General features: G+C 37.1%; 415 protein-coding genes, 11 tRNA genes, 3 rRNA genes, 2 pseudogenes and 1 riboswitch (2 of these 432 only partly in view). Of the genes and pseudogenes, 197 read left to right on the forward strand and 234 right to left on the reverse strand.

Features of this window, described 5'->3' with window-relative positions; all coding sequences use genetic code 11:
- From V0410_RS14085 to V0410_RS14100, 4 genes are all read right to left on the reverse strand, one after another.
- Positions 1–7, reverse strand: the start of a protein-coding gene (locus tag V0410_RS14085) for a (Fe-S)-binding protein (RefSeq protein WP_076595410.1). It extends 779 nt beyond the left edge of the window; only the first 7 of its 786 coding nucleotides appear in the window; it begins with the start codon at positions 5–7; its stop codon lies beyond the left edge, outside the window.
- Between the two features lie 79 nt (positions 8–86).
- The gene (locus V0410_RS14090) at positions 87–1,424 is read right to left on the reverse strand and encodes a (Fe-S)-binding protein (protein ID WP_110009918.1); all 1,338 of its coding nucleotides are present in this window, start codon (positions 1,422–1,424) and stop codon (positions 87–89) included.
- A gap of 8 nt (positions 1,425–1,432) precedes the next feature.
- Entirely contained in the window at positions 1,433–2,383 is a 951-nt protein-coding gene (locus V0410_RS14095; protein WP_062676024.1) for an MlaD family protein, read from the reverse strand.
- A 128-nt stretch (positions 2,384–2,511) separates the two neighbouring features.
- Positions 2,512–4,665, reverse strand: coding sequence for a SurA N-terminal domain-containing protein (locus V0410_RS14100; protein ID WP_330744321.1), 2,154 nt, complete (start codon positions 4,663–4,665; stop codon positions 2,512–2,514).
- A 260-nt stretch (positions 4,666–4,925) separates the two neighbouring features.
- On the opposite strand from V0410_RS14100, the gene lon reads away from it, so the two are divergent.
- From lon to V0410_RS14115, 3 genes are all read left to right on the forward strand, one after another.
- Positions 4,926–7,331 (forward strand): endopeptidase La, encoded by a 2,406-nt coding sequence (gene lon, locus V0410_RS14105; protein ID WP_330744323.1) that lies wholly within the window; start codon positions 4,926–4,928, stop codon positions 7,329–7,331.
- Between the two features lie 207 nt (positions 7,332–7,538).
- A complete protein-coding gene (locus V0410_RS14110; RefSeq protein WP_330744325.1) occupies positions 7,539–8,651 on the forward strand; it encodes an AI-2E family transporter in 1,113 nt (370 codons plus the stop codon).
- Positions 8,652–8,948: 297 nt separating this feature from the next.
- Complete coding sequence (locus V0410_RS14115) at positions 8,949–9,326, forward strand: DoxX family protein (RefSeq protein ID WP_330744327.1); 378 nt, start codon at positions 8,949–8,951, stop codon at positions 9,324–9,326.
- A gap of 100 nt (positions 9,327–9,426) precedes the next feature.
- On the opposite strand, the gene V0410_RS14120 is transcribed toward V0410_RS14115, so the two are convergent.
- Entirely contained in the window at positions 9,427–10,785 is a 1,359-nt protein-coding gene (locus V0410_RS14120; RefSeq protein WP_330744329.1) for an acyl-CoA dehydrogenase family protein, read from the reverse strand.
- A 208-nt stretch (positions 10,786–10,993) separates the two neighbouring features.
- Here V0410_RS14120 and V0410_RS14125 point away from each other — a divergent pair, with 208 nt between their 5' ends.
- The 11 genes from V0410_RS14125 to V0410_RS14175 all read left to right on the forward strand — a co-directional run bounded on the left by V0410_RS14125 (position 10,994) and on the right by V0410_RS14175 (position 21,158).
- Complete coding sequence (locus V0410_RS14125) at positions 10,994–11,905, forward strand: DUF4349 domain-containing protein (protein WP_330744331.1); 912 nt, start codon at positions 10,994–10,996, stop codon at positions 11,903–11,905.
- A gap of 154 nt (positions 11,906–12,059) precedes the next feature.
- Positions 12,060–12,935: a TraB/GumN family protein gene (locus tag V0410_RS14130; protein ID WP_330744333.1), complete on the forward strand. Its 876-nt coding sequence runs from the start codon at positions 12,060–12,062 to the stop codon at positions 12,933–12,935.
- 24 nt (positions 12,936–12,959) lie between these two features.
- A complete protein-coding gene (locus V0410_RS14135; protein WP_202840023.1) occupies positions 12,960–13,469 on the forward strand; it encodes an RNA polymerase sigma factor in 510 nt (169 codons plus the stop codon).
- Positions 13,459–14,064, forward strand: coding sequence for a hypothetical protein (locus tag V0410_RS14140; protein WP_202840025.1), 606 nt, complete (start codon positions 13,459–13,461; stop codon positions 14,062–14,064). The genes V0410_RS14135 and V0410_RS14140 overlap by 11 nt, the downstream gene beginning before the upstream one ends.
- Positions 14,065–14,270: 206 nt before the next feature.
- On the forward strand, positions 14,271–15,911 hold the full coding sequence (gene pgi / locus V0410_RS14145) for a glucose-6-phosphate isomerase (protein ID WP_202840027.1): 1,641 nt from the start codon (positions 14,271–14,273) through the stop codon (positions 15,909–15,911).
- A 47-nt stretch (positions 15,912–15,958) separates the two neighbouring features.
- Positions 15,959–16,843 (forward strand): bifunctional 5,10-methylenetetrahydrofolate dehydrogenase/5,10-methenyltetrahydrofolate cyclohydrolase, encoded by an 885-nt coding sequence (locus V0410_RS14150; protein ID WP_034692667.1) that lies wholly within the window; start codon positions 15,959–15,961, stop codon positions 16,841–16,843.
- Positions 16,844–16,849: 6 nt separating this feature from the next.
- Positions 16,850–17,479, forward strand: a complete 630-nt coding sequence (locus tag V0410_RS14155; RefSeq protein ID WP_110009928.1) for a 7-carboxy-7-deazaguanine synthase QueE — start codon at positions 16,850–16,852, stop codon at positions 17,477–17,479.
- Positions 17,480–17,522: 43 nt separating this feature from the next.
- Positions 17,523–18,893 (forward strand): exopolysaccharide biosynthesis polyprenyl glycosylphosphotransferase, encoded by a 1,371-nt coding sequence (locus tag V0410_RS14160; protein WP_442879149.1) that lies wholly within the window; start codon positions 17,523–17,525, stop codon positions 18,891–18,893.
- Between the two features lie 102 nt (positions 18,894–18,995).
- Complete coding sequence (locus tag V0410_RS14165) at positions 18,996–19,748, forward strand: MlaE family ABC transporter permease (protein WP_110009930.1); 753 nt, start codon at positions 18,996–18,998, stop codon at positions 19,746–19,748.
- The gene (locus tag V0410_RS14170; RefSeq protein ID WP_002983922.1) at positions 19,748–20,563 is read left to right on the forward strand and encodes an ABC transporter ATP-binding protein; all 816 of its coding nucleotides are present in this window, start codon (positions 19,748–19,750) and stop codon (positions 20,561–20,563) included. The genes V0410_RS14165 and V0410_RS14170 overlap by 1 nt, the downstream gene beginning before the upstream one ends.
- Positions 20,547–21,158: an outer membrane beta-barrel protein gene (locus V0410_RS14175; protein WP_330744345.1), complete on the forward strand. Its 612-nt coding sequence runs from the start codon at positions 20,547–20,549 to the stop codon at positions 21,156–21,158. Before V0410_RS14170 ends, V0410_RS14175 begins: the two co-directional genes overlap by 17 nt.
- 36 nt (positions 21,159–21,194) lie before the next feature.
- Here the strand turns inward: V0410_RS14175 and V0410_RS14180 are convergent, their stop codons facing one another.
- Positions 21,195–21,506: a hypothetical protein gene (locus V0410_RS14180; RefSeq protein ID WP_110009932.1), complete on the reverse strand. Its 312-nt coding sequence runs from the start codon at positions 21,504–21,506 to the stop codon at positions 21,195–21,197.
- An 86-nt stretch (positions 21,507–21,592) separates the two neighbouring features.
- On the reverse strand, positions 21,593–22,399 hold the full coding sequence (locus tag V0410_RS14185) for a M48 family metallopeptidase (protein ID WP_227942670.1): 807 nt from the start codon (positions 22,397–22,399) through the stop codon (positions 21,593–21,595).
- Positions 22,400–22,504: 105 nt separating this feature from the next.
- Between V0410_RS14185 and V0410_RS14190 the strand changes: the two genes are divergently transcribed.
- Positions 22,505–23,053, forward strand: coding sequence for a DUF4251 domain-containing protein (locus V0410_RS14190; RefSeq protein ID WP_110009934.1), 549 nt, complete (start codon positions 22,505–22,507; stop codon positions 23,051–23,053).
- Here the strand turns inward: V0410_RS14190 and meaB are convergent.
- Positions 23,050–24,042: a methylmalonyl Co-A mutase-associated GTPase MeaB gene (gene meaB, locus V0410_RS14195; protein ID WP_330744349.1), complete on the reverse strand. Its 993-nt coding sequence runs from the start codon at positions 24,040–24,042 to the stop codon at positions 23,050–23,052. The genes V0410_RS14190 and meaB overlap by 4 nt on opposite strands.
- Before the next feature lie 198 nt (positions 24,043–24,240).
- Between meaB and V0410_RS14200 the strand changes: the two genes are divergently transcribed.
- Both V0410_RS14200 and V0410_RS14205 read left to right on the forward strand, forming a co-directional pair.
- Entirely contained in the window at positions 24,241–24,534 is a 294-nt protein-coding gene (locus V0410_RS14200) for a c-type cytochrome (protein WP_330744351.1), read from the forward strand.
- 24 nt (positions 24,535–24,558) lie between these two features.
- The gene (locus tag V0410_RS14205) at positions 24,559–24,846 is read left to right on the forward strand and encodes a c-type cytochrome (RefSeq protein WP_227942672.1); all 288 of its coding nucleotides are present in this window, start codon (positions 24,559–24,561) and stop codon (positions 24,844–24,846) included.
- A gap of 180 nt (positions 24,847–25,026) precedes the next feature.
- Here V0410_RS14205 and V0410_RS14210 read toward each other — a convergent pair whose 3' ends face one another.
- The 14 genes from V0410_RS14210 to V0410_RS14275 form a co-directional block, all read right to left on the reverse strand.
- Entirely contained in the window at positions 25,027–25,533 is a 507-nt protein-coding gene (locus V0410_RS14210) for a tetratricopeptide repeat protein (RefSeq protein ID WP_330744353.1), read from the reverse strand.
- The gene (gene prfH, locus V0410_RS14215; protein WP_330744355.1) at positions 25,520–26,218 is read right to left on the reverse strand and encodes a peptide chain release factor H; all 699 of its coding nucleotides are present in this window, start codon (positions 26,216–26,218) and stop codon (positions 25,520–25,522) included. The genes V0410_RS14210 and prfH overlap by 14 nt, the downstream gene beginning before the upstream one ends.
- A gap of 68 nt (positions 26,219–26,286) precedes the next feature.
- Positions 26,287–27,678: an RtcB family protein gene (locus tag V0410_RS14220; RefSeq protein ID WP_330744356.1), complete on the reverse strand. Its 1,392-nt coding sequence runs from the start codon at positions 27,676–27,678 to the stop codon at positions 26,287–26,289.
- A gap of 27 nt (positions 27,679–27,705) precedes the next feature.
- Positions 27,706–28,443: a hypothetical protein gene (locus V0410_RS14225; protein WP_330744359.1), complete on the reverse strand. Its 738-nt coding sequence runs from the start codon at positions 28,441–28,443 to the stop codon at positions 27,706–27,708.
- Between the two features lie 445 nt (positions 28,444–28,888).
- On the reverse strand, positions 28,889–29,389 hold the full coding sequence (locus V0410_RS14230; RefSeq protein WP_110009940.1) for a hypothetical protein: 501 nt from the start codon (positions 29,387–29,389) through the stop codon (positions 28,889–28,891).
- 57 nt (positions 29,390–29,446) lie between these two features.
- Positions 29,447–31,564, reverse strand: coding sequence for a methylmalonyl-CoA mutase (gene scpA / locus V0410_RS14235; RefSeq protein ID WP_330744364.1), 2,118 nt, complete (start codon positions 31,562–31,564; stop codon positions 29,447–29,449).
- A gap of 138 nt (positions 31,565–31,702) precedes the next feature.
- Complete coding sequence (locus tag V0410_RS14240) at positions 31,703–34,738, reverse strand: reprolysin-like metallopeptidase (protein ID WP_330744366.1); 3,036 nt, start codon at positions 34,736–34,738, stop codon at positions 31,703–31,705.
- A gap of 137 nt (positions 34,739–34,875) precedes the next feature.
- A complete protein-coding gene (locus V0410_RS14245) occupies positions 34,876–36,978 on the reverse strand; it encodes a prolyl oligopeptidase family serine peptidase (protein WP_202840059.1) in 2,103 nt (700 codons plus the stop codon).
- Positions 36,979–37,064: 86 nt separating this feature from the next.
- Positions 37,065–37,742, reverse strand: coding sequence for a hypothetical protein (locus V0410_RS14250; RefSeq protein ID WP_110009944.1), 678 nt, complete (start codon positions 37,740–37,742; stop codon positions 37,065–37,067).
- 72 nt (positions 37,743–37,814) lie between these two features.
- Entirely contained in the window at positions 37,815–38,900 is a 1,086-nt protein-coding gene (gene prfA, locus V0410_RS14255) for a peptide chain release factor 1 (RefSeq protein WP_062676053.1), read from the reverse strand.
- Positions 38,901–39,047: 147 nt separating this feature from the next.
- Positions 39,048–40,346: an APC family permease gene (locus V0410_RS14260; protein ID WP_330744370.1), complete on the reverse strand. Its 1,299-nt coding sequence runs from the start codon at positions 40,344–40,346 to the stop codon at positions 39,048–39,050.
- A 7-nt stretch (positions 40,347–40,353) separates the two neighbouring features.
- The gene (locus V0410_RS14265) at positions 40,354–42,807 is read right to left on the reverse strand and encodes a TonB-dependent receptor plug domain-containing protein (protein WP_330744372.1); all 2,454 of its coding nucleotides are present in this window, start codon (positions 42,805–42,807) and stop codon (positions 40,354–40,356) included.
- Between the two features lie 93 nt (positions 42,808–42,900).
- Positions 42,901–43,005: riboswitch (SAM riboswitch) on the reverse strand.
- Between the two features lie 259 nt (positions 43,006–43,264).
- Entirely contained in the window at positions 43,265–46,102 is a 2,838-nt protein-coding gene (locus V0410_RS14270; RefSeq protein ID WP_330744374.1) for an alpha-amylase family glycosyl hydrolase, read from the reverse strand.
- A 194-nt stretch (positions 46,103–46,296) separates the two neighbouring features.
- Complete coding sequence (locus tag V0410_RS14275) at positions 46,297–48,375, reverse strand: T9SS type A sorting domain-containing protein (RefSeq protein WP_330744376.1); 2,079 nt, start codon at positions 48,373–48,375, stop codon at positions 46,297–46,299.
- A gap of 154 nt (positions 48,376–48,529) precedes the next feature.
- Between V0410_RS14275 and V0410_RS14280 the strand changes: the two genes are divergently transcribed.
- A complete protein-coding gene (locus V0410_RS14280) occupies positions 48,530–49,402 on the forward strand; it encodes a helix-turn-helix transcriptional regulator (RefSeq protein ID WP_330744378.1) in 873 nt (290 codons plus the stop codon).
- Positions 49,403–49,494: 92 nt separating this feature from the next.
- Here the strand turns inward: V0410_RS14280 and V0410_RS14285 are convergent, their stop codons facing one another.
- Both V0410_RS14285 and V0410_RS14290 read right to left on the reverse strand, forming a co-directional pair.
- Positions 49,495–49,779, reverse strand: a complete 285-nt coding sequence (locus V0410_RS14285) for a hypothetical protein (protein ID WP_171006268.1) — start codon at positions 49,777–49,779, stop codon at positions 49,495–49,497.
- A gap of 93 nt (positions 49,780–49,872) precedes the next feature.
- Complete coding sequence (locus tag V0410_RS14290; RefSeq protein WP_330744380.1) at positions 49,873–51,480, reverse strand: fumarate hydratase; 1,608 nt, start codon at positions 51,478–51,480, stop codon at positions 49,873–49,875.
- A 225-nt stretch (positions 51,481–51,705) separates the two neighbouring features.
- Between V0410_RS14290 and fumC the strand changes: the two genes are divergently transcribed.
- Complete coding sequence (fumC, locus tag V0410_RS14295) at positions 51,706–53,100, forward strand: class II fumarate hydratase (protein WP_330744382.1); 1,395 nt, start codon at positions 51,706–51,708, stop codon at positions 53,098–53,100.
- 75 nt (positions 53,101–53,175) lie between these two features.
- Here the strand turns inward: fumC and V0410_RS14300 are convergent, their stop codons facing one another.
- The 26 genes and pseudogenes from V0410_RS14300 to V0410_RS14425 all read right to left on the reverse strand — a co-directional run bounded on the left by V0410_RS14300 (position 53,176) and on the right by V0410_RS14425 (position 83,149).
- Entirely contained in the window at positions 53,176–54,216 is a 1,041-nt protein-coding gene (locus V0410_RS14300) for a porin family protein (RefSeq protein WP_330744384.1), read from the reverse strand.
- A gap of 30 nt (positions 54,217–54,246) precedes the next feature.
- The gene (locus V0410_RS14305; RefSeq protein ID WP_330744386.1) at positions 54,247–54,858 is read right to left on the reverse strand and encodes a hypothetical protein; all 612 of its coding nucleotides are present in this window, start codon (positions 54,856–54,858) and stop codon (positions 54,247–54,249) included.
- Entirely contained in the window at positions 54,845–55,405 is a 561-nt protein-coding gene (locus V0410_RS14310; protein ID WP_330744387.1) for an RNA polymerase sigma factor, read from the reverse strand. Before V0410_RS14310 ends, V0410_RS14305 begins: the two co-directional genes overlap by 14 nt.
- A gap of 347 nt (positions 55,406–55,752) precedes the next feature.
- Entirely contained in the window at positions 55,753–56,691 is a 939-nt protein-coding gene (locus V0410_RS14315; RefSeq protein ID WP_330744389.1) for a Dyp-type peroxidase, read from the reverse strand.
- Between the two features lie 18 nt (positions 56,692–56,709).
- Positions 56,710–57,426 (reverse strand): ABC transporter ATP-binding protein, encoded by a 717-nt coding sequence (locus tag V0410_RS14320; protein WP_330744390.1) that lies wholly within the window; start codon positions 57,424–57,426, stop codon positions 56,710–56,712.
- 3 nt (positions 57,427–57,429) lie between these two features.
- A complete protein-coding gene (locus tag V0410_RS14325; RefSeq protein ID WP_330744393.1) occupies positions 57,430–58,896 on the reverse strand; it encodes a DUF5687 family protein in 1,467 nt (488 codons plus the stop codon).
- Between the two features lie 373 nt (positions 58,897–59,269).
- The gene (locus V0410_RS14330; RefSeq protein WP_002984683.1) at positions 59,270–59,623 is read right to left on the reverse strand and encodes a hypothetical protein; all 354 of its coding nucleotides are present in this window, start codon (positions 59,621–59,623) and stop codon (positions 59,270–59,272) included.
- 17 nt (positions 59,624–59,640) lie between these two features.
- Positions 59,641–60,825 carry an RHS repeat-associated core domain-containing protein gene (locus tag V0410_RS14335; protein WP_330744402.1) on the reverse strand — a complete coding sequence of 395 codons (1,185 nt, stop codon included), beginning with the start codon at positions 60,823–60,825 and terminating at the stop codon, positions 59,641–59,643.
- Positions 60,826–61,032: 207 nt separating this feature from the next.
- Positions 61,033–61,695, reverse strand: a complete 663-nt coding sequence (locus V0410_RS14340) for a hypothetical protein (RefSeq protein ID WP_330744404.1) — start codon at positions 61,693–61,695, stop codon at positions 61,033–61,035.
- Complete coding sequence (locus V0410_RS14345; protein WP_330744406.1) at positions 61,673–61,852, reverse strand: hypothetical protein; 180 nt, start codon at positions 61,850–61,852, stop codon at positions 61,673–61,675. The genes V0410_RS14340 and V0410_RS14345 overlap by 23 nt, the downstream gene beginning before the upstream one ends.
- Before the next feature lie 148 nt (positions 61,853–62,000).
- On the reverse strand, positions 62,001–62,585 hold the full coding sequence (locus tag V0410_RS14350; protein ID WP_330744408.1) for a hypothetical protein: 585 nt from the start codon (positions 62,583–62,585) through the stop codon (positions 62,001–62,003).
- Positions 62,586–62,588: 3 nt separating this feature from the next.
- Positions 62,589–63,656, reverse strand: coding sequence for an RHS repeat domain-containing protein (locus tag V0410_RS14355; RefSeq protein WP_330747703.1), 1,068 nt, complete (start codon positions 63,654–63,656; stop codon positions 62,589–62,591).
- Between the two features lie 126 nt (positions 63,657–63,782).
- Positions 63,783–64,223, reverse strand: coding sequence for a hypothetical protein (locus V0410_RS14360; protein ID WP_330744409.1), 441 nt, complete (start codon positions 64,221–64,223; stop codon positions 63,783–63,785).
- An 875-nt stretch (positions 64,224–65,098) separates the two neighbouring features.
- A pseudogene (locus V0410_RS23020) lies at positions 65,099–65,281 on the reverse strand (RHS repeat-associated core domain-containing protein); the annotation flags it as partial.
- Between the two features lie 114 nt (positions 65,282–65,395).
- Complete coding sequence (locus V0410_RS14370) at positions 65,396–66,109, reverse strand: hypothetical protein (RefSeq protein ID WP_330744413.1); 714 nt, start codon at positions 66,107–66,109, stop codon at positions 65,396–65,398.
- Between the two features lie 7 nt (positions 66,110–66,116).
- On the reverse strand, positions 66,117–67,196 hold the full coding sequence (locus V0410_RS14375; protein ID WP_330747705.1) for an RHS repeat domain-containing protein: 1,080 nt from the start codon (positions 67,194–67,196) through the stop codon (positions 66,117–66,119).
- Between the two features lie 438 nt (positions 67,197–67,634).
- Complete coding sequence (locus V0410_RS14380; RefSeq protein WP_330744415.1) at positions 67,635–68,045, reverse strand: hypothetical protein; 411 nt, start codon at positions 68,043–68,045, stop codon at positions 67,635–67,637.
- Positions 68,045–71,671 carry a DUF6443 domain-containing protein gene (locus V0410_RS14385; protein WP_330744417.1) on the reverse strand — a complete coding sequence of 1,209 codons (3,627 nt, stop codon included), beginning with the start codon at positions 71,669–71,671 and terminating at the stop codon, positions 68,045–68,047. The genes V0410_RS14380 and V0410_RS14385 overlap by 1 nt, the downstream gene beginning before the upstream one ends.
- Positions 71,672–71,676: 5 nt before the next feature.
- Positions 71,677–74,484, reverse strand: coding sequence for a hypothetical protein (locus V0410_RS14390; RefSeq protein ID WP_330744419.1), 2,808 nt, complete (start codon positions 74,482–74,484; stop codon positions 71,677–71,679).
- A gap of 5 nt (positions 74,485–74,489) precedes the next feature.
- Positions 74,490–76,142 carry a T9SS type A sorting domain-containing protein gene (locus V0410_RS14395; RefSeq protein WP_330744421.1) on the reverse strand — a complete coding sequence of 551 codons (1,653 nt, stop codon included), beginning with the start codon at positions 76,140–76,142 and terminating at the stop codon, positions 74,490–74,492.
- Between the two features lie 810 nt (positions 76,143–76,952).
- Positions 76,953–78,602 (reverse strand): DNA repair protein RecN, encoded by a 1,650-nt coding sequence (locus V0410_RS14400; RefSeq protein WP_330744423.1) that lies wholly within the window; start codon positions 78,600–78,602, stop codon positions 76,953–76,955.
- 181 nt (positions 78,603–78,783) lie between these two features.
- Positions 78,784–79,689: a type IX secretion system protein PorD gene (gene porD, locus V0410_RS14405; protein ID WP_330744425.1), complete on the reverse strand. Its 906-nt coding sequence runs from the start codon at positions 79,687–79,689 to the stop codon at positions 78,784–78,786.
- A 36-nt stretch (positions 79,690–79,725) separates the two neighbouring features.
- Entirely contained in the window at positions 79,726–80,931 is a 1,206-nt protein-coding gene (gene coaBC, locus V0410_RS14410) for a bifunctional phosphopantothenoylcysteine decarboxylase/phosphopantothenate--cysteine ligase CoaBC (protein ID WP_330744427.1), read from the reverse strand.
- Positions 80,932–81,054: 123 nt separating this feature from the next.
- On the reverse strand, positions 81,055–81,378 hold the full coding sequence (locus V0410_RS14415) for a DNA-directed RNA polymerase subunit omega (protein ID WP_029298198.1): 324 nt from the start codon (positions 81,376–81,378) through the stop codon (positions 81,055–81,057).
- Positions 81,379–81,420: 42 nt separating this feature from the next.
- Positions 81,421–82,416, reverse strand: coding sequence for an outer membrane protein assembly factor BamD (locus V0410_RS14420; protein WP_330744437.1), 996 nt, complete (start codon positions 82,414–82,416; stop codon positions 81,421–81,423).
- A gap of 103 nt (positions 82,417–82,519) precedes the next feature.
- Positions 82,520–83,149, reverse strand: coding sequence for a TetR/AcrR family transcriptional regulator (locus V0410_RS14425; RefSeq protein WP_034692722.1), 630 nt, complete (start codon positions 83,147–83,149; stop codon positions 82,520–82,522).
- Between the two features lie 96 nt (positions 83,150–83,245).
- Between V0410_RS14425 and V0410_RS14430 the strand changes: the two genes are divergently transcribed.
- The 4 genes from V0410_RS14430 (at position 83,246) to V0410_RS14445 (ending at position 85,817) form a co-directional block, all read left to right on the forward strand.
- A complete protein-coding gene (locus V0410_RS14430; RefSeq protein WP_330744440.1) occupies positions 83,246–83,872 on the forward strand; it encodes a TatD family hydrolase in 627 nt (208 codons plus the stop codon).
- Positions 83,865–84,596, forward strand: coding sequence for a tRNA threonylcarbamoyladenosine dehydratase (locus V0410_RS14435; RefSeq protein WP_330744442.1), 732 nt, complete (start codon positions 83,865–83,867; stop codon positions 84,594–84,596). Before V0410_RS14430 ends, V0410_RS14435 begins: the two co-directional genes overlap by 8 nt.
- Positions 84,596–84,967, forward strand: coding sequence for a ribonuclease P protein component (gene rnpA, locus V0410_RS14440; RefSeq protein ID WP_202840091.1), 372 nt, complete (start codon positions 84,596–84,598; stop codon positions 84,965–84,967). The genes V0410_RS14435 and rnpA overlap by 1 nt, the downstream gene beginning before the upstream one ends.
- Before the next feature lie 241 nt (positions 84,968–85,208).
- A complete protein-coding gene (locus tag V0410_RS14445) occupies positions 85,209–85,817 on the forward strand; it encodes a DUF4126 domain-containing protein (protein ID WP_330744446.1) in 609 nt (202 codons plus the stop codon).
- A 39-nt stretch (positions 85,818–85,856) separates the two neighbouring features.
- On the opposite strand, the gene V0410_RS14450 is transcribed toward V0410_RS14445, so the two are convergent.
- The 12 genes from V0410_RS14450 to V0410_RS14505 form a co-directional block, all read right to left on the reverse strand.
- Positions 85,857–88,010, reverse strand: a complete 2,154-nt coding sequence (locus V0410_RS14450) for a hypothetical protein (RefSeq protein ID WP_330744448.1) — start codon at positions 88,008–88,010, stop codon at positions 85,857–85,859.
- Between the two features lies 1 nt (position 88,011).
- Positions 88,012–88,563 (reverse strand): LptE family protein, encoded by a 552-nt coding sequence (locus tag V0410_RS14455; protein WP_227944009.1) that lies wholly within the window; start codon positions 88,561–88,563, stop codon positions 88,012–88,014.
- Positions 88,553–89,257 carry a hypothetical protein gene (locus V0410_RS14460; RefSeq protein WP_202840097.1) on the reverse strand — a complete coding sequence of 235 codons (705 nt, stop codon included), beginning with the start codon at positions 89,255–89,257 and terminating at the stop codon, positions 88,553–88,555. Before V0410_RS14460 ends, V0410_RS14455 begins: the two co-directional genes overlap by 11 nt.
- A gap of 13 nt (positions 89,258–89,270) precedes the next feature.
- Positions 89,271–90,560, reverse strand: coding sequence for a sigma-54 interaction domain-containing protein (locus tag V0410_RS14465; RefSeq protein WP_110011538.1), 1,290 nt, complete (start codon positions 90,558–90,560; stop codon positions 89,271–89,273).
- A gap of 36 nt (positions 90,561–90,596) precedes the next feature.
- Positions 90,597–91,457, reverse strand: coding sequence for a tetratricopeptide repeat protein (locus V0410_RS14470; protein WP_330744453.1), 861 nt, complete (start codon positions 91,455–91,457; stop codon positions 90,597–90,599).
- Between the two features lie 162 nt (positions 91,458–91,619).
- Complete coding sequence (gene miaB, locus V0410_RS14475; protein ID WP_330744454.1) at positions 91,620–93,056, reverse strand: tRNA (N6-isopentenyl adenosine(37)-C2)-methylthiotransferase MiaB; 1,437 nt, start codon at positions 93,054–93,056, stop codon at positions 91,620–91,622.
- 83 nt (positions 93,057–93,139) lie between these two features.
- Positions 93,140–93,865 carry an energy transducer TonB gene (locus V0410_RS14480; protein WP_330744456.1) on the reverse strand — a complete coding sequence of 242 codons (726 nt, stop codon included), beginning with the start codon at positions 93,863–93,865 and terminating at the stop codon, positions 93,140–93,142.
- 17 nt (positions 93,866–93,882) lie between these two features.
- Positions 93,883–94,365, reverse strand: coding sequence for a hypothetical protein (locus tag V0410_RS14485; RefSeq protein ID WP_330744458.1), 483 nt, complete (start codon positions 94,363–94,365; stop codon positions 93,883–93,885).
- Positions 94,366–94,492: 127 nt separating this feature from the next.
- Positions 94,493–96,226 carry a thiamine pyrophosphate-dependent enzyme gene (locus V0410_RS14490; RefSeq protein ID WP_330744459.1) on the reverse strand — a complete coding sequence of 578 codons (1,734 nt, stop codon included), beginning with the start codon at positions 96,224–96,226 and terminating at the stop codon, positions 94,493–94,495.
- A 244-nt stretch (positions 96,227–96,470) separates the two neighbouring features.
- Complete coding sequence (lysA, locus tag V0410_RS14495) at positions 96,471–97,673, reverse strand: diaminopimelate decarboxylase (protein WP_170872057.1); 1,203 nt, start codon at positions 97,671–97,673, stop codon at positions 96,471–96,473.
- Between the two features lie 260 nt (positions 97,674–97,933).
- The gene (locus V0410_RS14500) at positions 97,934–99,157 is read right to left on the reverse strand and encodes a 3'-5' exonuclease (RefSeq protein ID WP_330744462.1); all 1,224 of its coding nucleotides are present in this window, start codon (positions 99,155–99,157) and stop codon (positions 97,934–97,936) included.
- A 149-nt stretch (positions 99,158–99,306) separates the two neighbouring features.
- A complete protein-coding gene (locus V0410_RS14505) occupies positions 99,307–100,833 on the reverse strand; it encodes a helicase HerA-like domain-containing protein (RefSeq protein ID WP_330744464.1) in 1,527 nt (508 codons plus the stop codon).
- 141 nt (positions 100,834–100,974) lie between these two features.
- Here V0410_RS14505 and V0410_RS14510 point away from each other — a divergent pair, with 141 nt between their 5' ends.
- The 4 genes from V0410_RS14510 (at position 100,975) to V0410_RS14525 (ending at position 104,356) form a co-directional block, all read left to right on the forward strand.
- Positions 100,975–102,036, forward strand: a complete 1,062-nt coding sequence (locus tag V0410_RS14510; RefSeq protein ID WP_330744466.1) for a hypothetical protein — start codon at positions 100,975–100,977, stop codon at positions 102,034–102,036.
- 215 nt (positions 102,037–102,251) lie between these two features.
- On the forward strand, positions 102,252–103,661 hold the full coding sequence (locus V0410_RS14515; RefSeq protein ID WP_330744468.1) for an MBL fold metallo-hydrolase: 1,410 nt from the start codon (positions 102,252–102,254) through the stop codon (positions 103,659–103,661).
- A gap of 4 nt (positions 103,662–103,665) precedes the next feature.
- On the forward strand, positions 103,666–104,043 hold the full coding sequence (locus V0410_RS14520; protein WP_330744470.1) for a rhodanese-like domain-containing protein: 378 nt from the start codon (positions 103,666–103,668) through the stop codon (positions 104,041–104,043).
- Between the two features lie 13 nt (positions 104,044–104,056).
- Positions 104,057–104,356, forward strand: coding sequence for a thioredoxin family protein (locus V0410_RS14525; protein WP_047424552.1), 300 nt, complete (start codon positions 104,057–104,059; stop codon positions 104,354–104,356).
- A gap of 58 nt (positions 104,357–104,414) precedes the next feature.
- On the opposite strand, the gene V0410_RS14530 is transcribed toward V0410_RS14525, so the two are convergent.
- Positions 104,415–105,167, reverse strand: a complete 753-nt coding sequence (locus tag V0410_RS14530) for a nitrilase family protein (protein WP_330744477.1) — start codon at positions 105,165–105,167, stop codon at positions 104,415–104,417.
- A gap of 220 nt (positions 105,168–105,387) precedes the next feature.
- Here V0410_RS14530 and V0410_RS14535 point away from each other — a divergent pair, with 220 nt between their 5' ends.
- The 6 genes from V0410_RS14535 to V0410_RS14560 all read left to right on the forward strand — a co-directional run bounded on the left by V0410_RS14535 (position 105,388) and on the right by V0410_RS14560 (position 114,395).
- Positions 105,388–105,828: a DUF6646 family protein gene (locus tag V0410_RS14535; RefSeq protein WP_202840121.1), complete on the forward strand. Its 441-nt coding sequence runs from the start codon at positions 105,388–105,390 to the stop codon at positions 105,826–105,828.
- Positions 105,829–105,934: 106 nt separating this feature from the next.
- Positions 105,935–107,425, forward strand: coding sequence for an RIP metalloprotease RseP (gene rseP, locus V0410_RS14540; protein ID WP_330744480.1), 1,491 nt, complete (start codon positions 105,935–105,937; stop codon positions 107,423–107,425).
- A gap of 80 nt (positions 107,426–107,505) precedes the next feature.
- Positions 107,506–107,579: transfer RNA gene (locus tag V0410_RS14545), tRNA-Asn, on the forward strand.
- 502 nt (positions 107,580–108,081) lie between these two features.
- Entirely contained in the window at positions 108,082–111,252 is a 3,171-nt protein-coding gene (locus tag V0410_RS14550) for a S41 family peptidase (protein ID WP_330744482.1), read from the forward strand.
- Positions 111,253–111,515: 263 nt separating this feature from the next.
- A tRNA-Asn gene (locus V0410_RS14555) sits at positions 111,516–111,589 on the forward strand.
- 274 nt (positions 111,590–111,863) lie between these two features.
- On the forward strand, positions 111,864–114,395 hold the full coding sequence (locus tag V0410_RS14560) for a DUF5686 family protein (protein ID WP_330744483.1): 2,532 nt from the start codon (positions 111,864–111,866) through the stop codon (positions 114,393–114,395).
- Between the two features lie 80 nt (positions 114,396–114,475).
- Here the strand turns inward: V0410_RS14560 and V0410_RS14565 are convergent, their stop codons facing one another.
- The 3 genes from V0410_RS14565 to rplU form a co-directional block, all read right to left on the reverse strand.
- Positions 114,476–114,649: a bacteriocin-like protein gene (locus V0410_RS14565; RefSeq protein WP_330744485.1), complete on the reverse strand. Its 174-nt coding sequence runs from the start codon at positions 114,647–114,649 to the stop codon at positions 114,476–114,478.
- 176 nt (positions 114,650–114,825) lie between these two features.
- Complete coding sequence (gene rpmA / locus V0410_RS14570) at positions 114,826–115,083, reverse strand: 50S ribosomal protein L27 (protein WP_002984034.1); 258 nt, start codon at positions 115,081–115,083, stop codon at positions 114,826–114,828.
- Positions 115,084–115,095: 12 nt separating this feature from the next.
- On the reverse strand, positions 115,096–115,674 hold the full coding sequence (rplU, locus tag V0410_RS14575; RefSeq protein WP_110011737.1) for a 50S ribosomal protein L21: 579 nt from the start codon (positions 115,672–115,674) through the stop codon (positions 115,096–115,098).
- Positions 115,675–115,858: 184 nt separating this feature from the next.
- Here rplU and V0410_RS14580 point away from each other — a divergent pair, with 184 nt between their 5' ends.
- The 8 genes from V0410_RS14580 (at position 115,859) to V0410_RS14615 (ending at position 125,901) form a co-directional block, all read left to right on the forward strand.
- Entirely contained in the window at positions 115,859–116,746 is an 888-nt protein-coding gene (locus tag V0410_RS14580; protein ID WP_137905702.1) for a metalloprotease, read from the forward strand.
- Positions 116,747–116,892: 146 nt separating this feature from the next.
- Positions 116,893–117,981, forward strand: a complete 1,089-nt coding sequence (locus V0410_RS14585; RefSeq protein WP_330744495.1) for an acyltransferase family protein — start codon at positions 116,893–116,895, stop codon at positions 117,979–117,981.
- Between the two features lie 74 nt (positions 117,982–118,055).
- Positions 118,056–118,634 carry a tRNA-(ms[2]io[6]A)-hydroxylase gene (locus V0410_RS14590; protein WP_330744497.1) on the forward strand — a complete coding sequence of 193 codons (579 nt, stop codon included), beginning with the start codon at positions 118,056–118,058 and terminating at the stop codon, positions 118,632–118,634.
- A gap of 23 nt (positions 118,635–118,657) precedes the next feature.
- Positions 118,658–119,275 carry a DUF502 domain-containing protein gene (locus V0410_RS14595; RefSeq protein ID WP_047377240.1) on the forward strand — a complete coding sequence of 206 codons (618 nt, stop codon included), beginning with the start codon at positions 118,658–118,660 and terminating at the stop codon, positions 119,273–119,275.
- A 94-nt stretch (positions 119,276–119,369) separates the two neighbouring features.
- Positions 119,370–120,746 (forward strand): tryptophanase, encoded by a 1,377-nt coding sequence (locus V0410_RS14600; protein WP_110011742.1) that lies wholly within the window; start codon positions 119,370–119,372, stop codon positions 120,744–120,746.
- 327 nt (positions 120,747–121,073) lie between these two features.
- A complete protein-coding gene (locus V0410_RS14605) occupies positions 121,074–122,150 on the forward strand; it encodes an FAD-dependent monooxygenase (RefSeq protein ID WP_330744501.1) in 1,077 nt (358 codons plus the stop codon).
- A 2-nt stretch (positions 122,151–122,152) separates the two neighbouring features.
- Positions 122,153–123,310: a pyridoxal phosphate-dependent aminotransferase gene (locus tag V0410_RS14610; protein WP_330744503.1), complete on the forward strand. Its 1,158-nt coding sequence runs from the start codon at positions 122,153–122,155 to the stop codon at positions 123,308–123,310.
- 161 nt (positions 123,311–123,471) lie between these two features.
- Entirely contained in the window at positions 123,472–125,901 is a 2,430-nt protein-coding gene (locus V0410_RS14615) for a TonB-dependent receptor plug domain-containing protein (protein ID WP_330744505.1), read from the forward strand.
- A gap of 168 nt (positions 125,902–126,069) precedes the next feature.
- Here the strand turns inward: V0410_RS14615 and V0410_RS14620 are convergent, their stop codons facing one another.
- Complete coding sequence (locus tag V0410_RS14620; RefSeq protein WP_330744507.1) at positions 126,070–127,287, reverse strand: PQQ-dependent sugar dehydrogenase; 1,218 nt, start codon at positions 127,285–127,287, stop codon at positions 126,070–126,072.
- A 106-nt stretch (positions 127,288–127,393) separates the two neighbouring features.
- Between V0410_RS14620 and uvrB the strand changes: the two genes are divergently transcribed.
- Entirely contained in the window at positions 127,394–129,385 is a 1,992-nt protein-coding gene (uvrB, locus tag V0410_RS14625; RefSeq protein WP_330744510.1) for an excinuclease ABC subunit UvrB, read from the forward strand.
- Between the two features lie 79 nt (positions 129,386–129,464).
- On the opposite strand, the gene V0410_RS14630 is transcribed toward uvrB, so the two are convergent.
- From V0410_RS14630 to V0410_RS14645, 4 genes are all read right to left on the reverse strand, one after another.
- Positions 129,465–129,656 carry a DUF3820 family protein gene (locus tag V0410_RS14630; RefSeq protein ID WP_330747708.1) on the reverse strand — a complete coding sequence of 64 codons (192 nt, stop codon included), beginning with the start codon at positions 129,654–129,656 and terminating at the stop codon, positions 129,465–129,467.
- Between the two features lie 52 nt (positions 129,657–129,708).
- Complete coding sequence (locus tag V0410_RS14635) at positions 129,709–130,788, reverse strand: AI-2E family transporter (RefSeq protein ID WP_110011749.1); 1,080 nt, start codon at positions 130,786–130,788, stop codon at positions 129,709–129,711.
- Positions 130,789–130,800: 12 nt separating this feature from the next.
- Entirely contained in the window at positions 130,801–131,526 is a 726-nt protein-coding gene (locus V0410_RS14640; RefSeq protein WP_227944421.1) for a beta-carotene 15,15'-monooxygenase, read from the reverse strand.
- A 72-nt stretch (positions 131,527–131,598) separates the two neighbouring features.
- Positions 131,599–132,150 (reverse strand): hypothetical protein, encoded by a 552-nt coding sequence (locus V0410_RS14645; protein WP_330744514.1) that lies wholly within the window; start codon positions 132,148–132,150, stop codon positions 131,599–131,601.
- A 220-nt stretch (positions 132,151–132,370) separates the two neighbouring features.
- On the opposite strand from V0410_RS14645, the gene V0410_RS14650 reads away from it, so the two are divergent.
- Entirely contained in the window at positions 132,371–133,348 is a 978-nt protein-coding gene (locus tag V0410_RS14650; protein ID WP_330744516.1) for an aminodeoxychorismate synthase component I, read from the forward strand.
- On the forward strand, positions 133,332–133,958 hold the full coding sequence (locus V0410_RS14655) for an aminotransferase class IV (RefSeq protein WP_330744518.1): 627 nt from the start codon (positions 133,332–133,334) through the stop codon (positions 133,956–133,958). The genes V0410_RS14650 and V0410_RS14655 overlap by 17 nt, the downstream gene beginning before the upstream one ends.
- Positions 133,959–133,960: 2 nt before the next feature.
- On the opposite strand, the gene menD is transcribed toward V0410_RS14655, so the two are convergent.
- The gene (gene menD, locus V0410_RS14660) at positions 133,961–135,631 is read right to left on the reverse strand and encodes a 2-succinyl-5-enolpyruvyl-6-hydroxy-3-cyclohexene-1-carboxylic-acid synthase (RefSeq protein WP_330744521.1); all 1,671 of its coding nucleotides are present in this window, start codon (positions 135,629–135,631) and stop codon (positions 133,961–133,963) included.
- An 84-nt stretch (positions 135,632–135,715) separates the two neighbouring features.
- On the opposite strand from menD, the gene V0410_RS14665 reads away from it, so the two are divergent.
- Positions 135,716–136,666, forward strand: a complete 951-nt coding sequence (locus V0410_RS14665; protein ID WP_202840961.1) for an isopenicillin N synthase family dioxygenase — start codon at positions 135,716–135,718, stop codon at positions 136,664–136,666.
- A 62-nt stretch (positions 136,667–136,728) separates the two neighbouring features.
- Here V0410_RS14665 and V0410_RS14670 read toward each other — a convergent pair whose 3' ends face one another.
- Positions 136,729–136,851 (reverse strand): hypothetical protein, encoded by a 123-nt coding sequence (locus V0410_RS14670; protein ID WP_330744524.1) that lies wholly within the window; start codon positions 136,849–136,851, stop codon positions 136,729–136,731.
- A gap of 226 nt (positions 136,852–137,077) precedes the next feature.
- On the opposite strand from V0410_RS14670, the gene V0410_RS14675 reads away from it, so the two are divergent.
- Positions 137,078–137,239 (forward strand): bacteriocin-like protein, encoded by a 162-nt coding sequence (locus V0410_RS14675; RefSeq protein WP_330744526.1) that lies wholly within the window; start codon positions 137,078–137,080, stop codon positions 137,237–137,239.
- A gap of 627 nt (positions 137,240–137,866) precedes the next feature.
- Positions 137,867–138,862 (forward strand): IS110 family transposase, encoded by a 996-nt coding sequence (locus V0410_RS14680; RefSeq protein ID WP_330744527.1) that lies wholly within the window; start codon positions 137,867–137,869, stop codon positions 138,860–138,862.
- 549 nt (positions 138,863–139,411) lie between these two features.
- On the opposite strand, the gene rrf is transcribed toward V0410_RS14680, so the two are convergent.
- The 7 genes from rrf to V0410_RS14715 form a co-directional block, all read right to left on the reverse strand.
- Positions 139,412–139,519 (reverse strand): 5S ribosomal RNA (gene rrf / locus V0410_RS14685).
- A gap of 136 nt (positions 139,520–139,655) precedes the next feature.
- Positions 139,656–142,410 (reverse strand): 23S ribosomal RNA (locus V0410_RS14690).
- Positions 142,411–142,563: 153 nt separating this feature from the next.
- Positions 142,564–142,637: transfer RNA gene (locus tag V0410_RS14695), tRNA-Ala, on the reverse strand.
- Positions 142,638–142,718: 81 nt separating this feature from the next.
- A tRNA-Ile gene (locus V0410_RS14700) sits at positions 142,719–142,792 on the reverse strand.
- A gap of 219 nt (positions 142,793–143,011) precedes the next feature.
- Positions 143,012–144,528, reverse strand: a 16S ribosomal RNA gene (locus V0410_RS14705).
- The 16S, 23S and 5S rRNA genes sit together here with 2 tRNA genes alongside, the layout of an rRNA operon.
- 1,467 nt (positions 144,529–145,995) lie before the next feature.
- The gene (locus tag V0410_RS14710) at positions 145,996–147,042 is read right to left on the reverse strand and encodes a PA0069 family radical SAM protein (RefSeq protein ID WP_330744528.1); all 1,047 of its coding nucleotides are present in this window, start codon (positions 147,040–147,042) and stop codon (positions 145,996–145,998) included.
- A gap of 122 nt (positions 147,043–147,164) precedes the next feature.
- Entirely contained in the window at positions 147,165–147,359 is a 195-nt protein-coding gene (locus V0410_RS14715; RefSeq protein WP_047426218.1) for a hypothetical protein, read from the reverse strand.
- Between the two features lie 174 nt (positions 147,360–147,533).
- On the opposite strand from V0410_RS14715, the gene V0410_RS14720 reads away from it, so the two are divergent.
- Entirely contained in the window at positions 147,534–147,884 is a 351-nt protein-coding gene (locus V0410_RS14720) for a hypothetical protein (RefSeq protein ID WP_110011835.1), read from the forward strand.
- A 111-nt stretch (positions 147,885–147,995) separates the two neighbouring features.
- Here V0410_RS14720 and V0410_RS14725 read toward each other — a convergent pair whose 3' ends face one another.
- Together V0410_RS14725 and V0410_RS14730 are read right to left on the reverse strand one after the other, a co-directional pair.
- The gene (locus V0410_RS14725; protein ID WP_330744536.1) at positions 147,996–150,647 is read right to left on the reverse strand and encodes a DUF748 domain-containing protein; all 2,652 of its coding nucleotides are present in this window, start codon (positions 150,645–150,647) and stop codon (positions 147,996–147,998) included.
- Positions 150,648–150,671: 24 nt separating this feature from the next.
- A complete protein-coding gene (locus V0410_RS14730) occupies positions 150,672–151,478 on the reverse strand; it encodes a DUF2797 domain-containing protein (protein WP_330744537.1) in 807 nt (268 codons plus the stop codon).
- A gap of 88 nt (positions 151,479–151,566) precedes the next feature.
- Between V0410_RS14730 and V0410_RS14735 the strand changes: the two genes are divergently transcribed.
- The 9 genes from V0410_RS14735 (at position 151,567) to msrA (ending at position 165,378) form a co-directional block, all read left to right on the forward strand.
- The gene (locus tag V0410_RS14735; protein WP_330744539.1) at positions 151,567–152,595 is read left to right on the forward strand and encodes a GDP-mannose 4,6-dehydratase; all 1,029 of its coding nucleotides are present in this window, start codon (positions 151,567–151,569) and stop codon (positions 152,593–152,595) included.
- A gap of 136 nt (positions 152,596–152,731) precedes the next feature.
- Positions 152,732–152,953: a DUF2795 domain-containing protein gene (locus tag V0410_RS14740; RefSeq protein WP_002662059.1), complete on the forward strand. Its 222-nt coding sequence runs from the start codon at positions 152,732–152,734 to the stop codon at positions 152,951–152,953.
- A 122-nt stretch (positions 152,954–153,075) separates the two neighbouring features.
- Positions 153,076–156,150, forward strand: a complete 3,075-nt coding sequence (gene secA / locus V0410_RS14745) for a preprotein translocase subunit SecA (RefSeq protein ID WP_330744672.1) — start codon at positions 153,076–153,078, stop codon at positions 156,148–156,150.
- Between the two features lie 151 nt (positions 156,151–156,301).
- Entirely contained in the window at positions 156,302–158,482 is a 2,181-nt protein-coding gene (locus tag V0410_RS14750) for a TonB-dependent siderophore receptor (RefSeq protein WP_330744673.1), read from the forward strand.
- Positions 158,483–158,521: 39 nt separating this feature from the next.
- A complete protein-coding gene (locus tag V0410_RS14755) occupies positions 158,522–159,724 on the forward strand; it encodes a PepSY-associated TM helix domain-containing protein (protein ID WP_330744674.1) in 1,203 nt (400 codons plus the stop codon).
- Positions 159,724–161,838: a TonB-dependent receptor gene (locus V0410_RS14760; RefSeq protein WP_330744675.1), complete on the forward strand. Its 2,115-nt coding sequence runs from the start codon at positions 159,724–159,726 to the stop codon at positions 161,836–161,838. Before V0410_RS14755 ends, V0410_RS14760 begins: the two co-directional genes overlap by 1 nt.
- A gap of 50 nt (positions 161,839–161,888) precedes the next feature.
- On the forward strand, positions 161,889–163,100 hold the full coding sequence (locus V0410_RS14765) for a PepSY-associated TM helix domain-containing protein (RefSeq protein ID WP_330744676.1): 1,212 nt from the start codon (positions 161,889–161,891) through the stop codon (positions 163,098–163,100).
- A 79-nt stretch (positions 163,101–163,179) separates the two neighbouring features.
- Positions 163,180–164,148 (forward strand): ROK family protein, encoded by a 969-nt coding sequence (locus V0410_RS14770; protein ID WP_110011275.1) that lies wholly within the window; start codon positions 163,180–163,182, stop codon positions 164,146–164,148.
- Positions 164,149–164,823: 675 nt separating this feature from the next.
- On the forward strand, positions 164,824–165,378 hold the full coding sequence (gene msrA, locus V0410_RS14775) for a peptide-methionine (S)-S-oxide reductase MsrA (protein ID WP_202842326.1): 555 nt from the start codon (positions 164,824–164,826) through the stop codon (positions 165,376–165,378).
- A 229-nt stretch (positions 165,379–165,607) separates the two neighbouring features.
- Here msrA and V0410_RS14780 read toward each other — a convergent pair whose 3' ends face one another.
- On the reverse strand, positions 165,608–166,420 hold the full coding sequence (locus tag V0410_RS14780; protein WP_330744677.1) for a hypothetical protein: 813 nt from the start codon (positions 166,418–166,420) through the stop codon (positions 165,608–165,610).
- A gap of 379 nt (positions 166,421–166,799) precedes the next feature.
- Between V0410_RS14780 and V0410_RS14785 the strand changes: the two genes are divergently transcribed.
- The 13 genes from V0410_RS14785 (at position 166,800) to V0410_RS14845 (ending at position 176,844) form a co-directional block, all read left to right on the forward strand.
- The gene (locus V0410_RS14785; RefSeq protein ID WP_330744678.1) at positions 166,800–166,991 is read left to right on the forward strand and encodes a hypothetical protein; all 192 of its coding nucleotides are present in this window, start codon (positions 166,800–166,802) and stop codon (positions 166,989–166,991) included.
- Between the two features lie 44 nt (positions 166,992–167,035).
- Positions 167,036–168,676 carry a tetratricopeptide repeat-containing sensor histidine kinase gene (locus tag V0410_RS14790; RefSeq protein ID WP_330744679.1) on the forward strand — a complete coding sequence of 547 codons (1,641 nt, stop codon included), beginning with the start codon at positions 167,036–167,038 and terminating at the stop codon, positions 168,674–168,676.
- Positions 168,677–168,686: 10 nt separating this feature from the next.
- On the forward strand, positions 168,687–169,349 hold the full coding sequence (locus V0410_RS14795; protein ID WP_330744680.1) for a DUF5932 domain-containing protein: 663 nt from the start codon (positions 168,687–168,689) through the stop codon (positions 169,347–169,349).
- A gap of 115 nt (positions 169,350–169,464) precedes the next feature.
- Complete coding sequence (locus V0410_RS14800; RefSeq protein ID WP_330744681.1) at positions 169,465–170,130, forward strand: response regulator; 666 nt, start codon at positions 169,465–169,467, stop codon at positions 170,128–170,130.
- Positions 170,131–170,268: 138 nt separating this feature from the next.
- Positions 170,269–170,490, forward strand: a complete 222-nt coding sequence (locus tag V0410_RS14805; protein ID WP_330744682.1) for a hypothetical protein — start codon at positions 170,269–170,271, stop codon at positions 170,488–170,490.
- 14 nt (positions 170,491–170,504) lie between these two features.
- Complete coding sequence (locus tag V0410_RS14810) at positions 170,505–170,843, forward strand: YegP family protein (protein WP_330744683.1); 339 nt, start codon at positions 170,505–170,507, stop codon at positions 170,841–170,843.
- Between the two features lie 5 nt (positions 170,844–170,848).
- Positions 170,849–171,919, forward strand: coding sequence for a type I restriction endonuclease (locus V0410_RS14815; protein WP_330744684.1), 1,071 nt, complete (start codon positions 170,849–170,851; stop codon positions 171,917–171,919).
- Between the two features lie 11 nt (positions 171,920–171,930).
- The gene (locus V0410_RS14820; protein WP_330744685.1) at positions 171,931–173,202 is read left to right on the forward strand and encodes a hypothetical protein; all 1,272 of its coding nucleotides are present in this window, start codon (positions 171,931–171,933) and stop codon (positions 173,200–173,202) included.
- 33 nt (positions 173,203–173,235) lie between these two features.
- The gene (locus V0410_RS14825; protein WP_216443647.1) at positions 173,236–173,763 is read left to right on the forward strand and encodes an SH3 domain-containing protein; all 528 of its coding nucleotides are present in this window, start codon (positions 173,236–173,238) and stop codon (positions 173,761–173,763) included.
- 8 nt (positions 173,764–173,771) lie between these two features.
- Positions 173,772–174,164, forward strand: coding sequence for a DUF6804 family protein (locus V0410_RS14830; RefSeq protein ID WP_330744686.1), 393 nt, complete (start codon positions 173,772–173,774; stop codon positions 174,162–174,164).
- Between the two features lie 16 nt (positions 174,165–174,180).
- The gene (locus tag V0410_RS14835) at positions 174,181–174,588 is read left to right on the forward strand and encodes a hypothetical protein (RefSeq protein ID WP_311228463.1); all 408 of its coding nucleotides are present in this window, start codon (positions 174,181–174,183) and stop codon (positions 174,586–174,588) included.
- A 6-nt stretch (positions 174,589–174,594) separates the two neighbouring features.
- Positions 174,595–175,935, forward strand: a complete 1,341-nt coding sequence (locus tag V0410_RS14840) for a beta-carotene 15,15'-monooxygenase (protein ID WP_330744687.1) — start codon at positions 174,595–174,597, stop codon at positions 175,933–175,935.
- Between the two features lie 9 nt (positions 175,936–175,944).
- Positions 175,945–176,844: a hypothetical protein gene (locus V0410_RS14845; protein ID WP_330744688.1), complete on the forward strand. Its 900-nt coding sequence runs from the start codon at positions 175,945–175,947 to the stop codon at positions 176,842–176,844.
- Positions 176,845–176,897: 53 nt separating this feature from the next.
- Here V0410_RS14845 and V0410_RS14850 read toward each other — a convergent pair whose 3' ends face one another.
- The 3 genes from V0410_RS14850 to V0410_RS14860 all read right to left on the reverse strand — a co-directional run bounded on the left by V0410_RS14850 (position 176,898) and on the right by V0410_RS14860 (position 178,786).
- Positions 176,898–177,347, reverse strand: coding sequence for a GNAT family N-acetyltransferase (locus tag V0410_RS14850; protein ID WP_330744689.1), 450 nt, complete (start codon positions 177,345–177,347; stop codon positions 176,898–176,900).
- Positions 177,340–177,963, reverse strand: a complete 624-nt coding sequence (gene yihA / locus V0410_RS14855) for a ribosome biogenesis GTP-binding protein YihA/YsxC (RefSeq protein WP_202842310.1) — start codon at positions 177,961–177,963, stop codon at positions 177,340–177,342. Before yihA ends, V0410_RS14850 begins: the two co-directional genes overlap by 8 nt.
- Before the next feature lie 61 nt (positions 177,964–178,024).
- Complete coding sequence (locus tag V0410_RS14860; protein ID WP_047426276.1) at positions 178,025–178,786, reverse strand: alpha/beta fold hydrolase; 762 nt, start codon at positions 178,784–178,786, stop codon at positions 178,025–178,027.
- A gap of 272 nt (positions 178,787–179,058) precedes the next feature.
- On the opposite strand from V0410_RS14860, the gene mraZ reads away from it, so the two are divergent.
- The 17 genes from mraZ (at position 179,059) to V0410_RS14945 (ending at position 199,129) form a co-directional block, all read left to right on the forward strand.
- A complete protein-coding gene (gene mraZ / locus V0410_RS14865; protein WP_110011282.1) occupies positions 179,059–179,517 on the forward strand; it encodes a division/cell wall cluster transcriptional repressor MraZ in 459 nt (152 codons plus the stop codon).
- A 50-nt stretch (positions 179,518–179,567) separates the two neighbouring features.
- Positions 179,568–180,461: a 16S rRNA (cytosine(1402)-N(4))-methyltransferase RsmH gene (gene rsmH, locus V0410_RS14870; protein ID WP_202842308.1), complete on the forward strand. Its 894-nt coding sequence runs from the start codon at positions 179,568–179,570 to the stop codon at positions 180,459–180,461.
- Positions 180,462–180,552: 91 nt separating this feature from the next.
- A complete protein-coding gene (locus V0410_RS14875; RefSeq protein ID WP_002981890.1) occupies positions 180,553–180,918 on the forward strand; it encodes an FtsL-like putative cell division protein in 366 nt (121 codons plus the stop codon).
- Positions 180,902–182,893: a penicillin-binding transpeptidase domain-containing protein gene (locus V0410_RS14880; RefSeq protein ID WP_330744690.1), complete on the forward strand. Its 1,992-nt coding sequence runs from the start codon at positions 180,902–180,904 to the stop codon at positions 182,891–182,893. Before V0410_RS14875 ends, V0410_RS14880 begins: the two co-directional genes overlap by 17 nt.
- 57 nt (positions 182,894–182,950) lie before the next feature.
- Complete coding sequence (locus V0410_RS14885; RefSeq protein ID WP_330744691.1) at positions 182,951–184,411, forward strand: UDP-N-acetylmuramoyl-L-alanyl-D-glutamate--2,6-diaminopimelate ligase; 1,461 nt, start codon at positions 182,951–182,953, stop codon at positions 184,409–184,411.
- 84 nt (positions 184,412–184,495) lie between these two features.
- On the forward strand, positions 184,496–185,737 hold the full coding sequence (mraY, locus tag V0410_RS14890) for a phospho-N-acetylmuramoyl-pentapeptide-transferase (RefSeq protein WP_114819545.1): 1,242 nt from the start codon (positions 184,496–184,498) through the stop codon (positions 185,735–185,737).
- Positions 185,738–185,799: 62 nt separating this feature from the next.
- Positions 185,800–187,137, forward strand: a complete 1,338-nt coding sequence (gene murD, locus V0410_RS14895; protein ID WP_330744692.1) for a UDP-N-acetylmuramoyl-L-alanine--D-glutamate ligase — start codon at positions 185,800–185,802, stop codon at positions 187,135–187,137.
- A gap of 22 nt (positions 187,138–187,159) precedes the next feature.
- Entirely contained in the window at positions 187,160–188,398 is a 1,239-nt protein-coding gene (locus V0410_RS14900; protein WP_202842300.1) for an FtsW/RodA/SpoVE family cell cycle protein, read from the forward strand.
- 1 nt (position 188,399) lies between these two features.
- Complete coding sequence (gene murG, locus V0410_RS14905; protein ID WP_330744693.1) at positions 188,400–189,494, forward strand: undecaprenyldiphospho-muramoylpentapeptide beta-N-acetylglucosaminyltransferase; 1,095 nt, start codon at positions 188,400–188,402, stop codon at positions 189,492–189,494.
- 98 nt (positions 189,495–189,592) lie between these two features.
- Complete coding sequence (murC, locus tag V0410_RS14910) at positions 189,593–190,951, forward strand: UDP-N-acetylmuramate--L-alanine ligase (protein WP_330744694.1); 1,359 nt, start codon at positions 189,593–189,595, stop codon at positions 190,949–190,951.
- A gap of 218 nt (positions 190,952–191,169) precedes the next feature.
- Complete coding sequence (locus V0410_RS14915) at positions 191,170–191,547, forward strand: GxxExxY protein (protein ID WP_330744695.1); 378 nt, start codon at positions 191,170–191,172, stop codon at positions 191,545–191,547.
- A 90-nt stretch (positions 191,548–191,637) separates the two neighbouring features.
- On the forward strand, positions 191,638–192,600 hold the full coding sequence (locus tag V0410_RS14920; protein WP_330744696.1) for a cell division protein FtsQ/DivIB: 963 nt from the start codon (positions 191,638–191,640) through the stop codon (positions 192,598–192,600).
- Positions 192,601–192,678: 78 nt separating this feature from the next.
- Positions 192,679–194,064: a cell division protein FtsA gene (ftsA, locus tag V0410_RS14925; RefSeq protein ID WP_110011294.1), complete on the forward strand. Its 1,386-nt coding sequence runs from the start codon at positions 192,679–192,681 to the stop codon at positions 194,062–194,064.
- A gap of 125 nt (positions 194,065–194,189) precedes the next feature.
- On the forward strand, positions 194,190–196,103 hold the full coding sequence (gene ftsZ / locus V0410_RS14930) for a cell division protein FtsZ (RefSeq protein ID WP_330744697.1): 1,914 nt from the start codon (positions 194,190–194,192) through the stop codon (positions 196,101–196,103).
- Positions 196,104–196,195: 92 nt separating this feature from the next.
- Positions 196,196–196,642 carry a GatB/YqeY domain-containing protein gene (locus V0410_RS14935; protein ID WP_062672649.1) on the forward strand — a complete coding sequence of 149 codons (447 nt, stop codon included), beginning with the start codon at positions 196,196–196,198 and terminating at the stop codon, positions 196,640–196,642.
- Positions 196,643–197,098: 456 nt separating this feature from the next.
- Entirely contained in the window at positions 197,099–197,509 is a 411-nt protein-coding gene (locus V0410_RS14940) for a BrxA/BrxB family bacilliredoxin (protein ID WP_047099553.1), read from the forward strand.
- A 105-nt stretch (positions 197,510–197,614) separates the two neighbouring features.
- The gene (locus V0410_RS14945) at positions 197,615–199,129 is read left to right on the forward strand and encodes a GH3 auxin-responsive promoter family protein (protein ID WP_330744698.1); all 1,515 of its coding nucleotides are present in this window, start codon (positions 197,615–197,617) and stop codon (positions 199,127–199,129) included.
- 244 nt (positions 199,130–199,373) lie between these two features.
- Here V0410_RS14945 and V0410_RS14950 read toward each other — a convergent pair whose 3' ends face one another.
- The 10 genes from V0410_RS14950 to V0410_RS14995 form a co-directional block, all read right to left on the reverse strand.
- Entirely contained in the window at positions 199,374–199,784 is a 411-nt protein-coding gene (locus V0410_RS14950; protein ID WP_330744699.1) for a hypothetical protein, read from the reverse strand.
- Between the two features lie 28 nt (positions 199,785–199,812).
- Positions 199,813–200,175 carry a hypothetical protein gene (locus V0410_RS14955; protein ID WP_202842284.1) on the reverse strand — a complete coding sequence of 121 codons (363 nt, stop codon included), beginning with the start codon at positions 200,173–200,175 and terminating at the stop codon, positions 199,813–199,815.
- A gap of 4 nt (positions 200,176–200,179) precedes the next feature.
- Positions 200,180–201,151 (reverse strand): endonuclease/exonuclease/phosphatase family protein, encoded by a 972-nt coding sequence (locus V0410_RS14960; RefSeq protein WP_110011299.1) that lies wholly within the window; start codon positions 201,149–201,151, stop codon positions 200,180–200,182.
- 72 nt (positions 201,152–201,223) lie between these two features.
- Positions 201,224–202,075, reverse strand: a complete 852-nt coding sequence (locus tag V0410_RS14965; protein WP_442879203.1) for an endonuclease/exonuclease/phosphatase family protein — start codon at positions 202,073–202,075, stop codon at positions 201,224–201,226.
- Positions 202,076–202,222: 147 nt separating this feature from the next.
- Positions 202,223–202,951 carry a rhomboid family intramembrane serine protease gene (locus V0410_RS14970; protein ID WP_330744701.1) on the reverse strand — a complete coding sequence of 243 codons (729 nt, stop codon included), beginning with the start codon at positions 202,949–202,951 and terminating at the stop codon, positions 202,223–202,225.
- Positions 202,952–202,956: 5 nt separating this feature from the next.
- On the reverse strand, positions 202,957–204,753 hold the full coding sequence (gene mutL / locus V0410_RS14975) for a DNA mismatch repair endonuclease MutL (RefSeq protein WP_330744702.1): 1,797 nt from the start codon (positions 204,751–204,753) through the stop codon (positions 202,957–202,959).
- A gap of 315 nt (positions 204,754–205,068) precedes the next feature.
- Positions 205,069–205,896, reverse strand: coding sequence for a YoaK family protein (locus V0410_RS14980; RefSeq protein WP_137904592.1), 828 nt, complete (start codon positions 205,894–205,896; stop codon positions 205,069–205,071).
- Between the two features lie 28 nt (positions 205,897–205,924).
- Entirely contained in the window at positions 205,925–206,419 is a 495-nt protein-coding gene (locus tag V0410_RS14985) for a hypothetical protein (RefSeq protein WP_330744703.1), read from the reverse strand.
- Between the two features lie 214 nt (positions 206,420–206,633).
- Entirely contained in the window at positions 206,634–208,046 is a 1,413-nt protein-coding gene (locus V0410_RS14990) for a sensor histidine kinase (protein WP_330744704.1), read from the reverse strand.
- A 3-nt stretch (positions 208,047–208,049) separates the two neighbouring features.
- Positions 208,050–208,757 carry a response regulator transcription factor gene (locus tag V0410_RS14995; protein WP_062673733.1) on the reverse strand — a complete coding sequence of 236 codons (708 nt, stop codon included), beginning with the start codon at positions 208,755–208,757 and terminating at the stop codon, positions 208,050–208,052.
- Between the two features lie 192 nt (positions 208,758–208,949).
- On the opposite strand from V0410_RS14995, the gene V0410_RS15000 reads away from it, so the two are divergent.
- From V0410_RS15000 to V0410_RS15025, 6 genes are all read left to right on the forward strand, one after another.
- Positions 208,950–209,519 (forward strand): helix-turn-helix domain-containing protein, encoded by a 570-nt coding sequence (locus V0410_RS15000; protein ID WP_079243618.1) that lies wholly within the window; start codon positions 208,950–208,952, stop codon positions 209,517–209,519.
- Between the two features lie 539 nt (positions 209,520–210,058).
- Positions 210,059–212,884 (forward strand): TonB-dependent receptor, encoded by a 2,826-nt coding sequence (locus tag V0410_RS15005; RefSeq protein ID WP_330744705.1) that lies wholly within the window; start codon positions 210,059–210,061, stop codon positions 212,882–212,884.
- Positions 212,885–212,893: 9 nt separating this feature from the next.
- On the forward strand, positions 212,894–214,192 hold the full coding sequence (locus V0410_RS15010) for a DUF5690 family protein (RefSeq protein WP_330744706.1): 1,299 nt from the start codon (positions 212,894–212,896) through the stop codon (positions 214,190–214,192).
- An 11-nt stretch (positions 214,193–214,203) separates the two neighbouring features.
- The gene (locus V0410_RS15015) at positions 214,204–215,358 is read left to right on the forward strand and encodes a TIGR03364 family FAD-dependent oxidoreductase (protein ID WP_330744707.1); all 1,155 of its coding nucleotides are present in this window, start codon (positions 214,204–214,206) and stop codon (positions 215,356–215,358) included.
- Between the two features lie 7 nt (positions 215,359–215,365).
- Complete coding sequence (locus tag V0410_RS15020) at positions 215,366–216,034, forward strand: HAD-IA family hydrolase (protein WP_330744708.1); 669 nt, start codon at positions 215,366–215,368, stop codon at positions 216,032–216,034.
- Between the two features lie 404 nt (positions 216,035–216,438).
- Positions 216,439–218,292: an alkaline phosphatase family protein gene (locus tag V0410_RS15025; RefSeq protein WP_330744709.1), complete on the forward strand. Its 1,854-nt coding sequence runs from the start codon at positions 216,439–216,441 to the stop codon at positions 218,290–218,292.
- 77 nt (positions 218,293–218,369) lie between these two features.
- Here V0410_RS15025 and V0410_RS15030 read toward each other — a convergent pair whose 3' ends face one another.
- The 3 genes from V0410_RS15030 to V0410_RS15040 are packed head-to-tail and all read right to left on the reverse strand — an operon-like array spanning position 218,370 to position 220,696.
- Positions 218,370–218,855: a GNAT family N-acetyltransferase gene (locus tag V0410_RS15030; protein WP_330744710.1), complete on the reverse strand. Its 486-nt coding sequence runs from the start codon at positions 218,853–218,855 to the stop codon at positions 218,370–218,372.
- 11 nt (positions 218,856–218,866) lie between these two features.
- Positions 218,867–220,285 carry an aminotransferase-like domain-containing protein gene (locus V0410_RS15035; RefSeq protein WP_330744711.1) on the reverse strand — a complete coding sequence of 473 codons (1,419 nt, stop codon included), beginning with the start codon at positions 220,283–220,285 and terminating at the stop codon, positions 218,867–218,869.
- A 42-nt stretch (positions 220,286–220,327) separates the two neighbouring features.
- On the reverse strand, positions 220,328–220,696 hold the full coding sequence (locus V0410_RS15040; RefSeq protein ID WP_330744712.1) for a hypothetical protein: 369 nt from the start codon (positions 220,694–220,696) through the stop codon (positions 220,328–220,330).
- 205 nt (positions 220,697–220,901) lie between these two features.
- Here V0410_RS15040 and V0410_RS15045 point away from each other — a divergent pair, with 205 nt between their 5' ends.
- Positions 220,902–221,540, forward strand: a complete 639-nt coding sequence (locus V0410_RS15045; RefSeq protein ID WP_330744713.1) for a helix-turn-helix domain-containing protein — start codon at positions 220,902–220,904, stop codon at positions 221,538–221,540.
- Between the two features lie 49 nt (positions 221,541–221,589).
- On the opposite strand, the gene V0410_RS15050 is transcribed toward V0410_RS15045, so the two are convergent.
- The 5 genes from V0410_RS15050 to V0410_RS15070 all read right to left on the reverse strand — a co-directional run bounded on the left by V0410_RS15050 (position 221,590) and on the right by V0410_RS15070 (position 222,204).
- Positions 221,590–221,673 (reverse strand) — tRNA-Leu (locus V0410_RS15050).
- 78 nt (positions 221,674–221,751) lie between these two features.
- Positions 221,752–221,833, reverse strand: a tRNA-Leu gene (locus V0410_RS15055).
- Between the two features lie 119 nt (positions 221,834–221,952).
- Positions 221,953–222,036 (reverse strand) — tRNA-Leu (locus tag V0410_RS15060).
- Positions 222,037–222,042: 6 nt separating this feature from the next.
- A tRNA-Gly gene (locus V0410_RS15065) sits at positions 222,043–222,118 on the reverse strand.
- Positions 222,119–222,122: 4 nt separating this feature from the next.
- Positions 222,123–222,204, reverse strand: a tRNA-Leu gene (locus tag V0410_RS15070).
- Positions 222,205–222,382: 178 nt separating this feature from the next.
- Between V0410_RS15070 and V0410_RS15075 the strand changes: the two genes are divergently transcribed.
- From V0410_RS15075 to V0410_RS15090, 4 genes are read left to right on the forward strand one after another with little or no spacing between them, the layout of a single operon-like run.
- Positions 222,383–222,760 carry a DUF3127 domain-containing protein gene (locus V0410_RS15075; RefSeq protein ID WP_041461994.1) on the forward strand — a complete coding sequence of 126 codons (378 nt, stop codon included), beginning with the start codon at positions 222,383–222,385 and terminating at the stop codon, positions 222,758–222,760.
- 60 nt (positions 222,761–222,820) lie between these two features.
- Entirely contained in the window at positions 222,821–223,474 is a 654-nt protein-coding gene (gene aat, locus V0410_RS15080) for a leucyl/phenylalanyl-tRNA--protein transferase (protein ID WP_330744714.1), read from the forward strand.
- On the forward strand, positions 223,461–224,339 hold the full coding sequence (locus V0410_RS15085; protein ID WP_330744715.1) for a DMT family transporter: 879 nt from the start codon (positions 223,461–223,463) through the stop codon (positions 224,337–224,339). Before aat ends, V0410_RS15085 begins: the two co-directional genes overlap by 14 nt.
- 47 nt (positions 224,340–224,386) lie before the next feature.
- A complete protein-coding gene (locus V0410_RS15090) occupies positions 224,387–225,271 on the forward strand; it encodes a hypothetical protein (protein ID WP_330744716.1) in 885 nt (294 codons plus the stop codon).
- Positions 225,272–225,294: 23 nt separating this feature from the next.
- Here V0410_RS15090 and V0410_RS15095 read toward each other — a convergent pair.
- From V0410_RS15095 to V0410_RS15135, 9 genes are all read right to left on the reverse strand, one after another.
- A protein-coding gene (locus V0410_RS15095) for an IS3 family transposase (protein WP_330744717.1) occupies positions 225,295–226,547 on the reverse strand; the annotation gives its coding sequence in 2 pieces (ribosomal slippage) (positions 225,295–226,220 and positions 226,220–226,547; 1,254 coding nt in all).
- A gap of 103 nt (positions 226,548–226,650) precedes the next feature.
- The gene (locus V0410_RS15100; RefSeq protein WP_227943862.1) at positions 226,651–228,033 is read right to left on the reverse strand and encodes a tetratricopeptide repeat protein; all 1,383 of its coding nucleotides are present in this window, start codon (positions 228,031–228,033) and stop codon (positions 226,651–226,653) included.
- Between the two features lie 207 nt (positions 228,034–228,240).
- A complete protein-coding gene (locus V0410_RS15105) occupies positions 228,241–229,209 on the reverse strand; it encodes a quinone oxidoreductase family protein (RefSeq protein ID WP_330744718.1) in 969 nt (322 codons plus the stop codon).
- A gap of 523 nt (positions 229,210–229,732) precedes the next feature.
- Entirely contained in the window at positions 229,733–230,311 is a 579-nt protein-coding gene (locus tag V0410_RS15110) for a Crp/Fnr family transcriptional regulator (RefSeq protein ID WP_330744719.1), read from the reverse strand.
- A gap of 47 nt (positions 230,312–230,358) precedes the next feature.
- Positions 230,359–231,741 carry a phosphoglucosamine mutase gene (glmM, locus tag V0410_RS15115; protein ID WP_330744720.1) on the reverse strand — a complete coding sequence of 461 codons (1,383 nt, stop codon included), beginning with the start codon at positions 231,739–231,741 and terminating at the stop codon, positions 230,359–230,361.
- A 69-nt stretch (positions 231,742–231,810) separates the two neighbouring features.
- On the reverse strand, positions 231,811–232,827 hold the full coding sequence (locus V0410_RS15120; protein WP_330744721.1) for a DUF4421 family protein: 1,017 nt from the start codon (positions 232,825–232,827) through the stop codon (positions 231,811–231,813).
- Between the two features lie 217 nt (positions 232,828–233,044).
- Complete coding sequence (gene feoB / locus V0410_RS15125; RefSeq protein WP_330744722.1) at positions 233,045–235,078, reverse strand: ferrous iron transport protein B; 2,034 nt, start codon at positions 235,076–235,078, stop codon at positions 233,045–233,047.
- Positions 235,078–235,284 carry a FeoA family protein gene (locus tag V0410_RS15130; protein ID WP_062673746.1) on the reverse strand — a complete coding sequence of 69 codons (207 nt, stop codon included), beginning with the start codon at positions 235,282–235,284 and terminating at the stop codon, positions 235,078–235,080. The genes feoB and V0410_RS15130 overlap by 1 nt, the downstream gene beginning before the upstream one ends.
- A 182-nt stretch (positions 235,285–235,466) precedes the next feature.
- Positions 235,467–235,796: a hypothetical protein gene (locus V0410_RS15135; protein ID WP_330744723.1), complete on the reverse strand. Its 330-nt coding sequence runs from the start codon at positions 235,794–235,796 to the stop codon at positions 235,467–235,469.
- Positions 235,797–235,813: 17 nt separating this feature from the next.
- On the opposite strand from V0410_RS15135, the gene V0410_RS15140 reads away from it, so the two are divergent.
- Positions 235,814–237,151, forward strand: coding sequence for an IS1182 family transposase (locus tag V0410_RS15140; RefSeq protein ID WP_330744724.1), 1,338 nt, complete (start codon positions 235,814–235,816; stop codon positions 237,149–237,151).
- 381 nt (positions 237,152–237,532) lie between these two features.
- Here the strand turns inward: V0410_RS15140 and V0410_RS15145 are convergent, their stop codons facing one another.
- Positions 237,533–238,438 (reverse strand): GLPGLI family protein, encoded by a 906-nt coding sequence (locus tag V0410_RS15145; RefSeq protein WP_330744725.1) that lies wholly within the window; start codon positions 238,436–238,438, stop codon positions 237,533–237,535.
- A 181-nt stretch (positions 238,439–238,619) separates the two neighbouring features.
- Between V0410_RS15145 and V0410_RS15150 the strand changes: the two genes are divergently transcribed.
- Both V0410_RS15150 and V0410_RS15155 read left to right on the forward strand, forming a co-directional pair.
- Positions 238,620–239,117, forward strand: a complete 498-nt coding sequence (locus tag V0410_RS15150) for a DinB family protein (protein WP_110008922.1) — start codon at positions 238,620–238,622, stop codon at positions 239,115–239,117.
- Between the two features lie 122 nt (positions 239,118–239,239).
- Entirely contained in the window at positions 239,240–240,577 is a 1,338-nt protein-coding gene (locus V0410_RS15155) for an IS1182 family transposase (RefSeq protein WP_330743286.1), read from the forward strand.
- 136 nt (positions 240,578–240,713) lie between these two features.
- Here V0410_RS15155 and V0410_RS15160 read toward each other — a convergent pair whose 3' ends face one another.
- Positions 240,714–243,491 (reverse strand): carboxypeptidase-like regulatory domain-containing protein, encoded by a 2,778-nt coding sequence (locus V0410_RS15160; protein ID WP_330744726.1) that lies wholly within the window; start codon positions 243,489–243,491, stop codon positions 240,714–240,716.
- Positions 243,492–243,936: 445 nt separating this feature from the next.
- On the opposite strand from V0410_RS15160, the gene V0410_RS15165 reads away from it, so the two are divergent.
- Positions 243,937–244,818: a cupin-like domain-containing protein gene (locus tag V0410_RS15165; RefSeq protein WP_110008924.1), complete on the forward strand. Its 882-nt coding sequence runs from the start codon at positions 243,937–243,939 to the stop codon at positions 244,816–244,818.
- Positions 244,819–244,878: 60 nt separating this feature from the next.
- On the opposite strand, the gene V0410_RS15170 is transcribed toward V0410_RS15165, so the two are convergent.
- The 16 genes and pseudogenes from V0410_RS15170 to V0410_RS15245 form a co-directional block, all read right to left on the reverse strand.
- Positions 244,879–246,603, reverse strand: a complete 1,725-nt coding sequence (locus V0410_RS15170) for a hypothetical protein (protein WP_330744727.1) — start codon at positions 246,601–246,603, stop codon at positions 244,879–244,881.
- Between the two features lie 169 nt (positions 246,604–246,772).
- A complete protein-coding gene (locus tag V0410_RS15175; protein WP_330744728.1) occupies positions 246,773–247,501 on the reverse strand; it encodes a metallophosphoesterase family protein in 729 nt (242 codons plus the stop codon).
- Between the two features lies 1 nt (position 247,502).
- Complete coding sequence (locus V0410_RS15180) at positions 247,503–248,045, reverse strand: RNA 2'-phosphotransferase (protein WP_330744729.1); 543 nt, start codon at positions 248,043–248,045, stop codon at positions 247,503–247,505.
- Between the two features lie 10 nt (positions 248,046–248,055).
- Positions 248,056–248,997, reverse strand: a pseudogene (locus V0410_RS15185) (ADP-ribosylglycohydrolase family protein).
- The gene (locus V0410_RS15190) at positions 248,997–249,683 is read right to left on the reverse strand and encodes an SIR2 family NAD-dependent protein deacylase (RefSeq protein WP_330744730.1); all 687 of its coding nucleotides are present in this window, start codon (positions 249,681–249,683) and stop codon (positions 248,997–248,999) included. Before V0410_RS15190 ends, V0410_RS15185 begins: the two are co-directional and overlap by 1 nt.
- 4 nt (positions 249,684–249,687) lie before the next feature.
- Positions 249,688–250,194 (reverse strand): O-acetyl-ADP-ribose deacetylase, encoded by a 507-nt coding sequence (locus V0410_RS15195; protein WP_330744731.1) that lies wholly within the window; start codon positions 250,192–250,194, stop codon positions 249,688–249,690.
- The gene (locus V0410_RS15200) at positions 250,191–251,006 is read right to left on the reverse strand and encodes a TIGR02452 family protein (protein ID WP_330744732.1); all 816 of its coding nucleotides are present in this window, start codon (positions 251,004–251,006) and stop codon (positions 250,191–250,193) included. Before V0410_RS15200 ends, V0410_RS15195 begins: the two co-directional genes overlap by 4 nt.
- A 37-nt stretch (positions 251,007–251,043) precedes the next feature.
- Positions 251,044–251,424 carry an ADP-ribosylation/crystallin J1 gene (locus V0410_RS15205; RefSeq protein WP_330744733.1) on the reverse strand — a complete coding sequence of 127 codons (381 nt, stop codon included), beginning with the start codon at positions 251,422–251,424 and terminating at the stop codon, positions 251,044–251,046.
- A gap of 16 nt (positions 251,425–251,440) precedes the next feature.
- Positions 251,441–252,034, reverse strand: a complete 594-nt coding sequence (locus V0410_RS15210) for a DUF4291 domain-containing protein (protein ID WP_330744734.1) — start codon at positions 252,032–252,034, stop codon at positions 251,441–251,443.
- Positions 252,035–252,048: 14 nt separating this feature from the next.
- Positions 252,049–252,522 carry a macro domain-containing protein gene (locus tag V0410_RS15215; protein ID WP_330744735.1) on the reverse strand — a complete coding sequence of 158 codons (474 nt, stop codon included), beginning with the start codon at positions 252,520–252,522 and terminating at the stop codon, positions 252,049–252,051.
- Positions 252,523–252,590: 68 nt separating this feature from the next.
- Complete coding sequence (locus V0410_RS15220; protein ID WP_330744736.1) at positions 252,591–253,661, reverse strand: adenylosuccinate synthetase; 1,071 nt, start codon at positions 253,659–253,661, stop codon at positions 252,591–252,593.
- Positions 253,662–253,724: 63 nt separating this feature from the next.
- Positions 253,725–254,579, reverse strand: coding sequence for a hypothetical protein (locus tag V0410_RS15225; protein ID WP_330744737.1), 855 nt, complete (start codon positions 254,577–254,579; stop codon positions 253,725–253,727).
- A 2-nt stretch (positions 254,580–254,581) separates the two neighbouring features.
- Complete coding sequence (locus V0410_RS15230) at positions 254,582–254,917, reverse strand: hypothetical protein (RefSeq protein ID WP_330744738.1); 336 nt, start codon at positions 254,915–254,917, stop codon at positions 254,582–254,584.
- Positions 254,918–254,993: 76 nt separating this feature from the next.
- Entirely contained in the window at positions 254,994–255,542 is a 549-nt protein-coding gene (locus tag V0410_RS15235; protein ID WP_330744739.1) for a 2OG-Fe(II) oxygenase, read from the reverse strand.
- A 28-nt stretch (positions 255,543–255,570) separates the two neighbouring features.
- On the reverse strand, positions 255,571–256,113 hold the full coding sequence (locus V0410_RS15240) for an NADAR family protein (protein ID WP_330744740.1): 543 nt from the start codon (positions 256,111–256,113) through the stop codon (positions 255,571–255,573).
- 466 nt (positions 256,114–256,579) lie between these two features.
- Entirely contained in the window at positions 256,580–257,275 is a 696-nt protein-coding gene (locus tag V0410_RS15245; protein WP_330744741.1) for an NUDIX hydrolase, read from the reverse strand.
- A 122-nt stretch (positions 257,276–257,397) separates the two neighbouring features.
- Between V0410_RS15245 and V0410_RS15250 the strand changes: the two genes are divergently transcribed.
- The gene (locus V0410_RS15250) at positions 257,398–258,039 is read left to right on the forward strand and encodes a DUF1579 domain-containing protein (RefSeq protein WP_330744742.1); all 642 of its coding nucleotides are present in this window, start codon (positions 257,398–257,400) and stop codon (positions 258,037–258,039) included.
- Between the two features lie 55 nt (positions 258,040–258,094).
- Here the strand turns inward: V0410_RS15250 and lepA are convergent, their stop codons facing one another.
- The 5 genes from lepA to V0410_RS15275 all read right to left on the reverse strand — a co-directional run bounded on the left by lepA (position 258,095) and on the right by V0410_RS15275 (position 262,767).
- Positions 258,095–259,891 (reverse strand): translation elongation factor 4, encoded by a 1,797-nt coding sequence (lepA, locus tag V0410_RS15255; RefSeq protein WP_062672783.1) that lies wholly within the window; start codon positions 259,889–259,891, stop codon positions 258,095–258,097.
- A gap of 124 nt (positions 259,892–260,015) precedes the next feature.
- Complete coding sequence (locus V0410_RS15260; protein ID WP_330744743.1) at positions 260,016–261,035, reverse strand: hypothetical protein; 1,020 nt, start codon at positions 261,033–261,035, stop codon at positions 260,016–260,018.
- 102 nt (positions 261,036–261,137) lie between these two features.
- Entirely contained in the window at positions 261,138–261,650 is a 513-nt protein-coding gene (locus V0410_RS15265; protein WP_330744744.1) for a hypothetical protein, read from the reverse strand.
- Between the two features lie 6 nt (positions 261,651–261,656).
- Positions 261,657–262,199: a hypothetical protein gene (locus V0410_RS15270; RefSeq protein ID WP_330744745.1), complete on the reverse strand. Its 543-nt coding sequence runs from the start codon at positions 262,197–262,199 to the stop codon at positions 261,657–261,659.
- Between the two features lie 16 nt (positions 262,200–262,215).
- Positions 262,216–262,767, reverse strand: a complete 552-nt coding sequence (locus V0410_RS15275) for an RNA polymerase sigma factor (RefSeq protein WP_110008945.1) — start codon at positions 262,765–262,767, stop codon at positions 262,216–262,218.
- Between the two features lie 181 nt (positions 262,768–262,948).
- Between V0410_RS15275 and V0410_RS15280 the strand changes: the two genes are divergently transcribed.
- The 4 genes from V0410_RS15280 (at position 262,949) to porW (ending at position 267,479) form a co-directional block, all read left to right on the forward strand.
- Positions 262,949–263,698 (forward strand): Rossmann-like and DUF2520 domain-containing protein, encoded by a 750-nt coding sequence (locus tag V0410_RS15280; RefSeq protein ID WP_330744746.1) that lies wholly within the window; start codon positions 262,949–262,951, stop codon positions 263,696–263,698.
- Complete coding sequence (locus V0410_RS15285; protein WP_330744747.1) at positions 263,688–264,206, forward strand: KdsC family phosphatase; 519 nt, start codon at positions 263,688–263,690, stop codon at positions 264,204–264,206. The genes V0410_RS15280 and V0410_RS15285 overlap by 11 nt, the downstream gene beginning before the upstream one ends.
- 8 nt (positions 264,207–264,214) lie before the next feature.
- Positions 264,215–264,778 carry a Maf family protein gene (locus V0410_RS15290; RefSeq protein WP_330744748.1) on the forward strand — a complete coding sequence of 188 codons (564 nt, stop codon included), beginning with the start codon at positions 264,215–264,217 and terminating at the stop codon, positions 264,776–264,778.
- A gap of 148 nt (positions 264,779–264,926) precedes the next feature.
- Positions 264,927–267,479, forward strand: a complete 2,553-nt coding sequence (gene porW / locus V0410_RS15295; RefSeq protein ID WP_330744749.1) for a type IX secretion system periplasmic lipoprotein PorW/SprE — start codon at positions 264,927–264,929, stop codon at positions 267,477–267,479.
- Between the two features lie 16 nt (positions 267,480–267,495).
- On the opposite strand, the gene tsaB is transcribed toward porW, so the two are convergent.
- The 7 genes from tsaB to rpiB form a co-directional block, all read right to left on the reverse strand.
- Positions 267,496–268,176: a tRNA (adenosine(37)-N6)-threonylcarbamoyltransferase complex dimerization subunit type 1 TsaB gene (tsaB, locus tag V0410_RS15300; RefSeq protein WP_330744750.1), complete on the reverse strand. Its 681-nt coding sequence runs from the start codon at positions 268,174–268,176 to the stop codon at positions 267,496–267,498.
- Positions 268,177–268,257: 81 nt separating this feature from the next.
- Positions 268,258–269,007 carry an SDR family NAD(P)-dependent oxidoreductase gene (locus tag V0410_RS15305; protein WP_330744751.1) on the reverse strand — a complete coding sequence of 250 codons (750 nt, stop codon included), beginning with the start codon at positions 269,005–269,007 and terminating at the stop codon, positions 268,258–268,260.
- Between the two features lie 82 nt (positions 269,008–269,089).
- Complete coding sequence (locus V0410_RS15310; protein WP_202842168.1) at positions 269,090–269,461, reverse strand: YraN family protein; 372 nt, start codon at positions 269,459–269,461, stop codon at positions 269,090–269,092.
- Between the two features lie 41 nt (positions 269,462–269,502).
- Positions 269,503–270,432: a S66 peptidase family protein gene (locus tag V0410_RS15315; RefSeq protein WP_330744752.1), complete on the reverse strand. Its 930-nt coding sequence runs from the start codon at positions 270,430–270,432 to the stop codon at positions 269,503–269,505.
- Positions 270,429–271,115 carry a LysE family translocator gene (locus V0410_RS15320; RefSeq protein WP_330744753.1) on the reverse strand — a complete coding sequence of 229 codons (687 nt, stop codon included), beginning with the start codon at positions 271,113–271,115 and terminating at the stop codon, positions 270,429–270,431. The genes V0410_RS15315 and V0410_RS15320 overlap by 4 nt, the downstream gene beginning before the upstream one ends.
- A 369-nt stretch (positions 271,116–271,484) precedes the next feature.
- Positions 271,485–273,638 (reverse strand): ribonuclease R, encoded by a 2,154-nt coding sequence (gene rnr, locus V0410_RS15325; protein ID WP_330744754.1) that lies wholly within the window; start codon positions 273,636–273,638, stop codon positions 271,485–271,487.
- A gap of 339 nt (positions 273,639–273,977) precedes the next feature.
- Positions 273,978–274,412: a ribose 5-phosphate isomerase B gene (rpiB, locus tag V0410_RS15330; protein WP_330744755.1), complete on the reverse strand. Its 435-nt coding sequence runs from the start codon at positions 274,410–274,412 to the stop codon at positions 273,978–273,980.
- A 642-nt stretch (positions 274,413–275,054) separates the two neighbouring features.
- Here rpiB and V0410_RS15335 point away from each other — a divergent pair.
- Positions 275,055–276,245, forward strand: coding sequence for a phosphoglycerate kinase (locus V0410_RS15335; RefSeq protein WP_202842158.1), 1,191 nt, complete (start codon positions 275,055–275,057; stop codon positions 276,243–276,245).
- A 1,495-nt stretch (positions 276,246–277,740) separates the two neighbouring features.
- On the opposite strand, the gene V0410_RS15340 is transcribed toward V0410_RS15335, so the two are convergent.
- The 6 genes from V0410_RS15340 to V0410_RS15365 form a co-directional block, all read right to left on the reverse strand.
- Positions 277,741–278,562, reverse strand: a complete 822-nt coding sequence (locus V0410_RS15340) for a class I SAM-dependent methyltransferase (RefSeq protein ID WP_330744756.1) — start codon at positions 278,560–278,562, stop codon at positions 277,741–277,743.
- A gap of 114 nt (positions 278,563–278,676) precedes the next feature.
- Entirely contained in the window at positions 278,677–280,539 is a 1,863-nt protein-coding gene (gene mnmG / locus V0410_RS15345; RefSeq protein ID WP_120232317.1) for a tRNA uridine-5-carboxymethylaminomethyl(34) synthesis enzyme MnmG, read from the reverse strand.
- Between the two features lie 147 nt (positions 280,540–280,686).
- Entirely contained in the window at positions 280,687–281,106 is a 420-nt protein-coding gene (gene ybeY / locus V0410_RS15350; protein ID WP_330744757.1) for an rRNA maturation RNase YbeY, read from the reverse strand.
- A gap of 5 nt (positions 281,107–281,111) precedes the next feature.
- Positions 281,112–283,271 (reverse strand): patatin-like phospholipase family protein, encoded by a 2,160-nt coding sequence (locus V0410_RS15355; RefSeq protein ID WP_330744758.1) that lies wholly within the window; start codon positions 283,269–283,271, stop codon positions 281,112–281,114.
- A 2-nt stretch (positions 283,272–283,273) separates the two neighbouring features.
- Positions 283,274–285,721: a bifunctional UDP-N-acetylmuramoyl-tripeptide:D-alanyl-D-alanine ligase/alanine racemase gene (locus tag V0410_RS15360; protein ID WP_330744759.1), complete on the reverse strand. Its 2,448-nt coding sequence runs from the start codon at positions 285,719–285,721 to the stop codon at positions 283,274–283,276.
- Between the two features lie 203 nt (positions 285,722–285,924).
- Entirely contained in the window at positions 285,925–286,512 is a 588-nt protein-coding gene (locus V0410_RS15365; protein ID WP_062672824.1) for a thymidine kinase, read from the reverse strand.
- Between the two features lie 61 nt (positions 286,513–286,573).
- Between V0410_RS15365 and V0410_RS15370 the strand changes: the two genes are divergently transcribed.
- The 5 genes from V0410_RS15370 to V0410_RS15390 all read left to right on the forward strand — a co-directional run bounded on the left by V0410_RS15370 (position 286,574) and on the right by V0410_RS15390 (position 292,485).
- Entirely contained in the window at positions 286,574–288,052 is a 1,479-nt protein-coding gene (locus V0410_RS15370; RefSeq protein ID WP_330744760.1) for a hypothetical protein, read from the forward strand.
- A gap of 2 nt (positions 288,053–288,054) precedes the next feature.
- A complete protein-coding gene (gene rsmI / locus V0410_RS15375; protein WP_047377914.1) occupies positions 288,055–288,729 on the forward strand; it encodes a 16S rRNA (cytidine(1402)-2'-O)-methyltransferase in 675 nt (224 codons plus the stop codon).
- A gap of 6 nt (positions 288,730–288,735) precedes the next feature.
- Complete coding sequence (locus V0410_RS15380; RefSeq protein WP_330744761.1) at positions 288,736–290,247, forward strand: WG repeat-containing protein; 1,512 nt, start codon at positions 288,736–288,738, stop codon at positions 290,245–290,247.
- Between the two features lie 171 nt (positions 290,248–290,418).
- The gene (gene fabG, locus V0410_RS15385) at positions 290,419–291,162 is read left to right on the forward strand and encodes a 3-oxoacyl-[acyl-carrier-protein] reductase (protein WP_137904546.1); all 744 of its coding nucleotides are present in this window, start codon (positions 290,419–290,421) and stop codon (positions 291,160–291,162) included.
- Between the two features lie 3 nt (positions 291,163–291,165).
- Positions 291,166–292,485, forward strand: coding sequence for a DUF6056 family protein (locus V0410_RS15390; protein ID WP_330744762.1), 1,320 nt, complete (start codon positions 291,166–291,168; stop codon positions 292,483–292,485).
- A 39-nt stretch (positions 292,486–292,524) separates the two neighbouring features.
- On the opposite strand, the gene V0410_RS15395 is transcribed toward V0410_RS15390, so the two are convergent.
- Positions 292,525–293,565, reverse strand: coding sequence for a GMP reductase (locus V0410_RS15395; protein WP_330744763.1), 1,041 nt, complete (start codon positions 293,563–293,565; stop codon positions 292,525–292,527).
- Positions 293,566–293,626: 61 nt separating this feature from the next.
- On the opposite strand from V0410_RS15395, the gene V0410_RS15400 reads away from it, so the two are divergent.
- The 3 genes from V0410_RS15400 to V0410_RS15410 are packed head-to-tail and all read left to right on the forward strand — an operon-like array spanning position 293,627 to position 296,029.
- A complete protein-coding gene (locus tag V0410_RS15400) occupies positions 293,627–294,382 on the forward strand; it encodes a prolipoprotein diacylglyceryl transferase (RefSeq protein ID WP_330744764.1) in 756 nt (251 codons plus the stop codon).
- On the forward strand, positions 294,379–294,615 hold the full coding sequence (locus tag V0410_RS15405) for a hypothetical protein (RefSeq protein WP_311228504.1): 237 nt from the start codon (positions 294,379–294,381) through the stop codon (positions 294,613–294,615). Before V0410_RS15400 ends, V0410_RS15405 begins: the two co-directional genes overlap by 4 nt.
- 10 nt (positions 294,616–294,625) lie before the next feature.
- Positions 294,626–296,029: a radical SAM protein gene (locus tag V0410_RS15410; RefSeq protein WP_330744765.1), complete on the forward strand. Its 1,404-nt coding sequence runs from the start codon at positions 294,626–294,628 to the stop codon at positions 296,027–296,029.
- A 52-nt stretch (positions 296,030–296,081) separates the two neighbouring features.
- On the opposite strand, the gene surE is transcribed toward V0410_RS15410, so the two are convergent.
- Positions 296,082–296,870 carry a 5'/3'-nucleotidase SurE gene (gene surE / locus V0410_RS15415; RefSeq protein WP_110008969.1) on the reverse strand — a complete coding sequence of 263 codons (789 nt, stop codon included), beginning with the start codon at positions 296,868–296,870 and terminating at the stop codon, positions 296,082–296,084.
- Positions 296,871–297,237: 367 nt separating this feature from the next.
- Positions 297,238–297,408 (reverse strand): lmo0937 family membrane protein, encoded by a 171-nt coding sequence (locus tag V0410_RS15420; RefSeq protein ID WP_110008970.1) that lies wholly within the window; start codon positions 297,406–297,408, stop codon positions 297,238–297,240.
- Between the two features lie 343 nt (positions 297,409–297,751).
- Between V0410_RS15420 and V0410_RS15425 the strand changes: the two genes are divergently transcribed.
- Positions 297,752–299,881 carry a carboxy terminal-processing peptidase gene (locus V0410_RS15425; protein WP_330744766.1) on the forward strand — a complete coding sequence of 710 codons (2,130 nt, stop codon included), beginning with the start codon at positions 297,752–297,754 and terminating at the stop codon, positions 299,879–299,881.
- Between the two features lie 56 nt (positions 299,882–299,937).
- Here the strand turns inward: V0410_RS15425 and V0410_RS15430 are convergent, their stop codons facing one another.
- Complete coding sequence (locus V0410_RS15430; protein WP_062672846.1) at positions 299,938–300,441, reverse strand: superoxide dismutase family protein; 504 nt, start codon at positions 300,439–300,441, stop codon at positions 299,938–299,940.
- A gap of 243 nt (positions 300,442–300,684) precedes the next feature.
- Between V0410_RS15430 and V0410_RS15435 the strand changes: the two genes are divergently transcribed.
- The 10 genes from V0410_RS15435 (at position 300,685) to V0410_RS15480 (ending at position 309,271) form a co-directional block, all read left to right on the forward strand.
- Positions 300,685–301,332: a 4'-phosphopantetheinyl transferase family protein gene (locus V0410_RS15435; protein WP_330744767.1), complete on the forward strand. Its 648-nt coding sequence runs from the start codon at positions 300,685–300,687 to the stop codon at positions 301,330–301,332.
- Between the two features lie 91 nt (positions 301,333–301,423).
- A complete protein-coding gene (locus V0410_RS15440) occupies positions 301,424–302,326 on the forward strand; it encodes an AraC family transcriptional regulator (RefSeq protein ID WP_330744768.1) in 903 nt (300 codons plus the stop codon).
- Between the two features lie 93 nt (positions 302,327–302,419).
- Positions 302,420–304,666, forward strand: coding sequence for a TonB-dependent receptor (locus V0410_RS15445; protein ID WP_330744769.1), 2,247 nt, complete (start codon positions 302,420–302,422; stop codon positions 304,664–304,666).
- 48 nt (positions 304,667–304,714) lie between these two features.
- On the forward strand, positions 304,715–305,374 hold the full coding sequence (locus V0410_RS15450; RefSeq protein WP_330744770.1) for a hypothetical protein: 660 nt from the start codon (positions 304,715–304,717) through the stop codon (positions 305,372–305,374).
- A gap of 140 nt (positions 305,375–305,514) precedes the next feature.
- Complete coding sequence (locus tag V0410_RS15455) at positions 305,515–306,828, forward strand: 2TM domain-containing protein (RefSeq protein ID WP_330744771.1); 1,314 nt, start codon at positions 305,515–305,517, stop codon at positions 306,826–306,828.
- Between the two features lie 4 nt (positions 306,829–306,832).
- Positions 306,833–307,138, forward strand: coding sequence for a 2TM domain-containing protein (locus V0410_RS15460; RefSeq protein ID WP_202842124.1), 306 nt, complete (start codon positions 306,833–306,835; stop codon positions 307,136–307,138).
- Between the two features lie 36 nt (positions 307,139–307,174).
- Positions 307,175–307,744 carry a methyltransferase family protein gene (locus V0410_RS15465; protein WP_330744772.1) on the forward strand — a complete coding sequence of 190 codons (570 nt, stop codon included), beginning with the start codon at positions 307,175–307,177 and terminating at the stop codon, positions 307,742–307,744.
- A 123-nt stretch (positions 307,745–307,867) separates the two neighbouring features.
- On the forward strand, positions 307,868–308,164 hold the full coding sequence (locus V0410_RS15470; protein ID WP_330744773.1) for a 2TM domain-containing protein: 297 nt from the start codon (positions 307,868–307,870) through the stop codon (positions 308,162–308,164).
- A gap of 26 nt (positions 308,165–308,190) precedes the next feature.
- Entirely contained in the window at positions 308,191–308,466 is a 276-nt protein-coding gene (locus tag V0410_RS15475) for a 2TM domain-containing protein (RefSeq protein WP_330744774.1), read from the forward strand.
- A gap of 61 nt (positions 308,467–308,527) precedes the next feature.
- The gene (locus tag V0410_RS15480) at positions 308,528–309,271 is read left to right on the forward strand and encodes a LytR/AlgR family response regulator transcription factor (RefSeq protein WP_330744775.1); all 744 of its coding nucleotides are present in this window, start codon (positions 308,528–308,530) and stop codon (positions 309,269–309,271) included.
- A 90-nt stretch (positions 309,272–309,361) separates the two neighbouring features.
- Here V0410_RS15480 and V0410_RS15485 read toward each other — a convergent pair whose 3' ends face one another.
- Together V0410_RS15485 and V0410_RS15490 are read right to left on the reverse strand one after the other, a co-directional pair.
- Complete coding sequence (locus tag V0410_RS15485; RefSeq protein WP_330744776.1) at positions 309,362–310,588, reverse strand: DUF6051 family protein; 1,227 nt, start codon at positions 310,586–310,588, stop codon at positions 309,362–309,364.
- Between the two features lie 209 nt (positions 310,589–310,797).
- Positions 310,798–311,694: a hypothetical protein gene (locus V0410_RS15490; protein ID WP_330744777.1), complete on the reverse strand. Its 897-nt coding sequence runs from the start codon at positions 311,692–311,694 to the stop codon at positions 310,798–310,800.
- Between the two features lie 111 nt (positions 311,695–311,805).
- Here V0410_RS15490 and V0410_RS15495 point away from each other — a divergent pair, with 111 nt between their 5' ends.
- Together V0410_RS15495 and V0410_RS15500 are read left to right on the forward strand one after the other, a co-directional pair.
- On the forward strand, positions 311,806–312,534 hold the full coding sequence (locus V0410_RS15495; protein WP_330744778.1) for a glycine-rich domain-containing protein: 729 nt from the start codon (positions 311,806–311,808) through the stop codon (positions 312,532–312,534).
- A 14-nt stretch (positions 312,535–312,548) separates the two neighbouring features.
- A complete protein-coding gene (locus V0410_RS15500) occupies positions 312,549–312,899 on the forward strand; it encodes a hypothetical protein (RefSeq protein ID WP_330744779.1) in 351 nt (116 codons plus the stop codon).
- Positions 312,900–312,962: 63 nt separating this feature from the next.
- Here the strand turns inward: V0410_RS15500 and V0410_RS15505 are convergent, their stop codons facing one another.
- Together V0410_RS15505 and mnmA are read right to left on the reverse strand one after the other, a co-directional pair.
- The gene (locus V0410_RS15505) at positions 312,963–313,172 is read right to left on the reverse strand and encodes a hypothetical protein (RefSeq protein WP_330744780.1); all 210 of its coding nucleotides are present in this window, start codon (positions 313,170–313,172) and stop codon (positions 312,963–312,965) included.
- Positions 313,173–313,340: 168 nt separating this feature from the next.
- The gene (mnmA, locus tag V0410_RS15510) at positions 313,341–314,528 is read right to left on the reverse strand and encodes a tRNA 2-thiouridine(34) synthase MnmA (protein ID WP_120232343.1); all 1,188 of its coding nucleotides are present in this window, start codon (positions 314,526–314,528) and stop codon (positions 313,341–313,343) included.
- Between the two features lie 191 nt (positions 314,529–314,719).
- Between mnmA and V0410_RS15515 the strand changes: the two genes are divergently transcribed.
- Positions 314,720–315,247, forward strand: coding sequence for a hypothetical protein (locus V0410_RS15515; RefSeq protein ID WP_330744781.1), 528 nt, complete (start codon positions 314,720–314,722; stop codon positions 315,245–315,247).
- Positions 315,248–315,476: 229 nt separating this feature from the next.
- Here the strand turns inward: V0410_RS15515 and V0410_RS15520 are convergent, their stop codons facing one another.
- Positions 315,477–318,011: an ATP-dependent Clp protease ATP-binding subunit gene (locus V0410_RS15520; RefSeq protein WP_330744782.1), complete on the reverse strand. Its 2,535-nt coding sequence runs from the start codon at positions 318,009–318,011 to the stop codon at positions 315,477–315,479.
- A 150-nt stretch (positions 318,012–318,161) separates the two neighbouring features.
- Between V0410_RS15520 and V0410_RS15525 the strand changes: the two genes are divergently transcribed.
- The 4 genes from V0410_RS15525 to V0410_RS15540 are packed head-to-tail and all read left to right on the forward strand — an operon-like array spanning position 318,162 to position 320,921.
- Positions 318,162–318,386: a uroporphyrinogen decarboxylase gene (locus V0410_RS15525; RefSeq protein ID WP_110008987.1), complete on the forward strand. Its 225-nt coding sequence runs from the start codon at positions 318,162–318,164 to the stop codon at positions 318,384–318,386.
- A complete protein-coding gene (locus tag V0410_RS15530) occupies positions 318,386–319,483 on the forward strand; it encodes a glycosyltransferase (protein WP_330744783.1) in 1,098 nt (365 codons plus the stop codon). Before V0410_RS15525 ends, V0410_RS15530 begins: the two co-directional genes overlap by 1 nt.
- A 44-nt stretch (positions 319,484–319,527) precedes the next feature.
- Positions 319,528–319,947, forward strand: a complete 420-nt coding sequence (locus V0410_RS15535; RefSeq protein WP_137904536.1) for a SufE family protein — start codon at positions 319,528–319,530, stop codon at positions 319,945–319,947.
- A 2-nt stretch (positions 319,948–319,949) separates the two neighbouring features.
- Positions 319,950–320,921, forward strand: coding sequence for a glycosyltransferase family 9 protein (locus V0410_RS15540; protein WP_330744784.1), 972 nt, complete (start codon positions 319,950–319,952; stop codon positions 320,919–320,921).
- Here the strand turns inward: V0410_RS15540 and V0410_RS15545 are convergent.
- From V0410_RS15545 to V0410_RS15560, 4 genes are all read right to left on the reverse strand, one after another.
- Entirely contained in the window at positions 320,911–322,032 is a 1,122-nt protein-coding gene (locus V0410_RS15545; RefSeq protein ID WP_330744785.1) for a hypothetical protein, read from the reverse strand. The two genes, V0410_RS15540 and V0410_RS15545, sit on opposite strands and share 11 nt — an antisense overlap.
- Before the next feature lie 114 nt (positions 322,033–322,146).
- A tRNA-Val gene (locus V0410_RS15550) sits at positions 322,147–322,221 on the reverse strand.
- 33 nt (positions 322,222–322,254) lie between these two features.
- Positions 322,255–322,329 (reverse strand) — tRNA-Val (locus V0410_RS15555).
- Positions 322,330–322,371: 42 nt separating this feature from the next.
- Entirely contained in the window at positions 322,372–323,616 is a 1,245-nt protein-coding gene (locus tag V0410_RS15560) for a bifunctional folylpolyglutamate synthase/dihydrofolate synthase (protein WP_330744786.1), read from the reverse strand.
- A gap of 182 nt (positions 323,617–323,798) precedes the next feature.
- On the opposite strand from V0410_RS15560, the gene V0410_RS15565 reads away from it, so the two are divergent.
- From V0410_RS15565 to V0410_RS15585, 5 genes are read left to right on the forward strand one after another with little or no spacing between them, the layout of a single operon-like run.
- Positions 323,799–325,121 (forward strand): TolC family protein, encoded by a 1,323-nt coding sequence (locus tag V0410_RS15565; RefSeq protein WP_330744787.1) that lies wholly within the window; start codon positions 323,799–323,801, stop codon positions 325,119–325,121.
- 1 nt (position 325,122) lies between these two features.
- A complete protein-coding gene (locus tag V0410_RS15570; protein ID WP_330744788.1) occupies positions 325,123–325,713 on the forward strand; it encodes a SprT-like domain-containing protein in 591 nt (196 codons plus the stop codon).
- Positions 325,714–325,715: 2 nt separating this feature from the next.
- Positions 325,716–326,798 carry a mannose-1-phosphate guanylyltransferase gene (locus V0410_RS15575; protein WP_330744789.1) on the forward strand — a complete coding sequence of 361 codons (1,083 nt, stop codon included), beginning with the start codon at positions 325,716–325,718 and terminating at the stop codon, positions 326,796–326,798.
- 31 nt (positions 326,799–326,829) lie between these two features.
- Positions 326,830–327,492, forward strand: a complete 663-nt coding sequence (locus V0410_RS15580; protein ID WP_330744790.1) for a hypothetical protein — start codon at positions 326,830–326,832, stop codon at positions 327,490–327,492.
- A complete protein-coding gene (locus tag V0410_RS15585) occupies positions 327,461–327,994 on the forward strand; it encodes a GNAT family N-acetyltransferase (RefSeq protein ID WP_330744791.1) in 534 nt (177 codons plus the stop codon). Before V0410_RS15580 ends, V0410_RS15585 begins: the two co-directional genes overlap by 32 nt.
- Positions 327,995–328,085: 91 nt before the next feature.
- Here the strand turns inward: V0410_RS15585 and bcp are convergent, their stop codons facing one another.
- Positions 328,086–328,535, reverse strand: coding sequence for a thioredoxin-dependent thiol peroxidase (gene bcp, locus V0410_RS15590; protein ID WP_137904532.1), 450 nt, complete (start codon positions 328,533–328,535; stop codon positions 328,086–328,088).
- A gap of 33 nt (positions 328,536–328,568) precedes the next feature.
- On the opposite strand from bcp, the gene V0410_RS15595 reads away from it, so the two are divergent.
- Positions 328,569–329,189 (forward strand): endonuclease III domain-containing protein, encoded by a 621-nt coding sequence (locus tag V0410_RS15595; protein WP_330744792.1) that lies wholly within the window; start codon positions 328,569–328,571, stop codon positions 329,187–329,189.
- A 71-nt stretch (positions 329,190–329,260) separates the two neighbouring features.
- Here V0410_RS15595 and V0410_RS15600 read toward each other — a convergent pair whose 3' ends face one another.
- The 3 genes from V0410_RS15600 to V0410_RS15610 are packed head-to-tail and all read right to left on the reverse strand — an operon-like array spanning position 329,261 to position 332,075.
- Positions 329,261–329,707, reverse strand: coding sequence for a DinB family protein (locus tag V0410_RS15600; RefSeq protein ID WP_330744793.1), 447 nt, complete (start codon positions 329,705–329,707; stop codon positions 329,261–329,263).
- A gap of 8 nt (positions 329,708–329,715) precedes the next feature.
- Complete coding sequence (locus V0410_RS15605) at positions 329,716–330,273, reverse strand: hypothetical protein (RefSeq protein WP_330744794.1); 558 nt, start codon at positions 330,271–330,273, stop codon at positions 329,716–329,718.
- Between the two features lie 5 nt (positions 330,274–330,278).
- Positions 330,279–332,075 (reverse strand): DUF885 domain-containing protein, encoded by a 1,797-nt coding sequence (locus tag V0410_RS15610; RefSeq protein WP_330744795.1) that lies wholly within the window; start codon positions 332,073–332,075, stop codon positions 330,279–330,281.
- A gap of 168 nt (positions 332,076–332,243) precedes the next feature.
- On the opposite strand from V0410_RS15610, the gene V0410_RS15615 reads away from it, so the two are divergent.
- The 4 genes from V0410_RS15615 to V0410_RS15630 all read left to right on the forward strand — a co-directional run bounded on the left by V0410_RS15615 (position 332,244) and on the right by V0410_RS15630 (position 334,917).
- Positions 332,244–332,705 (forward strand): hypothetical protein, encoded by a 462-nt coding sequence (locus V0410_RS15615; protein WP_330744796.1) that lies wholly within the window; start codon positions 332,244–332,246, stop codon positions 332,703–332,705.
- 170 nt (positions 332,706–332,875) lie between these two features.
- Entirely contained in the window at positions 332,876–333,580 is a 705-nt protein-coding gene (locus V0410_RS15620; protein ID WP_047426580.1) for a MotA/TolQ/ExbB proton channel family protein, read from the forward strand.
- Positions 333,581–333,592: 12 nt separating this feature from the next.
- Positions 333,593–333,991 carry an ExbD/TolR family protein gene (locus V0410_RS15625; protein ID WP_062672905.1) on the forward strand — a complete coding sequence of 133 codons (399 nt, stop codon included), beginning with the start codon at positions 333,593–333,595 and terminating at the stop codon, positions 333,989–333,991.
- A 35-nt stretch (positions 333,992–334,026) separates the two neighbouring features.
- Positions 334,027–334,917 carry a ferric siderophore ABC transporter substrate-binding protein gene (locus V0410_RS15630; RefSeq protein ID WP_330744797.1) on the forward strand — a complete coding sequence of 297 codons (891 nt, stop codon included), beginning with the start codon at positions 334,027–334,029 and terminating at the stop codon, positions 334,915–334,917.
- Between the two features lie 15 nt (positions 334,918–334,932).
- Here V0410_RS15630 and V0410_RS15635 read toward each other — a convergent pair whose 3' ends face one another.
- From V0410_RS15635 to V0410_RS15680, 10 genes are all read right to left on the reverse strand, one after another.
- The gene (locus V0410_RS15635) at positions 334,933–335,325 is read right to left on the reverse strand and encodes a hypothetical protein (protein ID WP_137904524.1); all 393 of its coding nucleotides are present in this window, start codon (positions 335,323–335,325) and stop codon (positions 334,933–334,935) included.
- Between the two features lie 3 nt (positions 335,326–335,328).
- Positions 335,329–335,925: a hypothetical protein gene (locus V0410_RS15640; protein ID WP_330744798.1), complete on the reverse strand. Its 597-nt coding sequence runs from the start codon at positions 335,923–335,925 to the stop codon at positions 335,329–335,331.
- Positions 335,925–337,328 carry a nucleoside recognition domain-containing protein gene (locus tag V0410_RS15645; protein ID WP_330744799.1) on the reverse strand — a complete coding sequence of 468 codons (1,404 nt, stop codon included), beginning with the start codon at positions 337,326–337,328 and terminating at the stop codon, positions 335,925–335,927. The genes V0410_RS15640 and V0410_RS15645 overlap by 1 nt, the downstream gene beginning before the upstream one ends.
- A gap of 294 nt (positions 337,329–337,622) precedes the next feature.
- Entirely contained in the window at positions 337,623–338,132 is a 510-nt protein-coding gene (locus V0410_RS15650; RefSeq protein ID WP_110009013.1) for a DUF6973 domain-containing protein, read from the reverse strand.
- Between the two features lie 54 nt (positions 338,133–338,186).
- A complete protein-coding gene (accD, locus tag V0410_RS15655) occupies positions 338,187–339,041 on the reverse strand; it encodes an acetyl-CoA carboxylase, carboxyltransferase subunit beta (RefSeq protein ID WP_105700341.1) in 855 nt (284 codons plus the stop codon).
- Positions 339,042–339,131: 90 nt separating this feature from the next.
- The gene (gene fbaA / locus V0410_RS15660) at positions 339,132–340,202 is read right to left on the reverse strand and encodes a class II fructose-bisphosphate aldolase (protein WP_137904522.1); all 1,071 of its coding nucleotides are present in this window, start codon (positions 340,200–340,202) and stop codon (positions 339,132–339,134) included.
- A 70-nt stretch (positions 340,203–340,272) separates the two neighbouring features.
- A complete protein-coding gene (locus V0410_RS15665; protein ID WP_110009016.1) occupies positions 340,273–341,139 on the reverse strand; it encodes an NAD kinase in 867 nt (288 codons plus the stop codon).
- A 1-nt stretch (position 341,140) separates the two neighbouring features.
- Complete coding sequence (locus V0410_RS15670; protein ID WP_110009017.1) at positions 341,141–341,794, reverse strand: CBS domain-containing protein; 654 nt, start codon at positions 341,792–341,794, stop codon at positions 341,141–341,143.
- A gap of 187 nt (positions 341,795–341,981) precedes the next feature.
- The gene (locus tag V0410_RS15675) at positions 341,982–342,512 is read right to left on the reverse strand and encodes an RNA methyltransferase (protein ID WP_110009018.1); all 531 of its coding nucleotides are present in this window, start codon (positions 342,510–342,512) and stop codon (positions 341,982–341,984) included.
- Between the two features lie 5 nt (positions 342,513–342,517).
- Complete coding sequence (locus V0410_RS15680; RefSeq protein WP_330744800.1) at positions 342,518–343,129, reverse strand: toxin-antitoxin system YwqK family antitoxin; 612 nt, start codon at positions 343,127–343,129, stop codon at positions 342,518–342,520.
- Between the two features lie 64 nt (positions 343,130–343,193).
- On the opposite strand from V0410_RS15680, the gene V0410_RS15685 reads away from it, so the two are divergent.
- Positions 343,194–343,793 (forward strand): hypothetical protein, encoded by a 600-nt coding sequence (locus V0410_RS15685; protein ID WP_227941281.1) that lies wholly within the window; start codon positions 343,194–343,196, stop codon positions 343,791–343,793.
- A gap of 12 nt (positions 343,794–343,805) precedes the next feature.
- Here V0410_RS15685 and V0410_RS15690 read toward each other — a convergent pair whose 3' ends face one another.
- Positions 343,806–344,684 carry a bestrophin family protein gene (locus tag V0410_RS15690; RefSeq protein WP_110009020.1) on the reverse strand — a complete coding sequence of 293 codons (879 nt, stop codon included), beginning with the start codon at positions 344,682–344,684 and terminating at the stop codon, positions 343,806–343,808.
- A gap of 263 nt (positions 344,685–344,947) precedes the next feature.
- Here V0410_RS15690 and V0410_RS15695 point away from each other — a divergent pair, with 263 nt between their 5' ends.
- Positions 344,948–345,817 carry a cupin-like domain-containing protein gene (locus V0410_RS15695; protein ID WP_330744801.1) on the forward strand — a complete coding sequence of 290 codons (870 nt, stop codon included), beginning with the start codon at positions 344,948–344,950 and terminating at the stop codon, positions 345,815–345,817.
- Positions 345,818–346,011: 194 nt separating this feature from the next.
- Here V0410_RS15695 and V0410_RS15700 read toward each other — a convergent pair whose 3' ends face one another.
- Positions 346,012–346,542, reverse strand: a complete 531-nt coding sequence (locus tag V0410_RS15700; protein WP_330744802.1) for a GNAT family N-acetyltransferase — start codon at positions 346,540–346,542, stop codon at positions 346,012–346,014.
- 126 nt (positions 346,543–346,668) lie between these two features.
- Here V0410_RS15700 and mutS point away from each other — a divergent pair, with 126 nt between their 5' ends.
- Complete coding sequence (gene mutS / locus V0410_RS15705; RefSeq protein WP_330744803.1) at positions 346,669–349,260, forward strand: DNA mismatch repair protein MutS; 2,592 nt, start codon at positions 346,669–346,671, stop codon at positions 349,258–349,260.
- Positions 349,261–349,480: 220 nt separating this feature from the next.
- On the opposite strand, the gene V0410_RS15710 is transcribed toward mutS, so the two are convergent.
- From V0410_RS15710 to V0410_RS15725, 4 genes are all read right to left on the reverse strand, one after another.
- Positions 349,481–349,648 (reverse strand): bacteriocin, encoded by a 168-nt coding sequence (locus V0410_RS15710; RefSeq protein WP_202842062.1) that lies wholly within the window; start codon positions 349,646–349,648, stop codon positions 349,481–349,483.
- 155 nt (positions 349,649–349,803) lie between these two features.
- On the reverse strand, positions 349,804–349,962 hold the full coding sequence (locus V0410_RS15715; RefSeq protein ID WP_162800871.1) for a hypothetical protein: 159 nt from the start codon (positions 349,960–349,962) through the stop codon (positions 349,804–349,806).
- Positions 349,963–350,003: 41 nt separating this feature from the next.
- Entirely contained in the window at positions 350,004–350,165 is a 162-nt protein-coding gene (locus tag V0410_RS15720; protein ID WP_171006249.1) for a hypothetical protein, read from the reverse strand.
- Positions 350,166–350,286: 121 nt separating this feature from the next.
- Positions 350,287–351,132, reverse strand: a complete 846-nt coding sequence (locus tag V0410_RS15725; protein WP_330744804.1) for a hypothetical protein — start codon at positions 351,130–351,132, stop codon at positions 350,287–350,289.
- Between the two features lie 135 nt (positions 351,133–351,267).
- Between V0410_RS15725 and V0410_RS15730 the strand changes: the two genes are divergently transcribed.
- The 3 genes from V0410_RS15730 to V0410_RS15740 all read left to right on the forward strand — a co-directional run bounded on the left by V0410_RS15730 (position 351,268) and on the right by V0410_RS15740 (position 352,890).
- Positions 351,268–351,753 carry a TlpA family protein disulfide reductase gene (locus tag V0410_RS15730; RefSeq protein WP_330744805.1) on the forward strand — a complete coding sequence of 162 codons (486 nt, stop codon included), beginning with the start codon at positions 351,268–351,270 and terminating at the stop codon, positions 351,751–351,753.
- 13 nt (positions 351,754–351,766) lie between these two features.
- A complete protein-coding gene (locus V0410_RS15735) occupies positions 351,767–352,423 on the forward strand; it encodes a thioredoxin family protein (protein ID WP_330744806.1) in 657 nt (218 codons plus the stop codon).
- Between the two features lie 71 nt (positions 352,424–352,494).
- Positions 352,495–352,890, forward strand: coding sequence for a ribosomal maturation YjgA family protein (locus tag V0410_RS15740; RefSeq protein ID WP_330744807.1), 396 nt, complete (start codon positions 352,495–352,497; stop codon positions 352,888–352,890).
- A gap of 17 nt (positions 352,891–352,907) precedes the next feature.
- Here the strand turns inward: V0410_RS15740 and V0410_RS15745 are convergent, their stop codons facing one another.
- From V0410_RS15745 to V0410_RS15760, 4 genes are all read right to left on the reverse strand, one after another.
- Positions 352,908–353,828: a YARHG domain-containing protein gene (locus V0410_RS15745; protein ID WP_330744808.1), complete on the reverse strand. Its 921-nt coding sequence runs from the start codon at positions 353,826–353,828 to the stop codon at positions 352,908–352,910.
- Positions 353,825–354,385 carry a DUF2306 domain-containing protein gene (locus tag V0410_RS15750; RefSeq protein WP_330744809.1) on the reverse strand — a complete coding sequence of 187 codons (561 nt, stop codon included), beginning with the start codon at positions 354,383–354,385 and terminating at the stop codon, positions 353,825–353,827. Before V0410_RS15750 ends, V0410_RS15745 begins: the two co-directional genes overlap by 4 nt.
- A gap of 83 nt (positions 354,386–354,468) precedes the next feature.
- Positions 354,469–354,882, reverse strand: a complete 414-nt coding sequence (locus tag V0410_RS15755) for a hypothetical protein (protein WP_330744810.1) — start codon at positions 354,880–354,882, stop codon at positions 354,469–354,471.
- 31 nt (positions 354,883–354,913) lie between these two features.
- The gene (locus tag V0410_RS15760) at positions 354,914–356,116 is read right to left on the reverse strand and encodes an NAD(P)/FAD-dependent oxidoreductase (protein WP_330744811.1); all 1,203 of its coding nucleotides are present in this window, start codon (positions 356,114–356,116) and stop codon (positions 354,914–354,916) included.
- Positions 356,117–356,230: 114 nt separating this feature from the next.
- Here V0410_RS15760 and V0410_RS15765 point away from each other — a divergent pair, with 114 nt between their 5' ends.
- From V0410_RS15765 to V0410_RS15785, 5 genes are all read left to right on the forward strand, one after another.
- A complete protein-coding gene (locus tag V0410_RS15765; protein ID WP_202842041.1) occupies positions 356,231–356,725 on the forward strand; it encodes an acyl-CoA thioesterase in 495 nt (164 codons plus the stop codon).
- 95 nt (positions 356,726–356,820) lie between these two features.
- Entirely contained in the window at positions 356,821–357,873 is a 1,053-nt protein-coding gene (thiL, locus tag V0410_RS15770; protein WP_330744812.1) for a thiamine-phosphate kinase, read from the forward strand.
- Positions 357,874–358,172: 299 nt separating this feature from the next.
- On the forward strand, positions 358,173–358,994 hold the full coding sequence (locus V0410_RS15775; protein ID WP_330744813.1) for a helix-turn-helix domain-containing protein: 822 nt from the start codon (positions 358,173–358,175) through the stop codon (positions 358,992–358,994).
- 168 nt (positions 358,995–359,162) lie between these two features.
- Entirely contained in the window at positions 359,163–360,383 is a 1,221-nt protein-coding gene (locus tag V0410_RS15780; RefSeq protein WP_330744814.1) for a multidrug effflux MFS transporter, read from the forward strand.
- A gap of 98 nt (positions 360,384–360,481) precedes the next feature.
- Positions 360,482–361,390 (forward strand): DUF6268 family outer membrane beta-barrel protein, encoded by a 909-nt coding sequence (locus V0410_RS15785; RefSeq protein ID WP_330744815.1) that lies wholly within the window; start codon positions 360,482–360,484, stop codon positions 361,388–361,390.
- 54 nt (positions 361,391–361,444) lie between these two features.
- Here the strand turns inward: V0410_RS15785 and V0410_RS15790 are convergent, their stop codons facing one another.
- The 8 genes from V0410_RS15790 to pepT all read right to left on the reverse strand — a co-directional run bounded on the left by V0410_RS15790 (position 361,445) and on the right by pepT (position 369,723).
- A complete protein-coding gene (locus V0410_RS15790; protein WP_330744816.1) occupies positions 361,445–362,179 on the reverse strand; it encodes a LytR/AlgR family response regulator transcription factor in 735 nt (244 codons plus the stop codon).
- The gene (locus V0410_RS15795; protein ID WP_330744817.1) at positions 362,169–363,230 is read right to left on the reverse strand and encodes a sensor histidine kinase; all 1,062 of its coding nucleotides are present in this window, start codon (positions 363,228–363,230) and stop codon (positions 362,169–362,171) included. Before V0410_RS15795 ends, V0410_RS15790 begins: the two co-directional genes overlap by 11 nt.
- 78 nt (positions 363,231–363,308) lie before the next feature.
- On the reverse strand, positions 363,309–363,848 hold the full coding sequence (locus tag V0410_RS15800) for a porin family protein (RefSeq protein WP_330744818.1): 540 nt from the start codon (positions 363,846–363,848) through the stop codon (positions 363,309–363,311).
- A 299-nt stretch (positions 363,849–364,147) separates the two neighbouring features.
- Positions 364,148–365,737 carry a DUF3472 domain-containing protein gene (locus V0410_RS15805; RefSeq protein WP_330744819.1) on the reverse strand — a complete coding sequence of 530 codons (1,590 nt, stop codon included), beginning with the start codon at positions 365,735–365,737 and terminating at the stop codon, positions 364,148–364,150.
- Positions 365,738–366,034: 297 nt separating this feature from the next.
- Positions 366,035–366,286, reverse strand: a complete 252-nt coding sequence (locus V0410_RS15810; RefSeq protein ID WP_041461961.1) for a hypothetical protein — start codon at positions 366,284–366,286, stop codon at positions 366,035–366,037.
- A 152-nt stretch (positions 366,287–366,438) separates the two neighbouring features.
- Positions 366,439–367,746, reverse strand: coding sequence for a hypothetical protein (locus tag V0410_RS15815; protein WP_330744820.1), 1,308 nt, complete (start codon positions 367,744–367,746; stop codon positions 366,439–366,441).
- Between the two features lie 156 nt (positions 367,747–367,902).
- Positions 367,903–368,469, reverse strand: coding sequence for a hypothetical protein (locus tag V0410_RS15820; protein WP_330744821.1), 567 nt, complete (start codon positions 368,467–368,469; stop codon positions 367,903–367,905).
- 6 nt (positions 368,470–368,475) lie between these two features.
- Positions 368,476–369,723, reverse strand: coding sequence for a peptidase T (gene pepT, locus V0410_RS15825; protein WP_202842024.1), 1,248 nt, complete (start codon positions 369,721–369,723; stop codon positions 368,476–368,478).
- A gap of 187 nt (positions 369,724–369,910) precedes the next feature.
- On the opposite strand from pepT, the gene V0410_RS15830 reads away from it, so the two are divergent.
- Positions 369,911–370,759 carry a hydroxymethylglutaryl-CoA lyase gene (locus tag V0410_RS15830; RefSeq protein WP_110009044.1) on the forward strand — a complete coding sequence of 283 codons (849 nt, stop codon included), beginning with the start codon at positions 369,911–369,913 and terminating at the stop codon, positions 370,757–370,759.
- A gap of 108 nt (positions 370,760–370,867) precedes the next feature.
- Positions 370,868–371,704: a sulfurtransferase gene (locus V0410_RS15835; protein ID WP_330744822.1), complete on the forward strand. Its 837-nt coding sequence runs from the start codon at positions 370,868–370,870 to the stop codon at positions 371,702–371,704.
- A gap of 51 nt (positions 371,705–371,755) precedes the next feature.
- On the opposite strand, the gene V0410_RS15840 is transcribed toward V0410_RS15835, so the two are convergent.
- Together V0410_RS15840 and V0410_RS15845 are read right to left on the reverse strand one after the other, a co-directional pair.
- On the reverse strand, positions 371,756–372,082 hold the full coding sequence (locus tag V0410_RS15840; RefSeq protein WP_047422116.1) for an SUF system Fe-S cluster assembly protein: 327 nt from the start codon (positions 372,080–372,082) through the stop codon (positions 371,756–371,758).
- A 3-nt stretch (positions 372,083–372,085) separates the two neighbouring features.
- A complete protein-coding gene (locus tag V0410_RS15845) occupies positions 372,086–372,787 on the reverse strand; it encodes a 3'-5' exonuclease (RefSeq protein WP_227941254.1) in 702 nt (233 codons plus the stop codon).
- 82 nt (positions 372,788–372,869) lie between these two features.
- On the opposite strand from V0410_RS15845, the gene V0410_RS15850 reads away from it, so the two are divergent.
- A complete protein-coding gene (locus tag V0410_RS15850) occupies positions 372,870–373,640 on the forward strand; it encodes a DUF4382 domain-containing protein (RefSeq protein ID WP_227941253.1) in 771 nt (256 codons plus the stop codon).
- A 71-nt stretch (positions 373,641–373,711) separates the two neighbouring features.
- Here the strand turns inward: V0410_RS15850 and V0410_RS15855 are convergent, their stop codons facing one another.
- Both V0410_RS15855 and V0410_RS15860 read right to left on the reverse strand, forming a co-directional pair.
- Positions 373,712–374,059 carry a tRNA-binding protein gene (locus tag V0410_RS15855; RefSeq protein WP_076595106.1) on the reverse strand — a complete coding sequence of 116 codons (348 nt, stop codon included), beginning with the start codon at positions 374,057–374,059 and terminating at the stop codon, positions 373,712–373,714.
- On the reverse strand, positions 374,056–374,565 hold the full coding sequence (locus tag V0410_RS15860; protein ID WP_330744823.1) for a hypothetical protein: 510 nt from the start codon (positions 374,563–374,565) through the stop codon (positions 374,056–374,058). Before V0410_RS15860 ends, V0410_RS15855 begins: the two co-directional genes overlap by 4 nt.
- A gap of 291 nt (positions 374,566–374,856) precedes the next feature.
- Here V0410_RS15860 and V0410_RS15865 point away from each other — a divergent pair, with 291 nt between their 5' ends.
- From V0410_RS15865 to V0410_RS15905, 9 genes are all read left to right on the forward strand, one after another.
- On the forward strand, positions 374,857–377,547 hold the full coding sequence (locus V0410_RS15865; protein ID WP_330744824.1) for a hypothetical protein: 2,691 nt from the start codon (positions 374,857–374,859) through the stop codon (positions 377,545–377,547).
- Between the two features lie 13 nt (positions 377,548–377,560).
- The gene (locus V0410_RS15870; protein WP_330744825.1) at positions 377,561–378,121 is read left to right on the forward strand and encodes a hypothetical protein; all 561 of its coding nucleotides are present in this window, start codon (positions 377,561–377,563) and stop codon (positions 378,119–378,121) included.
- 119 nt (positions 378,122–378,240) lie between these two features.
- Positions 378,241–378,801 (forward strand): hypothetical protein, encoded by a 561-nt coding sequence (locus V0410_RS15875; RefSeq protein ID WP_330744826.1) that lies wholly within the window; start codon positions 378,241–378,243, stop codon positions 378,799–378,801.
- Positions 378,802–378,919: 118 nt separating this feature from the next.
- On the forward strand, positions 378,920–379,480 hold the full coding sequence (locus V0410_RS15880) for a hypothetical protein (RefSeq protein WP_330744827.1): 561 nt from the start codon (positions 378,920–378,922) through the stop codon (positions 379,478–379,480).
- A 409-nt stretch (positions 379,481–379,889) separates the two neighbouring features.
- Positions 379,890–383,819, forward strand: coding sequence for a hypothetical protein (locus V0410_RS15885; RefSeq protein WP_330744828.1), 3,930 nt, complete (start codon positions 379,890–379,892; stop codon positions 383,817–383,819).
- Between the two features lie 30 nt (positions 383,820–383,849).
- Positions 383,850–385,412, forward strand: coding sequence for a hypothetical protein (locus V0410_RS15890; protein WP_330744829.1), 1,563 nt, complete (start codon positions 383,850–383,852; stop codon positions 385,410–385,412).
- 11 nt (positions 385,413–385,423) lie between these two features.
- Entirely contained in the window at positions 385,424–385,903 is a 480-nt protein-coding gene (locus V0410_RS15895; protein ID WP_330744830.1) for a hypothetical protein, read from the forward strand.
- Positions 385,904–385,960: 57 nt separating this feature from the next.
- Positions 385,961–388,351, forward strand: a complete 2,391-nt coding sequence (locus V0410_RS15900; RefSeq protein ID WP_330744831.1) for a hypothetical protein — start codon at positions 385,961–385,963, stop codon at positions 388,349–388,351.
- Positions 388,351–388,881 carry a hypothetical protein gene (locus tag V0410_RS15905; protein ID WP_330744832.1) on the forward strand — a complete coding sequence of 177 codons (531 nt, stop codon included), beginning with the start codon at positions 388,351–388,353 and terminating at the stop codon, positions 388,879–388,881. Before V0410_RS15900 ends, V0410_RS15905 begins: the two co-directional genes overlap by 1 nt.
- An 89-nt stretch (positions 388,882–388,970) precedes the next feature.
- On the opposite strand, the gene V0410_RS15910 is transcribed toward V0410_RS15905, so the two are convergent.
- From V0410_RS15910 to V0410_RS15940, 7 genes are all read right to left on the reverse strand, one after another.
- Positions 388,971–389,981, reverse strand: coding sequence for a trypsin-like serine peptidase (locus V0410_RS15910; protein ID WP_330744833.1), 1,011 nt, complete (start codon positions 389,979–389,981; stop codon positions 388,971–388,973).
- Positions 389,982–390,052: 71 nt separating this feature from the next.
- Positions 390,053–390,898 (reverse strand): caspase family protein, encoded by an 846-nt coding sequence (locus V0410_RS15915; protein WP_120232383.1) that lies wholly within the window; start codon positions 390,896–390,898, stop codon positions 390,053–390,055.
- Positions 390,899–391,161: 263 nt separating this feature from the next.
- A complete protein-coding gene (locus tag V0410_RS15920) occupies positions 391,162–391,806 on the reverse strand; it encodes a response regulator transcription factor (RefSeq protein WP_062672986.1) in 645 nt (214 codons plus the stop codon).
- On the reverse strand, positions 391,803–392,573 hold the full coding sequence (locus tag V0410_RS15925; RefSeq protein ID WP_330744834.1) for a sensor histidine kinase: 771 nt from the start codon (positions 392,571–392,573) through the stop codon (positions 391,803–391,805). Before V0410_RS15925 ends, V0410_RS15920 begins: the two co-directional genes overlap by 4 nt.
- A 13-nt stretch (positions 392,574–392,586) precedes the next feature.
- A complete protein-coding gene (locus tag V0410_RS15930; RefSeq protein WP_330744835.1) occupies positions 392,587–393,231 on the reverse strand; it encodes a hypothetical protein in 645 nt (214 codons plus the stop codon).
- Positions 393,232–393,242: 11 nt separating this feature from the next.
- Entirely contained in the window at positions 393,243–393,788 is a 546-nt protein-coding gene (locus V0410_RS15935) for a hypothetical protein (protein ID WP_330744836.1), read from the reverse strand.
- Between the two features lie 219 nt (positions 393,789–394,007).
- Positions 394,008–394,355 carry a winged helix-turn-helix transcriptional regulator gene (locus tag V0410_RS15940; RefSeq protein WP_288444303.1) on the reverse strand — a complete coding sequence of 116 codons (348 nt, stop codon included), beginning with the start codon at positions 394,353–394,355 and terminating at the stop codon, positions 394,008–394,010.
- Positions 394,356–394,475: 120 nt separating this feature from the next.
- Here V0410_RS15940 and V0410_RS15945 point away from each other — a divergent pair, with 120 nt between their 5' ends.
- On the forward strand, positions 394,476–395,423 hold the full coding sequence (locus V0410_RS15945; protein ID WP_330744837.1) for an NADP-dependent oxidoreductase: 948 nt from the start codon (positions 394,476–394,478) through the stop codon (positions 395,421–395,423).
- A gap of 114 nt (positions 395,424–395,537) precedes the next feature.
- On the opposite strand, the gene V0410_RS15950 is transcribed toward V0410_RS15945, so the two are convergent.
- Positions 395,538–396,362 (reverse strand): universal stress protein, encoded by an 825-nt coding sequence (locus tag V0410_RS15950; RefSeq protein ID WP_330744838.1) that lies wholly within the window; start codon positions 396,360–396,362, stop codon positions 395,538–395,540.
- A gap of 229 nt (positions 396,363–396,591) precedes the next feature.
- Here V0410_RS15950 and V0410_RS15955 point away from each other — a divergent pair, with 229 nt between their 5' ends.
- The 12 genes from V0410_RS15955 to V0410_RS16010 all read left to right on the forward strand — a co-directional run bounded on the left by V0410_RS15955 (position 396,592) and on the right by V0410_RS16010 (position 414,343).
- Entirely contained in the window at positions 396,592–397,710 is a 1,119-nt protein-coding gene (locus V0410_RS15955; RefSeq protein WP_330744839.1) for a sensor histidine kinase, read from the forward strand.
- Positions 397,707–398,471: a LytR/AlgR family response regulator transcription factor gene (locus tag V0410_RS15960; RefSeq protein ID WP_330744840.1), complete on the forward strand. Its 765-nt coding sequence runs from the start codon at positions 397,707–397,709 to the stop codon at positions 398,469–398,471. Before V0410_RS15955 ends, V0410_RS15960 begins: the two co-directional genes overlap by 4 nt.
- A 273-nt stretch (positions 398,472–398,744) precedes the next feature.
- The gene (locus tag V0410_RS15965) at positions 398,745–399,866 is read left to right on the forward strand and encodes an efflux RND transporter periplasmic adaptor subunit (RefSeq protein WP_330744841.1); all 1,122 of its coding nucleotides are present in this window, start codon (positions 398,745–398,747) and stop codon (positions 399,864–399,866) included.
- A gap of 29 nt (positions 399,867–399,895) precedes the next feature.
- Complete coding sequence (locus tag V0410_RS15970) at positions 399,896–403,054, forward strand: efflux RND transporter permease subunit (RefSeq protein ID WP_330744842.1); 3,159 nt, start codon at positions 399,896–399,898, stop codon at positions 403,052–403,054.
- Positions 403,041–404,456: a TolC family protein gene (locus V0410_RS15975; protein ID WP_330744843.1), complete on the forward strand. Its 1,416-nt coding sequence runs from the start codon at positions 403,041–403,043 to the stop codon at positions 404,454–404,456. The genes V0410_RS15970 and V0410_RS15975 overlap by 14 nt, the downstream gene beginning before the upstream one ends.
- Positions 404,457–404,709: 253 nt before the next feature.
- Positions 404,710–405,288 carry a DUF4840 domain-containing protein gene (locus tag V0410_RS15980; protein ID WP_330744844.1) on the forward strand — a complete coding sequence of 193 codons (579 nt, stop codon included), beginning with the start codon at positions 404,710–404,712 and terminating at the stop codon, positions 405,286–405,288.
- A 102-nt stretch (positions 405,289–405,390) separates the two neighbouring features.
- On the forward strand, positions 405,391–405,957 hold the full coding sequence (locus tag V0410_RS15985) for an RNA polymerase sigma factor (protein ID WP_330744845.1): 567 nt from the start codon (positions 405,391–405,393) through the stop codon (positions 405,955–405,957).
- Positions 405,950–407,329 (forward strand): porin family protein, encoded by a 1,380-nt coding sequence (locus V0410_RS15990; RefSeq protein WP_330744846.1) that lies wholly within the window; start codon positions 405,950–405,952, stop codon positions 407,327–407,329. The genes V0410_RS15985 and V0410_RS15990 overlap by 8 nt, the downstream gene beginning before the upstream one ends.
- Before the next feature lie 39 nt (positions 407,330–407,368).
- Positions 407,369–408,331: a T9SS type A sorting domain-containing protein gene (locus V0410_RS15995; protein ID WP_330744847.1), complete on the forward strand. Its 963-nt coding sequence runs from the start codon at positions 407,369–407,371 to the stop codon at positions 408,329–408,331.
- Between the two features lie 453 nt (positions 408,332–408,784).
- Complete coding sequence (locus V0410_RS16000; protein ID WP_330744848.1) at positions 408,785–410,320, forward strand: YifB family Mg chelatase-like AAA ATPase; 1,536 nt, start codon at positions 408,785–408,787, stop codon at positions 410,318–410,320.
- Positions 410,321–410,785: 465 nt separating this feature from the next.
- Positions 410,786–413,893, forward strand: coding sequence for a non-ribosomal peptide synthetase family protein (locus tag V0410_RS16005; RefSeq protein WP_330744849.1), 3,108 nt, complete (start codon positions 410,786–410,788; stop codon positions 413,891–413,893).
- Positions 413,894–414,052: 159 nt separating this feature from the next.
- Positions 414,053–414,343, forward strand: coding sequence for a hypothetical protein (locus V0410_RS16010; protein WP_330744850.1), 291 nt, complete (start codon positions 414,053–414,055; stop codon positions 414,341–414,343).
- A gap of 81 nt (positions 414,344–414,424) precedes the next feature.
- Here V0410_RS16010 and V0410_RS16015 read toward each other — a convergent pair whose 3' ends face one another.
- The 3 genes from V0410_RS16015 to V0410_RS16025 all read right to left on the reverse strand — a co-directional run bounded on the left by V0410_RS16015 (position 414,425) and on the right by V0410_RS16025 (position 418,543).
- Positions 414,425–415,651, reverse strand: a complete 1,227-nt coding sequence (locus tag V0410_RS16015) for a spondin domain-containing protein (RefSeq protein WP_330744851.1) — start codon at positions 415,649–415,651, stop codon at positions 414,425–414,427.
- Between the two features lie 131 nt (positions 415,652–415,782).
- On the reverse strand, positions 415,783–416,259 hold the full coding sequence (locus V0410_RS16020; RefSeq protein WP_330744852.1) for a YdeI/OmpD-associated family protein: 477 nt from the start codon (positions 416,257–416,259) through the stop codon (positions 415,783–415,785).
- A gap of 79 nt (positions 416,260–416,338) precedes the next feature.
- Positions 416,339–418,543, reverse strand: a complete 2,205-nt coding sequence (locus tag V0410_RS16025; RefSeq protein ID WP_137904488.1) for a S46 family peptidase — start codon at positions 418,541–418,543, stop codon at positions 416,339–416,341.
- An 86-nt stretch (positions 418,544–418,629) separates the two neighbouring features.
- Here V0410_RS16025 and V0410_RS16030 point away from each other — a divergent pair, with 86 nt between their 5' ends.
- Positions 418,630–419,064 carry an META domain-containing protein gene (locus V0410_RS16030; protein ID WP_330744853.1) on the forward strand — a complete coding sequence of 145 codons (435 nt, stop codon included), beginning with the start codon at positions 418,630–418,632 and terminating at the stop codon, positions 419,062–419,064.
- 104 nt (positions 419,065–419,168) lie between these two features.
- On the opposite strand, the gene V0410_RS16035 is transcribed toward V0410_RS16030, so the two are convergent.
- The 4 genes from V0410_RS16035 to V0410_RS16050 all read right to left on the reverse strand — a co-directional run bounded on the left by V0410_RS16035 (position 419,169) and on the right by V0410_RS16050 (position 423,452).
- Positions 419,169–419,588, reverse strand: coding sequence for a hypothetical protein (locus tag V0410_RS16035; RefSeq protein WP_330744854.1), 420 nt, complete (start codon positions 419,586–419,588; stop codon positions 419,169–419,171).
- A 6-nt stretch (positions 419,589–419,594) separates the two neighbouring features.
- Entirely contained in the window at positions 419,595–422,117 is a 2,523-nt protein-coding gene (locus V0410_RS16040) for a beta strand repeat-containing protein (protein ID WP_330744855.1), read from the reverse strand.
- A 6-nt stretch (positions 422,118–422,123) separates the two neighbouring features.
- Entirely contained in the window at positions 422,124–422,597 is a 474-nt protein-coding gene (locus V0410_RS16045; RefSeq protein WP_110009081.1) for a T9SS type A sorting domain-containing protein, read from the reverse strand.
- Positions 422,598–422,744: 147 nt separating this feature from the next.
- Entirely contained in the window at positions 422,745–423,452 is a 708-nt protein-coding gene (locus V0410_RS16050; protein WP_330744856.1) for a LytR/AlgR family response regulator transcription factor, read from the reverse strand.
- Positions 423,453–423,645: 193 nt separating this feature from the next.
- Between V0410_RS16050 and hflX the strand changes: the two genes are divergently transcribed.
- The 9 genes from hflX (at position 423,646) to V0410_RS16095 (ending at position 433,102) form a co-directional block, all read left to right on the forward strand.
- Positions 423,646–424,869 carry a GTPase HflX gene (gene hflX, locus V0410_RS16055; RefSeq protein ID WP_062673053.1) on the forward strand — a complete coding sequence of 408 codons (1,224 nt, stop codon included), beginning with the start codon at positions 423,646–423,648 and terminating at the stop codon, positions 424,867–424,869.
- Positions 424,869–425,504 carry a DUF4919 domain-containing protein gene (locus V0410_RS16060; RefSeq protein ID WP_330744857.1) on the forward strand — a complete coding sequence of 212 codons (636 nt, stop codon included), beginning with the start codon at positions 424,869–424,871 and terminating at the stop codon, positions 425,502–425,504. The genes hflX and V0410_RS16060 overlap by 1 nt, the downstream gene beginning before the upstream one ends.
- A gap of 20 nt (positions 425,505–425,524) precedes the next feature.
- Complete coding sequence (locus V0410_RS16065) at positions 425,525–426,811, forward strand: cation:proton antiporter (RefSeq protein WP_330744858.1); 1,287 nt, start codon at positions 425,525–425,527, stop codon at positions 426,809–426,811.
- Between the two features lie 6 nt (positions 426,812–426,817).
- A complete protein-coding gene (locus V0410_RS16070; RefSeq protein ID WP_330744859.1) occupies positions 426,818–427,534 on the forward strand; it encodes a DNA alkylation repair protein in 717 nt (238 codons plus the stop codon).
- 132 nt (positions 427,535–427,666) lie between these two features.
- Positions 427,667–428,335 carry a hypothetical protein gene (locus V0410_RS16075; RefSeq protein ID WP_330744860.1) on the forward strand — a complete coding sequence of 223 codons (669 nt, stop codon included), beginning with the start codon at positions 427,667–427,669 and terminating at the stop codon, positions 428,333–428,335.
- A 17-nt stretch (positions 428,336–428,352) separates the two neighbouring features.
- Positions 428,353–430,371: a hypothetical protein gene (locus V0410_RS16080; RefSeq protein ID WP_330744861.1), complete on the forward strand. Its 2,019-nt coding sequence runs from the start codon at positions 428,353–428,355 to the stop codon at positions 430,369–430,371.
- Entirely contained in the window at positions 430,372–431,610 is a 1,239-nt protein-coding gene (locus V0410_RS16085) for a hypothetical protein (protein ID WP_330744862.1), read from the forward strand.
- A 16-nt stretch (positions 431,611–431,626) separates the two neighbouring features.
- Positions 431,627–431,965, forward strand: coding sequence for a DUF6122 family protein (locus tag V0410_RS16090; RefSeq protein WP_330744863.1), 339 nt, complete (start codon positions 431,627–431,629; stop codon positions 431,963–431,965).
- Between the two features lie 66 nt (positions 431,966–432,031).
- Positions 432,032–433,102 carry a calcium:proton antiporter gene (locus V0410_RS16095; protein WP_330744864.1) on the forward strand — a complete coding sequence of 357 codons (1,071 nt, stop codon included), beginning with the start codon at positions 432,032–432,034 and terminating at the stop codon, positions 433,100–433,102.
- Positions 433,103–433,216: 114 nt separating this feature from the next.
- Here the strand turns inward: V0410_RS16095 and V0410_RS16100 are convergent, their stop codons facing one another.
- Entirely contained in the window at positions 433,217–433,597 is a 381-nt protein-coding gene (locus V0410_RS16100) for a group III truncated hemoglobin (protein WP_330744865.1), read from the reverse strand.
- A 200-nt stretch (positions 433,598–433,797) separates the two neighbouring features.
- Here V0410_RS16100 and V0410_RS16105 point away from each other — a divergent pair, with 200 nt between their 5' ends.
- From V0410_RS16105 to V0410_RS16120, 4 genes are all read left to right on the forward strand, one after another.
- Entirely contained in the window at positions 433,798–434,790 is a 993-nt protein-coding gene (locus V0410_RS16105) for a hypothetical protein (RefSeq protein WP_330744866.1), read from the forward strand.
- Between the two features lie 270 nt (positions 434,791–435,060).
- The gene (locus V0410_RS16110; protein ID WP_330744867.1) at positions 435,061–436,032 is read left to right on the forward strand and encodes an ion channel; all 972 of its coding nucleotides are present in this window, start codon (positions 435,061–435,063) and stop codon (positions 436,030–436,032) included.
- Complete coding sequence (locus V0410_RS16115) at positions 436,032–436,520, forward strand: YkgJ family cysteine cluster protein (protein ID WP_330744868.1); 489 nt, start codon at positions 436,032–436,034, stop codon at positions 436,518–436,520. Before V0410_RS16110 ends, V0410_RS16115 begins: the two co-directional genes overlap by 1 nt.
- Positions 436,521–436,754: 234 nt before the next feature.
- Positions 436,755–437,057, forward strand: coding sequence for a hypothetical protein (locus V0410_RS16120; RefSeq protein ID WP_110009093.1), 303 nt, complete (start codon positions 436,755–436,757; stop codon positions 437,055–437,057).
- A 41-nt stretch (positions 437,058–437,098) separates the two neighbouring features.
- On the opposite strand, the gene V0410_RS16125 is transcribed toward V0410_RS16120, so the two are convergent.
- The 4 genes from V0410_RS16125 to V0410_RS16140 form a co-directional block, all read right to left on the reverse strand.
- The gene (locus V0410_RS16125; RefSeq protein WP_330744869.1) at positions 437,099–437,467 is read right to left on the reverse strand and encodes an iron chaperone; all 369 of its coding nucleotides are present in this window, start codon (positions 437,465–437,467) and stop codon (positions 437,099–437,101) included.
- 132 nt (positions 437,468–437,599) lie between these two features.
- Positions 437,600–438,958: an NADP-specific glutamate dehydrogenase gene (gene gdhA / locus V0410_RS16130; protein WP_062673086.1), complete on the reverse strand. Its 1,359-nt coding sequence runs from the start codon at positions 438,956–438,958 to the stop codon at positions 437,600–437,602.
- Between the two features lie 190 nt (positions 438,959–439,148).
- The gene (gene dprA, locus V0410_RS16135) at positions 439,149–440,258 is read right to left on the reverse strand and encodes a DNA-processing protein DprA (RefSeq protein ID WP_330744870.1); all 1,110 of its coding nucleotides are present in this window, start codon (positions 440,256–440,258) and stop codon (positions 439,149–439,151) included.
- A gap of 33 nt (positions 440,259–440,291) precedes the next feature.
- Entirely contained in the window at positions 440,292–441,059 is a 768-nt protein-coding gene (locus V0410_RS16140; protein ID WP_227941208.1) for a rhomboid family intramembrane serine protease, read from the reverse strand.
- Between the two features lie 249 nt (positions 441,060–441,308).
- On the opposite strand from V0410_RS16140, the gene V0410_RS16145 reads away from it, so the two are divergent.
- Positions 441,309–442,235 (forward strand): DUF3078 domain-containing protein, encoded by a 927-nt coding sequence (locus V0410_RS16145; protein WP_330744871.1) that lies wholly within the window; start codon positions 441,309–441,311, stop codon positions 442,233–442,235.
- Between the two features lie 227 nt (positions 442,236–442,462).
- Entirely contained in the window at positions 442,463–443,386 is a 924-nt protein-coding gene (locus V0410_RS16150) for a DUF3078 domain-containing protein (protein ID WP_202841914.1), read from the forward strand.
- 72 nt (positions 443,387–443,458) lie between these two features.
- Here V0410_RS16150 and sufD read toward each other — a convergent pair whose 3' ends face one another.
- The 4 genes from sufD to V0410_RS16170 form a co-directional block, all read right to left on the reverse strand.
- Positions 443,459–444,766, reverse strand: a complete 1,308-nt coding sequence (gene sufD, locus V0410_RS16155) for a Fe-S cluster assembly protein SufD (RefSeq protein ID WP_137904484.1) — start codon at positions 444,764–444,766, stop codon at positions 443,459–443,461.
- Between the two features lie 157 nt (positions 444,767–444,923).
- Positions 444,924–445,667: a Fe-S cluster assembly ATPase SufC gene (gene sufC, locus V0410_RS16160; RefSeq protein WP_110009100.1), complete on the reverse strand. Its 744-nt coding sequence runs from the start codon at positions 445,665–445,667 to the stop codon at positions 444,924–444,926.
- A gap of 235 nt (positions 445,668–445,902) precedes the next feature.
- Complete coding sequence (gene sufB / locus V0410_RS16165) at positions 445,903–447,351, reverse strand: Fe-S cluster assembly protein SufB (protein ID WP_062673097.1); 1,449 nt, start codon at positions 447,349–447,351, stop codon at positions 445,903–445,905.
- An 81-nt stretch (positions 447,352–447,432) separates the two neighbouring features.
- Complete coding sequence (locus V0410_RS16170; protein WP_062673099.1) at positions 447,433–447,762, reverse strand: HesB/IscA family protein; 330 nt, start codon at positions 447,760–447,762, stop codon at positions 447,433–447,435.
- A gap of 296 nt (positions 447,763–448,058) precedes the next feature.
- Between V0410_RS16170 and V0410_RS16175 the strand changes: the two genes are divergently transcribed.
- The gene (locus tag V0410_RS16175) at positions 448,059–448,919 is read left to right on the forward strand and encodes a GLPGLI family protein (protein ID WP_330744872.1); all 861 of its coding nucleotides are present in this window, start codon (positions 448,059–448,061) and stop codon (positions 448,917–448,919) included.
- A gap of 58 nt (positions 448,920–448,977) precedes the next feature.
- Here the strand turns inward: V0410_RS16175 and ypfJ are convergent, their stop codons facing one another.
- The 12 genes from ypfJ to V0410_RS16235 form a co-directional block, all read right to left on the reverse strand.
- A complete protein-coding gene (ypfJ, locus tag V0410_RS16180) occupies positions 448,978–449,841 on the reverse strand; it encodes a KPN_02809 family neutral zinc metallopeptidase (RefSeq protein ID WP_330744873.1) in 864 nt (287 codons plus the stop codon).
- Positions 449,842–449,906: 65 nt separating this feature from the next.
- The gene (locus V0410_RS16185; RefSeq protein ID WP_330747712.1) at positions 449,907–451,985 is read right to left on the reverse strand and encodes an LTA synthase family protein; all 2,079 of its coding nucleotides are present in this window, start codon (positions 451,983–451,985) and stop codon (positions 449,907–449,909) included.
- 169 nt (positions 451,986–452,154) lie between these two features.
- Positions 452,155–452,673: a 6,7-dimethyl-8-ribityllumazine synthase gene (ribH, locus tag V0410_RS16190; RefSeq protein ID WP_313002423.1), complete on the reverse strand. Its 519-nt coding sequence runs from the start codon at positions 452,671–452,673 to the stop codon at positions 452,155–452,157.
- A gap of 3 nt (positions 452,674–452,676) precedes the next feature.
- Positions 452,677–453,384: a hypothetical protein gene (locus tag V0410_RS16195; protein ID WP_062673110.1), complete on the reverse strand. Its 708-nt coding sequence runs from the start codon at positions 453,382–453,384 to the stop codon at positions 452,677–452,679.
- 239 nt (positions 453,385–453,623) lie between these two features.
- Positions 453,624–454,160 carry an adenine phosphoribosyltransferase gene (locus tag V0410_RS16200; RefSeq protein WP_330744874.1) on the reverse strand — a complete coding sequence of 179 codons (537 nt, stop codon included), beginning with the start codon at positions 454,158–454,160 and terminating at the stop codon, positions 453,624–453,626.
- Positions 454,161–454,163: 3 nt separating this feature from the next.
- Positions 454,164–455,363 carry a hypothetical protein gene (locus V0410_RS16205; RefSeq protein ID WP_330744875.1) on the reverse strand — a complete coding sequence of 400 codons (1,200 nt, stop codon included), beginning with the start codon at positions 455,361–455,363 and terminating at the stop codon, positions 454,164–454,166.
- A gap of 116 nt (positions 455,364–455,479) precedes the next feature.
- Positions 455,480–456,496: a hypothetical protein gene (locus V0410_RS16210; protein WP_330744876.1), complete on the reverse strand. Its 1,017-nt coding sequence runs from the start codon at positions 456,494–456,496 to the stop codon at positions 455,480–455,482.
- A gap of 85 nt (positions 456,497–456,581) precedes the next feature.
- Positions 456,582–457,913: a hypothetical protein gene (locus V0410_RS16215; protein ID WP_034691800.1), complete on the reverse strand. Its 1,332-nt coding sequence runs from the start codon at positions 457,911–457,913 to the stop codon at positions 456,582–456,584.
- Positions 457,914–457,921: 8 nt separating this feature from the next.
- Positions 457,922–458,611 (reverse strand): c-type cytochrome, encoded by a 690-nt coding sequence (locus V0410_RS16220; RefSeq protein ID WP_110009109.1) that lies wholly within the window; start codon positions 458,609–458,611, stop codon positions 457,922–457,924.
- Position 458,612: 1 nt separating this feature from the next.
- The gene (locus V0410_RS16225; protein ID WP_027371993.1) at positions 458,613–459,134 is read right to left on the reverse strand and encodes a DUF3341 domain-containing protein; all 522 of its coding nucleotides are present in this window, start codon (positions 459,132–459,134) and stop codon (positions 458,613–458,615) included.
- Positions 459,121–460,518 (reverse strand): NrfD/PsrC family molybdoenzyme membrane anchor subunit, encoded by a 1,398-nt coding sequence (gene nrfD, locus V0410_RS16230; RefSeq protein WP_034691792.1) that lies wholly within the window; start codon positions 460,516–460,518, stop codon positions 459,121–459,123. The genes V0410_RS16225 and nrfD overlap by 14 nt, the downstream gene beginning before the upstream one ends.
- A 25-nt stretch (positions 460,519–460,543) precedes the next feature.
- Positions 460,544–461,373, reverse strand: the 3' portion of a protein-coding gene (locus V0410_RS16235; protein ID WP_330744877.1) for a TAT-variant-translocated molybdopterin oxidoreductase. It continues 2,233 nt past the right edge of the window; only the last 830 of its 3,063 coding nucleotides appear in the window; its start codon lies beyond the right edge, outside the window — the gene reads right to left on this strand; it ends in the stop codon at positions 460,544–460,546.

Below are 461,373 nucleotides of genomic sequence, written 5' to 3' on the forward strand. Positions count from 1 at the left end.
AATCCATTCTAAATCAAATTTATCAATATACCAATGTAACAGTTTACCAATGATTGTTACATCGTTACATTATTTACATTGTTACATTAATTTTCGTTTGCCCAGTTCAGACGGTCTGCCTGATTGTACTGCCACGGAGCAGCGTTATTTTCCACGTTCGTCATCATCAGGTTCAGTTCCTGTGGAGCAGCAGACTGTTCCATCACCAGGAATCTTCTCATTTCAAAAATAATGGAAAGCGGGTCAAGCAATACCGGACAGGCTTCTGTACATGCATTACAAGTAGTACAGGCCCAAAGTTCTTCTTTTGTAATATAATCGTTCAACAACTTTTTACCGTCATCTACGAATTTTCCGTTTTTATCGATGTTTCGTCCTACTTCTTCCAATCGGTCTCTGGTCTTCATCAGGATCAATCTCGGAGACAGTTTTTTACCGGTAATATTGGCAGGGCAAACAGAAGTACAACGTCCACATTCTGTACAGGAATAAGCATTCAGCAATTGTACCTGGTTCAGATCAAAAATATCTTCTGCCCCAAATTTGGAAGGGACGTCGGCTTCAGCTCCTTCAGCTGGTGCTGCGTAAGGATCTGCATTAGGATCCATCATTAGTTTGATCTCCTTTGTTACAGATTCAAGATTGTTGAATTTCCCTTTTTTCTCAAGATTGGCATACCATGTACTTGGAAACGCAAGAATGATATGTAAATGCTTTGAATAATAAAGATAATTCATGAAGAAAAGAATCCCTACAAAGTGGAACCACCAGGCTGCTTTCTCTGTGAACATCAAAAATCCGTTATCAAAATTGAAGACTTCCAAAAACGGAACTAATGTCATTTCACTGATCGGGAAACTTCCATGTACTGGTAAAACTCCTCTTGACTGCAAAATAAAATCTGAGGCATTCATTTTAAAGAAAGCCATCATCAGGGCAAATTCGATGATAAGAATCCAGTTGGCATCTTCTTTTGGCCATCCGAAAAGCTCCTTCATTGTTAATCTTTTAACCCCGTAAAAGTTTCTTCTGATGAAAAATATAACTACACCTATTACAACCAGAAGTGCAAGCACTTCTAATGTAGCTGTAAAGAAGCTGTAGAATCCGTGTCCCAGGACCGAAGCCAGAAAACGGTGAGTACCAAACAGTCCATCAACAATTATTTCAATGAGTTCTATATTAATGATAATAAAACCAACATAGACAAAAATGTGTAAAATTCCTGCGATAGGACGTTTTACCATCTTACTCTGTCCCATAGCCACATTAGCCATGATACTCCAGCGTTCAGATTTTCTGTCACTTCTATTGATTTCACGACCCAGCCTGATATTTCTGTAGATCTTCTGCAGGCTTTTGGCAAACAACCCGAACCCGGCTACTAATAAAATCAGGAAAATAATGTTATCGATGTACTGCATAAGGCGTATTAGTCTTTGTTATTTTTACCGAAAACCGAGAAATTGATATATCTCTTCGGATTCGCTTTCATATCTTCGATTAATGTATTCAGATTGGAAGAAGCTGAATTCAGGTTGTTGTACAGTTGATCGTCCTTCATCAGTTTACCTAAACTTCCTTCTCCTTTATCAATCCCTCCAATCACCTGATTCAATTTTCCTACTGTAGCATCTAAACTTGCAATAGTAGCATTCAACTGTTTAGTGTCGATACTTTCTGCAAGATGTCCGTATTTATCTAGTGTTACTTTTCCGCTCTGCATAGTAAGACTTGCATCATCCAGCACTTTTTGCAGTTTTGGATCATTGTGCCCTACAAGCGTATTTACACTTCCTGCTGTGGATTGTAATGCTCCTACTGTTTTGTTAAGGTTGGCTAATAAAGCTTTTATTTCAGCTCTGTTCTGAGCATCAAAAACCTGATTGGCATTCGCCATTAAAGAGTCTACTCTATGTAAAACCACCTGTAGCTGATCTTTTACCGGACCTACCTGTGAAGAAAGACTTCCCAGCGTTCCCAGCTTGAAAGCACCTTTTAAAGTGTCACCGTCTTTTGCAGTCGGCCCACCATACATAAGGTTTACTCTCATTTCTTTACCAGACATTAATCCCGGCTCAAAGATCTCCAATGATGAGTTTTTTGAAAATTCGAATTTATTGTCGACGGTAACTTTTACGACAAAATTAATTTTTCCATCTTTTGAGGTGATAGGAATAATCTTATCTACCTGTCCTACTTTCAGACCATTAATAGACACTGCCGCAGACTGCGCCAGACCTTCTACATTGTCATATTTTGCGTAAAATATATTGTCGGTAGTAAAAAGGCTTTTCCCTTTCATAAACTGAAACAACACCACAAAGCCTACGATAGCTAGAAGTGCAATCACACCAGCTTTTAATTCTTTACTGAACTTCACTTGCTAATTTTTTTCTAATAAGCAAATATAATACATTTTAAATAAATCTTTTCCCTTATTATTCTGCCATAAATACAAAAAAAGCGACAAAAAAATTTGTCGCTTTTTATATCATTGAAATGAATTTCTTATTGTTGCTGATTTCCCAGCTTGTTCCAGATCTCGATTCTGTAATCTTCGATATCTGCATTGTCCTGAAGGCTCTTCATCCAGGCCTGTCCGAACATTCCAGCATTTCTCTGCGTAAGAGATTCTGTAAACTGCTTAAGATCTCCAGGCTGTTTGTTTACAGTTTCTGATTTTTTGATCAGAACATAAACTCCTGTTCCACCTTCAACCGGGTTAGAAAGTTTACCTTTTGCAACACCGAATGCTGCACCGGCAACTTTAGGTTCCATAGCACCAGCTACTGAAGGATTCAATAGGTTCACCTGAGCAGATTGTTTCGGAGTGGCAAACAATTTAGCAATCTGATCTAAGCTGGAAGCTTTTGCTGCTGCAATTTTATCAGAGATTTGTTTGGCTGCCAATTTATTTTTAACGATAACTTCAATCTGATCTCTTACAGATTCCGGATCTGCAAGACCAGCTTCCTGTTTTCCGTTCAGATACACTACAATTTTATCACCTGTTCCGTCTACTGTAAATAATTCAGTATCTCCTTTTTCTCTTTTCTTATCAAAAGCCCAGGTAAGGATATCAGCATCTTTTTCAGTACCTAAGCCCTGAAGCTGACCTTCAAATCTTTTTGCTGCCTTCGGATTAGAGAACTGGTAGTTTCCTTTTTTAGCAATGTTCACAAAATCGTTGAAAGATTTCCCCTGAACCTGCTGTATGAATTTTCTTGAGTTTTTGTCTGTTTCAGCCTCAGTAGCATCTGAAGGTTTGATTGCTTTCACAAGGTTAGCAACTTTATACCCCATTGATCCTGATTTTTTATCTTCAATATTGATGATATGGTAACCGAATTGTGTTTCTACTACCCCTGTAGCTCCTTTAGGATTGTTTGCAAGATAAGCAAGGAATTCAGGAACGAAAGGTGTTTCCGGTGTTGTCCATCCAAGGCTACCTCCCTGAGCTGCAGAATTCGGATCACTTGAAAGTTTAAGGAATTCTGTAAATTTAGCAGGAGTAGCTTTTACAATAGCTCCGATAGAGTCTGCCAATTTCTTAGCCTGCTCTTTTGTTCTTGTTACCCCTTCACCTGCAGGGCTTCCTTTGAATGCAATAAGGATATGTCTTGATAAAGTAGAATCTGAAGGTCTTTTACCTACCAATTTAGATACTACATATACATCTTGTTCTTTATAAGGACCAAAAGTCTGACCTACAGCTGCTGTTGTGATCTGATCTTTGATTGTTGGAGGCAATTGTGCAGGATTCAGATACTGAGGATTGAATGGTGCATCAGAATTTGCTGCTACAAACATAGAATCGTTTTTAGTATTCTGAAAGTTTTCAGTTCCTCCACTAGCATCCGTACCTCCTGAATATAATTTTGTAATTTCTTTCAGAGCTGCTGCATCATCTGCCGCACTAGGTTTAGATGGGAAAAATACAATACCGAGATTTCTGCTTGGCTCAGCTTTGAACATTACAGGGTGCTTTTTGATGTAATCAGCAAGATCCTGTGTTGTCACATTGATCTTTGTTTTTTGAAGATAAGCCGCATAATCTACTTTTACAAAGTCGATATCTGCAAGCTGATCTCTCTGCTTGATCAATTCTTCAGCTTCTTTCTTACCTGTAGTAATCCCTGCTGAAATATTGGTAAACACCTGTCTCGCCATTAGTCTGTACTCGATTGTCTTTCTTGTTTTCAACCATTGAGTATATCCCTGAGGATTGGTGTTTTGTAATGTTTCAATTTCTTTTTTAAGCTCTTGAGTTTTAAAGTTACCTTTCTCATCAAAGAACTGCTGATTCTGAGCAAACATCTGATCATACTGGATTTGATTCCAGAAATAATCATCAGTCATTTCAAAGCCCAGTTTCTCAAACTGTTGTTTGATAAGTTTAGATTGTACAAGTAACTGCCAAGCCTGCTCTTCAAGACCGTTTTTCGGACGACCTTGCTGTTCAGCCTGCTGCTGCAGCACGAAAAGCTGATCATTGAACTCTTCGCGGGTGATTTTCTCACCGTTTACTTTTCCTAAAACATCAGGATTCTTACCAAAAACCTTGTCGATACTATCGGGGTTCACCAGGAACGCCAAAAGCGCTAAGGCTATTACTCCCATTAAAAGCCAAGGCTTACTCCTAATCTGTCCTAAAATTGCCATTTTATAAATTATAGTTTTTTATCAGTTTGCGAAAATACACATTTTTAAGAAATTACAGAAACAGAACTGCTTTATTTTGATTTTTAATGCAAAGATTATCTGAAAAAGGAAATTTTGACCGTATTTTTAAGTAAAAAACAAATGGCATAAGTATTGTGCATTTTTAGAATATTATAATATACCACACGTTTTCAGAGTATATTATAAAAAATCCCTTTAACGATAAAAAACGAAAATGACAATTTGTCATTCGATTAACTATGACAGAATTTGAAGATATAAGTTTAGAAGAAATGATCAGTGACGGATTTGATATCGTAACTGAAGAAATCAATCTTTCCGACTTCGCAGAGACTGATAAAAATTCCGAACAGAAAATATTCCCTATACTTCCTGTAAGAAATATGGTAATGTTCCCCAATGTGGTAATTCCTATTACAGCAGGGAGAAAGACCTCTATACAGCTTCTTGAGGAGGCACAGAAAAACGGAGATTTTATTGGAATTGTAAGCCAGAAAAATTCGGATCTGGAACAACCATCCGAAAAAGATATATATACTACCGGAACACTGGCAAAGATTATTAAAATCATTAAGCTTCCCGAAGGCAATATTACAGCTATTACCAAAGGATTCCACAGATTTAAGATTAAAAAAATCGTTGATAATCAACCTTATTTTAAAGCTGAAATATCAAAATTAAAAGATACCCAGCCTAAAGACCGGGAAGAATATGAAGCATTGCTGGAAAATATCAAGGATCTTGCCTTAAAGATTATTGAACTGGATCCTAATATTCCTAATGCCGCCAACTTTGCGATTAAAAATATTAACAATAATGATGATCTTCTGAATTTCATCTGCACCAATGCTAATTTCTCTTCGATTGCAAAACAAAAGCTGCTTGAAGAGAAAAGTCTTATGACAAGAGCCAACCAGTGCTACGAGCTGATGCATGAGGATTTCAGGAAACTGGAACTGAGAAACCAGATTCATCAGAAAACTTCAAAAGATTTAGATAAGCAACAGAGAGAATATTTTCTGAATCAACAGATCAGAACCATCCAGGAGGAACTGGGCGGCGGACCTGAAAGTGATGTTGAAGATCTTATTGCCAAGGCTAAAACAAAAAAATGGAGCCAGGAAGTAGAAGACCACTTCCAAAAGGAAATCAGCAGACTTCAACGTCAGAATCCCAACTCTCCGGACTATAATGTTCAGAGAAACTATCTGGATTTCTTTACAGATCTTCCATGGGAAACCTATACAAAAGATATTTTTGATATTGCAAAAGCTGAAAAAGTACTTGACAAAGCGCACTTCGGACTGGAAGATATCAAGAAAAGAATCCTGGAGCACATGGCCGTTTTAAAATTAAAAAACAACATGAAATCTCCTATCCTGCTATTGGTAGGGCCTCCGGGTGTGGGTAAAACTTCTTTAGGAAAATCTATTGCTGATGCTTTAGGGAGAAAATATGTAAGATTGTCATTGGGAGGACTTCATGACGAGAGTGAAATCCGTGGACATAGAAAAACGTATATCGGTGCTATGGCGGGAAGAATTTTACAGTCTATCAAAAAATCAGGCACTTCAAATCCTGTAATTGTTCTTGATGAGATTGATAAAATCGGACAGGGTCTTCATGGAGACCCAAGCTCTGCACTCCTAGAAGTTCTTGATCCGGAGCAAAATAAATCTTTCTATGACAATTTCCTGGAGATGGGTTATGACCTTTCAAAAGTGATGTTCATTGCAACTGCCAACTCACTTTCAGCGATACAGACTCCTCTTTTAGACAGAACGGAGATCATTCAGATTGCCGGCTATACTTTGGAAGAAAAGATTGAGATTGCCAAAAGACATTTGATCAGGAAACAACAGGAGGAAAATGGTCTGGATGCAAAATCATTCAAACTTGGAAATGCAGAACTTAAACATATTATAGAAGCTCACACTTCAGAAAGCGGAGTGAGAACCCTGGAAAAAAGAATTGCAGCCATTGGAAGATGGGTAGCACTACAGACTGCTTTGTTAAAGGAATATGATCCAAAAATCTCAGTAGAAAAAGTAGATGAAATTCTTGGGGTTCCAAGACCGAAAAGTTTATCTGAGATCACTGGAGTTCCCGGTGTTGTAACAGGTCTTGCCTGGACAAGTGTAGGAGGCGACATCCTTTATATTGAAAGTATTCTAAGCAATGGCAAAGGAGCGTTAACGATGACCGGAAACCTGGGAACGGTAATGAAAGAATCTGCTACTATTGCCCTTGAATATATTAAAGCGAAGCATGATGAGCTGGGCATTCCTCAGGAAGATATTGAAAAGAAAAACATCCACGTACACGTTCCTGAAGGCGCAACGCCAAAAGACGGACCGTCTGCCGGTATTGCGATGCTAACTTCAATGGTTTCCTCATTTAAAAACAAGAAAGTAAAACCTCACCTTGCCATGACAGGAGAAATTACTTTAAGAGGGAAAGTATTACCTGTAGGAGGAATCAAAGAAAAGCTTCTTGCCGCAACAAGGGCTGGGGTAAAAGATGTTATTCTTTGTGAGGCCAACAGAAAAGATGTGGAGGAAATCAAAAAAGATTACCTGAAAAATCTGAGAGTACACTACGTCAACAGAATGGAAGAAGTCATCGACATCGCCATTGAAGAATAAAACAACTTATAACATATTAACTTCTCAATAAAGAAACACGTTCTGATATTCAGGGCGTGTTTCTGTTTTAGGTAAAAAAATCACAATCAACCTGACTGGGTGGAATAAAATTTGATACAATCCAAGAGAATCCAGAAGGTTTGAATAAAAAATTTTTCAATTTGGAAGGGTTTTCTTATTTTTATTCCACACCGCATATTTTAGATTATGAATTTTCTTAGACTTCCTTTCCTTGTCAAGCTTACCCTCGTGGTGGTTTCCATCATTGGACTTGGCTATCTTCTGGCATTGGGACAGAGCATTTTAGCTCCGTTTTTCCTGGCATTCCTCATGGCCATGCTGTTTTTACCGGCTGCCGGTTTTATGGAAAAAAAGTTGAGATTTCCGAGATCTATGTCTACCATGACTTCAGTATTTATTATGCTGATGATTTTAGGCGGTATTATTTATTTCTTTACCAATCAGCTGTCTGACTTCAGTAAGGACCTTCCACACCTTAAGGAACAGTTTACCACTGTTTTTAACAGCCTTCAGCATTGGGTTTCCAAAACATTTAATGTGAAAGTGGATGAACAGGTGGATTATATTAACCAGGGATTAACTAAACTACTGTCTTCTTCGGGAGTCATTTTAGGATTTACATTCGGAATTTTTTCAACAGGCTTCGGCTTCATTATATTTTTCACCCTGTTTTTTATCTTTATTTTAAATTACAGAAGACTTTTAAATAATTTTATCGTTACTGTTTTCAACGAAAGACATAAAGCGAGTGTACAGGAAGCTGTGAACGAGATCCGGATTATGACTAAGAAATACATCTTCGGACTCTTTCTTCAGGTGATTATCGTTTCAGTTTTAACGTCCACTCTTCTTACCATTCTGGGAGTGAAATATGCTATTCTTTTAGGAGTTTTGACCGGGCTATTAAACGTCATTCCCTATCTGGGAATCTTTATTTCTCTGTTAATTTCCTGCTTTATAGCATTCGCCACTTCAACTCCATCCACATGTATTTATGTTGCTTTGGGCTATATTGCCATTCACGCTGTAGATGGAAATATTGTCCTGCCGTTTGTAGTAGGCTCTAAAGTGAAGATCAACGCTTTATTTTCTTTTATTGGAATCCTTTTAGGAGAACATCTTTGGGGAATTGCGGGAATGTTCCTGTGTATTCCGGCAATTGCGATTATCAAAATCATCTGTGAAAGAGTGGATGATCTTAAACCCTGGGGAAGGCTGCTCGGAGAAGAACCTAAGCCCCATAAGAAGAAAAAAAGCTACAAAATTTCCAAGAATATTACTTTGAAGGAAATGGACTAAATAGGAATAATGAGTAATGGGCAATAAGTATTATATTAATTGACATACTCCTTGCTTTAAATAAAAAGACTGCCTTTTTAGAGACAGTCTTTTTTTATTGTATTATGGAAGAGGACACAACGGACTCGTTCCATTTGGGCAGGTTTCTGTACAGAGAATATAGGACGGATTATCCGGACAGTATCCATAAGTCGGGCCTTAGTATTTTCTTTTATTAAATATGGATTTCACATTTTATGTTAAATTAAATACAAAATATCCTATTTTTATTTTACATTTGATATAAAATCATCAATCATGAAAGTAATAAAATTCATCTTATGTCTGCTTTTCGGGCTTATGTTTATTAATGCCGGATTAAACAAGTTTTTCAATTATATGCCCATGGAGAAACCCACTCCTGAGCAAATGAAACTTTTCTCTGCTTTCGGAGAAATCAGCTGGCTGATGCCTTTAGTCGGGATTGTAGAAGTCATTGGCGGATTGCTATTTATTTTCCCAAAAACAAGAGCGCTGGGAGCTATTGTTATTTTACCTGTCATGGTAGGAATTGTTACCCATGTTTTCACATTGGACAAATCTCCAATGGGAATGGGCATTGCAGGAGTTATGCTTCTGATCAACCTATGGATGATTATTGACAACAAGGAAAAATATAAACACTTAGTTTCATAAGATTGCAGGTAATAGCTTGCAGGCTGCAGTACCAGTAAACTTCCGTTGAAGCCTATTCTTTCATTTCACCGTCTGTAACCTATTATCTGCTACCCGCTACCTATACAAAAGCACTAAAACCTGTAATCGATCGTCCTACGATGAGCGAGTTGATTTCTTTTGTTCCTTCGTAAGAATAGATTGCTTCTGCATCGGCAACAAATCTGGCCACATCATACTCGAGCAGAATTCCGTTCCCTCCCATTACTTCTCTTGCTCTGGAAACAATATCTCTTGTTCGGAGGGTACAGAAAACTTTGGCTAAAGAAGCATGTTCGTCTTTCAAAATTCCTTCATCCTGCATTTCAGACAGTCTGAAAACCATCGTCTGCATGGCGGTAAGATTAGACAACATTTCCACCAGATGTCCCTGAATCATTTGGAATGAGGCTATAGGTCTTCCAAACTGTTCTCTTTTTCGGGTATAATCCAAAGCACTTTCGTAAGCTCCGCGTGCACAGCCTGTAGCCATCCATGCTACTCCTGCCCTTGTCATTCTCAGTACTTTGCCGGTATCTTTAAAGGAATTGGCATTCTGCAAACGGTTTTCTTCAGTTACGAGACAGTCTTTTAAAGTTATCAATCCGTTCTGGACAATTCTCAACGCCATTTTTCCTTTGATCTTTTCTACGGAATATCCCGGATTATCTTTTTCAACAATAAAACCTTTCACTTCTCCGCTATCCAGATCTCTTGCCCAGATAATGATGATATCTGCAAAAGTAGCATTCCCGATCCATTTTTTCTGCCCATTCAGAATCCAGCCTTCCGGTGTTTTTTTACAGGTTACCGTAAGTCCGCCTGCTGCTCCGGATCCAACTTCAGGCTCAGTAAGCCCGAAAGCCCCTATTTTTTCAAATTTCTGCATCTGAGGAAGCCATTTTTGCTTCTGCTCTTCAGATCCGCAAATATAGATAGAGCCCATTGCCAGCCCCGATTGTACGCCGAAAAATGTGGCGATAGAAGCATCCACCCTTGCCATTTCCATGGCAATAACCCCTTCCATCAGAAAAGGCATTCCCGGACAGCCATAGCCTTCATAAGTAACACCGCAGATATCCAGTTTTTGGAATTTGGGAATCAGTTCAAAGGGAAATTCATCTCTTAGCCAGTAGTGATTGACCAGAGGTTTAACTTCTTTTTCCATGAATGCTCTTACTTTCAGCTGAATTTCACGCTGTTCGGGAGTAAGAGTATGGTAGATATCATAAAAATCTCCGTCAATGGGAGGAAGTTCTTTCTTTTTCTTTTCGGGATCGAGCATTTTCATAAGTCCTGAAAGCTGTTTATCATCCAGTTTTGAGAAATTATGCATCAGTTTTGGCAAATCCACTTTTTGAGAAATGGCGCTCAGCTGATCAAAATCTATAGATGTGAATAATCCTATTGCGTTTCTGATTTTGGAAAAAGTATTTGACATAGTGATAGATTGTAGTTTTGGTTTGTAAAAGATAAGCAAAAACTGCTCCGAAAGCAATGATTAAGACTCCAGGCTATTTTACAAAACACTAAATTTCAACTCATTATAAGTAAAAATTTTATTTACAAGCTTTTTACTTTTGATTTTCAAGTGTTACAAAAGATCCTGACTGAACTTTGACTCAAGCAAAACAACAAAAATCAACGTTATGAAAACTACTTACATTACATTATCTCTATCTGCTGCTCTTTTATTAGGAATTTATTCATGTAAAAAAGGAGAAGTTTCCTCTAAAGATCTTGAAGCCTATGCTACTACCGATTCAGCAGCTGCTGTGGTTTCGGACAGTATTTCATATGTTGCAGATATGAAAGTAAAAGACAAGCAGTTTATCAAGACTGCAGATGTGAATATGGAAGTAAAAGATGTGTATAATGCAACAATTGCTATTGAAAAATCTGTACAGGAGCTTGGTGGTTTTGTTACCAATAGTAATCTTCAAAGTAACGTTGTTTCTGAAAACACCTACAACACCTCCAATGAAGAGGCGATGCTGGTAAAAAAATACCAGACAGAGAACAGAATGCAGGTACGTATTCCTACGGAAAAACTGGGAGAGCTTTTAACGGCAATCAATACCAATAAATTATTTCTTAATTCAAGATCTATCAATGCAGAAGATGTAACAGCCAACATCAAGTATTCTGAACTGGAAGGGAAAAGAAATCAAAAAACTTCAGAAAACATCAGTAAGCTCAAAACCAATAAAGATAAAGTAACGCTGGATGACGAGAATATGTCTGAAGGAAATCTTCAAAAGCTTTCGAGCATGAACATGACGGATGATCTGAAATACAGCACGATTGACATTTACATCAAAGAGCCTCAGTTGCGTATTGCAGAAATTGCTGTTACCAACACCACAAGCATTGATAATAAGTACAAATACAATTTCATCTATGACGCAAAAGATGGATTTGTATATGGATTCTATCTGATCCAGAGGATTATTGTGGGGCTTATCAATGTATGGCCTCTTGTATTAATTGCTGCTGCAATCCTCTATTTTTTAAGAAAAAGAAAAATTTCAAAACCTGAGTATTCAAAAAATCAGGAATAAAAAACTATCCTAACCAATTGGTTATCATCATAATTTTAGATTTTACAGCCTCCTGTTTTCAGGAGGTTTTTATTTTTTTGAAAAAAACTGTAACGATTGTAATGCCTGCTTTACCTACTGTTTAAAAGAACAGAAAATCAAAAAAATTAATACAATGAAAAATTTAATAAAACTTGGATTTGCAGCATTATTGTCATTGAATTTCATAACATCCAATGCACAAGATAAAAGCAGCAACAAAGAAAACAGCCTGCTTTGGGAGGTTTCCGGAAACGGCCTTTCTAAGCCGTCTTATATTACCGGGACTTTTCATATCTTATGCAGTAAAGATTTTGAGATCAAACCTAAAGTGCTGAAAGCTCTTGAGAGTTCTGAAAACCTTGTTATGGAAATCAATTATACAGATCCAGCTGAAATGATGTCATTACAGAAAATGTTTAAAACAGATAAAAAAATATCGGATCAGCTTTCACCTGAAGAAGCTAAAGAGCTGAATACTGTTCTTGCCAATTATGGAACTGATCTGAAAAGTATTGATTCTTCAAGCCCGCAGGCGCTTTATGCATTGCTTTCCACCAAAGCCATTCCATGTCCTCAGACTGAAGTAAAACTTTACGAGATGGAACTTCTTCAGAAAGCAATGAAAGATAAAAAAAGCATCAAAGGGCTGGAAAAAGTGGAGGATCAGATGAAATCCATCAATGAAGCGTATAATCTGAAAAGCATTATTGCTCAACTGAAAATGGACAAGGAATATCAAATATTGTTCAGACAGATGATTGAAGCTTTTAAAAATGAAAATGTACAATCTTTATACAGTCTTTTTAAGGATGAAAGATTCATGAATGCTCAGCAGGAAAAGGCCATGCTGACCAACAGAAATCAGAACTGGGTAAAAGTAATGCCGGACATGATGAAAAAAGAAAGTTCTTTCTTTGCTGTCGGAGGATCTCATCTTATGGGTGAAAACGGAATTATTCCCCTTCTACAGGCAAAAGGCTACACGGTAAAACCTGTATCAAGCTTATAATTATAACCAAACCATGAAAGCATTGTGAGCAATCCAACTGAAACTGCTTTTTTAAAGCTTGTCAACCAGCACAAAGGTATCTTATACAAAGCCTCACGGATCTATGCAGATTCTGTAGAGGACCGGGAAGACCTTCAGCAGGAAATTCTTATCCAGCTTTGGAAGTCCTATCAGAACTTCAAAGGGAACAGTGAGTTTTCTACCTGGATGTACCGGGTTGCCATCAATACTGCAATTACCTATTTAAAAAAAGAAAAACAGAGATCCAATAACCATACGGATGCTCCACATCATTTTGAAGTTCAGCAGGAAGATTATAATCCCACCAAAGACAGGCAGCTGGAAATTTTCTACAGTGCCGTTCAGGAACTGAATCCTCTGGAAAAGGCCGTCATATTTTATTTTATGGAAGGGATGTCCCATAAAGAAATCGGAAACAATTTAGGTCTCAGTGAAGGTAATGCCCGTGTAAAACTCAACAGAACAAAAGAAAAAATACAGCAAATCATAAAAAAATCAGGTTATGAATTTTGATCAATTAAAAGAACAGTGGAATAAAGAAGACAGCGATGTCCATATTCCTGATACCATAAAGCAATTAAAGGAAAGCAAACACCCTATAGAAAAAATCCAGAAAAACATGAAAAGAGAATTCCCTATGCAGATTCTTGCGATCATTCTCATAGCTCTTTTTCCCCTTCAGTTTCAGTTTCCTTCTTCACAGTATATTATTTATTATGTGTCTTATACCGTGATGGTTGTCATATCATCCTACTACCTGTTAGGATTTTATAAATTCTACAAACAGACGGAACTTTATACAGGAAACACCAAAAACAGTCTTTGGAAAATATATCATGAACTTCGGCTGAATATGGAACGATATCAGTCTTTCGGATTTTTATTACTTCCTCATTTTCTGGTAACAGCGGGATTGGTGATTTACAATGCGATGGAAAAACAAGGAAAATCTCTAGCAGAACTTACAACTTCTCATCAGCAGGGATTAATTATCGCAGTGCTCATCGGAACTTTAGCTATCATAACAAGTATCGTTGTGTGGACAAAATATATCTACGGAAGAAGTGCCAAAGAACTTGAAAATATTCTGAACGAAATGGATGAATAACATTGAAAACTCTTATCACAAAACACATTTTACAAAACCTCAGGCCTGTTCTGAGGTTTTGTTTTTTAAAAAATCGTTATTTATCTTCTTCAAATTTATCTGAGGTTTTATTTTTCCGTAAATTTGCAGATCAGAAATAAATCATTATGGATGATTAACCATTTTCATCCGATACATGATCTTCTGAATGATAAAAATTCTGTAATATGCTATCAAAAATAAATCCAACACAAACCAACAGCTGGAAAGCACTTGACGAACACTTCGGTGGAAATGACTTTGATCTTAGAACTCTCTTCCAATATAACCCGAACCGTTTTAACGAGTTTTCCCTGCAAAAGGACAACTATCTTTTTGATTATTCTAAAAACCTGATTGATTCAAGAACCAAGGATCTTTTATTACAATTGGCAGAAGAAAGCCAGTTAAAAGATGCTATTTCCAGAATGTTCTCCGGAGATAAAATCAATGAAACTGAAGGAAGAGCTGTTCTTCACACCGCATTAAGAGATTTTTCAGACCGTGAAATTCTGGTGGATGGAGAAAATATCAAACCACAGATCAAAAGAGTTCTTGAGCATATGAAATCTTTTTCTGAGAAAATTATTTCAGGAGAACATAAAGGTTTTAGTGGAAAAGAGATCACAGATGTAGTCAACATTGGGATTGGAGGATCGGATTTGGGTCCTGTAATGGTTTGTTCGGCTTTAAAGCATTTTAAAACAAGATTAAACGCTCACTTTGTTTCCAACGTGGACGGAAATCATATCGCAGAAGTAGTAAAAGATTTAAATCCTGAAACTACTTTATTCATTATTGCTTCCAAGACTTTTACAACTCAGGAAACAATGACGAATGCCAATTCAGCTAAAGACTGGTTCCTGAAAGCGGGAAAACAGGAAGATGTCGCGAAGCATTTTGTGGCTTTATCTACTAATATTGAGGAAGTTAAAAAGTTCGGAATCGCAGAAGAAAATATTTTTGAGTTCTGGGACTGGGTAGGTGGAAGATATTCTCTTTGGAGTGCTATCGGATTAAGTATTGTACTTTCTGTAGGATATGAAAACTTCGAGCAGCTTTTAAGAGGTGCTTTTGATACGGACCAGCACTTCCAGACTGCCGAATTCTCTGAAAATGTTCCTGTTTTAATGGGACTTCTGGGAATCTGGTACCGTAATTTCTATGCAGCAACTACTTATGCCATCTTACCTTATTCTCAATATCTGGACAGATTTGCAGCGTATCTTCAGCAGGGAGATATGGAAAGTAACGGAAAGTGTGTAGACAGAAATGGTGAATTCGTAGAATATGAAACGGGGCCTATTATTTGGGGAGAACCTGGAACCAATGGACAACATGCATTCTACCAGTTAATCCATCAGGGAACAGAATTGATTCCGGCAGATTTTATTGCCTATGCAAAAAGCCCGAACCATGTTTCTGATCACCAGGACAAGCTATTAGCTAACTTTTTCGCTCAGACTGAGGCTCTTGCCTTCGGAAAACTGGAAGAAGAAGTGGAAGAAGAGCTTAGAAATTCGGGTAAATCTGATGAAGAAATAGACAGACTGATCAATTTCAAAGTCTTCCATGGAAACACTCCAACTAACTCTATATTATTCAAGGAATTAACTCCTTTTTCATTAGGCCAGTTGATCGCCCTTTACGAACACAAAATTTTCGTTCAGGGAGTAATCTGGAATATTTTCAGTTTTGACCAGTTTGGAGTGGAATTAGGAAAAGTATTAGCCAATAAAATCCTTCCTGAGCTTGAAAACAATGAAGCAATAAGCTCTCATGACAGCTCAACCAATGGATTGATCAATTACTATAAAGAAAATAAATAGTAAGTAAAAAGAAAGTAAAAGTAAATCTATAAAGTAAAAAAGTAAAAATGGCAGAAATTCTTGACGGACTTAAAGTATCCAAGGAAATTAAAGCAGAGATCAAGGTTGAAGTAGAAAAGATTCTCGCAAGCAAAAGAAGAGCTCCGCATTTGGTGGCTATTCTTGTAGGAAATAATGGAGCTAGCAAGGCCTATGTAAACTCTAAAGTAAAAGACTGTGAGGAAGTAGGATTTCAATCCAGCTTAATTAAATTTCCAAGCACTGTTTCTGAATCTGAACTATTGGAAAAAATTGACGAGCTTAATAAGTCTAAAGCAGTAGACGGATTTATTGTTCAGCTGCCTTTACCGGATCAGATTGATCAGGAAAAAATCATCAATGCTATTGACCCAAGAAAAGACGTGGATGGTTTCCACCCGGAAAACTTTGGAAAAATGGCTCTTGAAATGGATACTTTCTTACCAGCGACTCCTTTCGGGATTTTAACATTATTGGAAAGATATAATATTGAAACAAAAGGAAAAGACTGTGTCATTATCGGAAGAAGTAAAATTGTAGGAAGACCAATGAGTATTTTGATGGGAAGAAAAGATTTCCCTGGAAACTCTACTGTTACCCTTACACACTCATATACGAAAGACATCGAAGAATACACAAGAAAAGCAGACATCGTTATTACCGCTTTGGGAGATCCACATTTCTTAAAAGGAGATATGATTAAAGAAGGAGCTGTAATCGTGGACGTGGGTATTACAAGAGTAGATAATGACTCTCCAAAAGGGTATTACCTTGCAGGTGATGTGGATTTTGACAGCTGTGCTGCCAAAGCAAGCTGGATCACTCCGGTACCTGGAGGAGTAGGCCCAATGACAAGAGCGATGTTGATGAAAAACACCATCATTGCTTACAAAACTTCGGTCTATAACGACTAATTTAAAATGAATAAAGAAGAAGATATTTTATTAAAAGAAGGTAAAATGCTCCCTGTGATGGAGCATTTTTACACTTTACAGGGAGAAGGAGCACACACCGGAAAAGCCGCATACTTTATCAGGCTGGGAGGTTGTGATGTAGGATGTCACTGGTGTGATGTAAAAGAAAGCTGGGATCCGGAACTCCACCCTTTGATGAATGCAGAAGAAATTGCGGAAACAGCTGCCAGACATTGTAAAACAATAGTACTGACCGGCGGTGAACCTTTAATGTGGAATTTAGATATCCTGACCTCCAAACTAAAAGAACTAGGATGCACAGTACATATTGAAACTTCCGGAGCTTATCCTATGAGCGGACAGCTGGACTGGATTACTCTCTCCCCTAAGAAAACAGGACTTCCTAAAGAAGAGATCTATCAAAAGGCCAATGAGCTTAAAGTGATTATTTTCAACCAGCATGATTTTACTTTTGCTCAGGAACAAGCTGCAAAAGTTTCCGAAAACTGTAAACTTTATCTTCAGAGTGAATGGAGCAAAAGAAACGACATGTATCCTAAGATCACAGATTTCATTCTGGAAAACCCTGAGTGGCAGGCTTCTGTTCAGACTCACAAATATCTGAATATCCCGTAAAAAAGTGTAAATTAGCCGTGCTTATCCGCTATAATACCGATAGATGCAGAGAATTCGATACTCTAGATACCTGAAATCAATCATCATGTTGCTTGACCTCATGGTTATTGCATCTGTCTTCATATTCTTTTTTATAAGCAGAAACGAAAATTTAAAATACAATAAAGAAACCTGGTACCAGAATAGTTTTTCTCTCATTCTGTTGTTTTTGTTCTGGGTGCTCCTTAGCGGTAGGACAAAAATATACAATATCCCGAGAAACCTTACTTATACCCTGTTTCTTGAACGGCTTTTAATCCATTTCCTGTTTTTTATACTGGGAGTGCTGCTTATAGGAAAGGTAAGTAAAAATGTGTTTTTCAATTCGGATATCTACTGGCTTTCCCTTTACCTTTTTATTGCCATCTTTCTTGCAAAATCATTAGTATATTTTGCGATCAAATATTTACGGTCTCTTGGTGCCAATTACAGGAATGTCATGTTTTTAGGAGACAGCCATTCCACAGAAATTTTGAAGAATATCTTTACAGACCGTAAAGATTATGGATACAGAATATTTGAATACGAACATACCGGAGTGAAGATCAGTGAGCTGGTAGACTTCTGGAAAAAGAACGGAATCCACACCTTGTTTTTATCTATGGAAAACTCCTATGACGAAGCGATGGAAAATGAAATTTTCAGACTGGCCGAAGATCATAAGATTCACATTTCACTGATTCCAAGTATCACCCAAAGTGATTTTTTCCTTTATGATCTTGGATATATACAGACCCAGCCGGTACTTAATCAGGCCAGGTACCCGTTAGATTATTATTCTAATTTCCTGATGAAAAGGACATTTGATATTTTCTTTTCTGTTATTATATTGGTCTTCATCTGCTCATGGGTATTTCCAATCATTGCGATTTTAATCAAAACAACTTCCAAAGGACCTGTTTTTTTCTTTCAGAAAAGATATGGCTTTCATGAAGAGGTTTTCAATTGTATTAAATTCAGAACAATGGTTGTGAATGATGAATCTACTACCAAAACCACCTCAGTAAATGATTCCAGAATTACCAAAATAGGTAAATTTTTAAGAAAAACAAGTCTTGATGAACTTCCTCAATTCATCAATGTACTGAGAGGAGAAATGTCTGTGGTAGGCCCGCGTCCTCACATGCTGGCTGTCGACAATTATTACAAACCTAAAATCGGGAGATACAGCCTGAGAAGTATGGTAAGTCCTGGTATTACCGGATTAGCACAGGTGAACGGACTGCGGGGTGACTTCGGAGATGTGGAAGTAGAGATGAAAAAAAGAGTTCTAGCCGATGCATTCTATGTAAGAAACTGGAGTTTTGCCCTGGATCTGGTCGTTATTTTAAAAACCGTTCTATTGGTTGTGGGAGGAGATAAAAATGCAAAATAAAGAACGGGATAAGATTATATTGAAATAATTTTAACACAAAACCAGGCTTTGGTCTTATTCTTGACTGTAGCCCAATTAAATAAAAAAGTCTAATTTAGCAGTATGTTAAAAAAGTTTTTCACAGCAATAGGGGAATATATAATCCTCTTGGGAAAATCCCTGCAGAAACCTCAGAAAATGAGGGTTTTCTGGAAGCTGTTCATGAGAGAAATTAATGATTTGGGAGTAAATTCTTTCGGGCTTGTAGTCTTCACTTCAATTTTCGTGGGGGCTGTAGTTGCTATTCAGATGTTCAACAACTTTGATGCTTCTTCATTTCCTATTCCTACTTCATTTGTAGGATACGCTACAAAGGCTGTATTGGTTCTGGAATTTTCGCCAACCATTATCAGTCTGATTCTTGCGGGTAAAGTAGGGTCTTATATTGCATCCAGTATTGGAACAATGAGGGTTTCCGAACAGATTGATGCTCTGGATATCATGGGAGTAAACTCTCCGAATTTTCTGATTTTCCCTAAAATTGTTGCCTGTGTTCTCTTTAACCCTCTTCTTATTGCCATCAGTATTGTATTTGGTATCGGCGGAGGATATATTGCCGGAATTCTGACCGGAAACTGGACCGAGAACGATTATATAGTGGGAATCCAAATGTATATGCCCAATCTGTTTATCTATTATGCATTTATCAAAACAACTGTTTTTGCCTTCATCATTGCCACAGTACCTTCTTATTTCGGATATAATGTGAAAGGAGGATCATTGGAAGTAGGTAGAGCCAGTACGCAGGCGGTAGTATGGACAATGGTATTCATTATCATTTCCGAATTAATTTTAACCCAATTAATATTAAGCTGATGATTGAGGTAAAAGATCTTAAGAAAAGTTTTGGAGATGTTGAAGTATTGAAGGGAATTTCAACTTCATTTGATAAAGGAAAGGTAAACCTGATTATTGGACAGAGTGGTTCCGGGAAAACCGTTTTTCTAAAAAGTTTATTGAATGTTTATATGCCTTCATCAGGAGAAATTCTGTTTGATGGAAAAGATATTAATACGATGACCAGAGATGAAAAACAACATCTCCGTTCAGAAATCGGAACCGTCTTCCAGGGAAGCGCATTATTTGACTCTTTAACAGTTGAAGAAAACATTATGTTTCCTCTTGACATGTTTACCAATCTTACCTACAGAGAAAAAAAGAAAAGGGTTTTTGAAGTAATAGGAAGAGTACACCTTGATAAAGCTGAAAAGAAATACCCGTCTGAAATTTCAGGGGGAATGCAGAAAAGGGTTGCTATTGCAAGAGCAATTGTAAACAATCCCAAATATCTGTTCTGTGATGAGCCCAATTCCGGACTTGATCCCTATACTTCAAAAGTAATAGATGATCTTCTTTACGAGATCACAAAAGAATACAACACCACAACCATCGTCAATACCCACGACATGAACTCTGTAATGACGATTGGCGAGAAAATTGTATACCTAAGACTGGGAATCAAAGAATGGGAAGGCAACAAAGACATTCTGATTACTGCAGGCAATAAAAATCTGATTGACTTCGTTTATTCTTCAGAACTGTTTAAAGAGCTGAGAGAATATTTACTTGAGAATAATAAAACGATTGAAACGACAAATACAAAAATAGACGATAATGAAAAAGGTACTTAGTATAGCGTTATTAGGGTTTTCAATGTGGGCATCTGCACAGATTTCACTGGCAGGTAAAGCCAACTTAATTTTTCCGACAGGCTCTCCTTCATGGTCCAATATCAAAGGAACAGTGAATGATGCGATTGAAGGAACAGGTAAAAATAATGTAGGTTTCAATGTTGGGCTTTCATTAAAGGTAGGTCTTCCTACTTCATTGTTTGTGATGCCGGAAATCTATTACACTCACTTCAAAAATGAGTTTACTACAGAGAACACTACTTTTGATGTAAAAAGCAACCGTATTGATGTTCCGGTTCTTTTAGGATATAACCTTTTAGGGAATATGCTTGGCGTTTTTGCAGGACCTGTAGGAAGTTTTAACTTAAATAAAGACAATACTTACAACGATTTCAAAGAAAATGCTAAAAATGATTTTACTGTAGGATACCAGTTTGGTGCACAGCTTGAAATCAAAAAACTTATTGTAAATGCCAGATATGAAGGTGCTTTCAGTAAAGACGAAAGAAATTTTATCAACAGAGTTTCCGGTACGGAAATCAGATATGATAACAGGCCTAATCTGTTTATGGTAGGTTTAGGATATAAATTCTAATTTAATATCGAAAATAACAACTCTAAACCCTCAAATTTAAATTTGAGGGTTTTTATTTTGTGCTTCAAGTTCAGCCTGGCGTTTTGCAATTTCTGCTGCCTGTTTTTCAAGCTCTTCTTTATCTTTCTGCAGCTGTTTGAATTCCTTTCTCTTCTGTTCGGCCTTGATAGCGCTTCCTTTACTTACATATCCTACCATTCCTCCAATGATAAGTCCTATACCTATTCCTGCCATTATTCCCATAATGTGGGAAATTTTTATTTGTTCTACGGCAAAATCGGTTGTCAGATAGAAAAGTAATGCAGAAACTGCTAAAAGGATAAGTCCGGTAATTGATAAACTCTTCATAATATTGTGTTTAGGTGGTTAAATAAAAAAGCCTTACCAAATTTACTAAAAATTTAATAAGGCTTTACTCAAGATTAAAATTCTCATTATAATTTTCCTCCCGCAGCCTTATAATATTCTAAAGCTTTCGGAAGATCTTTATTGATATCTGAAATTCTTGTTTCCGGGCTTGGGTGGGTAGATAAGAATTCCGGCTGTCTTGCTCCCGAAGAAGCTGCTTCCATTCTGTTCCAGAAAGGAATGGCTGCTCTCGGATCATATCCGGCCATAGACATCAGATAAAGTCCCATTTCATCTGCCTCAGATTCCTGCCCTCTTCCGTATTTCAGTAAAGCCACTTGCGACCCGATAGGATATACCTTCTGGAAAACACTGGCCCATTGTGCATTGGAGATGGTTCCTCCCAGGATAGCACCTCCGTACTGGGCTACCATTGCCTGAGAAATTCTTTCGTTTCCGTGGCCTGCCAATGCATGGGAAACTTCATGTCCCATTACAACGGCAAGTCCGTTATCGTCTTTTGTTACCGGCAATATTCCGGTATAAACTGCTACTTTACCGCCGGGCATACACCATGCGTTCAGCTCGTTGCTCTGCAATAGATTAAACTCCCAGCTATAGTTGGCAAGATCCGCTGATCTTCCAATACTCTGATAATATCTTTCTGCTGCATTTTTAATTCTGTTTCCTACATTTACCACTCTCTTTGCATCTGCCGTACCGGTAATCACTTTACCTTTAGACAATGTCGTTCTATATTCCTGTGAAGACATTGTTAAAATTTCCGAATTGTTGGCCAGTTGTAAAGAAGATCTTCCTGTAATCGGATTTGTAGTACAGGCAACAGCCGACAGAGCAATAGCTCCCATTCCAAATAGATGTGTAACTTTCATAGTTTGAGTGTTAATAATTCAACCTTAACAATTTTTATTCCAAAATATTTAATAAAGAAAATATTTGCATACATTTTGCTGTTTAAAATTAATAATTATCTCATTATGAAAAAGTATATTTCCTTACTGATGATTTTTGGATTCCTGTTCCTATTTCAGAGCTGTGCATCACAAGGTTCATTAGATTCGAAAACAGTGGATACTTTAGTAAATTCCCAGGAGTTTACCTTCTATGCACAACGAGCCAATCCTACCAATTATGATGTTATCAATGTCATGAACTCTATGCCCAATGCTACTGCAACGAGAATGCTTAATCTGAATGGAGATTACACCATTGATGTAAGTAAAAATACACTCGATGTGGTACTTCCTTACTTTGGAAGGCTTTTCAATCCAACTTACGGAAGCACAAGTGATAACAGCTACAGATTTACCTCAAAAGATTTTACGGTAACTAAAACTCAGAATAAAAAGGGAACCTGGACTTTAAAATTCAAGCCTAAAGATGCAAGAAATGTAGATGAAGTGAATATAGAAATTTTTAAAAACGGAAAAGCTTTCGTATCGATGAGAAGCAGCGACAGGCAGCCCATTACTTATGACGGATATATTTCAAAAACTGAAGTAAAACAGGAAAAAGAGAAGCTTTAATCCCTTTTTTGATCAGATAAAAATTTTTCAACAAATAATTTTGCTTCAGTACTTGGATTGGAAACCATGGCTGAAGCATTTTTTTTGTGCATATGATAAGCTTCCTCTACCGGATTGCTTTTTTTCATCAGGGATAAAATATATTCCTGGACCCAATATTCGAATCGCTTTTCAGCCTGCTGAACTCGGATTTCTTCAAAACGGCCGCTTTTCTTTTTCAGATCAATAAATTCAAATATTTTATCGTAGACCTCCTGCAGCCCTTCGTTATGAAGAGCAGAACCTAATAGCACAGGGATCTTCCAGCCTTTTTCTTTAGGAGGAATAAAGTCTAAAGCTCTTTTCAGTTCAAGTCTTGTATTTTTCGCTTTCTGAAGGTTATCCTGATCCACTTTATTGATAAAAATAACATCCACCATTTCCATGATTCCTCTTTTTATGCCCTGAAGTTCATCTCCGCCTCCAATGATTTTAAGAAATAAGAAAACATCGGTAATATCAGCAACCAGTACTTCTGACTGTCCTACTCCAACGGTTTCTATTAAAATATAATCGTATCCTGCAGCCTCGCAGATCATCATGGTTTCAAAAGTGGTATTGGCTACTCCTCCGAGAAACCCGGAACTTGGGGAAGGGCGTATAAAGGCATTTTCTTCTTTGGCCAGTTCTTCCATTCTGGTTTTATCCCCTAAAATACTTCCTTTGTTGATTGCCGAGCTGGGATCAATAGCCAAAACGGCAACCTTTTTTCCCTGGGTAATAACAAGGCGTCCGAAGTTTTCTATAAAAGTAGATTTGCCGGCTCCGGGAACTCCCGTTACTCCTACTCTCACAGAGTTTCCGGTAAAAGGCATAATTTTCTTTAAAAGTTCTTCTGCCTGTACTCTGTGTTCCGCTTTTTTGCTTTCAACCAATGTAATAGCTTTTGCAATCAGGCGTTTGTTTCCTGATTGTATTCCCTCTATTAACTCTTCTGTAGAAAATTTCATTGATTCAAAATTAATAATTAAAATGGGAATGGTCAATAGCCGCTCCATAATGATGAGTTAAAAGACATCAATTATCTTTATTTGTAATTCCCTATCTCGTACGAATTCAATTTTTATTTCTTCTAAATTAAAACTAGAACACCCTGTATCAAAGGCTTAAGGAATTTATTACATTTGTTATATCTCAAAAAAAGAAACATGAAAAAACTCATCGTTGCGGCTTCGTTTACCGGTATTCTACTGGTTTCCTGTACGCCGAAAGCTGCTACCTCTACTGTTGCTGCAGGAACTTCAACGTCTACTGCAGAACAGATTGCCCAAGGGAAAACTATTTTTGAAAACTCCTGTGGAAGATGTCACAAATTGCCGGATCCTGCTTCACATACACCTGTACAATGGGTAGGAATCATGAATTCTATGGCTCCAAAAGCAAAACTGACGGATGAGCAGCACCAATGGGTTTATGATTATATTGTTTCTGTAAAGAAGTAATTCATCAAACAAAAATATTAGGATATGAAAAAATTCATTTTAACAGGTATCGCGGCATCAGCATTTCTGGTATCCTGCGGACCAAAGAGTGTGGCTGTAACCGGACCAAAGTACACCTCATCTGAGCAGCTGGCGCAGGGAAAGACCATTTTTGAAAATTCCTGTGCAAAATGCCATAAATTGCCGGAACCAACCAAGCATGACGACAAAGGATGGATCAACACTTTAAGCAGAATGGCTCCAAAGGCTAAGCTTACTGATGACCAGCATCAAATGGTGTATGATTATCTGATTTCTGTCAATAAAAAATAAGACTGCCTCAAAATTGTCATTCTGAACACAGACTGAAGGTCTGGAACGTAGTTCAATAATGGAGTGAAGAATCTCACGCTTATGGTTATCAATGAGATTCTTCCTTCGTCAGAATGACAGAAGTCAAATGATTTGACTTCTGAGGCAGTCATACTGCTTTTATTATAAGTCAAAAAAAGATTACTCTGCTTTCTTTATGTCACCTGCTCTGGTTACTTTTCCTTCAATCATTTTTTCTCTGTCTTCAAGTACTTCAAGTGCTGCCCGGCTGTAAGCAAATTTTTTAGCTTCTTTCAGGACACCTAAAGCCTTCTCATACTCAAAGTTTCTTTCATGAAGAAAAGACTGGCAGTTCAGAATTTCCGATTTGTCAATACCTTTTAAATTCAGAGCAAAGTCAATCAGTTTTTCTGCTTCTTGATAATCTTCATTATTCAAAAGACATTCAATATAATATTGGGGAGTATTGATATTCCCGATATTACTTTGCATGGCTTCATTAAAGTACTTCTTTGCTGTTTCATAATCCTTTAATTCTTCAGAATATACTCTTCCCATCAGACAAAGGCTGTCTGCATCTTCAGGTTCATAAGATAACGCGTAGTTCAGTGCATCCATGCATTCAGAAAGATTGAATGGAAAGTAGTCTAACGCTTCAAAATAATATTTGCTTTTAGTTAAGGTCATTGTTGTAGTTTTTAAGTTCATTTTTCAAGGCATTCCTTTGTTTTTTGAATGTCCTGTCTTCATAATTTTTTTTAAAATCTGTTCCTGAAAATGTACGAACCGGATTTCCACGTTCCACCTGTATCTGCATAGACCAGGTTTCTTTCAGCTTTCTTTCCAACTGTTGAATATAAACCGCCATTACCTTTTCTTTTAATCTGATAACCGATAACTTTTTATTTTCAAGTTGTGAGCGGGAATCCTGCACAAAAACAGTTTCTTTAGTGGGAATATGAGTGGCGCGCACAGCAGTATTCACTTTATTTACATTTTGCCCTCCGCTTCCCTGACTCCTCGCAGTCTGAAATCTGATATCTTTTTCATTGAAATCAATCATTTTGACATTTTCCAATTCAAAAATTCCGATAAACCAGTTGCTTCTTTTATGCAGTTTCCTGAAGGTACTTTTTCCAATCCAGCAAATGCTTCCCAGCCAGCTTTTCAGAAACGGGTTTACTTCTTTTCCTTTTAAAAGTACAGTCACTGATTTTAAGGTCAGATTTTCATCACCGTTTTCACGATGAATGATTTCGTATTCTATTGTATTGTGTTTTGCCTCTTCAAGAAAGCTCTTCAGGACCTTGGCTACCACCCACTGGCATTCCAAAGGACCTCTTCCTGAAGTGATCTGTATTAATTTTTCCATTTTTTTGTTACATTTTACTAAACCTTACAGGTTTTTGAAACCTGTAAGGTTATAAAATATTAGGCTGATTACTTATCCATTCTCACAATTCGTGGTTGAAATGTTCCCAGGATGTCTACCAGCTCACTCTGTGCATTCATCACTTCATTGATGTCCTTGTAGGCCATTGGTGCTTCCTCTGCATTTCCGCCGATCAGTGTGACATTTTTCATCTTCAGTTCTTTTTTGATGTCATGCTGGGTGAAAAGGCTTCTGCATTCCCCTCTTGAATGCGCTCTTCCGGCTCCATGAGATGCAGAGTTCAGGGATTCCGGGTTTCCTTTTCCACGAACGATAAATCCTTTCGCCGTCATGGATCCGGGAATCATTCCCAATTCATTCTCATTGGCAGGAGTGGCCCCTTTCCGGTGAACAATCACTTCTTTTCCGTTATGGATTTCTTTCCACGCGAAGTTGTGATGGTTTTCAATTCTGGCTTTTACTCTTCCACCGACCGCTTTCACCAGCCTTCTGTGAATATCATCGTGGCAGGCTGAAGCATAATCTCCGGCAAGGTTCATTGCCGTCCAGTATTCCAGTCCCAGGTGGGTACTGAGGTCCAGCCAGGCGAAGTTTTGAGCTTCTTTTGGTAATGGACACTGTTCTGTTGCCACTCTTGAGTAATACTGGGCTATCTCAGCTCCAAGACCTCTTGAGCCGCTGTGAGAAAGTATTCCCAGATATTTTCCTTTAGGCAGGCCAATCTGTTCGTCTTCTTCGATGATTTCCACTTCCCCGAATTCTACAAAATGATTTCCGCCGCCTGAGGACCCCATCTGTTTGATGGCTTTTCCCTTTAATCTTCTTAAGATCGGGATCATATCGAATGTATCTCTGTCGAAAATCTCGTGATCTATGTGAGATTTATGGGTCTCATACATTCCGAATTTTGTATGTTCAGCAAGCGCTTTTTCATACTTATCTCTTGCTCCTTCAAGATATGAAACGGGCGTATCCAGAATACTGAGGCTCATTCTGCAGCCAATATCCATTCCTACTCCATAAGGGATTACTGCATTTTCCACCGCCAGGACTCCACCGATAGGAAGGCCGTAACCGCTGTGGGCATCAGGCATTAATGCTCCCTGAGTTGAAATTGGCAGCTTCAAGGCAGTGTATAGCTGATTTTTTGCCTCCTCTGAAATGTTAGTACCAAAAATCTGAAATGAAGCCCGCTGTGAATTCAGCATCCGCTTTTCAGTTTTTTTGGATGAAAGCAAGGTTTCTGCAATCTGTCCGAAGGTGAGATCTTTTTCAAATTCTTCCGGATTCAGCAGGATTTCCTTTAAAAGAGATTTTACGTGGTGAATATTCTTCGTTGCAAAATTTCTTTTCATGACTTCCAATGCTACGTTGACGCTTTGATTATTTGGATAGCCCAGTTTTAATATATCTTTTCCTTTTAGTTTTAAATTTCCCATTGTTTTTGTTTTAAATAACAGTTGGACTTATTCGTCCTGTAAGCTTTCTGCAATCTCTGTTGCAGACATTGTGCAGGTAGCATATTTCCTGCTTTTAATAAGTGGAATATCTTCTCTTTTGCTTTTCCATGAAGATGACTTACCATACATTGTTTTGTTGATAATTCCTACAATTTTATGCTGCCCTAAATAATCGTCCAGTTCTGCACACTCTTTTTCCAATTCAAAGTTTACAGGTTTATAATGGGTGATCATATTAGGTCTTGTACGCAGGGCAAACCTCCATGGTTCAATAAATTCGTAGTAAGGCACATAAGACTTCCGGGCCGGGCAATATTCTTCCTGTTTCAAAAAATACTGTCTTTCTCTTGCTGTAAGTCCCAGCTTTGGGTCATTCCAGGAATATGAAGAAATATGCTGGAGTTTCTGTACTCTCTCTACGTATATTCTCCGCCCGAATTTTCTTTTCTTTTTTAAAAACCGGCGGCTTTCCGAATACATGTAGGTATTAATTTTCTTCAGTATTCCTTCAAAGAATTCTCCGTCTTTGGATCTCATCACATCTTCTCTTACCACAAAGAATCGTACAAATCCTCTTTGATAAGGCTTATCCAAAGGAATCCATGGGGTATTTCGTCTGATTTCCCAAAGTTCTTCACTACGTCGATATTTTTTTCTTATCTGCTTTTCTACATCTTTTCTAATTGTTCTTTTTCTGCTTCTCACACTTCTCAGGCGGGAAAGCAAAAGGTTATCATTTTCCATTGTGAACAGAAGCCTTGTGTGAAATCTTAATTTTTATCTCACACAGCTTTTAATCAACTAAAACACTAGTTGAATGGATTAATAATAGACGAAATAGTTCTGAGGAATATTTCTCATCTTATTTTGCCTTTAATGACACTAAAAAAGATTTCGAGGAAACTTGAAGTTTGAAATATTGCGCAATAAAAAACCCGAAATCTTTACGACTTCGGGTTTTGATATTTCATTGTACTGTTATTCTAAGAATGTACCAAACCGCGAAGCCTTACCACCATAAGTGGCAATCCAACTGTAGAATTCTGTTTAGTTCTGAACATTGCTTCGTCGTTTTTTATTGGTTAAACTTGATTTTCAGGTGCAAATATATACATTTTTCTGAGAATCAAAATATTTTTTAATAAAAAGACTGGTTATTTTTTTAACCAGTCTTTTATTTATTGTGAAATTAATCTTTTGAACCCAGACTATCCATTTCGTCATCCATTCCTTTTACCTGATTGGAATGATAGACTCTTTCTGATCCGAGAAAGTAAAGATTATGTCTTGCTTTGGCAATAATACCATTATATTCATCCTCTGTCATACCCTCCGGAATGCTGTCTCTTTTTTCTGAAGGCTTTCGGTAGACTTCAAGAGCTCCATATTCATTTAATACTTCTTTGGCAGATTTTGCCTGTTCAAGATTATCGGTATAAACAATAACATTGCTTCTGCCTATGCTGTGCTTGCGGTAAGCGTCCAACATTTCTGCATCGTGAGCAAAAACATAGTCGAAAAAATCCTGTGTCTGTTTATCTTCCTGATACTGATCAGCAGACATACCACTTTCTACTCTGGACTTTGAAATAATGATGTTTGCTTCGTCAAAGCCTTTTTCTTTTAATCCTTTTTTAATTTCCTCTGTATCTACAGTCACCGGAAATACTGAAACTACTGTATAAGCCATAATGAAATTTTTTCATTAAACTATACAAAAGCCATGCAAGTTATTCTCTACAAAGAATTAATTTAGAAATTTTTCCAGAATTTCGACGGCACATTTCGGAAGATTGGTTCCAGGTCCGAAAATAAAATCGGCACCGTTGGCATACAGGAATTCATAGTCCTGCTGGGGAATTACTCCTCCTACAACGATAGTGATATCATCTGCTCCCAGCTTGGATAATTCTTCCACCACCTGCGGAACCAGTGTTTTGTGTCCTGCTGCCAGTGAAGAAACACCCAAGATGTGAATATCATTTTCTACAGCCTGTTTAGCGACTTCTTCCGGGGTCTGGAATAAGGGAGCCACATCCACATCAAATCCCATATCGGCAAATGCTGTTGCCACTACTTTTGCGCCTCTGTCGTGGCCATCCTGTCCCATTTTTGCAACCATTAGCCTTGGGCGTCGTCCTTCTTCTTCTTCAAATTTCTGAGTCAGGGCAAGGGCTTTTTCAAAATATTCATTTTTACCGGCATTCATTGCGTATACACCAGAGATTGTTTTAATATTTGCTTTATATCTTCCGAAAGATTCTTCCATGGCATCACTCATTTCGCCAAGGGTAACTCTTCTTCTTGCGGCTTCAATACATAGTGCCAGAAGGTTTCCTTTTCCTGTTTTTGCGCTTTCACGGATGTCATTAAGAATTTGTTCTACCGCTTCTGTATTTCGTTCTGCTTTGATGGTATTCAGTCTTTCGATCTGCTTTCTGCGAACTTCTGTATTATCAATGTCTAAGATTTCTATCTGATCCTGTTTTAATGAGGATTTGAATGAATTCACTCCGATAATGAATTCTTCCCCGCTATCAATCTTAGCCTGTTTTTTAGCGGCAGCTTCTTCAATTCTCATTTTTGGAATTCCGGCTTCAATAGCTTTGGTCATTCCTCCTTCCTGTTCTACCTCATCAATGTACCTCATCGCTTCTTCAATCATTTGCTGAGTAAGGCTTTCCACCAGGTTACTACCTCCCATTGGATCTACCACATCGCATATTCCGCTTTCCTGCTGAAGAATGATCTGTGTATTTCTTGCAATTTTTGCTGAATAGTCGGTGGGAAGTGCAATGGCTTCATCCAGTGCATTGGTGTGGAGAGATTGTGTTCCTCCTAAAGCCGAAGACAACGCTTCAATAGCTGTTCTTGTAATATTATTGAAGGGTTCCTGCTCTGTCAGAGACCAGCCGGAAGTCTGAGAGTGGGTTCTTAATGCCAGAGATTTCGGGTTCTGAGGATTAAACTGTTTTAAAAGGGTTGCCCAGATATACCTTGCGGCACGCATTTTAGCAATTTCCATGAAATGATTCATTCCGATTGCCCAGAAGAAAGATAGTCTCGGGGCAAAATCGTCTACGTTCATTCCTGCTTTGATACCTGTTCTTACGTATTCAAGACCGTCTGCCAGCGTGTACGCCATTTCAAGTACGGGTGTTGCACCAGCTTCCTGCATATGGTATCCGGAAATGGAAATGGAATTGAATTTCGGAATGTTTTGCGAGGTATATTCAAAAATATCTGCGATGATCTTCATGGAAGGTGCCGGCGGATAGATATACGTATTTCTCACCATGAATTCTTTCAAAATATCATTCTGAATGGTTCCTGAAAGCAGCTCCTGTTTTACGCCCTGCTCTTCTGCCGCTACGATGTAGAAAGACAAAATTGGAAGTACCGCTCCGTTCATGGTCATGGATACTGAAATCTGATCCAATGGAATCTCATTGAAAAGAATCTTCATATCTTCCACAGAGTCGATGGCAACACCTGCTTTTCCTACGTCTCCCACCACCCTTGAATGGTCAGAATCATATCCTCTGTGCGTAGCCAGGTCAAATGCTACGGAAAGCCCTTTCTGACCGGCTGCAAGGTTTCTTCTGTAAAAAGCATTGGATTCTTCGGCTGTGGAAAACCCGGCATACTGACGGATCGTCCATGGCTTTTGAACGTACATCGTGGAATACGGCCCTCTCAGATAGGGAGCAATTCCTGGAGAAGTCTGCGTTAATGATTCATCTTTTACATCTTTTTTTTCATAGGATGATTTGAGTTCAAGACCGTCTTTTTCAAAATTGTAAATCTCTCTTTCCTGAGGTAATACACTAAAATCCGGGTTTTTCACAGAAATTGTCTTTCGCATTCCAATTATTTTTGTCCCCGTAAAGTTAATTTTTTTGAACGAAACATGAAACTTCTGTTAACATTCTGTTTTTCTTGATTTTAATAAAAGAAAATGGCCGGACAAATGCCCGGCCATTCTTATTTATAAATAGTCTGCTTATTTTTTGATAAGCTTCGTATTGTAAGTATTTTTGTCATCTTTTATCGTGATCACATACATCCCTTTGATTAATGAAGCAACATTAATTCTTTGTCCATCAATCTGACCTTCCTGAGCTAATCTTCCGTCAGCAGTATAGATTTTATAATCTGCTTTTCCTTTCAGATTTTTCACTTCTACAAAAGTATCTGCAGGGTTCGGATAGATTGAAATCTCAGTTGATTTTACATCTTTTGTTTCATTTACAGCAAGGGTTTCTGCAATTTTTACAGTAAAGTCTCTGAAGCCTCCAGTAGAAATAACTCCTCCTCCCTGTACCGGAACTGATGAAACACCACATGGTCCTGTGGCTGCATTAAAGAATGTACTTGCAACTCTCATTCTCAATGTTTTATCGCCTGCATATGCAGTTGCGGGTACAGTAAATGTAATTGTTCCATCATGGAAGCTAAGCTGGTTTGCTGCATTGTATACAGGGACAGCTGAATGAGATCCTACTTTTTCAGTAGATTCAAAAATTCCATTTCTATTATAATCGATCCAGATTTCAAGGAAGTCACTGTATGTACCCAAATCATGCCCTAAATTTCTAAATGAAGCTGTATACTGGGTTCCTTTTGTTAAATTAATTATTTTCGTTGGATCATCACTGAAATCAAGATAAGTTTTTGCTGCAGTGGCTAAATTACCGGAGAAATAAGCAAGATTAGATAAGTTAAGCTGAATAAGACCGCTGTAATATGGTGCATTCAGGTTATTTCCCCCTGTACTCATCAGACAATAATCTGCTCCTGTAGTTAAACCTTTTGTTTTAAATGCATAGTTTGCTGAGAATGTTCCCGGAACACTATTCACAACAGCTGCAACCTGAGCTTCATAATTAGTTTCATCTTCTAAACTACTTAATAAAACAGAGTTTACAGAGCTTGTTGTATTCTGCCAGTTTGTTTCTCCTACTTTTCTATAGTTAATAGAATAAGTAGCTCCCGGCACATTATTCCAAGATAATCTTGCTGTAGTTTTTAAGATTTCGGATGCTAAAGCTGATACTCCTGTAGGAGCTGCTGTAGTAGATGTAGGGGCTGTACCTACAGTTACCTGTGGAGATACTGCGTAGAATACGTTTCCTATAGCTGAAATTTTTAATTTGATTGCTCCTGTAAGATTTGCAGGCATCTGTACTGTATAAGATCCTGTATTTGGAGTGGAGGCCACTAATTCTGTCCATGCAGATCCATTAACAAGGTCTGTAGTATACTCAATCTTTACATTACTTGCGTTATATGGTGCAGCATTGGTATTGGCAACATCCCACGTAATTGTATTTGATGCATTATTGTATAGGGTTGTCGAAGAAGTAATTCCATTAAATTTAAATGGTCCGTCATTTCCTACAGTAAGGGTTGTTTCTGAAGATACAAGCATTGGTCTCAAAGCATTTTCATCTCTAGCAGTTACCGCATAGTGAAGTATTCTCGGTATGTAAGAAACGGTTTCCCAGGTAGCTTTATTAGTAAGTTTTCCAGCCATTACAAGTGGTAAACTCGGGAAATATCTTCTTCCGCTTGCTGTTCCGAAGAAAGATCTTGCAATCGAGCCTTGTGCATTGTATCCCCAACCACTGTCTCCGGAAATAGAAGCAAGATTATTGACACTGTCATATTGCTCCCAGGTATATTTTATTGCATCACCTTCAGCATCGGTAGCAGATGCATCCAGGTAATAAGGAGTGCCCTTTGGAATAGTATATGCTGTAAGGGCAGCAATAGTAGGGGCTGTATTATTTGTAATATTTTCAGATGTTCCACAAGTAGTCTTTGCGTCTAAGCTATTAAGAATCTGATTAATTGAAGAATAATGGAAATAAGCATCCGAATTAGCCTGTACATTGTCCTGAGTAATTCCGGCATATCCCATAATTGTTGTTCCTCCACCCGGCTCAACATTTACACCAGAGCCTTCCGTAGCATGTGAAAAGGTATGGTTTCCTCCAAGCTGGTGTCCCATTTCATGCGCAACATAATCAATATCAAAAAGATCTCCTGTTGGATTGGTATTCTGTGTAAACGCAGATCCTTTTGCTAATGAAGTAGCTGTAGCAGGATCAACACATGTAGATCCGATAGATCCGGCATTTCCGTTACCACCGGCAGCATTGAATACATGCCCCATATCATAATTCGCATTCCCTACTTGAGCTGTTAAGGTTTGCTGAAGCTGTAAGTTTAAGTTCCCAGTATAAGGATCTGTTGCAGGGTCTGTATATATAATGTTAGGAAGATCCTGAATAATCAGTTTAATTGCAAAATCTTTTTGAAAAACGCCATTTACACGGGTTATAGTAGCGTTCATCTGAGTAACGGTATTGGTTACTCCTCCAGTCGGATCAAATTTCTTTGTATATTCTCCCGTAGTAGAGAGAGCCAATCTGTAAGTTCTGAATTTCGTACTTGCAGGTCTGTTTGTAATTCCTACATTAGAAAGGTTTTTTTTTCCGAAAGCTTCTAATGATTTAATATCTTTGAAGTTTTTCTCTTCGGTAGTACATTCAAAACCATGATCTGCCTCTGTTCTTTTTGTTTTATAGAAAACACCATACACCTGCTTATCAGCAGTAATAGGCTCTATAAACTGAAATTTCCCGTCTTTGATAATCATCGACTGCATTTCAGTAGGTGCAGTACTGAATCTTACATATTTGCCAGGATCATCAACCCCTACTCCTACATAAGATCCCAGCTGATATCTGTCTGCCATGGATTTTTCCATCACAGGATCACTATAAACAGCAAATTTTTCAATTTTTCCTTCTGCTGTAGGCAGAGATACAATTACAGCCTGAGCTCCTTTACCTGTTTCTACAGCATCTTTCAGAATATTTCTAAGAGACTGTAAATCAAATCTGTAAGCATACTGAACTTCTACTTCTTTTCTGATCTCTGATGTTCTTTGTGAGGCAGGTTCCCACCTCTGCGCATTAAGGCTGGATAGCCCAGCAGCCAATGCACAAACCAGTAAAATTCTTTTTTTCATAATTACCTAATTAGTTTAGAATTAATAAACTTTAAATATCCGCCCTAAAAATAAGAATTATAAACATAACAGCATAAAAAAAACAGCCAATTTTAAATAAAATCGACTGTTTGTTTAAATATTTTACTTTTTTAGAGTTATTTCTTTATTCCCATCTCAAACAATGCAAATGATATAAGATCTGCATTTTCACTGATCACCTGATCTGTAGATCTTCCGGCGCCGTGTCCTGCATTCTTTTCAATTCTTAAGAGAATAGGGTTTTTACATGCCTGTTTTTCCTGAAGCTCTGCACCAAATTTGAAAGAGTGTGCCGGAACAACCCTGTCATCGTGATCACTGGTGATAATCATTGTGGAAGGATAACAAGTTCCTGCTTTTACATTGTGTACAGGTGAGTAAGATTTAAGGTATTCAAACATTTCTTTACTGTCTTCTGCAGTACCGTAATCATAAGACCATCCTGCTCCGGCTGTAAATTTATTATACCTCAGCATATCCAGAACTCCAACTCCAGGGAAGGCTACTCTGGCTAGATCAGGTCTCATTGTCATTGTCGCTCCTACTAATAATCCTCCGTTTGATCTTCCTGACAGCGCCATGTATTCTTTTGAAGTATACCCTTTACTTTGAAGATATTCTCCGGCAGCGATAAAGTCTTCAAAAACATTTTTCTTCTGCTGCTTAGTCCCGGCATCGTGCCACTTTTTACCATACTCACCTCCTCCACGGATATTTGGAACAGCGTAAATACCACCATTTTCCATCCAGATGGCATTGACTACAGAGAATGATGGCTGCAGGCTGATGTTGAAACCTCCATAAGAATACAGAATAGTAGGGTTTTTACCGTTAAGTTTAGTTCCCTTCTTGTAATTGATCATCATAGGAACTTTTGTACCGTCTTTTGAAGTATAGAATACCTGTTCCGAAACATAGTCATCCGGATTAAACTTCACTTTAGGTTTTTGATAGATTTCAGATTTTCCTGAGTCTACATTGAATTTATAGGTAGTTCCCGGTGTAATATAATTGCTGAAAGAGAAGTAAACATCTTTCTCTTTTTCTTTTCCTCCGAACCCTGAGATATTTCCTTTGCCGGGAAGAGCAATTTCTCTGATCAGTTTTCCGGTTTTATCGAATTGTTTTACCTGATCTATAGCATCAATCATATAGGTTGCGAAGAAATATCCACCACCTGAAGAAATTCCTAAAACATTTTCTGTCTGTGGAATGACATCTTTCCATGTTGCCGGAGCCGGGTTGCTGATGGTTGTTTTTACAAGACGCATATTCGGTGCATCTTTATCTGTGAAAATGAAAAGATCATCACCCTGTGTGTCGACAATGCTGGCATTGATATCAAATCCGTTCATAATCTGCACAAAATCTCCGCCTTTTTGAAGGTCTTTTATGTACAATTCATTACCATTGGTAGCATTCGCTGCAGAAATGATAAGATATCTCTGGTCTTCAGAAACTCCTGCACTTAAATATCTTCTTGGCGTTTTCTCTCCTCCGAAAATCAGTTTATCTTCAGACTGCTTTGTTCCCAGCTTGTGGAAGTATACTTTATGCTTATCAGTCATCCCTGAAAGAACTGTTCCTTCTTTCGGTTTGTCGTAGCTTGAATAATAGAAGCCTTCATCTCCCTGCCATGAAATTCCACTGAATTTCACATCCAGTAAAGTTTCATCAATCTGTTTTTTGGTTACTGCATCGATGATGATGATCTTGTTCCAATCGCTTCCTCCTTCAGAAATAGAGTAGGCAGCAAGGTTTCCTTTTTTATTGAACGACAGGTTGGAAAGAGAAGTTGTTCCTTTTTCTGAAAATTTATTAGGATCTAAAAATACTTCTGTAGCATTGGTCTTGTTGTTTGTTCTATACAAAACAGACTGGGCCTGCAGACCGTCATTTTTATAATAATAGGTATAATCTCCTTCTTTGAAAGGCGCTGAAATTTTTTCATAGTTCCAGATTTCCTTCAACTGATTTTTAATTTTATCCCTGAACGGAATTTTAGAAAGGTAATTCTGGCTGTAAGCGACTTCTTCATCCACCCATTTTTTGGTAGGTTCAGAATCATTTTCCAGATCTCTGAAGGGATCAGAAACGGCTGTTCCAAAATAGGTATCTGTCTGGTTTCCTTTTAACGCTTTAGGATAATTCATTTTCTGAGAATAAAAAGATGCTGAAAACAAAACTCCAGCTGTTAACAATATAGGCTTAAAATTCATACTGATCGGTTTGTCTCAAAAATACGTAAAGTATGTGAAATAAAAAAAGCCCCATTGTATTGGGACTTTCTATACTTTATAATCGGTTATTCATTGGCTCCGAAGCTTTCAAAATAAAAATCGGTAAGGTTGGAAACAATCTCATCCGGGCTTCCGTTCCAGTAATATATTTTGTCTCCTACTTTCATTTCGTAAAGATTAAAACTCTGATCAGCTGTTACCGTTTTATCAGCATTTTTGAAATCCTGCGCTGCCTGAACCAGATATTTTTTCAGTTCTTCTGCTTTTATTTTACTCAGATCGCCTTTTGGTCCGGAAGTTAATTTCGAGGGAACCAGAAAGCTTACGGAATAACTTATTTCTGCAATTTTTTCGTCTTTAACATATTCATTCGGGACCACTTTTACATTTTTAACAGTCAGTTTTCCTTTTTTAAAATTCCCAAACATTGCGATAAAATACTCTTCCGCCTCTTTTTTGCATGCTGAAGCCGTGGCTTTAGGGAAAGCAGCCAGAAAGCTCTCTACGCTGCCATTTATCATTTCTTTTGAAGTTTCCTTAAAATCTACCTGATACGCATTCTGACCTTCTACAGTAGGTCTTAGATAATCGTTCAGTTTGTTCAAAGCTGTTTCATCATTATTCACAAAAGTTCCGAAAAAGAGTTCAAAGGCTTCTTTGGGTTTCTTCACTTCTGTCTGAGCCATCAGCTGCTGTCCCATCACGGAAAGCAACAGCAGGAAAATAATTTTGTAGTTTTTCATAGTTTAAATTGTATTTAGTATGTAAAAAAGCCCCTGAAAAATCAGAGGCTGTATTTTAATTATTTCGATTTTTTAGTAATTTTCTTCTTCTCCTTTCATCTTTTCTGCATTTTCTGCCATGATTACGGCATCAATCATTTCAGAAATATCGCCATTCATGTAAGCATCAAGGTTGTACATAGACTTGTTGATTCTGTGATCTGTAACTCTACCTTGCGGATAATTGTACGTTTTAATTTTTGCAGAACGGTCACCGGTAGAAACCATAGATTTACGTTGTGCAGCGATATCTCCCTGTACTTTCTGTAATTCAATATCGTATAGTTTTGTTCTTAGCATTTCCATCGCCAGCTCACGGTTAGCAAGCTGAGAACGAGCCTGCTGACAAACCACAACAAGTCCTGAAGGCTTGTGGGTAAGCTGAACTTTCGTTTCAACCTTGTTTACGTTCTGACCTCCGGCACCACCTGAACGGGAAGTCTGCATTTCAATATCTGCAGGATTCAGTTCAAAATCTACTTCTTCAGCTTCCGGAAGAACTGCCACTGTAATGGCAGAAGTGTGTACTCTTCCCTGAGATTCTGTTTCAGGTACACGCTGTACACGGTGAACTCCGGATTCAAACTTCATGATTCCGTAAACACCTTCTCCTTCCACTTTCATGATCAATTCCTTGTATCCTTTCGCTGCTTCATTAGAATCTGTCACTTCATGTCTCCATCCTTTTGTTTTGAAATACATGGTATACATTCTGTAGATATCTTCCACGAAAATAGCGGCTTCATCACCTCCGGTTCCGGCACGTAGTTCCACGATAACGTTTTTGTCATCTGCAGGATCTTTAGGAATCAGCAATACTTTCAGCTCTTCTTCCAATCCGGGAAGTTTAGCCTGGGCTTCCAATTTTTCTTCTTTAGCCAGATCTACCAGGTCTCTGTCTGAACCATCTGCGATAATTTCTTCAGATTCTGCGATACTGTCCAAAGCGCCCTTGTACTGATCATAAACTCTTACAATTTTTCCCAAATCACTATATTCTTTGTTCAAAGAAGAATATCTTTTTTGGTCTGAAATGACATCAGGCTGTATAATAAGGTCTGCAACCTCATTATATCTTTGTTTTATAGCTTCTAATTTTGGAATTAATGATTTAGACATTGTAGAAATTTTGTGGGTGCAAAGATAAGGATTATTAATTCAAAATTAAAATTCCTCATCATCATAAATTTTTGAGCATTAGGGATAAAGAGTCAAAAAGGTAAAAAAGCCGAATTGTAAAAATGTTTATGATATTGAAATCAGGCTCTAAGATCTTTTAGAAAGTCTTCTGTCTATTATGTATAAAACAATTCCTACTGCAATAATTCCTAATCCTATGAGGCTTTCTTTAGGGTTATGAATGAATGTAAAATAGAGAATATAGATACTGAACAGCAGAAAAACAGCCGGAAAAATATGGAAAGCATTCGACTTAAAGATCTTCCTGTCTTTTTTCTTCAGAAAGAATACCGTCGAGATCGCAAGACTTGCAAAAAGCTGTAGTATAAAAGCTGTATAGACAAAAATTTCTTTAAAGCTACCCGTTAAAATAATAATAGCAGCAATCACAGCATGGGCAAAAATAGCTCTTACCGGAATTCCTTTTGCATTTCCAGCTGATAATGGTTTCCAGATGTGGGTATGTTTTGCAAAAGCCTGTGTCAGTCTTGAGCCAACCCACAAGTATCCGCTTATGGTTGCAATCAGCTGCAGGGCTATAAAAATATTAACAATTTTTCCAAAAGCCGGTCCAAGCATATTGACTGCTGCTTCTCCCATCACATCTTCTTTTCCTGCCAGCTGATTTACAGGAGCATGTTTCAGCATAATATAATTCACCAGAATATAGCTTACCGTCACAAAAACAGTTCCTATAATCAAGGATTTCGGAAGATTTTTCTGCACATCCTTTATTTCTCCGGCAATATAGGAAGCTGAATTCCAGCCTGTGTAGGAATAGGTAACAAATACCAGAGAGGTAGCAAAGGCAGGAAGCATGATCTCATTCTGCCAGCTGTCACTGAAATTAAGGCTGTTACCGATCTGGGGTGAATTTGAAATTCCTACTCCAAGAATAACCAGTACAATAATAAAAGCGATCTTAATGAAGGTAAAAAAGTTGTGAAACCTGCTGGATGTTTTCAGGCTGAATGATAAGGCAATTGCTACCAGGAATATCGCGGCTATGGCAAATCCGTTTCCAAAAGAATACTCAAATACAGAAAGATATTTCGACATAGCCAATGCTGCCAGCGCTACGGGAGAGGAAAATCCTATGATGAGCGAAATCCAGCTTATGAGATATCCGAAAATCGGATGATAGGTTTCTTTAAGATAAATAAAATCGCCTCCGTTCCCTTTAAAATGGGAGCCCAATTCTGCGTAGCAAAATGCCCCGAACAAAGCGAGAACCCCTCCGATGCTCCATAGCAGGAAAATACTGTAGGTATTGGTAATATCGGAAAGCTGAAATCCCAGGGTGGTAAAAATCCCTGTTCCGATCATATTGGAAACGACAATGGCTGCGGCTGTTTTCCAGCCAATCTGATGTGAGGCAGTACTCATTTAATGATTAAAAATTAAAATTAAGCCTTCCGAAGAAATAATTCCCCAGCGTTCCCATCTGTACAGGCGCATATTTGAATACTCCATAATATGAATTTTTATAAATCTGGCGGTCCGGAAAGACATCAAATATATTGTTGGCTCCTACTGTAAAATTGATACTTTTGCTGATATCATACCCTACGCTGATGTCTGTCACTACTTTTGGTGAGAATTCCTGCACGTCTCCAAACGGATAACCATCTCTTATTACCTTACCAAAATAGGTATTTCTTACGAGAAAACTGAATTTTCCGATTCCATAATTTAATCCTAATGAAGCTTTTGTTTTTGGAGACAGTGTTTCAATGATATTGATCTGATCGGGACCAAAAAACTGATCCTGAGGCGTTCCTAAGTTTTCAGGAAAATGAAAATCTGTGATTTTTGTTTCCGTATAGTTTCCGGCAAGATTCATATTTAATTTTCCGTTCCCAAGAATCCAGTCATAGGAAACCACTACATCCACACCTTTCGTTTCTGTATCAATAGCATTAGCGAAGAATCTTCCGCTTTCTACCTCATTTCCATGCCCAACTACAGCAGGATTTGATAGTCTTGGATCTGTAATATTACCTGTAATAACTATTCTGTCTTTTACTTTAATAAAATAGCCATCTATTGTAATGAACAGTCCTTTTAATGGTTTTAACGTCAATCCGGCACTTGCATTGACAGAAGTTTCCTGTTTAAGTTTATCAAATCCAAGAATTCTGGCAGCTTCGCTATCGTTGCTGAATATTCCTTTGGTAACAATCTTTGAACCGGAAGTAGAAATATCCGCATAGGAATTATTAAAATATTGCTGTTGCAATGATGGTGCTCTGAATCCTGTCCCAACAGCGGCTCTTACTGCATAGTTTTTTACAAACTCATATCGTACAGCGAGTTTTCCATTCAAGGTATTTCCGAAATCTGAATAATTTTCAAACCTGGCAGCAGCATCAATATTCAGTTTTTTATCCAAATCATAGGAAACATCTGCATATATTGCGGTGGAATGCCTGTCTTTCTTCAAGGCATTGTTGGGAGAAAATCCGATAAAGGATTGAGATCCGCCTGCTCCAAGTACTGTAGATCCTTCAGTGGCCACATTTCCATTGATATCATATTGGGTATAAGAAGCTTCATCACCAGCTTTGATCTGGTATTGTTCAAACCTGAACTCACCACCGAACGCAATATTGAAACGGTTTATATTTTTGGAAACATCAAGATTAATGGTATTCTGCAGAAAACTATGGGCACCTGCATAAAAACTTGTGGGTGATTTTGCACCCAGAGAAGCATTATTGGTGTTGCTTACCTTATAATTGAAGGTATTGCTCCCGAACGTATTACTCAGGTCAAATAGCCAGTTGTTAACATTATATTTTGCACCTACAGCATAGGAAACATCATATACCTGAGACCCAAGAACCGCCTGAAAACCGTTCGGATAAATGGATGAAACCACATTAGACTTTTCGCTTGGCAGTCTTCTGAAACCAAACCCTTCTCCTTCTTTAATACTGAAACCTCCGAAAGAATAGAGTTTAAAATGATCATTAAAAGGGTATTCTGAATTGAAAAACAACTGTCCCTGTCTGATCTGGGCATCTCCGATCTGAAAATTAAAATCATCACGGGTCAACCCTCTTTTTTCAATTTCGGCATCATCCGCAGCTCTGGCTGCTTTTACAGCTTCAGCGTCACCTGCAAATTCATACGCAAAATTATCTCCGAAAATATCCAGATCGTGATTTTGAGTTCTTGTGGTTTTTCCTCTGTGGCTTAATTGCAGGGATAGATTGATATAACCGTCTTTTTTTCCTAATGAAGCACCATAGTTGACTCCTGCCTGGTAAGTATCTCCATCATTTCTTCCGCTTAATCCGTAAGTAAGACTTGCTGAAGCTCCGGCATTTTTCTTAAGAATAATGTTGATCACTCCGGCAATAGCATCAGATCCATATTGTGCAGCAGCTCCGTCTCGTAACACTTCTATTCTGTCAATAGCAATTACGGGAATGGTACTCAAATCTGTTCCTACAGAACCATTTCCTACGGTATTCTGATAATTGACCAATGAAGTAGTATGTCTTCTTTTTCCGTTAAGCAGTACGAGAACCTGATCGGGGCCCATTCCTCTTAATGTTACGGGATCAATATGCTCTGTGCCATCAGAAGCAGACTGCCTCACCGCATTAAACGACGGAATCACGTAATTCAGCAGATCCTGAGCGGTCATTTGCGGAGCGCTTCTCTGGATTTTATCGATATTGATAACATCTACAGGAACCGGCGTCTCCAGTTTTGTTCTTTTAACATTACGGTTTCCGACGATGATGATATCTTCGATCTGTTTTCCTTTTTCCTCACTTTCCTGAGCAGCTACCAGAATTGCTCCAAGCAATAGTACAGCTGTGCTTAATTTTTTCATTTTTGTTCTTGCCAATTAATACTACCAATCTGACGGATCTTTCCGCAGATACACAAGACTTCAAGAAATGGAATTCATATAGAGTATTGACTTCAATTATCTCTCCCAAAGGGTTGGAATTAGCACCTTTACACGCTGGAATTGTGCAGGTTGCTAAGGTTTCACCGGGCCAAATCCCTCCACCTTTCTTGATAAATCTACTGCAAAAGTAGACTATTTTTCTGAACTTACAAAAAAAGGCAAATCTGCTGATCCGCAAATTTGCCTTTTATTTTGTATGGAACTTGTTTAAACTTTTTATTTTTGAACCATTAAGATTTAATAAGGGTTTAAGAGGAGTAAAAGAAGCTTAAAAATCAGAATGATTAACCTTAACTATACTTTATTTCTTAACCTTCTTAATGGTTTTTAAGATATTCAATATTTTTTATAAGTCTAGGCAACTTCATCTTTTGTTTTATTTAATAATCATCTTTTGAATGGCTATTCCTGTCTCTGATTTCAACTGTACCAGATAAGTTCCTGCCGGATAACTGATTTTCGCTTCATAGATGCCATTTTCTTTATCCAGTTTGAAAGAATCCATTCTTTTGCCAGTCATATCAAAAATTGAAATTTCCCCATTTTTTGCTTTATTGAAAACCAGTTTGGCGATTCCATTTCGGACAGGATTATCTGCAATCTGAAGGGATAGTTTATTGGCTGCATTGGTATCTACAGTAGACAACGCACCTGCATAATTTCCAAAGATTCTGAATTCTCCGGGCTGTAAAGTGATCGGAGCCGTTGTGGAAACTATATTCGAAATACTGTTGTCCATCAGATTCTGCCATTGACCTGTGTAAGGGAAATAAGGCACTACATTCTGTGTAGAAGTCGTGTAATTGGCCAATACGACAACATTCTTTATTCCTGTGGTAATAGAGGCATCATACACATAAATTCTTGTGATCAGGCCATTGGGATCGTTCGTAAGATTGTTGGATTCTATAGTATAGGTTTTAGATTTAAAAACCGGATAGGTATTTCTGATATTGATGATTTTAGCCCATGTATCGTAGACTGCTTTTCTATTCACATCAGTATCATATCCCAGCGTAAATGCAACAGGTTTCTCATCGGTTCTGCATCCGCTGTCTATCGTACCGTTTGCACATCTGTTGATGCTGAATTCATATCCTAATTCTCCAAACTGCCAGATCATTTTCGGACCAGGAATAGTAAAGAACGTTGCCCCGAAAGTTTTCATTCTTTCAAGAGCGGTATTCAGGTTTTTTACATCATAGTTTCCGTTCACTGCACCATATGCAAGGTTTTTAAACATAAGCCTTTCTTCATCGTGGCTTTCTCCGTACCCTACGCCACTCATATTGGTAAATCCGTGAAGACTGTGGTTCATTCGGTCGTAATTGCTGTTTTCCTTATATCCCATCGTATTCTGATTGTAAGGATCTGTCTGTTTATTCCAAAGCATAACACCTTTTCCTTCTGCTATTCTGTAATTCGCCCATTGCTGTTCTTCTGCATCAGTTCCAAGGTGTTCGAAGATCATGTAAGAATTCGGATCAATAGCCCATTGTCTGTCTGCATAATGTTTCATGATGTCTACTCTGTCCTGCTGATAGGCATTGGTACAGGCTTCATCATTTTCGGAACAGCTTTGCGTAAATCCTTTGGTTAAATCCCAGCGGAAACCGTCTATGTGATATTCAGTCAGCCATTGCTCAAGACATCTTTCAACGTAATATTGCGTTGAAAGGCTGGTATGGTTAAAATCGTTAAATACATTGTATGAATGTTTCGGAACCTGATTAAAGTAAGGGTTGTTGGCTGCAACATTTCCATAGCCATCACCATCCGGATCAATATTCCAGAGTCTTACCAGAGGTGAACGTCCTGTAGCATGATTAAATGCGACATCCAGAATGACTGCAATTCCATTCTGGTGGCATACATCTACAAATTCTTTGAATTTTTCGGGAGTACCGTAGGCTTTGTCCAATGCATAATGGAAAGAAGTATTATATCCCCAGGAAAGATTTCCGTCAAATTCCATGATCGGAAGCAGTTCTATAGCATTGATTTTCAGATTCTTTAAATAGGAAATTTTATTGATCAGTGACTGCCAGTTCTTTTCCTGTGTGAAATCTCTCAATAATAATTCATACACTATAAGATCCTGTTTCGCAGGTCTTTGAAAATTGGTAACCTGCCAGTTATAAGCGGTCTGGCCTGTTTTAAATGTTGACACTTCAAAACCCTGTCCGGCAGGAAATGCTGGTAAATTCGGATAAGTAGTTGCGGAAATCCACGGATCATCATAAGAGGAAAGAATTTGTGGCGAATAGGGATCTGCTACTTTTCTCAAATCATTGGTTCTGTATTGGAAGGTATAAAGCTGCTGAGGAGTTATTCCATTGAGCTCAATCCAGTACAGATCAGGATTTGTGGTGTCTTTTTTCATTAAATAGGTATCATTCACCGCCCAGTTATTGAAACTTCCTATGACGTGTACAAAATTTTTTCCCGGAGCATATAAAGCCAATCCCACCTTGGTTGGATCTGTCGGATGATAATTGATTCCCTGTCTGATCCAGTTGGGTATTGCCTGAGAAACAACATTTCTTGGAACCTGTACAATGAATGCTGCCGTTTTGGAATTGGTTCCCTGTGTCGCCACAAGTTCCATATTTGCATCCTGGGTAACTGTATAATTGTAAGAATAAGACTGTGAAGGCGTTGTTGTTGAATTGACAACAGTTCCGTTGGCTTTTAGCTGAAATGTAGCATTGGTACTTGCCGTCGCCGTAATGGTAATGGAATTTCCCGCAGGAACTGAAGTGAGGCTGTTCGCCAATGGATTTGTAAGCGTTAAGTTTAAAGTCCCTACGTTTACAAAAATATCGGGTGAAGTCTGGTGCGATCCCGTCTTATCTTTTAATAAAAACCCAAACCTTCCGATTCCTGTTCTTCCATAAAAAGAAGTTGGTGTAAAAGTGAGTGAATAACTGTCTGTTGCTGCATTATAATTCAGCTTATTCAGATCATTGGAATTGTTCCAGCTGCCATTGGTAGGGCAATCCTGGCTATTCTGATAATTGGTGTCAAACGACCATGTCCAGATATAAATGGCGTTGTTGGAAACGCCCCACGCAGACTCATCAATCTGATCCCCGGGAACAGTAAGTGTGATCACATCTGTTTCGTTGAACGGATCAGGAGAAATTGTATAATTGATCTGTCCGAATACAGCCATGGTAATCAACAGAAAAACAACAGAATAAAACTTTTTCATTTATTATTTTTTATCGAATATAGTATAAATTTTTCTTCATGACCACTATTCCTCTTCAGTATTCATCAAATATTTCTATTTTTTCGGAGAAATAATAATAAAAAAAAGGCTCATGAAAATTTCATGAGCCTTCCAATAAAAGTAATTGTAATGAACTAATTTCTTTTGGCGAAATCTTTGATATTGAGATCCGCTTACTCCTTTATAATCTTTTTAGAAACTGATTGTCCGTTCTTTAACTTTAACTCTACGATGTATAATCCTGAAGGAAGTTCAGTCAAATTGATCTGTTGATCCGAAAACTGTATATTCATTCTTTGCCCTACAGCATTGGTAACGTTTACTCTTTCAATTCCTGAATCAGCTTTAACCATAAGCATTCCTTTGGTTGGGTTAGGATACATTCCAATAACAGATTGATTCAGTTTGATTTCTGAAGTCCCTAAAGAAGAGGTAGGCTTGATGCATCTTACTGATGATCCCTGCCCTCTCATAGCTCCGGCAGATGGATTGGCAATCGTTGAACCGATATACAGATATTTTCCTCCCAGACTTGATGTATCAGAGCTCCAGAAATATCCTCTTTGCCCTACAAAAGTAAAGTTCCCGTCACTGGAGCTTCTGTAGCCTCCTGCCGGTAATTTAAGATGACTGTTATAAGCCGTTGTTGGGTTAGAAATACTTTCAGCTCCAATTAAAGTAGTCCACTCCGCCTGAGAAGGCATCTTCCAATCTGCTCCTATTGCTTTACAAGGATCTATACCTGCAGAAGCATTCACATCCGCAGCAGATACTCCTGCCCACGTATCCGAACCTGCAAAACCTGCCCACCATCCTGGAGATCCTGCAACATAACTTCCCGCAGTGGTATTTGTTCCTTCCGGAGTGTTGGGAGATGGTGCCGGTACGATCTGAGAATTTCTAAGCTGGTGACCATCATCCCATCTTCCCCATTGGAAAAGGTCCCCATAAGAATTTGCATCCGCTACTGATGAAGCCACCTGTGTACTTCCCAGGTTCTGCTGAAGCCATATTTTTCCGTCTGCTCCTCTTACCGTAGTATAAGCAACCTGTTGTCCGCGATACATAAAACTTACACAACCAATATCACCAACATTGGTTCCAGGATCTGTATTGCTGCATGTTTGTGGATTAAGGTTCAGAGAAATTCTTTTCACCTTTGTTGTATTGTCGGAATAAGCCAAAACAAGATAATTTTGTGCCTTATCTATTGCTAAATCATTATATTTTGCCTCTCCAGCTGAAACAAAATCACCTCCAAAAGGAACCCAGTTTTGCGAATCGTCTAATTGATAAACGGTATTTCTCAGGAAATTATCATTTTCAAAACGGCTGGCTACCACATATGGCTTTCCTGATTCTGTTACGGCTAAGGCAATATGCTGTACTCTTCCCTCAGAAAAATTGGCATTTCCAACCTGCACCCAGGAGTTTCCGTCAAACTTTCTGACATTCAACTTCCTTCCTCCTCCGGAGTTGGAAACATAAGCAACATAAATTCTGTTTGCTCCATCTAAAGCAATATCAGCATTATACTGCTCTCCTGATGAAGAAGCATCTGCAGCTGTTCCTCCTACCAGAGTCCAGTTTTGTGCTGAACTTGCATCTGTACTGTTCTGATATACTTTTATCCCTCCGGAAACATTACAGGTATAGATCATATTATTGGTTCCGATAACCATTTCAGCGAAGTCAGCCCCGCCCGAAAAACCTGCATTTCCTATCTGCTCCCATGTTCCTCCGGAATATCTTTTAACCGTTCCTGAACCATAAGAACCATACGTGAAAATGATATTATCAGAGGAAACGGCAGAAGCCTGATAATTAACGGAACTGTCTGTAACATTCGGAAGCTGGGACCATAAAGATCCTGTAAATAAGCGTACTTCCATCCCGGAGCCCGGATAACCAAGCTGATTGGTATAATAAATACTGTTTCCGTTCGGACTTATAGACAATGAGTTGTAAGTGGCAGTTCCTGTAGTAACTCCGGGCGTTCCTCCTAAGTAAGACCACGAGTTTCCGTTAAATTTCTGAACAGAGCCTTTAGCTACTGAAACATCATAATAGGACAGATAATAGTTTCCCGAGTTATCAATAACAAGATTATTAAAACTGCTTCCTCCTGCAGATACATCCTGAATGCCTCCTACATTTTCCCATTGCTGGGCATATATATAGCTTCCAGCCACGGTTAGCAATGCTAATCCCGTTCTGATTTTCCGTATTGCAAAATGTAAATCTTTAAACATATGAAATATTATTTTTAATTATTCTAAATTTAATTTAATTTTGCGCAAAAGTACCTCACATTATCAACCCCGAGTTATCATTTTCGAACTTTTGGTTATCCTGCGGAGGACTTTTATCTTAAGAAGTTGTACCATGGCTGTAAAAATGTGTTGTATGAGGCGTCAATTAAAAAGTGGACATTTGTTCATATCCGAGGACATCAAAATCATCATGCAGGAAGACCTGTGTCCTGATCAATCCTTCAAGTCTCATATGCTGGAGGGGAAATCAAGTTTTAATTTGATTTTCATGTTGAGTGATGGCATTAATTTAGAAGGTCATGATTGCGGAACCCAGTTTTTATTCAAAAAAAATCAATACATCCTCCATTATTCTCCTAAAGAAAGTGTTGCTGAACTGTGGACAGAAAACCAGGAAATTCTGAGGTATCTCCAGATTCAGATTAATTATCAATATATTTTTAACCTCATCAATCCCGAGCATAATCGTGAAAATGCTGAAATTCTGGAAAATATGATTCATAATAATTTCATTTTCCTTCATAAAGAAACGCCGCCGGACATGACGGTTGAGATGCATATGATTGTAAAAGAGATTCTGGATTATAATAAGAAAGGAATCATGCAGAAGTTATTTATAGAAGCAAAGATTATCAAACTTCTTATCCTGATCTTTGAGCAATTTAATGAAAAAAACATTTTCGAAGACACTCCAAAAACGCCTGAAATGATCAGGAAATTCATTGATGAAAATTACCATAGAAATATAAAAGCAGAGGAAATTGGAAAATATTTTGGACTGAACCAGAATACTGTCAGAAAGGAATTCAAAACGCAGTATCATACAACGATTGCTCACTATATTTCGGAGCTCAGGATGCTGAAAGCAAAGAAAATGATTACCAATAAAGAAATTATGATCAAAGAAATTGCTATTGAGTGCGGTTATGAGTATCTCCAGAACTTTACCAGGGCTTTTAAAAAGAAATTTGGGGTATCTCCTGAAAGTCTGAGAAATAATAAATAGAAAAACCGCTTAATTGCTTAAGCGGTCTATATATGTTGTTTTGCTTTGATATTACTTTTTCAGAATTCAGGTGAAAAAGCAATGACAATCAATTAATGATGATGTCCGTGATCGTGAAGGAAAGGTCCGTTTCCTTTCGGCTCGTTATAGATAACTTCTACACCTTCCTGCTCAGTAATAAGCTTTCTTCTGATATCTTCAGGGTCGAAAGGCTTTACTTTTCCGAAATACTCTTTCAAACCTTCAGTTAGCCACATTGGGATTACTAATCCGAAGAACATAAAAATACACCAGAATCCCACTAAGAACATAGTAATGAAGAATATAGTCCAAAGGAACTGGTAGAACGGCCAAAATGCTGATAATATCGTTATCATTCTCTTAAAGATTTTAGGCAAAAATAGAACTTTTTTCCTTTTTACACAAAAGATCAGCGTTCTATTTTGTTATTTATTTTAATTTTAAACTAATTAGTGAGCAAGATTTGCGAAGAAATCATTGCCTTTATCATCGGAAATGATGAATGCGGGGAAGTCTTTTACTTCAATTTTTCTTACGGCTTCCATTCCTAATTCCGGGAAGTCTACCACATCTACAGACACAATATTGTCTTTCGCAAGAATAGCAGCCGGCCCTCCGATAGATCCAAGATAGAAACCTCCGTATTTATGACATGCATTGGTAACATCCTTACTTCTGTTTCCTTTTGCCAGCATGATCATACTTCCACCATGACTTTGGAACTCGTCTACATAAACGTCCATTCTTCCGGCAGTAGTAGGTCCGAAACTTCCTGAAGCCATTCCTTCCGGAGTTTTTGCAGGTCCTGCGTAATAGATCGGGTGATTTTTGAAATATTCCGGCATTGGCTTCCCGCTGTCGATAATTTCTTTGATTTTTGCGTGAGCAATATCTCTTGCAACGATTAATGTTCCGTTCAGTTTTAATCTTGTTTTGATCGGATATTTGGAAAGTTCAGCAAGAATTTCCGGCATTGGCTTGTTCAGGTTAATCTCAACAGCTTCTTCCAGATGTGGAGGCGTATCAGGTAAGAATCTTTTCGGATCCTGTTCCAGTTGCTCCAGGAAGATCCCTTCTTTGGTAATTTTTCCTTTGATATTTCTGTCTGCAGAACAGGAAACTCCCATTCCAACAGGACAAGATGCCGCGTGTCTCGGAAGTCTGATCACTCTTACATCGTGAGTAAGGTATTTTCCTCCAAACTGAGCTCCAATGGCACTTTCCTGGCAGATTTTCTGAACTTTAGCTTCCCATTCAAGGTCTCTGAATGCCTGTCCGGCCTCATTTCCTTCTGTCGGAAGATGATCATAATATTTTGCTGATGCTTTTTTAACGGCTGCAAGATTGGCTTCAGCTGAAGTTCCTCCGATTACCAATGCTAAGTGGTATGGAGGGCATGCAGCGGTACCAAGGTCTGAAATTTTTTCTTTGATGAATTCTTCAAGAGATTTTTCGTTCAATAAAGATTTTGTCTTTTGATATAAGAATGTTTTATTGGCAGAACCTCCTCCTTTCGTTAAGAATAAAAATTCGTAATAATCTCCTTTTTTAGCATAGATATCAATCTGTGCAGGAAGGTTGGATCCGGAATTCTTCTCATCAAACATCGTTAAAGGAACGACCTGAGAATATCTTAAGTTTCTTTTCTGATAGGTATTGTAAATTCCTTTGCTCAGGTATTCGCCATCATCTACTCCTGTATATACATTTTCTCCCTTCTTTCCCATTACAATCGCTGTACCTGTATCCTGACATGAAGGAAGAGCTCCTTCTGCAGCTACTGCAGCATTCTGTAAAAGGTTGTAAGCAACGAATCTGTCATTATCTGTAGCTTCAGGATCATCAATAATTCTTCTAAGGCTTTCCAGGTGTGAAGAGCGAAGCATGAAAGAAACATCTGCCATGGCTTCTTCTGCCAATAACTCCAGTCCCTTCGGATCTACTGTTAAAATTTCTCTGTCACCCAGCTTTTCAACCTTTACATAATCTGATGTAAGTTTTTTGTACACCGTATCATCTTTCTGAATAGGATACGGATCCTGATATCTAAAATCCATTCAATTTTTGTTTGTACAAAAATACGCCTCCTTTAAAAAAATATGAGTAAAATCAGTCATTTATATTGATATTTATAATGATTATAAATTGTAGGTTTCTGAGTTTATAAGTACCTTTATAGAAGCTAAATAAACAAAGCCAAAATATTATTTATTTCATTAAACATGATACTACCAACAATTTTTTTGGCGTAAAAAATAAAAGATCATACAAATTTCAACACTATGAATTACAGAATAGAAAAAGACACCATGGGAGAAGTGCAGGTACCTGCAGATAAACTTTGGGGTGCACAGACGGAACGTTCCAGAAATAATTTCAAAATAGGACCTGAGGGTTCAATGCCGCATGAAATCATTGAAGCTTTTTCTTATCTGAAGAAGGCTGCCGCTTATGCCAATACTGATCTGGGAGTACTTCCTGTGGAAAAAAGAGATATGATCGCGAAAGTATGTGATGAAATTCTGGAGGGAAAATTGAATGACCAGTTTCCTCTGGTGATCTGGCAGACAGGTTCCGGAACACAGTCGAACATGAATGTGAATGAAGTGATTTCCAACAGAGCTCATGTTAATAACGGCGGCACATTGGGAGAAAAATCTGAAATACACCCGAATGATGATGTGAATAAATCCCAGTCTTCGAATGATACCTATCCCACTGCCATGCACATTGCTGCGTATACCAAAGTGGTGGAAGTAACCATTCCCGCTGTTGAGAAACTAAAAAATACGTTGTCTGAGAAATCAAAAGCCTTCAAAGATGTTGTCAAGATCGGGAGAACCCATCTCATGGATGCCACCCCGCTTACTCTTGGACAGGAATTTTCAGGTTATGCAGCCCAGCTGGAATTCGGATTGAGAGCTTTAAAAAATACCCTACCTCATCTTTCTGAACTCGCATTAGGCGGAACAGCCGTAGGAACAGGTTTGAATACGCCTAAAGGCTACGATGTAAAAGTGGCAGAATATATTGCTCAATTTACAAAACACCCTTTTGTTACTGCTGAAAATAAATTTGAAGCCCTCGCTGCACATGATGCGATTGTAGAATCTCACGGGGCTTTAAAGCAGCTGGCTGTTTCTTTATACAAAATTGCTCAGGACGTGAGACTGATGGCATCAGGGCCACGTTCGGGAATTGGAGAAATCCATATTCCTGAGAATGAGCCGGGATCTTCTATTATGCCTGGGAAAGTAAATCCTACTCAGAATGAAGCGATGACCATGGTTTGCGCACAGGTTTTAGGAAACGATACGACCATATCATTTGCCGGAACTCAGGGGAATTATGAACTGAATGTTTTCAAACCGGTAATGGCGTACAATTTCCTGCAATCTGCACAATTGATTGCCGATGCATGTATTTCTTTCAATGATCACTGTGCAATAGGTATTGAGCCGAATCATGAGAGAATTAAAGAGCTTGTAGACAAATCTTTAATGCTGGTGACCGCTTTAAATACTCACATCGGGTATGAAAATGCTGCCAAGATTGCCAAGACAGCCCATAAAAACGGAACCACACTAAAAGAAGAAGCCATCAACCTTGGCTTGTTAACTGCTGAACAGTTTGACGAATGGGTAAAACCCGAAGATATGGTTGGAAGCTTAAAATAATGATTTTATAACTGATACTATGTAAAAACTCCGGGAGCCTTTCCCGGAGTTTTTCATTTGCTATCAAAGTACTATTTAATCTAATCCGATGGTTAAGCCTAATATCAGTGCTTTATCATTTTTGAAATAACCGTCTTTAAAGAAGTTGCTGAAATCTTTTTTAACAAATAAGCTGAAACTGTTATAAGAAACAGTAAGCTGTGCTCCGTAGACGAAAGGATTCACCTGATAATTTCCGCGGTCTCTGGTTTCACCATCAATTCCTTTTACAATATTGTTGGTAGACATTTTTACGCCACCATATACATTGGCTCCAATTTTAAATCCTGTGTAATAACTTCTGTACTGAACATCCATTCCACCATTTTTAAGTTTGGAAAAATTATACTGCATCCCAAGAGGAACAATAATATATCCTGTTCTCAGTTTACTTTTATCCAGATTTTCATTAGCTTGAACCAAAGAAACTCCCTGATCTGCACTTTTGGTAAAGAACATATTATTATCTGTTCTCACCGTTCTCCAGGAAAACCCCAGTCCTGAAGTAACAGCCCACGGGCTTGTCCTGCTAAGCTGATAATTCAGTTTCAGACCAAATTCCAGGTTATTGGCGTATCCTATATTTTTATCCAGTTCATTATCCGGAGAACTGTTTGTTAAAGTCATAATTCCGTAAGAAAAATATCCGGTAAAGCTTCTGGTAGGACGGAATTTTTTCAGCAATTTTTCTTTAAGCTCTTCTTTGGAAGTCACATCAGTATTCAGGAGAGAATATCTTACCTGCTTCTGAATCACATCATCCAGGTCGAATCCCAGTTCTTCAATCCTCTTATCCATTTTCTCGGAATAGCGGTCTGCAATCTTAGCTTTTTCTCTGTCAAAATCTGCCTTATCCAGGTTTTTTGCCTGCAGAACCAACAGTTCTTCTTCCATCAGCTTTTTCTCTTCCTGGATAATGGTATTGATTTTTGCTGCATATTCTTCTACTTTCTCTTTTACAATCGGGCTTACCTCTGTATCTTTTTTAGAAGACAGGTTAATATTGAAGGTCTTCTGTGCATAGAATGACGCAGAAAAAGAGCACAACAATCCCATTACGATTAATTTCTTGATCATATTATTAATTTTTAAATTTTTACGGATACGTTATCTGGCATTCAGATCGATAGTAGTCGCCACGTTACTTCCATCTTTTGTTTTTTCGATGACATCTTTATGTTCTACTGAAAAAAGAAGTGTGGATGGGTCTACATATTTCTTCTTTTTAACCGGAGTTTTTAAAGAATCGGCTTTTGCCATGAGCTGAGGATGAGTAAGCTGAGGAATTTCCTGTTTTTTCAAAGGAAGGTTCTCTTTAGGAATCAGTGGAGTCTGTGCAATTGCCACCGCAGAAATCCCTTCTGTTTTATCGGAGGGTGATGTCTGATTCTCTTCTTTCTTTTCATTGTTCTGAGCTGTCAGAGAAATATTATCGTGAATAGAATCAGTTACAATTTTATCAGAAGAAGCTTTTTCTGCAGTCTTCACCATGACAGGTTCAATCTCTGAAGGCTGATTGATAAAAAACAGAACAGTACCTAAACCGAAGGTCAACATTAAACATGCTGCCACTAAAAACCAGTTCATTTTTGATTTGGAACCGCGATTATTGTTATTATGAAACTCAATTTCAGACCAGAGATCACGGGAAGGAGCAATCTCTCTTTCCTCCATCTGTTTTTTGATCTGGTATTCAATAGTATCTTTAGACGTTTTCATTTTTCACTTTTTTTTGTTGTTGAAAGTAAATATTTCTTAACTTTTCTTTTGCTCTGAACAACTGTGTTTTGCTCACTGCCACTGAAATCTGTAATGTATCTGCAATTTCCTGATGAGAATATCCTTCCAGTACATACAGGTTAAAAACCATTCTGTAAGCATCAGGCAGCTGATCTAACAGATCCTGTGCATTAAAATCATAATCAATCTCCGGCTCGTGGATGTCTTCATGAAAAGATGGATTGATCTCGTCCAGATAGAAAACTGTTTTATGACTTTTGATAAAGTTCAGGCATTCATTCACAACAATTTTTCTTGCCCAGCTATCCAGATTCGATTCTCCTCTGAAGCTTTCTATGTGTTTAAAGATTTTACAGAAAGCTTTTATAAGACAATCTTCCGCCTGATACAAATCGCTCACATAGCTTTTGCTGACACTCAGGAATTTCCTGACATTCTGCTCATAGAAAATCTTCTGTGCAGCCGGATCCTGTTTCTTCAGGAGGCTTAACAAATCATTCTTTTTATTTCCGAACAAGAGTTTCATGTTTATGCTGTTTCTATACTAAAGACAATCAAAACAAAAAAAGGTTACAATTTTTGAAAAAAAATTTTATTTACAATCTGTTTTAAACTTTTCAGACTCTTTTAAATTCAATAATAAAAAACGCAAAGAATTCATTTACCAGATGTATAATTTTAAGGCAGATAAGGTTTAGCAGATGAAATCTGCCCTGAAGCGTACGCTTAATCATCCGTCTTTGACGGAATTTTCTTTGCCCCCAAAATACCCAGAATTAAGATGTATCTTCTTTGCGTTTTAACTATTCTGTATTATTGATTGCAGCAGTTTCTCCATTAAAAAAACTGCCTTGAAAGAGGCAGCCTTTCATTTTATCCTGAAAATTCATCAAGCAAATTTCTGGTAGGAACAAAGAAAAGCGTTCCTGTAACTGCTGTGCTGAAATCTAAAATTCTGTCATAATTTCCGGGAGGATCACCTATAAACATATTGGTCAACATCTTTTTTGTTGTTGTAAATGTACTTGAATAGGCAATAAAATAAGTTCCGAACTCATTGGTAGAAGGATTTCCGAAAGGCATATTATCTCTGACTATTTTCAATTCTTCACCGTTTTCGCCCTCGATATTGGCTAAAGCAATATGTGAATTTGAAGGTTTTACAGCATCAGACATTTCAATATCATTCTCTTTTGATCTTCCGATTACTTTTTCCTGCTCTTCCGTGGATAAGCCTTTCCAGGCATCCATATTGTGAAGGTATTTCTGAACAAAAAGATAGCTTCCTCCTTTATACTGAAGGTCTTCATCTCCTACTTTTCCAAAATAATCCCGGTCATCACCATGCGGATTTTCCGTTCCGTCAACAAAACCAAGAATAGAACGTGCATCCCAGTATTTGAATCCATGAACCTCCAGAATACTTTCGGCCACTGAGCTTAATAACCGGGAGATCTCGACAGCCATATCAAAAATCAGGCTTTTATTATCTGCCCTCAGATGAAAATGAAGGTCCCCGGGAGTAGAAACAGCCGTATGTTTTATCCCTTTTATTTCTTCAAAATTAGCTAATTCCTTTGGCAGAGGTGTTGGAAGTTCCAGTTTTTTCCATGCTTCCGCACCAATTCCCATGACACAGCTTGCCCTGCAGTCCGGAAAGCGGTTAAACACCGAATTGTTAAGATTTAAAACCAAAGCACATAGTTCCTGAAAAACTTCTTTCAGCTCAGGGCTGTCATTAAGTTTCCAGACCATGAAAATTGTATTGCTGTTGGGATAATCTGTTACATTCTGTGATTCTATTGTATTCATACCTCTATTTTTGTGGTATTAAATATCCGAAACTGAAACCTGATCTGCAAAATATTGTTCCAGATCTTTCAAGGTTTCCGGATTGGTCTGAATATCTTTTACCAACACCCCTTTGTTCACCACCACAATTCTGTTGCAAACTTCTGTAGTATGGGAAAGATCATGGCTGGAAATAAGGAAAGTAACACCATCCTGTTTTGATAATTCCTTGATCAGGTTTTTAAGCTTGATCTGGGTAGACGGATCGAGGTTGGCAAAAGGTTCATCAAGAATAATAATCTCAGGATTCCCAATAATAGCTCCTACAATTCCTACTTTTTTCTGATTTCCTTTTGAAAGATCACGGACATATTTCCCGGATTTCAGGATTTCTCCATTGAAAAAATCGTGGAAAGGCTTAAGGAATTCGTCTACTGAAGCTTTGTTCTGGCCTCTCAGCTCTCCGATAAAGTAAAAATATTCTTCAGGCGTAAGATAGCCGATGAGAAAAGTATCATCTACAAAGGCTGAAACTTTATTTTTCCAGGCTTCAGATTCGTTAACCTTAATTCCGTCAATGCTTACAAATCCTGTCGTAGCCTGAATCAGATCCAGCATAAGGCTGAAAAGCGTTGTTTTTCCTGCCCCGTTGTTTCCCACGAGACCAAATGTTTCTCCGTTGGGAATTTCAAGATGTTCAATATTGAGAACGGTTGCTGTTCCGTATGTTTTGGATAAATTTTGTATGTTGATCATGGTTTAACTTATATTTTTAAATGCATCCAGTGTGCTGTATTTTTCTTTTTTGTAAAGTTTTACAATAATATCAAAGATCTTCTCTCTCAGGAAAAATCCGATAATTCCGATAATTGCAATACTGATTACTCCTCCGGTAATTCCCCACAAATATTTTGTTAAAGCAAATACACCCATCGGAAGTAACATTTTAGGAATCAGCAGAAACATGGCAATCATATTGAAGCTCCCTTTCTGTCCCAATCGTTTCTCTTTTGAATTCAGGTCAATCTGAGTTTTATTGAAAGCTCCGGACCACAAGGTAAATTGAGAATTTACACCGATATTATATAAACCTGCGGCAAAAAATGTAACGTAAACTTCCCAGCCAAAATAGGCATAACAAACCGCTATAATCACAGAAACTCCTGTTACAATATTCATCAGCCACCATTTTGCTTTCAGATATTCTTTGTAAGGAACGTTCAAGGTCATCATCAACGGATAGTATGAACTGTCAAAAGCGGGAACTCTCTGTCCAAAAAGAAACTGGAAACCTCCTGTTACAAAAAGTCCCATAAACATCATCATAGCTGGTGTTTTATACATTGAAGAAGTAAACATCAGCAATCCGTAGAACAGAAACATAAAGCTGCCCAGCAAAATTCCTTTGGGTACTTTATTGCGTCTCAACATTTTAATATCATTATTGATAAATGTCCCGATAACGCCGTATTTATTCAGGAAGGCAATATTTTCTGTTTTCCCGACCGTCTTCTTCGCTTCAAGCCCCTGATCCAGATAGAACTCCTGACGCAGGTAACGGAAACATATCCACCACAGCATTACGAACAAAACAACAGGGATCAGTACAACGTATGGCTTTTCATAGAAACTAAAGAAAACCGACTCAGAATATGATAAAACCGGAACAATATTGTAATATCCCAACGCTCCTATGCCCAGAAAGCATATTCCGATAATCACCGCCAGGGTCTCTTTACCGTTGAAAAAAATGTTGATAAAATTATTCAGGTACAATAGTGAAATCACACCAATCAGCCACACCATGATTCCCAAAATACTATATCCATTGAATACGGCAATCAGTGAAAAGGTAATAAAGAATAGAGAGCTCAGCCAGCTGAATGCTGAAAGAAAAGTTTTGGCCAGCATATAATTGACCAGCGTATTCTTCCGGATATTCATCGTTAGGAATGGCTTCATGTTCTGTGTGGGGATTTCCTGCCAGAGATATTTGAGAACAAGATCAATAATCCATGCAACGATCATGAATTTTGAAACCACCTGTAAAGGATTCTGATGCATTTCCTCCTGAATGTAGAAAAAGGCAATAAATGCTCCGCCCACAAGACATCCGATAAAGTAGAGAATTCCTATGAAACGGAGAATTTTCATGGTCAGATTGATCCCTAAAGATGTACCACGAAAAAAGCTTTTTATTTCAAGCCTAAGGAACTTTAGAAACATATATTAGTTTTTTACATTAGTCAATATAATGTAAAAAATGTTACAGTTTAATTTGTTTTGTTTTTGTTTATGGCGTACACAAGCCCAACAGGATTAGTTTTCCTTCTGAAAAAATCTTCACCAACACATTCGGAACATGAATAGCTTTTTACATTCATAAAGAGCTGTTTATCTTATAAAAATAGAAAGAGCAACCGTTATAGTTACTCTTTCTCTGAATATTTTAATTGAGATCTCCTTTTGGAATGCCCATGGATATTGCGTGCCTACCTATCTGAAACATTACCTAACTTTTTAGGGTATGTCCAAAAACAGTGGTTTTACTATATTTATTGGATACAAGCTTGATGCAAGAACCAGCTTGGAACTATTATTATTTCATTAAATTAAATTCGTTATCGTCAATTTCTCTATCTAAATATCCAATAACTTTATCAAAATTTTCACTCAAATAATATATTCCATAGTATGTTTTTCCCAATAAGCTCACTAATCTTAATTTATTTCCAGTATAATTTTCCAGGTTTAAGATCAGAGTACCCATTTCATCAGACAACTTATTATTTCCTGTTCGAGTAGCAGTATATTGTCTAATTTTATATACTCCAATCAGATTTTCTCTTTCGAAATTATTACTATTACTAATCTTAACTTTATAGTTTTCAAAAGTTTCTAAAAATTTCCTTTTCTCTTTAATTAAATTAAAAATTTTTTCTTCAGTTAACATATTTTGAGATTTTATTTTTATCTGGGTAAAACATACTCAACTTTCGCTCCATATACTACGCCTGGAACCAACCATTCCGCTTCTTGTGGATTATAGGGATTAGGGAGTACTGTTCCAACTTTAAATTGTTTAGAAATGATAATTCCTGGAATTCCATTTTCATACATTGCTACGCCTGTAGCAAAATCTCTAGCAGATTCTTTACTTGTACTCCAACTTGTCCAGATACTTAAATTATCCCCTCCGGCATGTGCTTCCATGTCACTGTGAGGTCCCCAAGTTGCAGCAACTTGTCTGTAACCATTCGGTATAGCAATACCTTGTGATGCTTCAAAATACATAGAGCCTTTAGCTTTCGACGAAACTCCTCGATATAACATAATCATTTTTTCTGGCTCTGATTCATCAGCTGTTGTTGTAACAGGTACAGTTAAAGGTAAATCCCTTGTCCAGTTATATTCTGGATCTTTCATCATGACAGGTGTTAACACAGCTCCTAAAGTTGCTGCTCCTACGGCTACTGACGTTACCTCTATAGCTGAGAAAAATTCAGCAATTCGTATTGGTTCTCCAACTTCAACTGCCCTGGAAACCTCAGCTCCTCTTGTAAGCGTTAAAATATCAGCCCCTTTATTTCTGCCAAACAAACGATCCCACCAATTGCTTACTCTTCCCCAGAAACCAGGCTTAGGTCCTTGTACAGTTCCTTTGTTATTTCCTCCACCGGTACGACTTCCTTGTTTAAATTCAGGAGTAGAAATAAAACTTCCATTCATCCCCGCAAACCAAAAGGAACCCTCAGGAACATTACTGATAATTCCTCCGTCATAAGGAACACTTCTCATTCCATCAGGAAAGGAACCCTCAGGAACATTACTGATAATTCCTCCGTCATAAGGAACACTTCTCATTCCATCAGGATCAACAAACATAACAGGATTATCAGCTCCATAATGATATGGGCTAAATCTTCTGAATGCTTCAGCTAATGGATCTGTGGTTCCCCATCTTCCCAAATCCGGCATATACATCCTGGCACCATAATCATACATTCCGTTTTCCTGAAGTTCTTTGCCATTATATTTATAGCTGTAGAAACTTCCGAAACCTGAGGTACTGAACGAGCCTGAGATATGGTTCAGCCCAAAAGGATAATAGTTATTGGTATCGATAATCAGGAACGCCTGCGCTGTTTTTGGCAAAACTTACCCTGGTATTTCCAAGATGGTCTTTTTACCAACACATCTGAAACACCTGATATGACCTTCAATATTTTAGACAGCCTATTTTCTCCTATGCCTTATCCACAATATCATGGTAGATTGAGGTTTCTATTCATTTTTTAAAATTAGAGTATTGATTTTCAATACTCTAATTTACTACCAACATATTTGGAACATTACTAAAATTTATTTAATGATCTTTTCAGGAAAAAAATCTTTCAGATCAATATCATAAATTACAGGATTACATTCTTTTTCAGAGCTATTCTCTTTAGGTACCTTAGAAATATTACTCAAAATGTCATCTATATTTTCGTAAACAGCATTTCCTTTTAGATCAATGTGTATAATATTACAACGATTTCTATTATCCTGTATTGAAATGCTAGATTTATATGTATTCATATCATATGGTGGATGAATATAACTGTACATCATTAGGTATTCATAATCAAAATTCTGATCGACTATAATCATTGAGGGTACAAACATGTAATTACCTGCCAAACCTGAGTATAAAGTAATATTGTAAATAGCTTTCTTTTTATAGTCAATACTTTGTTTGAATAGAGTAAGTATTCCTTTATTATACTTTTTAGAAAAGAAAATTAGATTTACCAAATCAACATTTCTATGTTTTTTATCAAAATCAAATTTTTTCCTATTTAAAAGATAAAATACACTATAATTATCATTATCCAATATCTTTATAATATTTCTTTTTTCTGCTTTTAAATCAATGGAAAATTGCTTACCTTCTATATCTGCCATTTTCATTTGAGGAAATGCATTTATGTTTATAATTAAAGCTAATAAAATTGTTATTTTATTTAATTGTTTTAACTCCATATTTTGTCATTATAATATTAAAATTTCTCTGCATAGCTGCACCATCTCTATACCAAACCCATCCTAAATTCCAGTTAATTTTAATTTGAGCTTCAAATTGTCCAAATATTGAAAATACAAAGATGATTTGAAATATTTTTAGTACGTTATGAATCATTATTATTTTATTTACGGTTATTATATTCTATTTCACGTGCTTCAATAGTAAACCCCTGCTATTGCAAGGGCAACCTTATTAAAATATAATTAATACAGTGACGAATTGGGATTTTATCTATTTACAAAGCCTAAGCTAATTGAAAAAATCACCATTTAATATACTTAGTATTTTTTAAATTCCACTTAATTCTAATAGGATTACTTTTTATCGCATAATTAATTTTCTCTTTATTATGAGCTGGCGGATTAGAACTACAAATAGTAAGATAGACAGTGATAATATAATCTTGATTGCTTATAATATTAAAACTATCATATTTACCATTTTCTACATTAAATTGAAAAGGATTAAATTTGATCGGAATTACTAGTTTTTCTTTTGGCTTAATTTTAATTATTCCGTCCTTACTTTCTAAATATGTAAGCTGATTTCTTTTATTAGCAAGATCAATCTGTGTGTCATCTAATTCTATTAATCCAGTTTCATAATTTACAGACTTATTTTTACGTTTCAGTTCAATTAAAGGTCTAAAGTTATCTGCAATATATTCCTTGCCAAATGGTTTAAAACTTACAGTATCTATAGGAATTGAACACGTAATATTTGAATTATTATAAATTTCCATCACAATTATTTTACTCTTATCATCAGTATCTAACGATTTAATATTTAATAATAATTGAGATTTAACATTGATTATTGTCAAAAATAATACAAGAAGATATTTCATATTTTATGGTATTTTATAAATAGAATCTAACAATTTATATTTTTCTAAAAATAAATTATAAGCTTGTGTTCCTAAATCACTATTCCTACTATTAAGTTTATCAGCATATCCAAACTTAATAATATTAAGAATATTCAATTCATTTCCACTTTTTGTTTTATATCCTAAACTATCCATCCAACGATAAGATCTATATTCATTATATAATAATATAGCACTCGTACCTACAGTTCCATTTCCGAAATAATCTCGTAATGAACGATTCACAAAATATGAATCATATAGATGGAGCATTTCGTGACCCAACGTAAATGATAAATGTAAAATATTATCAATTTTCGTCATATTAAGAGCAATTATATTGGTAGAACTTAAAAGCTGTCCTGGAGCATCTGTTCCACCTTTTTGAAATTCTATGGGAGTCTCTTTAGTAAAATATTTATAAATATCTGCTAAAGAAGGAACCTTATCAACTAATTGCATCCAATCTTTGAAATTTGCTTTTTTATTAATAGGATCACTCCAACCTGCTTTCTTTAATTGCTCAACCATAGAGAACAAGGCCCCAATATTTCCGCCACCACCAAAATATGATTGAGCAAAGGTAATTGCCTCCAAACTTGTAAACGACAATCCTCCGGAGGATGGTGAACCAAAGTCGGCTGATGCGCTACCTCCTCCGGTTCGTTTACCGATCCAGTTATTCTCTATATATCCTGAGGTGAAATTTCCACTTCCGCCTGCAAACCACCATGAGCCATCCGGTACATTAATTTCTAATCCTCCCTCATACGGCTTATTTCTCATCCCATCAGGATCAACAAACATAACAGGATTATCAGCTCCATAATGATATGGGCTAAATCTTCTGAATGCTTCAGCTAATGGATCTGTGGTTCCCCATCTTCCCAAATCCGGCATATACATCCTGGCACCATAATCATACATTCCGTTTTCCTGAAGTTCTTTGCCATTATATTTATAGCTGTAGAAACTTCCGAAACCTGAGGTACTGAATGAGCCCGAGATATGGTTCAGTCCAAACGGGTAATAATTGTTGGTATCGATAATTTCAGGAGCGCCTGTGCTGTTTTTGGCAAAGGTTACCCTGGCATTTCCAAGGTGGTCTTTTTACCAACACATCTGAAACACCTGATATGAACGCTAACACTAGCTTGCAGTTTGTTGCTTATGTATTTAATTATTTTTTACAAACTCGTATTTTAGCATTTCATCAGGATCACCTTCCCATATAAAAATATTCCAAGGTGGATTATTTCCATTGATACCTTGCCCTGAGATATAAAATAAAATTTCCCCTTTTGTTCCCTCGGGTAGATTATATTTTATAGTAATTCCATTGTCTATATTATCAATAATACCACTTTCTACATTTTCTGTAAACTGCCAAGTTCCTTCAGTATTTAATTTTCTATTTTTATTTTTTGGAAAACTACTGATTTTATAATGATCGACCCCTTTCAAAATACAAGTTCCATTTTTATTTAGTTTGATATATGCATTATCAGATGACTTCCAAGTACCTATAAAATCTGATTGTTTTGGCTTAGTTTCACCACAACTATATAGCATAATTGTTAATAGTGTAATTAATAAATATTTTAATTTTGTTTTCATTTTAGATATAATACTTCTGTCCAGTGAAATGATTGAGTAGTTTTAGACCCCCAACCTGTTTTAAATTTTTCATTAATAAGTTTCCCCGCTGTCTGTTGCCAAATTGGTAGATAGCCAAGCACAGGAGGGCGGGAAGCAGATTGCATTGTAGAAGAATTTTCAACATGAAATGAAACAACTACACTCTTATTATATGCTGCTGCCGTGTATTCTAAGTTATAAGATCCTAAATATGTTACTGCTAAATTCCCTGTTAACCCGCCTGTTAATAACGTTGAATAATCTTTAAGATAAAGCCCGACTCCTTTTATACCACCTAGCTTATAAGAATTTGATCCCTCTAAACTACTTTGACTTAAAGCCATTTTAGATAGGATAATATCCCTAGTGGCTTGTACATAACTATGTTGTCTTAACATTTCTGTCATTAAGTCTCCATTAGTAAAATCTCGATGTCTTGGACCTGTTCCTGAAAGCCACTCTACACCTAATTGCCAAGGAGTTATTTCTTTATTAGAAGGAAAATTCTCACCAAGCTTCAATACATGTCCTACCATTTCTTGTGCTGTATTGGCATCTCCTAAAGCTCCTCCTGTCCACCAGCTCATATAGCCATTATTGGTTTTCAGTGAGAAATCTCCTCCATTTTTGATAGATGCCATCAAATCTCTATAAGCCTGAGTCTCACCAAAAGTTTCTCCACCACCACCTGTCCATGGTTTGGCGTCATATGCTCCTTCCAAGAAATAGTCTTGCTGTCCTGTAAATGCCATGATGTTTGCACGGCTTCCTTTTCCACCACTGGCATAATAGGATAGCATTCCGTTTCCAAAGCCCATAGAGCCGGGGTCTTTTTCCGCCGGCGACATGGCACGCCTTCCATCCGGGTCTATAAAGCTTATCGGGTTATTAAAAGCGTAATTATATGGGGTAAACCTTCTGGAGGTTTCTGCCAATGGATCTATAACACCCCATCTTCCGATGTCCGACATATACATCCTTGCCCCGTAATCATTCCAGCCGGTTTCCTTTTGCAATTCTTTCCCGTTATACTGGTAATTTACTAGTATTTTTAAAATTAGAGTATTGAAAATCAATACTCTAATTTATTAACATTACCGGAAAATAGTCGAAACGCTTGTACCAGCCGAAGATAGTTGTATTTGGAGAATTTATTCTATGGGTAATATCTTAATCTTATTACTTTTAATAGAACCCGTAAATAGTTTATATCTATTAAGCTTTTGTCTTTGCGATTTAGTAAGATATTTTATGTAAGCTTCTTTATCTATTGAAATAGAAAGATACCCTATATTTTCTTTTTCATTATCTAGAACATAAAAGCCTTGCAAAGGCCCAACATCTCTATTTGTAATATTTTTTAGATTAAAAGGAACATGAAATACAATCTTTTCTTGTGGTTTAAGAAGCAATAAATTATTCATTATATAATAATTTATTTTGACATCTGATTTAGGAACATTGTTTTTCTTTCCCCATTTTTCTATTTTGACATTAAATTCTTTTTTTATAGAGTCATTCTTTATTTTTATTTTTTTTAAATCTGATAAATCTAGTCCAGAATGTAAATAAGTTTCTACATTTTTTTGTTCAAAATTATCATAAATATTGATAGTCAATCCAAAAAAAGGATATTGATCAATCCATTCATCCTTAATAATATTATAATTATCACTATAATATGGTTGCAATGATGTAGTATCAATTGGAATTATAATATTTTCATTACTTTCATTATATAGAGTAATATTAGCAATTTTTTTTTGAGAATCTAAATTCCAGTTAATTTTAATTTGAGCTTCAAATTGTCCAAATATTGAAAATACAAAGATGATTTGAAATATTTTTAGTACGTTATGAATCATTATTATTTTATTTACGGTTATTATATTCTATTTCACGTGCTTTGATTAGTTGATACATATAAGTGTTAACCTTATCAATTGTAGCTTGGTTATATTTATTTGCACCATTAGGTCCATAATAAAATGACGCAGCACCAAATCCGTCTCCTCCTTTTAAGTTCCCGTTCCCCATTTGCATTTCCCATCCTAGACCTGTAGCCTCTTTATAAAAATAAAAAGAGTTCAAGAAAGGAAGGCTACTTTGATTTCTTAATTCTGTTATTTCACTAAACTTATCTTTAAAAAAAACATTATCAAATACATGATTCATTTCGTGACCCAACGTAAATGATAAATGTAAAATATTATCAATTTTCGTCATATTAAGAGCAATTATATTGGTAGAACTTAAAAGCTGTCCTGGAGCATCTGTTCCACCTTTTTGAAATTCTATGGGAGTCTCTTTAGTAAAATATTTATAAATATCTGCTAAAGAAGGAACCTTATCAACTAATTGCATCCAATCTTTGAAATTTGCTTTTTTATTAATAGGATCACTCCAACCTGCTTTCTTTAATTGCTCAACCATAGAGAACAAGGCCCCAATATTTCCGCCACCACCAAAATATGATTGAGCAAAGGTAATTGCCTCCAAACTTGTAAACGATAATCCTCCGGAGGATGGTGAATCAAAGTCGGCTGATGCGCTACCTCCTCCGGTTCGTTTACCGATCCAGTTATTCTCTATATATCCTGAGGTGAAATTTCCACTTCCGCCTGCAAACCACCATGAGCCATCCGGTACATTAATTTCTAATCCTCCCTCATACGGCTTATTTCTCATCCCATCAGGATCAACAAACATAACAGGATTATCAGCTCCATAATGATATGGGCTAAATCTTCTGAATGCTTCAGCTAATGGATCTGTGGTTCCCCATCTTCCCAAATCCGGCATATACATCCTGGCACCATAATCATACATTCCGTTTTCCTGAAGTTCTTTGCCATTATATTTATAGCTGTAGAAACTTCCGAAACCTGAGGTGCTGAACGAGCCCGAGATATGGTTCAGCCCAAAAGGGTAATAATTGTTGGTATCGATAATTTCAGGAGCGCCTGTGCTGTTTTTGGCAAAGGTTACCCTGGCATTTCCAAGGTGGTCTTTTTACCAACATCTGAAACACCTTGTATGATCTTCAATATTTTAAATAGCCTATTTTCTCCTTTCTTCTGCTCTGGCTATCCCCAATATTATCTCAACCTTACATTTTTACTAGTATTTTTAAAATTAGAGTATTGATTTTCAATACTCTAATTTATTACCAACATGTTTGGAACATTACCAAATTTCACAATTCTAAAATTAAGACCAAATCCGTTCTGTACACTATATGCACCTTCTAGTCTTTCGCAACAAAAATTTTTATTATTCATATTATTTAAAAATCTATGGATCAATATGTTTGGAACTTGTCAGAATACAGGATAATTTACTGAATTGAATCGATAAATATCACCCAAAGGAAGTTTAGTAGCATTGTCTTTATCTTTTTTTATAAACAAAATTTGAAGGCTCTTTAACTTCAAACTTATATATAGTCAAGTTTTTATTCTTAAAATTTTGTAATATTTTCTCAAAATTGGATTTTAAAAATATTATTGAATCATTAGAAAGACCTAAACTATTAATTATAATCTTGTCTTTTTTGCCGTCTAATAAAATTTTTAACACAATTATATGTAATTTACCTAAAAGATCATCAATTCTTATATTTATACTTGTTAGTTGAAAAAAAAGTTGAATTAATGTTTTCTTTTCGCTATTATCAATGCTTTCAAAAAAAGGATTGATTTTAATAGAATATTCATCACTGAAATTAATATAGATATATTCTTTTGTATCAATTAAATCTTTTAATTCTTCTGATCCTATTATTGATATTTTATTTTCCATTATTTTGTTGGTAGTTTATAGATTTTTATTCCGTAGTCACTTGGGTTTAGGCGTGGAAAATTACCTTTGTTTATAAGTTGTTCTACATATTCAAAATTTCCTGTCTTAATTCCATATTTAATTGCTGCATTCATTCTATGATTTCCGTCTACTATTATATGCATTCCTTCATATTTGTAACCTGCACCACCGGTAGGCTCATAAGTTCCATTTGACATTTGTTCAAAATATTTAGCAACAATATCTTGATTAATACCTTTTTGAGCACTTTTAATACCGTTTGCTTCTGCTTCAGCAGATATTTCAGCAGCTAATGAAACTTCCTCCGTTATATTTGCAACACCGGCTGCTCTCGCTAATCTTCCATATCCTCCAAACATATTATAACCACCGCCTCCGAAGTCCTGCATTATTTCTATGTGGGAACTATTCATTAATCTAAAAGATCTATCCAGACTTGATTCTCCTTCATTATAAAAAGGGTTATCACGTCGTGCGCGGTATTCAGCCATATGATTGTAATTGGCTCCTTGTATTAGACCAAATAACCGGCTCCCGCTGGCACTATAATCTTCTGGTATCCTTTCTGGTACACCTACTACTAAACTACCTTTATTCCTGCCAAATAATCCTCTAAAGAAATTACCTATACTTTTCCAAAAACCAGGCTTAGGTCCTTGTACAGTTCCTTTGTTATTTCCTCCACCGGTACGACTTCCTTGTTTAAATTCAGGAGTAGAAATAAAACTTCCATTCATCCCGGCAAACCAAAAGGAACCCTCAGGAACATTACTGATAATTCCTCCGTCATAAGGAACACTTCTCATCCCATCAGGATCAACAAACATAACAGGATTATCAGCTCCATAATGATATGGGCTAAATTTTCTGAATGCTTCAGCTAATGGATCTGTGGTTCCCCATCTTCCCAAATCCGGCATATACATCCTGGCACCATAATCATACATTCCGTTTTCCTGAAGTTCTTTGCCATTATATTTATAGCTGTAGAAACTTCCGAAACCTGAGGTACTGAACGAGCCCGAGATATGGTTCAGTCCAAAAGGGTAATAATTGTTGGTATCGATAATTTCAGGAACGCCTGTGCTGCTTTTGGCAAAACTTACCCTGGTATTTCCAAGATGGTCCTTATACTGGTAAATATAGCGGTTTTCCGTGAAACTGTAATAACCTTCCGCAGTCGCTGCAAAATCAAGCTTCCACTCCGGAGTAATTCCGGGATTGAAGATACCTTTATAAGCCTGTTGTTCATAGGCACTTTCTGTTCTGCACTCAAGGCAGATTCCGCCTCCTTCGGTGTAGCTGTACTGGAAGCCGTCCAGATAGTCTGTGATACGGGTGGTGACTGATCCTCTTGGCGGTGCGCTGGAATAGGTTTTACGCAGCTTGGTTCCGTCTGCACGGTAAAGATAGCTTATCGTACTGTTCAGCAGCTGCTCAAATCCGTTGGTCTGCTGCATGCTGTACCCGTTGGAAAGGTTCAGGAAATTATAAGTGATAGACTGTATTCCTTTGTCCGGCATATCTACCATGTTCCCGTTCAGGTCATAAGTAATAGTGTTATTTCCTCCTTCATAGCCGGTGTCATTCAGTGCATTCTCTGTTACTTTGGTCAAACGGTTTCCGGTATAGTCGTATACCAGATCATCTACCTGCGTAGCCGTTGTTCCGGATACAGGAAAAGCATTTCTTTTTAAGGTTTTAATATTTCCGTTCAGGTCATAGGTCAGGTACTCGTTATAATAATTGTTAAACGGGGTGGTGGAAGCAGGTTCAGAATACACCGCATCTTTCAGTCTGTTCAGCCCGTCATAGGTATAGGTATATCTTTTCTGAACGTTTTCCGAAGCATTCTGCCAGTCTATTTCGGCAATACTACCGTTGTATTTTCCTGAACCGACATTGCTATATTCCGGATTGTTATATTTAATTCCGTATCCGAATAATTTTCCATTCAGATTAACAGGGTCATTAATCTTAATAAGGGAACCTCTGATGTTATAAGCATAATCTATACTTTGTAGAGAGTTGGCTAACTCTGTTCCGCCTACCTTTTTTCTCTTCAGCTGAGATAATTCATTGTATTCATTCTGGGACAGAATTTCAATTGGATTATTATCAACCTGATGCCTGTGTACCAGCAGCCTGTTTTGATTGTCGTACTCATATGATTGATTGATAACTCTTTCTGCATCAGTTGCTAATCTTTTGTGATAGACTTTACTCTGAATTCTAATGCCTGCAAAATCCAATTTTGTTTCTGTTTTCGTATATCCTCCCAAATGATTGATCGTATGGCTTCCTATAATTCTTGATTTAGCATCATACCAGGTCCAGTTATAGGTCCAGTTATCATCATCAATATTCTTCACATAAGATGCCGTAGGAAGATTTTTGGTATTTTGGGAAGCGCTCATATTATCCCCAATGACATCCTGTTCGAAAATAGCAGTGGGTTTTGCAGGACTGCCCGGAGGGTAAGTATCATAGTAATTGACGCTGAGAATTACCGGTGTTTCACCATTGAAATAGTTTTCCGTATAATAAACTGTAGTGCCACTTCTGGAAAAACCCGTTGTATTCCTTTGTTCTGTGATTATCAGGTTTTTCAGATTATTTTGTCTTGCAGCCCTGTCTCCTCCGGTTAAAAACCCGGTGTAAATTGGTCTTCCAAGCTCATCATACTTGGTCATTAGCCATTGATTGTTTTGCTCCATCTTGGTATCACGGGAAAGAATAAGCCTGTCGGCTTTATCATACACCATGTATTCCCAATCTTTGCCGGGAAGTTTCTTTTCTACGAGTCTACCCAAACTGTCATAACGATACTGGTAGCAAAGGTTATCCAATGCACTCTGATCTACTGTGGTTTTTGCGGCCAATGGCGTAATGACAAAAACCTGCATCCCCAAATCATTGTAAACATAGTAAGTATCAACATTCTGTGTACCATCGTTTTTTCGTAAAAGAACAGTTTGCCCGGCTGTGTTCTTAAATTCAATGGTCGTATTATTATCATTATCTACCGATGTGGTTTTCATCAGTTGATTAGCTCCGTAGGTTCCACTTTCAACCAGTTCCGAATAAGTAGCTTCATTACTCCAGGCATTAGTAGCCATATATTTTTTCACCTCACCGGCACTATTTGCACTATACGCTATCTGTACAGGATGCTGTGCCCAGTCATTTCCTAAAGGAGTAATCTTGTCAACCCTGCTTAAGGGAGAATTTTCAAACTTTTTTTCGGAATAGATTTTCTCCTGCCCGAATACAGCAGGGGCATTGGCCAGCGGATTTGAATAAAAAGCCCCATTCTGTGTGCTGTTTTGCGGAATCGGAAGATATTCTTTTGCGAGCCTTCCAAATTCATCATATTCTATATAATTAACGATATCTTTTCCGGATGGGGTAGCTTTAATAGCTATGGTTTGTTTTGTTCTTCCCAATCCGTCAAAATATTGTATGGCTTCAGATTTTTTTATACAGTCAGCGTCCAGACAGGTTTTGGTATATACATAGTTTTCAGCTGTCGTAGCATTCAGGGTCTGTGCATAAGAGTACCCCGTTATCCATAGAAGGCTGAATATGTTTAAAATTCTTTTCATTGGTATTAGTGTTTGTAGTTATACTGGTATTCCTGAAGCGTTTTCCCTTCAGGATCCATTGTTTTTATTAATCTGTTGACAGTATCATATACATATGTGATTTTTGCTCCATTGCCAGAAATTGACTGTGTGATTCCAATTAAAGGATCATAAGTATAAACGGAAATTGGTTTAGACTGTAATGCCGGATCTTTGCGTAGATTCTCCAATGCCTGCAACAGTGAGGCTTCATTTGCCGGATTATCGGCATCGTTATTAGAGGCTGTTATAGCAGTAAGTACTGATGGCAGAGCAGATATTTGATTGTAAGTAACTCCTGTAATTTGTGCAATAGGCTGGGTCTGGTAATATCCCCAGATTGTAGTGGTAGGAATACCATTTTTTCCTGTTATTTCCACCAGATTGCCTTTATTGTCATATTTATTAAATGTCATTATCGTAACAGGAGCCAGGTTTTTCAAGTCATAGGTAACCACAGAGGAAGGATTGAGGTGATCAGCAGAATCATATTTCGTTTCTCCTTTGCTGGTGATGCTTCCGTTTATTTTGGTTTCTAAGAGAAGGGGAACAGAAAGCATATTGGCATTGATCAAACGGGTATTTGATAGATCAGAAGGGTATTTTATACTTTTTTCAGTAATTTTTCCTTCGGGAGAAATATTCTTTGTATAAGCCGGTTGAAAATTGGAAGCGTTAAAAACTGTTTCAGAATGATCTTCCAAACTGCTTCCGTTGGCATAAAATGTTTTAGATGTTGTTGTAGTTGATTTTAGCCATGCACTTTTAGATTTGTAAACCCCACAGATCATATATTCCTGTACCCCATTAATTTCATCAATCACGTAGTCTGTACTTTCACTGAAAAGCATCTGATTCTGCTGATTATACATCTCTTTTTTCGTCAAAAGGCCTGTGGAAGTAATATTATAGTAGGGTTTATAGAAGTTGACAGTACTTGTATAGTCATCCGGAGTCTTAAAATAATACCGGCTGTAGCCCAGATTCCCCGAGGTTCCCTCATATATTTCTCTAACATTTCTATATAATATTGTTTCATTGAGATTTCCTGCTTCTTCATTGCATACTTCACCGAAAAACAAATTACCACCCGACCCGCTGTTATCAAATAAATCATATTGATAAGACATCGCTTTTTTAACCGTATTATCTGCATCATAATATTTTATTTTGGCAATGCGGGCTCCTGTTTTTGACTGAGCAGTATTCTTGTATGGAGCAGATAAGTTTGTGATTATATAATTCTGAATACTTCCATTACCGTTTCCACTGATCTGGAAGGTATAGGTTCCCGGAATCAAATCAAAATATTTCACATTTTCTGAACAGCCATTGGTAACTCCTACAACCTCGCTTCCTGATGATCTTAATAATTTATAGGTTGGCGGAATAATGATATTGCCATGGATATTGATGATTTCGTAAACCTCATCAATCAAAAGCTTTACAAAAAATCTTTTTGTTGCTGAAACCTGGAATGTGTAGCTTCTGCTGTTATTTGTATTATAACTGACTGTATTGGCAATACTTAAATACTGTAAAGCCGGATCGGAAATCTGGTTTGTATTAAGTTGGAGATTACTTTTATTCTCATACACTTCACTGGCTTCAAAGTTATAAACGACATATCCGCCTTCTGGTAAAGTCATTTTCTTGAGTAATCCTAATGTGTAGGTTTTGGGATTAGTTTTTGAATTGTCAGGACACAGAAAGTTTCCATATTCATTAGGGTTTGGAGATGCCCCATAGTTCGTTTCTGAGCCCACGTCATCATATGTGAATTGTCTCCTTTCAATTGGGGCTTCATTTCTGTCTAGTTTTAAAACTGATTGCAGAGTTCTTTTTCCCTGATTGACATTGGTTGGATAAGCAGAACTGGAAAAACTCTCATAATCTAATATATATTTCGTAATAAGATGAGAGGATATATCCCATAGACTAAGACTTCTGATAACGTAAGGATCGTCATCAGTAATTCCTTTATATATATTTTCAAAGGCGATTTTTCCATAAGATGTAGTAATACTTTCCATTTTACAGTTCTGATACAGAAGTATATTGCTGGTATCGCTTACATTTTTGCTGTTTTTCTGATAGCTGAAAGTGGCTATTGTAATATTATTTTCATCAATAATCTTTGTTAAGTAGAATGCAGATTTATAATTAAAGCCCTTAGAGCTTGTATCATACCTTGCTATACTGTAATCCTCAAATACATATTTAAATCCTTTGCTGTCAGTTATTTTAAAAGAGTTTAGAATAAGCGTTGCTGTATTGGAATCTCTTGTATATTCTATTTTAACATTTGTTCCTGATATATTGCTTAAGGTAAAAGTATTGTTAATGGTATCTCTGACAAATTTGAACTTTCCTGAATTACCAGGTAAATCATAGTAATAAATATCATCAAATAAATTCTTTTTATAACTTGATTTTGAAGCGTCATAATTAAACTCATCTATTGAACCATTAATTATTCTTGAAATAACTGCACCACCTTTAAACAAAGACCAGCCAAGACCCACTTCACTGGCTGGTTTATCTTGCCCTGTATTGTAAGGATGATAACTTAGTGAGGTAGTAATTTCAAAGTCCTTATTTCCTGTTGGCAATGACAATAAAGGGATTCCAATGCTGGGAACTCCAGTAGACAAAGAGACAGGGGTATTTACATACGATGAGAAGGATGAAGCTGAAGGCACAGGTTGGGCGGTATCCCCGTAGTTCCTTTCTATCTGAGATTTTCCCAAATTAAAAATCAGGAAAATAAAAATTAAAATAATTTTCTTAAACATGGTTTTTATTTCTTAATTAACTTAGCATTCGCCGTTTTATTGTTATCCGTTTTTACAGTCACCAGATAAGCTCCCTGAACCAATGCCTGGGTATTAATCTTTGTCACTTTGTTCTTAGTTTTAATACTCTGAAGCTGTCTTCCGCTCATATCATACAAACGAATATCTGCTTCTTTGAAACCCTGTCCTGAGCCTGTCGAAGGATCAAAACCTATTTCCACATAAGCATAATCTGACACAGGATTCGGATAGATCTTGATATCGTATTTTTCAATCAGCTGATCAATCTGCTTGTCTCCCAGTTTTACAATCTTCCAGTTTTCTTTACCCAGTTCTTCAGCGCTGGTTCCAGCCAGAATAATTGATCCGTCTCTGTTCAGTTTTAAATCGGAAAGTCTTTCTTCCTTCTTTCTGGATTCACCTTTGACATGTTTTCCCCACTGCTCGTTTCCATTTGGATCAAGATAGAGCATCCAGAAGGTTTCATCATCAGTTTCTATTCTTCCTTCTGCCTGCGTATAGCCACCCAATAAAATTCCTTTGGATGATTTGTCATCTGCAGAGTGGAGAACACTCATTCCCATTAAAATGTCTCTGTTTTTGAAATTGTAAGATTTCTGCCACTGTTCATCGCCTCTTTCGTTTAAAGCAATCAGCCAAAGGTCTGTTCCTTCCTCTAATCCGACGGTTTTGTTTCCTGATCTTTCCGATCTGGATTCCCCACCAACTATAAATCCATTGGAAGTTAAGGCCAGCGTTCTGATATGATCATCTCCTTTACCTCCAAAGTTCTTTTCCCATTCTATTTTTCCGTTTTTGTCCAGCTTAACAATCCAGTAATCGCCTTCACCGAAATTTTCAGTTTGTTTCGAGGTACGGGATACGGGGTTCGGGCTTTGAACTTCTGATACAGAACCCGCATCTTGCACCCCGGAACCTTTGTCAGATCCCGAAACACGGACCTCGGAACTTCTGGAATAGATTCCCAGTAATGCTCCACCGTCTCTCGTTGGAATCATCTTCTCTACTTCGTCTAACCCTTTTCCTCCTAAAATTAATTGGGAGAGTTCTTTTCCGTCTTTATCCAGTTTTGTGATTAAAACATCTTTGGAACCATAGCCTTTGGATGAGTTTTGAACATTACCGGCCACAAAGAATCCTAAATCAGTAGTTTGGATAACAGCTCTTGCTTCTTCATCATAAGAACTTCCCAAGGTCTTCTGCCATAATTCATCCCCAAATTCATTGATTCTGATCAGCCAGATATCTGAGCCTCCTTTGGAATCTTCTTTTTTATCCAGTCCTTTTCCTGAATAAGAAGTTCCTGTCAAAAGAAATCCGCCATCCTGAGTGGTAACAGTGGCTGACAGATAATCGTGGTTTTGCCCTGAGAAATATTTTTCCCAAACTTCCTGCCCCTGCTGGTTTAGTTTTACCAAATGAAAATCGTAACCGTTGTTTTGCTTACTGCCTGAAGCCTGTTGCTTATTGCTTTGAATAGAACTTCCTGTGATCAAATACTGCTGATCAATGGTTGTGGTAACCTGACTTAGAAAATCCTGAGTAGAGGATTGGATGTCTTTCTGCCATACCACTTCCTGCGCAGATGCGCCCAATGCTGTGCATAGAATGAATGCACTGAGAGAGATTTTTTTCATTCCTGTGTTTATTTAAGTTGACATTGTTATTATGATAGATCATGGTTAGATCCTGTTCTTTTTAATCCTTATCCGTTTCTGAGAATCAGCTCCCTTTATAGGATAAAGAATATTTCAAATATAATATTCTTTGATGCAAAAAATAGTGTATTTCATATGCATAAAAATTCATCTGAATTTGTACATACGAAATTGATTTTTAAATATTTAGAAATAATTGAAGAATATACACCGAATGGATATAATCGAATAAAAATTTCATAGTTATTGTTTTTTAGCTATAATGGACCTGTTTATAAAAACCTAGCAAATTTAACATTTTTTAACATTATTATGTGAATATTGCTTTAACTTAATACAAAAATATTCTCTCAAAGCGACAGAACATGTCGTATTACAAATACATTTTCACCACCGCAAAAAAATATAGTATTGAAACATGACTGTGTGTGATAAAAAGTATCAATACATTGAAAATTTTAATATTTTCGGTATGAATTAACAGGTCGCTCCTCCGGAACTTTATGGGTTACAGGGCTTCATTTTTTCTATTAACAGCAGATCCCGATGGAAGCTAACGGTCTACAGGACTTATCTGTTTTAAAATTATAGTTCCGAAGTAGCGACCTGCCAATTATGCGTTACATTGAAATGCTGAAAAAGGAAATCCGGCAAAAAGATGCAGCAATAGAAGCTCTGAAAAAAGAATTGAAGAGTTAGGGAAATAGTAAATCCTTCGACAGGCTCAGGATGACATCGATAATACTAACGGTTTACAGAGGTGAGAAATCGGGTTTATAATTAGCTGAATTAGCCTATTAATTCTTTAGCCTGTGCCAGCGCAGCTTCCGTAATTTTACTTCCGGAAAGAAGCTGGGCAATCTCGTTCAGTTTTTCTTCACTGCTCAAAGGAATAATAGTAGATTGTGTTCTGCCGGAAATATCCTGTTTTACAACTTTGTAATTATCATTTCCTTTAGCTGCGACCTGTGCAAGGTGGGAAATAACAATCAATTGCATGTCTTCGGACATTTCGCGCATCAGATTTCCGATCTCTTCAGCTACTTTTCCTGAAACCCCGGTGTCTATTTCGTCAAGAATCAAGGTTGGAAGTTCATCGCTTTCTGCAATAATCTTCTTTACGGCAAGCATTACTCTTGATCTTTCTCCTCCGGAAATGGCCGTTTGGATCGGCTTTAAAGGGAAACCTGAATTGGCCTGAAACAACAGCTGGATATTTTCTTTTCCAAACGGGTTGAATTCATCTGCATCGTGTAATTCTATATCCACTTTTGCCTTTTCGAGACCTAGCTTTTTAAGAAGTCCTTCTGCTTTTTTAATAAAAACAGGAACATTCTTATGTCTGTTCTTTGAAAGTTTTGCAGCAAGGCTCTGAAGTGTTTTTTCTTTTTGAGAGATATTTTCTTCTGTTTCTTCAATCTGTAATTCCAGATCTGAAGCTCCTTTCTGATCTCCAGCCAGCTGATTTCTGATCTCAATCAGTTCATTAAGATCTGAAACATTATGTTTAAGGAATAAGGCGTTGATTTTATTATTAAGATCGGTAAGGTAGACCAGGTTTTCAGGATTAATTTCCACTCTTTCCGCTTCATGTTCCAGTTCGGAAATGATGTCTTTAAGCTCTACAAAAGTGGTTTCCAGCCTTTCATCCAGCTCTGCGAAACTCGTAGAAACTTCGGAAATTTTTGACAGTTTGTTGGTCGCTTCGTTAAAGAATGACAGAATTCCTATTTCCTCCTGATGAAATCTGGATAGAATCTGCCCTACATTCTCGGAGATCATTCCCGCATTTTCCTGAATGGAAAGCTGGTTCTGAACATCTTCAAAATCAACATCATCAAGCTTCAGCTCTTCAAGTTCGTTCAGTAAAAATTCTTTATAATCACTTTCTTTATTAGATTCTGAAAGTTGGGTCTTTAATTTTTTCAACAACAATTTCAGCGTTTGAAACTCAGAAAATTCCTGTTGATACTCTTCAATGATTTTTTTATTTTCAGAAAGTCCGTCTATAATTTTAAACTGATATTCTGAAGTAAAAAGATTGGATGTTTCGAATTGGGAATGGATATCGATCAGTTGTGAGGAAAGCTCTCTAAGAATATCCAGCGTTACCGGCACATCGTTGATAAATGCCCGCGATTTCCCCGAAGGAAGTATTTCTCTCCGGATAATAGTCTGAAGTTCGTAGTCCAGGTCGTTCTCAATAAAGAATTTTTTAAACTGGTTATTGAGGGAAAACTCGGTTTCCACCACACTTTTTTCTTCAGCTTTGGCGATCGATTTTACATCTGCTCTTTCACCTAAAATAAGCCTGAGAGCACCTAAGATGATCGATTTACCCGCCCCCGTTTCTCCGGTAATGACCTGTAAACCATTCTTCAATGATACTTCAAGGGTATCAATCAGGGCAAAGTTTTTAATGTAAATTCTCGAAAGCATTGATAATCCGGGTTATAATCCAATTTGAGTTTGAACTGTAAAAATAAGTTTTTTTTCCATTCTTCTCCGATTAAATTAAAGCATAATTAACAGGCAGTAATGGTTGTTAGTGAAGGAACAAAATGTTTTTTTGTTGACTCTTGAATAATCAACCGCCCATCCTCAATGTATCCACCACTTTTTAGACCTTCCATTTATTCCACTTATTATCTATATTCTTCGGTGAGAGGATGATCATTGTTTGCTTAAGATCATTAAGAATCAGCCCTCCATTATTTCCTGAATTGAAAATATTGAAAATTTCATCGCTTTTGGTGTCCATGAAAAGATTAAAGAAGAAAGCCTGCTGGAAGTTATTCTCATACATTTTTAATTGCATCAGTGCATCGAAAATGACTTTTTTCCCGGCAGTCTGATCCTGGTTGAAAAGATTATCCAATCCTGCTCTGTGATAGGTATAAATAGTGGAACGTAACTGATTCCAGTTAGGGTTCATAATTTCGTTGATTAAAATAGAACGGCTTCTCGGCTCGTTGATAGTATTCCAGCCTTCATAGTTCCTGTTTTGGGAATTCTGGGCAATCTGCTGCGCTTTCGCATACCATTGTGATCCTCCCATAGACTGGAAGCTATCTGCATCCAGACCCAAAACAACATAAATATAGAAACTGATCACATCCGTAAGATTCTTACCGGAGAACTGTCTTTCATTAAAAATAAGACTCTCATTCTCAATATATTCAAAACCAAATCTCTGATCCTGAAGATTAATTAAAGGAGATTCGTAGGTTGTATTGTACACAGGTCTTACTGCCTGAATCACAATCGTTCCTTTGAATTTATTCACATCTCTTTCCGTAATAACAATAGAAAAAGCACATTTTATTTTTTCAAAATTCTGAAGTCTTTTACCGGTCCAGCTGGTGTTATTGATAAAATCCCTGAGACTTTTCTCCAACGCTTTATAGGCCTGCTGGTTACTTCCTCCCAGCTGATTGGCGTTTACCTGCACCGTCGCCAGAAGCTCCTGAGAAAAACTTTGGGTGTATAGAAATAACAGAAAAAATAAACTTATAATTTTTTTCATTGTCTATTAAAAATTGAGAACGGAAATTTATTAAAATTATTTTAAAAGTTGAGTCTCAACAAAATTGAGAATATCTTTCGCTACATCATCCTTGGATTTCAGATTGTATTCCTTCTTCTCTGTTCTGGTAAATATTTTGATTTTATTGGTATCATTTTTAAAACCGGCTCCTTCATCACGCAGAGAGTTCAGAACAATCATATCCAGGTTTTTCTTTTCAAGTTTTCCTTTGGCATTTTCTTCTTCATTTTGAGTTTCCAGCGCAAATCCTACCAAAAACTGATGGGTTTTCTTTTCACCCATTGTTTTAAGAATATCGGGATTCTTAACCAGCTCTATCGTCAGGTTTTCATCGTTTTTCTTGATTTTCTCCTTAGCCACTTCTTTGGGAGCATAATCCGCTACTGCCGCACTAGCAATTCCGATGTCTATTGTGTCGTAAAATTCAAATACTTTGGCCAGCATTTCTTTTGCTGAAGTCACCTTATGAAGTTCAACATGAGGATCGTTGAGGGTTTGCACGCTTGGCCCTGAAATCAGGATTACTTTTGCTCCTCTTTTTGAAGCTTCTTCAGCCAGAGAAAATCCCATTTTACCGGATGAATGGTTTCCGATGAATCTTACAGGATCTATTGCTTCATAGGTAGGTCCTGCAGTGATTAAAACTGTTTTTCCTTCAAGGCTTCGGGATTGGATATCCGAATTAAAATAATGCTCAACAGCATTAAAAATTGTTGCCGGCTCTGCCATTCTCCCCTGCCCGATCAGTCCACTGGCAAGCTCTCCGTTTTCCGCAGGAATAATAATATGTCCGAAGCTTTCCGCCTGCTCCAGATTTTTTTGGGTAGAAGGGTGTGCATACATATCAAGGTCCATCGCAGGAGCAATGAATACCGGACATTTTGCAGACATATAGGTTGCAATAACGAGATTATCACACATCCCGTGAACCATTTTAGACAATGTATTGGCCGTACATGGGGCAACAATCATAACATCTGCCCAAAGAGCCATTTCCACATGGCTGTTCCATGTTCCGTTATCACTGTAAAAATCCGAATACACCGGTTTTTTGGATAATGTAGACAGACTTAGTTTCGTCACAAAGTTTTCTGCATCAGGAGTCATAATAACCTGTACTTCGGCACCTTTTTTCACAAAATCCCTGATCAGAAAATGGATTTTATATGCCGCAATTCCTCCGGAGACAGCGATAAGTATTTTTTTACCGGAAACACTCATTAAGTTCTAATTTTTTGAAACACTAAAGTACTTATTTTTTCCCACACAATGAGGTTTTAAAACAACAAAGGTCATAAAAGAAGTGAATTCCTTTATGACCTTGATTTATTAAAATACAGAAGATTACTTTCTTTCTTCTGTTTTTCTGAAATAAACATCTCCGTTTAACCATTCTTCAATAGCAATTGAAGTTGGCTTTGGAAGCTTTTCGTAATGTTTAGAGATCTCAATTTGTTCTCTGTTTTCGAAAACCTCTTCTAATGTAGAATTGTGAACGGCAAATTCATCCAATTTGTTGTGAAGTTCCGTACGGATCTCCGCATTAATCTGCTCTGCTCTCTTTCCCATGATAACAATAGCTTCATAGATTGAACCTACTTTATCTTCAATCTTATCTTTATCGTAAGTAATTGTATTTACTTCTGCTTTTGTATCTTTTACACTCATTTTGAGAAAATTATTTTTATTTTAAGATGGCAAATTTACGAATTATCTTTGAATTTTGAAAGTCGCTGCCGGCGGAGGTGTTTTAAGTGCTGCACTGTCCCTCTGTAACTGCATTGCTTTCTTTTCATTACTGATCTGATCTTTGATCTGCTGGTCAGCTTTATCCTTATCAGCCAGTTTTTCAGCTTCTTTTTTCTGTCTTGCTGTTAAAGCCGCCATTCTGGCTTCAGTTTGTTTTTTAACAACTGCGAAGTTTTGTTTTTCTTTTTCCAGTTTTTCTCTGAGATCTGATGCCGTTTTAGAATATTCTGTATTTGGAAGCTCTTTCTCTACAAGTTTTGTATACGTAAGCGCGCTTTCAATTCGTTCATCTTTAAGGTTATAAACAGACTTCATCGCCAGTTCATAACGTGCTTTCATGATATAATCATAAATTTTTGAACGAAGCTTTGTACTTGGAAAATCTTCCAGAACATTATCAAATGCTACGTTTGCTGCTTTATACTCACCCATTTTGTAGTATTGTCTTGCATTTTCATAAGCTTTAAATTCCAGCTTATAAGACAATTCATCAATTAACTGGCTGATATTCTTAGATCTTTCAGAGTTGGGATAATTGTTCAGGAATTCCTGAAGCTCATTAATAGCCAATTCTGTACTCGACTGATCCAGGTTATAGTCCATAGAACCTTCATAGTAGCATAAAGCAGACATATATGCTGCTTCTTCTGCTCTCGGGTCTTTTGGAAAACTTACTGCAAAATTCTTAAACTGGTGTCCTGCCAGCTTATAACTTTTGTCGTAATAGTTGGCATAAGCTGTATTGAAACCTACGTTAGGAAAATCATCTGTTCCCGCCACAAGATTGGCAAGTCTGTCGTAAAGAGCCAATGCATTTTTCCATTTTTTCTTGGCAAAATTTTCATTAGCTGCCTTTAAGATAAATTCTTTATCAGCACTTCTCATTGCTCTCTCCTGCTGACTTACACAAGATGTAATCACCGCTACAGCAAAAAGACCTAAAATATATTTTTTCATATATAAAATTCAACAGTTTTCGGATTATACAGCCGATTTACTAATTTGCAAAAATATAACTTTTTTGCCAATAGATTTTTTTTTATGAATATTTAACGTAATTTTAGTCTGCAGCGTATCCTAAAATTGCAAAAACACTTAATAAAAGATTCATTCTCACCTTTTTCTCAGCTTCTTTGGCATAGGTTTCCTCATTTTTGCTCGGAACATAGAGCTCATAGAAATTTTTATTCCTGATGACAAATAAAGTGGATCCGATAATCATGGTAAGAATATCTTCAGGTTTGGGTGTAAAAGTAAAAACACCTGATGCAACACCTTTCTTAATGACTTCATCCAGTTTTTTCACGAATAGCTGATAGAAATCCAGCAGTTCATCTTTAAGATTCTCCGTATGACGAAGCTCCTGGGTTACAAAACCATGGAAATAATTATACTTGAAAAGCTGAGAAACAATGTACTTGATCATTTCCCGCAGCTGCATCTCAGGTTTACCTTCTTTGATTGTATCCGCAAATTCTGAAAAATTCTCTCTTGTTTTCAATACTCTGTACTGATAGAGATAAGACATCATTTTCTCTTTAGAACCGAAGTAATAAGAGATCATGGCGACGTTGATATTCGCTTTAGAACAAATATCTCTTACAGAAGTTCCCTCATATCCTTTCTTCGCGATAAGCTCTTCTGCAATATCCAGTATGTGAATCTGTTTTTCTGTAAATTTTTTTTTCATGAAGTGTACTTTGAGTAAAGTTAAGAAATTTTTAACACATTTATAAACGATCGTTTAATAATTTTAGATTAAATCTGAAATTGCTTACTTTTGAATATGGAATTTTTTGATTTTCATCATCATAAGAAATATATCAGAAACGGAATTTACAATCTGAACATAGAACAAATTCCTCCTTATTCTCCTTATTCTATCGGAATTCATCCCCAGGATATTGATGTTACCCATCTCGAACAACAGTTTTCATGGATGGAAAACACGATGTTTCAAAACTGTTTTGCTATTGGTGAGTGTGGTTTGGATTCTTTGGTTTCTATTGATCAGAAAATCCAGGAAGAAGTTTTTTTAAGACAGATAAAGATAGCCAATGAAGTCAAAAAACCTATGATCATTCATTGTGTCAGAAAATTTTATGAGGTCATTTCTTTGGGGAAGAAGGCCGAACAGCCCATGATCATTCATGGTTTTAATAAAAAACGTCAAATTGCAGAAGATCTTCTTGCCAATAATTTTTACCTGAGTTTTGGAAAAGCTGTTTTGTATAATTTATCTTTGCAGGATATTTTGAAAAACACTCCACTCAACAAAATCTTTTTAGAAACTGACAATGAAGACTTTAACATCGGAGAATTGTACCTTAAAGTTTCGGAAATAAAAGGAATGTCTCTGGAGCAACTTAATGAACAAATTTTAGAAAATTTACATACAATAAAAAATGGATAAATACTGGCTGGAAAGGACTGAACTTTTGATAAAGGAAGATGGATTGGATAAGCTCATCAAGGCCAATGTGCTTGTGGTAGGCTTAGGAGGAGTAGGTTCTTTTGCCGCAGAATTTCTTGCCAGGGCCGGCGTAGGAAATATGACCATCGTGGATGGAGACACCGTAGATATTACGAATATCAACAGACAGCTTCCTGCCTTACATTCTACTGTTGGCAAACATAAAGTAGAGGTTGTAGCTGAAAGGCTCCTTGATATCAATCCACAACTTAATTTAATCAGGATCAATGAGTTTCTGAATCCTGAGAGAATGGATGAAATCCTTGATTCCGGAAAGTTTGATTATGTACTTGACTGTATTGACAGTGTAACGCCGAAAATCTGTTTAATAAAAGCTGCCAGAAGAAGAAAGATCAAGATTGTAAGTTCTATGGGAGCCGGAGGAAAAATAGATCCAAGCATGGTGATGGTAAGGGATATCAGTAAAACCCACAACTGTTTCCTTGCAAAGCAGGTAAGAAAAAGGCTTAAGAAAGAAAAAATCAATAAAGGAATCAGATGTGTATTCTCCAATGAAATTCAAAAGGAGGAAAGCTTAAAAATGACTGACGGAAGCAATTTCAAAAAATCATTCTATGGCACCATCAGCTTTATTCCTGCAATTTTCGGATTGTATGCAGCCGCTGAAGTGATTAATCATTTAGTGAAAAAGATGAAAGATTAATGCAGAACTTCAAATATCCAAGAGCGGAAAAGCTCAAAAAAAACACGGAAATCAGTTTGCTTTTTGAGAAAGGCAAATGGAGAACGAGTGGAAATCTAAGGATCATTGTTCTGAAAGATAAACCTAACCTTCCGGTAGAAGCTGCAAGATTCGGAGTTTCTGTTTCAAAAAGATACTTTAAAAGAGCTGTGCACAGGAATCGCATCAAGAGGCTGCTGAGAGAATGTTACCGCCTGAATAAAGATCTTTTCAGGCAGGCCTTTGGAGAAAAATCTATGGCAATGCTGTTTTGGGTTTCTTCTGAGATGCCACCGAAATTCCAGGATGTGGAGGCACAGTTTATCAAGCTTTGTGAAGCTCAGAAAAAGTAATCATCTATTCCCATGAAATAATATAGAACTGTGAGGCATTTTCTTACAGTTCTTTTTATTTCCCACAGATCGCATAGATTTTCACAGATAAAATCTTCTTTTTACTTTCTGGCAAATCACAAATAGTAAAGCTCAAAACCTCGTTCCCCGCATCCCGTATCTGGAACTCTAAAATCAACAACGCTCCAAATATCATATAGTTTTTGTATTTTTAGGGAAAACAATAAATCTGAAAATTAATATGTTAGACAATGTTCCCTATTTTTCTTATATAATCAGTGCTTTTATCGGTATTGGACTTGCGGCAGCTACAGGCTTCCGGGTATTTCTCCCTATGTTTGTTGTAAGCCTTGCCTCTTATTTTAACTGGATTCCGATGAATGAGCATTTTGAATGGCTTGCGGGTCTCCCTACGCTTATTACAACAGGAATAGCTACTGTTATTGAGATCCTCGCTTACTACATCCCTTTTGTTGATCATTTACTGGATACTGTTTCCATACCTATGGCAACTGTTGCTGGCTCCATATTATTTGCCAGTCAGTTTGCTGAACTTGGTACTTTTCCACAATGGGCACTGGCATTGATTGCCGGAGGAGGTACGGCTGCTACGATCAGTTCCGGATTTGCAGGAATAAGGGCTGCTTCCACTGCTACTACCGGAGGTTTGGGAAATTCCATGGTAGGCACAACGGAGACGGCAGGTGCCGGTATAATGTCTGTTCTTGCGATGGCAGCACCGGTTATCGCCGCAATATTTGCCATCATTACATTAATTGTTGTTATCGTATTTGGGCGAAAGGCCTGGAAAAAAATAAGAAGCAGTAAAAGTAGTTCTCAGAAATTATAAAATAAAAAAGGTACTGTTTTTATCAGCACCTTTTTATTTTTAGTTTTTACTTCTGAAGTCCTTGATATCCTGAATTTTGGATTCAAAATATTCTTTTTTCTCAGGACTCTTTTTGATTAATATTTCAAACGCCTTTATTGCCTTTGTATAGAGTTTCTGTTCAAAATAAAGATTAGCTAATGTCTCCGTCATCAAATGCGAGATATCATCATTCTTTTCTTTTACAACATAGGTACTTTCTTCCTTTAGCTGACTGATTCTGGGATTGTTCTCGATAAAGGTTTCTATAGCCTTTTCTTTGATTTCGGCTTTGTCCTTTACGATTTCTTCTGTTCTGTCAATCTTAAGCCAGCTCTGCCATGTATTGATAAAACCCGGAACATTACTGTCTATTGATGATTGAGTAGTATTTTTCATAGTAACCTCCTGTACTTTTTCTACAGGTTCCTGTTTCTTTTCTTCAACCTTAAGGGTAGAAATATCGGTTCCAAAGAAAGAAACATTCATTACAGGAACATCTTCTTTTACTGTTTCTGTTTCCGTTTTTTCTTCCTGAGCTGATTCAACCGGAGCAGAATGATCTTTTTCAACTTCAGAATTTTCTGCTATTGGTAAAGCTTCTTCCTGAGCAGTTTCTTCAATAATTTCATTTGTCTCACCTGATTTGGACTCCCCGGTAGTCACTTCCGGCTCTGCAACAGTTGCAGCTTCTGTTTCCTGAGTTTTAAGTTCAGGGGTTGATGCTTTTTCTGCTTTACTGATCAATGAATCGGGTAAATGAGATTCCACACTCATTGGCTTCCATGCAGTCTGCACTTCAGATATTTCCTGTATTTCTTCTTCTTCTTCTTCTTCTTCTTCTGCAATTTCTGATGTAATAGCCTCGACTACAGACGGTTGGTTTTCAACAATTTCTTCCTTTACAGGCTCTTTTTTTATTTCTTCAGGTTTTTCTTCACTGGTTGACCAGAAATGGAAACTTTGGGTATCAGCGAAGCTAATCTCATGATCTTCAGAAGCTTCCGGCTCTGCTTTTTCTTCCTGAACAACAGGCTTAGCCTCCTTCATTTTCTTTTCAACTTCCTCAATAAGGCGTCTCATCTCCTCCTCATGCTTATTTACACTGGATTGAGATACTTCAGCTGTTTCAGAAATCTCCTCGTTGTTGGCCTGGATTTTAACTTCCGGCATAAAAGATTCTGTTCCATGGAAGCTTACTTCCGCATCAGACAATTCCGCTGAAGGTGCCTTTTCATTACCATTTTCTTCTTTTTCAAGAGAAATCTGATCTTCATCAATGATGGCTTCCGGTGTAAAGTTTTCTCCGGCGTTCTCTTCTGCTACAACCTGTATTTCTTCTTGCTGAACAGGTTCTTCCTCAGAAACAGTTTCCGTTTCATGTGCTGTTGATTCAGCTTTTACAAGTTCTTCTGCTACAGCCTCTTCAATATGTACTTCCGGTGCTAATGGGGCTACTTCATGGAAGCTGACATTCTCTTCTTCCCCGATCTTTTCTTCCTCTTTTTCTGAAGAAATCTGCTCTTCGTTAATGATGGTTTCCGGTGTAAAGTTCTCTCCACCATTTTCATCACCCTGAGTCTGTATGGATGCTGCTTCCTCCTGAACCGGTTCTTCAACTATAGTATCTGTCTTTTGTGTTACCAGAGTACCTGATTCAAGGGTAGATTCAATATCAATGGTCTCAGAATTTACTTCATCCAGGAAGTTTTCTTCTCCTTCAAATAAAATTCTGTTTCGTTCACCTTTTACATAAATAGGCTTAGCTTCCTGTGAGGTTGGTAATACACAAGTATTTTCCTTTTCTTCTGATGGTTTTTCCAAAGAAATATCCTCTTCTCTTTTAATAGGGAAAGATTTTGCCTTTGGAGCTAATTGAGCTGGCTTTTCGATTGTTGCAGAAGGTTTTTTCTCTTCAACAATTTCCGGTTTGGGCTCTTGTTTGATCTTCCCGTTAATCAACTGATACAGAATTTTCTTATCAGTAGTATACGCAGCTGTTGTAGAAAGCTCTTTCTGATAGTTTTCTTTTTCGTACAGATGCACGCCATACAGGTGAAGGGCCCTGATATTCTGAATATAAGGAAAAGTGTGAATCTCTTCTTTCAAAAGACCAAGGTCTTCAGACTGAATATTTTTCGGATTTTTTATTAATTCTAAAACTCTCGGATTCATCTTACCAGTTCGCTACAATGTCGTTAAATATCTTGTTAATAATTCTATCTGTTACCAGTTTTACCTGCTGGTCTTCGATCTGACTTAAGGATACATCACTGTTGAAAGCGGCTTCATCAGAATACGTTCTGTCAAAACTTGCATCCGGATGGATTTTATTTTCATAATGTACCTTTACCGTAATCGTAAGTTTATTCTGTGCCTGTTGAATCACTCCACCAGAAGGGTTGGTCTGGGTATTGGAACTGATGGTGGTAGGCGTAATGGAATAGTCTGTAATTTCTCCTTCAATCAGGATATCCGGATTTTCTTTCGTTCCCTTCAAAGTTGTTCTTTGAAGAAATCTGTTTTGTATTGCTGTAGAAAACTGTTGTGATAATGCAGGATTTACCAGCGGTGCATTATTGGGAAATTCATTGATCTGAACTGTTTTCTCATCTGTAAGAGACGATCCCGTAAAGCTGTAGCATGAATTTAAAACTCCCAGCAACGCAAAGAGCATTCCCGTGAGTAATGATTGTTTCAGGCTTATATTTTTAATTTTAAAATCCATCTTTAAATCCGATTTCCGTAATTTCATCATACTCAATTTGTTGAATAGCATCTTCATAAGCAAAATAATTTGCTGTATATAAGAATGGTAAGGTAAGAAAAATTCCTATCCCGCAGGCAATAATCCCAATCTGAGCCAAAATACTTACTACCACTGAGAAAAGGAAGATTGACAATAGATTTCCTTTGGTCATTATTTTTGAAATAACCCAGGCTTCTTTTACTTCCCTGATGCCTTTAAGACTGATTAATGGTATGATATAAAAACCCTTTAATACAAAGTAATATATCGCTCCAATCAATAAAAACATATAGGGAAACACAAAAAATGCTACCATTGGATTGGGTTCATTACCCTCAGATAATGCACCTGATATACCCAGCACAGCAAATAAAGGAATGTAAAGCAGTAAAACACCTCCGAAAACAATTAACTGCAGCATAAAATAAGGCATAAAATCTTTAAAATCAAAGATATCTCCGGGACTTGCCGGCTGGTTTCTGTTCAGCCTTTGAAGGTATTTGTATAAATTACCCATCGCTAATATTCCGCAGAACGGAATGATCGACATGATAAAGCACATTAAAAATGCTACAAAAATATTTCCGAAATCTTTCTTTAAAAGTTCGAAACCTTTATTAATATATTCTCCGAGTTTAAAATTGATCGGCTTAGGTGTTAAATTGACTTTCATTATTTATGTTGTGCTAATCTTCCAGGTTATATTGTTTTATTTTTCTGTATAAAGTTCTTTGTGAGATTCCCAGCTCATCTGCAGCTCTGTTTCTACGTCCCTTATGCTTCTCCAAAGCCTTGATAATCAAATCTTTTTCATTATTCTGAAGAGAAAGTGATTCCGGTCTGTTTTCTTCAATTTCGATATCTTCAATATCTTCATAGCTGTCATCAGGGTTTGAAATAATCGTAGGAGTCTGAACGGCCGGCGTATCATTATTATTTTCAAAATATAACATCGATCCGGAATTCACTTGTGACTGACTATCAGAAGTATAAATTCTGTTGATCAGGTTTTTCTCATGATTGCTCAGATCTGCTGTACCTCTGTTCTTGATCAGTTCCGAAGTTAAGGATTTTAAATCATTAATATCATTCCTCATATCGAACAGGATTTTATACATAATTTCCCTTTCGCTTCCGAAATCGTTTTGCTTGGGAGTACTTTGAGTATTTACGACCATTGGGAGATGCGTTTCCATCGGAATATACTCAGCAAGTTTTTCTGCAGTGATATTTCTGTTTCTTTCCACAACGGTCATCTGCTCTACTAAGTTTCTTAGCTGGCGGACGTTCCCCGGGAAAGAATAACTTTCTATATAATGAACAGCACTCTGCTCCAGCTCCAGCTCCGGCATTCTGTATTTTTCAGCAAAATCTATTGCAAATTTTCTGAATAACAAATGGATATCTCCTTTTCTTTCTCTCAAAGGCGGCATATCAATCTGAACGGTATTCAAACGGTAATACAAATCCTCACGGAACCTTCCGTCATGGATGGCTTTCATCATATTAACGTTGGTAGCTGCCACAATTCTCACATTGGTTTTCTGTACCTGTGAAGAACCTACTTTCATAAATTCACCACTTTCCAGCACTCTTAAAAGACGTACCTGAGTCTGAAGGGGAAGTTCTCCTACCTCATCCAAAAAGATGGTTCCGCCGTCTGCCACTTCAAAATATCCTTTTCTTGTAGCTGTAGCTCCTGTAAAAGCTCCTTTTTCGTGCCCGAATAGCTCAGAGTCTATGGTTCCTTCCGGAATGGCTCCACAGTTTACCACGATATAAGGCTGATGTTTTCTTCTGGATTCTGAATGAATGATTTTCGGAATAAATTCTTTTCCCACCCCACTTTCTCCAATCACAAGTACAGAGATATCTGTGGGTGCAACCTGGATAGATTTTTCCAGGGCACGATTGAGTGCAGGAAAGTTTCCGATAATTCCGAAACGGTTTTTTATGTTTTGTAGCTCGTTGCTCATAAGTAAATTTTTGATTATTGATTGAATGTTAATCTTCTACAGCACTTCAACCTGTTGTGTGTAGACCTTGTTAAATTGATGAGTGCAGACAGCTTTCATGGCCTTTCCTTCATCATACGTTTGCAGGGCTAACATGTTTAAATCCAAATAATCTTTGTTTCTGATCTTAGAAACTTTACTTTTAAAGTATGTATTCTCAGCAAAGTCGTACCCTTTGCTTTGTTTTTCAAAATTTTCCAGGGCTTTGTCATATCTTCCCAGCTCAAGATAGGTAACACCCAGCTGATAATGATCAAACAGTCCCTTCGCATAACCTCTGGCAGCCAGAAACCTTTCTATAATCCCAGATGCTTTTTCTTTCTGTCCTGAAGCAGCGTAGGACACCGCTCTTACTACGTCCAGATTATAGTCTCCGTTCTGAGATCTTCCTAAGTCTCCGGGCTTATATTTTTTTAAACCTTCTAAATCCTGAATTGCACTTCTATAGCCTCTCAGAAACTGAAACTTTGTCCAGCCTCTGTAACCAGGGTGCATCCCGGGATCTAAGGCAACGGCTTTATCAATTAAAATCTTCCAGGTTACAAAATCTCCGTTTTTAAGATATGGAACGGCTTTTTCCATATAAGCATGGGAGAAATCCGGACACAGTTCAATGGCTTTATCAAAACCTTCCTGAGATTCTGCGAAACTTTGTAAATCTGAAGCCCAGTTGTATAACTCACACGCTTTTTTGCAGTTCTCACCCTCTACTGCATTACAGTTGACCTGTGCAATAGTATTGGTGTAAACGATAAGTAACAAAAAGCTAAGGTAATACCTCTGAAACTTTTCCATTTTCAATTTATAGGTTAAATCCTGATAATCATCTACTTTTAAACCTTTTATCTCTTCCGGCATCCAGCCTTCGAGTGATTTTGTAAACTGCGTAACAATTTACTAAAAATCTTACGGTAATATACCCGTTGATTTTTTCAGAATATATATTTTTCTTTTAAGTTTTTCAGGGATAGCATCTTTTCGCTTGTCTGGCCAAATTCTTTTATACCCTGAAACTTAATTTTATTCTGCTGTTCTCCCTAAAAGTGTGCCTTGCGTATTGTCATACACAAAAACGTTCACAATGTCACCTATTTTCTGTCCTTCCAGTTTATCGAAGACACATACGGCATTCTGAGAGTTTCTTCCTTTCCACTGGTTTTTATTTTTCTTGGAAATTCCTTCAATCAGAATCTGGTGCTCTCTTCCAACATACGATTTCATTCTTTGTTTTGAAAGCTCTCCCTGAAGGGCAATAACCTCAGCAAGACGTCTCTGCTTCACATCAGCCGGAATATTGTCTTCCATTTTCTTGTGAGCAGGAGTTCCCGGTCTTTCTGAGTACGCAAACATATAACCGTAGTCATATTCCACTTCTCTCATCAGACTTAACGTATCCTGGTGGTCTTCTTCTGTTTCATTACAGAATCCTACGATCATATCCTGTGAAAATGCTACTTCCGGAACAATTTCTTTCGCTTTTCTGATCAGATCAAGATATTCTTCACGGGTATGCTGTCTGTTCATCGCTTCCAGCATATTATTGCTTCCGCTTTGTACAGGAAGATGTACATATTTACAGATATTGTCATGTTTTGCCATCATTCTGAATACGTCCAGACTCATATCCTGAGGATTGGAAGTAGAGAATCTGATTCTCAATTCAGGAACAGCTTTAGCCACTAAATCAAGAAGTTGCGCAAAATTTACAGCCGTTGCTTTCTGTATTTCAGATGCCTTGGCAAAATCTTTTTTAGGACCACCACCATACCAAAGGTAAGAGTCTACGTTTTGTCCTAAAAGGGTAATTTCTTTATATCCGTTATTGGCAAGATCTTTACATTCTTCAATAATAGAGTGCGGGTCACGGCTTCTTTCTCGTCCTCTGGTAAATGGAACCACACAGAATGTACACATGTTATCACAACCTCTTGTAATGGTCACAAAAGCGGTAACACCGTTTCCTCCTAAACGGACAGGATTGATATCGGCATACGTCTCTTCTTTGGAAAGAATAACGTTGATGGCATCTCTCCCGTCATCGGTTTCTTTCAAAAGGTTCGGTAAGTCTCTGTAGGCATCCGGACCTACAACAAGATCCACCAACTGTTCTTCTTCCAAGAACTTGGTTTTCAGTCTTTCCGCCATACATCCCAGAACACCAACCGTCATATTCGGTCTTTCCTTTTTAAGATTTTTAAACTGAGAAAGACGCATTCTTACGGTCTGTTCCGCTTTTTCGCGGATGGAGCATGTATTTAAAAGAATCAGGTCGGCTTCTTCAACTTTCATCGTTGTATTATAGCCCTGTTCATTAAGAATGGATGCAACAATCTCAGAGTCAGAGAAATTCATCTGACAGCCATAGCTTTCTAAAAACAGTTTTTTAGAGTTCTCCGGTCTTTCTGCAATAGCAAAAGCTTCGCCCTGTTTTGTTTCGTCTATATATTTTTCCTGCACGATAATCGATTTAAGGTTCGTAATTTTAAATTACGAACGAATAAGTTTGCAAAGATACAAAATATTGTGACAGAATGTCAGGATTATCTTTCAGTAAATGTTATTGAAAACTGTACCGGAAATGAAATCCTCTCCACAATCGGAATATCTTTATAAAAAGCTGGTATCCAGGTCTTTTTCATTCTTGCAAGAGTCCGCATAAAATCAGTATTAAAATTTTGATTGTAAACTTCAGGATAAACTCTTGGATTAATAATATGACCGTCTTTGCTGATATAAAATTCCAGATTTACCTTTCCGTTAAGCTGATAATCTGAAAAAATCGTCATAAAATTATCATGAAATAAAGTATGAAAAGCTTTCGATCCTTCAGGGTATTTGGTATGCGCTACAAATTTATTGGCATCATAACCCGGCTGGTAATTACTCATTACATCTTTTGGATATAAAATAAACTCAGTAATAGCCCCAATTTTCCAGCCTTTGGCTTCAGCCGGCTTCCATTTTTTAAGGTTTTTAAGAAGCTCCCTGGACATATTGTATGCACATTTGTTTCTTGCAATATTAGCCGTATCAGAATCTTTGATGAATTTAACTTCAGCTTTTTCTGTTACAATAATTCTTGGCTGATAAATCTCTTTTTCATCACACTCCTTAAATTTATTATTAATAAGATATTCGTGAACATCTTTGTAAAAATTAACCATTCCTCCTTCATAAAAGCTTTGTTTCTCCGGATATTCATCAAGTATCTGCGCTTTATACAGAGATACAAAAGCCAGAAAAAACATAATAAAAGTCTTTTTCATTATTGTGTTTATATTATTTAATCAATATCCACGGACATTGAAGAGAAGTTCATTTTAACTTTAATCTGTGAGGCTACTGGCTTCCCGTTACAAGACGCCGGAATCCAGTTTTTCTTTATCCTTCTTACAACGTACTGCATATCATCAAAGAAAACTTCGCTGTTGGCCACCTTAGGCATTCCTTTCACATCCGTTACTTTTCCTTTGTCATCAAGCACTAAGGTAAAGGTAAAATCTCCCGTCAAAGCATAGAAATCAGAATTCAGGTACGCATACATATATCGGTTCAGGATATCTTTGTAGGCTGCAACACCTCCTTCAAAAGCAGCGGGTTTAAAAGCATTACATTTTACAGCAACCTGCATAAAGGGTTCTCTAATATCTATTTTTAAAAGATTTTTGTTGCTTTCTCTGATGAAGGAATCATCCCTTTCTTCCTGATCCTGTGCCCATGAAAAATTCATCACACATAATGCCAAAAATAAAAATATAGCTCTCATGATTGTTTTCTAATAATAAACAAAGGTAAATATTTAGCTTATGTATAAAAAAGAAAAACTTCACGCCAAGCATGAAGTTTTACATATGGGTTCTGATTTCAGATAACTTTCTTTTTTTCTTTTCTTCTTAAAGCAGGCCTTTGATATGTTTATAATTGGTCTTCACCGTTTCAAAAACCTCATCCATTTTCCCTCCAAGCATGAGCTGAGCCATAGATTTGCTCATTCCCATGATCTGGTCAAATTCAATCTTGGGAGGAAGAGCCAGCGCATTGGGATTGGTGAAAATATTCAGAAGATAAGGTCCTTCATAATTCAGGCATTCTTTGATAGCACTTTCCACATCTTCGGGAAGATGAACGTTTTTTCCCGGATAGCCCATTGCATGTGCTACCATGGCAAAATCCGGATTGATCATATCTGTTTCATTATCTGGCATTCCGCCAACTTCCATCTCCAGCTTTACCATTCCCAGGGTTCTGTTATTGAAAACAATTAATTTGATTGGTAATTTATACTGAAAAATAGTAGCCATATCTCCTAAAAGCATAGATAATCCTCCATCTCCACAAAGGGCAATCACTTGTTTTTCGGGATGTGCCAATGCAGCACCTATCGCCATTGGCATCGCATTAGCCATTGATCCATGATTAAATGATCCCAGCATTTTCCTTTCGCCTGTTCCTGTAATAAAGCGGGCTCCCCAAACGCAGCACATTCCGGTATCTACGGTAAAAATAGCATCATGTTTAGCAAGTTTATCTAAAGTGTAAGCCACATATTCCGGCTGAATAGCATTCTCTTTTCCAGAATCTTTAACATACTCCAACTGGTTTTCTTTTACTTCATCGTAAAACGCCAGCTGTTCATTCAGAAAATGAACATCCGTTTTTTCTTCGAGTAAGGGAAGCAGTGCTTTAATGGTTTCTTTGACGTCTCCGGAAAGCCCCAGCTCCAGTTTTGCTCTTCTTCCTAATCTTTCAGGACTTTCATCAATCTGGACGATTTTATTTTTTACAGGCATGAATTTCTGATAAGGGAAATCCGTTCCCAGGAGAATAACAAGATCAGCTTCGTGCATGGCATGATAGGCCGAAGGAAATCCTAACAGACCTGTAAGCCCTACCTCATTGGGATTATTGGGCTGAATAGCCATTTTCCCGCGGAATGAATATCCTACAGGTGCTTTTAACAAATTGGACAAAGCAATCACTTCATCGCGTGCTTCAGCAGCACCAATTCCGCAATAGATTGTTACTTTGTTACTATTATTTATCAGTGTTGACAGGCTTTTCAACTCGTCATCCGAAGGTCTTATGACAGGATTGGTTTTAAAGATTTGGGTGGAAGTAGAGCCTTCTTCGGCATCCAGCTCAGAAACATCTCCCGGTAGACCTATCACCGCAACTCCTTTTTTGGATATAGCATGCTGAATGGCGGTCTGCAAGGTTCTCTGTACCTGTTCAGGTCTTGTAATCATTTGATTATAATAGCTGCAGTCATCAAACAGCTTTATCGTATTGGTTTCCTGAAAGTAATCCATGCCCATTTCATCACTGGGAATGGTGGAAGCAATCACCAGCATAGGAACATGAGAGCGATGAGCTTCATACACTCCATTGATCAAATGAACGTGTCCTGGCCCGCAGCTTCCGGCACAAACTGCCAAACCATCAAGCTCAGCCTCCGCAGCGGCGGCATAAGCCCCTACTTCTTCGTGTCTTACATGAATCCATTGGATGCTGCTTTTTTTAACGGCAATATTCAGATGATTGAGACTGTCGCCGGTTACTGCATAAATTCTTTTCACATTGGCATTTTCGAGCATTTCAACAATCTGCTCTGCTATGTTTTTTGCCATAATTAGTCTGTTTTGGTGGTTATTTTTTGGTGAAAATAGTATTTGAGAAGAAGAAAATCTTCCTATCTCTATCAAATTTAACTAATAAAATTGAGACTCCATCCCTAACTCGATGTTAAAAAATTGTAATGTAAATTTTGATTCTATTGAAACCTCACGGGTTTTGAAAACCCGTGAGGTTTCATTTCATGTAAAACAAAACAGCCACCAAAAAGGTGGCTGTTCATATCGTATGTTTCGGATTTTACATCACTATTTCAATCTGATTTCTCAAAAGGTCTTCAAACTCGTCTCTTTTACGGATCAAATGAGCTTTTCCGTCCAAGAATAATACTTCAGCAGGCTTTAATCTTGAATTGAAGTTAGAACTCATTTCAAAACCGTAAGCTCCTGCATTATGGAAAGCAAGAATATCTCCTTCTCTTACCTCGTTCAGTTTTCTGTCCCATGCGAACGTATCTGTTTCGCAGATATTTCCTACTACCGTATAAATTCTTTCGGCACCTTTTGGATTGGACAGGTTTTCAATCATATGGTAAGAATCATAGAACATTGGCCGGATCAGGTGATTAAATCCGGAATTCACTCCAACAAAAACAGTAGCTGTTGTCTGCTTGATTACATTAGCTTTCACTAATAAATACCCGCTTTTTCCTACTAAGAATTTTCCAGGTTCAAACCATAATTCGAATTTTTTTCCTGTAGATTTTGAAAATTCAGAAATTACTTTTTCCACTTTTTTTCCTAATGTTTTCACATCAGTTTCTTCTTCACTGTCCTGGTAAGGGATTTTGAACCCGCTTCCCATATCCAGATATTTCAGGTTCGGGAAATGCTCAGAAAGTTCCAGCATAATCTCCAAAGCCTGAAGAAATACATCAGGATCTTTAATTTCGCTTCCCGTATGCATGTGAAGACCTTCAACATTCAGGTTGGTACTCTTCATCACTCTTTCGATGTGACGAACCTGGTGAATAGAAATCCCGAATTTACTGTCGATGTGCCCAGTTGAAATCTTATAGTTACCCCCTGCAAAAATATGCGGATTGATTCTTACTAAAATCGGATAGGTATTTCCGTATTTATTCCCGAATTGCTCAAGAATAGAAATGTTATCAATGTTAATATGAACTCCAAAAGTCATTGCTTCCTCTATTTCCGCCAGGTCAACACAGTTGGGTGTAAATAATATTTTTTCTTTCGAAAATCCTGCCTTTAATCCCAGCTTAACTTCGTTGATAGATACACAATCCAAAGATGCACCCAGATTCTTGACATACTTAAGAATATTGATATTGGTCAAGGCCTTCGCTGCGTAGAAGAACTTAGTATGTTTTAAAAATGAAGAGGTAAGTTTTTCGTATTGAATTTTGATGGATTCAGCATCATAAACATACACCGGTGTGCCAAACTCATTGGCAATCTTTAATAATTCTTTTGAATTCATAATTTCATTTTAACATAAAAAAAGGCAGATTCTTCGAAAAAGAGCCTGCCACATTGATTATTTTTTATGCAAGACAACTCTTTTAAATATTCCAAACCTTAGAGAACTTTACAGTTCCCTTTTTTCCAGTTTTATTTTGTTTAAAATTTTGCATTGCTTCTATTTATTTTTTGCAAAAATACTATTTATTTTTTGATTTCAGGAAAATTGATTTGAATTGTATTTTCCTCAGAATAAACTTATAACATGTAAATACTCTGTCACTTCGGCAGTGGTAATGTCTCAAAATCCGCACGAAGAAGTGCCAGCTGCAACTCGTTATTCAGATCCGTGGAAGACAACGGAAGGTCAATTTTCAGCTTAGCCAGCTTACTCAGCGTCTGAATCTGCGTAAACAATTCATAGAAGCCAAATGAAACTACTTTTCCGTTTTCTATAATTAAAAACAGTTTTTCTCCTAATTTCCTTCCCGGCCCGAGCCAAAGTTCATTTCTTTTTCTGAATTCAATTTTTTGTTTCAAGACAGCAAAATCCTTAAATTCTTCCTGAGATCCTATGAACTGAACCGCTTTTGCGCCCTGTGTAAATGATCTGAATTTTAAGACCGGCTTCTCAGTTTTATTAAGCTTATTTTTCTCAACTACATATTTATTATTCCTGAAATATAATCCGAAAGGTAACACTTCTTTCTTTTTAATATTCTTGGAATTAAGGATCAGTTTGGCAATAATATCTGTTCCTGTAAGCTCAAAATTAATCTGTTCAACATCTTTCTGAATCTGTTCCCATTTTTTTGATTTGGAATTGAAAACCTTTTTGGAAAATTTGTTGATATCCTGAACATAATCAGAAAACATAATACGTCCTGCTTCATCCTGAAAATACACAAAACCTTTGTCATTAGGAAGATCCTGAGTCAGTTCTTTGATTTTGTTGATATACGTTTTGGCATTAGACTCATCATGCTGCTTCTGAATAATCTCATTTTCAATATCTTTTGAGATCAGAAGTTTGAAAAGTTCTAATGTAGCTCTTGCATCGCCTTCCGCCCTGTGATGGTTGGTCAATGGAATACCCAATGATTTCACCAGTTTTCCCAACGAATAACTTACTTCATCAGGAATCAGTTTTTTTGCTAACGGAATTGTATCTAAAGTATTGATTTTAAAATCATAACCAAGCCTTTTGAATGACTGGCGAAGCATCCTGTAATCAAAATCAATATTATGCCCTACCAAAGTTGTATTCTGAGTAATTTCTATCACTCTTTTGGCAATTTCATGAAATTTCGGAGCAGTCTTGACCATTTTTGGGGTAATACTGGTCAACTTCTGTACAAAAGGAGTAATATCACCTTCGGGGTTTACAAGGGATATAAACTGATCTGTAATTTTCTGACCGTCATATCTGTAGATGGCGATATCTATAATGCATTCATTTCTATAACCTGCACCATTACTTTCTATATCTATAATTGAATACATGAATGTGTGTTAACTGCTGTTTTTCTAGTTTACTATTTAGACCCGCTTTTATTCCCCAATAAAATAAGGCTCTGTTTTTACTGTTATGTAAAGATAACCTGCTAAAATAACAAAAAATATATCAAAATACAGCAGGTTAGCTTTCAAAATTATCTTCTTCTGCCTCCCAGCCCGAACATTCCGAGAATGGCTTTTGCTCCTTCCCTCATTAAAGTAGAGGTAAAGGTACGGCCAGCCTTACTCTGTAAAACCTGTTCGAACATTCCGGGTTCTTCTTTTACGGGTTTTGCCTTCTGTGTAGGTGCGGGGTTTTGTGCTGCCTGTTCCATTCTGGTGGTCAGCATTTCATAAGCAGACTCTCTGTCTAATGCCTGCTCATATTTTGCTACCATTGCTGATCTGGAAGTAAGATCGGAGATTTCTGCTTCATTCAGAACATCCATTCTCGATTCGGGAGAAATCAGGTAAGTATGCACTAATGGTGTCGGTATTCCTTTTTCATCCAGAGCTGTCACAAATGCTTCTCCAATTCCCAGATTCTGGATCAGGCTGGAAGCTTCGTAATATTCTGTGGTAGGATAATTTTCTACCGCTTTGGTAATTTCTTTTTTATCTTTTGCGGTAAATCCTCTTAAAGCGTGCTGTATTTTTAACCCTAATTGGGAAAGAATATTTTCTGGAACATCCCCGGGAATCTGGGTAATAAAATAAATTCCTACTCCTTTGGAACGGATCAGTTTCACCATTGTTTCGATCTGTGAAAGAAGCGCTTTGGAAGCTTCATCAAAAATCAGATGGGCTTCATCAATGAATAGTACCAGCTTTGGTTTCCCACTGTCTCCTTCTTCCGGAAACGTCATATAAATTTCAGCAAAAAGCGAAAGCATAAATGTTGAGAAAAGCTGTGGCTTATTCTGAATATCTGCGACTCTTAAAATATTAACCACTCCTTTTCCATCTCTTGTTTCCAGTAAATCATGAACGTCAAAGCTTAATTCACCGAAAAATCCTGCTGCGCCCTGCTGCTCCAAAGCTACAATAGATCTTAAAATAGCTCCCAAAGATGCTGATGCAATGGATCCGTAATTGGCAGCAAGCTCCGCTTTTCCCTGTGCATTATCCGTTACATACTGCAGCACTTTCTTCAGATCATTAAGGTCAATTAAGGGAAGTCCTTTATCATCACAATATTTGAAGACAATAGACATGATACTTTGCTGGGTATCATTCAATTCAAGGATTTTGCTTAATAAAACAGGCCCGAATTCTGTAACCGTAGCCCTCAGTTTCACTCCTTTTCCTCCTGAAATGCTCATCAATTCTACCGGAAAGCCTTGGGGATTATATGGAAGCTGTGTCTTCGCATATCTTTCCTCAATGATGGGATTCATTTGTCCTGCTTCTGCAATCCCGGAAAAGTCCCCTTTAATATCCAGAACGAGAGACGGAATTCCTGCGTGAGAAAGCTGTTCTGCGAATACCTGTAATGTTTTTGTCTTACCGGTTCCGGTAGCTCCGGCAATAAGACCGTGGCGGTTAATCGTTTTCAGAGGAATGGTTACGTTTACTTCCGTAACAACTTCTCCATCCAACATCCCTTTTCCTAATATTATATGTTCTCCTTTAGGAGTATATCTAGCGTTAAGTTCTTCAATAAATTGTGTTTTGTCTGCCATTTGATTGCTTTTTTAAACTTATAAATATAAAATTTTTTAGAAAAATTTGAGTAAATAAAATAATATTAATAATTAAATTATATTCTAAGTTCCCTAAATTTATTTTCTAATTTAGCCTTGAGAACAACATATATACCACACATGATTTCATTAAAAAAAATTCTACTCGTTATTTTTGCTTTTTCCTCCACCTTGTTTCTTGCTCAGAAAAGAAATGAACCTGTTAATTTACAGATTAAAGGCGATTACACCCACTTACCGACATCAGCCGTTTTCCCAGTTTTATGGTCTGGCTTTCAAAGAGAAGAAATAGTATCTTATGATCTACAGAATAAGCACATTGTGGTAAGCTATGTACAACAACACCGTAAAAAAAGTAAAACGGTCCTGACCTTCTATATTTATCCTAAAAAATTAGTTGACAACCAGCTTTTGAGAGACGAATTTTCCATATATGAAACGGTTCTGAATCAGAATTCCAATAAAAGTGTAGACTTAAAACCTATGTTTGGAAATATATCCAATGATAAGGTAAAAGTAAACTATATCTATTCAATTTTTGATCATTCAATGGGTGAACGTGATTTTTTCAAAGGTGTAAAATATACTGATAAGAAGTCACTCCTTTCTATTTATGAATGTGGAGGATGGGGCTTTAAAATCAGAGGATCAAGCGATGAAATGACCCATGATCAACTGTCTGAACTCAAAAACAAAGCTGAGACATATTTTGGTGTATTGGATATCGCTGCTAAAAAAACTCTTCCTATTAGCCATACTCCGGATATCATCTTATCTCCTGTTATCAAAAGAGATTCCATGATGACTAATGCTGTGCTTGCTTCGGTGTATGCAAAAATAAAATGGCTGGGAGAAAATGCAGAAAAAAAAGAACTTCTGACAGGCTTCAATGATATGAATATCGAGTCTGAAGTATATGCTATAGACAAAATGATAGAATTCTATAAAACTCATGAAACAAAATGGCCGATGCACGAAGACACTAAAAAATATTTTGGTGAAATAATTAGATTAGCAGACAACGGAAAAATTAAAGATTACCTCTATGATAAGTACAAAAGACTGATCCGTTATGATGAAGGAGAAGCTAATAAAGAGGAATATCTCCAATTCAAAACAGAGAAGAACATTACAGAAAGCACCAATGAAATTCTGTACAAAATATATTATCAGATAGAGTAAAATGAATGCTTTAAAGACATTGTTCCAGAAGCAGGACATGATATAAAACAGCATTTGCCAATTGACATTATGTAAGGCATTCTTTTTGCTAAAAAAACAGCAGATACCAAACGTACGTTTAAGAAAGTATTGAAAGAAACTATCAATGGAATTTAACATTTCGTTTAGAATTGATCTAATACTTCGTATCTTTAACTCATTAAAAAAAAGACCCAATGAAAATTGAACAAATATATACGGGCTGTCTGGCTCAGGGTGCCTATTATATTGTATCAGAGAATGAAGCTGTCATTATTGATCCTTTAAGAGAAGTAAAACCTTATCTGGATCGCCTGGAAAAAGATAATGTCACTTTAAAATATATTTTTGAAACTCATTTCCATGCTGATTTCGTATCCGGACATTTGGATTTAAGCAAGAAGACAGGTGCTCCGATTGTATACGGACCTACTGCTGTTCCTGAATTTGATGCCATTATTGCTGAAGATAATCAGATTTTTGAGATCGGAAAAGTTAAGATAAAGGTACTGCACACACCGGGACACACCATGGAAAGTAGTACTTACCTTTTAATAGACGAAAATGGTGTTGAAACTGCAATTTTCACAGGTGACACATTGTTTCTGGGAGATGTAGGAAGACCGGATCTTGCTCAAAAGGCGACTAATCTTACCCAGGAGGATCTTGCGGGAATTCTATATGATAGCCTTCAGAGCAAAATTATGCCGTTGGATGACAGCATCACAGTTTATCCGGCTCACGGAGCCGGATCTGCGTGCGGAAAGAATATGCAGAAGGAAACGGTAGACATTTTAGGAAATCAAAAGAAGACCAACTATGCACTTAATCAACCGAATAAAGAGTCTTTCGTCAGAGAAGTTCTGGATGGTTTAACAGCTCCACCGAAATACTTCGGGATGAATGTCGCTTTAAACAAAGGTGGCTATGAAAGCCTTGATGTTGTAATGAACAAGGGGCTGCAGCCTGTTGAAGCGGAGGACTTTGAAGCTTTGGCGGAAGAAACTGGAGCATTAATTTTAGATACAAGAGGAGCTGCGGACTTCCATAAAGGATTTGTTCCGAACTCTATCAACATAGGACTGAAAGGAGATTTCGCCCCATGGGTAGGAACGCTTATTGTAGATGTAAAACACCCTTTATTATTAATTACTGATGAAGGTACTGAAGAGGAAGTGATTACCAGACTGAGCAGAGTAGGCTTTGATAATGTGATAGGATACCTGAAAGGCAGTTTTGAAGCATGGAAAAATGCAGGTAAGGAAACGGATGAGATCAAAAGAATTACTCCGGCTGAATTTGCAGAACAGTTTACAGCAGATGCTACCGTAATTGATGTAAGAAAACTCACCGAGTATTCTGCAGAACACATTGACAATGCTTATAATAAGCCACTAGACACTATCAGTGACTGGGCACGCACTATTGATGATTCTGAACATTTTTTCCTTCACTGTGCCGGCGGATACAGAAGTATGATTGCAGCAAGCATACTTAACTCACACGGAATCAGGAATTTTACCGAAATAGAAGGTGGTTTTAACGGGATCAAAAAAACAGAAAAACTGCCAACTACAGATTTCGTATGCCAATCTAAGACCCTGTAAGATCATGAAAATTCAGTTTTCCGGATTAATTTTAGTGTTGACTTTTATACTAAGTAGCTGTAAGACATCGCCTACAACAGCAATTCCTACTGCCAGCATTAAAGAAGTAGTCAACAGTTCTGAGGTAACACTGGTAGATGTCAGGATTCCGGAGCAGTATGCTGCAGGAACAGCAAAAAATGCAATCAATATTCCTTTGGCAGAGATTCAAAACAACATAGAAACTTTAAAAGGAAAAAAAGTTGTTGTATTTTGCAATAAAGGAATTCAGGCAGATCAGGCGATGGAAATTCTGAAGAAAAATGGTGTGGAGGCTTATGATGGTACAACCTGGAAACATGTAAAAGCGATTCAGGACGAAACAAACAAAAAAGCAAACTAATAAAACCAAAACTATGTCACAAAAATTTCAGGAAATTATAGATTCCGAAAGACCTGTTCTGATAGATTTTTTCGCAACATGGTGCCAGCCTTGTAAAGTACAGTCTTCGGTATTAAATACGGTAAAGGAAAACATTGGCGAAGGGGCCAGAATTATAAAGGTAGATGTAGATCAATATCCCGCATTGGCCGCTCAATACGGAGTGCGCGGGGTTCCTACACTGGCCATTTTCAAAAAAGGAGAAATGCTATGGAAGGAAAGTGGTGTTCATGATGTGAACACGTTAACGAACCTTCTGCAACAATATGTTTAGATAAAGACAAAAAATAATAAAGGCTGAAGTTCACGTGAATTTCAGCCTTTATTATTTTTTATAGTTGAATGGAGAAACTATCCCGGTCATTCAAAAACTGAAAATGCTTTCTAAAATCGTTCAATTCTTCCATATATAATTCTGCAGATACGAGATTTCCCTGTTTCTGAGAAATTTCTTTTCCATCACCAAAGAAGCAGTGAGAACTTTCCTGATACAACAGATCATTTCCATCAGTTCCAATTCTGTTGAGACCAAATACAAAAGATAAATTTTCAATAGCTCTGGCTTTCAACAGATGCTCCCAGGCTCCTACTCTCTTCTCGGGCCAATTGGCAACATATAAAATGGCATCATAATCATCATTATTTCGGGCAAAAACAGGAAAACGAAGATCATAACATACCTGAAGCAGGAAACGTATTCCTTTGTATTCAACGATTACTCTTTCTTTTCCCGGTGTGTAGACCTTATCTTCTCCGGAAAAAGAGAACAGGTGTCTTTTATCATAAAAGGAGATTTCGCCATCCGGCTTCACAAAATACATTCTGTTGTAGAAATTACCGTTTTGTTCTACCGGAGCACTCCCGCAGAATGCTGCATTTTTCTCTTTTGAGATCTTTTTCAAAAATTCCAGTGATTCATTATTCCTGTCTGATACTTCGGAAGCATCCATACAGAAACCTGTTGAAAACATTTCAGGAAGAAGAAACAGATCTGCCTCCACATTCAGCAGTTCACTTTCTATCCGTGCAAAATTCTCAGTTTTATTTTTCCAGATGATATCTAAATTAAGCCCTGCAACTTTCATCTTTTATTCTTTTAAATTATTTCAAATATGAAGTATAAAAATACAGCTTTTATCTTTACAAAAGGAGAATTAAATGGTTGAAAAAGTAGTTTTTCACACAAAAATCGGGCACTATTTCTTAATAATGTATTAAAGTCAACCGTTTTTATCATATTGCCGTTCTTTCGGTTTCATTTTTGATAGAAATATTTTTTATTATTATCCTTAAAATTAAAAATTTATGAAGAAATTGTTTTTTATGGTGGCGATCTTCTTTTTTGGTGCTATGGCTAATGCTCAGGCCTGGACAGGAAAGGGAGATCAGAAAATACAACTGGGGCTGAGCGCCTGGGGATATGGAACCGGAATTACGGGAACTTACGACTATGGACTCAACAAACTTATTTCAGTGGGTGCCGGGATCAATGGGTATTTTGACAATTACAAAGACAACGATAAGGATAATCGTGTTTTTGTTTTCGGAAGACTGAACTTTCATTTGCAGGAAGCCCTGAATCTTCCTTCAAAATGGGATATTTACCCAGGCGTAGACCTTGGAGTGCTTGGAAGAGACTTTGGAGTAGGCGCTCACATCGGAGCCCGTTATTTCTTCACAGAGAAAATTGGGGTTTTTGCAGAAGTAGGTAACAATGGCAGTCTTGGCGTTTCTTTCAATTTATAATCAAATCGTCTTTAAATATGACAAAGCTTCTCGTTTCGGGGAGCTTTTTTATTTGGCATAGTTTTGATAATTGTTACCTTTGCAATTTAAAATCTAAAATTTATTAATGGAAATAGCAATCAAACTTTTTCAGTTCATTCTGAGCATCTCTATACTTGTGCTTCTTCATGAGCTTGGGCATTTTTTACCGGCAATATGGTTCAAGACCAGAGCAGAGAAGTTTTTCCTGTTTTTTGATCCTTACTTCTCCATATTCTCCATGAAGAAAATCAACGGAAAATGGCAGTATAAATTTTTATCCAAGAATCTGCCGGATTCTGAAGTAATAGAGGTTAACGGAAAGAAGGAAGAAGTTCCTATCGATATATCAAAACTTCCGGACAACGACTGGAGAAAACACCCTGAACAAACAAAATACGGAATCGGATGGCTTCCTTTTGGAGGATACGTGAAGATTGCAGGAATGGTGGACGAAAGTATGGATACTGCCCAGATGAAAAAACCGGCAGAACCTTGGGAGTTCAGATCAAAACCAGCGTGGCAGAGACTTATCATTATGCTGGGGGGAGTTACCGTTAACTTTTTTCTTGCGTGGTTAATCTACAGCTGTTTATCATTCTTCAACGGAGAAACTTATACAGATATTACAAAATTTAAAAATGGTATTGAAGCCACTTCTGCAGGAAAGAAAATGGGTTTCCAGAATGGTGACAAAATCATTAGTGTAGACGGAAAACCGGCAGAAAGACTTGAAAATACTTCCATCAATATTCTTTTGGGAGATCATGTTACCGTAAACAGAAACGGACAGGAAGTTACTTTCCCTGTCAATGCAGACGGTGTTGCAGATGTTCTTAAGCAGAAAGAAGCAAAACTATACATCTCTCCAAGGGTATCTATGGTTATTGATTCGTTGGCTACTCCTTCTTCCCAGGCATCCGGACTGGCAAAAGGTGATAAAATTGTAGGAATCAACGGTAAGAAAGCGGCATTCTTTGATGAAGTAAGCACTCTTTTAAGTGAAAATAAAGGAAAAACAGTTTCTGTGGATGTTGAAAGAAACGGAGCTGTACAGACATTACCAGCTGTTTCTGTGGACAAAAACGGAAAACTGGGGATCGCCATCGATACCAAAAGCATAGCAAAAGATATTGTAACGAATAAAAAATATTCTTTCGGAGAAGCTATTCCAAGAGGATTTACAAGAACAATCGAAGCATTGACCACTCAGGTAAAGCAGTTCAAAATCATGTTCAATTCTAAAGTTCAGGGGTATAAGAACGTCGGAGGGCCTATTGCTATTGTAAAAAATATGCCTGTAGATAAAGATGCGGATGGAAGCGTTAAAATCAACTGGGTGGCTTTCTGGAGCTTTACAGCGATGTTCTCTGTATGGCTGGCATTCCTGAACCTTATTCCTATTCCTGGACTTGATGGTGGGCACGTTTTATTTACTTTATATGAAATTATTGTAGGAAAACCGGTTCCGCAGAAAGTTTTGGAAAACGCCCAGATGATCGGAGTTATCTTCCTGTTAGGATTGATGTTACTGATCTTTGGAAGCGACATCTTCAAAGTATTTATGGGTAAATTATAATTTTTTTAAAATTTTTCTTAAAAATATTTGTAGGGTATAAATATTCGTCCTATATTTGCACCACTTAAAACAAAGGACATTCCTCCTTAGCTCAGTTGGTTAGAGCATCTGACTGTTAATCAGAGGGTCGCTGGTTCGAGCCCAGCAGGAGGAGCAAAAGACTTACAGAAATGTAGGTCTTTTTTGTGCCTTAAACTGAACCAATTCTTAACTACACCTAATCCTGCTTTTCTTCAACTTATATTTAACACAAAGGCTTAGTATCTGACAGTTCACTTTTAAGAAAGCAAAGACAGGAATCAACAAAGTTGATTCTTTCGAAGCGTACGCATAACCGCTTAGCTTCATCAGCGACATTAGCTTTCTTAACAATAAGATAAATGAATATAATCTTTGCGTTTTTACCATAATTAAGATTAATACCTAAAAAAGATCGATATTTTCAAATTACCTTCCGTTTTCATGAAATATTGATCTATTTCATTGAATTTTATCAGCCTTCAAAGCATTTTACCTGTAACTATTTCGCCAATACTCCGACTATTCTTTTTTAGAGTAATTTATATTGAGAAAATTCTCAGAATACAACTACTTCTCTACAACAACAAAGAATAATAAAATCAATATACCGTATTGTATAAATACCTAATTGTACCATGAAGAAAACTATTATTTCGTTATTAACAGCATTTTCTATTGCAGGACTTTCGGCACAGGAAAAGTCTTATTTTTTATCAGGTCCCTCATTAAGTCCGGATGGAAAAACAGCTTACTTTGTATATGACAGCGATATCTGGAAAGCAGATTCCAATGGAGGAAACGCTTCAAGAATTACCGCTCTGGACGGAGAGGAAATTAATCCCCGCCTTTCCCCGGATGGAAAATGGCTTGCATTCAGTTCTAATCAATATGGAAATTATGATGTGTATGTAATGCCCGCAGGAGGAGGAATTATCAAGCAGTTAACCTTCCATACCGGAAGGGATGAAATGGAAAGCTGGGCGTGGGACAGCAAAACGATTTATTTTACTTCCAACAGAAATAATAATTTCGGCAGCTTTAAAACTACAATTGAGGGAAAAACCCCACAAAAGCTTTTCAACAATTATTTTAACAACACCAATGGTCTTGTAGAAACTCCTTCAGGAGAATATCTTTTCACAAGTTCTTCGGAAAGCGCCCAGCAGGTACAGCGTAAGCGTTATAAAGGAGAAAATAATCCTGATATTCTGGGGTACAACCCCAAAAACAATTCTTTCAAACAGTACACCAACTATGAAGGGAAAGATTTCAACCCAAGTGTAGATAAAAATGGTATTATCTATTTTATTTCTGATGAGAATAATGGAGAATACAATCTTTATAAAATCGAAAATGCTAAAAAAACTGCTTTAACGCAATTTGATACTTCAATTAAAAAGCCTTTTGTCTCAGCAGACGGATCTAAAGCTATTTTTGAGAAGGATTACCAGCTTTATACTTATGATGTAGCCTCAAAAAACACAACTCCTCTCAACATCAGCCTGAATACCAACAAAACATTGGAAAAAGCTCAGAATTTCAATGTGGAAAATAATATTTCCTATTATGACGTATCTCCGGACGGTAAAAAAATGGCATTCATAAGCCGTGGTATCATATTTGTTTCTGATATTGAAGGAAAATTTGCCCAGCAGGTATCTGATGGAAAAGAACGCGCCATGGAAGTGAAATGGCTGAAAGATAACCGTACCCTTCTTTACAACCAGACTTACAACGGATATCAAAATTGGTTTACGATTCCGGCAGACGGAAAAGGACAGCCAAAGCAATTAACAGAAGATTCAAGGAATAACCGAAGCATTACGCTGAATAGCGACCTTTCAAAAGCAGTGTATTTAAGCGGAAGAGATGAAGTACGGTTATTTGATTTAAAAAGTTTTACATCTACAACTATTGTAAAAGATGAGATCTGGGCATTCCAAAACTCAAGGCCTTCTTTCTCCCCTAATAACGAATATGTATTATTCTCAGCAAAAAGAAACTTTGAGCTCGACATTTTCATCTATAACATCAAAAAAGGACAGACTTTAAACCTTACCAATACAGGCGTTTCTGAAGGAGATCCCGTGTGGTCTCCGAACGGAAAATATATTTATTTCGCCAGCGACAGGACCAATCCGTCTTATCCATTAGGCATGCAGAAATCTAACATTTACCGTATGGCTTTAGATTGGTTTGACGAACCTTTTAAGTCTGAAAAATTCGACAATCTCTTCATTGAAGAAAAGAAGGAAGAAAAATCTTCAGATAAAGAAAAAGACAAGAAGGATAAGAAAGACCAAGACAAGGATAAAAAGGAAGAAAAAGAGCCGGTAATCAAAGAACTGAAGGTTAATCCTGATGACACTCTGGACAGAATTGAACTGGTTACCGACCGATATGGATACCAGGATGATCCAGCTGTTTTCGCTGATGATAAAAAAGAAATTCTTCTTTTCAATTCTAATCAGGATAACGGAAAAAGACAGTTGTTCAAAAAGGTATTCACAGATTTTGAGCCTGCCAAATCTGAAAAAGTTTTCGATAAAGCAGCTTATTATATCACCAAAAATGATAAAAACCTGTTTGCCCTGATAGAAGGTAATATTTACAAAACAACTGTAGCAGCATTAAAGCCTGAAAAAATCAATATCCAGTACAGTTTCGATAAAGATCTGGCCTCAGAATTTACGCAGATGTACGCTGAAGCATGGACAGGTGTGGAAGAAAATTTCTACGATGAAAAATTCCATGGTATCGACTGGAAAGCCAAAAGGGAGCAATATGCCAAGTATCTTCCGTATGTACATAACAGGAATGATCTCAGAATATTATTGAATGATCTTTTAGGAGAGCTTAATTCTTCACACACCGGATTTTCTTCTACAGGAAAGGAAGAAACCATGTTCCTGAACTATTTTACGAACGAAACAGGAATTATCTTTAAAAAAGACCAGCCCTACACGGTAGAGAGCATTCTGAGAAAATCTCCGGCCTACCGTTCAGGAGTTGATATCAAACCTGGAGATCAGCTTACTTCTGTAAACGGCAAAAAGATTGATCTGAATGAAAATATCGAAACGTATTTCACAAGCCCTAAAAAACAGGATGAGCTGGTTCTTACCTTTAATCGTGATGGTAAAACGATAACTACCAAAGTACATCCGATTTCTAATGGAGAATTAAAAGGATTGCTTTACGAGGATTGGATCTACAATAATCATCAGCGTGTAGATAAGCTTAGCAACAACCGTATTGCCTACTCCTGCATGAAAAATATGTCTACTGATGAGCTGGATCGTTTTCTTCTGGACATGGTAGAACAGGAAAACAGAAAAGATGCTGTTATTCTTGACTTACGTTACAATACCGGTGGAAATGTGCATGATAAAGTATTGAATTTCCTTTCTCAAAGACCTTATTTACAATGGAAATACCGTGAAGGAAAAATAACAACCCAACCCAACTTTGCTCCTTCCGGAAAACCTATCGTCCTTTTGATTAATGAAGCTTCATTGAGTGATGCCGAAATGACTGCAGCCGGGTTCAAAGCACTGAAACTGGGGAAAATCATCGGTCAGGATACTTACAGATGGATTATTTTCACTTCAGCCAAAGGATTGGTAGACGGATCTTCTTACAGACTTCCTGCATGGGGAACCTACACCTTGGACGGACAGAATCTTGAAAAAACAGGGGTAAAACCAGACATTTATGTTAAAAACACTTTTATGGATCGTCTTCAGAATAACGATCCTCAGTTGGAAAGGGCTGTTCAGGAAATTCTTAAAGATTTAAAGAAGTAAAAATTTCAGAGCTATAAAAAATAAAAAGACTTACATTTCTGTAGGTCTTTTTTTATTTCTTTAAAAAAACAGGTCTAAAAACTCCATTGCTTACAGCTTAGAATTTATACCATTCCGAATAACGTCTGTTCATCACAAAAAATATTTAAAATTTAATTTATTGAAAAATAAACCAATAGCTTTTTTCATTCAATATTCAAGAATAAAAACTTGCTTGGTACAGATATTCCTATTATATTTGCACCACTTAAAACAAAGGAAATTCCTCCTTAGCTCAGTTGGTTAGAGCATCTGACTGTTAATCAGAGGGTCGCTGGTTCGAGCCCAGCAGGAGGAGCAAAAGACTTACAGAAATGTAGGTCTTTTTTCATTTGATAGGCTTCACAAAAAGCACCGAAATGATCTTTAAAAATTTTCACTTTCACTTTCTTTTAATCCTCTGATTATTATATTTTAAGCATAAAAAATTCGCGGTTAATTTTTAATCAATACATATATTATTTTCGCTACTTTTGTCGTTTTATAGGATAGAATAAAAATATTTTATTTTTTTACCTGTTTTTTAATTAAACTGCATGCTTTTTGTTTATGCTAAATGCCTGAAGAAACAAATGATGTTAAACAATAACTCCCAAAAACACTATCTTTTATTTTTTTTCCTGATTCTCGCCGGTTCCGTATGTGCTCAAAACAAGGCCAGCGGCAAGGTGGTTGACGAAAAGAACAATAAAGAACTGAATAACGTTGATATTTTTATCAACAATGATAAAACACCTGCCTTGACGACAACTTCGGGCAGTTTCATTGTTCAGTCAGACAGCATCATTCATCAGTTAAGATTTTCCAGAAAAAATTATACCACAGAAACCCTTGATATCACCCCTGAAAATGCTGATAATATTTTCGTGCAGCTATCACAGGCTAAAGTAAGCGATATTCAGGAGATTGTTCTTCAAAGCGGAAAAACAAAATATAAAAACAAGAAAGAAAATCCGGCTTATGCAATTATGCAGAAAGTGTGGGCACAAAAAAGAAATAACGGACTGGAAAAATTCGATACTTATTCATATAAAGAATACGAAAAAACACAGTTTGACCTGAATAATCTTGACAGTGCCTTCATGAAGAAAAAGATTTTCAATAAACTGGATTTCATTTTCAGTTATGCAGATTCTACTGCGAGTGGAAGACTTGGTCTGCCTATCTTCCTGAATGAAGCCGTTTATGAAAATTATGGTAAAAACAGGCCGGACAAAGACAGTAAAAGAACACTGGTTGCCCAAAAGACCTCAGGCTTCCAGGACAATCAGGTCATAACGGTTTCTGCTAAAAACTTATACCGTGATATCAATATCTACGACAATACCCTGAATTATTTCGATATCGGATTCCAGAGTCCTGTTGGAAGTGACGGCTTCAATACTTACGATTATAGTCTTATGGACACCATTACGATTCGTGGGGAAAAAGCCTTCCAGATAAGATACCAGCCAAAGAGAAAAGATGTCCTTGCATTTCAGGGAAACCTTTATATTGATACCGATACTTATGCCGTTTTAGGAGCAACATTAAAGTCAACACAGAAGATTAACGTCAACTTTGTCAACAGTGTGTATACTCAGGTAGAATATGACAATCCTGATGATGCTACGTTTCTTCCCAAAAAACTGGTGACAGAATTTGAAATGAGCCCTTTCTCAAAGAAGAAAGGCGCCAAAAGTATCATCGCCAAAAGATCGGTAGATTACTCCGATTATCAGTTCAACAAACCTCTTGACCCTAAGGTATTCAAACGTACCGAAGAAGAATACGAAGATAAATTTACCAATAAAGATGATGCTTACTGGACAAAAGTCAGACCTGACACCTTATCCAAAGCAGAACAGGGCGTTTATAACATGCTTGATCAGCTTCAGCAGACTCCGAAATTCAACCGGATGGTAAAACTGTTTGAAACGCTTGGTTCACGTTATTATAATGCCTTCAAAGGGATTGATATTGGTCCTATTTTCTCAATTTACGGAAGAAATGAAGTAGAAGGAGACAGAATAAGATTAGGAGCAAGAACCTATTTCGGATTGAATGATACCTGGAGAGCCCAGTTTTATACAGCTTATGGTTTCAAAGATCAGCAGTTTAAATATGGCGTAGAAGCAAGATATATGTTCAATAAGCTTAACCGCTTTATGATTGGAGCCGGAACCAGCAGGGATATTGTTCAGCTTGGGGGACAGCTTACATCAGGTGATGGAGTTACGCCGCAATCCTCATCTACCAGTACCTTTTTTGCAAGAGGAGAAAATATTTCCTTAAGTTCTGTAAATAAAACAAGTGTTTTTGCAGCTATCGAGCCATGGAAAAACTTTCAGATAAGAATAGATGGAGTGATGCAGAGTATTAAATCTGCTATTCCTGAGAAATTCAATCTGATGTATTATAAAGACGGACAGTTGAGACAGACAGTTAATGACTCACACGTTACCATCAGTTTAATTGCCAAACCTGGTGCAAAATTCTCACAAACCGGAATTGACCGTTATCAGGCGAGAAACCTGGCACCAACCATCGTTTTAAGATACACGCGAGGTATTGAAGGATTATTCAATGCTGACTTCAATTATGACAAGCTTCAATTCATGCTATACAAGCCGTTTTTGATTGGAAGTATGGGAAAACTAGTGGTTAATTTTGAAGCTGGAAAGAATTTCAATACAGTTCCATTGGCACTGCAAAATATTATTCCAGCCAACCTTTCCTATGGTTTAGTACCAAACACATTCTCTCAGCTTAATTATTATGAGTTTGTGACGGATGCCTACACTACACTTCAGCTTGAGCATCATTTTAACGGTAAAATACTTTCTTATATTCCATTGATTAAAAAGCTGAAATTGAGAGAAGTTGCATTTATCAGAGGAGCATATGGTACATTAAGTGACGCCTCCAAAGCGATCAATGTAGAAGGTTTTAAATATTCTGCACCAAGCGAACATATCTATTATGAATATGGATTCGGAATTGAAAATATAGGAATCGGAAACCTGAGAATCTTCAGAGTAGATTTCAACTGGAGAGGAAATTATCTGGACAGACCGGATATTTCTAAATTCGGGGTTAAAGCAGGATTCCAGGTAGGATTTTAAACAAAATATTGCATAAAACAGATTCAGCGGCTTCAAAGAAGCCGCCGAACTTTATTGTAAAGCTTTATAGTCAGAAATGATTAAAAACATTCGCAAGGTTCTTCTACATCAAGCAGGCAACGCATTTTCTGCTCCTTTGTCAAGCCACACCATGTACTACATGAAGTAATTGGTTTTGGTGGACACCATACTGTACCCACACCTCCGTTAATTTCTTTCAGATTCTTTCTGGTTAATTTTCTTACATTTTTCATGATTGTTTAGTTTTATTTACTGCCTACTCGATTTGCTTTTCGGCTTCCGCAACTGTTTTAAAGCATGTCAGTTATCAAATATAAACATATTTCACAAATAAATGAATTTTATAAAAACCAGTACATAAAAAAACCTCAGTAAAAAATGAGGTTTTAATTTTTATAAAACGCTTAAATTATGCGTTTGGTTCTACAGATACGAAAGATCTGTTGTTTGCTTTCTTTCTGAAAACTACTTTACCATCTACTAATGCAAACAAAGTGTGATCTTTACCGATTCCCACGTTATCACCTGGGTGGTGCTGAGTACCTCTTTGTCTAACAATAATATTTCCGGCAATAGCTTCTTGTCCTCCGAAAATCTTCACACCTAATCTTTTAGAGTGAGACTCTCTACCGTTCTTGGAACTACCGACTCCTTTCTTGTGTGCCATTTTATTACTGGATTATTTATTAAGTGCTTTAAATTGATCGATGTTCTTAATGATAGCAGCATCTACTTCTTCATGAGTAAGAACATTCTTTTCTAATTCAACTTTAACTGCTTTACCTAAAGTAATTAAAGTTTCTCTGTTCTCTTTAGACTGAGACAAGTTGTTTTTCTTTAAGTGATAGTTCAACTCGTGATCTTCACCAAAGTTAACAGTTGCGTTGTCAGAAAGAACTTCACCTTTCACAGTTTCTTTTTTAGCAGCAGCTTTTTTAGCACCACCTTCAAAACCTGTAATACCAGTGATTACGATTTGAGTTAAAGATTGTCTGTGACCGTTTTTCACTTTGTAACCTTTTCTTCTTTTCTTTTTGAAAACGATTACTTTATCAGCTTTAACGTGGTCAAGGATCTCTGCTTCTACAGTGATTCCGTTTACAGCTGGGGCGCCTACAGTGATTGCACCGTTTACAGTAAGAAGAACTTTATCGAAAGAAACTTTTCCTCCTTTATCTCCTTTTAAACGGTTTACAAACAACTTCTGGTCTTGCTCAACTTTGTATTGAAGCCCTGCTATTTCTACAATTGCAAACATTGTTTATAAATTTTTAGTTATTTCGAGGTGCAAATATACATATAAATTTCTAAATAGCTTACAATCAAAGCAATGTTTTTTTTAATAAAATCTTATTCACTTTATTTTGATTAATTTTTCTCATTAATGTATTCACAATTAAGAGATAATTTCATAAATTCGTTTTACCAAATTGATATTATATATGAAAAGAAACTTTAATCTCTGCTTACTAGCAGGTGCCATTGCTGTAACTTCATTGACAGCATGTAGTGATGACCAAATGGACAACAATGTTCAACCTCAACAAGAAGCACTGAGTGCAAAAGTTGATCAGCCGGGAACTACTGAAAAAGGATGCTCCTATGTAGACAACAACTGGAGCACCAATTCAGTCTTACTGACCGGGCTTCAAAACTCCACAGACACCAATTTTATGAACGGCCAGATGACCAGAATTGCAAGCATGTGGGGAAGAAGCACCCCTACCCTGCGTTTTGTAAATGATCCGTCCAATTTCAATTCAACCTATAATGCTATTTCCTACTCAACAGGAAAGATCTATTATGGGTACGCTATTTATTATGATGCAAAATCAAAAGGCGGCGATATTGTAAACGCAATGATTCTTGCTCATGAATACGGACATCAGCTGCAGTATATCTTCAATCTTCCTTCTGTATCGGAATCAACGTACAGACCGAACGAGCTTGAAGCAGATGGCTTTGCAGGATATTACCTGAGGAGACCTAACGGGTACAACAAAACCAGTTTCCCGGAAATTGCGGCAGCCTATGAATTTGCCCAAAGTATCGGTGATTATCAGACCACCAATGTAAACCACCATGGAACACCGGCGCAAAGAAGATCGGCAGTTCGTTTAGGATTCCTTCTGGGCCAGTACGATCTTAATGCTTCCAATTTCGATTACAACTTCTTCTATTATTATCAGGGAGTTTTAAATGGTACTTATAAGATGGCCAAAAACACAGTAAATCCTGAAATTGATGCCTACATGAGTCAATATATAGATGAGCTGAGAAAAATTCAGACAGGAGAAATTTCTGCGGAAGAATTTAAACATCTTCAATAAACAAGAACATTCATTTTTAGCATATTTAAGAAAGGAGGCGGGCAGTATGTTCCGCCCCTTTTTTGTTTAAAAAATCTTTTATGTCTTAAACAATCAATTTGTTTGTATTTTTGAAAAAATTACAAAGAACTTCCAACCCACCTATAATGAACAGAGATCTCTATATTGATTTCGCCAAAGGACTGGCAACACTTTCCATCATATTTATCCATACCGCTTTCTGGTCCGGACAATTTTATATTCCCGCTGAAGTAAGAGTTTTCTCGCTTGTTTTTGACGTAGCTCTTTTTTATGCTCTGAGCGGGATCACTTCGGGAGCAAATATTGAAAAAACATTATACCGTCTTCTGAAACTCCAGATCACCTATATGATTTTTGTGACTTTCCTGTTCTTTTTAGATTACTTCTTTAAAGTGTTTGGCCTGAGTTTCTTTTCCATGGAATGGCTTCAAAGTTTTTATTCAACATTTGGGTCAAAATACTCCGCAACCAGTGTTTCAATATATCCGCAATGGGAAAATCTCGGAAACTGGTATCTTCATCAGTACACCAATGCCGACACGTTTCCGGTGGTAATGGGAAGTTTCTGGTATTTAAAAGTCTATTATGTACTTACCGTTTTCGGAGTACTCATCCTAAGATTTTTCCCAAAACATATCAATTGGTTTATCGGGCTTTGTATTGCTCTAACCTTGGTATTCAATATCTTCCCGGAATATTACCCAACAGGACAAGTGGGATATGTTGCTTTCTACCTTGCTGTTTTTTTAACAGGACACAAAATGCGTGGAAAAAAGATCCCCACCAAAGCAATTCCAATATTATATGCGCTTACAGGAATAGCTCTTATATGGATGTTCTGGTACTATGGAGGAGATATCTTCTACAAAATCAATAAAAATAAATTCCCGCCGAAAATCCCTTACATCATCTGGGCATTATTCTCTCTGGTTACTTTATTTGTTCTTTACAACCGACTGAAGATCACAAAAGAAAACTTTATTACCTATATCGGGAAGAATGCTATTTTCTTCTATTTTGCACAGGGAATAAGCTCTTCGCTCGTTTATTTCCTGGTAGTTCCACTAAAAGAAAATATGCCATGGTGGCTTTTAATGCTTATTATTTATGGGATTAATATCATTTTAGCATTCATTATCTCTGCAGGATTGAAAAAAGTAGATGCTTCAGGCTGGAATATTCTCGAATTCTTAAGAAGAAAGACCGCATCTTAAGACTTTAATGATCAAATTGAAATAAAGTCGCATTTCTTACCTCAATTTGCTTAAATTTACAAAAATTTTACAACATGTTTAAGTTGAAACTACCTACCGATCCAAGGTGGGCAAATATTGCAGAAGGAAACATTGGAGAAATTTTAACAGATCATGCCTGGTGCGAGCAAAAAGCAGCCACCAATGCCATAGGCCTGATTACGATGCTTCCGGAACATTCTGAAATTGTAACTGAACTTCTTGCCATTGCACAGGAAGAACTGGATCATTTCAATCAGGTGCATGAAATCATCAAAAAAAGAGGCTTTACTTTTGGAAGAGCAAGAAAAGATGATTACGTGAATGAGCTGGCAAAATTTATCATTCAGGGAAGCAGAGAAGACCTCATCGTAGACAAAATGCTGTTTGCCGCTATGATTGAAGCCAGAAGCTGTGAGAGATTCAAAGTTCTTACCGAAAATATCAAAGACGAAGAGCTTAAAGTTTTCTACAAAGAACTGATGATTTCCGAAGCCAATCATTACACTACTTTTATCGGGTTTGCAAGACAGCTGGGAAATCCTGAAAAAGTAAACAAGCGCTGGGAAGAATGGCTGGAATATGAAGCCAGCATTATTAAATCCTACGGAAATAAAGAAACAATTCACGGTTAAAATAAAATAGTAAAGAATACACCTTGAAGAAGCCAAGCTTTGAAAATATTGCCAATCTGTTCCTGAAGAATTTCTTCCAGGGGTTGGTTATTATTGGGCCTATCGGACTAACTATTTTTGTGATCTGGTATATTGTAAGTGCGATTGACAACCTTGTTCCTTCCCTTGCCAAGCAGATTCCGGGGCTTGTATTTGTATCTATCATCCTGTTTACGGCTATTCTGGGGTATTTAGGAAATAAATTCGTAGTCGGAAGATTCTTTTTCGACACGATGGACAGCTTACTGGAGAAAACTCCGGGAGTAAAACACATTTATACTCCTACGAAAGACGTCATGTCTTCATTCGTAGGCGACAAGAAAAAATTCAACGATCCTGTATGGGTAAAAACCAATGAAAATCCGGAAATCTGGAGAATTGGCTTTTTAACCCAAAAAGAAATGTCGGACGTTGACAAGCATAATTACGTTGCGGTATATCTTCCCCACTCGTATGCTATATCGGGCTGGGTAATTGTTACTGAAGAAAAAAACATCAAACCTGTAGTGGGAATGACAGCAGCTTCTGCCATGAAGTTTGCTGTGAGCGGCGGTGTAGCCGGATTCCATTCTGATGAAAATATATTTAAGGCTCCGGAATAATCCCTTTTTCCGACTTATCTATACATTGATGAATTTTGAAAAATTATTTTCAAGCACATTTTCTTTACAAACAATTTAAAACATAATTTAACTCATGAATTTACCGTACGCGGAACCTTTCCGCATTAAAATGGTGGAAGAAATCTATCAATCCACCAGAGAAGAAAGAGAGCAATGGCTTAAAGAAGCTAATTATAACCTTTTCAACTTAAGATCTTCACATGTTTATATTGACCTGCTTACCGATTCAGGAACGGGAGCTATGTCTGATAAACAATGGGCTGCTTTAATGACCGGAGATGAAAGCTATGCCGGATCACGTTCTTTTGAACAATTACAAAAAACTGTTGAAAGAATAACAGGATTCAAATATTTATTACCTACCCACCAGGGAAGAGCTGCAGAAAACGTTCTCTTCTCAGTATTGGTAAAAGAAGGCGATGTGGTTCCGGGAAACTCACATTTTGACACAACAAAAGGACATATCGAATTCAGAAAGGCACATGCTATCGATTGTACGATAGACGAAGCTTTTGATATTAATGATCTCCATCCTTTCAAAGGAAATATCAACCTTGAAAAACTGGAAGAAGTTTATAAAAGCCATCCTAAAGAAAACATTCCTTTCTGTTTAATTACCATTACGTGTAACTCTTCTGGAGGACAGCCTGTTTCTCTGGAAAATATGAAAGCCGTGAAAGCCCTTTCAGACCAGTACGGAATCCCGGTATTCTTTGATTCAGCGAGATTTGCGGAGAATGCTTACTTCATCAAAAAAAGAGAAGCAGGACAGGAAAACAGAAGCATTAAGGATATCTGCAAGGAAATTTTTTCCTACGGAGACGGAATGACAATGAGTTCTAAAAAAGACGGTTTAGTAAACATCGGAGGATTCATTGCTTTGAATAACGAAGAAGTTTTCAGAAAAGCGTCCAACTTCACCATCATTTACGAAGGTTTTATTACTTACGGAGGAATGGCGGGAAGAGATATGGCTGCATTGGCCGTAGGTCTGGATGAGGCTACAGAGTTTGCTTATCTTGAAAGCAGAATCTCTCAGGTTGAATATCTGGGTAATAAATTAATTGAATATGGAATTCCTGTTCAGAAACCTATCGGAGGGCATGCTGTATTCATCGATTCTTTAAACTTTCTTCCGAATGTATCCCGTGAAGAATATCCGGCTCAGACCTTAGGACTGGAAATTTATAAGGAAGCAGGGATCAGAACTGTAGAAATCGGAACATTGCTGGCAGACAGAGATCCAGCGACCAGAGAAAACCGCTATCCGAAATTAGAGCTGGTACGACTGGCTATTCCAAGGAGAACCTACACCAACAACCACATGGATTATATTGCGGCTGCTATCAGAAACGTATATGAAAGACGTGATGAAATAGCAAAAGGATACAAGATTACATGGGAACCGGAAATCTTAAGACATTTTACTGTTCAACTTGAAAAAGCTTAATCATAAAACCGGAATTTCTTCCGGTTTTTTTATGCACCAGAAGTGAAAGTTTTTAAGCAAAAAACAATCTCAGTCTTCACATTACCAATTAAATAAATTAAAGCTATTTAAATATTGAAAAAAAATCTTTTTATAAATAAATATAAATCAATCATATATTTTTATTATCCGGCGTATCTTATTCTTTTTGTCTTATTTTTCAGGAAATAAAAATTAAATAATGCCATTTTTGAAATAGTGAATGTTTTTAATTTAATTTTGTATTGATCTAAAGGATATTTAAAATATACTTAAAAAACCAACCTGAAAAATACTTTATTCCGAAAAATGAAGAAAATTGCTGTCGTGGGCGCTGGTATTTCCGGCTTAAGCATGGCGAATTACTTAGAAAAATACAATATTGATTATCATATTTACGAAAGGAGAAAAAAGAAAGATCTGGCAGGTCACGGTTTTCTCATTCCGAAAGAAGGAATGGATTATCTTTATCAGATCATTGATCCTGATGTTCTTCTCCAACATGGAAACTTCCTGAAAAAATATATCCAATATTCCCACACCGGAAAAATTCTTGCAGAAAAAGAACTGAACAATGTTTTTGCCATTTCAAGACATTCGTTAATCAGCTTACTGACACAAAACCTCACTCCCGGCAAAATAACTTATGAAGAAACTATTATTCCTGATTCTCAGCAGAACGGAAAACTGAAACTTTCTGACGGAACTGATATTGACGCTGATATTGCAGTGATCTCTGATGGCTCCAGAAGCCGGATCAGAAGAAGTCTTTTTCGAGATGAAACCATGAGAATAGTAAGAGAAAGTGAAGTAGTCAATATCATTCAGAATAAAGAAATTGCAGATGTTATTGATAATGACTTTATGAAGTTTCACCATGAGGAAGGCGGGCTGACTTTCGGTATTCTTAAGCTTTCTGATGATACCATTCTTTGGTATTCACAGTTTGACAATCAAAAATATATGATTAATGAATGTTCCGCAGAAAACTTAAAGAAATATATGCTTGGCGTTTTCGAAAACTGGCATCCTTTAGTCCCGGAAATTATACAGAAATCACATTATAAAAATGTACATTTATGGAATGTATATGAACTGGAAGAGTTAAACCCTTTTTACAAAGATAATTTCGTATTCATCGGAGATGCAGCGCACCCACTTATTCCATTTACCAGCCAGGGAGTTACTTCAGCTCTGAAAGATGCTTTTGTATTAACGAAACACTTAGTTGAAGAAGAAAATGCACAGAAAGTCTTCCATAAATATGAGGCAAGCAGAAAGCCCGAAATAGAGATTCACATTCATAACGGAAGGACATTGCTTAATCAGTTTTTACTTCCAATTCATCAGCAGACAGAAAATATTTTACCCATATCTTATAAATAAATATGTTTACCAATAACGATATCAACTTTGAAGCCCTGAAAAGAAAAGCCTACAACGGAAGATGGGCCACCCTGGAAGACGGCATCATTCCTCTTACGGCAGCCGACCCTGACTTCAGAACCGCTCCTGAAATAGAACAGGGAATTATTGAATACCTGAAAGACGGCTACCTAAGCTATGGGCCGTTTTCCGGACTTCCTGAGTTTAAGAAAAGCGTTGCAGAGCATTTTAACATAGAAAAACACGGAAATTTTTCACCAGAAAATGTATTGGCAGTCAATAGCGCTGCCCAGGGAATGTTTCTTATCGCATCCTACGTTCTTAATCCCGGAGATGAAGCCATTATCCTGGATCCCGTTGATTTTCTTTTCAAAAAATCAGTAGAAACTGCAGGTGGTAAAGTAATGCTTTGCCCTGTGGATACAACAACAGGAGAAATTGATTTTGAAAAACTGGTTTCTTTAATTAATCCCAGGACTAAACTTATCAGCCTATGCAATCCTCACAATCCGCTTGGAAAAGTTTATTCTAAAGAGGTTTTAATACAAGTCGCAGAAATTGCATCTGCTCATGATCTTTGGGTGATGAGTGATGAAATCTGGAGTGATATTATTTATGATGATAAAGACTTTCATACCTATTCTTCTGTTTCGGAGAAGGCCAGAAAAAAAAGCTTTACGGTATATGGATTTTCAAAATCATTCGGAATAGCAGGATTAAGAATAGGCGCTGTGCTGTGTAATGACCAGGATATTCTTGAAGACTTCACAGAGAAATCCAATTTCAATTCCACAATAGAAGGTGTTTCTACTTTATCGCAAATCGCGGGAAGTGTAGCATTGGAGAAAGCAAAGCCCTGGTACAAAGAGTTTCTGACTCATTTACAGAACAACAGAGATCTTGCGGTCAGACTATTAAGCCGTTCAGAAATTGTAACCCCTAATCTGCCTGAAGCTACGTTTGTATTGTTTCCAAAGATTGAAAACGGAATGACAAGTGATGAGTTCGCCCAGCATGTTCTGCAGCAGGGAAAAGTAGCCATTGTTCCGGGATCAGAAAGATGGTTCGGCAAAGGAGCCGAAGGACATATAAGAATTTGCTTTTCCACATCCACGGAAATTTTGGAAGAAGGAATTAACAGAATCATTACCAGCTTTTAACGTTAAAATTTTTAATTAAATTTGGGTAATTAATTATTATTTTTCCGAATTTATCACAAATCAACACTAAATTAAGATATTCATACTAAATATTTAAATTTAATATGGATATAAAAATAAATATTGATAATTTTGATTAAATCATCACTCAAATTATCAATATGAAGATAAAATACATCAGCATCATTTTACTTGGAGTGTCTACCTTCTCTTATGCCCAGCAGATAAAAGACACGTTGAAAGAATCCAAGATCGACGAAGTAGCCATTACAGGAAGCCGTAACAAAAAGAGAACGGTGGTTAATACTCCTGTTCCTATTGACATCATCGACATTAAGCAGGTAAGCCAGTCTACAGGGCAGATAGAAGTCAATCAGCTTTTGCAATTTTCTGCGCCCTCTTTCAACTCCAACAAGCAATCAGGATCCGATGGTGCTGATGCTGTAGATCCGGCGACTTTAAGAGGTCTTGGTCCCGATCAGACCTTGCTTTTATTGAATGGAAAAAGATATCACCAGTCTTCACTGATCAACCTTTTTGGAACCAAAGGAAGAGGAAATACCGGATATGATATGAATACTATCCCGATTGGTGCTATAAAAAGAGTGGAAGTTCTTCGTGACGGAGCTTCCGCCCAATACGGTTCTGATGCTATTGCAGGAGTCATCAACGTTATTTTGAATGACAGAGACAAAGGTTTTGAAGGAAATGCTTTTTATGGAATGAACCTTTTTAAAAGCCCCGGAAACAATGATGTTGTTTCTGATCACAAAGTAGACGGAACGACCTTTGATTTCAGTGGAAATTTGGGAACTAAAATAGGTTCAAAAGGAGGTTTCGGAAATTTTACGGTTGAATTTGTTAATAAAGATTACGCCATACGAAATGCTAATCCTGATCTGTATACAGCGCCAAGACAGCGTTTCGGAGATGCCAAGGCTCAAAATATTTACTTTTTCGGAAATATTGAACTTCCTTTATCTGATGGGCTGAAATTCTATTCCCGCCAGGGTTTTTCACATAGAAATACTAAGGCTTATGCATGGACCAGAACGCCTGATGCAGATGGCAATATCCCCGAAGTGTACCCTGCAGGGTTCAACCCGATTGAAAACACCAGCATTACAGATTTCACTTTTGACAACGGCTTAAAATTCAAGGTGGCGGACTGGGATGTAGATTTTTATAATGCTTTTGGGAACAATAGATTCACCTATCAGATAGACAATACCATTAATGCTACTTTAGGAGTCAAATCACCAACAAGTTTTAATGCAGGAGGACACTCCTTGCTGCAGAATACAACAGGGTTTAATGCCGTGAAACAATTTAAGGTACTGGAAGGACTGAATATTGCTTTCGGATCAGAATTCAGATATGAAAAATTTGATATCATTAAAGGAGAAGAAGCCTCCTATACCATGTATGATAAAAACGGAAATCCTGTTACACCAGACACCCCTGAAAGTTTACTGGTTACCAACCCTTTAAATGACAATAGCGTAAGACCAGGCGGTTCACAGGGATTCCCGGGGTATTCTACGGATATCGGCAAAAGCAGAAATAACTTTGCTGCGTATGTAGATACTGAACTGGATGTGACTAAAAACTGGATGATAAGCGTTGCCGGTAGGTTTGAAAATTATAATGATTTTGGAAGTACGCTGAATGGTAAGTTTGCTACACGATATGCATTTACTCCTCAGTTTGCTTTCCGCGGTTCCGTTTCCACAGGGTTCAGAGCGCCTTCTCTGGCTCAAAAATATTACAGCCAGCAGTTTACTAACTTTCAGGAAAAAAAATTAGTTACCATTCAGCTCGCATCTAATGATAGTAACATTGCAAGCAGTCTTGGAATTCCTCAGTTGAAACAGGAAACCTCTGTGAACGGAAGTGCAGGATTCACTTTCAACACAGGAAAATTTACAGCGACAGTGGACGGATATTATATTCAGGTAAAAAACAGAATCGTTCTTACCGGGTATTTCGCACAGGCAGACTTGCCAGAAAAAGTTCAAGAAGAAAATCCATATATTGACCAAGTACAATTCTTTTCTAATGCAATTGATACCCGCACGAAAGGAGTTGACCTCATCTTAAGCTATAGTGAAAATATAGGCTCCGGAAAACTGACTGCTACTTTAGCCGGAAACTATAATGATATGGAAATCACAAAAGTAAATACTTCGGAACAATTAGCAGGGAAAGAAGACATTTACCTGAGCGAAAGAGAAAAGGCTTTTATCCTTGCCTCTGCACCTAAAACAAAAATGAACTTAAACCTGAATTATAAGATCAGCAAATTTAATGCGAATCTGCAGCTGGTAAGATTTGATAAGGTTACTTTGATTGGTTATGACGGTACAGAACAGGTTTATAATCCAAAAGTAACAACAGACCTTTCTTTTGGTTATGAATTTAGTAAGAATCTCAATGTAACCCTGGGCAGTAAAAATCTGTTCAACAGATATCCTACCCTGCAAACCACCCAGGTAAGTAATGGAAACACAGAAGGTGGAGGTATTTTTGATCCTGTTCAGATGGGATTCTCCGGAAGACAGGTTTTTGCCAGACTTAATTTTAAGTTTTAAGAGAATAAAAAGAAACTGTATCAAAATGTCATTCTGAACACAGACTGAAGGTCTGCGAACATAGTTCAACAATGTAGTGAAGAATCTTATGTTATTGGTTTATAAATGAGATTCTTCCTTCGTCAGAATGACAAAGGTGAAATTATTAACCTTTGATACAGTTCTTTCCTATTTTTTTGAAATTTTATAAAGCTTACCGCTATCTGTTACGGCATACAGATTTCCATCCATTCCATTTAATACATCCCGGAAACGCTCTTTCTGATCTGCAAGAAGACGTTCTTCTCCTACTACTTTATTGTCTTTCATGACAATTCTGTCAATATGCTCACCGCTTAAACATCCGATAAACAGATTGCCTTTCCATTCGTCTATATTTCCTGTGTAAAAAGTTATTCCACTTGGTGAGATCACAGGATCCCAATAATAAACCGGCTGTTCTGTTCCTTCTCTCTGTGTAATTCCCTGTCCTACTTTTTCTCCGGAATATTCAATTCCATAGGTTACATCTCCCCAGCCGTAATTTTTTCCGGGTTGGATCAGATTGATTTCATCACCGCCTCTTGGCCCCATTTCAACATCCCATAGATTGCCATTGGGATCGATGGCCATTCCCTGCGGGTTCCGGACTCCGTAAGCGTAGATTTCCGGTTTATATCCTGGCTTACCGATAAAAGGATTTCCCGGAGCCGGTTGGCCATCCTTTGTAATTTTTAAAATTTTCCCAAGATAATTATCTGTTTTCTGCGCGTATACACGGGTAACTTTATCTGATCTTTCTCCTGTGCTGACAAATAAGTTTCCATCCTTATCAAAAGCAAGACGGCTTCCATAATGCTTATCTCCATCATAAGAAGGTTCTGCACGGAAAATGACTTTTACCTCTGAAATACTTTTAAGATCTGCCGAAAGCTTGCCTTTGGCAACAGATGTTAGGTTTCCTTTTCCAAATGGTTCCGAGAAGCTGAAGAAAATAATACTATTGGTTTTAAAATCAGGATCAAGAGCAACATCCAGCATTCCTCCCTGCCCTTTTGAATCTACTTTTGGAAAGCCTTCTATTTTGGAGACCTGCTTCCCATCTGGTGAAACAATATTCATGTACCCTTTCTTATCGGTGACGAGGAATTTCCCATCAGGTAAATTGATAATGCCCCAGGGTCTTCCAAGGTCTTTATTCAATATTTCTATGGCATAGGGCGTTGTTGTTTTTACAGCCTTAATTCTTGTCTGTCCTTTAAATGCGGGCTTGTAGTCAGAATTGGGATTTTCCGTTTCTACACTTCCGTCATTTCCTGTCTTCTGAGCATTCGCATGATTCTCTTTGCACGAAGATAAAAAAAGAAAAAGGCTTACTACAGGAATATAAAATTGATTGATTTTCATAGCATTATGATTAGGTGATTGTAGGCTATGAATGGAAAAATAATGCCACAAAAGATGATATAGCCTAATAATTTCTTTCGTATTTTTGTTGTATACATTCTTTTCTATGGATTTTAAGCTTCACTCAGAATATAAACCTACCGGAGACCAGCCCCAAGCTATTGAAAAACTTACTGAAGGAATAGAGATTGGTGAGAAATATCAAACGCTTTTAGGGGTAACAGGTTCCGGAAAAACCTTTACTGTTGCGAATGTTATACAAAAAGTACAACGTCCAACTTTGGTACTGGCACACAACAAAACTCTTGCTGCACAGCTCTTCATGGAGTTTAAAGAGTTTTTTCCCGAAAACGCAGTGGAATACTTTGTCAGCTACTACGACTACTACCAGCCCGAGGCCTATATTGCCACCACAGGAACTTATATTGAAAAAGACCTGAGCATCAATGAAGAGGTAGAAAAACTACGTCTTTCTGCAACTGCCAGCCTTCTTTCGGGAAGAAGAGATGTTTTGATTGTAGCTTCTGTTTCATGTATCTATGGTATCGGGAATCCTACGGAATTTCATAAATCGTTGATTTCTATCGCCATTGGTGAGAAAGTTACCAGAACTGCTCTTCTCCATTCATTAGTTAACGCACTATACGCGAGAACGCTAAATGAATTCCAGAGAGGAACATTTCGTGTAAAAGGAGATGTCATTGATGTTTTCCCTGCCTACACGGATAATGCAATCAGAATTCAGTTTTTTGGAGATGAAATTGAAAAGATTCAAAGTTTTGATCCGGTAACAGGAAATGTGGAGGATAATTTTGATCAGATACAGATTTATCCTGCCAATCTTTTTGTAACATCGAAGGAGACCTTAAATGGCGCCATTAAAGAGATTCAGGATGACATGGTAAAACAGGTTGATTTCTTTAGTTCTGTCGGGAAGCCTTTAGAAGCAAAACGCCTTCAGGAAAGAACAGAACTGGATCTTGAAATGATCAAAGAACTTGGCTATTGCTCAGGAATTGAGAACTATTCAAGGTATCTTGACGGCCGTCTTCCGGGAACGAGACCTTTCTGCCTTATTGATTATTTCCCTAAAGATTTTTTAATGGTTATCGATGAAAGCCATGTTACCGTTCCACAGGTTCATGCCATGTACGGAGGAGACCGAAGCAGAAAAGAAGCATTGGTGGAATACGGTTTCAGACTTCCGGCAGCAATGGATAACAGACCTTTAAAGTTTGAAGAATTTGAAGCTATTCAGAATCAGGTTATTTATGTTTCTGCAACACCTGCAGATTATGAACTGGAAAAAACGGGAGGCGCTTATATAGAACAGATTATCCGTCCTACAGGGCTTTTAGATCCGATTATTGAAGTAAGACCTTCACTGAACCAGATTGATGATCTGATGGAAGAAATCCAGAAAAGAGCCGATGCGGATGAAAGGGTACTGGTGACTACTTTAACCAAGAAAATGGCAGAAGAACTGACCAAGTACTTCACCAAATTCGGAATCAGAACGAGATATATTCACTCAGATGTAGAGACCCTGGAGCGTATTCAGATTATGCAGGATCTTCGTTTAGGGCTTTTTGATGTATTGATTGGGGTTAACTTATTAAGAGAAGGTCTGGATTTACCTGAAGTTTCTCTGGTTGCCATTCTGGATGCTGATAAAGAAGGAATGCTGAGAAGCAGAAGATCAATGATCCAGACCGTAGGGCGTGCCGCAAGAAACGTGAACGGAAAGGCAATCATGTATGCAGACAAAATCACAAAATCCATGCAGGCTACTCTGGATGAAACCGAATACCGACGAGCCAAGCAAATGCAGTACAATGAAGAGCACGGTCTGAAGCCAAAAGCATTAAATAAAAAGATATCCGAAAATCTTGTAGGAAGAAGCAAAGACTTCCCTGATGAAAAATATACTCAAAAGGAAATTCTTCAGAAAGTTGCTGAAACAAAAGCAACCTACGCCACTGAGGATATTGAGAAAATGATTGCCCAGAAACAAAAAGAAATGGAAGCGGCAGCAAAAAATCTCGACTTTATTAAAGCGGCTAAGCTGAGGGATGAAATTTCAGCATTGAAAGTGTAAAAAATGATTATAAAATAGTTTCGGCGGCATCTTCGATGCCGCCGAAATTATATACTAAAATGGGTATTTTTAATTTTTATCATCCATTCCTTACTGCTGCCCTGATAGGAGTCAAAAGATCCATCAGCCCGTTTAACTTGATCTCGTAAACCGTTGAAAGCTGCATTCCCAATTTTCCTTTTGGCATTCCGTTTTTATTAAACCACTCCAGATAGCTGATAGGAAGGTCCACCAGAACCGTTCCTTCATATTTACCGAAAGGCATTTTCATTACACAGATTTCTTTTAATATTTCGGGATTAAGTCCTTCCACTTTTATATAATTAAATTAATTGTTCTTTAATATCATCCTGAGCGGGCAGTTCAAGATCCGGAGGAGTATCTTCATCCGAAAATTCGTTCCTGTATACCTGCACCAGAAGAAGTGTCAATGAGATCAGAATAGGTCCGAAAATCAGTCCCATAAACCCAAACAGATTCATTCCCATAATGATTCCGAATACGGTATTCAATGGGTGAATATTTTCCAGTTTCTTTAAAAGGGTAAAACGTAGAAGATTATCAGTAAGTCCTACCACCACAAGGCAGTAGATTGCTAAACCAATTCCTTGTCCGGTATTACCTTCCGCAATCATAAAAATGCACACGGGAACGTAGATAATAGCCGTTCCTACTACAGGAATTACAGAAGCGGCAGCCGTTAATGCAAAAAGCAATGCTGCTCCCGGTGCTCCAAAAATCAGATAACCGATGAGAGCAACAATCCCCTGCCCTACTGCTACAACCGGAATTCCGATAGCATTTGCCATGATTAATTTTCTCATTTTATCGCCAATCAGAGAGATATTTGCTCTCTTCAGCGGAGCGGAAGAAGTCAGAATCTTTTCAAAGAGCCTCGGTTTTTCCAACATAAAATAGAGAATAAAATACATGGACATCACAACTGTAAGCGTATTGAATGTCCCACTGACTGCAGAAGTAGAAAATTTTCCTACATTATCTTTCAGTTTTGCCATATTTTCTTTGCTTAGAATATCAAACCCTGTTTTTGAGAAAATATAAGCATGTATTTTATCCAGGAAAACATTGAACTTGGCCATATAAGCCTGTGCATTTCCCAGTTTATCAATAATCAGATCGGCAATAAAATAGATCGGAAGAATAAGAACAATAAGACTTGCAAACATCAATGCAAAAGCAGCCAGTGACGGTTTCCATTTCTTTTCTTCCTGCAGATAAAAATTATACTTTCTACAGACTACATAAATGGTAATCGCTCCCAGAACCGAGGGAATAAACAATGCCAGATTAAAGCAGATCAATCCTGTCAATACCAGAATGATGGCCAGTAACGACATCTGCTTTATCGCAACACTGCTTATTTGTTTGTCCTTATTCATCATGTATTTTATATTTTATTTACTGTACATAATCTGTCTTGGTTTTCCTAAGAAAGCGCAATAGGTAGAGTACATTACAATCATAATAAAAGGAGCTGTCAGGATAATCCCTATTCCACAAAGAATAATTCCCGCAACAGAAATCAGACCTCCTAAAAATCCGGTTAATAAGAAAGTTCCATAATTTTCTTTAGCAATATTGAACGACTTCGATAAAGCCTCTGTAGCTGAAGCATTTTCAAATAACAGAATCGGATATCCTATTAAAAGGAAAGGATATACAAAAATGATAGGCAGAACACATAATGCCAGAGCAATGGAAGAAATTATCCAAGCAAGAAGACTATAAATCAAAATGTTTACAAAATTCTGGCGGTATCCGATAAAAAGATCAGAAAATTCAATCGGACTTTTGGTATTGTATTTATTGACCATATAGATCAATCCTACATACAAGGGAGATAATAAAAGTCCAAAAAGGCTGGACGCTCCCATATATAAAGGAAGTCCCGGAGCACTCCAGTAATTAAAATCTCCACCTGATTTCATTTCTTCCACCATAGAAGCAGAGTCAAACCCGGTAAGCATTTGAATAACAGAACCTCCGATAAGGTAGATGATCATAGCTACAATTCCGTAACCGAAAACGCCTTTGTACATTTCAAAAGCATGAGAAATAATTGATCCCGTTTCTCTGTTGGGTACAGAGCCCTGCTGATCAAATTCGTTAAATTCAGACATAGTTTAAATATTTAATGATTTTACCAAATTTACTTTTTTTTAGTAAAAAATCCCATTAAACACGAATGAATTTTAACTTTTCTCTGAAAAAACGGTTTTATACAATGAGTAAATCATGGCATTCCAAAAAGGAAAAGTAAATAATCCTCCAATAAAAAATAGGGCAAAGCCCAAATACTTAAATAGAAAGGCAATGATTACACATACCGTTATTTCCAGAAAATACATTCTGAGCGCTTTAAAATTCAGGGAAATGGATTCAAAGATTCTTTTATTGGTAAAAAACATCAACGGAGCAACAAATACAGTTGCTATCACCCAAACGATTCCAAGAATAATAGTCTGGGCAGCATTGATATAAATGAAAAACCAGAAAATATAATATCCTATGTACTTAAAAAAGTTAAGTCCATTATATCCCACCAGTAAATCTCCCAGCTCCAGCTTTTCTTTAAGATCAATTTTTCTGTAGATCTGATAAAACCCGATATTGAGAGGATAGAGAAAAATCATAGTCCCCACAATCATCAGAGAAAAATTCTGAAATTCCGGAGTAGAAACCATTTTAGTATATTGTGCGGCATAGGCCTGCATGCCATCCTTCAGATACTTGCTAGTTTCCATGTACTGGCTCAAAATATTATATTTGAGATCTGCGGCGAAAAATACCGTGAGGAAAATTCCAAAGTAAAAAATGGAAAACATCAACTGAAAAACGAGTGTTTTATTCCAATAAAAAAATGCCTGCTTCAATATAAAATCTATTCCCGGTTTCTGAGGATATTTGTTCTGCATCGTAAAAAAAATTTATGCAAAAGTAAACATCAATAAGTACTTTTGCAGAATGTTTTCAGTGAATCATCAAAAATTTATGGAAATGGACGAGCTTTCTCTTCAGAAGGTTCCCTATTTTTTCATCATCGACTTTCTCTCGGAGAATGTTGAAATCTATCAGGAAAATGAAATTGAAAAACAGGGCTTAATTGTTGATTTTCAAGAATTTTCAACCTCAAAAGAAACCCATGCACTGAATAAAAAAGTGGTTTGGAAATCCTTTCCTGAAACATTGGAGAGCTTTCAGGCCGGCTTTGATAAAGTTCAGAAAAATATTCGTTTAGGAAACTCTTACTTAGTAAATTACACTAGAAAAACACGTATTGAGACTAATTTAACCCTGGAAGAAATTTTTTATCATTCAAATGCGAAATACAAAGTTTTTTATAAAGATTTTTTTGTATTTTTTTCTCCGGAAACTTTTGTAAAGATCATTGAAGGAAAAATTTTTACCTATCCCATGAAAGGAACCATTGATGCATCTATTGAAAATGCAGCAGAAATTCTTAAGAATGATAAAAAGGAGAAGGCAGAACATTACACGGTTGTAGATCTCCTCAGGAACGATCTAAGCATGGTAGCTGACGATGTAAAGGTGGATCAGTTCCAACAGATTGATTTTATCAAAACCCGGCAGAAGGATCTGTATGCAATGAGTTCCGAAATTTCAGGGATGATAAAACCTGAATATGAGGGAAAAATAGGAAGTATTATGAAGAAACTGCTTCCTGCAGGCTCTATTTTAGGAGCTCCCAAACCTAAAACACTGGAAATTATTCTGGATGCGGAAGGGTATGACAGAGGATATTACACGGGAATCTGTGGCTGGTTTGACGGCCAAAATGTAGACAGCTGTGTAATGATACGCTTTATTGAAAAAGAAGGAGATCAATTGTATTTCAAAAGCGGAGGCGGTATAACGCACATGAGTAAATTAGAAGACGAATATCAGGAAATGAAAAATAAAATCTATGTCCCAATTCATTGAAAGCATTAAAGTAGAAGATCAGGAGGTTTTTCTATTGGATCTACATCAGAACCGTGTCAACCAGACGTTTTCCCATTTCGGGAAAGAAGACTCTATTGATCTGGCCAAGATCTATAAAAATCTGCAGCATGATGAAGATGGTCTTTTCAAGCTGAGAATTGCTTATGACCTTGATAAAAAGATCAGAACACAGATGATTCCTTATGCGATTCCTGAAATACAGGACTTTCAGCTGGTAGAAAACAACAGCTTTGATTATTCATTCAAATTTGAAGACCGCAAAGAGCTCGATAAAATGAAGATGAAAGCAAAAGCAGAAGAAATTATCATCGTCAAAAATAATCATATCACTGACACCTCCTTTTCCAACCTTTTATTTCTAAAGGGAAAAGACTGGTTCACTCCTTCTACTTACCTGTTGAACGGTGTGCAGAGACAACATCTTTTAAAGCATAAAAAGATCAAAGAAACGGAGATCACTTTACAGAATATAAAGCAATTCACCCATTTCCAGATCATTAATGCGTTGAATGATTTTGATGATATGTTTATCTATCCTATCGATAGAATTATCAATCTGCCGGGGAATGAAGAATATCTTGATCTTTAAATTTATTTCATAAACTCAAAATACGATTTCAGTACATCTGCACTATTCTTCCCGTGAGTATTTACTTCCAGGATTTTTGGCTGCGCATCAGGTTTGAAGAAATTCTCAAGAACCCTATCCAGCGTAAGTTCATCCTCTACTCTGATATAGGAGAATCCAAAATGCTTCGCCAGAGATTCTGCATTTTTACGGTGTTTTGTCGCAATAAATTCGTCCAGAGTATTCGGATTGGCATTTCCAGGTCCGGGAATGATTTTAAAGATATTTCCTTCACCGTTATTGAAAATCATAATTCTTACAAATGGCGGAATATACTGATTCCAAAGGCCATTGATGTCATAGAAGAAACTCAGGTCACCTGTAATCAATAAGGTTGGATTTTCATTTTTAATGGCAAATCCCATTGCCGTAGAAGTAGATCCGTCAATACCGCTTGTTCCTCTGTTACAGTACATTTTTCTCTTCCCAAAATCAAACAGCTGTGCATATCTGATCCCCGAGGAGTTACTGAAATGAATATTATAATTCTCGGGAATTGTTTGTGACGCTTTATTAAAGAAATAAAAATCTGAGAAATCAATTGTATTTAAAAACTGTTCATGTTTAGCATCTTTTTTATCCCTTAAGACGTCCCAAAGGTTATAATAAGGCCTTGGTTCCAGATTGATAAATTTCAACAGTTTTGAGAAGAAAACCTCAGGTTTCACCTCTATCTTTTCTGTGAGTGAGAAATAAGTATCAGGCTGCCACACTTCATCCAGATGCCAGTGTTGTTTTGGACGGGCACTTCTGAGGAATTGTTTCACTTTTTTGGAAACCACATTCTGCCCAACTGTAATCAACAGGTCAGGAGCATATGTTTTATAATCTTCTTCTGTAAAGTTGAAAATATAACGGTCTATATGTTTGAAAAATTTCTCATGGTGCAAATTTGAATTGGCTTCACTCAGTACTACAACAGAATGGTTTTTCACCAACTGGGTCAGCTGGCTTTCCAGTTCCGGACTGTAATCTCTTGTTCCCACCAACAGCATAATTCTTTGTGAGGTATGCCATTCTGCAATCAGATTGGACGGAATTTCATACTCTTTATGCTTAATTGTCTTTTCTACCGTAGGAAAAGTAGGAAGCTCTGAAACCAGCTCATACAAAGGTTCTTCCAAAGGAATATTAATGTGTACCGGACCTTGCTTCTCAAAGCAAAGTTCAATAGCTTTTTTAATGATATCGAAATTAATATCTTCTGCGTTCTCCTTACTGTCTTCCAAAAGCTGGAAGTCACCATAGGAATGCTGATGAAAAACATCCTTCTGTCTGATCGTTTGCCCATCGAATATATCAACAAAATCTGTCGGCCTGTCTGCAGTAAGTACCAAAAGGGGCACATTCTGATAAAATGCTTCCGTAACCGCAGGATAATAATTAACTACCGCAGATCCGCTGGTACACGTAACAGCTACAGGTTTTTTCTCACTTTTCGCCATTCCCATTGCCACAAAAGCAGCACTTCTTTCGTCTACAATGCTGTAACAATTGAAACTATCTACCTCTGAAAAATGGATGGCCAAAGGAGCATTTCTCGACCCCGGAGAAATTACGATATCTGCAATTCCGTACTGCTGAAGAAGATGTGCAAGTATTTGGATACTTCTCTTAGAAGAATATTTTTTCATACAGCAAATTTAACTTATAAATAATGATTTTAAAATCATTTAAATTAAAAAAAATGTAATTTTGCTGTTCGTAAATTTCTAAAAATGGATAAAATACCTAGTGTAGACCTGCGTGATTTCCTTTCGGGCAACCCGGAACGCAAACAGAAATTTGTAAATGAAATCGGAAAAGCTTATGAAGAAATTGGTTTTGTAGCCTTAAAAGGCCATTTTCTTGATGACAACCTAGTGGATGATTTGTATGGAGAGGTGAAAAACTTTTTTGAACAACCAGTGGAAACGAAACAAAAGTATGAGATTCCAGGAATTGGTGGCCAGAGAGGTTATGTAGGATTCGGTAAAGAAACTGCAAAAGGTTTCAAAAAAGGGGACTTAAAAGAATTTTGGCACTTTGGACAATATCTGTCTGATGATTCAAAATACAGAACTGAGTATCCGGACAACGTAATCGTTGAAGAACTTCCAAGATTCAACGAAGTTGGTAAAGAAGCATTCCAGATGCTTGAGAAAACAGGACAGTATGTGTTAAGAGCTTTGGCATTACACCTTGGTTTAGATGAATTTTATTTTGATGACAAGATCGCAGAAGGAAATTCTATTTTAAGACCGATTCACTATCCGCCAATCACTGAAGAACCGGATGATGCGGTAAGAGCAGCTGCTCACGGAGATATCAACCTTATCACTCTTTTAATGGGAGCACAAGGAAAAGGTCTTCAGGTTCAAAATCACAACGGAGAATGGATTGATGCCATTGCCGAACCAGATGAACTGATGATCAATGTTGGTGACATGCTTTCAAGACATACCAACAACAAATTGAAATCTACCATCCACAGAGTGGTAAACCCACCAAGAGAAATGTGGAGTACTTCAAGATATTCAATTCCTTTCTTTATGCATCCTATCAGTGCCATGTCTTTAAATGCACTTGAAAATTGTGTAGATGAAAACAATCCAAAGTTATACGAAGATACTACTGCCGGAGAATTCCTGCATGAAAGATTGATCGAACTGGGATTGATTAAAAAATAAAAAGAAACGGCTGTCTCTATTTGAGGCAGCCGTTTTTATTTACATATTCATTTTACTTCTTTTTATCCTGTTATACAATAGCCGCCTTCTCCCGGTCCACCGCCTTCTAAGCAATAGGCTGGGAAATTAATCCCCGCAACAATACATTTTCTGTCTTCTCTTGAAAGTTTTTTAAAATTTTTCATAGTTATTGGTTTTTGGTATTCCTACTCTATAAGCTTTTCGGATAACGCTAGCTTACAATTACTATTTATTATATTAATAATTAGTCAATTAAAAACTAAAAAGTCTTAAACCGTAAAAGAATATAGAAAGCTATATTAAATTTAATTTTTAAATATACCACATATTGCATAATTAAAAATATTTTAATTATTTTTACTTTAACAACAAATTTTTAATTAAAACTATATGAAAAACCTAAAAAAACTACAAAAGAACCAATTAAAGAACATTTCAGGTGGAGCTAATCTTCCGGAAACTGATTTCTGTATGTATTACTGCAACGGAACCATTGTTTGTGCAACCTGCAGCAATGACTTCAAATGCCCGGATACGAACAGTGATATGTAAGATAAAAATTCAAAATGTCATCAATAAGAACCGTTTCTGCAGAGAAGCGGTTTTTTATTTCTTTTGTATTAAAATAAAGCAGATTTCAGCTACTCAAAAAAAATTACCCGAATGATCCATTCTTTGTTTTTGATAATTGATTTATCAGCCTAAAAATAGGGTCTGATATCATTCTTTAAATAGTACAGCATACACATCAACTTCCTTTTTCAATTATGTATCACTATCCCATTTGCACACATAAACATTCCCTTCCAATTGATCTATTGATTCCGATGACGTCTTTCTTTTTCATTTGCTCTGCTTCTTTCCACTGTGTCATTCCGCAGGAATCCAACCTCCTTTATTAGGGTCTTTATGATTCCTTTAATTCAGACGATTTAATACTGATGATACTTTGTTGAGACTCCTACCTTTAGATTAGTTCTATGAAATAAATGATTACATTTAGAAAAGAGCAAGCATTTAGTTACACTATAGATTCCTTAGAATATGATTCATACTCCGATAAAGAACTAAATGCTTTTTCATCAAAAGACTTAAATAGAAATTCGGGATTTAAAGCCCATTATCAAGGTGTTAAGAATCAGATGAATTGCTCTTACATTTATAACTTAAACCAAAAGTATGGAAAAAATTGTAATAGGTATTGACATTAGTGCCAAGACACTGGATATCTGTATTAAAAAGTGTGGTTCTTATTCTTTTAATGTTATTGCCAATGAAGCTAAGGCAATCAAAGTATTCTTCAAAATTTTTCAAGAGCCGAAATCTGAGATTATAGTTTCCATGGAAAATACAGGAAGATATAATTGGGAATTATATCAGGTTCTGGAGTATTTTAATTTTAAAGTTTTTGTACTTAACCCCTTACACTTAAAGAAAAGTATAGGCTTAATAAGGGGTAAAAATGATAAAATTGATGCTAAAAGGATCTGTGAGTTCACAGAGAAACATGAAAAAGAGCTTATAGAATGGAAACCATGCTCTGATAACATAAAGAAAATTAAAGTGCTGTTTTCTGAGCGAAATTCTAAGATAAAGCTAAGAGCTTCTTTATTAAAGCAAAGACATCTTTATTCACAACTTGAAAGTATAGGATATGATTCTAAATTTTTAAAAATGAATAAAAAGGAGATTGAAATTTTAGAAAAGCATATAGATTTTTTAGAAAATGAAATAGAACAACTCATTGATAATGACTCAGATTTATACTCCAAGAAGCAATGTATACAAAGTATTCCAGGAGTAGGAAAAGTATTAAGCTGGATGATTATTGCTAAAACAGAAGGGTTTACAAAGATTAATAACCCCAAAAAATTAGCTTGTTATGCAGGTGTGGTCCCCTTTGGCTATCAATCTGGAACATCAATAAAATTTAAACCTAAGCTTTCTTATTATGCGGATAAATCATTGAAAACAGTACTTCATATGGCTGCAATGAGAGCTGTGAGACTAGAAAATGATTTAAAAATATATTATCACAGAAAAATAAGTGATGGTAAAAACAAAATGGCAGTTTTAAACGCTGTGAGAAACAAAATTATTCATAGAATTTTTGCAATAATCAGAACAGGGAAACTTTATGAAAAAAACTATAATAATTCTTTGTTTTTGTCATAGAAATCGGAGTGACAATGGGTGGAATAAACGATAGTAGTGAAATCAAACAAGATATCAGCCATAAGAATGAATAATTTTATGCTGAACCGGATAATGATCTTTCAACAGTGTCTTAAACATTCCTTCCAATTGATCTAGTGCTTCCAATGGCGTCTCTCTTTTTCATTTACACCGCTTCTTTCCACTGTGTCATTCCGCAGGAATCCAGCCTCATTTATTAGAGCCTTTATGATTCCTTTAATTCAGACAATTTAATACTGTAAATTATTTGATGAGACTTTGTTGAGACTCCTGCGGAGTGACCATTGGAGGGTGTACTGTCCGGTTACCATTGATAATTGATCAATGATGAATGATAAGTGATGGATGATCAATCATGAATGATGAATAATCGATGTATTACTCATTACCCATTACTCATTACTCATTACCCATTACTCATTACTCATTACTCATTACTCATTACTCATTACTCATACATTGAGCTGGGTATAAAACAAAAAAAATCCTTTATCGTTATGATAAAGGATTTTTTAAAAATAAAATAAAAACTGGCGGCGGCCTACTCTCCCGCGTTAGCAGTACCATCGGCGCTGGTGGGCTTAACTTCTGTGTTCGGAATGGGAACAGGTGAGCCCCACCGCTAAAACCACCCTAAAGAAGGTATATAGCTTTAAGCATCAGGCTTGAAGCCTTAAGCTTATTGCGTTTTAAGCGATAAAAACTTTCACAAAGACAAAACCTTCGCTGCGCATAAAGAACTTGTCATTTATTATATGATATAGCAACCAAAGGCTATAAATCTACGGGTAATTAGTACTACTTGGCTATGACATTACTGTCTTTACACCTATAGCCTATCAACGTCGTCATCTACAACGACCCTTAAAAGATGTCTCATCTTGAGGCGAGTTTCGCACTTATATGCTTTCAGTGCTTATCTCTTCCAAACGTAGCTACTCAGCGGTGCACCTGGCGGTACAACTGATACACCAGAGGTTTGTTCAATTCGGTCCTCTCGTACTAGAATCAAGCCCTCTCAAACATCTAACGCCCGCAATAGATAGAGACCGAACTGTCTCACGACGTTCTGAACCCAGCTCGCGTGCCACTTTAATGGGCGAACAGCCCAACCCTTGGGACCTTCTCCAGCCCCAGGATGTGACGAGCCGACATCGAGGTGCCGAACCTCCCCGTCGATGTGAGCTCTTGGGGGAGACTAGCCTGTTATCCCCGGAGTACCTTTTATCCTATGAGCGATGGCCCTTCCATACGGAACCACCGGATCACTATGTCCTGCTTTCGCACCTGATCGACTTGTTGGTCTCACAGTCAAGCACCCTTATGCCATTACACTCTACGCACGGTTACCAAGCGTGCTGAGGGTACCTTTGAAAGCCTCCGTTACTCTTTTGGAGGCGACCACCCCAGTCAAACTACCCACCACGCAATGTCCTTCTGAAAGAAGTTAGGCTCCAAGTAAGTAAAGGGTGGTATTTCAACGTCGGCTCCACAAACACTAGCGTGCCTGCTTCAAAGCCTCCCACCTATCCTACACATTACTTACTCAAAGTCAATACGAAGTTATAGTAAAGGTTCACAGGGTCTTTTCGTCCCATTGCGGGTAATCGGCATCTTCACCGATACTACAATTTCACCGAGCTCGTGGCTGAGACAGTGCCCAGATCGTTACACCATTCGTGCAGGTCGGAACTTACCCGACAAGGAATTTCGCTACCTTAGGACCGTTATAGTTACGGCCGCCGTTTACTGGGGCTTCAGTTAATGCCTTCGCTTACGCTAAGCACCTTCCTTAACCTTCCAGCACCGGGCAGGTGTCAGACCCTATACAGCATCTTTCGATTTAGCAGAGTCCTGTGTTTTTGATAAACAGTCGCCTGGGCCTCTTCACTGCGGCCACCATTGCTGATGGCGTCTCTTCTTCCGAAGTTACGAGACTATTTTGCCTAGTTCCTTAGCCACGACTCACTCGAGCACCTTAGGATTCTCTCCTCGACCACCTGTGTCGGTTTTGGTACGGGTTGCTTCACTTCGGCTTTTCTTGGATCAGATTACACTACAGCAGCTTCGCCCGAAGGCTAGGCCTTGACTATTCCGTCAGTCTCCAGCAGCTACATCCAACCGTCCCCTTTTATTGTGAGCAAGTATGGGAATATTAACCCATTGTCCATCCACTACCCCTTTCGGGTTCGCGTTAGGTCCCGACTAACCCTCAGCTGATTAGCATGGCTGAGGAAGCCTTGGTCTTTCGGTGAGCAGGTTTCTCGCCTGCTTTATCGTTACTTATGCCTACATTTTCTTTTCTATCCGCTCCACAATACCTCACAGTACTGCTTCGGCGCAAATAGAATGCTCTCCTACCAGATATATCTAAAATATAAATCCATAGCTTCGGTAATATGTTTATGCCCGATTATTATCCATGCCGGACCGCTCGACTAGTGAGCTGTTACGCACTCTTTAAATGAATGGCTGCTTCCAAGCCAACATCCTAGCTGTCAATGCAGTCCAACCGCGTTGCTTCAACTTAACATATATTTGGGGACCTTAGCTGTTGGTCTGGGTTCTTTCCCTCTCGGACATGGACCTTAGCACCCATGCCCTCACTGCCGCAGAACATTTATTAGCATTCGGAGTTTGTCAGGAATTGGTAGGCGATGAAACCCCCGCATCCAATCAGTAGCTCTACCTCTAATAAACTTATATACGACGCTGCACCTAAATGCATTTCGGAGAGTACGAGCTATCTCCCAGTTTGATTGGCCTTTCACCCCTACCCACAGGTCATCCGAAGACTTTTCAACGTCAACCGGTTCGGTCCTCCACTCTGTGTTACCAGAGCTTCAACCTGCCCATGGGTAGATCACAAGGTTTCGCGTCTAATCCTACTAACTATACGCCCTATTCAGACTCGCTTTCGCTCCGGCTCCGGTACTTAATACCTTAACCTCGCTAGTAAAATTAACTCGTAGGCTCATTATGCAAAAGGCACGCCGTCACAGCATTACGCTGCTCCGACCGCTTGTAGGCGTACGGTTTCAGGTTCTATTTCACCCTTCTATTCGAAGTGCTTTTCACCTTTCCTTCACAGTACTTGTTCACTATCGGTCTTTCAGGAGTATTTAGCCTTGGAGGATGGTCCCCCCATATTCAGACAGGATTTCACGTGTCCCGCCCTACTCATTTATCATCTTATTATGCCTTTCGAGTACAGGATTATCACCTTCTACGATTGTTCTTTCCAGAACATTCCTCTAAACATAAAAAGACTTTTGGGCTAATCCGCTTTCGCTCGCCACTACTTACGGAATCTCTTCGATTTCTTTTCCTCCGGGTACTTAGATGTTTCAGTTCTCCGGGTTTGCTCCTCTTACGAGGTGACATATCTTCAATATGCCGGGTTGCCCCATTCGGATATCTGCGGATCAATTCGTGTGTGCCAATCCCCGCAGCTTTTCGCAGCTTACCACGTCCTTCGTCGCCTCTGAAAGCCTAGGCATCCGCCATACGCCCTTAACGATTTCTTTCCTATTGGTTACTCAAGCGCTTTATACGCTCGGTTTTCTCTTTGTGATGTCTTTACCGTTAATGTCAATGATCTTAATTTCTTCTTTTCCAACTGATGAACAAATGTTGTTTTTGGCTCCATTCGTAACTTTTAAATCAGTCTTCCAAAACTGTGGAGAATAAGGGAGTCGAACCCTTGACCTCCTGCGTGCAAGGCAGGCGCTCTAGCCAGCTGAGCTAATTCCCCTCTAGGTGCTGCAGGCTTTACGCTATAAGCTTTAGGCGTATTGCCTACTGCTTCCAGCTTAATGCTTACCGCTTTAATTAGTAGTCTCGGGCAGGCTCGAACTGCCGACCTCTACATTATCAGTGTAGCGCTCTAACCAGCTGAGCTACGAGACTGTCTTTTAGACGTAAAAGATGATAGACTGATTGATAATAGACTAATTTCTTCGTCTTTCTCTCTCTGCTTTTATCTTCTTTGCCTCTCTCAATCCCTTTACTAATTTCTAGTGGGTTTTGTATTTTTATATATCAACCAAACAAAAAAACTAAAGCTATACTTTAAGTAAGTATAATGTACTTGCGTACTGATTTTGTTTAACGTCAAAAGACGCTCTAAAATGAGATGTTCCAGCCGCACCTTCCGGTACGGCTACCTTGTTACGACTTAGCCCTAGTTACCTGTTTTACCCTAGGCAGCTCCTGTTACGGTCACCGACTTCAGGTACCCCAGACTTCCATGGCTTGACGGGCGGTGTGTACAAGGCCCGGGAACGTATTCACCGCGCCATGGCTGATGCGCGATTACTAGCGATTCCAGCTTCATAGAGTCGAGTTGCAGACTCCAATCCGAACTGAGACCGGCTTTCGAGATTTGCATCACTTCGCAGTGTAGCTGCCCTCTGTACCGGCCATTGTATTACGTGTGTGGCCCAAGGCGTAAGGGCCGTGATGATTTGACGTCATCCCCACCTTCCTCTCTACTTGCGTAGGCAGTCTCACTAGAGTCCCCAACTTAATGATGGCAACTAGTGACAGGGGTTGCGCTCGTTGCAGGACTTAACCTAACACCTCACGGCACGAGCTGACGACAACCATGCAGCACCTTGAAAAATGTCCGAAGAAAAGTCTATTTCTAAACCTGTCATTTCCCATTTAAGCCTTGGTAAGGTTCCTCGCGTATCATCGAATTAAACCACATAATCCACCGCTTGTGCGGGCCCCCGTCAATTCCTTTGAGTTTCAAACTTGCGTTCGTACTCCCCAGGTGGCTAACTTATCACTTTCGCTTAGTCTCTGAAGCTTGCGCTCCAAAAACGAGTTAGCATCGTTTACGGCGTGGACTACCAGGGTATCTAATCCTGTTCGCTCCCCACGCTTTCGTCCATCAGCGTCAGTTGTTGCTTAGTAACCTGCCTTCGCAATTGGTGTTCTAAGTAATATCTATGCATTTCACCGCTACACTACTTATTCCAGCTACTTCAACAACACTCAAGACCTGCAGTATCAATGGCAGTTTCACAGTTAAGCTGTGAGATTTCACCACTGACTTACAGATCCGCCTACGGACCCTTTAAACCCAATAAATCCGGATAACGCTTGCACCCTCCGTATTACCGCGGCTGCTGGCACGGAGTTAGCCGGTGCTTATTCGTATAGTACCTTCAGCTACCCTCACGAGGGTAGGTTTATCCCTATACAAAAGAAGTTTACAACCCATAGGGCCGTCGTCCTTCACGCGGGATGGCTGGATCAGGCTCTCACCCATTGTCCAATATTCCTCACTGCTGCCTCCCGTAGGAGTCTGGTCCGTGTCTCAGTACCAGTGTGGGGGATCACCCTCTCAGGCCCCCTAAAGATCGTAGACTTGGTGAGCCGTTACCTCACCAACTATCTAATCTTGCGCGTGCCCATCTCTATCCACCGGAGTTTTCAATACCGAATGATGCCATCCAGTATATTATGGGGTATTAATCTTCCTTTCGAAAGGCTATCCCCCAGATAAAGGCAGGTTGCACACGTGTTCCGCACCCGTACGCCGCTCTCAAGATCCCGAAAGATCTCTACCGCTCGGCTTGCATGTGTTAGGCCTCCCGCTAGCGTTCATCCTGAGCCAGGATCAAACTCTCCATTGTATGTTTGTCTGACTCACTCAAAGTTTTTAACGCTTTAGTTTTTCCTTACTTGGTTGTTATATTGTATGTCAATGATCTTTATATCTTCCGCTTTTTCCGAAGCAATCTCTCTGTCAGTGTCGCTCCGTATTTGCGAGTGCAAAAGTAAAACTTTATTTTTTAATGACCAAATGTTTTTGAAGAAAATTTTAAAGTTTTTTAAGTAACCTTAACCCTTCTCAAAACCTCAATCTCTATACTCCTGCGCTCCCTCTAATTGGGACTGCAAAGATACAAACTCTTTTTTAACTGGCAACTTTTTTTACAAAAAGTTTTGAAGTTTTTTTCGCTTGTTTCTTTTTTGAAGTAATATCGTTTATGCCTATCTAAAGGCGCTTCTGCGCTACTGTTCTACTCTCGTTTTCAGTGGGGCAAAGATAGCAACTTCCTACAACGCAAAACAAGTTTATTTAACATAAATTTTACATTACGGTGATATTTGTTCCTAAAGAACTGGGTAGCAGGGGGAAAAATTTTAAACATTTGTTTGGAGAATCGGGGTGAGAGTGTGGGAGCGTGGGAGAGTTTGAGTGTTTGAGGGGAGAGGGGTATGATTCGGGGTGCCGGATGCGGGGTTTGGGGTGAGGAAGATCAAAAAAAATAAGGTATATATAATATAAGAGAGAGACTAGCCTATATAAGAGATTAAGCTTCATTCGATTAAGCTCGGGATTATAGCCCGCTCCTATTGATGGAAGATTATATATAATGAAGGGAGATTGTTGTTTTTTATGTATGGGGATGATCATTGCCCACGGATCTCGCAGATTTACACAGATAAGAGGGGCCTGCTTTATGTATACATTTATATTATATATAGAATGGGAAGGATGGAAATGCTAAAGAGTATATTTATATATAATAAAGAGTAATAAGATTTAACTCCTATACCCGTAATTAAAATGCTTCGACTATGCTCAGCATGACATGGCTAATACTAACTGTTAAAAAAAATCTTAGACATTATACTGTCATTTTACTTCTTTTAAGGCTCTTGTAAAGAAGTTGGGATTCCTGCGGAATGATACAAGGGGAATAGAGATTTGTACTCAATAATATGTTTCCATAGAAATCTACAATATGAAAATTCAACACCTATGTTCCTTTTCTACCTAAAAACCCGAAACTCAATCACCTCAGCCACTGTATCCTCCTACCCCGAAAATCATCATTCATCATTCATCATTTACAGCTCCTCCCCTAGCCCTGATAGTAATGGTTACCCCACAGCTTGCGTCGGAGGGTGGATGGGTTTTAGGTGTGGGGGCCCTTCGGCTTTGCTCAGGCTGACTGCGTGGGAGTGCGAGGGCGCGAGGAGTATGAATGGATAGCAGGAAATAGCTCCTGAGAAAATTGGAGAGTTGGAGTGCTAGAGTCTGAGTAGGTTTGAAGAAATAGCAACAAGTTTATACTATATATAAAATAAGCTTAATCAAACAATCTAAGCTGCTGGTCGCGGGTTCCCGTGAAGTTGGCAGTGGAAAGCTTTGGAAATTCTTTGCCTTCAAAAAACTTCTTTCTGCCGATCTTAAAGGTGGTATGAATCATTTCTGCAATATTTCCCTCTCCTTTTTGTCTTTCAAAATATCTTTTATCTCCAAGTTTTCCACCCCGCATGGATCTGATGAGATTTAAAACTTTTTGTGCCCTGTCAGGAAAATGGGCTTCAATCCAGTTAACAAAAACAGGTTCTACGGTATCATTTAAGCGTACCAAAGTATATCCGAAACCTAAAGCACCGGCATCCGAAATGGCTTTCAATATATTTAAAGGTTCATCACTATTGAGTCCCGGGATAATGGGCGCTACCATAACATGTACGGGAATATTGTTTTGGGAAAGGACTTCGACTGCTTTTAATTTATTTTTTGCAGAACTCGTTCTCGGCTCCATCTTGCGTCTCAATTCTTCGTTGATGGTTGGAATGCTTAGAGAAACTGACACCAGATTTTGTTCTGCCATAGGTTTTAAAATATCAAGATCTCTTAATACCAGGGCATTTTTTGTCAGAATATTGACAGGATGTCTATAATCAAGACATACCTGCAGTAATTTTCTGGTAATTTCAAATTGTCTTTCCGCCGGCTGATAGCAGTCGGTGTTTCCGGACAATAGAATCGGGGCAGCTTTGTATCCTCTTTTCTGAAAAAATTTCTCCAGTAACTCAGGGGCATTCTTCTTTACCATGATTTTTCTTTCAAAATCTACCCCGGCACTATAGCCCCAGTATTCGTGGGTTGGTCTTGCAAAGCAGTAAGAACAGCCATGTTCGCATCCTTGATAAGGGTTCATCGAATATTCCATTGGAAGGTCTTCACTTTTGACCTGATTGACAATGGTTTTAGGAAATACCTCCGTAAAAGAAGTCTTTACGGTTTCGAAATCTTCATCTTCTGGTTCATAGGTATACCTGTCGAAACGATTGACAACGTTTCGCTGAGCTCCCTGACCTTTTATGAAATTTTCGTTTTGCATTCCGGTGTAAAATTAGAATGGAATTTTTATAAAATAATGAGTTTTAACATTAAAGTTTTCCACAAAAAAATCCAACACTTTCAAAAGCGTTGGATTTAAACATAATTAAATATATTTTTTTACTACTTCAGCGCGAATAATTCTACTCCATGAGTTTCATCATCATTATTTTTTTCATCAAAGTGTCTGTGATAATCCGAATAGGAATCACTATATTTTTTATCTTTTTTAGTCAAAATTTTTTTAATGCTTATTAAACTCAATACTGCCAAAAGACCAACTCCTCCTGCCAGTAAAACTCCAACTTCTTTTTTCATATTTTCTCTGATTTATTATTGATACCATTGCAAAAAGCATACCTCTTTTATTTTTTTTAATTATAAATTTTGTTAACATTCAACTTTATTTTTAGGAAAATTACAATCTGCTATTTTTCTTATATTTAGGATAGCAATGGTTTAATTATTGTACTTAAAAATAAAAATATTATTATGGAAAATCCAGAAAACATTGACAGAATGACGACCTTAAGCCAAGTGATGAAAACGCTTTCTGAAAGGGGAATACATAGGGAGTTCAGAATGAACGAAAAATGTGAAATGAAGTTTGAAAATTCTGAGAAAGTGTATCAACCCTCTGAACTGGTCATTTTAAAAACTTATCGCTTCGAGGGAGACAGCAATCCTGATGATAACGCCGTACTTTATGTAGTGAAGGACAATGCAGGAAATCGTGGGATGATTATAGACTCTTATGGTGCAGACAGCAATTATCCAGGTGAAGAATTTGATAAGTTTTTAAGAGATATCCCTATTCAGGAAAGTGATGAATTCAATTTTTAACAACTCAATCACATATTAATTTCTTTAAACCATTAAGGTTGTTTTCAATTAAATATACTGTACAGTGGTTATGACTGGCAGCCAACGGATTTGTCTTAATGGTTTAAAGAATTATTCTTCAGTTTTTTCCTTTTTTCTGAACACATTATTCAGGAAGCCTTTCTTTTCTTTTTTCTCTCCTTCCGCACCGGGAGTTTCTTTTTTATTTTTTATTTCCTGTTTTATTTCTTTTACCGACTGTTTCATATCCTTTACAGAAGAAACTGCTTCTTTGACTTTCTTTTCTGTTTTTTGAACATTTTTACCAATCAGGGTTTTCTTCAATCCCTGCTCTATTCCTCTCCAGAAGAGATTAAAGAAAGACTTTGTGGGGTCACGTTCCACATTTTCTACAGTAACGGCTTCCGGAAAGCGCCCTGAATCCGATCTCAGAAAAACATTGGCAACAGCAGTCAGAAAACCTTTTTTCTCATGATTATTCTTATTTAATACGGCAATTTTTAAGTCTTTATGTTTAAGATTAAAGGTTCCTTGCAATCCAACCGGGTTTCCTTTGAAATTAAAAAGCATTTCCTGAATAGTTCCTGCAGTAGCTGTCACATGAAGATAAGGCCTGATAAAAGGATTGATTCCATTTGCCGGAAGACCGGTTGTTTTTCCGGAAATAGCAAATCTATCATTATTATCTGCAACGTCAAAGTTCCAGTTGACAGAAAGTGGTGACAGATTCATGAAAGAACAATTGATGTTAATATCCACTTTTGTTGGCTTTCCTTTAATTTTAGCTGAATTCAGGTTTTTAACGTTCATATTAAAGTTGCTGAAGGTCAGTTTTCCCGGTCCCATACTTTCGGGAGTATCTTCTTCGTAGACCAGGACAGAGTTTTTCAGATCCAGATTATGAATGGTCATCGGAATCTTAATGGAACGCAGCATTTTAGAATATAATGCTTTTATTTTTGGATCGTCCTTAGGGATTTTACTTCTGAAAATATTGGCATTTGCAGACTCAATGCCTACCTGTGAAGCGTTTATCATTTTATTATGAGAAAACAGATCCCATTCTCCTTCTGCGGTAATTTGTCCGGCTTTTATATCATAGAGATCTCTCTCAACAGGTATCATTTTGATAAACTGCGCTCTTGAAACGAGAGGTTTCATGGCAAAATTGTTAATCTGCACCCTATTTTTATTCAACTTAAGAAGCCCAATGCTCATGTTGTAAAACTGAGTTTTATAAGCGAGGTTTCTGGTGGTGATATAATAATCTTTCACTTTGAAGGACATTCCCGGCTGATTGGGTTTAGGTGATAATTCAATATTATTTACCGTTGCATTAAGATCGTGGAAAGTCAAAGGCTGTTTTCCTTTATCATAAGTAATGTTTGAGTTTTTTAAAGATGTTTTTCTTATAATAAGTGATTTAATAATACCAGGTTCAGGAGATTTATTGGCTGGTTTTTCACCTGCTTTAAAGGTTCCGTTTACATTTTCTACAAGAAGATCTTTAAGATCAACATTAAGTTTTTTATCAACGAATTCCAGTTTATTGATATTAAAAGCAATATGATCTGTTTTTAACACTACTGCTGCTTTTCTCTCTGCAGGATGCCCTGGTGCCAGTACGATGTCCCAGATTTCACCGTTTGCAGGCTTCAGCGCAAGACTTCGTATTGTAATATTCTGAGCATTGGAATATTCAATATTCCTTCCGGCAATGGTAAAATCTTTGTAACCTATCGGAATGATTTGTTCAGAAGTTTCTTTATTAAACATCAGCTGATTGATATTTACACTAAGATTCCCTACTGACAGAAGATTATTTCCATCCGGCTTTGTGATCTTTACTATGGCATTATTCAGCTTTATATTTTTTAAATCAACTTCAAAATTTGATTTTTTTTCAGCTTTCTTAGTCTTTACTCCTGTATTATAGACTGTCAGAACAGGGTTCCGGAATTCTGCATTCGTAAGTGAAACTTTATTTTTGTTTAAAATGACATCTGTAAAATCCATTTTGGGAACTGCAAATTCAAATAATTGAGCCTTTTTAGGATAAAACTTTTTAAACTGAGCAAAAGAGAGCAGCGGAGTCAGTCTGAAATTCTCAACAGCCATCTGCCCGTTACTTGTATTGATACGGCTGATCGTAACCGCATATGTTTCATCTGGACGAAGAAAGAATTTTTGTCCTTTAATGCTGTATTTGTCAAAAACAACGGGTAGTTTATTTTCTACAGATTCTTCCGTCATCTGTAAATTTTCTACATACAGATCCAATTGCTGTACCGATAGAAATTTCTGTTTGGTATGTCTGAAAACAGCAATTTTACCCTTGCTAATCCTGATATTTTCAAATAAAACCGGATTTCTTTTCTTTCCGGTTTTGCGATCAATAGGCTTTGCCAGAATGACATTTAAAACAGGTTTTGCCAGCAACAGATCTGACGAGCTGATTCTTTTATTAAAAACAGCATCATAAATTCCGAAACGGCTTATTTTCAAGGTATCAATAGTTCCCTGCAAACCAATAACGTCTGTATTTTGCGGATTTTTACTGTTGATGGTAATCCCGACTGCGAAGATATTTCCGGTTCCCAGATCGACATCAAGGGTTTTATAGGAAACTTTATAAGCAGTATTCTTTTTTATATACTCCGGAAGCTGGGTTTTGAGCCATATATTTAATCCGAAATTCGCGGCGAGAAGAATTACTGCCAGAATTCCGAAAGTTATCAAAAGCCTTTTAACCCATTTTTTCATATTTTGTGATTTGTTCTTTCTTAATTATATCAATCTGTCTTTTATTTCGAGCTCGATCACATACCCCTCATGTCCTCTTACATTGATAAAGTTCCCACCTTCAAATCCAAGATATTGTCCTTTAATTCCGGTAAGCCTTCCTGTAAACTCAGGTTTTTTATCCAAAGTAAATGAGGAAACTTTTTCCGGTTTTTCAAAAGGATAATCAAACATCCACAGCTCTTCTCCGTCGCTGTAAAATTTCTGGAAATCATCAGGAAAATATTCTTTTATCTTTTGTCGGAAATCGGCAAGGTCTACTTCCCCTTCAAAATCATCCTGCAGCATTTTTCTCCAATTGGTTTTATCTGCCAGATGTTCTTTTAAAGCTACTTCTATCATTCCTGCTTCATAACGGTTTTCCGTTCTTGCGATAGGCAATGCAAAAGTTGCACCCTGATCAATCCATCTTGTAGGAATCTGTGTATTTCTGGTTACCCCTACTTTTACATCTCCTGTATAAGCCAGATAAACAGTGTGTGGTTGCAGCTGAATTTGCTTTTCTACCTCAAGATCACGCTCTGCAATATCTAAATGTGCTGTAGAAAGTTCCGGGCGGATAATGGTATCGCTTGCATAAGGGCTTTCAAAAAAACAGTTTTTGCAGAAGCCCATTCTGTAAACTGGTTTATTTTCACCACAATTTACACATTGGAATCCTGTATGTTTTATGCTTAACTCCTTTCCAAACAGCTCATTCATGTGGATCAGATCTCCGGAAAGATTGAGGTAGTATTGGATTGGTTTAGCATCATAGCTTGTCATCTTTAAAATTTGCCCTTGAAACTGCATATTATATTTATATTACTTTTTTAAGTAAATTTAATGATTATATTTTTCAAAAGTAAAATTTATATTTTTGTAATCATAAAAAATACAAATGGTTTATCTTGTAACAGGCGGTAGTGGGTTCATCGGTTCCCATTTAGTTGAACGATTATTAAGAAATGGACATTCTGTCATAAACATTGACAATTTTGATAATTTCTATGACTATCAGGTAAAAATTAAAAATACTTTGGAGTCAATCGGTAAAAATTCGGATTTTGAGTTCTCGGATAAAGAGACGGATATTCCGCGTTTGGTTTCCCTCACCCATTCTGACCAATATTCCCTCTATTGGCAGGATATCAGGGACCTAAAAGACCTTGAAAACATCTTTAAGAATCATCATATTGACATGGTGATCCATCTTGCTGCACTTGCCGGTGTTCGCCCTTCTATTGAACGTCCACTGGAGTATGAAGAAGTGAATGTACGGGGTACTATGAATCTTTGGGAACTGTGTAAGGATTTCCATATTAAAAAATTCATCTGTGCGTCTTCATCAAGTGTTTACGGAAACAATGAAAAAATTCCCTTTACGGAAACAGATAATGTAGACAATCCTATCTCTCCTTATGCTGCTACCAAGAAGAGCGGAGAAATTATAGGACATGTTTACCATAATCTATACCATATAGATATGATCCAGCTCAGGTTTTTTACAGTATATGGACCAAGACAGAGACCTGACCTAGCCATACACAAGTTTACAAAGCTTATTTCGGAAAATCAGGAAATCCCTTTCTATGGTGACGGAAATACGGCCAGAGACTATACTTATGTAGATGATATCATTGACGGAATTACCAAATCTATTCTTTATCTGGAAAACAATTCGGGAATTTATGAAATTGTGAATCTGGGTGAAAACCAGGTAATCACTTTGTCTGAAATGGTGGCTACTATTGAAAAGGCATTGGGAAAATCTGCCATCAAAAAAATTCTGCCAATGCAGCCGGGAGATGTCACAAAAACAAATGCCGATATTACAAAAGCAAAGGATTTAATAGGGTATAATCCGGCCACAGACTTCCAAAATGGCATAAAAAAATTTGTGGAATGGTTTTTGAGAAAACGACAATAAGTAAATTGCTGACACAGCTGCCAGCCAGTTTGTGACAACCATTTATAAGAAAAAATTATAAAAAGAATTGAAAATCAAGTATAAAAAAGTTTATTATACAACCTATTTTTATACTTTTGCAAAAAATTAGAAAATTATGTACTGGACATTAGAATTAGCTTCATATCTAAGTGACGCACCTTGGCCAATGACAAAAGCAGAGCTTATTGACTACGCAATCAGAACTGGTGCACCAATGGAAGTAGTAGAAAACCTTCAGGCTATTGAGGACGAAGGAGAAATTTATGAATCTATCGAAGAAGTATGGAGCGACTATCCTACTGACGAGGATTTCCTTTGGAACGAGGACGAATATTAATAAAGCGATAAGCTTTAGGCTGCGTGCTTAGAGCTTTTTTGCCCTTTTTATATATAATTTACACGATAAGTGTTATTTAAAACGCTTAAAGCATTTTGCATTAAGCATAAAGCAAAAAATTTATGAGTTTTTTAAACAAAGTTCTTAAAGGGTTTTTGGGAGACAAAAAAGCGCAGGACCTAAAAGAAGTAAAAAAAGTTGTAACAAAAATCAGAGCTGTAGAACCTAATATCCAACAATTGTCGGATGATGGGTTGAGACAAAAGACGGCTGAGTTTAAAGAGAATATAAAATCTGCAACCAGCAAGATCACCGCTCAAATAGAACAGATAAAAGAGCAGATAAAAAATTCAACCAACGTTGATGAGAAAGAAGCTCTTTTCTCAAAAATTGAGTCTTTAAAGAAAGAATCTTACGAAATTGAAGAAAAAGTTCTGGTTCAGATTCTTCCCGAAGCTTTTGCATTGATCAAAGAAACGGCAAGAAGGTGGGCTCAGAATGGAGAAATCCGTGTAACGGCTAGTGACTGGGACAGAGAACTGGCTGCTGCAGGGAAAGATTTCGTTAGTATTGAAGGAGACACAGCTGTTTGGAAAAACTCATGGGACGCTGCCGGAACTCCTGTAGTTTGGGATATGGTCCACTATGATGTTCAGTTTATCGGAGGGATTATTCTTCACAGTGGTAAAATTGCCGAAATGGCAACCGGTGAAGGTAAAACTTTGGTAGGAACATTACCTATTTATTTAAATTCACTTCCTGAAAGAGGGGTACACGTTGTAACCGTGAACGATTATCTTGCAAAAAGAGACTCGGCATGGATGGGTCCTCTTTATCAGTTCCACGGCATGTCTATCGATTGTATCGATAACCACCAGCCGAACTCTGATGGAAGAAGAAAAGCATACAACTCGGATATTACCTATGGAACGAATAACGAATTCGGTTTCGATTATCTGAGAGACAACATGGTGACATCACCTTCAGAACTGGTACAAAGAGAACTGAACTTTGCTATCGTGGATGAGGTGGACTCTGTATTGGTAGATGATGCCAGAACACCATTGATCATTTCAGGTCCGGTTCCTCAGGGAGACAGACAGGAGTTTGATGTTCTTAAGCCTTCTATCGACAGAATTGTTGAAGTACAAAAGAAAACCGTTTCTGCTATTTTCAATGAAGCAAAGAAATTAATCGCTGCAGGTAATACAAAAGAGGGAGGATTCAAATTACTTCAGGCATACAGAGGTCTTCCAAAAAACAGACAATTAATCAAATTTTTATTAGAAAGCGGAAACAGAGCATTGCTTCAGAAAGTTGAAGCGCAATACATGCAGGACAACAACCGTGATATGCCGATTGTAGATAAAGATCTTTACTTCGTAATCGAGGAGAAAAACAATCAGGTAGACCTTACAGACAAAGGTGTTGAATACATGTCTCAAGGAAACTCTGATCCTAACTTCTTCGTACTTCCGGATATCGGAACTGAGATTGCTGAAGTAGAAGCTAAAAATCTTTCCAAAGAAGAAGAGTTCGAAGCTAAAGAAAGACTTTTCGCTGAATTTGCTGAAAAATCTGAGCGTGTTCACACCATGAGCCAGCTATTGAAAGCCTACACATTATTTGAAAAAGATGATGAGTATGTGGTGATTGATGGTGAAGTAAAAATCGTTGATGAGCAGACAGGCCGTATCATGGAGGGACGTCGTTATTCAGACGGTCTTCACCAGGCAATTGAAGCGAAAGAGAATGTAAAAATTGAGGCAGCTACTCAAACTTTTGCAACCATCACGCTTCAGAACTATTTCCGTATGTACAACAAGCTTGCGGGGATGACAGGTACTGCTGAAACCGAAGCTGGAGAGCTTTGGGAAATCTATAAATTAGACGTTGTGGTAATTCCTACCAACCGTCCTATTTTAAGACATGACAAACAAGACCTGGTTTTCAAAACGAATAGAGAAAAATATAATGCTGTCATCGAAGAAATTGAAAAATTAACAGCACAGAAAAGACCTGTACTTGTAGGTACTACTTCTGTTGAAATTTCTCAATTACTATCAAAAGCACTTCAATTAAGAAAGATCCCACACCAGGTATTGAACGCGAAGCTTCACAAAAAAGAAGCGGAAATTGTAGCTGGAGCAGGGCAGCCGGGAGTTGTAACCATTGCAACCAACATGGCAGGTCGTGGTACGGATATCAAGCTTTCTAAGGAAGTAAAAGATGCAGGAGGTTTAGCGATTATCGGTACGGAAAGACACGATTCAAGACGTGTTGACAGACAGTTGAGAGGTAGAGCGGGACGTCAGGGAGATCCGGGAAGTTCTCAGTTCTATGTGTCTCTTGAGGATAACTTAATGCGTTTGTTCGGTTCTGAAAGAATTGCTAAAATGATGGACAGAATGGGTCACAAAGAGGGAGAAGTAATTCAGCACTCTATGATCAGTAAGTCTATTGAAAGAGCTCAGAAGAAAGTAGAAGAAAATAACTTCGGAACAAGAAAAAGACTTCTTGAGTATGATGACGTAATGAATAAACAGCGTGACGTAATCTACAAGAGAAGAAAGAACGCTCTTTTCGGAGACCACTTGAAGTATGACATCACCAATATGATTTTTGATGTAGCTAATTCTATCGTTGCGAAAGGAAAAGCTTCAGGAAATTATAAAGATTTTGAATATGAAATCATTAAAACATTTACGATGGAATCTCCGGTTTCACAAAATGATTTTAATAATAAAAATGTTCAGGATCTAACGAATATCTTATTCAAAGCCGCTCAGGAAGACTATAGAATGAAGCTGAACCTGTTGAAAGAAAAATCATTCCCTATCATTGAGAATGTGTACCAAAATCAGGGTTCAATGTTCAAAATGATCCAGGTTCCTTTCACAGACGGACACAAAACAATGACTATTGTAGCTGATCTTAAAGAAGCATATGATACTCAGTGTGAAAGTTTAGTGAATGATTTTGAAAAGAATATCACTTTATCGATTATCGATGAAAACTGGAAGCTTCACCTTCGTGAAATGGACGACTTAAGAAGATCATCACAGGGAGCTGTTTACGAGCAGAAAGATCCACTGGTAATCTATAAACAGGAATCTTTCCATTTATTCAGTGAAATGATCGATAAATTAAACAAAGAAATTATTTCTTTCTTATACAAAGGAGAAATTCCGGCTTAAGAAAAACATAATAATATTACCGAAAAACCGCTCTGGCATTGGCCATAGCGGTTTTTTGTTATTCAGTATATAATAATTTTATGATAAATATCAATTCAATTATTTATTTAGAACAGTTAAAAATAATATATTTGCAGAAAATTTGACTTTCATGAAAAATGTACTGATCTGTGCTTCAATGTTAGGCTCTATGCTAACTTTTGCTCAGAAAAAGGATTCTGCCAACACTAACAATATTGATGAAGTAATTATTAATACCTATGTCAAAAAAGATAGTGACTATTCTAACAAAATGCCTTTAAAAGCAATTGAAGATCCGCAGGTTTTTTCCTCGATTAACAGATCAGTCCTAGAAAACCAGACAATTTTTACAGTGGATGATGCTTACAGAAATGTTACGGGAATCCAAAAAATGTGGACAGCAACAAGCAGAGCCGGAGATGGAGGTTCTTTTGTTGTTTTAAGAGGTTTTCCCTCCAACAATTCAATGAGAAACGGCTTAGTATCACCGGTTACAACTACCATTGACGCCATTAATATTGAAAGATTGGAGGTTTTAAAAGGTCCTTCTGGAACATTATATGGAAGCAACGTTGCTTCTTATGGTGGTTTAATTAACAGAATTACTAAAAAACCATATGAAAAATTCGAAGGACAGGTAAGTCTTTTTGGAGGGAGTTACAATACTTACAGAGCACAAGCCGACATCAATGCTCCACTGACAAAAGATAATAAACTGCTTTTCAGAATCAATACAGCTTATACAAACGAAGGAACATTTCAGAAAACGGATGCTAAAAATACTTATTTTGCCTTTGCTCCATCTTTAACTTATAATGTAAATGATAAACTTCAGTTCAATGTTGAATATGAAATGTTCAACACCAGAGCGGTTGGTGAACCCTTCTTCTTTTACCTAACACCAGGTAATCTTGGAGGAATTGATAATATGAAAGACCTTGAAAAGAAAGGACTTAATTACAAAGAATCTTATATTGGAAATGATCTTTATACCACAGCAAGAGTAAATAATATCTTCGGTCAGGTAAATTATAAGATCAACGAGCATATTAAATCATCTACCAACATCAACTCTTCGAGCAGTTACTCAGATGGTTTCGGACCTTATTTCGCTGCAAGAGTAGATGCCAGCAATAATCTTCTTGTGGACAGAAATGACCAGGCGACCAGAGATAGTAGAAAATCATATTTCCAGATACAGCAGAATTTTAACTTTGACTTCACTTTCGGGAATGGAATGAGAAACAGAACCGTAGCTGGGTTTGATTATCTGAAAACAAAAGACAGATCAAGATATATTTATTTAGCGAGCGGAAATTTTGATAGTGTACCGGCTAATGGTGGTGATTATTCTGGTTTTAACGGAACTACATTAGGTGACTTATATAATGACCCCAACAAAGTTGGGCATTTTGATAGTGATGGAGATCTTAATACTTACAGTGGATATATTTCCAACGTTTTTACTCCACTTTCAGGATTAAACATTGTATTGGGGCTTAGATATGAAAACAATAATGCAGAGGAAGGTAAATATTTTATGTCCACCGTAGACCCTTATAATCAATCTGCATGGTCTCCTAAGGCTGGTGTAGTTTACCAGATTATTAAAGACAAATTTTCGATTTTTGGAAATTATCAGAACAGTTTTAAAAGCAACGGATATTTTACCACCGATCTTGCAGGAAGTATAGCCCTTTCGGATCCGGAAAGAGCGAATCAGTTTGAAGGAGGTTTCAAAGCTAATCTGATCAATGGAAAAATTAATGCTTCCGTAAGTTATTATGATATCCGAGTTAAAAATATGCTGGTAGCTACCGGACAATATACCGGGGCAGGTAAATCAGTACAAACTCAGGCAGGTGAAATTCAAAGTAAGGGTGTTGAATTGGAAGTAAATGCATATTTAATTAAGGGATTCTCTTTAATAGGTGGTGTTTCCTATAATGATACTACGGATATGGCTACAGGCTTAAGACCTGCTACAGCAGGTTCTCCATGGCTGGCTAATTTTAACGCAAGTTACCAGTTTCTGGATGGAAATTTAAAAGGGCTTGGTTTCGGAGTAGGAGGAAATTTTGCTAATGCCAACAAGATATTTAATCAATTAGATCCTGCAACCAGCAGAGTATCTACTTTCACTCTTCCTAAGTATTTTGTAATGAATGCCAATGCATTTTACGATGCCAGAAAATTCAGAGTTGGAGTAAAAGTTGACAACTTTACCAGTCAGCATTACTGGATTGGATATACAACAGCAAATCCACAGAAGTTAATCAATGTGCTGGGATCTGTTACTTACAAATTTTAAAAATCAAAGGTTAGCCCCTCATGGGGTTAACTTTTTGCTATGAGAAAAAAGCATCACCATAAAAAGAAAGTGTCTCCTGCAAAAAAATGGTCTGCCAAGCTGCATTTGTGGCTGGGTTTATCCGTTGGAATCATTGTATTTATAGTCTCTCTTTCAGGGACTTTATATGTTTTTAAGGATGAAATACAGAATAGCTTACGCAAGGAGGCCATTTACCTGAAAAAAGACGATATAGGAAAAAGGCCATTGTCTATTCATCTGCTTCGTGAAAAAGTTACGCTGGAACTTAATGAAAAATATCCCGTAAGTGCTGTAGAAATTCCTTTAGATAAAACAAAATCCTATCAGTTTGAATACTATGACAAAAGCAAAAAGGGATGGAATTATTTTCAGCAGGTACACATCAACAAACTAGTCTATGTGAATCAGTACACCGGGCAAATTCTGGCAGTTTATGATGAAAAGTATGATGTGTTCAATATTCTCAAATATATCCACTGGGGACTTCTGCTTAATTCAGAATGGGGACCGTATACTGTAGGAATCCCAACTGTTATTTTCGTCATTATGCTGATTACAGGAATCATTTTATGGTGGCCTAAAAACAAAAATGCAAGAAAAGGACGTTTTTGGTTCAATTGGGAAAATGTAAAAAACTGGAAGCGTAAAAATTATGATCTTCATAATGTACTTGGATTTTATGCATCATTGATTGCGCTGCTTCTGAGTGTTACCGGACTTTATTTTGCCTATCCCTATGTAAAAAACACTTTTACTTTTGCATTGTCCGGTTCATGGGAACCGCCAAAGGAGAAAGAAAGAAAATCCCCGGACTCTCTGATGGCAAAGAATGAAGCTGTTTTTGATCTGGCTGCGGCACAGACTGAAAAATTATATACAAAATCATCCAGCTTCAGAATGACTTTGAACGGAAAGAATAAAAAAGGAAAAGAACTGAAAAATCTCCCGGTAACGGTTTACGGAATGGATGGAAGATACAGTGAAAGAAACATCCTGACATTCGACAAATACTCCGGAAAACTACTCGCCAATAAACCTCATCACAATCTCAATACTGCCGAGAAATATTCCAACGCCAATTATGACATCCATACCGGTTCCTACTTCGGAATCATTGGAAAAGTGATCTGGTTTATAGCCGGCCTCACATGTACATCGCTCCCTGTAACCGGATTTCTGGTCTGGTGGGGAAAAAGAAAGAAAAAAGGAAAGAAAATATAATGAAAAAAGTGCTTTTATCAGCTGCCTGTTTAGGAACTGCTACGGTTTTTGCTCAGGTAAAAGATAGTTTACAAACTAAAAATGTAGACGAGGTTGTCATGACTGCTTCCAGAAAAAAGGAAAGCATAAAGGAAGTGCCAAGTTCCATAACGGTGGTAGGAGAGAAACAGATTCAGTCTCAGCTGACCGTTAACTCAGATATCACAAGCATCCTGCAGTATACCGTTCCCAGTTTAGGAACCAATTCAGGGCAGACATCCAATACAGGACAGACATTAAGAGGACGCCAGGTTCTGGTTTTGATTGATGGAATTCCACAGTCTACCCCACTTCGTAACGGAGCAAGAGATTTAAGAACCATTGACCCTTCAGCCATTGAAAGAATTGAAGTAATCAAAGGGGCTTCTTCCATTTATGGTAACGGAGCAGACGGAGGGATCATCAATTATATTACAAAAAGAAGCAAAACAGATAAAAAAATCTCCGGAATTTCACAGGTGGGGCTTACAGGGCAGCCTTATGGAGGCACTTTAGGAGTAAGAGCCAGTCAGCTTTTATCAGGAAAGATCAACAAGTTTGATTATACCCTTTCATTAGCTTACGAAAGAACAGGATATACAAAAGACGGTGATGGTGTTTTGATAAGCCCTACCTACAGTATTGCGAAGATGGACAATTACAACGGACTGTTGAAGATAGGTTATGACATCAATGAAAATCAGAGAATTGAAGCTTCTTATATTGGTTATTCTTCAAGATCAGATCTGAATGTAGGATTAAAAACAGGAAAATACGGCATCAAGCCAACGATTGGTGAAGGAATTGGGAAAGGTTTGGAAACAACTCCCCAGGGAACTCCGAAAAACCACAACATAAGAGTAACCTACGACAATAAGAACCTGTTTGCAGGAACGTCTTTGAATATCAACCTTTATTATCAGGATTTTAAAACCGTTTACGGCTACAGCGACACCTTTTTCAACGGCGGGCAGTCGAATGTAATCTCAAAAAAAGCAGGAGCAAGATTCAATTTCGATACCCAGCTTTGGAATTCAGCGAACTCTCAGGCGGAAATCATCTACGGAGCCGATATTCTGAATGATGAAACCGTTCAAAAGCTGGAAGACGGACGTTTCTGGACTCCCAATATGAATATGACCAATATTGCGCCTTTTGTACTGGCAAAAATTGATCTGTTTAAAAAAATTACCATCAAAGGAGGACTTCGCTACGAGAACATCAAAGTAAATGTTGACGACTTCAATACCCTTTCTACCCTTAAAAGTGACGGAACTTTCACGAAAAGTATTCCTGTTGCAGGTGGAAAACTGAGCTACAATGCACTGGTAGGAAATATTGGTATCCGCTATAATATTGAGCCTTATATCAACCTCTTTGGTAGCTTCTCTCAGGCCTACTCTATCAATGAGTTAGGAAGAATTTTAAGAACCTCAACTTCTGAAACGATCAAAAATCTGGAAACGAAACCGATCATCGTTAATAATTACGAATTGGGAGCAACAGGACAGCTTTCCAGTTGGTTGAATTATGAATTAACTTCTTATGTAAGCACATCGAAACTGGGAGCATCATTCGTACAAAGTCCGGACAGAGCATTAATGATTCAGCGATCTCCTGAAATCGTGTACGGAGTGGAAGGATTTTTACACTTTAGCCCTACAAAATGGATTCAGTTTGGCGGAAGCTACAGCTGGATGGAAGGAATTACTTCTGTAAAAGACGACGGCGATTATTCAACAAAAATCAACAACAGTAGAATTTCTGCCCCTAAAGTATTGGCATATGTTCAGGCCAGACCTATCCCTGCTCTATCAGTTGGGCTTGATATGCTTCACTCTTTCCAGCAAAACAGATTTGAACCTAATGCCAAGACAGGATTGTATGCTTATGGTGAAGGATATGTACCTGAGTATACTGTTTTCAATTTCAAATCCAGTTATGAGGTTAACAACAACTGGAGAGTATCATTAGGTATTGAAAACATTTTCAACAAACTGTACCAGCCTGCCATTTCATGGTGGACAGCAAGAGACAGTGATTTTACCAATGCTCTTGGACTGAGAGGAACATTCATGGTTGAATACAGATTTTAATTAAACTAAATAAAAAGTAAAGCATATATTTGCTTTACTTTTATTGTTATATGAAGAAAAAACATCATCATAAAAAGAAGCCGGGGTTCATTAAGAAATGGTCTGCCAAACTGCATCTGTGGTTCGGATTGGGAATAGGGTTCCTGATCTTTATTATCTCTATTACCGGAGCATTGTACGTTTTTAAGGATGAAGTGGAAAATATCACCCGAAAAGATGTCATCTACCATCACGAGCAAAATATAGAGCAGAAACAGGTCCTTCCCATCAGAGTAATGGAAAAGGCTGTTGCGGAACAGGTAAAAGAGAAATATCCTATCCACTGGGTAAATGTTCCTATTGATAAAAAAATGTCCTATATGTTCTTCTGGTATGAACATAATACGAATGCCTGGAACTATTTTGATGAATTTCCCATTTATAAACAGGCTTATGTAAACCCATACACCGGAAAAGTACTGAGAGTCTATGATGAGAAAAACGGATTCTTCAATATTGTAAAAATGATCCACTGGAGCTACCTCTTGAAACAGGACTGGGGAACTTATGTAGTGGGAATTCCTGTTATTATTTTTATTATCATGCTGATCTCCGGGATCATTCTATGGTGGCCCAAGAACAAAGCAGCCAGAAAACAGCGTTTTGCCTTCAAATGGAAAAATATTAAAAGCTGGAAGCGAAAAAACTACGACCTTCATAATGTACTGGGATTTTACGCATCGATCTTTGCTCTGATCTTTTCCATCACTGGACTTTTCTATGCATTCTTTGTGGTGCAGGCGATGATCTATGTGATATTTTCCGGTGGAGAAACAAAATATCCCGACTTCTCACATATTAAAACAAAGGCACCTATCGAATTGAGAACAGAAGGAACACTGGATAAAATCATCAATACAGTACAGACAAAATATCCTGAATCTTATGGTTTCGCTATCGATTTAGGACATCCGCATATGGATGACCACGAGCACCCCAACTTTGAAGTATACGTAAAGCATCTTTCTTATTCGTACCATAAAAGCAGCAGCTTAATCTTTGATGAAAACTCAGGGGAATTGCTGCACACTCATGACCCGAAAGACAAAAACTTCGGAGAAAAGGTTGTGAACGCCAATTATGATATTCACGTAGGTGCTATTCTGGGACTTCCTACCAAGATCATTGCATTTATTGTAAGTATCATTTGTGCCTCGCTTCCGGTTACCGGATTTATGATTTGGTGGGGCAGAAAAAAGAAAAAAACAGTAAAAACGGTTTAACATATTAAATAAAACCCTATTAATAATCCATTAATACAATCTTTTTTATAATTTTAGCGCCTAGAATTTAATAATAGAAATGTCATTAATAGATTTATCAAAACAAGTTGCCCTTGGAGTTGACATCGGCGGAACCAATACTAAATTCGGAATCGTAAACCACCGTGGTGAAGTTCTGGATAAAGGAAACCTGAGAACCGATGCTTATGACAAAGTTGAGGATTTCATTGATGCTTTATATGAACATGTTTATCCAATGATGGAAAAGTATGGAACTGAAGCACACTTTGATGGAATTGGAGTAGGCGCACCTAATGCAAACTACTACAAAGGAACGATAGAACTGGCTCCTAACCTTCCCTGGAAAGGCGTTATTCCTTTCGCTGAACTGATGACGGCAAAATTCAGTCTGCCTTGTACAGTAACCAATGATGCCAATGCGGCAGCTCTTGGAGAAATGCTTTTCGGAGCAGCAAGAGGAATGAAGGATTTCATCATGATTACACTGGGAACAGGGGTAGGCAGCGGAATCATTGCCAATGGAAGTTTAATCTATGGACATGACGGGTTTGCCGGAGAATTGGGTCATACGATTGTAAAACCTGGTGGTAGAAAGCACTGGAGCACGGGATCAGAAGGAAGTCTGGAAGCCTATGCTTCTGCTACGGGAATTACCATTACAGCCAAAAAAATGAGGGCAGAATTCCCGGAATCCATGTTGAACCAATATCCTGAAGATGCGATCAATTCTAAAACAGTATACGAATGTGCTATCAAGGAAGATCCTATTGCGATTGAGGTTTTCAGATATACGGGTCAGAAACTGGGTGAAGCCCTGGCTAATTTTGTTATGTTCTCTTCACCGGAAGCTATTCTTCTGTTTGGAGGAGTAATCAAAGCGGGAGATTTTATCTTAAAGCCTGCTAAACTGCATATGGAAAGAAATCTTCTTCCTATTTTCAGAAATAAGGTAAAACTGGTATTCAGTGAGCTTGACGAAGCAGATGCCGCCATTCTTGGAGCAAGTGCTTTGGTTTGGGAAAAATAACTGAACGCTATTGTAAATAATTCAAAGCATCCTTTTAGGGTGCTTTTTTTGTTTTTCCCACAGATCGCACAGATTTCACAGGTAATTATCCTGTATTTTCTTGTGCCTATTTGCTAATACATTGGTGTTATTTGTGTTTAAAATTAAATTAGCGCAATTAATATGCTTCGACAAAGCTCAGCATGACATCGCTAATACCAGCTGCTTTAAAATGTTCCGGATATCTGCCATTCACATCTTGTAGTGAAAGTATTTCCCACAGATTGCTCGGATTCTTACAGATGATTATCCTATATTTTCTTGTGGTAATTTGTGAATACATTTGTGTTATTTGTCTTTAAAATTAAATTAGCGCAATTAATATGCTTGGACAAAGCTCAGCATGACATCGCTAATACCAGCTGCTTTAAAATGTTCCGGATATCTGCCATTCACATCTTGTAGTGAAAGTATTTCCCACAGATCGCTCGGATTTTTACAGATGGTTATCCTGTATTTTCTTGTGACTATTTGTGAAGACATTGGTGTTATTTGTGTTTTAAAACCATTTGTCACATCTATCATTGTAATTTACGTTTCAGACATAAAATCGTGTTTAAATGAAAAAGTTTTTCCTATTTTTGATCAGCTTTTCCGGATAAAGGAAGAGATCATAAAACAATATAATTACCTACAATGGACAATAATAATTTAGAACAGATTACTTTCGGAGGCGGATGTTTCTGGTGCGTGGAGAGCTGTTTCAATATGCTGAAAGGGGTACAATCTGCTATTTCAGGATATTCAGGTGGACATAAAGACAATCCGACTTATCAGGAAGTCTGTACAGGAGAAACCGGACATGCGGAAGTGGTACAGATTACTTATGATCCGTCAGTTATTTCTTATGAACAGCTGATGGATGTGTTTTTCTTCCTTCATGATCCTACTCAATTGAACAGACAGGGAAATGATATCGGAACCCAGTACCGTTCTGTTATTTACTATAAAGATGATGCAGAAAAAGCAAAAGCTGAAGAAGCCATCAAGGTATCTCAGGAATCGGGAAGATGGGCAGGTACCTATGTAACGGAATTAACGAAATTCGACAAATTCTGGCCGGCAGAACAATATCATCAGGGGTATTATAATGAAAATCCGACACAGCCGTATTGCAGCGCTGTAGTGGGACCAAAAATCCAGAAGTTCAAAAAGCATTTCGGGGAATTGGGAATGCTGAATGCAGAGTAAAGTCTTACATTTTTAAGTTTTGGCTAAAGCCGGATCTGATGATATGAATTTAGTTAAGCGGACAAAAGTCCGCTCCTACTGATACTTAATATTATTCCAGAAAATGGAATCCTGACAATTATAAGCTAATAAAAATATAGAAGCGAAGAGGTCCCTCTTCGCTTTTTTGTTTACCATAAAATGGGTAAGGATTTGTTTTAGTTGAGTTTAAAATTATTGTGAAGGAAATTTATTTTTCAATCAGGTAAGGCTCTGAATTTTTCCCGGCGTATTTTGTGATCATATGACTCGTTGCATTTTTCAAACTTTTGCCATTATCTGGATTTATTCCATCCATTGTAAAAAACTCTACCACATTATCATATTTTGTGTACCAAGAACTCCCTAATCCATTTTCTACCGTTAAAGTATCTGGTCTGGTAATTTTCTTAAAATACTTCAACTTGACAGTATCAACGGGTATTAATTTGTGTTTTGGGTTTTTATCATCGCAGGATGTTAGCTTATATTCATCCCCATCCCAGTACATACATTTATTCTCTTTACCAAATTTTATACCTCCATTTCCACCATAAGAAAAACTTGCAAATAAAATTAAGACCATAGCTCCTATCCCCATGCCGTTTTTTGCCATCTGTGGAATGTTGAAGACAGGTTGGTTCTTTATCACTATCATGATATTTGACATTTTGTCAGAAAATGAATTGCCTTTATTCACTGTGACATTCACTTCAGTATCTTCAGTATTATTTACACAATGTACTTTTCTTTCTTCTCGGTAATGTTTGAAATCATCAAAACCTAAATACCTGCTGAATAAGTCTAATGTAACCGGCTTTATAGTTGCATCCTTATCCAAGTCTACAATAGATTGATAGTACCCCAGCATTGTTCTATAATTAAGATTGATCTTAAAATCCCTAAGAAGGATAACTTGTAAATACTTTAATATACCACTTATAGACGTTCCTGAACCATCTTTTTCAGCCTTAGCATATACTTCTTGAAGTAATTTTTTTTTCTCTTGTAAATTTTTTGCCATGATCTTAGTAATTATTTGGAAAAATAAAAAGATTTCATAAGAAAAATATGCGGAAAACCGTAAATATCAACATTTTAAAGTTTCCAAAATCTTACCAAAAAGCTACTACCCCCTGCTTTCCATTTTGATGCAATTTTGTAATCGAGATCAGGGACAATTACAAACATTAAAATAAAATCTAAAAACTCTGATTTCAAAAATCACCAGATAAAACGGAGGAAAACTCCGGATTGGGAAGCAGATGTTTCTCCTCCGTTTTTGAAGGTTCACTTCCCTAAAAAATTAAGAAGCGCTTCGAAATTTTAATTGTGTACAGCCTGAGATAAATACTTCTCAGGAGGAAGAAAAACAGTCAAAAAACTTCTAAAATTTTAAGGAAATGATAGAGATCATATTGATGCTATTCGGCTTAGCATTCTCAAACAATAATACTAATGCAACAACTACAGACGATAATAACCCAACTACTGAAACGGTTCAGCCTCAAAGTGGAGCTACAGATCCTGTAGGAGGAACAGGGGAGAGCGATACAGGAGGAGAAACAGGAACAACCCTTCCTCCTAAAAAATAGAAATTTTAACCACTCTTTAGAGTGGTTTTTTTTATTTTAGTAAAATGATACGAAATTTATTATTTTTCCTTTTTTCATTCTGTCTCGTTGCTTCATGCAAGGATACACTGGAAACGAATAATGACATATTAAAAGCTGATAAATTATACGAAGAAGGTGTTAGGCTTCTTGAAAAAGATGATGTTAAGGCCTATTTAAAGCTCCAAGAAGCTATAAGTTATTATAGCAAAAAAAATGATTTTTCTAATATTTCTAAAAGTTTAATTGTACAAGCAAATGCTCAAAAAAACAGAGGTGATTTTTTAGGTGCGGAATCAACATTGGTAGAAGCACTAAAAATGATGAAGGAAAATGATGAAAGCCTTTATGCATTATATGATACTATGGCTAATTTAAAGTTAAATCAAAATCAATATCCTCAGGCAATTGAATGGTATGATAAAGCGCTCTCTGTTAAAATTGAATCTGAACAAAAGCGGCTAAGTATATTAAACAATAAATCTGTAGCAGTATATAAATCAGGGAAATATAAACAAGCATTGAACATTTTACAAAAGCTTAACTTATCAAGCCTTTCAGATTTAAATTTAAAAAATAGAATTAAAGATAATATTGAATATATAAAATGGCTAGACAACAATAATACAGATGCTCAAACTAACATAGAAAATATTCTAAAACTTAAGTTAGAAAATAATGACCTTTGGGGAGCTAATTCAAGCTATGCTCATTTAGCAGAAATTAATAAGAAATCAAATCCAGAGAAATCACTTTATTATGCTAAAAAAATGCTTGATATCGCTCAAATAAACAAAAGCCCTGAAGATAGACTTGAAGCTCTTGAAAAAATAATTTATGTAGATAAGCCAGCAGATATAAATAATCACTTCCGAATATATAAAAATCTATCCGACAGCATACAGGCCAGTCGTAATGATTACACTAATAAATTTGCTTTTATAAAGTATGAAAATACAAAAGTAAAAGCTGAAAAGGCTGAAAAAGAAATTCAACTATTATGGCAATATATTCTTTTGGGATTACTTATTGCCCTACTAATTATTATCATTATTTTATATAAAAAAAGACAAAAAAAGCTTGAACAAGAAAAAGAAATCGAGGTAAAAAACACCCAGCTTAAGATGTCTAAAAAAGTGCACGATGTGGTTGCCAATGGTATTTACCAGGTGATGACAAAAATTGAAAACCAGGAAGATTTTGACCGGGATAAAGCGCTTGATGAACTGGAATTTGTGTATGAAAAATCAAGAGATATTTCCTACGATAAAATTGGAGAAGAAAAAGAGTTCAGCAAAGTTATCTCAGAGCTTATTGCTTCTTTTAATAATGATTCCGTAAAAACCTTTACCGCAGGAAACAGTCCTGCGATCTGGGAGTCCGTTTCTCCCACAGTAAAAGAGGAGGTTTACCAAATGATCCGTGAGCTGATGGTGAATATGAAAAAACACAGCCGGGCCAGTCATGTTGCGGTTAAATTTGAAAAAACAAACAATGTCGTTGAAATTCAGTACAAAGACAATGGAATAGGAATTCCGGGGGATCTTGTTTATAAAAACGGCTTACGTAATGCGGCATCCCGTATTGAAACAATCAACGGAACCCTTACTTTTGAAACAAAAATTGAAAAGGGGCTGAAGGTCAATCTTTCATTCCCTGTTTCCTAATTATGCAGCCATGTTCAAAAAAGTTTTAATCGTTGAGGATCAGGAAATAATGAACCTAGGAATCCTGAATACAATAAAAGAGTTAAACATCCTGGATTTTGATTATGTAACCTATTGTGATGAGGCATTAGGCAGAATCAAAACAGCTTTTGAAAGAAAAAATCCGTATGATCTGCTTATTGCTGATCTATCATTTGACAAAGACCATATTCCTCAGAAACTTCATTCCGGACAGGAGCTTATTCTTGAGGCAAAAAAAGTTCAGCCAGCTTTAAAAGTGATTGTTTTTTCTGTTGAAAAAAAAGCAAAAACAATTGACGATCTTTATAAAATATATCAGATTGATGGATTTGTAAGTAAGGCGAGGCGTGACGGACAAGATCTGAAAAGCACAATACACAAAATCTTTAACGGAGAAACCGTAATTCCCCAGGATGTTCTGAATAAAATGCGCCATATTTCTTCCGAGTTTGATGTGTATGATATCAAATTGCTTGAGCTGTTAGCCAAAGGCTACAAACAGAATGAAATAAGCACTTCTCTGAAACAGTACGGAATGATTCCATATGGCATCCGGTCTATTGAAAGGAGACTGAACGAACTCAGGGACAGTCTTGGCGCAAAAAATAACATTGAAATGATCGTCATCTGCAAAGATATCGGTCTCATCTGATCAGGTCTGCTGAAATATCATTTTTTTGTCCCTTTTACGTGAAACCGTAATGACTAAGAATTAAATGAATATACTTTTGGGGTCTTAACCCATTTTTTAATTAAACCGTATAACCATGTTCAAAAAAATTTTAATTGCCGAAGATCATGAAAGCATCAATATTTCTGTTCAGAAAACTCTTGAGGAGCTGAATATTCCTACAGTAGATTATGTATATTACTGTGATGATGCTATAGGAAAAATTCAGAAAGCATTACGGGAAGAATATCCTTATGACCTGTTGATTACAGATCTGTATTATGAAGATGATCATCATGAGCAAAACCTTAAAGACGGAAAAGAACTCATCAGAAAAGCAAAAGAGATACAGCCTGATTTGAAAGTCATTGTATTTTCGGCAGAACATAAAACGGGTGTAATAGAAAATCTTTTTTCAGATTATAAAATCAACGGATATATCCGTAAAGCCAGAAACGATTCAAAAGAACTGAAAAAGGCCATTGCATCTGTATATATCGGCGAAAACTATTTATCTTTTGATCTGAAGCAGGATATGAGAAAGTTCAACAGCTATGAGTTTTCTACATTTGATATCACCCTTGTCTCTCTCCTTTCTAAGGGAATCTTGCAAAAAAACATTCCTGCCCACCTCGAAGAAAGAAATATTAAACCCTCCAGCCTGAGCAGCGTTGAGAAGAGATTAAACAGTTTGAAGGAAGACCTTGAAATAAACAGCAATGAGCAGCTGGTAGCCTTCTGTAAGGACATTGGGATTATATAATACACAATTCATTTTACATATAGCCTTTCAAAAAATTTGAAAGGTTTTTTTATTTTTTGCCCGTTTTACGGTTTTCCGTAATAGATTGAAATCTAATGCTCATATTTTTGGACTGTTAAACAATAAACAATTTTTATTATGAAAAAGGAATATTACCTTAATAAGAAGCAGCAGTCTAATGGAGACTATGAAGTACATGCAAGTTCATGTCGATTTTTACCATCTTCTGAAAATAGAATTTATTTAGGTAGTTTTTATACTTGTCAGGAAGCGGTAAATGAAGCGAAAAAATTATTTCCAGCTCAAAGAACCAACATCAACGGATGCTATTACTGCTCAAATGCATGTCATACAAGTTAAATAAAAAATTAATCATGGGAAAATTCGTAATCACACAAAGAGTCAACAAAGAGTATCAGTTTAATCTGAAAGCCGGAAACGGCGAAATCATTCTAACCAGTGAAGGGTATGTTCAGAAAGCATCCTGCCATAAAGGTATTGAATCTGTAAAAGTCAATTCTCAGGATCTTTCAAGGTACGACAGAAGACTTGCAAAAAATGGAAAAGACTATTTCGTTCTAAAAGCAAGAAACGGTGAAATTATCGGGAACAGCCAGATGTATAGTACAAAATCCGGAATGGAGAATGGGATAGCTTCTGTAAAATTAAATGCCCCGACAGCTGAAATCATTGACGAAACTTTAAAAAACTAAACACTATGGATCTTAAAATTAAACTGGAGCAATTGCAGCAGAAAGTAATGGGGCTTAAAGACCAGATCGGAACTGAAGAAGCCACAAAAAATGCCTTCGTAATGCCTTTTATACAAATTCTGGGATATGATATTTTTAATCCCACAGAAGTGGTTCCCGAGCACGTTTGTGATATCGGAACAAAAAAAGGAGAAAAGGTAGATTATGTGATCAAAAATAATGATGAACCTATCTTCATTATCGAATGTAAACACTGGAAGGAAAGTGCAGATGCCCATAATTCACAGCTTCACAGGTATTATCATGTTTCGAAAACAAGATTCGGAGTTTTGACCAATGGTATCGTGTATAACTTTTATACAGATCTGGAAAAACCTAATATTATGGATGAAAAACCGTTTTTCACCATTAATATTGAAGATCTGAAAGACAGTTCCATCAAAATTCTTGAAAATTTCACCAAGAAAGATTATAACCTGGAAAGCATTCTTGATTCTGCAGAAGCATTAAAGTATATCAAAGCCATCAGAAAAGAATTCGAAAAAGAAATTGAAAATCCATCTGATGAATTGGTAAAACTTTTAGTAAACCGTTTCTTTGAAAAGCCTTTAACGGCTAATAGAATGATTTCTTTTAAAGAGTATGCTAAAAAAGCATTAACTACTTCTATTAATGAATCGATCAGTTTCCGGTTAAAGTCCGCATTGAGCATCAATGAACAAATAGAAAAAAAGGAAGACGATGTGAAAACATCACAGCCTATTGATCAAAATAACGATTCTAGAATTATCACCACAGAAGAAGAGTTGGAAGGGTTTCAGATTGTAAAAGCCATTCTGAGAGAGAAAATTCCTTCTTCCAGAATTGCCTATCGGGATACTTTATCCTATTTCGGGATTTTATTGGATGACAATAACAGAAAACCACTTTGCAGATTACACTTCAATACAACAAATAAATATCTGGAAACTTTCCACAACGGAAAAGAAGCAGGAGAAAAGATTTTATTGAATACCCTTGATGAAATCTATAATTACAGAAATCAGCTTCATCTGACGCTGGAAAACTATTCATAAAACTAATAGCCATGAAAACTTTTATAATTATTCTGAAAGCTTTACGGTGGATTTTGGGTGTTTCATTTCTTCTTATTTCGTTAGGTCTTTTAATAGAACAGAGTTTTGAGGCATCAATTGTAATGCTGATATTGGGTATATTTTTAATCCCGCCAACAGGTAATTTTATTACTAATAAAATAAGAATGATCAATCTTGATGGAACTCATAAAATCTTACAAACCATAGACTATTCTGATCTTCATACTATTTTACCCGTCTATCAACAAAATGTATTAAACCACAAAAAAGTATTAACTGAAAAACAAAAATTAAGGTTTGGGAGAAAAATTTATTATAATACCCTTTGTAATGCTATTTCAGATTTTAATCTCACCCAAAGCAAAATTCTTAAACTGAACGAGATTAAAGTGTATTTCAACTTATCTGATCAGCAAGTACTGTTAGAAAAAAATAGGATCTCAGAAAAAACGGTAAAAAATCTGGTTCAGAAATGTTATGAAGATCGTGTACTGACTGATTTAGAAGAACAGCAAATTACAAACATGGCTAACTTTCTTCAATTTCCGTTAAATAAAGCAGGAGAGATCAAAAATAAAATCGCTTTTTCATTATTCAATAGAATACTTGAAGAAAAGATATCTGATAACCGCCTTTCTCCAATAAAAGAAACAGAGCTGAAACAGGCGACAAGAAATCTGAAAATTGACCATCAGAGCATTAAAGTATATCTTTCTGACCGAAAAATTAAAAGTTTACAGCATGCCAAGTTATTATGGAATCTTGACCATGGTATTTTTCCAGTTATTTACAATCCTTCCATAACGTTAGCAAGAGATGAACAATGCTATTTAAACGTTAATGCAACTCTTATTGAAAACAAGCTTGTTCATGCAGGATATTCACGCACAAGTACCGGTGTTTCCTTCAGAGTTATGAAAGGAGTAAATGCCAGAATTGGCGGCGGAAGATACCGTCCCGTAAAAGAAAATATAAGGGAGACTCATCCTGGAACTCTATATCTTACCAACTCAAGAATTATTTTCAATGCCGGAGGGAAAAGCTTCCAAATTCCTTTCTATAAATTGATTTCCCACAACGCAAGAGGAGGAAATCTTGAATTGGTAATCCAAAATAAAAGCTATTCACTGCGTGTAAATTATAAAGAAACTGAAATATTCACACTTGCATTATCAAGTTCTCTCCGACAGTACAAAAATGCCAATGATTATCTAAAAATACAGGCGATGAGAGAAATCTCTATGAATGAAAATTTCATCTGAAGATAAAATCAATTAACTATTAATATTCTAGACATGAAAAAACTAATCTCGTTCATCATACTTACCTTCAGTATATTTATTTTAAATTCCTGTTTTAAAGCCAATGACAATGTAGGACATGGTGGAAGATGTACAGGTTCTTCCTATTGTACAGCCTGTTCAAATTGCTCAAGATGCGGGCACTGCAGTGGTGGTGGAACGTGCGGCGTTTGTGGAGGAGGTTCTTCCGGAAGAAGCTCTTCATCGGGTAATTCCAGTAAAAAAAGTAAGTCTGGAAAATACAAACCTTCTGATTCTTATAAATCCACCAAAGCAAAATCAAGTAAGCCCCCAAAGGTATATATTGACAAAGTTAATGTCAATATTAATTCCAATAATAGAAATATTGCAGAAATTAAAACCATAAATATTTTTGAAAAGCCCACATCTAAATCCAGAATAATAGCGATAGTCCCTAAAGATACTAAACTGATAAAGTTGTCAACAGAAGGATCTTGGTACAAAGTAAAGGTTAAATCAAGAGGAAAAGAAGGTTATGTTTTTAATAACGATCTAAAATAATCAAAAAAATGAAACCATTTCTCACCTTCTGTGCGTTATGCTGTTTCGCTGGTATTTTCAAACTTCCTATAGAATATTATACTTTCCTTAGAATTATTATTTCCATTGGAGCTTTATGGGTTTTATACAATACGCTGAGCTCTAAACAACATTATTTCAGTATACTATTTCTAATCATTCTCATTCTTTTCAATCCCGTTTTCCCGATTTATCTGTATCGGAAAAACATTTGGATCCCGATTGATATTATAACGGGAATTTTATTTCTGCTGATCAATTTCATAGAAAGAAAAGAACAAAAAAAAGAAGAAAAAGAAATTATCGAAGAAACCTCAGAGCACTTACCTCCCATACACCAAAGAACTGTTTCCAGAGACAGAATTATTAATCCTAAAAAATAAGACAAGAATAACCATCATGGAAAACAATCAAATAACAGAAAGCCTCAAAGCTCACTTTCTAAGACTCTATCAAATGGCAATCTGTGATGACGATTTCAGTGCATTAGAGCTGAAAATGCTTTATAAATGTGCAGAAGAAAGAGGAATTTCATCAAAAAATTTAGACGACATACTCTTAAATCCTATCAATTTAAAATCATTGATACCCAAAACGATCGAAGAAAAAGTTGATTATCTGTATGACCTCACCGTCATGATCTGGGCCGACGGAGTCGTTTCTCCGAATGAATATTCTGCCATGCAAAAATATGTTCTGATGTTTGGATTTCTTGAAGAAAATACAACAGCTATTGTAGATTACCTCATTGAAGCCATAAAAATTGGCAAGAATAAAAGCGAAATTTTATATGAATTAAAAAACTAACACATCATGGATACCACCAGCATAAAAAATTTATTCAAACTCAAATCCGTTCCGATAGAACCAACACCGGAACCGTTTCCTCAAAACAATAACAACCCGGACAATGAATCTATGGAAGAAACCCGGAAAAGAACCTATCATGAAGCAGGATACAGAGACAGTTCGCGAACCAATGGAAACCACTCTACCCTATCCATTTGTCTGGATGCCGTTTATTCAAAATTTCAGAATGAAGAAAAAGAAATGGTTGAAAAGCAGAAAAATCTGAAAGAATCCTATGTAAACGAACAGAAAAACCGGGAAACTGAAATCAAAGCTTTATTCGTTTCACAGGAGACCAAAGAGGAACAATTAAAAAACAAGAGCACAGAAATTGAGAATCATCAGCATACCATTGAAACATTAAAAGCTGAGATCCTCGATCTTCCCAGAAACCCGGAAAAATATAATGTAAAAGCTACAAGAGGTGCATCTGCAAAATTCTGGATCGGCCTGATTCTTTTGATTCCCATTACTCTATATTTAACAACATTTTATATATCAACATCATATTCAGCTTTCTTTAAAAGTTTCGATGCTAAAAGTACTATAATTCAAAGTGTTTTAGATGCCCAAGCTTTCAGTAAGGCATGGAACGAAGGAGTTATTGAAGGTGCTTTTGTTACTCTTATTCCGTTTGTATTTCTTGGATTAGGTTATTTAATTCATATGTTCTGGGAGAATAAAACGAGAGCCAACTATATCAAGCTTGGATTATTATTTATTGTAACATTTATTTTTGATTGCATTTTAGCCTACGAAATTGAATCAAAATTATATGAATTAAACAGAACCTTTAATTCTCCATCTTTTGATCTTAAGATTGCTTTTACCAAAATTCAGTTTTGGGGAATTATTTTTGCCGGATTTATTGTTTACATTATTTGGGGGCTGGTTTTTGATTTTGTAATGAAAGAACATCGTGAAAAGGATAAGATTAAAAACGAACAGGAAATCAGACAGAAAAAAGTCGAATTCTTTCAGGAAAAGATTAATGTTTTGAAAAAAGAAATTGAAGAAATCCTTGCCAGTATCGGAACGATAAAAGAAACCGTTATCAAGACACGAGGAAGAATCGAAGAGCTTCAGAATATTATCGACGGAGTCATCATTCCAACCAAAGATTACAAACTGTATGCTTCGGAATATGTTCAGGGCTGGATCACTTTTATCGGTGAAAAAATAGCCGTTTCAAGAACGGAAAAACAAACAATGATTGACGACTGTATTGTCACCTACAATACCAATTTAGAAACCGTAGGTGCTAATTCCGACAATCAGAATTTAGTGTACTTATCATCTTTATAACTGAAAATTATGAAAAAGATATTCTATTTATTATTCATTATTTCTTTGGCTTCTTGCTGTAAAGGTAAAGATGACGGAACAGAGATAGAAAAGAAAGATACTATTGTTGTTGATTCAAACAATATCAATCTCAGCATCCTGATTGATCTTTCAGACAGAATTGATCCTGCAACCAACCCTAATCCTACAATGCAATATTTTCAACGGGATACAGAGTATATTAAAACCATTGAAAAAGGATTTTTAAATCATGTTAAATCAAAAAAGATCATCACTTATGACGATCAGATGCAAGTTTTCTTTAATCCTGAGCCTTCAGACCCAAAAATAAATGATTTCACAAAAGAGTTGAAAATTTCTTTTAATAAAGATATTCCAAAGAGCTATTTTGATTCTGTTGATAAAAAATACTCAGAATTACCTATAAACATTTATCAGTCAGCTATAAAAGACGGCAAATATGTCGGTTCGGATATCTGGGAATTCTTTAAAAACAAAGTTAATGATTATTGTATCAAACAAGATAAAAGAAACATTCTGTTCATTCTGACAGATGGTTATATGTATCATCAAAATACCAAGTTTGAAGAAAAAAAAGAAAATTCATATAAAACTTCCTATTTAACAACCAAACTTATAAAAGCCAACAACCTAACAACATCTGGTTTTAAAGATGCTATTGAAAAAAACGGCTATGGATTTGTAAAAGCAAATGAAAACCTGAGTAATCTCGAAGTCATTGTTTTGGGAATCAATCCCGAAAAAGGAAATCCTTTCGAAGAAGCTGTTATTAAAGAATATTGGGAAAATTGGTTTAAAGAAATGAAAATTAAAAACTGTCAGATCAAATCTGCTGATCTTCCTTCCAATTTGGAGCCTATTATTTTAAAAGCAATTGCAGGAAAATAAAAACACACTCAATATATTTAATTAAAAAGCGAAGAATACATTTCTTCGCTTTTCTATTTTCTTATCATTTCCGTATGCGGAATATCATCTTCCAGATATTTTTTCCCCGTATCTACAAATCCGAATCCGCTGTAAAATTTTAAAAGATAATCCTGTGCGGATATTTTGATTTCAGAAGTGTGAAAACGGTTTTCTATAGTTTCTACGGCATATTGTATCAACTGCTTACCCAGACTTTTACCTCTCGCCAGCTCTGTGGTCAGAACCCTTCCGATAGAAGTTTCATCATATTTTATCCCTTTATCAAAAATCCGGCAGTAGGCCAATATCTGTCCCTCTTCTTCAGCCCAGATATGAACGGCTTTCTGGTCATAATTATCCAGATCAGGATAAGGACAATTTTGCTCGATAACGAAAACATCAATACGAGCTTTCAGTACTGCATATAATTCCGGAACAGTAAACTCCTCAAATGTTTTGATTTTCCAGATCATATTACTCATCAAAACTTATATTATTATTAGTTAAAAACTCATTGGTCTTTTGGATAAAGTCAAGAATTTTATCTCCTCCTTCTTTCTTTTCTGCTGAGGTGATATACAATTCGGGAAGATCTTCCCACGTTTTATGAAGTTCAGCTTTATAGTCTTCAACATTTTTGATAACAGCATTCGGTTTCAGCTTATCTGCCTTTGTGAAGACAATGGAAAATGGTATTCCGCTTTCACCACACCACTGGATAAATTCCAGATCAATTTTCTGCGGAGTATGCCTTACATCTACCAATACAAAAAGGTTGACCAGATTTCTCCTGTTCAGAATATAATTGGTGATCAGCTTTTCAAAATCCTTTCGCTGAACTTTTGAAACTTTTGCATAACCATATCCGGGTAAATCGGTAAGATACCAGTTTTCGTTCACTAAAAAATGATTGATCAGCTGGGTTTTCCCGGGAGTCTGCGATGTCTTGGCCAGATCTTTATGATTCATCATGGCATTGATCAGTGATGACTTTCCTACGTTCGACCTTCCGATAAAAGCATATTCGGGAATATTGGGTTCAGGGCATTCCTGCCATTTTCCACTGCTCTTTACAAACTCTGCTGTTTTGATAATCATTTTTGAATGTATTTTAGAAAAATAAACCATTAAGAAAAGCTCTTAATGGTCATTATATGTTTTAAACTTTATCTTTTATCCAGTTGTACAGGATTTCATTGAACTCATCCGGTTTTTCCATCATGGCAGCATGGCCGCATTTGTCAATCCAGAATAAATCGGAATTCGGAATAAACTTGTGCATATCTTCTGCCACTTCAGGTGGAGTAACATTATCCTGTTTACCCCAGATCAGACAGGTAGGTGTCACAATCTTCGGAAGATCATTCAGCATGTTGTGTTTGATGGCACTTCTTGCCAGCATTACTGTCTTTATTCCCTTCATTCTGTCATTAACGACTGCAAAAACTTCATCTACAAGATCTTCTGTGGCCACCTTTGGATCATAGAAAACTTCTTCCGTTTTCTTTCTGATATAAGAACGGTCATTTTTTCTTGGAAAGCTGTCTCCGAAAGTTCTTTCATAAAGACCGGAGCTTCCAGTAAGAACAAGATTCTTAACCAGATCAGGTCTTGCCAAAGTCAAAATAAGTCCTACATGCCCACCCATTGAGTTTCCTACAATAGTTACGGGACCGGAAATATGACTTTCTATAAACTTGATAATATATTTTGCAATCGTGGTAAGATTCGTATTGAGTACTGGCAGATCATAGATCGGCAGCTGAGGAACATATACTTTAAAGCCTCTATCCGAAAAAAAATCTACCATTTTATCGAAATTACTCAAACCACCCATTAACCCGTGCAACAGCACTAATGGATGTCCTTCTCCCGCTTCTACATAGGAATATTTCTTTTCTTTTTTTGTACTAAATATCATAAAACGCCTTAATAAAGCCCTGCAAAAATACAAATTAAACCTCAAAAAAATTTTGATAATCCTAATTTAAGATAAAAATAATATAATATTCTCCTTTTTAACTTTTTTTTTCAGAACCTCTTTATTATGGCTTAAATAACACTTTCAACAAGTCTCTTCATATCAGTATTTTACATTATTGAAATTCAATCTTTAATAAAACTTATTAACATTGAGTCAAAAAGTGGGAAAAAGTGGGAAATTTTGGAAATTATTATATAAATTTGTCCCAAATGAAAAATTTCATTGGGACATATGAGTGTAAAATTGACGACAAAGGCCGCTTAAAAGTTCCTTCATCTTTAATCAAACAGATGGAAAACTTCGACGATAAGGCGTTTGTAGTCAAAAGATCTGTGTTCCAACCTTGTCTGGAAGTTTATCCTATGAATGCATGGGACAAACTGATGGGTAAAATTAATAAACTGAACAGATTCATAAAAAAGAATGCTGATTTCATACGAATGTTTACGGCAGGAGTAAAAACAGTAGAGTTGGATAATGCAGGACGATTACAGATCTCGAAAGACCTGACGGTTTTCGCAAATCTTCAGAAAGATATTGTGATCACCAGTGCAGGAGAACTCTTTGAGATTTGGGATAAAGAAGCCTATGAAAAGGTAATTGCCACCAACGAAGCTGATTTTGCAAGCCTTGCCGAAGATGTGATGGGCTCTTTCGATGAAGAATAATAGCAGTAGGTTATTAATTGATTAGTAGTAAATAAAAAACACAATTAAGCATGTATCATAACCCCGTTTTGTTGAAGCAGAGTGTTGATGATTTGGTGACGAATCCTGACGGAATATATGTGGACTGCACCTTTGGAGGCGGAGGCCACTCAAGAGAAATCCTGAGCAGACTTTCCGATAAAGGGAGATTGTTCAGCTTTGATCAGGATCTGGATGCACTTAAAAATACAATTGATGACCCAAGGTTTACATTAGTGAATCAGAATTTCAGATTTTTGGAAAACTCTTTGCTGATGTATGGCATCTCACAGGTGGATGGTGTTTTGGCAGACTTAGGCGTGTCTTCGCATCAGTTTGATGAAGCAGACAGGGGTTTCTCCACAAGAAGTAATGCTCCTTTGGATATGAGAATGAATGTGATGCAGAATCTTGATGCTAAAAGAGTGATTAATGAATATGAGGAAGAAGAACTTGCAGACATTTTTTACCACTACGGAGAATTGAGAGAAGCAAGAAAGCTGGCGAGAGAGATTGTTCACCACAGAAAAACAAAAAGTATAGAAACCACGGAAGATCTGAAAAAATTGTTCAGCTACATACCGCCTCACAAAGTGAATAAGTTCTATGCCCAGCTTTTCCAGGCAGTAAGAATTGAAGTCAACCAGGAGCTTGAAGTATTGAAAGAAATGTTGGTTCAGGCTTTTAATGTGTTGAAACCGGAAGGAAGATTAGTGGTTATTTCTTACCACTCTCTGGAAGACCGTCTGGTAAAGAGATTTTTGAAAAACGGAATGTTCGAAGGAGAACCGGAAAGAGATATCTACGGAAATTATAAAAAGGCATTTGAACTGATCAAGAGTAAAGCGATCATTCCTGATGAAAAGGAGATTGAAGAAAACTCAAGAGCAAGAAGTGCCAAGATGAGAACGGGAATTAAAGTATAAATGTGAATGAGTGAATCGTGAATCTTTTGGCAAAATAAAATTGACTATTGACACGAAGTAAATTCACTGCGAAGCAAATTGACATAATAAATTGGCAAAAAGAACAACAAATCGCCCTCAGAAAAGACTCACTTTTATAGACATTATAAAAGGAAACTTTCTGAATCGTGATGAGATCAAAATACATTACAAGTATTTTCTCCTCTTGTTTGTTCTGATGATGGCCATGATTTATACCAACCATCTCGTCAATAAAAAAATAAAAATTGTAAACGCCTTAAAGGAAGAAACGGAAGAATACAAATCACGAAACGCTTACGCCCAAAGTAAGCTGATCAAAGTAAAAATGGAATCAGAGCTGGGGAAAGAGGTTGCACGGGATTCATTGATGACCCTGGAAAACCACCCTCACAAATTGCTAATAAAACTGGATAGTACAGATGCAAAAGCAAAATGAATACGACAATAAACGTAAGAAAACGTTACGATGGGGCTACCTCTTTGCAGTGGTAGCTTTGTGCGTGTTTGTCATGTTCTTGGCGAGGATTGTCATCCTTCAGAATACCAATGTCCAGGAAATAAAAGATGATTACATTAATAAAAACTATCGTGAAGCTACTTTAAAAGCGGCCCGCGGAAACCTTTTTGCCTCTGACGGCTCTATCCTTGCCACCACGGTAATGAGATATGACATCTATCTTGACTTCAAGACAATGAAAGATACGGTGTACTCCAACAACATCGGAGCGCTTACTGATTCTCTGAGCAAAATGTTCGGAAAACCAAGAAGTGAATTCAGACAGAAGTTTGACGAGCAGAAGAAAAAGAAAAACCAGTATTACACTTTGGTGAAAGGACTTGATTTTGATCAATATGACAGAATCCGAAAGTTCCCGATCTTCAAAAAAGGTAAAAATAAAGGAGGATTTATCGTTGACAGAAACTATAAAAGAGAGTTAGCAACATCAGAAATCGGAGCCGGAACCATCGGTATGGACAACGGAGAACTTAAATCCGGGCTGGAAGGTGCTTTCTCAAAATATTTAACCGGGACAGACGGCAAAAGACTCGAACAAAGAATCAATTCTTCCCAGTGGAAACCTATCGACTTCTGGAAGGTTCAGGAACCGGTAGACGGCGAGGATGTTTATACGACTTTAGACCTTAGAATTCAGGACATTGCACACTCTGCCCTTGAGAAACAGCTGATTAATTTCGAAGCCAAACACGGCACCGTAATTGTCATGGAAGTGGAAACCGGAAAAGTACGTGCTCTTGTTAATTTAAGAAGAACAGAATCAGGAGATTATGAAGACTCTTACAATTATGCCCTGAAAGATAATATCGAACCGGGATCTACTTTTAAAACCATTTCTCTTTTGGCAGCAATGGATGACGGATTTATTGATGAAAATACAACAGTAAATGTAGGAAACGGAGTTTGGGTCTATGCAAAACAGAGAATCTCTGACGGACACGGAGGAGGAACATATGATATCAGTGATGTGTTGGCGAAGTCCAGTAACGTAGGAACAGCCAAACTGATCACAAAGTATTATGCTGAAAAGCCACAGATTTTCCTTGATCACCTGAAACGTTGGAAATTATTCGATAAAATGGATATCGAGCTTCCGGGAATCACAAAACCGAAGATCGTGACACCACAAAATAAAAGATGGAATGCCGCAACACTGGCTTCTATTTCTTACGGATATTCTTCCAACATCAACCTGCTGCAGCTGACAACCTTCTACAACGGTGTTGCCAATGGAGGAAAAATGCTTAAGCCCTTATTCATTGATAAAATCATGAAAGACGGAAAAGTGATGTACAGTGCAAAACCTGAAGTAATGGTAAACAAAATGGCTTCTGAAAAAGCTATTAAAATGATGACCAGTGCATTAACCAAAGCAGTAGAAAAAGGAACTGGACGAAGCATCTTTACTCCCAACCTGAAAATGGCAGGAAAAACAGGTACCGCAAGATTTGAATACTGGCTGCCTGGCCCAATGAAGTACCGTGCATCATTTGCAGGATTCTATCCGGCTGATGCCCCAAAATATACTTGCTATGTCATGATCAGTGAACCCAATACCGCAAAAGGATTTTATGGAGGTTCCGTTTCAGCGCCGGTGTTTAAGGAAATTGCAGGAAAAACATTCCTGAAAACGCCTCAGAATATTGAAAAAGAAATGCTTGTAGACAAAAAGGTAAACCTTAGCAAAATGGTAGAGCCTAATGTCAAAGTAGCAGTCAATGATAAACAAATGCCTAATGTGGTAGGATTAATCGGGAAAAATGTAATCCCGCAGTTGGAAAACTTAGGCTACCGTGTCGATTATAAAGGAGTAGGAAGAATCAAAGAACAATTCCCTCTGGAAGGCACCACGATAAGTAAAAACCAGAGAATTTATTTATCTCTGCAAAATTAAAACAAGGTTTCGGAAGAACCATTTAAACCAAAATAAGGCAAGACCTTATTGATAAAGATGATTATAACAGAATTAGTAAACAGAATCCCAGTACTGGAAATCCACGGCGATAGCAACCGTGAGGTAACCGAATTGGTGATCGACAGCAGAAAGGTTACAGAAAACTCTCTTTATATTGCCATGAGAGGAACAGTAGTGGATGGACATTCATTCATTGCCTCTGCTATTGAAAAAGGAGCTGCCGCAATTGTTTGCGAAGAATTCCCTGAAACATTGGTGGAAAATGTAACCTATGTTCAGGTAAAAGATTCTTCTAAAGCCCTTGGTCATCTTGCTTCAAACTTTTATGGAAATCCTTCTCAGAAATTAAAACTGATAGGAGTTACAGGAACTAACGGAAAAACATCCGTTTCGACCCTTCTTTTTGATGTTTTTAAAAACCTTGGATATCCGGCCGCTTTACTTTCTACTGTTGAAATCAGAATTGGTGAAGAGGTTATTCCGTCTACCCACACCACTCCTGATGTGATTACCATCAACAGGATTTTAGCGGAAGCTGTAGAAAAAGGATGTGAATTTGCTTTCATGGAAGTAAGCTCACACGGAATCGCCCAAAACAGAATTGAAGGATTACACTTCAAAATAGCAGGTTTCACCAACCTTACTCATGATCATTTAGATTATCATAAAACGTTCGAAGAATATTTAAAAACAAAGAAAAGATTCTTCGACCAGTTAGAAGATACAGCCATTGCCATCACCAATGTGGATGACAAAAACGGGAATGTCATGCTTCAGAACACCAAGGCTAAAAAGAAGTCTTACGCTTTGAAAACCATGGCAGACTATCACGGAAAATTATTGGAAGTGGATTTCAACGGAATGCTGTTGAACTTCAACGGAAAAGAATTCTGGACGACATTAACCGGGAAATTCAATGTATATAATTTACTGCTTGTCTTCGGAATTGCTGCTGAACTCGGATTTGAGCAGGACGAAATTCTTCAGGCTATCAGCAAATTAAAAAGAGTTTCCGGAAGATTTGAAACCTTCAAATCCGATGGTGGAATTTTCTTTATCGTAGATTATGCACACACTCCGGATGCTTTGGAAAACATTCTGGACAGCATCAACGATATCAGAACCAAAAACGAAAGATTAATCACCGTATTCGGCTGCGGAGGAGACAGAGATCACTCCAAAAGACCTGAAATGGGAAATATTGCCACTAAAAAGTCAACCTTGGCAATCATCACTTCAGACAATCCGAGAACAGAAGATCCTGCACAGATCATCAAAGAAATTGAAGCAGGCGTTGAACCACAGAACTTCAGCAAATACACTTCAATTCCGGACAGAAAAGAAGCCATAAAAATGGCCATCAAGTTTGCAGAACCTAAAGATATCGTTTTAGTTGCCGGAAAAGGCCACGAAAACTATCAGGAGATCAATGGTGTAAAACATCATTTTGACGACAAAGAAGTAATTAATGAGCTCTGGAAATTAATGAGCAAATAAATTACAAGTGATAACTGAAAGAATAATTGTTCAATCATTCATCATTCATCAATTATCAATGATCATTTATTAACAATTGAAACTATGCTATACTATCTATACGAATATCTAACCAACCATGGAATCCACGTTCCGGGATTAGGAATGTTGAAATACATTTCCTTCCGTGCCGGAATGGCTGTACTATTCTCATTGATTATTGCTCTTGTCTACGGAAAAAGAGTAATCAATTACCTGAGAACAAAACAAATGGGAGAATTGGTGCGTGATCTGGGATTGGATGGGCAGAAACAAAAAGAAGGAACTCCTACCATGGGAGGGCTTATCATTATTCTGGCAACCATCATTCCGGTATTGCTGTTTACAAGAATTACCAATGTGTACATTGTGCTGTTGTTGGTTTCTATGTTCTGGATGGGTGCTATTGGTTTCCTTGATGATTACTTAAAGAAAATTAAAAAAAATAAAGACGGTTTAAGTGGTAAATTCAAAATTGTAGGTCAGGTTGGTTTAGGACTAATTGTCGGAATTACAATGTATTTCCACCCGGACATTACGGTTAAAAGAAAATATGCAGATGCTAAAGTGGTAAACAGGAACAATGTAGAGCAAAACTTTATGCCTACAGAAAAAATTACCGTTTCCACTGTTCCTTTTGCCAAAAATAATGAATTCGATTATAGTGGAATTTTATTCTGGATGAATGATAAAGATGCCCATGAGTGGGCATGGATTGTCTTTATCCCCATTGTAATCTTCATTGTAACAGCCGTTTCCAATGGAGCCAACATCACCGACGGAATTGATGGTCTTGCAGCAGGAACCAGTGCTATTATACTGCTCACGCTGGCCCTTTTTGCTTATCTATCCGGGAACATCATCTTTGCAGATTATCTGAATATCATGTTCCTTCCGAATATGGGAGAAACCACCATTTTTGCAGTGGCAATGGTAGGTGCCGTAATTGGATTCTTCTGGTACAATACCTATCCTGCACAGGTTTTCATGGGAGATACTGGAAGTTTGATGCTGGGAGGAGTAATTGCCGTTTTGGCCATCATTTTAAGAAAAGAATTGCTGATTCCTGTATTATGCGGAATCTTCTTAATTGAAAACCTGTCTGTAATGCTTCAGGTAGTTGTTTTCAAATACAGAAAAAGAAAATATGGGCTGGAATATGCCCAAAACAACAGACTCTTCAAAATGTCACCATTACACCATCACTATCAAAAGGAAGGATTCCACGAAAGTAAAATCGTGAACCGAATGATCATCATCGGGGTAATATTGGCTATTGTATGTCTGATCACACTAAAAATGAGATAAAAATTAAAAGCTGTAAGCAATAAGCATAAAGCTTAAAGCCTATAGCATAAAGCTTTTATAATATGAAAATAGTTGTTTTAGGAGGTGGAGAAAGCGGATGCGGAGCTGCTTATTTGGCCAAAAAGAAAGGTCTGGAAGTATTTCTTTCAGATAAAGGAGCCATTAAGGATAACTATAAGCAGTTTCTTACCGAAAATGAAATTGAATTTGAAGAAGGAAACCACGATGAAGAAAGGATTTTAAATGCTGACTGGATCGTAAAAAGCCCGGGAATTCCGAAAAAGGCAGACATCATCAATAAAATTCATGAAAAAGGAATCAGACTTTCCTCTGAAATTGAATTTGCTTCTGAATTTACAGATGCCAAAATCATCGCCATTACCGGAAGCAACGGAAAAACAACCACAACTTCCCTGATCTACTATATCCTGAAAAATGACGGATTGAATGTAGGTTTAGGAGGAAACATCGGATACAGCTTTGCCAAGCAGGTGGCAGATGAAAACCACGAATATTATGTACTGGAGGTAAGCTCTTTCCAGCTGGATGATATTCAGAATTTCAGACCTTATATTTCTTTATTGTTGAATCTGTCTCAGGATCACCTGGATCAGTACAACTACAATTATGAAGAATATGCATTGGCCAAATTCCGAATCACAGAAAATCAGGAGAATGATAACTTCTTCATCTACAACAAGGATGATGAAATGAGTAAAAATCTTCTTGAAAAGCTTGAAATAAAGGCGAAAATGATTCCTTTCTCAACCAAAGAGAAATTAACGGAAGGAGGTTTTGTGAATGATGATGAAATTGTGGTAAAAATAAAAGACGAATTCGCAATGAAAGTTGAAGAATTGTCTCTATTGGGAAATCATAATGTAGCCAACAGCCTCGCAGCGTCTATTGCCGGTAAGATTTTAAAAATCAACAATGAAAGCATCAGACATTCATTGATGACATTCCAGGCCGTAGAACACAGATTGGAATTTGTAACTGAAATTGATAGTGTAAAATACATCAACGACAGTAAAGCAACCAATGTAAATGCAACTTACTATGCTTTAGAAAGTATGAAAACGCCAACCGTATGGATTGTTGGTGGATTAGATAAAGGAAATGACTATACCGAAATTGAAGATTTAGTCAAAAGAAAAGTAAAGGCAATTGTTTGTCTTGGAATCGATAACAAGAAGATCATCGATTTCTTTAAAGATAAAAAAGAGCTTATTTATGATACTTCAAGCATGGAAGAAGCCGTGAGAATTTCAAAATCACTGGCTAAAAAAGGCGATACCGTCTTATTATCTCCATGCTGCGCAAGCTTTGACTTGTTTAAAAGCTATGAAGACAGAGGACGCCAGTTTAAAGAACAGGTATTAAATGCCAATGGCCATTAGCCATTAGCCAATAGCATTGAATATGGACGAACAGAACACAGAAAACAGATTTGAATTTCTAAAGGGCGATAAAGTACTTTGGATGGTCATCCTTGTGATCTCCATTTTCTCTATTTTCCCGGTATACTCTGCAAGTTCAAATCTCGAATACATTGTCAATAACGGGACCACAACAGGCCACGTTATCAAACATATGTTCTTTGTAGTTCTGGGACTAGCCATTATGAGACTGGTAGGAACTATAAAATATGAATACATCGGAAAACTCAGCAGTATCCTGCTCGGCCTGATGATTATTCTGTTGATTGTCACCATGTTTACCGGACAAACCATTGATGGAGCCAGTGCTTCCAGATGGCTGAAAATTCCGGGAACACCGATCTCTTTCCAGCCTTCATCATTTGCTTTTTTAATGCTGATCATCTATTTGTGCAGGTATCTGACCAAAAAGATCACCAGGGAAAGGCTTCCGATAGAGAATATCATGTATATTTTTGGGCCTATCCTGCTTGTTTTTGTATTGGTAGCCAAAGATAACGGTTCAACAGCATTGATGATTTTAATGGTTTCCGTGGTGGTTCTTATCATAGGACAGCTTCACTGGAAATACATTGCAGGATTTATCTCCGCATCATTTGTAGCCATTGTGTTCTTTTTATTGATTGCTTTAAATACCAATATGATAGGTGGAAACCGTGTTCACACATGGATGAGCCGTATCGAAACCTTTACATCAAGCAAAGCCAAAACAGCAGATGTAGATGATGAAAGCGTAAAAGCAAAAAATTATCAGGTAATGCAGGCCAAAGCAGCCATTGTACACGGCGGAATTACCGGAATGGGACCAGGAAAAAGTGCATTGAAACAAATGCTTCCGCAATCTGCCTCCGACTTTATTTTTGCGGTTATCGTAGAAGAATACGGGGTGATAGGAGCCGCCTTCCTGATCAGTTTATACCTGATCATGATGATAAGGATTGTGATGATCGCCAGTAAAATGCCGGCATTCTTTGGATCGTTGCTCGTGCTCAGTCTAGGGGTAATGATCTTTATCCAGCTTTCGGTCAACATAGCCGTTGCTGTGAATCTGATTCCGGTAACAGGACAGCCGCTTCCTTTGATAAGTTACGGAGGAACCTCAATGCTGGTGACCTATTTACAGTTAGGTATTATTTTAAATATAAGCTCAAGGATTCAGATTTATGATGAAGAAGGAATGGGCAAAAAACAAAGTATAGCAGAAATAAACGATATCGCTTAAAATGGACAAAAAATTAAGAATATTATTATCCGGCGGAGGAACAGGAGGACATATCTTCCCTGCCATTGCCATTGCAGATGAGATCAGAAAAAGATTTCCTGATGCAGAATTTTTGTTCATTGGTGCCAACGGGAAAATGGAAATGGAAAAAGTTCCTCAGGCAGGCTATAAAATTGAAGGAATTGATATCGCAGGAATCGACAGAGGGAATCTTCTTTCCAATCTGGGACTTCCTTTCAAGATTTTGAAAAGTTTATCAAAATCTAAAAAGATTATCAAAAACTTCGCTCCTGATTTTGCAGTAGGAACCGGAGGGTTTGCCAGCGGACCTGCTCTTTATGAAGCAAGCAAAATGGGAATTCCGATTTTCATCCAGGAACAGAATGCTCACGCTGGGGTAACCAATAAAATTTTAAGCAAGAAAGCCAAAGCCGTTTTCACAGCCTACCCAAAAGTAGAAGGCTTTCCTACAGAGAAAATAAAGTTTCTGGGAAATCCGATTCGTGAGAACATCGTTTCAGGAATGCAGGATACTGCTCAGGCAAAAGAAAAAATGGGACTGGATAAAGACAAACTTACAATCCTTTCTGTAGGAGGTTCTTTAGGATCCAGAACATTGAATAATGCCTGGAAAGAAAATATTGAGAATCTGAAAGAAAAAGGGTATCAATTAATTTGGCAAACAGGAAAGTTGGATTACAAAGAATTGTCTTCCAACCTCCAGCTTCCATCTTCTGTTCATTTGAAAGAATTCATCAAAGACATGGAACTGGCCTACTCTGCTGCTGATATCATTGTTTCCAGAGCCGGAGCTATTGCCATTTCAGAGTTGGCTGTAGCACAAAAGCCGGTCCTTTTGGTTCCTTTCCCATTTGCAGCGGAAGACCATCAAACCAAAAATGCCATGAACCTGGTTGAAAAAAACGCAGCCAGAATGGTGAAAGACTCTGAAATGCAGGGTAAATTCTGGAATACATTGTCAGAGATCTGCGAAAATGAAAATGTAAGAAAAGAAATGTCCGACAATCTGAAATATTTTGCCAAGCCAAATGCTGCAAAAGAGATTGTAGACGAGATTTTTAACATAATAAAATAATTAGGAAAGGCTTCGACAAGTCGATTAAAGCCTTATAATACAAAATATAGTAATACAACTCTGAGATTATTCAAGAGTGGTTAAAGATTAAAATATAAATGAACATTTTACAAACATATCAGACTTTTTACTTCGTCGGAATCGGAGGTATCGGAATGAGTGCATTGGCACGCTATTTCAATGCGTCCGGAAAAAAAGTATTGGGTTACGACAAAACCAATACAAAACTTACTCAGAATCTGATGAATGAAGGCATTGATATTGTTTTTGAAGACCTTATTGATGAAAGGATCACATCCCTTCAGAAAGAAGACACGTTGGTAATTTATACTCCGGCGATCAAAACGCTTGAAATATTGGATTATTTCAATCAAAATCAGTTTGAAGTTTTAAAACGTGCTAAAGTTTTAGGATTAATTACTGAAAATACAGACTGTATTGCCATTGCAGGAACTCATGGGAAGACCACCACATCTACCCTTGTGGCTCACTTGTGTAAAGAAGCAAACCTTCCTTTCTCATGTTTTCTGGGAGGAATTTCTGAAAATTTTAAATCCAACTTCCTGTACAACGGTTCCACCTATTCCGTAGTAGAAGCAGATGAATATGACAGAAGCTTCCTGAACCTGTCTCCGGACTGGGCAGTGGTGACCTCTACAGATGCGGACCATCTTGATATTTACGGAGATAAGAGCCATATTGAAGAAGGTTTCAGACAGTTTGCTGCTTTAGTTCCTCAAGACAAACAACTTTTTGTAAGAAAAGGTCTGGAGATTGGCAGAGGACATCAGACTTATGCAGTCAATGAGCCCGCAGATTATTATTCAGACAACCTGCGTATGGAACATGATAAAATTTATTTTGACTTCCATACTCCAACTGAGACAATAAATGATTTTGTCTGGGAAATTCCGGGAATCCATAATGTGGAAAATGCCACTGCAGCACTGGCTATTCTACATAATTTAGGCGCAGATTTTGATACGCTGAAAAAGGCCATTGCCAATTTTAAGGGAATTAAAAGAAGATATACCAAACATATTTATCAAAACGGTAAAATTTATATTGACGATTATGCTCACCATCCTACAGAAATCAACGCTGTAATGAGCTCAATCAGAACGTTTTATCCAGATAAAAAACTTCTGGTAACCTTCCAGCCTCACCTTTTCAGCAGAACAAGAGATTTCGCAGATGGATTTGCGGAAAGCTTAAGTAAGGCAGATGAACTCATTCTTCTTGATATTTATCCTGCAAGAGAGCTGCAGGAAAATTTTGAGGGAATTACTTCAAACTGGCTGCTGGAGAAAGTAACATTAGATAAAAAAGAGGTATCGGCTTTATCCGATGCTTTTGAAAAAATAAAAGAGAAAGATTTTGATATTCTCCTTACTGTAGGTGCGGGAAATATAGATACCCTGTATGACCCTATCTGTGAGTGGATTGAAAAAATTTGAGTATAAACGCAATGCTCGCGAAGAAAAATATAAAATCGTTCGCAAAGGCGTTTCACTCAGCAAATGAGAAAAATAACTGATTTATGTTAAAAAAATAATTTACTTATTAAAAATAAATTATTCAAATGATAGCCGTAGCTGAGTGAAACGCCCTCGCGAACGGAAAAATAAAAAGATTGCTTTGCGATCATAGCGTTAAAACAAAAAACACAAAATGTATGATAGAAAATGAAATTTCAGAGATTGTTTTCGATGCTGGAATGAAAATACATCGTACCCTTGGAATTGGACTTTATGAGAATGTATATGAAGAATGCTTAGTTTATGAACTGAAAAATAGAGGATTGAATGTAGAACGTCAAAAAAACATTGACATAAACTATGAGGAATTAAAAATTTTTAAGGCGTTCAGAGTAGATTTATTAATTGAAAACAAAGTAATAATTGAAATAAAAGCAGTTCAGGAAATTAATGATTATCATTTTTTTCAGCTTTTAAATTATTTAAGAATAACAAATATAAAACTAGGAATGATTTTGAACTTTCATTCAGTGTTATTCAAAAATGGAGTAAAACGAGTTGTAAATAAATTATAAAATTTAAACACTTGCTAAGTAAAACGCCCTTGCGAACGAAATAATAAAAACAAAGTAAACTCTTTGCAAGCGTTGCGTTAAAATAAAAATATGAAAAATAAATACAGAATATTAAAAATTGTTGTCACTGTAATTATCCTGGGATTGTTACTGAGCTTCTCATTGAGGAGATTCAGCCGTGAGCAGATTACGGACAATAAGATTTCTGTAAAAATGAGCGAGAAAACACCGGTGTATTTTGTGGATGAAAAAGACATCAGGGAGATTGTAAAAAAAGAAAACCCATCAGGGAAAGTAGGCGATCTTAATATTCCTGCTTTAGAAAAAAAGATCAATTCCTTACCGGCAGTAGACAGCGCCAATGTTTATCTGAACCTGAACGGAAAACTGAACCTGGATATCAAACAGAGAGTTCCGGTCTTCAGATTAAACAAAGACGGAAAAGACTTTTATGTGGACGAAAAAGGAATTGAATTCCCAATTTCAAGAACCTATTCGCACCCATGTATGCTGGTAACCGGAAACGTACAGCCGGATGAATATGAAAAGCTGGCAGAACTGGTAGAAAAGATAGATAAAGATGATTTCAGTAAAAAATACTTTATCGGCATCTCTAAAAGTAAAGACAGTTACAGTCTTTTGACCAGCGAAGGAAATTACAGAGTTGAGATCGGAGACCTTGATAATATTGATTTTAAAGTAAGAGGATTTAAAACATTTGTGGAAAAATACCTTGTGTATCAGGACCCTCAGAAATACAGCATGGTTTCTGTAAAATATCAGAATCAGATTGTCACTACTTTAAACCCTTATTTTAAAGAAAATGACAGTATTTTAAAGGCAGGGAAAATGGAACTGGCAAAAGTTCCTTCCCCAACAGCCGCTAAAAAGACGGAAGCAACCCCCAAAATAGCTGCGGTAAAAAAAAGCAGCTCGGTAAAACCGAAAGAGATTACCAAACCGAAAGGACAAGCAAAAGAAACCAAAAAAGCGGAGAAAAAGCCACCCGTCAAGGCGCAGTCCAAGCCTAAGGCAAAAGTAAAAATAGAATAAGTCCTTCAGGGCATTTAATACACAAATAGGAAACTATCCTTATAGATAAAAAAGTAGAAAAAATCAAATCGATATAAAATGGAAAATCAAGAGTATTCAGTAGGTCTGGACATCGGGACAACGAAGATAGTCGCGATTGTCGGAAGAAGGAATGCACACGGGAAGATAGAAGTTCTCGGTGTAGGAAAAGCTAAGAGTCTTGGTGTTCATAAAGGTATTGTGAATAATATTTCACAAACCATTAATTCAATCAAGGCTGCAGTCTCCGAAGCACAATCCAGTGCCGGAGTTCCTATCCGCAAAGTTACGGTAGGTATTGCAGGAAAACACATCCGTTCTCTGCAGCACTCCGATTATATTATGCGTGAACATCCTGACAAATTTATTACAGACGACGACATCGAAGCATTAAAAGATCAGGTAAAAAAACTGGTTATGCTTCCCGGAGAAGAAATTATCCACGTACTTCCTCAAGAATATAAAGTGGATTCCGAGGGGGAAATTCAGGAACCTGTCGGAATGCACGGAAAACGTTTAGAAGCCAACTTCCACGTTGTAGTTGGGCAAATGGGCAGCATCAGAAATATTGCAAGATGTGTTCGTGAAGCCGGATTAGAAATGGAAGCCCTTACTTTAGAGCCATTGGCATCTTCAGAAGCTGTCCTTACAAAAGAAGAAAAAGAAGCCGGTGTAGCCATTGTTGACATTGGTGGTGGTACAACAGATATTGCGATCTTTAAAGATAATATCATCCGTCATACCTGTGTGATTCCATACGGAGGCGGAATTATTACCGAAGATATCAAAGAAGGCTGTTCCATCATAGAGAAACATGCAGAACAACTGAAAGTAAAGTTTGGTTCGGCTGTTCCCGAATTGGAAAAAGACAGTACTTTTGTAACCATTCCCGGGCTTCACGGAAGACCGGACAAAGAGATTTCTTTAAAAACTCTGGCTCAGATCATCAATGCGAGAGTAGAAGAAGTTTTGGAAATGGTGAATACAGAGCTGAAAGCTTACGGTGCTTTCGAACAAAAGAAAAAACTGATTGCCGGAATTGTTCTTACGGGTGGTGGTTCAAACCTGAAACACCTTCGTCAGCTGGCCAATTATACGACAGGTTTTGACAGCAGAATCGGTTTTGCGAATGAATATATCGCCAATGATAAAAATCAATACCTGAAAGGCCCTGAATTTGCTACCTCTATCGGATTACTGATGGAGAGTTTGAAGATCAGAGACAAAAAGCAGAATATTGATGAAGTTGTAGAAGTTGTTACAGAGCAGCCAAAACCGGAAGTTACTGCAGCCCAGACTGAAACGGCTCAACCTGTTCAGCAGGCAGCCCCGGTTCAGGAGCAGCAGTCTTTCGAAAATGAAAAGCAAGAGAACAGAAAAGCGAAATTGACCTTCGGGCAGTCGCTGATGGAAAAAGTAAAAAAATTCTTTGAAGAAGTAGAGTAAATAAATATAAATGATAAAAGATTAATGATCAATGATACCTGAAATAGATTAATATTTATTAAATTAAAGACGAATATCATTCATCAATTATCATATATCACTTATCAATTATTAAAAGTATAGTTATGGAAAATATAGGTACACAAGGATTTTCATTTGATTTACCAAAAGGAAATTCATCCATTATAAAAGTAATCGGTGTAGGGGGCGGTGGAAATAATGCTCTGAAGCACATGTACGAGAAAGGAATCCACGGAGTAGATTTCGTGATTTGTAATACGGATGCTCAGACTTTAGATAATAACCCGGTAGCCAATAAAGTTCAGTTGGGAACTTCTATCACAGAAGGTCTTGGAGCTGGTGCCGATCCTGAAGTTGGTGAGAAATCAGCCATCGAAAGTATTGAAGATATCAAGGCTGCTATGGGCCAAAATACCAAAATGGTATTCATCACTGCCGGAATGGGTGGTGGTACAGGTACCGGAGCCGCTCCTGTCATTGCTAAAGTAGCGAAAGACATGGGAATTCTTACTGTAGGTATTGTTACCGTTCCTTTCAGCTTTGAAGGGAAAAGAAGACTGGAACAGGCAGAAAACGGTCTTGATAAATTAAGAAACAATGTTGACTCACTTATTGTCATCAACAATGATAAACTAAGACAGCAATTCGGAAACCTTGGATTCAAGCAGGGATTCTCAAAAGCCGATGAAGTGTTAACCAATGCTGCCAAAGGTATGGCAGAGGTTATTACCGGTTATTTTGATGTAAACATCGACTTTAGAGATGCTAAATCTGTACTTCAGAATTCAGGTACTGCATTGATGTCTACAGGAACAGCTTCAGGTGAAAATAAAGCTGAAGAAGCGGTAAGAAAAGCCCTTGATTCCCCATTATTGAATGATAATAAGATTACAGGTGCTAAAAACGTATTGTTATTGATCAGAAGTGGTGCTGAAGAAGTGACCATGGATGAGATCGGTATTATCATGGACCACATTCAGAAAGAAGCTGGAAACACAGCGGATATCATTTTCGGGGTAGGTGCAGATGAAGAATTAGGAGATGCGGTAAGCGTTCTTGTGATCGCTACTGGATTCTCTAATGACAATAAAAAGTTTGCAGGACCTACAGAGAAAATCAGAATCAGTCTTAACGATAGTTTTGAGGCTCCTAAAAATTCTCCTTTCAAAACAAGAGAAGAAAGAGAATCAGCTCCCGAAGCAACGCATGATTTTGGTGGGAAAAACCTTTTCAGACTTGATGACGAAGAGCATGACACTCCTTTCAATGTGACGTCTACTGAAAAAAAAATGATTATTGAAGAAGAGCAGCCAAGAACTGAAATAAAATTATTTGATAAAGAGGAAGGTACGGTAAATGCTCCGGAACAGAACTGGAGAAATGAGGAGGAAGCAGAAGAAGAATACAGCTTATTCTCTATTGATGAGGAGAATGAAGATCCTAATGATCTTGAGATCCAGTCTTTCTCATTTGATTTTGAAAATAAAAAAGAAGAACCACAATCCGGGACTCCTTTTAACAACTCGTTTTCAAATGAAAAGCCTGTTGAATTCAGTTTCTTTGTAAATGAGCCTACCAGAAATGAACCAAATACGGATTTCGGACAGCCAAAGGCAGAGTTTAATACCCCTACAAATGCCGCTGTAGCTGAACCAGCTCAAAAGATTGAAACTTTCTACCAGAAACAGGAAGAGCCAAAAGTTGAAACAAGGCCAGCTTTTGAAAACAAAACAGAAATTGAAACTCCAAAAACTGAAGAATCAGAATTCACTTTCGTGAATAAAACGATTGATCAGGACAGAGTTATTGAAAGAAGAAATAAATTAAAAGAATTCAACTCCCGCTACCAGAATTTTGACAGCACAAGTGAATTCGAATCTATTCCGGCTTTTAAAAGAAAAAACATCTCTATTGACGGAAACAATGCTTCAGACCAGAACATCAATACTTATCTGTCTGATAACAACGGATCCATGCAGATCAGAGAAAACAGATTTTTAAATAAAGATGTAGACTAAAATAATATAACAATGTAGAAATGTACCAATGTAACAATTAACAGACATTTATTGGTAAACTGTTACATTGATACATTGTTAAATTTGAAACCATGAGTTTAGAAAATACCATAAACGAAGCTATAAAAACAGCAATGAGAGCTAAAGACAAAGTGGCTTTGGATTCTCTTCGTGCTGTGAAATCTCAGATATTACTGCTTAAAACAGAGGCTATCGGTGCCGAAGTAACAGCAGAACAGGAAATTGCTATTCTTCAGAGAATGGTAAAACAACGTAAGGATTCTTATGATCAATTTACTGCACAGGGAAGAAATGATCTTGCAGAAGTAGAAGATGCTCAGATGAAAGTGATCGAGCAGTTTCTGCCAAAACAGCTTTCTGCTGAAGAATTGGAAACAGAAATTAAAAATATTATTTCTGAAACCGGAGCTGAATCTGTTAAAGATTTAGGGAAGGTAATGGGAGTTGCATCAAAAGCATTAGCCGGAAAATCAGACGGAAAAAGCATTTCCGAGATGGCTAAAAAGCTCCTTTCTTAATGTGATCCGGTTTCGGGATTTTGAGTTGATCTTAATCCCGCAAATACGAATCTCATTCCATAACTAGGGATATACAACCTTTGCATATCGATTTGATTAAGAAGCCCGGAACTGTTCAGTTCCGGGCTTCACTTTCTTTGGATATTAAAGTTTGTTAATCAGTTTTTAATTCTAAACTGAAAAAGAATTAAGCTACTACCATATTTCAGAGAGTAATTAAGTGGTTGATTGCTTGAGGGAAAGCTTTAAATGTTTTTTTCACGGTCGTTTGTTTTTCAGAATCATTTCAAATTTAATAATAATATTTTAATATTCCTATAGTTAATTCACGTTTTTTAGAATATTATTACAATATTAATACTTGATTAATTTTATATGACTAATCAATTGATAGTTTTTATATATTGAACAAACGCAAAGAAATGCTTAACTTTGTAGGGATAAAAAACAAAATATATGTATCCAACAGATTTAGTAATGCCTATGAAGGCAGAGCTTACAGATAAAGGTTTTCAGGATTTAACAACTCCGGCTCAGGTAGAAGAAGCTTTGAAGCAGTCCGGAACCACATTATTGGTTATCAACTCTGTATGTGGTTGTGCGGCAGGTGCTGCAAGACCAGGAGTAGTATACTCTTTGACAGGAGATAAAAAACCAGATCATTTAACGACTGTATTTGCAGGATTTGATACTGAAGCGGTAGTAGAAGCAAGAAAACACCTTGCTCCATTCCCTCCAAGTTCTCCATGTGTAGCACTTTTCAAAGATGGTGAATTGGTTCACATGCTGGAAAGACATCACATTGAAGGGAACCCTGCAGGAGCTATCGCAGCTAACCTTCAGGCAGCATACGACGAATATTGCTAATAAGCAATCAACTAAATAACAAACCGTTACAAATTTTGTAACGGTTTTTTTATTTAATACCGTAAAAAATTTTCTGAAAATTCAAATATCATTATATTTGTTGAAATGGCAACCAAAGCACTTTTCAATACCGTAGTTAACTGGTTTATCCGTCAAAGGATTGATCAGATACAGAATTTTATAGACCATCCGATTGAAACTCAGAAAGGTATACTGTTTTCTCAGTTGTTTCATGCGGAGGATACGGAATATGGTAAATTATACGGATTCAATTCTATCTCAAGTTATCAGGATTTTAAAAACAAAGTTCCTATTGTTACCTATGAAGAAATGGAGCCTTTTATTGAAAAAGCAAGACAGGGACATAAAGACGTAAGCTGGCCGGGACTTATTAAACATTTTGCCAAATCATCGGGTACCACCAATGCTAAAAGCAAATTCATCCCGATCTCTGCCGAAAGCCTTGAATACTGCCACATGAAAGCCGGAAAAGACATGGTTTCGATTTACGCCAACAACCATCCCGAAAACCAGCTTTTTAACTATAAAAACTTACGCTTAGGCGGAAGCTCCGAGCTTTATGCGGATTTTAATACAAAATTTGGAGATTTATCTGCCATCCTTATTGATAACCTTCCCTTTTGGGTAGAAATTACCACTACTCCGAGTAAGAAAGTTTCTTTGATGGGAGAATGGGAAAGCAAGCTTAAAGCAATTACTTCCGAAGTAAAAAATGAAGACGTGGGAAGCATCCTTGGAGTACCAAGTTGGATGATGGTTCTGCTGCAAAGAGTATTAAAGGAAACCAATGTAGGAAGTATTTCGGAGCTGTGGCCTAATTTAGAGGTGTTTTTTCACGGTGGAATCAGTTTTAAGCCCTACAGGGAACAATACAGACAGATCATCGGAAAAAACATCAATTACTACGAAATTTACAATGCTTCAGAAGGCTTCTTCGGTATTCAGGACAGATCAGACAGTGATGAGATGCTGCTGATGCTGGATTATGGAATATTTTATGAGTTTATCCCTATGGATCAGTTTCATTTTTCAAATCCGAAAGTCGTAAGTCTGGAAGACGTGGAAGTTGGGAAAAACTACGCAATGGTGATCACCACCAATGGGGGCCTTTGGAGATACCTGATTGGTGATACCGTTGTCTTTACTTCAATCAATCCGTTCAGAATAAAAATAACTGGAAGGACAAAGCACTATATCAATGCTTTTGGGGAAGAACTGATGATTACCAATGTAGAATCTGCTCTTGCAAAAGCCTGCGAAGCAACGGGAGCACAAATAACAGATTTCACAGGAGCACCGGTTTTCATGAAAGGAAATGAAGGCGGCGCCCATGAGTGGATTTTTGAATTCAGCCAGCATCCGGATGATCTGGAACACTTTATTGATGCTTTTGACAAGCATTTAAAGACCATTAATTCCGACTATGAAGCGAAAAGATACAATAATATGACTTTGAAAAGGCCGATTGTACATATCGCCAAAGAAAATCTGTTCTATCACTGGCTGGAAGCTAAGGGAAAGCTAGGCGGACAGAATAAGGTACCAAGACTAAGCAATGACAGAGAATACATTGATCCGTTGCTGGAAATGAATAAATAAAGTTTATTTTGAAGCGCAAAGAATTAGCAATTCGAATGTTTTATTTAAGGAGGCTAAGAATACGTCAGCTTCGCCGCTTATGAAGCGTAATGGCTATGCGTACGCTTCCTTAGAACCAATCTATTGATTCAAGCTTTGCTCCCTCGAATTATTACGGTATCAAAATAGAAACTCTGCGTTAAGAAACTCTATTCACAAATCATAAATAAAAAGCCGTAATTCTGTTGAACTACGGCTTTTCATTTTATTTACTTAGATCTTCCTGCACTTTTTTGGCAGCTTCTTCAACTTTCGAAGCTCCTTTTTTCGCCGCTTCTTTGGCGTCCTGCCCTACTTTATTGGCTTCAGTTTTGATATCCTGTCCTGCTTTGTTAAGATCTTGTTTTGTCTTATCTGCAGTGGCATCAATCTTATCTTTTGCCTTCTGAGCAGCGGCATCAATCTTATTGCCGGCTTCATCTACTTTAGCCTTAACGTCTTCTTTTGCATTGTTGATTTTTGCAGTATCCACAACGTTCGGTGTTTCTGTAGTAGTAGTGGTTGTAGTAGTAACTGATCCGTCAGGATTTTCTACCTGTTCTGTTTTTGTTGTTGATTTTGTACATGCTACCGTGAATACTGAGATCATCAGTGCAGCTAAAATTTGTTTTTTCATATTGTTTATTTTTTAATGGAATCTGGAGTTATTCTGATTTGGTTTCCTGCGCAGCTGTCTTTTCAGCTGTCTTAAGCTTCTTTTCAGCCTCTGCTTTTTTCTTTTCTTCTTCCTGTTTTGCTTTATTTTCTTTTTCGAGCTCGGCTTTAATTTTATTTTCTTCGTCCTGAAGCTTTTTTGCCTGTTTAACCGAATCAATATACTGGGGAGAAGACATTCGTATTTTGCGTGCAATATCCACTGAAACAGCTCCTGTAGAAAAGGAATCGACAGCAGTAGTATCATAACTTATTTTAACTTCCTGCTCAGCCCCGAATCCCGGTGATTCTTTCTTCGAACAAGCAGTAAAAAGAATGATAAAAATAAAAATCGCAGCCAGTAAATTTTTCATGGAACTAATTTAATAGAAATTCCGCAATTACAGGATAATGATCCGATAATTTCACAGATTGATCTACCTTATAGCTTAGTGGAATGATTGATTTTGAAGTGAAAATATAATCAATTCTCAAAGGCACTTTATAATCATGGAAACTGCTGGCGCTGCCCTTTCCGGCTACCAGGAATGCGTCCTGAAGGTCTTTTCCAAGGTTATAATACTCATATGAATTGGGAACAGAATTAAAATCTCCGGCCAGAATAACAGGATAAGGAGATAAATCAATCATTTTTCTGATTCTTTTAACCTGGTCTTCATGTGCCTGAAAGGTGGGAGTCATGTGAGAAAGTAACGTTGAAACATTTCCCAAACCTAACTTATCAAGTTTTGTAAACATCGATTTATGAAGTCTGAAGGGTTCAAGATACACATTAATAATTCTGATTACTTTTCCATTAATGTCTATATCTGCGTAGAATGAATTTCCGCGGGCTTTTTCGTCAATAAGCTCTGCTTGTCTTACAATTTTATGCTTGGTTTTAAGAATAACCGACGGGTATTTTATAAGATCACGCTGTATAGCACGGTTTGTATCTTTTTCCTGTACAAGAATAATGTCTGCATCCTGTGCTTTGATATAATCTTTCACTTTATCCCATCCATATTCTCCGTATTTCACATTAAAAGTTAATACTTTAATATCCCGTATTGTTTTTAAATTTTCTGTTTTTGGGGAAAAGTTGATCCATCGTCTGATCGGATTATAGAAAATAAATGTACCTAAGACAAAAGCAATCGCAATTTTTTCTTTTTTGAAAATCCAGATCAGCGTTAAAATTACATGTGCCAGTATCAGATAAGGAAAACCGAGAGACAGAAGATTCAGGTTGCCTAAAATGTTGGGTGGAATCCATGCATTCCCCAATGTGCATAACAGCAATACGGCAACAACGATATGTATAAATAGTAATATCTGGTTCGACTTCATGAAAAAACGGTCTTGGTACGATTTTCTTCAACAAAAATCCTACCAAGCAAACAATTTTAACTCTTTTTATGATTATTTATTCTCCGTAGAAAATGTTACTGTGACAGGATAATGATCTGAAATACTTACAGAACGGTCAATTTCGTAAGATATTGCCTTTAATGACTTTGAAGAAAAAATATAGTCGATTCTGATGGGGAACTTATAGTCGTGAAAACTGGTTGCACTTCCTTTTCCTGCAGTCAGAAATGCATCTTCCAGACCCTCTGATAAATGATAATATTCGTAAGAATTGGGTACAGAATTGAAATCACCGGTAAGGATAACAGGGTAAGGCGAATTGTCAATTACTTCACGAATGAGTGCCACCTGATCCTGGTGTTTTTTAAAGGTGGGAATCAGCCTTTTAACAACATCTTTTATTTTTTGTTCGTCGGTATCAGTATTTCCATTAAGTCTCATCATATCTTTCTGAAAGCGAAAAGGATTGAGATAAACATCAATGAACCTGTAAGTTCTGCCTTTAATTTCTATATCAGCCAGCACACCGGGAATTCTTACTTCTTCATCTTGAGGATCAATAATCTGCTGGTTAATGATTTTGTGCTTGGTTAAAATCGTTAAACCTCCTCCTGGATTTGCTTTCTGATAGCCATCAAACTGATATTTAATACCTGCATCCTCCTGTAAAAGAATAACATCCGCATCCTGAGATTTCAGGTACGGTCCGACCTCTTTGTTTCCTATTCTGCCAGCCCTTGTATTAAAAGAAATCACTTTTATTTCAGCATTTCCTTTCTGATCAGAATAGTTAACCCATCTTTTTACAGGATTCATAAATGCCAAACCAGCCAACATAAATACAAAAGCCCTTTTTTTCCAGCTTAATACCCAGAATATGGTCAGGATTATATATAGAATCATGAGAACCGGGAATCCTAATGACAACAGATTAAACCATGGAAAAATCTTGGGCGGTACGTAAGCGTTCAGTAAAGTCCCCAGCAGCAGGAACAAAATCCCCAGGTGGATAATCAATACTATGAGTCGGAAAACCTTCACAATGTTACTTTAGTTGAATCTGTATAAATGCTTTTTCCAAATTCTTGCCAAAAGCCATCCAACCAAAGCTCCTCCTACGTGAGCAAGATGGGCAATGCCTCCTCCATTTCCTGACACCCCAAGATATATTGAAATTACAACAATAATTGGTAAAAGATATTTTACTTTTATAGGAACAGGAATAAACATAATTCCGATTTTAGCATCAGGATATAGTGTGGCAAAAGCAGCTACTACTCCGAAAATAGCCCCAGAGGCTCCTACCATTGGAGTAGCAACAATCGCTTTTAAACTTTCCAGTAATTCTTTCTGTTTAAGAACAGCACCCGTATTTCCTGCAAATTCAACACTTGCTCCTGACAAATAAGCATTTACGTTAAATCCAAGCTGTTCTAATTCACGTGAAAGTTGTTGAACTTCAACAAAATTCCAGGCATTAAAAAGGAAAAATGCTCCTAAACCACTTGCAAAGTATAAAATCAAATACTTTTTGTCTCCTAATGTCTGCTCCAGAATTGGACCAAAACTAAAGAGTGTCATCATATTAAATAAAATATGCATGATACTTCCATGCATGAACATATGAGTAATAACCTGCCATGAATGGAAAAATGGAGAGAACGGATAAAAGCCCGCAAGGTAGCCAATCATCTGGTTTCCCATGAAGTAAGTAACAATAAATACTATAACATTGATGATAATTATGTTCCTTGTGATGGGCGGTATATTGTTAAACATATTTTTTAAAATTTGTTTTTAAATTCATTAAACGGAACTTCATAAAAGCATCTTTTGCCATCCGGTAAAAATTCCGGGAAGCCTAATGCTGTAAAGTCTTTGATAAGCTGTTCCGCATCTTTTTTATAAATAAAGTCAAATCTGGATTTCGACTGCATTTTATTCCATTGGTTATGGTAATACTGCATGAATTCGTCTTCCGTCTTGTAATCCAGGATCTCAAAAAGATTCTCCAGGAACTTCATGGCCTGGGTTTCTTTCAGTCCTTCCGGAAGTGAATCTATTCGAAGTACACTTTCATGAGCAATTTTCATGTCAAACCCTAATTCCGGCAGATATTTTTTGATCGAATTGTATTTTGCCTTTTCGATTTCATTCATATGATACTCCAGGGAGAAAAGAAGAGCATGGCTGTTTGTGCTTGATTTTCTGGTGGATTTGTTTCCTTCAGAAACCAACAGTCTGTGCATTCTTCCCAGATCCAGCATTAAAGTGACATCTCCTTTGTTAAAAAGCCAGTATCCATTGGGAAGCCTCATCAGATCTTCATCAAAATCCTCATCTTCAAACAGATTAATCTTTGAAGGCTCTGCTGTAATATTCTGATGGTACATTTCCGTAAGGTTCTGAATTTCCTCAGGATGTACTACATTTTTCTCTTCCAGAAACGGATTATAATCTTTGTCTACAATGATTTCCGGCATTTTAAAAACACCTCCGCCGGAACCTCCTCCATTTCCTTTGCTCGGAATAGGTTTATTCATCATTTCATCCAGTTCGGGATCTCTGTCGAAATCCAGGCTTGGAGAAACATTATAAATTCCTAAAGATCTTTTTATAGTTGAACGAAGCAAAGCAAAAATAAGATGCTCGTCCTCAAATTTCACTTCTGTTTTCTGTGGATGGATGTTGACATCTATTTTCTCAGGATCAAGTTCCAGAAAAAGGAAAAAGGATGGCACATATCCAGGCTGAAGCAAGCCTTCAAAAGCTTCCTGTACTGCTTTATTAAAGTATGGACTTCTGAAATACCTTCCGTTAACAAAAAGGAACTGCTCCCCTCTTGCTTTCTTGGCCCCTTCAGGTTTAGCAACAAAACCATGAAGTTTACACCAGATAATGTCTTCTTTAATAGGAATCAGAAGCGGCTGAAGCTTTCTTCCGAAAACATCCACAATACGCTGCATCTGGCTTCCTTTTCTCAGTCTGAAAACAGCTTCATCATCATGAAAAAGGGAAAACTCCAGATTCTCATGAGCCAGCGCAACACGCTGAAATTCATCAATTACGTGTCTGAATTCAATATTATTATTTTTCAAAAATTTCCTTCTTGCAGGAACATTGTAGAAAAGGTTTTTTACTAAAAAGTTTGATCCGTCTGCTGTCTGAACCGGATCCTGAAACTGGAAAACCCCTCCTTCAATATAAATATTAGTCCCGATGGAAGTATCTTTCTGTTTTGTTCTGAGCTCCACCTGGGAAACTGCCGCTATAGAAGCCAGCGCTTCACCACGAAATCCTTTAGTGGCTATCTTAAAGATATCTTCAGTTCCTTTGATTTTGGAGGTAGCATGCCTTTCAAACGCCATACGGGCATCTGTTTCAGACATTCCTTTTCCGTCATCCACCACCTGGATAAGGTTTTTCCCGGCATCTCTGATGATCAGTTCAATTTTCGTTGCATCTGCATCAATAGCATTTTCCAAAAGTTCTTTCACGATGGATGCAGGCCTCTGCACCACCTCTCCTGCTGCAATTTGGTTGGCTACATGATCCGGTAAAAGCTGAATAATATCTGACATAAAAACGTAAATCAACTTACAAAAATAGTCAATGAAAACGGGAATTAAAATACTAAAATCGTGATTTAATATTTAATTATCAACATTTTTGCCTATTTATCCCCAACCGGTTTTTTTAATGTTTGTAATGAAGGGCGTTAGCAAGTTTATTGCTCCAATTCGGAAATCTTTATTTCAACAACCGTGAAAAACAGGACAAAAACAAGTCATTTGTACATAATTAAATTAATTTTTAAGAAAAATGCCCCTATTCTATGATAAAATAAGGGCACTTACAGCTAGTTTATACAAAAAATTAATAGTGTGTTTTATATTTTAATCCTCAAAGACAAGCTTTCTTTTCTTTTCTCTTTTAGGAATTCCATGGATTTTATCATACAGATAAGCAAAAAGATTCGGTTTTTTATAAATCCTGCTGTATCTGTATTTCGTGTTGAAATGACGAATATGAATTTTATAAGCATCATATCCGATGACAATCAGAAGACAAATGCTGATTACATAGAATACTCTGAATTCCAGATAATAATATGTTAACCCCGAGAATACAGCGCCCATTACATAAGCAAGCATAATACTCATGAGAAGTTTTGCCCTGCCAATCAGCTCCCCGTTTTTTCTGTATTTTTTCTGGGTAAACATGGATACCAGAATTCCCAGGTCGGTAGTGGTTCCGGTAAGGTGGGTTGTTTTCACAGAGAAGTTGGAAATACTTGCGGTAAGACCGTTCTGAAGTCCGGTAGCAAAAAGCATCAATGCCACTAAATATTCTGTTTCTTCCAATGTTTTCTGGTAATAAAACTGTCCGTATATTCCTACAAACAGAAGACATATGATTTCCAGCACAATGGGCATGGCATGGGCGAAATATTTACTTTTCTTATTAAAATTGATAACAATAAAGTTGGACAGGAAGCTTCCGAAGAAGAACAAAAAGATCCATCCACCTACAACTCCTACCTGCGTCCAGTTTCCTTTACTGATTTCTGCCGCTAAAATAGCGTAATGTCCTGTTACGTTTGACGTAAAAGAGAGGAATATCAACAGGGAAGCAATGTTTATAGTACCTGCTGTGAAGGCAGTCAGCGTTCCCAACCTGATGTTGTCTCCCAATGTTCTGCTGTTACTATAATTTCTTAACATTTTTTATTTTTTTAAATTGTGTTTAATTTCAGACCTCTACAAAAATCTCTGCCAGCCTTCCTCTTTCCGGAAGTTTTTCTCTTACTTCGACCGTAATTTCATGAGATTTGAGTTCTTTGCATTTCCTGATATAAGGAGTCAGATCGAATTTTCCGTTTCCTCTGCTTTTGATGGATGAAGAATAATAAGCTTCCTCAATATTTTCCGCCTTTACATATTGGTTGAATGTTCTCTGAAAACTTCCAGTAAAAATGTCGCAGATGATTTTATTGACCAGATGGGAATATTTATTGCTGATAATTCCCAAAGCATCACAGAATTCTGCAGGTCTTATTTTATTGAATACCGATGTTTTGGTACTGAACAAAAGATCCCTGATAGAATCTCCGGAATCATAGCCGGAAGTAAGAAGGATATTGTACTGATTCTGATCTTCTGCTGCTTCTTTCTCTTTAAGTACTTTTTTCAATATATTCAATGACTCAAGAGAGTAATCTGTTGCAATTAAAATTGTTTTAGTCATGTTCTTATTATTTTGTATTGTGTTTATCTTTTTTGATGATACAAAACTAGAACGACCATATTAGAAGATCTTTGGAATGGAATTAAAATGTGATTAATGAGATTAAAATGAGATTAGAAAATTGTTAACGGGAGTTAATATGACGAAAAGCTCTTTTGCATTTTGCCATTTCGCTTTTTCGTCAATTTGCTATTTTGCTTATTGTTATTCTGGTTTACACTTTGGCTTGTTCACCCTTCTGCGTGCTGTAGAAATTAGGAAAACGCATCTGTACCGTTGTTCCCTGGTTTTCGTGAGAGCTTACAATCAGTTCACCGTGGTGCATTCTGACAATATTTCTGGCCAATGGAAGTCCGATTCCGTAGCCTTCATAATTATTGGTATTGGAAGCTCTGAAAAACGGATCGTAGATTTTGTTCATTTCCACTTCAGGAATTCCGATCCCGTTGTCTTTTATAATGATGTAGACATCTGTATTGGTGGCTCCCAGAGAGACTTTAACCTGCTGGAAATTAGAATATTTACAGCCATTACTAATGATATTGGCCACAGCAAGATGCAGTAACTGCTCATTCCCCTGAACTTTTAATTTCTTGGGATTATCGGGAAGCATACTGATATCCAGATAGATATTATTCCGGGAATCAATCCGCCTTAAAGTTTCAATAACGTCCCAAAGAAGCTGATCAATTCTCACCTTATCCATTTTCTGGATTTTCCCGTCAAATCCGGTTTGGGCAATCATTAGGAGGGCTTTAATCTTTTTATCCAGCTTTTCAGCTTCATCCAGAATGATGCCGAGCGTTTCCTTGTATTCGTCAGCCGTTCTGCTGATGGAAAGCGCAACATCGGCTTCCCCCATAATGGATGTAAGAGGTGTCCTCAATTCGTGGGAAACATTGCCGATCAGGTGGTTCTGGGTTTCAAAAGACGTTTCAATGCGGTTGAGCATATCATTAAAGGTATCTACCAGCTCATTAAGTTCTTTATTATCAGGATGTGATTCCAATCTTAAGTGAAGGTTTTCAGAACTGATTTCTTTTACTTTTCCTGTAATTTTTAAGATCGGCCTGAATAAGGTTTTGGACAGATAAAAAGAAAAAATCATACTGAAAAACAGAGACAGTACGATACAGGTAAGCAGTGTTCTCTTTAAAAAGCCCAGATAATAAACCACATAATGGTTTTTGGCAGAAGCAATGGCAATATAATCTTTATCATCATATCTGAAGCTTTGTCCTATATAATAGAATTCTTCATCATTATAATTGGATTCTCCTTCTTTAATAATATTTTTAAAGAAATAATCGGGGATATGAACTTCCTGAGATATTTTTTTGAAATTGGAATCGGCAGGAACCGCAAAAACATAGTCTCTTTCCATCGGAAGTTCCTCATCATTCAGGTTGCTGAGAATATAGTTTTCAGGAAGGTCGAGATGATCTTTACTTTTTTCGATCTGAACAATGGTTGCCGTCCTTATCTTCAGCAGTTCATAAAACCTCTGGTGTGAAAAATTAACAATAGAAAAGTACACCAAACCACTGAACAGCAAAATGATGGCGGTAAAAACCAACATTAAAAGTACCATCGTTTTGGTTTGATTTGTAATGACTCTGTTAAACATTCATTATGTCTTTTTCAACACATAACCCATTCCTATCACGGTATGAATCAGTTTATTATCATCCTGGCTGTCCAGTTTTTTCCTTAAATAATTGACATAAACATCTACCACGTTGGTTCCCAGTTCGTAGTTTACTCCCCAGACCGCATCGAGAATTTCTGCTCTTGAAATTACTTTTTCCGGATTATTCAGAAAGTACAGCAGCAGTTTATATTCTGTGGAGGTAAGAGAAATCTCTTCTCCGGCTCGGGTTACTTTTTTGGTGTAGTCATTCACCATCAGATCCGAAAACTGGAATACATGTTCATTATCCGGCTCCGGTTCAGCAATTTCCTGCGGACCGTTGTTATTGCTTCTTCTTAGCAGGGATTTTACACGTGCAACCAACTCAATGAATTTAAAAGGCTTCACCAAATAATCGTCTCCTCCGCTTTCCAACCCGAGAACAATATTTTCAGAAGTTCCCAAAGCAGTCAGAAATAAAATAGGAACGCTCTGATTGGTTTTTCTTATCTCTTTGCACACATCCAGACCGTTCATTTCCGGAAGCATAATGTCTAAAATTACCAGATCAAAATCGTTAGCCTGCACCAGCTGAACTCCTGTACGGCCGTCAAAAGCTACAGAAATTTCATATCCGTTTTCCTGAAGTCCCTTTTTTATAAAAGATACTACACTGGTTTCGTCTTCGATAAGAATAATTTTTTTCATAGATGAAATAAGGAGTTTTACAAAAATAGGGAAATTTTCCGGGGGAGAAAAAGCTAGGAATATCAGAGAGTCAAGTCGCAAATAATAATTTTCAATGAATTGATTCCCTCCTGTACCTAAACTCTATAGAATAATATTACCTTTGCTTTAATAGAATGATGAAAAAATAATTCAGGTTAAATTACACACAGTATGAATGACTTTTTAATAGGTATCGGCAAGAGATTAAAGGATATTAGGAAAAAGAATAATTTAACCATTAATGAGCTGGCCTTCAAAGCGAATGTGAGCAACGGCCTTGTTTCCAGGATTGAAAACGGAAGAACCATTCCTTCGCTGCCTGTGTTATTAGATCTGATTCAGTCGCTGGAGATTGATGCCAGCTATTTCTTTGAAGGGGTGGAGAAAAAGTCTAACGCCAAATTCATTTATGTCCCGAAAGAGAGCCAGCAAGTCATTGAAAAAGAAGTGGAAGCTGAGGGATTTAAGTATATGCATATCTTCAGCAAGAGTCTTCATTCTTTAGGATTTGAAGCTGTACTACTAACTCTCGAACCCAATTCTAAAAGGGAAAAGGTCATTACGGATGCCTGGGAATTCAAATATATCCTGAAGGGAGAAGTGAAATACGTAATTGATAATGAAGAAATTATCCTAAAAGAAGGGGATTCGCTTTATTTCAACGGGAAATTTCCTCACGTTCCGGTAAGCATCAGTGATGAAAGCTGTGTGATGCTTGTTCTTTATTTTTATACGGCTTAACTGCATTTTTCTAACGCAAAGCTTTTATTACTAAACCTCATATTTCTAGGGAGCAAAGAATGGAATCAATTTCATTGATTCTTTCTAAGCGTATGCATAATACTGACGCTTCATCAACGACAACGTCGAAATCTTTGCATCCTTAAAATATATCCTTTGATTTATTAAACTTTGCGTTTACATCATATTCCAATTTTTATATCCTTCTTCAATTTTGAATTTCCAAAACATATAAAAGTTTACAAATATGCAACTTTTATTTTTTCATTTTCTTCCAAGATGAACGAAATATGAACTAAAACAGATCAATTTTCAACCGATTTCAGTTCCTTTTATTGTTAGGAAATATTTACTAAAAACGTTGAAACAGTCACTTTAAAGCTTGTTTTTCTTGAATTTTCAAAGGCTAATTTCTATTGGTTTAAAGTAAAAAACACGTAACAAATCTGGATTATTTGTTAAACAATACTTAATACAAAATATTTATATATATTAAAATTATTAGCTTGATTTGCATGAAAAATTTAATATATGTAAAAATGAAAACAAAATTAGAGAAATTACTTACCCTTGTTTTTGTCTGTCTCATAGTCTTTGTTTCAGCGCAAAAACAGTTAATTATAGGAACTGTGCTTGACGACAGCCAGCCTCTCCCCGGGGCCACAGTCAAAATAAAAGGCTTATCTAAAAAAATAACCACTGATATTGAAGGAAAATTTACCATCAACGATATTAAAGAAGGCCAATACATCTTACAAATCAGCTACATCGGTTATGAATCTACAGATGTCAATGTAGACCTGAAACCGGAACAAACGGTTGATTTAGGAATTATCAAACTATCCCAACCTGGAAAAAATATTGATGAAATTGTCGTTACAGGAACGTTAAAAAATACGGAAGCGAGAGCTTTAAACCTTCAAAAAAATGCCATTAACATTACCAATGTAATTGCCTCAGACGGAATCGGAAAGCTACCGGACAGAAATGCAGCAGAAACCGTGCAGCGTGTGCAGGGAGTATCTATTGAAAGAGACCAGGGAGAAGGAAGATTTGTTTCCCTGAGAGGACTTCCGCCATTCTGGGCGTCCACAACCATCAATGGAAACCGGCTTCCCACCGCAGAGGAAGAAACGACTTCCAGAGCAACAGCATTTGATTTCTTTCCTACAGAACTGATCTCCTATGTACATGTAAACAAGTCTTTTACCCCAGATATGGAAGCTGACGGAATTGGCGGCGGTGTTAATTTTATTACCAAAACCCCACCGATGAAAACAGAATTCAAAGCCACTGTGGGAAGCGGTTATAACGCAAAGTCTGATAAAGGCGTCTACAACCTTGGATTTTTATATGGAGGAAGAACAAAGGATAAAAAATTTGGGTATTTAATCAATTTTGCCCATTTCATAAGAAACTGGTCTACCGATAATTTTGAAGCACGAAGAAGTGGTGACGAAGGGGTTTTCAGGCTGGAACTTCGCGATTATAACGGAGTTCGAAAGACAACCGGAATCAATACCGCTTTTGAATATATATTATCTCCAAAAACGACTTTCTATTTAAAAGGAATGTATGGTACCTTATCGGATGACGAGACCCATTACAAACACAGGATCCGGTTTGATAAGTTCAGCAGTGCTAATAATACAGCAAGAGTGGAGCTTCAGAATATCCACAATTTACTGATAACGGAGCTTACTTCTGTTTCTTTGGGAGCGGTTCATCAATTCAATAGAGGAAAAATCGACTGGGATTTATCTTACTACAACAACCAATTCAAGTATGGGAATATCCCTGACAAACAGAACAACTCATATTATGTCATCAAGTACACTCAATCTGGTGTAGGCATCAATCCTGATTATATTTCCAATCATGGAAATGGCCCCAGAGCTTATTGGAAAGCTGATGGTGGAAAATTAGATTATAAAAATCCGGATGCATTGTTTGGCTTCTACAGTGATCCGAACTTTAAAATGGACGCTTCACAGATGAAATTTACAGATCTCGAATTCTATAAGGTTTTTGTAGAGGAAAAGGATAAAATCGTAGCAGCATTCAACCATGAAATCAATGCTTCTGATAAACTGACTTTAAAATATGGTTTTAAATACAGAGATAAAGAACGTAATGCAAGATTCTCTGATATTTTCTACAACTGGAGCAGCGGAACAGCGCCTCTTCTGTCTGATTTCTCACAATACATCACAACACAGCCCAACGGACCAAAATATTTAAGTGAAATGAATGCACACATCGGTAATACTTTTGGGCCAGTACTTTCTACCACAGGAATGAACCAGTTCTGGTATGACCATCAGGGTAATCTGAAGATCAATACTGCAGATTCTGAAGCCCTGGAATACAATAAGGCACTAGGAAGAAACTTTGATGTGTTTGAAAAACATGCAGACGCCTATGGAATGGCAACGTACAAACTGAATGATAAAATCGTCATTTTAGGAGGAATAAGATTATCAAATACCAGTACGAAAGTAAAAGGATACAGCGTGAATGATGATGTACTGACTCCGGTAGAAAATACTAAAAACTATCTGGCTGTTCTTCCGATGATTCATTTAAAATATACTTTAAATGATAAAGCTAATCTTCGTTTTGCAGCGACAAGAACTTTTTCAAGACCAAATTTTGGCGATCTGACTCCGGGAGGAACTTATATTGAAGCAGATAACGAGTTCAAAGGCGGAAATCCCAACCTTAACCCTACCTATTCTTTGAATTTTGACCTGATGGGTGAATATTATTTTTCCAACGTAGGGATTCTCAGCGGCGGCGTTTTTTATAAATCCATTACGGATCCTATTTTCCAGGACTCTTTTATCGGAAACTATAACGGAAACAACGGAGTACAGTTTACCGCTCCCAATAACGGAAAAGCGGCATGGCTGGGAGGTATTGAGCTTGGAATTAATAAGAGATTTGATTTCCTACCGGGATTGTTACAGTACTTCGGGGTACAATTAAATGCTACCTTCATGACTTCCGAAATGGAAAAGCCAAGCGGAAGAACGGTAGCCCTTCCCTATCAGGCAAAGGAGTTGTATAATGCGCAGCTTTTCTTTGAGAAAAAAGGATTCAATGCAAGGCTGGCTTACAATTATAAAGGAAAATATGCTGTAGAATATGCCGAGGAAGATATCAACGATTCTTACTATGGCAAGTATAGTAATCTGGACTTCGGAGGTTCTTATCAATTTACCAAATACCTGACTTTATATGCGGATGTGAACAATATCCTGAACAAACCACTGATCTATCACTTCGGAAAAAGCGAAGACCGTCCGGAACAGGTGGAATATTATGGAGTCCGATTCAATCTTGGAGTAAAACTGAATTTCTAAACCAGAACCATGGCCAGAACCATCAATCAAAAAACACTGGTAACACTGAAGGCTGCTTTTGCTGCTTTCGGTGTTTACTTCTGCATGTACGGTTTCAGGAAACCTTTTACCGTAGCTTCCTTCGAAGGACTTTCTTATTTTGGGGTAGATTATAAGATTCTGATTATTATTGCACAGGCCGTAGGCTACTTTGTTTCCAAATTCATCGGGATCAAATTTATTTCCGAGCTGAAACCCCAGAAAAGACTTACATATCTTTTAATTTTTATTACTGTTGCAGAGCTTGCATTGTTAGGATTTGCAGCCGTTCCTGCTCCTTATAATATCCTATTTATGTTCGTCAACGGGATTCCGCTGGGAATGATCTGGGGAATTGTTTTCTCTTATATTGAAGGACGAAAAACCACAGAAATCATCGGACTATTTTTATGTTCAAGCTTTGTAGTTTCTTCTGGTTTTACAAAATCAGTAGGAAAATTTTTAATGGATACGTTCTCCATTTCCGAATTCTGGATGCCTTTTTCAGCCGGCCTTGTTTTTATCATTCCATTGGTTCTTTTCGGGCTGCTTCTTGAAAGAATTCCCAAACCTTCGGAAGAGGATATTTTGCTTAAAAACAAGAGACAGCCGTTGAATGGTAAAGAAAGAAGAGCCCTGATCCAACAATTTTTTGTTCCGATCGTGTGTATCATCTTTTTATATATCAGTTTAACCGTTTTAAGGGATTTCAGAGATAATTTCAACCGTGAAATCTGGGACGGACTGAACTTTACTTTCGACAGTTCTATTTTCACTTTAACGGAAATTCCTATTGCGGTAATGGTTCTGGTGATTTTAAGCTTTATGGTAAAAGTAAAGAACAATAAAAAAGCATTTGCCTACTATCATTATATTCTTTTTGCGGGAATTCTTACGGTAGGACTTTCTACGTATTTGTTTCAGCAGGGTTCTCTGTCGCCTTTTTTATGGATGACAATTTCCGGCTTCGGAATGTACATCTGCTATATTCCCTTTAACGGAATTTATTTTGACCGGATGATCGCCGCTTTTGAAATCAAAGGAAATGTAGGTTTTCTGATCTATATTGTAGATTCTTTCGGTTATCTGGGAAGTGTCCTGATTCTTTTGTATAAAAACTTTGGCTCTGCCCAGACTTCGTGGTTACATTTTTATATTAACTTAAATTACATCATCACCATAACGGTTTTTGTTCTTTCGGCGATTGCTTTTCTGGCTTTCAGAAAAAAGTCAAAACCCAAATCTAAATCTAATCAATTCATCAATTTCGATACGTCGAAAATTTTATAAACTATAGTACAATGACAACAAAATTTGATTTACTCGTTGTAGGAGGCGGAATTTTAGGAACATTCCATGCTTATCATGCGCTGAAGAAAAATCTTAAGGTAGCTTTACTGGAAAGGAATTCTGTTCCTCAGGGTGCCACGGTAAGAAATTTCGGACAGGTAGTACCCTCCGGAATGGATCTTAAATGGCAGAACTTCGGGAGGGAAAGTCTGGCCATCTACAATGAACTTCATGATCAGGCAGACCTTACCATCAGGCAAAACGGTTCCATCTATATTGCTTCAAATGACGAAGAACTTCAGCTGATTGAAGAGCTTTATGAAATCAACAGAAATAATGATTATAAATCTGTTTTATTATCTAAAAACGACTGCATCAAGAAATTTGACGGTCTCCGTTCAGACTACTGCAAAGGAGGTTTATTTTTCCCGCAGGAACTTTCTGTAGATTCTGCAGATATGATTGTAAAGCTTCACAAGCTGCTTCAGGAAAAAATGGGCTTACAGATTTTCTACAACACAACTGTAGTGGAAACCCATGAAGATGATCAGAAATGTACAGCTGTAACTGCAGAAGGAACAGAATTTAGTGCTTCTAAAATCATCATCTGCGGTGGACACGAGTTCAAAACTTTATATCCTAAAGTATTCAATGACAGCGATCTGGAAGTGAGTAAACTGCAGATGCTTCAAACAAAGCCCCAAGGAATTTATTCGCTTCAGGGAAATATCCTTACAGGGCTTTCTGTGAGAAGATATGAGTCTTTCAGCGAATGTCCTTCTTTTCAGAAAATCAAGGCTTTAGAAGATCCTAATTCGTTTGAAAAGAAGTATGGAATTCATATTTTATTCAAACAGACACTTGACGGTTCTGTCATCATAGGAGACTCTCACGAATATGCTGATGCTAAAAATGCCGATGATCTCGGATACGATCTTAATATGGAGATTGATGAATTCATGATTCATGAGGCTAAGAAAATTATTGATCTTCCTACGTATGAAATTCAGAGGAGATGGTTCGGAATCTATTCCCAGTGCAAAACAAAAGATATTTTTGAGCACAGCCCATCCGCTAACATTCATATTGTAACGGGTATCGGAGGAAAGGGAATGACGGGAAGCGGTGGCTTTTCCAAATTTAATATTGAAAAAATTTACGCATAAAATTCAAATGAAAAATATAGAATTACTCGTTCTGGATATGGCCGGAACAACAATTGATGAGGATAATGTAGTTTACAAAACACTTACCAGTGCCGTGAATGATTATGGCTACGCAGTAAGCCTGGAAAAAGTATTATCCAGCTGTGCCGGAATGGAAAAACTGGAAGCCATCACAAGTCTTTTAAAAGAAATCAATGGGAACGAAGAAGATGCTCCTGCTATTTTTGAGAATTTTTCTGACCGACTGAAAGAATCTTATCGAAATCTGGATGTAAAACCCATCAACGGAACGGAAGATTTTTTATTGAATATGAAAGCTCAAAAAAAGAAAATCGTTTTAAATACAGGCTATACTTCAGAAATCGCTCATCAGCTTTTAGATAAACTCAACTGGAAAGAAAACATTCATTTTGATGCTTTAATTACCGCTGATGATGTTTCAGAAAGCCGTCCAAGTCCTGAAATGATTCATCTTGCGATGAAGAAATTCAATATTACTGAAGCTCATAAAGTTTTAAAGGCAGGGGATTCTGTTATTGATATTGAAGAGGGTAAAAATGCAGGCTGTGGATTAACAGTAGCTGTACTTTCCGGAGCTCAAAGTAAATCAGAACTTGAAAAGGCAGCTCCCGATTATATTCTGAATATCATTTCTGAGGCTGAAGGTATTCTTTAAACACTTTTCAGATTATTTTTAAATACTTCTTGACACAAACGTTTTCATGGTTCTTCTATTGGAAATGTTTGTGTTTTTACCACCCCGTCAAAAATTCTTTGAATTTTCGCCACCCCTCCGGAGGAGGGGAATGTAGTACGGATCATTAGGTATTTGTTATAACCTACATTTCCGGCAATCTTTTTTGATCTTCTATTCGCAAAGCATGTAAATTAAAATAAGCCGAGTCATTTTTCTTTTGTGACTTTTTTGGTTAAAATCTAAACTTTTTGAGTGAACTTTTTAATTATCAATTAATTAACTTTCAGTTCACGAATGTTTACAAATAGTAAACTAATTTTACAATAGTTAAAAAATAAATTACTATTTGTAAACTTTCACAATTCTAAAAACCCTTTTTCCCCATGAAAACAAAACTATTCTCAATGGCTGTTGTAATGAGCTGTTTCCTTGGAGCTCAGACTAAAAAAGTCCTTTTTATTGGTATTGACGGATGCCGTGCGGATGTCATGATGTCTACACCTACTCCCAACATTCAAAACCTTATCAGCCAATCGATTTATTCTACCGACGGGCTTTGTGCTGCTACAACCTGGAGCGGAAACGGATGGAGCACCATGCTAACCGGAGTATGGCACACCAAACATAATGTTCAGGACAATAATTTCACAAGCCCGAACTATGTCAATTACCCGGATTTTTTAACAAGAGCAGAGACTTATAATCCAGCTCTAAGAACTATTTCTCTCGCTCATTGGTCTCCCATCAACGACAAAATCATTCAAACCGCAGATGTAAAAACCAATCTGGCAACGGATCTTGCCGTAAAAAATGCTGCTGTTACGGCTTCACAGAATGACAATCCTGATATTCTCTTTATAGATTTTGATGATGTAGACCATGCAGGCCATTCTTATGGATTCTCATCAACAGTTTCACAGTATGTAAATTCCATTAAAACAACAGATTCTTATATCGGAGAAATTGTTGCAGCGATGAAAAACAGGCCATCATACAACAATGAAGATTGGTTGGTGGTATTGACAACAGATCATGGAGCTGTAGACTCTTCACACGGAGGCGGAAACCTTTCTGAAAGAAACATTTTTACAGTATATTCCAACCCGGGATTTACTCCACAACAGATCAGCAAAACCATTCTGGAATCCAATAAAACCTTTAATCAGTTGAATTTCCCGGCAGGAACTTATGCAAAACCAGCCAATCAGACTCCTTTTAATTTTGGAGCTAATCAGGATTTTACCATTGAATTTTGGGTAAAACCTAATGCTTCTTATTCAAGTGATCCGGTAATGATCAGTAATAAAAACTGGGCTAATGGGAAAAATAAAGGATTTGTTTTTTCAGGCTATTCAGGGCAGACTTTCAAAATGAATATTGGCGATGGCACTAGCAGGATTGACCTTGTTGGCGGAAAAGTGGAAACCAACAAATGGAAACATATTGCTGCAAGTTTTGACAGAGATGGTCTTGTAACGTTGTATGAAGATGGCGTTCCGGTAACTTTTGCTAAAATGAATACCATCGGAAATATTGATTCCGGGCTTCCTCTTACATTAAACCAGGATGGAACCAATGTTTATGGAATCAATCTGGCGGCTTCTTATAAAGACATAAGAATCTGGAAATCTGCTCTTCCCAATGATGTTATTGTGAATTGGGCCAATCAGGATATTACCTCTTCGCACCCTTATTATTCTCAATTACTGGCCAACTGGAAGTGTAATGGGACTTCAGGAAATACATTGACTGATTCAAGTCCGAACGCTAATCATATGACTGTTACAGGTTCTCCAACCTATAATGCCAATACTGTTAATAATTTTAAAGTGTATGATTATACCTCTACAACAAGAGAAACAGATCATTTTCCAACTGTATTGAACTGGCTTTGTATTCCCGTGCAGTCTTCATGGGGAATTGACGGAGTAAACAGAATTCCGGCATGTTCCAAAGAAGTATTGACAGCAAAAGAGACAAAGGTAACCGCTGATGATCTTAAAATATATCCGAATCCCGTTTCTACCTTCATTGGAATCCAGTATCAATCTGAAGATAAGGAAATTAAAGCAGAAATCATTGACAATAAAGGATCGGTTGTTTCAACTTCGCATTTGCAGTCATCAAGAGGATATTATGATGAAAAAATTAATATTGAAAACCTTCCTTCAGGAGTGTATTTCATAAAAATCAATGGCAGCAGAAAGTCACTGACCAGGACTTTTATCAAGAAATAAAAGAGTAAAGCAATTAGATTTAAATTTTGATATTAGAACAAGGATATTCCTATCCGAGTTCTAATATTTTTTTTTGCCTACTTATTAAAAATCAGCTCCATCTGCACATCGGCACGGTCATACTCAGCATTGCTGATGGGAGTATGGATAAAGCCCAGCTTTTCATAAAGTGTGATGGCCGGAACCAGTATAGAATTGGTAACCAAAAATACTTTTTCAGCTTTTAATTCCTTTGCTTTTTCCACTAAAGTTTTTCCCAAAAGGTAGCCTAGTTTTTTCCCTTGCGCTTTGGGACTTACTGCCATTTTTGACAATTCAAAAGTGAGAGGACTGTCTTCTGTTTTTACTAATGCACAGGTTCCTACTGCTTCTCCATCCAGCAAAGCAAAAACAATGTGCCCTCCTTTATGTAAGATATGCTCTTCAGGATTATCCAGCAGTTTATAATCGCCGGCTTCCATGACAAAGTATGTTTTGATCCATTCTTCATTCAAAGCTTTGAAAGCTTCTTTATACTGAGGTTCGTAGGCTACGATTTTTACTTCATTACTTTTATCATTCATCGCTATAAGGTTTATTTAATTCTGTTTTTTATCATTTTTCCAAGCTTTTCCAGATCATTTTCCACCCTGTCTGTCCATTCCAGTGCATAGTTCAAACGCATGCAGTTCTGATACTGATTGTGCTGTGAAAACATTCTTCCGGGAGCAAAATTGATTTTCTGCTCAAAAGCCGCATCGTAGAGATCTTCCGTACAAATTCTTTTATCCAGCTCCAGCCAAAGCATAAAGCCTCCTTTGGGTTCTGAAATTTTGGTATTATCCGGAAAATATTCAGTCACCGCCTTTTGAATCTGAAGGTAATTTGCATACAGCTTTTTCCTGAACATTCTGAGGTGGTGATCATAACGCCCGTGTGCGAGAAAATCTGTAATTACATCTGAAAACAAAGAAGGTCCGCTCACCGTCTGAACCAGTTTCTGACGGATAATTTTTTCTTTAAATTTTCCGGGAGCTACCCATCCAACCCTGAAACCTGGTGCCAATGTTTTGGAAACCGAGCCTACCCACATCACAATTCCTGCTTCATCATAAAATTTACACGGCTTGGGTCTTCCCGCCCCGAAATAAATGTTACCATAGACATCATCCTCCACCAAAGGAACATTATATTCAGTAAGCATCCTTACCAGTTCTTTCTTGTTATCATCAGGCATCTGAAATCCCAACGGATTATTATAATTCACCACAAAACAGCACGCAGAAAGCTTTGGCATCACCTTTTTTAACTCATCCAGATCTACCCCTGTAATGGGATGTGTAGGAATTTCCACAGCCTTAAGTCCTAATAACTGGATAGCCTGGAGAATTCCGAAGTATACAGGACTTTCCACCGCCACGGAATCTCCCGGCTGAGTAACAGCCATTAAGCAATTATAAACGGCGTTCATAGCTCCGGAAGTAATCACAAGATCATCTTCTGTGATTTTCCCTTCCATTACCATCGACCATTTGGCAATTTCCCGTCGAAGCACCTCACTTCCCTGTACAGGTTCATAGTTGGTTCCGCTGTCGCTCTTTCTTTTGATCACATCAATCATACATTTCTTCATCTTGGCCACCGGAAGAAAGCTTTTCCCCGGAATGCCCAATCCAAACTGGGTGATATCTGTTCCCCCGATGACGCCAAATACTTTATCAATAAGATCCTGTGGTGTATTCTTTTTCTCTGAATCTTTCATTGGTGCCACGGAAGGCAGTGCCAGTTTTCGCTGGGAAGTCTGGCTTACATAGTAGCCATATTTCGGACGCGATTCTACGAGAGAACGGCTTTCCAATTCCATATAAGCCTGCTTTACGGTATTCAGGCTTACATTATAGAGTTTTTGGGCACTTCGCAATGAAGGAAGCCTGTCTCCAAACTGCAGGGTTTCACTTTTAATCTGCTCTGTGACAGAATTGGCTATTTTAAGGTACAGAACATCTTTATGCATAGAATCCGGGGTTTTAAGTAAATGTACAATTTTATCCTGTCTTTATTCGGGATTCAGCCAGCTGATCATACTGCTGATACTGCTTTTTAACTGTTCCGGATCCTTAAAATTGGGGGTGTGAGTATTTTTAAAATATCTTTCAGCACGGGAAAAAAAATTTCTCTTTTCGGTATCTGACATCTTATTTTTATCATAGATCCTGAAAGATATTTCATCCTTTTCATTCACAATAAGACTGGCAAAAGCAACAATCTGCTTCCCATTTTTAGCCAAAAGAAAAGGAAGTCCGAAACTCTGATCTGCTATTTTCAGATTCTGTGTTTCCAGAAAGATATTTTTCAGCATCCACATATCTGATATATAAGCCTCAGCATATTGAAACTGTTTCTGTTGTTGAGTGATTGTTTCCATATTTTCTTCTTTAGCTAAACAAAATTATGGAGTATTTAATTTTGGATACAGATACAGAACTATAGAATATTATGGGTACAGATTTTTATATAATGGGCTTTATCAACTTTTGTTAAAAACTGGGGCTATCCGGAATAGTATTCATGCAAATATATTTAGCACAACTTACTTGCATTTTCTATATTTGCAAAAAATATTGGACAGGATGAGCTTATTTGGAACTAATATTAAAAAAATAAGACAGGTGAAAGGATTGAGTCAAAAAGCTTTTGCAGATCTGTTTGATCTCAACAGAGGCGTAATAAGCTCATATGAGGAAGGACGTGCTGAGCCAAAAATTGAAACCATACTGAAAGTTGCAAATCACTTTAACCTTAGTCTTGACAAATTACTGACCGAGCCTGTGCAGGCAAACCAGCTGACAAGTACTCCTGGTGCCAGTCAGCCCGTACTTTTCCCTGAATCAACAGGGGAGATTAATTTGGAAATGCAGAAAACACAATCCGTAAATAATGGCAACTCAGCAATATTGCAAAAAATATTAGCATCAGTTGATCTGGTCTATGAATTTTCTCCTGAAAAAACACTGCTTCCCCAGTACCAATCCGGTGATATTTTATTTCTGAATAAAACAAATCTGGCAACAGATCCCATTAGCAATCTACTGGTTCATATCAGTGGAAATCTTCAATATGCAATTGAAAATCAACGTACAAATAAAAATCATCAGGAATATTATAAGATTGTAGGATACATTTCGACAGGAAACAAGAATATCTTCACTGGTATTTTTGAAAGACTGGAAAGACTGGAAAAGAAAACGGAAAACAGTCAGATACTCTAAAGGTTACAAAAATAAAAAAGCCCTCCGTAATACATTACAGAGGGCTTTGTACCCCAGACGGGACTTGAACCCGTACGTCCTTGCGGACACAGGATTTTAAGTCCTGCGTGTCTACCAGTTCCACCACCAGGGCATGGTGTGGGCAAAAAAAAAGATTCGAACCAGAGGTTCCAACCTTCTTAACGACTCTAAAAAGAGCCTTTTCGAATTGTGCGGATGAAGGGACTCGAACCCCCACGCCTCACGGCACCAGATCCTAAGTCTGGCGTGGCTACCAATTACACCACATCCGCTGATTCGCTGATCTGAATACTCAGATTCAACCTGATTTCTTACAAATATAAGACTTTTATTTAAAGAACACTCTCTATTAAAACAAAAAACCCTCCGTAAGATATTACAGAGGGTCTTGTACCCCAGACGGGACTTGAACCCGTACGTCCTTGCGGACACAGGATTTTAAGTCCTGCGTGTCTACCAGTTCCACCACCAGGGCATGGTGTGGAGCGAAAAACGGGATTCGAACCCGCGACCCCAACCTTGGCAAGGTTGTGCTCTACCAGCTGAGCTATTTTCGCATAGTGCGGATGAAGGGACTCGAACCCCCACGCCTCACGGCACCAGATCCTAAGTCTGGCGTGGCTACCAATTACACCACATCCGCTGGTTTTTTATATTGTAAGTTTTAAAGAGCTTGCTTCGTTTTTGTGAGTGCAAATATAGGACAATTTCCTTTACTACCAAACTTTTCAGGAAAAAAAAATAAAATTTCCACATTTTTTTTTCACAGCTTCTTTTATTACATTTCATTTTCTTACTTTTACATCGTTAATATTTACGATATGGAATTACAAGGAACGGTAAAGAAACTTTTTGATGCTCAAACATTTGCGAGCGGGTTTCAAAAAAGAGAAATGGTTATTTTGACCCAGGAACAGTATCCACAGCCGATAAACATAGAATTTTTATCTGATAAAATCAGTTTATTAGATAACCTTAAAGAAGGAGAAAACGTAAAGGTAGGAATCAACATCAGAGGTAGAGAATGGGTTTCTCCTCAGGGTGAAACTAAATACTTCAACTCTATTACAGGGTGGAGAGTAGAGAAAGTTTTTGATAATGCTTCAGAACCTACTCAGGCAATGCCTCAGCAGTCTGCATCCCCGGTTTCTAATGAGAATCCTTTTGCCGGAGACGATGATGATGATTTACCTTTCTAATTAAAGAATAAAAGATCAATTATAAATCCTGCTTTTTGAAGTGGGATTTTTTTGCTAAAAATGGTCCGATTAGACGAAAACGAGATTTCATTTCCCGACCCGGAGCTGTATGATGGCCATGAGGGAGTGGTTGCTTTTGGTGGCGACCTGTCCGTAGAGCGTATCTGGTTTGCCTATCAGCTCGGTATTTTTCCCTGGTACAATCCCGGAGAGGAAATCCTTTGGTGGTGTCCCGATCCAAGGTTTGTGCTTATTCCTGAAGAATTAAAAGTTTCAAAATCTATGAGAAAGATACTCAACAGGAATGTTTTTACTTTCTCCGAGAATAAGAACTTCAGGGAGGTAATCAGAAATTGCCAGCAGGCTACAAGAAAGGGGCAGTCGGGAACGTGGCTTTCTGATGAACTGATGGAGTCTTTTATCCAGCTACATCAATACGGTTTGGCCAAAAGCATTGAGGTGTGGCAGAATGAAGAACTTGTCGGAGGTTTTTACGGGTTGCAGATTGGAAATGTATTCTGCGGAGAAAGCATGTTTGCCAAGGTAAGTAATGCTTCAAAAGCGGGCTTTATCAACTTTGTGGAAAGCAATAAAAACAGCCTTGAGTTAATTGATTGTCAATCCCATACAGAACACCTGGAAAGCTTAGGGGCAAAAATGATTCCCAAAAAAGAATTTCTAAAAATCTTACACGAAAATAATGAACGCAGATAAAGAAAAGTGGGTTCTTCTGATTGTCCTGAGTATTATCTGGGGATCATCATTTATTTTGATCAAAAAATCACTGGAACACTTCAATCCGTTTCAGGTAGGGTCTTTAAGAGTTCTTATTGCCGGAATTATTTTACTTCCGGTCGCGATTTCCAATTATAAACTTTTTCCCAGAAAACATCTGAAGTGGCTAGTTCTGGCTGCTTTTACAGGAAATTTCATTCCTATGTTTTTATTTCCGATTGCAGAAACTGAAGTAAGCAGCAGCATTGCCGGAATTATCAACTCAATGATGCCTATTTTTGTGATTATTGTCGGCGCCTTGGTCTGGAAGTTCGAAACCACGAAAAAACAGATTATAGGAACGCTGATAAGCTTCACAGGAGTCTGTATTCTGGCATTTGGAGGAGGTGACAGCGCAGAATTGAAAATGATCCCGATTCTCTTGCTGTTATTGGCAACTTTATGCTATGCGCTGAGTACAACCACTGTAAAATCAAAGCTTATGGAGGTCTCTTCTACGGTTTTATCTGCTTTTGTATTCTCTTTTGTTTTATTGCTGCCTTCCATTCTTGCGCTTACAGGGACAGGATTCTTTTCGGAATTCACTTTTTCGAAAGATAATCTGATGGGGCTTATGTTTGTCAGCCTGTTATCAGTTTTCGGAACAGGTCTGGCGATGATGATGAATTATCGTTTACTTAAAGTTTCCAGCCCTCTTTTTGCTTCAACAGTAACTTTGGTAATGCCCATTGTGGCTATTATCTGGGGAATTATAGATGGTGAAAAGCTGACTTATTTGCAATTTATAGGAGCAGGTATTATCATTGGCGGCCTCATCTTTTTAAGAACCAATCCGAAAAAATAAAATCATATTATAAATTAAATTATATTTGGATGATTTAACTTATAACTATGAAAAAACTTCTACTTTTTGGATCTGTAGCCTTATCTGCAATATCATGCTACAGTTCTGATGATACCCCTTTTGATAACAGTGATCCTTCTAATCAAACCGTGATTCTTCCTACAAAGATGACAATGGATGGGATTGTCATGAAAATCAATTACAACGGAACTAAAATCATCAGCATGATTAACAATATTAATCACGGGCAAAGAATTGAGTTCACATATACCGATGATTATATTACGGGTATTAAACATTACGAAAATAATGTTCTTGAAAGTGCTGTTGAATACGGATATACTAACGGACGTATGGCTACAGCGGTTACGAAGGAATATTCTACAACCGGAACCATAGAGAACACCGTTACGTTTTCTTATACCTACACCAGCACTACAGAAATCAGCGTAAAAAGACAAACGAATTCAGGAGCGGCAGGTTCTTCTATTATCAACAGTGTATTTACCTATAATAATGGAAATATGGTAAGCAATGCAGGCTCAGGAACCGGAATTGTCAATGGAAATACCATTAACTATACAGAAAAAGAAACTTATACCTATACTGATAAAAATTATCCTTTCAAAAATGTAAAAGGTTTTGACAAAATTATCTTTAATGGAAATGAGAGCAGCGATGGCATAAGCATGTTATTCTCAAATAATAAGAACAGCTTAAGTACTTATAAAGGAGAATTTACCCAAACTACAGCCGGAGGAGGAACAGCCACCGGAACTACTTCTCATAAGTATACTACAACGTTTAACACTGCAGGATATCCGTCTGAAGAAAGCAGGCAGACGCTTGATATGAACGGAAATGCAAACAGCAGCGCTCCGGATAAGTTTTTCTACGAATACAATTATCTGACTAGTCCTGAAAAAGGTTGACTAGTTTAATATTTCAAATATACTTAAATCAGAGTAGGAATTTTCCTATTCTGATTTTGTTTTTTGTATGTTTTTAATTTCACGTTATTTTTCATATGCACTTGGCTGGGGATGTTATAATTTAGGGAAAAATGAGGTCTTAAATTATTATAATAATAAATTGATTGGTCAAGCTGCTGTGAGAGATTCTTAAAGTTTTCAAAAGTATCAATCAATCCAAACTCATATTTCAGAATGCCGTTTACCCTCTCTGCTACAGCATTCTCATAAGGATCCGAGTTCTCGGTCATACTGATAAGAATATCATTTTTCCTTAACGTTTCAGTATATTCTTTACTACAATACTGCAATCCTCTGTCTGAATGATGAATTAAAGAATGTTTATACACCCTGTTCTTTAGGGCTTGTTTTAATGCTTTCAATGTGGAGGCAGTCTGTAAATTATCACTTAGTTCATATCCTACAATTTTCTTTGAATAGGCATCGGTAATCAAATGAAGATAATAATTTTTCTCTTTAGTCTTCAGATAGGTAATATCTGCAACCCAAACTTTTTCTGAACATTTCAACTCCTTTTCTTTAATAATATTCGGGTATTTCTTCATCCAATGTCTGGAATTGGTTGTTTTAAAATAACTGTGTCTTCTGGGAATTAAAAGATAATTCGATCTTAAAAGTTGAAACAGCCGATCTCTTCCTATATGAAGATCCTCTTTTGAAAAATCATTTTTAAGTAATACATAAAGTTTTCGAGTCCCTATTTTAGGCATCTTTTTACGAATTGATAATACCAGTTCTATAATCCTTTTTTGATTATTGATAGAATCAGGCTGTTTCTTCCTTTTATAATAAGCTTGTTTACTGTATCCAAACAATCGGCAGATATCTTCCAGTGAAAGATTTGTATACGGCCTTATTTCCTGGATTGATTGGAACCAGACTTTTTTACAATTTCAATCTTCAACTCACGCTCTGCGATTTCTATAAATTTCTTAAACACTTTGAGCTCTTCTTCCTTTTTGGATAAAGCAGCTTCAAGCTCTTTAATCTTTTGTTTCTGTGGATCTTTCATAGGTCTGCCTTTACTTAATTGTTTTTCATAAGTAAAGTTACCATATTTTATTAACCAACTAGAAATGCATGAATTACCCCGAATATTGTATCGAGTTTGCAATTGGGATTTTGTATATAATCCCCGTTCATATTCAGAGACAACTTGTCGTTTGAATGCCTCACTGTATTCTTGGACAGGGGACGATGTTTTTTTTAGATTCATAAGGGTGACTAATTTTATGGTTTTTTAGTCAACCTTTTTCAGGACGAGACAATCAATAAAAAAACCTGCATTTCTGCAGGTTTTTCTTTTATTTCAGATTATTCTAGTTCTTTTTCTTCACTTTACTGGCTTTTACCTTTTTCACCTCATCTTTAATGAAAGGATATTTTTTCTGCATATCCTTTGCTAAAGAAGGATCAAGTTCCAATGCTTTTTGAAGAGATTCAAAACCTTTATCCTGATCTTTCAGATTGTAATAGCAATTGCTCAGCTGATAAAAAAGTTCTGCTCTGTAATGTTTTTTTATGGCTCTGTTCAAGACTGTTACCGCATCTTCATACTCTCCTACCAGCATCAAAACTTCTGAATAGGCATACCAGTTATAAAACCTTGAAGGTTCTGCATCTACCAGTTTTTTAAGACAGGAAAGGCTTTCTTCAAATTTTCCTGAATCGATGAATAAGAACGCTAATCTCTTTTGATAATCAAGATTGTTTTCATTCAGCTGGGTAGCTTCTTTGGCAAAATGCAATGCTTCAGACATTCCGCCCATTTCTTCGTAAAGATAAGACTGTTCCATCATGGCAAGATAAAACTGAGGGTCTTCTCTTAATGATTTCTGGAATGCATTTAAAGCTAAAATAGGCTGTTTCAAGGCCTTATTACATAATCCGATCTTATAATAAGTAAATGCTTTTGTATATTCCAGCTCCAGCATTTCTTCATACGTTTCGATCGCCTTCTGGTATTGTCCCAAAGCTTCATAACAAGCTGCTTTATTGGCATATACTCCCACAGAGTTTGAGTTGATTGCCAGTAAATAGTCGTAGCCTCTTATCGCTTCATCATAATTTTTTCTGTTGAAGTAGAATTGTCCGTATTCAAACCAGGCGGTCTCAGAATAAGGAAATTCATCTAAATATTCATTAAGAAAGGCAATAGCCTCCTCACTCTTATTCAGATCACTGAAGCATACCATAGCATTTTCCAGCGAATATTCATCCGTAGGATCTTCCTTCAGTGCTTTTCTGTAATGTTTAAGAGCGTTAAAAGGATCTCCGAGATTCACATATTCGTCCGCAATAAAGTTGTGGAGAAAGTTTTCTTCTTCCTCTAATGTCAAAGCTTTTTTGCAGATTTCAATGGATTTTCTGGGATTTCCTAGGTTCGAATAATACTTGGCGTAACAAACCAAAAAGTCTGTATTCTCCATAGAAGCGCCTTTCAGTTCGTCAATAAGTTCTTTCGCCGTATTATAGTCTTCCCACTCCAGAAGGATTTCAAGTCTTTTAATCTTAATATCCAACGAATTAGGGTGAAGCTTAAGTCCATAATTAACAGCCATGTCAGCGTAATTAAAATCACCAAGCTCCAAATAATAAACAATGATATCTTCCAACTCTTCTGTATCAAAGTAGAATTCGTCATTGTTTTCCATCATTTCCTCGAACTTTTTTACAAGTTCATTTCCAAAATACTCTTCCAATAGTGTCCTCTTTGTCGGCCTGATGTCTGAATTTGCTTACAAACCTCGGCAAACGTTTAATTAATAATATATCTGAAACTGATATTCAAATATTTATGCAAAGTTGCAACTTTTTTTTGAATATTCCATTTCATAAATTTCTATTATAAAAATAGTAAAAAAAGAAAACCGATAAAAGGATTGTGGATAAAAAAACGGAAATTGGGGTTAAATTCTTATGACCAGGCGTTTTCCGCTTTGTATCTCAGCATTCCATACGGTTTCGATATTTTTAATATCAACATCCTGTGTTTCCATTTTAATTTTTCCTTCTGCTGCTGCCTGAAACATTTCAGGGATGATTTTTGAGAACAGGAGGTGAGATTCTTCTTTCGTCCAGCTTCCCAGTCCTGATCCGGAAATCTGAATATCCGTTCCTCTGAGAATCTGTGAAGACAGCTGAATGGTATCTCCGCTCATCCCTCCGATCGTTACCAGTTTTGTTTTGTGGGAGAAGGTTCCGTCACCTTTAAGGGCAGACAATAACATTTCTACAGAATGTCCCCAGATATAGTCTATGATAGTATCTATAGGGGTTACCTTATGAATTTCTTTTATTTTTTGCTTAAAATCATTGCCCTCCAGTTTTAGAGAAACGACCTCATCAGCACCTAATTCAAGTAAAGACTGCAAAGATTCTTCATTTCTTCCGGTAACGATGATCTTACCAGCTCCGTATAATCTGGCCATCTGAACAGCTATTCTTCCTGTAATTCCTGTTGCTCCGTTAATCAGAATGGTATTTCCCGGCTGCAATCCTGCTTTGAACTTCAAGGCCATTGCAGATCCCATTACTGCATTAGGTAAGGCTGCTGCTAAAGAAAAATCCAGTTCTTCAGGAATCGGAATAATCATTTTTTTATCAGCCACGGCCTTCTCCGCTACGGTTCCTTTTTTGCTGAAAAAATATACTTTATCTCCGTTTTCAAGGTATCCTGCTCCGTCTGTTCCGATAACCGTTGGTTGATGTTCCTGGTTTTCTGTTGAATAGTGATTTCCGCCTGCTCTGGCCCTGTCGAGATTTTTAATTGATGCGGCTTTTACAGAAATCAAAATTTCGTTTTCCTTTACTTCAGGGTCTGGAAAATCTGCATATTGTGGAATACTTCCTTTTTCAAATACTACTGCTGCTTTCATTCTTTTTAATTTTTATACAAAATTATAAGGGAAGGAGGCTGCGAAGCGATAACATTTGTTATGAGTTTTGGATTTTGGGAAAGGAAGCTGGGGGTTTATAAAGACGGTAATAGAGTTAAAACAGTTAAAACGCTGCGGTCGCTAGGAAACATAATATTGTTATTATTATTTGTTCGCAAGGGCACTTCGTTCAGCAAAGAATAGTGACCATTGCTGAGTGGAACGCCATTGCGAGCATTTTCAACAATACATATTATTTTATTCTTCGCGGACGTTGCATTAAAAACAATATATGCCACTTAAAGATGGAAACGCGGAGGACGCTAGGGAACAGGATATTGTATACTATTTTTGTTCGCAAAGGCACTTCGTTCAACAAAGAACAATCGTTGCTGAGTGGAACGTCTTTGCGAACATTTTCAATAATAAAGATTATTCTTTGCGGACGTTGCGTTTAAGATGAGTCAGAATTTATGCCGTATGTTTTTAAACTACCTGCTTCTGACTTCCATCTTCCAGCCTCTTAAAGTCTTTCTTTTAATATTTTACTTTTGATTCTGCTGAGATGTACGGTAGTAATCCCGAGATAGGAAGCGATATAATGCTGCGGAACTCTTTTGATAATTTCCGGTTTTTGTCTGACAAGATTCAGGTATCGCTGCTGTGGTGAGTCTTTAATAAATGAAAAGAAATGTTTCATATAATCAAATACCCTTTCAAAAAGAGCATCCATAAAGAAATTTCTGAGCTCTGGATTTTCATAAACTTCTTCTAAGAAAGCTTCCACATCAGGTTTGTTGATTCTGTATAAAATACACGGTTCTATGGTCTCAAACGACACCATACTCGGCAGGCCTTTTTTAAAACTTTCAAGGGATGAAAACATGGTACTTTCAAGAAAAAACTGGAAGGTAACATCTTTTCCATCGTTATTGTACCAGGCTCTTACCATACCTTTTTCAATATAATAGGCATTGCAGGAAACTTCACCTTCTTTTAAAAGCAAAGTCTTGGCAGGGACTTCCATACGCTGGAAACTGCCCAGAAATTTTCTCCACTTTTCTTTGGGGAAAGGAAATCTGTTTTTGATATGTTCAAACATTTCTGATATAAAAAAGAACGGACAATATGCCCGTTCTTCCTATATTTTTAGATTAAACTCTTGATTTTAGCAATGATATCATCTCCTAACTGATCTGCCTCTTCCTGAGATTGAGCTTCAGTATAAATTCTGATGATTGGCTCTGTATTGGATTTTCTAAGGTGAACCCAGTTATTTTCAAAGTCTATTTTTACACCATCTACTGTGGAAACTTCTTCATTCTTGTATTCCTGCTCCATTTTGCTCAAGATAGCATCTACATCAATCTCCGGTGTAAGCTCTATTTTCTTTTTACCCATGAAATAGCCTGGATACCCTGCTCTCAGTTCAGAAACAGTTTTATTTTCTTTGGATAAATGCGTTAAGAACAGTGCAACTCCCACTAAAGAGTCTCTTCCGTAATGTAAATCAGGGTAGATAATTCCTCCGTTTCCTTCTCCTCCAATGACTGCATTTTTTTCTTTCATCAAAGTAACAACGTTTACTTCTCCTACAGCACTCGCAAAGTATTCTGAGTTGTGAGTCTGTGCCACATCTCTCAAAGCGCGGCTTGAAGAAAGATTGGAAACAGCTACTCCGTTTTTATTTTTCAGTAAATAATCTGCAACGGCAACCAGGGTGTATTCTTCTCCAAACATTTCTCCTTTTTCATCAATCAGGGCCAATCTGTCTACATCCGGATCTACAACGATTCCCAAATCTGCATTTTCTTTCTTCACCAATTCGCAGATATCACCCAAATGTTCTTTTAAAGGCTCAGGATTGTGTGGGAAGTGGCCTGTAGGCTCACAATATAATTTAACGGTTTCACAACCTAATTTATCTAAAAGCATTGGAATAGCAATCCCTCCTGTAGAGTTTACTGCATCCAGAACAACCTTAAAGTTCTTCGCTTTGATCGCATCCACATCTACCATTGGCAAATCCAGGATCTGCTGAATATGGATATCGAAAGCATCGTCTCTTGTTTCATATTTTCCAAGATCATCCACTTCTGCATAGTTGAAGTCTTCACTTTCTGCCAGCGCCAGGACTTCAGCGCCGTTTTCACCGCTGATGAATTCTCCTTTTTCGTTTAATAATTTAAGGGCATTCCATTGTTTTGGATTATGAGAAGCGGTAAGAATAATTCCTCCGTCTGCATTCAGCTCAGGCACCATTACTTCAACAGTCGGGGTTGTAGAAAGGCCAAGATCTATCACATTAATCCCCAATCCCTGTAATGTAGCTGTAACTAAGGAAGAAACCATCTGGCCGGAAATTCTTGCATCTCTTCCGATGATAAGAGTAAGATCTTTTTTGTTTTTATTATTCTGAAGCCAGGTTCCGAAAGCGGATGCGAATTTTACAACATCCAGCGGTGTTAAGTTATCATTTACTTTACCACCAATGGTTCCGCGAATTCCGGAAATAGATTTTATTAATGACATGATGTTTTTTTAATTTATTTTGTTTTCTCTAAATTTTCCAACGCAAAGATACTTAAAAGACCCTTCAACTTATAAAACCGGAATCTTTTTTTGGACTTTATCATAGGTATTTTTCACAACTTTCGGTGGCGCAAAACGATACCCTATATATAACAGTCCATAAAGGTTACTATTCTCTACACTCTGGCTGTTTTTCTGATCGTAGGCATAGCTTTTAAAATTTATTTTACCTCCGAACAGAAACCGGTCAGTATTATAACCCACATGAAGACCGCCCTGCATTCTTATAGTTGCATATTGGGCATTTTGTTTTGTTGATCCGTTATCAAGCTCTCTGTAACTGGAGAATTTACCTCCAATCCCAATAGCCAGATGAGGCGAAATATTTACTTTTTTTCCAATAACCCAATTATAGAAATATCCCATGTTTCCTCCTATATTGTATTGTATTTCTTTGTTTTTTACTCCGTCAATCGTATTTCTGAAAATGGTAAGATCATAATCTATAAACGGTACCCAGCTTCCGCTGCTTTTCTTCTGCCATTCTCCTTGTGTATAGATACTTCTTGCTGAAAAATTTTTATTAAGAACATAGGATGTAGACCCACCAAAGGTTTGTACCCTTAAATCCGGAAACTGAATATAGGGATCTCGTCCTTCCTGCCATTCCGGAGACAAGTCTTTCATGTTTTCCACATAAAAGCCTTTTACATTTTTATAATAAACATTTTGAATAAATCTTCCCGGAAAAAATCTGAAGCTTAAATCGGAGTAAGAACTTTTCCCTTTCATTTCATCATCATTATTTCCCTCTAAAAACCTGGGGGCAAATGATACTGTCGCACTTATTATTCTATAATCAATTGAAAACGACGTTTTCGTTTTATTGTTGATGGACAGGTCCATATTGAACGCATTCTTACCTTCTCCTGATGAGAAAACATAGCTTTCAATATTGGTATCAAGATTCACACGGATCATTACCTTGTCTGCGTAAGACCTGGTATTTATGGTATCTGTTTGTGCCTTTCCGAAAATGGCCAGTAAAGAAAATACTATTAATAATCCTGCTTTTAAAAAGTTCAACCCGAATAATTTATATTAGAAAAATGAAATTACTACATTTTTTTCAATATCCGTTGAACCCAATATTAAGAACAGCCGCAATCTTTATCGCAGTGGGTTCTTTTGGAGCTGAATTTCTTTGGAGCGAAATTCTTTTTAAGTACTTTAAATAAAGAATAGCAGGCGAATGCTACAATTAGTATAACAAGTACGTACTGAATAATTAATGATGAGTCCATTATTTTAAAATCTGATATACTATCATCGACACAAAATATGCCAAACCTGTCATCATGACTACCTGAAAACCGGTCCATTTCCAGCTTTTGGTTTCTCTGTAGACTACTGCAAGTGTGGAAACACACTGCATTGCAAATGCGTAGAAAAGAAGAACCGAGATTCCGGTTGCAAAACTGAAGACTTTTTCACCGTTCGGTTTTACGTCTCTTCTCATTTTATCTATTACTTTCACTTCGGGAGCATCATCTTCCAAGCTGTAAAGGGTAGACATTGTTCCTACAAAAACTTCTCTTGCTACGAAACTGGTAAGGATTCCGACTCCCATTTTCCAGTCGTAACCAAGCGGAGCAATTATTGGTTCTATTCCTTTACCCATTTTAGCTAGGTAAGAATGATCCAGGTGAACGTCTGTGGCTACCATCTCGTTTGTTTTCTGGCTTGGTCCGAAATAGCTTAAAAACCAGATGATGATACTTACGATGAAAATTATTTTCCCGGCTCCGGTAATGAAATCCCATACTTTTCCCAAAACCATTTTAAAGTCATATCCAAAAAGTGGCTTTTTGTAAGCAGGAAGATCCATTACAAGATAGGTTTTTCCTTTGCTTTTAATAAATCTTTTTAGGATGGCTGCAGAAAATAAAGCAACTAAAAACCCAAGGAGATACATTCCCATCAGAACCAGTGCTTTATATTTGATTCCTAAAAATGTTCCTTCTGAGATAATCAATCCGATAATAATACTGTATACCGGAAGTCTCGCAGAACAAGTCATAAACGGCGTTACCAATATCGTAAGCAATCTTTCTTTTACATTCTCAATATTTCTTGTAGAAATCACGGCAGGAATGGCGCAGGCAGTTCCTGATACAAGCGGAACGATACTTTTACCGTTAAGTCCGAAGGGGCGCAGCAGTCTGTCCATCAGGAATACGACTCTTGCCATATAGCCTGAATCTTCAAGCAGATAAAGGAAATACAGGAGAATTCCGATCTGTGGAGCAAAAACCACAATTCCTCCTATTCCGGGAACAATTCCATTTGAAATTAATGAATTAATGGGGCCTTCAGGAAGATGTTCGCTGGTAAATGCAGCCAGCCAGGAGAATGTATCTTCAATCCAGGTCATCGGGTATTCCGCAAGGAAGAAAACACTTTGGAAAATAACCAGCAGGATCGCTAAAAAAACTACATAACCCCAGAATTTATGAACTAAAACTTTATCCAGTTTTTCGGTTAATAATTCTTTAAACTGAGTTTTTTTAGAAATGACATCAGCCAGTATTTTGTCTACGTTCTGATATCTTCTTACGGTTTCCTGAACCTGTAATCTTTTTGGAACCAAGCTTTTAGAATCCGGTTCATTCAGCTGTTCCATTACTCCGCTGATTCTTCCAAGATCAGTTCCCAATGAAAGGCTCATCCAGGCTTTATATTCGTTATCGAAACCTTTATGTGCCGCCAGTTTTTGAATAAAGTCTCTATGTTCGCCCGGTGTTTCAAAAGAAAGTTGATCTGTTTTTACAAATTCGTTGTTATAAACAGCTTCCCTTACTTCATCAATCCCGATCTGTTCTTTGGCATTGGTCTGAATAATTTTTATCCCTAATGCTTTGGAAAATTTTTGAATCTCTATAGTGATTCCTCTTCTTTCTGCCTGATCAATCTGATTGACAATCAGAATCATTGGAATTCCGAGATCCTGAATCTGCTGAAACAGCAGCAGTCCTCTTTTTAAGCTTAATGCTTCAAGAATATAAACAACTCCTGCATAGTTTTTCTGCTCATCAATAAGATATTTGGAAAAAATAGCCTCATCTTCTGAACTCGGGTATACACTGTAAGAACCAGGAAGGTCGATAACCTCTACTTCTTCGTTTTTGTAAACATAGTTCCCCGAATGACTTGCAACGGTAACGCCGGCGTAGTTCCCGGTCTTCTGCTTTTTGTTACAAAGTGTATTAAAAACCGTTGACTTTCCTACATTAGGATTCCCGACTAAAAGTATCTGTTTTTTCTTGTTTTCCTGCATTAATTCAATTCTTCAACAATGATGTAATCTCCTTCTTCCTCACGAAGAGCAATCCGGCTTTTTTCTGCTCCAAATTCTACATACATTGGCCCGCTGAACGGCGCCTGATACAAAATTCTGAAAATGGTCTCCGGAAGAAGTCCCATTTCAATAATTTTATTGGGCATTTTAAGATGGTCGTTATCATATCCCAATATCTTCCCCATTTTGTTTTTAGGGAATCCACTTAATTTATGTAATCCTTTCTCTTTCAAAGCCTAATTTTTAGTCCTGCAAATATACGCTATTTAAATTTAATCTAAATAACGAGTTTGTATAAAAAAATAATGGGGTGCTTCACTTGAAAACACCCCATTGATTTATTTTTTAGTAATTCTATATTTTCAGCTTATTTAGAATATGTTTCCAAACAGCTACTTACCATAGCTGTACCTAGCGGTGGATCAACAGCTGTTACATTAAAAGCAATTGCCAAGCATCCTTCCAGATTCATCTCTGCAGCCTTCATGGTTTTTGCAATTTTTACTAGTACTTTTTCATCCTTAAAATTCTTTTTAGCTACCAAAACATTCTCAACCTTACTTTTACTCTCTTCTACTTTCACTTTTGGCTCTTCACCTTTTGCAAATGACATTACTGATGAGGCTGTCTCAAAAGTGAGACAGTCTTTTTTTTGAGCATAAAAAAAGGAAAGCTTTTGCTTTCCTAATAGTTGCAAATTGATTAATTTGCTGTGTGTTAATTAAATCAAAGGTAGTCTTTAAAGATTATAATCCCAAGCAAAATTTTCTTTTTCCTCCTGATTTGTCGGAGCTGATAGAAAATAATCATCCTGTACGAACTGTTTCAGCTGTTATAGATGGTCTGGACATCACTAATTTACTCCGTAATTATAAACCCGGCGGCACATCGGCGTATCATCCCAAAATGCTTTTGAAAGTATTGGTTTATGGCTATTTGTGTAATATTTATTCGAGTAGAAAGCTGGAGCAGGCACTCAAAGAGAATGTTCATTTTATGTGGCTAAGCGCCATGAACCGTCCCGATCATAATACTTTGAACCGTTTCAGAAGTGAGAGGTTAAAAGGAGAACTCAAAGAGATCTTCGCACAAATTGTATTATATCTGGAGAAAGAAGGTCTGGTAAGCCTGCAAACCATCTTTACAGATGGGACTAAAATAGAAGCCAATGCCAATCGTTACACATTTGTATGGGGAAAGGCTATCAAAAAGAATAAAGAACGTATAGAGTCCCAACTTGAGGATTTGTGGAACTACACTCAGGAAATAGCCAGGGAAGAAATGAAAGATACTTCGGAGGTAACCTTTAAGTCTATGGACAAAGAAAAAATAAAATCTGTTATAGAAACGATAGATTCTACTTTAAAAAAGAAGAAAATTTGCTCTAAAGTTCGTCAGAAGATTAATTACGCAAAAAAGAACTGGCCTGAAAATCTTGAAAAATATGAGAACCAAGAGGCTATTCTTGGGAATAGGAACAGCTATTCAAAAACAGACCCTGATGCTACTTTTATGCGCATGAAAGAGGATCATATGCGTAATGGGCAGCTCAAAGCGGCTTACAATCTTCAGTTGAGTACCGAGAATCAGTTTATCATTAATTATACTCTGCATCCTAATCCTGGTGACACTAAAACCCTTCTTGCTCATATTAAGAATTTTGAACACCTTTATCATAAACCTCCCAACGAAATAGTGGCTGATGCAGGATATGGCTCAGAAGAGAACTATATTTTTCTCCAAAAGAGAAAAGTCAAAGCCTATATCAAGTATAATTATTTTGATAAAGATCAGAAAACCAAAATTATAACATCTTCGCCCTCTAACCCAAAACTTTCAAAGCTCCGGCATAAGGTTCATAAGCTTCTCAATACAAAACGGGGCATAATGCTTAGAAAACAAAGGTGTCACGATGTAGAACCTGTGTTTGCTCAAATCAAACATAACAAAGGATTTAAAAGATTTTTTCTCAGAGGACAAAATAAAGTCGAAATAGAAACCGGCTTGATTGCTATTGCGCATAATCTTAGAAAATTGGCTCTGGCAGGGTAAAAAAACCTTCCTTTGTTTTATTCTACCATAATAACTCAAAAATATGATCTAAAAAAAATAAATTCATTGAAAAATATAAGTTACAAAAAAATACGACCATAAAAAAGGCTGTCCTTTTGAGACAGCCTCATGAAAATGATTTTTTTCATTGTATAATATTTTAATTTGTTGTAAAACAAACATATAATTAAAAATAACAAAATCAAATTTTTGTTTTCTAAATTTTAAAAATAATTGCTAATTCTAAGACATTATTTCAAATTGGAATTTATTTTCAATATTTTTTAGTTATTAAAAGAACATTTTTAACAAAAAGAAATCACCCCAAACACATTGCTGTATCTGGGGTGATTCAAAATATAATTTAGTTGATATGAAGTCTTATTTTTTCTTCTTGTCAGAAGGCTGTTCTTTTTCTATTGGATTGTCGTTAGCATTGTAAAAATCCTTATACTGCTTTTCCTGCTTTTTCATCATATCTCCTACCGTTCCATCCATTCCAGGGATGGTTTTAGACATCATTTCCTGTGTCATCATAGGTCTTACAGAAGAAAATGGATCTTTTTTAAAGTCATTAAAAGTTTTCTCAAATTTTTCTCTTGTTAACTCATTTACTTTTCCTCCTGAAGCATGCATTAAGTTTTCAATGTAAGAGAATTCCGTATAATCTTTCACTTTTTTATTTCCCTGCAATACCCAAGAGTAATTTTTATCAGCATCTTCAATTTTTACAATTAAACCTGGAAGCCCATAAAACTTATAAGGTCCGTCCTGAAATGGAATATCTGTACTAAACCAAGCAGTCCAAGTTCTTCCTCCAAAATCAGTTGTCGCCTTTTGTGCATTATATTCTCCTATTTTTTGTTTATCAGCTAAGATATTCCAATTGAATTTTAATTCTTCACTATAACCAATATTTGTTGGAGTAAATCCGTTAGCTATCTTATCCACATATTGTACTTTCATACTTGGGTAAGACTTATATATTCTGGATGAAATTTTTGGTGTTTTAAGGGATTTTGAAAAGTCTCTCATCATTCCTGATTTCTTAATTGCTTCCATTTCAATTTTCATGATAGAATCTTGAGCAATCACTGTATAATCCTGATAAATAGATCTGTTCTTATCTGTGATATCTAAAATTGTCACTACTTTATCAAGTTTTACTGAATCTTTCTTAGGCTTAAAAGTCAGTTCATAAAAGAAACGGTTGGCCGTTTCTTTGGACTCCTGAGCTCCTGCAAAAGCAAACAGAGTGATCAAAAATATGGAGAATAACTTTTTCATTGTAGCAAGTTTATATAATTAGTAATCATATGTCTTCTTTTGTTACAGTTTTTTTCAAATTTTATTTTCCAGTAAAAAATATTCTTCCTTTTCACTCTTTACTACTTAAAAAATTATGATTCTGTTAAAACAGTTTCATTTTTAAAACGCTTACCTTTAAGTTTCTAAAAAACAAAATATTATGGACACTTTATCTCAATTAAAATCCGAACTGGAGGGAGAATTTCAAACCACAAAAAAATTTATTGAACTATTCCCTGAAGGAAAAAATGATTATGCTCCGCATGAAAAAAGTATGAAAATGATGCCGCTTGCCACCCATCTGGTAGAAGTTTTTGAATGGCCGAACACAATTTTAAAAACTTCTGAACTGGATTTTGCCAAAGGAGACTACAAACCTACCGTTCTTTCTACAAGAGATGAACTGATGAAAAAACTGGAAGATGATTACCAGTCAGCAAAAACAGCATTAGAAAACAGTACAGAAAACGATCTGAATCCCAGCTGGACGATTAAAAATGACGGCCATGAGCTGGCAAGCTGGAGCAAATATGGGGCAATACGCCATGCCTTAAACCAGATTACTCATCACAGGGCTCAGCTGGGCGTGTATTACCGATTGAACAATATTCCTTTGCCGGGAAGCTATGGGCCTTCAGCAGACCAGCAAAGTTTTTAATTAACATCTCAATATATCTCAACAAAAAGAGGCTGTCTCAAAAGTGAGACAGTCTTTTTTTTGAGCATAAAAAAAGGAAAGCTTTTGCTTTCCTAATAGTTGCAAATTGATTAATTTGCTGTGTGTTAAGTAAATCAAAGGTAGTCTTTAAAGATTATAATCCCAAGCAAAATTTTCTTTTTCCTCCTGATTTGTCGGAGCTGATAGAAAATAATCATCCTGTACGAACTGTTTCAGCTGTTATAGATGGTCTGGACATCACTAATTTACTCCGTAATTATAAACCCGGCGGCACATCGGCGTATCATCCCAAAATGCTTTTGAAAGTATTGGTTTATGGCTATTTGTGTAATATTTATTCGAGTAGAAAGCTGGAGCAGGCACTCAAAGAGAATGTTCATTTTATGTGGCTAAGCGCCATGAACCGTCCCGATCATAATACTTTGAACCGTTTCAGAAGTGAGAGGTTAAAAGGAGAACTCAAAGAGATCTTCGCACAAATTGTATTATATCTGGAGAAAGAAGGTCTGGTAAGCCTGCAAACCATCTTTACAGATGGGACTAAAATAGAAGCCAATGCCAATCGTTACACATTTGTATGGGGAAAGGCTATCAAAAAGAATAAAGAACGTATAGAGTCCCAACTTGAGGATTTGTGGAACTACACTCAGGAAATAGCCAGGGAAGAAATGAAAGATACTTCGGAGGTAACCTTTAAGTCTATGGACAAAGAAAAAATAAAATCTGTTATAGAAACGATAGATTCTACTTTAAAAAAGAAGAAAATTTGCTCTAAAGTTCGTCAGAAGATTAATTACGCAAAAAAGAACTGGCCTGAAAATCTTGAAAAATATGAGAACCAAGAGGCTATTCTTGGGAATAGGAACAGCTATTCAAAAACAGACCCTGATGCTACTTTTATGCGCATGAAAGAGGATCATATGCGTAATGGGCAGCTCAAAGCGGCTTACAATCTTCAGTTGAGTACCGAGAATCAGTTTATCATTAATTATACTCTGCATCCTAATCCTGGTGACACTAAAACCCTTCTTGCTCATATTAAGAATTTTGAACACCTTTATCATAAACCTCCCAACGAAATAGTGGCTGATGCAGGATATGGCTCAGAAGAGAACTATATTTTTCTCCAAAAGAGAAAAGTCAAAGCCTATATCAAGTATAATTATTTTGATAAAGATCAGAAAACCAAAATTATAACATCTTCGCCCTCTAACCCAAAACTTTCAAAGCTCCGGCATAAGGTTCATAAGCTTCTCAATACAAAACGGGGCATAATGCTTAGAAAACAAAGGTGTCACGATGTAGAACCTGTGTTTGCTCAAATCAAACATAACAAAGGATTTAAAAGATTTTTTCTCAGAGGACAAAATAAAGTCGAAATAGAAACCGGCTTGATTGCTATTGCGCATAATCTTAGAAAATTGGCTCTGGCAGGGTAAAAAAACCTTCCTTTGTTTTATTCTACCATAATAACTCAAAAATATGATCTAAAAAAAATAAATTCATTGAAAAATATAAGTTACAAAAAAATACGACCATAAAAAAGGCTGTCCTTTTGAGACAGCCTCTTTTATTTTATTTAAAGTTGAATTTTACGGTTAGCATGACCTGGCTTGGGCGAAGCTGAATTTTCGTGTAAGAAGAACTATTTGTTGTTTGATTGATATTATAGGTTTCAAAGAATTTTCTGTTAGCAATATTCAACCATTTAATTTCAAAATCAATTTTCTTTTTAGACCATGAAAATTGGTAAGAAATATCATAGAACGCATTCTTATATTTATTACTTCCATCACTTGTATTTACCTGATCCCAATTGAATCCAATCGTATGGTCTTCTATAGGATAGAAATAAACTGCCAGATTGTGATTAAATCCTGTATTGACACCGAGTCTGCTCTGATTAGAACTCAAGCCTATATTATCTTGTTTGTTTCTTGATAAATTAAGTGTATAATCTAAACTCGCCCAGCTAAAATAGGTGTTATTGAACTTAAGTCCATAAGTCTGAGTATTGTTCTTGCTCAAATATTGAGTGCCATCCAAGAACGCATCACTTTTTGTCAATGTATTTCCATAGCTCACAGAAGCATTGGTCTTGAATTTTGGGAAGTATTTACCCACCTCAACATTAAATCTATTACTCTTTGAATGATTTTCTCTTTCAATGTATCGGATTAAAGTAGACCCCGTTGCTGCATCCAAAATTGGAGAAGAAAGCAAATTTCTTTTACTATCACTCAATGAATAATTAATATTAAAGAATAGATTGTTTAATGGATTTCTGTATTCAATTCTAGATCCTGCCATTTTTGACGTTATTTGAGGTATCGGGTTATTAGGATCCATTACATTAAATCCTCTAGGACTTAATAACATGTAACCTGCATAAGCCGTTTGAATATCTCCAAAATTATTGCTGATGTTTCCATTCAAACTTGCTTTCCAGAATGAAGCAAATGAATACTGAATAAAAGCATTTGGAGTAAACGTTGTCTTATTTAGTGATTTTGAAACTCCTCTTAAATCATCTTCAGCTTTAATGCTATTGAAATTTGCTGGAAAATTTGCAAAAATACTCCAAGATTCAGATTTATAATTAACACCTAGCGAAGCAGAAGGAACAATTTCTGTAAATTTCAGGTTGTTTTCATAAATACCATCATTGAAATTTGGTGGTACATCATTCGGCACAGAAGGATTTTGAATTGCTTGCCCATCAAAGTTTGTATTTAGCTTATCTGTAGAGAAATCAAATCCCACCTGAGGAGTGAATGTCCATCCTTTTTTAGAAAAACTAATATTTGCTGAATGTGAAGTATCTAAAGTTTTTAGTCTGAACTGTTGTAGCGCTAAAGTGCCTGGTGCAAAATTTACAATGCCATATCTATCTTTTTCGTTAGGATCGTTCGGGTTTACCTTTGGAAGTTTGTATGGCAACTGTAAATAACTTGCCGGATCTACTTTCAATGTTTGCTGATCATCCTGATAATTGATATATGATTTGAAATTCACCATCTTTTCTCCCCATGGAATAATAGTACTCAATGAGTTTTGGAAAGATGATGTTGGAGATTCCACTCCCTGATTTCCTGATCTTCCTGCTCTTTCAGCAAATGCTCTGTCTGCATTCCAGAACTGGCTGAAACTTGTGGTATTTTTAAAGAACCCTTTCTTAGCATTTTTGGTAAAGATTAATTCTCCTTTCAGTTTATCTGTATAAAAATTATTCCTTGTACTCATTATCACCGTGGACGGTTGTGGACGTCCTATGGTTGGAAAATAAGTTGTTTCTTTATAGTCTTCTCTTTCTACTGCATTGTTGGTATAATTTGCATTAATCTTCAATTCCCACTCTTTCTTTTTATCAATATTTGTTAAATAGTTTGCAGACAAATAGTGAACATTATTCATCAGATATCTTTTCACCGGCAAATTCGGAGTATCTGCATTCTCTACACTCAGCCAGTTATTTTGCGAGATATTACTTCTTCTTCCTTCCCATGAACTTCCAAACGCCAGAATATTCCCCTCATTTTCAACTTGCTCACCCATGTTATTGGTTTTATAATTGACTACCCATTGGCTTTTCTGTCCGAAAAACATGGGAGTCAGTTTTACATTCCAAAGCCATGGATCTCCAAAACCGGTTCCTACCTCACCTCTACCTGTCATGGTGACAGAGTTTTTAAGCTTGATATTGATAGCTGCCTGATCAGAAGGCACTTTGTCCTGAAGTATTTTTACCGGCTGGTGGTTCTCCAGAACTTCTACTTTCTGTACGGCATCTTTTGGAAGAGAGTTGTTGATGGTTCCATAACCTCCTTCCATAAGATCTTTTCCATTGACGTAGAATTTATTGATGGCATTCCCCTGGTAAAGAATTGTTCCGTCCTTGTTTACTTCAATTCCCGGAATCTTCTTCATTACATCCGCAAGGGTTCTGTCATTTTTACTATTGAAAGCCTTAAGATCATAAGAAATGGTATCACCTCTTGCGGTGATCATTTTGGTTTTCAGCTGTACTTCTTTAATTTCTGTAGCTTCAGACTGCATTTTAAAGTTCAGAGTCTGATCGCTGTTACTGATTTGCTTTGTAAGAGGTTTCTGATTGAACGCTTTCACTTTCAGATCCACATTGGATTCAGCGGAAGTGAAGGTTACTTTATATTCTCCTTTGGAGTTCGTAATAGCGTAAGCAAGAATAGCGTCTTTGCCGGGCTCTTCGATCGTCACACTGGCACTGGGTATAGCGACCCCATCATCATCGGTGATCTTTCCTGAAACCGTTTTCTGCGCAAAAGTAAGCACAGTAAAAAATAGCATCAGAAATAAAGAAATATTTTTTTTCATACTTATTATTTGCTCAATTAGTTAATGGTTATTGTTTTTTGTTACACTTTTTATAAAGATGAGTTTTACGATTAAAGGTTAAATCTTTATCACTACAAACATAGTGATAATTTTTAAACTTTTGTTTTTCTATGAAAAAGAAATATATTAAAAAAGAATCAAAACGATTCGCCCTTTTTTTTATGATATCTATTTCATGATAAGATGATCTTTGGCATATAGATTCTGCAAAAGAAGAGTTAAGTTAATTTTTGATTTGTGTAACATAATATGAATAGGTTTTGTCTTAATGAAGGCATAAACAACAATTTTAAAGGGAAGTAAGAAAATTGATATTTTTACTTATTCTAAATAGGAAAATCTGATTTGAATCATAGATTAAAAAAAAATTAAACACTGGTACATATATATATATTTAATAATTTTGTAACATAAAATTTATAAAATGGGAATTATTTTAAAGCCTATAGATGTTGTAGAAGACATTTCTAAAGAAGATTTCTACGAAAAATATCTGAAGCCAAGAAGGCCCGTTGTCATCAGAAATATGGCAAAAAAATGGCCTGCTTATCAAAAATGGACGATGGAATATATGAAGGAAGTTGTAGGAGATGTGGAAGTCCCTCTCTATGACAGCTCAAAGGCAGATCCTTCGGCTCCCATCAATGCATCAGCAGCAAAAATGAAGTTTGGAGATTATATCGATCTTATCCAGCGAGAGCCAACCGATCTTAGAATTTTTCTCTTCGACCCTATAAAATATGCCCCGAAATTGCTGGAAGATTATATTTCCCCTAAAGACCTGATGGGAGGATTCCTGGATAAATATCCGAATATGTTCTTTGGTGGAAAGGGATCAGTGACATTCCTTCACTTTGACATTGATATGGCTCATATTTTCCATACACACTTCAACGGAAGAAAACATATTCTTCTTTTTGATTACAAATGGAAAGAAAGACTGTATCAGATTCCGTACGCAACCTATGCCCTGGAAGATTATGATATTGAAAATCCTGACTTCACCAAGTTCCCTGCACTGGATGGTGTGGAAGGAATTGAGTGTTTCCTTGAACATGGAGATACATTGTTCATGCCTACCGGCTGGTGGCATTGGATGAAATATCTGGACGGAAGTTTCTCAATTTCTTTAAGAGCCTGGGACAAATCATGGGCTGTAAAAGCACATTCCCTATGGAATCTTACCGTACAGCGTAAATTTGACGACATCATGAAGTCTAATTTCAAAAAGAAATACATGGACTGGAAGGAGAAAATGGCGATCAAAAGAGCAGAAATAGCTTTGAAAAGAGGCTTACCAAGATAAACTAAAACAGGCGTTTCCATGGAAACGCCTGTTTTAGTTTATCTATTTATTATCAATTGATTACAACACTCTGTAAACCGGATACTGCCTGAAAGTTTTCTCTTCAAAATAAGGAGAATGCCTGTAGATCCAATCCAGTTGTGCAGTTCCATCTTCGGACAGTTTTTTGTCGGACGCTTTCGCTGCTTCAAAGGCTTCTTTCAGCTTTTTATCTTTTTTCAGGAGTTCGGCAGCTGTATCTTCGAAAATATAAGCAGAATAGTATTCTTTCTGCGCCAGAATTCCATCGAAGAAATTCCAGTTAAAAAATGAATCTAATGCCTCAGGCTCAAGAGTTTCTATAATATATTTTACCCCTGGCTGATCGGTAGTAACAAGATAATCCCCTGCCGAAAACAGCAAATTTTTAAGGGAAGCATCAACCGTCGTTTCAAAGTGCAGATAATGGCCTTCATAAGGGTTTTTAACGGTTTTAAAATCTTTGATTTTATAGGACTCAACAGACAAAGTACTGTCTTTCTGCAAAGGACTCATCTGAATATTGTTTCTCTTCAATTCTTCAATTACACGATATTGTGATTGTGGAATGACATAATACTTCGGAATGGTAATATATCCCGTTGGAACAGCTGTTGTAAAGAGTTTTATATTCTTGGTAAATGGTTTATTACGGTCATAATACAGCCTTGGCTTCCCCGAAACTTCACTAGGTTTGTACTTTCCTTCGTAGCCCTTAAAATCCATCGTAGAAAATTTTGTGGAGTCTATGTTCCAGCGGATTCCATATTGTTTTCCGGCCTGATACTGTTTTAAATTTTCAATGCGGAGCTGCTTTATGGTATGATAATCTTTATCCAAATTCTGCAGGTTCACCAACATATATTTGTAGGTAGCATCTACCCTTTTATCATAAGGCTTCAACATATGGGTTTCCGGAACAGTTCCTAAGGAATTGAAAAGCGAAGTATATCCTGTAGAGTATCTGGGAGAGTCTTCAAATGAGGCAAATCCTACTTCCGGAACATCTCCGTGAATGTTGACATAAGGAGTACTTTCATACCCCAGCTTTTTCATATCTTCAAGATTTTTAGCCTGATAATCATTGTAGAAGTAATTCCCCAGAGTATTGCCCAGACGTTCTTTAAAAGTAGAAATATAGGTAAACGTATATTGATAATCCGCTCCGTTGCTGACGTGATTATCAATAAAAACATCTGGTTTTAACCACTGGTAGATTTCCTGAAAGCTTCTGGCATTTTTGGAATCTGCCTTGATAAAATCTCTGTTCAGATCATAATTTCTTGCGTTTCCCCTGAAACCGTACTGCTCCGGGCCATTCTGATTGGCTCTCGAGTAAGATCCTCTGTTGAGCATTCCACTGACATTGTAAGCGGAAATAGCAGCAATAATAAAGTTCTGCGGAGTTTTAATTTTTTTAGCCGCCAGATCTCTCATCAGCATCATGGTAGCATCTATTCCATCCGGCTCTCCCGGGTGAATTCCATTGTTGACAAAAAGAATGGCTTTGTTTTTTCTTAATTTTTCAAGGTCTTTTTCAGGAAAAGGATTATAAACCACTACATAAATGGGTTTTCCATTGTCATCTTCTCCCTTTTTAAGGTATTGAATGGTATTGAAATTTTTAGCCAGATCCTGATAATAGCTGTTCATTTCGTCGTAGGTAACTGTCTGATTTCCGTTCCCTTTTTCAAAAGGGGTCTGAAATGATTTTTGAGCCAAAAACAAGGTAGAACTTAAGGTGAATAAAAGATATTTCAGTTTCATTGAAGTCATATTTTCAGACTTTAAAATTAATCATCTTTTGTGAGAAACAGGGATGGGTTGACAGTCAAAATTGCAAAAGGTAAAATTGTTTTGCAGATAGAAGCCTAACAGGTTTTGAAAACCTGTTAGGTTTGTTTGTGAAAATTTGAAAATTTTATTTGTAATGCTTTTAGTTTCGCCCTTTTTCTTTTGGATATAAGGAAGGAAGCGGATCACTTTGCCAGAATTCTTTGGAATCGATATCCATGATAGATAAAGATCCGGTATAAGCCGCTCCCGTGTCCATATTCCAGATATTGGCTTTGTTGGCAGGAGTTGCAATTCCTATTTCAATCGTAGGTGTATGCCCTATAAATATTTCATTGTATAAAAGCAGTCTCTTAGGATAAAGCTCTGAATTTTTCTGCAGTTTTTTATCCATTGCAACAGCCGTTTCCCAGAGGGTTCTGTCCCAGCGGTAATTACTGGAATATACTTCTCTTTCAGGGCCGTGCATGGAAGCGTATCCCGCATGAATAAACAACCGGTTCCGATCGTCGATATGATAGTTTTTCATCCTTTGAAAGAATTCCAGGTGAAGATCCAGTTCTTCCGGGAGATAATCTTTATAGCTCTCAACAGTACTCTTTCCACCATTAAAAAGCCAGACATCAGGGTTTTGCCCGAAAGCCATCCAATCTTCGCACCATGCATCGTGATTTCCTTTGATGAAGATACATTCCTGCTTTTTGGAAAGACCTATTAAAAAATGTATTATTTCAGAAGATTCACTCCATCCGTCTACATAATCTCCCAGGAAAATCAGCTGATCATTTGGCGTAACCTCAGCTCTTTCCAGAACCTGCTGTAAGGCTTTAAATCCTCCGTGAATGTCTCCAATTACAAGTTTTCTGTTCATTTTACTTTGAAATATATTTTGCATCTACAAAATCTGTCAACCAAACTCCGTTTGCAGATTGGTAGAAAGACAATCCTTCCTGATGCATGGTTCCGGTTCTGATCGTAAGAATCACAGGCTTGCCGTGTCTCATTCCGACCTTTGCAGCTGTCTCTTTATCAGCGCTTAAGTGCACATGCTGACGGCTTCTTTTTTCAATTCCTTTTTCTAAAATAGAAGAAATATTGGCTTTTGCTGTTCCATGGTACAGAAATTCCGGCGGTTGTATGGCTTCCAGCGCCAGATCGATATCAATAGAATGTCCCTGGCTTGCTCTGATCTTCGTTTTATCTTCGTTCAAAGCAAAACGCTTTTTGTTGTTCGTTTCTACCACCTCATCCAATTCTTCGGGAGTAAAATATATTCTTTTATTTGCTGACTTTTCCCGCAGTTCTTCTATATCTGCCCAACCGTTTTCATCGAGCGTAAGCCCAATGCTTTCAGGCTCATGCCGCAGGATCAGGCTTAAAAATTTACTTATTCTTTTCTTTTCTATTTCGTTCATGGGTTGTGTTTTAATTCATTAATTTTTGGTGTAATTTCTCACACAACGTTTCAATATCATCCTTTCTCACCAGCTCAGAAATCCATTCTTGTGGAATATTTTCATATCCATAATAAATTCCGGCAATCCCTCCTGTGATAGCTCCCGTTGTATCGGTATCTTCCCCGAGGTTGACGGCCTTCAAAACAGCTTCAGCATAGCATTCTGAGTTTAAAAAACACCATAGAGAGGCTTCAAGGCTGTGAAGAACATAGCCGCCACTCTTAATTTAATCTTCAGGATATTTGGAAATATCATTTTTTAAGATCCTTTTGAATAGTTCAATTTCATCAGGATTAAATCCTTGTTCTTCAGCATATTTTAAAGTGATATTCTGTGTTAGCTCATATGCTTCTTTTTTATTCTTTCCTTTCAACAGTTGAATGGCTAAAATGACATAGATGAAACAGGCAAAGACAGAACGGAAATGACCGTGAGTTATTGCGGAAACCTCTTTTACCGTCAGATACAGTTTCTGAATATCATTTTCCTTCTCAAGATAGAAAGCGAGGGGAAGAATTCTCATCAGAGAACCATTCCCGTTATCTTCTTCAAAAATATTTCCTGAAAATCGTGCACTCTCACCTTTGATTAATCTCGCCAGAGAATGTCTTGTCGTTCCTCCAATGTCAAAAAGCCTTCCATGGGCAGTCCAGTGACCGTATTTATTCCATTTTACGAAACTCTGTCCGATTTTTTCCAGATCATATCTTTTGGAAAGTTCATCAGCAAGGCAAAGTGTAAGAGAGCTGTCATCACTCCAGGTTCCTTTGGGTTGGTTCCATGACATATACTCCAGCATTTTTGTTACCGGAAAACGTTTTAAATCTTCTCTTTTTTTGAATTCCACCGGAACACCAAGGGCATCTCCAATACAAACGCCCATGATACCTGCTTTTACTTTATTTTCCATCAGGCAAGGTTGACCAATTTATCAAATAATAATTTCATCCCCTGAGTAGCAGTTTCTTTCATTACTACGGCTCTTTGTCCATAGCCAAACCCCGTTTCATTAGGATTGATGACAATTAAAAGGCAGTCATCTTTGATATCATGAATGAGTCCTGCTGCGGGATATACCTGCAAAGAAGTCCCGATAACCAGCAGAATATCCGATTCTTTTACAATTTCTCTTGCGGTCTGGTATAAAGGAACATCTTCTCCGAACCAAACGATAAAAGGCCTTAATTGTGCCCCATCTTCAGCTTTATCACCAATTTTAATATCCTTTTTTTGTTCATATATCAGGCTTTTATTGTTGCATGAGCATGATTTGAACAGTTCTCCGTGAATATGAAGAATCTTAGTAGATCCTGCTCTTTCGTGAAGGTCATCAATATTCTGGGTAATGATCTGAACATCAAAATATTTTTCCAGCTCTGCCAGTAAGTGATGCGCTTCGTTGGGCTGTACTTCATGCAGCTGCCTTCTTCTCTGGTTGTAAAATTCCAGCACCAGAGCTCTGTCTTTTTTCCAGCCTTCCGGACTTGCCACATCCGTAACATTATAATTTTCCCAGAGACCGTCTCCGTCTCTGAAGGTTTTTATTCCGCTTTCGGCACTGATTCCGGCGCCGCTTAATATGGTTAGTTTTTTCATGGGTTTAATCTAAAAACTTTTGGTAAATTATCTCATTTTCATCATCAAAGCAAACAAATATAACTTTCTCAATGATGTCTGATTTAAAATTTCTGACCGCATCTACAGCAATTTTTCCAGCCAGTTCTTTTGGAAACCTATAAACTCCCGTACTGATATTAGGAAAAGCAATGGTTTTCACACCAAGGCTTTCCGCTAATTTCAAAGAATTATGATAACAGTTTGCAAGAAGTTTTGATTCTTTCTCAGCATGACCATTCCAAACCGGGCCTACCGTATGAATAACATACTTTGCCGAAAGATTTCCAGCAGTAGTTACAACAGCTTCGCCAGTATTACACTTTCCTTGTCTGTTTCTGATTGCCCTGCATTCTTCCAATATCTTAGAACCTCCTGCCCGATGAATGGCACCATCAGCTCCACCTCCACCAAGTAAGGAAGAATTGGCTGCGTTGACAATAGCATCGGCCTTGATTTTTGTGATATCCCCTTTTATTAATTCAATTTTCATTGTATTTCTTCAAATGGTTTCAACATTTCTTCTTTCTTGGTAAGCACTGCAAAAACCACTCTTTTAAATTTATTTTTATATTTTCCCTGAAGATGCTTTTTAAATAATCCTGCAATTTCTTTTGGATCATTTTTAAAGACACCGCATCCCCAGGCTCCTAAAATCAGAACTTCATTTCCTTGTTGTAAAGCCAGTGAAAGCATTTTATCCATTCTAAGATCCATTGCATCAAGAATTTCATGTGCTCTTTCCGGTTCCAGACGTTTTACCACGCCTGCATTGACTGCCGGAGACGTGATGAAATTACACAGGACAGGCTTAGGAAGCAACTCTCCTTTATCTTTCCTGAAAACAGGAACTTTAGGACTGTAAATCATTGTATCCGTATAAAAACAGGATTCCATTGCACGGTGAATGGTATAATAATCCCATGCCTGAAGTAAGCTTTCATAAAGTCCGGAAGTTCTTGCCAGGCTTTCTTCCTGAGCTTCTGCACCGTTGATAAATCCTCCCCCTGGATTTTTTGCTGATGCAAAATTCAGACACATAACCTTCTCCTGATTTTCTTCTTCGGCTAATTGTAAAATTGCTTTTAAAGAACTGCACTTCCATGCTTCAATTTTTGTTTCAAAACTGATTTCCGGCAACGGAGATTCTATCATTTCAGAAAGCTGTTCCGTAGTGAAAAGAGAGGTTTCTTTCTTACTGATTTCCAGCTCGTTTTCTATATTTATTTTTTCGTTATGTTCGTTAATATAATATTTTTTAGCTAAGATATCCAAAGTATCTTTTGCCATTCCTTTATTAGTCATCGTTAGTTTTTTTATGTTGATCATCAAATCTTCCAACTCAGCACTTTGAAGCCTTCTTAAAGTCATCTCCTATAAAGACTTTGATTACTTTGATATCTCCTACAATTGCCTTATTAAAGCTGTTAAGATCTTCGGAAGGAACCCATAGTTCATTATGGTTTCTTGCTCCTACATTCTGAGCAGGATATTGAGCTGCTGCTTCTTCCAGTACATCAAACCGGGTTACGAAACCAAGATAGTTTCCGGCTTCGTCTCGGGTATTCCATTTTTCTGCAATCTCTGAAGCATATTCTTCATTAAGAGCTGGGTAAAAAATGGGCTGCCATTCCAGTCTTGGAGGAAATTTTTTAAATCCGCTTTTCATAATCAATATCATTTCTTTTTCTCCTACTGGTCTGTATAATGTTGTTGTTTTCATGACGTTCGTTATTTAGTTATACTGTGGCTCCAATTCTGTAAGCCAGTTCTTTTGACAGAGGATAATTTTTTTCTACCGGCAGCAGTTTCTTTGCCTTGTCGAATTCTCCCGACTTGGAAAGATTAAGAATCTTTTTAACCAAAGGAGAATAATCTTCGATTTTTACAATCCATTCTTCATTGAACTCCTCAATCAGTGAGCGGCTGATTCCTACCTGAATAGAACGGTAATTCAGTTTTGTTCCTTTAATATTCCTTTCAGGATCCCATTGCACATATATTCCGGCATTTTCAAAATCTTTTTCCCATTTTCGGGGATCGGGATAAACCCTTTTTTCAGGTGAAGTAAGAATTGCTTTGCTTAAGGCTTTCTCCCAGGCTTCTCTTTTAATATGTATGGCCAGGGTACATTCCTGATTGGGTTTCTGTCCATAGTTGCTGCGTTCCATCATCCAAAGAAAAGAAGGCTTTATCCAGGTCATCCTGTTGAATGAAAAAGGAGCTGTAAATTTCTGATTCTCTACGGCTGGTTTTGCAATTGCTTTATTATAGGCCTGATAGACGATCAGCGTGTCATTTTTATAATCTGCTCTTATTTCAAATTCTTTCATTGTTGGTTAATTTATTAAAAATCATACACATATACCTCCACATTCTTTACAAGCAATGTTCTTTCGATAATAGGTTCAATTTCTTCCCATTTTCCTCCTGCCAGTCCACATCCGATTCTTGGCATGTGAACGCTTGCATTCAGCAGCAAAGCTTCATTGGAAAGTTTTTCCAGAGCTTTTTCAATGGCATCATACCGAACAGGGACACCATTGCTTCCGGTTTTTATTCCTTTTTGCCCGATTATATTGGCTACAAAAATGTATTTTTCAACCTGAACCAATTGAATTTCTCCTAAAGCAAAATTATTTTTACTTCTGAAACGGTGCCAGTTTCTATATTCTTTTTCCGGCTCTTCCCATCTTTTGGAAACTGCCAGTACAAAACCTTTTCCCCAGCCTCCGATATCATTGCAGATGTGGGCGATGATTTTTGTTCCTTTGGCCTGTGGGACCGTAGCATCCCCTTTTAAATATTGTATCGTTTTCATGGTTATTTTCTTTTATTCTCTATCATTTCCTCCTCTCTAAATAAAATTAACATTTTTAACTACTGAATTTAAAAAATCCGCTTAAAATCTTTAGAATAAGGAGAATAGGATCCATAAGCGGCCTTCAATTCAATATCCAGATTTTCCAGTTTAAATTGTTCATCAATCTGATCCAGGCAAGTGATGACAAGATTCTTTTTAGTAGGAAATAGATAAGCTCCGTCCAATTTCAAGGCATAATTCAACAGTTGATAATCTATTTCCCCTGTTCTCAGCTCCTTCTGATATTCATTAAATATACAGGTTTCCTCTTCATTATTTCTAAGTTTCATTTCTTTTTCATTGCTCATCCAGCCGTTTCCGTGGCGGGTTGCATAACTTCTGGTGACATAATACATTTCAACGTCTTCAATTTTTAAAAGCCTACAGATCTCAAAGGCATTTTTTGAAGTGGTATAAGCATAGGTCACATTGGGAAAAACGCCGTGGTCCATATCGAGTAAAATACCCTGGCTTCCTTCAAAAATAAGGTGATCGAAGTTAGCCAGATAGTTATAGTCACTTATTTTCCAATCCATACTGTCAATAGCATCTAGAAAAGGCTGTAAAAGTTCACTAATTTCGTTTTCATCTATAAAGCCATAATAATAGGCAATTCCTTTCAGCTTTTCCATCAGCATCTCTCTGGGCGCAATCAGGTCTGCAGCAAATAGTTTATAAGGGCTTTCGTGTCTTTTCATCGTGGCTCCTACTCCTTTTCCACAGGTTCCGTGTTCCAGATTACGGGCACTTGTTCTGTTCTGCCATACATCGAAAGGAGTTGTAATTTTTGCCAATGGATGGATATGGAGCTCAATATTTCCGTTCTTTGCTTTTAGCTCTTCTCTTTCATTCAGTAGAAAACCCGGATGAATCGTACAATGCTCTGTAAAGTAAGAAGGCAGACCGCGAAGTGCACCGCTTGCAAAACTGGAATGCACATGCTTTCTTTCATCAATCATTACAGTATGAGCAGCCTGCTGACCTCCTGAAAATCTGATCACAACAGCCTCCGGATTCTGAGAAGCCAGAAAATCTGTGGTAATTCCTTTTCCTTCATCACCAAAACCAAGTCCTATTATGATTTGCGCCTTTTTCATCTCTTTTTATTTTTTTAAACCTTAATCACCACTTTATCAATTTACTACTGGTATTCAGAAATTCTAAAGCATCTGAAACTGATCCACCCCTCCTGTTCCTGGTGTCCCAAAGGTTTGATCTTTAAATTTATCACAGATAATGTTTTTAATAACATTCGGAATTTCTCTGTGATCTGCTATGGAAATACAGTTTTGTCCTAATAATTCTTTCCAGCCTCTGTCTGCTCTCAGTGCCTGATCCGAATGTAAAACACTGATGTGGTATACTTCGTATCTTTTCTGTGCTTCTTCCAGCAGTTCAAAATGAGTATAGGTTTGCTGCCCTTTTCCCATAATTTCCCTGATGGCGGAAGCGGGAAGTGTTTTTAAACAAGGCTCATCCCCTACGGTAAACAGCAGTCCTTTTTGTTTTCTCTTTTCAAAGGCATCTGTTCTTGTGTGAAATGCTGCAAAATACCACGCTAAAAGATAACTTTCACCTGCATTTCCACCTCCTCCGGATTCAATATAGGTTCGGGTAAGCCACATATCCAGTTCTGCATCTCCTGATTCGAACTGTCCCACCTGAAGCGGATAGCCATCACATTCATGATCTCCGATTCCAAGGAACAATAAGGCCGGATCGGGAACGCCTCCCTGGATGATTCCGCCCATCAGTTTTGGCAATCCATCTCTGATTAACTCGTGAGGGATATGTCCCATACTTCCGGTAACATCTAATCCTAAAATAATGGGAACTGAATTGGGATGAACTTCCGAATCCCGGGATTCCCTGAAAGAAATTCCATGTGGATTCATCGATTCATGAGCCATTCTTTTGGCATTCTGGGTGAAAATTTCCCCTGCGGTTTTTGTTCCGTAACCTGCTTTTCTTGCTCTGTCATAACGCGCGTCTAAATCGTATCTTGTACTTCCCATGACTATAATTTTTTTCCAAATAAATATTCAAATCTCTTTTGGGTAACTTCGAGCTGAATATTCAGATTTCTGATTGTTAATGATAATTCCATGTCTTTCTGAACGAATGCTTCAGGATTGAAATCCACAAAAGTCAGACTGTTCCTGTCCAAAGGACTGATATCAATAAGCCCTTCCTGTTCACGCTCGAGCCTTTTGATTTTTAGTTCGATATCTTCCACTCTGCGCCTGTAGATCAATTCGGAACCTGCCCCGATGATCCTTGCACGGTCTTCTCTGATCTGATCATTATTTCTTTGTAATGATTCGATAAATCTGGGTTTTAATTCATCTTCCATGATCAAATATTTTTATTTGTGTTAATATTACACTAATTAAACAAGACATAGTAAAGCCTTTATCTTTTAAGAATGATTATTCCCTGTAATACATGATATCCGTTCTTAGAACATACTTTACTCCACTAATTAAAGTTTTTCCTTCGTGTCTCAGCGGATGGTGAAAAATAAGCGCTGTTCCTTTTTTAGGAGCTACAGTAAACAGATTTTCAAATTCTGTTTCACCTCCTTCAAAATCATCATTCAGATAGATCATAAAAGTGTAAAAGCTTTTCTCTCTTTCATTTCGGATATAACTTCCGTCTCTGTGCATTTTGAACTGCTGCCCGGGAGCATATTTATAAACTCTGAGCATTTCATTAAAGGTAAGAATCTGATATCCATCATGTTCCTGAGGTAAAAATTCCACAGCCTTGTTAAAAAGCTCTTCAGCGATTGTTGTATCAAAAATCATCAGCCGGTCATTATTTCTGATCCCTTTATTCATCTGCTGGCGTCCGAATACATTGATCTTTGCTTCTTCAAAGACTTTTTCCTGTGAAAGACTGATATAATGATCACATTCAGCTTCGGTCAGAAAATCTTCAATCAGAAATATCTGTGGGTGTAATTCTATTTTTTCCATAATTAATATTTTGTGCCTGGTTGTGTTTTTACCTTCTTAATTCATCCCTTACTTCCATCAAAGCAAATCCTAACAGGTTTTCTCCGTTCCATAATAAAGGGTTTTCAGCTCTGCTGTCCGTTTCCAGCATCCCGATTCCCCAAATTCTATCATAAGGACTTGCCTCCACTAAAACTTTGTCTCCGGTTGACAAAAGAAAGTCCTTAAATTTCTGATTTTGAGAGAATTTCAAAAGATTTCCCTGAGTTACAATCTGATATTTATGTTCATCCCAAAGTTTCGGGTCAAAGTTTTTCACTTTCCGTCCGAGAGCTTTTGCCTGATTCGGAGTAGCGGCTTTTAAAATTTCCTTTTCCATTTCAGCATCATTAAATAATCTTGCTTTTGCAGCCATCATATAATGTTCTGCTGTTCTATAGGTAATTCCGTTTTCTTCAAAACTTCCTGGAAACCATTGGCTGAAACATGATTTGGTAACAATATCTTTTGCCGTGTGTCCCCAGAAAAAGAGATATTTTATCTTTTCCTTTTTTTGAAAGCGTTCTATAATATTTTGTAAGGTATATTTCATGATTGCGTTATTTTGACACAAATTTAAAAGAATATCAGCCTTTGGACCAAATTTATTTGTGTTAATTTTACGCTAACAAATATAATTAATTGATTTCCAGTAATAAAGATTTAATCTTAACAAACACGAATAACACAAACTTTAATCACAAATGACACAAATTTGATAGGTTTTAGCTAAAAACTGGTGGAATTTGATCTTAAAAATTGTTACTACGTCCATGTCATTCTAAACATCGACTCAATGTCTGCGAACAGAGTTCAAAGATGTCGTAAAGAATTTAATAGATTAACAAAATTGAGATTCTTCCTTCGTCAGAATGACAAAGGTCAATAATATGACATTTGATACAAGTATTTTCTATTGAATAAATTTTTATGGATATATATTAGAGCACAATTCTTGTGCGCTAATTATTTGTGAAAATTAGTGCCAAATTATTAGTGAAATTTGTGTTTAGATATAACTATTTAATTTCAAAATAAAAGCCCTGTTCTTCCAGCTCTTTATATTTTTCTTTATTGAAAGTAAAAAGTTTCCCGGGTCTGCCGCTACCTTCTTTTTTAACGTTATTGGTTTCGTTCAGGAGTCCGTAGCTCATGATTTTCTTGCGGAAATTTCTTCTGTCAATTTCCTGTCCGACAATTGTTTTATAAAGGTTTTCAAGATCTGAAAAAGGGAATTCTTCATTGAGAAGATTGAAGCCTATTGGCTGGTATTGAATTTTTGTGCGAAGTCTTTTTAGAGCAGTCTCAATGATTGTTTTATGATCAAAGGCTAGTGAAGGAAGTTTATTAATGCTGAACCATTGTGCATCTTCCGCATCCGAATCGGCAAACAGCTCATAATAAGAAGGGTTTACAAGCCCTAAATAAGCCACAGAAACCACTCTGTTTCTCGGATCACGACCCAGATTACCAAAAGTATACAGTTGCTCCAAAAAATCGGGTTTTATGCCGGCTTCTTCGTAAAGTTCTCTTTTTACGGCATCATCTACACTTTCATCATCAAGAACAAGACCTCCCGGAAGGGCCCAACCTCCTTTAAAAGGCTCAATATTTCTTTTAATCAGAAGGATCTGAAGATCTTTTTTATCAAAATATCCAAAGATAACGGCATCTACAGCCACTTTTATATCCTGTAATTTTTTTGGAGACTCCATAATTTGATTTGCGTTGTGAATACACAAAGTTACAATTTATGCCTGTATTAAAAAAAATTTTAATTAACATAAAAGTTCTTACCTTTAAGTTATCTTTCTAACCATCTTAAAACTAAATTATTATGAAAAATTTATTAACAATTCTTTCTGCAGCTTTCTTGTTAATAGCTTGCGAGAAAGGAAAAACGACAGCTGCCACTGCTTCTGAAAAAACAGATTCAGCTTCTACATCTGAATGGAAACCTGTAGATTCGGCAACCGCAATGAAAGACTGGATGGCGTACTCAACTCCGGGAGAAATGCAGAAAATGCTTGCAAAGTCTGATGGAACCTGGACAGGTGAAACGACAATGTGGATGGAAAACGGAGCAAAACCTATGATGAGTAAATCTGAGGCGACCAATAAAATGATGTTTGGCGGACGTTATCAGATCACTAATCATAAAGGTGACTTTATGGGGATGCCTTTTGAAGGAATGAGTATTGTGGGATATGATAACGCAAAGAAAAAGTTTGTCAGTACATGGATCGACAATATGGGAACCGGAATTATGCACAGCGAAGGCGACTGGAATCCTTCCACAAAATCAGTTGAGTTTAAAGGAAAAATGACAGATCCTTCAAGACCTGGAAAAGACTGTGATTTCAGAGAAGTATTCACTTTTGTGGATGATAATACTCAAAAGCTTGAAATGTACGGCCCTGATTCCAAGACCGGAAAGGAATATAAAACCATGGAAATAAAATATACGCGTAAAAAATAATCCATAAAAAAACCGCTTCATCAGAAGCGGTTTTTACTTTATAATAGATTAATAATTAATCATTTAACTTTAATACAGCCATGAACGCTGATTGTGGTACTTCTACTCTACCAATCTGCTTCATTTTCTTCTTACCTTCTTTCTGCTTTTCCAATAACTTACGTTTTCTGGAAATATCTCCTCCGTAACATTTTGCGGTAACGTCTTTTCTTAAGGCTTTAATCGTTTCTCTCGCGATTACTTTTGTACCTAATGCAGCCTGAACAGCAATATCAAACTGTTGTCTCGGGATCAGCTCACGAAGCTTTTCACACATTCTTTTACCGATGTAATAAGCATTAGAATCGTGAATCAAAGAAGATAATGCATCTACCATGTCACCATTGATCAGGATATCCATTTTTACAAGCTTGGAAGCTCTGAATCCGATGGGGTGATAATCAAATGAAGCATATCCTTTAGAGATAGATTTTAACCTGTCATAGAAGTCGAATACCACCTCAGCAAGAGGCATATTGAAAATTAACTCTACTCTTTCTGATGTCAGATAACTCTGGTTAACAATTTCTCCTCTTTTTTCGATACATAAAGTCATTACTGCACCTACGAAGTCGGATTTTGTAATGATAGACGCCTTGATGAATGGTTCTTCTACTCTGTCCATCGTTGAAGGATCCATCATTTCAGACGGGTTGTTGATCAAAATCGGAACTTCAGGCTCTTTTTTAGTATATCCAAAATAAGATACGTTCGGTACCGTAGTGATGACGTTCATATTAAACTCTCTGTCAAGACGTTCCTGAACGATTTCCATGTGTAGCATTCCTAAGAATCCACAACGGAAACCAAAACCAAGGGCGGCAGAACTTTCCGGCTCGAAAACCAGAGAAGCATCATTCAGTCTTAATTTTTCAAGAGAGAATCTTAATTCTTCAAAATCTTCAGAATCAATTGGGTAGATCCCGGCAAATACCATTGGTTTTACTTCCTCAAATCCATCAATCGGAGCATCCGCAGGTTTTTCAAATGAAGTGATGGTATCTCCTACTTTTACCTCACGGGCATCTTTAATACCCGATACAAGATATCCCACGTCTCCGCAATGGATCGTTTTCTTGGGAACCTGCTTCAGTTTTAAGGTACCCACTTCATCAGCTCCATATTCCTTTCCTGTAGCGAAAAATTTGATCTTTTCATTTTTGGTGATGCTTCCGTTCACTACTTTAAAATAAGCTTCAATACCTCTGAACGGGTTGTATACAGAGTCAAAGATCAAAGCCTGCAGTGGACCGTCAGGATCTCCTACCGGTGCAGGAATTCTTTCAACAATCTGCTCTAAAAGGTTATGAACACCTTCTCCTGTTTTACCGGAAACTCTCAATACATCTTCATATTCGCATCCGATAAGGTTCATGATCTCATCGGTTACTTCTTCCGGGTTCGCAGACGGAAGGTCAATTTTATTCAGAATCGGAATGATCGTTAAATCATTTTCCAATGCAAGATAAAGGTTACTGATGGTTTGTGCCTGAATACTCTGTGCAGCATCTACAATAAGAAGTGCTCCTTCACAGGCAGCAATAGAACGGGATACTTCATAAGAGAAATCAACGTGTCCCGGGGTATCAATAAGGTTTAAAATATATTTTTCTCCTTTATACTCATAATCCATCTGGATGGCGTGTGACTTAATGGTAATCCCACGTTCTTTCTCCAAATCCATATCATCCAGCGTCTGAGACTGCAATTCTCTTTGGGTAACGGTATTCGTGTACTCCAATAGACGGTCTGCCAGGGTACTTTTACCATGGTCGATATGAGCGATTATGCAAAAATTTCGTATGTTTTTCATTTAAGAATCTTGTAATTTGCAAAGATAAGAAATTGCAGGAGAATTTTTCATCCTTAATTCTTTCTTTTAACTGAAACACAGATAACAATAAGAAAAGAGGGAAAATTTTTCCTCTTTTTAAATATTATTTTGTTTTGCCAAAGTCTTCCGGTAACAGGTAATTTCCCGTAAAAGGATCAAGATAAACTTTAGCCCCTCCAGTGGTCTTTCTTTTTTTTGATAAACTGACATCTATCACTGCACCAATAGTGCCTCCAAGCATACCTCCTGCTGCAGCCCCAATTGTAACCCCTGTTGTAACCGTTTCAGGAAATAATTCTGCTTTTGTTGCCTCTATAAAAACCCCATTATCATCTTTGAAAATCTCAGTGTAACCCACAGGAATATTTTTATATGCGATGCCCTTATAGACAAAAGCATAAAAATGTCTTATTGTCGATTTTTCATCTCCTTTTACAGCCTTTGTAATGATTCCCTTATCATTAGCCTGCAAAGTAAATCCGGGTTCAGGATTGTGAGTAAAAAAGCTATAATAGTCTTTGTAAACCCCTTCTTTAAGTTCATTTGCTTTTAGAATACTCAATTTTTCTTTTAATACAGAGGCATAATCAGGAAACTCATTTTCTGAAATGCTAAGTTCCCAAGGGGTTGCTTTATAGGAGTCTTTAAAAAGATCAGTAAGAATTAAAGTCACTTTTCTTGCCAGACTTTGTGCCAGATAAGGTGTTGTACGTGATGAGACTGTTGCCACAGTATCTATTCTATCCATAAAATGATATCCGTCTTCTTTTTTAATAAATGTACTTGCCTTTAATTCAAGCTTTCCAATAGAATACTTTTCCTTTTTATCTTCTGAAATACTTAAATTTTCAAGCAAAAAAACCATATCATTATTTCCTCGCGACGGATTGTACTTATAAAACCAATCCTGTATGTCTTTGCTGGCATTATTTTCGAAAACAACTTTTACCTCGTCCTTATGGTGCATAACAATTCCAATTTCTTGATTTGCCCTTTGATCTATTACCGTAAGACTCTTGATAGAATTTTTGCCATCTTTAATGGATTTTGAAAGATCAATGGTTTCTATTTTCTGTGCTGATGCAAAAACTGAAATCAATAAAAAGAAAAAAATGTTTCTCATAATTTATGTTTTAACTTCAACAAAAATAGAAATTTACAACAAAATTAAACGGCTCTCACAGAAATATCTGTAAGAGCCGTCCAACATTAAAAAAATAAACTATTATGGGTTCTGTTTAGGTCCCGAAGCATTGTTATGGTTTCCGTGAGGTCTTCTTTCGTCCATTTTATCCTTCATCATTTTCTCGGATTGAAACAGCTTCAAAACTTTCTGGCAGGGAATTACCTGCTGCATTTTATCTGCATATTTCTTTCTGTTATCCAATAACTTTTGTCCCAATTCAAAACTTTGCTGCAATTTTGCTTTAGCCTCGTCATCCGTTAAGGATTCAGGATCAAAGTTCGAATTAAACTGACTTTTTATCTGCCTCTGGCTATCCAGATATTCGTTATACAATTGTGTAAATTCGGCTTTATCGTCTGGATCAACATTAAGATTATCCATGATCATATTGTCCCTGAATTTCTTCAGGAGTTCTTTTCTCTCTTCCGGAGAAAGATTATTGATGACTTCTTTCCTTTGTTTAGGATCCATCATTTTCCAATCATAATCCGTTCTTTGGGCATTCAATCCAAAGCCATAAATAATCAAAAACGTCAATAATATCTTTTTCATTTTCTTTTAATTATAAATATCCAAATAAACGTCCTGAGTCGAATTACTTGCTAACTCTGCAATTTCAGAATTAGAAAACGAGTCAAGATATTCATTCATTCGTGTTTCTTCTTTTTTCTTTACAGCTTTCACCGGTTCAGGGGTCTCTGCAGTTTTTTTGGTTTCGTTTACACTTTTAGAAGCGTAGACATTGTTATTTTTTTGATTGTCAACTGTTTGATCATTATTTTCAACAGAAGTTAAATCAGATTTTAAAGTTTCATAAGCCAGCTCGCTTTCTGTTTTCGGCGCTCCGTCATTGGCAGCATAAGCTGTTTTAGAGTTCAGTATCTGTTCAGGGGAATCATTATCTGAATTAAAAACATAAGTTGCTCCAAAAATCAAAGCCAGCGATGCTGCTGCAGCATACATCCAGTTCAGCTTAAAGACAGGTGCTTTTTTACTTGCCTTTATATCATTCATAACATTCTCCTGAATATTTTGAAACAAATTATCAGGAACTGTGTAAATGTTTTTACGCTCTAATTTTTCTATGTCGAACTCTTTCATCTTTGTTGGTCAAAAATTATTTTTCGTAATTTTCTTTAATATACTCTTCTATTTTCTGTTTGGCATAATGATAATTTGTTTTCAAAGTCCCTACCGACATATCTACAATTTTTGATATTTCTTCGTAGGGCAAATCATCATAATACCTCATCATAAATACCAGTTTCTGCTTTTCGGGCAGGCTCTGTATAGCATTCTGCAGTAAAATCTGTATTTCCTCAGCATCTCCTTCTGTATTATCTGCGACGAGATTCTGCATATGATACTCCGGATCCTCATCCGTTTTCTGCATTTTTTTCATTTTGTTGACCTGTTGTAGTGCTTCGTTGGTAGCGATTCTGTACAACCAGGTATACAACTGGCTATCATTTTTAAACTGATGAAAATTCTGATATGCTTTAATAAAAGTTTCCTGCAAAGTATCCTGTGCAAGATCTCCGTCCACAATAATTCTTCGTATGTGCCAGTACAATCTGCTTTGATAGGCATCCATCAAGGCACGAACCCCTTTATCCTGGGTTCGTGGATTTTGCATCAACGAAATAATTTCCGCGTCCTTAATCTTCATAAGATGCCTTCATTGTTTTGGATTACAAAAATAGCTGAAAGTTAAATTAAAAATTCAATTTTCATTTTAAATATTAAAAATAATATGAGACACTTACGCAATAAACGTGCCTATATTGAAGTACAGGATTTCTGAAGTGTTCTTCCTTTCCCGGCTCAGCTTAAAATCTTATATTTGTTATATGCAAATTGTAATCATCGGTTCCGGGAATGTAGCTTATCATATGGCAAAAGCTTTCACGTTGAAAAGCATTCCTGTGGCGCAGCTATTTGGGAGGAACGAAAAAGAATTAAGTAGAATCTCTGAAGAATTAAATATTCCCTACTCTACAGATCATCTGAAAGAAGCAGATCTTTATATTCTTTGTGTAAGCGATCATTCTGTGGAAGAAGTCTCAAAAATTATTACAAAAAAAGATTGTCTGGTGGCCCATACCTCAGGATCTCTTCCAAAAGAAGTTCTGGCTGGTGAGTATAGAAAATCCAGCTTCTACCCTTTACAGACTTTTTCAAAATCCAAGGAACTTGACTATGAAAAAATTCCGTTTTTTATAGAGGCGGAAAATGAAAAAGATCAAAAAACATTGTTTGATCTTGCTTCAAAGATTTCGGAAAGAGTAATGGAAAGCAATCACGAAAAAAGAAAATATATTCACCTGACGGCTGTATTTGCCTGCAATTTTGTGAATCATCTTTTCTCAAGGGCTAAAGAAATTTCAGATTCACAGGAAATTCCGTTTGATTATTTCTTACCCCTTATTGATGAAACGGTTCAGAAAATTCATGAAATTGAACCCAAAATGGCACAAACCGGTCCGGCAGTAAGAAATGATGTAAGGATTTTACAGCTGCATGAACAGTTATTAAAAGACGAAAGTCTTGAAATTTATAAAACAATGAATCATTCTATTCAGGAAATGTATGAGCTATAAAGAGAAATTAAAAGATATTAAGGCATTTGTATTTGATGTTGACGGAGTTTTCACAGACGGAAGCGTTTATCTGCTTCCCGGAGGAAATATGTGCAGGGTAATGAATGTCCTGGACGGTTATGCAGTAGTAAAAGCTTTAAAAAACAATTATTTAATCGGGGTTATTACGGGAGGAAATGATGAAATGGTAAAGCACAGAATCAATTATCTGGGGATTCAGGATTACTATCCGAAGTCTCACAATAAAATAGATGATTTTGAAGACTTTAAGAGGAAATATAATCTTAAAAACGAAGAAATTTTGACCATGGGTGATGATCTTCCGGATATTCATATTATGGAAAATTCAGCTATTGCGGCATGTCCTGAAAATGCAGTACCTGAAGTAAAAGGAATTTCCGATTATATTTCTCCTAAAAAAGGAGGAACAGGTGCGGTTCGTGATGTCATTGAACAGGTAATGAAAGTTCAGGGAAACTGGCATGATGATAATACTCAATCTGTATAACTTTGTTTATGAAATTACTTTTAGCATCACAATCTCCAAGAAGAAAAGAGCTTCTTTCCAGCCTTGGTTTTGAATTTGAGGTCGTAAAAATAGACTGTGAAGAAATTATTCCGGAAGCCATCAAAATACAGGAAGCTGCCGCTTATCTTTCTGACTTAAAAGCAGATGCTTTCAGAAGTCTGGAGGAAGATGAAGTACTTCTGACTGCCGATACGGTAGTTGCTATCGACAATCAGATCCTTGGTAAACCTAAAGATGAAGCGGATGCCTTTAAAATGCTTCAAAACCTCTCAGGAAGAACTCATCAGGTGTATACGGGAATTACCATCAAAACCGCCAGAAAATCTATCACTGAAACCGATGTGGCTGATGTTACTCTGGACAAGCTTTCGGATGAAGAAATAAACTATTATATTCAGAACTATAAGCCTTTCGACAAAGCCGGAAGTTATGGTGTCCAGGAATGGCTGGGAATGGCAAAGATCACAAGCCTTACCGGAAGTTATTATACCATTATGGGGCTTCCTACCCATCTTGTTTATAAAATACTGAAAGAATCTTCGCTGATTTAAAAGATTATCAGGTTCAAAACTCCCCTTAAAGAAGAAATAAAATATTTCCACCAGAAATATAAATATTATTCATTATAAAATTTTATTATTTTTACAAAATCATCAAACTGCTGATAATAAAAAGCAGATTAGCGAGTTATATTGAATAATGAAAAAGAATATATTATTCCTTTTAGTCATATGTCTTGTTGCTTCCTGTGCTACCAAAACCAAAAAGCCGGAGCAACGTTCAAGAGTATTGAAAGGATTTTCCACATATTATAACACTCTCTTTAATGCAAAAGATGCGTTAAACAGTGAGTTTACAGCCAGAGATAAAGGGCATAAAGACAATTTCTATGCTCCCTATATTCCCATTCTTACTTATGAAGAACAGCCTTTGGGCAGTGATCTCGGGCAGACTGAAGCTTTTGCAGAAAACTCTATGAAGATGGCAGAAGTAGCCAACAGACCTTCGGGAAGAGGCAATTCAGGAATTCCGAATATTCCCGGCGGACCTCAGGGAAACGGTCCTTCAAGACCTGAAGGAGAAGAGAATAAAGGAGCCACTACTCTGGAAATTGCAGAAGCTAAAGCTTTAAAAGCAATTAATAAATACTCTGTAACCAGAAATGGTGAAGAGAAAAACAAACAGATTTTTGATGCCTACATGATCCTTGCACAGGCAAGAATTTATAGGGGTAAATCTCTGGAGGCCCTGGATGCTCTCAATTATGTCTTCACCCGTATGAAAGATGACAAAAGGATTCCACTTGCAAGAATCTATCAGGGGCTTGCTTATGATCAGATCAAAGATTATCATAGAGCGCATGAAACATTTGCCAAACTGAAAAGTGAAGATATCAGTAAAAGCTACGCAAAACTGCTGAGCATTTACTATTCCGAATCTCTGCTTGATGCTGGTAAAAAAGAAGAAGCTGCCAAGGAACTTGACAATGCTTTTGAGCTCAATACAAACAGAAAACTGAAGAGCAGAATCGCTTACCTGAGAGGTCAGGTGCTGGAAAACCTGAACCAGAATGATAAAGCAAGAGAAAGCTATGCTGCAGCGTATAAATATGCCAGTGATTTCGAATTTGAAGTAAAATCTCAGGTTGCCATCGCCAAAACTTTCAACGGTAAAGGTGATTATGCAGGAGCCAAAAATTATCTGGAAGGAATCAGTAAAAAAGGGATGTATGGATCCAGAAAGAACGAATTTTACTATGCCTTAGGTTTGATGGCCAATAAAGCAGGCAAAAAAGATGAAGCTCAGCAATTCTTCAGAAAATCACTGTTTGAAAAGGTTTCTGATCCTCAGATCCGTGGATTGGCTTATTATGAAATAGGAAAAAGCTACCTTGACAAGAATGATTATATCGGAGCCGGAAGTTATTATGACTCCGCGCTTGCCGTAATGACTTATGAACCATCAAAAATCCTGTTAAAAGATCAATCCGAGTATATTAAAAAGATTTCCAAAAACTACTATCTGATCAAAAAGAATGACAGTATTCTTTCTCTGGCAAAAATGAATGATGCACAGAAAACAGACTATTTCACAAAATATATTGCCAAATTAAAGATTAAAGAAGAGAAAGAGGAACAGGAAAGAAGACGTGCAGAAAGAAGTAAAGGTTTTGATACCGGAGATTACAGTGCCAATTCTATTTTTGCCAATAGTGGCAATTCTTTTGAAGACTTTGGAGTCACTACAAAAGGTTTTTATTTCAGCAATTCAGGAACGGTAAGCAAAGGAACCTCTTCATTTAAGCAGATCTGGGGAGACCGTGCCCTGGCTGATAACTGGCGTTCTTCCAAGAAAATGGCGTCTATTGAAGATATGAAAAATGAAGCGTTGGGAGTAACCTCAGCGCCTAATCCAAGACGTTTTGAGCCTGCGTACTATATTGAACAAATTCCTACGGATCAGGGGAAATTATCTCAGTTAAAAAAGGACAGAGATACCGCTTCATTAGGTCTGGGAATTATGTATCAGAATTATTTTACCAATACTCCACTGGCCACGAAAACGCTTTATGATCTTGTGGATGTAAAGCCGGAAGAAAAAGTGATGTTACAGGCATTGTATGAGATTTTTGCCATGAATTATGAGAAAAATCCACAGGCTTCTGAAAGAGCAAAACAAATTCTCCTGGCAGATTATCCATATACTTCTTATGCAGAATTTGCCAGAAATCCTAAGAATAAATCATTTGTAAAATCAACCGAAGAAGTTGAAAACGAATACAAAAAAGCATATGCATTATTTGAATCAGAAAAATTTTCCGAAAGTAAAGATCTGATTGATCAGACGATTCAGAAGTATCCGAAAGATGCTCTGGTTCCCAAGCTGTATTTATTAAATGCTTTCAATGCAGGAAAATCAAGTGGAAAGGAAGTTATGATTCTGCAGCTTGAACAGATTGCCCTGAATTATTCCAAGACACCTGAAGGCATACGAGCCAAAGAAATGTTGAATTACCTGAAAAGTGATTTGAGCTTCCAGGCAACGGATAATAAAGGAAATTCTATTCCTCAGCAGCCTTCGGGAGCACCAATACAGCCTAGCAGCCAAAATACGGGAGTTCCACAAATGAACAGCGGAAAAGTACAGCAGCTGGATACGATGCAGAACATTAATACGAATACTGCTCCACAAAATCCTAAAAAGCCGAACGAAACAAAATCGGGTTCCAAGATCCCGCCAAGACCTCAATAAAATAAAAAAGCGAAGATTACTCTTCGCTTTTCTTTTTCTTTACTCCGTGAAAGTCCTTCAGATAAAAAGGCTCAAAATAAGCCATATCTTCAAATTCTTTATTTTCTATTTTTTCCAGCGTCTTTCTGATCAGATATTGAGAAGAAGGATAAACGTTTTCATTAAAAACTGCATCCGGAAGATTCAGAATCTCTTTTGCTTTTTTAGCACCATCCCCTACAAACAGAACTTTTTTATCTTTAAATTCTCCAAAAGAAGTCTCATCTAAAATCTTCGCTTCTGTCTTGGATAACTCCTCCCCTGTTCTACCATCATAAACGGCCGTATAAACCTCCATTCTCCTTGCATCGATCAAAGGTATTATAAAATCGAAGTTATCGCCTAAAAAAGGCTCTATCATGCTTTCAAGAGAATTCACTGCTACCAGAGGCACTCTGAGTCCATAACAAAACCCTTTTGCAGAGGCCGCTCCGATTCGTAGGCCGGTATAAGATCCGGGGCCTTTTCCTAAAGAAACAGTTTCGATATCTTTAAGCGTAATCCCCGCTCCTTCCAATGCCCATTCTACGTAAGTGTGAAGGCTTTCAGACTGTTTATAGTTTTCAGAAACTTCTTCACAAAGGCATAATAGCTTCTCATTGTCTGATATGGCTACTGAACAGTTCTTGGATGATGTTTCCAGATATAGAATTTTCATTTTTTTATTTTAAGCTAAACAGCAAAATTGCAAAAGCAAAACCGCATTTAATTTTGTGCAAATTTACTCCATTATTTTGGACTATTTTCTATAAATCGTTCTTGGCTCCGCCTGAGCACTCGGATAGATAGTCATATCTGAAATAGTAACGTGTTTCGGAGCATTTACACAGTAAGCAATGGCATCAGCAATATCTTCCGCTTTCAGGGCATCATAGCCTGCATACACCGTTGAAGCCTTTTCACTGTCGCCTTTGAACCTTACCAGAGAGAAATCGGTTTCTACAGCTCCCGGCTGGATGTTGGTTACTTTGATTCCAAATTCGGTAAGCTCCAGTCTCATACCTTCCGAAATAACGTCTACTGCTTTCTTTGTTGCACAGTACACTACTCCGTTCGCATAGGTTTGTCTTGCTGCTACAGAACTGATATTTACGATATGACCTAAATTTTTAGTTTTCATTGCCGGAATAATCATTTTGGAAACATAGAGTAATCCCTTCACATTTCCGTCAATCATAGAATCCCAGTCATCCGTCTTACCAGCAGAGAGAGGATCTAACCCATGAGCATTGCCAGCATTATTTATCAGAACATCAATATCTTTCCAGTTCTCAGGAAGGGAATTAATGGCCGCTTCCACTTCTTCAAGATTCCTTACATCAAATATTAAACTAAATATTTCGGTGTATTGAGAAAGTTCTGTTTTTACAGATTCCAGCACCTCATTTCTCCTTCCACAAATAATAATTCTGTTTCCTTGTTTTGCAAGAAGCTCTGCTGTGGCTTTACCTATACCGGAAGTTGCTCCGGTGATCAATATTGTCTTCATAAAATTGGTTGTTAAATGTCCGAATGCACTCCTCTATCAATGTCATGATTCTGTTACATTAAAACATTGTTGTATTGATATATTAATTCGCATCAAAAGACTGAAAAGCATCTTTGATATGGTCAATTACTAAATTTTTATTTTCATCGGGAAGAACAGAAATAATATCAAACCTGGCTTCCTGATCGTTATTACATTCCTCCAGATAATGATTAGCTGCAGAAACAATAGATTTTATCTTTGTTTTGGTTACAGCTTCCTGAGGAAGGATGAAGGCATCGGTGGATCTTGCTTTCACTTCCACGATAATAATCAGATTATCTTTTTCAGCAATGATATCAATTTCGTTTTGTTTAAAACGAAAGTTTCTGGCCTTAATTTTATAGCCATTTTTCTGAAGATAATCAGCAGCAAGATTCTCTGCTATTTTTCCAAAATCATTATGATGGGCCATAGTGTATAGTTAAGAGTCTGGAGATAGGAGAGTAGAGTGCCTTAAAAATCTATTTTTACATTAGCATCCACTTTCATTTTCACGTTGGCACCGATTAAAAGGGGCCTGTTGTCCTTAATATGTCCATTCGGGAAAGCAAATACTACCGGGAAATTATATTTTGAAATTCTGTCTGAGATCAGTTTATAAACGAACTCATCAAAACTTTCATCATAGCTTTGATTTTCCTTTTCATCACCCATATTGGTCATTCCACCAACAATCAATCCTTTGATTTTATTGAAAACGCCTGCCAGCTCCAGACTCATGATCATACGGTCCAGTGCATAGAAGTTTTCCCCTATATCTTCGATAAACAGAATTTTGTCTTTAAAGTCAAAAGAATATCTGGTTCCCAGAAGGGCATAGATAAGGGCTAAATTCCCTCCAACCAGTTCTCCCTGAATATTCCCTTTTTTATTGAATGGGTGAGATTTAAGGCTGTATTTTGGCTTTTTCCCTTTCAGGATATCGAAAATAAGATCATAACTTTCGTCAGTAACTCCAAAGCTGGATGTTTTAACAGTCTGCCCGTGAATGGAAACGAAACCTTTTTTCATCAGATAACTTTGGATAACTGTATTATCGGAATATCCGATATACCATTTCGGGTTTTCTGAGAAATTTCTAAGCTTCAGATGCTGAAGCAGATGCTGGCAACCGTAGCCTCCTCTGGAAGCCCATACAGCTTTTATTTCCTTATCGTTAAAAGCCCAGTTGATATCTTTTGCTCTTTCCTTTTCTGTTCCGGCGTAATTATATCCGTTTGAAAATTTTGTGTAGAGATGTTCTCCGGGAACGGGCTCAAAACCTCTGCTTTTAATCATTTCTATTCCCTTTTCCAATTGAGTGGCATCTACAGCTCCTGCAGGGGAAATAACAGCTATTTTGTCTCCTTTTTTAAGAGACTTTGGAAAGATCATTTTTTTCATTTTGCTTTTTGATATTTTACTTCTTTCTTTTCTGCTTCCTCCAGTTGTCTTTCAAACTGATTGAATTTTTTGAAACTCTGCAGGAAAATAAAGAAACTGAAGATAATAAGAATACAGCCAACAACTCTTCTGATCTGGTTGGCCAGTTTTTGTGTTAATTTATCATGAAACTGCTTGGCAAGAAATATCTTGGCAAGATCTATAGACAGGTAAGTGGCCAGTACTATGCTGATGTATAAAATAAAACTGCTGGTGTCCGGATATTGATTCCTTACGGAAATTACCGTTACCAGCCAGAAAAGAATGACTCCAACATTGAGAAGATTAAAGAAAAAACCATTGAAAAATGTCTTGATATAATTCTGTCCAATAATCCTTTCTTCTCCGGGCAGGTGCATTTTGGTTTTGGTCACCAGCATCACAATCCCGTAGACAAAAATAAGAATAGAAGTGATCCTGTAAAATCCCGGATGTTTATCTATTAACGTTACAATATCTGTACTGGCATAATAGGCTGCTACAATGCATAATAAATCTGCTGTAATGACGCCAAGATCCAGTGACAAGGCATGTCTGGGGCCTCTGGAAAAGCTGGTTTCAATCAGCAGGAAAAAAATAGGTCCTATGAAAACCAGGCTTAGCATAAATCCTAATATGACGGCAGATAGTACAAGTTCTAGCATTAAGTAGTGTTTTAAAATGAAAAAAATTCATTTCGTTTTATACAAAGTTAGACTTTATGATTTAATTATTCAATAAAGTTGTGATATATCAAGTGGATTTTAATAAGAGTTTAATCTTAAATTTTTAACGGAGCAGGAGAGGACTGTTTATTTTATTTTATCACAAAAAAATAAAAGGTTATTCCATTTGGAACAACCTCTTTTATATTACGGTTTTACTGAATGTGTTCAGCAATCTTTTTTATTTTTCCAAACAGTTTTCATTAAAAACAAATTCGAAATCTTTTATGATTGTGCAGATATTGATAACAGTTATTTTTTAATACTGTTATCAATAATAGTAAGTTTAAAACACTAAATACAATATATTTACTTCACAATCTGGAAGTCAAGCTGCTTCTGAATCAGATTGGCTTTCACCACCTTAATCTGAACTTCATCTCCAAGCTGGTATTTATTTCCATGTCTTATTCCGTATACAGCATGGGTTTTCGCATCATACATATAGGAATCATCCACAAGGTCTCTCAACTTGATCAAACCTTCAGCACCATTCTCAGGAATTTCAACCCAGAAACCAAATTCCGCCACTCCGGAAATCACTCCTCTGAATGTTTCTCCCAAATGTTTTTCCATGAATTTTACCTGCATGTACTTAATGGAATCTCTTTCCGCATCAGCTGCCAATCTTTCCATGGCACTGCAGTGTTTTGCTTTTTCTTCAAGCTCACCTCTGTTTGGAGATTTTCCTCCATCCAGATAATGCTGAAGAAGACGGTGTGCCAGCAAATCGGGATAACGACGGATAGGAGAGGTGAAGTGACTGTAATACTCGAAACCTAAACCATAGTGGCCGATTGGTTCCGTAGAGTATACCGCCTTACTCATACTTCTCATAGCAAGCGTTTCAATCATATTTTCTTCCCCTTTTCCTTTTACTTCATGAAGAAGTTTATTCAAAGACGCAGCCACTTTTTTGGTATTGGCCAAATCCATTTTATATCCGAAAGTAGCAACGAAGTCTCTCAACGATTCCAGTTTTGCAGGATCCGGATCATCGTGTACCCTATAAATAAATGTATTATTGGTGATCTCACCTTTTCTTGAAAGGGATACAAATTCTGATACTTTTTTATTGGCTAAAAGCATGAATTCCTCGATCAGGTGGTTGGAATCTTTACTGATTTTAAAGTAAACCCCAATCGGCTCATTATTTTCATCAAGATTGAATCTTACTTCACTTCTGTCAAAAGTAATGGCTCCTTTTCTGACACGTTCATGACGCATTATTTTGGCCAGCTTATCAAGCGTATTGATCTCTTCAGCCAGATCTCCCTGTCCGGTTTCGATACGCTCCTGAGCTTCTTCATATGTGAATCTCCTATCTGAGTGGATTACTGTTCTTCCGAACCACTGCTTTTGAATTTCAGCATTATCATTCAGTTCAAAAACTGCAGAAAAAGTATATTTATCTTCATGTGGACGCAGTGAACATACATCATTACTCAACACTTCCGGCAGCATCGGCACAACCCTGTCAACAAGATATACCGAAGTGGCTCTCTGATAAGCTTCATCATCCAGAATAGTTCCCGGAACTACATAATGAGATACATCTGCAATGTGAACCCCGATTTCCCAGTTTCCGTTTTCCAGCTTTCTTATGGATAAAGCATCGTCAAAATCCTTCGCATCCTTAGGGTCGATCGTAAACGTACAGATATCACGCATATCCCAGCGTTTTGCAACTTCTTCATCTGTGATGCTTCTGTCGATTTTATCCGCGTCAGCTTCTACTTCCGGTGGAAATTCGTAAGGAAGACCATATTCAGCAAGAATAGAGTGGATCTCTGTTTCATGTTCTCCCGGAGCACCCAGCACCTGAATGATCTCACCTTCCGGATTTTTGTCACCCGGCCTCCATTCTGTCATTTTTACAATGACCTTATCGCCATCTTCAGCATTATTGAACTTTCCTTTCGGAATAAAGATATCTGTATTGATTGTTTTTTTATCACAAACCACAAATCCAAATTCCTTGTGAGTAACCTTCTGAAATGTTCCTACAAATTCCGTTCTGGTACGCTCCAAAACTTCCAGGACAGAGCCTTCCAGCTTCTTTCCTTTATAATGATAAGTTATAATAAGAACCTTATCTCCCTGCAGTGCATCCTTCACATTTTTGGCATGAACGAAGACATCGTCTTCTAATCCTTCCACACTTACATAAGCATTTCCACTTTGGTTGAAGTCTATAGTTCCGGTAAGCGTTCCTGCAATTTTCAGGTTCACGATATATTTTCCTTTTTCTACTTCTTTGATCTTTTCAGATCCCTGAAGTTTATGCAGTGCCTGGATCACAAGTTCTCTTTGTCTTGGATTTTTGTAATCTATTCCGTCAGCGATCTGCTTATAATTATAAATTTTGGATGAATTTGCATTCATAAAACGGAGGATCATTCTTCCGATCTCCATCATTTTTAAATCATTTTTATGACTTATATATTTTCTTTTTTTTGGCATTTTAATTTTCTTTTAATTGTTTTGATCTTTCTCAACTAAGACCATTTTCTAAATCTTCCTTATTCGTTCCTTTGTATAAGGTCATTCAATTTCATCATTAGAATCTTTCCGTAAATCATCAGAAATTATCTTTCAGTTTACTTACAACGGGAGCTTTAGTTTTGTATAAATTTAATACAATTCTGGAGAAGAAAAGAGAAAAACCTTCTATTAATATATTTCAAATATAAGAAAGGCTTTGGAGAAAAATAGAGTATAAATTTCTATCGGACACTGCAAATGTACGAATAAAAAATAAATAAGGCTTGCAAAGTGATTTACAAGCCTTATTTTATTTATTTAGCAAAATGCAATTTTGTCAACTCTGTTCTGGTGTCTTCCACCTTCGAAGTCTGTTGAAAGAAATTGATCTACAATTTCAAGCGCCAGTTCTTTAGCTATGAATCTTGCCGGTATTGAAATCATATTAGCATCATTATGCTGTCTTGCCAGTGTTGCGATCTCCGGCATCCAGCACAAAGCACATCTTATTTTCTGGTGTTTGTTCGCAGTGATCTGAACTCCGTTTCCGCTTCCGCAGATCAGGATTCCCAGCTCATTTTCTCCGTTTTCCACAGAGGTTGCGGCAGGGTGTACAAAGTCCGGATAATCCACACTGTTTGTGGAAAACGTTCCAAAATCCTGAACTTCAAACCTTTCTGAAAGATAGTTCTTAACAATCTCCTTATATTCATAGCCGGCATGGTCCGCTGCGATAGCAATTTTTCTTTTCATAATACTCTTATTAAGCTTTATTAGATTCTATTTCCTTACAAAGGTAAGAATAATAACAATTCGTGTTAGTAAACCCTGAGTTAATTGTGAAAAGGTATGTGAATAACTGTGGAAAACTTTTCTCAACTTTCTATTTTTAAAGATCAATTTATTTCGTAATAGAAATTCTTTCCGAAGATTTTTACGACAACTTTCCAGATGTTTTCTTCAGCTATCCCCAGATTTTTCCATAATAAAATAACTAATAATGCCTTCATTTCAAAGTTATCAACATTTGTTAATAAGTGTGTGAAATAGCGGGTTTACAGAAGTTTATATTGTGAGTTAAATATGAATTGGATACAAGTTGAATGTTATCAATTATTATCATAAAACTTATCCCCGAAATTCACAACACTCAACAACAACTACATTATTTTTTTTTTAAAAGAGAAAAAATTGTTGATTAATGGGTGATTGGGTTCGGGGAAAGTTTTTGAAAACTTTTATTTTAATCAAACTGTTGAAAAAGTTTAAAACCTTACATTTGTGAAACAAAAATTCAATGAGATTTATGAAATTGTTCTTGCGAGATTTTACCAAAAGCTAAAAAGGATTTCTGCAGGACGGTCTCATAAGGCTTAGCAAAAAATAAATCTATTTATGAAAACAATCAATGATCTTAATTTTAAAGATAAGAAGGCTCTGGTAAGAGTGGACTTCAATGTTCCGCAGGATGATCAACTGAAAGTGACAGACAATACAAGAATTGTTGCTGTGAAACCTACAGTGGAGAAAATCCTTAATGATGGTGGTTCTGTCATCTTGATTACGCACCTTGGAAGACCTAAGGGAGAGGTTAAAGATGAATTTTCCCTTAAACATATTGTAGGCGAAGTTTCTTCTGTTTTAGGACAGGAAGTAAAGTTTGTGGATGAATGTATCGGAGAGAAAGCAGAGCAGGCAGCTGCCGATTTAAAACCGGGGGAAATCTTATTATTGGAAAATGTACGTTTTCATAATGAAGAAGAAAAAGGAGATGCTGCATTTGCAGAGAAACTTGCAAAGTTAGGAGATGCTTATGTAAATGACGCATTTGGTACGGCACACAGAGCTCATGCTTCTACAGCAGTAATCGCTCAGTATTTTCCATCAACTAAATATTTCGGTTTACTAATGGCTAAAGAGCTTCAGGCTATCGATAAAGTATTGAAAAGTGGTGAAAGACCTGTTACAGCTATTTTAGGAGGTTCTAAAGTTTCAACTAAAATTACCATTATAGAAAATATACTTCCTGCAGTAGATAATCTGATCATTGGTGGAGGTATGGCATTTACCTTTATTAAGGCACTTGGAGGAAAAATTGGTAATTCTCTTGTAGAAGAAGATAAGCTTCCTTTGGCACTTGAGATTTTAGGAAAAGCAAAAGAGCATAAAGTAAAAGTATATCTTCCTTCTGATGCTATTATTGCTGAAAGCTTTAGTAATGATGTGGAGAGAAAAGAAGCTGATATCTATGCAATCCCTGAAGGATGGATGGGACTTGACGCGGGTCACAAATCGAGAGATCAGTTTAATGATGTATTGTTGAATTCAAGAACTATTCTTTGGAACGGTCCTATCGGGGTTTTTGAAATGTCAAACTTTGCTGGTGGTACAGTTGCTTTAGGAGAGAGTATTGCTGAAGCAACAAGACTTGGTGCTTTCTCTTTAGTTGGAGGAGGTGACAGTGTTGCTTTTGTTAAGCAATTCGGATATGCTGATCAGGTAAGTTATGTTTCTACCGGAGGTGGAGCAATGCTTGAAAGTCTTGAAGGACTTGAGTTACCAGGGGTAGCTGCCATCAATAATTAATAGAAAAGATAAGATATTGTAAGGTCTGCTAATATAATTAGCAGGCTTTTTTTATTGCTGGAACATTATGAAAATCGTTTATTGATCGGTATTTCCATTGTATTTTAGATATAACTTATAGTTATATAGAGATGGGTTGAATTCTCTTTCAGAGACTTATGTTTTTAATGAAATTTATGATCAGGTTGTTCTTGTAAAATTTATGAATTCAAGTGATTTTATTTCTGGTTATATTCTCATTTTGCTTTGGTAAATGACTATTATTTTTGCAATATTATTGATATAAAAAGTGGTAATTTTTTCTATGAATTATACTTGTATTTCGAAAAATATAGAAGGAGTAGTTGATATCATTTTATGAAAATTATTAGAGGATTTGAAGGAAAATTTATGATTTCTTCTTCCCATTGAAAAGTGATTCTATTAATTTTTAAAATTATTTTGGAGAGATAGGCTTCACTTTATCTTTTTTAGGGTAATAGTATTTTAGATTGTTTTAGTATTTAAATTTCTACTGGAAAATGGAGAGATAGATTTTTAAAAATTTTAAATTCAATCATTTATTTATTTCATATAATAGTGATAGTTTTGTATATTATTGATTATTAATTATTAAACTTATTTTTCAACTATTTTTCCTTATTGTTTTCATGTGATAATCTTACTAAAGACAATAGAAATCCATAGGTAACTATAATAAAATGAATAAGTTTAATTATTTTTTGAAATTTTAAGATCCCTTTACATGATAAATTTAAGTAAGTTTTAATTTTTTATTCTTCAGACTTAAAAATTTGCCATGAAGTTTAACATTGTTTAGGTGCTTCCAACTTTTAAATGATGAAGTATTGTTTTTTGAAACTCTCTGTATTTTTATTTTTTCCTTTTTTTAAAAAATAATGCAACCTTTCAATTTTTATCAATTTATTTTTTGAAGTAGGGAAAAGTTATTTTTATTAAAAATGGTAGAGTGGAGTAGGGTAGCTTCTTTTTTTTTCGTCAGAAATATATTTACCAGATCAGCTTTAATTTTTTCTTTTAATAAAATGTCGAAAAACGACCTTCATAAATGGCTTAAAAAGCAACTTTCTCTATTTTTTAGAGTATTTGTATCTTATTTTATTTTGAAGTTGAATTGAAGCTGTTTCTGTGATAATTTATCTTGTTGAAACTAAATTTCTTCTTTTTTTTGCTGTTTTTATGCTTTTGTTGAAGACTGAATGAGAAAGTTCAGTAAAATCTTTAAGTACATAAATGTTGTGTAGGTGATGGATATTTTTCTCTACTTTAAAAATGGAGTAGGGGAGATATTTTTATTGATAGATAAGAAAAGTAAATTTCAATCTTATTTTTTGACTTGATAAAATTGAGGAAGAATTATTATTCAGATATGATATAGAAAAAGAAAACTCAGGAGAAAAAATCCTGAGTTTTTTATTTTTCTAGCGAAAATTGTTGAAAATTGACTTTCATAAATAGGTCAAAAATCGATTTTCTATCTTTTTTCGATAATGTATATCAAACTTGAAAATTCGTTCGAAAATAATGCCTTTACGTTGGAAATTGTTCCAAAGATCACTGCTTTTAGCCAAAATAGGGGTGATTTTTTGTATTTTTCGCTCAACATAGAGATATAATATGAATCAAGAACTAAAGGCTTGATCTTTCTCATTTTCCAGTCGGGATTTTTAGAAATTAAATTTTCCATTCCGTTTTTAGAAAAATGATAGATATGTCTTGGAACATCATAAGCGGCCCAATATTCTTTATAATGTTTCGCATCATAGGAAGTTGGGTTAGGAACTGCAATTACAAGGATTCCTTTTTCTTTTAATTTTCCGTGAAATGTACGAAGCATTTCATCTTGATTTTCTATATGTTCAAATACATGCCAGAGTGTAATAGCATCTAAGGCATTTTCTTCAATTTTATTAATATTATCTAAAATGGAAGCTTTTGTTATTTTTCCCTGTGCTGCTTTTCTGGCATCAGCATCCGGTTCAAATCCGTAGGTCTCAAAATCATTTTCAATATATTTTACAAATTCTCCTGCACCACATCCGTAGTCCAGAACTTTTGATCCTTTTTTTATTCTGTCTACCAGTATATTTTTTTTATACTGCAGATTAAAAGACTGTAGGAATTTATAAAGTTTCTCTTTTAAACTTCCGGAATCCTGGTGATGAGAAATATAATCTTCACTTTCATAATATCTGGAAATATTGGATGGAATAGGAGTGGTTTTGAATACACCTTTTGTTTCTGTTTCTTTTATTTCAAATATTTCCTGTGAAAGAAAATGATCTTTTATTTTCATTGAAGTAAATATCTTTAGTATGATAAAAAAATTAAGATATTCAGAAGCGTTTTATGCTTATAAATACCTTAATTCTTGTTTTATTTTTTAATGTTTCACGTGAAACATTTTTCTTTAACGTCCTAGATAAACTAATAAAACATTAATATCAGCAGGGGAAACCCCACTAATTCTTCCTGCCTGTGCAATAGTCTTCGGACGTACATTAGACATCTTCTGTTTTGCTTCTGCAGAAAGACTGGAAAGCTTTGTATAATCGAAATCTTCAGGAATTTTAATGTTTTCCAGACGATTCAGCTTAGCAACATTTTCTTTTTCTTTCTCAATATATCCTTTATATTTAATATTGATCTCAGCCTGCTCTCGTACTTCATCATTATATTGGGTAGAAACCTCTTTAATAAAATCAATTTCATCCAGTTTTTCTAATGTCATATTAGGTCTGGTAAGAATTTGTGCTGCTCTGTAAGCTTGATCTACAGGGCTACTTTCAATAGATTCCAGGACAGGATTGATAATGCCTGGTTTTAAAGAAGTTTCGCGAAGGAATTCTTCAAGTGATTGACTTTCAGATACTTTAGTTTCAACACGTCTCAATCTGTCTTCTTTTGCCAATCCCAGCTGGTATGCTTTCTCCGTTAATCTGATATCGGCGTTATCCTGTCTTAAAAGAAGTCTGTATTCTGCACGTGAAGTGAACATTCTGTAAGGTTCTTCAGTTCCCTTTGTGATTAAGTCATCAATCAATACTCCAATATAAGCTTCATCTCTGTTTAGGATAAAATCTCCTTTTTCATGAACTTTATTATGTGCATTGATTCCGGCAATTAATCCTTGTCCTGCTGCTTCTTCATATCCGGTTGTTCCATTGATCTGTCCTGCAAAATATAAATTATCAATTAATTTAGTTTCCAGCGTATGCTTCAACTGGGTAGGAGGGAAGTAATCATATTCAATTGCATAACCCGGACGGAAAACTTTTACATTTTCAAATCCTGGAATATGTTTCATTGCTTTGATCTGTACATCTTCCGGGAGTGAAGAACTGAATCCGTTGACATAGATTTCAACAGTTTTCCATCCTTCCGGTTCTACGAAAAGCTGGTGTCTGTTTCTTTCTGCGAAACGGTTAATTTTATCCTCAATACTTGGACAGTATCTTGGACCTAAACTTTGAATGGTTCCATTAAACATTGGACTTCTGTCAAAACCTTCTCTTAAAATATCGTGTACTGTTTCATTAGTATATACGATATGGCAGCTTAATTGTTTTGTCAGTTTCGGCGTATCAAGATAGCTGAACTTTTGAGGATTTTCATCTCCTTTTTGTTCTTCCATTTTTGAATAATCCAAACTTCTTCCGTCTACTCTTGGTGGAGTTCCGGTTTTCATTCTTCCTGCTTCAAAACCTAAAGTGACCAATTGTTCTGTAATTCCAAAAGCTCTTGGTTCACCCATTCTTCCTCCTCCTAATTGTTTATCTCCAACATGGATTAATCCGTTAAGAAAAGTTCCGTTCGTAAGAACTACAGATTTTGCTTTAATCTCAATTCCTAAAGAAGTAACCACTCCGGCTACTTTATTATTTTCAACAATCAGTTGTTTTACCATATCCTGAAAGAAATCAAGATTGGGAGTGTTCTCTAATGCTAAGCGCCATTCTTCGGCAAAAAGCATTCTGTCATTTTGGGTTCTCGGAGACCACATCGCAGGACCTTTTGAAAGATTCAGCATCTTGAATTGGATTGCAGATTTGTCTGCCACAATTCCGGAATATCCTCCCATTGCATCAATTTCTCTTACGATCTGTCCTTTTGCGATTCCGCCCATTGCCGGGTTGCAACTCATCTGTCCGATGGTCTGCATATTCATTGTAATAAGCAGTGTTTTTGAACCCAGGTTAGCTGCTGCTGCTGCTGCCTCACAACCTGCGTGTCCTGCACCTACTACTATTACATCATATATTTCTGAAATCATTTTTATCTCGCTCGTTTTAAGCTTTAAACCTTATCTTTATAACCAATGTTTCACGTGAAACATTTTTGGAGAATGCACTCTAGGTAAACTCATATTGTTGCTAGAATAGAGTACTTTAGATATGGGACTTTAAGTGATTCTTCAATTTTAAAACTTTAAATCCCTGTATTTATCCAGGTACAGATCTTCCATTCTCCGCATCTCTTTTTCTTCCTCTTCCGTCTTGTCTTTATAGCCTGCAAGATGTAAAATACCGTGGGCTAAAACCCTTCTTAATTCTTCTTCATAATCTCGGGAAAAGGTAGAGGCGTTATCAGAAATGCGCTGCAAAGATACGAAAATCTCAGCGCTTATTGTCTTACCTTTTACATAATCAAAAGTGATGATATCTGTATAATAATCATGCTGCAAATAATCCTGATTAATCTTAAGAAGATATTCGTCATCACAGAAAATGTAATTGATTTCTCCTAATTTTTTTCCTTCTGAAAGAATAAGATCTTCCAGCCATTTTTTGTAATCTGTACTTACCGACTCTGGTAAGTTTTCGTAAAAGAACTGTATCATTTTTTTTAAAACCAGTGTCCTAAAATAACACTGAATATACCTTTTTGGTTATTTTTTAGGGAGTGGCTGAAGTTTACTTTTATCTGCCCGAAAGGAGATTTGTAACCAGCTGTAATTCCCAGTGAGCTATAATTTACTTTAACTGCATCCTCAAACTTGATATCGTTTGATAAGTTGGCAAAGGTAAAGTTTCCGCTGATAAAATAGTTTTTATTAAACTTAAACTGAACATCATTGGATGCCAGTATTACATTGTTTGTATAAAGCTGGGCGAAATAGAATCCTCCAAAACTTTTAAAATTGATGAGATTCTGCTCAAAAATTCCACCTAATCTGTACTGATAATAGCCTGGAAGGTTTTCACCGATAGTAACCCCTCCAAACAGATTGAGACGATAACTGAATTGTTTGCTAAGTGGAATATTAAGTTTAAGGTCTGCTTTGATCTGAATAATTCTTTTATCAACTTCAGACTTTAAAAGATCTACAACCTTTCCTTCTGCTGCAAAATAAACCCCTTTTGTAGGGAATTCCTTATCATCCTGAGTGTCGGTCTTAATAAATACATAAGGGTTCAGAAAACGGCTGTATCGCCTGTTATCTCCATTGCTGTTTTCTGCTTTAAAATAATCGTGGCTGATACCGCCGCCAATGGCAAATTTATCCTTCCAGGTAGACTGTATATAAGCTTCATTTCTGATCCATTCCCAGCGGTCTACTACATAATTATCTACATTCTTTATATCAAAGCTCATTCCTGACGAATAGAGACCAACTCCAGGAATGTATCCGTTATCTACAAAATAATTAAGGTAATATCTGAGACGGTCTCCTACAACGAGATCCACCGAAAGGTTTGAATTTTTGAATAAAAGTCTTTTGGCAGAATAATTCAAAAGAAGTCCTGTTTTAAAAACTTCGTCATAATGTAATCCGAATTTTAAAAAATGACGGGCATCATCTTCAGTCACGTAAAGCTTCAGATAGTTGGCGTCATTCTCCTGAACGATATCATAATTGATAAATTTGTAGTTGTTGGTGGCAACCAGTTTATCAATCATTTTATTAATACTTCCGTAGGTCTGCAAAGAGGGTAGGCGTAACCCCATTTTCCCTAATGTGTAGTTTTTTCCGTAAATTTTACTTCCTTCAATAGAAATACTATCTATTTTATAAACATTGGAATAGATTGGATTCACCTGTTGTCTGAGACGGTCAAATGGTCTCTTGGGCAGCTGGTCTAATACCTGGGAATATTTCATACCTTCCACATATCCGCTGTCCAGAATTTTCTTTTTATCATCGTAGCTGGTGGCGGACATCCCTTTCAGATTAGGTTTAATATTGATGTCTGTATATCTGTATTGTCTTCGGGTATCTTTTTTGATGCCGAAATCAATAACCTGGTTCAGAATGGCTATAATATTGTTTAAATCCTCTCTTTTCGAAAGATCCTGGTTAAGGTCCACACCAATGACGATGTCAATTCCTTTGTCCTTTAAAGGCTTTGACGGATAGTTTACCGTCATTGCTCCGTCAATATAAATACTGTCGCCAATTTTTACAGGATCCATTAAAGAAGGAAACGCAGAACTTGCCATAATAGACTGTACGAGATCTCCTTTTTCAAAAATCTGCATATTGCCACTTTCAAGATTGGTAGCAACACAAAGGAATGGAATAGGCATTTTGGAAAAGTCTTCAATATTGGAAACGTTTTTGAAAAGTTCTTTCAGAAGATAAACATTTCTCTGGCCGGTACTGATGGAAGAGGGAAGTGTGATTTTTCCGTTTTTAAGCGGAATGGATAAAAGATATTTATCTACGGATTTGTTGAAAAAGCTGGCTTCCTGCCGGGACTTTGGATCCATAATCAGAGAATAGAAATCCGTATCCATGACTATTTTTTCTATTTCTTTTCCGGAATAGCCGGCGGCATACAATCCGCCTACAATGGCTCCCATACTGGTTCCGGAAATGTAATCCACTTTCACTCCCAATGAATCCAATACTTTAAGAACTCCAACATGTGAAAATCCTTTGGCTCCACCACCGGCCAGCGACAGGCCTATTTTTGGATTCTTCGGAATTACCAGATTTTTTTTTACCTGAGAATGGATCAATAACAGTGGGAATATGAAAAGCAGAATCAGGAGTTTTCTCATAGTTAATCTTTTATATAAATCCGTTTCACCCGAGGTGAAATGGAGGTTAATACTTCATAGGTTATCGTTTTGCAGTAGCCTGCGAATTCTTTTAAGCTTGGTTTGGCGTTGAAAACAGTTACCGTATCGCCTTCTCTTACACCAGGAATATGGTCTACATTAATCATCATCATATCCATGCAGATATTTCCAACGATGGGTGCCAGCGTTTTATTAACTCCCACATTTCCTACCTGATTTCCGATCAGTCTTGGAATTCCGTCCGCATATCCCACTGGAATGGTTGCAATTCTTGTAGGATGATCTGCTTTATATCTTCTGCTGTATCCTACCGATTCACCATTTTCAACGGTTGATATCTGTGAAATTACGGTTTTAAAGCTTACCACAGAACGTAATTGTTTCTGAATTTCAGCATCTGCTGATTCTCCCAGCATACCAATACCGATTCTTACCATATCATGCTGATGATCTTTATAGCTGGTAATTCCTGCTGAATTCAGGATGTGGCGGATGGGAGTGTAACCCAGTTTTTCAATGAGGTAACTTGAATTTTTATCAAAAACCTCCAGTTGTTTCAAAGTAAATTCTTTTTCTTCAGGCATATCAGAAGATGATAAATGGCTGAACATACTTTGGACCTTTACATTTTTGTGGCTTAAAGTTTCGCTTAAATGATCCAGTTCAAAATCTTTAAAACCAAGACGGTGCATTCCTGTTTCCAGTTTGATATGGATTGGATATTTCTTATCATATCCGGATTTCTGAACCGCTTCATAGAATAATTCCAGAACTCTGAAACTGTAAATTTCCGGCTCCAGGTTATATTCGATAATCGTCTGATAACTGTGCTGTTCAGGATTCATCACAATAATAGGAGTAGTAATCCCTTTTTTACGAAGCTCTACACCTTCATCTGCATAGGCTACCCCAAGATAATCTATATGATGGTGCTGAAGAAACTCTGATACTTCAAAACTTCCTAAACCGTAGGCATTGGCTTTTACCATAGCCATCATTTTAGTTCCCGGCTTCAGCAGTGATTTGTGATAGTTGATATTATGAAGAATCGCATTAAGGTTTACTTCAAGTACTGTATCATGTTTTCTGAGTTCAAGAATATCTTTCAATTTTTCAATCTCAAATTTCCTTGCTCCTTTCAGTAAGATGATCTGATTTTCTATGTCACTAAGATGCTTACTTTCAATCAGCTCTTTAGTATCAATAAAAGTATAGGTTTTAGCTTTAAATAATTCACTGAAGTTTGAAATTTCATCACCGATCAAGAATACAGAATCAAAATTCTGTTCATTCACCAATTCTGAAACTTCCTCGTATAATTCTTTGGCATTGGAATTCACTCCAACAATATCTGTTAAGACCAGAGATTTTTTAGATTTATTATATTCATTCAAAAACTGGAGGGCAGTCTTCAAAGAATCGAGGTCCAGATTAAAAGAATCATTGATGATAATATTGCCTTTAATTCCTTCAATCGCTTCAAGTCTCATTTCAACGGCTTTTAAAAGGTTGATTTTTTCAACGATCTTTTTATTTTCGATATTCAGTTCCTTAAGCACAGAGATAAGCGCCATAGCATTGGTTAATGTCGCTTCGTCTCTCTGATGCACCGGAAAACTGATTTCTTCACCCAAATATTCAACAATGATGTTTTCATCTTTGGAAATATTGTTTTTGATGAAAACCTGGTTCTCTTTTTTAAAACCGTAAGCAATTAATTTTTTATCAGAATAGGATTTTTTAATTTTTTGATCAACAAGAAGATTGTCTCCATTATAAATGATGACTTCAGAATTTTTGAAAAGAATGATTTTTTCATCAATCAATTCTTCCTCGGAAGAAAAGTTGGCCGCATGGGCCGTTCCGATATGCGTGAGCAGTCCGATCTGAGGGTGGAAAATATGTTCAAGTTTTTCCATTTCATCCGGTTTTGAAATTCCCACCTCAAAAATTCCCAGTTGATGAGAATTGTTGATTTGAAGAAGAGACAGCGGAAGACCGATCTGTGAATTAAAACTTTTAGGGCTTTTCACGGTAGGAAATTCATTCCACAGACATTGATAGAGCCATTCTTTTAATATAGTTTTACCATTACTTCCCGTAATCCCGATGGATTGTAAATGAGAATGTTCGAAATGATACTTTGCTAACTTTTGAAGAAACGCTACAGAATTTTCAACAATGATCCAGGTTATATTTTCAAACGCCGGATAATGATGTTCAGAAATAATGACATTGATTCCCCTGTCCATTGCAGATTCAATAAATTTTTCACCGGAATTTTTGTGAGTATTGATCGCAATGAAAGCCGTATTCTTGATAGAATAAATAATCCTGCTGTCGTATGCTATATTTTTGATCAATAAACTTCCGTCACCAATGACCTGTGAATTGGTGATCCCTGCAATGTGTTGTACTGTATAATTCATTGGTACCCTTTCTGCTTTTTTTAGCGAAACGGCAAAAAGGTAAAATAGTAAAAGGGCTAAGATTTATGACATCATCCGGTTTTTCCTTTTTAAATATTTTACAGTGTAGCTTTTTCGCTTTTCATTTTATATTAGTGAATATATTTTACGGTTTATAGCAAACAGTTTTACAATTTAGTGATTTCGTCGTCTGCTTTATCCGATTATTTTCTTTTTGAAAGTACTTCGTCAATAAAAACACGGCGGCTTACTGCTTCATAACTTTCTGTTTCTCCCAGTTCCACCAGATTATCTCCCTGTGAAGTTCTCATCGAGTAGTTGGCAAGATTACCGGTTCTCTTACAAATAGCATGCACTTTTGTAACATACTCTGCAGTCGCCATCAAATTGGGCATTGGCCCGAACGGACGGCCTAAAAAGTCCATATCCAGTCCTGCAATAACCACTCTGATCCCGCTATTGGCGAGCTGGTTGGCAACATCAACAATGCTTTCATCAAAAAACTGAGCTTCATCAATGGCTACTACATCACAATTGGAAGCCAGCAGAAGAATTTCATTAGGGTTTTCTACTGCTGTACTGCGGATTTTATTCTGATTATGGGAAACTACATCCTCTTCAGAATACCGTACATCCATTTTTGGTTTAAAAATTTCCACATTCTGTCCTGCCATTTCCGCTCTTCGCAATCTGCGGATAAGTTCCTCGGTTTTACCGGAAAACATAGAGCCACAAATTACTTCCATCCAACCACTTTGTTTGGAATGATTAATTGTATTTTCTAAAAACATTTGTTAAATTAGCCGTATATTTTTAACATCAAAAGTAAGCAATTTTAATAAGAATCTTATTATGCAGAATATCCAAGATTTAAAGGAAAAGATTTTTTTTGAATCCATGAATATCATTGATAATCTGGACAAAATAAGTAATATAGACGAATTACTTTCCAAGCAAGATCTTGTGGATGAGCTTGCTAACAGGATTTCTTTTTTGAAACTGCTGGAAAAAAATATCGAATACTTCGTAGCAGACAATCCGGCACAGAATCCGGACCATCACTATGTCTCTTTTGATTCCGGAGAAACAGAGCATCACGATACCGGAAATGAAGTGACGGAAGAAGAGGCTATTTTCAATAATGAACTGAACGAAATTGATGAAAATGAAGTTTTTTCAGATCAATCTGAAGAAGAAGCTGTTTTCAATAATCAGCTGAATGAAATTGTTGAAAACGAGTTCCACGAAAATATCGTAAGCTTTGTAGAAGAAAATAAGACTGAAAACGCACCTGAAAATCAGGAACAGGATTTTGGAAATGAAACCCTGGAAGAAGAAGCAGTTTTTAATAATCAGCTGAATGAAATTGATGAAAATGAAATTTCAGAAGAACAAAGAGCTGTTCTGAGTTTTGTGGATGAGGATAAAATCCTTGCTGATTCTACACCGGATTCGGATGAAGATCTTAATGAAGATCTGTTTTATAATGAAGTAACAGCAGAAGAAGCGGTTTTCAGTAATCAGCTTCATGAAATAGAAGAGCAGGAAGAGTTAATTTCTGAAGAGGAATCGAAGAAAGAACCTGAGTCTGCGGTAGCAAATGATGTGAAATCTTCTGTTACAGAAACCATTCCAAGCATTTTTGATACAGAAACGCTGGATGATGAAATACTGATTGAAGAAAACGAAGAACAATTTGTGGCTTCAAACATTTCCATAGAACAGGGTGAAATGGCTACAGAAACTTCCAATGTAGAAAATATTCTGAGTGAGATCAAAAATGACCACTCTGAAGAACCTGTAAAAGAAGAAAGCATTCTTGCTGAAGTCTATGACCGCAGAAAGATTGTTGAAATCGATAAACCTGTTCCCGAAGAAACAGATAAACATCGTTCCGATGAGAGCTTCGAAAATTTGGAAGAATACCATCGGGAGAAAAAAATAAAATTAGCCAATATCAAAGGAATGAAGGCTGTTCAGTCACTTTTTGATGACGACCACCTGGAACTTCCCAAGGAAGAAAAAACAGCTCCTGTTGCCAAAGAAGATACAGGAAGTATTCTGAAATCCAATATTCCAACCCAATTTATGGAAGCAGACAAGCTGAAACCTGAATTTAAGCTGGATCTGAATGACAGACTTGCCTTCACGAAGATGCTTTTTGAAGGAAGCCAGGCAGACCTGAACGATACTGTTTATCAGCTGAACCAATTCAGAACACTGGAAGAAGCCAAAGAATACCTGAGTGATCTGTACTATGACAGAAAATGGAATAAGGTGGATGAATATGCACAGAGACTTTGGATATTGGTGGAAAATAAATTCTTATAATTTTGAGCGGAATCCTATATTTTGTTCCCACACCTGTCGGGAACCTAGAAGATATGACATTCAGGGCGGTAAATGTTCTGAAAGAAGTAGATTATATTTTATGTGAAGATACCAGAACTTCAGGAATACTTTTAAAACATTTTGAGATTTCCAAGCCCTTAAAGTCTTATCATTTACATAATGAGCATCAGGCAACGGAGAAGGTGATTACAGACCTTAAAAACGGGCAGAATATTGCTATTATTACCGATGCAGGAACTCCGGGTATTTCAGATCCCGGATATTTACTGGCCAAAGCAGGAGCAGATAACAATATTGATATGATCTGCCTTCCCGGAGCTACGGCGCTCATTCCGGCACTTGTTGTTTCAGGTCTTCCTAATAACGAATTTCTGTTCGCAGGGTTTCTGCCGCAGAAAAAAGGAAGACAAACCAAGCTGAAGCAACTTGCTGAAGAAAAAAAGACCATCGTTTTGTACGAAAGCCCTCATAAGATTAATACCACTCTGGAACAGATCAAAGAATTCTTCGGAGAAGAAACCAAAGTAAGCTTAAGCCGTGAGATTTCTAAAAAATTTGAAGAAACTAAAAGAGGAACAATCAATGAATTAATTGAGTTCTCCAAGAGTAAAACTTTAAAAGGAGAGATCGTCCTTATTGTCAATAATTCTATTTAAATTTCTTTGAAAAAATTAGTTTTTGTATTGTGTTCTGTAGTCTGTACAGCGCAAACTAACCAATATATGAAGGTGATCCTGTCGAAAAAGACGGGGAAAGAAATCAGTTCTTATTCTGAGGGATATGGAACATTCTACGATACTGATTATAAGAAACAGGGAATTGTGGATTCTTTAGGCACTATTACATTTGAATCACCTTACAAAGGAAGTATTCTGCATGTTTTCAAAAACCGGTTTATTCTTTATTCTGAGGAAGGAAATGGTAGAAAATCAGCTGTTATTGATGAAAAGGGAAAAGAACTTATTCCTCTGAACGATCAGGAATTTAATACACCGTGGTGGAGTGAAGAATGCATTATTTCATCAAAACAGAATTCAGAAGCCGTTTATGATTTTAACGGAAAGGAAATCATTCCTTACTCGGAAAAGATCCGTTTTTCAGGGAAGAACAGGCTTTTTGTTTTAAAAGATAAAAAATGGTTTCTGTATGACTTTAACGGAAAACAGCTCAGCACCCGGGAATTTAAAGAAGACTACAGCTTTGAAGAGGACAGGGCACTTATCATTAATGAAAATGGAGAAAGTGAAATCATTGGTAATAACGGACAAACACTGCACAAATTTTCTAAACAGGTTGTCAACATCAATGCTTATCCTTATCTGATTACTAAAAATAAAAGTACAGGAAAGTATGGCTTGATTGATGCGGAAGACAATACGATCGCCGAAGAAATTTTTAACGATATCACTCCGGAATATTTTGGCAAAAAAGAATATATCTATCTTACGAAAAACGGAAAGACAACAGTTTTCAGTAAGAAAGACGGAAAGCTGTACGCACAGACTTTTAAATACGTAAATCCTTTATTAGGTAATTTATTCAGTGTTTATAATGATAAAGCAAAAAAATCCGGCATTATAGACCTGCAGGGTAACATCATTTTTCCGCAGGAATACGATTTTATCAAAAGTTTTACTGTTTCAGGAAAAGATTTTATTTACCTTAAAAAAGGAAATGAAGAACAATTCTTAGATAAAGATCTTAAAAATATTGTAGGAGACGGAGTTCAGATTTTCGGTTTTTATCCCGACAATCTTATCATTGGAAAGCAGGAACGCTATTATAGATTTTCTGTAAAAGATCATTCTATATCTGAGTTGGAAAATATCAGCGAGATTAAAAATGAAGATGTTGACTATTTTAATCCTCTCAATCAGTATTCAAAACCTTTGGTCTGCAGAAATACAGACAACTTTTATGGAATCCTGGATGGGAAGGGAACAGAAATTGTACCGTTTGTATACGAAGATATTATCACATTCGGAAATGCTGAAAACGAAATTGTCGTGAAAAAAGAAGGAAAATTTGGGGTTTCCAATTTTCAGAATGAGCCTTTGAAAGACATTATTTATGATAAATACTTTTGGCAGAAAGAGGTATTAAGACTGGATAAGAGTAAAAAAACAGACTTTATTTATTTCACCAGATTTAAAAATAATTATGTTCAACTTTAATGAAAATCCTGATATTCATCAAAAAAAAGCTAGTATTTTGACAATTTAAATGGGTTGAATAACATTTTATAATATCTTTGCAAACCGTTTAATTTCAGAAAGGAATTGTAGAAACATGAAGAGGCAGCTGTCACTAGCTGAACGAGTTATAAAAAATAATTGTCAATAGATATGAAAATATTAGAAGGAAAAGTAGCACTAATTACCGGAGCTACAAGAGGAATCGGTAAGGGAATTGCTGAAATGTTTGCTCAGCAGGGAGCAAAGGTAGCATTTACCTACGCTGGCTCTGTAGACAAAGCAAAAGAATTAGAAGCAGCTTTAAGTTCTGTAACCCAAATTAAAGGATATCAGTCTGACGCATCAGATTATGATGCTGCTCAGAAATTGGTGGAGGAAGTAATGGCAGAGTTCGGGCAGATTGATATTTTGGTAAACAATGCAGGGATTACAAAAGATAACCTGTTATTGAGAATGTCCAAAGAAGATTGGGATCAAGTAATCAAAGTAAATTTAGATTCAGTTTTTAACCTTACAAAGGCAGTAATTAAGCCGATGATGAAGGCAAGATCAGGATCTATCATTAATATGACTTCTGTAGTAGGGGTGAAGGGTAATGCCGGACAAGCCAACTATGCAGCTTCTAAAGCCGGGGTGATCGGGTTTACAAAATCTGTTGCACTGGAGTTAGGCTCAAGAAATATCAGATGTAATGCGATTGCACCTGGATTTATCGAAACAGAAATGACGGCTGTTCTGGATGAAAAAACCGTTCAGGGATGGAGAGAAGAAATTCCGATGAAGAGAGGAGGTCAGCCTGCAGATATCGCCAATGCATGTGTATTCTTAGGCAGCGAAATGTCTGCATACATTACCGGACAGACGTTAAACGTTGACGGTGGAATGTTAACATAAAAAATGAAAAAAGTACAGAATATAGTTTTATTCTTGTCCGTTTTACTATTCATCGGTCTGGCATACATTAGTTTCTTTAATGTATATCAGACCGATGATTATTTTTGGTCCTATACAACCAGAAAAGTGGGACTACTGGAAAGTTTTAAAGATACTTATACAACATGGGGAGGAAGATATTTTGGGTATTCTATCAATATGTTTAATCCCGTCTTTTATGACAGTAATAATATTGTTCCGAAAATCTATCCTGTCTTTTTAATGTTTTCCTTTATTGGAATTTCCGCATTAAACCTGAAAGAATATTTCCACTATTCTCTGAAAGAATCTCTCAAAAAAGGATTCCTTTTGTTTTTCTTTTATACCATACTTCTGGTAAGCCTGCCTGAGCATTACTTCTGGATCACGGGTTCAAATATCTATTTCGTTCCTGTAATTTTAGCGGGTATTTTACACTATTTTATTATAAAAAATAAAGATACGGGAGAGAATATCTGGTTTTATCTTTCTCTACCGCTTATCATACTGCTGATGGGTTCCAATGAAATTCTGGCATTGATTGTATGGGGAATTCTGTTGGTATCTTATTATCAGAAACGTAATAAAAAGAACTTGTTTTTGGCACTCCTGGGAACCGTTTTCCTGCTGGTATGTTTTCTTGCACCAGGAAATTTCAACAGAATGGGAGAGGTAGAAAGTGGTGTTGTAAAATGGTTGAAAAGGATTGCTCTTTTTGGTGCTGATACAGCATATGTAGGGCTTAAGGTTATCGCAGTACTTCCATTGTTTATTAAGGTTTTTGAAGAAGAACTCAGGAAAATCGCTACTCAGATACTGTTGAAAAAAGCTGTTTTATTCTGGTTGGTTTCATTGATACCTTTGTTATTTACAGGGTATATTCTGACCTCCATTGCAAGGCAGTTTGAAAGTATCATCTTCTATTTTTTAATTAGTTTTTCACTAATCGCCTTTTTCAAATTCGAGAAAATTAAAAAGTTCTGGTGGGTTTCTCTTTTCATTATTTTCCTTCCTGAACTCAAAGTTTTCCCTGAGAAATATTCTTATTTTAATATTGATTTCAATGGTGAAAATATAGTCATGGAGCTTCTGACTACAGATCTTAAGGAATATGAAAGAGAGATGAATCAGAGAGTTGATATAATTAAAAACTCGTCTCAGGATTCTGTTGTGGTAGATAAAATAAAAGAAGTTCCCAGAATTTTATATATGGATGAAATGGCTTCTTTAAAAGAGGAAAAAACCTATGTAAATGATCAGCTTGAAAAATATTTCAATAAAAAATACATCAGAACAAAAGAATAAAGGCTTTAGATAAATATTCTAAAGCCTTTTATTTTATTTTTAGTCTTTAAAAACCTGATTTTCCTGCTCCTGGACTCTTATAAAAGTAGTTCTCTTGGAAAGTTCTTTAAGCTTTGAAGCACCTACATAAGTACAGGTAGATCGTACACCTCCTAAAATATCCTTTACGGTTTCTGAAACAGGTCCCTTATAGGCCACCTTTACTGTTTTTCCTTCAGAAGCACGATATTCAGCCACACCTCCGGAATGCTTATTCATGGCTGTTTTAGAGCTCATCCCATAGAAAAGGCGATATTTTTTGCCGTTTTCTTCAATCATTTCGCCACCACTTTCATCATGTCCGGCAAACATCCCGCCCAGCATGACGAAATCTGCACCGCCGCCGAAAGCTTTTGCTACATCACCGGGAACCTTACATCCGCCGTCAGCAATGATATGACCTCCCAAACCGTGCGCAGCATCTGCACATTCTATAATCGCAGAAAGTTGAGGATATCCCACTCCTGTTTTTACTCTGGTCGTACACACAGATCCAGGGCCAATACCTACTTTTATGATATCTGCACCTACCAGAAGAAGTTCTTCCACCATTTCTCCGGTAACCACATTTCCTGCTATAATAATTTTATCCGGGAAATTGGCTCTTGCTTTCTTCACAAATTCAACGAAATGCTCAGAATAACCATTGGCTACATCTATACAAAGAAACTCAATTTTTGGGTGCTTATCGAGGATCTGTTTTATTTTCTCTTCATCAGCTTTTCCGGTTCCGGTACTCAGTGCAATATACTGATGAATACTTTCAGGCTGGCTGTTGAGAAACTTGCTCCATTCCTCAGGAGTATAATGCTTGTGAACCGCGGTAATAATTTTCTCCTTGGCCAGCTCCACTGCCATTTCAAAAGTTCCTACCGTATCCATATTGGCTGCAATTACAGGAACTCCTGTCCATCTTTTCCTGGTATGTTTAAAGGTAAATTCTCTCTGTAAATCAACTTCCGAGCGCGATTTTAAAGTAGAGCGCTTAGGGCGGAACATTACATCCTTGAACCCCAGTTTTATGTCATATTCTATACGCATTTTGTAATTATTTGTCAGAATAAAGGTAGTGAATAATATGAAATAGTGTATTTTTGAAATAATGGATTTTCCTGTAACATTTCATATTTTCGGCAAAACGATCCTTGCGCATCCGCTTTTTGAGGCTGCCGGAATGTTTCTGGGCATGAGATATTATTTTTATCTGAAACGTAAGGCTAAGGAAAAACTTTCTTTCAATACTTCTGCGGCGGTTTTAATTGGTGCCACTGCCGGAGCTTTGATAGGTTCCAAGCTGATTGGTAATCTTGAAAACCCTTATGCATTATTTGAAAATTTTTCTTTCAGGAAGTTCTGGTCAAACAATACTATTGTGGGCGGACTGGCTTTTGGTTTAATGGGAGTAGAGCTGGCAAAAAAGATTGTACATCATAAAGAAAGTACGGGAGATCTTATTGTTTTTCCCCTGATATTGGCCATGATTATAGGCAGAATAGGATGTTTTCTTACAGGTATTGATGAAGAAACATATGGTATTCCTACTGATTCTGTTTTTGGAATGCATTTGGGAGACCAATATCTCAGACACCCTGTTGCCTTGTATGAAATAGCCTTTTTAATTCTTCTTTGGATTGGATTAAAGTATATTCAGAATCGTAAAAAATACCCTTCCGGCTTTATATTTCAGCTGTTTATGCTCAGCTATTTTACATTCAGATTCCTTTTGGATTTTATAAAACCAAGGGTAGAAATCATTGGAAATATGGGTACGATTCAAATGGTGTGTATCTGTGTAATTATTTACTACATTTATAAAATAAAAAATACCGGATCTTTATATTTAAAATATTCAAGATGAAAACATTAACTATTTTAGAAGGGAATCTCAATCTGGCTGGGGTAGTGATAATGATTATTGGTGCAATTATTTTGGCTGCGCTGGTTTTTTCCCTCATTGTCGCTTTTATTACAAAACTTATTTATGAAAGGAAAGGAGACCGGAAATTCACCAGGAAACAATTTATCCAGACCATGCTTATATCCCTTCTGATCTGTGGGTTAATCAGCGGTTATATTTGCGGAGGACTTTAAAAAATTTGCTATGCCAGTAAGAAATTATACGTATTACGATTATACCATCAGTCTTTGCCCGGAATGTCTTAAAAGGGTAGGTGCCAAGATCATTATTGAAGATGAAACTGTTTTTATGACCAAAAGATGTCCGGATCATGGATTTTTTAAAACAAAAATAGCTTCTGATGTACACTATTATAAAAATATAAGAAACTATAATAAAGCCTCTGAAATGCCCTTCCATTTCGGAACTGATGTGGAATATGGCTGCCCCTATGATTGTGGACTATGTGTAGATCATGAACAGCATAGCTGTCTTTCTATCGTAGAAGTGACTGATCGCTGTAATCTGACCTGCCCAACCTGTTATGCGATGTCCTCACCCCATTATGGAAGTCACAGAAGCCTGGAAGAAATTGAGGCTATGTTTGATGTTATTGTAAAAAATGAAGGGGAACCGGACGTGGTGCAGATCAGTGGAGGAGAACCTACCATTCATCCGGAGTTTTTCAAAATTATGGATATTGCCAAATCAAAACCGATCAAACATCTGATGCTGAACACCAACGGAATCAGAATAGCCAATGATCCGGGATTTGCTGAACAGTTGGCGACGTATGCTCCTGAGTTTGAAATTTACCTTCAGTTTGATTCATTTAAACCTGAAGTCCTGGAAGATTTCAGAGGGAAGGATCTTACCGCGGTCAGAATGAAAGCACTGGAAAAGCTTAATGAACTTAACCTTTCTACGACACTGGTTATTGTTCTTCAAAAAGATAAAAATATTGATGAAATTGGAAAAATTATAGAATTTGCCCTGAAACAGAAATGTGTAAGAGGAATTACCTTCCAGCCGGTTGAAATTGCCGGAAGAAACCGGGAAGATTCTGCTCATGAAAAAATTACCTTAACGGAGGTAAGACAGGAAATTATCAATCAGTTTCCATTATTAAATTCTGATGATATTATTCCCGTTCCATGTAACCCGGATGCGCTGGCTATGGGATATATCCTGAAACTTCAGGGCGAAACAATTCCTTTAACCCGATATATCAATCCTGCAGATCTCCTGAATAATGAATCAAGGAATACCATTGTTTATGAACAGGATAAAGGATTGCATATGCAGCTGCTGGATATTTTCAGTACCGGAATTTCCGTAGATAAAGTTCAGCCTAAAGTCAATCAATTACTGTGTTGCCTGCCGGATGTTTGTGCTCCGGATCTTGACTATGATAACCTTTTCAGAATAATTATCATGAACTTTATGGATGCTCATGATTTTGATGTACGAGCGGTGAAGAAGTCATGCGTACATATTGTCAATAAAGACCTGAAGTTAATCCCTTTTGAAACGATGAACCTTTTCTACAGAGATGAAAAAAAGGCTTATCTGGAAGAGCTCAGAAAAGAAGATAGAGTATTATTTTAACAATATAAAAGCAAAGCGTGAAATCTGATTTCACGCTTTTATTATTCCCTTGTTATTTTACTTCTTTTACATCTTCAAAAGTCATCACTTCTTCCAATGTTTTCATGTATTCATACGCAGTAAGATCAAACTTTACCGGAACAATAGAAATATATCCGTTAGCCAATGCCGTTTCATCGGCATCTTCAGAATCGTCCATATTGTTGAAATAACCTGTTAGCCAGTAATATTTTTTACCGTGTGGATTGATTCTTTCATCAAAGCTTTCTTCCCATTTGGCATGAGCCTGCTTACAGACTTTTACACCTTTTATTTCTTCCGCCGGGAGTTTTGGAATATTCACGTTCAATACAATTCCTTTTGGCATTGGATTTTCCAATGTTCTTCTTACGATATTCTGAATAAATTCTTTAGCCTGGGTAAAATCTGCTTCCCAGCTGAAATCCAGCAATGAGAATCCAATAGCAGGAATTCCTTCCACACCAGCTTCTACCGCAGCAGACATTGTACCCGAATAAATTACATTGATAGAAGAATTTGCCCCGTGATTGATTCCTGAAACCACAATATCCGGTCGTCTTTTCAGAATTTTATCAAGAGCCATTTTTACACAGTCTACAGGAGTTCCGCTGCAGGAAAAATCAGTCTGCGGGCCGTCCAGGGTAACTTCTTCGTAACTTAGGGTAGAGTTGATGGTAATAGCGTGGCCTTTTCCACTTTGGGGAGAGTTGGGGGCTACAACCACTACTTCTCCGATTTCATTCATAAAACTGACAAGATTTCTGATACCAGGAGCTGTAATTCCGTCATCATTAGTCACCAGAATAAGTGGTCTTTCCATAAATTATCTTTAATTTTTTATTTAAATAGAGTGAGTTTGTTCATTTTCAGAATTGAACAAATAGATTTTCAACACACCAAATGTAGGTAAAAATCAGACGCCATAAAATACCAGATTGGGATTGGCTGTTGTGAAAATAGAAATAAAATCCTTTTGCTTTTGCTTCAGAGAGTGAAGATCAAAGCACCAATAAAGAAAAATACCAGATGCAGAATATCTGACTAAAATGAAGGAAGTTTACTATGAACTTTATTTCATCAAACTCAGAATTTTACAGGTGCTTCCCATGAAAACCTCTTGTTATCCTGTGAAGAACACCTGTAAAGCCTGATAGTTTTAATGTTAAGTGGTTGTACAAAATAATAAACTAGTCGAGAGGTTTTCTACCGGAAATGATATTATAAAGAATAACAATAATAGCAATAACCAGTAAAACGTGAATTAAATAACCTGTGCTCATTCCGGGAACGACTCCCAGCATTCCCAATAGCCAAACAACGATGCAGATGACTGCTACTAACCATAATAAACTTTTCATGACTTAATATTTTGAATTTGTATGGTTAATTCTCTGCATATTTTATGCCTTTATGATATGAAATTGATTTTTGTGGTATGTGTTCTTTAGTTTTTAACTAAAAAAACAAAGCTTCACATATGCCTGAGAAAAGGCTGATCTGTATCATTTTGTAATCAAACAGCCTGATAATAGGAAATGGCTGACACTGTCTCGATTATTTGTCAATCTCTTTAAATAAAAATCGTCAAAACTGTCGATATTTGTAAATAAGGTATTAAATTTGATCATTTGTAACAGTACCAGACTTACTGCTACTAATTATTATACTTATTTTAAAAAAATTAATAAATAAAGACAGTTTATGTGGAAAAATTTCAAACTGAATAAATTTTTACTCCTTATTCCATTAACCAGTCTAATGTTTTGTTTCAACTCGCCACAGAATGACGATGAAAAGATGCAGACGATAATGGTGAGCGTAAAAAACACACTTTCTTATCTGCATTATAGCCCGAAATCTATCAATGATGCCTATTCGAAGGACGTTTATAAGCATTATTTCGAATTGGTAGATCCGGCAAAAAGATATTTTCTTCAATCTGATATGGATGAATTCAGCAAGCATGAAACCAAGCTTGATGACTATATCGGACAAGGTGATCTGACATTCTATAAGCTTACGATTGACAGGCTATACCAGAGAGTAGATGAGATTGATAAAATCACACAGGATATCTTCAGCAAGCCCATCAATCTTCAGGAAGATGAAACGCTTACTCTTGAGCCCAAATTAAAAAAAGTACCTGCCAACAAACAGGAACAGTATAATGAGTGGAAAAAATTCATCAAATACAATATCCTTCAGGAAGTTGAGTCGATGAACAGCAAAGAAGAAGCTCAGAAAGAAAAGAAAGACTCTGTTCAGAAATACAAACTGAAAGATACGATCAAGTTTAAGCCGCTTACTCAGGACGAGAAGATCAAAAAAGCGACTGATGAAGTAAAAGACCTTGTAAAAGATACTTTCACGAGATTCAAAAAGAGAAAGAAAATGGATTGGTTTACCGTGTATATGAATGCATATACAGAAGTATTTGATCCGCACACCAACTACTATTCTCCAAAAGATAAAGAAGATTTTGATACTCAGTTTACCGGAAAAGTAATCGGTATCGGGGCTTTGATCCAGGAGAAAAAAGGAAACCTTTACTTAGGAGCGCTTACTATTGGAGCACCGGCATGGAAGTCGAAACAGCTTTCAGAAGGTGATAAAATCCTCAAAGTAAGATCCAAACCGAAAGAAGATGCTGTAAATGTAGTGGGAATGCTTTCTGATGAAGCAGTACGTTTGATCAGAGGTGAAAAAGGAACTCCGGTAACCTTAACGGTTCAGAAAAAAGACGGTACCATTAAAGATGTAACGATGATCCGTGAAGAAGTTGCTATCGAAGATACATTTGCAAGAAGTATTGTAGTGAATGCTCCAAATGGTAAAAAATACGGTTTCATCAACCTTCCAAGTTTTAATGCTGACTTTGAAAATGCCAAAGGAAGAAACGCTTCTGATGACATTAAAAACGAGATTATTAAACTTAAAGCTCAGAATATTGAAGGGATTATTCTTGACCTTAGAAATAATGGCGGAGGCTCTTTAACTGAAGTAGGTGATATTATGGGACTTTTCATGGAAGCTGGTCCTTATGTTCAGGTGAAAGACGGAAATGGAAAAATACAGACGCTTAAAAATAAGAACGAAGCTCCTATCTGGACTGGCCCGCTTGTCATTATGCAAAATGAACTTTCCGCTTCCGCTTCAGAAATCCTTGCAGGTGTAATGCAGGATTATGGAAGAGCAATGATCATCGGATCTCCGCAGTCTTTCGGAAAAGGTACCGTTCAGACTTTTGTGGATCTGAACAGATTCCTGAACACAGAAGATGATTTCGGATCTTTAAAACTGACGATCCAGAAATTCTATAGAATAACAGGAGAATCTACCCAGAGAAAAGGTATCGTTTCTGATATTCAGATGAAGGATTTCTTTACTTATGCTGAAGTAGGAGAGCGATATGATGATTATGCATTGGCCTGGGACAAAATTTCACCTACAAAATTCCAGAAACTGAACTATTTCAACATTCAGGCGCTGGAAAAAGCGAGTGCAGACAGAATGGCTAAAAACAGCAATTACCAGTTGTTATTAGAATCCGCTCAATGGAGAGAAAAACTGGATAAAGAAGAAAATATCACTTTGAATATTACGAAGTTTAACGAGCTGATGAAGAACAGAAAATCTCAGATTGAAAAGTTCAAAGCTTTGACGAAATTTGAGAACGGCCTTCAGTTTATCATGTATCCAAGTGAAATTGAAAGAGAGAAAAAAGATGAAGCTTTCAAGAAAAAATCTGAAATGTGGATCAAGAATCTGAAAAAAGATCTTTACCTGCAGGAAGCAATGAATATTGTATCAGACATGGGGGCTAAATCCTAAACATAAAAAAAACCGCTAATCTTTTTGGTTAGCGGTTTTTTATTGAATAAAGTAGATTACTTAATTTCTACACATCCTACTCTTCCTCCTGCATTTCCGGTAGGCTGGGTATGGAAATCATCTGCTGCAGCGTGTACAATAAGACCTTTTCCAATGATGTTTTTAGACTCATCTGTACAGCCCAGACACCATTTGTCTGTCTTGAAAGTCAATGTCGCCGTTCCGTTCTGATCAGCAACCAGGTTTCCTATATCTCCCATATGGAAATGTTCAGCACCCCATTTACCATGATCATTCTTTGAAGGATTCCAGTGGCCGCCAGTAGAAGTTCCGTCTGCAGCTGAGCAGTCTCCTTTTTCATGAATGTGTACCGCATGGATTCCAGGAGTAAGGTTGGTAATATCCAGCTTCATGGTTACTTCATTTCCATTTTGAGTAAACTTCGCCGTTCCTCCTGTCTGTGTTCCGCTTTTGGCATTTACAGAGTATGTTTTTGTGGTTCCGCATGAAACGGCAAAAACTGCAAATCCCGCCAATAATGCTAATGTTTGTACTTTCATTTTTTAAATGATTTATAGTGATTTTACGATAAATTTAAAAAAGATTTTCCAAAAGGCTTTATGATCTCACTCTTTTTTGAAAAACTTAGTTTAAATGATTGCTTTAATATAGGCTGTTTTATACTTAAATTCTGAACTTAGCTGTGGAGGCTAACTGTATTTAAAACGAGGTAAAAAAAAGCTTATTTTAGTGGATAGAAAGCCACTTATAAATCAAATCCAGGAGGCGCAAAGAAATAGAAAATGATTATTCTGTATACATTCATCAATGAAACAAAACATCAGCCTCTTCTGGACAGGCATCTGCCTGCTTTTTCTATGGAAATCAGACAGGATATCCTGAGATACAGAAGATGGCAGGATGCACAGCTTTCTTTACTGGGAAAGGTGCTTTTACAATATGGATTAAAAACGTATTATAATATTTCTGATGTAAAAACAGGAGTTCTTCCCAATAAAAAGCCTTACTTAAAAGACCATCATATTTATTTTAATATATCGCATTCCAAAGAGCTTGCGGTCTGTGCTATTGCAGAATATCCTTTGGGAATAGATGTTGAATTCAGAGATCCGAAGATCAATCATAAGGATTTTATATTTCAGATGACGGCCAAAGAGCTTCAGGAAATTCATGATGCTGAAGATAAAACGAAAGAATTCTTCACTTATTGGACAAGAAAGGAAGCTGTAATAAAAGCTCATGGAGCAGGGATGATGCTTCCGCTGGATTCTTTTGAAGTGATCAATAACGAATGCAGGATTGAAAAAGAAAAGTTCTTTACAAGAGAAATTTTTATTCATGAAGAGTATCAGGGGTATATCGCATCTTCAGATCAGAAAATTAAAGAAGATGTTCTTTTATTTAAACGTTTTGAAGAAGATATCTCGTGACAAAAAAAGCGAAATGACCTCCAGACAATAGCAATAAAAGACAACAGACTTTCATTCCGGAAAAATATCTTTGTAAACTAATAATTTTGAAGTGGAAGAGTATAAAAAACGGATTGTAAAAACAATTCAATATATTGATAACCATATTGATGCAGATCTTTCTTTGGAAAAAGTTTCAGAGGTAAGCGCTTATTCTCCGTTTCATTTTCACAGAATCTTTAAGCTGGTTACAGGAGAGACCCTTCAGAATTATATCATCAGAAAGAAAATAGAGAAAAGTGCCCTTCATCTGGCGGTTCATAAAAATATGGACATCAAGGAGATCTATTGGGACCTTGGTTTCTCCAATCATTCTGTTTTCTGCAAAACATTCAAAAAATATTATGGTCTCGCTCCAACAGAATTCCGCAGATCAGCACCGGAAAAATTTCACAGGATTTTACAAACACAAAGCAAGAACGGACAAGTTGATACGGTTTTCAGCCAATACATTTGCAATATTGAAAACCTGTTAAACTGGACTAAAATGAATTTAAAAATCGAAGTAAAAGAAATGCCGGAAATGAATCTGGCATCCGTAATGAGCCTTGGAATGGCCAGCGTAGAACCTTCTTTCAACATTTTAATAGACTGGGCAAAGAAGAAACAACTGTTTCCTCGGGAGAATCTTAAAATGATCTCTGTTTATCACGACAGCTGTAAAATCACACCTCTCGATAAAGTCAGGATTCACGCCTGCATGCTTTTGGATGAAAAACTTCAGCAGCAGGACGGGGAAGTCTTTCCAGAAACATTAGAGGGAGGAAAGTACATTGTGGGAAGCGGAGAGGTGACATTGGATGATTTTGAACAATGTTGGGTTTCTTTGTTCTTATGGATGAATGAAAACAATTACACCATGAGAAGAATCTTCCCTTATGAAATCTATCACTCCAATTTTAAAGAACATCCGGAACGAAAAATGATCGTGGATTTTTGCATTCCGGTTCATTAATTACCATTCGGGAGTAAAAGAATGCCTTTCAGTAATATATTTTTTACAGAAAGGCATTTCTCATGCTATTTTTGATTTCAGAAAACAATAAAAATGAAAACACAAGGACAAAACATACTGTTTCTGATTCTTCTTCTCACTTCCATTATGGGATATTCCCAGGTGAAAATATCGGGGAAAGTATCCTTCAAAAACAAAGGAGTCGCTGAAGTAAATGTAACACTGAAAGATACCTATGATGGGGCTACAACAGATGCCCAGGGTAATTTTACCTTTGAAACTTCAGAAAAAGGAGCTCATACAATTACTTTTACCCACCCGAAATATGAAAATGTGGAAAGATCAGTTTCTATTGAAAGTCAGGATATTACCTTGAATATTGATCTTAAAGAACAGATCAGTGAGATTGATGCAGTGGTGGTTTCTGCAGGATCTATTGAAGCCAGCGATAAGAAAAGAGCAACAGCATTACTCACTCCCATTGATATTTATACCACAGCAGGAGCAGACGGACAGATTTCTTCAGCATTGACTTATCTCCCGGGAGTACAGAAAGTAGGTGGAACAGAAGGGCTATTTATCCGTGGAGGTACCGGAACGGAATCTAAAATCTTTATGGACGGAAGTCTTATCAATAATTATTTTTCCAATTCAGTTCCGGGAATTGCGGGAAGAGATCAGTTCAATACTTCGCTTTTTAAAGGAAATATCTTCTCAAGTGGTGGCTATTCTGCATTGTACGGCCAGGCCCTTTCGGGAGCTTTAATGCTGGAAAGTGTGGATCTTCCGGATGAAACATCTTATAATGTTGGGATTTCACCTATTTTCCTGAATGCCGGCTTTCAGAAGTTATCAGATAATAAAAACTATTCTTACGGAGCTACAGCAGGATATTCTCTGCTAAGCCTGATGCAGAAAGTCTTTAATTTTAATACAGATTTTGTTGAAGCTCCGCAAGGTCTAAACGGAGATCTGAATTTCAGATTTAAAACAAAATCAGGAGGCTTTTTCAAATATTACGGAATGTTCAATTCCAATAAAATGGGCGTGAGATCAGAAAGTCTTGAATCCGGATCCGATTTCAGCCTGGTAAAGCTTAACGGTAAAAATACATTTCACAACCTTTCTTTTAAACAAAAATTCGGAAAATATCTTTTGAATATTGGAGGTTCTTATTCCTACAACAGATCGGATCTTCATTTTTCAAAGGAAACCAATGATATTGAATCCAACAGAAGCCAGCTTCTCACTGACGGAAACTATGTGAACTTCAAAGCAGTTCTTGAAAGAAAGATAAACAGAATCAGTGCCGTAAGAGGAGGAATTGAACTGAATAATACCGATGAAAATCTGAATTTTGAAGCGGTACAGAAACATTATAAAGACCTGATCTCCTCTGCTTTTGTGGAAACAGACCTTGGCTTCAGCAATGCATTGTCAGCAAAAATAGGGGTGAGAGCAGAACATTCTTCATTTTTAGGAAAGGATAATATTGCGCCCCGTTTTGCGATTGCCTACCGCCTTGCAAAAGACTGGACCACTTCGTTAGCTTACGGGATTTTTTTTCAGAATCCTGAAAGTAAATACATCAATGGACCTGCTAATCTTGGTTTTCAGAAATCACAACATTATATTTTCCAGGTTCAGAGAGCTTCAGAAGGCAGAACTTTACGTTTTGAGGCATTTTACAAGAAATATGACCAGTTGATTAAGACGTTCAATATTACCCAGAACAAAGAGCAAAATCAGCAGATTCAGAACGCATTAAATAATGATGGTTACGGATATGCAAAAGGACTGGAGTTTTTCTGGAGAGATAATAAAAAGACATTTGAAAATATCGATTACTGGATCAGCTACTCTTATCTGGATTCCAAAAGAGATTTCCTGAATTATCCGGTAAGCCTGCAGCCGAGTTTTGCAGCAGAACATACCCTTTCAGCAGTAGCAAAAAGATTTATTCCGGAATGGAAACTTGGGGTCAATCTATCATATACTTACGCCAAAGGACGGCCTTATTATGACATTGCCTCTACATTTAAAGATGGAAAAGCTGTAAATTTTATCCGGAATGAAGGAAGACTTAAGGATTACAACGCATTGAATTTCAGTGTCAATTATCTTCCGAATATCGGTAAAAAAGATGCGAAAGCATTTCCTGTATTTGTATTGAGCATCAGCAATATTTTAGGATCAAAGAATGTATATGGCTATAATTTTTCAGCCAATGGTTCCAGAAGCTCTGCTATTGTTCCGCCAGTCAATACTTTTGTTTTCATAGGAGCATTTATAAGCTTTGGAGTAGATAAAACAGATGATGCCATCAATAATAATTTATAAAAAACATATCTTAGAACACACAATAACTAACTTTTAAAATTTAATATCATGAAAAAATACCTTTTAAGTTTTGCTTTAGCTTTGGTGAGCTTAACGGCTTTTGCACAGGCAGATTACGATAAAATAATGTCTGAAAAAATTGCGAAAATTGAAACCTGCAAAACCCCGGAAGATTTCCAGGCTCTGTCTAACGACTTCCAGAGAATTGGAAGCAAAGAAAGCACAAAATGGCTTCCGGCATACTACGCAGCTTTTTCTTTAATTCAGAAAGGAAGAGTCCTGATGAGAGAGGGAAAAATGCAGGAGCTTGATGTTATCGCTGATCAGGCTGAGAAGCATCTTTCAATGGCTCAGAATCTTGCCGGAGCAGATAATGCGGAAATTCATCTGTTGAGAAAAATGTCTTATTCCCTGAGAATGATGGTAAATCCTGCCCAGCGTTACATGACAGATGGGGCAAGAGCTGCTGATGAACTTAATATTGCAGAAAAATTAGATCCTTCAAATCCAAGAATTGCATTGATCAAAGCAGAAGATGTCTATTTTACTCCCGAACAGTACGGAGGAAGTAAAACCAAAGGATTGGAACTATTTAAAGATGCTCAGGCAAAATTTACAACATATAAGCCCAAAACCGCTTTAGATCCTAACTGGGGAAGAGGAGAAGCCGATTATTTCCTAAGCTTACCGGCAGAAAAAGCAAAGTAGTTTTCTCTGTATTTCAAATCAATCAACCTTCATTCGTGAAGGTTTTTTTGGTACCGTTCAGAACGAAAAATCAGCCCTTCGGTAACAATTAATTTTTGATACCTTTAATAAAAACTAATTTTGAGTCAAGAAAACAGATCATGAAGCGTAAATATTTGAAAACCTTACTTTGGACATCATTGGGAACTACATTGTTTTTCTTTTTGTTTTTTAATGATGAAAAAACTTTGCAGACTTTTTTGATTACGCTGCTCCTTTCCACCATGTACTCGTTTGTTCTGGGATTTGGAAACGGATTTATCAATGAATTTCTCAACAGAAAATTCCCATGGTCCGAAGCTACCCGAACGAGAGCTATTTTAAGTATTATTTCCATTATCATCGGGAACTTTATTCTGGTGTATTTCTGTAATTATATGAACTATGTAGTGATTCAGAAAACAGCAACCACAGAAGTATTCTTTTCCTCTAAATATGGGGTAACCAATTGGTTTATGATCAATATTGCCCTTCTGATTTCTGCTTTCCTGCACGCGAAAGGTTTTATGGAAGAACTGAAGAAAACTTCCAAAAAAGAAGTGGTGGAGCAGAAGCTGATCGCCAAATCCGCCAATGCCCAGTTTGAAAGTTTAAAAAACCAGCTGGATCCGCATTTCCTTTTCAATTCCCTGAACGTTTTAAGCTCTCTGATTGATGAAAATCCAAGACAGGCGCAAAAGTTTACCGCTTCAATGTCAAAGATTTACCGGTATGTACTTGAACAAAAAGATAAAGAGCTGGTAACGGTGGAAGATGAAATAGAATTTGCCAGAACCTATTGCGAACTTTTAAAAACAAGGTTTGAAGACAGTGTAGATTTTACTTTTGATGTTGCTCAAGAGGATTATCAAAAATATGTAGTTCCACTGGCTTTGCAGCTCTTGTTGGAGAACTGTATCAAGCATAATTTTGCAACGTCATCAAAACCTTTGGTCATCAGAATTTTTTCAGACGGAAATACCCTTTGTATTGAAAATAATCTTCAGGTAAGGGAGCAGATCAAAGAAAGCTCAGGAATTGGTCTAGCTAATATTGTACAGCGCTATTCCCTTATTACAGAGCGAAATGTCTTCATTGAAAAATCCGAAGATCATTTTAAAGTAAAACTTCCGATGCTGATGGCTAAACCGCATATTTCTACATCAAAACCTGAAGATGATTCTGCCGCTTACCAAAGGGCACAAAAGAGAGTAAAAGAGATTAAGAGTTTTTATATGAACCTTATTTCTTACTGTACCGTAAGCGCCTTTTTAATCTTTATCAATCTTTTTACAAGCAGCAGAAATCACTGGTTCTGGTTTCCCGTACTTGGATGGGGAATAGGCGTTGCTTCCCATGCATTTCAGGTGTTTGGAGTAGGAGAATCATGGCAGGAAAAGAAGATTCGTGAAATTATGAACAAACAAAAAAAATAGAACCATGGGAAGATTTGACGAAAACAATATTGAATATCAACGGGCAAGAAGACAGGTAGAAAGACTGCGCGGGTTTTACGGACATGTATTCGCTTATATCGCAGTGAATGCTCTGATTGTTGTCTATAATTGTATGCACCTGAAGCCTGGTGAAAGCTATTTTCAGTTTAAAAATTTTTTTACGGCAACTTTCTGGGGAATAGGGCTTGCAGCTCACGCGGTGACCGTTTTTCTGCCGCAGGTTAATTTTATCAGGAAATGGGAAGATAAGAAGATCAAAGAACTAATGGATAAACAGAAAGATCACTAAAAGAAATAGCGCTTAATCTTAAAAACCTTCTGAAAAATGAATACTTTATCAATTCTATTCTACATTTCAATGGCCGCCTGGTTTCTCACGGAATTCCTTTACAAGAACATGTTGAAATCCGGCAAAGAAGATCAAAAGAACAAGGATAAATCAACTCTGAATATCCTATGGCTCGCCATTCCATTTTCTATTGCAAGTTCAGTATTTATTTTTTACAACACTCATTTTCCTATAGTTAATGGAATTTGGATTGCATATCTGGGTGAACTTTTTATCCTTATCGGGATTATTGTCAGATACATCATCATCAGATCATTAGGGAAATATTTTACAGTAGATGTAACCATCAGACAGGATCATAAAATCAAAAAAGAAGGATTTTATAAATATCTGAGACATCCTTCCTATGCTTTTTCGCTGCTGACTTCTCTGGGCCTAGGTTTGTATTTAAATAACTGGCTTTCATTGATTTTTGCTTTTGTTCCTCCGTTTTTAGCCTTTGCCTACAGGATTAAGATTGAAGAACAGACGCTGATAGAACAGTTTGGGGATGAATATATTGAATACAGAAAAAGCACCAAAAAATTGATCCCTTTTATCTATTAATGGCAGGTTTTTACAGTTCAGACAGTATAATCTACCATTCGGTCACATAAAATTGATTCGTGGCACTTTCCTGAGCTACCTTTGATTCAAGAAAAAACAAATCAACCTTTAAAACAAATCATTATGGAAATTTTACCTGACAAAGAAACAATTGCTTACAGAAAAGCTTCAAGACGAGTGAAAGACCTGAAAGAATTTTATGGAAACCTTACCTCGTACTGTATCATTATTCCTTTTTTAGCAATACTGAACATTGTAACTGCTCCCGGATATTTATGGTTTCTATGGCCTGCACTGGGATGGGGAGTAGGAATTGCATTTCATGCCATAAGCGTATTCGGGATTGGTAAAAGCTGGGAAGAAAGAAAAATAAAAGAACTGATGGAGAAGGATGAAAAACAGAAAATAAAAACACTATAAACAATAACTTAAAAACTTATAAGATCATGGATTACGAAACTGCCCACACAAGAACCAACAGCATCAGAAAATTCTATAAAAGCCTTTTTATATTTGCCTTATTTGCCGTTCTGATCATTCCTGATGATATTTTTGGCGAAAAGATGATTAATTTTCATTGGTTTGACCGATATACCATCCTTGGAATCTGGGGATTTATTATCCTCGTAAAAGCTGCAAAACTGTTTCTTTTTGATTCCGAATGGGAAAAGAATATGATTGAAAAAGAACTTAAAAAAGAGAAAAAGCGAATAGATTATTAAAATTTGTCTGCTTTTATCTACCTTTATTTCCCAATAATCTGAAAACTAAAATTAAAGATCAATGATCAAAACTGTCATCATAGAAGACGAAAAACCTGCTTCAAGGAAATTAGAGAGAATGTTGAATAATTTTCCTGAAATAGAGATAGTTGCCAAAATAGAATCGGTGGAAGAAGGAGTTGCCTGGTTTTCTGAAAACGAGCATCCGCAGCTGATCTTTTCCGATATTGTTTTGGGTGACGGACTGTCTTTTGATATTTTTGAAAAAGCACCTACCAAAGGTTTCATTATTTATACGACAGCATTTGATCAGTACACCCTGAAAGCCTTTAAGCTGAACAGCATTGATTATCTTTTAAAACCCATTCTTGATGAAGACCTGGAAGGAGCCGTGGAGAAATTTAAATCCTTCATTCCTGCCAGCGATACCAACGGTTCTCTAGATATCAAACAGCTGATCAGAAAAGAAAAATCTACCCTTTCCAGAGTGCTGGTGAAAATAGGATACAACCTTAAGATTATTCAGACTCACGAAATAAGCTGCTTTTTCAGTGAGAATAAAATCGTTTATCTTCAGACGGAAGACCGTACCTATCCGTCAGATTTTACACTTGATGAGCTGGAAGATGTATTGGATACGAAAAAGTTTTTCCGGGTGAACAGGCAGTTTATTATCAGTTCGGATTATATCAAAAATATCCATACTTCGCCTTACTATAAAGTGGACCTTGAGTTTCAGCCTGAAGAGGAAATAACGGTCAGCAGAGACCGCGTGAAAGACTTCAAAGACTGGCTGGTCAGTTGACAAAAATTAAACAAAAACAAACACCATGGATCTTATACTATTTATTTTTAAACTATTTCTTTCTCTATTTTATCCCTGAAAAATTGATCATCAGGTATTGTAGAAATCACTGGCAGATTGTACAAACTGGTGAAATGCTTCGGTAACTTGTTTTGAATGCTTGTGGGTAAGCGGAAATGGAACCATATGAGAATATTCAAACGGGAAATCTTTGATTTCAATATCGACTTTAATATTCCTGTAGCCGCCCTGCAGTGTGTTTAAAGCTTCTATCGGAGGTGCTACACTGTCTTTTTCCAAGACATAGGCTTTGATCTGAGATTGGATTTCCTGAATTCTTTCCTCTCTTTCCTTCTGGAAATAATTGTAGCGTAGCATTTTTTTGAACCAGCTTTCCTGTGGATGTAAATCTTCATTCTGATAATGTTTCAGACGTGGATCCGATTTAAAATCCGAGCTCAGCAATTCCGTAAAAACAGACTGCATTTTCACAGTGGCCTGAGTATCCATGATGTATTTGGAAATTGGAAACATTCTGTCGATCGTCATTCCACCACAAAAGCAAAACACTTTTGATCGGGTAAAATAATAATGAGGATCAGCCATTTTGATAATTAACGCAAGAAATGATCCTATAGAATAGCCAAATAAATCCAGATTTGCTTTTGGAGAAATACCCTTGATTTTACCCTTTTTAATGTCCTTTACCACTTCTGTGATATCAGAATAGGTTTGGAGGCCGGACCAGAAAATTCTTTGCGGATGCGCTTCGAGTCTGGAACTTATGGCAGCATTCACATAAGAGTAATTCATGTTTTCCGGATACTTTCTCTTCCTGAAACTAACCACTTCCATCATATGATGGCGGTCACTCCAGATAGGTTCTGCACGATCCATATGAAATGCAATAGGAAATAAAATGATGGCCTTTTGTGTTCTTTGAGCCAGTTCATACGCCCATGGCAGGTATTTATCCCATTTCTTTTCGTTCAGTCCATGGAAAAAAAACAAAGCTCCTTCGGTTGTTTCTATATCTGCCCGCTTCAGGATATGATATTCAAATCTTTTATTGCATTCAATTTCAAAATCTTTGATATCTACAGCGGGTTGGTCGTACAAGAGATAAGCATTTTTGTTGATTTCGAGCGTTTGCTGATGTTTGTTGCAATGCTGATTTTCTGAGCCATAAAGCAGGTCACAAACCTTGGATTCAAAAGGAATTGATTCAATGGTTACATTCAATTCTTTAATTTCAACCCTGCCTTTTCCGGAATCAAAATGATTTTTCAAAACTTCATACAATTCATAATATTCCATAGCAAGACGATTGAGGGGTTCATATTTAAAACCATCAAGTTAGAGAATTATTGCGGTAATGAATTGATTTTTAAGGTTTAAATATATTCCTGGCATAAGAGAAATACAATAGACCCGAAACAGTCTTATTCCCTGACCATGATATAAAGATTGATGATGATGTTTATTATTGAGTTTTTTGTATCCGATAATTTTTTTATCTCTTTTAACTATCTGTAATCTATTCTATTAGATTCGGTGTCTTCAAGCTGTTTAACAATTGATTCAGGTATTTCATCACTGTCAATGGGAAAGCTGATAGAATCAGAAATAAAGGTTTTTCTGTCCGCTTTTCTGAAGATTTCAAACAAAGCAATCGGCTCCTGATTGAAGCTAATGCAGGTGCTTATGAAATGGATTTCGTGGAGTTTATAGTCCGGGTTCTTAAGTTTTTCTTTAATATCCTTTATCCTTGAAATGAAATGCCTCTGACGGATAAACGTATTGCTGTTCATGATGATGAAAACATAATCAGAATAGGCTGTCACCTTTCCGAAATATTTGTGATGATCACCACCGCTCCTTTCAATAAAATATTCTCCGGTGGTTTCAGACTTGTAAATTTCCATCGCAGAGCGCCATATACGGTCTTCTTTTGCCATTAAAGGATTATCGGGTAGATTTCTGTTATAAGAATACCAGCATCCTACTAAACGGTCTAAAAGTGCGGTATTCATATTGGCATTATTCATATCAATCCTCAGATCATTAAAATTGAATGCCTCCGTATTTGAATTGATGAAATCTATATAATTGGAATACCCTAAAACTTTGACGATTAGACTCAGTTTAGCAAGGTTGGGTCTGCTTAAAACAGCATTTTCATTCTGTTTAAATTTTTTCAGTTTATTGATGATCAGATGCTCATACAGATAATTCGTTCCCAGAAGATCTGGCTCTTTTTTGATCTGTTTTTCTGAATGATCATTGATAATCAGCTCATTCAGTTCTGCGCTTATATAAGACCATTCGGTTTTGGTAACATCTTCCCAATGGTTTTTCTTTAAAAATTGCCGGCTTAAGAAATTCATGAGTTTCTCAAGATGCAGGATATCTTCCTTTTTCATGGTGTGTATTTGTAAGACTAATTTAAGACTTTTATCAAACCAAAAAAGATTTTTGAAAGACTTTTATATTATATAATCCATTGATATTTGAATAGAAAAAAAATCAAAACAATGGAAACAAAAATGCTATTACAAGATGAGTCCCTTTGGAACAGGATACAGGAATTTTCTCTGGATGCTACCGGTGTCGAGTTCCCTTTCTCAAAAAAACTTGCCAAAGAAGAACGCTGGAGTCTTGATTTCGCCAGAAAAGCAATTGAAGAATACAAAAGGTTCGTGTATCTCTGCTGTGTTCTTCCTCATGGAGCTTCTCCCAGTAACATCGTTGACAAAGTTTGGCATATGCACCTGATCTACACCCAAAATTATTGGGAAGAATTCTGTCCTCACATCTTAAAAAGGCCACTTCATCATCATCCATCCAAAGGTGGTTATGCGGAAAAAGAAAGACATCAGAACTGGTTTGAAGATACTTTAACAGGTTATCGGCAGATTTTCCGGCAAGAAGCACCCGAAGAAATCTGGAGAGAGCGTAAGAAAAAGTCAACATTGCAATCATGGCTTAGAAAAATGGCCTTCTTTGCTCCCATATTGGTGTTATTGCTTTTATTTTCGTGTACAGAAGGAGATAACTTTTCAGGGTTAATAGTTACTGCAGTTGTATTTGGGATTATTTTTATTCTGGGAACGATCGTTTCAATCATAGGAGATCAGGAGGTTTCTGACCCTAACAGAAAAGATAAACAAAATAATGACGGAGGAAGTTGTGGCGGATCAAGCTGCAGCGGCGGAGGTGGTTGTGGAGGAGGCTGCGGTGGATGTGGGGGATGCGGAGGATAATAAAACTCATCATTATGAAAAAACTCATCATTTATTCAGTTCCGGTTGTGACAGGCTTTATGTGGCTTATGGCAGTCCATCAGACATTTAATCCGATTATTCTTAAAGGACCTGACTTTCTGAGGTTCTATCTCATCCTGATCCTCGGATTTTATGCTTCGCTTTTTATTCTAAAGTATTTGAAAATAGCTATTTCGAGTAAAACGCTTTATTTTGCGGGATTTATTTTATTATTGGGAATTATCAAACTTATCAGAGGGTTCTTGTTGGGAAAACCTGTTGGGTTTCTTGTTATGATCTTAATCTCAGAATGTATTGTTACATTGATTTTTATCTCAGGTTATATCAATGAAAAGATAAAGTAAAACTTATTATTAAAAACAAACCCGAAACAAAAATGTTCCGGGCTTTATCATGTACTGTTGATATTAAATATTTTTCTTTTCTTCTTTTACGGGCTGATAGCCATATTTCCGAACCATAACGGAAGTCAGGACTACCAAAATAAGACTGATCGCAATATTGGAGTTTTCCGGATGTACAATGGCCTGATAAAGATTATAACCGAAAATAGAGGATACAACCGCAATCAGAATATTGTTTACATAAGCGTACTGGTTTTTTGAAGATGTTTTCATAGTAATATTTTTTTATTGTTATTTACTGAGTAAGTATGACAACTTAAAAAACGTTACAGAAAAATTTCAAAAAAATATTTTCTTTAAAAAAACAATCCCAATATACTTAAAACCTCTTTTATTCAGGAGCTTATATCCCGAAATCCCGTACCCCGAATCCCGAAACTCTTACGAAATCACACCGCTGCCGATCAATTCCTCATCGATATACCATGATGCAAATTGTCCCTCAGCAATAGCAGACTGAAGTTCGTCAAATTCAATATAAAAAGCATTCTCAAACTGATACAGGGTTGCTTTCTGCAAAGGCTGTCTGTATCTGAATCTGGCCATTACTTCCATAGATCCTCCGTTCTGAAGTCTCAAATCCTCTCGCACCCAGTGCAGTTCAGAATTGTCTATTTTCAAAGCTTTTTTGTGAAGACCCGGGAAATGGCTTCCTTCTCCTACGAAAAGGATGTTGTTTTCCATATCTCTGGAGATGATAAAACAGCTTTCTTTATGGCCGCCTATACCAAGTCCTTTACTTTGTCCGATTGTGAAAAACTGGGCTCCCTGATGTTTCCCGATTACTTTTCCGTCAGATTTTTTATAATTGATTTTTCTTGATAAAAATTCAAGTTCTTCTTCTTTGGATGAGAATTCAGGTTTTTCTTCCGAAAATAGAGGAGAATCTTTGAAAATTTCTACGATTTCCCCTTCATTAGGTTTCAATTGCTGTTGTAAAAACTGGGGAAGACTTACTTTTCCGATAAAACATAATCCCTGAGAATCTTTTTTATCTGCCGTTACCAGTCCGATTTCTTTTGCAATTTCTCTTACCTGAGGCTTTGTAAGTTCTCCAATTGGGAATAACGCTTTTGAAAGCTGATCCTGACTTAGCTGGCAAAGGAAGTAAGACTGATCCTTATTATTGTCTTTTCCGGCCAGAAGATGAAAGATTTCTTTACCGTTTTCATCAAAAGTAGAATTTACCCTTGCATAATGTCCTGTAGCAACTTTATCGGCACCCAAAGACATGGCAGTCTTCATAAACACATCGAATTTTACTTCTCTGTTACATAATACATCAGGGTTGGGAGTTCTGCCTTTTTCGTATTCGGCAAACATATAGTCAACGATACGCTCTTTGTAAAGTTCACTCATGTCTATCACCTGGAAAGGAATTCCAAGCTTTTGTGCTACCATAAGGGCATCGTTACTGTCCTCAATCCAGGGACATTCATCTTCAAGTGTTACGGAAGCATCGTTCCAGTTTCTCATAAATAAAGCCACTACCTCATGGCCTTGCTGCTGCAGCAAATACGCTGTAACACTAGAATCTACACCTCCGGAGAGGCCTACTACTACTTTCATTGTATTCAATTTTACGAAACTCTTAACGGGAGTTCTTAGTTTGATGCGGCAAAAATACAATTAAAAAATTCGTAAAAAAACCATAATTTTAAACATTGATAAAAACGATAGAGCTTTATGCTGCCATTTTATCAACCCATCTGCAGACGGAAACAGATGTGAATATAATTGTAAGATCAAAAATATAACATATGAAAAAGTTTATTATCTCTATGATGCTGATAGCTTCAGGATCAGTTTTTTCCCAAATTTCAGTAGGAGCACCTGTACAGGAAAACAGCAAGTGGACTTTTGGAGGAGGCATTGGATTAGGATTTGGAAGCAACAGTGCCTTTAATCTGTCGGCTTCACCAAGAGTAGGATACAGGTTTACAGATGATTTTGAAGGAGGTGTGGTAGGAAGTGTTTCGTGGCAGACTTCTGATTACTATAAATCTACTATGTTTGGAGTAGGTCCTTTTGTCAATTATTATTTTGCCAGATCATTTTATGTGGGAGCCAACTATCAGCATTATTTTGTTGATTACAAAGATAAATATTACGACTATAAATACAATACGGAAGAGAATGCATTATACCTTGGAGGAGGATATATGCAGCGGATCGGAAACAATTCCTTCATGCAGCTGGGTTTAATGTACAATGTGCTTTGGAAACAGAACTCCAGTGTATTTTCCAGCGGTCTGATTCCGACTATTGGTTTTGTGGTGGGACTTTAAGGGTTCATTCATCAATAGGAAAGAGGCTGTCTCAAAAGGTAAATTAACGCTCTGAGAATTTCCTAAATGACAAAAGTTGTCAGGCAGGAGTCCGAGAGAGGGGGGACTTTTGAGACAGCCTCGTTTAGTCAGAAAATAAAATTCATCCGGCTTCAGCCAAGCCTATAAAACAAAAATCCCCGGGAAACTTCCCGGAGATTTTTTATTTGAAATTAAATTATTTATTTAATTAAGATTGAGAAGACTTTTCAGCCGATTTTTTCGCTTTCTGTGTTTTCCCGATCAATCCGTCTTTTGCTTCATTAAGATCAAGAACTACGGTTTCTCCTTCGCTCAATTGCTTGTTTACCAGCATTTCTGCCAATAAGTCTTCAATATACTTCTGGATCGCACGTTTCAATGGTCTTGCTCCGAAATCTTTATCCCATCCTTTTTCAGAAATAAAGTCTTTCGCTTCTTCAGTAAGATCAACTTTATATCCTAATTTTTCAAGTCTGCCATAAAGTTTGTTCAGTTCAATATCAATGATTTTCTTGATATCATCCTGTACAAGAGAGTTGAAGATCACAATATCATCAATTCTGTTTAAGAATTCCGGTGCAAATGCTTTCTTAAGGGCATTTTCAATGGTACTTCTCGCTCTAGAGTCTGAAGTGGTTTTCTTCGCAGAAGTTCCGAATCCTACACCGTCTCCAAAGTCTTTAAGATCTCTTGTTCCGATATTTGAAGTCAGAATAATGATGGTATTTCTAAAATCAATTTTTCTTCCTAAGCTGTCTGTAACGTGTCCTTCATCCAAAATCTGCAACAGAATATTGAATACATCCGGGTGAGCTTTTTCAATCTCATCCAAAAGAACTACTGCGTAAGGCTTTCTTCTTACCGCTTCTGTCAGCTGACCACCTTCTTCGTATCCAACGTATCCCGGAGGCGCACCAACCAATCTCGAAACCGCGAATTTCTCCATGTATTCACTCATGTCAATTCTGATCAGAGATTCATCGGATTCGAATAGTTCTCTTGCCATTACCTTTGCCAATTCGGTTTTACCAACCCCGGTTGTTCCAAGGAAAATAAAGGTACCGATAGGGCGGTTAGGATCTTTAAGACCTGCTCTATTTCTCTGAATAGCTTTCACTACTTTCTTCACAGCATCTTCCTGGCCGATTACTTTTCCATTAAGCTTTTCATCCATTTGGGCCAATTTATCAAGCTCGTTCTTACCAACTTTCGTTACAGGAACTCCGCTCATCATAGAAACCACTTCCGCTACATTTTCTTCTGTTACGGTTTCTTTTTTCTCTTTTACATCTTTATCCCATTTTTCCTGAGCCGAGTTAAGTTCCATCTGAAGACGTTCTTCTTCATCTTTCAGTTTTCTTGCTTCAAGGTAGTCCTGCGCTTTTACAGCCTTCTGTTTCAGTTCCTTGATATCTTCGATTTTCTTTTCAAAATCAATGATTTCAGTAGGAACTTTCATGTTTTTGATATAAACACGGGATCCGGCTTCGTCCATTGCATCAATTGCTTTGTCCGGTAAGAAACGGTCTGTTATATATCTTGATGTCAAATTGACACACGCCGCAATCGCTTCAGGTGTATAAATGACATTGTGATGTTCTTCATACTTATCTTTGATCTGGTTCAGAATCTGAATGGTTTCATCAATAGAAGTCGGTTCCACCATTACTTTCTGGAATCTTCTTTCTAAAGCTCCGTCTTTTTCAATGTACTGACGGTACTCATCCAGAGTAGTTGCCCCGATGCATTGAATTTCACCTCTTGCCAAAGCCGGTTTGAACATATTGGAAGCATCTAAACTTCCGGTAGAACTTCCAGCTCCTACAATGGTATGAAGCTCATCGATAAATAAGATGACATCCCTGTTTTTCTCCAGTTCGGTCATGATGGCCTTCATTCTTTCCTCAAACTGACCACGGTACTTAGTTCCGGCAACTAAACTTGCCAGGTCCAAAGTGATCACGCGTTTTCCGTAAAGAACTCTCGACACTTTTTTCTGTTGAATTCTTAATGCTAAACCTTCAGCGATGGCAGATTTACCAACTCCAGGCTCCCCGATAAGGAGTGGGTTGTTTTTCTTTCTACGCGATAAGATCTGAGAAACTCTCTCAATTTCTTTTTCACGCCCGATCACAGGGTCCAGTTTTCCGTCTCTGGCCAAAGAAGTAAGGTCTCTACCAAAGTTGTCCAATGTAGGGGTTTTACTTTTTGCAGAACCTAGATTTCCTGTAGGTTTTCTCATTTGCTCAAATTCCTCTCTCTCATCATCATCATCGTAAGCACTCATCTGTGGAGACTGGCCCGAATTTTTAAGCATAGTCTGGTACTCTCTTGAAACTCCTTCGTAGTCGATGTCATAAGCTCCCAGAATATTTGAAGTAGGGTCCTCATATTTATAAAGAATACCTAAAAGCAGGTGAACGGTATTAATTTCATTGCTTTTATACTGTCGGCATTCTAACTCTGCACGTTTGATCGCATGATCTGCCATCTTAGTGAAAGAAATATTGGTAACCTCTTCAGAAATAGGATTAAGACTTGCTGTATTTAGAGTTTCAATTTTTCTTCTGATTTGTGTTAAATCCGCATTAAGGTTTTGAAGGATTTCTTTTGCAGAGTTTTCCGTTTTTATAATACCTAAAAGTAGATGTTCTGTATTAAGAAATTCACTTTTCAGCCTTTTAGCTTCGCTTTTGCTTTGTTTGAACACCTGGCTCAAACCTTGTGAAAACTTATAATCCATAATATATCTCATTAGAACAAAGGCAACATTACCTTTTATTCATTATCTAAATTACAAATATTTTACCAAAAATCAATTAATGACTTTATGGCAGAAAAAAATTTATTATCTTATTGAAAATGATTAAGTTTGTAACCTTAAATTTTCCCCATGAATCCTGAACTTACCACTTACATTGGCTATTCTGCTTCTCTTTTTATCGTATTGAGTTTCATACTGAAAGATGTAAAAAAAATCAGAGTGGTTAACATGATTGGCTGTATTTGTTTTGTCATTTATGGTATCTTTAATGGAATGCTTTGGCCGGTTATCATACCAAACGGGCTTATTTGTTTCATTCAAATCTATTATTTAATACTAGACAAGAAAGATTGATGAGGAAAAAAATTATTACTTCTGCTTTTAGTAATCTGTATACTGACCAACGGATAGAGAAGGTGTGCAAAACCCTTTTTGATAACGGATATTCCATAGACCTGATTGGTAACGACTGGGAAGGAAATGAAAAAATGGAACGTCCTTATCCCTTTTCCAGAATAGGATTGAATTCTAAAAGCTTAAAGACCGCTTATTTTGAATTCAACTGGAAATTATACAAAGAACTGAAGAAAAAAGCGGACAAAGACACGATTCTACATGCCAATGACATTGATGCGCTTCTGCCAAATTATCTCATTGCCAGAAAACTGAACATTCCTTTGGTGTTTGACAGCCATGAAATTTTCACGGAAATGCCATCCGTTCAGAACAGATTTTCTCAGAAATTCTGGAGAGTACTGGAAAGAAAGCTGGTTCCCCATATGGAACTGATGATGACAGAAAGTGAAAGCTATGCTGAATGGTTCCATGAACAATATAATGTCAATCCGGTTGTGGTCAGAAATATTCCCAGAAAAATTCTTTCTGTACCGGAAATTCCTGAAAATCATCCTAAAATTATTTTGTATCAGGGAGCGATTAATCAGTCCAGGGGAATTGAAAAAATGATTGTGGCCATGCATCATATTAAAGATGCTGTTCTGAAAATTGCAGGGGATGGTCCCAAGAAAAAAGATTACGAGGAACTTGTTATTCAGGAAAAGCTTCAGGATAAAGTATTTTTCCTGGGTAAACTGAAACCTGAAAATCTCAGGGAAATCACCAAAACGGCTGATGCAGGATTCAGTCTTGAAGAAAATAACGGAGTAAGCTACTATTATTCACTTCCTAATAAAGTTTGCGATTATATCCAGTCGAGAGTGCCACTGGTCATGATTAATTTCCCGGAAATGCAAAGGATAAAAAATCAGTTTGATGTAGGAGAAATTATTCCGGATCACCAGCCTGAAACCATTGAAAAAGCAATTAATCTTGTTCTTCAGAATGGAAGACAGTATTATCAGAGCGAATTAAATAAGGCAGCAGACGTATTTTGCTGGGAGAATGAAGAGACGAAAATTCTTCAGCTTTTTGAAAAAGCGTCACGTAAATAAATTTTACAAAATTGGTTATCTTTGCAAAAGAAATTTGATTTAAAATGACCATTAAAGAAAAACAGCAGGAAATAATAGACGAATTCGCTTTTCTTGACGATTGGGAGCAAAAGTATGAGTACATCATTGATCTTGGAAAAGAACTGAAAGGCTTACCGGAAGATAAGAAAACAGAAGAAAATCTGATTAAAGGCTGTCAGAGCAAAGTTTGGATTGATGCTGAATTCAAAGATGGGAAACTTTTCTTTAATGCTGATTCTGATGGTATTTTACCCAAAGGGATCGTTTCTCTTTTAGTAAGTATTTACAGTGGGCATTCCACTCAGGAAATTCTGGATTCTGATTTTGATTTTATTGCAGAAATAGGATTACAGGAATTTCTTTCACCTTCCAGAGCCAACGGATTGATGGCGATGACCAAGCAGATCAAGTTTTATGCAGTTGCTTATCAACTGAAATCATAATCGTGAGCAGAATTTTAGCATATCGTTTTTCCGCATTCGGAGATGTTGCGATGACCGTACCTGTTTTCAGAGAATTTCTGGAACAGAATCCCGGCGTGGAAATTATTATGGTTTCCAGGAAAAATTTTGCGGCGCTGTTTGCAGGAATTCCTAATGTAACTTTTAAAGGGATCGATCTGGATGATTACAAAGGTCTTTTTGGATTGAGAAAACTGAGTAACGAACTGATCCGTGAATTTAATCCTGATTGTATTGCCAACCTCCATGATGTAATCCGAACCAAGGTTTTAGACAGAATATACAGAAGGAAAGGCCTCAAGGTCTTTAAAATTAATAAAGGCAAAGAAGAAAAAGAGCATCTTACGGATATCTGGAATCTGGAAAAGGTACAGCTGAAAAAAACAGTGGAACGTTATGCAGATGTTTTCCGTGAAATGGGCTTCAACGTTGAACTCTCTCATCAATTAAGACCGGTTTCTGCGCAAAAATCAGGGATTGGTTTTGCCCCTTTTGCCCAGCATAAAGGGAAAATGCTTCCTTTGGCAAAATCGTATGAGCTGGTAAGAATTCTTGCTCAGAAACATACGGTGTATTTCTTTGGAGGAGGTAAAAAAGAAACGGAAACTCTTGAAAAGTGGGAAGCAGAGATTCCTAATACAAAAAACCTTGCCGGAAAGTTAAATCTTACGGAAGAGCTCAATTATATTGCCGGACTGGAACTGATGATATCTATGGATTCGGCCAATATGCACCTTGCAAGTCTTGTGGGAACCCGATGTATTTCTATCTGGGGAGCTACCCATCCTTACGCCGGATTTCTGGGATTTGGACAAAGTGAGGAAGATGTTGTTCAGGTAAAAGACCTGAGCTGCAGACCATGTTCTGTCTTTGGAGATAAGGAATGTTACAGAGGTGACTGGGCCTGTCTTGAAGAATTTAATATCCAGAAAGTGGTGGAAAGGGTTAATTTTTAAAAATTAGCATTACTATTTCGTCTGCTTTAGCTTTATCGGAGTGACTTGCTTCTAAAATATTCTTTCTTTTTTCAGTGTCATGATAGTCCTTTCCAGCTGAGGTGATAATCTGCTGACGGATTTGGCTTATATCATCGCCATACAGGCATAAATTTGTTAAAACCGGATCATCTGTAATATTCCCGTTAATAATCACGAAACGGCTGTTGTAAAGCGTATTGAAAAGCTTCACTTTTGTTCCTGAATTCTGGTAAGAAATTAAAATATTGGCATGAGCACCTTCCAGAAGACGATAAAGGTTCTCCGTGGTTTGAATAGGAGTGAGGCTGATATTTTCCACTGCTGAGATTTTGTTTTTAATATCTTCACTGGCACGATCGGAGGCAACAACCAGTTGATATTGCGGTAGCGTTTTAAATAAACCGATAGTCTCATTTAATGCTCTTTTATTGTCAGCAGTGGTGAGATCTCCATGAAATAGAAAATACTTTCCTTTTTGATCCAGTTCCTTTACCGATTCATTACCGTGAAAGATATGAATCAGGTGTGCATTCTTTGAATAGGATTCGACTTCATGATATTCTTTTTCAGACAGACAGAATACAGCTTCAAATTTCTTTAAAAGTTTTTTCTGGTATCCTGTATATTTTAAAGATTCAATGGAGTAGATGATCTTTTTGAATAGGTTGTTCTCCGATCCGGAAAGACCTTTATAGTACTCCTTTTCGTTATTATGGTAGCGGAGATAGAGCTTATGGTCATTCTCTCTCAAAAACCGTATAATTTGGGTGGTTTGTAAACCCTCAAACAAGATGGGAGCTTTATTCCTTTCCAGATTTTTAATAAGTTCATCAGATTTTCTAATCGCAGCAGCGAAAGGCGTTGATGAAAAATAAAGCAGAGGATTCTTCTTCTTTTTGTAAAAAAATACATTTTCCGTAATCTCTTTAATTTCTCTGTCAATAGTTGAAGGGATCTGGTCTATGAAACAGTGAAGATGAATTTTTATTCCCAGATCAGATAAGGCCTTGATTTTATAATATACATCAATGATTCCGCCATAAGAAGGAGGGTAGGGATAATTGAATGATATGATGTGAAGCTGCTTCAAGTTCGGCTATTCGATGTAGGCAAAGGTAGATAAATATCAGGAAAACTGCAGGACACATTTAAATGCTTAGGGATAAAAATAAAAAAATCTCCCAGAAATCTGAGAGATTTTTTGTGGGTCCTGAGGGATTCGAACCCCCGACCCTCTGGGTGTAAACCAGATGCTCTGAACCAACTGAGCTAAGAACCCGAATTTTTTTGAAAGGTTTCGTTTCCTTTTCTGTGGGTCCTGAGGGATTCGAACCCCCGACCCTCTGGGTGTAAACCAGATGCTCTGAACCAACTGAGCTAAGAACCCTCTAGACTTGTTCTCTTGTTTAGAGTGGTGCAAATATACGACTTATTCTTTAATCTCCAAATTTTTTTCCAAAAAATCTCCCACTACAAAGTTGCTTCCGCCGATAAAAATCATTTCTTCATTTGTACATCGTTCTTTTGCAGAGAGATACGCTTCCTGCACGGAATCAAAAATTTTATAAAAAATTTTCGCCTCCTGAAGCAGATTTTCATAATCTTCGGGGTGTCTTCCCCTGTTGATGGATGGTTTTGCAAAATAGAACTCAGAATTTTCGGGAAGTAATTTCATCACATCATCTATTTTTTTGTCGTTCACAAACCCCAAAATAATATGCTTGTGCCTGTCAATTGAATTTAATTGTGAAAAAACATACTCCATACCTGCCTGATTGTGTCCCGTATCACAAATGGTAAGCGGATGTTGTGAAAATTCAAACCAACGGCCAATAAATCCTGTATTCTGGTGAACATGGAGAAGTCCTTTTTCCAATGCTTCATCAGAAATATTTACTTTAAGCTTTCTTAATTCTTCTACAGCGGCCAGCACGACTCTGACATTTTTCTTCTGGTAGTTCCCTTTCAGATCAGATTCCAGATCTGTACTGATAAGAGTGGCATCTATCAAAGGAGCATTTTCTTTCGCTGCTTTCTCCTTTATGATATTTTTTACAGCTTCATTTTCATCACCGGAAATAATAGGCGTATTGTGTTTAATAATCCCGGCCTTCTCTGATGCAATTTCTTCGATGGTATCTCCAAGAATATTCTGATGATCCAGCTGTACATTGGTAATAGTCGAAATCAAAGGATTAATAATATTGGTAGAATCAAGTCTTCCTCCCAATCCAACTTCAATAATGGCAAAATCTACCTGCTGCTGATAAAAATATTCAAAAGCCATAATGGTGGTAAACTCAAAAAATGAAGGACGGATATCTTCGGGAAGTTTCTTTAATTTTTGAATAAAATCAAAGACAAATTCTTTATTACAGTTTTTTCCATTCACCTTTATTCGCTCTGTGAAGTCGATAAGGTGTGGAGAATTATATAATCCGGTCTTATAGCCAGCCTCCTGAAGAACCGATGCCAGCATATTGCTTGAAGAACCTTTTCCATTGGTACCGCCAATATGAATGCACTTTATTTTATCCTGAGGATTTCCAAAGAAAGCACAAAGCTTTGTTATATTATCAAGTCCAGGTTTATAAGCCTTCTGTCCATCTATCTGATAGTTGGGCATCTGTACGAAAAGCCAGTCGATAGCTTCCTGATATTGTTCATTTGTCATGGTGCAAAATTCCCAAAAGTTTTTTTAAAATAAAATATAATTTTTCAATCTGTAACTTTTTTATATTTAATTCGTCTAATATTGAAAAATCTTAATATGAAATCGCTGTGATTCACAGGTAACAGTACTGATGAAGATGACACGGTTCCATATGACCATTAAAAACAAATAAACATATACATATGAAAAAAGTTTGGATCATCGTTTTTGGATTAGGTTATCTGGGTTTAAGTGCTCAGAAGAAATGGTCCTTAAAAGAATGTGTAAGCTATGCAGTGGAGCATAATCTTCAGGTTATCCAAAATCAGTATAACAAACAAAACCAGGAATATAATCTTAAAGCAGCCCAAAAAGAATATTTACCATCTGTATCGGGGAGTATGACGAATGGGGTGAGTTTCGGGCAAGGGTCATTAGGAGCGGGAAGTTTTAGAAACGACAGATTCAATAACAGTGTCGGTCTTGGTGCCGATATTTTGCTCTATAATAATGGAAGATTAGAGAAAAATGTACGAAAAGCCCAGTTTGATGTAGAAGCAAGCCAATATGACATTGAAACCATTAAAAATGATATCTCTCTTCAGATTGCTCAACAATATCTGACAGCCTTGTTGAATAAGGAGATTGTTAAAATCTCTCAGAGTGCTGTGGATAATGCCCAGAAACAGTTTGACAGAGCTAAGATCACAACCCAGGTTGGAACAACTGCCCAGACGGTTTTAGCTGAGGCTGAAGCTGCGCTGGCAAGAGAGAAACAAAACCTTAAAACGGCAGAAGTAAATGTTGGACGTGCCTTGTTTGCCATCGCCCAGCTATTACAGCTTTCCGATTATAAGGGTTTCGACGTGGAAGATGTAAATGTTCCGGAAAAGCTTGATTTACAACTTAATACTGTAGATGAGGTGCTTACAACGGCCTATGAGATACAACCGCAGATCAAAGCAGCCGAAAGCAGGATAAGATCTGCCGAAGCACAAACTGAAGTAACCAAAACAGCATTCTGGCCAACGTTAACAGCAAGTGCGGGTCTTAACACTTTCTATAACAGGCAGTTTGATCCTATGCCAGGTACTGTGCAGGGAACTTTTTTTGAACAATATAAAGATCAGTTCGGGCAAAATGTTGGGCTATCATTGAATATTCCTATCTTCAATAAAGGAAAAACAAAACTTCAGGTAGAACAGTCTAAGGTCAATGAGAGTATAGCCAGAAATACATTAGAACAACAGAAACAGACGGTAAGACAAAATGTTCAGAAAGCTCAGTTTGATGCTGATGCCAATTATGAAACCTATCTGGCTGCAGTGGAAGCTGAAAAAAGCTCAAAACTGGCTCTTGATTTTGCCGATAAAAGTTATGCTGCCGGAAGAACCACCATCTACGACGTCAATGTGGCGAGAAATAATTATGCAAATGCACAGGGATCAGTAGCGCAGGCAAAATATAATTATCTTTTTAGTCTTAAACTATTGAATTTCTATGCAGGAATTCCATTAAGTTTGTAAAATGCCAATTCAATCATTAGAAAAATACTTACCTCAAAATACACTTAAATATTTAAGAATCTGGTTTGCAGATTACTATATACATATAAAAGTTACAAGAAACAGAAATTCAAAACTGGGAGATTACAGAAAACTTCCGGACAATTCGCATGAAATTACGGTAAATTCAACCCTTACCCCACAACTTTTTTTCTTTGTGCTCACTCACGAGCTCGCACATCTGATTGCTTTCGAAAAATATGGACGGAGAATTTCGCCTCATGGCAACGAATGGAAACAAACTTTTAGAAATATGCTTCTGGAAAGCCTTGAGGTTTATGATGAAGAACTCAAACCTATCATTGTAAAATTTTCAAAATCGCCTAAAGCCAATTTCATGGCAAGCCCTGATCTGGTAAGATATTTTCATACTGAGAAACAGGATGATAGTCTTCATTTTATTGAGGAGCTTAAAAAGGGAGAATTTTTTATGTACCGCAACGAAAAGTATTTATTAGAAGGTCTGGTTAAAAAAAACTATCTTTGTAAGAACCTGGCTACTGGAAGGAAGTATTCTTTCAAGCCTTTAGCGAGGGTAGAAAAATGTAGCTAATAATGTTAAAATCAGATAGATATTGCGTTATAATGGCGGGAGGAATCGGGAGCCGGTTCTGGCCGATGAGTACGCAAAAATTTCCAAAACAGTTTCAGGATATTTTAGGAACCGGGCGCACTATGATTCAGCAAACCTATGACAGAATCAGCAAGGTAATTCCTAAAGAGCAGATATTCGTAATTACGAATAAAGAGTATGTTCCTGTTTCCCATCAGCAGCTTCCGGAAATTCCTGAAGAGAATATTGTGGGCGAGCCGTTGATGAAGAATACAGCCGCTTGCAATCTGTATATGGCCAATAAAATTGCTGAGATTAATCCGGATGCAACGATGATTGTATTGCCGGCAGATCATCTGATCCTTAAAGAAGATGTGTTTTTGGAGAAAGTGGAGCTGGCATTTGACCTGGCTTCAAAAAATGATTATCTGGTAACATTAGGGATTACCCCGACAAGGCCTGATACCGGATACGGATATATTCAGTTTGTAGAAAAAAAGGGATCGGAATATTTTAAAGTGAAAACATTCACAGAAAAGCCTATCCTTGAAATTGCCCAAAGCTTTTTGGAAAGTGGTGATTTCCTTTGGAATGCAGGAATTTTTGTATGGAATGTGAAAAGTATTCATCATGCCTTTGATCTTTATCTTCCAGAAATGATGCAGCATTTTATGGCTTGTGAGTACAACTCAGAAAAAGAAAACAGCTGTATTGAAACCATTTATCCGAAGGTTCAGAAGATTTCCATTGATAACGGAATTTTAGAAAAAGCAAAGAATGTTTATGTGATTCCATCAGATTTGGGATGGAGCGATCTTGGAACATGGACTTCCGTATATGAAAATACGGAAAAAGATAAAGACGGAAACGCGGTAAAACTGAAACATTTACTTTCTTATAATTCAAAAGGAAATATCATCCGTTTAAAGAATAATAACAAGGCCGTAATCATTGATGGTCTTGAAAACTATATTGTTGTAGATACAGATAAGGCACTTCTGATCTGTCCGCGTGATAATGACCAGCTCATCAAAGATTATGTTCTTGATTTGAAAAACTTTAAGAAAGGCGAGAAGTTCATGTAATATTTGGTATATTTCTGCTGATTTTTAAATTATGAGTAACACTGCAACCCGATTTACAATTCTTACATTTTTACTTTTGGGAATCTTAGGATATTCTCAGGAGAAGAAAAAGTTTTCAAGTATACCTTCTGTTTTGCAGCAGATCAACCCAGGAAGCAGGGTAGACTCGTGGGTGCTGATATACAACAGCTACGGGAAAGGTGAGGAAATAAAGACTTCGGGTAAGGTAAATTATACTCCTCAGTTCTCAGGATTCAATCTTTTCCCTAGTGAAGACAGCTTTTATTATATTGCTTACTCAGAAGGAGGTAAAGAAAATTATGTAACAGATGTAGAAGGATTAAAGAAGTTTGTTGACAGAATTGATAATGCTCAGGAGGCTGCGGTTGTATTAGCTGCTGAGGGATATATGGTGGATGAGGAATTCAAGGATCTTGCCGGCAATTACCATGAAGATCAATCGAATTACTATCTGGATCTTGGAAAACTGACCTCAAAGGAATGTCCATACCAGAAAACACATTATACAGTCACGGTAAATAAATCTACAGGTGCTGTAAGCAATGTAAAAGACAATGGAACGTATATTGAGCTTTACAATAAGAAATGTGCTAATAACCCGAGATTGTTGAAAATCGAAAAAAAAGAAGAACCAAAGAAAGATGAGTCTAAAAAAACACCCAAACGCAGATAATATCTATGAGACAGAGCGATTAATCCTTCGTCCCATGTCCCGTGAAGACAAAGATTTCGTTTTTGACCTTTATAACAGACCCAAATTCATTCAACATATCGGCAACCGCAATGTTAATTCTGTTGAAGATGCCGAAAATTATATTCTCAACAGATTTGCTCCCCAGATTGAAAGACTTGGATTTGGAAACTATCTTTTAATAACCAAAGATGGGAATGAAAAAGTAGGGGCAGTAGGAATCTTCGAAAGAGAAGGGCTTGATATCGTGGATATAGGATATTCTTTACTGGAAGAGTTCGAAGGTAAGGGATATGCTTTTGAAGCAGCCCAGAAAGTTAAATCGATCGGAATGGATGATTTCGGATTAACAAAAATATCAGCCATTATTTCAAAGGATAATATTTCTTCCCAAAAACTGATCGAAAAATTAGGGTTGAGGTTTAAAAAACACGTCATACTTCCAGGCGAAACAGAGGAATTAAATTACTACGAAACCGAATAATAAATCCCCAAAAAACATTTTCACAAATAACACAGTGATATAAATCGTGTTATTTGTGAAAGCATTTGTGATATTTGTGTTGCAAAAAGAATTAACCTTCCAGAATCTGCTCAGCAGCAGTCTTTGAAGTCACTTTCTCGATAACTCTTGTACAGACACCATTTTCATCGAAAATAAAAGTCGTTCTTACAATTCCCATATACGTTTTTCCAAACGTTTTTTTCTCCTGCCATACCCCGAACTTTTCAATGATATCACGGTTTTCATCCGCGATAAGATCATAAGGAAATGCAAATTTACTGTGGAAGTTCTTCTGTTTCTTTACGCTGTCACCGCTTACTCCCAGTAACTGATACCCTGCTTTTTCAAGCTTGGAATAATTATCACTTAGATTGCATGCTTCCACGGTACACGTTGGGGTATTCGCTTGCGGGTAGAAGAAAACCACCAGTTTTTTTCCTATTAACTTTGATGAGGTTACCGTTTCTCCGTCTTGATTGAATCCTTCAAATTCAGGTAATTTATCTCCAACTTTCAGCATAATGATTTAATTTTGTTCAAATTTAAGGGTTACATGACAAAAAAACAAAGAGCTGAGCTCGTTCAGATAGAATTGGATAAATTATATCCGACTACACCTATTCCTTTAGATCACACCGATCCGTATACATTAATGGTGGCCGTAGCACTTTCCGCGCAGACCACAGATAAAAAAGTTAACCAGGTAACACCTGATCTTTTTGCCGTGGCAGGAACTCCACAAAGAATGGCCAAGCTGGAAGAATTTGAAATCAAAGAACTCATCAAAGAAATCGGACTTTCCAATACCAAAGCCAAAAACCTTAAAAGAATGGCAGAACTTCTGCTGGAACGTCATAATGGTATCGTTCCGCAAACTTATGAAGAATTGGAAGCCCTTCCGGGCGTAGGGCATAAAACTGCATCAGTGGTGATGAGCCAGGGTTTCGGGTTTCCTGCTTTTCCGGTAGATACCCACATTCATCGTCTGATGACACAATGGAAACTTACCTCAGGAAAAAACGTAGTAGAAACAGAGCGTGACGCCAAAAAATTATTCCCTGAAGAAGTATGGAATAAACTTCACCTTCAGATTATTTTCTACGGAAGAGAATATTCTCCGGCAAGAGGAAAAGGAGAGAAAGATTTTATTACGAAAATGTTATTTGAGAAATAATATTCTAGATATCTTCGTAATTTCAACCATGTCAAGTTCAAAACCTTGACATGGTTTTGTAAAAAGAATGATTAATTATCCAACAACCTTCTGTGATAATTAACCTGCCCCAGATGATAATCCAGATGAGCAAGCAGATGGATCAGGAAGTAATCGGTTGTCATGGCACTTTCAAAAACAACCAATGGATATTCTTTTTTCAGGTCTTCATCGGACAATTGGGAAAGTACTGAATCTATCATTGCCGCAGTGGCTTTCACCTTTTCAATAAGTTCCGCTTTGGGAATATCCTTTGACGAAAATTCCAGGTCACGCTGCCTTACATATCCTGTGTTTCCAAGGTGTGTTCCGATAAAATGATTAAGATTTCCTACCAGATGAAGTGTTAGATTACCCGCAGAATTGGAAATGTTTTTATCCGTTTTCCAAAGATTTTCTTCGCTTTGATAGGCTTCCAGTTCCGTTTTTAACTTATTTAAATCTCTGTTGTAAAGAGATCTTAGACTTTCTGTGATCATATTAATTTTTATAGTATTATAGTTTTAAAATATCCTCTAAAGCGCTTATAAACTAAGCTGTCAATACTGCATTTATAATCTATGAAGCCATAAATGCTGTCATTTTTATTGAATTTGTTACTATTTAGAATCAGTTTCTGACTTAAAACACGGACCTTTTTGAATTTTTCTTCACCTTTTAATGTTTTAGGATCGATATCTTTTATATAAAACTGATTGTTAAATACCTTAATCAAAATCCCGTTGCCAAAATATCCATTGTAATTATTCAGTTTAATATTAAGCGTATCAGCCTGAGTGATAGCTTTGCATTTGTAATCGTCAAATAGAAATATCCCTTTACGAAAACCATCTGAATAACTCGCAGCCTGAACAATATGTGCTGTTCTTGATTTACTTTTAACAATTTCACTATTGTAAAGCTTCAGTTCCGGATATTTAGAGAGAAGTAGAATAGTATCATTATCAGGTAAGTTTGTGTCAATAGTAAAATTTTCAAAATTTAGTTCCTTTTGACAACTCAAAGTCATCAATAAAATACCGGAAAAAAATAAAAATAGTTTCATTGAAACTATTTTTGCTTTTGAGCCCAAAGCTCCATTTTTCTGTTCAGAACGTCCAGCGGAAGACATCCCTGGCTTAAAACTTCATCATGGAAGCTTGCCAGATTGAATTTGTTTCCCAGTTCTTTCTGATATTTTTCTCTCAGCTCACGGATTCTTAAGGATCCTATTTTGTAGCCTAAAGCCTGTCCCGGCATTGCCATATATCTTTCTACTTCTGCAGTGGCCGATGCTTCATCATAAGAAATGTTGCTTAAGAAATATCTGATGGCTTCTTCTCTTGACATTTTTCCGGTATGCAGTCCTGTATCTACTACAAGTCTTACTGCTCTCAGCATCTGATCGCTTAAATATCCCATCTTCTGGTAAGGATCAGTATATAAACCGAATTCAGGACCTAATGTTTCACAATAATGAGCCCATCCTTCACCATATGCTCCCAACCATCCGAATCTCATGAATTTAGGAAGACTTGTATTTTCCTGCTGAAGAGAAACCTGATAGTGATGCCCCGGAATCGCCTCATGAAGGAAAAGAGATTCCATTCCCGAAGTAACGTTGAATTTGGTAGGATCAGGAAGCGGAACATAAAATATACCTGCTCTTTTTCCATCCGGAGTTCCCGGCATATATTCTGCGCTGGCACTTGCCTCTCTGAATTTCTCTGTCTGTCTGATCTCAAACTTTGTTTTTGGCGTTACATTAAACATTGTTTTCAGCTTCGGAGTGATTTTCGTTAAGATCCCGTTGAATGCATTTAAAACTTCCTTAGATGTTTTAAAAGTCATTGCCTTTGGATCCGTCTTAACAAAAGTGATAAATTCTTCCAACGTTCCGGTAAAACCTACCTGCTGTTTTACTTTCTCCATTTCTGCGCGAAGCATTGCGACCTGTTGAAGCCCGATCTTATTGATCTCTTCAGGTGATTTCTTTGTGGTCGTCCAGCTTTTTACATAATAGTTGTAGATTTCATTGCCGTTAGGAAGGCTGTTATATCCATCCGTATCTCTTGCCTTTGGCAGGTATTCTTTTTCTAAAAATGTTCCCATTTTAGTATAAGCCGGGATGATTTTTTTCGTAATAGCATCTTTGTAAAGTGCTGAGAATTTTTCTTTCTGAGCCTCTGTAAAGTTTTTAGGGAAATTTTTAACAGGGCCGTAGAAAATATTCTTTTCCATATCGGAAGTAGTGATTTCCTCAGCTCTCATCTGAGGAATCATTTTGATAACCAGTTTTTTAGGAAGCACTATTTTATTGTTGATTCCTTCACGGAAGTTGTCCGCAGCAGCATTCATCCACTCCGGAAATTTTTCCATTCTTTTCAGCCAGTCACTATAGTCTTTTTCGGTTTTAAAAGGCTGATTGCCCTGTCCGCTTCCATACAATGGGAAAGTAAGTGGCAGCCCTCCGAACTGAGTGAAAGGAATATATTCCGGATGATAGGCATAGCCCTCAATTTTATCTTTTAAAGTATAATCCAATACATCATATACCACTTTATCCTCATCAGAAAGACTTTTGTAATCTACATGTTCCAGCTGTTTCTGTACAGAATTGTAGAACGCTACCTCTCCTGAGATAAAATCTTTATCAATATTGATAGGAAGCTGGTCGTTATATCTTGTATCTCCTTGTGCTGTAGCATCTAAAGGATATAACTTAAGATATTGCTCATAATAGTTCGAAGCGATAGAATCCAGGTTGCTAGGTGTCACTTTTGTAAGGGGAGAATCCGATTTTTTGCAGGAAGCAAGACCGATCATCAACCCCAAGCCCAGAATACTTTTTGATAAAATGTTTTTCATCTCACAATCTTTATGAAAACAAAAGTAAGTATTATTGGGATATTCATGCTTATTGAATGCATTGATTTTAAAAAATTATTTTCAAAATCCTTTTAACTTTGAATCAATTTTTTATCTTTGTCTAAAACGTTTAACAATCATATTATTACAGTTCTTTTTTAAGAAAAAATGAAAGGGATTTTAAAAATTTACCATCCGGACGAAACGCTAAAATACAATATCAGAAATACTTATTGTAAGGCCGTTTACAGCAACCAGCAACATTTTTTAGAGGTTGAAGTGATTACGGATGACAGTTTGGATCACGTGGACGATGATTCATTACAGTACAACTTTCCGCAGCTTTCACTTGAAGTTTTTGATTTTCCTATCGAATCGGCGGAAATAGAAGGGAAGACCATCACAATCAATGACTCTGATGAAGAAACCTATACAGAAGTAGACCTTTTTGATGACGAAGATGCCTATATCTATGATAATGAGCTTCTTTTTGAAAAAAATGAAGAAGGGGAGCTTCAGGTTATCTGGAAAGGAACTATTGATGATTTCTATACCGGATCAGATACACCGATCCCTTTTAGATTAAAATGCGAATTTAAACAAGATGATATTGAGGTAGAAGAAGACTAACCGAGCTTCTGCCTTTTTAACTGTACATTTCTTTTCAAATTATTTTTGGAAAGAAATTTGCTGTTTGTAAAATTGTAACAAATTTTAAGTTGTTTTTAAGCAATTTTTAAGAGTTCAATTCATAATATTCTCCTACATTTGTCGTTGAAATTTAATAAAATTTACATTTAATGCTGTTAACGGAACTTTCTCAGATTTTATTCGCACAAATCGCTACCCCTGCAGTTGCTGCAGACAACTTGGAGTTCTCATTCTGGAAAATTATGTTCCATGGAGGAGCCTTCGCTAAAATAGTGATGGTCACTGTATTACTATTGGGAGTGTTTTCTCTATACCTGTTTTTTGAAAGGTTTTTCTTTATCAAAAGGCTGACATCAAAAACAGATTCCAACTTCATGAACAATATCGAAGACTTCATCAAGGCCGGAAAAATAGAGGCAGCAGCAGATTACTGCAAAACCCAGAACTCTCCGGAAGGAAGAATTTTAGAAAAAGGAATTTCCAGATTAGGACGTCCCGTTTCTGATATTGTAAGTGCTATGGAATCACAGGCACAGGTAGAGGTTGCCAATATGGAAAAAAATCTGAACCTTTTGGCTGTTGTACCGAGTATCGCACCGATGCTGGGACTTCTCGGAACAGTAATCGGGATGATTATTGCTTTCTTTAATCTATCTCACGCAACAGGATCATTCTCTCCGAAAACACTTTCAGAAGGTATTTATACCGCTTTAGGGCAGACCGCTGTAGGTTTGGCTGTAGCGATTCCTGCCAACTTCTGTTATAATATTCTACTGACAAGAATTGATAAATTTGTCCTGAAAGCCCAGAATATGTCAGGAGAATTTTTAGACCTTATCAACAAACCTTTATAAATCTTTCTTACGATGAAAATTCAAAGAAGAAATAAAGCGAATCCGGAATTCAGTTTAGCAGCGATGACAGACGTTATCCTGTTGATGCTGATTTTCTTTATGATTACCTCTTCGGCGGCCAATCAAAGTGCCATCGATGTGAATCTTCCGAAAGCCGGAGCAGTTGATGATAATATTCCCAATCCTTTAACGGTAAGCATCAAGCCGGACGGTTCATTTTTTGTAGATGATAATCCTGCCAATAAAGGAGAACTGGAGCAAATCATTGTAGATAAATTAGCCAGCCAGACCAATAAATCATTTACGATCAGAGCAGATGAAAACACATTGCATAAAGATGTTGTTTTTGTGATGGAAATTGCTGAGAAACATAAATTTAATATTGCTATTGCAACCGTTAAAGACAAATAACATATCCGGATTTCCGGAAAGAATTACGTTTTAAGATGAAAAGCTATACAGCAAACAGAAACGAAGAAAATAAAGACAGAGTAAAGAGCGCACTGCTTTCTATTCTGATCTGGGCTGCTATTTTGCTTTTTGTTTTTTTATATAAATTAAAACCTGAACTGGATAAAGATCCTGAAGTGGTGACTACCATGCTGGTGAACTTTGGAGATAACAGAAACGGAAAGGGAATTGAAGAACCTGCCGAACAGCCGGGAAGCCTTGCCGCTGCAACTGAAGAAGTAACTCCAGAGCCTGCAGAAACTCCGGTTCCGGAAACAAAAACAGTTATAAAACCTGAGCCAGTACCAACTCCGGAGCCAAAGAAAACAGAGGTTAAAGAGAAGGTTATTACAGGAAACAATTCAAAAACAACCGTTCCTAAAAAAGAGGAATCCAAAAAAGCTGAGAAAAAAGAAGCAACCAGCACGAGTGCTTCAAAAAATACTAAAAAATCAGGAGCCGCTACCGCTAACTCAAAAACAGGAAATGGTGACGGAAAAGGAACCGCAGCCATAGGCAACCTGATTAAAGGAAGAGGAACTAAAGCCGGAAGCCAGGGAACCGGTGATGGTATCGGAAATGCGGGAGATCCTTTAGGCGGTGATGGAAATGGTGACAGTAAAGTAGGAATCGACAGAAAATTGGTTGGTTATATTCCGGGAACAATGGGAAGAGGCGGAGCGCAGCCCTCACACAGTTGTACAGCAAGCGGATCGATTACCATTGCTTACACCGTAGATAAAGCAGGAAATGTAGTGTCTGCAAGAAGAGCCGGCGGGATTTCAGATCCTTGTGTTTCATCCACATCTGTGGCCTGGGTTAAGAAATATGTAAAAGCAGAAAAAGCCAATACATCTTCAACCGGAACTTATAAAATTACCTTCTAACAATACAAAAGCACTTTATTCAAGTGCTTTTTTCAATTCATTTATTCTGTTGATGACCGGAAGGGCAAAAATACCGCTGGTCTGAAGATAAAGCTCGTAGAATGTCTTTGCTTTATCCTGAAAATCTTTGTTTTGATCGTGTCTGCTGTTAAAGTAGAAAAGATTTCCCAGCATTTCATAATAATCTTTGTGATCTCTTTCCTGCCTTTCATTGACGATGGCAATCATTTCTTCCTTAGTTTTAGAAGCAACTTCTGTAAAGTTCATTTTGAAAATGTCTCTCATCAATGTGTCAAAATCCAGTTCTTTCTGCATTAGACTTTCTTCAGGTTTATCCAGAATCAATTTTTCCAATGCCTGGGTTAATTGGCGTATGAGCCTTAATGTGAATTCTTTATCTGTGATCATAACTTAAATTTTAAATTGGAAATTCAGGAAATATTTCGTGAAGTTATTTGATTTTGTTTTATGGATCTGTTGAATAGAGTCATAATAAGTTGAATGCTCAATCGGATTATCAAATATCTTCAGTCCCAAAGAACTGAAAAAATCCTGATAATTTTTCATACTTGCCTTTGAAGGTTTGCTTCCTTTTACCTGATTACATTCAAAGCAAATGACAAGATGATTCACAATTTTATTTTGATTTAAAAATATAATATTATGTCTTGGATAAAAACAATCAGCGATTTTCGTGTCTGAATTTATGTCCTGACTTTTTCTTCCGCTCAAAATATCATTAAGCTCTTTGATCTGAACTGAATTCAGTTTGACACTGATGGTATCTTTAAAACTTTTTGGATTTAACTCTTTATCAAAATCACCATCATAATAATCCATCGGATTGACATTGGCAAAAGCGATTACTTCATCGTATTGGAAATCAATATAGTCGGTAAATTTTTGTGGAACAGTACTATTTCCCGTCTTTTTATTAACCGTACCTTTTTTACAGTTAATAAATAGCAGGAAAACGCTTATCACAGCAAAAAATTTAATAACATTCATTAAGCAAAGAATAAATATGCCAGAGCAATGGATGTAATAATTCCCACCAGATCGGCCAGAAGCATGGCAATTACCGTGTATCTTGTATTCTTAACGGCTACGGCGCCAAAATAAACTGCAATCACGTAGAACGTCGTATCTGAGCTTCCCTGAAGCACTGCGGCTAATTTCCCCTGGAAACTATCAGCTCCGAATGTTGTCATCGTATCTACCATCATTCCTCTGGCTCCTGAACCGGATAAAGGTTTGATCAGTGCAGTTGGAAGTCCATCAACAAATCTCGGGTCCATATTGGCAACGTTGGCTACCCACTTCATTCCGTCAATGATTACATCAAATACACCGGAAGTTCTTAATAACGAAATTGCAATTAACATCCCAACGAGATAAGGAATAATTTTAACACAAGTTGTAAAACCTTCTTTTGCCCCTTCAATAAAAGCATCAAAAACGTTGATCTTTTTATAAACGGCTCCTAATACAATCGCAAGGAAGATAAACAGAATTAAACCATTACTCAATACTTTACTGAAGTCATCCAGTTCATCTTTACTCAATTGCACAAGGTATAGAACCAATAAAGCAATAATAGCCGAAATTCCACCTACATAAGCAATTACTACCGGACGCAGAAGATTGATTTTCTGGTATAAAGAAACAATAATCATCGCAGCCAGTGTAGCGGCAAAAGTGGCAATCATACATGGTAGGAAAATATCTGTAGGGGTTTTAGATCCCATAGAAGCTCGGATAGCAATAATTGACACGGGAATTAAGGTCATACCTCCGGCATGAAGACACAGAAACATGATCTGTGAATTGCTGGCGGTATCTTTATTGGGATTTAAGGTCTGAAGGCTTTCCATGGCTTTTAAACCAAAAGGGGTTGCAGCATTATCCAATCCCAACAGGTTCGCACTGAAGTTCATCAGCATATGTCCGAATGCAGGATGGTTTTTTGGAATTTCCGGAAATAATTTGGAGAAAAAGGGCTGAATCAAACGGCTTAGAAGATTGATGCCGCCTGCTTTTTCAGCAATGCTCATGAATCCCATAAATAAAGTCATGATTCCGATAAGACCAAGACAGATCTTTACGGCTGTTTCTGAAGTTCCAATAACTCCATCGGCTTCCTGAACGCGATAAACATTTACATTTTGCTTTAAAGAATCTGTTGTATAGTGAATTCTGCTGTCTGCAAAATCATTTTTTTTCATCAGGCTGTCTCTGACAACAGGAGAGAGGCTGTTCATAGGCTGGGATGCAATCTTCACTGTATCACCACCTTTTCCTACCACCATATCATTGAAAATGGTTTTGTAGTTACCTGACGAAACATATTTTATACTGGCAATGGCAATGGCAATGATAATGAAAGCCGACCAAATTCTGCTGAGAACCATCTGATTGATTTAATTGTTTAAACTTATCAAAAATACTTTAAACCACAAAAATAACTAAAGTCTTTTGTTATTCTGGTGCCAAAGAGAACTAATGATGGCTTCTAATCTTAAAGTATATTGTTAACGCAATGCACGCAAAGGTTTTTAATGATGAAGGTTGATTTTTCGTAGCAGTCAGCAAAGAGAATTTAAATTAGAGAACATAGCTGAATGAAATGCCCTTGCGGACGAAAATATGCATAAATTTTTTAAATTTTCCTTGCGATCCTCAGCGTTTAAGATAAAATGATTTATTTACTCCTTCAGGTAAACAAGATGTCCTTCAAAATCATCATCCAGATTTTTCAGAACCTTAGCTTCATCCATTTTTTTGATTAATGCATCTACAAAGAAGCTTTTTTCAAAAAACTGGCGGTGAATTCCCGGTAAAATTTCCATGAAATAATCCATTCCGATTTTGTTGTTATGGAGATCCATTTTGGTTTCCAAAGGTTCATTCGGAAAAAGCTCTTCATGCATATCTGTTATTCTTTTGCAGAAATCAAGTGCTTTTTTCGGAGAAGAAATTTTACAGCAGTACATCATAATGAAGCAGCACCACAGCGCATGTCTGAAGGCGTTTCCAATTCCATTGTTGGAGGCTGTATCAGGAAATTTTTTCTGTGCAATGGTAAACGCTTTTACTGTTGCATAAAAACTCAGTAAAGCGAAAAGAGGATGGGGAAGAACAAGTGATAAAAGACGGATAATCTTTTTAAAACTCATGCTTCGGATGGTATTGAAAAATATCTTAAAAGTCCTCATAAATAAAAATCTCTCCCTAATTAGAGAGAGATTGTATTGTTTTTGTTACAAATACTATGCTTTTACAGTTAATAAATTAACTGTTTTGGCAACCGTATCCTGAATTTCAGTTCTTTTTACGATGAAATCTACAAATCCTTTTTCCTGTAAGAATTCTGATGTCTGGAATCCTTCCGGTAGATCTCTACCAATCGTTTCACGGATTACTCTTGGTCCTGCGAAACCAATCAGTGCTCCCGGTTCTGCCATGATGATATCAGCAGTCATTGCGAAAGAAGCAGTGATTCCTCCGAATGTAGGGTCGCAAAGGTAAGCGATGTATAAAAGTCCAGCTTCAGAAAGCTGAGCTAATTTAGCCTGAACTTTTGCCAGCTGCATCAAAGAGTAAGTGGCTTCCTGCATTCTTGCTCCTCCGGACTGACAGATAATCATATACGGAAGTTTGTGTGCAATACAGTAATCTACCGCTCTTCTGATCTTTTCTCCCATTACAGAACCCAAAGATCCACCGATGAAAGCAAAATCCATACATGAAACTACCATTTCAGTTCCTTTTACAGTTCCTACAGCGTTTCTGATAGAGTCTGTAAGCTTTGTTTTAGCTTTTACTTCCTTCAAACGGTCTTTATAAGGCTTTGTATCTTTGAAGTTTAAGATATCAATACTTTCAACATTGGCATCCAGTTCGGTAAATTTACCACCGTCAAAAAGGATGTCAAAAAATTCTGCACTTCCTATTCTTACATGAAATCCGTCTTCAGGAGAAACATAGTTATTTCTCTTTAGTTCATCATGTTCCACTACTTTTCCGGATGGAGTCTGATGCCAAAGGCCTTTGGGAACGTCTTTTTTCTCATCAGTAGAAGTGGTAATGTTTTTTGCTTTTCTTTTAAACCAGTCGAATGCCATTTTTGCTTGTATTAATGTATAAATGTAAAATGTACCAATGTAAATGCATTTCTATGAATACTTTTTTACATTGGTACAAATGTACAGTTCTTATTTTAAAGTATCTACGTTATTTAAATCTTCAAATGCTTTCACCAATCTTGCAGAGAATGTGTCCTCACCTTTTCTTACCCAAACTCTTGGGTCATAGAATTTTTTGTTAGGTTTTTCTTCTCCTTCAGGGTTTCCGATCTGAGCTCTTAAATAATCAATATTGTTTACCATATAATCTCTAATACCTTCTGTGTATGCAAACTGAAGGTCAGTATCAATGTTCATTTTGATAACTCCGTAGTCGATAGCCTCTCTGATCTCCTCTAAAGTAGATCCTGAACCTCCATGGAATACAAAGTTGATAGGCTTGGCAGCTGTTCCGAATTTTTCCTGAACATATTTCTGAGAATTGTCAAGGATTTTCGGCGTAAGAACTACGTTACCTGGTTTGTAAACTCCGTGTACGTTACCGAAAGCAGCGGCGATTGTGAAGTTATCAGAAATAGCTTTTAATTTTTCATAAGTATACGCTACATCTTCAGGCTGAGTATATAATTTTGAGTTATCAACATCTGAGTTGTCAACACCATCTTCTTCACCTCCTGTTACCCCGATTTCTACTTCAAGAGTCATCTGAAGCTTAGCCATTCTTTCGAAATATTTAGCAGAAATTTCAAGGTTTTCTTCTAAAGACTCTTCAGAAAGGTCCAACATGTGAGAAGAGTAAAGAGATTTTCCTGTCTGCTTGAAGAATTCTTCGTTAGCATCCATCAATCCGTCGATCCAAGGAAGTAATTTCTTTGCACAGTGGTCTGTGTGTAGAATTACCGTTGCTCCGTAAGCTTCTGCAAGAGTGTGAATATGTTTTGCTCCAGCAATTGCTCCTAAGATTGCAGACTTTTGTCCGTCATTGCTTAATCCTTTCCCTGCATTGAAAGCAGCTCCTCCATTTGAAAACTGAATAATTACAGGAGCGTTTAATTTCGCTGCAGTTTCCATCGTAGCGTTTACGTTGCTTGATCCAATTACGTTTACTGCAGGTAATGCAAATTTGTTTTCTTTAGCATACTGAAAGATATCAGTAACTAACTGACCTGTGGCAACTCCTGCCGGAAAAATTCTGCTCATGTTTTACTTTTTATTATAAATTTATTAGGTGTTTTAATTTCGTGTAAAGGTAATCATTTTTAAGAAATTACTAGTTTCTTTTATCTCTGCCCCAAAGGAGCTTCTGACGGATGGTTTCATAGAAACTCAAACTGTTGGGCTGCACCAGAAGAAGCTGGAATTTTGCCTTTTTAATGATGATTTCCTTGTCGGTTTCTATATGTATCAGTCGGGAGTCTAAAGAAAGAGAGTATTGTGGTACACGGCTTTCCACCCTGAATTTTATTTCTACTTTATCATTCACAACCAACGGTCTCACATTCAGATTGTGAGGAGCAATAGGAGTAATGACAAAATTTTCATTATTGGGAGAAATGATAGGGCCTCCGCAGCTCAGAGAGTAGGCGGTAGAACCTGTAGGTGTTGAAATGATCACGCCGTCACCCCAGAATACATTCAAAAACTCGTCATTGATATATGAGTCAACGGTGATCATGGATGTTGTTTCTTTTCGGGAAACGGTAACGTCGTTTAATGCGTAAGGAAAAACTCCCTCCAGTTTTGGAGAAACCACTTCGATGACAGAACGGCGGCTTGTTTTTACATTTCCTTTTAAGATGGAATCCAGTTCCTTAAAGGCTTCTTCTTTCGTGAAAAAAGCTAAAAAACCAAGTCTTCCTGTATTCACTCCTACCACCGGAATTTCAAGATCTTCAATAAATGTCAGTGAGTTTACAATGGTTCCGTCTCCACCAAAAGTGAAAAACAGATCCACTTCTTTATCCAGAAGATCCTGTTTGGAATTGAACGTTTCGAATATTTTTGAAAACTGAAGTGCTTCAGCCATTTCATCATACAGAACAGATTTTACATCTCTTGCTTCAAGTTCAGAGATAAACTTACTTAAATATAGAAAAGTATCAAGATCCTTTTTCTGAGAATATATGGCTGCCTTCATGTTATATTTCTATGAATTTTTGTAAAAAACCATAACGGTCTTTAAACAGATCGGTTTTCTCATCAGAATAATATTTTTCAACGATTCTGTAGTCATACCGGTCAAAAGTAGCGTCTATCGAGGCAAGGTTTTCATTGCTGATCTTTATGGTGACCTGAACTACCTCTTCAGACATAAAGCTTATAAACCCTCCGTAAAACTTCGAATTGTTGCTTTCTACAATGTTGGTAATTTCCGTCATAGAATATTTTCTGGCCGGAGTTTCTACGGTAAGAATAGCTCCTGTTTCTGAAAATAAAGGATAACGGGAAAGGTCCTGAAAAACATCTTCGCAGGTAATGTACCCAAGATATTTCTCATTTTTATTAATCACCGGAATCACATTGCTGCTGAAGGTATAAAACAGACGGATACTGTCCATAATATTATTGTCCTCCAGAATGGCAAAACGTTCAATCTGGTGTTCCAGATCCTTCAGTGTTCCGCCATCTTCCTCATACAGGAAATCCATGGCAAGAGCTCCGTAGAAGTGATGGGATTTTTTGATGAAAACATGGGAATATCCAAAGTCTTCCAACATATTTCTGGCCGACTCTATAGAGTCAGACAGGCTAAAACACGGAAAGTCTTTTGAGATATAGTCCTTGATAAACATTGTGCTAATTTATAAAAAATTAAATGAAACTTTTTCTGAAAACACGACTTTTTTTAAGATGAAACAAAAAAAGTGCCGTCAAAATTTGTTTGTAAAAAAAAATAAAGTACCTTTGTCGCCTTTCATTTTTACTTTTTATTAGATTTATTTCAAACTGCACTGTCTACTAAGGACATATGCAGTTTTTTTATTTTAATGCTTTTGCAAATTCCCACATCACAATTCCGGCGCACACACTTACATTAAGAGAATGCTTCGTCCCAAGCTGAGGAATTTCTAAAAATACATCAATATTCGGGAGAACCTCATCGCTGATTCCTTCCACTTCGTTTCCTAAAATTAGGGCATATTTTTTTGATCTGTCAATGGTGAAATCGGTAATAAGCCGGCTTCCTGTAGTCTGCTCAATCCCGATAATTTCGTATCCTTTGCTTTTCAGATCAGCAATCGCGTTATTGGTATCTGCGTCATGAGACCAGTCTACACTTTCCGTGGCTCCCAATGCCGCTTTATGAATCTCCCGATGGGGCGGCTGCGGTGTAATTCCGCAAAGGATTATTTTTTCAATTAAAAACGCATCTGCCGTTCTGAAAGCTGCACCTACGTTGTGCATACTTCTGATATTATCTAAAATGATGACCAACGGAATTTTTTCAACCTTCTTAAATGTTTCTACATCTATTCTGTTAAGTTCTTCCAGTTTTAGTTTCTGTACCAATTGTATTATTTTGTTGAGATTAATTTTCCGTCTTTATAGACCTCTGTTTTTTCTATGCTTCCGTCTTCACGGTAATGAACTCTGTTGCCGTTTCTTTTATCGTTGGCAAGTTCAGTTTCACGCTGTAATTTTCCTGATGGATAAAATACTTTCCACTTTCCGGTAGCCAGTCCGTTGTCATACTGGCCAATATCTTTTATTGATTTCCCATCTTCATGAAAGGTCTTGCTTTCACCCTGTAATTTATTGAATTTATAATTGGAAATTTCAGTTATTTTACCTGCAGGAGAATAAAAAGTAGCGGTAAGGCTGTTATCATAAATATTCTTCTCCCCATTTCTGAAAACTTCCTTGGACGTAAGAACTCCATTTTTGTCAAAATACGACCATTCTTTTACTTTATATCCTTTTTTATATTCTCCTTTCGACTGCACTTTTCCGTTATCATAATAAAAAACAGCATCGCCATCCAGTTTCCCTTTTTTCCATTCCACGGTATTTTTTACCTGGCCATTGTCATAAAATTCTTTACAGGCTCCTTCCTGTAATCCGTCTTTATATCCACAAGGTTTCTGTGCCATGATCAGGACAGAAGTGGAAAAAAACAATAGAAACATGTACTTCATAGCTATTTTTAATTCAAAAATAGTAAAATACTTATATTTGACTCAAAAATATACTATGAAAAAATTATTCACATTATTCATATTAATATGGGGATTTATTTACCTGAGTGCACAAAATACTTATTATCCTCAAGCTTTTTTTGATAAAAAGCTCGCAAGAGACATGCTTGGATTTGGAAACTCTACCATTGAAGGAGTGGCTTCTACCAAACAAAAAAACAACTGGGGAATCAAACCATTACTTGGAGAAAAGCATTATGCTCCCAAAGGTACGGTTGTCATGCTTTTTCCTGTTACTCCTTATTTTGAGGAATTTTATAACATGAGAAAGAAATATGAAAATAAAAAAACCACCGTATATATGTCAGAAGAGGCTTTTAAATACAGAGTGGAAGCTTTAACCGATGACCATGGGAGATTTAAATTTGAAAAACTCAAACCCGGTAAATATTATCTTGAAACTATTGTCAACTTTACGGCAACGGCAAGTTACCAGCAGCAGACAGGAACCTCAGATGCTTATAACGGCTATGGAGCCTATCTGTATTCCACTCCTATATACAGCACATTTTTCTACGGATATTCTGCTGCCAACAGGGAAAGCAAATTTGTAGAGATAAAGCAGGACGGCGAACTTAAAGAAATCAAGCTTTAAAAGCTTGATTTTTTATTTTCTGATCATAATCTGCTGTACATTTTTCTCAATGTTCTGAGCTAAGGTTTCCATAGGAATATCATTTTCATCATTATTGAACGGGTCTTCAATTTCTTCTGCAATAAGCTCCAGACTCATCAAAACATAATACACAAAAACAGTAAGCGGAATCATAAAAAGCCCGATCGTAATAACGTAAGCAATAGGCAGCGCAAAAACATACAGAATAATAAACTTCTTGATGAAAGAAGAATAGGAGTAAGGAATCGGAGTATTTTTGATTCTTTCACAACCTCCGCATACATCCAGAAATCCGGAAAGCTGGGTGTCTAAGTACAGCATTTCAACTTCAGAAACTTTTCCTTCTTTTTTTAATTGATTCAGTTTATGGCTTAATAGAATAACAATTTCACTTGGTCCATGGTTTTTCAACGAGCTTTCAATTTCAGAATAATCTTCATCCAAAGCCAGCCTTGTAGATTCCTTGGAAAGATGTTTGGCTAAAAAGTGCGGGAAATATTTTAAATATCTGGCAATCTGCTCAGCATCCTGGCGGTTATCACCAAGAATAGTATTGATTTTTATCGCAAAGTTTCTCGTGTCATTCACCAGTTTCCCCCAAAGTTTTCGACCTTCCCACCATCTGTCATAGGCAGTATTCGTTCTGAAAACCAGCAAAAGTGAAAGCACAAAACCGAGCAAAGAATGGATCATACCTACATTGCTCACTCCTGATTTTGTGGTAAGGTGCAAATATTCAACTTCCAGATACTGAATTCCCCATGAATACAGCCCTACAAGAACCATACTCGGAAAAAGAATTTTTAAGGTATCACTTTTGTGTAAGCTGAAAAGGATTTTAATGAAATGTTTGGTATTGTAGACTCTCATAAATTCACTTATTACTACAAATATAAATTTTTCATATGAGCTCTGCCAATAAAGTAAGGAAGTGTGAAGCAGGACTAGGGAAGTTATTGAAGCCGAAGAGAGGTCTATGTCATTTGATAAAATCTTTTTATGAAATGATGTATAGGCGTTTACAGACAAATATTAACTTCCGGCATCCATCCTCCAGCTTCCCTCGCTTTTAATCTAAATTTTCTCAGGTTTCAAAAAAACACTATTTTTATTTCGCATTAAATACAAAGTACATGATCCTCGAAAACGTAGATATTGTAGATGATATCAGTAAAGAAGATTTTCAGAAAAATTATTTTAAAAAGCAGAAACCTCTTTTAATTAAGAATTTTGCCAGCCGATGGGAAGCTTTTGACAAATGGAATCTTGCCTATATCAAAGAAAAAGCAGGAGATCAGGAAGTTCCGCTGTATGATAACAAACCGGCTGATGCTGCAAAAAGTTCTGATGCTCCGGTGACCCGGATGAAAATGAAGGACTATATTGATACCATCAAAAGCAAACCTTCAGATCTGCGAATTTTTTTCTATATCATTACAGACAGGCTTCCCGAGTTACTGAAAAATTTCACCTATCCTGATCTTGGAATAAAGTTCTTTAAAAGACTGCCGACTTTATTTTTCGGTGGAAGTGAGGCGCATGTTTTAATGCATTATGATGTGGATTTAGGTGATTTTATGCATATCCATTTTGAAGGAAAGAAAAGAATCCTGCTTTTTGATCAGAAGCAGTCGCCCTTTTTATATAAAGTTCCTTTATCCGTTCATACCATTTATGAGGTTGACTATGAAGATCCTGATTATGAGAAGTTTCCGGCATTGAAATATGCCAAAGGATATGAAATCTTCATGGAGCATGGTGATGCCCTTTTTATTCCCGGGGCATTCTGGCATTTCAACAGATACCTTGAGCCTGGTTTTTCTCTTTCTTTAAGAGCGCTTCCAAATAAGCCAAACGTTTTTGCCAATATGCTGTATCATGTTTTCATTATGCGATATACGGACAAGCTGATGCGAAAACTTTTCAAGGCCAAATGGGTGAATTACAAGCAAAAATGGGCCTACAGGAAAAGTTCCGAAGCTTTGGAAAAGCACCTTTCTTAATGATAAGAATTAGAGGTTAGATAATTTTAACGCATTGAACGCAAGTTTAAAGCTAATCTATTTATAAAGGTTCGCAAAGGCGTTTCACTCAGCGAGTAAAGCACTTCAATTGCTAAATGAAATGCCTTTGCGAACGAAAATAAGAAGAATCAATATCAATTTTCTTTGCTTCTTAGCGTTAGATTTAAATCAATTTATTTATTGATAAGTCCAAAGATTGTTGCGTCTACAAATTTCCCTTTCTCAAAAAAATAATCTTTCAAGGTTCCTTCTTTGCTGAAATTTAAAGAAGATAACAGCCTTTCGGAAGAAATATTGGAAGGATCTATGAATGCATCTACACGGTGGAGCCTCATACTTTCAAATCCATAGGTCAGAATCGGAAGAATCGCTTCTTTCATGTAGGATTGCTGCCAGAATTTGGGATTGAGTTCATAACCAATTTCAGCCCGGAAATGTTCTTTGTACCAGTTGTGATACCCGCAGGTTCCAATAACTTTTCCATTCGATTTCAGTTCCAGAGCCCATCTGAAACCTTTTCCTTTTTCGAATTCACTGTTAAAATGCTGGATAATGCGCCGTGAGTCGTCTTCCGTCTTGAAGGTTTCAAGATCATAATATTCCATAACTTCATCCAGAGAAAAGTATTCAAAAAGGTCCTGGGTATCATTCAAAGTAAGCCGGCGCAAAATAAGCCTTTCAGTCTCTAAGACAGGAAATTCCATAAATAATGTGATTTGATGGGTGAAAAATACGATTAATTACTGATAAAGAAAAGCCGGGAAGATTATCACCTAAACAATTCTCTTACCCTGAATTTATTTTTTTAAATTTGGGGCTCATTTTTTACTATGGCAAAGACGAAGAAGGAAACTCCATTAATGACTCAGTATAATACCATCAAGGGTAAATACCCGGATGCGCTTTTACTTTTCAGAGTAGGAGACTTTTATGAAACTTTTGGGCAGGATGCCGTGAAAACATCCCAGATTCTGGGTATTGTTCTTACCAAAAGAAATAACGGCGAAGGAAGTGTGGAGCTGGCTGGTTTTCCTCATCATTCCATAGATTCTTATCTTCCAAAACTGGTGAGGGCAGGAATGCGTGTGGCAATCTGTGATCAGCTGGAAGATCCTAAAATGGTGAAAGGGATTGTAAAACGTGGTGTTACTGAATTGGTTACGCCTGGTGTTACTTTCAATGACCAGGTTTTAAATTCCAAAAAGAACAACTTCCTTCTTTCATTACACAAGGAAAAAGAGAAGTACGGAATTGCTTTAGTGGATATCTCCACAGGAGAGTTTCTGGTAAGCGAAGGAAACCTGGAAAAGCTTTTACACATTATCAATACTTTTGATCCGAGCGAGATTATTTTCCAGAGAAGCACCCAGATTCCGGAGCAGATCAAAAATAAAAATGCTTTTAAGCTTGAAGACTGGGCCTTCCAATATAATTTTGCCTACGAAAAATTAACAAATCACTTTAAAACCAATTCATTAAAAGGTTTTGGAGTGGAAGGTCTTCCGCTGGCGATTACAGCAGCAGGAGCTATTTTTGCGTATCTCGTAGAAGATACCCATCATAATCTGCTGGCTCATATTACGAAACTGCAGATCATTCCTCAGGAAGATTATCTGATGATGGATAATTTTACCCTGAGAAACCTTGAAATTGTTTATCCAAGCAATCCGCAGGGGAAATCTCTGCTGGATATCATTGATAAAACATCTACTCCGATGGGAGGAAGATTGTTGAGAAGGAGAATTATCCTTCCTTTAAAATCGGTGGATGAGATTATGAGGAGACTTTCCCTGATTGATTTCTTGAACGAAAATGATCCTCTGAAATATGAAATCTGCCAGCTTTTGAAATCAATTTCAGATCTTGACAGATTAATGGGAAAACTGGCCGCAGAGAAAATTTCACCTAAAGAACTTGGGTATTTACGCCAAAGTTTAATTAATATCCATAAAATCAAAGCATTATTGCATCCTCATGCAGATGTGCTGGCGTGGTTAGAGCCTTTATTTGATCTGGAAGAATTGATTAAATTCCTGCAGAATCATCTTAATGAAGAGCTTCCGGTAAGTATTGCCAAAGGAAATATCATCAAAGAAGGGGTTTCTGAAGAGCTGGACCGACTGAGAAACCTTCAGAGCAAAGGACGGGGTTTCTTAGATGAAATGTGCCAGAGAGAGATTGAAAGAACAGGAATCACCAGCCTTAAAATTGATTTTAATAATGTGTTCGGATACTATATTGAAGTTCGAAACACGCATAAAGATAAAGTTCCTGATGATTGGGTAAGAAAACAGACTCTTGTAAATGCAGAAAGATACATTACCGAAGAGCTGAAGGAATATGAAAACCAGATTCTCGGTGCCGAAGAAAAAATAGGCGTTCTGGAAACGTCACTGTACAGAAATGTATGTGGAGAAACAATGGTTTATATTGATCAGATTCAGGGGAATTCCAATATCATTGCCCAGCTTGATGTGGCTGCGGGGTTGTCTGAACTTGCTGTATCTGAGAGTTATACAAAGCCTGTTTTGAATGACGGTTATGCTATCGATTTAAAAGAAGCAAGACACCCGATCATTGAAAATGCACTTCCGTTAGGAGAAAAATATATCCCGAATGATATCTTCCTGGATAAGGATTCTCAGCAGATTATCATGGTAACAGGACCTAACATGGCTGGTAAATCGGCAATTCTGCGTCAGACAGCTATTGTATGTCTTCTGGCACAGATCGGAAGTTTTGTCCCTGCAAAACATGCGGAGATCGGGATGCTGGATAAAATTTTTACAAGGGTAGGAGCTACCGATAATATTTCTGCCGGAGAATCTACTTTCATGGTGGAGATGAACGAGGCGGCCAATATTCTGAACAATATTTCAGAACGAAGCCTGATCTTATTAGATGAAATCGGCCGTGGAACTTCTACTTATGACGGAGTTTCTATTGCATGGGCGATTGCAGAATATCTTCATCAGCATCCAACGCAGGCAAAAACATTATTTGCTACGCACTATCATGAATTGAATGAGATGACCGTCAATTTCGAAAGGGTGAAAAATTTCCACGTTTCTATTCAGGAAAACAAAGGAAATATCATTTTCCTGAGAAAGCTTGTTCCGGGCGGAAGCGAACACAGTTTCGGTATCCACGTTGCAAAACTGGCCGGAATGCCTGCCAAAGTGGTAAACAGGGCCAATGAAATTCTTAAAACACTTGAAGCGAGCAGAACTCAGGGAAGTGGAAGTACTTCAGAAAGCATTAAAAGAGTGACAGAAGAAAATATGCAGCTTTCATTCTTCCAGCTCGATGATCCTGTTCTGGAGAATATTCGTGAAGAACTAACGAAAATAGATATCAATACGTTAACACCGATTGAAGCTTTAATGAAGCTGAATGCGATAAAAAAAATGATTGGAGGGTAATCCAATCATTTTTTTTAAATACTAAAAGTCTGATTAGCAGCAGTAGCCGTCATTGCCCCTCGGGCCGATAATAAGGAAGTGGCTGACTCCTCTTAGTTTGCATAAACCTTCAGCGCAGGCAGCTGCCCCTCCGTTGATTTTCTTGAGCTCAGCTTTGTTGAGTTTCCTCGTTTTCAGGTTTGAATTTTTCATATTCCTTGTTTAAATATTATAAACCTGGTTAACAACAAAATCCATCCTGCATACCGGGAACTCCGTATCGCTCTTCTCCGGTATTCGGATCTGTGCAGCTTATCACTCTTGGGCAAATCGGTCTGTTGGCTCCTCCGCTGATCTCTTTCAGCTCATTTTTGCTAAGTTTTCTTTTCTGATTTTTTGAATTTTTCATAATAATTTTAATTTGGTAAAAGCTAATTTACAAGTTATTTTAATAGCTACAAAATATTGTGATTCAAATTGTTAAGTTTTTGCAAAAGATTTCTCCTTCGAAAAAAAAGATTGAGGAGCGGCCTCAATCTTTAGTATCTAACAAAGCTTTTGCTATTAACAGCAGTATCCGTTTCTTCCTACGGGCCCGATTACATATTCACCGTCCCCTCTGTCGCAAAGTCCTTCCGGGCATACAACAGGTCCGTTACCTCCGTTAATTTCTTTCAGTTCGCTTTTTGTTAATTTTCTTTTTTGAGCGTTTGATTTTTTCATGATGATTTGATTAGGGTTATTGTTTTATTAATTTGTATGCATTAACAGCAGAAACCGTCTTTTCCTACAAGACCCGGTACCGGTTCGACAGAGTCAGGCAGCATGCAGAATCCGCGCAGACACCTTGGAGAAAATGCTCCTCCGTTAATTCTTTTTAATTCACTTTTTGTAAGCTTTTTAGGCTGAATGTTTTGTTTTTTCATGGTAATTTAGTTTTTGATTCAACCCAAATATACAAAACCATTTATATAATTCCATCAATTGTGATAAAATTAACATATGTGTTAATGAAAACAAAAAGAGCGCCTTAAGCGCTCCCTTGTATTATAAATGATTGTATTCGTAAGTGTTCATTTCACTATTTGTTACCCCCGTTCCTGTCTTATTATAGTACGTTTTGACATTCTTTGTAGGATATCCGCTGCTATTATACTCATAAACGCATTTAAAGATTCCCCATTCACCACTTCCTGCTCCGTTGTTATAATTAAGAACATGATTATAACTTAGTATATTGTGTACGGACCCGTTTTCATCTTCCGTATCAATAATTTTTAAAAACCCTGTTATATTTTTAAAAGGTACATTTTTGGTATCATACACAATAGGTTGTAAAGCGCCTGTTGCACTGTGAAAACCGCCTGTATTACTGGGTACTGATGCCGTTTCTGTCCAGCTGCTAAGAGAACCGTCGGCATTTAATGTTGCCGTTTTGCTGCCTGTTCTTACGGCTGAAGATCCGGTGAAGCTTGCTGTATAGGTGATCTTTACACTATTACCGGAAAGATAGTTATAATTGGTTTCTACCGTAGAAATAGTTCCGGACGTAAGGTAAGTCTCACTGTATGTTTTTTTGCTCAATCTGCTGTTTCCATCATAAACATATGTTGTTTTATAGCTGGTGCTTGAACCCGTTGTTACCTGCTGGGTAATCAGATCTCCTGAATAACTGAAAGAGGTCACTTCACCATTGGTAATGTTTTTAATCTGGGAAATTTTTGAGCCATTGTAAGTGTAGGTTGAGGTCTCTCCGTCAGCAACCATTTTCGTTACTAAAACGGGGCTGTTATCATTATTGTTTTGATTGTTGTTGGATGAATCTGTATCATCATTGCTGCTTGAGCAGGATGCCAAAAAGAATACTGGCAGCAGTAAATAAGCTTTTTTCATGGTTTTAATTTAAGCCGTAAAAATATCAAAAAAATGAATCAATGGACAAATAAATTATTCTTTTATAAGAAATTGATCCAATGGGTGAATTTTATTTTCGTATATTGATGATTTGTAGTTGTTTGTATTTTAAAAATGAAAAATATAGTAAAAATATTAGCCCTGTTTGTATGCTGCTCGGTTTTCAAAGCCCAGCAGACAGAAGTTTCTGTCGTAAAATATGAAGATCTGGAGAAGCGTATTGAGCAGGAACAAAATAAATTGCTTGTTGTGAACTTCTGGTCTACAACCTGCGGTCCATGTGTAAAAGAGCTGCCTCACTTTATGGAAGTAAATACTAAATATACAGGTAATCAGATGTATAAGATGATTCTGGTTTCATTAGACAGGCTGGCTGATAAAGAAAGAGTAATAAAATTCATTAAAAATAAAAACCTTACTGCAGAAGTACTTCTGTTGGATGATATCAAAAGAATGAATACCTGGATTCCAAGGTTTGAAAAAGACTGGGACGGGAATATTCCGGTAACGCTGTTCTATAAAAACGGATCAAAAATCTATTTCAACGATGGTGAAATGAGCAAAGAAGATCTCGAAAAAACAATTAAAGAAAACCTGTAATAAATAATCGATTATGAAAAACCTGAAAATTGTAATGACCGCATTTGTCGTTGGGCTGGGATTACTGAGCTTTACAACGAAAGATGATCATAAAACTACAGATAAGAACATGAATGTTTCATCTGTAAAAGGCTACGAAGTAGGGGATGAAGCCACTGACTTTAGGCTTAAAAATATTGACGGGAAAATGGTTTCGTTAAGTGATTTTAAAAGCGCAAAGGGATTCATTGTTATATTCACCTGCAATCATTGCCCGTACGCAAAGAAATATGAAGACAGGATTATTGAGCTGGATAAAAAATATAAAGCTCAGGGATATCCTGTAATTGCCATCAATCCTAATGATCCCAATGTACAGCCGGAAGACGGTTATCAGCAGATGATTGAAAGAGCAAAGCAGAAAGGATTCACTTTTCCTTATCTTGTAGATGAAGGACAGAAAATTTATCCGCAGTACGGAGCAACAAAGACACCCCATGTTTTTGTACTGAAAAAAGAAAACGGAAAGAATATCGTAAAATACATTGGTGCTATCGACAATAATTATGATAACCCGGATGATGTATCGGAATATTATGCACAGGATGCAGTAAATGCTCTGATCAAGGGGGAAACGGTGAAAACATCTAAAACTGTAGCCATCGGATGTACAATTAAAGTAAAGAAATAATATATTTGTTCCTGTAAAAATAAATCGGTGTTCCCTGAATACCGATTTTTTATGCCTAAACTCAATTTGAAATGAAATTCCAGTTCAGCCTGAAGTATCTTCTTATCACCGTATTTATTTTTCTTGCAGAAGTATTGATTGCCACCAAACTAAGTGATATTTTCTTCGTGAGAGCTTATCTTGGGGATGTGATTGTGGTTATGCTTCTTTACACGTTTGTAAAGAGTTTTGTAAAAGTAAATGATCAGAAACTGATTCCGGGAATTCTTATTTTTTCTTTTGCGGTAGAATTTGCACAGTATTTCCATATTGCAGAAAAACTAGGCTTCCGTCCTGGAAGCCTGATGTATATTGTCATTGGAAACTCTTTTTCCTGGATTGATAACCTTTGCTATGCCATAGGCTGTCTGCTGCTCTATATTTTCGTAAAGATGACAAACAGTGATGGCTTAACCTCAACCCCCTAATCCCTAATCCCAATTCTCTATCTGCCGAAACTATCATATTTATCCTCTGCATATTTGGTAAATCGGTTCAGTAAAACCACATTTTCCTTTTCCAGAGGAGAAAGATCATTGTCCACATTATTAGAAACAGGGATATACCAATCTGTTTGCTCAAAGAAATTTCTGTAGGTTTCTTTTTTGAAAGAGTAACCATGTCTTGCAAATACAGAATTTTTGATGATCTCGAGATCCAGTTTTCTTAAGTTTTTAAGGTCTTTTTCTGTGAGTTTCTGCTTGGATGCATTGAGCTTGAAAATTGCTTCAGAGGCTATACGATTTTTAGAGGTTTTATAACTTTCCGTTTTTCCTGTTTCTTCATCGGTGTATTTTTCGGTAAACTCTTTTGGGTTTGACCAGTCTACGAGGTCAGAATCCTTATCCAGCATAAAATTCGGGTTATAAACAAATTCTTTTTTGGTCAGTTTAAGCGTTTTTGAAGGTGCTTTAACACTTGTTTTATCAAAAGCATTCCACTTTCCGGTTAAGCTGTCGCCTTTTAATTTTACCTCAAACCTTCCGTCTGTTTTGTCACTGCCGGGTTCATCCAGTACAAAAGATGCCGTGGATTCATTGAAAACACCTCGGAACGGGCGCTGATTCCCATTTACGATACTTTGTCCGTAAACACTGTCTTTGGTGATTCTGTTGATCTTTAAAGAAATTCTTTTGTAGTTGCTGACATCATATTCTGAGCCGTCTGTTGGGTCAACAACCTTTTCCATGCCGGCAAATTCACCGGTATAAATTCCGTAATATTCTTTGTGAACTTCGGGGATTATCACAGAGTTTTTCTTTGCAGTCAGAAAATCTTTTCCTGATTCAGTAGTCTTTCCCTCTTTTTTGCAGCTTAACAGAGAAACTGTAAGCAGGGAAATCAGTGTGTAATTTAGAATTTTCATATAAGTTTTTTTGTGATTAAATATTCAATAATAAGGATGTTGGGAATCCAGCCCAGCCATGCAATAATCTGATAGACATCTATAGGATTAGGATGAAATAAATATACAATAATTACCTTCCACATTCTCAGGGTAATAGCAGATAACGTAAATGCAAAACTCCGCCACATCCACTGTTTGTGCTCTTTAAACCTTTTATGTCTGGCTAATTGATACGCTTTTAATGTTGAAAACCACCATACAAAGCCCAAAATAACAAAAGAAATCTTCGACAAAAGACCTCCGTTGGCAAAAATACCCATATAAATACCTGAAGGTGCTGCAAAGATCAGAATGAGAAAAATATATACTTTTCCCATATTCCTGTGGAAATTTTTGAGTCCAAAATTCTTTCTGAGCAAAGCGAGAAAACCCGAAAGAAGTACAAAAATGCTCGTATAAACATGAGTATAGAAAAACGTAAGATATTCTGGTCTTTCCGATACTTCTGTCTGTTTAATCATCAGAAAGCTGACTTCAGGATTAAAGGGAATATATTCTAAGGTGATGTTCAGCATGAGCCAAAAGAAATACGCGAACCCTAGAACTAAAAGGGTTTTAAAAAAGATAGATGTATTTCTTTTAGCAGAAAGCATTCTGATTATTCAAAATTAATAACGAAAGGAAGATTAAACCAAATCATTACAGTATTCCCCTTATATTCTCCGGGTTTCCATTGGGTTTTCATAGATTTCATCACTCTTTCTACTTCATGATTAAGGGATTCATTGTCTCCGGTTACGATAATCGTTTCAATATAACCTTTAGCATTGACAGAAAACCTAGCTTGTGAACTTGTTCTTCCTTTGGCTCCTTTTATTCGGTTCGTATTAATTTTTTGAGATACCTCACGCATAAATGCTGAAAGTCCTCCGGGATATTCTGCCTGCTTACTTTGTTCAGGAATAAACTTATCTCTGGAATGATCTTCTGTGGGTGGTGTTTTGGTTTTCTGCGTTTGTGAGAAGACGAGGCCGGATCCCAGACATAGGACGAATGCAACTATTTTTTTCATGTATTTAGTTTTTATTAAAAGTAATAATTTTTTATAAGCTGTTGAGATCCTGTGCAATCAGCCATCCTTCACTCCAGCATGCCTGGAAATTGAATCCTCCGGTCACGGCATCTATATTCAAAACCTCTCCGGCGATATAGAAATTGGGAAGTAATTTTGAAGACATGTTTTTGAAGTTAATTTCCTTTAAATCAACGCCTCCGGCCGTTACGAACTCATCCTTAAATGTTGATTTTCCGGTTACCTGAAATTTCTTTTGGCAAAGATTTTCCAGTATTCTATGGATTTCTTTTCCGGAAATATTAGCCACCTGTTTGTTGAGATCGACCTTTGAGATCTCTAAAATTTTCTGCCAGAACCGGTTGGTAATATCAAAGATCTTAGCTTGCCCGATCGTTTTTTTAGGATTGCTTTGCTTGAAATTCTGGAACATTTCTTCCGCTTCATCTATTTCAACAGAAACGAAATTCACTTCAATTTCAAAGTTGTATTTCAACTTTGCCAGGCTTATCGCTTCCCATGCAGAAATTTTCAGAACAGCAGGCCCGGAAAGCCCCCAATGCGTAATAAGCAAAGGTCCGCTTTCTTCAGTTTTCAGCTTAGGAATAGAAATTCCTGCATTTTCAAAGCTTGTTCCCGGAAGATCTTTCAGCAATTCATCTTTAATATTGAAGGTGAAAAGCGAAGGAACAAGATCCACAATCTTATGACCCAGATTTTCTACAATTTTCAATGATTTTGGAGAACTTCCGGTCGTGTAAACGATATAATCGGCTTCAAAATCTCCGGAATTGGTCTTTACAATATATTTTTCGTTCTGTTTTTCAATCTCTTTAACCGTACATTTTGTCTGCACTTTGACGTTTTTCTTTTGAGTTTCATTCAGGAAAGTATTGATGATGGTCTGGGAAGAGTTGCTTTCAGGAAAAGTTCTGTTATCATTTTCAATTTTTAAAGGAACGTTACGCTGGTCAAACCATTCCATCGTATCGCCAGGCTGAAATTTAGTAAAGACACTTAGCAATTCTTTATTTCCACGGGGATAAAACTGAACCAATTCTCTTGGATCAAAGCATGCGTGCGTCACATTACAGCGTCCGCCTCCGGAAATTTTAACTTTCTGAAGGACATCTGAGTTCTGTTCTAAAATCGTAATAGTATATTTCTTTTCGTCAAGATTAGATGCGCAGAAAAAGCCTGCAGCACCGCCTCCGATAATAATGATCTGTTTCATGTATGGGTAATCCTATGCGGAAGATTATTTTTTCAAAAGTACAATTTTTATAAACCATCTTATTTGAGTATTTTTGAAGATTATAATTTTAATTATATCAAAAACGATTTTCATATGATTTTCTACCATAAATTTGAAGTAAGATGGAGCGATCTTGATGCCAACAAGCACCTTGCCAATTCATCATATGTACAATATTGTGCACAGGCCAGAATGGCTTTTATGACTAAAGAGAAAATGGGGGTTACCCAGCTGAGCAGATGGGGAATCGGCCCAGTGATCCTGCATGAAAGATATTCTTTCTTCAAAGAGATCTATGCAGATCAGACGGTAATCGTAAGTGTGGAAATAGACGGATGTGCAGAAGATTCTTCCATCTACCGTTTCGTACACAAATTCTATACACCGGACGGAATGCACTGTGCTACGGCAGAAGCTACAGGCGTATGGATTGATATGATGCTTAGAAAAATGACCACTCCGCCGGATGATGTAGTGGAAGCAATGAATAAATATAAAACCCCGGACACTGTTGTACTATCAAAGGAAGACTTCAAAAAGTTTCCTTTCCACCCGCACAATATTGACCCGGCTGAACTTACTCAATAATTCAAAGTTTAAAATTCAAGGTTTAATGTTTAAAGTTTGAGAAGCAATTTTTACATCATTCATACTTTTTACATTGGACATTAATACAAAAAATCATGTTTGAAGATAAATCACAGGAGCTGACGCCCATTTCAAAATTAGGAGAATTTGGTCTTATTAAACATTTGACAGAGTATTTTCCGTTATCCAATGAATCTTCAGAACTTGGAGTAGGAGATGATGCGGCGGTCATTAATCCCGGCAACAAAAAAGTAGTTCTTACAACAGATGTACTGGCAGAAGGAGTTCATTTTAACCTGGGTTATGTTCCTTTAAAGCATTTAGGATATAAAGCAGTGGTCGTGAACCTAAGTGATATTGCTGCGATGAATGCGACACCTACACAGATATTGGTTTCCCTTGCGGTATCCAACCGTTTTCCGGTGGAAGCTTTAGAAGAAATCTATTCAGGAATTCAGGCTGCTTGCGGAAGGTACAAAGTTGATCTGGTTGGAGGTGATACAACAAGCTCCAATTCAGGGCTGGTGATGAGTATTACTGCTGTAGGAATTGAAAATGAAGAAAACATCGTAAAAAGAAGCGGTGCAAAACCAAATGATCTTCTTGTTGTAACAGGAGATTTAGGTGGAGCCTATATGGGGTTACAGATTCTGGAAAGAGAACATGCGGTTTACCTTGCTGACCCCAATATGCAGCCTGAAATGGAAGGCTATGATTATATCCTTGAAAGACAGCTTAAACCTGAAGCAAGAACAGACGTTAAAAAGATCCTGGAAGAACTGGATATTAAACCAACTTCTATGATTGATATTTCAGATGGTCTGGCTTCCGAAATCCTTCACCTTTCAGACCAATCCAAAGTAGGTTTCAGATTGTATGAGGAAAAAATTCCGTTGGATAATCTTACCATCTCTACGGCAGATGAAATGAATTTAAACCCGGTAATGACTGCTTTAAGCGGTGGTGAAGACTATGAACTTCTGTTCACGATTTCACCAAATGATTTTGATAAAATTAAAAACCATCCGGATTTTACCATTATAGGACATGCCGTAGAAAAAGAAGATGGAAACTTTATGGTGGCAAGAGGATCCAACCAACTGGTAGCCCTTACTGCTCAGGGATGGGATGCTTTTTTAAACCAATAAAATGTATACTTTTACAGTACTACCATGTTTAGTAATTATAACGTTTGTAATAGTTACTTTATATAAACATTACATAAAAAAACGAAATCAGAACTTGAAAGAGTCTTTCGTTTTTGTCTTATTTTTTGTGAGCATCTGGAGCTTAATTTATTATTTTGTTTTCAGCTGAATGAAAGGTAGGCTGGAAAAGCATATCAATAAAATTGAAAAATTATATTTAATTTTAAATATTGTAAGAGAACCGCAGCACTTTTTTTGCTGTGGTTTTTGTTTCCAGTTAATTATTTTATACCATAATAATGATTACGCCTGAAAAAGAAATTCCCGTTCACCATCTGACCTCTGAAGAGTTTCAGATGAGTACACTGAGCGCAGCAGGCCCGGAGAATTTTCATGATGTTCACCGGCATAATTTTTTTGAAATCATCTGGTTCAGGGAAGTGTATGAAAACAGCCGCTTAGAACTGGATTTTGAAAGCTATAAACTGGAAAATAATCAAATCTGTATCATTGCACCAGGGCAGGCTTTTAATATGAAGCTGGAAGGAGAGGAAGGGTATGCGATGGCAATCAGCAGGGAAATTTTTAACGAAGTATGTGATATAGAATCAGTACTTAACGGAGGTGAAATTCCCTTTTTTTTACATCCAAAAAATGAAAAAACCTGCAGTACAATCATATCTCTGATGGAGCAGGAGTATACAACAACATCAAGAACAGCGCTTTTAAAGGCTTATCTGAAAGCATTCTGTATCATCATCGGGGAGCAGATTATCCCTCAGGAGCCTTTATTGAATGACCGCCAGCGTATTCAGGAGCTGGTGGGACTTATTGACAAACATTATATCGTGCATAAAGAGACTGGTTTTTATGCCGATCAGTTAAAGATAAGTACCCATCATCTTAATGATATTGTGCGTCATCTGAGAGGAACGACTGTAAAAAAAATGATTTCTCAGCGTCTTGTCCTCGAGGCGAAAAGAGAGCTTAGCTTCGGAGCGCTCACGGTGAAGGAAATTGCTTTTAAACTAGGATTTAACGATGCTTCATATTTTTCAAGGTTTTTCAAGAAACATACGGGGCAAAATCCCGACAATTTTAAGAATAATGAAAAAGGGTAATCCTCAATATTTACCACAACAATAGAGTAAAACTAATATTTTTCATTTGTTGTTCTATTTAAATCTTCAGTTTGTCCTATACTTCCTTCAGTTCTTTTATTGAAAAACGATGCTTTTTACAGCAATTTTGCAGCTGAAAAAATCGCCTGCGAAGGCTTATTGTTATTTATGAAGAAGAATTTAAGTATTGTAGTGTTTATTCTTGCACTGCTCAACACACTGGAGTCGTTAAGTATAGATCTTTATCTTCCCGCTTTCCCAAGTATGGCCGAAATCTTTAAAACGGATATCGGGCATATTCAGATCTCTATTTCGGTATTCTTTGCCGGATTTGCCTTCGGGCAGCTTTTGTGGGGACCTTTATCTGATAAAAAAGGGCGTAAACCAATGCTGTATTGCGGGCTTTTGCTTTTTATTATCGGAGCTACAGCCATCTATTTTACATCGGATATTTATGTTTTGTGGGCCATGCGTTTTCTGCAGGCGTTCGGGGGAAGTGCAGGAATTGTGATCGGAAGGGCTATTATCATTGATCTCTATGATAAGCATAAAGCAGTCACCATCTTTTCACAGCAGTCGCAGATCAGTGGAATCGCACCCATTGTGGCACCGCTGTTGGGAAGTGTATTCCTTAAATTCTGGGGCTGGAACAGTTCTTTTGCTTTTTTATGCATCATGGGACTGATCACATTTTTCATGGTCTACAAGTATGTGCCTGAAACCAATACCAGAATCAAGCTTTCTGATGATGAGATACCGGATGAAAAAGGATTAAAAGATCAGTTGAAAATGATCATCTCCAACAGGGATTTTATCAACAGTACGATGGTAGGAAGCATTGCTTTTGCCTCTTTGATTATTTATATTTCCAATGCCCCGTTTTTATTCATGGAGATTCATGGATTTTCGAGCAGTACATTCAGCTTTATTTTTGCTTTTAATTCTTTAGCATTGATAACGGCAGCTTATATTACACCCAAACTGATCAAAAGAATAAGCAATTCCACCCTTTTGTTTGCTGCTACCATTGTTTTACTGGTAGTATGTACACTTCATATTCTGGTAGCAGCTGAAAACCTTTCTGTAGCCTTGGAAATTGCAATGTTGTACCTGTCATTGCTGGCTATTGGTATTTTATTTCCCATCACATCTGCCCATGCCCTGTCACCATTTAAAGAAGGAAGAGGTACAGCTGCTGCACTACTTGGTTTTACGCAGCTGATGGTTACCTTTTTAATGTCAGCATTGCTGGGCTTTTTAGAAGCAGATTCCATCATTCCAATGGTGGTAACGCGTTCTGCTATGGCGTTGATTGCTGTATGGTTCGGGTATCGTATTTTTAAGACTCAAAAAGTGACTGCAGCATTGGTTGCCCAGCCTGGAAATTAATCCTCGTATTTGATCCTGTTGTCATACAATCCGGGCACTTAATCAAGTAATTTTTGTAAAAAATGGTCAAAGGGTTCTCTTTGCATAAAATTTAAAATATGAAAAGAACCCTTTCGACAGCTTTATGCTGTATATTGCCATTAGGATACTGGGTAAGTGCACAGTCCGGACTCTCCGCAGAGCTTAAAACCGAATACATTCCTGCATCCAATTACATCCGTCCGGAAGACAGTACAAAGACCAATTCCAAAAGTGATTTTAAAAGAGTAGATCTGAATCTAAGCATTCCTTTATCTGTAAAAAAAGATACTGATGGAAAAGTAAGAGCATGGTCTATGCTGCTGAGCGGATCGTATGCAAAGATGAATCACAAAAATTATGAAACAGCATTATTTCCGGATCAGATGCTGAGCGCACAGGTCGGAATACAGCATATGAGGCCTTTAGGTAAAAAGTGGAGTATGATGATGACGGCATCCGTAGGAGTGTATACAGACCTTGAGAAAATAGATTTCGATGATGTACTGGGGCAGGGTGGAATTTTATTTATCAGGCATTTTAATCCTAACCTTTCGTTAGGGGCCGGGCCGGTGCTTACCACTGCTTTTGGGGTCCCTATGATTTTACCGTGGATTTATTTCGACTGGAAAACCAACGGAAAGATTAAATTCAAGATCAACTTCCCGGAAGGAATGGAAGCCGGATATCTTTTCTCGGATAAATTTGCTTTAAAAGCTGTTGTAGAACTGAACGGAATGACGGCAGAGAGAAGTATAAACGGAAAATCGATGTTGTTAGGGTATCAGCAGATCACCGCAGGGCTCAGACCGGAATTAAAAATCAATGACAGGCTCACCGTACGTCTTACGGGTGGAACAGCGATACTGAGAAGCTTTAGTGAAAATGACCGGAAAATCAGCAGCATTTTCAGAGACAAAAAAATAGCTGATCCCAGATTTTCAAGTACATTTTACGCTGCAGTATCATTACGCTGGAATCTTCCATAAAAAAACAGCCGGAAACCGGAAATTATTACATTCTCCGTTTCCGGCTTCTTTCAGTTACTTACTGATTAATTTCTTATAAACCACCTGATTAAGCAATTCTTCTTTGCGGGTCCGGGAGATGGGAAGCTCAATTTTATTAATAAAAAGACGTCCCCCGGAAATCATATCAATATGGGTAATATTGATGAGGTATGATTTATGAATCCGGAAAAAATGATCCGAAGGAAGTGACTCTTCAATCGCTTTCATCGTCTGATGGATAATCAGTGATTTATCTTTAAAATGAAGCCTGGTATAATTCTGCATACTTTCAATGTACAAAATATCAACCCAGGAAACTTTAATAAAAGTATCAGATTGTCTTACATACAGAAAAGGATCATCCAGCAAAGTGTTTTTTTTCAGCTTTTCACTGATGATAAATTGCTGCTGAGCCTTATTAACCGCCTGATAAAACCGGTTGAAGGCAATGGGTTTTAACAGATAATCTACCACCTGCAGCCGAAATCCTTCCAGTGCATATTCGGAATAAGCGGTAGTGAGAATACATAAAGGAAGATTCTCAAGCTGTTCCAGAAATTCAAGGCCTGTAAGGTAAGGCATATTGATATCAAGGAAAAGAAGGTCTATTTCACTCTCCTTTACCTTTGCGTCGGCTTCCAATGCTGTTGCGCATGTTCCTTCAACCGATAAAAAATCAATCTGACCGGCCAGTTCTTTAAGATGGAATCTCGCTAAAGGCTCATCATCAATAATAAGGCATTTCATTTTAGGAATATTAGAGCTCATAACTGTCAGATAATGTTAGTGTTAATGTTATTCTAAAGATGTGATTATCGGATTCGATGTTCAGATCATAAGAGTCCGGGTATTGTAATTTTAAACGTTTTTTTACATTTTGAAGACCGATTCCGCCCGTTCCGTCCTTCTTTTTATAGGTTGCCATATCCGAATAGGAATTTTCGACATAAAAATACAGACTGTTATTCTTTTCTTGACAGGAGATTTTCACATAACCTTTATGTCCCGGAAGCCTGCAAACGTATTTAAATGCATTTTCTATGAAAGGAACCAAAAGTAGCGGAGCAATAGAAGCTTTTCTGTTATTGATCTGCCATTGGGCTTTTACGTCCAGCTCATTTCCCCACCTCAGCTTTTCTACCTCAACAAGGTTTTGGAGATACTCCATCTCTTTATCCAAAGGAACCAGTGGCTGATTACAATGATACAGCTGGTACCGGAGAATATCCGAAAATTTCATCAGTAAAAAATCCGCAAGCTGGGTATCCGTTTTCATCAGGATATGAATATGATTCAGGATATTAAATACCACATGCGGGTTGATCTGATCCTGCAGAAGCTTGAGCTGGTTTTCCAGATGAGCCTGCTGAAGGAGAATATGATCACGCTCTATTCTTCCATGTTCATTATAAAATTTTACACCACACGCTGCTCCGTTGATCAGAAAAGAGGCAGGCAGGGACATATAAAAACCCTTCCACAAAAAAGGTAAATGATCTCTGAAGTTGTCCGGAAGCTCATCTTTGGGTTCCACTTCAAGGTAGGTAAATATAACGGAGAAAACCAGACTAAGCATGAAAATCACCATGACCAGCTGTACCAGGAACAGTTTCATTTTCTTTTCCCGAAGTGCTTTCGGGAGAAGTTTATTGGTTAAAAAATGAGTAAATGTAAACGAGAATGCCGCAATGATCACAGCCTGGGTCATCGCAAGATAACTTTCTGTTGTACTCTGGAAATTAAACCACAATACAATAGCTAATACAAGCCAGAAAATAAAAGTAAATATGTATTCTTTTACAATAAAAGATTTTGTCATGGAATGGGAAATAGGTTGATAAAAAAATTAGAAACTGCAGGGAAAACAGTTTCTAATGGTAAAGATAATTTAAGTTTTTTAGAACAGGAAATAGCCTATTCCCAGGGAAAAACTGTGAGGTTTCGACTTAAATTCTTTACTGATGCTTGTAAGGCCGGTTTCATATCTCAAATCTACTGTGAAGTTCTTATAATCTAATCCAAGACCTCCCGTAATGCCAATATTGGATTTGTCAAACTTTTTAAATCCCTCCTGAATGGCTTGAGACGCAGATACTTTATTGTTGAAAGCATAGCTGTAAACACCTCCGGCAAATACTCTCACATTAAAATCATCTGCTTTAATCAGTTTATATCCAACTACCACAGGAATATCAATAGCGTTCCATGAAAGTTTTGAAGAGCTTCCGTCTTGGGATTGGTATGATGTTTTTCTTTTGTTGAACAGAGCTTCTCCCTGCACATACAGTTTTCCGATATCCATTCTTGTCATTACACCTGCCTGATAACCAAATCCGTATTTCCCCTCTAAAGAAGATTCCGTGGAGGTTTTTGTAAAGTTTGCCCCTCCCTTTACTCCAATGTGAAAAGCCGGAGCCTGCTGTGCTTTAGTTTCCATACTGCAAAAAATGCATAATAGCAATGCACTTAAAGCGAAAAATTGCTGCTTCATAATTTTATTATTGTTAAAAATCTGATGCAAAACAACAACTATGACGGATGGAATTAAATTTTATTTGATGAATGGCAGAGATGCTTTGACAAGGATCTGTTTTTAGGTGAAAAATAAAACCGGAAGTTGTCATACTCCCGGTTTTTATTATTTAATAACGCAGCCTTTCTTACCAGGTGTTTACCTGTTTAAATACGTGATATCTGTGTTTGTTTCTGATTGGAAAGACTGAGCCTGCTTTCCATTTAATTTTTAATAAACTTTAAACTTTTTCTGATGGTAGTACCATCATATATATTGAGTATATAGATACCATCCAGCAATGCTGAGATTGATATTTCCTCCCCGTTTGTGTGTCCAGTTTTAATTATTTTACCCTGTACATTCATGATGCTGTATGAAGCCTGCTTAGCTTCCAGTCCTTTTACCTGAATGAAGCTATGAGCAGGATTCGGGAACAATCTGACAGGATCTGTATTTTCAGGAGCCGCTGCAGAACGCTGTTGTATGGTGCCGGTATTATTGCAGTACGGCAAAGCTGATAGATTAATGTTCGGAGCCTGAGCAGGTGCAGTAACGCTCAGCAACGTATTTACCGGAGTATATTCATTGGTAAATCCTCCGTTTCTTAAGAAAAATTTATTATTCACGGTTCCTCCGGACGCATCCACTCTCTGATTGGCGGTGTAAGTGGCATCAACGGTAAAATTCGCTTTTGAAACCGGCATCCATTGTCCCTGCGCTGTTCTTATCCATTGGTTTCCGAACTCAACCCTTCTGCCCAGATACCCATTTTCAGGCTCAAAATTTTCTACAAAACTGTAAAATCCTTTTAAGTAAGTATTGGTATAAGGTCTTTTCCAGCTTGCGATAAGTTTCCAGCTTCCGGCTGTAGGTTCAAAAAACCAGGCTGTGTAATCTGTACTGCCTGCTCCATCCGGATTTGCCTTCAGCAGAAATTTATAGGTAAGGCCCGCTTTCCAAGGGAATTTCAGATAGCTTTGCCCTCCTGAGCCTTCATTACCGAATTCCCAAATGGTAACATTATCCCCCTTACAGTTCAGTTTTATCTTTTTATCTTCAGGAATCGTATCAGGATTGTCTGTTTCGAAGGGACTCCATACTGAAAATAAGATACGTCTTTCCTGTGAACTATTTACCTGCATTCCAAAATATCCTTCTCCAAAACCGTTCACCATAAAATAGGATCCCACCTTATCCTGGCCGACAGGCACCGTTACTTCATTGTAGTAGTAAGAAACGTTTTCGGAAGTGGGAATAACGTATCCTAAGTGACATGAAGGACCTCTTCTTGCCCAATAGTAATAATCCGGATTGTTGCAGAAAATAGTATTCCCCGATGTTGCAGGTCCGTCAATCAGCAGATCAGATACGCGCCCGAAATAGAGCCCGTTTTTCCTGACACCCTGTAGATCTACTTTTACATATCCTGCAGGTACATAAAAGCTTCCAGCGGAATAGGTAGTAAAAGAGGTGCCTTTCATAAAAATGTTGTGTGAAACTCCATTAACGGTAACCTTAATGGTGCTGCTTTTATCAAAGAATACCTTTGCGATTACTTTAATGTTTAACAATCCACTGTTGCTTACCTTAAAATAGGTGCTCACTACCGCTTGAGAACTTGTCCAGTTTGTCAGTCCGTAATCGGTAATCTCCTCCGTTCCGTTACTTGCCGGGCGGGTTATAAAGGCATTTCCTGCAAGAGGAATTTTGTAAGTTTCTCCGTTACAGGTAATTCCTGATCCTGAAGCCGATACAAGATTGGCCGCAAAAAAGAATGTAATTAATGAGAAAATAGATTTTAATACTTTCATTTGTGTGATTTTTTAATAAAAATACTAATGTAAAAGATTATAATCGAGAGAAAATTGAAGTAAATTCAAATTTGATATCAATTCACTTATATAGGATTTTTTTTGTTAAAAATATTTTGATTTTTAAACTGTTAGATTTAAAAACAAAAGGATAATTAGGGGATTATTTTGAGTATAAAGAGTATTTTTTGTGATTATTACTGAGATAAATGACAAAATTTCATAATAAGATGCCTTTGGATACAAATACTTAGAATAAAAAAACCGGAAGCAGTAATACTTCCGGTTTCTTATCGTTTAATAAGGCTGTTCTTCACAAATAGAAGGAGGAATGCATCCGCCAGTGCCTCCGCCACCAGGATTTCCGCCTCCGCCAACAGCGATGCACTGCCCCGGGGTTCCGTCTTCATACATTTCACAGGCTTTTCCCCATGCACACTCACAGTCACTCTGGCAGTTGTAGGAATCTCCTCCCATATGGCACTCATTTCCTCCGCTGCCCAGAATGGCAGATAAATCTTTTCTCAAAAGTTTTTTCATTGTTTTCATGATAATTGGTTTTAATGTTATTGTTTACAATTGTAACTGATTGTAAATATAATAAAATTGACTTAATGTGCTGTAAATGAATTTCATGTAGGACTTTAATAAAGAAAAGCCACTGTAAAAGTGACTTTCTTATGTTGAATAGTAAAGATGTCTTAAAAACTGAATTCCTTCTGATAAAGCATACGTTCTTTTTTGAAAAGAGGAATAGTTCCTTCATATCGTAAAGGAGCAATTCCAAAACCATAGAACATATCAGCCTGAATTTTACCTTTCACAGAAATCACGCCTTTTCTTTGAGGAACAAGTGTTAATCCTAAAGATGAAAGGGCAGAAGCTCTTCCTTTTACTCCTGAATTAGCAATAGGAATGGTAAGGAACATGAGTCCTACAGCTCCTTTTGCTTCTAAACCTCCTTCGGCAGATAAATTCCCCTCTGCAACTGTGATGGCTGGTTCTGATTTCTTCTGAAGATTAATGTTAATCTCTGGATTTTTGCTTACTAAAAAGTTGGCATTCCCTTCAAGATCCAAAAGCTGGGCCTGGACTTTTCCTGTAGCCTGTACTCCCAGGAAAGGACCTGCAGAAAGAGTAGGGCTTAAAATCAATCCTGTAGGTCCTAAAACGATAGGAACAATAGGAATATTCAGGTAGTCTGTGGTACTTGCGGTGTAGCCCAGGCTTCCTGTGATACTTACAGAGCTTTTAAGTTTGATATCATCCATGATGAGGTTAACATAGAAGTTGGACAAATGTCCCCATGAGAAGGTGATATTATAATCAATTTTGGGTGTAAAACCTCCTTGTACGTTAACACTGGATGTTCCTGCTGAAGTTAAAGGAAACGAAAAGGTTTTATTAAAATTATAACGGTTGAATGTAATTAATTTCTGATTTTGAAGGTTTTTAGCTTCAATAGAAAGTATTCTTTGATTGATCTGCTCAGAAACCATACCTTCTACAGGAATATAATTAACCATTCTTCCATCAATATTAACGGGAGCTTTGCCTGACGGATCATATACGCCGCTCAGGGTTCCGCTGTAGATAAATTCTTCAAGCTTTGCACTGGAAGTCTGTACGGTGAATTGGTTATTCAGTTTTGAAACAGAATTTACTTTTGAAAGAATGGTATTCACCTGATCACCTTCTATCTTTGTCCCGACAATAACAGTTCCTACAGAAATGCTATCTGTTTGTGGAGTTGGACGGCTAAATGTAATTTCTCCGTTATTATGAGCAGAAATTGCATTCACTGATTCATCATTCAGAATAATAACATTCTTCTGTAAAGTCAGATTTCCCAACGTTTTCATTTGGGCAGTCTCTGCAGGTTTTTCAGCAGGCAGATCGGCAGGATCATCCTGAGAACAAGACGTTAAAAGAAACAAACAGAAAATAGATAAAAGTAAAGAAAAACAAAAATTTCTGTTGATTTTGAAAGGGTTGGATTTCATTTTCATATAAAGTGATTTTAAGTTTTAATCAAAATTAGGTGAATTATTTAAAACTTACAAAAGAATTGTGTTAAATTAATATCAACAACATAATGATCTTTAATTATGTTTTTATTATATGAAAAATAAAAAACCCGCTATAATGATAGCGGGTTCTGTATGTTATTTTTTAAAGGACATTGTTAAAGGAACAGAAACATTTGAAGAGACGGGTTTCCCTTTGTCTTCTGCCGGTTTCCACTTGCCTTTATCTTTAATCCGGTAAAAAGCGGCTTCGATGAATGCATTTACATCTTCATTATTTCCTTTTACATTGGGATTGAGAGCGTTCCCTTTGGAATCTACAACAAAACTTATTGTTGCTTTGTAGGTTTCCGAAGAAAAGTTCAAAAAGTCAAGATCTACAGCTTCATATAAAAGCTTTTGAAAAGCGGCCCTACCTTTATCATATTCTGCGTCCTTACTCACTTTTGTTTTTACAGGAGGGTCTGCCGAGATCATTTTCTGATCTTCAAGAGAAGCTTTATCCAAAGCGGTCTTGTAAGCTGTTATTTTATCCTCTGTCAAAAGCCATTCTTTCTTGGTTCTTAAATCATTAGGCTTAGGATATTTATTATACAGAGCCGTTTTCTTTCTTTCATAGCGTGAGTCTGCCCTCTGAAATTCAGAAATCTGGGCACTGCTGAAAATAAAAGTGAAAATGAATGCTGATGCTAAGACCTTTTTCATGATGTATTAAGCTTTTACAATGTTAATAATAACTTCAGTTGCTTTTTCCATGCTTTCCAAAGCGACATACTCGTATGGTCCGTGGAAGTTGATTCCTCCTGCGAAAATATTCGGGCAGGGAAGTCCCATGTAGGAAAGCTGAGCGCCATCTGTACCTCCTCTGATTGCTTTGATTTTAGGCTCAATGCCTGCTTCAGTCATTGCTTTTGCAGCAAGGTCTACAATATGCATTTTACCTTCAAACTGCTGCTTCATGTTTCTGTACTGCTCTTTAATCTCTACTTCAGCAGTTCCTTCCCCATGTTTTTGGTTGAACTCAGCTACTTTTTCTTCCATGAATTTCTTTCTGGCTTCAAATTTATCTGCATCATGATCCCTGATGATATATTGAAGTTTAGCTTCAGAAATATCCGCTGTAATGTCCATCAAATGGTAGAATCCGTCAAAACCTTTTGTCGTTGCAGGTGTTTCGTTCGCAGGAAGCATTTGAGCAAATTCAGCAGCTAAAAGAGCAGCATTGATCATTTTTCCGTAAGCATAACCGGGGTGAACACTTAATCCGTGGATTTTTACCACAGCTCCGGCAGCGTTAAAGTTTTCATATTCAAGTTCTCCAACTTCTCCGCCATCCATTGTGTAAGCCCATTCTGCACCAAATTTAGCAACATCAAATTTATGCGCTCCTCTTCCAATCTCTTCATCCGGAGTAAATCCTATAGCAATTCTTCCATGTTTGATTTCAGGATGCGCGATAAGATATTCAGCTGCTGTTACGATTTCTGCACAGCCGGCTTTATCATCGGCACCAAGAAGTGTATTTCCGTCCGTAGTAATTAAGGTCTGACCAACATATTTTTTTAAGCTTTCAAATCTTGATGGAGATAAAGTGAATCCTGTTGTCTGGTTCAAAAGAAGATCATTTCCATCATAGTTTTCCCAAACCTGAGGCCTTACATTTTCTCCGCTGAAGTCCGGTGAAGTATCATAATGGGAAATAAACCCTATGGTAGGTCTGTCATCATTTTCCAGATTAGAAGGAACATATCCCATGATATAGCCGTTGCTGTCTATAGAAACATCTTCGAGGCCGATGGTCTTCAGTTCTTCAGTAATATAGTTGGCAATATCCCACTGACGTTCAGTAGAAGGTGTTGTTTCACTTTCTGCATCACTGGTAGAATATATTTTTACATAGCTAAGGAAACGGTTCAGTAATTTTTCTTTCCACAAAGGGTTGAATTCTATTGTACTCATCAGATATCATAAATTTTAACAAAGTTAGCAAATTTGGTGCTGAGAATACATTATTTGCGATTTAATATCAGTTATTGAAATTATGAATCAGATATAAATATTTGAAAATCAAAATAGTGTTAGCTTTGTATGTACAGTATACCAAGTAGTTTAGTTTTATTATATTTGAGAAAATCAAAAAGTAAAAATGTTTCTTACCGAATGTCCTAGAGATGCTATGCAGGGATGGGGAGAATTTATCCCTACCGATAAAAAAATAGATTATATCAACTCCTTGATGGATGTTGGTTTTGATGTATTGGATTGTCTGAGTTTTGTTTCTCCAAAAGCAATTCCGCAGATGGCTGACTCTGATGAGGTGGCAAAAAATATTGACAAATCACGCTCCAAGACTAAAGTTTCTGCCATTATAGGTAATTACAGAGGTGCCGAAAAAGCATTGAAACATGAGTCAGTAGATATTCTGGGCTTTCCGTTTTCTATTTCTGAAACGTTCCAGCACAGAAATACCAACAAAAGTCAGGAAGAAGCATTCGATGAAATCATTAAAATGCTTGAACTGGTAAAAAGTGAAGGGAAACAGCTTAATATCTATTTCTCTATGGCTTTTGGAAATCCGTATGGTGAAATGTGGAAATGGGAAGATGTAGACCAATGGGCACAAAAATTCTCAGATATCGGAGTAAAAGATATCTTATTATCAGACACTACCGGCGTAGCCACTCCTGAGACCATTGCTCTTTTGTTTGAAAAAATACCTTCAAAATATCCGGATATCAACTTCGGAGGCCATTTTCATAACCGCTATGAAGATTCGTACTCGAAATTAAAAGCCGCTTACGACCAAGGCTGCCGAAGATTTGACAGTGCGATCAAAGGAATCGGAGGCTGTCCAATGGCTAAGGATGATCTTGTAGGAAATATGCCTACAGAACAGGTGATCAACTTTATGAGTGTTGAAAAAGCAGAACATAAGCTGAACCTTCTGAACTTTGAAAGTTCTTATAACAAGGCGAAGGATATTTTTCATTTTTAATATCATGAAGAATAGAATATCAATAGGAGCGGGCTTTAGCCCGCTTCACTATATTAAAATACAACAGGTTTTAGCCAAAACATATTAATTTTAATCAAAATCAACAAAATGTCTCCAATCATCTCAGCAACCGAATTTAAAAATATTCCGACAGAAAGTCTTGTTATTCTTGATGCAAGAACAGGAAAGGATGTAAAACAAAGCTACCTTGACAAGCACATTAAAGGAGCAAGGTTTATTGATCTGGACAGAGATCTGGCTGAAATTGGAGAAAATGCAGCTTTTGGTGGAAGGCATCCTCTTCCTTCGGTAGACAAGTTTGCTGTAACTCTCTCAAATCTTGGAATATCAGAAGATGCTCATATTGTTGTCTATGATGACAAAAATGCTTCCAATGCAGCAGCAAGAGCATGGTGGATGCTGAGATCTTTCGGACTGGAAAATGTTCATGTTCTTGATGGCGGAATGCAGGCAGCAGAAAAAGAAGGATTAGAATTTTCTTCCGGAGAAGAAACATTTGATAAAGCATCTTTAATTAAAAAAGATCATTGGAGTCTTCCGGTTTCAAGTCTGGAAGTAGTTGAAAATGAATTGGAAAACGATTCTTCTACAGTTGTTGATGTAAGAGATGCCTACCGCTACAAAGGTGAATCTGAGCCGATTGATCTGGTTGCGGGGCATATTCCGGGGGCGATCAATATTCCTTTTTCTGAAAACCTTGATGAAAACGGAAATTTTCTGAGCCCGGAAATCTTAAAAGAAAAATACAGCCAATTTTTAAAGGATAAACCTGAACACCTTATTATTCATTGTGGATCAGGTGTTACAGCTTGTCATACAATTTTAGCCCTGGATTATGCAGGATTTCCCATTCCGGATCTGTATGTAGGTTCATGGAGTGAATGGAGCAGGAGAGAAGGCAAGGAAATCGCAAAAGATATTTAAAAATAAAAACCCCGAAAATACTTCTTCGGGGTTTTATATTGTTAAGAGTAATTAAAGCATTCCCAGCTCAAACTTCGCCTCTTCGCTCATCATATCCTTATTCCAGCTCGGTTCGAAAGTAAGCTCTAAATCTACACTGTTTACATGCTCTACTTCAGCCACTTTATCTTTTACTTCCTGAGGAAGTGTTTCTGCCACAGGACAGTTGGGAGTAGTAAGTGTCATGATAATTTTTACGTCTGCATCATCGGAGATCTGGACATCGTAAATCAGCCCTAATTCGTAAATATCTACCGGAATTTCAGGGTCATATACGGTTTTTAATACACCAATGATTTCCTCACCAATGTCAGCAATTTGATCGTCTGTAAATTTCATTTTTTAATCTAGATTGATATTCCTTTTCAACAAATCTTCCTGACGCATGCGCCGGAAAATATTTGCCAAAGTTAAGACATCTTTTTCACAATAGTCAACAATTCTCTGCAAGTCTTTTTCTATGTAGTAAATTGATGAAACCATTGAGCCGTCAATATCATCCTTCGGAGTAGGAATACCAAAGACATGAGCCAGTAATTCCAGGGAGACAAAACTTTTATAATCCCCGAACTTCCAGAGTTCCATAGTATCTATATGAGGAATTTCCCAGGGCTTTTTCCCAAACATCTGAAATGGTGCCGGCGGCTGCATTCCATTGATGAGATAACGCCTGGCAATCCACGGAAAATCAAATTCTTTTCCGTTGTGGGCACAGAGAATCACATTATAAAGTCTTGGGCTGTTGAAGATTTCTCCAAATTCCTGCAGCATTTTCTTTTCATCATGCCCGGAAAAACTCTTTATTTTTAACGTTTCATTCTTTTCAACCATTCCAATGGTAATACAGATGATTTTTCCAAACTCGGCCATAATACCGGCTCTGTCATAAAATTCTTCAGCAGTAACATCTTCTTTTCTCTGAAATTTTGTTTTTTTATCCCACAGATATTGTTCTGTTTCTGATAACTCGTTCCAGGAGCCGGATTGCGGAACCGTTTCAATATCAAGAAATAAAATTCTTTCTAAAGGAATGTTTTGGATCATTTTTTGTTTTTTATAACCGAAATATATGACATAATAAATCAATTATCCAAAACGTTTTTTATTATACATAAATTTAAAGCTTATGAAGAATTTATTCATTATAGGAAGCAGTATCTGCTTATTATTCTTGGCATCATGTAATGATTCCGATGAAAAAGGTTCTGCTACAGTGAATGTAAGGCTTACAGATGGCCCTGCTGCATATAATGCTGTTAATATTGATATTCAAAAAATTGAAATTAACAGCAATGGAGAATGGACAGCGTTAAACTTTCCAAATCCGGGAGTTTATAATCTTCTTAATTTTAAAAATGGAACAGATGTAGTTTTAGGACAGGCTACGCTCCCTGAGGGAAATGTTTCTCAGATGAGAATGGTACTGGGTCCTAATAATAGTGTGGTTGTAAACGGAGTAACTTATCCGCTGCAAACCCCATCGGCTCAACAGAGCGGACTGAAATTCAACTGGAATCAGACATTATCAGCAAACGGAGCATATACCGTGTGGATTGATTTTGATGCCGGAAGATCTATTGTAACGACAGGGAATGGATCATATATTTTAAAACCGGTGATACGGGCATTCTCTGAGCTTACCAACGGACAGATTAAAGGATATGTACAGCCTCAGGCGGCTCAGGCAGTTGTACACGCCATTATGGCTTCAGATACGATTTCTACTGCAATCCCTAACCCTGACGGATTTTTCATGTTTTCAGGGCTTCCACAAGGAAGTTATACCGTTTCTTACGATGCCGGAAACAGCACTGGATATATGGATGAAAATACACCCAATGTATCAGTAAGCTTTGGTCAGGTTACCAATCTTGGGGTAAAAACCCTCCATCAATAAATAATAATAGTATCAATAAAAAAAACCTTAGTGAAAGTCTTCCTAAGGTTTTTTTATGTTTTATTGGCAGGTTATCCTACCTGCATTCCGTTTTTTGTGGGTAATGATGGCGTTAAAAGAGTGACATCTTTTTTGTCTTCACCATAAAGCCCTAACACCAGACATTCGCTGAAGAAATTAGCAATCTGCTTTTTAGGAAAATTCACTACGGCTAAAATCTGTTTTCCAATAAGCTCTTCTTTTTCGTAGAGAGAAGTAATTTGTGCAGATGATTTTCTGATTCCTAGGTCTCCAAAATCTATTTCGAGCTGGTACGATGGATTTCTTGCTTTTTCAAAATCATTTACTGAGATTATAGTTCCGCATCTGATGTCTATTTTTTCAAAATCTGCCCAGGTGATGTCTGGTTTTACTGTCATGGTAATTCGTTAATTAGATGTTCTACTTCTGTTTTCTGTTCTGCATACTTTTGCTGCAATACTGAGCCTTCACCCATTCTTTTGTAGTATTCCAATGCTTTTCCTCCAAAAAATTTTTTATGAAAATCCGAAACTTCAGGAATCTGTGGGAAAACCTTGTGAAAAAGCATTTCATAATACGCCTGAAATTCCCTTTCATTTTTGTCTTCAATAACTTGTCCGGGTGCTTTTTGTCTTACATGAAGCATTTCGTGGGCAACCATATTCAGAACAAGGTTCAGGTCAAAGTCAAATAAATTTCGTGGGATCATTACGGTTTGAGGTCCTCCCAGATCTCCTTCTGCCGTAAGAAGCATCGAAGTGGGAGAAAGTTCATCCCTGAACCCGAAACCTGCAAAGTTTTCATGCTCCAGCTCAAAAGAATGGATCAGATACTTGGCAGCATCCAGAATCTGGTTGTGTTCTTTGTAAGCTTCAAGGTGTAAGTTGATCTGCTCGAAATTCATCTGAAATATGTTTTAAACAAATGTATTAAAATATTGAGAATACCAATAGTTTTTGTTCCAAAGGTTTAGAGTAGAAAAATAACTTCTTTTTTATACGACGAGTTCTGTCGCTTCTGGGGGTGATCTTTGCTTCAAGAAAAAAACACAGAAAATGAAACTAGATTTAAAAATTCCAGGTGGACATCTTTTGCCGGAAACCACCTAAAAAATAAGGCTAACACCTGAAGACATTCTACTAAAAATAGCTTCAGATCTCAATCTATTTTAAGACAAACACAAATTTTCAAAAACATGAGTGATATAAAAAAATTAGTAAATGATTTAGTATATAAAGGAGTTAAGGAACTTTGGTTCGATCCTAAGAATTATGAAACAAAAGAAGCGAGCAACAATTATTTTTATTCTCCTTTCTCTTCAGGCTATGTTGGTGATATTGATATTCCGTTCAAAGTAAGACTGCCTTTAAGTTTGAAAGAGAAAGAATTGAAAATTACTGCAATACTCGGTTCTGAAACAGGTTATATTACGATACAGCCAGGAAAAGAAATCAACTATGATATAAGAATAGATACTCAAGGTGAAGAAATCGAATATATATTAACATACCATTATACACAAAGTCTTACAAAGAAAACGGATGTTGCTTTAGTTCTCAAAACTTATAATGTCTTTGATTTTATTAATCTCTTAAAATATATTAATATAAAACCAGCGAATGAAACGTTTATCAATGATGAATTCCGGAAGGCTTTTTCAAGAGTGGAATCAAGTGATAGTAAACTTAGCTGGCTTTATGAAAATGCATATCCATCTGCTATAAAGGATAGGAAAGATGAGCAGCTTTGGAATGATTTGTTAAGACTTTCCAGATATGATGGAGAAAAATGGTTTGTAGATACAGGCTCTGCAATTATGAATATTGCCCAAAACTTCAGTGATATAAAATGGATTATTGATAAACTGAAAGCTAATCAGGAGACTTTGCTGGAGGTTTATAATACAATAAGTGATTATGAAACCAAATCTGCTTTTGCAACTATTGTCAATGCTTTTATCATATTGGAAGGGAATAATCTTCATAAACCCGTTTTTTTGAAAGGTAGTTTATATAGTCTTGATAAGTTTACACCTACGGCAGAGAATAAACTTTTTAGAATTACAAACCAAAAATTAGTTTCCACAAGGGTCATAGCTTCTAATATGGGGGCTGTTACCTCGCAAAACTTTGTAACTGTAGAAGATGCAAACCTCAACCCCTGTGATTTGGTGATCATTGAAGATACTGATATAAAAACGTCTTTAATAAAGCCTGTAAAAACAGCACCCAATGCCGCTATTATGCTTTATTATATGGCAGATCATGCAAATCATGAGGAATTAATAAAAATGGTCCGTATTACATTAGATGTGGCGGCTGTTTTGGCAGCAGCCTATTCAGGAGGAACCTCTTCTGTATTAATAAGATTTACAGAAGCTGGATTAGCTCTTACGGATATTATGATGATGGATGAAGGGATACGTAAATTCCTATCGGAAAACGGAGGAGAATGGTTTGTGGAAAATTGGGATACTATTTACCTGATGGCGGGTTTAGGCTTTTTAAGTAAAGTAATAATTAACGGCATTCTTACTAAAGGTCCAGCCTTATTAGAGTCTTTAAGAAATGCAAAGAATATTCCCAGAAATTGGGTTCTCTTTAAAAGAGATTTAGAAAAGCTCATTAAAGAACTGGAAGCCTATGAAGCAAGACAGGCCGCTATTGTTACTAATGAAATAGATGACGTAGTAATAAAAGGAGACAGATATGCATTATGGAGAAAGATTCTTAATCTTTCCTCCTCTCAGGAAAAGTATCTTGAACAGGTAGTAAGAGAACTTCAGTTTAAAGGAATTTCACTGAAAAAAATTCCTGAGGAATCATATGAAGTATTTTATAATGGGGAAAAACTAAAAGTTGGTTCCAGCCAATCTTTGGGAAAATTATTACAGAAACTGTATTTTGTTTCTTCAAAAAACTTTGAAAGAGTTTTATATAGCTATTTTATTTCTGTAGAAGAAAGCATGGTTTTTATTGATGATGTTGCAAAAGAACTCTCAAAAAATGGATTGGGAGGTTATACCCGGGACATACAAAACCTGCAAAGAGATGAATTACTTATTGTAAAAACAGGAAATACTACAGAAACAGGCTATACGGCACTTTATAAAGGCGAAGAAATAGCGGCTGAAGTTTCAAAATCTCCAAAGGAAGCTTTTAAAAGGCTCATCGATAAAACCAAAAATATATGGAATAATAAGGGAGACATTCTTGCAGACCAAATGAAAAAGCTGCTTTTGCTCGTGAAGAAAAGCAAAACAATGGTCAACACATCTGCCAGAATAGGTGAGCAGGCCACAACTGAAACGATACAATGGGGAACCGTAAAAATGAAGCTGCATCCAACGTTTGATGAGATCATGCAATTTTTAAAAGAAAGAAATATAAAAATTGTAGAAATTGCAGATATTACTCAGGAGGTGGGATATACGGAAAAGTTTGTATTTACCCGGCAGCTGGAATTGGTAAGAATAGATAAAATAATGGAATGGCATCCCGAAATGCGTTTCCTAGATCTTGAACATGAGATAGACCATATTATCCAGTTAGAGAGGAATTTACAAGGAAAATATGCGACAGCAACCGATATTATAAAAAGACCAGGTGTTGAGACACGACTAGATATGCCAAAATTAGGATATTTAACACGTGTTGAACGAAACTTTTTGGAATATGAAGTCCGTGTAAAAGAGGTTCTCAGATTGAAAGCGAATGGAGCTCCAAAAGAACTTATAAAAGAACATTTGGAAGGGTTAAAAGATGCTTATAAAACTTTTGAAGATTCCAAACCAAAATATATTGGTGATAAATTAAACTACGATGAATGGCAAAAAAAACATTTTCCTGATTTTAATGAGTTTGATTTTAATAACTTTATCTATTAAATTTAAAAAGAACATGAACGAAAAAATATTTTATAATTATAAATTAAGTATGGCCTTTGGAAACCGCTTTGGAAAAGGCTATTATTCTAAGAACATGATTCTGATTGGACTTTATGAGAGAGATTCTATTATTTTTATTCCTTCTTATGATACTGGCAAATACCCTTTTCCACCTTTGAACGAGGAGATGGATTATGTGGGCCCGAAAATAGAAGACAGAGGGACTAAGAGAAGGATAAATGCTTTTACCGAAGCACCTGTTATATTTTTTGAAGACAATGAAAGAGCCGGAAAAAATTTCAATCTTGATTTTGAATATGATCTTGATAATTTGGATGGTAGAATATCACATATCCAAAAGCGGCATATTGTTTATTGTGTAAATTCACAAACATATAAATGGCTGTATCAGACTTTAAGAAAAGATTTTTTTGAGTATCCCAGTGGGCATCGTTTTAACAGGGAAAATTCTATTCATAACGAAGCTTTACAGTTCATAGAAGAAAAATTGATATTACTAAAAAAAGAGTTACCGGATAGATTTAGGGATAAAATTTTTAGAAAAGAAGAATAAATTATAGAGGGCATTTTTATGCTCTCTTTTTACATTGGAAAAGGATCATTTTAATTTTGAGCAATGTAAAAATGAACATTTTAATGGTTTTAATAACTTTATCTACTAAATTTTAAAACATGAATGGAAATGAATTTTACAACTACAAATTGATAGTAATGTTTGGAAATAATTTCGGAAAAGGACTTTATTCTAAAAATATGATGCTAATTAGATTTTATGAAAGAGACTCTATTATTTTTATTCCTTCTTATGATACCAGTAAATACCCTTTTCCACCTTTGAACGAAGAGATGGATTACGTGGGCCCGAAAATAGAAGACAGAGGAACAAAGAGAAGGATAAATGCTTTTACCGAAGCACCTGTTATATTTTTTGAAGACAATGAAAGAGCCGGAAAAAATTTCAACCTTGATTTTGAATATGATCTAGATAACTTAGATGGTAGAATTTCACATATCAAAAAGCGCCATGTTCTTTACTGTGTAAATTCGCAAACATATAAATGGCTGTATCAGACTTTAAGAAAAGATTTTTACAGTCATCCGCCTGGATATCGTCATAATAGGGAAAACTCGATTCATAATAAAGCTTTACAGTTTATAGAAGAAAAATTGATATTACTAAAAGATGAGTTACCGGATAGATTTAGGGATAAAATTTTTAGAAAAGAAGAATAAATTATAGAGGGCATTTTTATGCTCTCTTTTTACATTGGAAAAGGATCATTTTAATTTTGAGCAATGTAAAATGAACATTTTAATGGTTTTAATAACTTTATCTACTAAATTTTAAAACATGAATGAAAATGAATTTTACAATTACAAATTAGTTGTATTGTTTGGAAATAATTTCGGAAAAGGGCTTTATTCTAAAAATATGATAATGATTAGATTTTATGAAAGAGACTCTATTATTTTTATCCCTTCATATGATACTTGTAAATATCCTTTTCCACCTTTGAACGAGGAGATGGATTACGTAGGCCCGAAAATAGAAGACAGAGGGACAAAGAGAAGGATAAAAGCTTTTACGGAAGCGCCTGTTATATTTTTTGAAGATAATAAAAGAGCAGGGAAGCATTTCAAACTTGAATTTGAATATGATAAAGAGGGTTTCAGTGGAAAAATATATCACAATAAGTATTTTCACATAATTTTTTGTGTAGATTCAGAAATGTACAAAAGGTTATATCAGACTTTAAGAAAAGATTTTTTTGAGTATCCTAGTGGGCATCGTTTTAATAGGGAAAACTCTATTCATAATGAAGCTTTACAGTTTATAGAAGAAAAATTGATACCATTTAAAAATGAATTACCAGAAGAGTTTAAAAACAGAGTGTTTAGAAAAGAAGAATAAATTATAGAGGGCATTTATATGCTCTCTTTTTGTGTCGAAAAAGATAAAATGGTAAGTTGAAATTTGTTTCTGTTAAAAAGAGAGGATAGAATATATGAGTAATCTCAAATTTTTTGCTGATGTTATCTTCAGCAAGTAATAATATGCAACATATATTTCAAGCCACCTATTGGGTGGTTTTTTTATTGTTGAAAAAAAATATTAAAATATTTTTATACGTCAAGTTCTGTCGCTTTTGGGGGTGATCTTTGCTTCAAGAAAAAAACACAAAATGAAACTAGACTTAAAAATTCCAGGTGGACATCTTTTGCCGGAAACCACCTAAAAAAATAAGGCTAAAACCTGAAGACATTCTACTAAAAAGAGCTTCAGATCTCAACCTTTATAAAAATCAAAACAAAATTAAAAAATGGAAGCAATTAATCAAAATAATAGCTCACAAACTTTATTCAGATTTGCAACGATGCGCAACGCAGAATTGTCTGATCCAAAGAATAGGGAGAAAAGATTTATTTTCAGAAACTATCTAAGACAAAAGGGAGTAATTGACCCACGAGTAGAAGCTGGAGAATCTTTGAAAAACGTCTGTGAAAAGATCACAGGTTTAACTATAGAAACAGAAGAGTCATTAAAAGCTAAAAGTGTACAATTTTATGAATTGTCAGTTTGGGTTGCAAAAAATAAAGTAAAAGCAGCCAAAGAGGAGTTTGATTCTAAAATCAAAACTTATAAAGAGACTCCAAAACCTATCGTTGAAATTGACTCTAATATTTGGGATAATCTTATTTATCAGGTGGTCACTCAAAAAGATTTTTACGCAAAGGAAACTTTAATGCAATTTTTACATCTGGATCATATTCTTTCCAATTATGATGGAACTACTCAAACGCAGTATGAAGATGTTATTAAAGCCAAAGTTGTTCTTCCTAAGGAGCTTTTTAGTGCTAAGACTGCTTCTTCAAATACAGTTGCTTCAAGAGGGGGAAACAGTATTCAAAGTCATCCTTTGAGTGATAGTGCCTTGAAGTTTGCAGAAGCTACAGTAAACTTAAAAGGAAATGAGGAGCTTAAAAGAACTTTAGAACAGCTTGAGAAGAATTATCAAAAAGAATACGGAGCGGCTTATGATATTGCCTACAAACAATATCAAGAAGAGGTAAGGCCTGAGCAGTCCAGATATGATGCCCTAGTAAAAGAACAGGAATATCAGAAGGAAATTTTCCTGGCAGCAGATAATCGTGAAGGACTATCAAGTTTAAAATATATTCCGGTTCCGGAAGTAAAGACTTTTACATTTAACTTTCGTCCTGAAATTCAGGCAGATGATCTGCAAAGAAAATTAAGCCAAGAAAATAACGAATCTTTACAACGAATTTTTGGGACATCAAACTCATTAAATGATGTTTCAACCTTTACAGAGCTTTTTCAGACCATTGAACAAAACAGCCAGCAGCTGCAGCAAATGATATTAAATAATACAAACCTTACTCCACAGGTTTCTGCAACAGTAGGAGGTGTTGTTATTCCTGTAATGCAATCTGTAAATACTCAGGAGATTCCTTTTTTTGCAAGAACAATGAGTGGTAATATGGGTTTGGGGGATCATACCATGATTCTAACAACTGATATCAATGCTCCTAAGCACATTGTAAGTGGAAATTACAATATAAAGTCATATGATGATCAACTTTTAGCAGGTGGAACTCTGGCTTATACATTTGACGCTCCCAATGTAACGTCTTTATTCAATACTCCGGAAAAAATTCCCGCTGCTGTTATAGATAAAAATGAAGTTTTACTATTGGAAGGAGAAGTTATTCTTAATGATGGACTTGCCTATACGATGAAAGCGAAGTTATTGTGGACGGCAAACAGAATGTACAGATTTGAAGGACCAGGAACATTTACATTAAAAAATAAAGGTACCGGAGGTGATGGAGGAACCGGTAACTGCCTGCCTGTTTTATTAAGAACCAGATCTTTTCAGAACTATTCGGACAGATGGTTGCTAAGTATGACACCTAAAGAGACTACATCGTTATTTTCATCAGCTTCAGGAATAATCAAAATATTGGATAATAATGGGAATGTAGTTCAAACCTCAAATCAATTACAGGTTGCCGGTGGGGGAGATTACTTATCCTTGTTTAGCGATGGTGTTTTGCCTCAATTACAAATTACAGACGCTATAAAGAATGGCTGCCAGCTTGAAGCAGAGCTTACCCTTGATGACGGAAAAGTATATACCTGTAAAATTCCTATGACAATATATACTGCAGGAGGAATAGATTCAGTAACAAAAATCTATAATCTGACAGGTGAAGGAAGTGTTTGTCTGAAAAATAAAGATATCCCGACAACACCTGAGGATGATCAGACATTCATCCCATCAGGCTTTGGAATGAGAAATATTGGGATTGCAGATTATCGAAAGGTAGAGCAAAGCACTTACTGTTATGTAGAAGGAGATGTTTCACATATTGAAAACGTCATGGCAAGGGAGTATAGAGAAAAATCTTCGCGAAGATTAAAAAGAAGTGAATCCCAAACTACCAAATCTACGGAATCTGAAAAAGAGAAATTGACGGATACAACTTCCACGGAAAGAAATGAGATGCAAAGTGAAATTTCTAAAGTTCTTCAGGAATCTAAGGATTTTGCAGCCCAGGCAGGATTTAATGCATCATGGGGAGGAAGTGCTTCTCCAAGATACATGTTAAATACTGCTGCTAACTATGCTACTCATAGTTCCAAAGAAGAAAGTAACAGACAGGCCGTTACCGAGGCTAAAGATGTTACCGCCAGAGCCCTGGAAAGGATTGTTACCAAGGTGAAAGAAGAACGAATTGATAAAATCCTTGAGGAATATGAGGAAAACAATAAACATGGTTTTGATAACACCAAAGGCAGCAACCATGTCGTAGGGGTATATCGCTGGGTGGATAAAGTAGTCAAAAACCAGATCTTTAACTATGGAAAGAGAATGATGTTTGAGTTTATGATTCCGGAACCTGCCAAATTACATTCATTAGGAATGAAGGTAAGTAATGTTGTTGAAAATCAATTGGTAAAGCCTATTGATCCGAGAGAATCTGCCGGGATGCAGATCAAAGACTGGAGTGCTCTGGCAGATTCCACAAAACTAAAATATTGGCTGGGTTATTACAATGTTGAAGTTGATGAAAGACTGGAACCAGTTGTGTATGTAGGAAAATCCATTGATTACTCATCCACTGAATCAAAACAGGCCTCTTCAAAATCTGACCTTATTGCGATCCCGGAACATTATATCACTGAATCTTATGTTGTTAAAAGCAATAATTCATTCCCAGGCTACAATGGCTGGGCAAGTGGAGTAAGTTTATTGGTAGGAGGAGATAGTTCGTCTAATGCATTCTTAAAATTTGTAAGGGAGGTTCCTATTACTATTGCGACAACAAATGCCCATTATTTCCATGCAACGGTTAATATCAAATGTGTGCTGCAGGAAGAATATAAAAATGGCTGGCTGCAGAAAGCATTCAATAAAATTATTGAAGCCTATAAAGTGGAGTTGAGCAAGTATGAAGCTGCCTTGGCAGATGCAAAAGCTGTAGGAGCTCAGATCAAAGGATCTAATCCAGGATTCTACAGAAAAATTGAAAATACCATTTTAAGAAGAAACTGTATTTCCTATATGCTGAATCAGAATCCTGATGCATTACTCACTTTCGGTAAAAAAAGATATTATACCAATGATAATGCTTCTACAGAAACTTTTCAGAATACAGACATTAAGGTGGATGAAAAACTGGATCAATATGCTGCATTTATCAAATTTATGGAGCAGGCGTTTGAATGGGAAATCATGAGTTATTATTTCTACCCCTATTATTGGGGTGAAAGAAAATCATGGGCAGATTTATATCAGTTTGATGATAATGATCCTACGTTCAGAGCATTTATGCAGTCAGGTATGGCAAGAGTTATTGTTACGGTAAGACCAGGATTTGAAGAAGCAGTGAGACATTTCCTGGCTACAGGACAAATCTGGAACGGAGGTGAAGTTCCTGTCATTGATGATCCTTTATTCTTATCCATTGTGGATGAATTACGCTCACCAAAAGCGACAAAAGAAGGAGAGCCATGGAGAGAGAAAATTCCTACTTCCCTTACCATTCTTCAGGCAGGATCTATTGGGCTAATAGTTAAAAAAGCCCTGCCTTGCAACTGTGAACCAGGAGTGAAGTTTGATGATGAACTGGGAGAAATCTGCGGAACCAATTTTGAACCCAATGACAATCTTCTTGGAGTAGAATCGCTGGAAGGACAGAAAGTGATTTTGGGAGACTGGAAATAACATAATTATTAACCTTAAAAATTAAAAAAAATGCCAATTATAGGAAAAATTATACGTGTCAATGAATTGCCTCCCATTGGAGAAAGAGAAGTGAACGCCATCTATCAGGTAGCTGCAATAGGTTCTCCCACTTACACAGATTATGCTGTTGATGAAAACGGAGATTTAAAAATGCATGCCGTTGTTGATGGAACTATTCCCCTGGAATTAGCTGATAGTCATATCAGTATTTCAAATACGGATCTTGTAGCAGAAGGAATGGCAAGTCAGGCTCAATATAATATCAATACACAAGAGAAATTAGCTAAAAAATTAGAAATACCTCTGACAGATGGGAATGCGCAGGATTATCCTAAAATCATAGGAATGAATGATAACGGAAATGTTGCCAAACTTCCGGCAGGTGATCTGGGAAAAAATATAGCCAATTCATCACTTACATCTGTTGTGGGAGCAGGACTGAAATTAGGAGCCAACTGGACGTTAGATACTTCAGGACTTTATTATTCGATCACAGGCTTGAATGACGTTTCCAATGATGCTACCTTTAGTACTTTCTTATCTCAGAACTCTTCAGGACGTGTAGGTAAAACAAATGGAAAGCAGCCGTTCTTAAGCTTGCCGGCCACTCTTTCCGAAGCGGAGAAAACAGCATGGAAAACAGCAATGAACGGAGGCTGGACGACTAATACTATGAGTGTTGCTGTTATCACTCCTCCTGTTGTAGATAAGCAGAATAAAAACTACTGGATCAGCTTAAGAGGAGCCAACCTTAACCTCCCTCCCACATCTTTCTCCATAGATATCATGGATGAAAGCGGCTCTACGAAATTAGCGACTGTTCCTAATTCACAGGTACAATTATATACCAATGGATTAGACCTGACATTCTATTACAACTTTAAGGATTTACCCATAGGACAGTATAAGATAAGACTATGGAATGGAGTCGCTTATTATGTGACACCCCTTACAGTTTCAGTAGTGCAGAATCTACAGATTGCAGATGTATCAGCATTGACATGGACCAAAAAGATTTATAATGATGCATCCAATCCCGACACATTTGGTAGCGGAGGATCAGCTATTTATCAAAGCAACTCTGCTGTAAAAGCTTACAGTACGGATGATCCTACTATCGTAGCAGCACTTAAATCCTCAAAGCTTAATAGTGCCGGAGAAAACTTTTATCTGGAATTTTCTGTCAATTATCAGCATGCAGCTAATATGACCTCAAAAACACAATATGTAGGACTGATGAATAATGCATCGAATGTAGAATTATTGGATCAGACTATTACCCGCCTAAAAACAGTAGGAACACTGGGAAACAGTATAGGATACAGAGTTCATTACCTTAATAATGTAGTAGTGGGAGCCGTTAATGCAGGGACTACCGGAACCAATGAGACCATCAATGTTATTATTGTTAAAAACGGAACCTCTATGACTGTTTCTATGACTGCAAGGGGAGTTACATCACTGGCCATTATTTCTGTTCCTGACGTTGAATACAGCTTGAATATGGCCGTCAATAATATGGGAGGGAATGCAACAACATCGTTAAATATTATCAATTTATACAAATTTTAAAAACAAAAATTATGAACGAACATTTAATTATACCCGAAAACATTAAAGAAATCCTTAATAATGTAGAGAATATTTCATTAAGCCTTGCAGAACTTCCACTTCAGGAGCATCCGAAGCTTCCACAATTTCAAAGAAGTATTCGTGTATTGGATATTGATGCTAAATCTGAACAACAGTTCATCAGTTTCAGATATAAGCAGATTTTGAAAGACAAGGAAACAGGAGAAGAAATTAATATTTCACTTCCTTCTCCGGAATGGATAATCTATAAAGATACGTGGAGCTACCTTCGTGACGGAGACAATCATCTTATAGAACTTCCTGTTGCAGAACCTGAAGGTAATATGAATACCGATCTGGTAAAAGTACCAAGCTATCAGTACATGCTTTGGCTGTTGAAAAACAATAAAGCTGGTTTTACAGAACTTCTGGCTTCCTATCTGGATGAATTTGTGGAAAAACACAAAGAGAACCTAGATGCACTTTCTTAAGAATTATTAATTACTGGCAGGGCCTCAAAGCCCTGCCTTTTTCAAAAAAGAAAAATTATGGAAACACTTGAACTTAGGGAAATTATCAGTAAGGAATGGCGTACTGATGATTTTATAAAAAAGCAGCTGTTATGTAATAAATTGAAATACAGCAATCAGTTTAATCAGCGGTTTATTCTGGATTATAACATCAATGATTATGATGGAACTGCCGAAGAAAAATACATTAAGGATGATAAAGAGAACATTATATACTTAAAAACATATCTCAATAAGAATAAAGAGCTTGTGAATCTGGTCCAAACAGAGTGTGAAATCAAATTTGTAATTAATGCTGCCCAAGAGCAGATTTCCTGCCAGCTTATTTATTTTTATCACAGAGATGCAGATCGGGAAGAGCTCAGGAGAAAGAAAGCTATTATATTGGAAACCTTTTCCTATGAAGAATTTAGGAGATTGGTCAATTATGTTGGGTATGGTGATTTCGAAAATTATTCTAAATACAAAAACTACTTCACAGAAATCTTTAAATCAGGTTTTTTAAAAGCAAAGAGTGCAGAGGAGCTTAAATTTCTTTATAACAATACTCCTGAGTTTGTCCTTCGGGGAATGGCTCTTGAAAATGAAACGTTATTTGGGCATCTGCTTGCCTTGACAAAACTTGATGATACTGGGATTTTCAGCGGATGGAAGGATGGAAGTTCTGCTTTAGTCAATGTCTTAAAAGCATTTTCCGATCGTTTTTTTTTAGTGGACAAGTTCAAAAAAAGTCCTGAACTCTGCAACAGGATTTATTTCAACCTGGATGGGGTAAGTGAGTTTAATGGAGAAATGAAATCCAACCGTATCATTTTTGCTACTATCCTGATGGAGTATTGCCTGTTTTCTTATAGTCGTCCGAAGGCAGGAGCTTCTACTTTCAGGATAGGAAATGAGTATAAAGTTAATACTGAAGTTTTCGGGCTGGCGGGAGATCTATTGGGTTTTGGAAAATCAGATGAAAAAACTTTTTTTCTTCAGCAGCAGAAAGAAGTGACAAAAAGAGTTTTCATTGTACCTAAAGAAGGAGATCCTAATGCAACAGAACAGGTAACAGAAGATCTGGATGAAGGAGCAGAGTTTTATCCTCTTGAAATGGTTTATTTTATAAAACAACAGACATCAGAAACCAATGAAGGAGCGGAACAGGAAGGTACTATCATGATGGTTCCGGCTATTTATGTAAAAGCGCTGGCTGATGCAGAAAAGTGGGAAGATATTAATGAAACCATCCGGATTGTGGGCGATATGCTAGGAGTCGTTTTTGGAATCGGAACATTAGCATTATCCGGAAACCCGTATCTCTTATTAGCAGCGGCGGCAGATCTTAGTTTGGCATTACCGGATCTCACCATACGGGCGTTCCGGGCGGAAATTGCCAAACTTCCTGGAGGAGATGAATTTTTGAGGCAATGGGATCTTATTTATAATGTATTGGGATCTGCTGTAGCAGTACCGCAGCTTGCTGTTGGTTTAGCGCAGCTTACTGTCGCTTTTTACAGAAGTTGCTTAAGCTTATTGAAAGCATCTGTGAATGTTGCAGAAAATGTGAGACAGGGATTGCGTGCAAGTGCAATTTCCGTATTTTTGGATTTGAACAGCGGAGTTTATCAAAGGAAAGATCTCCGCATGTTTAATCCAACAGAATGGGTAATCCCAAGCGCAGGGTTCATTTCAAAAACATCGGAATGTGATGCTTTGATACAGAATGGAGCGTTCTTTCTGGAGATTGATGCAGCTGCTATTATGGAGAGTATTGGAAAAAAAGGAGGTATTAATCCTGATGCGATAGGCTCAATAAGTAGTAATAGGAGATTTGCTTTGGTGTATAAAGGTGAGATTATTGCTCAAGGAAGCCGTTATGATAAAGCGTATCAGAAAGTTTTGCAGGAGATAAGAAAAGTAAGTTATGATGCTGGAAAGGTTGGAAAGATTTTAGAAGAATATAGGATAATTGCTTTTTGTGAAAGAATACCGAAAATAGCAAATAAATATCCAATAGAAGAGTTGCCAAAAGATGGATTTGTTCTCGGATATAAAATGGATTCTCAGGGAGTTTTTAGACAATTGAATGATAATATTTTTCCTTCAGACGAATTTGATTTTGTAATTACAAAATCTGGTGAATTAAAAATAGGAGAGAAACATCATTTACTAGGGAATCGTGAGGATGTTTTAGCTGCTGGAGGTATTCGTTTTAAAAATGGTAGAATAGTGGAATTTGATAATATGTCTGGCCACTATACACCAACAGCAGAAGAAGCTGAAAGATTAGGAGAAATACTAAAGGGGCTTGAAATACCTATTAAAAGAGCACGTAATGAAATCACTCCTTTAGGTATAAATAGCAGAGGAGAGGTAGTGCGGACTGGGAAGGATAAAATAATATATATACAAAATATAAAATAATGGAACAGATTATACAAAAATTACATCATGGAATAAAACAAAGTGGTTGGGATTCTTATAAACCTTTAAAAAATGAATTACTAACCTATAATTCAAAAGATTTAATAATTAAGCTGCTTAATTCTGAGGATTTTAGATATAAAAATGTAAGAAGTCTTTTTGTTATTATTCCCGAATTATGGAAAGATTTTAATCTGGATGATTGGATGTATATTATTCGAAAAGTTGACCGTCCTACAAACTACCGATTATATATTGATGACGGACCCTATTTTGAAGACATTCGTTTTTTATATAACTGGATAGGTATAGATAGTATTAGTTTGTATAAAAATGATCCGGGAGTTTCTTCTAAAAATAAACAAAACTTGGATAAAGTATTTCCAATGTTTCTACATGATACATTAAGAAATGGAGATTATAAGGAAGAATTTTCAGATGGAACTTTTGGAGACATAAAATATTTCCGAGATATGAAAACACGATTAATAAATCAAGGGGCAAAGCCAAGTCCAATGCCAAATTTATAATGACTTGGAATAGTTTTAGAAACATTTTAAACTGAAATAACCCCGGCCGCCTTCAAAGGCGGCCGGGGTTATTAAACTAAAAAAATAAATTAAGGATGTTCATTTCTCGCTCTGATGACCAGATTGACTAAATCCGAGCCGCCACTTGCAAAATTATCGCTTGGATTATGTGCGCTTTGAGTAGCCACAGCATACGGAGAGCCATCCCAATATCCCCAGAAAGGACCTCCGCTTTGTCCAGGCCATATATCTGCTTTATGGCTCATGCTTTCGTTGTCATCAGCACTCCAGAAATCTCCATCCAGTGCGATACCTGTCTGGTAGGTAGGTCTTTGCGTTCCGGTAAGATCTCCCGGATAGCCTGCGTGAGTCCAGTAAGCACCTCCGTCCCATGAATCTGAATAGGATTTTGAACCTAACCAGCCTGTGCTGTTTCCGATAGGTCTGTCCAATACAATTACCACATAATCATATTGTATCTCTGTAGAATCAATAGAAGGTCCTGCAACTTTATACTTGTAATACGTTAATGTACCCCAGGCAGTTCCGTAAGGAGCGCTTCCGTTGTAATACATCGGAGTGAATTTCAGCCATCCCGTTGTATTATTAGGCTGCCAGTCTACAATGTGAGAGCAGGTAAGAAGGTGTCTTGGTCCGATCATTACGCCGCTTCCTGAACCCAGAGAGCTTTCTACTCTGCCGACACATCTCCACGGATAAGCTGTAGAATTGTATACTTTTCTCTGATCGACTCCAAAAATGGTTCTTGCATTTTCAGGAGTCAGGAAAGAATCTCTGTCAATAAATTTAGGTTTACGGTCTCTTTTCGGTTCAAGCTTTGGGCTGTATTCAAAATCAGCATGGGTAGGGTAGAAATGGTCAGTTTCCAGTGCACGGTTTTCTGCTGTTTTTTCGTCCATCGGCATTCCTATAGTTTTCATTCCTTTAGGAAAAGTTCTTCCGTTAATGGTTTCCATAGCGGGAGCCTGCTTAAATAGTTTTTCAACTGCTTCTGGTTTTTCAGTTGATTTCGCTTTAACAGTTCTAAGTCTTAGAACTTCTTCAGCGGTCATTGGGTTGTTGTTTTCGGTTTTTGACATGATTATTATTTTAATCTGGTATATTCCTACTCTTTTATGGCTTTTCGGATTCCGCCGGTAATGGTTATTAGTTAAGTGAATATTTTTTGTGAAAATTCTGCAGTGATGCTTTCTGTCTGGTTGATCTGGGCAGCTCCCATAGCCGCTAAGGCAATGGCAACCTGTTTATCAAGAGTTTTTCTTACAATATTACCATTGGTAGCACGTAGTATTTTACAGAAATGATACGTAAAATAGCCTCGTATCTGTCCGCTGATATTTCCTTCCATGGATACCTGATTGTCTTTTGCTGCAGCCCATAACGTATGATTCATTCCGGTAACAGGTACAAGTGCTTTAGTGAGAACGGTTGATTTTTTTGAATTTTTAGAGGTTTCCATTTCACTGGCATAAGTGAGATAAAATTCATCCTCAAGCATTGGAGGGATATAACGGGCCGTTTCGTTGAGAAGATCAGCTTCCAGCCCCAGATCCATTTTTCGGGTTCCCGTTCCCGAATAACAGCAGTCGAAGATAACTTCCATATTTACTCCGGCTTTCAGTTTGCTGAGAACGGTTTTAAAATCATCATCACGAATGACACCGTTATTGGCATAGTCGTGCGGACAAATGGCTTCATCCAGACCATCCAGTTCCAGATCTGATCCTATATTAGCCACTCTGGTTCCGTGTCCTGAATAATAAAAAACAAGAGAATCTCCTTTTACACTCGTGCTGATCATGGATTTCAGATAGTTCAATATATTCGCTCTTGTAGCATTTTGATTGGTCAGGATTTTAATCTTTGCCGGACTAAAACCACAGATCACCAATGTATTGGCCATATCTCTCGCGTCATTTACACAGCCGTTAAGATCCGGACCTCCGTATCCGATGGGTGCATAATCATTAATACCTACGATAAGTGCTTTTTTCATTGTATTAGTTTTAAAAATATTCCCTACTCTGTTCCGGCTTTTCGGGTGCTGCCTTTTTGTGTTTTTTTCTATGACAAAATTCCATCTTTCAGAAGAGCAAAAACAGAGGAGAAAACCGTATTTTGAAAAAGGAAAAACACCTTTTCGTTTGCAAATGAATGAGTTGTGAAATAAAAATCCGGCAGCTTGAAAAGCTGCCGGATACATAAAAAGAATGTAAAGATGTTTATTTTTTCAGGGAATAACTAAGATTAAAAATTAAGTCAGCACAAATCATGCTTCAAAGCAAAAAGTACCAGACCCGCTCTGTTTTTTATATCCAGTTTTACGAAAACCGAATCTCTGTAGCCATCAATGGTTTTAGGGCTCAGGCACATTTTGTCGGCAATCTCCTTATAAGTAAGTTCGCTGCAGGCCCATTTGATAAATTCTTTCTCCCGGTCTCTCAGCTCAGAAAGCAGGGAGGCATTTTTCGCTTCCTCTGTTTTTACTTTCAATAACTTTTGGGCTACAAAATCAGTATAAAAGCTGCCTTTCTCAAATACCGTTTCAATAGCCTGGAAAAGGATAGAAGGCTGCATGTCTTTTAGCAGATAGCCTTTAGCGCCTGCTTTCAGCATTTTAATCAATATTCTTTCATCATCGTCCATGGTAAGGGCAATGACTTTAATATCAGGATAATGCTCTGTAAGCCATTCTGTAGTTTCTATACCATTTTTATAAGGCATATTAACATCCATCAGGACTACGGCGGGTAATTCAGAAGCTTTTTCCACGCCTGCAATAAATTCTTCTCCGTTGGGATGATTCATAATGACCCGATATTGAGTGTTTTCTGTGATCATATTCTCCAGTGCTTTGGAGATTAAGGTATGATCATCAACGATCGCTATGGGAATAGTTTTCATAATAAATTTTTATGATAGGTTATCAAAGTTTGTGTTCCTTTATTCAGTTCTGAATGTATAGACAGTTCAGCATGAATCAGCTTGGCTCTCAGTTCCATATTTTTTAATCCTGAGCCGTCCTGATTACTATTGATATCAAAGCCTCTTCCGTTATCCGAGATACTGATATGTAATTTTTCACAGTCATCCTCCATGTGTATGGAAACATTTTTGGCTTTGGAATGTTTCAGAATATTATTGATACTTTCCTGGATAATTCTGAAAAGGATCAATCCATGTTTAGGCGAAATATCAATATCCTGCTTTTGCGTGATGAATTCTATTTTTAATAATTTCAGTTTTTTAATTCTCTTAACTTCTCTTTCAATGGATTCCGCCAGTCCGAAATGAATGATCTGTTCCGTGATTAATGTTTTAGAAAGATTTCTGATATCCTGTATACATTCTCCCAACAATTCATTGAGCTCGATGAGGTCTTCTTTTTCTGAATTCTGAAGTTTGGTAATCAGTTGGTTTTGGCGTAATCGGACCACAGATAATTTCTGTCCCAGATCATCATGCAATTCCTGCCCGATATAATTGAGCGTCTGTTCTTTCATTTCTACCTGTGAGGTGGCCAGCTCTTTTTCAAACCGTAAATCTTTTTCCTTCTGCTCAATCAGCAAGGTTGTTTTTTTCCTGATAAAAACCGCATAGATGAAGACCATTGTCAAAACAACGATGAATAAAGTAATCGTAAAGATGATAACCAGATTATTCTCTTCCATATCTGCAAAGCTTTTATCTTATTCTTTCCTGTTTGTTCCAGAGTAAACCTAATATAAGTATCCCGTTACTGATCAGATTCAGCATAAATAAAATGAAGAAATAAATACTTTCTGAAACAGTAGTTCTGAAAAAAAGTATCGGAATGCTTCCGATAAAAAATATCATTAGAGATACTGATATCCAGAAGGGTAAATAGTTTTTAATTTCTAATATTTTGTCAGAATTAAAGGTTTGATACAGGAACAAAATAATTGAAAACAACAACAGAAGAATATCTGCATAGAGCATATTAAAAGAAAAATGATGAAGCAGATCATCCTCTGTATAAAACATCACAGCAATATTAAGGACAAAAAGAACCAGGATGATGGCCTGTATCTTTTTGAGCAGCGGAACATACAGTAATTGGAAATAATATAATAAATACAAAAAAAATACAATCATTAAAAAACCAATTACATAGAAGATGTCCGTAGGCAGATTCGTCAGCTTGAAATAGAAATAACAGGAAATATCAATCAGGGAAAACAACAGATATCCTATGATAAAAAATAAATTCTCCTTTCCGGTTTTTCTATATTTTATGACCATTAGAATCATCACTACAATGGATATGGCCATCGATATCTGTTTCCCTGTTTCAATATTCCAGTTCATAATGCTGTGTTTTAAGGCATCGTTTCTGATAACGTTTTTGGTGGCGGTGCCAGATTGGTCATGTTCATAGATTCTATAGAAGTAACGTCTGTGTTTTCTTCGGTGGTGGCTGATCTGGCCATGGCCTTCTCTCTTTCTCTTTTTTGGGCAGTAGGTACTAAAAATATAGTTTGGTAACCTGCATATTCAGGTTTTGCCATTCTGTTTTTAGGATGATTCATTGGATATTTTCCCATGTAGATCCTGATTCCCGGATTTTTTAATTTTTGTTTTCTGGCATTTTCTTTTACATATTTAATATAGCCTTCCATATCTTCAAGCGAAAACCAGTACCATCGCGAATCGGGTTCACCGTTTCTGTACTTCATGAGAATTTCATGATTGGTTCTGGTATATTCATCAAAAAGAACGCGCCCTTCACGGTAGCTGATCAGTTTCTTTTTATAACTGTTGCTTACAGGTTCTTTAGGAGGTTCGGTGCAGCTAAGCAGACAAAATGCCAGAATAAGAGCTGCACATAAGAGACTTAAAATCTTAGTAAAAAAGGAAGTTTTCATTTTTATGGTTTTAATTTTATGGAACAAAATTAGCGAACGGCACAACTATAAAAAAGGGTGAAAACACTGTTTTTATCCTTTACTAAATTTACGACTTTTTGATATTCAGTTGAATATGAATTATGAGGTTTGTTTTTTTTAAGTAAAAATATCCAATGGTACTCCTTCAGTAATAAAATTAAAACCATGATGAACATTCATGGTTTGGAAGGAAACTATTTACCTTTTTATTCTCTCTTTTTCAATCTGCTTTTCACCCCAAAGCCGCAGATAATCAATAAAAGGAATGAGCTCGGCGCCGTTTTCCGTTAAAGAATATTCTACCTTAGGAGGAACTTCGTGATACACTTCTCTATGGATAAGCCCGTCATCTTCCAGCTCCCGGACAGTCTGGGTAAGCATTTTAGGGGTAATATCAGAAAGGGTTTTACGAAGTTCGCCATACCGCATAACTGTCTTCAGATGGAGATACCATAAAATACGGCCTTTGTACTTTCCTCCAATCCGTTTAAAGGCATAGTCAACAGGACAGGATGGCTCATTGGTAACTTTTTTTATTTTTAACATTTTTTCAATGGTTTGATAATCAGTATTAGTATATTTTTAGTATGTAGATTACCAAAAAGTACATACTTGCTGCAAAGATATGATGAGACTACATTTGCCCGATAATTAAAATCAAAAAAAATGAAAGCTGTTATTGTAAACGAAGCAGGAGGCGTTGAAAATCTTCAATTTGCGGAAATAGATAAGCCTGTCGTAGGAAATGATGAAGTATTGGTAAAAGTAGTATCGGTAAGCATTAATCCTGTAGATGTAAAGTCCAGAGCATATGAAGGAGTTCTGAACTGGATTTTTGAAGAAAAAAGACCCGTTATTTTAGGATGGGATATCTCGGGAGAAGTAGTGGAAACCGGGAGAAATGTAACTGATTTTAAACCGGGAGATGAAGTCTTCGGAATGGTCAATTTTTTTGGAAAAGGAAATGCCTATGCAGAATATGTGGCTGCTCCGGCGGCTCATCTGGCATTAAAGCCTAAGAATATTACCCATCAGCAGGCTGCCGCGGCCTCAATGGCTGCTTCAACGGCATATCAGGCCTTAGTGGATGTTGCCGGAATTAAAAAAGGAAGCAAGGTTCTGATCCATGCCGCTTCAGGTGGTGTCGGTCATTTTGCTGTTCAGATTGCGAAGTATTTTGGTGCATATGTTATCGGCATATCATCCGGTAAAAATAAAGAATTTGTTTTGTCGCTTGGGGCTGATGAACACATTGATTATACAACGGAAAACTTTTATGAAAAGGTGCAGGATGTAGATATCGTCATTGATACTCTTCAGGGAAAAGCTTTGTCGGATTCGGTAGATATTGTAAAAGAGAATGGTATTATTATAACACTTCCGACACCTGAGATTCCTGAGGATATTGCAGTGAGAGCCAGGCAGAAAAAGGTGAATATTGAGTTTATGATGGTACAGTCTAAAAAAGAAACTGCAGAAGCAATTGCGGGCTTATTGAAGCAGGAAGCATTGAAACCATTTGTTTATAAAACTTTCCCGTTTGAAGACATAGCACTGGCACACTTGGAGGTTGAGACCAGCCGCGTTGCAGGAAAAGTAATAGTAAACCTCTGAAATAAAAACAGGACCGGAAATCTATTCCCGGTCCTGTTGAACAAGATTAAGTGTAAAATTTAGCCTTTACAGGCAAAAAGGATAATTCAAATGTGAACAGATTTTTATTGAGTCTTAATCTATGTTTAAGGGAATTGATAGTAATGGTAATTTATTCTTATAGGCCATTATGGCTGTTTTGCTTCGATGGAAAAGAGATTCTACAAGATTGTATTTATAAGGGATCATGGTTAAAAGATCCGGACTGGTCAGTTTTATTTCCTCCTCAATCGCCTTGATGACTTCAATGGACTGAATCATTTTAAAGCTGTATTTAATATCATCCAGATCATACCCGGAATTCAGGTCAATATCATGAATAACCTCAGCAAAATCTTCTAATCTTTCACTTACATTGAATACCTCAATCTCAGCATTGAATTCATTAATAAAGTGGTAAATATCATTCATGGCAGACCAGGTCATGCTTTTGTGCGTATCATAAGCAAAAAGAATTTTTCTGATTCCTGTATATTCTATATGAGCGGGTACAATGAGTATCGGTTTTTTAATTCTGTGGATAGCTCTTGTTACACTGTTTCCCAAAAGCTTTTGTTCCAGAGTTTTTTCAGCCATTCCCATCACAATAAAATCACAATCGTGAATCTGCATACAGTTTTCAAGCTCTTCAATAAAATTGCCGGAAGCCAGATGATGCTGGGTTTCGACAGTATATAATCTTTTAAGCTCCGCCGCCTTATCCTCCATTTTTTTCTGATTTTTAAGCGTTTGAGTGTAGAAAAAATCAGCTGAAACCTGTGCATTCAGGGCATGGATGGAAACGGACTGAAGATTGAAAAGCACAATCCTGTATTTGTTTTCTTTAGCCATAGATGCTGCATAATGAGTAGCGTTTTCAGCTTCGTGGGAAAAATCTGTGCAGACAATTATTGTTTTCATTGTACCGGATTTAATACCACAAAACTATGATAGACAGCTATTCCCTGATTATAAAAATACTGTGATGTTGCATAAAATGATGATGAAATGTCTTTTTCAGGTGATGAACCGTCACATTCATTTTAACTCTGCTATTTTACGTTTCAGGTATTGTTTTGGCGGTCTCGTCCAAAATAGAAGATATTCATATAAAATCTATTTCTATATTTACATTCATAAAGTCCCGGATATGAACAGGATTTCTGCCATCAGGAAAAAAATAGTACGGAATAAGAAGATTCTTTCCACCATGAAAAGAAGGCTGGTGATCTGGGCCTTAGCAGTGGTCACTTTCTGTGTTTTTTCCTACCTTATTGATCCCTTTGATCCCGTTTGGAAAGGCTACCTTGATGCTCCTTTAAAAATGATTATGGAAGACGCCACATGGATTGTCTTTTTTTCCATCATCATTTCTGAGGTAAGTATTTTTATAGACAGGACGCTCAATAAGTGGCTTCCCTGGAGAAACAGGACCGTAAAGCGATTATTCATTCAGTGTTTGCTTCAGATCGTGGGAAGTGTTTTGATTGTGATTATTATTAATGCAATCGTAGATGGCACTTCAGTCACATTACCTGAAATGGATTCCCGCAAAGAATATACACTTCTGGGACAATGGATCGCTACTAATATTGTCATATCATTGATTATCAGTGCTTTTAATACCGTTGATTATTTATTGGAAAACTGGAAAAAAACAGCAGTAGAAGCTGCCCAGCACAAACTGAGGGCATCAAAACACAAGCAGGCTGCAATGGCGGCAGAACTTCAGGCACTTAAGCTTCAGATAGACCCGCATTTTATTTTCAATAACTTAAGTGTGTTGTCAGAACTTATCCTTGAAGATCAGCAGTTGGGATATGACTATTCCGAGAAATTTGCGAGAGTATACAGATACTTATTGGTGAATTCCAAAAAAGACATTATTGCCGTAGAAGAGGAACTTAAATTTTTAGAATCCTATATCTTTCTGATTGAAAAAAGAATTGGGGAAGGCGTTATATTCAAAATAGATATTCAGGAAGAATACAGACCCAGATTCACCCTTCCGCTGTCTTTACAATTGTTGGTTGAAAATGCCATTAAACATAACCAGACTTCAAAGGTAAATCCTCTGGAGATTCATGTTTATACAAGCCCTGAAGGAGAATTGGTAGTTTCTAATACATTTCTGCCTTTAATCAATAAGCCGGATTCCTCAGGAGTAGGGCTTACCAATATCATTGCACGATACGAAATCTTAGGATATCCTAAACCTGTGATTGAAAAAACAGAAGATAAATTTATAGTAAAACTCCCATTGATATGAAGATTAATAAAGTTTTAATCGTTGAAGACGAAAGACCCAATGCAGACAGGTTAAAAAGACTGTTGTTGAAGTTAAGACCCCATATCGAAATTCTGTCTGTGGAAGACTCGATTACCTCAGCAGTACACTGGCTGGAAAATAATGTGGTTCCCGATGTTATCATGATGGATGTAAGACTTGCAGATGGCCTCAGCTTTGAAATATTTAACAAACATGAAGTTAAAAGTGCCGTCATATTTACCACAGCATACGATGAATATGCTGTACAGGCATTCAAATACAATAGTGTAGATTACCTCCTGAAACCTATTGAAGAAGAAGAGCTGGATGCTGCATTAAAACGCTATGAAACTTTTATGGAAGCCGTCCCGGTAGTAGGAACAGCTATTGAAGGATTGTTAAATTATATCCAGCCGAAAGACTACAGAAAACGTTTTCTCATTGCCCATAGAGATGGATATAAAACCGTGCTGGCAGAAGATATCCTCTATTTTTATACCGAATTGGGAATCAGCAAAGCCATGCTGAATACCGGAGTGGTAGAAAATGTTCCCCAAACCCTGGAAGAACTTGAAAAACAATTGGATCCCAAATTCTTTTTCCGTGCCAACAGACAATTTATCATCCATATCAATTCCGTTAAGCAGATTTTAAATCATTTTAATGGGAAGCTGAAGCTGGAACTAAGGAAACAACCTGATATGGAAGTGATTGTAAGCCGGGAAAAAGCTTCCATTTTCAAATCCTGGATGGATTATTAATCCTAAAAAAAAATACAGAGGAGATTGCTTTTACAAGAGCAATCTTTTTTTCGTTTTCCTTGTGGAATACCTTAGTTTATCCTTACTGATTTCACTCTTGTTTCCACATGAAAATCTCTTTTTTACCATAATTACAAAGGAAAATAACTGTTTTCCTTTCATTTTTCCGATCGTACGTTTCACCTGCGATTAATGACACTTCACCCAACTTCTGAATGAATATCACTGTAAGATGAAGTTATTTTGCTCCTGTAAAATTTAAAAACCAATGTTATGAATTACAGAAAAGGATATCTGGTACTTTCACTTACAGCTGCAGCGATATTGTACTCGTGTGGTTCCGGGAGCGGTCAGGAGAATGCCCATCAGATGCAGCAGGCATTGCCTACAGATTTTATTCAGGTAAAATCCGGAGATGCAGATGTGTCTACAGGATATCCGGGAAGCATAGAAGGACAGGACAATGTGGATATCAAAGCACAGGTAACAGGATATCTGGAAGCAGTATATATCAAAGAAGGACAGTATGTAAATAAAGGGCAGACCCTTTTCAGAATAAATCCATCTGTTTACAACGAGCAGGTCAATACCAATGAAGCAGCCTTGAAATCAGCGCTGGCGGCACAGGAAACCGCAAGACTTGAAGTAGAAAAGCTGAAACCTCTTGTAGAAGGAAAAGTAGTTTCCGATATGCAGCTGAAAACCGCTCAGGCAAGTTATAAAGCGGCTTCAGCACAGGTTGCACAGGCACAGTCATCATTGGGATCCTCAAAGATTAACGCCAATTTTACGTATATCAAAGCGCCAGTGAGCGGATACATAGGCAGAATTCCGAACAGAGTAGGAAATCTTATCAGTCCGTCTGATCCATCACCACTAACAACGCTTTCAAGCATCAACAGTGTGAATGTGTACTTCTCAATGAATGAAGCTGATTTTATTGCACACAGCAGAGCTGCGGCATCAGGAAATACAGCAGAAGATGTAGAACTTATCCTGGCCGACGGTTCCACTTATTCTCTTAAAGGAAGACTGGAAAATGCCAGTGGAAACTTCGACAGAAATACCGGAAGTATTCAGATGAAAGCTGTTTTCCAGAATCCGGATAAATTATTAAGAGCCGGAGGAACAGCCAGAGTGATGATTCATAATGCCCTGAATGGGGTGATTAAACTTCCGAAAACCTCTGTAAAAGATATTCAGGACAAATTCTTTGTTTATAAACTGAATGGTAAGGATAAAGTGAAAATGACCCAGATTACCGTTTCGGGAAGTACCTCCCAGGATTACTTCATCAAAGAAGGCGTGAATGCAGGAGATAAGATTGCCATTAACAGAATTGATGCTCTTACAGACGGAGCACAGGTGGTGGCACACACTGTTCCTTTGAAATAGTTGTATAACCTTTCTTAGAAAATTCAAAAATGTTAAAAAAGATAATAGACCGTCCTGTACTGGCGACGGTAATATCCCTTATCATTGTTATTTTAGGGATTATAGGATTAAACCAGCTGGCGGTGACCAGATTTCCGGATATTTCTCCGCCCACGATTACCGTTTCAGGATCATATCCCGGAGGAAACAGTGAAACCGTGATCCGTTCTGTGGTAACACCTCTGGAAGAGCAGATCAATGGGGTGGAAGATATGGAATACATGAAATCTACGGCAAGTAATGACGGTACGTTCTCGATCTCCATTATATTCAAGCAGGGAGTGAATGCTGATCAGGCAGCCGTAAACGTGCAAAACAGAGTGCAGCAGGCCACCCCGATACTACCGCAGGAAGTAGTGAGAATGGGATTGACCACCTCCAAGCAGCAGAACAGTATGGTATTGATTTTCAATATTTATACGGAAGATAATAAACAATATGATGAAACTTTCCTTCAAAATTATGCGAATATCAACCTTATTCCACAGGTTAAAAGAGTAAAAGGGGTTGGGCAGGCCATGGTTTTCGGGCTTAAAGATTATTCCATGAGAATATGGCTTAATCCTCAGAAAATGTCCTCTTACGGACTCGAGCCGGCAGATGTTTCCAGAGCGATCGCAGACCACAGTTTGGAGTCTGCTCCGGGTAAACTGGGAGAAGAATCGGATGCCGCTTTAGAATATGTCATCAGATACAAAGGAAAAAAGAACAAGCCGGAACAATATGAAAATATCATTGTTAAAAATACAGGAAACCAGGTTATTAGGTTAAAAGATGTTGCCCGTGTAGAATTCGGAGCGATTTCAAATACCGGAGATAACCTTTCCAATGGAAAAAATGCGGTTACTGTAGCGATTATGCAGACTACAGGATCCAACGCCAACCAGATTGAAATTGGGGTGAACAAAGCTCTTGACCAATTATCAAAATCATTCCCTCCTGGTATCAAATACACGAAGGTAATGAGTACCAAAGAAAGATTGGATGAAGCTACAGGACAGGTGAAATCTACCCTGATAGAAGCATTTATCCTTGTATTTATCGTGGTATTTATATTCCTGCAGGATTTCAGATCTACGATTATTCCGGCAGTGGCGGTTCCGGTGGCGATTATCGGTACCTTCTTCTTCCTTCTGGTTTTAGGATTTACGATCAACGTACTGACCCTTTTTGCCCTTGTACTGGCCATCGGGATTGTAGTAGATGATGCCATTGTAGTGGTGGAAGCCGTTCACAGTAATATGGAAGGAACGGACCTTTCCGGAAGAGAAGCTACTCATAAGGCAATGAGCGAGATCACAGGAGCGGTTATTTCCATTACACTGGTGATGTCGGCGGTATTTATCCCGATCGGATTTATGTCCGGTTCAGCAGGATTATTCTATAAGCAGTTTGCGTATACATTGGCCATAGCCATTATTATTTCAGCGGTTAACGCGTTGACATTAACTCCGGCTTTGTGTGCCGTGTTTCTGAAAAACAATCACTCGGGAGAAGGTAAAAAACCACAAGGATTCGGGCAAAGATTTGCAGTGGCATTTAATGCAGGATTTAATAATATGACCAATCGTTATGCGAAAGGCGTTAGATTTTTAATAGGAAGAAAATGGATTGCAGGAGGATTAATCATAGCCGTTATCGGGGTTGCAGGATGGCTGATGTCAAGTACGCCAAAAAGTTTTGTACCAATGGAAGACGACGGATTCTTTATGTACACTTTAAGTATGCCTCCGGGAACAGCATTGACCAAAACGACAGAGGTTTCCAACAAGATCAATGATATCTTAAAAGGAGTAGAGGCTGTGCAGGAAAATACTTCCATTACAGGATACAACTTACTCAGCAATAGTGCGGGACCTGCTTATGCGATGGGATTTGTTAAACTGAAACCTAAGAAAGAAAGAGGTGATGTTCAGGATATCCAGGAAGTGGTAGACATGGCAAGTGCAAAATTGGGAGTGATCAAAGAAGGAAGTGTAATGACCTTCAGAATGCCTCCGGTAGAAGGATACGGAATGACGAATGATGCCGAAATCGTACTTCAGGACCGTATGGGAAGAGATCCTCAGGTTCTTAAAGCGAAAGCAGATGAACTGATCGGCCAGCTGATGCAGGTTCCGGAAGTAGTATTTGCCTACACGATGTTCAGAGCAGATTATCCTCAGATGGAGCTGGAAGTGAACGAAGATAAAGCAAAACAGCTGGGAGTAAGCATTTCCAATCTATTGGGAACTGTTCAGACCTATTTCTCGGGAGATCAATCTCAGAATTTTTCAAGATTCGGGAAGTTCTATAGAGTGAATATTAAAGCTGACGGTGTTTTCAGAATGGATGAACAGGCCTTCAATGATATTTTTGTAAAAAATGAAAAAGGGGATATGGTACCAGTGAATACGCTGATTACTTTGAAAAAAGTCTACGGTCCGGAATCCGTTCAGCGATACAACCTTTACAATTCATTAAATATCAACGTATCTCCAAAACCAGGCGTAAGTAATGGAGAATTGATGGATAAACTGGAACAGACTTTAAGTAAACTGCCATCTGACTACAGCTACGAATGGACAGGATTGAGTTTGGAAGAAAAATCAGCAGGAAATCAAACCATTGCCATTTTTGGATTGTGCTTGCTTTTCGTGTACCTGCTCTTGGCCGCTCAATATGAAAGTTATATCCTTCCTCTGGCAGTAATGCTTTCCATCCCAACAGGGATTGTAGGTGCATTTTTAGGAATAAAAGCCATCGGACTGGATAACAACATCTACGTACAGGTAGGACTCATCATGCTTATTGGTTTATTGGCCAAAAATGCGATCCTTATTGTAGAATTTGCCATACAAAGGCGTAAGGCAGGACTTTCTATTCTGGATTCAGCACTGGAAGGGGCAAAGGCAAGGTTACGTCCTATTATCATGACATCATTAGCTTTTATTGTGGGAATGGTTCCACTGATGATTTCTTCAGGAGGAATGGCTTCCGGAAACAAATCCATCAGTACAAGTGCTGCCATGGGAATGTTGAGCGGAGTGGTTTTAGGAGTTTTCGTCATTCCTGTACTCTACATGTTCTTTCAGTATCTGGATGAGAAATTTTCTGCCAAAAAGAAGTACAATACGATAGAAAATCAATTGACAAATGACACTATTTAATATAAAGAATTTCCTTATTTCAGGCGCAATGGCATCACTGCTGATGTCTTGTGCCGTAGGGAAGAAATATACAAGAACAGACCTTCAGATTCCTGAAACCTACAAAGAATCTGTGCAGGTGACAGGCGATACTGTAGTGTTGCCATGGAAGACTTTCTTCAAAGATCCAAAATTGATTGGTTTAATAGATAAAGCCCTATCAAGAAACAATGAAGTGAATGTTGCTTTGAAAAATATAGAACAGCTGGATCTGATCTACAGGCAAGCTAAGCTTAGTTTGATGCCAACATTGGATTTCACTGCAGGAGCAAACAGAAGCTGGGCTTCCAAAAATACCCTTAACGGCTCTCTGAACGAACAGTTTGTCGGTACAAAATACATGGATGATTTCAGTGCTGCACTGAGGCTTTCCTGGGAAGTAGACATTTGGGGAAAAGCTAAAATGCAGAAAGAATCTGCTGCAGCAGAATATTTTGGACAAAAGGAAAATTTAAATGCCATCAAAAGCAGGATTGTCGTTCAGGTTGCGCAGGCATATTACAACCTTATCAGCCTTGACGAACAGTTGAAAATTGCTGAACAGAATATTGAACTGAGCGACAACACGCTCAAGATGATGAATCTTCAGTTTAAAGCGGGACAGATCAATTCATTGGCGGTTCAGCAATCGGAAGCTCAGAAGAAAACCGCCGAGTTGCTGATTCCTTTGGCAAAACAGAATATTTCGATTCAGGAAAATGCTTTGAGCATCCTTTGCGGAGAATATCCGGCGAAGATAGAAAGAGAAGGAACCCTTAAAACAATGATTCCCGAAAACAAACTGTCTGAAGGATTACCGGCACAACTTCTGAGCCGTAGACCGGATCTGAAGATGGCAGAGTTCAACGTAATTAGCCTCAATTCAAAAACCGGACTGGCAAAAGCAGCCATGTATCCGAGTATCAGTTTAAGCCCGCAAATAGGAGTCAATTCCAATAAATTCAGTTCATGGTTTGATATTCCCGGATCTATTACCAAAGCGATTGCTGCTAATTTAGCGGCTCCGATATTTCAGAAAAAACAGTTGAAAACAGCGTATGAAACAGCTTTGATTGAACAGGAAAAAGCAGCCATCAATTTTAAACAATCTGTAATGACTGCTGTGGGAGAGGTTTCCGATGCTATGGCAAAGTCTAAAGGTTCTTCAGAAAGACTGCAGCTTTTAGAACAGAGAACAGCCATTCTGGACAAGGGAATCAATGATGCGCTGAAGCTGTATAAAAGTGGTATGGCAACCTATCTGGAAGTCATCACTGCCCAGAACAATAAACTTCAGAATGATCTGGAAGCTATCAATGTTACCCTTGAAAAACTAAATGCTGAGGTTGATCTTTACAGAGCACTTGGAGGGGGAATACAATAAAATACAACGGGTAAATAATGAAAAGGAAGCTATGTCATGTAGTTTCCTTTTTGCTGTTTTGAAGCATCAATACAACTCTATTATATAACAGGTACGGAATTTGCAATGAAGAGATGAAATTTTACGTGCACTAAATCAATTGGTTATAATTTTTTTATTCTTTTTTCTAAAAAAGGATGCAAGATTTTCAGAAAACAGGATTTATATAGATGAGTACTCGAAAATAATTAATGTTTAACGAAAATGTAATGCAATGAAAAAATTGACAGTACCCCGATTTTTTATGACAGTTTTAATGGTTTTGGCAGGATTGACCCTATTCTCATGTAATGATAATGAAGGACCGGACATTCCGCCTGTAAAAATGGAAGAATTACCAGGAAACTATAAAGGAAAAATGATTATTGTACAAGGAACTACCAAAAGAGAAGGAATAAAAGAATTCAAAGTAAAGAAAGATACGATCTCTTTTGCTGAATTTCCAATAGGTGAAATCGTAAAAACTGTGGTAAAGGATCCTGCAAAAGCTGAAACTGCCATAAAATCACTTGGAAAAGTGAACTATGATATTAAATATGCAGCAGTGATCAATACCGCAAATAATGTGATAGAGCTTACTCTTACTCCAAAAATAATGGAGCTTCAGATTCCGGTAGACGGAGTCAACAAAAAAACGGTTGTGGAATTCGTTTCTAAGCAAAAAGGATATTATGTAGGGATGGATAGAACGCTTAGATATGCGCTCACAGCAGAAAAAATTACAGTAGACGGAACAGTGGTTACTCCTTATGAAGTGATCGATTATAATTTCCCGTTCTGTATAAAAAATTAATAAATAGTATCATCAATGGATTGCACTTTATTAAAAAGATGCAATCTATTTTTGCCTGACAGTTTTATAACATCCCGGTGGATACGGAGGCAGTTGCATCATATGGAAGAAAGTAAAGAACAGATTTTGGTAAAGCACCTTCTGAAAAAGGAAGAGGCTGCCTGGAAAGAGCTTTTTGGAGCTTATTCCGGAAATCTGTCCTATGTATGCTCCCGTTATCTGGCAGAAAAAGAAGATGTTCATGATGTGCTTCAAAACAGTTTTATAAAAATGTTCCGTTCGATAGAATCTTTTGAGTACAGAGGTAGTGGTTCTTTAAAAGCCTGGATGACCCGTATCACAGTTAATGAATCTTTAAAGCATATCAAACAGAAAGGGGATTTTAAATCTGCTGTAGAGGTAGACGATCTTGCGGACATCCCTAATGAAGAAGAACCGGATTTTGAAGAAATCCCCCGTGATGATATTATGATGATGATCAGAGCTCTTCCTGATGGCTACCGGACTGTTTTTAACCTGTTTGTATTTGAGAAAAAAAGCCATAAAGAAATTGCCGGGCTGCTGGGAATTGCAGAGAATTCTTCTGCATCCCAGTTTCACCGGGCAAAAGGATTGCTTGTTCAGAAAATAAAAGAATTTAAAATGTCAAAAAAAGCACAATATGAATAACGAGTGGCTAAATAATCTGCGAAGCAGAATGGATGACCATGAAGAGGACGTTCCGGAAGGGTTGTGGGATGGCATCAGAGATGAATTATTTTCAGGAGAAGAAAATAGCAGCATTCCCGCATTTGTTCCTGAAATGCATGAAGGAGAAACGGGAAAGGCAGAAAAGATAGCTGGCAGAGGTCAAAAATCCCTGTTTTATCGTATCGGAGGAATTGCTGCCGCTATTGCATTGCTGTTTTTGCTGACAAAATTATGGCCACAGAATGATACAGAGAAAATGCTGTCTCAGATACAGACAAACGTGCAGAAAGAGAAAAATTCTTTAAAACCTGTACGAGCCGAACATGCTTCATCAGAAGAAATGACATCGGTGTCAGAAGCTCCGTTAGCTGAAAATATAGTGAATTCCGGACCTTGGTTGAAAGAACAGACCCGAAAATATTTTGAACCCGTAAGGAAAAATGAGCTAAAGGATATAATTAAACTGCCAACGGCTTCAGAATCTTTTCAGCAGGAAAGTAGTAAGATCGCTCAGAAATTATCTCCTGTTGATGATACAGCGAAAGAGCAGGTTGTGGAAAATAAAAATGATGAGGTTCTTTTTAAGCAGGAAAAAATAAAAGAAGTATATGCAGGAAATGCAACCCATCATACCAGAAAATCCAGAGACAAAAAATCATGGATGCTGGGTATGCTTACTGGCAATATGGCTTCCAATTCTGCAGAACAGCAGTTTCCCGGCTATGCTTCAATCACAGGAAAAGCGATGAACGTTGAGCAGGTATGGACGACTTCCGAATATCATGATGATCCTCTTACGGCTATACTACTGGCCAATCAAAGTCAGCCGGTAGAAGCAAGAATCAGACATAAAGTGCCGGTTACATTTGGTCTTTCTGTATACTATAATTTGGGGAAAAGATGGGGAATAGGAACAGGACTGAATTATACCAAGCTGTCTTCTGAACTGCATTCCGGAAGTGACAACAATTATATTAAAGGAGATCAGACGGTTCATTATCTGGGAATTCCGGTACAGGTTAATTATAATGTCATTCAAAAAGGAAGATTCACAGGATATGTTACAGGCGGGGCCCTGGTAGAAAAGCCGATAGCAGGAAATATTACCACAACGTATGTTGTGAATGATGAAATAAAGGAATCCTCAAAGGAACGCCTGGAGCCGAAACCTTTTCAGTTTTCTGTTAATACGGCAGTAGGCCTGCAGGTGAAGCTCATTGACAAGGTTGGAATTTATGCAGAACCGGGAATAGGATATCATTTTAAAGAAGAGAATGCTCCGAATACCATTTATAAAGAAAAGCCCCTTCATTTTAATATGAAATTCGGAATCAGAGTGCTGCTGGACTAATGCAGCCGATTTAAAAACACCAAACTTAATAATTGATATATGAAAACAAAACTAATCTTTTTAGTGGTTTTATTATTCTCTATTTTGGATATAAAAGCACAGTGCACGCCAACAATTACCAGTGCCAGACTCGGACAAAAATACCCGGGAACGATCTTATTCTGTGATACGGAAGATGAAGTTCTTTCCACAACACAGACTTACGCAAGTTATCAATGGTATAAACAGGAATGGACCTGGCAGACCCCTAATAATAACCCTTGGGTAGCCATTCCGGGAGCGACCTCACAACAGTTAACCATTAGTGGTAATGATCAGCTGAATTATTTTAAGGTAGTTGTTTCCCAAGGCGACTGTACAGCCGAAAGTCCTACAGCATTTGCAGATGGTTTTGTATATGGACTGCCGGCAATGATGACTACTTATACTCCAGGCACCTATGAAGAAAATATGGGAACAGTGAAGGTCTGCAACGGAGCTTCTGTACAGTTTGACAATATATTTCCATTAGTATATGGCAAACATACCTGGTTCAAATGTGTGCCGGGGAGCAATCCACCGGTAGCAGGAGATCCTTGTATTATTGCAGGTGTAGTAGGAGACACCTATGTTGCAACAAGCTCGGGGAAATACGGATTTTATGCCTGTACGGAATATTGTCCGGATCAGTGCCAGATGTTAGATCCGTTTGCTTTTGTTGAGGTGACTTTCGGAGATTGGGAATTCTGCAGCAATCTGGGAACAGGAGAAACAAAAATAAAAGATAATAATCTGAAAATTTATCCTAACCCTACGGCACAGCACCTTTATATCGGTAAAGAATCTGATAAAATCTATAAAGAGGTTATCATTATAGATATGTCCGGAAAACTTGTTCTGAAGAAAAATGATCACAGATATAATCAGCCGATTGATGTAAGCGGTCTGGTACCCGGAAATTATATCATTGTTTCCAGGAGCACAGACGGAACAGAATATAAAAACAGATTTATAAAAAAATAATAGGATTATAAAATCTGAAGATGCTAAAATATTGATTGTGGGAAGGAAGATTGGATGTCTGAGGAGGGATGTTCCTTGTATTGAAGAAGAACTGAAGTGATTTATTTTAATACTTTACGCTCATAGATACATTTTCATCCTTGTTAATCTAATGACGATCATAATTACCCCAAAAAGGAATTTCCTCTTTCCGGCATCCGCTTCCTGACTTACACTTAATGTTCAGTAATTCAGATGGCATAATCTTTTTCGTTAGTTTTTAATAATGGTTGAGTCGGTACAAAGAAATTTGTACCGGTTTTTTTTATTATCATCATCGTACTTCTACAAAAATATCTGATGATCTGTTTTCTTAAAATCTTTTTTAAAATCTTTGTCTGGCTAGAATACTGTTAATATAAAACCCGGATTTTCAAAATAGTATATTCATTACTTTTACTTCAAAAACACACCATGCTGATCAAAATTTATGGAAGTGCCATTCATGGAGTGGCCGCACAGACCATTACCATTGAGGTGAATGTAGATACCGGAGGAGTAGGATACCATCTTGTGGGGCTTCCTGATAATGCTATTAAAGAAAGCAGTTACAGAATTTCTGCAGCATTGAAAAATGTAGGATTTAAAATTCCCGGAAAGAAAATTACGATTAATATGGCTCCCGCAGATCTTAGAAAAGAAGGTTCTGCTTATGATCTCAGTATTGCTATTGGTATCTTAACTGCCTCAGATCAGATATCGGCAGAGAATGTTAAAGACTTTATTATTATGGGTGAGCTTTCTCTGGACGGAAGTTTACAGCCGATTAAAGGTGTTTTGCCCATTGCGATACAGGCCAGGGAAGAAGGATTTAAAGGAATCATTCTTCCAAAACAAAATGCCAGAGAAGCAGCCATTGTAAATGACCTTGATGTCTACGGAGTAGAAAATATCAGAGAAGTTATTGATTTTTTCAATGAAGGAAAATCGCTTGAAAAAGTGACACTGGATACCCGAAAAGAATTTCATGAAAAGATCAATGATTTTCCTTTCGATTTCTCTGAAGTTAAAGGCCAGGAAACAGCCAAAAGAGCGATGGAAGTAGCCGCAGCAGGCGGACATAATATTATTCTGATCGGCCCGCCGGGGAGTGGGAAAACAATGCTGGCCAAAAGAGTTCCCAGTATTTTACCTCCTCTGACATTGAAAGAAGCGCTGGAAACAACAAAAATTCACTCTGTAGCCGGGAAAATAGGAACAGAAACATCATTGATGACTGTTCGTCCCTTCAGATCTCCGCATCATACTATTTCTGATGTTGCCCTGGTGGGAGGAGGAAGTTACCCTCAGCCCGGAGAAATTTCACTTGCTCATAACGGAGTTTTATTTCTCGATGAAATGCCTGAATTTAAAAGAACGGTGCTGGAAGTAATGAGGCAGCCTCTGGAAGATCGTGAAGTAACGATTTCAAGAGCCCGGTTTACAGTCAACTATCCTGCAAGTTTTATGCTGGTAGCTTCTATGAATCCCAGCCCAAGCGGTTTTTTTCCCGATGATCCTAATAATACCTCATCTGTTTACGAAATGCAGCGGTACATGAACAAACTCTCAGGCCCTCTTTTAGATAGAATAGACATTCATATTGAAGTTCAGAAAGTAGAATTTGAACAGCTTTCCGAAAAAAGAAAAGGTGAAAAGAGTAAAGATATCAGAGACCGTGTACTGAAAGCAAGGGATATTCAGAACAAAAGATATCAAAACCTCAATATCAGCAGTAATGCGCAAATAGGGCCTAAGGAAATTGAAGCCTATTGTGAACTGGATGAAACTTCTTTCGGTCTTATCAAATTAGCTATGGAAAAACTCAATCTTTCGGCAAGGGCTTATGACAGGATTCTTAAAGTTGCCAGAACAATAGCCGATCTTGAAGGATCTGAAAATATCCTGTCACATCATATTTCTGAAGCCATACAATACAGAAGTCTGGATCGTGAATTCTGGAATGGATAATGGTGTGCTATTTGGTTGGTTTTTAAATAGATAAATGCTTTGTTTTTTCATAAGTTTAATACTTTGTGGTAGGATAAATGTAGCAATTATGTAACACATAGGTTAAAATATTATGTTAAGTTTGATTGTCAAATTTTTAAAAATATTTTATTATGAAAATCAAATTCTTAAATTTTGAAGTTCTGAATAGGAAATAATATCAATTTCTGAAGAATATGTGCCATTTATTCTTTCTTCTTTCCGACTGCCATAAACATCGTTTGAACACTGTTTGCCGTTCTGCTCACTGAGAGAATCGGGTAAAACTCTGTATCATTCGGTTTTAAAACTATTATGAAAACACATTGAGTAAAATAAGCTGTGGTTATGTTTTACGTCCGTTTTTCTCATTTCACAGAGTTTAAAATGTACTTATCGAAGCATTAAGCGGCTATTTACAAATTTTTTAATCCAAATCAAATCATCATGTCAAACACAATTCCCTCATCAGGAACCTTATCGATAGGTTCAGCGGTATTACTGTCCTCTGAAGACAGAGAAAAATTGCTCAACGGATTTAATAAAACGGGTTGGGATTACCATCATGAAGAAACCCTGGAATCTCTTTTCCGGAAACAGGCAATCCTTCATCCTGATAAGACTGCTGCGGTTTATCAGAATCAGAAGATTACGTATGAAGAGTTGGATCAGAGAAGCAATCAGGTAGCCAACTTCTTATTAGAGCGAGGTATTGAAGAAGGAAAATATGTTCCCATCTGGCTGGACCGTTCTTTGGAATGGGTCATTGCTGTACTTGGAGTTATCAAAACAGGTGCGGCGTACGTTCCAATAGACCCTGCCTATCCTTCCAGGAGGGTAGAGTATATTCTTTCCGATACTTCTTCTGATATTATCATTACCAATCAAAACCTCAAAATATTGCTGTCTGAAACTGAAAAAGACAAAATATTCGATCTGAGCAACAGGGAAGATCTTAATGATTTACCTTCAGAATATCCAGGGATTAACATCCATCAGAATGCTCTGGCATACACCATTTATACTTCAGGCTCAACCGGAAAGCCCAAAGGTGTAATGGTAAGCCATCAGGCTATACAACATCTGGTAACATGGCATAATCATCATTTTCATGTGGATCACAGCTCAAAACTGACTCTTGTGGCGGGGTTGGCATTTGACATTTCTGTGTGGGAAATATGGTCGGCCCTTACTTCAGGTGCAACGGTTTTTATTGCAGACAATGAAGATAGAACAGAAGCTCAGGCATTGGCAGATTACTACAGAAAAAATCATATTACCCATGGCTTTGTGCCTACTGTTCTCGCTCCTTCTGTAGTGGATATTACCCGCAATTATAATGACCTGAAGCTCAAATATCTCTTTACAGCAGGTGAGAAGCTAAAACCGGTGCTTACTTCAGAATTAAGCTATGAGCTGGTGGATTATTATGGTCCCACAGAATGTACCGTATACGCTACTTATAAAAAAGTGAAAGATATTAACGGGAAATATGTTTCATCTATTGGCAGACCCATTGCCAATGCAAAAGCCTATATTTTAGATGAAAACAAGGAATTGCTGCCCGTAGGAGCTGTTGGAGAACTCTGTATTGGAGGAAATCTCTTAGCAAAAGGGTATCTTAATAATAAAGAACTTACGGATGCCAAATTTATTACGAATCCATTCAATGAAGCAGAGAAAATCTATCGTACCGGAGACCTGGCCAGATGGAAACCGGATGGTGAGATTGAATTCTTAGGAAGAATTGATAATCAGGTAAAAATCCGGGGATTCAGGGTTGAACTTGGGGAGATAGAACGTTCACTGATTCAGCAGGAAAATATTAAAGAAGCTGTGGTGATTGGTAAAGATAGCGAAGGAAGCAGCAAATATCTTATTGCTTTTGTTGTTTTAGATCCCGGAGCCGTAACAAATATTTCGTCAATCCGGAATGCATTGAAAGATGAACTTCCGGGGTATATGATTCCTGCGCAAATTATTTTTATAGATAAAATCCCGTTAACGGCAAATGGTAAAACAGATACTCAGGTATTAAAAGATCTGGCCGATAAAGAAGTAAAAGAATTGGTTTCATCTGAACCGCCAACCAACGAAACCGAAAGAATGATTACAGAAGTCTGGTCTTCTGCATTGGAGCGGCCTGTTATTAATATTACAGATAATTTTTTTGATATCGGAGGAAACTCGCTGTTGGTTGCAACGGTGGCGGTTGCTTTACAAAGAAAGCTGGATGTGAAGGTGTATCTGCGGGATATCTATCAGTATCCGGTACTGCAGCAACTGTCGGAAGTTCTTATTGAGAGATCCGGAGAAACCAGAGAAGCTATCCCCACGGAAGATGTAGAGCCCTATGTAGAACTTCAGAAAGATGTGTATCTCGCTCCCGGAACTGTTTTTGCCGGCGGATTTGATCCTGAGCAGGTGGAAAACCCTGCCGCTATATTTTTAACGGGAGCTACAGGATTTGTAGGAATTCACCTGTTGCAGGAACTTCTGGATACTACCAATGCTGATATTTATTGTCTTGTAAGAGCTCAGGACGAATTTCATGCAATGGAAAAAATAGACCGATGTTTTAAGCAATATCATATTCCTCAAAGTATAGAACAGAAGTCGAGGATTATTCCTGTAATCGGAGATCTGGCTTTACCGTCTTTAGGATTATCAGAAGAAACATTCACAAAGCTGGCGAAGCAAACCGATTTAATTTACCATTCCGGAAGTTCCGTGAACTTCATAGAACCGTATTCCTATATGAAAGCTCCCAATGTAGAAGGACTAAGAGAAGTCATAAAACTGGCAGGAGCAGAAAGAACAAAATGTCTCGCCTTGCTGTCAACCATTTCCGTCTACAGCTGGGGACATTTGTTTACAGGAAAAACAGTAATGCTGGAATCTGATGATATTGAACAAAACCTGATGTCTGTAAGCAAAGACATTGGCTACGTAAGAAGCAAATGGGTCATGGAAGCCATTGCCGATCTGGCGGCAAAAGAAGGTCTGCCGCTGATTACTTACCGCCTTGGATATGCCATGTGCCACAGCGAAACAGGAGCAAGTGCATCCTACCAATGGTGGTCCGGATTGGTGAAAAACTGTATAGAGTTCAAATCTTACCCTGCACTTACAGAGCTTAGAGAAGGTCTTATCACCGTAGATTATATGACCAAAGCAATGGCTCATATCACAAAAAATAAAGACGCGCTAGGTAAAAAATTCAATCTGATTGCCCGTCCGGAAACCAATCTTACTTTAGAAGATTTCTTTGGGCTCATGAAGAAATATTATACTTTTACACTCAAAGATCTTCCTTATAAAGAATGGAGAAAGCAGTGGGAAGATGACAGTAAAAACCGATTGTATCCATTGACAAGTCTTTTCAGGGACAATATGCATGAAGGCTTATCTACTGTAGAACTTTACCAGAATACTTATATATGGGATTGTTCCAATGTTATTCAGTATCTGGAGGGATCAGGCATTCAGGAACCGGTATTTGATAAAAAAATGCTGGATTCCTACTTAAAATATCTCGGAATTCCGGTTGAATAGTATTGAATCATTGAAAAAAACCAGACAGTATATGTTTGGGTTTTTAATTTTTATTCAGCAAATACGTCAGGTTTTGTCGCAGTGGACCAGGATATTTGTATCAGGGTAATGAGAAATCTTATTTCATTTCCTTAATTAACTGAAAACCAAACAGGATAGATGAATAACGTTATTGTATTGTCAAAAGATTTCGCTGCCAATGAAAGTGCAGTGGTGGATATTAAATCCCGGGGATTTGTAAATCCATTGGGAGTTCTTACCTTTCAAAACAAAACAGGACAGTCTGCACAATTTCTATGGCAGGGAGATACATTCTATAACAGAGAAAATGCTGGATATTTTAAAGAAATAAATAACGACCTGGGAGTGAGGGTAAGCCATTATGAAGGCTTTATAACCGTTACCAATGGAGGAGGGAAACAATATCTGGAAGGAGCACTGAAACAATAATAAAACGGATATACTTTTATTTTCCGAACAGCATAATAAAAAAGGTCAAACAGTATTGTCTGACCTTTTCTTATCTGAAGATTAGTTGATGGTTACTTTAATCACATTCTGTACAGCAGGAACAGGATATTGGGTTCCTACTTTGGAAATACTCATGTTTTCACTTTGTGGAGTTCCGCCAAACAGAGCCTGATGATTTCCGGCTCCCGGATATTGGTCAATGCCCGTCCCGGAATCAAATAATGAAGTTTTTGAACTAAGGTCTCCTTTAGTATTCGCATCAATATTTTGTTCATTGGCATAGAACCAGTCATTGGAAAATCCGAACATTGTTACGTAGGCAATTTTATCGCCCGGCTCAGCATTAAAACTTGTTGTTACTTTGCTTCCCGGTGCTACGGGAGCACTCCCTGCAACATATACACCTTTTACATCAGATAGAGATTTCAGACTATTTTGAAGCTTGGCTGCATTTCCGAACTGTGCAATGTCTTTCAGGCCCATTCCGCTGTCTGATTTTCCTAATTCATAAATTGGATTTTTATCGCCGCGGTACACAACCACCAGGGCAGGAGAAAGCCCGGTCATAATTCCTGTGCTGGCGTTCAGTTTCGTCATCATTTTATTTATATTTCCCATTTGAGCAATATCTGTAATCTCAGGATTCGATAAAGAGTTAGGAGTAAAAAACGGAGCGCTGTTCAACAGCTGAGAGCCATTATAGTTGGAGACCGCCCATACACCTGGAGAAAAAGGAGTTTCGTTGGCCGTTCCGCCGGAGGTATTGGTAATGGTGAGCGTAAACTCCGAACTTACATCATTGTAAGAGAGATTGAGTTTCATAAGCTGGGAAGCATTGACGTTAGGAACCTGCATGACAGGCTTGCTTTCAGCTTGCCCGGTGGTATCATTTTTGGTTCCGTTATCCCATAACCGGACACTTGAAGAAACATCTCCGGTAATAGCATTTCCATTAGCGTCAAACAATTTGATACCCGGCTGTTGGGATGCAAAAAACCAGTCTTTTGAATCTCCGTACATCGTAGCAAACATTAAAGCCTGAGTTTTTCCTGCACTGAATGTAACAGAAACCGATTGTCCGGGCATAATCACAGGAGGAGTTCCCGTTCCCTGAAAACTTCCGCTTTGCACAAAATCTTTGGGAGTTACAACGTTTTCAAAAGTAATAGTTCTTTGAAAAGTCATATCCGTTATCATGCCATTATCCGAATCACGGCATGAAGAAAGAGTGAATGCAGCTAGAGTAGCTGCTGCTAAAACTGATGTTCTGAAAATAAACCTGTTCATAAAAGTAAATTTTTATAGTTATAATTGATATCTGTAACTATAGTCGGCTACTTTTTGAGATCCTGACAAAAAATATTTTCTAAATTCAGTTTTTTTCAGGTATAGTTTTTTAGAATGAAAAATAAAATCAATTATATTCCCTTTTTCCCCTCCAGAATCATCTGGATCATTTTTACCTTTCTGTTTTCTCTTGTTTCCGGTTTCCTGGCTTCTTCTATCCAGCGGATGTATTCCTTCCTGTGGGTGTAGCTCATTGCATCAAATAAAGCTTTTGCTTCAGGATTTTCCTTAAAAACAAGGGCGATGTCATCTGCAATTTCAACCACTCTTTCCTCCCTGTCTTCAATAAGAGATACGGAAACCTCATCTCCGAAGGTTTTACCAAGTCGCTTTCTGATCTCCTGTGTCAAACCTAAAATATGACAGTCGGATTTCATTTTGGCAAGACTTCCGCGGTATTCAACTTTATCATCAAACACAGCTTTTATCTTTACCTGTCCTTTTTTGTGAAACAATTCCTCTGTAGAGAATGGAAATTCTACAAACGCAGCATTCATTGCGCCGTTCTGCTGAATAATGGCTGTAAATTCGATACGTTCAGGATTCATGATAAATATTTTAATAATCAAAAATAAAAAAACCGTGAAAGTAAATTTCACGGTTTCAAAAATATATCAGATAAGATGATTATTTTTTAACTTTCTTAGGCATTGTTGTAGTACCTGAATTTTTAGTTTTTGTATCAGCAGGAGTGTTTGCGTCTCTTACAAGCTTCAATTCATCAACTAATCTTCTTGCCCCCGCAAACTTATCGATTGTCCAAAGAACAAAACGAACGTCTACATTGATGGTTTTCTGCCATTCAGGCTCGAATACGATATCACCGCTTAATGCTTCGCTGTTTCCGTCAAAAGCGATACCGATAAGGTTACCGTCTCCGTCAATTACCGGAGAACCTGAGTTACCACCTGTAATATCGTTGTTTGAAAGGAAGTTTACAGGCATATAACCTGCAGCATCAGCATACTGACCGAAATCTTTAAGGTTGTAAAGATCAATCACTCTTTGAGGAAGATCAAATTCTTCATCCCCTTTCTTGTATTTTCCAACAAGACCAGTCATATCTGTATAGTAGTTATCAGTAATTCCGAAATAGTTTCTGTCATTTCTGATAGGTAATTTATCTACAGTTCCGTAAGTTAATCTCATTGTAGAGTTAGCATCCGGGTAGAATTTCTTCTCAGGCATAGCCTTCATTAATCCAGCTAAGAACAGACGGTTGTTTTTTGCAAAGTTGTCATCTATTTTTACAAATCTGTCTGTGCTTATCTTTTGATCAGCAACAATTCCGTTAGCTGCTTTCCAAAGCGGGTCAGCATCAAGCTTCAATGCATCAGGATTCAATAAGAAGTTCGTTGCAGAAGTCTTATTAGCAAAGATTGAAGAATACGCCAAATTAGAAACCGTTTTAGCATCCAGTCCTAAAATAGTAGCGGAAGCAACTTCCGGGTTTTTAACTCTTGCCTGATAAAGGCTGGTCATAGCAGCAAGCATTTCTCCTTCCAAAGCTGGATTGAAGTTTTCATAAGCAGCTTTGATAGCAGCTTCTGTTTTAGCTTTCATCGCTAATCTTCCTTGCATATCCTGAGCAGCATATGCTTTAAGAGCAGATCCTACCTGAGCAGCAAGGGTAATATATTTTGCATTTCTTGTAAATTGAGTCGCATAGTTTCTTTCAACATTTCTATCAGAAACTTGCTTGTAGTAGATACCAATATCTTCTAAAACGCCATTGTATTGATCATTTCCTGGCATTGCAGCCCACTTATTGTAAGTTTCCTCAATCTTTTGTTTGTCAGAAATAGTTCCGTTTTTCTCTACAGCATCGATAGTTCCCTGTCTGTTTTTCCAGTAGTTAGCTACAGAAGCATATTGAGAAGCATAGTTAAGCTGAGTCGCCTTATCCTTGTCCATGTATTTTTTCATAACATCCATAGCCAGTTTAGAAGCTTCAACCCATGCCGGGTAATCTTTAGTTACCATCTGCTGAATTCCGTAAGAAGTCAGGTAACGGTTTGTTCTTCCAGGGTATCCTAAGATCATTGAGAAGTCACCAGGCTTAATTCCTTTAAGAGAAACCGGAAGGAAATGCTTAGGCTTCAGCGGAGTATTGCTTGGAGAATATTCAGCAGGATTTCCTGCAGCATCAGCATACACTCTGAAAACGGTGAAGTCTGCAGTGTGTCTTGGCCATTCCCAGTTATCTGTATCTCCTCCGAATTTTCCTAATGATGAAGGCGGAGCACCTACCAATCTGATATCTTTATAATCCTGGTATACGAAATAGTAGAATTCATTTCCGTTGAAGAAATCTTTTACGACTACCGTATATTTTCCGTTTTCAGAGTTTTCTGTCTGGATAGCCTTAGTTTCAGCATCGATAACAGCTTTTCTCTCTGCTCCGGTCATATTGTTGTTTAGCTTAGAATTGATTCTTTGCGTAGCATCATCCATTCTTACTAAAAATCTTACATAAAGATCCTTTGCATTGAATTCGTCTTTCTGTTTCATTGCCCAGAAACCGTTCTTCAAATAATCTTTTTCTGGTGTAGAAGCCGCAGCAACAGCACCGTAACCACAGTGGTGGTTGGTAAATATAAGTCCTTTATCAGAAACAATCTCCCCCGTACAGAAACCACCGAAACTTACGATAGCATCTTTTAAGCTTGAATTGTTCACTGAATAAATTTCTTCAGGCGTAAGATGCAGACCCTCTTTTTGCATATCAACACCGTTAAGTCTTTTGATGAGCATTAGCAGCCACATCCCCTCATCCGCCCTCATCTGAGCAAAGCCCAGTAAGAAAGTGAATAGTAGAAATAGTCTTTTCATTTTATAAAATAATTTTTGTGTCGCTAATTTACTAATTTTTACGAGATTCTGTCCCGGAATGGTATGAAAATGGGATGATAATTCACATGAAAAAGATACTATTACCACTTTTTACAGTTTTACTTTTAGGAGTTGTTTTGAACTGTTCTTCAGTACCCGCCAAAGATCCCTTTCTTCAAAGGCAATGGATGCTGGTTTCTTTTGATGGTTTTTCAAAAGACCAATTAATGGCTAATAAAGCCGAATTCAATCTGACAGCCAATAAGGTAAAGGGTAAAATTCAGGCAAGCTCTTATATGGGATGCAACCGGATGTCTTTTATGACTGAATTTAAAACAGGAGGAAATGTGAAAATCTCAAAAGGAGTGAGTACCATGAAAGCCTGTCAGGATATGAATCTTGAAATGTCTTTTCAGAAGAAAATAGAAACGATGACTCATTATTCTATTGACGGGCATTTTTTGACTTTATCCGATGATCATGGAAATTCAATGAAATTTGTAGCTGCTGATTGGGATTAATGATGCTCCCTTACCATACAAAAGTCCGCCTTGCAGCGGACTTCTTTGTTTGAAAAATCTAGTTTGGTTATCAGCTTTTTGAGGTTATTAGCCTTTGAGAGTTATTAGTTTTTGGGAATCGTTTTTTTTATTTCTTCCAGAGTTGCTGTGTTAGGCAGCCCGGTAACATTCATTTTTGTGTTCCTAGAATTTGTAGTATTGTGATATGCCTGTCTGTTGGGAATTGTTTTTTTGAGGTCTTCAAGACTAGCTGTGTTGGGGAGAAGCTTGCCTGAATTGTCTGCAGCTGCTTTGGTTTTAGATTCCTGTTTTTTTACTTCAAGGCTTTGATCAGAAGCAAGACCTGAGTTTACGGTTTTCTTTTCATTATTTTCCTTGGCTTCCTGCATGAGTTTAGCCTGCTGTTCCTGTGCCTGTTTTACAACCAGTGTCTGATCTTCCTCTGCCGGAGCTGCCTTTTTATTTTCCTGCGCATAGATAATAGTGCTTAAAAATAATAACGGGATAATGTATGCTATTTTCATGACGGTTTATTTTATGTTGACTAATACTTGAATTTTTCCAATCTCTTTTTGGTCATAATCCTGAAGTGCTTTTCCGATTACCTGACCAATTTTTACCTTTTTAATATTGGCTTTCATGGCAACACCTGCTTTAGATGAAGTTACCAGGAGATCCCCTCTTTTTATGTTTCCGTTTTCAAGGCATACTTTGGTTGGAATAACACCAATAACACCCATTGGCGCTTTATTGGAAATATCAATGTCGATGTGCTCTTCCGTAAGCAGTACCCCCGGTTTGGTAGCATATACTCCTGCAACAAGAGTAGAATAGGACGTTGATGATTTTTCAACCGTTCTGTCTGCTTTTGTTGAAATAACAAGAATATCACCAGGTTCATATTCGGAAATGTTTCCTTTAACGTCAAAAGCTTCTGCAACGTCAGCACCACTGTTTTGTGTACCACCATTGAAAAATCCTTTTCCGGTATTATCGATACGGGCAACATTTACGGTTCCCGGGTTTCCGGATTTGAACAGAGCCAAAGATCCTGCGCTGTGGGTTTCTACAGTAAGTGCAGGGTTCGTATTCGAGGTATTAAAATTAACAAATCTGGCTGCCCGGCCATTACTAAAATTAGGTACCCAGGCATAAATAGCATTTCCTGTTCCGTCTGCAGTGGTTTCTACACCATCTCCAGTGTTGGATGCATTAGCGGTGATACCATTACCATTACCATCTGCAATGGCAATTAAGGCAGGGCCGTTCCCTGCAGGATTGGATGCGTGGAAAAGGCCTGCATATCCTCCGGTTCCGGAAGATACTCCATAAATTCCTGCTGTGCCGAAGTTGGCAAACTGTGAATTGACTTCTCCTCTTACTGCAGGAGAGGTTCCGGTCACTTTATCTACCTTGAAATTACCTGCAATACCGTTTCCAACAGTGGTTACAGTGATAACATCGCTGGTGTTTGATTCATTGAAAATATTAAATCGTCCTGCACGTCCGGTAGCAAAAGAAGGAACCCATGCATAAAGCGCATTTCCGGCACCATCAATATTGGTCTCAACCCCATTTCCGTCTTTACCTGCATTGGCTGTAATGGCGTTACCGTTACCGTCTGTCAAGGCGATCAATGATGCTCCGTTTCCGGCAGGATTGGAAGCGTAGAATAGCCCGGCTCGTCCTCCGGTTCCGGATGAAACACCAAAAATAGCGGCAGCACCAAAATTTCCAAAAATAGTATTGACTTCCCCTCTTACGGCAGCTCCTACACTATTGGTATTATTGAGTACAAAAGAAGCAGCATTACCTTTGGTATTATCAGGGATGTTTCCATTTCCGTTAGATGCCACTTCAAAAGTATTAGCATCAGTATTTGTATTGTTGAAATTTTCAAATCTTCCCGCACGTCCGGTACTGTTATTTAAACCTACCTGACCGTAAACACCAATACCCGTTCCGGCTGTATTGGTAGCTACAAATCCTCTTACTCCATATCCGCCTCCGTCATTACGGCCTACGACTGCTCCGGCAATATCACTGGTGGTTCTGCCTACTACAGCTTCACCACCACCGTTGTTATCGCCTACAACACCGGCGGAAGTCTGTGAGGAAGTTATTCCATGCAGCCCAAATCCGGCTCCTGTAGAACTTCTGACTCCGGCTCCGTTTCCTGAAGTGGTAACATTGATAACCGTACCGTTTCCTACACTGGATGCACTAAGGGCAACATTATTATTCGCATTATTAAAGATTGAAATACTTGCGGGAATCCCGTTATTACTGGTAGCGGTAAGACCTGTTCCTGTATTACTGTTGGCGTAAACCCCGGTTCCGTTGGCACTGGCATTACCATATACACCCAGTCCGTTCGGAGTAACACCATATACTCCCCAGCCGCTTCCGGCCTGGCTTCCGTAAACCCCGACTCCAAGTCCTCCTGTACCATTGTTAATACCACGTACAGCACTGGAAAATCCACCGGGAGAAGCGCTGTTTACAATTCCTCTTACTGCAGAAATATTGGATGTGGTAGTATTATTTACTCCCTCCAGGGAAGCACCATCTCCATCGTTGATCAATGAAAACAGAGTCGAAGCATTATTAACCGTTGTGCTGTAAGGAATGGCAAAGCTTCCGCCGCCGCCTCCTGCAGATTTGGCATACATTGCATAAGGAACACTTAACAGCTGGCTGGTCCCTACTATGGTATAGCTGGTTCCTCCGGCAGGATCTGTTTCTGTTTTTAAATAATAGCTTCCTGCAGGCCAGTTGATGGTAGCGAATGTTCCTGTAAGTACAGTTCCGGTTCCTATTTCAAGGCTGATAAGCCCGTTGGCATTTGTGTTTCCGGTGAGTCTTTCAGAGTAGACTGCGGCTCCGGCAGGAGATCCCTGTAATATGCTTACTTTTACAGCAATGGCTTGATTGACTAATAGTTGTCCGGATCCATTTCTCATGACAGCCTGGTAGCTCATTTTTTCCGGAGCCTGAGAAAGTCCCATAAAGAAACCTATCAGAATCCAAAACAGTGATAATATTTTTTTCATGGCATTTTATTTTTTAATGATTTTAAAAGTTTTGATATTTTCCCCATTTTGGGTAATTCTGATAATGTACATAGCAGAAGGAAGTGAGGAGAAATTAAGCTCAGATTTTGATTGTGAAATCTTATCTTTTTTTACCAGCTTGCCTTGAGCATCAAATAGCTGATATTCTGACCCTTTAAAATTATTTGAAGTAAAATCCAAATACAGATAATCTTTAAAGGGATTAGGATATAACAAAATGTCTTTGAGTTCAGAGGAATTTTCCAGAGTGGTAAGTGTGATGATTTCGTAAGGCTGTTGAACACCTTCGAGAACTTGTCCTGTTCCTTTTTCGAGGTAGGTTGTCTGGCCTACACTGTAAGAAACAAAACCATTAGCTGCTGATGCATCCAGTCCGGTTGCCAAAACTGCAGATTGTGCGTGCAGTATGGGGATGGAAAAGACAGACAGAATAATACAGTAAATAGATATTCTTTCCATGGATAACAGTTTTGGTGATTAATAGATGTGTTTTCTTGGGGAATTTGGGAAGACTAAATTACCACCTATCTCCATTGATTGGCAGGAAAATAGACCAACGGCAGAAATAATCGACCAATGGCATTGGTGAATTATTATGATGTGTTTTTAAGGATTAAAAAAGGAAAGATTGTCTTTGTAAGTTCGGCCAATAGGAAGTTTTATACGATGCGGAAGTTCTATTTCGTGACAGCTTTTTCCGCGGATAAGATGACGTGGAACGGCATAGCTTCTGTGTATTCTGACAAAAGAATGAAAAAAACTTTTTTGCAGAAGATTTCCCAGCGAATTTAAAATACAATGATTTTTTTCAAGTGTGATGATTCTGGTGTAATCTTTCAGAGCTTCAAGGTAAAGAATATCTTTCATTTTAATCTGAAAAACATGACCACCTTCTTTTATTTTGATGCAGTTTTCTCCCACCATGGCATCATAGCATTCACATTTTTCTTTTACTTCAAAAAAATCAAAAAGCTTTTCCATGGAATAATGAAAGCGTTCTGCGGTAAGTGGTTTGGTAATAAAATCTAAAGTATTAATCTCAAAAGCTCCGGCGGCCAGTTCGGGATGAGAGCTTACGAAAATACAGGCAGGGATCTTATGGGCCAGCTTTCTGAACTCAAGACCGTTCATCCCCTTTAAATTGGTTTCGGTAATCAGGAGATCAACAGGAATGTCAAGATAGAGAACCGCCTTTTCAGCAGAGTCGAAAGTGGCAACAATTTCAATATTTTGATATTGCCTGATATAATGCTGAAGAACCAGCCTGTCCAGTTCATCATCATCAATAATCATACATTTGATATGGGTAACCATGATATTCCGGAGATTAGTTTTTGATTTAAATAATTAAAAATCAGAAATTTATTATATAAAGTTATTGATTTTTTATAAATCATTCATCAGTAAACTTAAATTTATATTAAAATATGTTATTAAATAAAAATTGATTTTGTTTTTTTTCTGAAAAATATTAACTTGTAAAAATCATAAACATAGACAGAACTTAATGTTAGAAAAGAAAGAACATAACTATGAGAAAGCTGTCCTGGTGGGTGTTATTACCCAGAATCAGGATGAAGAAAAACTGACGGAGTATTTGGATGAACTTGAGTTTTTAGCTTTCACAGCAGGAGCAACCGTACAAAAGCGCTTTACCCAAAAATTAACTCAGCCTGATTCCAAAACCTTTATCGGTAGCGGAAAAGCCATCGAGATAAAAGAATATGTAAAAGAAAACGAGATCGGAACCGTAATTTTCGATGATGAACTCTCTCCTTCACAGCTTAAAAACCTGGAAAGGGAAATGGAGGTTAAAATCCTGGACCGTACCAATCTTATTCTTGATATTTTTGCCCAGAGAGCACAAACTTCTTATGCAAGAACTCAGGTGGAGCTGGCACAATACCAGTATCTTTTACCACGACTGACAAGAATGTGGACCCACCTTGAGCGTCAGAAAGGGGGAATCGGGATGAGAGGTCCCGGAGAAACGGAGATTGAAACTGACCGTCGTATTATCCGTGACAGAATTACATTGCTGAAAGAGAAACTGAAGACGATAGACAAGCAGATGGCTACCCAGCGTAACAACCGTGGGAAAGTGGTTCGTGCTGCTTTGGTAGGATATACCAACGTAGGGAAATCTACCCTGATGAATTCTATTTCAAAATCTGAAGTTTTTGCCGAAAATAAATTATTCGCTACGCTGGATACTACGGTAAGAAAAGTAGTAATTGGAAATTTACCGTTTCTGTTGACCGATACCGTAGGGTTTATCAGAAAATTGCCTACTCAGCTGGTAGAATCTTTTAAATCTACATTGGATGAGGTTCGTGAAGCTGATCTTTTGATCCATGTGGTGGATATTTCTCACGAAAGCTTTGAAGATCATATAGAATCTGTAAATCATATCCTGATGGAAATCAACGCTCATCAGAAGCCAATGATCATGGTTTTCAATAAAATTGACGATTTCAGCTACGAGAAAAAGGATGAAGATGATCTTACGCCTTCAACCCGTAAAAATATTTCTCTTGAGGAATGGAAAAAGACGTGGATGGCAAAGTCAAAGTATCCGACAGTTTTCATCTCTGCATTAACGAAAGAAAACTTCCCGGAAATGAAGAAAATGATCTATGATGAGGTCATGAAGATTCATATTTCCAGATTTCCATACAACGATTTTCTTTTCGAATATTTCGACAACGACGAAGAAGAAAGCAACAATTAATGAAGTATCACTTTTTCCTTTTATTCATCATGTTTTCGGTTTTTGGGTTCAGCCAGAAATCAAAAATTGATTTAAAAGCTATTGAGAAAAGTCTCAGGACTTCCGATTCGCCGTACAATTACGAGAAGCTTATTTTCAAATTTAAAGGATACCCAAAGTCTCTGGATAGTATAGAAGCTCAATATCTGTATTACGGAAGAAATTTTAGGAGCGATAAAATAAGCACATCGGGAGACAGCTTTAAAAGTCTTGTAGAAGCCTTTAAGCAAAATAATTTTGCAGACTGTATCAAGCAGGGAAAAGCTTTGTATGGTAAAGATCCTACCAACCTGGATATTCTGTTGATCCTTCTTAGGGCCTATGATTCAGTAAAAGATGGAAATAACTTTGTACACCATCTGAACCAGTTCCGTACCCTTACCGAAGGAATAAGAAGTTCCGGAGACGGAAAATCCGAGAAAACAGCCTATATCGTCAATTCGGTAGGAGATGAATATATTCTGCTCAACATTCTGAATATTGGACAGGATTATACCAGGAGTTCAAAAGCTTCTAAAGATGCGATGTTTGATATATGGGAAAAGGACGGGAAGCAGATTTATATCAAAATACTCTATTTGGAACTCACCAATTAATCTTAAAATAAAAACACTTAGTGGAATTATATTATTCATTTTCAGCATTAATCGTATTAGCATCAATATTTGCCTATCTTAATTATAGGTTTTTAAAACTTCCGAGTACCATCGGAATTATGGTCATTGCCATTGTGGTTTCTATTTTTCTGGTCCTGTTCGGAGAAACGGTTCTTCCCAGAACTTTCGGACATCTTCATAACCTTATGAACGGAATAGATTTTACAGAAGTTCTGATGGGTGCCATGCTTAATTTTCTGCTCTTTGCAGGAGGAATTCATATTAATATTAATGACCTGAAAGAACAGTTCAGACCTGTAGTGATATTTTCCACAGTAGGGGTTGTTATTTCTACCTTTGTTGTAGGATTCGGAATGTTTTATCTTCTTCCTTATGTGGGGATTAAACTTCCTTTTATCTACTGTCTTGTTTTCGGCGCCTTGATTTCTCCTACCGATCCGGTAGCGGTTCTGAGTGTCCTGAAGCAAGCCAATGTATCCAAATCACTGGAAACAAAAGTAGCCGGAGAGTCTCTTTTCAATGACGGTATGGCAGTTGTCGTTTTTACAGTGATTTTACAGCTGGCCATCGGAAAAGAAGTGGATCTGAGTGTTGAAACGATAGGATTGCTTCTCCTTAAGGAAGCTGGTGGAGGTCTTTTACTCGGGGTTCTGTTGGGATGGGTTACTTCAAGATTGATGCGTGAAGTGGATGATTATATTATTTCCGTATTAGTAACGCTTTCAGTGGTAATGGGAGGTTATCTTATTGCCCGTCAGATGCATATCTCAGGACCATTGACTATGGTGGCGGCAGGATTATTTATGGGAAATTTCAACAGAAGTTTCAAAATGAAGTCTGTTACCCAGGATTATCTGATCAAATTCTGGGAATTGATAGATGAAATTCTGAATGCGGTATTATTCCTGTTCATTGGGTTTGAACTTTTGATGATTAAAGATCTGAGACATTTTATGATTCCGGGCTTAGTGGCCATTATGGTGGTTTTGCTGGCAAGATTTATTTCGATCTGGGGGCCTACAAAATTTACTTCCCTGAGAAGAAGTTTCAGCCCACAGACGGTGAAAGTGCTGGTTTGGGGAGGAATCCGGGGAGGAGTTTCTATTGCATTGGCGATGTCTATCCCTAAAAGTGAATACAGTGAAATTATTTTAAGTATTACCTACTGTGTTGTCGTATTCTCAATCATTGTTCAGGGACTTACCATTGCTAAAGTGGCCAATCCGAATAAGATTGCCAAAGAAGAAGAGGAGCAGGAAAATATTGCTGTAGAAGAAAACGCTTAAAATCATATGAGCATTGTTAAAGAAATACAGGAAGCCCTTGCTGTTTTGTCCATTCCTGAAAAGGCGGAGTTTTTTCCGAGATTTTTCAAAACAGGAAAAGGAGAATATGGCGAAGGTGACTTGTTTCTGGGCGTAAAAGTTCCGGATCAGCGTTCTGTGGCCAAAGAATATTACTCAAAAATAAGCTTAAAAGAACTCAGCTCATTACTTTCTTCAACATATCACGAGCATAGGCTGACAGCTCTTTTTATGCTGATTTTAAAATTTGAAAAAACAAAAGATAAGGCGGTAAAAGAAGAGGTGGTCGCTTTTTATCTGGATCATCTTCCTTATATCAATAACTGGGATCTGGTAGATTCTACCTGTTATAAAATTTTAGGCAGATATGCTTATGAAAATCAGAAAGAAAGCCTTCTTAAGCAACTCTCGGAATCTGATGAGATGTGGCATAAAAGAATTGCTGTAGTGGGAACAATGCATTATATAAAAAAAGGATCATTTGATCTGACCAAAGAATTTGTCACCAGAAATCTTAAACACTCCCATGACCTGATGCACAAAGCAAATGGATGGCTGCTAAGAGAGATGGGAAATAAAAATGAAGGAGAACTGATCAGCTATCTGAATCTGCACTACAAAGAAATGCCCAGAACCTGTCTTCGGTATGCTATTGAAAAACTGGATGAAGATCTTCGCCAGGATTATCTTAAAGGGCGTGTTTAAAAAATAAAATACGGAAGCAATACCGTATTTTCCCCTGAAAAAGTACCGGGAAACAGCTATTTATGCCCAAAAAATCAAAGATTATAAGGATGTAAGGCCAGAATTAAGTAATTTTGTGCTTTTAACCTGATCATGAAAAAAATACTAAAACTATTTCTACTTCTGCTTCCCCTGCTTTTTTTAACAAGCTGCTTCGATATCCTGGATAAGGTGAACGTAAAAGCTGATGGTACAGGAGAGTATACTATTATTCTTAACGCCAGTAAGAGCAAGACAAGACTGGCTTCCATCTCAAAAATGGAAACCATCAACGGAAAAAAAGTTCCTAAAAAGTCAGAAATTGAAAATAAAATCAATGAAGCTGCCAGAATTTTTAAAGGAACTCCCGGAATCAGCAATGTGAAAACCTCCATGGATTTTGATAATTACATCATCAAACTGAGCTGTAATTTCAAAAAAATCGAAAACATCAATGCCGGTCTGGAAAAACTGAAAGCCCAGAAAATATTGGGTAAAATGGTTCCAACCCAGGTGTACAGCCAGAATCTTGAAAAAAAGACCCTGACAAGGAATAAAGTCAATACTTTCAAAGCTGACTACGACAAGATGAGTAAGGCAGACAAAGAAGTTTTTAATGATGCGAAATATACTTCCATCATGCAGTTTGAAACTCCAGTGAAATCACAATCGAATACTACTTACGTGCTTTCTCCCAACAAAAAAGCTCTTAAACTGGAAGCTGATATTCTGGACCTCATCCTTCAAAAAAAGCAAATTCAAAATACCATTCTTTTTCAATAAATTTCTAAACTATAGTCATGAAATCTATCTTATTAAAAACGCAAACCATTATTTTCGTTCTTTTTGGCTTTACATTGGTTTTCGGCCAAAACAGTATGAAAATTCCTTCCGATGCCGTATTTTATATGGAAGTCAACGGAAAGCAGCTTAATAATAAAATCAACTGGAATAAACTGAATCCTTTGCTGCATGAGCTCAGCAAAAAGAGTAAAGAAAAGCTTTCGTGGACAGATTATTCCAAAACAGGAATTAAATATGACGCTGTTCAATACCATTACGCAAGTTTTAATGATTCTATTAAGACCTACAATACTCATTTTATCATTGATAATAAAGAAAAGTTTCAGGAGTTCATTAACTCTGTGAAGAAAAAAGGACAGGAAGTTTCCAGCAGAAAGAATTATTCCTATGTAGATATCAATGATGATGTTTTTGTAGCGTGGAACGGGAGCCGTGCTGTTCTCAGTATGATCAGCTATACCAAACCTTATAAGGATCTTTGGGCAGAGGAAGCAGTTGCAGACAGTACTGCTGTTGCAGTGGTAGACTCCGCTTACGCAGAGCCGGGTGATACAGTGTACACCGAAGAACCGGAAAAACCTTTCGATTATAAAGAAGAGATTAAAAGTCTGAAAGAAGATATCAAATATCTGAAAGAAAGTATTAAAGAAAACAACAACGAGATTGCAAGAATCCAGAAAGACATCAAATACCTGGAAAAACATCATAAATATCCTGCAGAGAAAGAAAATGCTGAGAATTCTGAAAATGGAGAGGAAATGCCTGATGCGGAATATGATGAGGAAGAAGATAAAGCCTATCAGAAAGAGCAGGACTCTATCAGGAGAGAAAACTTTAAGGTCGTTAAAAAGAACGCTGAAGATCGTTTCGACCAATATTTCAGTTCAAATTTAGAGATTGAAGTTCCTAAAGAAATGCTTTCATTCAGAGATGCTAATTCCGATGTTTTTGTGTACACAGACTATGGAAGAATTGTAAATGAAGGGATCTATGGAAAAATGACGAAGTATTATGGCTACGGACAGTTTTTCAAAAACATGTACAATTCCAATTATGTATACAATCTGTATTTCGATAAAGATAAAGTAAGACTTGTCAATAATTATCAGCACAAAAATGCTGACATTCAAAAGAATATTTCTGCCATTTATAAAGGGAAGAAAAACAAAAAACTGCTGGAGCTGATCAATGAAAAAAGTGTCGGTTACTATGCCATGAATGTGAATGGGGCAAAATGTTTCGACATGATGTACAGTCTTCTTCAGAATTCCGGAGAAAATGAGTACAAAAAAGAAATGGAACTGATCATGGAAACTATGAAGATAGTGCTGGATGAAGAAGCCATTGCTAAAATTGCACCCGGAAACGGAATCTTTGTTTTGAATGAATTGAAATCCAAAACCGTAGAATATACCGATTATGAATATGATGCAGATTTCAATGAAAAAGAAGTAAAGAAAACCAAAGAAATTGCTGTTCCTAACTTCACTTTCGCTTTTGCAACAGAGAATGAAGGCTATTGGAATCGTATTTTTGATATGCTGACCACCAATAAAAAGTTGTCTGAAAGATTCTCTAAAAAAGGAAATGTATACACCTTTAAGGAAGAAAAGAACGGCGGCTATGTTGACCAGTTATTCTTTACTGTGAAAGATGGGGTGGTGTACTTAATGAGTGCTGCAGATAATAATTTACCGGTAAACCAATCTGATATTTCCAGAAAATGGGCAAAAGACTCCGCTAAATATCCATTGTCCGGCAGACTGGATATCCAGAAGCTTTTAACAGGATTAGACAAAGAATTCAAAACTCCGAAAGAAAGAAAAACATTAGAGGCGATCAAAAAAAATGTAGGAGAGTTGTATTATAAAACGGAAGTAAAAGGAGAAAGTATCCAGACTGAGATGAATTATAACATCAAAGATTCTTCAGAAAACAGCTTAATGTATTTCTTTGATATATTCGATCAGGTTTTTAAAACAAAAGAAACAGAAAAGAAGCCTCAAATTTTATAGATGAACAAAAAGAAGATTATTGTCCCGTTATTTTTATTGCTGGCTGTTGCAGTATATTTTATAGCTTTTCACAAAGATAAAAGCCTTCAGTATATTCCTGATAACGCAGATGCAGTCGTCTTAATCGACACGAAGAAATTAACGGGACAATACCTCTTCAGTTTAGTAACCCATCCTTCAAAATGGTCCGGAAGCAAAGTAAAGAGTAAAACCTCCGGTTCACTGAAAGATTCAGGAATCAGAATTCCGGATTTTCTACAGATTTTCCATATTAAAGACAATAAATTTACAGAATGGTACAGTGTTTTAGAGCTTAAAGATTCGCAAAAATTCATTACCTATTTAAAGAAACAAAACTTTGTGGCCAAAGGAAATAACCTTTTTCAGAAAGATCAGTTTTTCTTTATGATCAACGGGAACCATTGTATTGCAGGAACTTCTGACCTCGCTTTTGGAACCATTCAGAAAAAACTTCTCCACCAATCCGGACATCCTGTTTGGGAGGCAGGCCGTTTTATTCAAAATACGGTGGGAAGTATTTCATTCATTTCAGGGCAGAAAATCCAAAACTTTTCCATTGAGCTAAATGAGGATGAAATTGAAATCAATAATAATTCAAATCCGGAGATTTTTAATACGATTGCTTCAAAAGCTGAGACAGGAAATCATTTTCTGGAACTTGAATTAGACAAAGAAAACATCAGGAATTTTACCCGTTTTTTCAAAAAAAGTATAGCAGATTCTTCACAGATAATATCTTTAAAGGCTGCTGCAGATCTTAGGCAGATCAATGATACTATCATCACTTATGAATATGATGATAATTTTAATGAAGTTGAAAAAAAGACGGTTCAAAAGATCACCCAGCCCAGCTATGTGATCGATATTCTGAGTAATGATCCTGAGAAAACCTGGCAATATTTCCAGTCTGAAAAATGGATCAACAACGAAAATCAATTTACTGCAATTCCCTTTCAACCTAATAAAATCACGCAAAATAATAAAGGTGTTACGGTAAAATCAACCCGAAATCCGATATCATTACCCGGCAGGTTAAAGCAAAACTATATTATAATCAGAAATAATGCATTGCTGTATTCAACTTTGAAAATGCTGAGTGACAGTGAAAAAAAGATCATTTCTGACATTGATTACGTGTTGTATGGGAACAAGGCTCAGAATTATTGGGTAAAAATAAAAGCGAAGAAAGGAGATTTACCTTTAATTTTACGGTGGTAATCAAAATTTATCATTAATGGCTCCATCAGACATCGCATTGCTTAAAACCTTTACTCATTATTTTTTACATTTTGTTTTTCCGGTCTTTATTGCATTGATTTTTTATCGTAAAAATTGGAAAAAAGCGTATTTCATTCTTCTTGCCACCATGCTGGTGGATCTGGATCATCTTTTTGCCAATCCGATTTTTGATCCTTCAAGAGGAAGCATAGGTTTTCATTTCTTACATTCTTATTATGCCATTGCGGTGTATTTTTTGCTGTTGTTCTTTAAAGGAAATATAAGGATAATAGGAATCGGGCTTCTGTTCCATATGTTCACAGATTATCAGGATTTTAACTTCTGGCCTCATTAAAATATTATTAATATTTTCTTTTAATATTGAAATTATTATAGATTTTTTGTATTTTGTAGTCACGATATGAGACTAAAAGAACTTTTACATTATACCTATATTTTTCCTATTCTGGCAGTAGGATACTACTTTTCCGGTTTGATGGGAAGTGGTGTTCTTTATGATATTCTTGCCGGTATTTTATTAATCGGAAGTGTTTTATCTGCAGTACATCATGCTGAAGTGGTAGCTCATAAAGTAGGAGAACCTTTCGGAACGATTATCCTGGCTCTTTGTATCACCATTATTGAAGTCGCGCTTATCATCTCGCTGATGGTTGCCGGCGGAGATCAGGCGATCACGCTGGCCAGAGATACCGTTTTTGCTGCCGTAATGCTTATTCTTAATGGAATTCTGGGGATATGTATTCTGGTAGGCGGCGTTAAATATCACGAGCAGTTCTTTGCAAGGACTTCAGCAACTACTTATCTGGTGAGTATTGTTTCCATCCTGGTGCTTACCCTTGTTCTTCCCAATTTTACTTCAAGTGTCAACGGACCTTTCTATAACGAAGCACAGCTTATTTTTATATCCATTGCGTGTCTTGCCATTTACGGGGTTTTCCTGATGGTGCAGACCGTTCGCCACAGAAGCTACTTTATTGTTCCTGATGAGCATCCTGAAGAACATTATATTCCTTCGTTATCAAAAACCCTTATCAGCTTTATTTTTCTGGTAATTTGTCTTGTTATTGTCGTGCTGATGGCGAAAGGATTATCCGATACTATAGAAGGAATGGTACAAAGCCTTGGAGCTCCGAAATCTCTGGTGGGAGTCATTATTGCTGCCGTGGTTCTTCTCCCTGAAGGGGTTGCAGCGATCCGCGCGGCAAGAGCCAATCAAATCCAGTCCAGCTTAAATCTGGCATTGGGTTCTGCACTGGCAAGTATTGGTCTTACTATTCCTGCGGTTTCAGTAGTCTGCATCATGTACGATATTCCGCTTGTATTAGGGCTGGATAAAAAAGACATTATTCTGCTTTCTTTATCTGTATTTATCGTAATGCTTTCATTGAGCCGGGGTAAGACAAACATCCTTTACGGAACCGTTCTTTTGGTGAATCTGGCAGCCTATATCTTTACAGTGATTGTTCCTTAAGAAAAAAGACAGGAAGATTGGAAAAATAACCGCAAATCTGTTGATCATCAAAATCCCAGAACTTAACGACGGGATTTTGTAACTCTTATGCCGTAACCCGGATCCCGAATCCCGTTATAACCTTCTCGCCAGCTCCATTTTAAAGGCCATTAGTTTGGCTATATTCTCTGACTTGTAAATCGCCATATCTGCATTTTCGCCTACGAAATTTTCTTCAATAGTAGTACGCCAAAGCAGCAGCCATCGGTCAAAATGTTTCTGTTCCATAGCCTGTATCTCGTTAATCGGGAAGTGTACGCCCATTGGGTTACCTTTATAAGTCATCTGCCCGAAAAGGATAGACTCCCAGAAAGAATACATTTTAGGAAGATGCTGATCCCAGTCTACCTTAGCGATATCATTAAAAAAGAAACCGATGGTTTCATCTTTAACGACCTTGTTGTAAAATGAATTCACAAGGTGCTCAATGTCTTCTCTTGATTCAAGCTTTTTCATAGTTCAAAGTTAGTATAATTCGTATTAAAAACTCCATTCCCGAAATTGATAAATTTCATATTAACAGTGTTTTAGAGTAAAACAAGATAGGATAAGAAGAAAAATTGGGAAAGATTAAAATTTGATTAATTCGCAAAAAAACGCCTAAAAAGAATTCATTTTTTGTAAATTTAATTATTAAACACTAAAAAATTATTAAAATGATCAAAAAAATCAATTCTATTTGTATTCTCTTATTGATGTTTTCGGTATCATGTTCAAGGGATGAAGTGAGTGCTATTAATGATGATTCGGAAAAAGTAAATTATTCTGAACTAAACAAATCACAGATGACGGAGGCAGAGATGCTTCAGCAGGGCTGGAAAATTGTAGATGAGTTTAAATTACCAGGGAATAATAGTTTGGGTGCCAGCTATAGTTCGCCAAATGAAGAGCGTGAAATCCCTTTCAAGGCAAATCACCTGAAAGATATGGGATATGATGTCAGTTATTCCGGAGAAAGAACACGGTTGAAAAACGTTTTTGCTTATTCCGGCCAGGTTCCGGATGGAATTATATTTAATCCTGACCTTTCTGTAGACGGAGATGCCCGGAATACAGCTCCAAACCCTAATGTTTCCATTGTTTTGGGAACTCCTGAGGTGACTATAAAAACAGACGGTGCAGATCTGCCGGACAATGCCTATACTACGGAGGCAATTAACAATGGCGACAGAGAAAGTGAAATTACCGTAACGTATTCTTATAAAAAAGGATATTCTACTTCCTGGAAACGTACTGTATCGGGTTCATTTGAAGTGGCAGCTTCAGTATCCGTTGATATTCCGCTGGTTGCAAAAGCTTCGGCAAGTACAAAAGTTGTGGTGGGAGGAGATACCACGGAAGGTACGGAAAATTCTGAAGAAATTACCGAAACCAGCAGCTACAAGACCATTGTGCCCGCTCATTCTAAAAAAACGATTTCTGTCCTTACAAAATTGAAGGGATCATCTGTTGAATACTTTGTACCGATGAAATTAAAAGGAAGATTACAGGCGAACTTTCCTTCTCCCGTAGATGGCCATTACTATTGGGCTTTTCCTATTGAAAGTTTCCCTGATTTTTTGACCAATATACACGGAGAGTCCGGGATCGTAAAATCTATCAGCAATGTAAGTGTTACGGTAATGGAGTCGCCCGCACAAAAGATATAAAACTACTTTAATAAACAATAAAAACACAGCAGACATTCGGAATTTCTGCTGTTTTTTGTGCTTGTTATCTGCGTAAAGTTCAATTAAACCGCTGAGAAAGCCATCTGCCATCTGAATAGTAAAGTTTAAAAATGATTACTACAAAGCATTGATGTCTTAATGGATTCTATTCTTAACTTTGCTTTTTAAATGTTGAAAGAATGAGCTGATCATCAACTGGCTTATTGGTAGAGGAAAATCATCATATAATAAAGTCAAAATGATAATTAAATGACAGGAGGATTCAGAAAAAAGATCCGTCAGAAAAATGCGGAGAACAGCGGCTTCGGAACCAATGCATCCGGAAGGTTCATCAACAAAGACGGTCTCCCGAATGTTCAGAGAAGGGGAGTGAATGTTTTTAACAGGCTAAGCTGGTACCACACCATGCTGAATCTCTCTTCATTCCGTTTTATATCTTATCTGGTTATTGCTTATATTATCATTAATTTACTGTTTGCAATGATCTATTACCTGATTGGGGTAGAGCATCTTACCGGAATTGATAAGAGTGATCCGCTCAATGAATTTATCGATGTCTTTTTCTTCAGTTCCCAGACATTTACTACGGTTGGATATGGAAGAATAGCTCCTGTAGGCTTTTTGGCAAGTCTTGTTGCCACATTTGAAGCTTTTCTGGGATTGCTTACCTTTGCCATTGCAACAGGGCTTTTCTACGGAAGATTTTCAAGACCCCGGGCATATCTTAGATTTTCTGATATAGCAGTTATTGCTCCTTTTCAGGAATCTTCAGCATTAATGTTCAGGCTTGCTCCTTATAAGAATAATGCATTGACGGATGCAGATGTAATCGTATCGGTTGCTATTGAAGTTGTGGAAAACGGAGTTGCCAAAAGCAATTTTTACCGGCTTACAACACAGATGAGTAAGATCAATACACTGGCCCTCAACTGGACTGTAGTGCATAAGATTGATGAAAACTCGCCGTTTTATGGCTTTTCCGAAGAGGATTTTAAAAATACGGATCTTGAGCTTATTGTGCAGGTTCGTGCATTTGATGAAGTATTTTCAAACACTGTGGTTCAAAGATCTTCTTATACTACGGGAGAAATTGTATATGGGGCCAAATTTGTTCCGATGTATTATCCAAATAAGGAAAACCTTTCAACAGTACTGGATCTGGATAAAATCAATGAATATAAGAAAGAAGAGCTTCCGGAATCAGTGAGAAATAAAGAATAATGGATTTAGATTTTTATAAAAAACAGGCGATACAAAAGCAGAAAGAGCACAAGAAATTTCTGGACGGATTGAAGAAAAAACCGCCCAAAAATCTCGATTATATCGTGCAGGAGATCCATGATGAAGTTTTTGAGGAAATTGACTGCCTGCAGTGTGCCAATTGCTGCAAAACAACAGGCCCGCTTTATACTGAAAAAGATATTGAGCGAATTGCCAAACATCTCAGAATGAAGTCCGCAGACTTTGAAGCAAAGTTTTTAAGAGTGGATGAAGATAATGACAAAGTGCTGCAAAATCTTCCCTGCTTTTTTCTGAACAGCGATAATACATGCTCTATCTACGATGTAAGACCGAAAGCCTGTCGTGAATATCCTCATACAGACCGTAAGAAGATTTATCAGATCAATAACCTGATGCTGAAAAACACAGTAATCTGCCCGGCGGCATTTGAATTTGTAGAAAAAATGATGAAAAATGTGGCGAAGTAAGCCTAAGGCGGGGAGCTGGATGATGGAAGCAGGAAGCTTTCATCGTTGATCATAAAACTGTTATTTCTACTCTAAAAAACTTCAGCCTCCAGCATTACTCTTCCAGCAAAATCATCCGGACTCATTTTTGCAAATTCCTCTTAAATAATTATAAAGTACGTTAAATAAACTTTTTACGCATAATTTTCTAAATGATGCTTCGTTTAAGTTAAACAATCATTTAAATATTACATTATGAAAAAGTTATTTTTAACGGCAGCGTTTACATTAGTCGGAGTAATCGCAGTATCAGCACAGTCAACACCACAAAAGCCAGCCGATACTTCTACTAATAACCCTACGACAACTCAAACCCAACAAACGAATACGCAGACTACAAGTCCTGCGGATCCAAAGAATCAACAGGACAAATCACCTGCCACTACAATGGAAACTGCACCGGCAACTGATCCGTCAGTAAGTACAACACCTACTGATGCAACAAAGCCTGCAGATACTCCTAAAGAGGAAAAGAAAGACAAAAAGAAGAAAAAGTAAGCACTTTAGCAAACACTAGTCGGATCCTGAAATCTTGTATTTCAGGATTTTTTTTGTTCAATTTCTTGTGCTCTGAACAGGATGATCTTAATGATCAGATCGAGCGGAAGATTTTCATGAATTGGAAACTGCACGGCTCCTTTAGAGAATTTATATTTTCTCTTTTTAAAAGCTGTCTCAAAAGTACGGATGCCTTCAGCTCCCGGATAGAATCCGATATGCTTTTTATATCCGGCAAAATAAACCAAAGGTTTTCCTTTGTGCCGGAAGGCGGGCATCTGATACCCAATATATTCTTCAATATCCGGAACCTGTAGATGGATTACTTTTCTAAGTTCTTGAAGTTTCTTCTGTACTTCTACCGGAAACAGAAGAATATATTCATCAATATTGGTAAAGGTGTTTTGCATGATATAAAAATAAAAAAAAAGCACTGCATATAGCAGCGCTTTCTCCTTTCACTTTTTACTTTTTTCCCATTATCCCGGGAACAGGCTATATCAAAAAAGGTCGGGATTTTTTCCCAACCTTTGCTTTTTTTGTTACACAACTCCTTGAGCCAACATTGCTTCTGCTACTTTTACGAAGCCGGCAATATTTGCACCTTTTACGTAGTTTACATAACCGTCCTCGTCTTTTCCATAGTCTCTGCAAGCTTTGTGGATACCGATCATGATTTCCTTTAATCTTGCGTCAACTTCTTCAGAAGTCCAGTTCAGACGGATAGAGTTCTGAGTCATTTCTAATCCTGAAGTCGCAACACCTCCAGCATTGGAAGCCTTACCAGGAGAGAATAATACTTTATTGTCTAAGAAATAGTTGATCGCATCAAGTGTAGAAGGCATGTTAGCCGCTTCAGTTACACAGATACATCCGTTTTCAACTAATTTTCTTGCATCATCTAAATCTAATTCGTTTTGAGTTGCAGAAGGGAAGGCAACATCACACTTCACATCCCAAGGACGTTTTCCTGCGTGGAATTCAGCAGATGGATATTTTTTAGCATAGTCTTCAGCTCTGTTGTTTCCTGAAGATCTAAGTTCCAGTAAATAATCGATCTTTTCTCCGCTGATACCATCTTTATCGTAGATATATCCGTCAGGACCAGAGATTGTTACAACTTTAGCACCTAGTTCGGTTGCTTTTTTGATCACTCCCCACGCTACGTTTCCGAAACCTGATACTGTAACGATTTTATCTTTGAAATCCTGTCCGATCGTTTTAAGCATCTGCTCAGCGAAGTATACTACACCGTATCCTGTAGCTTCAGGACGGATTAATGAACCTCCATACGCAAGACCTTTTCCTGTAAGAACTCCGGTAAATTCGTTTCTGATTTTCTTGTATTGTCCGAATAAATATCCGATTTCTCTTGCTCCAACACCGATATCTCCTGCAGGTACGTCTGTTTCAGGACCGATGTGCTTGCATAATTCTGTCATGAAAGCCTGGCAGAAACGCATTACTTCCATATCAGATTTTCCTTGTGGGTCAAAATCTGAACCTCCTTTTCCACCTCCCATTGGAAGAGTTGTCAAAGAGTTTTTGAATACCTGCTCGAAAGCTAGGAATTTAAGAACGGATAAGTTTACAGTAGGGTGGAAACGGATTCCTCCTTTGTATGGTCCAATAGCAGAGTTCATTTGAATTCTGAAACCTCTGTTAACCTGAATTTCTCCTTTGTCATCAACCCATGGAACTCTGAAAATAATAATTCTTTCAGCTTCAGCCATTCTTTCAAGCAGCTTCATTCCGGTATATTCTTTTTTAGTAGCAATGAATGGAATTACGGTTACGGCAACTTCTTTTACAGCCTGTAAAAATTCCGGTTCGTTAGGATTTTTTGCTTCAATTTTTGCAATAAACTCTTGGATTTTCTGGTCAATATTATATTGTTCCATATATTAAGGTTGAATATTATTGTCAACAAATTTAATTTTTTTTTCAAGATTCACAACACTATATTTTAACATTGTTAAAAATTAAATAATAATGTTTCGTAATATTATTAAATTGATAATTTATGTTCAAATTTTATTAAAAATTAAATGTTATGTGTGAAATAATGCAGTATTAAGAAATCGTTAAATCTTAAATTGCGATGAATTGCCTCCCGGAAAATGATTTTACTTTCCCTAAAAGTTCCAATTCCAAAATTATTGGTAAGATTTTGTGGGTAGGAAGATCAATTTTCTGTGCCAGATCATCTAAAGAAATCTGAGGCTGGTCTTTAATAGATTGATATATTAAGTTTTGATTATCAGATAATTGGGTAATAGTCTCACTATAAGGAAATAACTCTTCTATTTTTTCTTTGGGTTCATTTAATCCAAGGAGTCCGATAAGGTCTTTCACGGTAGAAATAGCTGTCGCTTTATGATGGAAAATCAGCTGATTACAACCCTGGCTGGAGCTGTCCGTAATTTTTCCGGGCAGTGCAAAAACATCACGATTATAATCATTAGCAAAGGCTGCGGTGCTTACAGAGCCTCCTCCAAAACCGGTTTCCACTACAATCGTTGCCGGAGATATTCCTGCCACAATTCTGTTTCTCTGGATGAAGTTTTCCCGATCGGGTTTTCTGGATGAACTAAACTCTGTGATTAATGCACCACCTTCCAGTAAAATTTTTTCAGATAGTTTTCTGTTTTTGGCAGGATATAAATATTTAAAACCATGGGCAAGAACAGCTACCGTAGGTTTTTGATGACGAATAGACTGTTCGTGAACCTCTTTGTCGATTCCCAAAGCGAGGCCGCTCACCGTTAAATATTTTGACGATTGTGTCGCTTCGAAAAAATCGTCAAGGAATTGTTTCCCATACGCTGTCATATTCCGGGTTCCTACAATACTTACCTTAGGTTGTATATTTTCAATATTCCCTTTTTGATAAAGGATAGCCGGTGCGTCATTACATTCGTTAAGCAGGGAGGGCGTTTCTTTAAGGTGTTTCAGCCTGATTTGAATATTATTTTTTTCGCAAAAATTTAATTCATCTTCTGCGAATTCCAAATGAGATGTATTTCCAATATCTGAAACTGTTTTCTGTCCTATTCCATCAAGTTGTTTATACTCTTTTTTTGCTCTTTTCCAGGCGTCCTGAGCGCTTCCGAAAGTATGGACAAGCTTATGAAAATGGATATCACCAATCTGGCTGCACTCGCGGAGGGCGATGGCATAGAAGTATTCTTCGGAATTCATGTGTGTTTTTTTTCAAATGTAATGAAATAAGTTTTATCTTTTTCTTAATTCATCCAAATGATCCCAGATGTCATCTTTTTTCTTGTAGGGAAGCTCCATAAAATCTTCAGGATGGTTTTCCCTGTATTCCTGCCATAATTTATCATCCTTTTCGCTGTAATAATTCGGAAACTCCCAGATAAATTTTTTCTTCTTCTCTCCCACATTTTTAAAAGCAAATGCAATGATACTGCCTACCACAGCTCCGGAAAGGTGGGCCTGCCATGAAATTTTACTCGGTTCCTGCATGTTGTAGAACAGTTCCTCCGGAAGCATTCCCCATACCAGACTGCCATAATAAAGCACAACAAGCATTGAAATCGTAAGAAGTTTTGTATTCCATTTAAAAACACCGCTGAAAAAAAGGAAAAAGGCAAGCACATATACCACACCACTGGCCCCGATGGTGCAGGTGTACATATATTCACCGGTAAGAATATCAATAGGAGGAAGAAGCCACACCAATAGTCCTGTTGCCAGCCAGCCGATGATAAAGACTTTGTTGGCCACTACCGGATAAAACTGATACAGCAAAAACATAAGTGCTGCTATCGGAATAGAGTTTCCTATAATATGATCGATATTTCCATGTAAAAGGGGAGAGGTAATAATGCCAAGCAATCCCTCGGGTAAGAGGGGTATAATGGCTCCAAAACAGCTTTGAAAGAAGCCCTGCATTTGTAAAAAGTACCCGAACCACATTGCTGAAAGCATCAGCAATGGATAGATAACCGCTCTTTTGGAAATTACATTTTTGAACATGTGGATTTTACGTCAAATCAAAAGCCAATGATAAATTTCGGAAAATTTGTCGATGAATAAGTTTCTACCGGCCTGATTTTAAGACAAAAGGTATTAAATTTAACTTTTGAACTCATTATTTGGCATTGATTTTATAGAAATATCTTGTTATGAGATCATTAAACTTTATAGAAATGGGTTCTTTTAAAGCTGAATTTAGCTTTAAAAAAAATTATATTAATATTTTTGCATTGAAAATTATTTAGAGTAATGAAGAAGTTTTTATTGATTCTTTCCTGTTTTATAGGAATATATGCAAGTGCACAAGAAGAATTGAAAAAAGATTCCGCAGTGGTAGACACCATAAAATACTGGTCGGTTTTAGGAAAAAACACATTAATGATTAATCAGGCTGCCTTTTCAAACTGGGTAGGAGGTGGGGCCAATAACGTGGGATGGCTTGCCGGAATGAATTATAATCTGACGTATGAAAAAGATAAAGACCTTTGGGAAAATATCATTATTCTTGGATATGGGCAGAATGATACAAAAGGGCAGGGAATCAGAAAAACACAAGACGTTATCAATGTTTCTACCAATTATGGGCGAAAATTCTCGAAAAGCTGGTATTTCTCTATGGGCGCAGGATTTCAATCACAGTTTGCTGCAGGATATGAAGACGGAAATAATCCTGATGCAAAAAAGATATCCAATTTTATGGCGCCAGGCTACCTGAACGTCGGGATGGGGATCACATACAGACCCAATGATGATCTCACGGTAACATTACGTCCTACCAACGCCAGATGGACATTTGTACTGGATAAAGACCTTCAGACAGCAGGGAGCTATGGTTTAAAAAATGATGGAGATACTTCTTTATTACAATTCGGTTTTCTGGGTACAGCAATGTATAAATTGAAAATTATGGAAGATATTTATTTAACCAATACGGCTTCTGTCTTCTCGAATTACCTTGATCACCCGGACAGATTAGTTCTTGCCTATGGAGCTTTGCTGAACCTGAAAGTAAATAAATACATATCCTCCAATGTGACCGTAGATTTGCTATACGATCATAATCAGATAGAGAAAACACAGCTAAAACAAACTCTTGGAATCGGGTTTGCCTATACGCTGGCAAATGGTGTAAAACGTTCTGATCGCAAAGACAGCCAGTGGTGGATCAAAAAATAGTTTGAATACTTATATTTTAATTAAAACACTTCAGAAATGAGGTGTTTTTTTTGTTTTTTTAATGTTTTAATTTTAAGTTGACTTAAGTTTGTGGGTCACGATTTTGTTTTTCAAGTGGTTTGTTTTCAATTGATTAAAGTGTATTTTTAAATTATGTTAAATTCATTTTAAAGTGAATTTTATGTCGGCATAAATTATTATTTATACATTTGTAATAAATCAACATTATGAAAAAACTTTTATTGATCAGTTCTATCTCTTTTGGGGCTGCAGCACTCGCTCAGGAGGCTAAGACAGAAGCTCCGGTATCAGACACAGCTAAAGCATGGTCTATTCAGGGACAAAATACATTAATGCTTAATCAGGCTGCCTTTTCAAACTGGGTAGGTGGAGGAGCCAACAACGTAGGTTGGCTTGCTGGCGTTAATTACAACCTGACCTATGAAAAAGGGAAAGATCTTTGGGAAAATATTATTATTCTGGGGTACGGACAAAATAACACACAGGGAACAGGAGTTAGAAAAACGCAGGATGTGATTAATCTTTCTACAAACTATGGTAGAGAATTTGCCAAACATTGGTATTTATCTGCAGGGGCGGGGCTTCAGACTCAGTTTGCTCCGGGTTATGAAGATGGAAATAATCCTGATGCAAAAAAGATTTCCAATTTTATGGCTCCCGGATATCTGAGTGTAGGAGCAGGGGTTACATACCGTCCCAATGATAATCTTACAGTTACTTTACGACCTGCGAATGCCAGATGGACTTTTGTTTTAGACGAAGATCTTCAGAAAGCAGGAACTTACGGCCTTAAAAACGATGGAGATTCTTCTCTTTTCCAATTCGGTTTCCTGGGAACGGCAATGTACAAACTGAAGATTATGGAGAATATAACCCTACTGAATACGGCTTCTGTATTCTCAAACTATCTTGATCATCCGGACAGGCTTGTCCTTGGATATAGCGGAGTTTTGAGCATGAAAATCAATAAATATATTTCTACCAACGTTACCCTTGACCTTTTGTATGACCATAATCAGATATGGAAGACCCAGCTGAAGCAGACATTGGGCGTAGGGTTGGCTTATAATTTTGATAACGGTAAGAAACGTTCAGAAAATAAAGATAACCAAAGCTGGTTGAAAAAATAAGAGACACACAATCCGTAAATACAATAAAAAAGCACTTCATTTGAAGTGCTTTTTTATCAATATATATAAGTTTTAAAATTCTATATCAACTTCTAATTTCTCAGCCAGGAGCTTTGAAATTTTCTCTTTTAGAGGTTCTATATCAATGTTTTGCATTGCATCATTAGCGAAAGCATATAAAAGTAATGCCTGAGCTTCTTTTTTCGAAATTCCTCTGGCTCTCAGATAGAATAAAGCATCTTCATTCAATTGTCCTACTGTACATCCGTGAGAACATTTTACATCGTCTGCAAAAATTTCTAACTGAGGTTTTGTATCAATACTTGCCCCTTCGCTTAGCAATACATTGTTGTTTTGCTGATAAGCATTTGTCTTCTGAGCAATTTTGTCCACAAAAACTTTTCCGTTGAACACTCCGTGGGCGTTACCATCAAAAATTCCTTTGTAGTTCTGATAACTTTCACAGTTCGGGAAGTTATGGTGAACCGCTGTATGGTGATCTACCAGCTGATCTTTTCCAATGATGGTGATTCCGTTCATAAATGAATTGATATTGGATCCGTTATGAATAAAATCAAGGTTGTTTCTTACCAGTTTACCTCCGAAAGAGAATGTGTTTACCGTAGTTAAGCTGTCCTTCTCCTGTTTTGCGAAAGTATTATCGATAAGATAGGTTGTGTTGTTATCGTTCTGAAGTTTGTGCCAGTCAGCTTTCGCATTCGGGTATGTAAAGATCTCTGTAACAGAGTTGGTCAATACATAAGTGCTGTCAAAATTATGGTGGCTTTCAATCACTTCTACTTTTGCTCCTTCTTCTACGATCAAAAGGTTTCTGGTATTGTAGAATGTGTTTTCTTCCTGATTCTGAGAAATATAAAAAACGTGGATTGGCTTTTCAATCACTACATTTTTAGGAACTTTAAGGAAGAAGCCATATTTGCAGTAAGCAAGGTTCAGGTTGGTAAAAGCCTGTTCTTTAGAAGCAATGGTATTGAAATATTTTTCAAAAACCTCCTTATGTTTCTCATCATTCAATGCATAATTGAATGAAAGGAACTCCACATTTTCAATAGAAACTTTAGAAAGTTCTTTGTGAAGTTTACCGTTTACAAAAACTATCCAATCAAAATTCTCTTCACCAAGATGCAGTTCATCAAACTGCTCTTTAGTGATATTGTGGTGCTCTTTCGGGAAGAAGTTGTAGCTTTTTTCCGTGATCTCCTTTAGATTGGTATATTTATATTCTTCGTCTTTTTTAGTAGGAAAACCAAGGTTTGCAAATTTCTGAAGCGCTGTTTTTCTTTCCTCATCCAGAAATCTGTGACGAAGACTCTCCAAAAATTCACTATGGTTCTCTATAATTTGTTCTTTTAATGCCATTACTGGTATATCTGTGGTTTGCACCATTTTTTCTTTTTTTTGAACTAAAATATTGTTATTCCGAGGAATAGGAATCCAATTTTTACTTTAGAGATTCATATTTGCTGCACTTCATGAATGTTGCAATAAATTCAAATCTCAAATAGTAAATTTCAAATTAATTTAAAAGCCAGTCGTAACCTTTTTCTTCAAGCTCCAATGCTAAAGATTTATCACCGGTTTTGATGATTTTCCCATCTGCTAACACATGAACGAAGTCAGGCTGAATATAATTAAGCAATCTTTGATAGTGGGTAATCAGAAGAACTGCATTTCCTTCATTTTTAAAGTAGTTTACTCCATCTGCAACGATTCTTAAAGCATCGATGTCAAGTCCTGAATCGGTTTCATCAAGAATAGCCAATTTCGGATTAAGCATCATCATCTGGAAGATCTCGTTTCTTTTCTTTTCACCTCCGGAGAATCCCTCGTTCAATGATCTTGAAAGAAAATCTTTTTTGATCCCCAGTTTTTCAGATTTCTCACGGATTAGTGCAAGCATTTCTTTTGCCGGCATCTCTTCCAGTCCGTTTGCTTTTCTTGTTTCGTTTAAAGCGGCTTTGATAAAGTTCGTTACAGAAACTCCCGGAATTTCTACAGGATACTGGAAAGAAAGGAAAATTCCTTTGTGAGCTCTATCTTCAGGAGCATCTTCACTGATGTCCTGTCCGTCAAAAAGGATCTCTCCACCAGTCACTTCGTAATCTTCTTTTCCTGCGATTACAGAAGAAAGGGTAGACTTACCAGCTCCGTTTGGTCCCATAATAGCGTGAACTTCGCCCGGCTTAATTTCAAGATTAATACCTTTTAATATTTCTGCGCCATCTTCAATTTTGGCGTGAAGGTCTTTAATTTGTAACATTCTTGCTAACTTTTGCTTTATAATTGTGTGAGCTTCTCATTGTATATTCACATTTGTCTTTAACTGAAGTATTTCATCAGCGGACAGATAGAAGCTTTTTATATTTTATTTTACTGATAATCTCCTGTGAAGATTATAATTTATTTCCCGTTGATAACGGTTGATCATCTGATAAAAACTCTGAAAACCTTGCCTTTAAATCAGTTGGTTTTTATCTGAAAATCCTTTTAAAAGTTTATCCTACCGAACCTTCTAGTGAAATTTCAAGTAGTTTCTGTGCTTCAATAGCAAATTCCATTGGAAGCTTATTTAAAACTTCTTTACTGAAACCATTTACAATCAGAGCAATAGCTCTTTCTGTGTCAATACCTCTCTGGTTACAGTAGAAAATCTGGTCTTCCCCGATTTTTGAAGTCGTAGCCTCGTGCTCTAACTGTGCCGTAGGATCTTTAATTTCAATATAAGGGAACGTATGAGCTCCACATTCATTACCCATCAATAAAGAGTCACACTGTGAGAAGTTTCTTGCTCCTTTTGCAGAAGGCATTACTTTCACCTGTCCTCTGTATGAGTTTTGTGATTTCCCGGCAGAAATACCTTTAGAAATGATCGTAGATTTGGTGTTTTTACCAATGTGGATCATTTTTGTACCTGTATCTGCATATTGGTGATTGTTGGTTACCGCAATAGAGTAGAACTCTCCGATAGAATTGTCTCCTTTTAAGATACAAGAAGGATATTTCCATGTTACAGCTGAACCTGTTTCAACCTGTGTCCAAGAGATTTTTGCATTTCTTTCGCAAAGTCCTCTCTTCGTTACAAAGTTGAATACACCTCCTTTACCTTCTTCATTACCAGGATACCAGTTCTGTACGGTTGAATATTTAATTTCAGCATTGTCTAAAGCGATAAGCTCTACAACTGCTGCGTGAAGCTGGTTTTCATCTCTTGACGGTGCTGTACATCCTTCAAGATAAGAAACATAACTTCCTTCATCAGCTACAAGAAGCGTTCTTTCAAACTGTCCTGTTCCTGCCTGATTGATACGGAAATAAGTAGAAAGCTCCATCGGGCATTTTACTCCTTTAGGAATATAACAGAAACTTCCGTCAGAAAATACTGCGGAATTCAATGCTGCATAGAAGTTATCTCCTCTCGGAACTACTTTTCCAAGATATTTTCTTACCAGATCAGGGTGGTTTTTAATAGCCTCAGAGATCGAGCAGAAAATAATTCCTTTTTCTGCCAGTGTATCCTGGAAAGTGGTTTTCACAGAAACTGAGTCCATTACGATATCTACAGCAACTCCTGAAAGTCTTTTTTGCTCTTCGATATTAATCCCTAGCTTTTCGAATGTTTTCAATAGTTCAGGATCTACTTCGTCAAGGCTTGCCAGTTCAGGCTTTACTTTTGGAGCAGCATAGTAACGGATTGCCTGAAAATCTGGTTTTTCATATTTGATATTAGCCCACTCAGGCTCTACCATTTTCTGCCAGATTTTGAAAGATTCCAATCGCCATTCAGTCATCCATTCCGGCTCTTCTTTTTTAGCAGAGATCGCACGGATGATATCCTCGTTTAAACCAGTCGGGAAGTCTTCATAATCAATCTTCGTCTCCCAACCGAATTCATATTTTTTATTTTCTAGATCGACTCTTAAATCGTCTTCTGTATATTTACTCATTGTTTTTTTTTAGGTTTCAGATTAGATTTCAGAAGTCAGAATAGCTCTGAGGTCTGAAATCTAGGATCTAATGTCTTTTCTCTAAAGACTAAATGATTCCCCGCATCCACATGTTCTGGATGCATTCGGGTTGTTAAAAACAAACCCTTTTCCGTTCAATCCTCCTGAATACTCAAGAGTTGTTCCTGCTAAATAAAGGATGGATTTTTTATCTATAATAATTTTAATGTTATTATCTTCAAAAATCTGATCTGTGTCTGTTTTTTCGTTGTCAAACTTTAAAACATACTCTAAACCAGAGCATCCGCCGCTTTTTACCCCTACTCTTATATAATCTTCAGCAGGGTTAAAACCATCTTCCGTCATTAACTGGATGGCTTTCTCCTTTGCATGGTCTGATACTTTTATCATTGTATTTATTTAGAATGATTTAATGATGCAAAAATACAAACTAATTTCCGCAATCTCAAATCGAAGATGTCTATTTTAATGATTATGATATTAATAGCATTTTATCAAAGGATAAATGATGTTAAAAAAAGATAAACTGATCCGTTTTCTGTTAAGGTTTTATTCATAATTTTAACCTTGAATCGTATTTTAAATCTATAAGGAAGACATATAATCAAGCAATAAGGGAGAAAATTTGTCAAAAACAAGGTACAATAAATCTTTCTTTTAATAATATTCAATAAATAAAAATATAAATGAAAAAAATAGGTATTATCGCATTGGCGCTCTTCATACAGAATGTTTCTGCACAAACCAACAGATTCGTATATCAGGTGACGATGAAGCCTGATGCTGAAAATAAAACAGATATCAAGACTGAAAATGCTTATCTGGATATTTCTCCGGAAAAATCAGTGTTTTATTCTGAAAACAGAATCAAAAGAGATTCTATTATGCAAAAAGCATTTCAGAGCGGAGGCGGAAGAGTAAGCATCAACAGAGACCAGATGGAAGGATTGAGAACGAATATCAGCTATTCCATTGAAAAAGATAAAACCAATCAAAAGACCTATTTCAAAGACAGAATTGGGCGTGATATCTATTCGTACGAAGAAGACAGACCTCTGAACTGGAAAATAGAGCCAGAAACGAGAAAAATAGGCGAATATAAAGTTCAGAAAGCTGAAACCGATTTTGGAGGAAGAAAATGGACAGCGTGGTTTACCACAGATCTTCCTTATCAGGACGGACCTTATAAATTCGGAGGACTTCCGGGACTGATTGTAAAAGTGGAAGATGATAAAGGAGATTATTCTTTTGATCTCATGAAAAACTATAAAATTACTGAGTTTCCAACGTTGAATCAGTTTGGAAATACTTTGAAAGTAAAAAGAACAGATTATATCAAGCAGCAGCAAAAATTTAAAGCTGATCCAATGTCGTTTATGAGCCAAAGTGGCGGCGGACAAGGTGGATTTTCTAATACAATAAGAATAGGCGGAGGTGGAAGAGGCCCCGGCGGTGGAAACCAAAATCCTGCTGATATGAGAAAAAGAATGGAAGAAAGGGTGAAAGAAGAGGCTAAGAAAAATTCTAATCCTATCGAATTGCAATAAATAAAAAAGCGGTCTTAAGTCAAGACCGCTTTTTGTATCATTATAATTTTGATAAAAACTATTTCAACAGCTGGTTGAAAGTATCACCCTGTCTGATGTCTCCGGTGTTGTATCCTTTCATAAACCATTCTTTACGCTGAGCAGAAGATCCATGGGTAAAACTTTCCTGATTCACATATCCCTGTGCTCTTTTCTGAATATTATCATCGCCAACCGCTTCGGCAGCATCTATGGCAGACTCAATATCTCCGGGTTCCAGAATATGTTTGCTGTCATTGGTTCTTTTTGCCCATACTCCGGCATAGAAATCAGCCTGTAATTCTGTAGCAACGGATACTCTGTTCATCTGTTCTTCGGAATATCTTCCGCTTCTTCTTAGCGCATCCACTTTCTGCGTAGTTCCTAAAAGAGTCTGAACATGGTGTCCTACTTCATGCGCAAGAACATAAGCTACCGTAAATTCTGTTACTTTAGCTCCGAATTTTTGCTGAAGTTCACCAAAAAAACTCATATCCATATAGACTTTCTGATCGGCCGGGCAATAGAATGGTCCCATGGCAGATTGAGCCGTACCACATGCTGAAGATGTTGTATTTTCGAAAAGAACAATTCCCGGATCTGTATAGGTCATGCCGTTTTCTGTGAAAATCTGGTTCCAGGTCTGGCTATTCCATGCGTCCATCATTTTGACCATTTCTCCGATTTGTTTTTCACCGGCAGTAAGCTCTCTCTGTTCTCCGGAATTTCCTGAAGGCTGCATGCCTCCGGAATTCAAGATACCGGATGGATCACCACCCAAAAAGAATACGATGGCTGCTATAATTAAAGTTCCGAGTCCGCCCCCTACAATCATACCGCCACTTCCACCTCCTGAACCACGGCGGTCATCAACGTTTCCGCCTCTGTCGTCTGTCCATTTCATACTAATAAATTTATGGGTTAATTTAAATATTTTACGCCAGATTATCAGCGAAAATATTTAGATATTTATCTGTTGAGTTGTTTTGTTTTTAGCCAGTAAGAGGTAGACTGATAAGCTGATACAGCATCATCCACCAGTTTCTGATCTGGACTTTTTAATAATTTCTCGTTGTAATACAGTTTAAATTCCGGTTTCAAATTGCTTTTTTCCAGTTCCAAAGAATATTGTTTTACCTTTTTTACCGGCGAAATAATGGTCAAACGTTCACCTTTGATAAATCCAAGATCCTGATAGGTTGCCACATACGCTTTAGGCTGGAATTCCGGTTTGAACACATCCTGACCCAGGAATTTAGACTGATAGCTGAAGTTTAATAATCCCAAAACGGTTGGCATTATATCGATCTGCGACACCAGCGCATCAAATTTCTGTGGCTGAATAAATCCTTCAGAAAATAGCATAGCAGGAATTCTGTATTTATCCATCGGAAGTTCCGTTTTTCCCGCACTGGATGCACAGTGGTCTGCGATGATCACAAAAACTGTATTTTTATACCAATCCTGTTTCTTAGCCATATCAAAGAACAGCTTAAGAGAGTAATCCGTATATTTTACACCGCCTTCACGGGATTTTGCCGTTCCCGGAATATCAATTCTTCCGTCAGGATAAGTAAAAGGTCTGTGGTTGGAAACCGTCATCCAGTGATTGAAAAACGGTTTTCCTGACTTGGCTTCAGCATTCATTACCTGAATAGCTTTTCTGGCCATATCTTCATCAGCAACGCCCCAAACATTGGCAAAAGTAATTTCTTCAGGTTTAAAGTTATTTCTGTCTACGATACCATAGCCGTTTCCTCCGAAGAAGTCCTGCATATTATCAAAATAGCTGTATCCGCCATATAAAAATTTAACATCATATCCTTTGGATTTAAAAACACTTCCGGTTGTGAATTTATTTTTATTATCATCTCTCTTGATGACACTTTCCCCTGCAGTTGGAGGAATACACAATGTTAAAGCTTCCAGTCCGCGTACCGTTCTGTTTCCGGTTGCATACAGATTGGTAAACATGAGTGATTTATCAGCAAGACTGTCCAGGAAAGGAGTAATTTTTTGGGTATTGCCATAATGTTCCATGAAATCTGCAGAAAGACTTTCAATGGAGATCAATACTACGTTTTTCTTCACTTCAGGCTGCTCCGCAACGACAGCTCTTGATAACGTATGCTGTGGGTACTGGCTTAAAAAATTCTTTTCGGCCTGCTGTTGGTTAATCTGTGAATAAAACTGGAAATAATCCAGTTCATTATGGGTAAACGCCCAGTAGAACTTAGGAATTCCGTTGGCTTCAATTTCGTCTGCGAAAACATTGTCTGATCTGATTTGCATCAAAGAAGGTATGGCCAGTGCACTCAACGCGCAAAGTACCATAAAACTGCCCAGAAGTACCATTTTTTGTTTAAAGTCCGGAAGTTCCAGCAGTTCATCTTTTGTTTTCTTATAAATAAACCATGTGATGGCCAGGGTAACGATCATGATGGCTGAAAACAATGGAATTACAGGGTAACTTTCCATGATATTCCCAATCACCTCATTGGTATAGATAAGATAATCTACTGCAATAAAATTATAACGAACTCCAAATTCATTATAGAAGAAATATTCACTTACCCCGTTGAAAATGATCAGAAGAACATATAACAGTAATGTGATGAAATATAATATATTACGGATCTTAATTCTCTGTGCGGGAAGGAACAGCATCAATCCGAAGAAAAGAGTCTTAATTCCTACGAAAACAAGAGCAATCTCCATAATAGAGCCTCCGTACTGCTTGAAAATATTATTGGGAACAAGCCAGATATAGAGGAAGAACAGAACTAATGCTCCCAAAATACTATAACCGTAAGGCTTTTTATATTTTGAATTGGAAAGAAAGAGGAAGTAAAGGGCGAGAATGGAGCTGGCCAATATGAACACAAAAATGTCATTCACCAGACCGATCAACAAAACTTTTACGACTTCAAAAAATCCGAAACTAGCGGTAGTAATGGGATGGAAAAAGAATACTGTCCTTATTATCAACGAAATAATAAGATAGAAAATTCCTAAATACAGGAAAGGTTTTATTTTCTTTAAAAACATGTATTGTCTGTCTTTATTAATTTTCACAAAGATAGTTTTTGTGGGGAACTTTTGACGGAAAAAAAGAAAAACATCCTTTTTATTAATAAGATTTATGAATTATTTATATACTAATAAAAAAAGGACTATTAAAAAATAGTCCCATTATATTGTTAAAGTGAATAAAAAGTTAAGAGTGTCCAAAACCTATATTCCCTTTTTTATCAGATAATTTCTTTTTGAAATCAATCATTCTTAGCGCTGTAACTGCTGCTTCCACCCCTTTATTTCCAAGGTCACCGCCGCTTCTTGCGATAGATTGTTCTTTGGTATCATCTGTTAATACACAGAAGATTGTAGGAGTATCCGTCATGATATTACAATCTTTGATTCCCTGTGCTACTGCAGAACACACATAGTCGAAGTGAGGCGTTTCTCCACGGATTACACATCCGATTGAAATTACTGCGTCATATTTTCTCTCTTTGCAAAGCTGCATGCTTGCATAGCTTAATTCAAAAGCTCCTGGTACAGGGAAAAGTTTGATGTTTTCAGGTTTTACCCCTTCTTTTTCAAGAATTTTCAAAGCTGCATCACGAAGATTGTAGGTTACAAAATCATTCCACTCAGAAAAAACAATGCCGATAGAAAAATCTTCGGCATTCGTTATATGAAGTGGCTTGTAATCGGAAAGATTAACTGTTGCCATTTTTTAATAATATTTAGTCATTTCGATATAAGAATCAGACATTCCATTGTCGTAGTCCTGATATTTCTCGTCAATTGCAGAGAAGTATTTTTTAGCTTCTGCATTTTTCTTTAATCCTAAGGCAACGATACCTGCTTTTCTTGTAAAATAATACGTTGTGTAAGGATCATCAGATGCTGTAGCAGCCTGATCTAATAAAGAGAGAGCCTCATCGTTTTTGTTAAGACCTGATTTTGCATCAGCCATCGCTCCATACTTCATTGCCATCAGCGTTTTGTTTTTGGAAGAGAATTTATCCAAAAGATCATATGCTTCCTGGAATTTTCCTTCTTTGAATTTTAATAAACCAGCATTGTAAGCAGAAAGTTTACCAATCTCAGTAGAAGAATATTCATTAGCTGTACCTATAAAACCAGGATTAGCAGCAGATTTTCCACCTAAAGCATCTTTATCTTTGCCTTCTGTAAGGTTTTTTTGAGCAGCAAGGAAACTTTTTACAGCTTCAGTGTTCTTTGGAGCAATCACAAATTGCTTATAAGCAAAGAATCCTAAAACTCCCAAAATCAATGCTCCGAATACAAAACCCAGAGGTTTTGAATATTTTTCAACAAATCTTTCAGTGTTTAAAGCCTCTCTGTCAAGGTCTTTAAAGAACTCAACCGTTTCTTTACCTTCTTGCTCGTTCTGAGCACTCTTTCCCAATTTTGCCATAAGTTTTTAAAAATTGAAATGCAAATTTAATTGTTTCTGAGAGATTTACAAAATACTTTGTTGGTATTATTAATGAAATTTTGTGAATTGTTAATCGTGGATGGTGAATTTATTAAAAAAAGATGCTTCAACCTTGCCCGGCATGACACTTCTAATACTAACTGTTTTAATCTCACAGTAAATTATCAGCCATTGTCATGCTGAGCGGAGTCGAAGCATTTATCTTGTTAGGATCAATCTTAATAACTTAAGATGTGGTAGATCTCTGCACCGAATTTCTTCAGTTTTTCATCACCATTCAAGCCTTGTAAGCCGATAAGGAAACTGAACTGTGAAACTGTTGCGCCTTGCTTTTCTACTAATTTAGCCGTAGCTTCAGTAGTTCCTCCGGTTGCCAGAAGATCATCATGAATTAAAACTCTTTGTCCGGGTTTTATCTGCCCTTCACGGGTTTCTATAATAGCGCTTCCATATTCCAGGTCATATGTTTCTGAAATGACAGGAGGAGGAAGTTTTCCCGCTTTTCTGATTAAGATGAATGGAACTTCCAATGCCACAGCGATAGCGATTCCAAAAAGGTAACCGCGGCTTTCAATTCCGCAGACTGCATCGATTTTCCCTTTACTGAAGGCTACAAGATCTGCAATAACGTCTTCATAAAGTTTTGGATTTAAAAAGATGGGTGAAATATCCTTAAACTGTATTCCGGGAATCGGAAAATCCGGGATATTTTCAATTGTTTCTTCTAATTTTTTGATCAGTTCTGCTGAAGCCATTTATTAATTGATTTTATAGCTGGAAATTTTCCAGTCACCGTTTACATTTTTAAGCCCGAAAGTTACTTTTAAAGAAGTTGTCTTCCCGCTTTTATCCGTCACATCATAAGTGGCGTTTACACTTGCACTGTTGGCAGAGGTACCGTTAGTTGTAATATTTTTTACACTTACATTCTTCACCGATCCGAAACCTGAAGTAGGATTGGAGAAAGACTCATAGCTTCCCCAGCTTGGGTTGCTTGCCGTTTCGTAAGCTGCTTTTAAATTCTGGGAACTTACATTGTTCAGAAACTTGCTTACTGTATTCTTAGGATCTGCTGTGGGCTGCTTTGGAGCTGCTGGTGTCGTTGGAGCCGCTGTTGACGGATCTGTCGTTGTTCCGGAAGGAGCTGTAGGGTTGTTTGGATCCACCACTGCACTTGGCTGTTCTGATACCGCTGTAGAATCAGTTTTTGGAATGGCAGGCACTTTTAAGGCTGCAGCATTCACATCAAGTCCGATTTTTGACATTTTGAAAGTTTTTGCCGTAGTTTTTACGGAAACTGTGATGTCAATTTTATTATCTACCACTTTTGAAGCAGGAATAGATGAGAACTTTAAGTTGAATCCTTTGAAGTTATTATCCTGCATCAGGTTTTTAGCTGTAGCCAGTCTTACCCCGTTACTGAATACTTCAAGAGTGGCTTCAAGGCCGGCTCCTGTGAAAGATACCGGGTTTCCGGCTGCATCTACAAGTCTTGGAACAATCTGGATGGCTGTAGGCGCTCCGGTTCCGTCATCTCCTGTAGGTCTTGTCACAAGGCTTAATGATCCTGCTTTTACGTCATTAGGATCGCTTTCTTTTGCTTTGTCATCCCCGAAGATATTCATTTCTCCCAGTGATGGTGGGGCAGTACTTGCCCATTCAATTCCATTTTTCTGTGCAACTTCGTCTGCCAGGGACATGATTTCAGGAACTTTCTTCCCGTTGATCAGTTTTCCAAGGGCTTTTAGCTCATTGATATCACCATCAGCTTCTACTCCAAATGTTTTAAGGATGTAAAGAGCTTCATTAAACTTAATCTGTTTAATGGTTGGTAAACTGGAGGTCATATCATTGATACTTGACTGCAGTGTTTTAGTATTCGTAGCATCTACATGATCTTTCTTGCATGCTGTAAAAAGCAACAGACTGAAAACAAGTAGAAAAGAAAACTTTTTCATTTTTATTTGGTTTGTTGCAAATTTAATAAAACCTTTATTAATACTGGATTTTATTTTCACTTTATGTTTTATGACTTATTTTATTTCTTTATCACAGGAGCCATAATCTTTTATTTTTACTTTTTATTGGGTTGTTCTTTTAAGTCTCCTTTAAAAAAATTACTAAAGATGGTCTGCATATTCGGGAATGAAGGATCCTGCCAGTAAGATGTTTGATAACTGCTGTTATCTTTACTGAATTTTACCTTTTCAATATCATTGTCGTTAGTAAAGCTAAGTTCCGCAGGATAGAAATTAGTGTAAAGTGCAATCTGATTGTATTCGGGTTCACTTTTATGTTTAAGTTTAATAAAAATCAGCTCGTTATATTCCCGAAAATCTTTAAGTGTTTTTTCTGATCCTTTCTCAAACGACATATTCAAAATGGTTCTGATATCATAAAATCTGTATCCGAAGAATGAAAATTCTTTTTCCTGAAGTGCGCCGCCTGTCACTTCAATCTGATCTTTACGGTCGCCTTTCAATTCTCTGATGATATTTCTTTTGGTTTTATACTCTTCAGGATTTCCTACATTTTTAAGTTTTGGGATTTGCAGAGAGTTCCCATAATCCCATGATGAAGTTTCTTTTTTCTCGTTTTTAGAGTCTGTCAGTCTGAAAACTCTATATTGTTCAACATTGGTACTTTTTAGTTTTTTTGTTTTGTTGTCAAAAATATAGGTTACAATTCCGTCGGTATAACTATTCAGTTTATTATTTACGGTCACGTAAGCATTAAAATTTCCTTTGATAAAAATGTATTTGGCAGGTTTATTATTTTTGATAACTACTGTTTCAATTTCTTTTACCTGATCATTGATTTTAATAATGGGCTGATCAAAATCGGAATAAGATAAGGTAGCCACCGGAAAATTATTGTAGACAAGCTGAAACTTTTCCTGTGAGGGAGATAATGATTGTTTGTCAATCTTACCTTCAATATCTGAGTATGCCAGAATAGTTCCATCTTTCCCAAATACAGAAACTCTTGGAAGAGGGCTGTTATTTTTTTCAGAAACAAAGGTGATGGTCTGAGCCTGAATAAAACTACATAGCAAAAGGAAGAATGTGTAAAGACAAAGTTTTGTTTTCATAGTAAGTTTTGTTGATGGATGTGCATAAAAAAAGACTGATCGTTTTAACAATCAGTCTTTTATCATTTTATTTTGTTACAAGTCCTTAGAAAGGATACTCATAAATTTCAGATTCGTGTAAGAATGGGTTTCCTGTAGGAATCAACTTCAGTTTAGATAAAGCTGAAAGTACAGTAAACATGAATAATCCGGCTACGAATAAGATTGCTCCAAGGATTAACAGGAATACTTCAGGAGTGTTCCAGTATGGTCCTACCGTTCCCGGCATTACCATGTTGAAGTAATCTAAGATGTGTCCTAAGATCACCACTACTGCCATTGTAGTAACAACTTTGTAGTTTCTCTTGATGCTGCTGCTCACTAATACCAATAATGGTAATAAGAAGTTGATGATCAACATCGGTAAGAAAGTAGGAGAGTAGTGCTGGAATCTACCGAAGAAGTAGTTAACCTCTTCCGGAACGTTGGCATACCAGTACAACATGAACTGAGCAAACCATGTATATGTCCAAAGCATACTTGTAGCGAAAAGGAATACTCCTAAATCGTGTAAGTGGTTGTCATTGAACTGTGGTAAGAAACCATTTTTCTTAAGATAAACACTTAATAGAATGATTACAGCGATACCACTTGAAAGGCAGCTAACCATTGAATACCAGATATACATTGTAGAATACCAGTGAGGGTCAATAGACATCAACCAGTCCCAAGCCCAAGCTGCAGAAGCAAATCCGAAGAATGCGATATATCCTACTGCCCATCTGTAAAGCATTTGGTACTCTACTTTAGACTTCGTTTCATCAACTTTCTTAGACTGAGCTTTTAATTTCCAAGCGAAGAAAGAAGCACCAATCACGTAGATTAAAGTTCTTACTGCGTAGAAAGGAATATTTAAGAATTTTTTCTTTTCGAATAAGATCACATCAAAATGCGGAGAATCCGGGTTTGTCAATTCAGGGTCCATCCAGTGGAATAAGTGACCATTATGAGTGATGTTTAAGATCATAAGGATTACCAGGATTGCACCACCGTAAGGGATATAAGAAGCAATAGCTTCCATTACTCTTGTAATGATGATCGGCCATCCTGCGTGGGCAGCGTGCTGAATAGAATAGAAGAATAATACGCAGCAGCTTACTCCAAAGAAAAATACAGCTACAAAATGTATTGCTGCTAAAGGCTGGTTGTGTACCTGCAATGTAGCATGCTCAAGGTGAGCTGCGTGATCCTGAGGTCCAACCATTTCACTTGAGTGTGTAGGAGCAGTATGACCTGAAGCATGAACAGCTTCCATCATTTGTTCTATTTTCTCAGTAGAAATTCCTTTGTTCAAAAAGAAACCAATACCGAAAAGAACTAAACCTACAACAAGAAGTATTATAGAAGTTGATTTTAATTTTGGTGAAAAACTATACATTTCTTTTCTTATTTTTTAGTTTCGGTAGTCGTTTCAGTTGTTGCTGGTGCCGCCGCTGTAGCTGCTGCCGGTGCTGCTGCTCCTTTTTTGAAAGCACTCATCACATACATTGCTACTCTCCATCTGTCTCCTGCGTTCAATTGTCCCGCATAAGATCCCATGGCATTTCTACCGTTTGTTAATACATAATGAACAGATCCTACAGTAAGTTCTCTGTCAGCATAGTTTGGCACTCCGGAGAATGCTCCACTTTGTACGATAGGTCCTTGTCCGTCACCTCCTGTTCCGTGGCATGCAGCACAAGTGTGATCAAACAATATTTTACCTCTTTCAAGATCCTTCGCTGCATTAGCTGGGTTCAAAGGAGATACTGTAAGTTTTTTAGAGGCTTCATACCCTGCGTTGTACTCGTCAACATTTTTAGGTAATAAGCTTTCTTCAAAAACTCCATCTTTATTCTGAGCAACTGATCCTTCTACCGGAGAAAGACCTGTTGCACCATTATTTTTAACAAAAGCAGGAATTTCATTTTCATGATCTGAGTAAGCATCCTGAGCTTTCATCAATGGATCATAAGCTACCGGAAAATACATGTCCGGGAAATATACCAACGGAGTGTTCTCCTTTGGTCCGCAAGAGTTAAGTAAAACTGTTGTTAAACCTAAAACCGCTGTAATTTTTAATACATTCTTTTTCATTTTAAGCGTCTTTAACAGTTATTTCTTCAACTCCAGTTTCAATAAGCAACTGTTTTACAGATTCTACATCTTCAGTTACGAATTCCATCATGAATTTATCATCAGTAGTTCTTGGGTCCGGGTTCTGAGCAGGAGCTCCTGGATACATTTTGTTTCTAACCAGGAAAGTTAAAGACATCATGTGAGCTGCACAGAATACCATTAATTCGAACATTGGAACTACGAATGCCGGCATGTTGTGTCCCCAGTCAAAAGCTGGTTTACCACCGATATTCTGAGGCCAGTCGTGATTCATCACATACCAGGTAAGAGTAGCACCGATCGTTACACCATAACAAGCATAGATGAAAGCAGCATCAGAAATTCTGGTTTTCTTTAGACCTAAAGCTTTGTCTAGTCCGTGAACCGGAAACGGAGTATAAACTTCGTTGATTGCGATTCCTTTATCGTTGAATGCTTTAACGCCGTTCATTAAATCGTCGTCGTCAGCATAAAGTCCGTATACAATTTTAGTGGTGCTCATCTCCTTCTTTTGCTTTATAAGTTTCACCTGAGATTTTCAAAATCGATTTTAATTCAGCCTGTGCAATTACAGGGAATGTTCTTGCGTATAATAAGAATAATACAGAGAAGAATCCGATTGTTCCTAAGTATACACCCACATCAATGATCGTTGGCTTAAACATAGTCCATGATCCTGGTAAGTAGTCTCTTGAAAGGTTGATAACGATGATATCAAAACGCTCGAACCACATACCGATGTTGATGATTAATGCAACAATGAATGTCCAGATAATGTTCGTTCTTAGTCTCTTGAACCAGAAAGAAGCAGGAATAACAAGGTTACAGATGATCAATGACCAGAATGCCCACCAGTAAGGTCCTACAGCAGCACCCGGAGAAAGATATGTGAAATCTTCAAATCTGGATCCTGAGTACCATCCGATGAAATATTCAGTTGCGTAAGCTACAGTTACCATACCACCTGTTAAGATGATTACGATGTTCATGATTTCGATATGATACATTGTAATATATTCTTCTAAGTGACATACTTTTCTTGCAACCAACAATAGGGTCTGTACCATTGCAAATCCTGAGAAGATCGCACCGGCAACGAAATAAGGAGGATAGATTGTTGAGTGCCATCCTTTAATTACCGAAGTTGCGAAGTCAAAAGATACGGTAGTGTGTACTGAGAATACAAGCGGAGTTGCCAAACCTGCAAGAACCAAAGAAAGTTCTTCGAATCTTTGCCAGTGTTTTGCTTTACCACCCCAACCGAATGCAAGGAATGTATAAATTTTCTTAGTCCAAGGAGTTTTCGCTCTATCTCTGATCATTGCAAAGTCAGGGATTAGTCCCATGAACCAGAATACAGTTGATACTGAGAAATACGTAGAGATCGCAAATACGTCCCAAAGTAGAGGAGAGTTGAAGTTCCCCCAAAGAGAACCGAATTGGTTTGGTAAAGGGAATACCCAGTATCCAACCCAAACTCTACCCATGTGGATTACAGGGAAGATTGCTGCCTGTACAACCGCAAAGATCGTCATCGCCTCTGCAGATCTGTTTACAGACATTCTCCATCTCTGTCTAAATAATAATAATACTGCGGAGATTAGGGTCCCGGCGTGACCGATACCTACCCACCATACGAAGTTGGTAATATCCCAACCCCAGTTAATAGTTCTGTTAAGCCCCCATGCTCCAATACCTGTCCCGATAGTGTAAGCGATACAGCCGAATCCATAGAGGAATAGAACTAGTGCAGCATATAATGAGATCCACCATAATTTACCTGCTCTTTCTTCGATAGGTCGTGCGATATCTTCTGTAATATCGTGATAAGTTTTGTGACCAATAATTAGAGGTTCCCTTATCGGAGCTTCGTAATGTCCTGACATTTTTTACCTATTTATTATTTAAACTTTATTTTTCTACTCTGTTTCTTACTTTAGTGTGATAGAACACGTTTGGTTTTGTTCCGATCTCCTCTAGTAAATAATATCTTCTGTTAGATGCATATTGCTCTCTGATCGAAGAATCTTTATCATTCATGTCTCCAAATGTCATTGCTCCAGTAGAACAAGCTTTAGAACAAGCAGTCTGGAATTCTCCATCCTTCACTCTTCTTCCTTCTTTCTTAGCCTCAAGAATTGTATTCTGAGTCATTTGGATACACATTGAACATTTCTCCATTACCCCTCTAGTTCTTACAACTACGTCCGGGTTAAGTACCATTCTTCCTAAATCATTGTTCATGTTGAAATCGAACTTGTCATTTAGGTTATAAGTAAACCAGTTGAAACGTCTTACTTTGTACGGACAGTTGTTTGCACAATATCTTGTACCGATACATCTGTTGTAAGCCATATGGTTTTGACCTTGCTTACCGTGTGACGTAGCCGCTACCGGACATACAGTTTCACATGGAGCGTGGTTACAGTGCTGACACATTACTGGCTGGAAGATCACATCAGGATTATCAGCAGGGTGGTTCAATGCACCTCCTTCTTTGTTGAATGCAGTACCGTATAATTCTGGTACAGCCATTCCTTCTTTTAATCCTTCGTATACTTCTACCGTTTGTCTTGAAGAATAGTAACGGTCAATTCTTAACCAGTACATATCTCTGGACATTCTTACTTCTTCTTTCCCTACAACAGGAACGTTGTTTTCTGCCTGACAAGCAATAATACATGCTCCACAACCAGTACAAGAGTTCAGGTCGATAGATAAGTTGAAGTGAGGACCATCTG

Origin of the sequence: Chryseobacterium sp. CP-77 (genome assembly GCF_036362765.1) — a bacterium.
Lineage (GTDB): Bacteria > Bacteroidota > Bacteroidia > Flavobacteriales > Weeksellaceae > Chryseobacterium > Chryseobacterium cupriresistens.

What these genes read in the sequence shown, in the direction of transcription:
- V0410_RS14090 (WP_110009918.1), bottom strand. Translation starts at nt 1,424, where the DNA reads ATGCAGTACATCGATAACATTATTTTCCTGATTTTATTAGTAGCCGGG.
- V0410_RS14100 (WP_330744321.1), bottom strand. Translation starts at nt 4,665, where the DNA reads ATGGCAATTTTAGGACAGATTAGGAGTAAGCCTTGGCTTTTAATGGGA.
- lon (WP_330744323.1), top strand. Translation starts at nt 4,926, where the DNA reads ATGACAGAATTTGAAGATATAAGTTTAGAAGAAATGATCAGTGACGGA.
- V0410_RS14110 (WP_330744325.1), top strand. Translation starts at nt 7,539, where the DNA reads ATGAATTTTCTTAGACTTCCTTTCCTTGTCAAGCTTACCCTCGTGGTG.
- V0410_RS14115 (WP_330744327.1), top strand. Translation starts at nt 8,949, where the DNA reads ATGAAAGTAATAAAATTCATCTTATGTCTGCTTTTCGGGCTTATGTTT.
- V0410_RS14120 (WP_330744329.1), bottom strand. Translation starts at nt 10,785, where the DNA reads ATGTCAAATACTTTTTCCAAAATCAGAAACGCAATAGGATTATTCACA.
- V0410_RS14125 (WP_330744331.1), top strand. Translation starts at nt 10,994, where the DNA reads ATGAAAACTACTTACATTACATTATCTCTATCTGCTGCTCTTTTATTA.
- V0410_RS14130 (WP_330744333.1), top strand. Translation starts at nt 12,060, where the DNA reads ATGAAAAATTTAATAAAACTTGGATTTGCAGCATTATTGTCATTGAAT.
- V0410_RS14140 (WP_202840025.1), top strand. Translation starts at nt 13,459, where the DNA reads ATGAATTTTGATCAATTAAAAGAACAGTGGAATAAAGAAGACAGCGAT.
- pgi (WP_202840027.1), top strand. Translation starts at nt 14,271, where the DNA reads ATGCTATCAAAAATAAATCCAACACAAACCAACAGCTGGAAAGCACTT.
- V0410_RS14150 (WP_034692667.1), top strand. Translation starts at nt 15,959, where the DNA reads ATGGCAGAAATTCTTGACGGACTTAAAGTATCCAAGGAAATTAAAGCA.
- V0410_RS14155 (WP_110009928.1), top strand. Translation starts at nt 16,850, where the DNA reads ATGAATAAAGAAGAAGATATTTTATTAAAAGAAGGTAAAATGCTCCCT.
- V0410_RS14160 (WP_442879149.1), top strand. Translation starts at nt 17,523, where the DNA reads ATGCAGAGAATTCGATACTCTAGATACCTGAAATCAATCATCATGTTG.
- V0410_RS14165 (WP_110009930.1), top strand. Translation starts at nt 18,996, where the DNA reads ATGTTAAAAAAGTTTTTCACAGCAATAGGGGAATATATAATCCTCTTG.
- V0410_RS14170 (WP_002983922.1), top strand. Translation starts at nt 19,748, where the DNA reads ATGATTGAGGTAAAAGATCTTAAGAAAAGTTTTGGAGATGTTGAAGTA.
- V0410_RS14175 (WP_330744345.1), top strand. Translation starts at nt 20,547, where the DNA reads ATGAAAAAGGTACTTAGTATAGCGTTATTAGGGTTTTCAATGTGGGCA.
- V0410_RS14180 (WP_110009932.1), bottom strand. Translation starts at nt 21,506, where the DNA reads ATGAAGAGTTTATCAATTACCGGACTTATCCTTTTAGCAGTTTCTGCA.
- V0410_RS14185 (WP_227942670.1), bottom strand. Translation starts at nt 22,399, where the DNA reads ATGAAAGTTACACATCTATTTGGAATGGGAGCTATTGCTCTGTCGGCT.
- V0410_RS14190 (WP_110009934.1), top strand. Translation starts at nt 22,505, where the DNA reads ATGAAAAAGTATATTTCCTTACTGATGATTTTTGGATTCCTGTTCCTA.
- meaB (WP_330744349.1), bottom strand. Translation starts at nt 24,042, where the DNA reads ATGAAATTTTCTACAGAAGAGTTAATAGAGGGAATACAATCAGGAAAC.
- V0410_RS14200 (WP_330744351.1), top strand. Translation starts at nt 24,241, where the DNA reads ATGAAAAAACTCATCGTTGCGGCTTCGTTTACCGGTATTCTACTGGTT.
- V0410_RS14205 (WP_227942672.1), top strand. Translation starts at nt 24,559, where the DNA reads ATGAAAAAATTCATTTTAACAGGTATCGCGGCATCAGCATTTCTGGTA.
- V0410_RS14210 (WP_330744353.1), bottom strand. Translation starts at nt 25,533, where the DNA reads ATGACCTTAACTAAAAGCAAATATTATTTTGAAGCGTTAGACTACTTT.
- prfH (WP_330744355.1), bottom strand. Translation starts at nt 26,218, where the DNA reads ATGGAAAAATTAATACAGATCACTTCAGGAAGAGGTCCTTTGGAATGC.
- V0410_RS14220 (WP_330744356.1), bottom strand. Translation starts at nt 27,678, where the DNA reads ATGGGAAATTTAAAACTAAAAGGAAAAGATATATTAAAACTGGGCTAT.
- V0410_RS14225 (WP_330744359.1), bottom strand. Translation starts at nt 28,443, where the DNA reads ATGGAAAATGATAACCTTTTGCTTTCCCGCCTGAGAAGTGTGAGAAGC.
- V0410_RS14230 (WP_110009940.1), bottom strand. Translation starts at nt 29,389, where the DNA reads ATGGCTTATACAGTAGTTTCAGTATTTCCGGTGACTGTAGATACAGAG.
- scpA (WP_330744364.1), bottom strand. Translation starts at nt 31,564, where the DNA reads ATGCGAAAGACAATTTCTGTGAAAAACCCGGATTTTAGTGTATTACCT.
- V0410_RS14240 (WP_330744366.1), bottom strand. Translation starts at nt 34,738, where the DNA reads ATGAAAAAAAGAATTTTACTGGTTTGTGCATTGGCTGCTGGGCTATCC.
- V0410_RS14245 (WP_202840059.1), bottom strand. Translation starts at nt 36,978, where the DNA reads ATGAATTTTAAGCCTATATTGTTAACAGCTGGAGTTTTGTTTTCAGCA.
- V0410_RS14250 (WP_110009944.1), bottom strand. Translation starts at nt 37,742, where the DNA reads ATGAAAAACTACAAAATTATTTTCCTGCTGTTGCTTTCCGTGATGGGA.
- prfA (WP_062676053.1), bottom strand. Translation starts at nt 38,900, where the DNA reads ATGTCTAAATCATTAATTCCAAAATTAGAAGCTATAAAACAAAGATAT.
- V0410_RS14260 (WP_330744370.1), bottom strand. Translation starts at nt 40,346, where the DNA reads ATGAGTACTGCCTCACATCAGATTGGCTGGAAAACAGCCGCAGCCATT.
- V0410_RS14265 (WP_330744372.1), bottom strand. Translation starts at nt 42,807, where the DNA reads ATGAAAAAATTAAGCACAGCTGTACTATTGCTTGGAGCAATTCTGGTA.
- V0410_RS14270 (WP_330744374.1), bottom strand. Translation starts at nt 46,102, where the DNA reads ATGAAAAAGTTTTATTCTGTTGTTTTTCTGTTGATTACCATGGCTGTA.
- V0410_RS14275 (WP_330744376.1), bottom strand. Translation starts at nt 48,375, where the DNA reads ATGTTTAAAGATTTACATTTTGCAATACGGAAAATCAGAACGGGATTA.
- V0410_RS14280 (WP_330744378.1), top strand. Translation starts at nt 48,530, where the DNA reads ATGAGGCGTCAATTAAAAAGTGGACATTTGTTCATATCCGAGGACATC.
- V0410_RS14285 (WP_171006268.1), bottom strand. Translation starts at nt 49,779, where the DNA reads ATGATAACGATATTATCAGCATTTTGGCCGTTCTACCAGTTCCTTTGG.
- V0410_RS14290 (WP_330744380.1), bottom strand. Translation starts at nt 51,480, where the DNA reads ATGGATTTTAGATATCAGGATCCGTATCCTATTCAGAAAGATGATACG.
- fumC (WP_330744382.1), top strand. Translation starts at nt 51,706, where the DNA reads ATGAATTACAGAATAGAAAAAGACACCATGGGAGAAGTGCAGGTACCT.
- V0410_RS14300 (WP_330744384.1), bottom strand. Translation starts at nt 54,216, where the DNA reads ATGATCAAGAAATTAATCGTAATGGGATTGTTGTGCTCTTTTTCTGCG.
- V0410_RS14305 (WP_330744386.1), bottom strand. Translation starts at nt 54,858, where the DNA reads ATGAAAACGTCTAAAGATACTATTGAATACCAGATCAAAAAACAGATG.
- V0410_RS14310 (WP_330744387.1), bottom strand. Translation starts at nt 55,405, where the DNA reads ATGAAACTCTTGTTCGGAAATAAAAAGAATGATTTGTTAAGCCTCCTG.
- V0410_RS14315 (WP_330744389.1), bottom strand. Translation starts at nt 56,691, where the DNA reads ATGAATACAATAGAATCACAGAATGTAACAGATTATCCCAACAGCAAT.
- V0410_RS14320 (WP_330744390.1), bottom strand. Translation starts at nt 57,426, where the DNA reads ATGATCAACATACAAAATTTATCCAAAACATACGGAACAGCAACCGTT.
- V0410_RS14325 (WP_330744393.1), bottom strand. Translation starts at nt 58,896, where the DNA reads ATGTTTCTAAAGTTCCTTAGGCTTGAAATAAAAAGCTTTTTTCGTGGT.
- V0410_RS14330 (WP_002984683.1), bottom strand. Translation starts at nt 59,623, where the DNA reads ATGTTAACTGAAGAAAAAATTTTTAATTTAATTAAAGAGAAAAGGAAA.
- V0410_RS14340 (WP_330744404.1), bottom strand. Translation starts at nt 61,695, where the DNA reads ATGGAGTTAAAACAATTAAATAAAATAACAATTTTATTAGCTTTAATT.
- V0410_RS14345 (WP_330744406.1), bottom strand. Translation starts at nt 61,852, where the DNA reads ATGATTCATAACGTACTAAAAATATTTCAAATCATCTTTGTATTTTCA.
- V0410_RS14350 (WP_330744408.1), bottom strand. Translation starts at nt 62,585, where the DNA reads ATGAAATATCTTCTTGTATTATTTTTGACAATAATCAATGTTAAATCT.
- V0410_RS14360 (WP_330744409.1), bottom strand. Translation starts at nt 64,223, where the DNA reads ATGAAAACAAAATTAAAATATTTATTAATTACACTATTAACAATTATG.
- V0410_RS14370 (WP_330744413.1), bottom strand. Translation starts at nt 66,109, where the DNA reads ATGATTCATAACGTACTAAAAATATTTCAAATCATCTTTGTATTTTCA.
- V0410_RS14380 (WP_330744415.1), bottom strand. Translation starts at nt 68,045, where the DNA reads ATGGAAAATAAAATATCAATAATAGGATCAGAAGAATTAAAAGATTTA.
- V0410_RS14385 (WP_330744417.1), bottom strand. Translation starts at nt 71,671, where the DNA reads ATGAAAAGAATTTTAAACATATTCAGCCTTCTATGGATAACGGGGTAC.
- V0410_RS14390 (WP_330744419.1), bottom strand. Translation starts at nt 74,484, where the DNA reads ATGTTTAAGAAAATTATTTTAATTTTTATTTTCCTGATTTTTAATTTG.
- V0410_RS14395 (WP_330744421.1), bottom strand. Translation starts at nt 76,142, where the DNA reads ATGAAAAAAATCTCTCTCAGTGCATTCATTCTATGCACAGCATTGGGC.
- V0410_RS14400 (WP_330744423.1), bottom strand. Translation starts at nt 78,602, where the DNA reads ATGCTTTCGAGAATTTACATTAAAAACTTTGCCCTGATTGATACCCTT.
- porD (WP_330744425.1), bottom strand. Translation starts at nt 79,689, where the DNA reads ATGAAAAAAATTATAAGTTTATTTTTTCTGTTATTTCTATACACCCAA.
- coaBC (WP_330744427.1), bottom strand. Translation starts at nt 80,931, where the DNA reads ATGAGTGTTTCCGGTAAAAAAATACTTATCGCTGTCTCCGGAGGAATT.
- V0410_RS14415 (WP_029298198.1), bottom strand. Translation starts at nt 81,378, where the DNA reads ATGAGTGTAAAAGATACAAAAGCAGAAGTAAATACAATTACTTACGAT.
- V0410_RS14420 (WP_330744437.1), bottom strand. Translation starts at nt 82,416, where the DNA reads ATGAAAAAATATATTTTAGGTCTTTTTGCTGTAGCGGTGATTACATCT.
- V0410_RS14425 (WP_034692722.1), bottom strand. Translation starts at nt 83,149, where the DNA reads ATGAAAAAAAAATTTACAGAAAAACAGATTCACATACTGGATATTGCA.
- V0410_RS14430 (WP_330744440.1), top strand. Translation starts at nt 83,246, where the DNA reads ATGGAATTTTTTGATTTTCATCATCATAAGAAATATATCAGAAACGGA.
- V0410_RS14435 (WP_330744442.1), top strand. Translation starts at nt 83,865, where the DNA reads ATGGATAAATACTGGCTGGAAAGGACTGAACTTTTGATAAAGGAAGAT.
- rnpA (WP_202840091.1), top strand. Translation starts at nt 84,596, where the DNA reads ATGCAGAACTTCAAATATCCAAGAGCGGAAAAGCTCAAAAAAAACACG.
- V0410_RS14445 (WP_330744446.1), top strand. Translation starts at nt 85,209, where the DNA reads ATGTTAGACAATGTTCCCTATTTTTCTTATATAATCAGTGCTTTTATC.
- V0410_RS14450 (WP_330744448.1), bottom strand. Translation starts at nt 88,010, where the DNA reads ATGAATCCGAGAGTTTTAGAATTAATAAAAAATCCGAAAAATATTCAG.
- V0410_RS14455 (WP_227944009.1), bottom strand. Translation starts at nt 88,563, where the DNA reads ATGGATTTTAAAATTAAAAATATAAGCCTGAAACAATCATTACTCACG.
- V0410_RS14460 (WP_202840097.1), bottom strand. Translation starts at nt 89,257, where the DNA reads ATGAAAGTCAATTTAACACCTAAGCCGATCAATTTTAAACTCGGAGAA.
- V0410_RS14465 (WP_110011538.1), bottom strand. Translation starts at nt 90,560, where the DNA reads ATGAGCAACGAGCTACAAAACATAAAAAACCGTTTCGGAATTATCGGA.
- V0410_RS14470 (WP_330744453.1), bottom strand. Translation starts at nt 91,457, where the DNA reads ATGCCGGAAGAGATAAAAGGTTTAAAAGTAGATGATTATCAGGATTTA.
- V0410_RS14480 (WP_330744456.1), bottom strand. Translation starts at nt 93,865, where the DNA reads ATGAAAAAGACTTTTATTATGTTTTTTCTGGCTTTTGTATCTCTGTAT.
- V0410_RS14485 (WP_330744458.1), bottom strand. Translation starts at nt 94,365, where the DNA reads ATGAGAGCTATATTTTTATTTTTGGCATTATGTGTGATGAATTTTTCA.
- V0410_RS14490 (WP_330744459.1), bottom strand. Translation starts at nt 96,226, where the DNA reads ATGGCAAAAAACATAGCAGAGCAGATTGTTGAAATGCTCGAAAATGCC.
- lysA (WP_170872057.1), bottom strand. Translation starts at nt 97,673, where the DNA reads ATGAATTCAAAAGAATTATTAAAGATTGCCAATGAGTTTGGCACACCG.
- V0410_RS14500 (WP_330744462.1), bottom strand. Translation starts at nt 99,157, where the DNA reads ATGTATTCAATTATAGATATAGAAAGTAATGGTGCAGGTTATAGAAAT.
- V0410_RS14505 (WP_330744464.1), bottom strand. Translation starts at nt 100,833, where the DNA reads ATGGCAGACAAAACACAATTTATTGAAGAACTTAACGCTAGATATACT.
- V0410_RS14510 (WP_330744466.1), top strand. Translation starts at nt 100,975, where the DNA reads ATGATTTCATTAAAAAAAATTCTACTCGTTATTTTTGCTTTTTCCTCC.
- V0410_RS14515 (WP_330744468.1), top strand. Translation starts at nt 102,252, where the DNA reads ATGAAAATTGAACAAATATATACGGGCTGTCTGGCTCAGGGTGCCTAT.
- V0410_RS14520 (WP_330744470.1), top strand. Translation starts at nt 103,666, where the DNA reads ATGAAAATTCAGTTTTCCGGATTAATTTTAGTGTTGACTTTTATACTA.
- V0410_RS14525 (WP_047424552.1), top strand. Translation starts at nt 104,057, where the DNA reads ATGTCACAAAAATTTCAGGAAATTATAGATTCCGAAAGACCTGTTCTG.
- V0410_RS14530 (WP_330744477.1), bottom strand. Translation starts at nt 105,167, where the DNA reads ATGAAAGTTGCAGGGCTTAATTTAGATATCATCTGGAAAAATAAAACT.
- V0410_RS14535 (WP_202840121.1), top strand. Translation starts at nt 105,388, where the DNA reads ATGAAGAAATTGTTTTTTATGGTGGCGATCTTCTTTTTTGGTGCTATG.
- rseP (WP_330744480.1), top strand. Translation starts at nt 105,935, where the DNA reads ATGGAAATAGCAATCAAACTTTTTCAGTTCATTCTGAGCATCTCTATA.
- V0410_RS14550 (WP_330744482.1), top strand. Translation starts at nt 108,082, where the DNA reads ATGAAGAAAACTATTATTTCGTTATTAACAGCATTTTCTATTGCAGGA.
- V0410_RS14560 (WP_330744483.1), top strand. Translation starts at nt 111,864, where the DNA reads ATGATGTTAAACAATAACTCCCAAAAACACTATCTTTTATTTTTTTTC.
- V0410_RS14565 (WP_330744485.1), bottom strand. Translation starts at nt 114,649, where the DNA reads ATGAAAAATGTAAGAAAATTAACCAGAAAGAATCTGAAAGAAATTAAC.
- rpmA (WP_002984034.1), bottom strand. Translation starts at nt 115,083, where the DNA reads ATGGCACACAAGAAAGGAGTCGGTAGTTCCAAGAACGGTAGAGAGTCT.
- rplU (WP_110011737.1), bottom strand. Translation starts at nt 115,674, where the DNA reads ATGTTTGCAATTGTAGAAATAGCAGGGCTTCAATACAAAGTTGAGCAA.
- V0410_RS14580 (WP_137905702.1), top strand. Translation starts at nt 115,859, where the DNA reads ATGAAAAGAAACTTTAATCTCTGCTTACTAGCAGGTGCCATTGCTGTA.
- V0410_RS14585 (WP_330744495.1), top strand. Translation starts at nt 116,893, where the DNA reads ATGAACAGAGATCTCTATATTGATTTCGCCAAAGGACTGGCAACACTT.
- V0410_RS14590 (WP_330744497.1), top strand. Translation starts at nt 118,056, where the DNA reads ATGTTTAAGTTGAAACTACCTACCGATCCAAGGTGGGCAAATATTGCA.
- V0410_RS14600 (WP_110011742.1), top strand. Translation starts at nt 119,370, where the DNA reads ATGAATTTACCGTACGCGGAACCTTTCCGCATTAAAATGGTGGAAGAA.
- V0410_RS14605 (WP_330744501.1), top strand. Translation starts at nt 121,074, where the DNA reads ATGAAGAAAATTGCTGTCGTGGGCGCTGGTATTTCCGGCTTAAGCATG.
- V0410_RS14610 (WP_330744503.1), top strand. Translation starts at nt 122,153, where the DNA reads ATGTTTACCAATAACGATATCAACTTTGAAGCCCTGAAAAGAAAAGCC.
- V0410_RS14615 (WP_330744505.1), top strand. Translation starts at nt 123,472, where the DNA reads ATGAAGATAAAATACATCAGCATCATTTTACTTGGAGTGTCTACCTTC.
- V0410_RS14620 (WP_330744507.1), bottom strand. Translation starts at nt 127,287, where the DNA reads ATGAAAATCAATCAATTTTATATTCCTGTAGTAAGCCTTTTTCTTTTT.
- uvrB (WP_330744510.1), top strand. Translation starts at nt 127,394, where the DNA reads ATGGATTTTAAGCTTCACTCAGAATATAAACCTACCGGAGACCAGCCC.
- V0410_RS14630 (WP_330747708.1), bottom strand. Translation starts at nt 129,656, where the DNA reads ATGAAAATGCCTTTCGGTAAATATGAAGGAACGGTTCTGGTGGACCTT.
- V0410_RS14635 (WP_110011749.1), bottom strand. Translation starts at nt 130,788, where the DNA reads ATGATGAATAAGGACAAACAAATAAGCAGTGTTGCGATAAAGCAGATG.
- V0410_RS14640 (WP_227944421.1), bottom strand. Translation starts at nt 131,526, where the DNA reads ATGTCTGAATTTAACGAATTTGATCAGCAGGGCTCTGTACCCAACAGA.
- V0410_RS14645 (WP_330744514.1), bottom strand. Translation starts at nt 132,150, where the DNA reads ATGGAAACTAGCAAGTATCTGAAGGATGGCATGCAGGCCTATGCCGCA.
- V0410_RS14650 (WP_330744516.1), top strand. Translation starts at nt 132,371, where the DNA reads ATGTTTTCAGTGAATCATCAAAAATTTATGGAAATGGACGAGCTTTCT.
- V0410_RS14655 (WP_330744518.1), top strand. Translation starts at nt 133,332, where the DNA reads ATGTCCCAATTCATTGAAAGCATTAAAGTAGAAGATCAGGAGGTTTTT.
- menD (WP_330744521.1), bottom strand. Translation starts at nt 135,631, where the DNA reads ATGAAAAAATATTCTTCTAAGAGAAGTATCCAAATACTTGCACATCTT.
- V0410_RS14665 (WP_202840961.1), top strand. Translation starts at nt 135,716, where the DNA reads ATGGATAAAATACCTAGTGTAGACCTGCGTGATTTCCTTTCGGGCAAC.
- V0410_RS14670 (WP_330744524.1), bottom strand. Translation starts at nt 136,851, where the DNA reads ATGAAAAATTTTAAAAAACTTTCAAGAGAAGACAGAAAATGTATTGTT.
- V0410_RS14675 (WP_330744526.1), top strand. Translation starts at nt 137,078, where the DNA reads ATGAAAAACCTAAAAAAACTACAAAAGAACCAATTAAAGAACATTTCA.
- V0410_RS14680 (WP_330744527.1), top strand. Translation starts at nt 137,867, where the DNA reads ATGGAAAAAATTGTAATAGGTATTGACATTAGTGCCAAGACACTGGAT.
- V0410_RS14710 (WP_330744528.1), bottom strand. Translation starts at nt 147,042, where the DNA reads ATGCAAAACGAAAATTTCATAAAAGGTCAGGGAGCTCAGCGAAACGTT.
- V0410_RS14715 (WP_047426218.1), bottom strand. Translation starts at nt 147,359, where the DNA reads ATGAAAAAAGAAGTTGGAGTTTTACTGGCAGGAGGAGTTGGTCTTTTG.
- V0410_RS14720 (WP_110011835.1), top strand. Translation starts at nt 147,534, where the DNA reads ATGGAAAATCCAGAAAACATTGACAGAATGACGACCTTAAGCCAAGTG.
- V0410_RS14725 (WP_330744536.1), bottom strand. Translation starts at nt 150,647, where the DNA reads ATGAAAAAATGGGTTAAAAGGCTTTTGATAACTTTCGGAATTCTGGCA.
- V0410_RS14730 (WP_330744537.1), bottom strand. Translation starts at nt 151,478, where the DNA reads ATGCAGTTTCAAGGGCAAATTTTAAAGATGACAAGCTATGATGCTAAA.
- V0410_RS14735 (WP_330744539.1), top strand. Translation starts at nt 151,567, where the DNA reads ATGGTTTATCTTGTAACAGGCGGTAGTGGGTTCATCGGTTCCCATTTA.
- V0410_RS14740 (WP_002662059.1), top strand. Translation starts at nt 152,732, where the DNA reads ATGTACTGGACATTAGAATTAGCTTCATATCTAAGTGACGCACCTTGG.
- secA (WP_330744672.1), top strand. Translation starts at nt 153,076, where the DNA reads ATGAGTTTTTTAAACAAAGTTCTTAAAGGGTTTTTGGGAGACAAAAAA.
- V0410_RS14750 (WP_330744673.1), top strand. Translation starts at nt 156,302, where the DNA reads ATGAAAAATGTACTGATCTGTGCTTCAATGTTAGGCTCTATGCTAACT.
- V0410_RS14755 (WP_330744674.1), top strand. Translation starts at nt 158,522, where the DNA reads ATGAGAAAAAAGCATCACCATAAAAAGAAAGTGTCTCCTGCAAAAAAA.
- V0410_RS14760 (WP_330744675.1), top strand. Translation starts at nt 159,724, where the DNA reads ATGAAAAAAGTGCTTTTATCAGCTGCCTGTTTAGGAACTGCTACGGTT.
- V0410_RS14765 (WP_330744676.1), top strand. Translation starts at nt 161,889, where the DNA reads ATGAAGAAAAAACATCATCATAAAAAGAAGCCGGGGTTCATTAAGAAA.
- V0410_RS14770 (WP_110011275.1), top strand. Translation starts at nt 163,180, where the DNA reads ATGTCATTAATAGATTTATCAAAACAAGTTGCCCTTGGAGTTGACATC.
- msrA (WP_202842326.1), top strand. Translation starts at nt 164,824, where the DNA reads ATGGACAATAATAATTTAGAACAGATTACTTTCGGAGGCGGATGTTTC.
- V0410_RS14780 (WP_330744677.1), bottom strand. Translation starts at nt 166,420, where the DNA reads ATGGCAAAAAATTTACAAGAGAAAAAAAAATTACTTCAAGAAGTATAT.
- V0410_RS14785 (WP_330744678.1), top strand. Translation starts at nt 166,800, where the DNA reads ATGATAGAGATCATATTGATGCTATTCGGCTTAGCATTCTCAAACAAT.
- V0410_RS14790 (WP_330744679.1), top strand. Translation starts at nt 167,036, where the DNA reads ATGATACGAAATTTATTATTTTTCCTTTTTTCATTCTGTCTCGTTGCT.
- V0410_RS14795 (WP_330744680.1), top strand. Translation starts at nt 168,687, where the DNA reads ATGTTCAAAAAAGTTTTAATCGTTGAGGATCAGGAAATAATGAACCTA.
- V0410_RS14800 (WP_330744681.1), top strand. Translation starts at nt 169,465, where the DNA reads ATGTTCAAAAAAATTTTAATTGCCGAAGATCATGAAAGCATCAATATT.
- V0410_RS14805 (WP_330744682.1), top strand. Translation starts at nt 170,269, where the DNA reads ATGAAAAAGGAATATTACCTTAATAAGAAGCAGCAGTCTAATGGAGAC.
- V0410_RS14810 (WP_330744683.1), top strand. Translation starts at nt 170,505, where the DNA reads ATGGGAAAATTCGTAATCACACAAAGAGTCAACAAAGAGTATCAGTTT.
- V0410_RS14815 (WP_330744684.1), top strand. Translation starts at nt 170,849, where the DNA reads ATGGATCTTAAAATTAAACTGGAGCAATTGCAGCAGAAAGTAATGGGG.
- V0410_RS14820 (WP_330744685.1), top strand. Translation starts at nt 171,931, where the DNA reads ATGAAAACTTTTATAATTATTCTGAAAGCTTTACGGTGGATTTTGGGT.
- V0410_RS14825 (WP_216443647.1), top strand. Translation starts at nt 173,236, where the DNA reads ATGAAAAAACTAATCTCGTTCATCATACTTACCTTCAGTATATTTATT.
- V0410_RS14830 (WP_330744686.1), top strand. Translation starts at nt 173,772, where the DNA reads ATGAAACCATTTCTCACCTTCTGTGCGTTATGCTGTTTCGCTGGTATT.
- V0410_RS14835 (WP_311228463.1), top strand. Translation starts at nt 174,181, where the DNA reads ATGGAAAACAATCAAATAACAGAAAGCCTCAAAGCTCACTTTCTAAGA.
- V0410_RS14840 (WP_330744687.1), top strand. Translation starts at nt 174,595, where the DNA reads ATGGATACCACCAGCATAAAAAATTTATTCAAACTCAAATCCGTTCCG.
- V0410_RS14845 (WP_330744688.1), top strand. Translation starts at nt 175,945, where the DNA reads ATGAAAAAGATATTCTATTTATTATTCATTATTTCTTTGGCTTCTTGC.
- V0410_RS14850 (WP_330744689.1), bottom strand. Translation starts at nt 177,347, where the DNA reads ATGAGTAATATGATCTGGAAAATCAAAACATTTGAGGAGTTTACTGTT.
- yihA (WP_202842310.1), bottom strand. Translation starts at nt 177,963, where the DNA reads ATGATTATCAAAACAGCAGAGTTTGTAAAGAGCAGTGGAAAATGGCAG.
- V0410_RS14860 (WP_047426276.1), bottom strand. Translation starts at nt 178,786, where the DNA reads ATGATATTTAGTACAAAAAAAGAAAAGAAATATTCCTATGTAGAAGCG.
- mraZ (WP_110011282.1), top strand. Translation starts at nt 179,059, where the DNA reads ATGAAAAATTTCATTGGGACATATGAGTGTAAAATTGACGACAAAGGC.
- rsmH (WP_202842308.1), top strand. Translation starts at nt 179,568, where the DNA reads ATGTATCATAACCCCGTTTTGTTGAAGCAGAGTGTTGATGATTTGGTG.
- V0410_RS14880 (WP_330744690.1), top strand. Translation starts at nt 180,902, where the DNA reads ATGCAAAAGCAAAATGAATACGACAATAAACGTAAGAAAACGTTACGA.
- V0410_RS14885 (WP_330744691.1), top strand. Translation starts at nt 182,951, where the DNA reads ATGATTATAACAGAATTAGTAAACAGAATCCCAGTACTGGAAATCCAC.
- mraY (WP_114819545.1), top strand. Translation starts at nt 184,496, where the DNA reads ATGCTATACTATCTATACGAATATCTAACCAACCATGGAATCCACGTT.
- murD (WP_330744692.1), top strand. Translation starts at nt 185,800, where the DNA reads ATGAAAATAGTTGTTTTAGGAGGTGGAGAAAGCGGATGCGGAGCTGCT.
- V0410_RS14900 (WP_202842300.1), top strand. Translation starts at nt 187,160, where the DNA reads ATGGACGAACAGAACACAGAAAACAGATTTGAATTTCTAAAGGGCGAT.
- murG (WP_330744693.1), top strand. Translation starts at nt 188,400, where the DNA reads ATGGACAAAAAATTAAGAATATTATTATCCGGCGGAGGAACAGGAGGA.
- murC (WP_330744694.1), top strand. Translation starts at nt 189,593, where the DNA reads ATGAACATTTTACAAACATATCAGACTTTTTACTTCGTCGGAATCGGA.
- V0410_RS14915 (WP_330744695.1), top strand. Translation starts at nt 191,170, where the DNA reads ATGATAGAAAATGAAATTTCAGAGATTGTTTTCGATGCTGGAATGAAA.
- V0410_RS14920 (WP_330744696.1), top strand. Translation starts at nt 191,638, where the DNA reads ATGAAAAATAAATACAGAATATTAAAAATTGTTGTCACTGTAATTATC.
- ftsA (WP_110011294.1), top strand. Translation starts at nt 192,679, where the DNA reads ATGGAAAATCAAGAGTATTCAGTAGGTCTGGACATCGGGACAACGAAG.
- ftsZ (WP_330744697.1), top strand. Translation starts at nt 194,190, where the DNA reads ATGGAAAATATAGGTACACAAGGATTTTCATTTGATTTACCAAAAGGA.
- V0410_RS14935 (WP_062672649.1), top strand. Translation starts at nt 196,196, where the DNA reads ATGAGTTTAGAAAATACCATAAACGAAGCTATAAAAACAGCAATGAGA.
- V0410_RS14940 (WP_047099553.1), top strand. Translation starts at nt 197,099, where the DNA reads ATGTATCCAACAGATTTAGTAATGCCTATGAAGGCAGAGCTTACAGAT.
- V0410_RS14945 (WP_330744698.1), top strand. Translation starts at nt 197,615, where the DNA reads ATGGCAACCAAAGCACTTTTCAATACCGTAGTTAACTGGTTTATCCGT.
- V0410_RS14950 (WP_330744699.1), bottom strand. Translation starts at nt 199,784, where the DNA reads ATGAAAAAACAAATTTTAGCTGCACTGATGATCTCAGTATTCACGGTA.
- V0410_RS14955 (WP_202842284.1), bottom strand. Translation starts at nt 200,175, where the DNA reads ATGAAAAATTTACTGGCTGCGATTTTTATTTTTATCATTCTTTTTACT.
- V0410_RS14960 (WP_110011299.1), bottom strand. Translation starts at nt 201,151, where the DNA reads ATGAAGTCGAACCAGATATTACTATTTATACATATCGTTGTTGCCGTA.
- V0410_RS14965 (WP_442879203.1), bottom strand. Translation starts at nt 202,075, where the DNA reads ATGATTCTATATATAATCCTGACCATATTCTGGGTATTAAGCTGGAAA.
- V0410_RS14970 (WP_330744701.1), bottom strand. Translation starts at nt 202,951, where the DNA reads ATGTTTAACAATATACCGCCCATCACAAGGAACATAATTATCATCAAT.
- mutL (WP_330744702.1), bottom strand. Translation starts at nt 204,753, where the DNA reads ATGTCAGATATTATTCAGCTTTTACCGGATCATGTAGCCAACCAAATT.
- V0410_RS14980 (WP_137904592.1), bottom strand. Translation starts at nt 205,896, where the DNA reads ATGTTAAGAAATTATAGTAACAGCAGAACATTGGGAGACAACATCAGG.
- V0410_RS14985 (WP_330744703.1), bottom strand. Translation starts at nt 206,419, where the DNA reads ATGACTAAAACAATTTTAATTGCAACAGATTACTCTCTTGAGTCATTG.
- V0410_RS14990 (WP_330744704.1), bottom strand. Translation starts at nt 208,046, where the DNA reads ATGTTTAACAGAGTCATTACAAATCAAACCAAAACGATGGTACTTTTA.
- V0410_RS14995 (WP_062673733.1), bottom strand. Translation starts at nt 208,757, where the DNA reads ATGAAAAAAATTATTCTTATCGAAGACGAAACCAGTGTAGTATCTTTT.
- V0410_RS15000 (WP_079243618.1), top strand. Translation starts at nt 208,950, where the DNA reads ATGAATGACTTTTTAATAGGTATCGGCAAGAGATTAAAGGATATTAGG.
- V0410_RS15005 (WP_330744705.1), top strand. Translation starts at nt 210,059, where the DNA reads ATGAAAACAAAATTAGAGAAATTACTTACCCTTGTTTTTGTCTGTCTC.
- V0410_RS15010 (WP_330744706.1), top strand. Translation starts at nt 212,894, where the DNA reads ATGGCCAGAACCATCAATCAAAAAACACTGGTAACACTGAAGGCTGCT.
- V0410_RS15015 (WP_330744707.1), top strand. Translation starts at nt 214,204, where the DNA reads ATGACAACAAAATTTGATTTACTCGTTGTAGGAGGCGGAATTTTAGGA.
- V0410_RS15020 (WP_330744708.1), top strand. Translation starts at nt 215,366, where the DNA reads ATGAAAAATATAGAATTACTCGTTCTGGATATGGCCGGAACAACAATT.
- V0410_RS15025 (WP_330744709.1), top strand. Translation starts at nt 216,439, where the DNA reads ATGAAAACAAAACTATTCTCAATGGCTGTTGTAATGAGCTGTTTCCTT.
- V0410_RS15030 (WP_330744710.1), bottom strand. Translation starts at nt 218,855, where the DNA reads ATGAATGATAAAAGTAATGAAGTAAAAATCGTAGCCTACGAACCTCAG.
- V0410_RS15035 (WP_330744711.1), bottom strand. Translation starts at nt 220,285, where the DNA reads ATGCATAAAGATGTTCTGTACCTTAAAATAGCCAATTCTGTCACAGAG.
- V0410_RS15040 (WP_330744712.1), bottom strand. Translation starts at nt 220,696, where the DNA reads ATGGAAACAATCACTCAACAACAGAAACAGTTTCAATATGCTGAGGCT.
- V0410_RS15045 (WP_330744713.1), top strand. Translation starts at nt 220,902, where the DNA reads ATGAGCTTATTTGGAACTAATATTAAAAAAATAAGACAGGTGAAAGGA.
- V0410_RS15075 (WP_041461994.1), top strand. Translation starts at nt 222,383, where the DNA reads ATGGAATTACAAGGAACGGTAAAGAAACTTTTTGATGCTCAAACATTT.
- aat (WP_330744714.1), top strand. Translation starts at nt 222,821, where the DNA reads ATGGTCCGATTAGACGAAAACGAGATTTCATTTCCCGACCCGGAGCTG.
- V0410_RS15085 (WP_330744715.1), top strand. Translation starts at nt 223,461, where the DNA reads ATGAACGCAGATAAAGAAAAGTGGGTTCTTCTGATTGTCCTGAGTATT.
- V0410_RS15090 (WP_330744716.1), top strand. Translation starts at nt 224,387, where the DNA reads ATGAAAAAACTTCTACTTTTTGGATCTGTAGCCTTATCTGCAATATCA.
- V0410_RS15105 (WP_330744718.1), bottom strand. Translation starts at nt 229,209, where the DNA reads ATGAAAGCAGCAGTAGTATTTGAAAAAGGAAGTATTCCACAATATGCA.
- V0410_RS15110 (WP_330744719.1), bottom strand. Translation starts at nt 230,311, where the DNA reads ATGTTTGAACATATCAAAAACAGATTTCCTTTCCCCAAAGAAAAGTGG.
- glmM (WP_330744720.1), bottom strand. Translation starts at nt 231,741, where the DNA reads ATGTCATTAATAAAATCTATTTCCGGAATTCGCGGAACCATTGGTGGT.
- feoB (WP_330744722.1), bottom strand. Translation starts at nt 235,078, where the DNA reads ATGCAGGAAAACAAGAAAAAACAGATACTTTTAGTCGGGAATCCTAAT.
- V0410_RS15130 (WP_062673746.1), bottom strand. Translation starts at nt 235,284, where the DNA reads ATGGGGAAGATATTGGGATATGATAACGACCATCTTAAAATGCCCAAT.
- V0410_RS15145 (WP_330744725.1), bottom strand. Translation starts at nt 238,438, where the DNA reads ATGAAAAAGTTATTCTCCATATTTTTGATCACTCTGTTTGCTTTTGCA.
- V0410_RS15150 (WP_110008922.1), top strand. Translation starts at nt 238,620, where the DNA reads ATGGACACTTTATCTCAATTAAAATCCGAACTGGAGGGAGAATTTCAA.
- V0410_RS15160 (WP_330744726.1), bottom strand. Translation starts at nt 243,491, where the DNA reads ATGAAAAAAAATATTTCTTTATTTCTGATGCTATTTTTTACTGTGCTT.
- V0410_RS15165 (WP_110008924.1), top strand. Translation starts at nt 243,937, where the DNA reads ATGGGAATTATTTTAAAGCCTATAGATGTTGTAGAAGACATTTCTAAA.
- V0410_RS15170 (WP_330744727.1), bottom strand. Translation starts at nt 246,603, where the DNA reads ATGAAACTGAAATATCTTTTATTCACCTTAAGTTCTACCTTGTTTTTG.
- V0410_RS15175 (WP_330744728.1), bottom strand. Translation starts at nt 247,501, where the DNA reads ATGAACAGAAAACTTGTAATTGGAGACATTCACGGAGGATTTAAAGCC.
- V0410_RS15180 (WP_330744729.1), bottom strand. Translation starts at nt 248,045, where the DNA reads ATGAACGAAATAGAAAAGAAAAGAATAAGTAAATTTTTAAGCCTGATC.
- V0410_RS15190 (WP_330744730.1), bottom strand. Translation starts at nt 249,683, where the DNA reads ATGAAAAAACTAACCATATTAAGCGGCGCCGGAATCAGTGCCGAAAGC.
- V0410_RS15195 (WP_330744731.1), bottom strand. Translation starts at nt 250,194, where the DNA reads ATGAAAATTGAATTAATAAAAGGGGATATCACAAAAATCAAGGCCGAT.
- V0410_RS15200 (WP_330744732.1), bottom strand. Translation starts at nt 251,006, where the DNA reads ATGACTAATAAAGGAATGGCAAAAGATACTTTGGATATCTTAGCTAAA.
- V0410_RS15205 (WP_330744733.1), bottom strand. Translation starts at nt 251,424, where the DNA reads ATGAAAACAACAACATTATACAGACCAGTAGGAGAAAAAGAAATGATA.
- V0410_RS15210 (WP_330744734.1), bottom strand. Translation starts at nt 252,034, where the DNA reads ATGAAAGAATTTGAAATAAGAGCAGATTATAAAAATGACACGCTGATC.
- V0410_RS15215 (WP_330744735.1), bottom strand. Translation starts at nt 252,522, where the DNA reads ATGAAAACGATACAATATTTAAAAGGGGATGCTACGGTCCCACAGGCC.
- V0410_RS15220 (WP_330744736.1), bottom strand. Translation starts at nt 253,661, where the DNA reads ATGAAAAAGGCGCAAATCATAATAGGACTTGGTTTTGGTGATGAAGGA.
- V0410_RS15225 (WP_330744737.1), bottom strand. Translation starts at nt 254,579, where the DNA reads ATGGGAAGTACAAGATACGATTTAGACGCGCGTTATGACAGAGCAAGA.
- V0410_RS15230 (WP_330744738.1), bottom strand. Translation starts at nt 254,917, where the DNA reads ATGGAAGATGAATTAAAACCCAGATTTATCGAATCATTACAAAGAAAT.
- V0410_RS15235 (WP_330744739.1), bottom strand. Translation starts at nt 255,542, where the DNA reads ATGGAAAAAATAGAATTACACCCACAGATATTTCTGATTGAAGATTTT.
- V0410_RS15240 (WP_330744740.1), bottom strand. Translation starts at nt 256,113, where the DNA reads ATGAAATATACCTTACAAAATATTATAGAACGCTTTCAAAAAAAGGAA.
- V0410_RS15245 (WP_330744741.1), bottom strand. Translation starts at nt 257,275, where the DNA reads ATGGAGTCTCCAAAAAAATTACAGGATATAAAAGTGGCTGTAGATGCC.
- V0410_RS15250 (WP_330744742.1), top strand. Translation starts at nt 257,398, where the DNA reads ATGAAAAATTTATTAACAATTCTTTCTGCAGCTTTCTTGTTAATAGCT.
- lepA (WP_062672783.1), bottom strand. Translation starts at nt 259,891, where the DNA reads ATGAAAAACATACGAAATTTTTGCATAATCGCTCATATCGACCATGGT.
- V0410_RS15260 (WP_330744743.1), bottom strand. Translation starts at nt 261,035, where the DNA reads ATGAGAAACATTTTTTTCTTTTTATTGATTTCAGTTTTTGCATCAGCA.
- V0410_RS15265 (WP_330744744.1), bottom strand. Translation starts at nt 261,650, where the DNA reads ATGAAAAAGATATTATTGACGTTTTTGATTATTTATGGCTTTGGATTG.
- V0410_RS15270 (WP_330744745.1), bottom strand. Translation starts at nt 262,199, where the DNA reads ATGAAAGAGTTCGACATAGAAAAATTAGAGCGTAAAAACATTTACACA.
- V0410_RS15275 (WP_110008945.1), bottom strand. Translation starts at nt 262,767, where the DNA reads ATGAAGATTAAGGACGCGGAAATTATTTCGTTGATGCAAAATCCACGA.
- V0410_RS15280 (WP_330744746.1), top strand. Translation starts at nt 262,949, where the DNA reads ATGCAAATTGTAATCATCGGTTCCGGGAATGTAGCTTATCATATGGCA.
- V0410_RS15285 (WP_330744747.1), top strand. Translation starts at nt 263,688, where the DNA reads ATGAGCTATAAAGAGAAATTAAAAGATATTAAGGCATTTGTATTTGAT.
- V0410_RS15290 (WP_330744748.1), top strand. Translation starts at nt 264,215, where the DNA reads ATGAAATTACTTTTAGCATCACAATCTCCAAGAAGAAAAGAGCTTCTT.
- porW (WP_330744749.1), top strand. Translation starts at nt 264,927, where the DNA reads ATGAAAAAGAATATATTATTCCTTTTAGTCATATGTCTTGTTGCTTCC.
- tsaB (WP_330744750.1), bottom strand. Translation starts at nt 268,176, where the DNA reads ATGAAAATTCTATATCTGGAAACATCATCCAAGAACTGTTCAGTAGCC.
- V0410_RS15305 (WP_330744751.1), bottom strand. Translation starts at nt 269,007, where the DNA reads ATGAAGACAATATTGATCACCGGAGCAACTTCCGGTATAGGTAAAGCC.
- V0410_RS15310 (WP_202842168.1), bottom strand. Translation starts at nt 269,461, where the DNA reads ATGGCCCATCATAATGATTTTGGAAAAATAGCAGAGAATCTTGCTGCT.
- V0410_RS15315 (WP_330744752.1), bottom strand. Translation starts at nt 270,432, where the DNA reads ATGAAAAAAATGATCTTTCCAAAGTCTCTTAAAAAAGGAGACAAAATA.
- V0410_RS15320 (WP_330744753.1), bottom strand. Translation starts at nt 271,115, where the DNA reads ATGCTAGAACTTGTACTATCTGCCGTCATATTAGGATTTATGCTAAGC.
- rnr (WP_330744754.1), bottom strand. Translation starts at nt 273,638, where the DNA reads ATGCCAAAAAAAAGAAAATATATAAGTCATAAAAATGATTTAAAAATG.
- rpiB (WP_330744755.1), bottom strand. Translation starts at nt 274,412, where the DNA reads ATGAAAAGAAAAATTGCTATCGCAGCGGACCATGCCGGCTATGAATAT.
- V0410_RS15335 (WP_202842158.1), top strand. Translation starts at nt 275,055, where the DNA reads ATGAAAACAATCAATGATCTTAATTTTAAAGATAAGAAGGCTCTGGTA.
- V0410_RS15340 (WP_330744756.1), bottom strand. Translation starts at nt 278,562, where the DNA reads ATGAAAATAAAAGATCATTTTCTTTCACAGGAAATATTTGAAATAAAA.
- mnmG (WP_120232317.1), bottom strand. Translation starts at nt 280,539, where the DNA reads ATGATTTCAGAAATATATGATGTAATAGTAGTAGGTGCAGGACACGCA.
- ybeY (WP_330744757.1), bottom strand. Translation starts at nt 281,106, where the DNA reads ATGATACAGTTCTTTTACGAAAACTTACCAGAGTCGGTAAGTACAGAT.
- V0410_RS15355 (WP_330744758.1), bottom strand. Translation starts at nt 283,271, where the DNA reads ATGAGAAAACTCCTGATTCTGCTTTTCATATTCCCACTGTTATTGATC.
- V0410_RS15360 (WP_330744759.1), bottom strand. Translation starts at nt 285,721, where the DNA reads ATGAATTATACAGTACAACACATTGCAGGGATCACCAATTCACAGGTC.
- V0410_RS15365 (WP_062672824.1), bottom strand. Translation starts at nt 286,512, where the DNA reads ATGTTTTTAGAAAATACAATTAATCATTCCAAACAAAGTGGTTGGATG.
- V0410_RS15370 (WP_330744760.1), top strand. Translation starts at nt 286,574, where the DNA reads ATGCAGAATATCCAAGATTTAAAGGAAAAGATTTTTTTTGAATCCATG.
- fabG (WP_137904546.1), top strand. Translation starts at nt 290,419, where the DNA reads ATGAAAATATTAGAAGGAAAAGTAGCACTAATTACCGGAGCTACAAGA.
- V0410_RS15390 (WP_330744762.1), top strand. Translation starts at nt 291,166, where the DNA reads ATGAAAAAAGTACAGAATATAGTTTTATTCTTGTCCGTTTTACTATTC.
- V0410_RS15395 (WP_330744763.1), bottom strand. Translation starts at nt 293,565, where the DNA reads ATGCGTATAGAATATGACATAAAACTGGGGTTCAAGGATGTAATGTTC.
- V0410_RS15400 (WP_330744764.1), top strand. Translation starts at nt 293,627, where the DNA reads ATGGATTTTCCTGTAACATTTCATATTTTCGGCAAAACGATCCTTGCG.
- V0410_RS15405 (WP_311228504.1), top strand. Translation starts at nt 294,379, where the DNA reads ATGAAAACATTAACTATTTTAGAAGGGAATCTCAATCTGGCTGGGGTA.
- V0410_RS15410 (WP_330744765.1), top strand. Translation starts at nt 294,626, where the DNA reads ATGCCAGTAAGAAATTATACGTATTACGATTATACCATCAGTCTTTGC.
- surE (WP_110008969.1), bottom strand. Translation starts at nt 296,870, where the DNA reads ATGGAAAGACCACTTATTCTGGTGACTAATGATGACGGAATTACAGCT.
- V0410_RS15420 (WP_110008970.1), bottom strand. Translation starts at nt 297,408, where the DNA reads ATGAAAAGTTTATTATGGTTAGTAGCAGTCATCTGCATCGTTGTTTGG.
- V0410_RS15425 (WP_330744766.1), top strand. Translation starts at nt 297,752, where the DNA reads ATGTGGAAAAATTTCAAACTGAATAAATTTTTACTCCTTATTCCATTA.
- V0410_RS15430 (WP_062672846.1), bottom strand. Translation starts at nt 300,441, where the DNA reads ATGAAAGTACAAACATTAGCATTATTGGCGGGATTTGCAGTTTTTGCC.
- V0410_RS15435 (WP_330744767.1), top strand. Translation starts at nt 300,685, where the DNA reads ATGATTATTCTGTATACATTCATCAATGAAACAAAACATCAGCCTCTT.
- V0410_RS15445 (WP_330744769.1), top strand. Translation starts at nt 302,420, where the DNA reads ATGAAAACACAAGGACAAAACATACTGTTTCTGATTCTTCTTCTCACT.
- V0410_RS15450 (WP_330744770.1), top strand. Translation starts at nt 304,715, where the DNA reads ATGAAAAAATACCTTTTAAGTTTTGCTTTAGCTTTGGTGAGCTTAACG.
- V0410_RS15455 (WP_330744771.1), top strand. Translation starts at nt 305,515, where the DNA reads ATGAAGCGTAAATATTTGAAAACCTTACTTTGGACATCATTGGGAACT.
- V0410_RS15460 (WP_202842124.1), top strand. Translation starts at nt 306,833, where the DNA reads ATGGGAAGATTTGACGAAAACAATATTGAATATCAACGGGCAAGAAGA.
- V0410_RS15465 (WP_330744772.1), top strand. Translation starts at nt 307,175, where the DNA reads ATGAATACTTTATCAATTCTATTCTACATTTCAATGGCCGCCTGGTTT.
- V0410_RS15470 (WP_330744773.1), top strand. Translation starts at nt 307,868, where the DNA reads ATGGAAATTTTACCTGACAAAGAAACAATTGCTTACAGAAAAGCTTCA.
- V0410_RS15475 (WP_330744774.1), top strand. Translation starts at nt 308,191, where the DNA reads ATGGATTACGAAACTGCCCACACAAGAACCAACAGCATCAGAAAATTC.
- V0410_RS15480 (WP_330744775.1), top strand. Translation starts at nt 308,528, where the DNA reads ATGATCAAAACTGTCATCATAGAAGACGAAAAACCTGCTTCAAGGAAA.
- V0410_RS15485 (WP_330744776.1), bottom strand. Translation starts at nt 310,588, where the DNA reads ATGGAATATTATGAATTGTATGAAGTTTTGAAAAATCATTTTGATTCC.
- V0410_RS15490 (WP_330744777.1), bottom strand. Translation starts at nt 311,694, where the DNA reads ATGAAAAAGGAAGATATCCTGCATCTTGAGAAACTCATGAATTTCTTA.
- V0410_RS15495 (WP_330744778.1), top strand. Translation starts at nt 311,806, where the DNA reads ATGGAAACAAAAATGCTATTACAAGATGAGTCCCTTTGGAACAGGATA.
- V0410_RS15500 (WP_330744779.1), top strand. Translation starts at nt 312,549, where the DNA reads ATGAAAAAACTCATCATTTATTCAGTTCCGGTTGTGACAGGCTTTATG.
- V0410_RS15505 (WP_330744780.1), bottom strand. Translation starts at nt 313,172, where the DNA reads ATGAAAACATCTTCAAAAAACCAGTACGCTTATGTAAACAATATTCTG.
- mnmA (WP_120232343.1), bottom strand. Translation starts at nt 314,528, where the DNA reads ATGAAAGTAGTAGTAGGCCTCTCCGGAGGTGTAGATTCTAGTGTTACA.
- V0410_RS15515 (WP_330744781.1), top strand. Translation starts at nt 314,720, where the DNA reads ATGAAAAAGTTTATTATCTCTATGATGCTGATAGCTTCAGGATCAGTT.
- V0410_RS15520 (WP_330744782.1), bottom strand. Translation starts at nt 318,011, where the DNA reads ATGGATTATAAGTTTTCACAAGGTTTGAGCCAGGTGTTCAAACAAAGC.
- V0410_RS15525 (WP_110008987.1), top strand. Translation starts at nt 318,162, where the DNA reads ATGAATCCTGAACTTACCACTTACATTGGCTATTCTGCTTCTCTTTTT.
- V0410_RS15530 (WP_330744783.1), top strand. Translation starts at nt 318,386, where the DNA reads ATGAGGAAAAAAATTATTACTTCTGCTTTTAGTAATCTGTATACTGAC.
- V0410_RS15535 (WP_137904536.1), top strand. Translation starts at nt 319,528, where the DNA reads ATGACCATTAAAGAAAAACAGCAGGAAATAATAGACGAATTCGCTTTT.
- V0410_RS15560 (WP_330744786.1), bottom strand. Translation starts at nt 323,616, where the DNA reads ATGACAAATGAACAATATCAGGAAGCTATCGACTGGCTTTTCGTACAG.
- V0410_RS15565 (WP_330744787.1), top strand. Translation starts at nt 323,799, where the DNA reads ATGAAAAAAGTTTGGATCATCGTTTTTGGATTAGGTTATCTGGGTTTA.
- V0410_RS15570 (WP_330744788.1), top strand. Translation starts at nt 325,123, where the DNA reads ATGCCAATTCAATCATTAGAAAAATACTTACCTCAAAATACACTTAAA.
- V0410_RS15575 (WP_330744789.1), top strand. Translation starts at nt 325,716, where the DNA reads ATGTTAAAATCAGATAGATATTGCGTTATAATGGCGGGAGGAATCGGG.
- V0410_RS15580 (WP_330744790.1), top strand. Translation starts at nt 326,830, where the DNA reads ATGAGTAACACTGCAACCCGATTTACAATTCTTACATTTTTACTTTTG.
- V0410_RS15585 (WP_330744791.1), top strand. Translation starts at nt 327,461, where the DNA reads ATGAGTCTAAAAAAACACCCAAACGCAGATAATATCTATGAGACAGAG.
- bcp (WP_137904532.1), bottom strand. Translation starts at nt 328,535, where the DNA reads ATGCTGAAAGTTGGAGATAAATTACCTGAATTTGAAGGATTCAATCAA.
- V0410_RS15595 (WP_330744792.1), top strand. Translation starts at nt 328,569, where the DNA reads ATGACAAAAAAACAAAGAGCTGAGCTCGTTCAGATAGAATTGGATAAA.
- V0410_RS15600 (WP_330744793.1), bottom strand. Translation starts at nt 329,707, where the DNA reads ATGATCACAGAAAGTCTAAGATCTCTTTACAACAGAGATTTAAATAAG.
- V0410_RS15605 (WP_330744794.1), bottom strand. Translation starts at nt 330,273, where the DNA reads ATGAAACTATTTTTATTTTTTTCCGGTATTTTATTGATGACTTTGAGT.
- V0410_RS15610 (WP_330744795.1), bottom strand. Translation starts at nt 332,075, where the DNA reads ATGAAAAACATTTTATCAAAAAGTATTCTGGGCTTGGGGTTGATGATC.
- V0410_RS15615 (WP_330744796.1), top strand. Translation starts at nt 332,244, where the DNA reads ATGAAAGGGATTTTAAAAATTTACCATCCGGACGAAACGCTAAAATAC.
- V0410_RS15620 (WP_047426580.1), top strand. Translation starts at nt 332,876, where the DNA reads ATGCTGTTAACGGAACTTTCTCAGATTTTATTCGCACAAATCGCTACC.
- V0410_RS15625 (WP_062672905.1), top strand. Translation starts at nt 333,593, where the DNA reads ATGAAAATTCAAAGAAGAAATAAAGCGAATCCGGAATTCAGTTTAGCA.
- V0410_RS15630 (WP_330744797.1), top strand. Translation starts at nt 334,027, where the DNA reads ATGAAAAGCTATACAGCAAACAGAAACGAAGAAAATAAAGACAGAGTA.
- V0410_RS15635 (WP_137904524.1), bottom strand. Translation starts at nt 335,325, where the DNA reads ATGATCACAGATAAAGAATTCACATTAAGGCTCATACGCCAATTAACC.
- V0410_RS15640 (WP_330744798.1), bottom strand. Translation starts at nt 335,925, where the DNA reads ATGAATGTTATTAAATTTTTTGCTGTGATAAGCGTTTTCCTGCTATTT.
- V0410_RS15645 (WP_330744799.1), bottom strand. Translation starts at nt 337,328, where the DNA reads ATGGTTCTCAGCAGAATTTGGTCGGCTTTCATTATCATTGCCATTGCC.
- V0410_RS15650 (WP_110009013.1), bottom strand. Translation starts at nt 338,132, where the DNA reads ATGAGGACTTTTAAGATATTTTTCAATACCATCCGAAGCATGAGTTTT.
- accD (WP_105700341.1), bottom strand. Translation starts at nt 339,041, where the DNA reads ATGGCATTCGACTGGTTTAAAAGAAAAGCAAAAAACATTACCACTTCT.
- fbaA (WP_137904522.1), bottom strand. Translation starts at nt 340,202, where the DNA reads ATGAGCAGAATTTTTCCGGCAGGAGTTGCCACAGGTCAGTTAGTTACT.
- V0410_RS15665 (WP_110009016.1), bottom strand. Translation starts at nt 341,139, where the DNA reads ATGAAGGCAGCCATATATTCTCAGAAAAAGGATCTTGATACTTTTCTA.
- V0410_RS15670 (WP_110009017.1), bottom strand. Translation starts at nt 341,794, where the DNA reads ATGTTTATCAAGGACTATATCTCAAAAGACTTTCCGTGTTTTAGCCTG.
- V0410_RS15680 (WP_330744800.1), bottom strand. Translation starts at nt 343,129, where the DNA reads ATGTTTCTATTGTTTTTTTCCACTTCTGTCCTGATCATGGCACAGAAA.
- V0410_RS15685 (WP_227941281.1), top strand. Translation starts at nt 343,194, where the DNA reads ATGAAAAAATTATTCACATTATTCATATTAATATGGGGATTTATTTAC.
- V0410_RS15690 (WP_110009020.1), bottom strand. Translation starts at nt 344,684, where the DNA reads ATGAGAGTCTACAATACCAAACATTTCATTAAAATCCTTTTCAGCTTA.
- V0410_RS15695 (WP_330744801.1), top strand. Translation starts at nt 344,948, where the DNA reads ATGATCCTCGAAAACGTAGATATTGTAGATGATATCAGTAAAGAAGAT.
- V0410_RS15700 (WP_330744802.1), bottom strand. Translation starts at nt 346,542, where the DNA reads ATGGAATTTCCTGTCTTAGAGACTGAAAGGCTTATTTTGCGCCGGCTT.
- mutS (WP_330744803.1), top strand. Translation starts at nt 346,669, where the DNA reads ATGGCAAAGACGAAGAAGGAAACTCCATTAATGACTCAGTATAATACC.
- V0410_RS15710 (WP_202842062.1), bottom strand. Translation starts at nt 349,648, where the DNA reads ATGAAAAATTCAAAAAATCAGAAAAGAAAACTTAGCAAAAATGAGCTG.
- V0410_RS15715 (WP_162800871.1), bottom strand. Translation starts at nt 349,962, where the DNA reads ATGAAAAAATCAAACGCTCAAAAAAGAAAATTAACAAAAAGCGAACTG.
- V0410_RS15720 (WP_171006249.1), bottom strand. Translation starts at nt 350,165, where the DNA reads ATGAAAAAACAAAACATTCAGCCTAAAAAGCTTACAAAAAGTGAATTA.
- V0410_RS15725 (WP_330744804.1), bottom strand. Translation starts at nt 351,132, where the DNA reads ATGAAAAAAGCTTATTTACTGCTGCCAGTATTCTTTTTGGCATCCTGC.
- V0410_RS15730 (WP_330744805.1), top strand. Translation starts at nt 351,268, where the DNA reads ATGAAAAATATAGTAAAAATATTAGCCCTGTTTGTATGCTGCTCGGTT.
- V0410_RS15735 (WP_330744806.1), top strand. Translation starts at nt 351,767, where the DNA reads ATGAAAAACCTGAAAATTGTAATGACCGCATTTGTCGTTGGGCTGGGA.
- V0410_RS15740 (WP_330744807.1), top strand. Translation starts at nt 352,495, where the DNA reads ATGAAATTCCAGTTCAGCCTGAAGTATCTTCTTATCACCGTATTTATT.
- V0410_RS15745 (WP_330744808.1), bottom strand. Translation starts at nt 353,828, where the DNA reads ATGAAAATTCTAAATTACACACTGATTTCCCTGCTTACAGTTTCTCTG.
- V0410_RS15750 (WP_330744809.1), bottom strand. Translation starts at nt 354,385, where the DNA reads ATGCTGAACATCACCTTAGAATATATTCCCTTTAATCCTGAAGTCAGC.
- V0410_RS15755 (WP_330744810.1), bottom strand. Translation starts at nt 354,882, where the DNA reads ATGAAAAAAATAGTTGCATTCGTCCTATGTCTGGGATCCGGCCTCGTC.
- V0410_RS15760 (WP_330744811.1), bottom strand. Translation starts at nt 356,116, where the DNA reads ATGAAACAGATCATTATTATCGGAGGCGGTGCTGCAGGCTTTTTCTGC.
- V0410_RS15765 (WP_202842041.1), top strand. Translation starts at nt 356,231, where the DNA reads ATGATTTTCTACCATAAATTTGAAGTAAGATGGAGCGATCTTGATGCC.
- thiL (WP_330744812.1), top strand. Translation starts at nt 356,821, where the DNA reads ATGTTTGAAGATAAATCACAGGAGCTGACGCCCATTTCAAAATTAGGA.
- V0410_RS15775 (WP_330744813.1), top strand. Translation starts at nt 358,173, where the DNA reads ATGATTACGCCTGAAAAAGAAATTCCCGTTCACCATCTGACCTCTGAA.
- V0410_RS15780 (WP_330744814.1), top strand. Translation starts at nt 359,163, where the DNA reads ATGAAGAAGAATTTAAGTATTGTAGTGTTTATTCTTGCACTGCTCAAC.
- V0410_RS15785 (WP_330744815.1), top strand. Translation starts at nt 360,482, where the DNA reads ATGAAAAGAACCCTTTCGACAGCTTTATGCTGTATATTGCCATTAGGA.
- V0410_RS15790 (WP_330744816.1), bottom strand. Translation starts at nt 362,179, where the DNA reads ATGAGCTCTAATATTCCTAAAATGAAATGCCTTATTATTGATGATGAG.
- V0410_RS15795 (WP_330744817.1), bottom strand. Translation starts at nt 363,230, where the DNA reads ATGACAAAATCTTTTATTGTAAAAGAATACATATTTACTTTTATTTTC.
- V0410_RS15800 (WP_330744818.1), bottom strand. Translation starts at nt 363,848, where the DNA reads ATGGAAACTAAAGCACAGCAGGCTCCGGCTTTTCACATTGGAGTAAAG.
- V0410_RS15805 (WP_330744819.1), bottom strand. Translation starts at nt 365,737, where the DNA reads ATGAAAGTATTAAAATCTATTTTCTCATTAATTACATTCTTTTTTGCG.
- V0410_RS15810 (WP_041461961.1), bottom strand. Translation starts at nt 366,286, where the DNA reads ATGAAAACAATGAAAAAACTTTTGAGAAAAGATTTATCTGCCATTCTG.
- V0410_RS15815 (WP_330744820.1), bottom strand. Translation starts at nt 367,746, where the DNA reads ATGAAAATGAAATCCAACCCTTTCAAAATCAACAGAAATTTTTGTTTT.
- V0410_RS15820 (WP_330744821.1), bottom strand. Translation starts at nt 368,469, where the DNA reads ATGAAAAAGGTCTTAGCATCAGCATTCATTTTCACTTTTATTTTCAGC.
- pepT (WP_202842024.1), bottom strand. Translation starts at nt 369,723, where the DNA reads ATGAGTACAATAGAATTCAACCCTTTGTGGAAAGAAAAATTACTGAAC.
- V0410_RS15830 (WP_110009044.1), top strand. Translation starts at nt 369,911, where the DNA reads ATGTTTCTTACCGAATGTCCTAGAGATGCTATGCAGGGATGGGGAGAA.
- V0410_RS15835 (WP_330744822.1), top strand. Translation starts at nt 370,868, where the DNA reads ATGTCTCCAATCATCTCAGCAACCGAATTTAAAAATATTCCGACAGAA.
- V0410_RS15840 (WP_047422116.1), bottom strand. Translation starts at nt 372,082, where the DNA reads ATGAAATTTACAGACGATCAAATTGCTGACATTGGTGAGGAAATCATT.
- V0410_RS15845 (WP_227941254.1), bottom strand. Translation starts at nt 372,787, where the DNA reads ATGATCCAAAACATTCCTTTAGAAAGAATTTTATTTCTTGATATTGAA.
- V0410_RS15850 (WP_227941253.1), top strand. Translation starts at nt 372,870, where the DNA reads ATGAAGAATTTATTCATTATAGGAAGCAGTATCTGCTTATTATTCTTG.
- V0410_RS15855 (WP_076595106.1), bottom strand. Translation starts at nt 374,059, where the DNA reads ATGACAGTAAAACCAGACATCACCTGGGCAGATTTTGAAAAAATAGAC.
- V0410_RS15860 (WP_330744823.1), bottom strand. Translation starts at nt 374,565, where the DNA reads ATGAATTTCGAGCAGATCAACTTACACCTTGAAGCTTACAAAGAACAC.
- V0410_RS15865 (WP_330744824.1), top strand. Translation starts at nt 374,857, where the DNA reads ATGAGTGATATAAAAAAATTAGTAAATGATTTAGTATATAAAGGAGTT.
- V0410_RS15870 (WP_330744825.1), top strand. Translation starts at nt 377,561, where the DNA reads ATGAACGAAAAAATATTTTATAATTATAAATTAAGTATGGCCTTTGGA.
- V0410_RS15875 (WP_330744826.1), top strand. Translation starts at nt 378,241, where the DNA reads ATGAATGGAAATGAATTTTACAACTACAAATTGATAGTAATGTTTGGA.
- V0410_RS15880 (WP_330744827.1), top strand. Translation starts at nt 378,920, where the DNA reads ATGAATGAAAATGAATTTTACAATTACAAATTAGTTGTATTGTTTGGA.
- V0410_RS15885 (WP_330744828.1), top strand. Translation starts at nt 379,890, where the DNA reads ATGGAAGCAATTAATCAAAATAATAGCTCACAAACTTTATTCAGATTT.
- V0410_RS15890 (WP_330744829.1), top strand. Translation starts at nt 383,850, where the DNA reads ATGCCAATTATAGGAAAAATTATACGTGTCAATGAATTGCCTCCCATT.
- V0410_RS15895 (WP_330744830.1), top strand. Translation starts at nt 385,424, where the DNA reads ATGAACGAACATTTAATTATACCCGAAAACATTAAAGAAATCCTTAAT.
- V0410_RS15900 (WP_330744831.1), top strand. Translation starts at nt 385,961, where the DNA reads ATGGAAACACTTGAACTTAGGGAAATTATCAGTAAGGAATGGCGTACT.
- V0410_RS15905 (WP_330744832.1), top strand. Translation starts at nt 388,351, where the DNA reads ATGGAACAGATTATACAAAAATTACATCATGGAATAAAACAAAGTGGT.
- V0410_RS15910 (WP_330744833.1), bottom strand. Translation starts at nt 389,981, where the DNA reads ATGTCAAAAACCGAAAACAACAACCCAATGACCGCTGAAGAAGTTCTA.
- V0410_RS15915 (WP_120232383.1), bottom strand. Translation starts at nt 390,898, where the DNA reads ATGAAAAAAGCACTTATCGTAGGTATTAATGATTATGCACCCATCGGA.
- V0410_RS15920 (WP_062672986.1), bottom strand. Translation starts at nt 391,806, where the DNA reads ATGAAAACTATTCCCATAGCGATCGTTGATGATCATACCTTAATCTCC.
- V0410_RS15925 (WP_330744834.1), bottom strand. Translation starts at nt 392,573, where the DNA reads ATGGAAGAGAATAATCTGGTTATCATCTTTACGATTACTTTATTCATC.
- V0410_RS15930 (WP_330744835.1), bottom strand. Translation starts at nt 393,231, where the DNA reads ATGAACTGGAATATTGAAACAGGGAAACAGATATCGATGGCCATATCC.
- V0410_RS15935 (WP_330744836.1), bottom strand. Translation starts at nt 393,788, where the DNA reads ATGAAAACTTCCTTTTTTACTAAGATTTTAAGTCTCTTATGTGCAGCT.
- V0410_RS15940 (WP_288444303.1), bottom strand. Translation starts at nt 394,355, where the DNA reads ATGTTAAAAATAAAAAAAGTTACCAATGAGCCATCCTGTCCTGTTGAC.
- V0410_RS15945 (WP_330744837.1), top strand. Translation starts at nt 394,476, where the DNA reads ATGAAAGCTGTTATTGTAAACGAAGCAGGAGGCGTTGAAAATCTTCAA.
- V0410_RS15950 (WP_330744838.1), bottom strand. Translation starts at nt 396,362, where the DNA reads ATGAAAACAATAATTGTCTGCACAGATTTTTCCCACGAAGCTGAAAAC.
- V0410_RS15955 (WP_330744839.1), top strand. Translation starts at nt 396,592, where the DNA reads ATGAACAGGATTTCTGCCATCAGGAAAAAAATAGTACGGAATAAGAAG.
- V0410_RS15960 (WP_330744840.1), top strand. Translation starts at nt 397,707, where the DNA reads ATGAAGATTAATAAAGTTTTAATCGTTGAAGACGAAAGACCCAATGCA.
- V0410_RS15965 (WP_330744841.1), top strand. Translation starts at nt 398,745, where the DNA reads ATGAATTACAGAAAAGGATATCTGGTACTTTCACTTACAGCTGCAGCG.
- V0410_RS15970 (WP_330744842.1), top strand. Translation starts at nt 399,896, where the DNA reads ATGTTAAAAAAGATAATAGACCGTCCTGTACTGGCGACGGTAATATCC.
- V0410_RS15975 (WP_330744843.1), top strand. Translation starts at nt 403,041, where the DNA reads ATGACACTATTTAATATAAAGAATTTCCTTATTTCAGGCGCAATGGCA.
- V0410_RS15980 (WP_330744844.1), top strand. Translation starts at nt 404,710, where the DNA reads ATGAAAAAATTGACAGTACCCCGATTTTTTATGACAGTTTTAATGGTT.
- V0410_RS15985 (WP_330744845.1), top strand. Translation starts at nt 405,391, where the DNA reads ATGGAAGAAAGTAAAGAACAGATTTTGGTAAAGCACCTTCTGAAAAAG.
- V0410_RS15990 (WP_330744846.1), top strand. Translation starts at nt 405,950, where the DNA reads ATGAATAACGAGTGGCTAAATAATCTGCGAAGCAGAATGGATGACCAT.
- V0410_RS15995 (WP_330744847.1), top strand. Translation starts at nt 407,369, where the DNA reads ATGAAAACAAAACTAATCTTTTTAGTGGTTTTATTATTCTCTATTTTG.
- V0410_RS16000 (WP_330744848.1), top strand. Translation starts at nt 408,785, where the DNA reads ATGCTGATCAAAATTTATGGAAGTGCCATTCATGGAGTGGCCGCACAG.
- V0410_RS16005 (WP_330744849.1), top strand. Translation starts at nt 410,786, where the DNA reads ATGTCAAACACAATTCCCTCATCAGGAACCTTATCGATAGGTTCAGCG.
- V0410_RS16010 (WP_330744850.1), top strand. Translation starts at nt 414,053, where the DNA reads ATGAATAACGTTATTGTATTGTCAAAAGATTTCGCTGCCAATGAAAGT.
- V0410_RS16015 (WP_330744851.1), bottom strand. Translation starts at nt 415,651, where the DNA reads ATGAACAGGTTTATTTTCAGAACATCAGTTTTAGCAGCAGCTACTCTA.
- V0410_RS16020 (WP_330744852.1), bottom strand. Translation starts at nt 416,259, where the DNA reads ATGAATCCTGAACGTATCGAATTTACAGCCATTATTCAGCAGAACGGC.
- V0410_RS16025 (WP_137904488.1), bottom strand. Translation starts at nt 418,543, where the DNA reads ATGAAAAGACTATTTCTACTATTCACTTTCTTACTGGGCTTTGCTCAG.
- V0410_RS16030 (WP_330744853.1), top strand. Translation starts at nt 418,630, where the DNA reads ATGAAAAAGATACTATTACCACTTTTTACAGTTTTACTTTTAGGAGTT.
- V0410_RS16035 (WP_330744854.1), bottom strand. Translation starts at nt 419,588, where the DNA reads ATGAAAATAGCATACATTATCCCGTTATTATTTTTAAGCACTATTATC.
- V0410_RS16040 (WP_330744855.1), bottom strand. Translation starts at nt 422,117, where the DNA reads ATGAAAAAAATATTATCACTGTTTTGGATTCTGATAGGTTTCTTTATG.
- V0410_RS16045 (WP_110009081.1), bottom strand. Translation starts at nt 422,597, where the DNA reads ATGGAAAGAATATCTATTTACTGTATTATTCTGTCTGTCTTTTCCATC.
- V0410_RS16050 (WP_330744856.1), bottom strand. Translation starts at nt 423,452, where the DNA reads ATGGTTACCCATATCAAATGTATGATTATTGATGATGATGAACTGGAC.
- hflX (WP_062673053.1), top strand. Translation starts at nt 423,646, where the DNA reads ATGTTAGAAAAGAAAGAACATAACTATGAGAAAGCTGTCCTGGTGGGT.
- V0410_RS16060 (WP_330744857.1), top strand. Translation starts at nt 424,869, where the DNA reads ATGAAGTATCACTTTTTCCTTTTATTCATCATGTTTTCGGTTTTTGGG.
- V0410_RS16070 (WP_330744859.1), top strand. Translation starts at nt 426,818, where the DNA reads ATGAGCATTGTTAAAGAAATACAGGAAGCCCTTGCTGTTTTGTCCATT.
- V0410_RS16075 (WP_330744860.1), top strand. Translation starts at nt 427,667, where the DNA reads ATGAAAAAAATACTAAAACTATTTCTACTTCTGCTTCCCCTGCTTTTT.
- V0410_RS16080 (WP_330744861.1), top strand. Translation starts at nt 428,353, where the DNA reads ATGAAATCTATCTTATTAAAAACGCAAACCATTATTTTCGTTCTTTTT.
- V0410_RS16085 (WP_330744862.1), top strand. Translation starts at nt 430,372, where the DNA reads ATGAACAAAAAGAAGATTATTGTCCCGTTATTTTTATTGCTGGCTGTT.
- V0410_RS16090 (WP_330744863.1), top strand. Translation starts at nt 431,627, where the DNA reads ATGGCTCCATCAGACATCGCATTGCTTAAAACCTTTACTCATTATTTT.
- V0410_RS16095 (WP_330744864.1), top strand. Translation starts at nt 432,032, where the DNA reads ATGAGACTAAAAGAACTTTTACATTATACCTATATTTTTCCTATTCTG.
- V0410_RS16100 (WP_330744865.1), bottom strand. Translation starts at nt 433,597, where the DNA reads ATGAAAAAGCTTGAATCAAGAGAAGACATTGAGCACCTTGTGAATTCA.
- V0410_RS16105 (WP_330744866.1), top strand. Translation starts at nt 433,798, where the DNA reads ATGATCAAAAAAATCAATTCTATTTGTATTCTCTTATTGATGTTTTCG.
- V0410_RS16110 (WP_330744867.1), top strand. Translation starts at nt 435,061, where the DNA reads ATGACAGGAGGATTCAGAAAAAAGATCCGTCAGAAAAATGCGGAGAAC.
- V0410_RS16115 (WP_330744868.1), top strand. Translation starts at nt 436,032, where the DNA reads ATGGATTTAGATTTTTATAAAAAACAGGCGATACAAAAGCAGAAAGAG.
- V0410_RS16120 (WP_110009093.1), top strand. Translation starts at nt 436,755, where the DNA reads ATGAAAAAGTTATTTTTAACGGCAGCGTTTACATTAGTCGGAGTAATC.
- V0410_RS16125 (WP_330744869.1), bottom strand. Translation starts at nt 437,467, where the DNA reads ATGCAAAACACCTTTACCAATATTGATGAATATATTCTTCTGTTTCCG.
- gdhA (WP_062673086.1), bottom strand. Translation starts at nt 438,958, where the DNA reads ATGGAACAATATAATATTGACCAGAAAATCCAAGAGTTTATTGCAAAA.
- dprA (WP_330744870.1), bottom strand. Translation starts at nt 440,258, where the DNA reads ATGAATTCCGAAGAATACTTCTATGCCATCGCCCTCCGCGAGTGCAGC.
- V0410_RS16140 (WP_227941208.1), bottom strand. Translation starts at nt 441,059, where the DNA reads ATGTTCAAAAATGTAATTTCCAAAAGAGCGGTTATCTATCCATTGCTG.
- V0410_RS16145 (WP_330744871.1), top strand. Translation starts at nt 441,309, where the DNA reads ATGAAGAAGTTTTTATTGATTCTTTCCTGTTTTATAGGAATATATGCA.
- V0410_RS16150 (WP_202841914.1), top strand. Translation starts at nt 442,463, where the DNA reads ATGAAAAAACTTTTATTGATCAGTTCTATCTCTTTTGGGGCTGCAGCA.
- sufD (WP_137904484.1), bottom strand. Translation starts at nt 444,766, where the DNA reads ATGGCATTAAAAGAACAAATTATAGAGAACCATAGTGAATTTTTGGAG.
- sufC (WP_110009100.1), bottom strand. Translation starts at nt 445,667, where the DNA reads ATGTTACAAATTAAAGACCTTCACGCCAAAATTGAAGATGGCGCAGAA.
- sufB (WP_062673097.1), bottom strand. Translation starts at nt 447,351, where the DNA reads ATGAGTAAATATACAGAAGACGATTTAAGAGTCGATCTAGAAAATAAA.
- V0410_RS16170 (WP_062673099.1), bottom strand. Translation starts at nt 447,762, where the DNA reads ATGATAAAAGTATCAGACCATGCAAAGGAGAAAGCCATCCAGTTAATG.
- V0410_RS16175 (WP_330744872.1), top strand. Translation starts at nt 448,059, where the DNA reads ATGAAAAAAATAGGTATTATCGCATTGGCGCTCTTCATACAGAATGTT.
- ypfJ (WP_330744873.1), bottom strand. Translation starts at nt 449,841, where the DNA reads ATGAAATGGACAGACGACAGAGGCGGAAACGTTGATGACCGCCGTGGT.
- V0410_RS16185 (WP_330747712.1), bottom strand. Translation starts at nt 451,985, where the DNA reads ATGTTTTTAAAGAAAATAAAACCTTTCCTGTATTTAGGAATTTTCTAT.
- ribH (WP_313002423.1), bottom strand. Translation starts at nt 452,673, where the DNA reads ATGGCAACAGTTAATCTTTCCGATTACAAGCCACTTCATATAACGAAT.
- V0410_RS16195 (WP_062673110.1), bottom strand. Translation starts at nt 453,384, where the DNA reads ATGGCAAAATTGGGAAAGAGTGCTCAGAACGAGCAAGAAGGTAAAGAA.
- V0410_RS16200 (WP_330744874.1), bottom strand. Translation starts at nt 454,160, where the DNA reads ATGGCTTCAGCAGAACTGATCAAAAAATTAGAAGAAACAATTGAAAAT.
- V0410_RS16205 (WP_330744875.1), bottom strand. Translation starts at nt 455,363, where the DNA reads ATGAAAAAGTTTTCTTTTCTACTTGTTTTCAGTCTGTTGCTTTTTACA.
- V0410_RS16210 (WP_330744876.1), bottom strand. Translation starts at nt 456,496, where the DNA reads ATGAAAACAAAACTTTGTCTTTACACATTCTTCCTTTTGCTATGTAGT.
- V0410_RS16215 (WP_034691800.1), bottom strand. Translation starts at nt 457,913, where the DNA reads ATGTATAGTTTTTCACCAAAATTAAAATCAACTTCTATAATACTTCTT.
- V0410_RS16220 (WP_110009109.1), bottom strand. Translation starts at nt 458,611, where the DNA reads ATGAAAAAGAATGTATTAAAAATTACAGCGGTTTTAGGTTTAACAACA.
- V0410_RS16225 (WP_027371993.1), bottom strand. Translation starts at nt 459,134, where the DNA reads ATGAGCACCACTAAAATTGTATACGGACTTTATGCTGACGACGACGAT.
- nrfD (WP_034691792.1), bottom strand. Translation starts at nt 460,518, where the DNA reads ATGTCAGGACATTACGAAGCTCCGATAAGGGAACCTCTAATTATTGGT.